Genomic DNA, 455,731 nt, shown 5'->3' with positions numbered 1-455,731 from the left:
AGATCGACGGTCGACCACGGCTCGCGCGCCTCGCTGCTGCGCGCAAGGTCGAGGCCATCGCGCACCAGTTCGCGCGTAGCCGCAAGATCGGCGATCAGGCGCGCACGCAAGGCCTCGTCCTCGACCTGCTCCAGCCGCAGCCGCAAGCGGGTGAGCGGGGTCTGGAGGTCGTGCGTCACGGAAGCGAGAATCTGGGTGCGCTCCCGCAACCCTTCGCGCACACGCTCCTGCATGAGGTTGAACGTGCGCAAGGCCGTGAGCACCTCGCTCGGCCCCTTCTCGGGGATCGGCTCGGCATCCTCGATCAGCGAGAACGCCTTCGCCGCACGCGTCATGCGGCGCAGGGGCGCCGTGGCGAAGCGGGCCGCCAGCACCCCGAGCGACACGCTCGCGATCACCATCAGTTCCAGATAGGGAAAGCCGAGCACGGGCTGATGATCGTCCCGCGCGGGCGGTTGTACGACCGTGAAGGCGCGCACCTGCCCCTTGGTGTCCCGAAAGGTCACGAACCAGCAGTCGGGCATCTGCACGTAGCGCATGCCCGCAGCCCGGACCTGCTGATCGAAGCGGCCGAAACAGACCGGCCCGGCGATGACCATGACCTTGGCCTGCGATCCGGCCGGAAGGCGATCCTGCAAACGCTTCGAATAATCCGCATTGGGGCGCGTCATGTGCCAGCGCGTGCTGGCGGCACCCGCGCCCAGCACATACCCTGCGTCCAGCACCTTCTTCGTGCGAACCGGGTCGCGCTCCCACCGCTCGGCGATATCGGCGGCGCTCAGCAGCGACTGGTCGATCTGGTATTCGTGAAAGTGATGCTCGCGCAGCTTGATCGAGACGAACATCGCCGCCATCGCCGAGGCCGCCATGCCGATCGCCAGCACCATCGCCAGCCGTCCGGCCAGCGAGGCGAAGAACGCGGAGACATGGGAGAAAATCCGCCAGCGCGCGACCGGGGGCGACAGGGTTGAGCGGTTCATGCTGGCTTGCCTTACTCGAAGTGGACCGGCCCCGGCAGCACGTACCCCTCGCTGCGTACCGTCAGGATCAGGTCACTGCCGCCCGCCTCACTCGCCAGCTTGGTGCGCAGGCGGCTGATCTGGATGTCGATCGAGCGGTCGAACGCCACGGTCGCGCTGCGCTCGGGCAGCAGTTCCTCGCGGCTCAGCACCCGGTTGGGGGCCTCGATAAAGCGGCTGAGCAGGCGGTATTCCGCCGAGGACAGCATCACCAGCCGATCCTTCGCGCCGATCAACCGCCGCTGGTTGAGATCGAGCCGCCACGGTCCGAACCGCGCCAGCCGCGCGGAGCGCGGGCGGGCCTCGTCGATCACGCGCGAACGGCGCAGCAGGTTGCGCACGCGCGCCAGCAGTTCACGCGGCTCGAACGGCTTGGTCAGGTAATCGTCGGCGCCCAGTTCCAGGCCGAGGACCCGGTCGATCGGCGCATCGCGCGCCGTCACCATCATGATCGCCCCCTGATACCCTTCGGACCGCAACTGGCGACACACATCGATGCCATCGCCATCGGGCAGGTTCAGGTCGAGGATCAGCACGTCCGCAGCCTCGCCCGCCAGCGCCGCGCGCAGATCCGCGATACTGCCTACGGCTTCCACTGCCTGCGGTTCTCTGGCAAGCTGTGCCGTAATCAGTTCGCGGATATCCGGATCGTCCTCGACCACGAGGATACGTCCGCCGCCCATGTCTGTCTGCGGGGTCATGAAAACCGGCATAAACGCCCCATTCGCACACGTCTCCTTACCCGATACACAATGAAACAATGCGCTACGGCAGGCAACTTGACGATACCAGCCGGTGATTGCCTCGAACTGCCACATCGCACAATAGGGCCCAAATCTTTGCATGAGCCATCTTCTTCTCCGCATGAGCCAGGGAGTTTTCCGGGTGCGTAGCCCTATCAGCCACATCGCTCTCGCCGCCGCGCTCGGCGTCGCCACGCTGACCGTTTCCGCCTGTTCGCAGAGCGGGCACCAGATGCCCCAGCAAGGCCCCACCGAAGTCGGTGTCGTCACGCTTCAGGCCCAGCCGGTCACGATCTCGCAGGAAATGACCGGGCGCATCTCGGCCACGGCCACTGCCGACGTGCGGCCGCAGGTCAACGGCGTCATCATGGCGCGGCTGTTCACCGAAGGCTCGATCGTCAAGCAGGGGCAGGCGCTCTACCAGATCGACCCGCGCCTTTATGCAGCGGACCTCCAGACCTCGCAGGCGCAGCTGGAGAATGCGCGCGCCACGCTCTATACCGCGCAGGCCAAGGCCCGCCGCTACAAGTCGCTGAGCGACAACCAGGCCGTCAGCGCGCAGGATATCGACGATACCATCGCCGCCGCGCGCGAGGCTCAGGCCAGCGTCCACCAGTACGAAGCCGCGGTGAACAGCGCCAAGGTCAGCCTGGGCTACACCAAGGTCTACGCCCCGATCACCGGGCGGATCGGCCGTTCGGCCTATACCAAGGGCGCGCTGGTAACGGCCAGCCAGACCGACGCGCTGGCCACGATCACCCAGCTCGATCCGATCTATGTCGACATCACCCAGTCTTCGGTCGATCTGCTCAAGCTGCGCAAGGCGCTGGCCAAGGGCAATATGCTCCCCGCCGAGGCCGACGTGACGCTGAAGCTGGAAGACGGCACCGACTATCCGGTCAAGGGCAAGGTCGAGTTCAGCGAGGTCGATGTCGATCCCGATGCCGGGACCGTGACGATCCGCGCCCGCTTCCCCAACCCGGACGGCACGCTGCTGCCGGGCATGTTCGCGCGGGTGGAAACGCCGCAGGGCGTCGTGCCCAACGCGATCCTTGCCCCGCAACAGGGCATCAGCCGCGACGCCAAGGGCGACGCGACCGCGCTTGTAGTCGACGCCAGCAACAAGGTGGTCCAGCGTCAGGTCACGCTGGGTCAGGCGATCGGCAGCAAGTGGCTCGTCACGGGCGGCCTGAAGGCCGGTGACAAGCTCATCGTCGAGGGGACCGGCAAGGTCCAGCCCGGCGCTTCGGTCAAGCCGGTCGAAACCAAGCTGGACAACTGACACCATGGGATTCAGCCGCTTCTTCGTAGACAGGCCGATCTTCGCCTACGTCCTAGCCATCGTCGTGATGATGGCAGGCGTCGGCGCGATCATGAGCCTGCCCATCGCCCAGTACCCCGATGTCGCCCCCCCGTCGGTCTCGATCAGCGCCACCTATACCGGTGCCTCGGCCCAGACGCTGGAAACCAGCGTCACGCAGGTCATCGAGCAGCAGCTCACCGGCATCGACAACATGCTGTACTTCTCGTCGACCTCCGACAGTTCGGGCTCGGCGCGGATCACCGTGACCTTCGCCAAGGGCACCGACCCTGACGTTGCGCAGGTGCAGGTCCAGAACAAGGTCCAGCAGGCCAACTCGCGCCTGCCCACCACCGTCCAGCAGACCGGCCTCACCGTCACCAAGTCGAACTCCGACATTCTGCTGGTGGTCGGCCTCTATGACGAGACGAACCGGACCACGTCCAGCGACGTGGCCGACTATCTGGTCTCGAACTTCCAGGATTCGATCGCGCGCGTCAGCGGTGTCGGCACCGTGCAGGTGTTCGGTTCCGAATATGCGATGCGCATCTGGATGGACCCGGCCAAGATGGCTGCGGCCCAGTTGATGCCCTCCGACATCGAGACTGCGCTTGAATCGCAGAACGTCGATCTGGCCGCCGGTCAGCTGGGTGACCTCCCCGCAGTCAAGGGCCAGATGCTCAACGCCGTGGTGCGTGCCAAGTCGCGCCTGCAGACGCCGGACCAGTTCCGCAACATCGTCGTCAAGGCGACTACCGAAGGGTCGGTGGTCAAGCTGGGCGATGTCGCGACCGTCGAGCTGGGTCAGGAAAGCTACACCTCGGTCGCCAAGTTCAACGGCCATCCCGCATCGGGTATCGCCATTTCGCTGGCTTCGGGTGCCGACGCGCTGAAGACCACCGCTGCCGTCAAGGCGGAAGTGGCCTCGCTCGCCAAGAACCTGCCCACCGGCTACAAGATCGCCTTCCCGCGCGACACCAGCACCTTCGTGAAGCTGTCGATCCATGAAGTGGTCGAAACGCTTATCATCGCGATCATTCTGGTCGTGCTGGTGATGTACATCTTCCTGCAGAGCTGGCGCGCCACGCTGGTCCCGGCGATCGCCGTGCCCATCGTGCTGCTGGGCACTTTCGGCATCCTTGCGCTGTTCGGCTATTCCATCAACACGCTGACGATGTTCGCGATGGTGCTCGCCATCGGCCTGCTGGTCGACGATGCCATCGTCGTGGTCGAGAACGTCGAGCGCATCATGGAAGAGGAAGGCCTCTCTCCGCGCGAGGCGACGATCAAGTCGATGAGCGAGATCGGCTCGGCGCTGGTGGGCATCGCCATGGTGCTGTCCGCCGTGCTGCTGCCGATGGCCTTCTTCGCAGGCTCCGTCGGCGTCATCTACCGCCAGTTCTCCGTCACCATCGTCTCGGCCATGGCCCTGTCGGTGCTGACCGCGCTGGTGCTCTCCCCTGCCCTGTGCGCCACTGTCCTTCGCCACACGCACAAGGCCGGCGACGATGCCCATGAGCCGGTTCAGCCCGGCATTCGGGGCAAGCTCGGCTATTGGCGCGGCCGGTTCTTCGGCGGCTTCAACCGCCGGTTCGACCGCATGTCGGAGCGCTACATCTCGGCGACGCGTTCGGTCATCCATCGCCGGGGCCTGCACCTGATCGTCTATGCCGCCATCGTCGGCGTGATGATCCTGCTGTTCATGCGCCTGCCTTCCGGCTTCCTGCCCACCGAGGATCAGGGCGCGGTGATGGTGATGTACCAGCTGCCCGCCGGTGCCACCAACGAGCGTACCGAAAAGGTGCGCGACGAGGTGGAAAAGGTCTTCCTCCAGAACGAGAAGGCCGATGTTTCGGGCCTGTTCACGATCGCCGGTTTCAGCTTCTCGGGCTCCGGCCAGAACGCCGGCATGGGCTTTGGCATCCTGAAGGACTTCGACCAGCGCACCGCCTTCAAGGATTCGGCCACCGCCGTTTCCATGCGGGCCATGGGCCAGTTCGCCAAGATCCGCGATGCGCAGGTCTTCGCGCTGACTCCGCCCGCGATCAACGGTCTGGGCCAGTCAAACGGCTTCACCTTCGAGCTGCTCAACACCACGCACATGTCCTCGGCTGACTTCAAGGCGGTGCGCGACAAGCTCATCGCCGCCGCCGCCAAGGACCCGATGCTGGCGCAGGTGCGCATGAACGCCCTGCCCGATACGCCGCAGCTGCGCATCAACTTCGACGATGCCAAGCTCGCCGTGCTGGGTCTTTCCGAAGCCAATGTCACCGCCACGCTCAGCTCGGCCTGGGGCGGCACTTACGTCAACGACTTCGTCGACCGTGGCCGCGTGAAGCGCGTCTACATCCAGGGCGATGCGGAGTCCCGCATGCTGCCCAGCGATCTCGACAAGTGGTACGTGCGCTCCACCAGCGCCACCAATACCGACGGCACCTCGACAATGGTTCCCTTCTCCTCGTTCGCCACCGCGAACTGGGACGTGGGCGCCAGCAGCGTCAGCCGCTTCAACGGCTTTGAGTCCTACGAACTCAACGGTCAGGCAGCGAGCGGCTACAGCTCGGGCGCGGCCATGGCCGAAATGGTGAAGCTGCAGCAGCAGTATGCGCCGGGCACCAGCTATGCCTGGAGCGAGCTGTCCTATCAGGAAAACCAGTCGACCGGCCAGCAGGGCAAGCTCTACGCCCTCTCCGTCTTCGTGGTGTTCCTGTGCCTTGCCGCGCTGTACGAAAGCTGGTCGGTGCCGCTCGCCGTCATGCTGGTGATCCCGCTGGGCGTCATCGGCGCGGTGCTGGCAGTGTGGGCGCGCGGTCTGGAAAACAACATCTACTTCCAGGTCGGCCTGCTCACCACCATTGGCCTTGCCGCCAAGAACGCGATCCTGATCGTCGAATTCGCCGAAGCGGCTCGCCGCGAAGGCAAGGACTTCCTCGATGCCGCCATCGAGGCGGCGCGGGTTCGTCTGCGCCCGATCCTGATGACCTCGATCGCCTTCATCGCCGGCGTGTTCCCGCTGGCCGTCGCCTCCGGTGCCGGTGCGCAGAGCCGTATCGCCATCGGCACGGCGGTTCTGGGCGGGATGATCACGGCCACCGTGCTGGCGATCTTCTACGTTCCCATGTTCTTCATCGTCGTCGCCCGCCTGTTCCACCGCAAGGCGGACGGCCAAGACGACAACCGGGTTGCCACATCCCCCGCCACCGAGGGCAACCCGGCCCCATCTCACGAGGACAACGCCTGATGCGCCGCGTCGCACTCCTTCCGCTGCTCGCGCTGAGCGCGGCCCTTGCAGGCTGTAACCTGGCGCCGCATTACAAGGCTCCGGCCAACCCCACCCGCCCGAATGGCCGCAAGGCGCGGCCTATGCCCCAGCGCAGGCGGGTGAAGCCGGGATGCCCTGGAAGCAGCTGTTCGCCAATCCACGCCTCCAGCAGGTGATCGCGACGGCGCTGGAAAAGAACCAGGACCTGCGCGCGACGCTGGCCAATGTGGCTTCGGCCCGCGCCGAATATCATGTCGAACGCTCGTACCAGTTGCCGACGCTCGCCGCGTCGGGCTCGGGCAGCATCCAGCGCCAGATCGACCATGGCGGCAACGCCAGTTCGGGAACGCAGGCCGGCAGCTCCACGGTCGGCGGCGGCTACCAGAGCTTCAGCGGCAGCGTGGGCTTCAGTTCGTTCGAGCTGGACCTGTTCGGTCGCCTGAAGAACCAGAGCCGCGAGCAGTTCGAGACTTACCTGTCGAGCGAGTCGGGCTATCGCTCGGCGCGCCTGACCCTGGTCGCCAACGTGGCCACGGCATATGCCACGCTCGCCAGCGATCGCGACCTGCTCAAGCTGGCGCAGGACACCGCGACCAGCGCGCAGCGCACGGTCGATCTCAACCGCACGCTGTTCAAGTCCGGCCTCGCCGCCGGATCGGACATCGCCACGGCAGAGACGGTGCTGGAACAGGCCAAGTCCGATGTCGCCTCGCAGACGACGCTGGTGGCGCAGGACCGCAACGCGCTGGACCTGCTGGTGGGCGAGCATGTCGGCGACGACCTGCTTCCCGCCTCGCTGTCCGAACTGGACACCACCATCGGACAGGTTCCTGCGGGCCTCTCTTCCGATGTCCTGCTCCGCCGCCCGGACGTGGTGGAGGCCGAGCATTCGCTCAAGGCCACCTATGCCCAGATCGGCGCTGCTCGTGCGGCGTTCTTCCCGACGATCTCGCTGACCGGCGCGCTCGGTGCCGCCAGCACCGCGCTCAGCAGCCTGTTCGACAAGGGCAACCTCATCTGGTCCGCCTCCAGCAGCGTCAGCCAGACGATCTGGGGCGGCACCAACAAGGGCAATCTGGAATACGCCAAGGCACAGCGCGAGTATTATCTCTCGCAATATCGCTATGCCGTGCAGTCCGCGTTCAAGGACGTGGCCGATGCCCTCGCCCGTCGCGGCACGATCACCGATCAGCGCCAGGCGCAGGATCGTCTGGTCGATGCCTCGAACCGCTCGTACAAGGCCTATGACGATCAGTACCGCGCAGGCACCGGCACGCTGATCGACGCCCTCAGCGCCCAGCGCACGCTCTATTCGGCCCAGCAGACGCGGATTTCCACGGTGCTGGCGGACCTGACGAACCGGATCACCGTCTACAGCGCGATCGGTTCGGACGACAGCCTCGGCAAGCTGCCCGATCTCACGTACGAGGCTGGCGACGGCAAGACGGCGCCCTGACGCGCTGCTTCAGCCGTCTTGCGCGAATCACGAAGGCCCCGCCGCTCCACCCGAGCGGCGGGGCCTTTCCGTTTACGGCAGTTTCTTCGGGCGGCCTCAAGCAAGGAAACCATTGCCTGCGCCCTGTCTGCGCGCACTAAGTGACGCATCGCAGGCCAAGTTCGAAATTTCCTCCCGGCGTACTTTTGTTATCGTCTCCGGTAAGGAGATTGCCGATGGTACTGACGTCACGCCCCACCCAGGTCCCCGAGGAACTGCACCTGATTGATCGCCCGGAACTCGGGCTCAAGGGCGTGATTGCGCTTCACAGCACCTCGCTTGGGCCTGCCGCCGGTGGCTGCCGCTTCTGGACCTATGCCTCGCACGAGGCGATGGTCGAGGATGCGATGCGTCTGGCGCGCGGCATGAGCTTCAAGAACGCCATGGCAGGGCTGCCCTTCGGCGGCGGCAAGGCCGTGCTGGCGCGTCCCTCGGGCGATTTCGACCGCACCGCCGTATTCCACGCCTTCGGTGAAGCCGTCGAGGCGCTCGAAGGCCGCTATGTCACCGCCGAGGACGTGGGCACCACGATCCCCGACATGGTTGCCATTCGCGAGCGCACCCGCAATGTCGCAGGGCTTCACGCGGAGCCCGGCAGCGCGGGCGGCGATCCTTCGCCCTTCACGGCGCGCGGCGTGTTCGAATCGCTGCGCGACCTGTCGCAGACCTTCCTCTCGCTCGACCTTTCCAAGGCGCGCGTCGCCGTTCAGGGCACCGGCAATGTCGGCGGCTATCTGTGCCGCATGCTGCGCGAGGCAGGCGCCGAAGTGATCGTCACCGATATCGACGAGGCCCGCGCCGCGCGGCTCGCCGCCGAGATCGGCGCGACCACCTGCGCCCCGGACGAGATCCTCTTCGCCGATGCCGACGTGCTGGCGCCCTGCGCGCTCGGCGCGATCCTTGACGAAACCTCGATCCCCAAGCTTCAGGCCCGTCTGGTCTGCGGCGGCGCCAACAACCAGCTTGCCACTGCCGAGGACGGCGAGGCGCTCAAGGCCCGCGGCATCCTGTTCGCGCCCGACTACATCGTCAACGCGGGCGGGATCATCAACGTCTCGGCCGAGTTCCTGGGCGAGACGCCCGCGCAGGTCGCCGAGCGTGTCGGCCTGATCGCACCGCGCGTCGTCTCGGTGGTTCGCCGCGCGCAGGAGACCGGTGAAGCGATCAATGTCGTCGCCGACCGCATGGCGCAGGACGTCATCGACAAGGCCCGCCTGATCCCGGCGTAAAGGCGCCTCGCCGCCAAAGAATCGCTTCGCGCACGGCGAAACGCGCGATTTTCCACATCCCACGGGTCATCCGGCCCGTGGGAAACACGCTTCGTCGCACCTCTAACATCGACAGCGCCGTTTCACGCGTCTATGGGGGCCGTTCGAATACGGATCGCACCGCCTCTCAGGAACACCCTGAGGGGCGGAACGGTCGCATAACTAGGGTAGAAGCACGTAATAGGCCGGCGCCGGGCAGCGCGCTTCGGCCTCGCTTTGATTTGCATGCCTTTCGGGTTGCAGCCAAAGCGGGATCGAAGCATGACAGCTCCCGGATTGCGTCGGTCGGCACGCCGCCCCGGACATTCCGTCCGGTCCTGGCGCGTCTGCATGAAGGTCGCATATGAGCTGGTTTAACAAGGTACGCACATCCCTTGAGGGACTGAAGAAGCGGGACACGCCCGATAACCTGTGGATCAAGTGTCCCGGTTGCGGCGAGATGCTCTTCGCGCGCGAATACGAGGAGAACCTCTCGGTCTGCCCGCGCTGCGATCATCACGGCCGCATCGGCGCACAGGCGCGCATCGACCAGTTGATGGACGCAGGCTACGACCTGCTCCCCGCCGTCAAGGTTCCCGAGAACCCGCTGAACTTCCGCGACAGCAAGAAGTATTCGGACCGCCTCAAGGCCGCCCGCGCCAGCAATCCGTTCCCCGATGCGCTGACCGCCGCTGCCGGCAGCATCGACGGCCACCGCGCCGTGCTCGCCGTGCAGGACTTCAAGTTCATGGGCGGCTCGATGGGCATGGCCGTGGGCGAAGGCTTCGTCACCGCTGTGGAACGCGCGATTGCCGACAAGTGCGGCTTCGTGATGGTCACCGCCGCCGGTGGCGCGCGCATGCAGGAGGGTATCCTCTCGCTCATGCAGATGCCCAAGACCACCGTCGCGCTGCGCCGCCTGTCGCGCGCGGGGCTTCCCTATATCGTCGTGCTGACCGATCCGACCACCGGCGGCGTCACGGCAAGCTACGCCATGCTGGGTGACATTCACCTGGCAGAACCCGGCGCGCTCATCGGCTTTGCCGGACAGCGCGTCATCCAGGACACCATCCGCGAGAAACTGCCCGACGGCTTCCAGCGCGCGGAGTATCTCTATGACCACGGCATGGTCGACATGGTCGTGCCGCGCAAGGACATGAAGACCACTCTCGCCGGGCTGCTCGGTTATCTTGAACGAAAGGACGTTGCGTGAACATCGATAGCGCGCTTGTACGCGAGCTGGCCGAACTGCTGGCCGAAACCGGACTGACCGAAATCGAGGTCGAGGACGGCGAACGCAAGATCAAGGTCGTGCGCCAGCTCGCACAGACCGTGGTCGCAGCCGCCCCTGCCCTGCCGATGGCCGCTTCCGTCGCCGCAGCGCCTGCCGCGCTCGACGTCGCACCTGCCGCTGCTGCAGCGCCGGTCGATGCGGTCAAGTCGCCGATGGTCGGCACCGTCTACCTCGCGCCCGAGCCTTCGGCTGCGAACTTCATCAGCGTTGGCCAGCAGGTCAAGGCGGGCGACGTTCTGCTGATCGTCGAGGCGATGAAGGTCATGAACCAGATCACCGCGCCCAAGTCGGGCACCATCACGTCGATCCTCGTCGACAACCAGCAGCCGGTCGAATTCGACCAGCCGCTCGTCGTGATCGGCTGAGGGCGGTAGCTCCATGGCCATCAAGCGCCTCCTGATTGCCAACCGCGGCGAAATCGCGCTGCGCATCCACCGCGCCGCGCGCGAGATGGGCATCGAAACCGTCGCGGTTCACTCCACCGCCGATGCCGACGCCATGCATGTGCGTCTGGCAGACCACGCGGTGTGCATCGGCCCGCCCGCCGCACGCGATTCGTACCTGAACGTCGCCGCGATCATCTCGGCTGCCGAGATCACCGAGGCGGACGCGATCCACCCCGGCTACGGCTTCCTCTCCGAGAACGCCAACTTCGCCGAGATCGTCGAGGCCCACGGGCTGATCTGGGTCGGTCCCAAGCCCGAGCACATCCGCACGATGGGCGACAAGGTGGAAGCCAAGCGTACCGCGGGGGCTCTCGGCCTGCCGCTGGTCCCCGGCTCGCCCGGCGCGATCGAGGACGTGGCAGAAGCCAAGGCGCTTGCCGAACAGATCGGCTATCCGGTGCTGATGAAGGCGGCTTCGGGCGGCGGCGGTCGCGGCATGAAGGTGGTGCAGAACGCCGACGAGCTGGAAAGCCAGATGTCGCAGGCGCGTTCCGAGGCGAAGGCCGCCTTCGGTGACGACACGGTCTACATGGAAAAGTACCTCGGCAACCCGCGCCACATCGAGTTCCAGGTGTTCGGCGACGGCAAGGGCCAGGCGATCCATCTGGGCGAGCGCGACTGCTCGCTGCAGCGCCGCCACCAGAAGGTGCTGGAAGAAGCCCCCTCGCCCGTCATCACGCCCGAAGAGCGCGACCGCATGGGCGGCGTCGTTTCCAAGGCGATGGCCGACATGGGCTATCGCGGCGCCGGCACGATCGAGTTCCTGTGGGAAAACGGTGAGTTCTACTTCATCGAGATGAACACCCGCCTGCAGGTCGAGCACCCGGTGACGGAAGCGATCACCGGCCTCGACCTCGTGCGAGAGCAGATCCGCGTTGCCGAGGGCAAGCCGCTTTCGGTCACGCAGGATGCGGTCGAGTTCAAGGGCCACGCCATCGAATGCCGCATCAACGCGGAAGATCCGTGGAACTTCACCCCCTCGCCGGGTCAGGTGACGAACTACCACGCGGCAGGCGGCATGAACGTGCGCGTCGATTCGGGGCTCTACTCGGGCTACCGCATCCCGCCGTACTACGATTCGATGATCGGCAAGCTGATCGTCTCGGGCCGTACGCGTGAGGGCTGCATCATGCGCCTCAAGCGCGCGCTCGAGGAAATGGTGATCGATGGTGTGAAGACCTCGATCCCGCTGCATCAGGCGCTGATGGAAGATCCCGAATTCAACAGCGGCGATTACACCATCAAGTGGCTGGAGACCTGGCTGGCCGAGCGCGACGCGTAAGCGTTGCGAGCGGACAGACAGTCACGACACGGATAAAGACCGATGATCTCGTTCCTTGAATTCGAAAAGCCGATCGCCGAACTGGAGGCGCGCATCGCCGAGCTGCGCGCCACCGCAGAGAACGGCGATATCGACATCACCAGCGAAATCGGCCGCCTTGAGAAGAAGAGCGCCGCTCTGCTCGAGACGACCTATGCCAAGCTGACGCCGTGGCAGAAGACGCAGGTCGCCCGCCACCCGCAGCGCCCGCACTTCGTCGATTACCTGCGGATGATCTTCACCGATTTCATCCCGCTGGGCGGCGATCGCAACTTTGGCGAGGATGCCGCGATCATCGGCGGCTTCGCCAAGCTGGGTGAGCGCCGCGTCGTCGTGATCGGCCACGAAAAGGGCCACGACACCGCGACCCGCATCAAGCACAACTTCGGCATGGCCAAGCCCGAAGGCTACCGCAAGGCGATCCGCCTGATGGAACTGGCCGACAAGTTCGGCCTGCCGGTGGTCTCGCTGGTCGACACCATGGGCGCCTTCCCCGGCATCGAGGCCGAAGAGCGCGGTCAAGCCGAAGCCATCGCCCGCTCGATCGAGGCCTGCCTTGCACTCAAGGTGCCGATGGTCGCGGCCATCGTCGGCGAAGGCGGCTCGGGCGGCGCGGTCGCGCTGGCGGCTTCCGACCGTGTGCTGATGCTGGAGCACTCGATCTATTCGGTGATCTCGCCCGAGGGTGCCTCCTCGATCCTGTGGCGCACGCCGGAAAAGGCAGCGGACGCTGCGGAAGCGATGAAGGTGACGGCGCAGGACCTCCAGAACCTGAACGTCATCGAGCGTATCGTGCCCGAGCCGATGGGCGGCGCCCACCGCGACCCGGAAGCGACCGCCAGGGCGCTGGCCGAAGCGATCGAGGCCGAACTGGCCGTGCTCGCCAAGAGCAGCGGCGAGGCCCGCATGGAAGCGCGCGAACAGCGCTTCCTGGCCATCGGTCGGCTCTGAGCCAGCGGTTCAGACCAATTACAAGCGGGCGCGCGGTTCCACCGGGCGCCCGTTTTGATTCAGATCAATGGCGCTGGCCCCGTCACCCTCTAGCGGCCACTCTTTTGAAAGGGGCACCATGTCCGACGAAGAATACGTATACGACGAGGACAGCGGCGAGTGGATGTCCGCTTCGGATTTCGCGGCGAAGCAGCACGCCGCCTCGCAGGTCGAAGTGCGCGATGCAGTGGGCAACATCTTGGCCGATGGCGATCAGGTGACGCTGATCAAGGATCTCGACGTCAAGGGCGCGGGCCAGACGCTGAAGCGCGGCACGCTCATCAAGTCGATCCGCCTGACCGGCGATGCGCAGGAAATCGACTGCCGCTTCGATGGCATCAAGGGCCTCGTCTTGCGCGCAGAATTCGTCCGCAAGCGCTGAGGCCAATCGACATTCAGCCCTGACGGCCTGCAAATGGCGATTTTCCGAGCTTCCGGTGCTCACGTACAAGAAGTACGCTGCGCTCCAGGTCTCGAAAAATCACCATTTTCGGCTCGTCATCATCTGAATGTCGACAGGCCCCAAGGATATCCCTCAGGCGATCTCCAGCATCGCCCCGGCGAAGTCTTCCTCCGCCACCGTCTCGATTGGCCGGACGATGCCTTTCGTCAGGGCCGCCGGGACGGTGACGCGGAAACCGCGTGCCAGCAGGCCGTCGATGGCCCACTTCACGCAGTAATCGGCGGCCACCCCGATCACGGTCACGTCCCGCACGCCCTCCTCTGCGAGCGCGGCGAAGAAGTTCTCGCGCTCGATGCCTGCTCCTTCCCCCCCTGACTTATCCGGCATGCGGGCATCGTGGAGCGTCACGACGTCCTCCTCCCACATGTCGAACACGCCCTTCTCCAGCCGCCAGACCGGGATTGCGGCGGGCACGGCGCTGACCGGAACGACGTTCTCCCAGCCATGCGTATGCTTCACGCAGTGGATCGGGAACGCCTCTGCCTCGGGCGATCCGGCATAGACCTCGGGCAGATGGGTATCGAAGGTGAACAGCACGCCTGCGGTCGCCTCGGGATCGAGGCCCGCCAGCCATTCGCGCATCGGCGCCGCCAGTTCGTCCGCCCCCGCAACGCTCAGCGCGCCATCGGCGTCCATGAAATCGTGCTGCGTGTCGATGACGACGATGAAGCGGGGCTCTGGGAAACAGGGCTCTGGGGTCACGGTAGCCAAGTGGCATCTCCTGCAAGTGCGCGTGCCGGACGGTGAATTGACATGGCCACGCGCGCCTCACAAGTAAACCGTTCAGGTTCAAAAGGGAGCAGGCCGGGCCGATCATGGCAGTCACCGATATCGCGACGCGTACGCACAATCACAATTTCCGCCTCGATCCCATCGTCCGCAGTCTGCTCGATACCGACTTCTACAAGCTGCTGATGTTGCAGATGATCCGCCATCTGCACCCCGATACGCAGGCCACCTTCTCGGTCATCAACCGCTCGACCGAAGTGCGTCTGGCCGACGTGATCGACGAGGGCGAACTGCGCGCCCAGCTCGATTTCGCGCGCTCGCTGCGGTTCACCAAGAAGGAACTGATCTGGCTGGCGGGCAACAGCTTCTACGGCAACAAGCAGATGTTCGCGCCGGACTTCATCGAATGGCTCAGCACCTTCCGCCTGCCCGACTACGAGTTGCGCAAGGTCGATGGCCAGTTCGAACTGCACTTCGACGGCCCGTGGACGCATACCTCGATGTGGGAGATCCCGGCGCTGGCCATCATCAACGAGCTGCGTTCGCGCGCGGCGATGCGCGACAAGGGCCGTTTCGCGCTCGACGTGCTCTATGCCCGCGCCAAGGCCAAGCTGTGGGAGAAGGTGGAACGCCTGCGCGAACTGCCGGATCTGCGCCTTTCCGACTTCGGCACCCGCCGTCGCCACGGCTTCCTGTGGCAGCGCTGGTGCGTGGAGGCGCTGAAGGAAGGCCTCGGTGACCGCTTCATCGGCACCTCGAACGTGCTGCTCGCCATGGATGCCGATCTCGAAGCCATCGGCACCAATGCCCACGAACTGCCGATGGTGGCCGCAGCGCTTGCCGAAACCGACGAGGAACTCGCCGCTGCGCCCTACAAGGTGCTGCGCGAATGGCAGCAGCACTATGGCGGCAACCTGCTGATCGCCCTGCCCGATGCCTTCGGCAGCGCCGCATTTCTGCGCGACGCGCCTGAATGGGTGGCCGACTGGACCGGCTTCCGCCCCGACAGCGCCCCGCCGATCGAGGCGGGCGAGCAGATCATCCGCTGGTGGCAGTCACAGGGCCGCGATCCGGCGGGCAAGCTGCTGATCTTCTCGGACGGAATGGACGTCGGCTCGATCGAGCAGGTCTATCGCCACTTCCACGGCCGGGTGCGCATGAGCTTTGGCTGGGGCACCAACCTCACCAACGACTTCCGCGATTGCGACCCGGACGGCGCCCACGATCTGGAGCCGATCTCGCTGGTCTGCAAGGTGACGAGCGCCAACGGGCGCCCCGCCGTCAAGCTGTCGGACAACCCGGCCAAGGCTACCGGCAAACCTGCCGAGATCGCACGCTATCTGCGGGTCTTCGGCGAAGCGGGCCACCAACGCCGCGCCGTCGAGGTCTGAGGGAGGCGGGGAGCCGAAACGGCTCCCCTTCCCGGTCAGCCGAAACGACCGGTGATGTAGTTGCTGGTGCGCTTGAGCCGGGGCTTTGCGAACAGCGTCTCGGTCGGCGCGAACTCGATCATCCGGCCAAGGTACATGAAGCCGGTGTGATGCGAGAGGCGCGCGGCCTGCTGCAGGTTGTGGGTGACGATCACCACCGTCAGGCTGGCCGAGAGTTCCTCCAGCGTCTCTTCGAGGCGCGCGGTGGACACCGGATCGAGCGCCGAGGCGGGCTCGTCGAGCAGCAGGACTTCGGGTTCCACCGCGATGGCGCGGGCAACGCACAGGCGCTGCTGCTGGCCGCCGGACAGGCCAAGGCCGGAACTGTGCAGCTTGTCCTTCACCTCGTTCCACAACGCCGCACGGGTCAAGGCGCGCTCGACCACCTCGTCCATCTCGGCGCGGCCCACCTTGCGGTAGAGACGCACGCCGAAAGCAATGTTGTCGTAGATCGACATCGGGAACGGCGTCGGCTTCTGGAACACCATGCCAACACGCGCGCGAACGTCCGCCGCGCGCATGTCGTGCAGCAGATCCTCGCCTTCGAGCAGTATCTGGCCTTCGGCGCGCTGGCCGGGATACAACTCGTGCATGCGGTTGATCGTGCGCAGCAGCGTGGACTTGCCGCAGCCCGAAGGCCCGATAAGCGCAGTGATCTTGTTGCGCGCGACCGGCAGGCCGACGCCGTGCAACGCCTTGGCCTGACCGTAGTAGAAATCGAGGTCGCGCACTTCGAGGTGCAGCTGCTCGGCAGGCGGCGGGACGATGGAGACGCCCTCGTCCTCCTCAAGGCCGGGAATGGGCGACTGGGTCACGGTGGGGATCATCATGGTCTGTGTCTCCGGCTGCCGATCAGGCGGCCCGCGATATTGGCGAGGAGCACGGCGAGCGCGATCAGCAGCGCGCCTGCCCAGGCAAGTTGCTGCCAGTCGGGGAAGGCCGACAGGGCAAACTGGAAGATGGTAGTGGGCAGGCTCGCCATCGGGTCCGACGGGTTGGCGGCGAGGAACTGGTTGCCCAGCGAAGTGAACAGCAGCGGCGCGGTCTCGCCCGAGATGCGGGCCAGCGCCAGCAGGCCGCCGGTCAGGATACCCGGTCCTGCCGCGCGCCAGATCACCGTGCGGATCACGAAGCCGCGCCCGGCGCCCAGCGCCATGCCGGCCTCGCGCAGCGCATCGGGCTGGAGCGAGAGCATGTCCTCGGTCGTGCGCACGACGATGGGCGTCGCCAGGAAAGCCAGGGCAACGGCGCCCGCATAGCCGGAGAACCCGCCGAACGGCGCGACCATGATCTCGTAGACGAACAGGCCGACAAGGATCGAGGGCGCGGCGAGCAGCACGTCGTTGAAGAAGCGAACCACCGTGGCGAGGCGGCCCTTGCGGCCATATTCGGCAAGCCAGGTGCCCGCCAGCACGCCGACGACCAGCGCGATGACCATGCCCAGCGCACACATCTCGATCGAGCCGACGATGGCATTACGCAAGCCGCCGAGCGAGCCGGGTGCAGGCTGGTCCACCGTGAACAGGTCGAGCGAGAGCGCCGGAACGCCTCTGGCTACCAGTTCCCACAGGATCAGCGCCAGCGCGGCGAGCGCCACCAGCGTGGCGAGCACGCAGGCGCCTGCGAACACGCCGCTGACGATACGGCGGCGGCGGGCACGCGGCGATTGGGCGGCGGACAAGCGTGAAGCGGACTTGCTCATGCCGCCTTCTCCCCGATCAGCAGGCGGGCAATCGCGAGAACGCCGAAGGTGATGCAGAACAGCACGAGGCCCAGCGCCATCAAGGCAGCGCCGTGCAGCGCGCCGGTCGCCTCGGCGAATTCGTTGGCGATGGTCGAGGCGAGCGTCGAGCCGCTGTCGAACATGGAATGCGGAAAACCGTGCGCATTGCCGATGATGAACGTCACCGCCATCGTCTCGCCCAGCGCGCGGCCCAGCCCCAGCATGACGACACCGATCATCGAGCGGCGCACGTAAGGGATCAGCACCGAGCGCGCCGTCTCGAACGGCGTGCAGCCAAGGCCATAGGCGGCCTCGCGCAGGGTTGCCGGGACGGTCAGGAACAGCTCGCGGAACACCGAGGACATGTAGGGCAGGATCATGATCGCCAGGATCACGCTGGCGGTGAAGATATTCGCGCCGTTGGGCACGCCCTGCACCAGCTTGCCCCACCATGTGTCATCGCCTGCGGCGAGCAGCAGCGGCACCTGCACATGCGCGGCAAACCACGGAGCGAAGACGAACAGGCCCCACATGCCGTAGACGATCGAGGGAATGCCGGCGAGCAGTTCGACCGCGACGGCCACCGGTCGCGCCAGCGCGGGCGGGCAGAACTCGACGAGGAACAGCGAGACGCCCAGCGCCAGCGGCAGCGCAAGGATCAGCGCCAGAAACGCCGTGATCAGCGTGCCGACGATCGGCCCGGCCGCGCCATAGACGTCAGTTACGGGATTCCATTCGCTGGAGGTCAGGAACCCGAAGCCGAAGGTGGAAAGCACCGGCCAGCCGCCGATGGCGAGGCTGACGATCACGCCCGCGAGCGCTGCCAGCAGCAGCGTCGCCGCGCTGGCGCAGGCGATCCGGAATACCGTCTCGGCAAGGTTGCCGGGGGCCACCCGGCCTTGTGTCGTGGCAGTCATCGCGATGGCCCTGTTCGGCAACGTCTTGGAACTTGTCGGGAAAGGCAAGACCCCGGTGCGATGACCGGGATCATCCTTCAAGGCTTACTTGGCCGCCGGGTGTAGACCGGCTTGCCATTGGCGACAATGCTGGTCTGCCACTGCTGGCGCACCATGGCCTTCACCGAATCCGGCAGCGGCACGTAATCGAGCTTCTTCGCGGTATCGTCACCCGAGGTATAGGCCCAGTCGAAGAAGGCCAGCACCGCCTTGGCGCGCGCGGCATCCTTGGGCTGCTTGTGCATCAGGATGAAGGTCGCGCCGCTGATCGGCCAGGTGTCCTGCCCCGGCTGATCGATCAGCATGATGTAGTTGCCGGGCGCCTTGCTCCAGTCCGCACCCGCTGCCGCAGCGGCAAAGGCATCGGCGGTCGGCGCCGGATAGTTGCCCGCCTGGTTGCGCAGCAGCGCATAAGTCGCGCCGTTCTGCTTGGCATAGGCATATTCGACATAGCCGATGGCGCCCACGGTCTGCTGCACGAAAGCCGAAACGCCGTCGTTACCCTTGCCGCCAAGGCCGGTCGGCCAGTTCACGGTATCGCTGGCGCCCACCGCCGACTTCCAGCCCGCGCTCTGCGAAGCGAGGTAGGAGGTGAACATGAACGAAGTGCCCGAACCGTCCGAGCGGTGAACGACGGTGATCGGCAGCTTGGGCAGCGCGACACCGGCATTGAGCGAGGCGATCTCGGGATCGTTCCACGTCTTGACCTTGCCCTGGAAGATGTCCGCCAGCGCCTGGCCGGTCAGCCTGACCTGCCCCGGCTTGATGCCCGGCAGGTTGATCACCGGCACCACGCCGCCGATCACGGTCGGGAACTGGTAGAGGCCGTTCTTTTCAAGCTCTTCGGGCTTGAGCGGCTTGTCCGAAGCGCCGAAATCGACGGTCTTGGCCTCGATCTGCTTGATGCCGCCGCCCGAACCGATCGCCTGATAGTTCACCGCGACGCTCTTGGCCGAACGATAGGTCTCCGCCCACTTGGCATAGACCGGAGCCGGGAACGTCGCGCCCGCGCCGTTCAGCGCATTCGCCGCGCCGGACTTGCCGCCACAGCCGGAAAGACCGCTGACCATTGCCACGGCGCCAAGCGCGAGAATCATACGACGGTTCATCATGTGTCCTTCATGGAATGCACCCTGCCGATCGCGATTTTGTGGCCCTGCGGCCCCCTTTCCCGGCGAGTCCTCCGAGCGGTTACACGTGTTTTACGACTGATTTGTGACAGGCTGTCATCAAACTGAAGTGCGCCATGCCAGCGTCACGTATTGACGCCATTGCCACGCTGTGCAGACTTTCCCGGACAACGGCGAAGGCGCAGTCAAACTCAAGGACTTATTCGCTGGGCAGCAAGACCTGAGACGTATTTTCGCGGCAAAGTACGCATCGAAAAATCACCGCGGCACCGAAATGCGCTGAGCCTCGAACAGATGATCGGCCCCGACATCGTCCCGGCGCCCGAGGCAGCCCCTTGAAGAACCCTCACCGTTCTTGACGGTGCCTGAGGGGCATGACGACTCTTGCCGTCATGCCCCTCTTTTTCCATCAGCGATTATCGAGCCGCATCAGCCTGTGATCGCAAACTTCTTCGCACGATTGGCCACCTTGGGTTCGAGCGCGATCGCTGCCTTCACGTCTGCCTCGCCCTCCGCCTTTCGGCCCTCCCGCTCACGCGTCAGCCCGCGCATGTAAAGCGACCAGGCTTCCTTGGGCTGCTTGTCGAGCACCGCGTTATAATCGGCCTCGGCCTTGGCGTATTGCCCCATGCGGAAATAGACCAGCGCGCGGCTATCCAGAATCGAAGGCGCTCCGCCGCTCCGTTTCACCGCCGTGTTGCAATCGTCCAGCGCCTTGTCGAGTTCGACATTGGCCAGAGCCCGCGCCCAGCAGCGATTGTTGAGCAGCCCCTGCAGGCGGGAGTCATTGCGATGGTACTCGATCACATCGTTCAACATGGTGATTGCCCGAAGCGGCTGCCCCAGCTCCTGGAACAGCGTGGCAAGCGTGGCCGCATCCAGCGAAGCCGAATGCGTTACTTTCGCGGCCGCCTGCGCATCTGCGAGCGCGCCGGCATGATCGCCCTCGGCCATCCGCGAGAAGCCCCTGCGCACCAGCAGATCGGCATCGGTCGGGTCAAGCTCCAGCGCCTTGGCATAATCCCTTTCGGCGAGATCGCTCTTGTCCTGATCGGAATAGGCATCGGCGCGGGCTTTGTAGTAGGCCGCATTCGCCGGCGCGAGACGGATCGCATCGGAGAGATCGGCGATCCCGCCGTCCAGATCGCGCTGGGAAAGTCTCGCCGCCCCGCGCCGTGCAAAACCGTCCGCCGTGGTCGGCGCGGTAGCATTGTCGAGCGCATCGACCCGGTGTGTGCCGGTCGGCAGCGCCAGCGGCTTGTCGCTCGCTGCGACACCGTCTCCCTGAAACGGTTTCCCGCCGGTATAGGTGAAATAGATCTGCTTCTGCCGCCGGGCGACGTAGATGTGATGGGCCAGCATGTAATCCGCGCCCAGCAACATGTCCGGACCATCGCCTCCGGCCACGATCGGACCATCGATCACCATGATGCGCGATCGCAGGATCTGCTCGTTACCGATCGAGACGTTGTCCACCGTCACCATCCACCCGCCGTTCAGATGCCGACCGATGCCGCCGATGCCCGAGACCGGACGCACACTGGGGCCGTTCAGGTCGATTCCGGCCTTGATCGCGGCATCCTTGCTGATGACCGAGGTTGGCGAGCCGGAATCGTATTCCGCCTTCAGCTTGGCGCCATTGATCGTGACCGGCATCCCGAACTCGTGATCGTGCGGGTCGTCCCCCGGCAGGAGCGGCACTGCGAAATAGGAGCCGCTCTTGTCCCAGTAGGTCATCAGCGTGTGATCGCAGCCCTTGGGATAGATAAGCTTGACCGATCCATGCGCCAGATCGAATTCGGTATCGGCAATTGCCAGAAGGTTGCGCCCCAGCAGGGCATTGCCGGTATCGCTGCCGCCGACGATGAACTGCACATTCTTCACATCGTTCGCGGCGATCGTGAACGATTTCGCCGTGGCCACTTGCGCACTCGTCGATCCGCCCACGCCGACCATCCGGAACCAGTAGGGGAGATCGGACAGCGGTAAACTGAGTTCCTTCGCCTTGGCCAGAGGCATGAAGCTGAAGAAGGCACCGCTATCCAGCCAGAAGCGATAATCGCTGCCGTTGATCTTGACCGGCACCGAAGCACGCAAGCCCTCCATCGTCACGGGAAGGTCGGCGATAATGCCAATCTGACAGGCTTTCGGCTGTCCCGGTTCCGCTGCCTGAGCCTGCGCCGGAACCAGCGCTGCCATGCCTGCCAACACCGCCAGCGATCCTGCCGAAACTGCGCCCAGCATGCGGTACTTTTTCAACGTCATGAACACCCCCACCCGCCGCCAGCGTTCTGATACGGCGCGCCATTTACATGCGCTTACAACTTCCGGCATGCCAGTGAAAATTTGGTATTCTATCAGGTGTGTAGCAGTTTCTTTGCCGGCCCCTGCCGCGCGCGCCGTCAAGTCTTGCGGCGCGCCCCATCAAGAGCACGCACGCCTTGCATGAGATTGTGCAATTGCAACATGAGGCGATTCACGCCACGTAATGCCATGCTCGGCCCGCAGCCCTTTCCAGGAGTTTCCATGCCCCGTTCGACACTCGTGATGTTCGCGGCCTCGCTGGGCTTCTTCTTCGTGACCGCGACGACATTCACCTCGCTGGGGTATGAGCTGTACACCATGGCACCGCAGCTGGGCTGGTCGCAGGCAGCGGCGGGCTTCAGCTTCTCGCTGCTGGGCCTTGCCTGCGGCCTTGGCAGCCCGCTTGTGCCGGTACTGATGAAGACGATCGGTTCACGCCTGACCATGGTGGCGGGAAGTCTCGTCCTGTCAGCGGGCTTCTTCATCGCCGCCTCGGTCCACAGCCTTGCGCTGTTCTATGTCGCGACGACCCTGATGGGCGTGGGTTTCTCGCTGGTGGCCCCCGCTCCTGCGGTCGATCTGCTGGCAAACTGGTACGGTACAAAATCCGACCGGATGATCGGCTTCTACTTCATGTTCGGCGCCGCGGGCGGTATCGCCGGTCCGCAGATCGTCAATGCGATCTTCACCGCGACCGGGGACTGGCGCCTCAACTGGTCGATCATGGGCGTCGGCTCTCTGCTGCTGGCGCTTGTCTGCCTGCTGTGCGTGCGCGACCGCCGCGTTGAAGACGAAACCGCTGCCGCCTCTGACGCTCCTGCTCACAGACCCTCGGCCTGGACGGTCCGAATGGCGCTGCGCAGCCCGGCCTTCCTGCTCATCGCAACGATCATCACGGTCGTGCAGATGGCCGTAACCTCGCTGCATTCGCTGCTGGTGACGCATATCGCACACCTTGACGGCAGCGGCAGCCGCGGCGCGCTGGCGATGAGCCTGATCGCGCTGGCCGGTGCAGGTGCCAAGGGCGTTACCGGCTCGATTTGCGAGAAGGTCGATCCCAAGGCCATCCTGGTGGTCGGCCTCGGCGTGCAGACTTGCGCGATGCTGGCGCTCTGGGCCACCGGGTCCGACCTTGTGGCGACCGGCGCGGCCATGGTTTTCGGGCTTGGCTGGGGCCTGGCGTGGCTCTCGGCGCACATCCTGATCCTGCGCTACTTCGGACCACGCATCGCAGGTGACATGGTTGCCATGGCCACCACCGCGACCACTGTCGCCGTGCTTGGCCCGGTGGGCGCAGGGCGCGTGGCCGACGTGACCGGCAGCTATGCTCCGGCGCTGCTGGTCTTCGCCATCCTGCTCGGCATCACCATGATCGCTGCGCTGCTGTTCCTGCGCGCACCGAAGCGGGTAAACGCCGATGCACCGGCGGACGGCGAAAGCCTTGGCGAAGCGCTGTCCTCAACGATGATCGCGGCCGAATAACCGTCCAAAAACCTGCAACGAATCCCCGATGGCCCGGCCGTTTGTGCCGGGCTTTTTTTGCATCCCCCCACGCGCTGGCGATCAACAGTTCATGCGCGACCGGGCGCGAGCGCTCTGCCCGGCTGAGCTAGGCCAAAGCAGCACCGCAACGCCAGCAAAGGGACACCGCTCGCGATGACCAACACTCTGATCTTCGTCGATTTCGCCACCGACGATCCCGCCGCCGCAGGGGAATTCTACGCCGAAGTCTTCGGCTGGGAGAACGACGCCCGCCCACACGGCATCTATCACCGCATGGTCCCCGGCGGCTTCTTCCAGCACAAGGACGGCACCAACAGCCAGATCGGCAACCTGCACTTCGGCGTGTTCGACGCGAAGAATGCACGCCCCCACCCCAATCCCGAAGGCGTGGAACCGCGCACGCTCTCCACCGATGGCCGCAAGGCGCGCATCTGGGTGCTGGTAAGCGATGACGACGATCCCGAGCGCATCCTGTCCACCGCCGAGAAGCTGGGCGGCAAGGTCCTGTGGCGCAACCATTACTGGGCCGAGTTCAACGGCTACAACGCCGCCTTCGCCGATCCGTGGGGCAACGAGATCCTGCTGTGGATCAAGGCCGGTGAGAACCCGCAGATCCCCGCCGATTTCACCCGCGAATAAGGGCGTCGGCAAGCGCGAAACCCGCCCGATGGAGCGCGCATGACAACTTGTTGTGCGCGCGCCCGCAAGACCGGAAACGCGCTTCGCATAGCCTGACATCGCCACAAGCACACGCGACACAGAACGGCACCTAACGGGGGTAGAGCGGCCTGCAGATTCTGCACAGGCCGCCCCGGTGTCCGCCCACAGGAGTTCAGATGGCCACGTCCAGCCTTTCCCCCGCATCCCCTGCCGCTCCGCTTCGCGAAGCTGTGAAGCCGAGCGCGCTGCATCACCTGCGGGCAACGCCCGAGACGATCCACTGGGGCTACTTCTCGCCGGAAGTTCCGCCTGCGCTCAAGGTCAAGAGCGGCGACCTCGTGATGGCGCAGGCCGTCACCCACCATGCGGGCGACGATCCGGATCTGATGTTCGACGACGACATCCGCCGCATCTTCACCGAGGTCGATCCCGCCACCCGCGCGCCGGGCTGCCACATCATGACCGGGCCGATCTATGTCGAGGGTGCAGAACCCGGTGACATGCTGGAAGTGCGCTATTTCCAGATGACGCCGCGCTTCAACTACGGCTCCAACCTGCAGGCCGAATGGGGGCACCTTTACAAGGAGTTCGGCGAAACCGAGCGCGTCACGATCTACAAGCTCGATCCCGTCGCCAACACCGCCAGCGCGCTCTATGCCTATGACATCGAAGGCAAGTACGGCGCGCCGGGGCGCATCACCCAGTGCCCGACGTGCGACCGTTCGCCCGCGCTTCCCGGCATCACCGTGCCTGCGCGCCCGCACCTGGGCACTGCAGGCGTGGCGCCTGCCGTCAACGAGCCGGTCAGCACCATTCCGCCCGGCCTTCACGGCGGCAACATCGACAACTGGCGCATCGGCGCAGGCGCGACGATGTTCTACCCGGTGCAGGTCAAGGGCGGCCTGTTCTCGATCGGCGATCCCCACATCAGCCAGGGCGACGGCGAGATCAGCGGCACCGCCATCGAGGCTTCGCTCGACGTGCTGTTCCAGATCATCGTGCGCAAGGACTTCCAGTTCCCCTCGCCGCTGCTGGAAACGCCCGACTACTGGATCGTCCATGGCTTCGGCGAGGACCTCGATCAGGCGATGAAGTGCGCCTCGGTGGACATGCTCCACCTGCTGACCGAACATCAGGGCCTTTCGCGCCATGACGGCTATTCACTGATGAGCGTCGCCGCCGACTTCGGCGTGACGCAGGTCGTCGATGGCACGCAGGGCATCCACTGCAAGATCGAACGCCGCATCTTCCCCGAGAAGGGCGTGTTCAAGGACCCTGCATAAGCTACAAGATTTCCCGCGACGGGTTCCCAGCCCCCGTCGCGGGAAAACCTCTGAAGAGGACGAGGAAAGCGTGGAATACGAAACGATCGAAGTGCGCCCCATGACCCGCCGCATCGGCGCGGAGATCTTCGGCGTCGACCTGACCCGCCCGCTCGGCAACCAGACCTATGCCGAAGTACGCGAGGCGCTGCTGCGCCATCAGGTGATCTTCTTCCGCGATCAGCAGATCGACCACGACGCGCACAAGGCCTTCGGTGCCGCCTTCGGCCCGCTGGCGATCCATTCGGCGGTCAAGGGCATTGACGGCTACCCGGAAATCGTCGCGATCCACGCCGATGAAAACAGCAAGTTCGTGGCGGGCGAGGACTGGCACTCTGACCTGTCATGCAACGAGGAGCCGCCGCTGGGCTCGATTCTCTACATGCACACGCTGCCGTCCGACGGCGGCGATACGCTGTTCGCCAGCATGTACGATGCCTATGAGGCGCTATCCCCGGCGATGAAGGCGTTCCTCGATCCACTGACCGCCGTGCATGACGCGAACCCGGTCTACAAGGCGCTGTTTCCCGACGATCCGCGCACTTATCCGTGCAACACCCATCCGGTGATCCGCACCCATCCCGAGACCGGGCGCAAGCTGCTCTTCGTCAATTCCTCGTACACCACCAAGATCGCCGAGCTGGAGCCGGGCGAGAGCAAGGCCGTGCTCGAATACCTGTTCCAGCATGTGAAGAACCCGAACTTCCAGGTTCGCTTCCGCTGGCAGAAGCACTCTATCGCCTTCTGGGACAACCGCTGCACCCAGCACTTCGCGACGTGGGACTATTTCCCCGACGTCCGCTCAGGCTACCGCGTGACTGTGGCGGGAGACCGCCCGTTCTGACGCGTCAGAGACAAAGCCCTTCGGGTCGCATTCGCGGGGCTTCTGGACGTTACGCTGACTGGATTCCCGCCTGCCCTATTGGGCAGTTTATCCTGAGCGGCCGGTCTGCCGGCCAGCCGAAGGGCGGGAATCCAGATGCGCGGACTTCTCCGCCAGCAACCTCCATCACCCCGTGAACAGCGCCTTGCGGATCACCGCGTGGACGCCGTAGTTGCCGTTCACCACCTGACTTACCCCGAAATCCACGCCGACTGACAGGAGCGAGATCGCCTCGTCCTCCGTCAGTTGCTTGGTGGTCATCAGGAAGCGGCGGGCCTTGCGGAAGGCATCGCGCATGGCGGCATCGAGCGAGCTTTGCTTGTAGACCTCGCTCTGCGCATCGTCGCCCAGTTCCTTGAGGTAGTCGGGATGGCTGAAGCCCATCACCACCCATTCAGTATCGGTCTCGATCAGCGGATAATCGACATCGCGTAACGGCCCGGTCAGATCCGCCGCGCGGTGATGGACGATCTGGATCAGCCCGGTCATCGAACACTCGATGGCGGTGCCGCACAGTTCGCTGTCGCCTTGCGAGGCATGGGGATCGCCGAGCGACAGCAGCGCGCCTGCCACCTGCACCGGCAGGAAGATGCGTGAGCCGGGGCCGGTGCGCCAGTTGTCGAGATTGCCGCCGAACGAGGCGGGCGGCACCGAGTCGACCAGACCGCTGTGCGCGGGCGCCACCGCGATCACCCCGAAATGCGGGCGGATCGGGATTTCGACATCGCGCAGGATATCGTAGTTGCGCTCGATGGTGTCGGGATCGACCGGCACGCCGGGATAGTCGTAGCGCTCGTGGACCACGCCCGAAGGGTCGGTCTGCGGTGTCCAGCGATAGGAATAGACCGCGTGGGCGGTCGGGATGCGCCCGCCTGCGGCTTCGACCTCGTAGATCGTCACAACCTCGCGCATGCGCGGTTCGGTGAGCAGGTCCTGAAAATGGAAACCCCAGTAGGTTGCCGCGTTCGATCCGAACGACTTGCCCGCATAGCGCGAGTTGCCGCTGGGCCGGGGCTTGAGATCGAGCACGCGCACTTCGACCAGATCGCCCGGCATCGCGCCGTCGATGGCGATGGGGCCGGTGCAGATATGCACGCCGAAGCCCTCGCCCGCGCCGCGCCCGAAAGCGGAGGCGTCCATCGGCCCCGCGCCGCGCCGCTCGATGGTCTTGCCGTGCTCGTCCCAGTGATAGACGCTCTCGACGCCGGGATCGCCCTCGACCATGCGCTCGGGATCGTCGTTGGCGTGGTGCGTCAGCGTCTCGATCGTGACGAAATCGCCCGAACACACGGTCAGCGCCGGTTTCAGGTTGCGGCTGAAGTAGCCCCAGTGGACGTTCTCGGGCGTCGCAGGCAGCACATGGTGACGGCTGGCCGCAGGATGCACGGGCAGGCGCGTGGGCACGGCATCGGGCGCCGGAGCCGTCGCTTCATCGGCGATATCCTCCACCGCATCGAGGCCATCGTCGGCGGGCAGACCATCGTCCTCCCGCGCCGCGCTGGCGCGACGGGCGGGCCTGCCACGGCGCAGGGTCTTGGTCTCTTCGAGTGCTTCGGCAGGCGCCTTGCGATATTCGCGCGGAGAGATGCAGTACTGCTCGCGAAAGGCGCGGCTGAACGAGGCGCTGTCGTTGAAGCCCCATTCGAACAGGATATCCGAGATCGACTTCTGGACGTGGAGCGGGCTGCGCAAGTCCAGACGGCAGCGTTCGAGACGGCGCACCTTCACGTAGTGGCCGAAGCTGTCGTTGATCGATTCGAACAGCTTCTGGAGATAGCGCGGCGAAATGCCATGCTCGGCGGCGACCATCTGGTAGTTGAGATTGGGGTCCGACAGGCGGATCTCGATGGTCTGGAAAATGCGCTCCAGCAGCGCCGCACGCATGCCTGCCGCACCGCCCATCGCCTTGGGCGGGGCATTGTCGAGCAGTGCCGTGACAAGAAATTCGGGGAACGCCAGTTCGACCGGGCGGGCCTGATCGGGCGTGATATCGCTGATCGCGTCGGCCAGCGAGCGCAGCATTCCACCGAACACGCGCGCCGCGCCGCCGTCGGTAGCAATCTTGCGCGGGGCACTGCCGATCGGCCCTTTCAGGCGCTGGCTGATCTCGCTGTGCGGCACCTGCACGACAAGGCTGCGATTGTCTCCCGAGAACGCGAAGTGGACCGGCGTGTCGCCCTTGCCGCAGATGATATCGCCATCGCCCATCGTCAGGGTCTGCGTGCCGTCGCGCACGCTGGCCTGCCCATCGAGCACCATGACCAGCCAGTAGGTGGCAGGCTGGTCGCGGAAATCGACCGACCAGCTCTGCGCGGTGCCGGTCACGCGGGTAAAGGCGATGTCGGTGCCCGAGCGGAACTGGATCAGCTCGCCATAAAGCGTCGCCTCGTCCACCTCGTCGAGCGTGATCGACAGGCGCTTGAGCGCGAACCGCCAGGCATCCCGGCGCTGCTCCTTGGGGTAGACATTGGTCGTTATGCGCAAGCGCTGATCATCCCGGTGTGTCTGTGCACCCTGCACCCGATATGGCCGCTCGGATTGACATGGCGGCCTTGGCGCAAGGGTCTATCGAGCGCTCGTGACGGCGACAAGACCTCTTTCAGTACCGCCCGGTTCGTAAAACCGGAGCGCCCCGTTTCAGAACTGTCCGATCAGAACGGGGACTCGTTGTCGCCATAGACGCTGGTCGGCCCGTCACTGGCGGGGCCACCTTCCGCCCGCCCGCAGATCGCCAGCATCGTCAGCGCATAGACGAGCGCGCTGGAGGCAAGATCGGCTCCGGTCGGACGCCAGCGCGGCATGCCGGTGGTGACGGCGGGAATGCGGTGCATGTTGAACACGTTGTGATCGCGCCACATGCTGGAATAGACCGGATGCGCGGGCTGCAGTTCCTCGCCCCGCGTCAGTTGCGTTGCGGCGGCGACGGCACCGACCAGCGGCGCGACTTCGGCAGGGTTCGCCTCGAAGCCGTGGCGCACGACCACCGGCTCCACCTCGAAGCCTGCAAGGTCGAGCCCGCGCATGGCGGCGGTAATCCCGTGCATCGCCTCGGCCGCCTTACGACGGGGGCTGAGCGAAACCTCGATATAGAGCGCGCAGACTTCGGTGCCTGCACCGAAGTCGATCGGCATGCCGCCGCGCACCGAGGCGATCTGGACCTTGGGATGGATCGCGCCGCTCAGCGTCTCCATAACACTCTCGCGCTCCCAGTCCTGCCCCCAGGCGTGGAGCGCGTCGATTACCGCGCCCAGGCGATAGATCGGATTGGGATGCTCGGCGGCGAACTCGGGCGCGTCCAGGATCGGGGTGAACATGCCCTGCCCGAAGATCGAGACCTTGAACAACGCATAGCCGCAACCCTGCCAGGTCAGGCCAAAGTCGGTGCCTTCCGCCGCGATCGCATAGTCCGGCGCGACCCCGCCGTGATGGAACAGGTAATGCGCGCCAATGTCCTTGCCGTTATAAGCGATGCCGGAGAATTCCTCGATCGGCTCGGGACCGATCTCGCCGGGACAGGCGGTGATCCAGGTTTTGCCCGCGAGCGCGATCCCGGCCTTCTTCAGCGCCTTGGTGGCGATCAGGAAGCACGACATCGGCCCGCGATCGTTGCTGACCGGATAGCCGCGCAGGCGTCCTTCCTCGTCGAGCCAGCACTTCGACCATTCCGGGTCCGCCAGCGTGCTCTCGCGGTAGCGGAACCTGTCATGTTCCGCGATGCCGCTGGGGCTCTCGGTATCGAGATGCGCGGTGAACAGCAGGTTCGCGCCGCCGCCGTGTACCGGAATGCCCTGCCCGCCGTATTCTCCGATCACATTGGGCCGCTCGGGCGTGGCGCCGACCAGACGCGGGCGGAAGCCCTCCGCCTTCATCCAGTCATGCACATGCATCGCCGCCGCCAGTTCCTCGCGCGAGCGGCTGGGGATATTACCCAAAGTCAGCGCCAGTTCGACCAGTTCGTCGGTGTCGATTGCGGCTGCGATGGCAGCGCACTCCTCCTCGCTGACCGTGTAGGGCGCAAGGGCGGCATCGGCGAAAGGCTGGGTCATGATTACTCCTTTGATCCGCTCTCGCGGATAGGCGGCACCGGCCCGCGCCCCCACCCACCACCCTTAGACTACTAACGTCGGGTGGTGGGTGGGGGCGCGGGCCGGTGCCGCATCTCAAACTAACGCCACGCCGCGATCACATCGGCGCTGGTGGTCAGCAGGCCGATGTTCTTGCGCAGCACGTCGAGCGTGCCTGCATGCAGCGCCGGTTCGTAAGCGGCGCAGGCATCGCTGGCTAGGAACACGTTGTAGCCAAGATGGAACGCGGTGCGTGCCGTACAGTCAACACAGCACTCGGTCGTAATGCCGGTCATCACCACGGTATCGATCCCGCGCGCTTTCAGCTGCGCATCGAAATCGGTGCCCGAGAACGCATCGAACAGCAGCTTCTCGATCTCGATATCGCCGCTCTCGGGGAACAGGCGCCAGTAATCCTCACCGCCCGAGCCTGCGCGGCAGATCGCCTCGCCGCCCGCTTCGCCGCGCCGCTCCATCAGCAGCTTGAGCGCGCGACTGTCACTGTCGGGCCGGGTGACGACGCGCAGGAAGGCGATGCTCGCCCCGGCCTTGCGGGCTGCCGCGATCATCGGCTCGATCCGGTCGATGGCGGCATGCGCAGGTGCCAGATCGACACCGAACGAGCCGATCAGGCCCTCGGGCGCGGCAAAGTCCACCTGAATGTCGACGATGACGAGCGCGGTGCGCGCCGGATCGAGCATCGGCGGCAGGTCCGCGCCCGCGACATGCGGCAGGCTCTCGACCGAGGCGATGGTGAGGTCCGTCATTCGCTGTGCCTCAGCCGTGGCTCGGCACGTTGACGCGTCCGGGGAACCGCTCGCGCAGCACCGGGAGCACCTTTTCGCCGAAGATCGGAATGCCCGTGTGATAGTCCGGGAAAATCAGCATCAGGCCGTCGGTTTCCGCCTGCTCGAACAGTTCGGTGAGCTGCTCGATCACGCTTTCGGGCGTGCCGAGCGCCGCCGACGTCATGAAGGTGGAGCGCGCCTTGCGGGTGAAATCGTTCTCCTTGCCGATCTCGGCATCGAGGAAGCCGTAAGCGCGCATCATGCCATGCAGCGCCTCTTCGTCGAGTCCTTCGCGGAAGTGCCCGGCCTGTGCCTGCGCGGCCTCGTCGGTTTCGCCGAACACCACCGTCATCATCGAATAGGTCCGCACCGCGCGGCCCAGCTCGGCGGCATCGGCCTTGGCGGCACGGCTCGCCTCGCCCAGGGACTTCGCATCGGCGCCCGACAGGAAGATCGCGTCCATCTCCTTGGAGGTGAAGCGCATGCCCTTCTTCGAGGAACCGGCGCAGACGAGGAACGGGCGCTTTTCAGGCTTGGGCCAGGAATGGCAGTCTTCCAGCTGGAAGTACTTGCCGTTCATCGTCACCGAATCCTCGGTCCACAGCCGCTTGATCGCGCTGATCCATTCCTGCGCGAGGTCGTAACGGCCATCATGGTCGACATCGTCGGGCCAGGCGCCCATCTGCGAGAACTCGCCTTTGTACGATCCGGTCACGACATTGAGGCCCGCACGCCCCTTCGACACCTGATCGAGCGTCGCCATCATCTTGGCGACGACGGCGGGGTTCTGGAGGATGGTGTGGATCGTGGTCCAGACCTTCACCTTGCTGGTCACTTCGGCCAGCGCCGCCATCAGCACCACCGGATCGAGCGAATGCTCCCAGTGCTGGGTCTCGCCGCCGTAGCCGCGAAACTTCGACATCGACATCACGAAGTCCAGCCCGGCTGCCTCGGCCAGCACCGCACACTGGCGGTTGTAGGCATAGGAGCCGTCCAGTTCGGGCTTGTTTTTCGAGAGAATCCAGCCTCCGTTGGCGACCGGCAGGAAGATGCCAAGATCCTTGCCGCCGTGGTCGGACGGCATCCCGAAGGGGGTCTGTTCAAACTGGGTCATCGTGATCTCCCTCGGGGCATCCGGCTTTCTGGTCTGACAGCATAAGCCTTCGCAGGCGCGCTTCTTGACTCGAAACGCCCGTTCTGTTGCGCAAGGCCTTGTTGCACCATGCGCCCGTCTACAACAAATGCAGGCGGATGAGGCAAGATCGCACGCATTCGCTCGCCTAGCCTTTTGCACGACAAGCTCGTCACGGGAGACACGTTTCATGACCACCTGGCTCATCACCGGCATCGGCAACGGCCTTGGCCGCGAACTGGCGAAGGCAGCGCTCGCGCGCGGCGATACCGTCGTCGGCACCAGCCGCCGCAGCGAGGATGCCGAATTCCTCGCCCTCGCCCCGGCCGCGCGCATCTGATCGCGCTGGACCTCAAGGACGAGGCCGCCATCATCGCCGCCATCGCCGAAGCCGAAGCTCTGACCGGCGGCATCGACGTGCTGGTCAACAACGCGGGCTACGGCATGCTCGGCGCGATCGAGGAAGTCTCGCTGGAGGAGGCGCAGGCGCTGTTCGACGTCAATGTCTTCGCGCCCTTGCGGGTGATCCGCGCGGCCCTGCCCGCGATGCGGGCGCGCAAGGCGGGACATATCATCAATGTCACCTCGGTCAGCGGCCATGCGCCCTGGGCGGGCACCGGTATTTACGGCGCCAGCAAGTATGCTTTCGAATGCATCGGTCAGACTTTGGCGCAGGAGGTCGGCCCGCTCGGCATCAAGGTGATGAACGTCGCCCCCGGCGGCCTGCGTACCGACTTCGCGGCGGGCGGGCTTGCCCTTTCGGAAGCGGTGATCCCCGATTACGACGAAACCGCCCATGTCGCGCGTCGGATGCTGACCGCAGGCGCGGGGCAGGAAAAGGGCGATCCGGTCCGCGCCGCCGCCGCGATCCTGAAGGCGCTCGACGCACCCGAGCCGCCGCTGCATCTGTTCCTGGGTGCGGACGCGCTGCACTATGCCGAAGACCAGCACGCCTTCGTGGGCCAGCAGATGGCGGACTGGAAGGACGTCTCGCTCTCGATCGCGTTCGAGGAGGCCTGAACGCTCTTTCCTTGCCTCCCCATGTCGTCATTGCCGCCTTCGCAGGGATGACGACGGTCAGGGCATAACAAAAAGAAGGCCCGCCGCCGACCGGGAGGAGTACCGGACGGCGGCGGGCCTTTCAGCATGCCGGTCACGCGCGCTTCCATCTGCGAAGCGCGCGTGACCGGCGGTTCAGCCGAAGCGATAGGCGGAGACATCCGCCATCATGACGTTATCGGTGAAGACGCGCGTGCCCACCTCTCCGGCACCGGCGCCCACCGCCACCATCAGCGGCAGCAGGTGTTCCTCGCGCGGGTGCGAGGCGCGACCGGCGGGAGCTTCCGCCCAGCGGGCCAGCATGGTCTCGCGCTGCTCGGGCGAAGAGGTCAGCGTATCGGTCAGCCAGGCATCGAAGATCGCCGAGGGCTGCTTGGCCGCAGGCGTGCGGAACGCGCGCATGTTGTGGAAGCTCATGCCCGAGCCGACGATCATCACGCCTTCCTCGCGCAGGGCCGCCAGCGCCTTGCCTGCCGCGATATGCTCTGCCGGATCGAGGTCGGACTTGAGCGAGAGGGTGACGACCGGGATCGAGGCTTCCGGCTCGATCAGCAGGAACGGCACGAACACGCCGTGGTCATAGCCGCGTGCCGGGTCGATCTTCACCGGCAGCCCGGCGTCCGCCAGCAATCCGGCGACACGGTTCGCCAGTTCTGGCGCGCCCGGTGCCGGGTACTTCAACTCGTAGGTATGCGGCGGGAAGCCGTAGTAATCGTAGATCATCCCGGCGTCTCGGCGGTGGAGACGGTGAACACCGCCTCTTCCCAGTGGCCCGAGATGATCAGGAACGCCTTGGGCCGCTCGGGCAGCGTGTCGAGCAAACCGCGCAGCCACGCGGCCGTCTTGTCCCAGGTGTCGGCAGGGCCTCCCATGACCGACCAGTCCATGAAGAAGCAGGGGCCGCCACCGTGCGGAATGAAGAAGCTGGGCATCTTGGTTACGGTCTGGGTTGCAGCGGTGTCGCTCGCCGTATCGACGGTCATGGCAATGTCGTCCTGTCGCTTGGATTGAAAGGCGCGAGGCATGTCGCGCCGACCCGTTCTGTCTACGCCCGGATTTTCGGCAAACAGGCGCTCCGGCGCAAGTCCCATGACTTGATCGTGCGCGCTCGAAAACTTGGAAAACCGAGGAATCGCTTGGGATAACGGCCCTTCCCGGCATTTAATCATGGTCAAGGACACGCAGGAGACCTGCCATGACATCACGCCCCGCCAGCCGCGCCTCTTCGGCCCCCGCTTCGGCCCCCACTTCGGCCAACGCCACCAAAGTCGCGATCGCTGCCACTGTCGGCAATACCGTATGCCTGACCGCCGCCATCAGCGCGACCTTCGGCACGTTCCTCGTGCCGATCGCGCAGGACTTCGGCTGGCCGCGCGCGCAGGTTTCCGGCACGCTGGGCCTGATCGCGCTAGTCTCCGCCGTCGCCTATCCGCTGATCGGCCGCGCGATCGACCGCATCGGCGCGAGGCCCCTGCTGATCGGCGGCAACCTTGCACTGGGCGTGCTGATTTTGCTGCTCTCGCGCGTCCCGGCGAACACCACGCTGTTCTACCTCCAGTTCGCGCTGATGGGCCTTGCCGGTGCGACCTGCGCGACGCCGATGATCTCGAAGGTCGTCTCCAACTGGTTCGACGGACGGCGTGGCCTGATGCTCGGCCTCACCGCAGGGCTTGGCAATGGCCTCGGCGCCACCCTGCTGCCGATCGTCGCGGGCATCCTGCTGCCGATGATCGGCTGGCGCGATACGTATGCGGTGCTCGGCCTGATCGTGCTGGCGCTGGGGGCGCCTGTCCTGATCGCCTTCCTGCGCGATGCCCCGAAGGCACCATCGACAGCGAAAGCCCGGCGACTCCGGCCACCGGCATGTCCTTGCGAGAGGCGGCAGGCACGCCGCGCTTCTGGATCATGCTGATCGCGGTTGCAGCCGGGGCGGGAGGCATGACCGCCGTGTTCACCCACGTCGTGCCGATGATGACCGATCGCGGCTTTGGCCTTGCCGAAGCGACCGGCGTGATCGCGATCTTCGCGCTCGTCACCGCCAGCTGGCAGATCGTCACCGGCGCCCTGCTCGACAAGGTGCGCAGCCCGCTGCTGATCGTGCCGATGTTCGCCTCGGCCATCGCCGGGCTGCTGCTGCTGGAATTCGGCAAGGGCATGATGGAGACGAGCGCGGCAGGCGTGCTGCTGGGCATCGGCATGGGCGCCGAATATGCCGCTCTGCCCTACTTCGCCTCGCGCTACTTCGGGCTGCGCAGCTATGGCACCATCATCGGCGCGATGTATTCCGCCGTCATCATCGCGCAGGGAGCAACGCCCGCGCTGATGGACATGAGCTTCGATGCCAGCGGCTCCTACGCCCATTCCGCCCTCGCCATCTGCGGCGTGCTCGGCGCGGCGATGCTGCTGCTGTTTTTCCTCCCCGGCCTGGGTAAAGTGGCAGCCCGCGAAGAGCCTTCCAATGCCCGCGAGCTTGACATGAGCAACCGCCTCGCGCTCGCCGCCAGCGCCTGAAGAGAGCTGCCCTTGCGCGAGAGGTTAGCCTCCCGCGCAAGGGCTGGCCTCACCCCACCAGCGCGTCCACGTCCGCGCGTATTGGCATCGAGGGCGCCGCGCCCTTGCAGCCCACCGAAAGCGATGCCGCCGCGTTGGCGTAACGCAGCGCCGCTTCCATTCCGATCCCCAGATCGATGCACGCGGCCAGCACGCCGCAGAAGCAGTCTCCCGCACCGCTGGTATCGACCACTTCGGGCGCTGCGAAGGCCGGTGCGAACACGATATCCTCGTGCGTCACCAGCGCGCTGCCGCCTGCCCCCAGTGTCACCACCACCGACTGACCGGCGCGGGTCAGCAACCGCCGCACCACGTCCAGATCCTCGACACCCTGCGGTTCGCTGTCTAGGCCGAGGAAGTCCGCGCACTCGCTCTGGTTGACGATCAGCACGTCGACCAGCGGGAACAGCCGCGCGGCCTCCGGCACCGCTGGCGCGGCGTTGAGAATCCGCGTGAGGCCCGCCGCGCGATCGCTGGCGAACAATCGCTCCATCTCGGCGATGTCCACTTCGTTCTGGGCCAGCAGCACACGCGTTTCGGCGTCGATCGCCTGCCATGCCGCTTCGGGCCGAGCGCGCAGGTTAGCGCCGGGCACGACGGCGATCATGTTCTCACCCGCCGGTTCGATCAGGATCGTCGCCCGCCCGCTCGGCACGTCGGCAAGCACATCGAGCGCGGAGACATCGACACCCTCGGCCACCAGCGCAGCCCGGAGCATCGCGCCTTCGGCATCGTCACCGATCGCTCCTGCCATGCGCGTCCCGGCCCCGAAGCGCGCGGCGGCCACCGCCTGATTGAGCCCCTTGCCACCCACCGCCATATCGGCCCCGGTGGTCAGCAGCGTCTGCCCCAGGCCATTCGCGCGGGCAGGCGCAGCGCCGTATCGTGGTTGAGCGATCCGAAGACGACGACACTCATGCAGGCACTCTCCCGTTGGAAACGATGGTTCATCTCTGCCATCGGCGCGCCCCGCAAGGCTTGATCTCCAGTGCCGTTTTGCTTGGCGCCGTTCGCCGGGCGGGAGGCGCACGCGGGCAAGTTTGGGGGTCCAGCCGATCAAGACCGCAAGCCCGCTTCACGATAGCATCCGGGTCATAGGATCAAGCCGACACGGCACCACAAGGGACTTTCGCCATGACCTCAGCAACCAACGGCGGCCGCATGCCAAACAGTTTCTTCGATTCGCTCGCCGCTTCGGCGCAGGAGATCGATACCGCCTGCACCCTGCCGCCGGAGTGCTACACCGGCGCCGATTTCTACGAGTTCGAAAAGGACGCGCTCTATATGCGCGAGTGGCTGTGCGTGGGCCGCGAATCGTTCATCCCCAATCCGGGCGACTTCTTCACCACCAGCATGGTGGGCGAGCCGGTGATCGTCTCGCGCACGCAGGCCGGAGAGATCGCGGCGATGTCCGCCGTGTGCCAGCACCGCGCGATGCTGGTGGCCGAAGGCAGCGGCAATGCCCGTGGCTTCCTGTGCCCCTACCACCACTGGAGCTATGCACTCGACGGTCGCCTCGTCGCCGCGCCCGCGATGAGCAAGACCTGCAATTTCGACAAGGCCGCCAACAGCCTGCCGCGCTTCAAGGTGGAACTGTGGCTGGGCTTCATCTTCATCAACTTCGACCAGAACGCCGCCCCGCTCGCGCCGCGCCTTGCCGACGTGGAAAAGGCCATCGCCGGATACGATCTCGCCAATGCGGAAGGCCCCCGCCCCGGCCCTGCGGATGTCCATCCGTGGAACTGGAAGGTGATGTTCGAGAACAACAACGACGGTTATCATGCCAGCCGCCTGCACGCCGGGCCGCTGCATGACTTCGTGCCTTCGGGCAAGGCCGAGTTCCCCGAGAGCGATCCCGCCGATGCCGGGTTCCTGCGCTACAACGGCACGCTCCACAAGGACGCCAGCTTCAATGCCACCCAGCGCGCGGTGCTGCCGGTGTTCCCCGGCCTGTCGGAAGAAGCGCGCAACCGCTTCACCTTCGCCAACGTGCCGCCCTCGCTCAGCCTCGTCATGACCAGCGACATGGTGATCTACCTGATCCTGCGCCCCAACGGCCCGGAATCGCTGGAGATGGACACCGGCCTGCTGTTCGCCCCCGGCGCGATGGCGGACCCCACGTTCGAGCACAAGCTCGACATGAACATGCGCGCCACCTCGCACATCATCGCGCAGGATTTCCACGTCGACGAGCTGGTACAGGTCGGCCTGCGCTCGCGCTTCGCCCCGCGTGGCCGCTATTCCTGGCAGGAAGGCGCGCAAGTCCAGTTCAACAAGTGGCTGGTCAAGCGCTACCTCGAAGCGCGCGACGGCGGCTCGGCAACGCCAGCCCCGCTTCCGGTCGAACCGAAGGTCGGCGTGCTGGCAGGTTGAGCCCGTCCGGAGACGACAGCCGCCGGGTGACGGGTGAAAGCCCGGCCTGGCGGCTCGACACGACAGACCTTCCCGAACACGAGCGCACCGCCGCGTGGGTCGATGCGATGGCACGGCTGCGCCTGCCCTTGGTGCGCCCGCTGCAGGATGCACCGATGGCGGGGACTGTCACCGTGCTCCAGTCCCCCATCGGGCTGCACTTCGCCCGGCTGGAATCCGACGCCCTGACTATCGAAGGGCGATCCGAGCAGCAGGCCGAAGGCTTGTGGCTGGCGGTCGTGCTGGAAGGCGAGGCTCAGCTTTCCGGTCCGGGCATCGCGCTGGAGATCGGCCCCGCGCAGCTTGTGCTCGGCGTCAACCGCGTGGCGTCCAGCCTTTCGTTTTCAGACCGTTACCGCCTGCTCCTCGTGCAGTTTCCCGCCATTGCCGTAGCCCCGCGCCTGCTCGCCCCGCCCGGCGCCCCCCTGCTGGGAATAGATGCGAGCCTCGGCAGCGCGGCGGTGTTCCGCGCGATGCTGGCCGCCGTGGGCGAGCGGCTCGACGATCTCGACGCCGAAGCGCTGCGCCCGATCGAATTGTCCGCGATCGAGTTCCTCGTCGCCACCCTGGCCGCACAGGGCGGGCAGCAGGCGCGCGGCGGCGCGGACGGCGCGCGTGCGGCGCTGCTCCAGCGCATCCTGCAACGCCTCGAAACGCTGCTTGGCCAGAGCGACCTGACGATGAGCGCGCTGGCGCAGGATGCCGGGATTTCGCCGCGCTATCTGCGGCGGCTGCTCTCCGCGCAGGATCTGAACTTCGCGCAAGTGCTGCGCGAGCGGCGGCTGGCGCGGTGCCATGCCGATCTTATCAGCCCGCTGCATGCCCAGCTCTCGGTTTCCGAAATCGCCTTTCGCTGGGGCTTCAACGATGCCGCGCACTTCTCGCGCGCGTTCCGCTCCCGCTATGGCCTGAGCCCGCGCGAGCACCGGCGCGGCGGCGCGGGCGGGGGCGGGGGCGGGCGGAGCGCGGATTGACAGGGCCTGCGCCGCAGATTACCCAAACGGCATGGCAAGCACCCTTCCTTTCGTGAAGTCCTATTACCGCCGCTGATCGGCGGTGGGTTCCTTGTCATCCTTCAACCGCCGCGTGACCGGCGGTTGACCTTTCCAGAAAGATGATCTCCCGGCCCGCGCGACGCTCTTTTCCAGAGGTCATAGCATCATGCCGAGTTCGCCTTCTCCCTCACGCGCCCGCCCCACTCTCGGCCTGTTCGGCTATGGCGCGTTCGGTCGCCTGATCGCCACTCATCTTCGCAACCATTGCGACTTGCGCATCGTCGATCCGGCGAACCCGCAAGCCTCTCCGCAAGAAGCCGCCGCCTGCGACGTGGTGATCCTCGCCGTGCCGGTCCGCGCCATTGGCGAGGTATGTCGCACGATCGCCCCGCACTTGCGCCCCGGTACGCTGGTGGTCGATGTAGGCTCGGTGAAAGTGCTTCCCGCCGAGGCGATGCTGCGTGAACTGCCTGCGCATGTCGACGTACTGGCGACCCATCCGCTGTTCGGCCCGCAGAGCGCGCGGGAGGGTCTTGCCGGCCATCGCATCGTGCTGTGCCCGCTGCGGGGCCGTCGGCATGGGCGCATCGCCGCGTTCCTGCGCCGGGTGCTGGGGTTGCGCACGCTACTCTCGACACCGGAGGCACACGACCGCGAGATGGCGATGACGCAAGGCCTCGTCCACCTGATCGCAGGGGCCTTCGCGCGGCTCGATCTGGCGCCGGGGCGCTTCTCCACCCGCAGCTTCGACCTGCTGGCGGAAGCAAGCGCGATGGTCTGCGGCGACGCGCCCGATGTTGCCCGTGCCATAGCCTGCGACAATCCCTTTGCCCATGCCGCGCGCGAGGCCTTCCTCACAGCGCTTGTCGAACATGCCGACGATCTCGCCGCCCCAGACAGACGAAGGCCGGACAGCATCCCGCTACCCGGCCTTCATTTTCGTGCGATCCCCAAGGGCTTCTCGCCCTCAGTCCATAAGGCTCAGTAGGGCTTGTCGCCCTTCACCCACAGGCGGTGCATGGTGCGGTAATACTTGGTGTCGTCGAAGCCGGTGCCGGTGTGCAGCGTGCAGCGGTTGTCCCACATCAGCACGTCGCCGACCTGCCAGTCATGCGTGTAGACGAACTTGTCCTGCGTGCCGAACTCGACCAGTTCGTCGAGCAGCGCCAGATCCTCGGGATCGTCCTGACCGATGATCTTCTTGACGGTGCCGGTCGAGACCCACAGCGCCTTGCGGCCGTCTGCCGGGTGCGTGCGGATCAGCGGGTGGATCACGTCGGGGTTCTCGGCCAGCAGTTCGGGCGTCAGTTCCATCTTGGCTTCGAGGCGATGCACCATGAAGTGCTCCCAGCTGTGATGCAGGGTCAGCTTCTGGAGTTCTTCCTGACGCTCCGCCGGAAGCGCGTCATAGGCCGCGACCATGTCCGCCAGCATCGTCTGGCCGCCTTCCTCGGGCACTTCCACGCTGTAGAGCATGGTGCACATCACCGGTTCTTCCTTGTAGGAATAGTCGGTGTGCCAGCCCACGCCATCGCGGTGACTGCCGATGCGGTTCGAGAGGATGTAGATCTTCTCGAACCCGTCCATCACGAAAGCCTTGTTCGTGTGATCCTCGGCCTCGCCGAACATCGAGACGAAACGCACCAGGTCGCCCGGTTCCATCGACTGGCCGCGCAGCAGGATCGCACCCGAATGATGGAACTCGTCGACCACGGCTTTCAGCGTATCCTCGTCGGCGCTGGCGAGATCGACGTCATGGATCACCGCACCGAAATTGATATCGTCGCGGAAAGGCGTTGTGCGAAGGCGCGGGAGGGTATCGGTCATGGCGGTCCATTCCTTACTGCATCTATGCCGCATGGTCTAAGCCAGAGCGCCCCTGCCCGTCTTGTTTCCATCGGCCCGAGGTCTTGACCGTTCGCGTCCCGTGAAATGTCTCGATGACACGCAATGCAAGACTGGCGGCGCGAGCGATCAAGACGAACGCGACGGCGCACCGCCATTGTTACAGCGTCACAGTCCTGTTCCGAAAGGTGCCGCCTTGCCCTTCCGCCCGCTTTGCCTTGCCCTGTTCGCCGCGCTCGGCCTCTCCGCGATCCCCGCCCATGCCACCCCCGACTCACCGGCAGTAAAGATCGCGCAAGGCACGCTCTCCGGGCTTTCCGGCGAGGGCATCGAGAGCTTTCGCGGCATTCCCTATGCCGCGCCGCCGGTGGGCGACCTGCGCTGGCGCGCGCCGCAGCCCGCCGCCGGCTGGAGCGGCACGCGCGATGCCACCCACTTCGGCGACGACTGCATGCAGGACCTGGCGCACAACCACCTGCCCGCAGGCCACGACTACAAGGCCAGCGAGGACTGTCTCTATCTGAACGTCTGGCGCCCTGCCGGCGTCCGCAAAAGCGCGAAGCCGCTGCCGGTGATGGTGTGGATCTACGGCGGCGCCTTTATCATGGGATCAGGCTCGATGCCGGTCTACGACGGCTCGGCATTGGCGCGGCAGGGCGTGATCGTGGTGACGCTGAACTATCGCCTCGCCCGCTTCGGCGTGTTCGCAACGCCAGCGCTCTGCGCGCAACATCCGGGCGAGGCCTGCGGCAACTACTGGCTGATGGACCAGATCGCCGCGCTCCAATGGGTGAAGCGCAATATCGCAGCGTTCGGTGGCGATCCCGCCAAGGTGACGATCTTCGGCGAGTCCGCTGGCGCCGTCGCCGTCTCGACCCTGATGGCGGTGCCGCCTGCACACGGCCTGTTCCAGCGCGCGATCGCCGAGTCCGGCTCGCCGCGCCGTTGGCTCCCGCCGCTGGCGGTGGCGGAAAAGCAGGATCTTGCATGGGCAAAGAGCAAGGGCGTGACCTCCGACAATCCCGCCGCCTTGCGCGCCCTTCCCGCCGAAACGGTGCTCGACGCGCCGGTCACGCAAGTCCGCGAACCGATGATCGACGGCAAGCTCATAACCGAAGCGCCAGCGATCGCGTTCGCGCAGGGGCGTTCCGCAAAGGTGCCCCTGCTGATCGGCGCCAACGACTGGGAGGAAAGCCTGCTGCGCTGGATGCCCGGCATTGCCGAAGCCAAGCTCAAGAGCCTTGGGCCCGATGCCGACAGGGCGCTGGCGCTCTACGATGTGGCGACTGTCGGCCAGGACAAGGCGATGACGCGGATGTGGGGCGATGCCGCGATGGTCGAGCCTGCCCGCGCCACTGCCCGCCTTTCCGCAGCAGCAGGCAATCCCACCTACCTCTACCGCTTCGCCTACGTGCCCGAGGCGCAGCGCAGCGTGCGCCCCGGCGTCGGCCACAGCGACGAGATCGAGTTCGTGTTCGATACGCCGACCGACGCCTCCAAGCCCGGCTGGACCGCCGGGGACGAGGCCACCGCGAAGCTCACCTCCGCCTATTGGGTCGCCTTCGCGCGCACCGGCAATCCCAATCATGCAGGCGCGCCGCAATGGCCGCGCTTCACTGTTTCCGATTCCGCACAGATCGCGTTCACCAACACTGGCCCGAAAGTTCTCAAGGACTTCGAGAAGCAGCGCCTCGATTTTCTTGAAGCGCACGCCGCCAGCGGTGATCCCTACGCAACGCAAAAATAGCCGACCGGCAATTCCCTTTCGCGCAGAGTCCGTTATGCATCGCGGTGCAACAACCGCGTGGCCATAAAGGCGCGCTACAACAATCGATTGAGAGGTTCGTCATGCACCGCCGTCTTGCATCTACGTTGTCCGTTTCGCTGGGCGCCATCGCGCTTGTCCTCACCGCTGCCGCCGCGCAGGCCAAAGGCAGCGAGGCCCCGCTTGCCGCCGCCGAGGCGAAGGCCGACAAGACGCTCGCGCAGATGACGCCTGCAGAAAAGACGGTGCTGACGCATGGCATCATGGCGCTTCCGCTCGGCCCCACTCTGCCGACGCTGCCCGAAGGCGCGATCTGGGGCGCGGGCTTCATCCACGGCATTCCGCGTCTGGGCGTCCCCGCGCTGACCGAGACCGACGCCAGCCTCGGCGTCGCCTACGTCATGGGCATGCGCAAGGACGGCGCCACCGGCCTGCCCTCGGGCCTGTCGATGGCGTCGAGCTGGAATCCCGAAGCGCTGCGCAAGAGCGGCGCAATGATCGGTTCGGAAGCACGCGCCAAGGGCTTCAACGTGCTGCTGGCAGGCGGCGCCAACCTGATGCGCGACCCCCGCGCGGGCCGTACCTTCGAGTACTTCTCGGAAGATCCGCTGCTGACCGGCGATCTCGTCGGCGCGGCAATCGGCGGCATCCAGTCGAACCACATCATCTCGACGATCAAGCACTTTGCGCTCAACGGACAGGAGACGGGCCGCAAGTTCGTCAGTTCGCAGATCAGCGATCCCGCCGCGCGCGAAAGCGACCTGCTGGCTTTCCAGATCGGCATCGAGAAGGGCCAGCCGCTCGCCGTGATGTGCGCCTATAACAAGGTGAACGGCGCCAGTGCGTGCGACAACGACTACCTGCTGAACACGGTGCTGAAGAAGGACTGGGGCTACAAGGGCTTCGTCATGTCGGACTGGGGCGCGGTACCCTCGCTGGAAACCGCGATCCACGGGCTGGACCAGCAATCGGGCGAGCAGCTCGACAAGCAGGTGTGGCTGGACAAGCCGCTGGCCGCAGCCGCCGCGAAAGACCCGGCATGGGCGGCGCGCCTCGATGACATGAACCGCCGCGTGCTCACCTCGATCTATGCGGCAGGGCTCGACGCCAATCCCGCCAAGCCCGGCGGCGCCATCGACTTCGAGGCTGATGCCAAGATTTCGGGCGACATCGCCCGACAGGGCATCGTCCTGCTGCGCAACGAAGGCGGCGCGCTGCCGCTGGCAGCCTCGGCCAAGCGCATCGCGGTGATCGGCGGCTATGCCAATGCCGGGGTGCTGACCGGCGGCGGCTCCAGTCAGGTCCACGGCAAGGATGGCCCGGTCGTCACGATCCAGAGCGGCGAGCACACCGGCTTCGATGCCCTGATCGCACCGACATGGCAGCCTTCCTCGCCGATGCAGGCGATCAAGGCGCTCGCCCCCGGCGCCACCGTCACCTACCGCAGCGGCGACGTGATCGCCGATGCCGTGGCGCAGGCGAAGAAGGCCAACGTGGCGATCGTGTTCGCCGTGAAGCCGTCCTCCGAGGGCTTCGATCAGGCCGACCTTTCGCTGCCTTACGGTCAGGACGAACTGATCGCTGCCGTCACCGCTGCCAACCCGCACACCATCGTCGTGCTGGAAACCGGCAACCCGGTGGCAATGCCCTGGCTCGACAAGACCGCTGCGGTGATGGAGGCATGGTTCCCCGGCGCGCGCGGCGGCGAGGCGATTGCCGATGTGCTGTTCGGCAAGGTCAACCCTTCGGGCCACCTGCCGATCACCTTCCCCAAGAGCGTCGATCAGTTGCCGCGCCCGGTGCTGGACGGCTATAACGAGTTCGAGCCCAATTTCGCGGGCGATCCGCCAACGCCCGACGCCAGGATCACCGCTGACTACAACATCGAAGGCTCGGACGTCGGCTATCGCTGGTTCGCGCGCAAGGGCGAAGCACCGCTGTTCCCGTTCGGCTTCGGCCTGTCCTACACCACCTTTGCCTCGACGGGTCTGAAGACCGACGGCAAGACGGCCAGCTTCACACTGTCCAACACCGGCAAGGTTCAGGGTGCGACCGTGGGCCAGCTCTACATGGTCTCGCAGGCCGGGACGCCCCGCCAGCGCCTCGTCGGGTTCCAGCGGGTCGACCTTGCGCCCGGCGCCTCGCAGAAGGTGAGCGTCACCATCGACCCGCGCCTGCTGGCCGAATGGAAGGACGGCGGCTGGACGATCGCGGCGGGCGACTACACTTTCGCGCTGGGTTCGGACGCACAGCATCTGGGCCAGCCGGTGAAGGTCCACCTCTCGGCGCGCAGCTGGAAGGACTGAGGACTTAGAGCCGATCGAGATTCAGATGATGACAAGCCGAAAATGGTGATTTTTCGAGACCCGGAGCGCAGCGTACTTCTTGTACGTGAGCACCGGAAGCTCGGGGAATCGCCATTTGCAGGCCGTCAGGGCTGAATGTCGATCGGCTCTAGGGGGAGCGCACCCTGCGCTTCCCCATTCCCCTTACGGCGCGACGATCACGCGCACGCCGTCACCGCGCAGGCGCGCCAGCGTTTCCGGTTCGATCCCGGCATCGGTGATGACCAGATCCACCTCGTCCAGCCCGCAGACGATCGCGCCCGAGGAATTGCGGAACTTCGAGCTGTCGACCAGCAGGATCACTTCCTCCGCCCGGTCCATGAAGCGGCGTTCGGCGGCGACGAGGATCACGTCGTGCTGCATCACGCCTTGCGGGCCGACCGCCGCCGCGCCCATGAACAGGCGCGGGGCATGGAAGCGCGGCATCGAATCCTCGCCCGCAGGTGCCAGCACGATGTTCTGCTCGCGAAACACCGTGCCCGAGGGCAGCAGCACCCGCGTATCGATCTGCGGCAGCAGCGCATCGACGATGTGCAGCGAGTTGGTCAGCACCTGAAGGCCCAGCCCCGCCAGATGCGGGCACATCTGCAGCGTGGTGGTGCCGCCATCGATCATCACCCCTCGCCCGGCGAGCACAGCGCTGCCGCCGCGCGGCCGATCGCCTGCTTGGCGGGCAGGTGCTGGGTGATCGACTGGATGAAGGGCGTGCCGCGCAGGGCATCGCCCTTCCCCTCGCCCTGCTCGTCCTCGGGCAGCTTGGCGCCGCCGTGGACGCGCAGGATGCGGCCATCGTTCTCCAACCGCGAAAGATCGCGCCGGATCGTCGCCGGAGAGGCTGCCAACCGCGCTTCGAGGTCGCGATAGCTGACGAAGCCGGTGGCGGCCATGGCCTCCAGGATCAGCCTCTCGCGTTCCTCGGCATGCATTGCGTAGCTCACTCCACTCCGGTTCCGTAGGCGGCGGGACGATGCACCGTGGCGGCGCCTTCGCCGCTGGCGGCACGTTCGGCCTCCAGCTGTTCGAGCGACTTGCCCTCGTTGCGCGGCGCCCACAACATGCCGACAATCCCGCTGACCGCAAGGAAGCCCGTAAGGATCCACGCCAGCTCGGTAAAGTCGTTTGCCGCCAGCGCAGGAACGGCAAGGCTCCACAAGCCAAGGCCGATGCGCACGATCGCGAAGGACAGCCCTTGCGCGGTCGAGCGGATGGCGGTGGGGAACAGCTCGGCGCTCCACAGCTGGAAGAAGCTCTGCGCGCCGAAGCCTCCGGCAATGCCCATGATGACGATATGCGCGATCACCACTTCCAGCTTGAAGCCGAACACCGCCAGCAGCGCCATGCCGATCACATGCATCACTGCCGAAATGCCGAACAGCTTGCGCTGGTCCACCTTGTCGGCCAGCGGCATGAACACGAACAGGATCGAGAGCATGCCGATGAAGAAGTAGCTGGCCGGCAGCACCGTCGCGGCCCACGCTGGCAGATGGTTCTGCTCGATCAGGTAGGGCGTGAAGAAACCGTTGTAGCCCGCCCACAGGTTCCACATGCCGTACATCACGACGAGGTACATCACGGCGGACAGGTGCTTTGGCGTCAGCACCGCGCTCCAGCCCGGCATTTTCGCGCCGGTCTGCGCCGCGCTGCTCGCCTGCTCGGTCCAGCGCTCGGACTCCTTCATCTGCGAGCGCAGGAAAGTGAGCGCCACGGCCAGCACCAGCAGATGGATGAACAGCCAGCGCACGCCGTCGATACCGAAGGGCTTGAGGAAATAGGCCGCCAGCAGCACCGCGACCGGCCCCAGATACCACAGGATCTGCGCGACACCCGAATGCGCGCCGCGCTTGTCGTCAGGAGCGCGCTCGGCGATCAGCGACCAGCTGGCAGGAATGTCCGCGCCCACCGCCAGCCCGACCAGCAGAAAGCCGACGATGATCATCCACGCCGCCGAGGCAAAGACCAGGAACAGCATGCCGAACGCATAGAACAGCATATCGTACTGGTAGATCTTCTTGCGGCCGAACAGATCGCACAACCGCCCGCCGATCAGCGCGCCGACGCCCGCCGAAATGGCGTTGGCGGAAAAGGCGCCGATCAGGCCGATGAAGCTGTCGGTCAGGTGGTACTGTTCCTTCCACAGCGCCAGCGCGACCGATCCCGAGACGATGGACCCGGCATCGATATAGTTGGCCAGCCCGGCAAGGATCGTGTCCCGCCAGCTATTGTGCTCTCCCGCACTCATTGGTTCTCTCCCGCAAGGTTCGTTCTGTTTATATCTTCGATGCGCGTGCAGCCGGTCAGCGCCATGGCGACGCGCATTTCCGCCTCGATGATCGAGAGCGCCTTTGTCACGCCCGCCTCACCGCCCGCGCCCAGCGCATAGACCCACGCGCGGCCCAGCAGCACGCCCTTCGCGCCCAGCGCCAGCATCCGCACCACGTCGAGGCCGGAGCGGATGCCGCCATCGGCCAGCACCGTCAGCCGGTCTCCCACCGCATCGGCAATGGGCGGCAGCGCCCGCGCGCTCGACAGCACGCCGTCAAGCTGGCGCCCGCCATGGTTCGAAACGACGATGCCGTCCGCACCCAGCTCTGCGGCTTCCTTCGCATCCTCAGGGTCGAGAATGCCCTTGATGACCAGCGGGCCTTTCCATTCGGAGCGGATGAAATCGAGATCGCGCCAGTTGATCGAGGGATCGAAGTTCTCGCGCATCCACTTGAAGAAGTCCTCGATCCCGGTGTTGCCCTTCAGGACCGGGGCGACATTGCCCAGCGTATGCGGGCGCCCGTGGATGCCCACGTCCCACGCCCAGCCCGGCCGGGCCATGGCCTGCGCCACGCGCCAGGCCGCGCCCTTGAGACCGCCCGATCCGGCAAGCCCTGTGTGGTAATCGCGATAGCGGCTGCCCGGCACCGGCATGTCGACGGTGAACACCAGCGTCGAACATCCCGCTTCGACGGCCTTGGCCATCAGTTCCTTCATGAACACGCGATCACGGATCATGTAGAGCTGGAACCAGAACGGACGGCTGGCGGCTTCGGCCACTTCGCCGATGTCGCAGGCGCCCACCGTGGACAGCGTGAACGGCACGCCCGCCTTGTCCGCTGCGCGCACCGCCTGCTTCTCGCCGCGCCGGGCGTTGAGGCCCGCCAGCCCGATGGGGGCCAGCGCCAGGGGCAGGCGCCAGTCCTGACCGAACAGGTTCGTCGACAGGTCGATGTTCGACACGTCGCGCAGCACCCGCTGACGCAGCGCGAGCCCGGCAAGGTCCGAGACGTTGCGGCGCAGCGTCTCCTCGGCATAAGAGCCGCCGTCGATATATTCGAACAGGAAGCGCGGCAGGCGACGGCGCGCGGCCTCGCGGAAATCGGCAATCGAGGCGGTGATCACGCGGCGGCCTCCTGCGCGACGTGCGTGCGCCACTTCCGACGGTAGCCTTCGAGATCGCCTTCCAGCGGCTCGACCAGCGTCAGCCCGCCGCTGGGTTTGAGCAGCGGATTGATAAGCCGCAGCGCGCCGAACGAGACGTCATTGTGCGCGTTGGCGACATAGACGTCGGTGCTGGGTCGCAGCGCCGCCAGCGCGCGCACGAAGACCTGCGCCTCGGCAAAGCGCCCCTCCACCAGCAGGCGCTCCTTCGAGCCGATCAGGTCGAGCATCGTATCCGCCACCAGCGCGGCGTAGAGGCAGATCGCGGCGCGGCGGGCGTACCATGTCCCGGCCCATTCCGCCGGACGATCGAGCCATGTGCCTTTCCCGTTCGGGAACGGTCCGAAACCGGGGGCGAGTGTCGGCAACATCATCGTGCCGCGTGCCAGCAGGCCCGGAACCGCCTCCATCAGCAACGGCTGGTCGGGCTTGATATCGACCCGGCGGGTATCGATCTGGATCACCGATTCGATCTCGCGCCCGCCCATGAAGCGCGCAGAAGGCACCGGCCAGCCATAGGCATCGACATTAACCAGCGTGTCGCGCCCGGCAGGCAGCGAGGCCATCGAGAAATTCTCGTTCGGCAGGCGCATGCCGATGAACCAGGTGCCGGTCGACAGGATCGTCGCTTCCTTGCGTGCGATATGCTGGAAACCGCGCGCCGCCAGCAGCGCCGCGTTGGAATCGTGCAGCCCCGCCAGCACGCTGACCTCGCCGCCCAGCCCGGTCATCAACGCGAGTTCGGGACGCAGCGTGCCCACCACTTCGCTAGCCTTGACCACCGGCGCGAACCGGCGCGCATAGCCAAGCCGCTGCGCCATCGGCGAAAAGCGCGCCTCTCCCGGCGACCACAGATCGGTGTGACAGCCAAGGCTGGTCACTTCGCTGACCGCCGTGCCCGACAGGAACCAGGCCCAGTACTGCGCCCAGGGCACCAGCGTCGCCTCGGCCATCGCTTCGGGATAAGCCTGATCCATCCAGTAGACCTGCGCGCCAAGATTGAGCCCGTCCGGCAGGGCGGGCGAGCCGGTCACGGCGAAGGCGTCGCGCTCCTCGCGATAAGCGGACATGACCTCTGGCGGGATCGGCTGCTCGTAATCGAACGGCGCGAACAGCGCCCCCTGCATGCCGGAAGCGTCGGTTCCCAGCGCCACCACGCCCGCGCCATGCGCCACCGGCACGATCGCCTCGATCGGATTGCCGCGCAGCGCCGCCAGACACTCGCGCAGCCACGCGCCGATCCCGTCGATGTCGAGACGGCGGATGCCGCCCTCCTCCCGCACTTCGTTGGGGCGCACCATGCGCTCGGTCATATGCCCTTCGCGCGTCCAGCATGTGACCTTGCTGAGCGTCTTGCCGATGTCGACGACGATGGTGGTGCCTGACCTGCTCATGGCGATTCGCAAACCTCTCCAATGTGTCTCAACGGCCGTATTTCGGCCTGCCGAGCGGGATTTCCCTTATGCAGGCTCGCCTGCATTGATGACTTATAGCCCGCGCGGCACAGCCGTGCATGACAATTTATGATCGCAATTCGTGATTGCTATTGATTGCTTTCTATCGGATACGATTGCTCAAGCAAAGCACAAATGTTAGAGAGGAGCCCATGAACACCATCACCGAAACCCGCCCAAGTTCGGCCGGAAACCCCGGAAATCCGGCCAACGCGATTCCCTTTGCCGTGCCGACCAGCCGCTGGGACGAATCGGTTGCGGCAACGCTCTCACCCGAAGCGCTGCTGCTCTACCGCTCGAACCTGCTGGGCTCGGATCTCACCGTCACCAACTTCGGCGGCGGCAATACCTCCGCCAAGCTGACCGAGACCGATCCGCTTACCGGCAACCCGGTGGAAGTGCTGTGGGTGAAGGGTTCGGGCGGCGATATCGGCTCGATGAAGCTCGATGGTTTCGCCACGCTCTATCAGGACAAGCTGCTCGGCCTCGAAGCGCACTATTCCGGGCCGGACGATGACGACAAGATGGTCGGCTTCCTGCCGCACTGCACGTTCAACCTGAACGGTCGCGCCGCCTCGATCGACACCCCGCTGCACTCGCTGCTGCCCTTCGCCCATGTCGACCACGTCCATCCCGACGCGATCATCGCGCTGGCCGCGAGTTCCGGCGGCGAAGCGGCGACGCAGGCGATCTGGGGCGGCAAGATCGGCTGGCTGCCGTGGAAGCGCCCCGGCTACACGCTGGGCGTGATGCTGCGCGATTACGTTGCCGCCAACCCGCACCTCGAAGGCGTGATGCTGGCCGGACACGGCATCATCTGCTGGGCCGACAGCGCCAAGGCCTGCTACGAGCACACCGTCGAGCTGATCGCGGACGCCGCGAAATACCTCAATGCCCGTCTCGAAACCGCGCCCGCATTCGGCGGTGCGATCCACCAGACCTCTCCGGATCGCGCAGCCCTTGCTGCCGACCTTATGCCGCGCCTCCGGTCCCAGATGACCGGCGCGCGGCGTAAGGTCGGCCATTTTTCGGACGATTCCGAGGCGCTGGAGTTCGTCAATTCGGCCGAGTTCCTGAAGCTGGCGGACCTTGGCACATCGTGCCCCGATCACTTCCTGCGCACCAAGATCGCGCCGCTCACCCTCGATCCCGAGCGGCTTCAGGACGATGCCTATCTGGCGCAGAAGGTCGCCGATTACCGCGCGATGTACGCAGCCTATTACGAGCGCTGCAAGCGCGACAATTCGCCGGCGATGCGCGATCCGAACCCGATCGTCGTCCTCGTTCCCGGCATCGGCCGCATGACCTTCGCCACCGACAAGACCACCGCGCGCCTTGCGGGAGAATTCTACGGTAACGCCATCAACGTGATGCGCGGTGCCGAGGCCATCGGTGACTACATCGCGCTCGACGAGCAGGAAGCCTTCGATATCGAATACTGGCTGCTCGAAGAGGCCAAGCTCCAGCGCATGCCCAAGCCCAAGCCGCTGGTCGGGCGCATCGCCCTCGTCACCGGTGGCGCGGGCGGGATCGGCGCGGCAACTGCCGCTCGCCTGCTCACCGACGGCGCCTGCGTGATGCTGGCCGACCGCGACGCCAACGCCGTGGAGGAAGTTCGCGCCGGGTTCGCCAAGCAGTATGGCCGCGATGTCGTGCGCGCCGTCACCTGCGACGTGACCGACGAGGCGCAGGTCGCCAATGCCTTCGCCGCTGCCGCGCGCGAATTCGGCGGGCTCGACATCCTTGTCGCCAATGCCGGGATCGCCTCTTCCGCGCCGCTGGAAGAGACCACCATCGAGCTGTGGAACCGCAACTACAACGTGCTGGCCGAGGGTTATTTCCTCACCAGCCGCGCCGCCTGGCCGCTGCTGAAGGGCATGAAGGAACAGGGCGGCGCGTCGGTGGTGTTCATCGGCTCGAAGAACGGCGTGGCCGCAGCCACCAACGCCAGCGCCTATGCCTCGGCCAAGGCGGCGGCGAACCACCTCGCCCGCTGCCTCGCGCTGGAAGGCGCGCCTGCCGGTATCCGCGTCAACGTGGTCAATCCCGATGCCGTCATCCGTGGCAGCCGCATCTGGGATGGCGACTGGCGGAAGGAGCGCGCAGGCGCCCACGGCATCGATGCGGGCAAGGAACTGGAAGAGCACTATCGCCAGCGCTCGATGTTGAAGCGCGACGTGCTGCCCGAGGACATCGCCGAAGCCGTCTATTTCCTTGCGAGCGACATGTCGGCAAAGTCCACAGGCAACATGATCAACGTCGATGCGGGCAACGCGCAGGCTTTCACCCGCTGAGGACGCGCAGCGCTGACACCTGACGGGCGGGGCATGGCCGCAAGGCCGCCCCGCTCCACGGCCCAAAAAGAATACGGAAGAGGATAGACCCATGAGCAACCTGCCCATCTCTCGCGAGCTGATCGACGAGGCCAACGCGCGCCAGATCGACGCGCTGGAGGACGAATATGCCGCGCTTGGCCGCAAGCTGGAGCGCGCCGGTATCGGCATCGACGCGATCAAGACGCGCGTCGCCAACTTCTCCGTCGCGGTCCCTTCGTGGGGCGCCGGACGCGGCGGCACGCGCTTTGCCAAGTTCCCGATGGCGGGCGAGCCGACCAATATCCAAGAGAAGCTGGAGGACTGCGCGGTCATCAACCAGCTGGGCCGCCTGACCCCGCGCGTCTCGCCGCACTTCCCGTGGGACAAGGTTAGCGACTACAAGGGCCTGCGCGAAGAAGCAGCAAGCCTCGGCCTCGGCTTCGATGCGGTGAACTCGAACACCTTCCAGGACCAGCAGGATCAGGCGCAGACTTACGCCACCGGCTCGCTGTCCTCGACCATCGAGGCGACCCGTCAACAGGCGGTAGAGCACAATATCGAGTGCATCGAAATCGGCCGGCAGCTCGGCGCGACCGACCTCACCGTTTGGGTGGGAGACGGCACCAACTTCCCCGGCCAGCAGGACCTTGGCCGCAGCCTCGACCGCTATCTCGAAGCCGCCGCACAGGTCTATGCCGCACTGCCCGATGACTGGCGGATGCTGCTGGAGCACAAGATGTTCGAGCCCGCGTTCTACTCCACCGTCATCAACGACTGGGGCTCCTCGATCCTCGCAGCGCAAGAGCTTGGCCCCAAGGCCAAGTGCCTCGTCGATCTGGGCCACCATGCGCCGAACGTGAACATCGAGCAGATCGTGGCGCGCCTGCACCGCTTCGGCAAGCTCGGCGGTTTCCACTTCAACGACAGCAAGTATGGCGACGACGATCTCGATTCGGGCTCGATCAATCCGCACCAGTTGTTCCTGGTATTCAACGAACTGGTCGAGGCCGAGCTGAACCCGCGTGACGGGTTCAAGCCCGCCTACATGATCGACCAGTCGCACAACGTCACCGATCCGATCGAGTCTATGCTGTCTTCCGCCGAGGCGATCGGCCAGTGCTTTGCCAAGGCGCTGCTGGTCGACCGCGAGGCGCTGCACCTCTCGCAGGAGGCCAACGACACGATGATGGCCTTCCAGGCGCTGCGCCGGGCCTACAACGTCGATGTCTCCCCGATCCTCGCCAAGGCGCGTCTGGAAGCGGGCGGCGCCATCGACGTGCTGGGCACCTACCGCGAAAGCCGCTGGCGCGAACGCAAGGCGCAGGAACGCCGCGCAGTCGGCCTTGGTGCGGGCATCGTCTGAGGACGGCAAGGCCCGCAACTACCGGTCTTCCCATGGCACAACCCCGGCCCCGCTGACTTGCGGCGCCGGGGTTGTGCTTTTGGGCGCAAAACCTCAGATCTCCAGCTGGCTGCCCAGTTCGATCACGCGATTGGTGGGCAGCTTGAAGAACTCCATCGCGGTCTGGGCATTGCGGACCATCCACGAGAACAGCTTCTCGCGCCAGATCGCCATGCCGGGACGGCTGGAGGCGATCAGGGTCTGGCGCGAGAGGAAATAGCTGGTCTGGGCCGGACGGAACGGCGCCCCTGCGCGGTTCTCATTGGCGAGCGCTGCGGGAATGTCGGCCTCGTCCATGAAGCCGTAGTGCAGCACCATGCGGTAGAAGCCATCGCCCATGTCCTCCACCTCGCTGCACCCGGCCTGCGGGACATGCGGCACGCCCTCGATCACCACGGTGAGGATCACCACCCGCTCATGCAGGATGTGGTTGTGCTTGAGGTTGTGCAGCAGCGCGGGCGGAATGCCCTCCACGGTCGAGGCGAGGAACACCGAGGTGCCTGGAATACGCGGCACCTTGCCGCGCGTGGAGGCAAGGAACACACCGATCGGCAGGCTGTCCTCGGCAAGGCGGGCGCGCACGATCCGCCGTCCGGTCGCCCAGGTGGTGAGCAGCGTGAAGACGATCCCGGCGATCAGGATCGGGAACCAGCCGCCATCGGGAATCTTCGTGACGTTCGAGGCGAAGTAGGCGCCGTCGACCAGCAGGAACAGACCGGTGATCCCGCCTGCAATCGCAGGGTGCCACTTCCACACGCCAAACATCAGTACACTCAGCATGCAGGCGGTGACGACCATCGTGCCCGTCACCGCGATACCATAGGCGGCGGCAAGGTTGGTCGAGCTGTGGAAGCCCAGCACCAGCAGGACCACCATCGCCAGCATGCCCCAGTTGAGCAGCGGCACGTAGATCTGCCCGGCGGCCTTCGCACTGGTGTGCAGGATCTTGAGGCGCGGCAGATAGCCCAGTTGCACCGCCTGCTGCGAAACCGAGTAGGCGCCCGAAATCGTCGCCTGACTGGCGATAACCGTCGCCGCCGTCGCCAGCACCACCAGCGGCAGGCGCGCCCAGTCGGGTGCCAGCAGAAAGAACGGGTTCGAAATCGCATCCGGCACCCGCATCACCAGCGCCGCCTGCCCCAGATAGTTCAGGATCAGGCACGGAAACGCGACATAGAGCCACGACACCATGATCGCCCGGCGCCCGAAGTGCCCCATGTCGGCATAGAGCGCCTCGGCACCGGTCACGGCAAGGATGACCGAACCGAGCGCCAGGAACGCCAGTACCGGATCGGCGAGGAAGAAGGCCACGGCATGGGTCGGGCTCAGCGCTGCCAGCACCTGCGGCGTCTGGGCGATGGAAACCGCGCCCATCACGGCCAGAATGGCGAAGTAGACAAGGATCACCGGCCCGAACAGGCGCCCGACCGTTGCCGTGCCATGCGACTGGATCGAGAACAGCGCGATCAGGATGACGATCGCGATCGGGATCACCCATTCCCCGAACGCCGGGCTGACGATGGTCAGGCCCTCGACCGCCGAAAGCACCGAGATCGCCGGTGTGATAATCGCGTCGCCATAGAACAGCGCGGTTGCCGCGACGCCCAGCATGATCACCACGGGCATCCATTTCGTGCTGCCCATACTGCGCTGGATCAAGGCCAGCAGCGCCAGACTGCCGCCCTCGCCCTGATTGTCGGCGCGCAGCACGATCAACACGTACTTGATCGTGACGATCAGCGTCATCGTCCAGAACATCAGCGAAATCACACCGAACAGGTGGGGCACGTCGGTCGCCATCGGGTGGTGCCCAATGAAGCTCTCTTTCAGCGCATAGAGCGGCGAGGTGCCGATATCGCCGAAAACGACGCCGATCGCGCCAAGAGCCAGGGCCGCGAGGCTTTCGCGATGGGTTCCATGTTCGGCAGGCTGTGCCGCTGATGTATCGTGCATAGGCCTGAAATACCGCTCTGCAATGCGTTGCACCATTGTCTTTACGCAAACTTTATGCCGGCATGATGGCTATTGCACGAAGGCAACGAACAGCCGATGGCCGTTCGATCCCTTGCATCAGGAGCAACAATGACGGACCGCTGGGAAGGCATCGAGGAAGCAGTGGCGATTGCCGACTGCGGCAGCTTCGTGCGCGCCGCAGAGCGCCTCGGCACGTCCACCTCGCGCGTCAGCCGGGCACTGGCGGCGCTTGAGCAGCGCCTCGGTGTGCAACTGTTCAGCCGCACCACCCGTGCAGTGGCGCTCACCGATACCGGCCGTTCGATGGTCGAGCGGTTCCGCCGCCTGATCGAGGATCGCAACGATGCCTATGCCGTGCTCGAACGCCAGAGCGAACCGCAAGGGCTGGTCCGCGTCACCTGTTCGACTGCGCTGGGGGTGCATTTCGTCGCCCCCGTGCTCACGGCCTGTGCGGTCGAGTTCCCGCGCCTTCAGGTCGATCTCGATCTGTCCAACCGGGTCATCGACATCGTTGGCGAAGGCTTCGATCTGGCGATCCGTACCGGCACGCTCAGCGACAGCCGCCTGATCCGCATCCCCGTCGGCTCGCGCCGGTTCCTGACGTGTGCGGCCCCTGCCTATCTCGCCCGTCGCGGAACGCCGGTGGACATCAAAGACCTTGCCCGCCACGATTGCCTGACCGGCAGCACCCGCGCCTGGCACCTGAGGGTAGGAAGCGAGATACGCAGTTTCCGCCCCCGAGGACGAGTGCGGTGCGACAACGGGCAAGTCGTGGCGGACGCCGCGATTGCCGGGCTCGGCATCTGCCACCTGCCCGAGTTCTATGTCGACGATGCCTTGCGCACCGGCAGGCTGGTGCGTCTGCTCGACGACGCGCAGGCCGAGGACGAGCCGATCTGGGCCGTCTATCCCGAACGCCGCCACCTGCTGCCCAAGGTTCAGGTCGTGATCGAGCGCCTGCGCGAAGGCTTGCGCGGCGGGGTAGCCCCCACCGCCCTGCCCTGAGCCCTGCCCTGATTATTCTGACTTAATCACGACGCCCCGATGATGGGGGCGCCATTACGGCACGTCGTCAGAACGTCGCCGTAACGCCGAAGAAGCCGTAGATCGGGTTGCCGCGCCCGCTGGCATTCGGGGCGTCCTTCAGGAACCTGCCGTTGATCAGCCAGGCCGCCCCCGTCTCCAGTCGCAGAAACTGCGGGACGATCCAGTAGCGCACGCGCCACTCCACCTGCTGCCCGGCGAACGTACCCGATTTGCCGGTGGCGTCCCTCACACCGGTATTGGCAAAACTGTCAGTGGCGCTGTCCAGCCACATCGCCCGATAGGTAAGGTTGCCATCCGTCCGCTTGCCGTGCGCGAAATCCAGCCGGACACCGGGCGAGGAGATGTTGCTGCGCGACAGCGCGCCATAGATGCTGGTCGGCCCCCAGTCGGGATTGCGCGCACCGAACAGGCTGTCGAAGCGATTGTACGATCCCTTGCCGTTGTCACCGCTGGCACGGTCGTAGACAAGCTTCACATGCGGCTTCCACGGCCCTGCGAACTGATAACCCAGCTCGGCGTGAACATAGTATGCCGACACGTCCAGCAGCGCCGCATTGGCCGCCGTGCTCGCCCGCACGGAACCGAACTGATAGTCCGCCTCCACCTCGAAATCGGGCTTGCCCGCTTCCGGGTTCATGAACAGACGCAGGCCCGGTGTGTAAAGCTGCCGGTTCTTCGTCGCGAGGCTGGGCGAATCCCGTTCGTTCAATCCGAGAAAATACAGATCAAGATTGGTACGTCCGACAAGCTGCGGCTTGGCAAGATAGGCGCCCCAGAACTGCAGGTCGAAGCTCTCGCGATCCCAATGAACCGAATTGTCGACAAGCTGGTCGATCGTACTGGGCAACCGGGTCAGCGGCAGAGTGTAAAAAGCGGTGATCTTCGTCTTGTCCGCCGTCGTCACATCGAAGCGGATGCCGGTATAGGCATTGGTGTCGTTGCGGAAATTGTTGCGCGCGATCAGGCGCCGTGCGCCGAATTCCATAGTAAAGCGCCCCGCCTGCACACTGGTGTCCGAGCCTTTGCCCAGTACATGGCCTAGATCCAGCCCGACATAGGCCTGGATCAGTTCCATCGCGTTGACATCGTTGACGGTAACCGGCGTCTTCGTGTTGTCGAAGTAGATACGCGAATCCATCAGTTCGCCGCCGATGCGAAAGATGCCGGGTGGTATTCGGCTGCAAGCGTCGTTCGCAGCGAGAGGATGGTGTCGCTCGGATTGGCGGTGCTGCGAAAATCGTTGCCCAGCGATTCCATGCGTGCGCGTATGCTGGCCGAAAGCGTAAAATCGTCGGGGTTGCCGATCGCCTGCTGAAGCGTTGGCGGTTGCGGAGCGGCAGCCTGGGCAGGCGTGTTCGATGCCAGCGGCATCGCCGTATCGGCCATGGACGAAGCAGGGCTCTGATCCGCGTCCGGATCGACGCTCTTATCGAGATTGACCGCTGCGGACGTGGGAACCGCTCCGTCGGCGCTCCCATCCTGCGCAAAAGCAGGCAAGGCCTGAACGGCAGCGACGGTGGCCAGAAAGCCGCCCATCACAAAAGGTAGACGCCTGAACATGCGAATCGCTCCTCACAACGATATTGGGTTCAGCCGCATCCGGTGGTCCGGTCCGCGTCCGACACCCCGGCTGCCGTCTCCTGCGGCAGTGGCGGGGCAGATGGTCTGGGGTAGGCCGAACGTGGTCTCAGCCGCTGCGCAGGCGGCGCTTTTCGGTGACGTCGATCTGCACCACGCGGTCTTCATGCACGGTCAGCGAGATCGTGCCATAGCGTAGCGACAGCAGCGCCTCGCGGATCGTGGCGAGGCTTTCCTCGACGTGTTGCGATTTCTGCCCCGAACCGGTGGCGGCGGGATCATCCTGCATGAGCGGATCCTTCCTTGCTGGGAAATACCATGGCGCGCGCAAGCTGCACGCCAATGCGAAGTCCGGCGGCAGGCGCCGGAGCCTCTGCGGGAACGTCGACCTCGATCGGGCGGTCCAGCCCCTCGATGCGGCCCTCGACCCGCCAGTGCCCACCCTTGCGGTAGGTCTGGTGGACGAGCAGCGGCAGGGAGCCGGGAGAACCCGTTTCGCACAGCCGGGCATCGTGCGGCCGGAAATGCAGATCGGCCGGGCCTTCGACAAGGCCATCGAGCGGCACCCGGATCGCCTGTCCCGCGAAGAAGGCCTGCCCGCCCTGAACGCTCACACCGATACGGTTGGTCTCACCCACAAAATCGGAGACGAAGGCGCTGCCGGGCGCGGTGTAGATGTCTTCGGGCGCGCCGACCTGCTCGATCACGCCGTGATCCATCACCACGATACGATCGGCCAGTTCGAGCGCCTCTTCCTGATCGTGCGTCACGAAGATCGAAGTCAGTCCCATCTGCTCGTGCAAGCTCCGAAGCCAACGGCGCAAGTCCTTGCGAACCTTGGCATCGAGCGCGCCGAACGGCTCGTCCAGCAGCAGCAGGCGCGGCTCGACCGCGAGCGCGCGGGCCAGTGCCACGCGCTGGCGCTGGCCGCCGGAAAGCTGCGCGGGCACGCGGTCTCCCAGATGGCCAAGCTGCACCAGTTCGAGCAGTTCCTGCGCCCGCTCGCGGATTGCCCGTGCCTTGGGCCGTTCGCTGCGCTTGCGGACGGACAGGCCAAAGCCCACGTTGTCACGCACCGACATGTGCTGGAACAGCGCATAGTTCTGGAACACGAAACCGACCTTGCGGTCCGCCACCTTGCGATGGGTGACGTCCTCGTCCTCGAACAGCACGCGGCCGCTCTCGGCAAATTCAAGCCCCGCGATGATGCGCAGCAAGGTGGTCTTGCCCGAGCCGGACGGTCCCAGCAGGGCCAGGAACTCGCCGTCGTTGACGGTCAGGCTGACGTCGTTCAGCGCCGCGAAGGTGCCGAAGCTTTTCGAGATGTTTTCCAGGCGGATCAATGTCTGGCCCTTTCATGGATATCGAAGCGCCACTCCAGCAGGCTCTTGAGAGCCAGCGTCACGAGCGCCAGCATCGCCAGCAGCGAGGCGACGGCGAAGGCGGCCACGAAGTTGTATTCGTTGTAGAGGATCTCGACATGCAGCGGCATCGTGTTGGTCTCGCCCCGGATATGGCCGGAGACCACCGAAACCGCGCCGAATTCCCCCATGGCGCGCGCGTTGCACAGCAGCACACCATAGAGCAGCCCCCAGCGCACATTGGGCAGCGTGACCCGGCGGAAGGTCTGCCAGCCGCTGGCGCCGAGCGAGAGCGCGGCAAGTTCGTCGTCGCGCCCCTGCTCGCTCATCAGCGGGATCAGTTCGCGCGCCACATAGGGGAAGGTGATGAACACCGTCGCCAGCACGATGCCGGGCACCGCGAAGATGATCTGCACGCCCTGATCGGCCAGCCACGGGCCAAGCAGTCCTTGTGCGCCGAACAGCAGCACGAAGATCAGGCCCGAGACCACCGGCGATACCGAAATCGGCAGGTCGATCAGGGTGATCAGGATGCTCTTGCCGCGAAAGTCGAAGCGGGTGATCGCCCAGCTCGCGGCAAGGCCGAACACGACGTTGAGCGGTACGCTGATCGCCGCGACCAGCAGCGTCAGCTGGATCGCCGAAATGGCATCAGGGTCGACCAGCGCCTCGAAATAGGCGCCAAAGCCCTTGGACAGCGCCTCGACGAACACCACGATCAGCGGCGCCAGCAGGAACAGCAGCAGGAAGCCCATGGCAAGCGCGATCAGCGCCCCACGGCCAAGCCGGGTGCCTGCAGAGGACAAGGCCCGGCTCATGCGGCACCTCGCTTGCGGGTCCAGTACTGCAGCAGGTTGATCAGCAGCAGCAGGATGAACGAGGCCACCAGCATCACGCTGGCGATCGCGGTCGCCCCGGCATAGTCGAACTGTTCAAGCTGGGTGACGATCAGCAAGGGCGCGATCTCCGACTTGTAGGGCATGTTGCCGGCGATGAAGATCACCGAGCCGTATTCGCCCACCCCGCGCGCGAAGGCCATCGCAAAGCCGGTCAGCAGCGAGGGGCCGAGCGCGGGCAGGATCACCTTGCGAAAGGTCTGGAACGGCGAGGCGCCCAGCGTCATCGCGGCTTCCTCCACATCCACGCCCAGATCGGCCAGCATCGGCTCGACCGAGCGCACCACGAACGGCAGCCCGATGAAGATCAGCGCCACGATCACCCCGATCGGCGTGAAGGCCACCTTGATCCCCAGCGGCGCCACCAGCGCGCCCAGCCAGCCGTTGGCCGCCCACAGCGAGGTCAGCGCGATACCGGCAACCGCCGTGGGCAGCGCGAACGGCAGATCGACCAGCGCCCCCATCAGCTGGCGCCCCGGAAACTCGTAGCGCACCAGCACCCAGGCAATGGCAAGGCCGAACACGGTATTGATCCCGGCCGCCGCCAGCGATGCCCCGAAGCTGAGCTTGTAGGCATCGAGCGCGCGTTCGGAGAGGCCGACCGCCATGAAATCGTGCCATGTCATCCCTGCGGCGCGCAGGAACAGCACGGCCAGCGGGATCAGCACGATGATCGTCAGCCAGGCCAGGGTAAAGCCCAGCGTCGGTGCGAAGCCGGGGATCGCGGTCTGCCGCAGCCACCGCCGCTTCGCCTTGGGGTGCGAAGGTGGCGGGGGCTGCAAAACGGTCTCGTCCGGCATCTGCAGTTGCCTGCTCAATGCAATGTCCATGGGAGAATGCCTTATTGCTTGGCCTGCGCAAAGATCTTGTCGAACACCCCGCCGTCCGCGAAGAACTTGGTCTGCGCAGCCTGCCAGCCGCCGAAGTCCTTGATCGTCACCAGATCGAGCTTGGGGAAGGTCGAGGCGTATTTCGCCGCCACCTGCGGATCGCGCGGACGGTAATAATGGCGCGCGATGATTTCCTGTGCGGCGGGCGTGTAGAGGAACTTGAGATAGGCATCGGCGACGGCCGTCGTGCCGTGCTTCCTGGCATTGCCGTCCACCACCGCGACCGGCGGTTCTGCCAGGATCGAGATCGAGGGTACGACGATGTCGAACTTGCCCGCGCCCAGCTCCTTCTGCGAGAGGAACGCCTCGTTCTCCCAGGCCAGCAGGACATCGCCCATGCCGCGCTCGACGAAGGTCGTCGTCGCGCCGCGCGCGCCGGAATCGAGCACCGGCACATGGCGGAACAGATCGGTCACATAGGCCTGCGCCGCGGCATCCGAGCCCCCTGCCTTGCGGCCATAGGCCCAGGCGGCAAGGAAGTTCCAGCGGGCGCCGCCGCTGGTCTTCGGGTTGGGCGTGATCACCTCGACACCGGGCTTCGTCAGGTCCGCCCAGTCATGGATGTTCTTGGGATTGCCCTTGCGCACCAGGAACACGATGGTCGAGGTGTACGGCGCGCTGTTGTCGGGCAGCTTGCTTTCCCACTTGGGGTCCAGCAGCTTGGTCTTCTGGGCGATCGCGTCGATATCGTAGGCCAGCGCCAGCGTGACCACATCGGCCCCCAGCCCGTCGATCACCGCGCGCGACTGCTTGCCCGAGCCGCCATGGCTCATGTTGATCTTCAGGGTCTGCCCGCCGTGCTGCGCCTTCCACTGATCGGCAAAGGCATCGTTGAGATCGCGGTACAACTCGCGCGTCGGATCGTAGGAGACGTTCAGCAGTTCGATCGAGGCCGATCCGCCGCCCTTGGCATCGTGGCCGGAACCGCATGCACTCAACAGCGATGTGCCCGCAAGCAGCCCGGCCAGCGCAACGACGCGAGCAAAGCGAAAACCGGCACGGGATTTACCCTGCGCCTTGGCGGACTTCGACATGGCATACTCCCCTATCTCTAAACTCGATAAACTCTATCGAGTTGATAGGGAATAGCAAGGGCCTTGTTTCAGGCCATTCTGCGCACGAATCCGTCACTTTCTTCGCCGTTTGCGAAATCGTCCTCGCTCGCGCCACCCCGCAACGCATCCGCCAGCGTGCGCGAATCGAGCACGCTCCGATAGGCATCGTAAGCGGCGCCGAACTCCCGCCGCAGCGCGCACTGCGCCTCGCTAGGACAATCGTCGCACCGGCGATAGGACTGGCGCGACAGGCAGGACAGCGGCGCCAGCGGCCCTTCGAAAAGGCGCAGGATTTCCCCGAAAGTCACGGTATCCGCAGGGCGCAGCATGACATAGCCGCCGTATTTTCCGCGCTTGCTGTCGAGGACACCGGCTTTCTTGAGGTCGATCAGGATCTGTTCGAGGAACTTGTGCGGGATCGCATAGCGCGCAGCGATGTCCGCACTCGCCGTTGCCTCACCCTCGGGTGCGCAGGCCAGCGCCAGAAGAGCGCGGAAGGCGTAACGGGCCTTGTTCGAAATCATGCCATTTCCCTATTATGCGGGTAGGATATACGAATTCGCGTAAAAAGCCAATCCGTCAGAAGAACAGTACCCGTTCGACCAGCAGCGCAGTCAACAGGCACAGGAAGATCAGCGGCAGTCCCAGCTTGGGAAAGTCGCGGAAGCGATAGCCTGCCGCCCCCATCACCACCGTGTTGTTATGGTGCCCGAACGGCGTCAGGAAATCGAGCGAGGTGCCGATGGCGACCGCGATCAGCAGCGGTTCGACCGGCAATCCGGCCCGTGTCGCCAGCCCCGACGCGACCGGGCTGAGCACCGCAGCCGTCGATACATTATCTACGAATGTCGTCAGCGTCGCCGCCATCAGCAGGATCACCGCCGTTACCGTCAGCGGACCGCCCACCGGCATGGCATCGATCAGGGCATTGGCGATCACGTGCGCGGCGCCTGTATCCTGCACGGCCTGCCCCAGCGGGATCATGCAGGCCAGCAGGATCACGATCGTCCAGTTCACGTCCTGCATGGCATGGCGCAACCGCAACGAGCCCAGCAGCGCCATTGCCACCACCACGCCGCCAAAGGCGATCTCGGGCGGCAGCCAGCCCAGCGCGGTGGTCGCGACACCGATCGCGAAGATCACTGCGCTGCGATAGGCGTCGGGCTGCATCCGCTTGGCGGGGCGCGCCGAAAGCGGCAGCAACCCGGCTTCCGCAGCGGCCTCTTCAAGCGAGGTCCGCTCACCGGTCAGCACGATGACGTCACCCAGGCCGATCTGGAGATCGCCAAAGCTTCCCTCCACCCGATGGCGGCGACTGGCCAGCGCCACGACCGACACGTCGTGATCGCTCAGCAGATCGAGCGCGCCGAGCCGCGAGCCCATCAGCATCGAATCGGGCATGACCACCGCTTCCAGCCGGTCCTCGCCCCCCGGCTTGCCCGTGCCCAGCCCGGCGTCGACCAGCCCGCGATCCTGCAGCACCTCGACCGTCTCCATCCCGCCTTCGACCAGCAGCATGTCACCGGCAGCAACGGTAATCGCCTCGCGCCGCGCAAAGACATGCGCGCCGTCGCGCAGTACATCGTAGATCGTCAGGTCATGGCGCCGCTCTGCCTCGGGCAGGGTCAGGCCTTCCAGTGCGCCGGGGCGCACGCGCATCTCGAACAGGAAACGGGAGGGGGTCGGCGTCACCGTGCTGGGCACACGGCGCAGACGGCGGAACGAATGCGGCCCGATCAGCACCAGCCAGGCAACGCCGATGATCGTCACCGGAATGCCGACATAACCGATGGTGAAGTAGCCCATGCCACCGCCGGTTTCGCGCACCATCCAGTCGTTGACGATGAGGTTCGCAGGCGTACCCGTCAGCGATCCCATCCCCCCAGCAGCGTCGCGAAGGACAAAGGCATCAGCACTCGCGCCACCGGGATCTGCATCCGCGCGCAGACCGAAAGCGCCACCGGGAACACCAGGGCCAGCGCGCCGATGTTGTTCATGAAGATAGACACGAAAGCGCCCAGTCCGCAGATCACCGCAAGGACACCGCGCTCGCTGCCGAAGCGCGAGACGGTCCATTCCGCCAATCGCTCCACCGCGTGACTGCGGGCGAGCACCGAGACGAACAGCAGCACCTCGACCACCGTGACGACCGCCGGGTTGGCAAAGCCTGCAAAGGCATCGTGAAACGGCACGAGCCCCAGCACGAGCGCGCCGGTCAACCCGGCGACGGCGACATGCTCGACCGGGAACCTGTCCAGCGCAAAGGCGATGAACATGGCCGAGAGCAGCAGCACGATGGCGATCTGGTCGAATGTCATGGGCCTTTGCGATAGCCCGAGATCGGCCCGATGCAAACGCCGTGTCGAAAAGCCGCAAGCGGTTTTCGCATTTACAATTCGACACATCGGACAAGAACGCCGGTTGCAACGGCACGGCACAAGGGGCGCCCTCAAGGAGTTCCCCCATGCCTCGATTTAGTTCCTTCCGTTTCACCAGGGCCACCTGCGCCGCGCTGGCCATCGGCCTGCTGACAACGCCCGTTTTGGCCCAGTCCGATCCGCACCACCATGATGACGGCCATGGCGGCGGCTATGATCAGGGCCACGGCACACCACCGGGCGATGGCCATGGCCAGCCTCATGGCGGCTATCCCCACGGTGGCTATGCCCACGGTGGCTATCCGCATGGCAGAGTGCCTCGGGGCGTAGTTGTAGTCGATCGCGGCCATCCTGGCTGGTGGCGCGGCACCCCGGCTTTTGCCGCCTTCTACGGCCCGCGCCCCGGATACTACTACGCGCCGGGCTACGGCTATTACCCGGTCCCGGTCGGCTACGCAGGGCGCGCCTTTGCCGTCGGCGTGGTGCTGCCGATGCCGATGCGCAGCTACGTGGTGGTCGAGCCCGCCGCTTATGGCCTTGCTCCCGCACCGATGGGCTACGGCTGGTATTTCGCAGGCAGCAGCTTCGTCATGGCCTCGACCGCCCACGGGACGATCGTACGGGTCGTGGCGGGCGGCTGGTAACGCCGCTTTCACACGCCCAACATTTCCTTTGGCGAGCGCGTTTCGCCCATACCCCGCATAGCTGCGCCGGTCCGCCGCCGCGCAGATATGCGGGGTTTTCGCGGCATCGGACCGCGCCGCCCATCCCCGCGATGCGTGATCTGCGACGAACGGTGCGTCGAAATTCCAATTGACACCAAAACTCGACCACGTAGGTAGAGATTGAAGCGAGCGGGTGGCCGGCCCCTCCCTCGCGCCCCGACACATCCTGTCGGGATATCCAGACCCGGCCCGCGGCTTTTGACCGGGAAGCAGCTTGCTCCGCGATACCAACGGCTAAAGCGCGCGATGCCAGGGCGACCACGCCAGGCGTCGTGTTCCCTCTCAACGGGGTGATACGACGATGCACGACCAGACCACGCACATTTAAGGGCCGCCGCGCCCGCCAAACAACCGGCGCGATGACGCGCGCTCCTCGTCGGCCTTCTGCTGCTTGCCATGCAGGCATCGATGCTGCGCGAGCGTGCCTTGCACGCCCTATAAAATCCTCCGTCCGGCCTGACTGTTCGCCGCCGCGCCTATCGTTGCGCGCCCGGCACACGCCTGCCCGGACCTGCCGCGATGCGCCTTCAAACCAGCAACACAGCGCCTCCGGCCCCTTCATAAGGTTCAGGAAATTCCATGCTTACCGCCTCGACGCGCCGCAGGGCCAGCGCCCTCTGTGCCCTTCTGCTTTCCACCGCGCTTACCGCCCCGGCCTTCGCTGCCGATGACAAGGAGGTCGCCGTAGCTGCGGCACCGGCCACCGACAGCGCAGAGGGCGCGGACGGTGCCTCCGGCCCCGCCATTGTCGTCACCGCGCGCCATCGCGACGAAAGCCTGCAAAGCGTACCGCTGGCGATCTCCGCCGTCAGCGGTGCCGAACTCGCCGCCAAGCGCCTCGATCGCGTATCCGACTATGCGATCCGCATTCCCAACTTCAACGCGCTGCAACAGAACACCCGCGTCTCGGCGCTGTCGATCCGCGGCCTTGGCGGCAACGCCAGCAACGACGGCGCGGAAGGCGGCGTCGGCCTGATCGTCGATGGCGTGTTCTTCACCCATGTCGGCTTCAGTTGGCTGGACTTCGTCGACCTCGAAAGCATTCAGGTGGTGCGTGGCCCGCAAGGGACGCTGCTGGGCAAGAACACCACCATCGGCGCGGTGATCGTCCAGACGCAGAAGCCCAGCTTCGATCCCTCGCTGACGCTCACCGGCACGTATGGCAACTATGGCGCGAAACAGCTTCGCGTGAACGCCACCGGTCCGATCATCGACGACAAGCTGGCCTATCGCCTGACCTTCGCAACCAGTCAGGGCGGCGGCTGGATCAGGAATGCCTACGACGGCAACAAATACCTCGACAACAACCGCTGGTCGCTGCGCGGGCAACTGCTGTTCACCCCGACGCCCAACCTCTCCTCGCGCCTGATCGCCGAGCATTACGAGAGCCGGGAGTACAACAACTACTACCCGTTGTCGCCGACGTGAACCAGAACCTCAATCTCGACGGTTCGGTCCTCTCGCAGCGTACGGCCAGCTGGACCAACAAGCTGGAGAGCCGCTTCGGCTATACCCCCAGCTTCGATGCGCCCAACAACGCCAATCTCGACAATCAGGGGCGGCTCGTTTCCAAGGTCGATGGCCTGTCCAACGAAGTGAACTGGGATCTGGGCGGCGTGAAGCTGACCTCGGTCAGCGCCTGGCGGCGGCTCTATTTCCGCCCCTACAACGACAGCGACAACAGCCCCTACGACATCTATCGCGGCGGCTACGACGTGGACGTGAACCAGTATTCGCAGGAATTCCGGCTCGCCTCGAACGGCACTCACGCGATCGACTGGCAGGTGGGGACCTACTATCTGCACGAGGATCTGCGGAGCAACCTGCGCACGATCTACGGCTCGGATGCCAGCACGTTCTTCCTTGGAAGCGGGACCGACAGCGCGATCCTGAACGACGTGGAATACGACCGCGACGGGCATCTGCACATCGATTCCATCGCCGGGTTCGGCCAGCTGACCTGGCACGTTACCTCAAAACTCTCGCTGACCGGCGGCCTGCGCTACAGCTACGAGAAGAAGAGCGTGAACGTGGCGGGCTATCAGGCCGCCGGAGCCGACGTTTCGGGCGCGAGCCTGACCAGTCGCAACGCCTTCCTCGCCTCGCTGGGCGGGACCACGGCAGCGCAGGCAGGCGCCTACGACCTTTCTGCGGAAAGCGACCGCGGCTCGTTCTCGTGGCTGGTGAACCCGGCCTGGCAGGTGAACGAGAACGTGTTGCTCTACGCCTCGGCCAGCCATGGCGAAAAGTCGGGCGCAGCGAACACATCAGCCACGTATGCGCAGGCCAACGTGATCCTGACCAAGCCCGAAAAATCGACCGACTTCGAAGGCGGCATCAAGACCACCTGGGCCAACGGGCGCGTCACCGCCAACCTCAACTTCTACAACGACACCATCACCGACTATCAGAGCAACCGCATCGACACCTCGAACCCCTCGTTCGGCACGTACCTTGCGAACGTCGGCAAGGTGCGGATGCGCGGGTTCGAGTTCGAGGCGAGCGCGCGACCGATCCCGGTGCTCTCGATCAACCTCAACACCTCGTACAACGATGCCAAGTACCTCTCGTACGACGATGCCCCGGCGCCGCTGGAGTATCAGGCGGCGCTCGGCGGATCGAGCGCGACGCTCAGCCTCACCGGCTATCAGGTGATCGGCGCGCCGAAGTGGACGGTTCAGGGCGGGCTCGATCTCGACCAGCCGCTGAGCGACCATCTCTCGCTGACGGCCTATGCCAACACCAGTTGGCGCAGCCGCACGGCGATGATCAATCCCCGCTCGATCTACGGCTGGCAGGACAATTACGCCGTGCTCGACGCCGGGATCGGCGTGAAGGCGCCCGACGGTTCGTGGAGCCTGCAGGCCTGGGCACGCAACCTCACCAATACGCATTACGCGGTGTCCTATGGCTCGGCCAGCGCCGCCGCGCCCGTCACCGAAGTGCTCGGCAATCCGCGCACGTACGGCGTGACCTTCAGCCACCGCTTCTGACCCGCCGCCCCCTCGCAGGAGACCGACGATGAACTCGATCACCGCATCCTTCGATGCCGCTGCACCAGCCAACGACGATCTGGTGCAGGACGGCCTACAGATCAGGCAGACCAGAGCCGACCCATCCGCGCAACCCCTGCCGACCCGCCGCCTGCTGGCCTTCTCCACGCTGTGGATGCCGCTCGCTGCCGTGGAAGTGCCGCTGAGCACATACGTGCCGCCGCTCTACGCGGGCGCCTTCGGGCTCTCGCTGGGGACGGTGGGCCTGATCTTCCTGTTCGCGCGGCTGTGGGATGCGGTGATCGACCCCGGCATCGGCATCCTGTCCGACCGCACCCGCAGCCGTTTCGGCAGACGGCGCCCGTGGATCTTCGCGGGTGCGTGGATCTTCGCCTTCGGCGCGGTAGGCGTGTTCCTGCCGCCTGCATGGTTCGGCCCGCTGGAGTTCAGCGCCGCGCTGTTCACGCTCTATCTCGGCTACTCGATGATGGCGACACCCTATTCGGCGTGGAGCGGCGAGCTGTCCGCCGCCTATCACGAGCGCACCCGCGTCGCCAGCTATGGGCAGGGGCTGATGTCGGTCGCGCTGCTGCTGGCGCTGGTAGTGCCCAGCCTGCTGGCACAGCGCTTCGCGCACGAGCCGCGCTATCAGCTCGCCTCGATGGGGATCATGGTCTTCGTGCTGCTGGCGGTCGCGCTGCCCTTCTCCCTGCGCGCGCTGCCCGAACCGGCCAGCACCGCACCGCCGCGAGGCGAGCGCACCGGGTTCTGGCGCACGACCTCGCTGGTACTGGGCGAAAAGCTGCTGATCCGCGTGCTCGCCTCGAACTTCGGCATCCGGCTGGCGCAAGGGACGCGCACCGCGCTGTTCGTGTTCTTCGTCGCGCACTACATGGGCAGCCCGGCGTGGGCGCCCGCCCTCTTCCTGCTGCAGTACGTCTTCGGCATCATCGCCTGTCCGATCTGGCTCGCCATCGGCCGCCGCATCGGCAAGGGCCGCGCCGCCGTTGCCGGGGAGCTGACGCAGGTGGCGATCAACTTCGCGCTCCTGCTGGTGACGCCGGGCGCCTGGCCGCTGCTGTTGCTGCTCACCGTCTCGCAGGGCCTTGCGCAAGGATCGGGCAACCTGATGCTGCGCGCGATCGTCGCGGACGTTGCGGATTCGCACCGCCTCAAGACCGGGCACGAGCGGACCGGGCTGTTCTATTCGGTGTTCTCGCTGTCGGACAAGGCCGCGCTCGCCGTCGCCGTGGGCATCGCGCTGCCGCTGATCGGCTGGCTGGGCTTCGACCCGCGCGAGGTCAATCCGCCCGAAGTTCTGGAGCACCTGAAGTACGTCTTCGCGCTCGGCCCGGTGATCGGGCATATCATTTCTGCGAGCATCATCCACGGTTTCCCGCTCGATGAGAAGCGCCACGCCGAAATCCGCGATAGCCTCACCGCGCGCGAATCGGGTGCTTCCGTTTCTGCGCCCACGACATAATCCCCCAAGAGAGGTCCATCCCCCCTATGATCGACAAGTCTTCCCTCGACCGCCGCTCGCTGCTGGCCGGTGCTGCGGCAGGTGCCGTGGCGATCGCCGCGCCCGCCGGCGCCGCCCGCGCCGCGACCGGAACCCGCCCTTACCCCGACGTGATCTTCATCATGGCCGACGACATGGGCTATGCCGACCTGTCGATCACCGGATCGCACCATATCCGCACACCCGCGATCGACAGCATCGGCACGGGCGGAACCGTGCTGCACCAGTCCTATTCGAGCAGCCCGGTCTGTTCGGCCAGCCGCACCGCGATCATCACCGGGTGCTATCAGGGCCGCTTCCGGGTGGGTCTGGACGAACCGCTCGCCGAACTGCCGCCGGGGCTTGGCCTGCCTGCCGACCGCCCCACCCTGCCCGGCCTGTTCCGCAAGGCGGGCTACCGCACCGCGCTGGTCGGCAAGTGGCACCTCGGCACACCGCCGCTCAACGGTCCGCTCGAACACGGCTACGACAGCTTCTACGGGATCGTCGAAGGCGCAGCGGACTACTTCATCCATCACACCGTGCATGACGGAAAGCCCGTGGGCATCGGCCTCGCGCAGGGCGACAAGCCGCTGGAGGCGACCGGCTATCTCACCGATCTGTTCGGCGCACAGGCCGTGAAGGAAATCGAGGCAGCAGGCGACAAGCCGCTGTTCCTCAGCCTGCATTTCAACGCGCCGCACTGGCCCTGGGAAGGCCGCGAGGACGAGGCCATCGCCAAGACCCTGAAGGACAGCCGCGACACCTCGGGCGGCAATCTCGCCAAATATGCCGAGATGACCCAGATCATGGACGAGAACGTCGGCAAGGTCCTTGCCGCGCTCAAGCATGCCGGGCGCGAGGATGCCATCGTCGTCTTCACCAGCGACAACGGCGGCGAGCGCTTTTCCGAGACCTGGCCCTTCGTCGGCCAGAAGGGCGAACTGCTCGAAGGCGGTATCCGCGTGCCCGGCCTTGTCCGCGCGCCGGGCAGGATCGCGGCAGGCTCCAACATCGACCAGCCGATCGTCGGCATGGACTGGCTGCCCACCCTCTTCGCGCTCGCCACCGGCAAATCGGCGGACGGCACGTTCGACGGGCTCGACCTTTCGCCGCAACTCACCGGCAAGGCTGCACCGGTCGCGCGCACGATCTACTGGCGCTACAAGGCGAACGATCAGGCCGCCGTGCGTCAGGGAGACTGGAAGTACCTGAAGCTGGGCGACAAGGAACACCTGTTCAATGTCGTGCAAGACGAGCGCGAACGTGCCGACTTCTTCGACGTGAACAAGGACAAGGTGAAGGAACTCAAGGCCTTGTGGGACAAATGGAACGCCCAGATGATTCCCTATCCGCTCGGCAGTTTCTCCGAGGACGTCAAGAAATGGTATCCCGACCGATACTGATACTTTTCGGCCGAAATAGAGTGGCTGAAATCCGCCATTCCTGACAGCGGCAGGCCTGCTTTTTCCTGCGACGAAGCGAAAAAAGCAGGCTTGCACATTATACTCAACCTAGTAACTTGAGTTTCAGAAATCGGAGTGATCGGGCCGGTTTCAGCAGTAATCCCGATCCGCGGCTTTTGATCGGACAGCAGCTTGCTCCGCGATACCAACGGCTAAAGCGCGCGATGCTGAGGCGACGACGCCAAGCCTCGCGGTCCCTCTCGAACGGCAAGAGGTGATGCGATGCGCAAACTTTCCCTGACGCCCTGATCGGGCACGAAACCCGGACCTTGCGTCCGGCGCCGGACCTTCCACCCGAAGCCCGGCAATCCTCTCGAACATATCTGCCTGCACCCGCCCATCCCACAAGGCCCGATGCGGCCCGGCGGCGTGCACCCTGAAGAGACAAGACCAGGAGAGTTTCATGACCGATTTCGTTGCGACTTATCCGAACGCCAAGGACCCGACTTCGCCGCTCGACATCCGCCCCGTGGCCGGACGCATCGGCGCCGAGATCCGCGGGATCGACCTGTCAGGTTCGCTCGATGCCCCCACCGTCCAGGCGATCGAGGAAGCGCTTGTGCGCCACAAGGTGATCTTCTTCCGCGATCAGCAGCACCTCGACAATGCCGAGCACGAGGCGCTCGCCGCGCTGTTCGGCGATCCGGTGGCGCACCCGACAGTGCCCGTCGCCGAAGGCTCGAAATACCTTCTCGATCTCGACAGCCGCGAAGGCTACGCGGCATCGAGCTGGCACACCGACGTGACCTTCACCGACGCGTACCCGAAGCTCTCGATCCTGCGCGGCATCACCATTCCCGAAGCGGGCGGCGATACGCTGTGGGCCAATGGCGAGACGGCCTATGACGAATTGCCCGAACCGCTCCGCCAGCTGGTGAACACCTTGCGGGCAGTCCACACCAACGATTACGATTATGCGGCCTTCCTCACCGCCGGGGTCGACGGCAAGGACGATGCGGCGCTGGCCGAGCGCGAGAAATACCAGAAACAGGTCTTCGCCTCGACGATCTACGAAACCGAGCATCCGGTGGTCCGCGTTCACCCGGTTTCGGGCCAGCGCAGCCTGCTGCTCGGCCATTTCGCCAAGCGCTTCGTGGGGCTCAATGCAGCCGATTCCGCGCGGCTGTTCGGAGTGCTGCAGGACCACATCACAAGGCCCGAGAACACCGTGCGCTGGCAGTGGCGCCCCGGCGACGTCGCCTTCTGGGACAACCGAGCCACGCAGCACCGCGCGGTCGCCGACTTCGGCCTCCAGCGCCGCACCCTGCGCCGTGCCACGGTGAAGGGCGACGTTCCGGTCGGCATCGACGGTCAGCGCAGCCGCACCGTGCGCAAGGAGCGTGCGGCCTACGAAGCGGCGGAATGATCTGAAGCCAAAGCCATCTTCTGCGAGTCCTGAGGCCCCTTGAACCCTGGGGGGCACCTCGCCGGAGCGTCGGTGTCCCCATGACCGGCGCTCCGGTTCTTTTCCGCCTCACCAGAACACCATCAACATGGAGCTTGCCTCAATGTCCCTGACCATCCAGTCCCATGGCCGCGTCGGTGCCGAAGTGCTCGGCGTAGACCTCTCGCAGCCCCTCAACGAAGCCCAGTTCGCCGAAATCCGCAGCGCCTTTGCCGAACATGGCGTGATCTTCTTTCGCGACCAGTCGATCTCCGAGCAGGACCACATCGCCTTCGCGCGCCGCTGGGGGCAGATCAACATCAACCGCTTCTTCACGCCCCATGCCGCCTATCCGGAGATCGCCATGGTGGTGAAGGAGAAGCACCACCGCGACAATATCGGCGGCGGCTGGCACACCGATCATTCCTATGACGCAGAGCCTGCGCTCGGCTCGATCCTCGTCGCGCGCGAACTGCCGCCCACAGGCGGCGCCACCGCCTTCGCCTCGATGTACAAGGCCTATGACGGACTGCCGCAGCGCCTGCGCGATCAACTCGAAGGCCGCAACGCCGTGCATTCGGCCCGCCACGTCTTCGGCAGCAAGGCCTACCCCGCAGAGTCGGGGCAGGACACGCGCGGCGAACGGATCGGCAATTCCGCCGCCGCCGACGTGCTCGACGATGTGGTCCATCCCGTCATCCTGACGCACCCGCTCAGCGGCAAGAAGGCGATCTACGTCAACCCCGGCTTCACCCTGCACATTCAGGGGATCGACGCCGAACGCTCGAAGGAACTGCTCGCCGAAGTCTACGAACATGTGACCAGCGAGGACTTCATCGAGGACTTCCACTGGCGCGACGGCTCGATCGCGTTCTGGGACAACCGCGCGACCTGGCACTATGCCTACAACGACTATGCCGGGCACCGCCGCGAGATGCACCGCATCACCATCGAGGGCGAGGCTCTGGGATAGTCAGCATCGGCACAGACAGGAATATCCATTTCGCGCGATCTACCCGGAACGGATATTAACGGATCGCTTGCCATTGCCCGCTAGATACAGGCCATGCGCCTCGCGACGATCACCAACTGGGCCTATGGGGCCACCGTGCTGTTCACCTTCGTGTCCGGCACCACGATGCTGCTGGCCTCCGGCGCGCAGGAGCGCGAACGCGTTGCCGTTGAGCAGCGCCAGGCCCTCGACGAGGCGACCGAAAAGCTGGACGAGGAAGTGTTCGGGCTGACCGACCGCGCGCGCCAGTATCTCGATTCCGGCGATCCTACGTATCGCGTGCTTTATGGCAGCGAACTGGCAGCGCTTGGCCCGGTCGAAGTGCGCATCCGGCATATCGGCGATGCCGGGGCCCGCCCCGATGAACTCGCCGCGCTCAAGGACGCCATGCACTTCGCCGATGCCCTGCACGACGAGCAGGCCGAGGCGATTGCCCTGCACGACAAGGGCAATCAGGTCGATGCCCGCCGGATGCTGTTCGGTGCGGAGTACGAGCGCGAGCTGGACCGCGTTCAGTCCCTTCTGGGGGCGTTTCAGTCCCGTCTGGACCAGCGTACCGAAACGCAGGTTGTCGCAGCGCAAGACGTTGCACGGAAATGGAAATCCGTTTCCGAAGCGGTACTGGTGCTGACCGGACTGCTGTTCCTTTGCGTCCTGTATTTCGTCTTCAAGCGCCGCGTGCTGCACCCGGTGGTGAAGCTCTCCGATGTCGTTAACCGACTGGCGGCGCAGGACTATGCAGTCGAACCGCCGGCGCTCGGTCAGATCGACGAGATCGGCGACATGGCGCAGGCTATCCGCATCTTCCGCGAGAATGGTCTCGAACGGCAGAAACTTGAAATTGAACGCGAAAACGACCGTGCCATCCGCGATCTCCTGGCCCGGATGACCCAGCGCATGCAGGGCTGCGACACCTTGCCCGATCTCAAGGAAGTGGTGCGCCGCTTCGTTCCCGAGATCGCCCCCGGCCTCGCAGGTGCCCTCTACCTTCTCGACGAGGCGCGCGGGGTCGTCACCGAAGGCTGCGCATGGCTGGAGCCGCAGCGCTCGCGCACCGAATTCGCACCGCTCGCCTGCTGGGCGCTACGGCGCGGCCTGCCGCATCGCCCTGCAGGCGCACAGATCGACGTGCCCTGCGGCCATATCCAGATCGGTGACGCTGCAGTTCCGGACACGCTCTGCCTGCCGCTGACCGCGCACCGCGAAGTGCTGGGCCTGCTCTATTTCGAACCGCGCGACGGCACCGAGATCGGCGCGATCACGGCGGAAACCTACCTTCGCATGCTGGCCGAAACAATCGGCCTTGCGCTGGGGAACCTGCGCCTGCGCGATACCTTGCGCGCCATGGCGATGGCCGATCCGCTCACCGGCCTCGCCAATCGCCGCCGCCTTGACGAAGTGCTCGAAGTGCGCGCGGTCGAGGCTGAGAAGCTCGGGCAGCCACTGTCCTGCGTGATGGTGGACGTCGATCACTTCAAGCGCATCAACGATACGCATGGCCACGAGACCGGCGACCGCGTGCTGCGCGAGATCAGCGCCGTGCTCACCCACGCCACGCGCGAGGACGGGCTTGCCTTCCGCCACGGCGGCGAGGAGTTCCTGCTGCTGCTACCCGGCCTCGACGCCGATCAGGCCGCCGCTCGCGCCGAGGAAATCCGCGCCCGCATCGCCGAACTGCACTTCGAAGTCGGGGGCAACGCCATCGGGCCGGTCACGGTATCGGCAGGCGTTGCGAGCACGCCGCTGCACTGCCCCGCCGACCGCCTGCTCCAGACCGCCGATGCCGCGCTCTACCGCGCCAAGGCCGCCGGGCGCGACCGGGTTTCGGTAGCAGCGCGCCGCAAGGGGCTTTCGGTAGCCTAAGTCGATAGGCTTATCATCTATATGATATTGCTATGTAAAAATTCCATTTCACAGGTTCGCCCATACCCTGTCTGACACGCCCTGCCCCGGACAGCATATCCCCTCATTCGGCGCATCTACCCGCTGCAAAAACCGATGCAGCTTCCGGTCCTTCAGGCAGACGCCCAGATCATTTGCACACCTCTGCCAGACTTTCGATGGGCTTGGGCGAAGGCACGCCGGATAGGTCGATTCCCTCAGCACGCGCAGTGCGCTCCATAATCCCGCCCCCGCCCGGATAGGCTGCGGCCCTCGCATAGGCCGGGTCATGCTCGGCGCCTGCGAGCGTCACATAATGGGCGCCCGCTGCATCCAGACGCGCCAGGACCTGCGGCAGCATCAGGGCCGACCACGCACCGATATGCGTCAGCAGAACTTGCGGCACCATACGCCCGTAGACGCGGTGCGACGTCGCTTTCATCCACGCGATACCGTCGTCCACGCCTTGCAGGTACTGCACCTTCATTCGGGCAATCGTGGCATCATCCCCTCTGGCCCGGCAGCGGACATAGGCATCGGTATAGGCCCAGTCGCTGAAGGCGACGCTGACTTCAGCGATATGATAGCCCCGCCCCGTCAGGAACGAGAGGGATGCCGCGTGCTGCGCAGCGTCCTTTCCGGTCGAGAGATTGGGATAGCGGAACCAGTGCCAGTCCGCCCCCGGCATCGCGGCCGCGACGGCGGGTTCGCCCGCGATGACATCCTCCTCCCAAGCCTGCAACGACGCGGCGCGTCCCAGGTTCATATGGCTGAAACTGTGATTGCCGAGCGGATAGCCCGCCTTGCGCCACAACGTGAGCACCGCCTGCGCATCCCTGTCGTCCGCCAGCTTCTGCGCATTCACGAAACCGAAGGCTTCCGGAACATGGTGCCGTTCAAGCGCGTCCAGATAGGCCCGAGCGATCTTCGCCCGCGTCTGGCCAGCCGGCAAAGGGCCATGCGCAGGAAGATCATCCACCGTGATCGCGATGTCGAAGCGTTCCCTTGCGCTTGCAGGATTTACGCCGATCGCCGACAGGGCGACCAGAGCGAGGGCATATCTCCAGACCATGTCAGCAGCCCTCCTACTTCGCCACCGGGCCGAGCAGATCGGCCTCGACGATGCTGAGATGCCAGCCCGCGGGAACGGCATCTGCGCCCACGCTGGCGGCAACCTTGTCGTTCTTCACCTCGACGATCTTGCCGAAGGCGTCCCGATCCGCCGTCGGTCCGGTCAACGCGATGCGCAGCCTTGTGCCCGCAGCGCCCTTGCCCATCGGCAGGCTCACATATCCGAGAGACTTGGGCGTTTCGCCTTCGTAGATGACCTTGCCGTCCAGTGTGACCTGGATCGGATAGCTGCGGATGCGCCAGCCGGTGAGGCGCAGCGAGAGTTCCGCCACGGACTGCGGCTTGGCAAAGCGATACTCGATCCACGCCGTATCGGGCTTGCCGTCGCTGCTCCAGGTCGTCGCCTCGTTGTCGTCATGGCTCTTTGCCGCGTTGGTCTGGTTCGATCCGGCGGTGATCGCGACCGGGTGCAGGGTGACGAACCGGGGCACTACGGAATCGCCCGGCGGCGTAGGCCCGCGCGAGAGGTCGGAAGGTTGCGCATCCTCCGCAAACTGCGTCGAGAGACCGCCCTTCACCGGCGCGGCCACCGTCTTCAGATCGATCGAGGCGCTCTTGAGGCCGGGAGAACTGGCCTCAAGATGGACCGAGCCTGCCTGCGTGGTCGAGCGCACCAGTACGCGGTTGACGCCCAGTTCGACCGGTAGATGTCTGGCGAGAATATAGTTGTCTTCGCCCCGCGCCGTACCGGCAAAGCTGGTCGTTCCCGCATACGTCGGCGCCATGACCGCCTGCGTCGGGCGGGGCCTGCCCGAACTGTCCCCTTGCGCGATACCGCCGCGCCATTGCGCAGCGCCGGTCAGCGTGAAGTCGACCGGATTGAACGCGGTCGGCACGCGCTGACCCTTGCCATCCACCACTTCGACATCGACCAGCGCAAGATCGGTGCCATCGGCCACGAAGCCGCGCGGGCCGGTGCGCGGCGTCAGCCGGATGGCGACCGGTGCGCCTGCCGTGGTCAGGTTCTCCTGTGTGGTCGTGCCATCGGCGAACGTGGCCACGGCCTTCAGCGTGCCGGGCCTGAAATGCACATCGGGGAAGGTGAACAGGAAGCCGCTGTCGCGCTGTCCCTGTCCCAGCGACAGGCCGTTGAGGAAAAGCTCCACCCGTTCGGCATTGGCCACGACGTAGACCGGCTTCACCGTGCTTTCCGGATAAGTCCAGTGCCCTAGGATATGGAGATGATGCCCCCCGGATTCGACCCAGCCGTCCCACATCGCCTGATGCACGAACCACGGGTCCTTGGGCAGCCGCACCGCATCGACCACGCCCGAGCGGCGATAGTTGTTGTCGCCCCGGAAATGCGAATTGGAATCGGTAAAGCCGATCTTGACCCCGCCCGCACTCACGCGATCGCCGCCGCCGGGGCGTTGCTGATAATAGTCCCACCAGCGGCGCACGTCCTCCACCGCCATGCTCTCGACATTGCGGTTGTAGTCGGGCGCGTCCTTGTGAAACGGCGGCGTCCAGTCGTCCTGATAGGCGCGCGCGGCCTCGTCACGCGAGTATTCCATCGCCCAGAGCGGCTTGCCCGCGCTCTTGTTGATATAGAGCATCTCGCCGCCGTACTCGGCGCCGTTATTCGCAGGATCGCTGCCCAGCATCTCGCGGGCACCGATGGCGCGGCCTCCATGCGGGTCCCAGCGTGCCTTCAGCGCGCGCATCTGCGCCATATGCGCATCGGTAATGCCGTGATTGCCGCTCTCGTAGAACAGGATCGAGGGATTGTTGCGGTTGTAGATGATCGCATCGCGCATGACCTCGACCCGCTGGTCCCAGCGCCGCCCGGTGGGATCGCCTTCGGAATCCCCGGCGGGCATCGCCTCGATCAGCCCGAGCCTGTCCGCGCTTTCAATATCCTGCTTGGCAGGCGTCACATGCATCCAGCGCACCAGATTGCCGTTGCTGCCGGTGATCATGCCGTTGGACAGATCGCTGACCCAGGGCGGCACATCGGGTCCGACAGCCGCCCATTCATTTGTCGAGCGCTGCGCATAGCCCTTGAGCTGGAGCACCCGGCCGTTCAGCCGCACCTCGCCATGATCGAAGCGGGTCTCCCGAAAGCCGGTCCGGGTATCGATCGCGTCGATCACCTTGCCGCCGGCATCGGAAAGGATGCCGGTAACGGTATAGAGATAGCCGTAGCCCCAGCTCCAGAAGTGAAGCCCGGACAGTCGCTGCTGCGCGTGAAGCGTCACCGTCGCGCCTGCCGCCAGCGTTCCTCGCTCACCCTCGAAGCGGGCGACCTGCCGCCCCTGAAGATCGCGCACCAGCACCGAATAGCGCACGTCCATCGGCTTGGCCGAGGCATTGCGCACTTGCGCTTCGGCATGGACCGTCGCGGCGCCATGCGACACGTCGTAGGCATCCGCCCAGATATAGCTGCCGCTCGTCCCCAGCGAACTGTACAACGGCAATGTCTGATAGACCGGGCCGGTCAGATGCAGCCGCACCGACTTGTTGATCCCGCCGAAGTTGGCGTAGAAGTTCTTGTCTTCCCACTGGAACTTGGTGTTCGTCGCGCGCTCGCGATAGTCCCAGTGGTTGTCCACCCGAACGGCGACCACGTTGTCCCCCGGCTTCAGCGCCGCCGTGATATCGACCCCGAAGGCCATCACCCCGTTCTCGCTGAAACCCAGCTTTTGCCCGTTGACCCAGACCTCGGCCGCCTGCCGAACGCCCTGGAACTCCAGCAGCGCTTCCCCCTTCGGTGCATCGGCAGGCAGCGTGAAATGCTTGCGATACCAGATGATCCCTTCGGCATGGTCGTGCCCGTCGATGGCGAAGGCCTGATCCTCGTTGAAGGCATGCGGCAGGCTTACCGGCTTCCAGGCGCTGTCGTCGAAGGCAGGCGTCGCAAAACCGGCGTTGTCTGCCACTGCCATGCGCCAGTCGCGATCGAAGTTATAGCTCTGTCGCGGTGACACGGTCGCAACAGAAGCGCGCTGCGCCATGGCACTTGTGGTCAGGCCAATACCTATCGCCAGCGCACTTGCCAAAAATGCCCATGATCGCCGCATGGCATACCTCTCCGTAACAATTTCGCGCAAACAGCCCGAAACTCCCATTATATGTTACGAAAGACCATAATATGAAACAACCCTCGCGCATAGCCCTATTCAAGATAAAGGTAAGGCCAATACCGCAAACCGGGAGCACCTGGCCTGCCTTGAGGTCAGATCAGGAACCTGCGGTTTACCTCAAAGCCAAACATGGTCTCCGGGAAGGGAGCGTGTCGGGATTTGAAGGCGGGGCGATCGAGGCTCGCAGTTCGCCAGCACGGACGGAACCGCTCTCATTCGAACGCACAGTCTTAAGCATTCGATGCGCCTGCACGGCAACTGTTGTGGCTACGCTGTAATCGACAGCTTCTTCCGCTCGTTCCAGCGTCAGCGCATCCGGCGCCATATTCACAAAACACGCGAGCGAGCGGCAGAACGCGTTCATGAGATCGAGAGGTTCCACAACCCTTTGCGCAGGCACGTGAGGAACGAGACTGTCCCATCCCGCACAATTCGAGCGGTAAGAAATTCTAAAATCGGAAGATCTTCGGAAACTACCGGTTGCTCAGAACCGAACGGTTACTCAAAATGCCACCTGTTTTCAGTACATGTCATCATACAAAGGCCAGCGAGCCGCATCGCGACAGGAAATACCATTCCCCATTGGCCTCCCGCACCAGTTCGTCCGAGAAGCCGCCCACCATCACTGTCTCCCCTCGCTCCCCGGTGTGGAGTGTCACCACGCTTTGCGCGCGAGCATGGTCCGGGCTGTCGATCTCGACGAGGATATTGGTCATGACATGGCGCGTGACACGCGCCGGGCGATCCCGAAAGAAGGCGAGGATGGCCTCGCGCCCGATGACCGGACGGTCGGGATCGGTCGGTCTTGCGAAACGCCCTTCCAGCACGAACATCGCCGCCACACCTTGTGCGTCATGCCCGTCATTGGCCGCCGCGAAAGCAACGATCCGCCGCGCTATGGCATGTTCAGCGAGCATGCGCTCCAGCCGGTCTATCGTTTCGGTCATCGCACGGTTGCCCCGTCCGTCTGCGACACCGACGTCTCTGGTGCCGACACCTCTTTTATCGGCCCAGTTTTTATCGGCCCCGCTTTTATCGGCATTGCCATCCACGCCAGCAGCGCCGCGCTGACCGCATCAGGCGCTTCCAGCGGAGCCATATGGCCCGCACCTTCGAAAATCACGAACCGCGCTTCTGGCAAAGCCGCGACGATAGCCTCATGCTGCTCGGGAGGGCTCCAGCGGTCGTCACGCCCGACCCCGATCAGCGCCGGACAGGAGCCCATGTCACGCAAGGCGGCAAGGCCCGCCATCGCATCGGGCCGGGCCAGCAGCGCCGCGATCTGCGCCCGGTGGATCGCCGGAGTCATTCGCTCGACCATGGCGTAAAGCGTCTCGCGCAAAGCCTCGTCTTCGGCAAACCGCGCTTCTCCCACCATCGGCGGCAGCCAGGCATCGGCCAGCGCACGCATGCCCTGACCCGCGGAAATATCCAGCATGACCTGCCGCTTCTCGGCTTCGCCCGACCGGACCGGATGCGCGCCCGTATCGAGCAGTGCTAGCCGCGCGATGCGATGCGGCGCAAGGCGAGCGACTTCCATCGCCACGCGCGCGCCCATCGAATGCCCCGCCAGCGAGAAACGCAGCGGCCCTTCGGCCAGAACGCGCTCTGCCATCTGCGTGATCGACGCCCGTTCCCCCGGATCCAGCACCATCACCCTGTAGCAAGGAGCCAGTGCCGCGACCTGATCAGTCCAGATCGCGGCATCGCACAGCAGGCCCGGCAACAGGATCACGGTTTGGGGATCGGAAGAGGAGGCGGTCTCGTCGGTCATGCCTTTTCGCTTACGCCCGTGCCACGCGCCGCGTCGTATTGAATACGCCGCCCGCGTTATACCGTTCCGGCATGCCTGCGTCCGTTCCTGCAAGAAGACCGCATGCCTTCCGTCTCGGACCAGAGCGCCCTTTGAGCCCTCAGAAAGAGAGCGAGCGTTTCCTGGAGGCAATCAGTCACATCCGCCCCGAGGCAAGCCGGGTGAGCCTGAGATTGACGATGATCGCATCGTGATCTCCGGCATTCTGCGCATGCTGAGGACAGGATGTCGCCCGCGCGTTTGGGCCATGACCTCAAAAGTTCACGCTGGACGGAAAACCCCCGATCGGCGCACAAGCAACCGCGTGAACGATCTCGCGCGCCATTCTGAGCCTCCCACAGCCCATGCAAAGCCCGGCGCCCCGGCCCACATCCTCGTCGCTGTGGGCGAGAATGCGAACGCCCGCGATCTCGTGCGGGTCGCCCACCGCATGGCCGACGCGATGCAGGCATCGTGGAGCGCTGTTCATGTGGAGACGCCGCAGGCTGCGCGCTTTTCCGTTGCGGAGCGCGAACGGGTAAGCGCCGCCCTGCATCTCGCGACGACGCTCGGCGGCCATGTCGCCACACTTCCGGCGAGCTCGGTCTTCGATGGCCTGCGCCGCCGCGTCAGTACCACCCACGCCACCCAGCTGATCCTCGCAAGATCGCCCCGCTCATGGTGGCGCAGGCTACGCCGGGATACCATCGTTGACCGGCTTTTGCGCGAGGCTCCCGACATCACGCTCCATGTCGTGCCTGCTGCATCCGAACCGAAGCAGACGCCCTTGCACCGCATGCCCCAGGACATGCCTTCGGCACGCTGGCAGGGTTATGCGCTATCCCTCGGGCTGGTTCTGGCGGTCACACTGATCGGCTGGGGAATCCTGTCGACCGGAAACATTGCCGATCTGGGCTTGCTCTACCTGCTGCCCGTCATGGTTGCAGCGACCCGGTACGGCCTGCAGGTCGGCATTACGACAAGCCTGGCCTCCTCGCTCATCTACAACTTCTTCTTCCTGCCTCCCACCCGCACGTTCACCATCGAGGACCCCCGCAATCTCCTGACCGTGCTGATCCTCCTGGCCGTGGCGGTCGTCATCAGCCAGATGGCCGCGCGGGTAAGAGACCACGCCTTGCAGGCGCAGGGCAGCGCGGCGCAGAACAGCACGCTGGCCGGCTTCGCCGGACAGCTGGCAGCGATAGTGCGGATCGAGGAACTGGCTACACTGCTCTGCACCGAAATCGCGGCACTGCTCGATGCCGACACGATCTTTCTGATGGCCGACGAAACCGGAGCCGGTGCCCAGCCCTTCTCCCGGCGCTGGAGCTGGCCAACCGGCGCAAGGCTGGAACTGCTCGATCTGATTGCGGCCGAATGGGCCTATCAACACCGTCTCCCGACCGGACGCAGTTCCGATACGGTGACATCTTCGGAATGGCTGTTCCACGCAGTCGGCTCAGGCGAACGCCCGATCGGTGTGTTCGGGATTGCCCGGCGCGATGCCGCCTTGCCGATACGCGCCGATCACCTCCCCCTGCTGCACAGCCTGCTCGATCAAGCCGCACTCGCACTCGAACGGATCGTGCTGGAGGAAGAGATGGCCCAGCTTTCCCAGGCCCGCGAGCGCGAGCGGCTACGCCATGCCCTGCTCTCCTCGGTCAGTCACGATCTGCGCACACCGCTGACGACGATCATCGGGACGCTGGCCGCCATTCGCCCCGACGAACCGCAACAACAGGCGCAGATCGCCACCGCACGCCGCGAGGCCGGGCGCCTTCACCGCTTCGTCGTCAACCTGCTCGACATGGCCCGCATCGAGGCCGGCGCGGTGCAGGTGCGGATCGAGCCGGTCGCTCTCGACGAAGCTCTGGCGGAAGCCTTGCAGGAGTTGCGTTCCGTACTGGTCGATCAGATCGTGCTTCAGGACATGCCCGCCGACACGCCGATGGTCATGGTCGATCCGCATCTGCTGCACCTGTGCCTTACCAACCTGATCGGGAATGCCGCGAAATACGGAACCGAAGATGGCCCGATCGAGCTTCGCGCGATCCGTCACGCACACGGCCTCGATCTTGAAATCACCGATCACGGTCCCGGCATCCCCGCAGGCGAAGAGATCCGGATATTCGAGACGTTCGCGCGCATCGAAGGCTCGGACCGGACCGGCGGCACCGGCCTCGGCCTTGCCATCGTACACGGTTTCGCAATGGCCATGGGGTTGAGCGTTCGCGCTGCCAACCGTATCGACGGCAGTTCCGGCGCCCGCTTCACCCTGTCCTTTCCGGCGCCGTTGCTGAAGGAATGGCCCCAGCCATAGTGCCTGTGATCTCGACCGAACCCACCATTCTCGTCGTCGATGACGAACCGGCCATCCGCCAGTTACTACGGGCGGAGCTGTCGTCGGCGGGCTATCGCGTCGCCGAGGCCATGACGGCGACCGAAGCGCTGGATGCAGTGGGACGGGAATGCCCCGCGCTGATTCTGCTCGACCTTGGATTGCCCGACCGCGACGGGCTGGAACTGATCCCGCTGCTGCACGAGCGGACCGGGATCGTCGTAATTTCAGCCCGCGATGCCACCGAGCAGAAAGTGGAAGCGCTCGATCTCGGAGCGGACGATTATATCTCCAAACCGTTCGACAGTGCTGAAGTGCTTGCACGGGTCCGCACGGCGCTGCGCCATCGTGCCCGCTCCGATGTCTCTGCCGCGCCGATCGGATACGACGGGCTGGAGATCGATCTGGCGATGCGGATCGTGCGGCGAAGCGGTGCGGAAGTACACCTTACCCCCAAGGAGTTCGGCTTTCTGGAGGAACTGGCGCGCAATGCCGGACGTGTCGTCACCCACGCCCAGTTGCTGCGCGCGGTATGGGGGCCGGGGCACGAACAGGATGTGGAATATCTGCGCGTCGCCGCGCGCGCCATCCGGCGCAAGCTGGAGGTCGATCCCGCAAGCCCCCGTCTGCTGCGCAATGAGCCCGGCATCGGCTATCGCCTGATGCTGCAGGCCTGATGCTGCAAAATTGAGCCGACGGTATCCGTTCAGGCGAGAATGCGCGCTTCCATCAGGTCGATCTCGCGCAGCAGCTTGCGGGTGATCTCGGTGCCGATCTCCTGACGGCGCGCCATATCCGAAATCGCCCGGCGTTCGGCGCGCAAGCCTGCCAGCCGCAAGTGACGCTCAACCTGTTCGCGCAGGCCCAGCGAGAGACGCTCCTCTCCTTCAAGGCTGCGACTGTCGATGCGCTGGCGGTAGGCGTCCATGATCCGGGCGGCGACAGTGACGTACATATCGGCATCGTCCTTGCCATGGGCCATCGTGTGCTCGGCAAGCTCGACAGCGGCAATCGCCGCCTGCGCCGCCGCCACGCGTGCCGCATCCTCTTCTGCCGCGTGCGATGGCTCGGGCGGCAGGGTCAGTCCGTTCAGCAACCATGGCAACGCCACGCTGGCGACCACCAGCGAGAAGATGATGACACCCATCGCCAGCAGGATGGCCAGACTGCGCGCCGGGAAGGCCGAGCCATCGGGCATGGCCAGCGGCAGCGTCAGCACACCCGCCAGCGTGATCGCGCCGCGCACGCCCGCGACGGACATTGCCGCGACGATGCGCCAGTTGGGCGAACGATGCCGCTCTCCGGCGCGAAAGAACGTCAGGCGCAGCGAGACCCACACCCACACGAAGCGCAACAGCGCCAGCCCCACGTTGATCGCCAGCACATAGACCGCCAGCCAGCCGACATGCAGATGCCCCGTCACCTGCACGATCTGGCGCGCGCCTTCGAACACCACCGGCAACTGTTCGCCCAGCAGCACGAAGATGATGCCGTTGAGAGTGAACTGGAGCATGTCCCACAGGCCTGTGCGACGCAGGCGCGTATTCGCCTCGATCTCGCCGGGCACCTCGACGAAGCCCATCGTCAGACCGGCGGCGACAGCGGCCAGAATGCCCGAACAGTGCAGATGCTCGGCCAGCAGATAGGCCGCAAAGGGGATCAGCACGCTGACCAGAACCTGCGCGCCATCGTCATTGCCGTAACGCTTGGTGATCCAGCTCTTGATACGCGAAATACCCCAGGCGACCAGCACGCCGGAGGCGAGCCCACCCAGCGACATCCACAGGAAGCTCAGGGCCGCCGCCTTGATCGAGAAGGCTCCGGTCAGCGCCGCCGCAATCGCGAAGCGCAGGCAGACAAGGCCGGACGCATCATTCAGCAGCGATTCCCCTTCGAGGATATGCATCATCCGCTTGGGGATAGGCACGCGCTGGGCGATGGCGGACACCGCGATCGGGTCGGTGGGAGAGACGACGGCGGCCAGCGCAAAGCAGACCGCCAGCGGCATCGCCGGGATCAGCCAGTGGATCAGGAAACCGACGCCCAGAACCGTGAAGACCACAAGGCCCAGCGCGAGTTCGAGCACGGTCTTGCCGTCGCGGAACAGTTCCTCGCGCGGGATACGCCAGCCATCGATGAACAGCAGCGGCGGCAGGAACAGCAGAAAGAAGAGGTCCGGGTCCAGCATGACCCGCCATTCGCCCGTCAGGCCGATCACCGCGCCAAGAGCGATCTGGAACAGCGGGCGTGGAAACGGCAAGGGCACGATCCGCGAGATGGTGCCGCTGACGATGACGGCCAGCAGCAGGATCAGGACTATCGTGACGGTTTCCAAGAATGTCTCCAGCAGGTTGAAACCCGTTGTCGCGGACCGGCCGCGACGGGTCAACCCGGACCGGACCTTTCAGGCATCATACCAAGGCGCTAAGATGCTGACGCATCACGCCTTGGCAATGCTCAAGCGCCGCACGAGCTTAACCAAAGCTCGATGACTCAAGATCATCAAGCTTTGGTATCAGGGATGAGCAGCCGCCGCTCCGACGCTTGCCGCATGGGCCACCGGCACGACCGGGGTCGAGGCCTTGGCGTAAAGCTGATAGGCCGAAACCGCCAGCACCAGCGCCAGCAACGGCCTCAGCAGATTGTCCGAAGCCCGGCTCGACAGCATGCTGCCCACGATCACGCCTGGAACGGAGCCCAGCAGCAGGCTGAGCAGCAGCACCAGATTGACATCGCCAATGATCCAGTGACCGAACCCGGCGATCAGCGCCAGCGGCACGGCATGAGCGATATCCGAACCCACGATGCGCGTGATCGGCAGACGCGGGTACAGCATCAGCAGCACGCTCATGCCGATGGCCCCGGCGCCGACCGAGGAGATCGAGACCGCCGCGCCGATCGCCGCGCCCAGCACGATGGTCCCCAGCGTCACGCGCCGAGGGGGGCCCATCGGATCGAGGCCATGGGCAAAGCCGATCAACTGGTTGCGGAACAGCACCGTTACTGCGGTGATCGCCAGCAGCACCGAGAGCGCGATCATGATGCCATGCTCGCTGGCCGGGCCGACATCGCCGAACCACGCCAGCAACCCCAGCGTCGCCAAAGCCGCCGGAACGCTGCCGATCGCCAGACGGCGCACGATGTCCCAGTCCACCGAATCGCGCAGGCCGTGAACCGCCGAGCCGGTGATCTTGGTGGCCGCGGCGAACAGCAGATCCGTGCCGATGGCGGTCTTGGGGCTGACGCCGAACATCAGCACCAGCAGCGGGGTCATCAACGAGCCGCCGCCAACGCCCGTCAGCCCGACAAGCAGGCCGACCAGCAACCCTGCGGCTGCATGCAGAAGATCGAGATGTGGCATGGTGTTCGTCTTGTAGCCCTGTCAGATGCCGACCTGCCGCAACCTGTCGGGGCTCGGACATTCATCGCAAACCACGATATGTCCAGCGGCGAACAGCGCAATAGGCGATTTGCTTGTACCCTCGGTAGCGGGGCTTTTGGATAGACCTATCCGTTTCAAATCATATCCTTTTCTGCAAACGCCGCCAAGTGACGGGCCAGCGCATGGCCCGCCGATCCCGGCGCCGTGCCCGATGGCAGGCACAGCAGCATGCGCCGCGTCGCCCAGGCATCCGTCAGCGCGATCACATCGAGATCCATCGAGGCGGCGAACCCGCGCGCAGCCATCAGCGGCAGCACGCCAAGGCCGAACCCCGCCTCGACCATCCGGCACACGCCATCGAAACTGCGCACCTGCATATGCAGGCGCAAAACCCGCTCCGCGCGCGAGGCCTGCTCCAGCAGCAGCGTGGTCAGCGCAGTAGAATTGACGAGGCCCACGAAATCCCGCTCCTGCACTTCGGCGAAGGCAATGCTGTCCCGGTCGCCGAACATGCCGCGCGGCGCCAGCAATGCCAGATGATCGGAACGGTAGGGGATCGTCTCCAGCGAGCCTGTCGCCGTGCCGCCGATAACGATGCCAAGGTCCGCCCGGCCCTCGCTTACCGCACTCACCACATCGCAACTGAGGTTTTCCTCCAGATCGAGGCGCAGATCGGGGCGCTGGGCAGCGAAAGCCGCAAGATCGGCGGGCAGAAACTGGGTAATCGCCGAGGGATTCGTGTGGATGCGGATCGTGCCCCGCATACCGCCCGCGAAGTCCGCCATCTCGCTGTCGATGGCGCGCGCCTGTTCGAGCAGGTTTCGCGCACTCTCAAGCAAAGCCGCTCCTGCCGGTGTGACGCTAAGCCCATGGCGAGACCGGCGAAACAGCTGGACGCCGAAACGCTCCTCCATCGTGGCGATACGCCGTGAGGCCGCCGCCAGCGCGAGGTTCGACTGCTCCGCCGCTTCGCTGAGCGTACCGGTTTCGGCTGCGCGAACGAACAGTCGCAGAGTTACCAAGTCCCGGATCAGAGCACCGATCTCCTTCTCCAAGTTTCGCAAAACGCGAAACCAGTTTTGCCCAATCGGCGATATACGCGCGAGTTTCCGCACGCAATAAGGTTTCCAACAAGGCGTTTTTTCAGGCGCCTTTCGAAAAAGAGAAAACAGGAGAGGAATACGATGCCCTTTCGCGCTGTCGCCCCGCGCCGGATTATGTCTCGTCCACTTTTCATGCGGTTGCTGGCCTCTGCCGCGCTGAGCTTCGGCGCTGCGAGCTTTGCCGCGCCCGCGATGGCGCAGGCGATCGACGCAGGCGACTACGTGCCCGCCCCTCCCGGCACCCAGCTCGCACTCGTCTACATGCAGTATGCCCATTCGGATTCGCTTTACGCCGATGGCAAGAAGGTGGACGACGACGCCAAGCTCGATACTGCCGTCGCCATCGCGCGTTATGTCGGGTTCACCAAGATCGCCGGAATGACGCTGGATTATCAGGTCCTCCAGCCCTTCGGCCATCTGGAAGGCGGCGGCTCCACCAAGAGCCTTGGCAAGACCACCGGCTTTGGCGACACCATCCTTGTCAGCACCCTGTGGCTCTATGAGAACAAGGACAGCCAGTCCTACTTCGGCGTCACGCCCTACCTCTATATTCCGACCGGCGACTACAAGGCCGAGCGCGGGCTGAACATGGGCGAGAACCGCTGGAAAGGCTCGTTCCAGGCGGTCTATTCGCAAGGATTCGGCAAGCATTTCGTGGCCGAAGTGGCTGGTGACGTGATGGTCTACGGCAAGAACACCGATTACGGCGCATCTTCTTCCACGCTGACCCAGAAAACCACCTGGCGCGTGCAGGGCTTTGCCCGCTATCTCATTGACGACAAAAACGAAATCAATGCCCGCCTGATGTACGTCGGCGGTGGCGAGACCAAGATCGACGGCATCGCGCAGGACAATCGCACCGGCACCACCTCGGTCCTCGGCACCTGGCGCCGCACGCTGTCGCCCAAGTGGCAGCTGATGACGCAGGTCGGCACCGACCTGTCGGTAGAGAACGGATTTCGCGAGGGAATTCGCGGCCAGCTGCGCATCCTGAGGATCTTCTGATCCCTTCCGGCGCGCCGCTCCCCAACCGGGGGGGCGCGCCGGACAGAAACGACAGAGACGGGGCAGAAACGCCCCCAGAGCATACACCGAACGACACAGAACGCCCGAAGGCGGTTCGCGAAACGTCATCGTGAACACGGACGCGAATATTGGGAAAGAGGATCGAATGGACAACGTACTCGATACGGTACGCCTCGCGCGCGTGCTCAAGGACCATGCCGCCGGCGCCATCGATCGCCGCAGCTTCATCGGCCGCGCCATGGCCGCAGGTGCAGCGTTTGCCCTCGCCGATGCCCTGTGGCTGTCGGGCGGCAAGGCCTTCGCGCAATCGACCCGCGAAACCTCGCCCGTTGCCGCTGCCGACTATATCGTGATCGGCGCGGGATCGTCCGGCGCGACGCTGGCAGGCGAACTGGCCAAGCGCACCGATGCCTCGGTGCTGGTGCTCGAAGGCGGCCTGTCCGATCTCAACCCGCTGATCACCGATCCCTCGCAGTGGCCCGCCGCGCTCGCCTCGCCGTTCACCAAGACCTACGAGACCGCGCCGCAGATCCACGCCCAGAACCGCGTCGTGCCCTATCCGCGCGGCGAAGGCCTTGGCGGCTGCTCCAGCGTCAACTGCATGATCTACTGCCGCGGCTCGGCCAAGGACTATGACGACTGGGACTACAACGGCGCCACCGGCTGGGGCTGGGACTCGGTGCTGCCCGAATACAAGGCGCTGGAAGACTGGCAGGGCGGCGCCAGCGCCCTGCGCGGTGCAGGCGGCCCGCTCCACGTCACCCAGCCCGATCCGGCCAAGGGCCACGAAGGCGCGCGAGCGTTCATGGAAGGCGCGAAATCGCTCGGCTACCCGGAGACGAAGGACTTCAACGGCGGCACGCTGGAAGGCCCGGCCTGGGTGAACTTCACCGTCTATGCGGGCAAGCGCCAGAACACCGCCGTCGCCTTCCTGCGCCCCGCCATCGATGCGGGCCGCAAGCTGACGGTGCTGACCGAGGCCCCGGTGCTCAAGCTGGTGATCGAGAACGGGCGCTGCGTGGGCGTGCAGTATCTCCACGCCGGGCGCCCGGTGACGGTGCGCGCCAACAAGGAAGTGATCCTCTCGGCAGGCGCGGTCATCACCCCCAAGCTGCTGACGCTGTCGGGCATCGGCGAGGCCGCGCACCTCAAGCGTCTGGGCATCACCCCGGTCGTCGACCTGCCGGGCGTCGGGCGCAACCTACAGGACCATGTGCTGGGCGCGGGCGTCAACTTCGAGGCCAAGCACCCGGTGCCGCCCACCAACTACAACCACTCCGAAGTCTACATGTGGTGGAAGTCCACGCCCGATCAGCCCGCGCCGGACATCAACGCGCTCTACGTCAGCGTGCCCTTCGCCACCAAGGAGCTGAAGCTCCAGCAGACCCACGGCTATGCGATCCTGTGCGGCGTGATGCGCCCCAAGTCGCGCGGCGCGGTGACGATCACCTCGGCCGATCCGCGCGCCAACCCGGTGATCGATCCGAACTACCTGCAATCGGGACAGGACCTGATCGCGCTGAAGGCCGCGACCAACCTCGCGCGCGAGATCGGCAATTCGGATGCCTACAAGGATATCCGCAAGTCCGAACTGATGCCCGCCGCCGCCGTCGACAGCCCCGAGGCCTATCGCGACTTCCTGCAGAAGTCGGTCTCGACCTACTTCCACCCGGTGGGCACTGCGAAGATGGGCACCGACGCAGAATCCGTCGTCGATCCGCAACTTCGCGTCTACGGCATCGAAGGCCTGCGCGTCGCCGACGCCTCGGTGATGCCCACGATCACCACCGGCAACACCAATGCGCCCTCGATCCTGATCGGCTGGCGCGGCGCCCGGATGATCGCGGGGTGATGGGGTGGGCTGGCGCTTTGCGCGTCAGCCCTGCGACAGTGCGCGAGTTTTGGCGGCGGACAGTTCCGCCGCCACTTCGTCCACGCTTAGCGTCCATGCGGCAGGCAACCAGCCGTCGTAGTCGCGACCGCGCCGGACAGGCGTCACCAGCCCGGACTCCGGCGTATAGGTCCAGACCACAAACCGAACCGTGCGAGACGCTTTTGACTGAAACACCCAAAGCCGGTCGATGTCCTCCCATCGATAGCTACACTCCGACCGAAAACACCGCTTTACGCGAAAGCCGGTGCTGTCGATGACCAGTCTGTTCGGCTGAACGGATGCGAGCATCGCCGAAACCAGATTTGCCGCCATCGCAACGACAACAAACCATCCAAGTGCGTGTATCTCCCACGTCGGGTGGCGGCTGGTTCCCGACGTGCCAGTCATCCAGAAACCGACTGCACCGAAAACTGCCGATCCCAGAGCCTTGAGGAAAGCCTTGCGTCGTGAGCCGTCGATCACAAACTTGCTATTTGCCAAAGACATAGATGGCGATGCATTCCGGGTAGCGGTTAAATACCCTCAGCTTAGCTTCAAAATTCTCGTCAAGGAAAGCGCTTCCGTCCCTCGTTTCGTCATCCCCGCGCAGGCGGGGATCCAGCTGGCGTAACCCGGCAGCGTCCGATCCGGTCGAGGGCGTGGATCTGGATTCCCGCCTGCGCGGGAATGACGAAACGAGGGACGCGCCGTGCAGCCTTGGCTTCAATTCCGAACGCCCTGCTTACCGCAGTTCTCCGCCCCACACACTTCCCCCGCTCAGGCTGGGCGAGGGTGGCGGGAGGCGCATGCAATGGAGCCCCCTCTCCCCTACCCCTCCGCCGTCACGCAGGCGATGAAGTTGCGCACGGCGGGGCTGAGCGCACCGACGCGGCGGTGGGCGACGACCATCTGGGCGCGGGGGCCGTCTCCGGCGATGCGCGCGTAAGTCACGCCCTGCGTGTGCAGCTGGCACATCGATTCGGGCACCAGCGCCACGCCCACGCCCGCCGCGACGAGGTTCACGGTCGAGGCCATCTGTGGCGCCTCCTGCGCGATGCGAGGCGAGAATCCGGCGTTGCGGCAAGCGGCGATGATGCTGTCGTAAAGCAGGCGCCCGTTGCTGCGCGGGTAGAGGATGAAGGGATCGCCCGCCAGATCGACCAGATCGACTTCCGCCCGCCCCGCCAACCGGTGCCGCGCGGGCATCGCCACCCACAGCGCCTCGTCGGGCAGGCGGCGAGTGACGAGGCCGTCGGTCTCGCCCAGCGTCGGACGCAGGAAGGCGACGTCGAGGCTGCCGTCCTCCAGCGCTTCCAGCAGCCGCACGGTGGTCTGCTCGACCAGCGTGATCGCAAGGTCGGGGTGCCTCTCCCGCAACCGCCCGATGATGCGCGGGACCATCGGGTTGAACGAGGCCGAGCTGGTGAAGCCGATCGAGAGGCCACCGATCTCGCCCCGCGCGGCGCGCCTGGCGGCGTGGATCGCCTGATCGGCAGCGGCGAGCGCGGCCTGCGCATAGGGCATGAAGGCGCGCCCCGCCTCGGTCAGCTCCACCCCGCGCGTCAGGCGGTGGAACAGCTGGGTGCCCAGTTCGCTCTCCAGCGCCTTGATCTGCTGGCTGAGCGGCGGCTGCGCGATGCCGAGGCGCTGCGCGGCGCGGGTGAAGTGCAGATCCTCGGCCACGGCGAGGGCATAGCGAAGGTGCCTGAGTTCCATATCCAGATCTAATCGAAATCTACTGAAACCGCTATTAGACCATATGGCGAGGACTGGCTATCCCGACATCAGACGAGGCGAGACGACGCCCACCCGGAGGATGAACATGAAAGTCGATTTCAGCCGCAATTTCATTGGCGGCGCCTGGGTCGATCCGCAGACCGACGCGAGCCTGCCGGTGATCGAGCCTGCCACCGGCAAGAGCTATGGCGAAATTCCCGACAGCACCGAGGCCGATGTCGATCTGGCCGTGCGCGCCGCGCGCAAGGCCTTCGACGAGGGTGCCTGGGGCCGCACCACCGCCACCGAGCGCGGGCGGATGCTGACGCGTCTGGGCGATCTGATCCTGTCGAACGCCGCCGAGCTTTCCGCCATCGAGGCGCGCGACACCGGCAAGCCCAAGAGCGTGGCCGATGCCGATATCGTCGCGCTCGCCCGCTACTTCGAGTTCTACGGCGGCGCGGCGGACAAGCTACACGGCGAGACCATTCCCTACCTTTCGGGCTATCACGTCGGCGTGATCCACGAACCGCACGGCGTCACCGGTCATATTCTGCCGTGGAACTATCCCGCGCAGATGTTCGGCCGCACCCTCGCCCCTGCGCTCGCGGTGGGCAATGCAACGGTGCTCAAGCCTGCCGAGGACGCTTCGGCCAGCGCGCTGCGACTGGTGGAACTGGCCGCCGAAGCAGGCTTCCCCGAGGGCGCGCTGAACATCGTGACCGGACGCGGCGCCACGGCGGGCGCAGCGCTGGCGGCGCATCACGGAGTGGACTTCATGTCGTTCACCGGATCGCCGCAGGTCGGCCAGATCATCCAGAAGCTCTGCGCCGATCACTACATCACCTGCACGCTGGAACTGGGCGGCAAGAGCCCGCAGATCGTCTTCGCCGATGCCGATTTCGACGCCGCGATCCCGGTGATCGTCAAGGCCATCGTCCAGAACAGCGGCCAGACCTGCTCGGCAGGCAGCCGCCTGCTGGTCGAGCGCTCGGTGCACGACCAGTTCGTCGCACGCCTCGCCGCCGAGTTCGAGAAAGTGCGCGTCGGCGCGCCGGAGATGGACCTCGACTGCGGACCGATCATCACCGCCAAGCAGCAGGCCCGCGTCCAGAGCTTCCTCGATCAGGCGGCGGCGGACGGCATCCCGGTGCTGGCGCGGGGCAAGCTCGATGCGGGCGTGGCGAAGGACGGCTTCTACGTCGCCCCCACCCTGCTCGGCCCGGTGCCGCGCGACAACGTGATCGCCAACGAGGAAGTGTTCGGCCCGGTGCTGACGGTGCTGCCTTTCGACGACGAGGCGGATGCCGTGGCCCTCGCCAACGCCACCGACTACGGCCTTGTCGCCGCCGTGTGGACGCGCGACGGCGGGCGCCAGATGCGCATGGTCAAGCGCGTGCGTGCAGGCCAGGTCTTCGTGAACTGCTACGGTGCGGGCGCGGGCATCGAACTGCCCTTCGGCGGCGCGGGCAAGAGCGGCCATGGCCGCGAGAAGGGCTTCGCCGCCCTTCATGACTTCAGCAAGACCAAGACGATGGTGCTGAACCACGGCTGATTGATCACACGGATACGCCCGACGGGTCGCAAACGCCGGGTCTACGAAATTCAAGGCATACCCAAGGAGTAGAGGATGGAACTGCAAGGCAAGGTCGCGCTGATTACCGGCGCGGCAAGCGGCTTCGGCGAGGCGATGGCGCATCGCTTCGCCGCGCTGGGCACCAAGGTCGCGATCGTCGATCTCAATCTGGAGAAGGCGCAGGCCGTCGCCGACGCTATTACCGCTGAGGCAGGAGAAGGCACCGCGATCGCCCTGCGTGCCGACGTCAGCAAGCGCGCCGATATCGAGGCGGTGGTCGCCACCACGGTCGAGAAGCTGGGCGTGCCGCAGATCGTCATCAATAATGCCGGGTATACCCACAAGAACCAGCCCGCGCTGGAAGTGGACGAAGAGACCTTCGACCGCGTGCTCGCCGTCAACATCAAGAGCGTCTACCTGATGGTGCAGTCGGTGGTCCCGGCGATGCGCGACAACGGTGGCGGCGTGATCCTGAACGTCGGTTCGGTTTCGGGCATCCGCCCGCGCCCCGGCCTTTCGTGGTACGCAGGCTCGAAGGGCGCGACCAACGTGCTGTCCAAGGCGCTCGCCGTCGAGTTCGCGCCGATGAACATCCGCGTCAACGCGATCGCCCCGGTGATGGGCGTCACCGGCATGCTGGCCGACTTCATGGGCGTGCCCGACACCCCCGAGAACCGCGACAAGTTCATGGCCTCGATCCCGCTGGGCCGCCTGTGCCAGCCGAACGACGTGGCCGAAGCCGCGCTCTACCTTGCGCAGGCGGACTACATCACCGGCGTCGAACTTCCCGTCGATGGCGGGCGTTCGGTCTGAAGACAATAGGCCGGGCGAAGGGGGGCGCCCGGTGTCCGAAATAACAAGAAACGGAGTGAACAAGGATGCTGGAAGGTAAGGCCGCCATCGCGCGCGACAAGGCGCAGCCGCTCTCGGTCGAAGACGTGGTCTTCGGCGAGCCGCGCGCCGACGAGGTTCTGGTGCGCATCGTCGGAACCGGCGTGTGCCACACCGACATGGTCGTGCGCGATCAGGGCTATCCGGTGCCGCTGCCGCTGGTGCTCGGTCACGAAGGCGCCGGCATCGTCGAGAAGGTCGGCGCGGGCGTCACCACGCTGAAGGCGGGCGATCATGTCGTTCTGGCGTTCGGTTCGTGCGGCGTGTGCGGCAACTGCCGCTCGGGCCTGCCGGGCTATTGCAGCGAATTCTACGACCGCAACTTCAAGGGCGCGCGCATGGACGGCAGCCAGTCCACCTGCGACTGCCATGGCCACGACCTTGGCACCGCATTCTTCGCCCAGTCGAGCTTCGGTACGTATGCCATCGCCACCGAGCGCAATGCCGTGAAGATCCGGCAGGACGTGCCGCTGGAACTGATGGGCCCGCTGGGCTGCGGCATCTCCACCGGCGCGGGCGCGGTGCTCAATGCGTTGAAGCCCCATGCGGGTTCATCCATCGCGGTGTTCGGCGCAGGCTCGGTCGGCCTCTCCGCCGTGATGGCCGCAGCGGCCGTCGGTTGCACCAAGATCATCGTCGTCGATCTGCACGATTCGCGCCTTGAACTGGCGAAGGAACTGGGCGCGACGCACGTCGTCAACGGCGGGCGCGAGAACACCGTCGAGGCGATCCGCGCGCTCACCGATGGCGCGGGCGTGAACTTCACGCTGGAATGCACCGGTGTCTCCAAGGTGCTGGAACAGGCCGTCGATGCCCTGAGCATTCCGGGCACCTGCGGGCTGATCGGCGCCGCCAACATGGGCGTATGCGCCAGCCTCGACATGAACACGCTGCTGTTCGGTCGTACCGTGCGCGGCATCATCGAAGGCGACAGCGTGCCGCAGGTGTTCATCCCGCAGCTGATCGACCTGTGGAGCCAGGGCAAGTTCCCCTTCGACAAGCTGGTGAAGTTCTACCCGCTCGAAGAGATCAACCAGGCCATCGCCGACAGCGAAAGCGGCGTGGTTCTGAAGCCTATCGTTCGCCCCTGACATTCGACTTGAAGGATACAGTCATGACTGACCAGACCACCCTTGCGAAGCCCGTCAGCGTGGACTTCGCCGCTCCCTACAAGCTCTCGATCGCCGGCAAGCTGATCGAGGCGAACCGCACGTTCGACGTGCTGAACCCGGCCACCAACGAAGTCTTCGCGCAGGCGCCCGAAGGCTCGCCCGAGCAGCTGGAAGAGGCCATCGCCGCCGCCAAGGCCGCCTTCCCCGCCTGGGCCGCGCTCAGCTGGGACGAGCGCGGGGCGATGATCGAGGCCTATGCCGATGCGCTCGAAGCCCACAAGGACGAGCTGATCACGCTGCTGACACTCGAACAGGGAAAGCCGCGCCACTCGATGGCCAAGGGCGAAGTCGAGGCCGCGATCTTCTGGGTCCGCGAAGTCGCCAAGCGCCGCCTTGAGCGCGAGATCCTCGAAGACACGCCCGACCATGTGGTGGAGGTCGATCACACCCCGCTCGGCGTCGTCGGTGCGATCACCCCGTGGAACTTCCCGGTGCTGCTGGGCCTGTGGAAGGTCGCGCCCTGCCTCGTCACCGGCAACACCATGGTGATGAAGCCCTCGCCCTACACCCCGCTGTGCACGCTGCGCTTCGGCGAGATCGCGCAACAGGTGTTCCCCGCAGGCGTGCTCAACATCGTCTCGGGCGGCAACGAACTGGGCCAGCAGATGACCGAGCACCCGGACATCGCCAAGATCAGCTTCACCGGCTCCACCGCCACCGGCAAGAAGGTGATGGCCTCGGGCTCGACCAACCTCAAGCGCATCACGCTGGAACTGGGCGGCAACGATGCCGCCATCGTGCTGGCCGATGCCGACTGGGAAACCATCGTGCCGACGCTGTTCTGGGCCGCCTTCGGCAATTCGGGCCAGTGGTGCATCGCCTCCAAGCGCATCTACGTTCACCGCTCGATCCACGCGCAGTTCGTCGAGGCCTTCGTCGCCTTCGCCAAGGACAAGACCGTGGGCAACGGCATGAACGAGAGTACCGATCTTGGCCCCATCCAGAACCGCATGCAGTACGACAAGCTGCGTGACCTGTTCGCCGACGTGAAGGCGAACGGCTACAAGGTGCCGCTGGGCGGGACCATCGACGAGAGCCTTGCGGGCAACTTCGTGCCGATCACCGTGGTCGACAATCCGCCCGAGAACAGCCGCATCGTGCAGGAAGAGCCGTTCGGCCCGATCCTGCCGATCGTCGCCTTCGACGACGTGGAAGAAGTGATCGCCAAGGCCAACGCCAGCCCGTTCGGCCTGGCAGGCTCGGTCTGGGGCCGCGATCGCGATGCCGCCATCGCCGTGGCCCGCCGCCTCGAAACCGGCACCGTGTGGGTCAACGAGATCCACATCCACGGCATCGACATTCCCTTCGGCGGCCACAAGCAGTCGGGCATGGGCGTGGAGAACGGCGCCGAGGGCCTCGCCGAATTCACCAACACCAAGACCTACATGTTCCACAAGTGATGGAACACGCCGCCGTCCCGTGTGCAGCCTCTCTCCTCCCGGCAGCACTCACCACGGGGCGGCGGCGCGCTTTGTATTCCTGACCTGCCCGTTCCTTATCCCACGGAGACCGACCCGATCATGCGCCCGCTCGAAGGCATCACTGTTGTCAGCCTCGAACACGCCATCGCCGCGCCTTTCGCGACGCGCCAGCTGGCCGATCTCGGCGCCCGCGTCATCAAGGTGGAGCGCCCCGGCGCCGGTGACTTCGCCCGCGCCTATGACGAGCGCGTCAACGGCATGGCCTCGCACTTCGTGTGGACCAACCGCTCGAAGGAAAGCGTCGCGCTGGATCTGAAGTCGGAAGGCGGCCTCGAAGCGCTGCGCCGTCTGGTCGCCAAGGCCGATGTGCTGGTGCAGAACCTTGCCCCCGGTGCCTCGGGCCGCATGGGCTTCGACTTCGCCAGCCTGAAGGACACCCATCCGGGCCTGATCGTCTGCGACATCTCGGGCTACGGGCAGGACGGCCCGGACCGCGACCGCAAGGCCTACGACCTGCTGATCCAGGCCGAATCGGGCTTCCTCTCGGTGACCGGCACGCCTGACGAGGTGGTGAAGGCGGGCTGCTCGATCGCCGATATCGCGGCGGGCATGTACGCCTACACCAACATCCTCGCCGCGCTGATCGAGCGCGGGCGCACCGGCAAGGGCCGCCACATCGACGTCTCGATGCTGGAGGCGATGGCCGAGTGGATGGGCTTCCCGCTGTACTACGCCTTCGAAGGCGCCGCGCAGCCGCCGCGCAACGGCGCCTACCACGCGACGATCTACCCTTACGGCCCCTTCCCCGCCGCCGATGGCGAAGTGATGTTCGGCATCCAGAACGAGCGCGAATGGGCCTCGTTCTGCGCACATGTCCTCGGCCAGCCGGACCTTGCGACCGATCCACGCTTTTCCCCCAACTCGGCCCGCTCTGCCAACCGTGCGGAGCTGGGCGCGATCATCGGGGAAGTGCTGGGCGCCATGGCCGCCGAGGACGTTCTGGCCGCGCTCGACAAGGCGCAGATCGCCAATGCCCACGTCAACGACATGGCCGGACTGTGGTCGCACCGCCAGCTGGAGGCGCGCAACCGCTGGCGCGAGGTGATGACCGAAGCAGGCCCCGTGCCCGCGCTGCTTCCCCCCGGCCAGAGCGATGCCCGCATGGACCCGATCCCGCGCCCGGCGAACACACCGCCGCGATCCTTGCCGAGATCGGCCTTGCCCATGTCTGACAGGCCCATGCATAATCCCGGCATGTCGGACACCGCACAGGTCATCGAGACGATCAGCGCCGCGCGCCACTTCCTGTTCGTGCCCGGCAACCGCGCCGACCGCTTCGACAAGGCGGGGGGCAGCGGCGCCGACCTTGCGATCCTCGATCTCGAAGACGCAGTGCCGCCCGCCGAAAAGGACGCCGCACGCGAAGCCGTGCGCAGCTGGCTCGATGCGGGCGGCCGCGCGATGGTGCGCCTCAATGCCTCGGACACGCCATGGTTCGCCGCCGACGCCGTGCTCGCAGGGCATCCGAACCTCACCGGCGTGATGATGCCCAAGGCCCGCGCCGACGACCCGGCGCTGGTGGAGCTTGCCGCGCGTGTGCCGGTGCTGGCGTTGGTCGAGAGCGCCGCGGGCGCTGCCGATCCCGAAGCGCTCGCCCGCGTGCCCGGCGTGGTGCGGCTTGCCATCGGCACCATCGACCTTGCGCTCGACCTCGACCTGCCCTCGGGCGACGCGAACGCCACGGATCGCGCCTTCGACCCGCTGCGCCTGCGTCTGGCCATTGCCAGCCGCGCCGCCGGGATCGCGGCCCCGGTCGACAGCGTGACGCCCGACTTCCGCAATGTTCCCCTGAACGAAGCCGCGATGCGCGTCGCCCGCGCGCTGGGCTTCACTGCCAAGATGTGCATCCACCCCGCACAGCTGGCCCCGGTCGCCGCAGCGCTCGCGCCGTCCGAAGCCGAACTGGACCGCGCGCGCCGGATCGTCGCGGCGGATGCGGCGGCAGGCGGCAGCGCCGTCGCGCTCGACGGCGCGATGGTGGACCGCCCGGTGGTAGAGCGCGCCCGCCGACTGCTGCAACAGGCGCAGCGCTGAAGGTTCCCGCATCGCCACCCGCGAATGCTGCAACTGCGAAGAGACAGTTTGCACGCGGATGGACGATCCGGAACGTTACGATCTGCAAAGCATTGAGCTAGAGCCCCTTGTGCCCGGCGTTCGCGTGGCGCCGGTAACTGCCCTCTAGCCGATGAGCTTGCCGATGGCCGACGATACCGCCCCCGCAAAACCCAGATCGTGATCGTCGGCGGTGGTGCAGCCGGGCTGGAACTGGCCGCGAAACTGGGCAAGCGCTTTGGCCGCAAGCATCACGACATCATCCTTGTCGAGCGCAACCGCACCCATATCTGGAAGCCGCTGCTGCACGAAGTCGCCACCGGCGCGCTCGATGCCAATATCGACGAGGTGGGCTACCGCGCCCACTGCCACCGCTTCGGCTATCGCTTCTTCAACGGTACGCTCGAAGGCGTGGACAGCGCCGCGCGCGAGATCGTGATCGCCCCGCTGATCGACGAGGACGGGCGCGAGATCATTGCCCGCCACCGCATCCGCTATGACTACCTCGTGCTCGCCTATGGCTCCGTCACCAACGATTTCGGCACACCGGGCGTGCAAGAGAACTGCATCTTCCTCGACAGCCGCAAACAGGCCGACCGCTTCCGCGACAAGCTGCTCGACCATTGCCTGCGCGTCTCGCGCGCGCTGACCGACGATCCGGGTGCCGACGCACACGTGCGCATCTCCATCGTCGGCGCGGGCGCAACCGGGGTGGAACTGTCCGCCGAACTGTTCAACGCCGCCGAGGCGCTGGCCTATTACGGCCTCGAAGTCTTCGATGCCAGCCGCCTGCAGGTCACGCTGATCGAGGCAGGCCCGCGCATCTTGCCTGCCCTGCCCGAACGCCTCGCCGCCGATGCCCACGCCGAACTCGAAAAGCTGGGCGTGCGTATCCTCACCGGCACCGCCGTCACCGAGGTAACGCGCGATGCCATGGTGCTGGCCAATGGCGAACAGATCGCGTCCGACCTGGAAGTCTGGGCGGCGGGTGTGAAGGCCGCGCCGATCGCGGGCCAGCTGGGCGAGCTGGAAACCGCGCGCGGCGGCCAGATCGTGGTGCGTCCCACGTTGCAGAGCACGGTGGACGACCGGGTCTTCGCGATGGGCGACTGCGCCTTGTGCATCCTGCCCGGCAACGAGCGTCCGGTGCCCCCGCGCGCACAGGCCGCGCACCAGATGGCGGCAACCGTCTACGAGAACCTCGCCCGTCTGATGTCCAGCCGCCAGCCGGTGGACTTCGTCTATCGCGACAAGGGCTCGCTCGTCTCGCTCAGCCGCTATTCGACGGTCGGCAACCTGATGGGCTCGCTCGTCGGCGGGGCGATGGCGGTGGAGGGGCGCATCGCGCGCTTCGTCTATGCCTCGCTCTATCGCATGCATCTTCTGGCGATCCACGGCTGGATCAAGGGCTCCGCGCTGATCGTGGTCGGCCACGTCAACCGCATCGTGCGCCCGCGCCTGAAGCTGCACTGAGGAAGAGCGCGCGGCCTGCCGAATACATCGCCCTCAAGCTGTCTCACCACCGGGACAGCTTGGGGGCCATCGCCCTCCCGGTCCTATTCCCTCGTTTGCCAGAGCGCCTAACCTCCTCCCCACGCTGCCCCGCCAGAGGCACGCAACAAGGAGAGAGATGAAATGGCCAAGACAATGAAAGCTGCCGTCGTCCGCGAGTTCGGCAAGCCGCTCACCATTGACGAGGTTCCCGTTCCCGAAGTCGGCCCCGGCCAGATCCAGGTGGCCATCCAGGCCTCGGGCGTGTGCCACACCGACCTTCACGCCGCCGAGGGCGACTGGCCGGTCAAGCCCAATCCCCCGTTCATTCCCGGCCACGAAGGCGTGGGCTTCGTCAGCCAGGTCGGCGCGGGCGTGAAGCACGTCAAGGAGGGCGATCGCGTGGGCGTGCCGTGGCTCTATTCGGCCTGCGGCCACTGCGTACACTGCATGGGCGGCTGGGAAACCCTGTGCGTCGAACAGCTCAACACCGGCTACTCGGTGAACGGCGGCTTTGCAGACTACGTGATCGCCGATCCCAACTATGTCGGCCACCTGCCCGACAACATCGGCTTCAACGAGATCGCCCCGGTGCTCTGCGCGGGCGTCACGGTCTACAAGGGCCTGAAGATGACCGACACCAAGCCGGGTGACTATGTGGCGATCAGCGGCATCGGCGGCCTCGGCCACATGGCGGTGCAATATGCCAAGGCGATGGGCCTCAACGTCGCGGCCATCGATATCGACGACAAGAAGCTGGAACTGGCGAAGAAACTGGGCGCGACGATCACCGTCAACGCACTGCACGAGGATCCCGAAACGGTCATCAAGAAGGAGACCGGCGGCGGCGTCAACGGCGTGCTGGTGACGGCGGTGAGCGAAAAGGCCTTCGCGCAGGCGGTGAACGTGGTGGCACGCGGCGGCACCGTGGCGCTTAACGGCCTGCCGCCGGGCGACTTCCCGCTCAACATCTTCGGCATGGTCCTGAACGGCATCACCGTGCGCGGCTCGATCGTCGGCACCCGCAACGACCTTCAGGAATCGCTCGACTTTGCCGCCGACGGCAAGGTCAAGGCCACCATCGAAACCGCCAAGATCGAGGACATCAACACGATCTTCGATCGCATGCACAAGGGCCAGATCGAAGGCCGCGTGGTGATGGACCTCACCGCCTGACCTCAGGAAACGGGGTGACGGTGGAAAGCCGCGCCCCGTTTACCGGAAACAGGCATCGGTGCTCGCTCCATCCGCGCGCCCCTCGCGGGTTGTCGTCAGGAACGGATGGAGCGACGCCGATGCCTCGCCCGAGAACGCAGCCTTATCGGGTCGCAACCTTCCGAAAGGCGCTTGAACGGTGGCGTGGACGAATTTGCCGCACACTGAATGGCGAAGAAGAGTGGGGAGCGGCATAAGCCCTCTCCCCTTCAGGGGAGAGGGTTGGGAGAGGGGAATACCCGGCATAAGCCCCTCTCAACTACGGCTAGGCAGCAAGCTGCCAAGCCTTCGTATCTCTCCCCTGAAGAGGAGAGAGGATATGTCCGCTAAGGGGTGCTAACATACTATCCGCATTTTTCCACGCGGCATAGAACGGCTCCCGAAGGATCATCCCTCCGCCGCCCTGCCCCGGATTAGCCGGTCCACCAGTGCGGCGGCGGTGAGGTCTCCGGTCACACTGCACAAGGTGATGATCGGATCGGGCAGCGCGATCACCGCCACGTAGAGCGGCAGGATCGCCATCGGCGCGCCCAGGAACTGGATGCCGGGGCCATAGATCGCATAGATCACCGCCGCGCCGGGAAGCCCTGCGCCCGAGATCGTGCCCAGCACCACCGCGACGCCTGCCAGCACCAGTTGCAGCGGCCCCGGCTCGATCCCCACGGCATGCGCGGCGACAAGCACAGCGGCGACGGCGTGCGCTGCGGTGCCGAGGCGGAAGATCGAGACCGCCAGCGGGATCACCAGCCCCGCGACGTCCTCCGAAATGCCGAGCCGGTCGACCGCCGCCTCGATCATCGCAGGCGTCGCCGCCATCGACGAGGAACTGCCCGCCGCCAGTGCCTGTGCAGGCGCGATGGCGCTGGCGAAGCGCTTCAGGCTGCCAAGGCCCGCCACCCGCACCACGACATAGCACAGCGCCGTCATCACGATCGTTGTCGCAAAGCACAGCGCGATGAACACGCCGAGCACCCGCGCGACGCCGAAGCCGGAGTCCAGCCCCAGCCCGATCGCCAGCAGGAAAATGCCGAGCGGCGCGGCCATCAGCACCCAGTCGACGATCTTCATCATCGCCTGGGCGATCTGCGAGAGCACGCGCATCACCACCGGCTCGCCGCCGTCCGCCTCACGCGAGAGCGTGGCGATGGCGGCGCCGAAAGCGAGGCCGAACACCACCAGCGGGAAGATCTGCCCTCCGGCAGCGGCCGCCACCGGGTTGATCGGGACGATGGCCAGCAACTGGTCGGCAAGCGAGGGCACCGCATCGGGCTTCTGCCCCGCCAGCAGGCTGTCGAGCGCGTGCGAGGGCAGCGGCCAGATGTGTAGCGCCGCCTCGGTCATCACCGTGCCGATGGCGGCAGCGACCGCCATCGCGACCAGGAAGACGACCAGTGTCAGTCCGATCAGCCGCCCGCCGCGTCCCTGCTGCACCGCGCTGGCGACGCCGTGGACGATCATCGCGAAGACCAGCGGGATCAACGTCATCTGCAGCGCATGGACCCACATCTGCCCCAGCGGCAGCAGCGTGCGGGCCACGCTCACCAGCGCGGGCACATCGCTCCAGCGCAAGGCCACGCCCGCGATCACGCCTGCCACCAGCGAGGCAAGGACCAGTTGTGCACGCGTCATTCGTCGAAAATCCCCAACCACCCGGCCAAAAAGGCAATCCGCTCCGATAGAAGCAGGGTGGACATACCGGCAAGCCTGCAATATCTCAACTCATGTGATAGAGTTAAACACCCTACCCGCCGGAGTTTGCCGATGAAGTCTGCGCTGGTCGTCCGCCATGTCCCGCACGAGGGCATCGCCGGCTACCGCGCGCCGATCGAGGCGGCAGGCTATGTGCTCGATCGCGTGGACGTGACCGATCCGGCCTTCGCCGCGATGGACCTGTCCGCGCCCGACCTGCTGATCATGATGGGCGCGCCGATGAGCGTCTACGAGCAGGACCATCACGCGTGGATCGCCCCGCAGATCCGGCAGGTCAGCGCCCGCATCGAAAGCGGCCGCGCGACGCTGGGCGTGTGCTTCGGCGCACAGATCGTGGCGGCGGCGCTGGGCGCCGAGGTCTATCGCGGCCCGGCCAAGGAAGTGGGCTTTCACCCCGTCGCGCTGTCCGATGCCGGGGCGAGCGGTCCGCTGCGTCACTTGCGCAACGTGCCGGTGCTGCACTGGCATGGCGACACTTTCACCCCGCCCCCGAACGTCGAGCATCTGGCGAGCAGCGACCTTTACGCGCATCAGGCCTTCCGGCGCGGTGAACATCTGCTGGCCTTGCAGTTCCATGCCGAGATGGGCCTCGACCCGCGCTTCGACACCTGGGTCGATGCCTGGCCGGACGATTTCGCCAAGACCGGGCAGACCGCCTGCTGCCTGCGCAACGCTTACGCCAAACACGGCCCCGGCGCTGTCGAGGCAGGCCGCGCGATGATCGCGGAGTGGCTGGAGGCGCTCTAAGCCCCTGTTACTTAGGCTGGCAGCGCGGTTACGAGCGTGCGCAGCCGCTGGTCGATATCCTCGGGCAAGGCCACGTCGTCGCGGTGGTAGTCGCGCAGGCCCTTGCAGGTCTGCTCCACCAGATCGTCATGAAGACTGCCCATCAAGCCGTTGATCGCACTCAGAAAGCGCGACATGCGATAGCGATCCTCGTCCGGCGCGATGGTGCGCCAGGAATCGTAGAACGAGACCTGCCGGCTCACCACCTTGCGCATCATGTGAAAGACGTGGCCGGTGGGATGCCCGCCTTCGGTCCAGCGGCGAAGTTTAGCGAACTCGGCGCGGCGGAAGGCGAGGAACCCGGCAGCATCGTCCAGCTCTATCCGGTCGATCTCGCGCCGCACGAGCGCCCAGACCGGCCATGTCACCAGCAGGCGCAGCAGCAGAACATGGCCCAGCACCGTCATGCGCCGCCCATTGCGGAAGGCATCCTGCAAGTGCCCCATCAAGGCCACCGTCCAGCGAAACAGCAGCGGCGCCTTGTGCCGCTTGCCATAGAGCACAGAGGCGAAGCGCAACTGCTTGTAGCTGGCGCGGATATGCTTGTAGCGCACCCGCGATTCGCGCGGCAGATCGCCGCTGGCCATCAGCGTGCCGAGCAGTTGCGCGATCTCGGCGCGCGGTGCGCCCTCTTCCCAGAACTGGCGGCACAGCGCGAAGCAGCCCCGGATATCCGCCTCGGTGCAGGCGATGGGAAGCGGATCGGGAAGGCTGACGACGGGATCGACCACGTCGTTCATCTCCACCGCCTCGAACATCGCCGCCATCACCTGCGGCGGATAGGCGCGCGCGGTCATGCAGGCGCTTCCTGCACCGGCTCATGGCTGAGGCTCGCCCGCTTGCGGTAGGCATCCCAGGTCGGGATCAGCATGAACAGCGCGTTGAGCATGACCCCGCCGACATAGGCAAGCCCCGCCCCGGTCACGCCGAACAGGTGGATCAGCACGAACAGCAGCACCGCATAGCCTGCCGCCGCCGCACCTTGCGCGAACAGCGCCGCGCGCTGGCGCCCGGCCATGTAGAGCAGCGATTCGAGCGGGAAGCTCGCCATCGTCACGATCAGCGAGGCGGTCATCAGCTGGAGCAGGTCGTAGGCGGCAAGATAACGCTTGCCGAATACCGCCGCGATCACCGGCTCACCGCCCAGGATCACCACCAGCAGGATCACGAAGCCCATTGCGCCGGACATCAGCGCGCTGCGGATCGCCAGCTGCCAGGGGTGGCGGCTGGAGGGATCGAGGCGCATGATCTCGGGATAGAAGCTGCGCGACAGCAGATCGGCAGGCTTGCTCGCCGAATCGAAGAAGGTCGCGGCGATCTTGAACAGGCCCGCGCTAGCAGGCCCCAGCAGCGCGCCGACGATCAGGTTGCTGACCGGCCCCCATGCGGCCCAGATCGAATGCGCGAAGTTGGTGGTCCACACGAAGTCCCAGGCGCCCGCGATGCGCTTGCCCGGCCCCATCAGGCCGGGACGCAGCGCGCCGCGGATGCCCCGGCGGCGCAGTTCGACCACCGACATCGCCCACAGGCACAGGTCTCCGGCAAGGTCGCCGACATACCAGGTGAGGACGAAGCCGGGGAAACCCAGATGCCCGAAATACGAGATCAGGCCGCCGACGGCGCGCAGGATCGGGGTAACAAGCTGCTGCAGCGCGATCTGGTCGAACCGGTCGAGCACGCGCAGGATGCCGGTGGGCGTCGCCGCCGTCATCGTCGGGATCAGGGTGCAGTAGAACAGCGCCAGGTTCATGTCGGCGGCGGGAATGCTCAGCCACTCGCCCAGGAACGGCAGCAGGATCATGCCGCCCGCCATGCCGATCAGCCCGCTGGCAAGGTCCAGCCCGAAGGCGAAACCGGTAACGTCCTTCAATTCGTCGATGGCGCCGCGCCCGAAGGCCGGGGTGCCGTAGCGCACGATGAACTGCCAGGTCTGGAACTTCACCAGCGCACCCACGCCATTGGCATAGCTGTGGACGATCACCAGCGTACCGAACAGCGCCGGGGTCAGCCCGCGCCCCGCGCAGGCCAGCGCGATCAGCCCCAGCAGCGCGCCCATGAGCTTGCCCGAGCCGAGGTAGGAGGCATTGCGCACGATGGCGCGGAACACGCCATCGGAAAACCAGTGCTTGGGATTGAGGCTTCTGCTCACGCAGCCGGGCTCCCGAGTTCGATGAGCTTCGCGGTGATCGCCGCCTTGGCCTGTGCGAGCACCTGCTCCAGCGGCTGATCGGCGCTGATGTCGACGATCGGCGCGCCCTCGAACGTCAGGCGCGGCACGTCGGCCACCTTGCGGGCCAGCGAGGACGGGCGATGATCGGGCTTGCGCGCCAGAGCCACCTCCAGCGAAACGTTGAGGCGGATCACCAGATCGGGCCGGTTCGCCACCATCGCCGCATAACGGCGATATTCCATGCGCTTGAGCACGCCGACCGGACCGCTGTCGGACGCCCCGGCAAGGCCCAGGCCGTCCATCGGCCCCGGCACCTTGAGCTGCGGAAACCGGTCCGCGATGATCGTGTTGCCCGCGCGGCGCAGGCGCATCATCCGCGCGAAGCGGCGCACCCGGCGCATCGAGAAGCCATAGATCACCAACGCCGTCGCCAGCCCCGGCCCCTTGTCCGTCTGCGCCTTCTGCGCGCGCGAATGGATCGACTTGTCCAGCTTTCGTCCGAACATCGGCAGGCGCGCGATCTGGCGCCCGATATTGCCGGACTGCTTGCCAAGGTGACAGATCTGCGCGGGGCGGGTTTCGGCCAGCCAGTCGCGCAGAACCTCGGTCACGGTGGACTTGCCGGAGCCATCGCACCCGACGACCGCGATCAGCGGCGGAAGAGGAGTTGCCTTCATGCTGCGCCCGTTATCGCAAACCGGCGCAGCCGTCACCTGCCGATGCCATACCTGTCGTCAGGTTGTGTACGCTCAGGCCTCGATGCCGTGGCGGCGCAGCACCGCGAGCACCGATTCCAGCACTTCGCCATAAGGCCGCGTGGCATCGACATCGACGATCTGCGCGCCTGCAAAGCGCAGCGTGGGGACCACCGCGATCTTCTTTTCCAGAAGCGCGCGCTCGTGATCGGCCTTGCGAGCGATGGCGGTATCGACATCGACATTCAGGCGGATCACCACGCTCGGGCGATAAGCGGCCATGTCGCGATAGAGCTGGCGCTCGCGCTGGGCGAGGCGCTCCACTGCGGGGGTGCCGCGACGCAGCCACGACAGGCCCGGCCCGTCGAAGCTGCCGGGGACTTCGGCCTGCGGATAGCGGTCGGTAATGACGGTCACACCCTGCCGGCGCAGGGCCAGCGCCTGCTGGAAACGGCGGCGGCGCACCAGCGAGAGGCCGAACATCGCCATCGCCGTGCCAAGGCCGGGCAGGCGCTTTTCGGGATTGTCGTGCGCCTTCTTCGCCTTGCCGGTCAGGAACCGTTCGGCAAATGCGCCGATCACCGGCATCTCCCCGATGCGGCGACCAAGGTCGCCCGTCCCCAGCCCGAGGTAGACCGAGCGCGTCGGCGCACGGCGATCGAGCAGTGTCACCAGATCGCGCGCCAGCGTGGACTTGCCGGAACCGTCGCAGCCGATCAGCGCGACGCACGGGGCAAGGCCCGTCTCGGCGCGGGCGGGCGTGAAGGTGAGGCCGGTATCGAGCGGCGTGCGAAGGGCGATCTCGCTGGGCGACTGCTGTACTGTCATGTTCTTTTATGCCGTTACTGGCGCTGGCCCGGCGACTTTCGCAGGCATTGGCGCGCGGCCCTTCACCGGGGCCGTTGAGGCGCTCTACGCCGCCAAGCTGATGCGAAGCTGATGACACAAAAAAGACAGTTTCAGATGCAACTTTTCCCGCTTACCCTCATTCGCGCGCGGCGCGTCATCCGGTGATTGGGGCGGGGGATTGGCGATCCCCCGCGAAGCTGGCATACCCGGCACAACCCGCGATAATCGCAGACCTTTCCCATCGGAGTCCGTGCCCTGCCCCGCCTGCTCGTAGCCGAAGACGATCCCGACCTCGGCAGCGCCATGAAACGCGCACTGGAGCTGGACGGGTACGTCGTGGATCTTTTTACGCGCGGCGACGATGTGCTGGAGGCGGCCAGCGTCAATCCCTACGACGTGCTGTTGCTGGACATCGGCCTTCCACGTCTGTCGGGAATCGATGTGCTCAAGACCCTGCGCGGCGAAGGCAATGCCGTGCCGGTGATCATCATCACCGCCTTCGACCGCACGCAGCATCGCGTCGCCGGACTCGATGCGGGCGCCGACGACTATGTGGTGAAGCCTGTCGATCTGGAGGAACTGGCCGCGCGCATCCGTTCGCAGCTGCGCCGTACCGACCGGCGACAGGCCGACAGCCTGAGTGTGGGCGATGTCACGCTCGACTTTACCGGACACGTCGCGCTGCTGGCGGGCGAGCCGGTGGCGATCACTGCCAAGGAATACCGGGTGCTGGCCCTGCTGATGCGCCGCGCCCGCCGCTTCGTCTCGAAAGCGGACCTCGAAGGCGAGCTGTACGATCAGGACCACTGGGTCGAATCGAACACCGTCGAAGTCGCGATCTCGGCGCTGCGCCGCAAGTTCGGGCGCGATTTCATCCGCACCGCGCGCGGGCTTGGCTACATGGTGGGCGGCAGCCAGACATGAAGCTGCGCTCCTCGCTCACCATCCGGCTCTATCGCCGCGTACTGATCCTGCTGGCGCTGACCGGCCTTGGCATGGGCGCGATCCTCTATGTCGTCGCCGATCACGAGATCGGTCGCGCTTCGGATGCGCAGCTCGTCAACGCCTCGCGCCTGCTCTATATGCTGATGCAGGACGATGTGGCGGGCGAGATCGTCGCCAACGGCCGCGGCCTGCAAGGCGGCGGCGACCCGCTGCTGTCGCCCTCCGAGCGCCAGGCGTTCCACGCCTCCTACGACTGGTGCATGTTCGCGGTGTTCTGGGAGGATCAGCCGGTCGCCCAGTCCGGCTGGGGTGCGCCCATTGCCAAAGTCCCCCGCCGCCCCGGCCTTCATAATTTCAAGGCGGTAGGGGATCACTGGCGCAGCTACGGCCTTGTCGGGCACGATCCCCGCCTGCTGATCGTCGTGGCGGAACGGCAGGAAATCCGCGAGATTTCCCCCTCACGCGTCCTGCGCGAACTGGCCATTCCGCTGATCGCCCTGATCGCGGCCAGCATGGTCGTCCTGTGGTGGACGCTGCGCCGCAGCCTGTACGAAGTGCAGCGCCTTGCCACGACGCTGGGCGCGCGTTCGCTGGCCGATCTGCAACCGCTGCGCCCGCGCGAATGGTCGCGCGATCTTGGCACACTGATCGTCGCGCTCAACAAGCTGTTCGTGCGGCTGGACAAGGCCTACGAGCGCGAGCAGGCCTTTACCGACGATGTGGCCCACGAGTTACGCACGCCGCTCGCCGCGATCCGCGCGCAGGCGCAACTGCTGCGCCGCACCGCCCCGCTCGCCACCACCGAGGAGACGACGCGCCTGATCGCCACGGTAGACCGCGCCAATCACCTGATCGACGGGCTGCTCACGCTGGCGCGGCTCGATTCGACGGTCGTTTCCAGCCGCTCGGTGGACGTGCACCAGCTGATCGCCGAAGTCGTCGCCGAAAAGCTGATCGAACTGCCGCCCGATGCAATGGAGTTCACCGTCGCGCCAGACCGCATCGTGCGCTGGCGCTGCGATCCGGCAGCGCTCCAGATCGCCGTCGCCGCCGTGATCGACAATGCCGCCAAACATGCCCGCGAAGGCGGGCGGATCGACATCGCCGTGACCCGCAACCTCGACCGTCTGACCATTGGCATTGCCGATCGCGGCCCCGGCGTGCCCGAGGCCGACCGCGAACGGCTGATGCATCGTTTCGAGCGCGGCGAAGGCAGCACCAGCGGCAGCGGCCTTGGCCTCTCGATCGCCGCCAAGGCCATGGCGCTCAGCGGCGGCACGATCCGGCTGGAGAACCTGCCCGACCACAAGGGCCTGCTGGTCGTGCTGGCGATCCCCGAGCTGGTGCCTGAGGAAGGGGCCGAAGGCGAATAGCCGGCCTCAATCCGATGCGAAGGCGAACGGCACGCCGCTCTCGCGGTACTTGTCCGAGCGCAGTTCGCGCCCGATCGGCGGGGCCGAGCGCGCGATGCAGTGCGGGCGATGGCACAGGCGGCAGGCGACACCGATGGGCGTCGGCGCCGCGCCTGTCAGCGCATCGGCATAGACCAGCCGGTCCAGATGCTCCTCCGCGCAGGCCAGCGCCACCGCCCGGCGCAGGCGCGGCGTCTCGTAACTGCCGCCGCCCGCCTCGACCGTGCGCGCGATGGAGACGAAGCGCTGCCCGTCGGGCAGTTCGATCCGCTGCGCACGGACTCGCGCGGGCTCGGCAAAGCTCTCGTGCACGTTCCACAAGGGGCAGCCGCCGCCATGGTGCGCGAAGGGAAAGCCCGCGCCGTCGAGCCGCTTGGTGACATTGCCCGCCGCATCCACCCGCACGAAGAAGAACGGCACGCCTTCCTCTCCGGGTTTCTGGAGCGTGGTCAGGCGATGGGCGACCTGCTCGAAACTGGCGCCGAACTCGCGCCCCAGCGCTTCCAGATCGCAGCGGGTGCGCCGCGCCGCGCGCAGGAACGTGCGGTAGGGCATCGCGAAAGCCCCGGCCCAGTAGTTGACGAGCGCGCGGCGCGTCATCACCCGAGCATTGGCATTGGAGAACGTCCCTTCGCGCAAGGCCGCCGTGATGACCGGCGTCGCCTCCAGCAGCGCCAGCTGGATCGCCAGCTGGAAACGCCGCGCCGACGCATCCAGCAGGTGGCTGACGAACAGCTGCCCGCGATGGGCATCGTGCCAGCGCCGCGCGCCCATGATCGTGGCGGGATCGACGAAGCGCACCGTCAGGCGGTGGCGCTGCTCCAGCCGCGCGACGAGAGCCTCGATCCCCGGCGTCTCCTGCGCGACCTCGGTCGCGTGGTCGTCGATCGCCGGGAAGCAGTTGCGGCGCGAGGCCAAAAAGGCGCGCGATTCGGCCACCGGATCGCTGGCAGGCGCCGCGCCACCCTCCCCCTCGCCTTCGCGCCGGGCGGCGAGCGCCAGCTGCTCCTCGCGATAGGAGGTGTGCAGCCGCAGCAGCGCCTCGGCGAACCCCGGATAGCTGGTGGCGATGTCCTCCACGTCGAGCGCGGGCAGGTCGATGTCCGCGAACATCGGCTCCTTGAGCACCGCCTGCAACCGCGCCGAGGCTTCGTCGGTGCCACCATCGACCAGATCGGCAATGTCGATGCGGTAGTTCGCCGCCAGCTTCAGCAGCAATTCCGCCGTCACCGGGCGCTGGTTGCGCTCCATCAGCGCGACGTAGGAGGCAGAAATCTCCAGCCCTTCGGCCATGTCCGCCTGCGTCAGCCCCAGATCGCGCCGCACCCGCTTCAGGCGCGGCCCCATATAGATCGACTTGCGCGCCATCGGTTACTCCCGGTCTGGTTTGCAAATTCGGCGCAGCCGAATTTGGGCGGCACCGGCCCTCTCCCCACCCTACCACCCAACGGTAATATCCTGCGGGTGGTAGGGTGGGGGAGAGGGCTGGTGCCGAACTGAAATGCCCCCTTCAGGCATTTTCCAGCAAATAGCTGTTCACATCATTACAACATTACAATCCAGTTTTGTAAAGTTTGACATCTCCACACCGCAACGCATGTCGCTCCGCACAAACCCGTGGCACCTCCCGAGGCACAGTTTCTCGCAACAAGAGAGTGCCCGATGACCTACCAGACCGACATCACCAGCCTTGCCTCGCTGATCGCCGGGAACGGCGCGCCGTGGCAGGCGATCGACGCGGAGGCGGCCACCCGCATGCGGGCGCAGAACCGCTTCCGCACCGGGCTCGACATCGCGCGCCACACCGCCGCGATCATGCGCCGCGACATGGCCGCCTACGATGCGGACCCGGCGGCCTACACCCAGTCACTCGGCTGCTGGCACGGCTTCATCGGCCAGCAGAAGCTGATCGCGATCAAGAAGCACTTCGGCACCACCAAGGGCCGCTACCTCTATCTTTCGGGGTGGATGATCGCAGCGCTGCGCAGCCAGTTCGGCCCGCTGCCCGACCAGTCGATGCATGAGAAGACCAGCGTTCCTGCGCTGATCGAGGAGCTTTACACCTTCCTGCGCCAGGCCGATGCGCGCGAGTTGGGCCTGCTGTTCCGCGATCTCGACAAGGCGCGCGAGGCGGGTGACGAGATGGAGGCCAGGCGTCTCGAACACGCGATCGACACGCATGAAACCCATGTCGTGCCGATCATCGCCGATATCGACGCGGGCTTCGGCAATGCCGAGGCGACCTATCTGCTCGCCCGCCGCATGATCGAGGCCGGCGCCTGCGCGATCCAGATCGAGAACCAGGTCTCGGACGAGAAGCAGTGCGGCCATCAGGACGGCAAGGTCACCGTCCCGCACGAGGACTTCCTCGCGAAGATTCGCGCGGTCCGCTATGCCTTCCTCGAACTCGGCGTCGATGACGGCGTGATCGTGGCGCGCACCGACTCGCTGGGCGCGGGGCTGACCAAGCAGATCGCCTTCACGCGCGAGCCGGGCGACCTTGGCGATGCCTACAATCGCTTCCTCGATTGCGAGCCGGTGGCGCCGTCGGATATCGGCAACGGCGATGTACTGATCACCCGCGACGGGCAGCTGATGCGCCCCCGGCGCCTCGCCTCGAACCTCTATCAGTTCCGCCCCGGAACCGGCGAGGACCGCTGCGTGCTGGATTGCATCACCGCGCTCCAGAACGGCGCGGATCTGTTGTGGATCGAAACCGAGAAGCCGCACATTGGCCAGATCGGCGGGATGGTCAGCCGCATCCGCGAGGTGATCCCCAATGCCAAGCTGGTCTACAACAACTCGCCCAGCTTCAACTGGACGCTGAACTTCCGCCAGCAGGTCTACGACCGGTGGGCCACGGAAGGCCGCGACCTGTCGGGCTACGACCGGGCGAAGCTGATGAGCGTGGACTACGACGGCACCGAACTGGGGCAGGAAGCCGACGAGCGCATCCGCACCTTCCAGAAGGACGCGGCGCGCGAGGCGGGGATCTTCCACCACCTCATCACCCTGCCGACGTACCACACCGCCGCGCTTTCGACCGACAATCTGGCGCGGGAGTACTTCGGCGAGGCGGGCATGCTCGGCTACGTCAAGGGCGTGCAGCGTCAGGAGATCCGCCAGGGCATCGCCTGCGTGAAGCACCAGAACATGGCCGGCTCCGACATCGGCGACGACCACAAGGAATACTTCGCCGGCGAAGCCGCACTCAAGGCGGGCGGTGCCGACAACACGATGAACCAGTTCGCGGCGTGAATTGTGCGCGAATACCTCAATTGACAACCCCACCGAAGAAGAAGGAGACTAGACATGACTGAACCCCAACGTGCCCGCGCGGTCTTCTCGACCGAGGATTTCCAGCTGCTGCGCACCGCTGTCGCGCACTATGCGCGCGAGATCGGCGAGTTGCCGGAATCCTCGAAGTACGCGCACTTGCTGCACCGGCTGGGCCGAGTTCGATAAGCAGCGTCCGATAAAGCCCTGTAAAAGAGCAAAAACCGACCAAGAGAGGATGAAAGCCATGGCCACCAGCGCAACTCTTGCATCCGGCGCACGCCCCGATGCCCCCTTCGAGACCGAGCACCTCGTCTCTCGCGCAGGGCTCCACGTAGCGGACGAACTCGCCCGCTTCGTGGAGGAGGACGCGCTGCCCGGCACCGGGATCGCGCCCGAGGCCTTCTGGCAGGGGCTGGCCGATCTGATGGCGCGCTTCACGCCGGAAAACCGAACCCTGCTGGAAACGCGCGACAGCCTCCAGCACCAGATCGACCAGTGGCATCGCGCTCATCCCGGCGCGGGAACCGGTGCCCCGCGCGCCTTTCTGGAAGAGATCGGCTATCTGGCGCCGGAACCTGCACCTTTCACGATCGGCACATCGGGCCTCGATCCCGAGATCGCCACGCTGGCAGGGCCGCAACTGGTCGTGCCGGTGCTCAACGCGCGCTTCGTCCTCAACGCAGCCAATGCGCGGTGGGGAAGCCTCTACGATGCGCTCTACGGCACCGACGCGCTGGACGGCGCGCCGCCGCCGCACGGCGCCTTTGACCGGGCGCGCGGCCAGCGGGTGATCGCCTGGGCGAAAGCTTTCCTCGACGAAGCCGCCCCGCTTCGCGAGGGCTCGTGGGCCGGTTGGACCGGCGGCGAACCCCAACTCGCCGATCCGTCGCAACTGGCCGGGCGCAGCGGCAGCAACCTGCTGCTGCGCCGCCACGGCCTGCATATCGAACTGGTGATCGATCCGGCGCATCCGGTCGGCCGGATCGACCCGGCAGGCATCGCCGACGTGCTGCTCGAAAGCGCGCTCTCCACCATCGTCGATCTGGAGGACTCGGTCGCGGCAGTCGATGCCGAGGACAAGGTTGCCGCCTATCGCGGCTGGCTGGGGCTGATGCGCGGCGATCTGACCGCCCACTTCGTCAAGGGCGATACCCTGATCGAGCGCAAGCTTTCCGGGGATCGTACTTATGCCACGGCGGCAGGCGAGACGTTCGTCCTGCCGGGGCGCAGCCTGCTGCTGGTCCGCAATGTCGGCCACCTGATGACCACGCCCGCGATGCGCCTGCCGGACGGGAGCGAGGCGTTCGAGGGCCTGCTCGATGCGGCGATCACCAGCCTGATCGCGCTCCACGATATCCGGGGCAGCGGGTCCATCCGCAACAGTCGCAAGGGGGCGATCTATATCGTCAAGCCCAAGATGCACGGGCCTGCGGAGTGCGCCTTTGCCGATGCCGTGTTCGATGCGGTCGAGGACATACTCGGCCTGCCGCGCCACACCATCCGCATCGGCGTGATGGACGAGGAGCGGCGCACCAGCGCCAACCTCGCCGCCTGCATCCATGCGGTGAAGGACCGGGTGTTCTTCATCAACACCGGCTTTCTCGACCGCACTGGCGACGAGATCCACACCTCAATGCTGGCAGGCCCGATGCGCCGAAAGAGCGGCATCCGGCAGGCGGAATGGATCAGGGCCTACGAGGATCGCAACGTCCAGATCGGCCTTGCCAGCGGCTTTGCAGGGCATGCGCAGATCGGCAAGGGCATGTGGGCCGCACCCGACCGGATGCACGCGATGCTGGCCGAGAAGCAGGCCCACCCGATGAGCGGGGCCAGCACTGCCTGGGTGCCCTCGCCCACCGCAGCCACGCTGCACGCGACGCACTACCACCGCTGCGACGTGGCCGCGCGCCAGCAGGCCCGCGCCGCCGAGCCGGTAGCCTCGCTCGATACCCTGCTGGAAGCACCGCTGGCGATGGACCGCTGCTGGCAGGCCGAGGAAATCTGGGAGGAACTGGACAACAACGTGCAGGGGATCCTGGGCTATGTCGTGCGCTGGATCGATCAGGGCGTCGGCTGCTCCAAGGTGCCCGATATCCACGACGTCGGCCTGATGGAGGACCGCGCGACGCTGCGCATTTCCTCGCAGCATATCGCCAACTGGCTGCTCCACGGGGTGATCTCCGCCAGTCAGGTCGAGGATTCGCTGCGACGCATGGCCCGCAAGGTCGATGGCCAGAACGGGGGCGATCCGGCCTATCGCGCGATGTCGGGTCATGAATGTACGAGCCTTGCCTTCCGGGCCGCCCACGCGCTGATCTTCGAGGGTACGCACCAGCCCAACGGCTATACCGAGCCCCTGCTTCACGCGTTCCGACGCGATCTGAAGGACAGCAATACCACCGGGCAATAACCGGGGCCCCCGATAACGAACCGGGGATGCCGGACCGCTTGCGCCAAGCCCCTTGCGAGCAGCGGAACACCGGCGCTACACTGGGAGCGCCTGATCGGGCCGAGGGCAGTTGCCGCCCCTCGTCTTTCGATCAGCGCTCCCGGTTTTTCGTTTCAGGATCATCCCTCGCGTGAGCATCGCCTGCCCTTCCCCGATCCGCAGCGCGCCCACGTGCCTGCCTGGTGTTCGGGTGGCGGTTGCGCTGGTCATGGCGCTGTGCGCACTACTGCTGGCGCTGGCCCCTGCCTTTGCGGGCGCGGCGCCGATGCAGATGGGACCGATGGATATGGCGCCCCACGGCCATCACACGATGGCGTCCGAAGAGACCCGCGCGCCCTGCTGCGACGACACCTCTCCCGGCGACATGCACCACGATGCGGCGGCAACGCTGCACTGCCTCGCCTCGTGCCTGATGGCAGCGGGCGTGACCGTGCCCGATCTGCCGAGCGCGATTCCGGCGCAACTCGATCCGCTTGCCCCCGAAACGCGCGCGCTTCCCGCCCTTGCCCTGCGCCGTCCCGCCGCGCTCGATCCTCCCCCACCGCGACTGTCCTGAGCCTCGACATCCCGGCCCGCCCCTAAAGGCGCGCCGGACACGAAGATGCTCATCCCGGCGCCGCTGTGCGACCGGAGAGGACAGACAGATGACCGATACCGCATTCGACCGGCGCGCCCTGCTGGGCCGCGCCGGAGCCATCGGCGGAGCGCTGGGCGCCTCGCTGCTGCTGCCGCGCTGGGCCATGGCCCAGACCGACCATTCCCACCACACGATACCGATGACAGGCGGGCCCATGACGAACGGGCCGATGCCTATGAACACCGCCGATGGCACGCTCTCGGGCGAGCACATCGCCCTCACCATCGCCCGCACGCCCTTCATCGTCGGGCGCCGCACGATGCAGGCGACCTGCGTCAACGGCACCGTCCCCGGCCCGCTGATCCGCCTTCGCGAAGGGCAGGACGCCGCCATCGACGTCACCAACCATCTCGACGAGGACAGCTCGATCCACTGGCACGGGCTGGTGCTGCCGTTCCAGATGGACGGCGTTCCGGGCCTCTCGTTCCCCGGCATCCGCCCCGGCGAGACCTTCCGCTATCGCTTCCCGGTGCACCAGTCGGGCACCTACTGGTATCACAGCCACTCGGGCGGACAGGAAGGCACCGGCCTGATCGGCCCGCTGGTGATCGACCCCGCCGGGCCCGAGCGCGTAGCGAGCGACCGCGAGATGATCCTCGTCCTCTCGGACTGGAGCGCGCTGTCGCCCATGGCCATGCTCCACAAGCTGAAGGTCGATCCCGATGTGTTCAACTTCCAGCAGCAGACGCTGACGCAAAGCCCCTCGGGCAAGCCGATGCCGCTGTCCGACCGGCTGCGCTGGAGTCGCACGCGCATGTCGCCCACCGACATCGCCGACGTGACCGGGTCCACCTATACCTATCTCGTCAACGGGCACGATCCGCTCGCCAACTGGACCGGGCTGTTCCGCGCAGGGGAACGCGTGCGGCTGCGCATCATCAACGCCTCGGCGATGACGATCTTCAACCTGCGCATCTCCGACCTGCCGCTGACCGTGATCGCGGCGGACGGCAGCGACGTGAAGCCGGTCGAGACCGACGAGATACAGATCGGCGTTGCCGAAACCTACGACGTGATCGTGACCCCGCAGGACCGCGCCTATACCCTCGTGGCCGAGAGCATCGACCGCTCCGGCATGGCCCTCGCGACACTCGCGACGCGTCCCGGCATGACCGCGCCGGTGCCAGCGTTGCGCAAGCCCCCTCGCCTCACCATGCGCGACATGGGCATGGGCGATATGGGGGATATGCAGGGCATGAGCGGCATGTCGCACATGGAGATGGACCATGGCTCGATGACAATGCGCGATCCCGCCAATGCGCCCGGCATCGATCTCAATCCCGGTGTCGACATGATCGCGCCGATGCCTGCCGATCGCATGGGCGACCGGGGCCTCGGCCTCGAACATGTCGACCACCGCGTGCTCGTCTACACCGATCTCGAAGCGCCAGAACCGCGCGCCGACGTCACTGCACCGACGCGCGAGATCGTCGTCTACCTGACCGGCAACATGGCGCGCTACATGTGGTCGTTCGATGGGCGCAAATTCTCGCACATGACCCAGCCGATCCGCCTCGAACGCGGAGAAAGAGTTCGCTTCAAACTGGTCAACCTGACGATGATGACCCATCCGATCCACCTGCACGGTTTCCTGTTCGATCTTGCCAACGGCAAGGGCAACCGGGCGCCGCGCAAGCACACCGTCAACGTGCTGCCGGGCGGCTATGCGGCGTTCGACCTTACCGCCGATGCGCCGGGCGACTGGGCGTTCCACTGCCATCTGCTGCTGCACATGATGGCCGGGATGTTCAACGTCGTCTCGGTGCGTCCGATGGATGGAGGCGCCGCATGATCCGCGCTCTGCTGCTCGCCGGGGCCTGCTGGGCGCTTCCGGTTTCCGCTATGGCGCAGACCTCGGGGGATCAAACGTCGATGGACGACATGGCGGGCATGGATATGTCGGGGATGGACATGGGCGGCCACGACCATGCCGGGCACGCCGGGCCTAAACCGCCTGCGTCACCGGCTCCTTCGCACGACATGTCGGAGATGGATGGCATGGATATGCCTGCCTCACCCGCGACAGAACCGAAGCAAGGCCCGCCCCCACCCGTTGCGCTCTCCGGCCCGGCGCACGCTGCCGATGCGTTCTATCCGGCGGGTGAAATGGCCAGCGCGCGCATGGCGATGATGCACGAGATGGGCTCGATGCCCTCCACCATGGTCCTGCTCGACCGGCTGGAGGCCCAGTCTGGGAAAGGCACAGACGGCTGGGCATGGGAAGCCGATGCCCGCACCGGCGGCGATACCGACCGTCTGTGGATCAAGAGCGAGGGCGAGGCGGCCTTCCACGGCGGGCTCGACAGCGCCGAGGTTCAGGCCCTCTGGAGCCATGCCATCGGCCCGTGGTTCGATGCGCAGGCAGGCGTGCGCGAGGTGATCGCGCCCGGCCCGAACCGCACGCAGGCCACGGTCGGGATCGAGGGCCTGGCGCCCTACATGTTCGACGTGGAAGCTCGCGCGTTCCTCTCCACCCATGGCGAGCTGACCGGACGGATCGAGGCCGATCACGACATCCGCGTGACCCAGCGCCTGATCCTGCAACCGCGCATCGAGGCGAATGTCTCGGCGCAGGACATGCCGAACCTGCGCACCGGCGCGGGGCTCACCTCACTCGAAGCGGGCCTGCGCCTGCGCTACGAGGTCGCCCGTGAATTCGCACCTTACGTGGGGGTGGAATGGCAGAAGAGCTTCGGGCGGACGGCTGACTATATGCGCGCCAGTGGCGATGATCCCGACCGGCCCGTCGCCGTGATCGGCATTCGCGCCTGGTTCTGAAGATACGTTCGGCCCGCGGCGAGAGTTGCGGGCCGAAGCGGCTCGAAAACGCCTTAACCACGCGGAAGCGTCACCGCACCCGGCACACCGACGAAGCCCATCGCGCGCAGCAGGTCGGCCATGTTCTGCGCATCGCTGGCAAAGCGCCGCGTCCAGTCGGCATTGCCGAGCAGGCCCAGCGCCGAGCGTTGCAGCAGGCTGGAGGCATGGAGCGTGTCCTGCACGAACTCGTCGGGGATCGCGCGCGATTTCTTGCTGGAGACAGGTGCAGCATCGCCGTGTGAAACACCGTGATCGACGCGCACAGTCACTTCGCTCGCGACCGTTTCCGACTGGAATTCGTACATCATCCGTCTCCCGCCAGCGCTGCAGCAAAAAGCCCGCAGACGCTGCGGCGCGCGAGGCTTGCGCGCCATATGCAGGGGGAACGGCATAGACGGAATTTCAGTTCCCGGCGCTGTCACAAAGTCCTGAATAATCAGGCACCGAAAGCTAATGCGGTTTGCCGCATTTTCCGAGTCATCAGGTGATCCGCCTGATCAGAAAATGCTCTAGGCAGCCGCCAATTCTCCAGCAGCACCGTTGTAAGCGCCCTCGTCCAGAATGCCCTCGCGCTTGGCGACGAGCGTGGCGACCAGCACCTGCCCTGCCACGTTCACCGCCGTGCGCCCCATGTCGAGGATCGGGTCGATGGCGAGCAGTAGCCCTGCGCCCTCCAGCGGCAGGCCCAGCGTCGAGAGCGTGAGCGTGAGCATCACCACCGCGCCGGTCAGCCCCGCCGTCGCCGCCGAGCCGACGACCGAGACGAACACGATCAGCAGATAGTCGATCGGCGCCAGATGGATGCCGTAGAAGCCCGCCACGAAAATCGCCGAGAGCGCCGGATAGATCGAGGCGCAGCCGTCCATCTTGGTGGTCGAGGCCAGCGGGATCGCGAAGGCGGCATAGCCCTTCTCAACGCCAAGGCGCTCGGTCACGGTCTCGGTGACGGGCATGGTGCCGACCGACGAGCGCGAGACGAAGCCCAGCTGGATCGCCGGCCAGGCCTTGGCGAAGAACGCGCGCGGGCTCAGGCCATGGGCCAGCAGCAGCAGCGGATAGACCACCAGCAGCACCAGCGCGAGGCCGAGGTAGATCGTCGCGGTGAACGTGCCCAGACGCGCCAGCGCTTCCCAGCCATAGGTCGCGACCGCCGTGCCGATCAACGCGGCCGATCCGATCGGCGTCAGGCGGATGATCCAGCCCAGGATCGCGCGGACCACCGCCAGGAACGAGCGCACGAAGGCGAGGAACGGCTCGGCCTTTTCGCCCACTTTCAGTGTCGCGAGGCCCACCGCGATGGAGATTACCAGGAGTTGCAGCACGTTGAACGAGAGGCTGGTGGACACGCCGCCGTCCGCCGTCAGCTTGCTGGAGCCGGTCAGCGCGAGGCTGTTGCCGGGGACGAGACCTGTCAGGAAGTCGAGCCAGCCGCCCACCGAATCGGGGCGTGTCGGCGGCGTTGCGGCAGGGCCGATGCCCACGCCCGGCTGGAACACGAGGCCGATGGCGATGCCGATGGACACCGCGATCAGCGCGGTGATCGCGAACCACAGCAGCGTCTGCCCCGCCAACCGCGCGGCATTGTCGAGCGCGCGCAAGTTGGCGATCGAGGCGACGATGGCGGTGAACACCAGCGGCGGCACCACCGCCTTCAGCAGCGTGACGAAGACGCTGCCCAACGTCTTCAGCGTCACCGCCAGCCAGTTCAGATCACCGCCGCCAGCCGGTCCGATCGCCCGCGCGGCCACACCGAGCGCAAGCCCTGCGACCATGCCGACAAGCACCTGAAACCCGAAGCTGCGGTAATTGATAGTCATCTGGAACGTCCCGTCTTCAATCCTTCCAGATAGGGCATAGCGTCGCCCACATGCAGCAAAGCAATTGTTTGCAACCGCAAAGCGCGGCGAAATGCACGCTTTGCCGAAACTTCATCGCTCCCCCTTCACGCGAAAACTGCAACCATTCAGGCCCAAGAGGTGCGGATCACGCGTCCTGAAAACAAGCGTTCCAGCCAGAATATCGTGCAATCCACGCTTGCGCTGTGTGAAAGCGACCATCAGGTAACCAACGCACAAAGCCAGCCCGGAGAGCACCTTGGCGAAATAGCGCCCGGTGCCACGGGCAAAACTGATCCTGCGGCCAGCCTCGTCGGTCACGACCAACCCAACCGCCAGCTTGCCGAGCGTCGCCTGCCATGAAGAGCTCTCCGTTAGCGCATAATAGAGCCAGTGCAGCAGCAACAGCAGGCCGGTCCGCTTGAGAAGCGCAGCCAAATGGACGACGGAACCACCGACCCGCGTCCATAAGGGCGGGTATCCGTCGCCCAGCGCAAGCCGCAGCACGGTGCCCAGCGCAAGGAGCACCAGCCCATCCACGGCGGCAGCCAGCACGCGCCACCAGAACCCTCCGTAAGGCGACATTTGCATGCCCCTTACGCAAACACCCGCTCATCCATCGCGACCAGCTTCGGATCGCGCGTCTTGTAGACGAGCGTGCGCGCCACGATGTCGTGCAGGCCCTGCTTGCGCTCGGTGAAGGCGACCATGATGTAGCCGATGCACAGGATCAGGCTGGAGAGGATCTTGGCGAAATAGCGCCCGGTCGCCCTGCCGAAGCCGATGCGCTGGCCAAACTCGTCCGTCACGACCAGACCGACTGCCATCTTGCCCAGCGTGCCTTGTGTGGGCGAACTTTCCATGATTGCGAAGTAGAGCCAGCTGAGCACCAGACTGATGCTGGTCGTCAGGGCGATGATGGCGAAGTTCGCGCCGGTCTGGTCCATGCCGCCCATTACCGAACCCAGACCGATTCCAACGCCCATGATGGCGCCCAGGACACTCATCACCACCTGCATCACGATCGCGTCGATGAAATAGGCGAGGACCCGCCACCAGAAACCGCCGTAAGGCACCATGATCTTTCCCCCGTTCGTGCGACAAGGCCATCTTGGGCGATGGCCTTTCTCAGCGCGAAGTTGTTTCACAAGGCACCCGAAATTTCAAAGCATTTCCGAATCGTATCACGCAAGCGCAACATCGCGGGGGAGCCAGAGGACAGCGCCCCGATGCCGCCGCCCACGCCCGACCGCAGCCTTTTTGGCCCGTCCCTGTCGGGAGCGCCCCGCCGCCCCGGACTTGCCGTGCAGGCACTCTTGCGCTAAGGGCGCGCGGATTTTGCGGTGCAGCGACGCACCGTCCTGCCCCTCCATACCGAAGGCAAAACGCATGTCCGCCCCGCTTCCCTTGCGCAATATCGCGATTATTGCGCACGTCGACCATGGCAAGACCACGCTCGTCGACCAGCTGTTCCGCCAGTCCGGCACCTTCCGCGACAACCAGCGCGTCGAAGAGCGCGCGATGGACTCCAACGACCTCGAAAAGGAGCGCGGGATCACCATTCTCGCGAAGCCGACCTCGATCGAGTGGAACGGCTATCGCATCAACATCGTCGACACCCCCGGCCACGCCGACTTCGGTGCCGAAGTCGAGCGCATCCTCTCGATGGTCGACGGCGTCGTTCTGCTGGTCGACTCGTCGGAAGGCGCGATGCCGCAGACCAAGTTCGTGACCGGCAAGGCGCTGGGCCTCGGCCTCAAGCCGATCGTCGTCGTCAACAAGATCGACCGTCCCGATGGCCGTCACGCCGAAGTGCTCGACGAAGTGTTCGACCTCTTCGTCAGCCTCGACGCCAACGACGAGCAGCTCGACTTCCCGGTGCTCTACGCCTCGGGCCGCAACGGCTACGCCAGCTACGATCCGGACCTGCGCGAAGGCACCCTGACCCCGCTGTTCGAGAAGATCGTCGAGCACGTTCCCGCGCCCGATCTCGACGTCGATGCGCCGTTCTCGTTCCTGGCGACGCTGCTGGACCGCGACAACTTCATGGGCCGCGTGCTGACCGGCCGCGTCCAGTCGGGCACGCTGAAGGTCAACGACCCGATCCGCGCCCTCGACATGGACGGCAAGGTCATCGAAGTGGGCCGCGCCACCAAGGTGCTCTCGTTCCGTGGCCTCGACCGCGTTCCCGTGGACGAAGCGCGCGCCGGTGACATCATCGCGCTGGCCGGCCTTGAGAAGGCGACCGTCGCCAACACCATCGCCGATCCGCAGGTCACTGTGCCGATCAAGGCTCAGCCGATCGATCCGCCGACCCTCGCCATGCGCTTTGCCGTAAACGACTCGCCGCTCGCGGGCCGCGAAGGCGACAAGGTGACGAGCCGCATGATCCGCGACCGCCTGATGCGCGAAGCGGAAACCAACGTCGCCATCCGCGTCACCGAATCGGCTGACAAGGACAGCTTCGAAGTCGCCGGGCGCGGCGAGCTTCAGCTTGGCGTCGTCATCGAGACGATGCGCCGCGAAGGTTTCGAACTGGGCATCAGCCGTCCCCGCGTGCTGTTCGGCACCGACGAGAACGGTGGCCGCACCGAGCCTTACGAAACCGTCGTGATCGACGTGGACGACGAGCACTCGGGCACGGTCGTCGAGAAGATGCAGCGCCGCAAGGCCGAACTGACCGACATGCGTCCGTCGGGCTCGGGCAAGACCCGCATCACCTTCTCGGCCCCTTCGCGCGGCCTGATCGGCTACCACGGCGAGTTCCTTTCGGACACGCGCGGCACCGGCATCATGAACCGCCTGTTCGAGAAGTACGACAGCCACAAGGGTCCGATCGAAGGCCGCCAGAACGGCGTGCTGATCTCGAACTGCACCGGTGAGGCCGTCGGCTACGCGCTGAACTCGCTCGAAGATCGCGGCGTGCTGTTCATCAAGCCCCAGGAGAAGATCTACGAGGGCATGCTGATCGGCGAGAACGCCAAGACCGACGATCTCGAAGTCAACCCGATGAAGTCGAAGCAGCTGACGAACTTCCGTTCGACCGGCAAGGACGACGCCATCCGCCTCACCCCGCCGCGCGTGATGACGCTGGAGCAGGCCATCGCCTACATCGACGACGACGAGATGGTCGAAGTCACCCCGCAGTCGGTCCGTCTGCGCAAGGCGATCCTCGATCCGAACGAGCGCAAGAAGCAGAGCCGCAAGAAGAACGACTGATCCCAGCCGTTCCGATATCGGCGCTTGAGCGGCGATGACAGACAAGAGGGCGCGAGGCTTCGGCTTCGCGCCCTCTTTCGTTTGCGCGCAGCACGTGCACGAAGTCTCCTCCCGTCCTCGCAAGGCGCGCTTCTGTTCATACACAGATATACAAACCTGAACGGAAACTGCCAGACTTGCTCCAATCCCGTTCAGCGAGACTCGCCTAGAAGCATCTTCGACAACGGACGAAACCCCGGTCATCCGGACCGGCCCGTCCGCTCCCCGGCCTTATCGCCGGGCTCGCAATAGGAAGGAGTTTCGACCATGACCATTTTCCGGAAGGCGACCCTCGCCACCGCCCTTGCCGCCACTGCTGTCGTTGCTACCGCAACCCCCGCGATGGCACACCCTTACGGCGGATATCACGGCCGGGGCGACAACACCGCCGCCGTCGCCATTGGCGCGGGCATCCTTGGCCTCGCCGTCGGCGCCATCGCCGCCTCGTCCTCGAACCGCGACCACTACCGCGACGACCGCTATTACGACAGCGGCTATGCCGAGCCGGTCTATGCCGAACCCGTCTATACCGACGGCTGGTACTATCGCGACGGCTACTACTGGGACCGTGACGGTGGCCGCCACTCGCGCGACGATTACGCCCGCTTCCACCGCGACGGCTATGGCCGCAACTACGACAACTACCGTCGCGGTTACTGACCCCTCCTGAGGAGCCGGGGAAGACAGGGTTAGCCCGACTTCCCCCCGGCTCACGAGGCGCCCGGTTCCCGTTCTCCCCTACTGCGGGAACCGGGCGCTGCCTCGCGAAGACGCTGAAACCATGAGCTTTCGCGCCCCGCCAAGACGACGACAGCACCATCGAAACGATGGCGAACAACAGACTGGCGCAACACGCCCCTCGATTTGTCGCAGATTGTCGCAAGGTTAAGTTGGGGTTCACTGGACGAACCCCATTTGGACATCACACCTACACAAGGTTCGCCCGCCGACGCGCCGTACTCGGACTGGCAACGGAAGGGAGCACAGATTATGAAGACGCTACTCACCAAGATCGGTCTTTCGACGGTACTGGCCGCGACCGCGCTGACCGCCGTGACGCCTGCCATGGCCCAGCCCTATCGCCATCGCGATAACACCGGCATCGCCATTGGCGCCGGTATCCTCGGCCTTGCCGTGGGCGCCGCCATCGCCGACCGTGGCGATCGCTATTACTACGATCGCGACTACTATGCCCGCCGTCACTATGTGCGCGTCGAGGGCCGTCCCGGCTACTACTATTATTACGACGGTGCACCCCGCCGCTACTATCAGGATCGCTACTATGACCGCTATTACGCGCCGTACTATCGCGATCACTACTACAGCGGTCGCTGGTATGGCGAACCGCGCGGCTGGCAGCGCGGTCCGGGCTGGGACCGTGGACGCGGCCCCGGCTGGGATCGCGGCCATGACCGCCGCGACTGGGATCGCGGTCACGACCGCGGTGCCTGGAACCACGGCCATGACGACCACGACCGCGGCCACTGGCGCCGCTAAGCGCTGGCAGCAGGAACACACAGGATCAGACCGACCGGGAAATCAACCCGGCGAATCCCCAAGTGCGTAACCTCAAGAATACTCAGGCCCCCGTATCGGTGCGATACGGGGGCCTTGTTCATATCGGCCACTCCGGCCCGGTCTCCGAGTACGTGACGAATTTGCAACGATCCACAATCGTGTCGCCCTGCATACCATTGCGGACACCGTGCCGCCTCGCCAAGCGGGCGACGGGCCGCTATGGGACGCGCGTATGAATACCGCCGACCTTCGCATCGCCCTGTTCTCGGGCAACTACAATTACGTTCGCGACGGCGCCAACCAGGCCCTCAACCGCCTTGTCGGCTATCTGCTGCGTCAGGGTGCGCAAGTGCGCGTCTACGCCCCGACCGTCGCCAATCCTGCGTTCGAACCGACCGGCGACCTTGTCGGCGTACGCGCGGTTCCGATCCCGACGCGTTCGGAATATCGCTTCCCACTCTCGATCTCGGGCAAGGCCCGGCGCGACCTCGCCACCTTCGCGCCCAACGTGGTGCATGTCTCCTCGCCCGATCCGGTCGCCCATCAGGCGCTGACCTGGGCGCGTGACCGCGACCTGCCGGTGCTCGCCTCGGTCCATACCCGTTTCGAGACGTACCTTCGCTACTACAACATGGCCTGGCTGGAGCCGGTGATGGAAGCGGCACTGCGCCGGTTCTACCGCCGCTGCGATGCGCTGGTGGCCCCGTCCGAATCTATGGCGCAAGTGCTGCGCGAGCAGCGCATGAACTATGACGTGTCGATCTGGTCGCGCGGCGTGGATCGCGAGATCTTCCATTCCGGCCGCCGCGATCTGGCGTGGCGCCGCAGTCACGGCATCGCCGACCACGAGATCGCCATCGGCTTCCTGGGGCGCCTGGTCATGGAAAAGGGCCTCGACGTCTTCGCCGATACCCTCGACGAACTGCGCGAGCGCGGCATTCCCTATCGCGTGCTGGTGATCGGTGAAGGCCCCGCGCGCGACTGGTTCGAGGAGCGCGTTCCCGGTGCCGCTTTCGTGGGCTTCCAGCAGGGCGCAGACCTTGGCCGCGCGGTCGCCTCGATGGACATGCTGTTCAACCCGTCGGTGACGGAGACCTTCGGCAACGTCACTCTGGAAGCCATGGCCTGCGGACTGCCCGTGGTCGCCGCCGCCGCGACCGGCAGCCAGAGCCTTGTCGACGATCGCGTTTCGGGGCGCCTGCTGCCGCCGGGTGCGATCCACCAGATGGCCGAGGCGATCCGCGCCTATATCGAAGACCCCGCCCTGCGCGCCGCCCATGGTGCCGCAGGCGAGGCGCGCAGCCTCGAATTCAGTTGGGACCGCATCAATCAGGCCGTGGCCGATACCTACGTTCGCCTGCTGCGCCAGAAGGCTCGCGCCCCGCGCTAATCGTCAGCGCAGCACGCCACGCGCGCGCATCCGCACCGAAAACCACAGCAATGCCACCGCGACGACCCAGATCGTCGCGGTCATCGCCAGATTGCCGGGGCTGTGCATCGAGGCGGGCATGTCGCCAGTCAGTTGCCACGCCTGATTGACAGCCAGTCCCACCAGCGAGATCGCGAAAGCCCCGATCGCCCAGCGAGAGCGGGCCAGCAGCAGCAGTGCCCCCAGCACGCCGCCGCCCACGCCCGCCGCCCATGTGGCATAGATCCACGCAGGCGCTGCATTCAGCCAGTCGATCATATCGGGCGGCATCTGCGCCATATAGGCGGGGTCGCGCGTCAACGTCATCCAGAAGTCCAGACAGCCGAAGGCGTTCCACAAGAGCGCCAGCACGGCCACCAGCCAGTACCCCCAACCCGCACGCACACGCGTCTGCAGCCCCATGGCCTATCCTCTTCCCCGTTGCTCGCATCCGTCGGCAGCGGTTTTCCACTGCCCCGACTACGCCCATCTGATTACGCTGGCCCGCAAGCCGGTGCAATCTTTGCGTATCGTCGCTAGATAAAGACGATGTCCGACCTGTTCCCCGATGCCCTGCCCTCTTCCGGCAGCACCGACGACACCCCGCGCGAGGATGCGCCGCTGGCCGACCGGCTGCGCCCGCGCACGCTGGACGATGTTGTCGGGCAGGAGCATCTGACCGGCCCCGAAGGCGCGATCGGGCGGATGGTCGCAGCGGGGCGCCTGTCCTCGATGATCCTGTGGGGGCCGCCCGGCACCGGCAAGACTAGCACCGCGCGCCTGCTCGCGGCCGCCGTGGGCATGCGCTTTGCCGCCGTTTCGGCCGTATTCTCGGGCGTCGCCGACCTCAAGAAGGCCTTTGCCGAGGCCGATGTTGCTGCGAAGGCCGGGCAGCGCACGCTACTGTTCGTTGACGAAATTCACCGCTTCAACCGCGCCCAGCAGGACGGTTTCCTGCCCTTCGTCGAGCGCGGGACGGTAACGCTGGTGGGCGCGACGACCGAGAACCCCAGCTTCGCGCTCAACGCCGCACTGCTCAGCCGCGCACAGGTACTGGTGCTCCACCGCCTGACGCCCGAGGCACTGGGCACCCTGCTCGACAAGGCCGAAGCGCTGGCAGGTCCGCTGCCGCTCGATCCCGAGGCGCGCGACGCGCTGATCTCGACGGCGGATGGCGACGGGCGTTTCCTGCTCAACCAGGCAGAGACGCTCTATGCCGCCGGGATCGAGGAACCGCTTACTCCCGCCGCGCTCGGCAAGTTCCTGCAACGCCGCATGGCGGTGTATGACAAGGACCGCGACGGGCACTACAACCTGATTTCCGCCTTCCACAAATCGGTGCGCGGGTCCGATCCGCAGGCCGCGCTCTATTACATGGCGCGCATGCTGGTGGCGGGCGAGGAGCCGCTCTACATCCTGCGCCGCCTTGCCGCGATCGCCAGCGAGGACATCGGCCTCGCCGACCCGCAGGCGATGGTGCAGGTGATGGCGGCCAAGCAGTCTTTCGAGTTCCTCGGCCTGCCCGAGGGCGAACTGCCGCTGGCGCAGGCGGTGGTCTATTGCGCCAGCGCCCCCAAGTCGAACGCGTCCTATCTCGCCAAGGCCGCGGCGATGGACCTTGCCCGGCAGACCGGATCGGTGCCGCCGCCAATGAACATCCTCAACGCGCCGACCAAGATGATGAAGGATCTGGGCTACGGCGCGGCCTATCACTACGATCACGACCAGCCCGACGCGTTTTCGGGCGACAACTACTGGCCCGACGATGTGCCCCCTCAGGACTTCTACCAGCCCAACGAGCGCGGGTTCGAGCGCGACCTGAAGAGGCGGCTGGACTACTGGGCCAAGCTGCGCTCCGAGCGGCGCGGCGGATAAGCGCCCGCACTCCGGCATGTCGCGGTTCTCGCACTTCATGGCGATCGACTGGTCAGGCGCGCTCGGCCCTCGCCAGAAAGGCATCGCCGTTGCGATCTGCGATGCTGCGGGGGGCGAGGCCTCTGCCCGTGCTCCCCGCCTGCTGACGCCTGCCGATCACCGGTACTGGTCGCGCGGGGCGTGCTCGACCTGCTGCTGCACCGGCTGCCGCGCGATACGCTGGTTGGGCTCGACCTCGGCATCTCGCTGCCCTTCGCCGATACCGCGGCGTTCTTTCCGGGCTGGGCGGAGAGCCCCGCCGATGCCCGCGCGCTCTGGGCGCTTGTGGAAGCGACCTGCGCGGGCGATCCCCACCTCTCAGTCTCCAGCTTCGTCGATCACCCGGTGCTGAGCGCCTATTTCCGGCGACACGGCGGGCGTGAGGGCGAACGTTTCCATCTTCCCGACGCTACGCATCGGCGCGGTCGCCTGCGCGTGACCGAAGCGGCGCAGGCCCTCGCCGGGTGCAAGCCTTACTCTAACTTCAACCTCGTAGGCGCCGCACAAGTCGGCAAATCGAGCCTTTCCGGGATGCGGATGCTGCATCGGCTGGGCGGCGCCCTGCCGGTCTGGCCCATCGACCCGCTGCCGCGCGAAGGCTCGGTGGTGACGGAAATCTATACGACGCTGGCCGCTGTGGCTGCCGGGCGCACCGCCTCGCGCGCCAAAGTGACCGACCGGACGATGCTCGACACCGCGCTGGAGACGCTCGGCTCGCAGGGCCTCGGCGGCACCGGCCCGATCGACGATCACAGCGCCGATGCGCTGATCACCGCCGCGTGGCTGCGCAAGGCCTCACAAGACGCAGGCCTTTGGCACCCCATCGGCATGACCGCCGACATCGCCCGGACCGAGGGCTGGACCTTCGGCGCCGCCTGACCCACATCAGTATAGAAACACCTTGCAGGAGAGCGCCTTGGAATTCGACTTCACGCAGATGGCGGGACCAGACCGCTACAAGCTGCTCGCCTCCAGCGTCACCCCCCGCCCGATCGCATGGATCACCACGCAGACGGCGGATGGCAGGCGCAACTGCGCGCCGTTCAGCTTCTTCAACGCGATGGGCGGCAATCCGCCGCTGCTGGTCGTGGGCATGATGCGCCGCCCCGATGGCACCCACAAGGACACGCCCGCCAACATCCTGGAGACCGGCGAGTTCGTCGTCCACCTCGTCAGCGAGGCGATGGCCGGGGCCATGAACCTCACCTGCATCGATGCACCGCCCGAATACGACGAGATCGACATGGCCGGCCTTGCCACAGCGCCTTCCAGCGTCGTCGCGCCGCCGCGTCTGATCGATGCGCCGGTGGCGATGGAGTGCCGTCTGTTCCAGACGGTCGAGGCGGGCACGGTGACAATTGCGCTGGGGGAAGTGCAGCGCTTCCATATCAAGGACCACCTGATCGATGCCGAGAAACTCTATGTCGATACGCTGGGCCTGAACCTTGTCGCCCGCATGCACGGCGGCGGCTGGTATTCGCGCCAGACCGACCTGTTCAGCATGGATCGCCCCAGTTTCGCCGATTGGCAGGCCCGGCACGAAGTTCCGCCATCGTGACGGGCTCGCGCCGATCCATTTTTACGCATTATCGCTCTGGCCCACAGGCGAAAGGCTTGATAAGGGCAGCGAACCAAGCGCCGGCTTAGCTCAGTTGGTAGAGCACCTGATTTGTAATCAGGGGCCACGGGTTCGAATCCTGTAGCCGGCACCATTTTCCTTCCTCGACCTTCCGTTCCCCCGGTATCCTGTCAGCGACCGCGGCTAGAGGTTCTTGCCCAGCATGCGCGCGACCTTGCGCCCGATCGGGAAGCGCAGCAGCGTCTGCGCGACGGCGTAGCGCACGGGATTGACATCGAACTGCTCACCCGGCTTGGCGCGCCAGTTGGTCTGGGTGGACTTGCCGAACTGCGTATCGTTCTTGGGGCGCTCGGCCGTATAGTAATACAGCGCGATCGACTTGCGGCTCTGCCCTTCGGGGCACGCCAGCGGTTCGGGATGGCCATGATAGGATTCGTCGGTGGTCGAGAACAGGGCGAGACGATTGAAGATCGGGCTGATCTCCGCGCCCTTCGTCTGGACCTTGGCATCCCACAGTTCCAGCGCGCCATTCCACTCCGGCTGCCAGTCCTTGTTGAGATAAAGCAGCAGGTTGACGCGGCGGTGCAGGTTCAGTCGCTTGTGCCAGTTGAAGTCGGTATGCAGCTTGAGAAAACCGCCCGTGCCGATCTCATGGGTGCCACCGCCGAACAGGAAGGGATCGGGGATAAGCCCCTTGATGCCCGTGACCTTCTCCAGAAACCGGATGAACGCCGGAGAATGCATGTCCTCGATCAGCGCGCGGGTCACCGGCCCCATGACATTCAGGTTGGACTGGCGCCGTTTGAGAAGCGTATTGTAGGTGCTGGCTTCCATTTCACCGGGATGCGTGACGAATTCGTCCAGAATCTGATCCAGGATTTCCGTCTCGAAGAAATTGTCGATATACATATTCGGGAAAGGCTGTGCCGACTTGTAAGCCTGCGCCAGTGCCTCGACATCATGACGACCAAGGTTGGTCAGGTCTACTCGTGCAACCATGCTAAACGCTCTCAAAAAGGATACGGAACACCGCAACGAATTCATTTTGCTTGCGGAACGATGTATAGACGCTCCTTGAACCTGCCGCCCGGTACAAGCATGCCGCCGATTTCTTCCGCAGCGCAGCATGTTTATGTAGAAACCCGCATTTTGTCACGCTGAATATAGAGCCTGTTTCATTGCGGTGACGACATCCGACAATCGGGAATTACAGTAGGTGAAGGCACAAGCTACGGAAATGCACCATCCGCCCGGTGCCCCTGCCCTGCCCCTCGGCGCGGGACACCGTGATCGAAGAGGCGGACGCTGAACTGCGGGTTTTTTCATGTATGCTCTCGAAGGAAAACCACGGAAAAACGCGTTTCCATGGCAGCGGGGCGATTTAGGCTTTACAGCAGTCACGTTACCGCCGCACACGCTCTGAACACCGTTTTCGTGCGACATACAGCCGATGGAAACGCTGCATAGGCATGTGAATGCGATGCAGCATAATCGGCCTGAGCCGCATGATCGACGTCCTGAAACACGGCACATCGGCCGACGCATGATCGGCAAAAGGCAAGGGAAGTCTTCATGAAACCGACCACTCTCACCCGCTTCCTGCTGGAAGAGCAGCGCCGCCCCGATTCCACCTGCCCGCCCGAACTGCGCCTGCTGATCGAGACTGTCGCGCGCGCCTGCAAGACGATCAACCATGCTATCGGCAAGGGTGCGCTCGGCGGCGTGCTGGGCAGCCTGGGCACCGAGAATGTGCAGGGCGAAGTCCAGAAGAAGCTGGACGTGCTGGCCAACGAACTGCTGGTCGAGGCCAATGAATGGGGCGGCCATCTGGGCGGCATGGCGTCCGAGGAAATGGACACCATCCACCCCATCCCCAACCGCTTCCCTCGCGGCGAATACCTGCTGGTCTACGATCCGATCGACGGGTCGAGCAATGTCGATGTGAACCTGTCGGTGGGCACGATCTTCTCGGTGCTGCGCGCGCCCGAAGAATGCGCCGGGCGCGAAGTGCGCGAGGAGGATTTCCTCCAGCCCGGCACCTCGCAGGTCGCCGCCGGCTATGCGATCTACGGACCGCAGACGCAGCTCGTGCTGACCATCGGCACCGGCGTCTACGAGTTCACGCTCGACCGTGAGCTTGGCGCCTGGATCATGACCGACGGGCCGATCAAGATCCCCTCGGGCAACTGCGAGATCGCCATCAACATGGCGCGCCGCCCGCAGTGGTCGCCCGCCGTCACCCGCTACATCGACGAGCGCCTGACCGACGGCACCGGGCCATGCGGTCGCGAGTTCAACATGCGCTGGACCGGCTCGATGGTGGCCGACGTCCACCGCATCCTGAAGCGCGGCGGCGTGTTCCTCTATCCCGCCGACCACCGCACGCCGGGCAAGGCGCGCCTGCGCCTGCTGTATGAAGCCAACCCGATGAGCTTCCTGATCGAACAGGCGGGCGGCACCTCGATCGACGGCACCACCCGCATCCTCGACGTGCAGCCCACCGGCCTGCACCAGCGCGTCGGCCTGATGCTGGGCGACAGCGAGCATGTGAAGGTGCTGGCCGAAGCCGAGGGCGCGCTCGCCGGGGCCTGACGCTTACCCGCGATCACCGCCAGACAGGAAAGGCGCGGGTTTCGGTCCGCGCCTTTCGTTTGTCTGCCGTCGGCGATCTGTGGATCAGAGCAAGCCGATCAGAACGTCTCGCCCACCAGTTCCTCGCTGCGCGCCCACAGCGCCTTCGCCTTCTCGGGATCGAGCGCATAGGCGCGCACGCCGTCCATGCTTTCGCCCTCGTGGACTTCGGCCACATGGCAATCCTCGCAGTAGTGACCGCCGACGTCATCCGCCGAAGCGACCACGCCTGCCCAGACCGAGGTCGCCGCGCCCTGGGGGATCGTTTTGAGCTGGAATTTCGGCAGACCTGCGGCGGCGTTGCGCTCGTCCAGCGAGGTCACCAGCGCCTCGACCTCGCCTTCGCCCAGATGCCGCGCCAGTTCGGTTTCGAGGATGCCGCCCGGATGCACCGCCGTTGCCCGGACGCCGCGCGGAGCATGGCGACGGTCGAACTCCAGCGCAAACAGCACGTTGGCGGTCTTCGAACGGCCATAGGCCTGCCACGGATCGTAAGGCGTCGTATCGTAGTTCGGATCGACCAGATCGACATCGCTGAAGCGGTGCCCTGCCGAGGACAGGTTCACCAGCCGCCCGCCCTCGCGGATCAACCCGGCAATGCGGTTGACGAACACGAAGTGCCCAAGATGGTTGGTGCCGAACTGCGTCTCGAAGCCATCGACCGTGCGCCCGAACGGCGCGGCCATGACGCCAGCATTGGCGATCACCAGATCGAACGGCGTCCCTGACGCCACCAGTGCGTCGGTTGCCGCGCGCACGCTGGCCAGCGAGGCGAGGTCCAGCTCGATCAGCGCGAAACTGCCGCCCGAGGCTTCGGCAGCGGCGCGCACGGCAGCGGTTGCCGCCTCGCCCTTGGCCAGATTGCGTACCGCGCCGACCACATCGGCGCCATGCGCGGCCAGCGCCCGGCAGGTCTCGACACCCAGACCTGCCGAGGCGCCCGTCACCAGTACGCGGCGCCCCTTGAGGTCCACGCCTGCCAGTACGTCATCGGTAGTGGAAGCTGCGCCGAACTGTGTGCTCATCGTCATATCCTTTCCATTGCGGCCACCTGCCTTGCCCGTTCTGGCTGGGGGCAGCCTTGCCCCGGATATGGACGATACCGGCGCAAGCCCGGTGCCCGATCGTCTCAAGCGCTTGCCCAATCCTCTCAAACGCCTTGCGCGTGCGGGTGCGAATGCCGATGTTCGGGCTCATGACCGATCTTGCCGACCTGCTCAGCCCCATGCGCGAACGCGTGCTGCGCCACACGCGCGACGGCGCCGACGAAACGCAGCTGGAGACCGCAGTTCCGCGCCTCTCCATCGCCGCCTCCCGCACGCCGGGCGAACAGATGCCGGGTGTCTACCAGCCGATGATCTGCCTCGTCCTGCAAGGCGCCAAGCAGGTGACGGTGGGCAGCCGCGTGCTGCGCTATGACAGCGCGAGTTGCTTCCTCGCCTCGATGGAAGTGCCCGCGATGGGCTGCATCATGGAGGCGACGCCGGAAGAGCCCTATGTCGTCACCGCACTGCGCATCGATTTCGAGATGCTCGGCTCGGTGCTGGCGCAGATGCCGCCGGAGCCTCCCACCACGCCGCTTGCCGGGTTCGGGGTCGCGCCGGTGACGCGCGAACTGCTCATCGCCTGGGACTCCCTACTCGCGCTGCTCGACCGGCCTGAGGACATCGGCGTGCTGGGCGCGGGGCGCGAGCGCGAGGTGCTCTATCGCCTGCTGTGCAGCGGCCACGGCCCCTTGCTGCGCCAGATCGGGCGCGAGGACAGCCGTCTCTCGCGTGTGCGCCGCGCCGTCGCCACCGTGCGCGACCGCTTCGACCAGACGCTGCGGATCGAGACACTGGCTGAGATCGCCGGAATGAGCGTGCCGACCTTCCATCGCCACTTCAAGGCGGCAACCGGCCTCAGCCCGCTGCAATACCAGAAGACCCTGCGGCTTCAGGCCGCGCGGCAATTGCTGTCGAACAGCCACGACGCGGCGCGCGCGGCCTTTGCGGTCGGCTACGAAAGCGCCTCGCAGTTCAGTCGGGAATATGCGCGCCAGTTCGGCGCCCCACCCTCACGCGATTTTGCGCGGGCCAGATAGGCGCAAGATAGGGCTATCGGAGCCGGATAGGGCAATTTACCCGTTGCGTTGCTGCGCGGGCCTCGCCAGAAGCGCCGCTTGAGCCTCGCTGCTGCGAACCGCTCGCACCAAGGAGGCCTTACCGATGCTCAACGCCACTCTGAACCTGCTCGCAATGGCGCTGGCGCTGGTGCTGCCGACATTCGCGCTCGTCTATGCGATGGTTCGCCTGCTGACATCGAAGTGGCGGTCTTTGGCAATCGTTCTGGGCACGCTGGCCGTGCCGGTGATCGCGGTGTCCTACCTGTTTGCCACCGTCGGCGGCGCGGCGGGCTATACCGGCGTCACCGGCCTTGCGGTGCTGTGCGCCTATGCCACGCTGGCCCTGCCCGCCAGCCTGCTGGTCTCGCTGCTGGCGATGCGCATCGCCAGCAAACCCTCGGCATAATAAGCGCGACGGCGCCGAAACCCTGCAGGGATTCCGGCGCCGCCTCCATCAGAACGAATACGTCAGCTTGGCGTGAACGGTGCGGCCGATCCCCGGCAGCACGTTGGCGTTCGCATCGGTATCGCTGTTGGCGATGAAGTAGAGCTTGTCGGTCAGGTTATCGACGTTGAGGTCCAGCCGGAACGGCCCCGCCACCGCATAGGCGCCGACCTTTACCAGCGCATAGGACGGCAGCACGATGGCATCGGGCAGGAAGCCCCCGGTTTTCCCTGCATACTGAACGCCCGCCGTCAGCCCCCAGTGACCTTTCGCATCATAGGTCGCGAACAGGCTGCCGGTGTATTTGGGCGTCGAGTGCAGATAATACCCGTTGGTCAGCCCGACATAGTTGGTAAGCGTATAGGTATAGCCGCCATAGCCCGCCGTGCAGCCCGCATTGGTCAGGCACGAAGGCATCGTGATGAAGGTGCCGGCGCCATCGGTCGGCATCTGCTTGGTCTTCTGGTAGGCGCCCGTCGCGGTCAGGCCGAAGCGCGGCGTGACCAGCCAGCGCAACTCGCCTTCCACACCGCGGCTGCGCAGTTCCGAGACGGTCGGATCGCCTGTCGCCGGGGTGGAGAGATAGCTGCGGCGCTGCTCGTAGACGTCGAGCGAGGCAAACAGCCGCCCACCGAACTGCGAGGTCTTGATCCCCGCCTCCTTCAGCTTCGAGCCGCCAAGGAACGAGTTGTCCTCCACCAGATCCGGGTTCACCGCGCCGCCCTGCGACAGGTTCAGCGAATAGGCCTTGGCATAAGTCGCATAGACCGTGAACCACGGCAGCGAGTAGCTGAGGCTGCCGTTGTAGGTGAACGGCGCCTTCGTGGCGTGATAGGGCGTGTAGACACCAGCGACTTCGGTGCCGGTGTTGATCGCGTGGACATCGTAGTTGTCGAAGCGCGCGCCCACCGTCAGGCCAAGGTGGCCCCATGTCGCATTGCTGACCATGAAGGCGGCGAAATCGTCGATCTTGCTGGTGATCGAGGTGGCCCATTGATAGCCCGGCGTCAGGAACGGATCGTTGAAGCGGTCGTCCGCCGTTGCCCCTGCCGAGATGTCGCGACGATCCTCGGAGATCACGAAATCGTCCAGGCTCCCCAGATCGTGCGAGTGCGAGTGGCGATAGCTGCCGCCGACGATGGTCTGGAGGTGGAACTGCCCGGCATCGACGTTGAACTTGTAGCTCATGCGCTGCTCGGCCACCCAGGCGTCGAACACGGTGGCAAAGCCGTAACTCTGGTAGTTGCGGCTGTTCAGGGTGTTGAAGAAGCTCTCGAACTTCAGAACGCTGTCATCGTCGAAGGTATAGTTCAACCCGGCATAGGCGGTGTGCGTATGTGCCTCGTTGATATCGTATTCGGGATCGAGCATCGTGTCGCGCGGCGAGAGCTTGACCGTCTTCACCGTCGCGGGATCAAGCTCGGTATAGTCGTTCGGCGTGTAGTTCACTCCGATCGACGGCGCATAGAAGCCGATCGTGCTGCCCCCGGTCTTGGCGTAGAACTGATCCTTGGTGATGAAATCGGCGCCCGGCGCAACGATCTGGGCAATCGGCTTGCCCGAGATATATTCCTGATTGTCGATCAGGTCCTGCGTTACACGGTTCCAGCCGATGTTCTTCAGATAGCCATCGGAATGCAGGTACTGGTAGGTGACGGAGAGCGAGAGCTTGCTGCCTAGGTCGGTCGAATAGGTCGCCTGCCCGATCTGCGACCTGGGGTGCATGCCCCGGTAGAAGCTGTGCGAATCCTCGATCTTTCCGTAGAGCGCCAGACCGCCGTCGTTGCCGCCCAGCTTGACCGGGATCGAGACGTTCGCGGTCGCCTCGCGCTGCTGGTAGCTGCCGTAAGTGGCGGTGACGTCACCGGTCAACTGCTCGACGTACTTGGTCTTGTCCCCCTGCGCGCTCTTGGGCACGAAGTTCAGGAAACCGCCGACCTGACCCGCGCCATAGATCGGCGAGGGCGGGCCGCGCACGATCTCGATGTTCGAGCTGGCATCCACCGGCGTCGGGAAGTTGGCGAAGTTGGTGATGCCCTGGAAGCCGTTGAAGTAGTTGTCGGCCACCGAACCGCGAATGGCGATGGCGCCCGGCACGCCGAAGTAGCTGCCGGTATAGGTACCCGCTGCCACGGCCGTGAAATCGTACACGGTCTTGATGTTGTAGCGCGAGAGCAGCTTGTCCGAGATCTCGGTGATCGAGCGCGGCGTATCGACCAACGGCGTATCGAGGCCGAACACCGTCGCGCTGTCCGTCTTGACGACGATCCCCGCGATATCGCGCGCACCAGTGACGACGATCGGCGCCGAAGGTGTCTTCCCGTCACCATCGGCATCGCCATCCGTCGCCGGAGCGGATGCCGTCGCGGGAGCATCCGCCGCGTGCGCGCTGGCGGACAGGAAAAGAGCCGCAAGGCCCAGGCTCGACAGGAAAGTCGTGGTCAGAAGTCGGTTTTGCATGTCCACCCCATGTTTTGCTGCGCCCTGATCCAGCGGCCTCCCCTTGGCATGTTTTCGTGCTTTCACGGGCGAGGCGTCATCGCGCCCTGCTCTCGCGTTTCGGGTTCTTTTCGGATGCGTGCCCGGCCTTGTAAAAAGGTGGTCAAATTTGCAGCAAGCATCTTGCCGCAATGCGCACGCTGTCTTGCGCATAAATCGCCATACTCCGGAACATTTGTAACTTTGATGCGCGCAGAGACCGCTACGCTTGCACTTCGCCCGCGATGCGCCTGCGCCGGGACTTGACTGAAACAACCGATCGCGAGGCGCTGTCCGCCGCTCATCCCCGCGCCTGACAACTATTTCGTCGCCTGCGATCAGAATGCCCCGCAAGCGCCCTGCATCGACCGATTTACGGCATCACGGAACGGTTCCTCGGGCTTTCCGACAATGCCGCGCAGGGCCTTGCACATTGCGTCAAAATTGCACGCACGTTGCGCTGCGTCGCCCCCACCGCCCCTCCGCCTGCGAACCTGCCCCATCCGCGCTGTCATGCTGGCGCCTTGCGCCCGCGCAATCACCCTCCCAGATACACGCCGCTGCAGCCGAGATTCCGCAAGGCCCGGCAAGACTGTGGAAGGACAAAGACTTGCGCCTGATGTCACGTCGCATCGCCCTGATGACGGTTACTCTGGTCGCCATGCGGGGGCCCCTTGCCGATGCACAGGCAGGTGCAGACGTCCCGCTGGCTGCTGTCGAAGCGGAACGCCTCGGCGCGCCCGAAGCGCATCAGGGCGTCGCCGCCAGCCGCGATTCGATCTACGCCGTCGCGAACAGCACCGTGGCGCGCTATGACAAGGTAACGCACAAGCGGCTGGCGATCTGGAACGGCGACCCCGCCCGCTTTCCGCATCTCAACAGCTGCGTGATCAATGGCCGCGATCTGGTCTGCGCCTTCTCCAACTATCCGGCAACGCCGATGCACAGCCAGGTGCTCTGGCTCGACGCCAGAACGCTTACGTATAAACGCATACACGATCTCGGCCACGGCCACGGATCGCTGACGTGGTTCCTGCCCCATGCGGGCAACTGGTGGGCCGCCTATGCCAACTACGACGGGCGCGGTGGCGAACCCGGCCGCGATCATACCGCGACGCTGCTCGTCCGCTACGACCGCCAGTTTCACGAGACCGGGCAATGGCATTTCCCGGCGGATGTGCTTGCCCGCATGGCCCCGAAGAGCGCCTCGGGCGGGGCATGGGGCAAGGACGGCCTACTCTACGTGACCGGGCACGACCGCCCCGAAATCTACGTGCTGCGCGTGCCGAAATCCGGCGACACGCTGGAGCACGTGACGACCATCGCCTCCGTCACCGACGGGCAGGCCATCGCCTGGGACCCTGCAGAGCATCGCATCCTGTGGTCGATCGAGCGCGGGACCGAACAGATGGTCGCCAGCCGGATACCTCCGGTGCCTGCCGCGCTGCTGTCACGCTCCCTCCTGTCACGCCCCCTCCTGTCACGCCCCCTCCTGTCACGATAGTTTCGCAATCGAGGGCCAGATACGCGGGCAGGAGACGCCCGCGCCTTGTCCATCTGTCCGCCTCATATCATCCGCTGGGTATCGCTTCACGTGATCCCGCAGGAACCGAAGGTCCGCGCGGCCCTGCGGCGCCTCGGCGTCAGCGAAAGCGACATCGACGACCTGATCCAGGACGCCTACTGCCGCCTCGCGACGCTGCGCTGCGTCGAGCATATCGACCGCCCCGGCGCCTACTTCATGCAGATCGTCAAGAACGCCTGGCGCGACAGCCTGCGCCGCGCGCGGGTGGTCCGTCTCGAAGATTTTACGGAAAGCGGCGCCTCGCTCGTCGAGGATCGGACGACAGGTGTCGAGGCCGCGGTCATCGCGCGCGAACAGCTTGGGCTGGTCGAGGCGCTGCTGGCCACGCTGCCCGAACGGTGCCGGACGATCTTCACCTGGAAACGGGTGGAGGGCCTGTCGCAGAAGGATATCGCCAGACGGCTTGGCGTGAGTGAAAATGTCGTCGAGAACGATGTTCAGAAGGCCCTTCGCGCGATACAGCGCACGCTGAGGGCCTGCGAAACCGACGATGGCCGAGCGAACGCGCGCGAAGACTGGCAGGAAGACTGGAAGATTGACGACCGGAAGCGGAAAATCGGTTGAGGTACTGGAAGCCGAGGCGACAGCCTGGGCCGTAAAACTCGACGCCGCGCCGGATGAAACGCCGCCGGGTCTGCAGGAATGGTGCGCCAGCGATGCCCGCCACGCCGGGGCGCTGCTGCGCGCGCAGGCCACGCTTGCCCTGTTCGAACCGGTAGCCGAACCGGAACATATCCAAGAGCCCGCGGAAGAACCGATGGACGTGCCCGCGCGCTTTTCTCTGCGCAAGCGGCTGGCGCTGGCGGGCGGTACGCTCGCCGCACTTGCGGCCTGTGCCGTCGCGGTGGTCACGCTTCACGTGCCGGACGAAAAATACGAAACCCAGATCGGCGAGTTGCGCTCGGTCGCGCTGAGCGATGGCTCCTCCGTATCGATCGATGCCAAGAGCCGGATCGACGTGGCCTTCGATGCCGGGCATCGCGACGTGCACCTGCTGGCGGGCAAGGCGCTGTTCCATGCCACGCACAACGCCGCGCGGCCTTTCCGGGTGATCGTCGGGAACGTGACCGTCACCGACCTTGGCACCGTGTTCGAGGTGAGCGACGATGCAAGCGACGGCATGGTCGATGTGCTCGTCACCCAAGGTTCGGTCCGGGTGGATTCACCGATGGGGCAGTTGACGCTCGTCACCGGCCAGCGGGCGCGCTTTGCCAAAGTCGCGGGCCATGGCCCGGCCCCCAGACCCGTGCCGGTTGCCTCCGCCGAAATCGACCGGATGCTGGCCTGGCGCGACGGTCGCCTCGAACTCGACGGCGAGACGCTGGACAGTGCCGTTGCCGACATCAATCGCCACAGCCGCTTGCAGGTTCATGTCGCCAGCCCGGCGCTCGGCCGCCAGAGCCTTTACGGCTCGTTCCGCATGGACGATGCCGAAGGCTTCGCCAGCGCTGCCGCGATGAGCCTTGGCGCACAGGCGCACAAGGGACCCGACGGGATCGTCATCGCGCCCTGAGGCAGCGCGAACAAACTCAACGTCTGTTGAATGGCGGAAGTGAGCAGGTAGTTGCCATTCGAACGAAGAATGCTTTTCGTGGAAACGATGGAGCGCAGGGCCAAATTTAGACCTTTAACGACTCTTTTAGCTTCAATTGCTTTAGTCTAATCCATGAAAAAAAATGGACTATCCAAACGTTGGTGCTTGTTTGCAATCATCATGTCGATGCTCGTAATTCCATTTGAAACGACAAAGATTTTGGATAATCTGTCCCTTTACGATAGAACTCGGTACATAATAGATAGTACCGCCGTCATTGGCCTGGTCAGCTACGCGTTCCGCATCGCATTAGACCCACAGGCAATATGGCGCGTATTTTCACCCGTATTTGTCGTCTTTTCAGGAATACTATTCGTTCAAGGTCTAATCCGCATCAGCACAGCTCAGCAATCAACCATCGTTAGTATATCGGCAGCGCTGTTTGCCTCACTTTTGGCAGGCCCTATAGTGTGGTTAATCTCGCTTGCCTTACTCAGGCAAGGAGGTTGGTTGAGACAAGACAGTTCCGCCACAGGCCATGAGCAGGTTTTCAGCTGAAGTCAGCAACTGGGCGTTTGCAGGCGATCAGAATTTGTCCGCGCGGCCTTAGGATCAAGCCCCCACATGAACCCGCAAAAAATTTCGCAGCCGCAATAAGGAAACGCCCGCCCCCCGCGTCGAGGAAGCGAAACTGCAAACTCGATCAGTTCCGGGGGATTTCATGCAAGCTCTGTTTCGTCGGCTCGCCATCGGCTCGGCCATGTCCGTCATCGCGATGGCGACACCCGCCCTAGCCCATGCGGCGACGTTCAACGTACCTTCGCAGGATGTAGCCAGCGCCGTACGCGTGTTCGCACGACAGGCGAACGTGCAGATCATGGTCTCAGGCCAGGCCGCACAGGGGCGCCGCACGCAGGCGATCTCGGGCGCGATGAACGTCGATCAGGCGCTGCGCCGGATGCTGGCGAACACCGGCCTGTCCGCCCGCCTGACAGGGGCAGGCACCTATGTCGTCGTTGCCGACAGCAAGAGCACGGACGCGCGCCCTGCGCATGTATCCAGTGCCGATGCGTCTGCTGAAGAGGATGCCTCCACGCCCGCAGCTCCTGCCGAAATCGTTGTTCTCGGCAGCGGCCAGGCGCGTTCGGTCTCGACCCTGCTGCCGTCCAACCTCGCCATCCTGCCGCCGGGCAGCAGCCTCCAGAAGTCGCTGAACTTCCTGCCGGGCGTGATGGCGCAGTCAATCGACGCGCTGGGCCTCAACGAACAGTCGATGAGCCTGCAGGTGCGCGGCTTCAGTACCACGCACCTTGGCTATACGCTGGACGGGATGCCGCTGGGCGACGGGTCGTACAACAATTACAACGGCCTCAGCATCAGCCGCGCGCTGATTTCCGAGAACCTCGGCAGTGCCGACCTTGCCACCGGTATCGCAGGGCTTGGTATCGCCTCGACCAGCAATCTTGGCGGCGCGATCACCTATGTCAGCAGCGATCCGAAAAAGGATCTGGGGCTGGACTTCAGCCAGACCGTGGGCAGCGAGAAGGCCGCGCGCACCTATATCCGCTTCGACACCGGCGAACACGGCGGCTTTTCGGCCTATATCTCGGGCCAGTATGCCCGCCAGAACCTGTTCGTCGATCAGGCCGACTGGAGCACTTCGACCGAGAAGCAGCTGAACGCCAAGGCGAAGTACGAGTTCGACGGCGGCTCGATCACGGCGTTCGGCGACATTTCGCGCACCAATCAGGCCGACGATCCCTATCTCTCGAAGGACATGATCTCGCGCCTCGGCTGGGACTGGGGCGGCTATGCGCCGGACTGGAATTCCTACCTCGGCGTTGCTGCCTGTACGGTAAAGACCACGCCGACCGCCTGCGTCGCCGCGCCCTCGCCGCAGAAGAACTCGGACGTTACCTATACCAATGGCCAGATCCTGCGTAACGACGAGCTGTTCTACGTCTCGGGCGACTATGCCTTCACCAAGGCGCTTTCGGCGCACCTCCAGGTCTATCACCACGAGGACAAGGGCGACGGCAATAACTGGATAGCCGGACTTTCGACACAGGGCACCACCACCACGGCGGACGACGTGCCGGTGCAGATCCGCGACACGCGCTATACCATCAACCGCTCGGGCGTGCTGGGCCACGTCGACTGGGACGTGGCCTTCAACCACTTCGAGGCCGGGTTCTGGATGGAGAACAACAAGAGCAGCGCCGCGCGCTACATCTGGGCCAACGTCACCGGCCCGTTCGACATCGGCCAGTTCCTCGACGGCACGCCCACCTCGGCACAGTGGGTACAGGGCACGACGTGGCGTACCCGCCAGTTCTATGCGCAGGATACCGTCTCGCTTTTCGACGATGCGCTGAACATCGATTTCGGGTTCAAGAGCAGCTATTCGCGCTCCTCCGCGCATGCAGAGGACGGCATTGCCGCCACCCCGCCGCCTGCCTCGACCCAGTTCGCCAGCGGCACGCTGATCGCCAAGGACAACTTCCTGCCGCAGGTCGGCGTCCACTGGAAGGTGGCGCAGGGGCATGAGCTCTACGCCAGCTATTCCGAGAACATGGCAATGTATCAGGGTGGCTTCAAACTCGGCCCGCAGTCGGTGACGCAAAGCGTGTGGGATGCGCAGGGCAGCACGCTGAAGCCCGAAACCTCCAAGAGCGTCGAGGGCGGCTATCGCTATGTCAGCCGTTCGCTGCAGGTCTCGCTGGCGGGCTACTGGGTGAAGTTCGACAACCGCCTGCTCCAGTACAACCCCTGCCCCACCAACCAGCAGCAGAATCCGGGCTGCGGCAACTCGTTCCACAACGCCGGCAGCGTCACCAGCCGCGGCGTGGAGCTGGGCGTGCTGTGGAAGCCGCGCAGCTGGGTGAGCTGGTACAACTCGGCTTCGCTGAACAAGACGACTTACGATCAGGATCTCAACTGGTGCACCACCACCTGCACGATCTATGACACCAAGGGCAAGCAGCAGGTCGATACGCCCAAGACGATGATTTCCAGCGTGCTGACGCTGCAGGGCGGCGGCTTTTCGGCCTCGTTGCAGGGCAAGTACACCGGGCGCCGGTACTACACCTATACCAACGACCAGAGCTTCGGCGGCTACACCACGCTGGACATGGGGGTCAGCTACGACTTCGGCGACGTGGGCGTGGTCAAGCACGCCAAGCTGGGCTTCAACGTCACCAACCTGACCGACAAGCGCTATGTCGCCAACTTCGACAACAGCGTGTTCGCGCCCAGCGATGCCACCGGCACCGTGCTCGTCGCGCACTCGTCGGCCCCGCGCCAGTTCTTCGGCACCTTCAGCGCCGGGTTCTGATGTCTTCACACTGACCGATCGACCTGTCAGGCCTCTCTCCCACCTTCTCTGGCGGGAGAGAGGCCTTTTTCCGTTTTCTGCCGTTAGGACCACGCATGCGCTCCAAAACACTCGCCGCCGTCTCCTGCCTCTCGCTGCTGGCAGCCGTTCCCGCGCTGGCGGATTCGTCGAGCTACCAGACCCCGCACCTCGACATGCACGCAGGCGACGAGACGGTGACGCTGGACGGCGTGCAGTTCATCAACCACGGCCTCGTCGGTGTCGGGCGGCTCAGCGGTGACAGCCGCGACTTCGCGGGCGAGACGCTGGGCTCGTTCTCCTCGATGGCGGTGGACCGGGCCAGCTGGAAGCGCCTGCCCGATGGCAGCTATACCGGCACGATCACCACCCTGCCCGATCGCGGACCGAACGACGTAGGCAACGTCAAAGGCACGGTGAACTACCGCGACCGGCTGAACCGCTTCACGATCCGTTTCACGCCCTATACCGGCAGTGACGACCTGCCGCAGGCGACCGCCTCGCAAAGCCAGCTCATGCTCACCCCTGCGGGCGGGCTGTTCCTGCGCGACGCCAAGGGCACGCCGATGACGGGCATGGACCCGGCGCACAATGTCGTGATGCAGAACGGCATTCCCATGCCCATCGTCGCCCGCGGCGAGGCGGCGGGGCGCGTCAGCCTCGATCCCGAGGGCCTTGCCTATGCACCCGACGGCAGCTTCTACGTCTCCGACGAATATGCCGCCGCGATCTATCACTTCAGCGCGGCCGGGCACCTGACCGGGGTGATCCCCGCCGTCCCCGCGCTGATGCCGCGCACCGATGGCCGGATCGACTTCAACAGCGTGAAGGCGCCGGACACCGGGCGCCGCAACAATCAGGGCCTCGAAGCGCTGACGATCACGCCGGACGGGAAGCACCTCATCGCCATGCTCCAGTCCGCCACGGTGCAGGACAGCACGCCCAAGGAAAAGCAGACCCGCAACGTCACCCGCATGCTGGTCTACGATATCGGCAAGTCGGCCACTCCGCAAAAGCCGGTCGGGCATTACCTTGTCGAACTGCCGGTCTACAACGACGAGGGCGATGGCGGCGCGGCGAACAATACCGCCGCGCAGTCCGAGATGGTGGCGCTCAGCGATCACCAGTTCCTCGTCCTTGCGCGCGACGGCATCGGACGGGGCGCGACCGGCTCGCCCTCGAAGACGCCGGTGTTCAAGAGCGTGCTGGTGATCGACACCAGAGGCGCCTCCAACCTTGCCGGCACACAGTACGAGACCGGCACGAAGGCGGTCGCGCACGGCGGCCACGTCGTCTCGGGCCTCGTGCCGGTTCAGCAGGCAGAGCTGGTCAACCTGCTCAATCCCGTACAGCTGCGCCGCCTTGGCATGAACCTCGATACCCTGCCCTCGACGCCGACCACGCTGTCGGAAAAGCAGGAAGCGATGGGGCTGCTGCCGATGCTCGATCCCGCCACGCCGAACGACTACTTCCTGCTGATCGGCAACGACAACGATTTCGAGGCGAAGAACGGAATGGTCGACGGCATGGCCTTCGACGCCTCGCTGAAGGGCGATCACGGCAGCGGGGTGAATGACAACGTGGTGCTGGTCTACCGCCTGACGCTCCCGCCGCTTGCGCGCTAGGATAAGCGCCCGGACTTTGGGACCGGGCACAAAAAAGGGGGGGAGGAGCCGACTGGCCCCTCCCCCCTTTTCGTATCGGATCAGGATATCGATCAGAACTGGAAGTTGATCGAACCCGAGATGGTGCGCGGGGCGCCGAGGTAGGCATAGGTCGTCGTCGTGTTCGACACGCCGGCATCCGAGAAGGCGCCGTAGTAGAACTTGTTGAACAGGTTGGTGACGTTGAACTGCAGGTAGGTCTTGTCGCCCATGCCGGTGAAGCCCAGGTTCAGACGCGCGTCGAGATCGACCGTCGTGTAGCCCGGCACCTTGGCGGCGAAGATCTCGGTGGTGCCGCTGTACACAGCGCTGTTCAGGCTGTTGTAGTAGCGCGAACCGGTGCGCTTGGCCTGCACGCCCAGCGAGACCGGACCAAGGTTGCCTTCGACGCGGCCCCCGAAGGTGTAGCTCGGCACGCCGCCTTCCATATTACCCTTGGTGTCGGCGTAAGTGTCCGTGCCCGTCTGCACGTCTTCCTTGATCTTCGACCACAGGTACGAGCCGAAGACATAGGCCATCACGTGGCTGCTCGGCTTCACCGCCAGAGTGCCGTCGATGCCGTAGCGGTCGACGCGGCCCAGGTTGGTGTAGACCGACGTGTCCGAACCCGGATCGTAGGCGGTGGACAGACGGTTCTGGAAGATCGTGTACCAGCCATCGACCGAAGCCTGCAGGATACCCGTGGTGTAGCGCAGGCCGAGGTCGAAGTTGTTGGTCGTCTCCGGCGTGGGCGAATTGTAGTTGTCGTTGGTCCAGTACCCGTTGGTGTACAGGTTGTCCGAGCTCGGCACCTGCATGCCCTTCGAGTAGTTGGCGTTGAGCTGCAGCGCCTGGGTGATGTCGAAGGTGAAGCCGACGTTCGGAAGCACCTTGCTATAGGTGTATTCCTTGTGACCCGGCGCCACGTAGTCGGTACCCGCCGCCTCAAGCGCCGCAATGTAGGTCGCCTGATCGGCCGAGTCCGACGAGAAGCAGGTGACCGAACCGCTGACGTTGGTGGTCAGGCAGTTCTGCTGAAGGTTGCGGCGGAAGAACGGCACGCGCACACCCGCAACGAGGTGCAGGCGGTTGTCCACGAAGTCGCCCGAGTACTCGCCCGAGACCTGATGCAGGATCGAATAGGTCGTGCGGTCACGCTTTTCGAGCACATTGCCCGAAACGTCGGTCAGGGCGTTCGAACCGTTGCAGTAATAATCCGAGGCGAAGCCATTCGAATTCATCGTGCACAGTTCGCCGGTCTGGCGCACCTTGCCGCGGTCGTATGAATAGGCGACGCGGACATGCTGGTTCGTGCTGATGTCGTAGCGCAGCGACGCGATCACACCGATGCGGTTGGTCACCGTCTGGCTGGGCGCGGCCAGCAGAACCTGATCCTTTGTATCGCCATCGCCGTTCAGATCGACGCCATTGAAATAGGGCGTACCGCCGATGTAGCCGGCAATGTAGTTCGGATCAGTCGCCGTACCCGCGTTGTAGCCACCCTCCTGCGCCTTCACCGTACCGCCACCATTCGCAGTAGTATACGAATAGTAAGGATCGACCGTCAGGACCATCTTGTCGTTCAGCGTGAACTTCGAGTTCATGCGGATGTTGGCGGTCTTCGAAGGATTCCAGCGATATTCCCATGCGGTGCCGCAAGTCGTTGCGGTATCCGTCTCGCCATCGACACCCGCTGCCGCCGTGCAGCGCGGAACCGTGTAATCCCTGGCTTCCTTGGCGCTGGTGGGAAGGCCTACCGAAGCGGCGTTCGACAGCGCGAAGTCGGAAGTGAAGTTGTTGTGGTTGATGTCCAGGTGGCCGGCGAGCGAAATGAAGTCGCCGTTGTCGCCCAACGGCTGGTAGATCTTGCCGTTGAACTGCTCCTTGTTCATCTTGCCGACACCGCCGTAGACGGCATCGTAGGTATCCTTGGAGGCCGAGAACCAGGCGCGGGTGCCGGTGGCGTTCAGATCGCCGGTGTTGATCATGCCGAACAGGCGCAGCTTGTTGTAGCTGCCCATCGTGCCGACCATGCGAGCGCCGAACTCATGCGTGGGATCGACCGAGCGGTAGTTCACCGTCGAACCCGAAGCCGAGGCGGTCGGGCTGTCGACGTCGGTGGTGCCGAGGTTGACGTTGACCTGCTCGATCAGTTCCGGGTCCAGCTGCTCGCCCGAATAGAGCGCGTAGTTGCCGGTGTCGTTCAGCGGGATACCGTCGAAGGTCTGCGAAATGCGGCTGCCGTCGAAACCGCGGATCATCAGGTTGCCGCCCGACGAGCCGTAGCCGTCGTAGTTCTGGAAGCTGACGCCCGGAATCAGGTTGATGGTATCGTCGATCGACTGGCCCGGCGTGCCGCGCGCGATCACGGCCTGGGTCAGAACCTGCTTGGCCTTGGGCGAATCCGGGATCTGGATTCCGCCGATACCCTTGTCGGTCTTGCCGGTAACAACGATCGAGTTGTCGAAGTCGAGCGAACCGGTGGACTGGGCGAGCGCAGGGGTCGCGAGCATGGCGCAGGCCATGGCGACGCCCGCCGCGCCGGCGGCGAGAGTGCGTTTGTTCAGCATTGCAAAAACCTCAAAAAATCCGGCCGCCCGCAAGGTGCCCCGCGCGCTGGCCTTGTGCATTTTCTGACAGATCGTCCGTCCCGCCCGACCCGTTACCGGTATCGTGTCCCCGTTGCGGCAAGCTGGTTACGTCCCTCTGCTGCCCCCGCTTTACCCGTTCGATTGTGACAATTCGACGACTGAAAACTGCTCGGTTTTTTATTGCAATCGCACTTTTCATTTTGTTGCCGTAAAATTGCAGCCGACACCCGCCGCAATCCGGCCACTATCCTCGCGTGTTGCTTTGAAGCCGCAGGTGTGTCGCGAAATCATATGTCATATCAATTGCCGATATGTTGCTAATTTCTCTCGATCCGTCAGGCGTGACAAAGACGCCGATATCCAGACTTGCAGAGAATCGTGTCTGAAAAGATACATCGATGCCCCCGGACACCCGCTTTGACAGGACGTCCAAACAGGAAAGCAATCGGCAGGCGCACCCTCAAAGCCTGACCCGGAACCTAAACCGGGGCCTGCCCGAGCAGGCTGTCGGCGAAATCCAAGTCCGCCGGAATCTGGCCATCTAACATCAGCATCGCCAGACCATGAACCAGCGACCAGCTGCGGATCGCCTGCACATGCGCGTCGCGCCCCTGCTCCCTGCCCAGCGCCGCCGCATGGGCCTGCAACAGCAGCCCGGCCTCGCTGTCCTTGCGGTTCGGATCGCCGGGCTCGCCCAGCACGGGCGAGGCGAAGATCAGGCGGAACAGCGCCGGGTTCTCCAGCGCAAAGCGGATATAGACCCGGCCCGTCGCAGCAAAGCCTGCGGTTCCGCCGCCCGCCGCCACCGCTGCCACCTGCTGCTCTGCACCGAGCCGGGCGATCCCTTCGCGGGCCAGCGCGGTCATCAGCGCCTGCTTATCGGGGAAGTGCCGATAGACCGAGGTTGCGCTCACGCCCACAGCGCGGGCGACTTCGCGCAGCGACAGGGCATCTGCATCGCGGGTGGTCAGCAGGCGCATGCCTTCGGCCAGCAAAGCGCCGCGCAGATCGCCGTGATGATAAGGCCGCGTGCCTACGTCTTCAGCCATGTCGACCGCCATGTTTACACCGTTCACTTTCATGTTGACGCTGTTAGCATGGCACGTCATGATAACGGTGTAAACATTGGAGTCGCCCGATGCCCGCCGACATGACCGCCAATCGCTCGCCCCTGCCGAAGCTCGGCGCCTTTGCGCTGGACCTCGCCGTCAATATCGGCGCGCCGGTGGTGATCTATCACGGGGCGCTGCCGCATTGGGGGATGACCCGCGCGCTCGTTGCCTCGACGGTGCCGCCGCTGGTCTGGGGATCAGCGGCCTGATCCGCAACCGGCGCCTCGATGCCATCGCCGGCGTCTCGCTGGCGGGCATCGCCCTCGCCCTGATCGCGACGATGCTGGGCGGATCGCCCGCCTTCGTGGCGCTGCGCGACAAGGCGGTGACAGGCACCATCGGCTTTGCCTTTCTGATCTCGGCGCTGATCGGCAAGCCCCTGCTCTACCCCATCGCGCGGGCGACAATGGCACGCGAATCCGCCGAATCGCTGGCCCGGTTCGAGGCGATGCGCGGTTCGGACGAGTTGCACCGCACGGTCATGACGATGACCTGGGTCTGGGGCCTGGGCCTGGTCGGCGAGGTTACGCTGTCCGTGCTGCTCTATCGCCTGCTGCCGCTCGGCGCCTATCTCGGCGTCGGGCCGCTGGTCGGCTATGGCAGCATCGGTGCGCTGGCGCTGTGGACGCTGCTCTATCGCCGCCGCCGTCAGGGCATCGTGATGGCCCCGCTCGGAGAACAGCGCCCGGAATAGAGCGCTTTCCTACCGCGCCCATGTCTGCCAGAGGACAAGACATGACCTCGCGCTTTTTCTCCTCTCTTGTGCCTTACGGGTCGCCGGTGGCGGCCCTTTCGTTTGTGTCTTCTGAACCGTGTCAACTGTGTCAACTTCAGGGAGCGACACAGTGACACTCACGCTCGCCACCACCAATCCCGGTGAGCCGGAGATCTTCGCCTCATTGCAGGGCGAAGGCGCCTCGATGGGTCGCCCGAGCACGTTCGTGCGCCTCTCGCGCTGCAACCTCGCCTGCGAATGGTGCGACACCGCCTATACCTGGCACTTCGAGGGCGACAATCGCCCCCACCGCGACGGCGAGATTTATGAACGCCGCGCCAACCAGTTCGCCATGGACGAGGACGCGGTGGCGCAGGCCGTCGCCGATCTGCCGCCCGATCGCCTCGTGCTGACCGGCGGCGAACCGCTGCTGCAAGGCGCCGCGCTTGCCCGCATGGTCACGGCGCTGGGCGAAAAGCGGGCCGGGATGCATGTCGAGATCGAGACCAACGGCACTGTCGCGCCGCACCCCGCGCTCGATCCGCTGGTCCACCAGTTCAACGTCAGCCCCAAGCTGTCGCACAGCGGCAACCCGGCGGAACTCGCGCTGCTGCCCGAGCGGCTCGCGGCGTGGACCGCCGATCCGCGCGCGCTGTTCAAGTTCGTGGTGGCCAGCCCTGCGGACTTCGACGAAGTGCTCGCACTTCAGACGAAATACGCCATTCCGGGCGAGAAGATCTTCGTGATGCCCGAAGGCCGCAATGCCGCGATCCTGCGCGAACGCTCGAAATGGCTGGCCGACGCCTGCGTCGCGCACGCTCTGCGCTTCACCGACCGGCTGCACATCCACCTGTGGGGCGACACGCGCGGAACATGAGCGACACGTCGGGCCTTGTGGATGACGATTCCGTCGAGCGCCGCGCGGACGTGCCCGCAGGCGCGGCGCCGATGCAGGCCCCGCCCACCAATGCGCCGCAAGTGCGCAAGGGCGACCTGACGCAAGGCCCGATCCTCTCGACGCTGCTGGCCTTCTCGATCCCGATGCTGATCGGCAACGTGCTGCAAACGCTGAGCGGCTCGATCAACTCGATCTGGGTCGGGCGCCTGCTCGGCGAAGGCGCGCTGGCGGCCACCGCGAATGCCAACGTAGTGATGTTCATGCTGTTCGCCGCCGTGTTCGGCTTCGGCATGGCGACGACCGTGCGCGTCGGCCAGCATTTCGGTGGGCGCGATCTGGACGGCGCACGCGTGACCTTCGGCACCGGGATCGGCTTTTGCGTAATCGTCGCCGTCATCAGCTCCGCCATCGGCGCGTGGTTCTCCGCCGATCTGCTGACCGCGCTGGCCACGCCCGAGGCCAGCCGCGCCGATGCGCTGGCCTATTTGCGCGTCATCTTCATCACCCTGCCGTTCAGCACGCTCAGCCTCGTGCTGTCGATGGGCCTGCGCGGCGTGGGCGATTCGAAGACGCCGCTCTACACGATGATCATCACCGTCACGCTGGACGCCGTACTCAACCCGCTGCTGATCCGGGGGGCAGGACCGATCCCCGGCCTTGGCATCGCCGGTTCGGCCATCGCCACGGGCACCGCCAGCCTGATCGCCGCGATCTGGACCATCGCCATGGTCTATCGCCGCGACCTGCCGCTGCGCCTCAAGGGCCGTGAACTGGGCTATCTGATCCCGCGCGCTTCGGAGCTGCGCTTCCTTGTCACCAAGGGCCTGCCGATGGGCGCGCAGATGCTGCTGTTCAGTTCCGCAGGCCTGATCATGATCCGCCTCGTCAACCGCGAGGGGCTGGATACGACCGCCGCTTATGGCGCCTCGCTGCAACTGTGGAACTACCTGCAGATGCCTGCCTTCGCGGTCGGCTCGGCGGTCAGCGCGATGGTCGCGCAGTGCCTTGGCGCCGGGGTCTACGCGCGGATCGGCAAGGTGACGCGGGTGGGCATCCTCGCCAACCTGGCGATGTCGGCCGTTCTCGGTCTGCTGATCGTCCTGTGCGACCGCCCGCTGCTGGCGCTGTTCCTCGGCCACGGCAGCCCAGCCATCGCCATCGGGCGGCACATTCAGGTGATCTGCACCGTCTCGTTCGTTATCATGAGCGTGACGATGATCCTCTCGGGGACGATGCGCTCTTACGGCGCTGTCGTGGCGCCGATGGTGGTCATGGCCATCGCGCTGTTCCCGGCCCGCCTCGGCTTCTACGCCCTCGCCTATCCGCACCTTGGCGGTGAGGCGATCTGGTGGGCGTTCCCGGTGGGATCGGTCACTTCGGTCGGGCTGACGTGGCTCTACTACCGCTTCGGATCATGGCGGCGCCATGCCGATGTCGCGAAGATGGAAAGGTCCGGTGCCTAACGCGACTGTTTGAAAATTCGCGTGATGCGAATTTTTCGCGGCACCGGCCCTCTCCCCCCCCTGCCACCCGCAGGATACTACCGTTGGGAGGCAGGGGGGGGAGAGGGCCGGTGCCGCATCCTGAAAATGCCGTTCCAGCATTTTCAGACAACCACTTAACGCCCCTGCGCGCGCCAGCGCTGGACGGTGCGGCGCACGGCCTCTTCCTCGCCGCCGCTCTCGCGCCACGAGGCCGCGAACGAGGGATCGGCGGAGGCCGGGCGGCGATGCGCTTCCAGATCGTCGAAGGTCACGCGCATCGGGATCGAGACGCCCTCGCCGCAGATGATGCATTCGCGGTTGCGCAGCGCCGGGATCGAATCGAGGAAACCGCGCGCGCCTTCGGGCATTGCGGCGCGCACGAAGGCCTGATCGCGCTCGTTGTTGAGGCGCATGGCGATGATCGTGCCGCACTGCGAGAGCACGCCCTCGGCAAGGTCCGAAGGCCGCTGGGTGATGAGGCCGAGCGCGACGCCGTACTTGCGCCCTTCCTTGGCGATGCGCGAAAGAATGCGCCCGACCGAGGAACCATCGGCATTGCGCTCGTTGGGAACGTACCGGTGGGCTTCCTCGCAGACCAGCAGGATCGGCTGGGTCCGCTCCTCGCGCGCCCAGATCGCATAGTCGAAGACCAGTCGGCTCAGCACGGCGACCACGGTGGCGGTGATTTCGGACGGCACGCCGGACACGTCGATGATCGAGATCGGGCGGCTCATCGACGGCAGGCGGAACACGCGCGAGATGAACTCGGCCATGGTATCGCCCACCAGCATGCCGGAAAACAGGAACTGGTAGCGCGGATCGCCGCGCAATTCGTCCAGCCGGTTCTTGATCCGCAGGTACGGCGCGCTGTTGTGCCCCTTGTCGAGCTTGCCCATCTCGTTGTTGAGGATCGCCCCAAGGTCGGAGAGCAGATAGGGGATCGGCGAATCGACGCTGACCTTGCCGAACTGCTCGGCCAGCCGGTTCTTCGCCCGCGCCTCCTGAAGGCACTTGGCGAGGATCTCGGCATCGATCTGGCGCTGGTCCCCGCGAGAGGTCAGCAGCACTTCGCAGTGCTCCTCGAAGTTCATCAGCCAGTAGGGCATCTGCAGGTTCGAGACGTCGAGAATCTGCCCGTCGTTCCTGAACGCGGCCGCATATTCACCGTGCGGATCGACCATGATGACATGGCCCTGCGGCGCGCTGTCACAGATGCGGTGCAGGATCAGCGCGGCACTGGTCGACTTGCCGGTGCCGGTCGATCCCAGCAGCGCGAAGTGCTTGCCCAGCAGCGCATCGACGTTCAACGCAGCGCGAATATCGCGGGTGGGATAGACATTGCCGATCTGGATCGCCGCGTGATGCTCGCTGGCGTAAATCTGGCGAAGATCGGCGGTGGTGGCGGGATAGACCTCGGCGCCGGGCACCGGATACCAGGTCACACCGCGACGGAAGGCGTGCATCCGTCCGGTCAGACGCTCTTCCTCGCCCTCACCCAGAAAGTCGACTTCCGCGATGATCATGGCGTTGTCATTGGCATCGAGCGACTGGTTGCGCACGCTGGCCAGCAACCACCCGCCACCGACGCGAACCTTGATCTGGCTGCCGACTTGTCCTGCCAGCGCGACCGTGGGATCGAGCTCGCTCTGGCAACAGTGAATGGCGGCAAGGTCCAGCGCGACCCGGCTGCCTGCGCCGCCGATGCCCAGCACAATACCGATCGGCCCGAGTGCAGTCGCCACCGGTCGACGGACCGGGTCGCCCTGCGCTGCAGGCGCCTGTGAGGAAATGGCATCGCCAAGCATTTGATTCATGAAGTGACCGCGCCCTTGATCTTTATGACAGAGGGCTACGCACACACGGTTAAGATCGTCCTAATTCGGCGATCGGACAACGCCTGAATGCACTATCGCCGGGAGAACAGGCGACCGGCGATCCAGCCCATCGCCACCGACACCGCGACCGCCAGCAAGCCATAGAGGAAGCCGTCCTTCTGCGAGAAGTCAGCGATGACCCGCTCCATCCCCTGCTTGCGCACTTCCACGGTACTGCTGGCCGAGGCGACAACGACCCCATGCGCAATGGCGAACGTCTCGGCGGTATAGACACCTGTCGGCACGCGCGAAGGTAATCCGATGCGCGCCTGATAGAGCACGCCTTCGCTGACCTTCACCGCGCCTTCCTCCTCACGGTACAGGCCATTGCTGCGATTGAGTTCGACCAGCCCCTTGGCGAAGCGGACCTGCTCTTCCGGGTCGATTGCCCCGATCGGCGAGAGTTGCAGCCATTTCAGACCCAGTTCGTAGATCGCCGCCGTCTTGTCATCGACGATCTGGTCTATCGGGCGATTGGAAGCGACCGCATAGTAGGACGGGGCCGATCGCAGTTCGGTGCTGGCGGCATTGATCCAGATTCCGGCGACCTTCTGCTTCTCGCGCACGACGATGGAACTGGTCGGCCCTTTCAACACGACCACGATATCGTAATCCTGCGCCGCGCGCTGCCCGTCAGGCGAGAGGATCGCGCCAAACAGCAGCAGTTCCGTGCCGGTGAAGCCCTGCTGCAGATCAACTTCATGCTGCGAGATTTCCGGCACGAGAATGGGATCGCGCGCGCCGCCCAGAAGGACTACGGCAAACGCGGCAAGGGCAAGCTGGCAGGCGCCGCTGCGCCTCATAGCGGGGCCACGGTGTAGATATCGTCCGGTCGATACCCCAATCCCATCGCCATTCGTGCGGCCACCAGCAGCACGATCACGGCAAGGATCAGGCGCAGCTTCACCGGGCTTGCCTTCTGCGCGAACTGCGCGCCGAGTTGCGCGCCCGTCACCGAACCGAACAGCAAAAGCGAGGCCAGTACGATGTCCACCGCCTTGGTGGTCATCGCATGCATCATCGTGGTGGCAATGGTCACGAACAGGATCTGGAACAGCGAAGTGCCTACCACGACATTCGCGCTCATGCCCAGAATGTAGAGCATCGCCGGCACGAGGATGAACCCGCCGCCGATGCCCATCAGCATTGTCAGGATACCCGTTCCCATCCCCAGCAGGAGAGGCGCCAACGGCGAAATGTAGAGCCCCGAACGATAGAACCGCCAACGCAGCGGCAATGTCGCCACAATCGGGTGATGACGGCGCTTCTTCGCGGCGATCGGCACGCCGGTGCGTTCGGCCCGGATCGACTGGATGCTCTCGCGTCCCATAAGCGAACCGATCGACCCGAGCAGCAGCACATAGAGCAGGTTGATGACCGTATCGATCTGCCCCCATTGCTGCAGCAGGCGGAACAGCACCGCACCGATCCCGGTGCCGATGATCCCGCCGACCACCATCACCGCGCCCATGTGATAGTCCACATTGCCCCGGCGCGAATGCGCGAAGACGCCCGATACGCTTGCCCCCGTAACCTGACTGGCAGCAGAGGCGGCAGCGACCGTTGGCGGAATGCCGTAGAAGATCATCAATGGCGTCGTCAGGAATCCCCCGCCCACGCCGAACATCCCGGAGAGCAGCCCGGTAATCGCGCCCAGACCGACGATGATCAGCCCGTTGACGGAAAGATTGGCGATGGGAAGATAAACGTCCATGCACCTTCTTCGCTACCGCAGCGCGCAAGGCGAGGAAAGCGGCTTGAAGAGGTTTCCATCGGTTTGCCGCCGATCTTGTGCAACGGCTGGCATTTTTATCGCATCGTCATGTTTCGGCGGAGGATGCAAGCGTCTGATCAGAACCCTGCTGACAGCGTCAGTGCCGGCCCCGAGCCCGGCTGCGCATTACCCAGTGCCCTGACCCGCCAGTCGATTGCCGCGCGTCCGAACACGCGCCGCGTCAGCGGGAAGGAGATCGACATCGTTGGCCCCACGTCAAGGCGCGAAGCCCCCTGCTGTACGCCCCCCCAACTCCCGGCGCCGATGCGCGTCTCCAGCTTGCCCAGCGTCAGCAAACCATGATCGATCCGCACCTGTCCATCGGCAAACGGCGTGGCATAGCGTCCACCGACCCAACCGCCCTGCGCATAGACATCGCCTGCCAAACCATGTGGCAGCCGGAAACGCGGCAATTGTGTAACTGCGAGCACGGCGGGCTGATAGTGCCGTCCCGTTGTATCGTCGAGCATGCGCCCTTCGAGCGCGATCGTGACCGGCAGACGCTCCAGCGGCCGCAACGAAACGCCTGCCGCCACCGTAGCATAACGCCCCGCGCCCGTTGTCGAGTCGGTACGCAGGTAGAGCGCCGGTTGCAGACGATTGCGCGGCATCAGTCGAAAGCGCAGTACACTGCCGATCTGGTTCGCGCCGTAAGTCGCCGGAAGCAATCCATTGGCCAGCTGAAGATTGCCGTCGCGTCGCATGAACGCCCAGGCATCCATCGACCAGCGACGCGGCTTTGCTGCTTTCGGCGTGGCCCCAGATGGATCGCGACTTGCCTGCTCCGCGTCGTTCGGCGGCGCATCGAGTCCCAGCAACGACGGCATCGAAGGATAATCGCGCCGGACTGCGACAGCAGGCTCCACTTCGCGCACCGAGGCCAAAGAATGGCGTTCTTCGCGATACCTCGCCGGCGCGAACATCGCTGCGCTCGGCCCCCATTCTTCTACCGCAGGCATAGAGGAATACCCGCGTGTCAGAACACCCATCGGCGCTCCTGCAGAGGCGTCACTACATGTTCTGCAACGAGAGTCCGCATAATAATAACGGGGAGCACCTGCCGGAATTGGGATGAGGTTTGGTTGCACCAACAGCTCATCGCCAGCTTCTGAGAACGCCGCGCCGTCGCTTCCTGCCCGGTAGGATTGCGGGCCGCTGACCATGGTGTAGGCTACGCGCTCCGCTCCAGCAGACGCCGCGTTTTCCGGATGCCGCCCGGAAAGCACACTATCCGTCGTTGCCGAAGCGGAAATGCTCTCCCAGTTCATTGCACGCCCCCCGACCCAGCCGGACAGCAACGCCGCCATCACAAGGATCGGCTGCCCCTTGCGGCCCATCATGCAGCGACGCCCGGCACGAACGCCAGATGCGACTGCCGTGGATGCACATTCCACCTGGGAGGGCCCGTATCCACTGCAAGCGCCTGCACGGGATGACGATCATGGACGGTCTTGTCCCAGCGCACCGCTTGGCCATAAAGTGTGCGTGCATAGGCGAGCAAGGCACGACGCGCCGCGAGAATGGCGATGGCATTGCCCACCGGAATACGCGCTATCGCCATCATGCCCTCGCGCAGTCCATATTCGCGCGCGGTGAACCAGATACGAAACAGCCCGCGCCAAACCAGCGCCATCATGCAAGCCCAGAGTATTGTCTCGATGACCAGGGGCCGGGACGAAATGGCCGTCAGCCCCTGCGAGCGAGGATAGGCCAACAACGCTTCCACAATCACCAGCATGTAGCCGCAGGCGAAGACGAGAGCTGTCATCGGCCCCTTTCGATCACGCAACGCCATCCAGCGATCGACGATACTGCGATCCCAGCCGAGCCGCTCCCAGCTCTGGAACGCGATCCCATGGACCCAGCGCGCCTTCTGACGGATAGCGGCATCGAACGAGGCCGGGAAATAGGCTCGGGTGGCGACAAGCTGACCTGTCTCGTCCCGAATCCGCAGAAATCCTGCAGCTCCTCCCTCGCGCCCTACCAGCAGCCCAAGTTCATAGTCCTCGGTCAGGCAATCCGCCGCAAACGGCCCGCATTCGCCGTCGCGTAGCCTCCGCTCGGCAATCCGCGCGAGCATACGGCGAGAGAACCCGCATCCCACGCCCGCTGCGGGAATTCCCGCACCAACGGCATCGCGCACCGCCATCGCCTTACCGTGCGCTTCTGCAAATTCGTCGATATAATGCCCGGCCACCCAGCGTGAACCGACCTGCGGCTCGGGCCGGACCGGGAGTTGGACAAAATCCAGCCGGTCAAGCGCGGCATCGATCACTGCCAGTTCGGCCGGGTGTACCATATCTTCGGAATCATGCAGCAGCACAGCACGATAACGCATGCCTTGCGCCCGCTCATCCGCACAAAGCGCTACATAAAGACGGTTGAGGCAATCGGCCTTTGTGGTGGGGCCCGGTTGATCGTGAACCACGATTCGTATCCGTGCATCGCCCCCTGCACCGGCCATCGCCGCCATAATGGTGTCCGCATCGTTGGGATAACAGCCGATATAAAGGCGCATATTCGATTGGGCCCAGGCCAAGCGCGCATGCGCTATCGTGTGCCCGATGACCTGCGCTTCCTGCCAGGCAGCGATCAACACCGCAGCATGACCTTGCAGTTCCGCTTGCGCTTCACCTGCCCGCAGCGTGTGCTCAAAGGTACGACCGCGGACCTTGAGCCAAAGCCAGATTCCGTCCACCACCAGATCGTCGAAGGCACCAACCAGAACCCAGAACGCGGAAAACAACAGCAATTCGCGCTCGAGCGTCTGCAAGGCCGCCAGCGCCGCGCCAATGATGTTCGCTGTATCCAAGCCGCCCCCGACGATTCAGAACCCGCAATGCTGGTCCTTTGCCGAAGCACACGGTAGGCTGCGGACAATGAACCAGAATCTCGAACTCAGTATTTACCCGAGGACAACTGTATGACTGCGCGCCGCCACTTGGCCAACACGCTCGCGCGCGGTTTCACAAAGTTAATGGGAGGCGAAGCATCAGCAGGCCTGATGCTGATCGCCGTTGCGGTATTGGCGATGATCATGGCGAACAGCGCTGCCTCCGGCGCTTACCATGACATCTTCCATCACGAATTTGCGTGGATGCCACTTGCCGCGCTGAATACGCTGCATGCCTGGATCAACGACGGCCTTATGGCGATATTCTTCTTTGTCGTCGGCCTCGAGATCAAGCGCGAGGTGCTCGATGGCGACCTTTCCAACCCGGCTCGACGGCGACTGCCGGTGATGGCCGCAATGGCCGGCATGGCCGGGCCGGCACTGCTCTATCTTGGCTTCGCGGGCTCCGCTGCACCTATCCCGCGCGGCTGGGCGATACCCGCGGCAACCGACATTGCATTCGCGGTCGGCGTGCTCGCCATGCTGGGCAAGCGTATTCCCCCTCGCTGCGGCTGTTCCTGCTTACAGTCGCCATCGTCGACGATCTGGGCGCGGTACTCATCATTGCGCTGTTCTACACGGCACAAATCGCCATGGCCTGGGCCTTGGGGGCGATCCTGTGTCTGGGCGGCCTGATCCTGCTCAACCGACGCGGCGTGGCAAGCGCTTCGCCTTATCTGGTGCTCGCCTTGGGGCTGTGGTTGTGCGTCCTCAATTCCGGAATCCATGCAACCATCGCCGGAGTTCTCGCCGCTTTCTGCATTCCGCTGCGCCCGCTCAAGGGCGATTCGATGCTGCTCAGACTGGAACATGCCCTGGTGCCCTGGAACAGCTATGTGATCGTACCGCTGTTCGGATTTGCCAATGCTGGAGTTGCGCTGGCCGGTATCGGGCTGGCCGGTCTGCTCGACCCGGTTCCGCTGGGCGTGGCAGCAGGCCTGTTTCTCGGCAAGCAGGTCGGCATATTCACTGCCATCGTCGTGGCGGACCGGCTGGGGATCGCCCCGCGCCCTGCCGGGACGACATGGGTCCAGCTATGGGGCCTATCGGTATTGTGCGGGATCGGCTTCACGATGAGCCTGTTCATTGCTGCACTGGCGTTTCCCGATCACCCTCATCTGGTAGAGGAAGCCAAGCTCGGCGTACTGACCGGTTCGGTTCTTTCCGCCCTGCTGGGTTATGTGATCCTGCGACTGACGCCGTCACACGGGGCAAAGCAAGCCATCGCTACGACAGTGACCTCGATTCCATCTTCAACCTGATCGAACGCAGGGCGACGAGGTCGTGCACCTCGTCGCCCTGCACTCGGCTTACCAGGTGCCGGTGTTTTCCATGCTTGCCCAGGGCTCCTGCGGCGGCAGGCGACCGTCCTGAAGCAGTTCGATGGAGATGCCGTCGGGCGTGCGGACAAAAGCCATGTGGCCATCGCGCGGCGGACGGTTGATCGTCACCCCTGCATCCAGCAGCGTCTGGCAGGTCGCATAGATGTCCTCGACCTCGAAGGCGAGATGACCAAAATTGCGCCCTCCGGTATACGTTTCGCCAGCGCCGCCTTCCGCCGGCCAGTTATAGGTCAGTTCGACCTCTGCATCCTGCCCCGGCGCGGCAAGATAGATCAACGTGAAGCGCCCCTGCTCTGATGAGAAACGGCGCGTTTCCTTCACGCCAATCAAGTCGAAGAAGGCAATCGTAGCGTCCGGGTCAGTCACCCGGATCATGCTGTGGAGATATTTGGTCAAAGCGCTAGTTCCCTGATTCGACAGGCCGTTCTGGCCCGTCCGGCAGTGACGCGGTGCAACCGGCCATGGGATTGCCTCAAAGGCACGGTGCCGTTCACCATCGACAGGCCATCTAAACCCAAACCACCGCTTCACTCCACCCCCGCAGCGTTATGACACCCATAAGCAAAAGCCCGCCAGGATCGCTCCGGGCGGGCTTCGCACATGGAAATCGCAAAAATCAGAACGATGCGGTAAGCGTCCCAACCACGGTATCGTCGGTATAGCCGTCCACCGAAGGGCCGCTCACGCCGATATAGGACACGCCGATCGACAGCGGACCATAGACGGTTGCCGAAGCGCCGATGGAATAATCCCAGCCGGTCTTGTCGCCGTTGCCTGTCAGATAACCCGGAGCCAGCGTACCATCAGTATAACCGAGGTGCCCGGAAACCGTCAGCGGGGTCTTCGGAATGGCAACATCGACATTACCGTAAAGGTAAAGGTTGTCGGCTTTGTTGCCTGCATAAGTGGTCACGCCCTTCTGCTTCCAGTCATATGCCATACCCACCTTGAGCGAGGCCGGACCAACGGTGCCGGAGACCGAAGCGTAAGGCTCCCAATAGTTGCCGTTACCGACATGGCCGCTGGGATAGACGTAGTACAGCAGACCCGCGTCGAGCTTGAGCCCGCCACCGATGTTGCCGCTCCAGCCACCGATCAGATCGAGTTCTTGGCTACCATAGACATCTGTCTGCTGAAGCGAAGAGGACCAGGTGCTGACATAGAAGCCGCTTTCATGGGTAATCGTGATACCGCCCTGGATCGCCGGATCGCCGCCAGACAGCGACACGCCGCGGAAGCGGTAGTCGGTGGTCAGCGCCACGTTGCCGGTAATGGTGATCGCCTTGGGAGCATCCGCGTCATCGGCCAGCGCCGGAGTTGCCGCGAGTGCAGTACCCGCGAGAAGGCAGGCGGCCAGGAGGCCGCGGACAGACGTCTGCATTGTGTATTCCCTCACATGTTCTTTATGGGTTCTTCGTCCCACCTGCGCCGCCGGACTGCACCTCTTGCTGGGCGTCACCTGCCGTCGACAGGTCATATGCTGCACCGCACCAGTGCACTGCACAAGAAAAATCTGCTTTTGACTTACATTTGTGCAACAATGTGTTGATTTTACGCCACTGGGCGCAGGATTTGCTTGCATGTTGTCATATCGCTAACCGAACACTATAGTCTCTGGAACGCATGCTAGGCTTTTTCAACCGCTTCAAACCCGCCCGTGCAGGGTCTATCACCGCAACAGTCCCTCCCGGTGAACGCGTTTACGCGATCGGCGACGTGCATGGTCGCCTGGACTTGCTCGATACACTGATCTCCGCAATCGAGAGCGACGACGCCAGTCGCCCGTCCGCGCATGTCAGCGTCGTCATGCTTGGCGATCTGGTGGATCGCGGCCCCGACAGTGCTGGCGTCCTTCGCAAGGTCCGCGAATGGTCCACGCAACGTTCGCTGGTACTGATCAAGGGCAATCATGAAGAACAGATGATCCGCGCCCGCGACGATCTGGACGCCTTGCGCATGTTCCTGAAATTCGGCGGTTTCGAGACCTTGCGCTCCTACGGTGTGCCGCAAGCCCTGCTAGACGGCGGCGACCTCGAAGACATCCAGCGCGCAATGTGTATTGCTATCCCGGATGAGGATTTCGCGTTCATCGACGGGTTCAGGAATTCTAACGCTATCGGCGGTTACTTTTTCGTACATGCCGGAATCCGGCCCGGCGTGCCGCTGGAACGCCAGATGGCGCAGGACTGCCGCTGGATCCGCGAACCGTTCCTCAGCCATCGCGGTGATTTCGGCGCAGTTATCGTCCATGGCCACACGATCTTCGAAGAACCCGACTTTCGCCCCAATCGCATCGGCATCGATACCGGCTCCTACGTCCACGGTCGCCTAACCGCGCTTGGCCTCCAAGGCTCCGAACGCTGGCTGATCCAGGCGAGCGAAACAGCCGAGGGCCCCGTCGAAGCTGCACTGCTGCCAGCCTGACCACGGCTCGCGACGATTCTGGAAAAGAGGGCCAAACAAGGCCCAGGGTGCCGGGGAGCCTGTAAGCCGGGTTCTGTAACGGGCGTGGTCTCCCCCAAGTTTCCTTGCATGGGGGACCTTACGCCCGATGGCAGCCATTCCTCTTGGCGACGCGTTACCACGTCGCTCCAGCGACCAACCCGGGCTGCCTGGGTACGAAACGAACCCGCCATGCAAGCATGGCCAGCAGCCCCTATTCGGTCTTGCTCCGGGTGGGGTTTGCCTTGCCGCCTTCCGTTACCGGAGACGCGGTGCGCTCTTACCGCACCCTTTCACCCTTACCCTGGGACCTAAGTCCTTGGGCGGTCTGCTCTCTGTGGCACTTTCCCTAAGCTTCGCGAGGGCCTGAAAGCCCTGCTCGCCCGGCGGGCGTTACCCGCCACCCTTGTTTCGTGGAGCCCGGACTTTCCTCGGCATCCCGAAGGATGACGCGGCTGCCCGGCTCCCCGGCACGGGCGGTCACCTAGCACGACCCGTGTCGCGCTCCAACAGCAGTTCGAAGAGAATTCCGCCGATCTGTCCATCGACCTCTCCATCGATGATTTCCGGCCTCCAGCGACGCTGAAACGCAGTGACGGCGGCCGGTTGGTCGGAGATGTCGTAGCCGAACCGCTCCAGCGCGAGGAAGAAGGCGCCGGGATTGTCGTAGAAAAGGTTCATCTTCGCCGCCGGAATATCCAGCGCGAGCCCCAGTTCGCCAAGACGTGCCCAGTCGAAATACTCGCCCGGATCGGTCTTGCGCGCCGGGGCCACATCCGAATGGCCGACGACGTTGGCACGCGGAATGTCGTGGCGATCGATGATGTCGGCCAACAGCGGCAGCAGCGCATCCATCTGCGGCTCGGGGAACGGGCGATAACCCCACTCGTGCCCCGGATTGACCAGTTCGATACCGATACTGGCCGAGTTCACATCGGTCTCACCCCGCCAGGACGAGCGCCCCGCATGCCACGCCCGGCGTTCCTCGGGCACCAGAGAAGTGACCAAGCCTTCCTCGTCGATCATGTAGTGCGCCGAGACTTCCGCCTCGGGATCGCACATCCGCTCCAGCGCCTCGTCGGCGCTTTTCATGCCGGTGTAGTGCAGTACGACCATCGAGATCGGGCGCTTGCGGACGTTATGGTTGGGCGAGGCGACGATCCGGTTGACCAGCCAGCGATTGATGGGCCACTGATTGACCGGGCCGCTGTTCATCCTGCCGCCCTCCCCCGCCTCAGACCGAAGGAAGCACCGCGCCGAGCACCAGCGCGTCGTCTGTCAGCATCGACTGGACCTGACCGCCCAGCGCCTTGGCGAGTTGCTGCACCATCGCGGCAGGCGCGGTGCGGCTGGAAAGGTCGCCATCGGGCAGCGTGCCCTCCAGCGCGCGGCCGATGTCGCGGTCGAAAGCGATTCGCGGACCGCTGGCGCGCATGGCGATCTCTGTCACACCGCCGCTAAGCTCTGCGGCGATGTCCAGCGTACCGCCACGCGGCAGGGCATCGATACCCACCAGCGCGAAGTTCAGCAGCGTCTTGATCGCGGGCTTGGCCAGTTGCTCGCTGCGCAGCACCCAGTTCACCGAGATACGCGCGTTGTTGGCGATCAGCGCATCAACCAGTTCACGCGCCTCGCGCACGGCCACCATGTCGCCGAAGCCCCCGGCAGCCCCGAAGGCAAGGCGGAAGAACTTCAGCTTGTCGGTCGAAACCTTGGCGCTCTGCTCCAGCAGTTCGAAGCAGCGTTTGCGCATCTCCGGATCATTCTCGTCCTGCAGCAGTTCGAGGCCGTTGGAGAGCGCGCCGACCGGGCTGAGCATGTCATGGCAAAGGCGGGAACACAGGAGACTTGCGAGTTCGACGGGACTTGTCGTCATGAAACGTTCCGGCTTTCGTATTCTTGTCCTGACGCGGATCGCACCCACTGCTGCGGCGCCCTTCCCCTACTGCTAAAGTCATGGCGACTCACGAGTCGGTGCAGGCGTCGTCGGCGACGTATCCGTCCAGCTTGGAAAAACCATTCCCGCTATCGCGGAAGAATGCAACCTGCCCGTCCGCGATGATCGCCCATATGCGCAAATCGCCGGTGGAATGTTGCCTGTCGGTGCCAGATGGCTCTGCCAAACCGTTGGGATGCGAATGATAATAGCCCACGATCTGCGCCGCCGCACTTTCCCTCGCACGGCGATGCGCTGCCAGCAGAACGACCGGATCGATCTCGAAATGCGTTTCAGGCGTTGCCGCGACGTTGGGCGCCGGAACCAGCGAATCGATGCGATCACCCTCGCCCAGCAGCAGTCCACAACACTCGCGCGGATGATGGTCGCGCGCTTCTTCCAGAAGATTCGCGTGGAGGGACCTTGTCAGGGTGACGGGCATCCCCACATGGTATCGAGACATGGGGGCTCATGAAAGTATCTTGGAAGGCGTGATCGCCAGCGACGGGCAGCGGCTCGACAAGGCGCTCGCCGAAGCCAGCGGTTTGTCGCGCGAACGTATCAAGGCGCTGATGGGCGAAGGCCGTATTCAGGTGGCGGGAAAACCCGCTGCGCAGGCCTCGCTCAAGATCGCTGCCGGAACAGTGTTCGCTATCGACGTGCCGCCCGCGATCCTCGCCGAGGCTCAGCCGCAGGACATTCCGCTCAGCGTCGTGTTCGAGGACGAATACCTGATCGTCGTGGACAAGCCCGCCGGGCTCGTCGTCCATCCCGCCGCCGGAAACCTCGACGGCACGCTGGTCAATGCCCTGCTCCACCATTGCGAGGGCCAGCTATCGGGAATCGGCGGCGTTGCCCGCCCCGGCATCGTCCATCGCATCGACAAGGACACCTCGGGGCTGCTGGTCGTCGCCAAGACCGACAAGGCGCACGAGGGCCTCGCCGTGCAGTTCGCCGACCACTCGATCGAGCGCGCCTATCACGCCGTCGTCGGCGGGCATCCGATGCCGATGGCCGGCACCGTGCGCGGCGCGATCGGGCGCTCCACTGCGGACCGCAAGAAGATGGCGCTGGTGGAGGACGGTCGCGGCAAGCACGCCGTCACGCACTTCAAGACGATGGAAAAGCTCAAGAACGCAAGCCTTGTGGAGTGCCGGCTGGAGACCGGGCGCACGCATCAGGTACGCGTTCACATGTCGTCAATCGGCCATGCGCTATTGGGGGACCCTGTTTATGGCAGAACCCCTTCCGCCCTTCGCCAGTTGCTCTCGCGACTGCAATTTTCCCGCCAGGCGCTCCATGCTGCGGAACTCGGGTTCCTCCATCCCGTTAAGGGAGAGAAGGTCCATTTCACCAGTCCCGTTCCTGCCGACATGCAGGCACTGATCGATGAATTGCGACACTGAAATCGAAGATTTGTGCTAACGCGAACAGGTGGCTGCAAGTTAAGATGCCTAGCAAGGGTCTTTGACCGCAGACCGACCTTGGAAAGGACGGATTATCGTGAGCAACAAGCAACGCAACCTGCCGACGGTGCCGACACTGGGTGGTGAGCAGAGCCTCAACCGCTATCTGTCGGAAATCCGTAAGTTTCCGCTTCTGTCGCCCGAGCAGGAGTACATGCTCGCCAAGCGGTATCAGGACCATCAGGACCCCGAATCGGCAGCCCAGCTCGTCACGAGCCATCTGCGACTCGTCTCGAAGATCGCGATGGGTTACCGCGGCTACGGCCTGCCGGTGTCCGAGCTGATTTCCGAAGGCAACATCGGCCTGATGCAGGGCGTCAAGAAGTTCGAACCCGATCGCGGCTTCCGCCTCGCGACATATGCGATGTGGTGGATCAAGGCCTCGATCCAGGAATATATCCTGCGGTCGTGGAGCCTCGTGAAGATGGGCACCACCGCTGCGCAGAAGAAGCTGTTCTTCAACCTGCGCCGCATGAAGAAGAACCTCGACGCCTACGAGGACACCGATCTGCACCCGGACGACGTCGCCAAGATCGCGACGACGCTGGGCGTGTCGGAGACCGAGGTCGTCAACATGAACCGGCGCATGATGATGGGCGGCGATGCCTCGCTCAACGTCTCGCTGCGCGAGGAAGGCGAAGGCCAGTGGATGGACATCCTGCAGGATGACCGACCGCTGCAGGACGAGACGGTGGCCGATGCCGAAGAGGCTTCGGTGCGTCACGACATGCTCGTCGAAGCCATGGAAGGCCTCAACGAGCGGGAACGCGACATCCTCACCGAACGCCGGCTGACCGACGATCCCAAGACGCTGGAAGAGCTGAGCCAGGTCTACCACGTCAGCCGCGAGCGCGTGCGCCAGATCGAGGTGCGCGCCTTCGAGAAGCTGCAGAAGGCGATGAACCGCATCGCCTCGGACAAACGGATGCTCGCCGCAGGCTGAGCCGCCCTCGACATAAGCTAATGAAAAAGGCCGGGCCTCCCACAAGGGACGCCCGGCCTTTTCGTATCGGCGTCAGGCGTGAACTCAGAAGCTGGTGCTCAGCCCGAAGTTCACCGAACGGCCCATGCCCGGCACGGCGCGCAGCACGCCGGTCGCATCGTAGTCACCCAGCGATATCCCGCCGAGCGGCAGATAATAGGCCTTATCGAGCAGGTTCTCCGCCGACACGCTGAAGCGCACGCCCGCGATCGTGTAGGCCACATCGAGCCCGACCAGCGCATAACCCCCGGTTTCCGGCTCGTTGCGTGCCGTATCGACGCGGGTCTTCTGCGTCACCCAAGTCAGGTCCGCGCCCGCTTCCAGCGCGCCCTGGCGGTGCGAGAGCGCCAGCTTCGCGTTGAACGGCATCTGATGATAGAGCGGTGTGTCATCGCTCAGGTTCTCGCCGTGCACCCATGAGGCGGTGAGATCGAGGTTCGTCTCGCTATCCTGCCCCTTCGCCAGCGTGACCGAAGCCGTGCCGTCGATGCCGTAGAACTCGGCCTGCTCGTTATCGAACTGGAGCTGCGCGAAGCCGTTCGACAAATCGGCCACCTTGCGCGCGTCTATGTAGTCGTTGACGTGTGTGTAATAGGGCGAGACCTTGACCGACCAGTCCCGTTCGCCGGAAAGCTGCCCGGCCAGCCGGACTGCGGCACTGACGGTATCGGCGCGCTCGGGCTTGAGATTCAGGTTGCCGTAGTAGCCGTTGCCGTCGCCATACCAGCCGACCATCTGGCTCGACATCGCCCCCTGCCCCCAGGTGTAGCGCTCGTAGATATTGGGCGAGCGGGTCTTGTGGGCATAGCCCAGTTCCACCGTCAGCAGCGAGCTGGCCGCCCAGCTGAACATCGCGCTGCCGCTCCAGTTATGATCGACCTTGCGGTGATCGGCGGCATTGAACGCCGCCGCCGCCGCTGCATCGGCCGCCTGCATCATCCCGTCGCCATAGCCCTGCACATCGCCGGTGTTCATCTCCACCCGGTCATAGCGCAGACCCACAAGTGTAGAGAGCGTATCCGACCAGTGCTTCTCCACTTCCGCAAAGGCGCCGATCCGGTCGCGATGCGCGCCGTTGACGTTCACGAAGGTATCCGGCCCCATCATCGTGGTATCGCCCGGAACCGGGGGCCAGAAATCGTTCAGCCACTGGTGATGCGCCTCCACGCCCAGCCGCAGCTTGTCCTGCCCGCCCATCGGCAGCGTCGCCTTCAGCGCGGTGTCGAGCGTGTGGACATTGGTGCGCATCGGCATGTCGCCGGGCTGCTTGTCCGACAGGAAGTTCATCGCATGGCGCGTGTCCCGCCAGTTGCCCGTCCAGTCGAGATCGCCCCAGTCGAACGTCTTGCGCCAGCGCCCGTTGAGATACCATGAGGTGTTGTTCGTCATGTCCATCCACTGGTTGACGAAACCCTCGTAAGGCGAATGGTGATAGCCAACCTTCAACTGGAACAGCCCGGCATCGCTGTTGACCGCCAGGGCCAGCGCCTGATCGGTCTTCTCGTATTCGCTCGAATGCACGGTGCCCAGATCGCCACCGCCATTGTAGTTGCCCGACTTGGTGTACGATCCGGTGTAGGTCAGCGAGACATTCTTGCCCGCCGCCGTCAGGCTGAGCGCGCCACCGAAGCCATCGCCGTTGCTGCGATAGAACGTCGAGGCCTCGCCCGAAAGCTGCACCCCGCCACGCCCGTTGAAACGCGGTCCCACGCTGTCAACGGAGATCACACCGCCGATATTGTCGCCGCCCATGCTTACCGGGGCGACGCCGGGCACCACCGCAATCGAGGCGATCGTCTGCGGGTCGGTATAGGACAGCGGCGTGTTCATGTCGTTCGGACAGGCCATGTCGATAGTCACACCGTCGATAACGATGCGGATACGCTGCTCGCTCAGGCCACGGATGCGGGGCATCGACGAGAACCCGCCGCCGGTATTGACCGCAACGCCGGGAAAATCGCTGAGCAGCTTCGCGGTGTCGCTGGTATCCGCTGCCTTGCGGGCAAAGTCGCGCCGGTCCTGCGTAGTCCCGTTGAGCGGCTGCGTCGCGATAGTCGCCGGGCCGCCGTCTCTCGTAACCGTGAAGTGGAGATCGACCTGCTGCCCGGCAGGTTGCGCATCCTGCGCATGGGCCGCAAGCGGAACGAGGCCGGCGCTCGCCAGCAAAAAGGCGCGCAGCATGCGCGTGTGAGTAAGCATCGAAGAATAGTCCTGAACAGGCCCGTGCAGCGCACATCCTGCACCGCACGCGGCCAAAAGTCGCATGTCTGTAGGTTGCGTGTCCCCGCGAAGGGACGTTCAGGACAGGACGGGCGGTCCGCGCGGCGGCGGACTGCGGTATCGCCAGGCGGTGAGGGTAATCCGGCGCTGCGCTGCGAAGCCTGTCGCCAGCAGGAAGGCAATGGCCAGCGCCAGCAGCACCGGCGGTAGTGGCGTATCCATCGCCATGCCCAGCGCACCGTAAGGGCACATCTGGCTGGCGCGTTCGTGGGAGGCCTTGTCGGCGGAGCCGTGCGCCATCGGCATATGCACGCCGCGCGCCTCAAGCGCTTCCAGCAGCGCAGCCCCGCCCATCTGGCCGCCGCAGATCTCGATGCCCACGCCGCCATTCTCGCTGCCGATCATGAAGCCGGTGGGCACCAGGGCTTTCAGGCACAGCGCGAGCCCGACGATCGCCATCGCCCAGCGCAGATGTCCTCGCAGGAAAGATCGCATGCCGCCCATTGCCGGATCGCCCTAGGGCAATCCGGCTGGCAAGTCATGCCCTGCGCTCCGGGCAAATTGTCACAGCCGCAAGGTAGACCTCAGTGCTGCGGACCGTTGAGCATGGCGAAAGTCTGGTCGTAGCGCCCCTCGATCTCGGCATTGCGCAGGAAGCCAAGCCGCCCGACACCGATCAGCGGCGGCGTGGGTTGCTGCGCGAAAAGGCTCATGACCTCGTCGATGAAATCCTCCAGCGGCATGTACCCTTCGCGGGTGGACTGGCCCGGCGTCAGTTCGGTCTGCACTGCAGGCGGCGCCAGTTCGATCACCTCGACGGCGCCGTCCAGGGCGAAACGCAGCGATTCGGACCACGAATGGACCGCCGCCTTGGTCGCGGAATAGACAGCAGCGCGGACCAGCGGCACGAAGGCGAGGCCGGAGCTGACATTGACGATCGCCGCGTCGGCCTGCCCCTTCAGATGCGCCAGCAGCGCGTCGGTCATGCGGATCGGCCCGAGGAGGTTGGTGGTGACGCAGGCCTCGCTGCGCGCCAGATCGCGCGGCTGCGAGACATCCTCCAGCGGCATGATCCCCGCATTGTTCACCAGCACGTTGAGAGCGGGAAACTCCTCCACGATGCTTGTCGCAAAAGCCCTGATCGCGTCCGGATCGGTCACGTCCAACTGGCGGGCATAGATATGCTCGCAGCCCGATGCGGTATCCTGCAGGCTGGAGATCGTCCGCCCGGTGACGATCACGACATTGCCGGCATCGTGCCAGCGCCGCGCCAGTTCGCGCCCGATGCCGCTGCCGCCGCCGGTCAGAAGGATGGTGTTGCCGCTGGTCTTCATGGGTTTCGATCCTCTGATTGTCGAAGGTATGCACTTTCATTTAGAGTGCCACTCTCTTCTGGAAAGAAGGCACCTTGCCGTCAGTCACGCACCGGAGCGTAAGAAATGGGAAATCCACTGCTCACCGAATATTCGGATCGCCCCGAAGTCGACGCGCTGGTCAATGAATTGATCGGATGCGTTGCCGACAAGTGGACTCTCCTGCTGCTCGAAGCGCTTGAGGAGGTGGAAAAGTTGCGGTTCACCGAACTTGCCCGCGCGATTCCCGGCATCAGCCAGAAGATGCTGACGCAGACCCTGCGCCAGATGGAGCGCGACGGGCTGGTCGATCGCACCGCCCACGCCACGATCCCGCCGCGTGTTGATTATCGCCTGACGCCGCTGGGCCACAGCCTGGGCGAAGCGTTCTGCGGCGTGTGGCTTTGGGCGGAGAAGCATATCGATACCGTCCACCAAGCGCGAACGGCATTCGACAGCCGCGACTAGCGTATATGGGCCTTCCTGCCCTAGAATACCCGTCATATCTCTTCACGAAAGACGCCAGACCTCGCCCATGCGCCTGTTTCTCAAACTCGTCGCCCTGTTCTTCATCGTCACCATCGGCATCACGGTGATCTATCGCTTCGTGCCCCCACCCGTCACCGTCACCATGCTGACGGACGGCAACGGCATCACCAAGGACTGGACGCCGCTCTCGCGGATCGATCGCAACATGGTGGATGCCGTGATCGGCGGCGAGGACAGCAATTTCTGTACGCACCATGGTTTCGATACCAATGCGATCCGCATGGCGATGGAATCCAATGCCGAAGGCAAGCGCCTGCGCGGCGGCTCGACCATCAGCCAGCAAACCGCCAAGAACGTGTTCCTGTGGCAGGGCGAAGGCTGGACCCGCTATATCCGCAAGGGCTTCGAGGTCTACTTCACCACCCTGATCGAGACGATCTGGGGCAAGCGCCGGATCATGGAGGTCTACCTCAACGTCGCCGAGACGGGCATCGGCACCTATGGCGTGGAAGCCGGTGCACAGCGCTATTACGGTTCCTCGTCCGCCCAGCTTTCCGCCTCGCAGGCCGCGCGCATGGCGGCTGCTCTGCCCAGCCCCAAGACCCGCAGCGTCAAGGCCCCTCGGGCTTCACCCGCAAGCTGGGCAACATCATCGCGCGCCGTATCCCGGTGGTGCGCAACAACGGCTTCGATGCCTGCGTCTACAAGTAGGCAGGCGCCTGACAAACATAAAGGAAAAGGGGGAGGAGCCGGCTGGCCCCTCCCCCTTTTTCGTATCGTGGCTTGAGCCTGTTCCGGAAGATCAGAAGCCCATGACGAAAGTGGCGCTGACTGCACGCGGCGAACCGAAGTTCACGAACGCCGAGCTTGCCGCCGTTGCCAGCGCGCCGCTGAACGAGCCCACATAGAACTTGTCGAACAGGTTCGTCACGTTCAGTTGGATCTCACTCTTGTCGAGGCCCAGGCTCTCCAGCTTGTAGCGCACGTTGAGGTCGACAACAGTGTAGCTCTTGAACTTCACCGAGTTGATGTCGTTCAGGTAGCGGTTGCCGGTGTACTTGCCCTGTGCGCCAATCTGGAAATCGCCCAGTGTCAGTTCTGCACGGCCGCCGACCAGCCAGTCCGGCGCAGCGCGTTCGCGCTTGCCGCTGGTGTTCAGGTAGTAGGTGCCGTTCTGCGCATAGCAGTAACCGCCATCCTGGAGGCTGGCCGAGCAGACCGAGGCAGTGGTTTCTGCATCGTTCTGGATTTCCGACTTGATGTACGATGCGAAGGCATAAAGCGACAGCGGGCTGATCGGACGCACGCCGATGCTGGCGTCTACGCCATATTTCTTGACCGGACCCAGGTTGGTGTCGGTCGAGTTACCGTCGATGTCGACCGCAGTCACGATACGGTTATGGTACTTCGAGTACCAACCGGTGACCGATGCCTGCACGATCGAAGTCGAATAGCGCAGGCTGAGGTCGAAGCTGTCCGAGGTTTCCGCAACGCGCTTTGCCAGCGGATCGTTGGCAGCAAAGTAGAACGTGCCGTAAAGCGCATCGGTGCTCGGCACCGAGATATTCTTGGCATAGCTACCGGCAATGCTGACAGTCGGGGTCAGCTTGAAGACGGCACCAACGTTCGGCAGCACCTTGTCGTACTTCAGCGTACGCGACATCGGGCCACGAGCAGAAGGGTTCGCCGTCAGATAATCGTCGATTTCGCTGGCACCAACGCAGTTCACGTTGCCGCTGGCGTCCGTGGTGACGCAGTTCTGGTGAAGTTCGCGCTTGAAGAACGGCGCGCGGACACCAAGCAGCAGCGTCAGGGCATCGTCGAAGTACTTGCCGCGATATTCGGCCGAGACCTGATTCAACGTCGCGTAGGACAGGCGATCGCGCTTGTCGATGCGGTTGCCGTATTCATCCAGGATCGGATCGTTGAGCGGGAACACATCATAGGGCTCGCCATTCAGCTTCAGGAAACCGCCGGGGCCGGTCTGACGGTGGCGTGCACGGTCGAAGCTGTACGACAGGCGGATGCTGTTGTTCTCGTCCATCTCGTAAGCGAGGTTGGCGATCGCGACGTAGCGGTTGGTGTTGGTCTGGCTGGGCGACAGAATGCGAACCGCATCACCCGAACCGCTCACGCCATCGCCGTTGAGATCAACATCGCCGTAATAATAGTAGGTGCCTGCGCGGCTGCTGACCGGAGCATAAGTGCCATAGAACACGCCGGTGTAGCCTTGCGCGTTGTAGCCTTCGATGCCGACCGACGTACCGCCACCGTTTGCCTTGGTGTACTGATAGGCCGCGTCGACCGAGAAAGTCAGCTTGTCGGTCAGGTGGAACAGCGAGTTGAGGCGAACGTTGCCGGTGTTCGACGGGTTGTAACGACGCTCAAACTCCGAGCCGCAGTTGTTCGGTGCGCCCGGCGTAGTGCCGGTATAGGTGGGATCATCACCCAGCGTGCCGGTCTGGCAAGGGTAACCGCCACCGTTAGCGGTGCTGACATCGTAGAAGCGTTCGCTCTTGTCGAGCGTGATCGCCTGTGCGCTCAGCGGCGAACCGCCGAAGTTGTTGCGGTTCTCGTTGTAGTGACCGGCGATCGACACGAAATCGCCATTGCTGCCAATCGGCTGATAGATCTTGGCGTTGAACTGCTTCTTCTCAACCTTGCCGTAGTTGGCAAAGGTCGCGCCGTTGCGGGCATAAGAACCCGAGAACCAGGCCTTTGTGCCGAACGGGGTGAAGGTGCCGGTCTCGACCTTGGCGAAGAAGCGCTGGTACGCACGATCTTCACCGCCCGAACCCTTGGCCGCAATGTCGCCATACGTCATGCTGGTCATGACGCCGAACTGGTCGTCGGGGACCTTGGTGTTGATGTTGACAGTGCCGCCGACAGCCGCAGGCGTCGGGCTGTCAACATCGGTCGAACCAAGGTTGACGTTAACGTTGTCGATCAACTCCGCATCGACCTGCTGGTTCGTGTAAATCGCATAGTTGCCCGAGTCGTTCAGCGGGATACCATCGAAGGTCTGCGAGATACGGCTCGAATCAAAGCCGCGGATCGTGAAGGAACCGCCGCTGGAGCCCCAGGGATCGTTGTTGGTGAAGCTGACGCCCGGCACCATGTTGATCATTTCATTGACCGACTGGCCAGCGCGCTGCGAGCTGATGAACTGCTGGTCCAGTTCGACCTTGGCCTTGGGTGAATCCGGCGTGTGAATGCCCACGGTCTCCTGAACCCGACCACCGGTAACGACGATGGCGTCGCCGTCGAACTCGTTCGAACCGGTCGACTGCGCGAACGCTGGCGTAGCGATAAGCGCGATACCGACGGCGAGCGTGCTCGTCGCGGTCGCAAGAATAGAATTGAACTTCATGTATGTCCCCTGTTGCTCAGGTTGCCTGTAGCGCGCTTCCGGTGATTACCCCGTCGGCCGTCTGCTGCGGCCGCTATGAGCACTGCTTTGTGACAGCTTTCTTACCGTGTCGATTCCCGGAGCCACTGTGCAGCGCAATTTCCGATATGCGTTGCAACAAAGCATCAATTTTGAAGCAATTCAGGATTATGAGCTGCAATGTAGCAAATACATGCATTCGCAAGCTTGATCGATTTATTGCGAAAGATTGCAGTCTGACATCCAGACAGGCGGCATCGGACTAAGCGTAACGTTATGACATAGCTTGCAGGGGGCAATCCGCGCATGGCAGAGGGATGGCATGGGCTCGCAGCACACACATTCGCACGGAACCGGCCATAATCACGGTCACGGCCATGCTCATGGACACTCCCATGGGCATTCTCACGGCCATCACCATCACGGCCCACCGGCACCTGGTGCGGCAACAAAAGCTTTCGCCATTGCCGTCATTCTGAACCTGGCCTTTGTCATTGCCGAAGGAATCGCCGGATTTATCAGCGAATCCATGGCCTTACTGGCTGACGCAGGACACAACCTGTCGGATGTCCTGTCGTTGATGCTGGCTTGGGGCGCGAGCGTGCTGGCTGCCCGCCCCCCTCCGAGCGGTTCACCTACGGACTCAAAAGCTCCTCGATCCTCGCAGCCATTGCCAATGCGACTCTGCTCTGGGTGGCGATCGGGGCAATTCTGGTCGAGACGATCCAGCGATTCGCAGAACCTGCCCCTGTCGCCGGCATGACGATGATCGTGGTTGCGGCACTTGGCATCGCGGTCAACGCGCTTTCCGCGCTGCTCTTTGCCAGCGGCAGCAAGTCGGACATGAACCTGCGCGCGGCATTCACACACCTGATGGCCGATGCGGTCGTTTCCGCTGGCGTTGTCGTTGCAGGGATCGCCATCAAGCTGACCGGCTACACGATCCTTGACCCCCTCGCCTCGCTGCTCATTACCGGCGCGATTGCATGGTCAAGCTGGAGCCTTTTGCGCGATTCGCTGCGCATGGGAATGCTGGCAGTTCCTGACGGGGTCGATATCGCCGCTGTGCGCGCTTTTCTGAAAGCTCGCCCCGACGTATCCGAGGTTCACGACCTTCACGTCTGGCCGATGAGCACCACCGAAACGGCCCTGACCGCGCACCTTGTCATGCCTGCCGGCCTTCCCGGCGACGCCTTCCTGCACAGCCTCGCACATGATCTCGAACACACGTTTGGGATCGGCCATCCGACCATCCAGATCGAGACCGGTATCGAGGATCACGCCTGCGCCCTCCAGAGCGCCACGGTAATCTGACCTTCGCAAAACCATCACCACGCAAACGAAAGGGGCGGCTGCCGGACTGGCAACCGCCCCTTTCGTTTGTCACTGACCGTTTCCCGCGAACAGGTACGGTATCAGATCACGCCGCCGCTTCGGCCTTGTCGCCCTTGAGGACGCGCACCGGTTCCTTGCGACCGGCCACCACATCGGCATCGACCACCACTTCGGCGATGTCGCTTTCGGTCGGCAGATCGAACATCGTATCAAGCAGCAGCCCTTCGACGATCGAGCGCAGGCCACGGGCGCCAGTCTTGCGATCAATCGCCTTCTGGGCAATCGCCTCAAGCGCTTCCTCGGTGAACGTCAGTTCCACGTCCTCCAGTTCGAACAGCTTGCGATACTGCTTGATCAGCGCGTTTTTCGGCTCGCGCAGGATCTTCACCAGCGCCGAGATATCGAGATCCTCCAGCGTCGCGATCACCGGCAGACGACCCACGAATTCGGGGATGAGCCCGAACTTGAGGAGATCTTCCGGCTCTGCCTTCTGGAGCAGCTCGCCAACCTGACGCTTGTCCGGATCGGCGACATGTGCGCCGAAGCCAATCGAACGCTTCTGCAGGCGATCGCCGATGATCTTTTCGAGGCCTGCGAAAGCACCGCCGCAGATGAACAGGATGTTCGTCGTATCGACCTGCAGGAACTCCTGCTGCGGATGCTTGCGCCCACCCTGCGGCGGAACCGAAGCCGTAGTGCCTTCCATCAGCTTGAGCAGCGCCTGCTGCACGCCCTCGCCCGACACGTCGCGCGTGATCGAGGGATTCTCGGCCTTCCGGCTGATCTTGTCGATCTCGTCGATGTAGACGATGCCGTGCTGCGCCTTCTCGACGTTGTAGTCGGAAACCTGCAACAGCTTGAGGATGATGTTCTCAACATCCTCGCCCACGTAACCGGCTTCGGTCAGCGTGGTGGCGTCGGCCATCGTAAAGGGCACATCGAAGGTCTTGGCCAGCGTCTGTGCAAGCAGCGTCTTGCCCGAACCGGTCGGGCCGACCAGCAGGATGTTCGACTTCGACAGTTCGACATCGCCCTGCTTGCCGCTGTGCTTGAGACGCTTGTAGTGGTTATGGACCGCCACCGAGAGCACGCGCTTGGCCCGCTCCTGACCGATCACATAATCGTTCAGCGTCTCGCAGATTTCACGAGGGCTGGGTACGCCACCGTCCTTCTTGCCCGCGATACCCGCCTTGGTCTCTTCGCGAATGATGTCGTTGCAAAGCTCGACACATTCGTCGCAGATGAACACCGTGGGGCCCGCGATCAGCTTGCGCACTTCATGCTGCGACTTACCGCAGAAGCTGCAGTACAGGGTGCTTTTCGCGTCAGATCCGCTCAATTTCGTCATTTTCCGTCTTTTGTGTCTCGCCGGGGGCGACTCGTCGAGTCTACCCCGGCGTAAACCCGTTTTGCAATCCTAGGCGTAATTGGTTGCCGTGGACTGAATCTGCGAGGCGGCGATTTTCACGATCCGCCGCCTCCAGATCAATGCTCTATTGCCGTCAGGCCTCGGAAGGCTTGTCAGCGTCAGGGCGCGTCTCGAAGACCTTGTCGACCAGACCGAACGCCAGCGCTTCCTCGGCTTCGAGGAACGTGTCGCGGTCCATCGCCTTCTCGATCTCGTCGAGCGACTTGCCCGTGTACTTCACGTAGAGATCGTTCAGCCGCTTGCGCATACGCAGGATTTCGCGGGCCTGGATCTCGATATCGCTGGCCATCCCCTGGGCACCGCCCGAGGGCTGGTGAACCATGATGCGGGCATTCGGCAGCGCGATACGCATGCCCGGCTCACCGGCGGCCAGCAGGAAGCTGCCCATCGAAGCCGCCTGACCGATGCACACGGTCGACACGCGCGGCTTGATATACTGCATCGTGTCATGAATCGCCATACCCGCCGTAACGACGCCGCCCGGCGAGTTGATGTACATCGAGATGTCCTTCGACGGGTTCTCCGATTCGAGGAACAGCAGCTGCGCCACGATCAGCGAGGCCATGTGATCCTCGACCTGACCGGTCACGAACACGATGCGCTCGCGCAGCAGACGCGAATAAATGTCGAAGCTACGCTCACCACGGCTGGTCTGCTCGACGACCATCGGCACCAGCGCGCCGGTGACGGGATCGGTAGTGAACTTTCCTTGGGCGCCCGAAGCGCCAAACAGGTCGAGCATGGGAATCCTCTTTGTGTTGGACCGCCTATGTCGCGTGCCAGGGCGCACAGTTCAAGGGATTAACTGTCCATTGGTGGGACACGGTGTATCACTGTCCCCAGCACAGGCACTTCAGCCGACAATTTTTTCATTCCAAGGGTATGTTTCGCGCGTGATCACGACGACTTCCAGCCGCCGCGTCCATCGCCTGTTCACGCTGCTTGCCCTGGCGATCCTCGCTGCGGCGATCATCGCCGCCTGCCTGCTGCGCGGGCCATGGTACGACGAGTTCTACACGCAGTACGTTACCCGGCCCGACGTGCCGTGGTGGACGGCGATGCGCGACAGCTGGCTCGTCGATAACCACCCCCCGCTCTATTACGCCCTTTCGCGCGCCACCGACTCGCTCGGCCCGATTTCCACGCACCGCCTGCTCAACCTCGGGCTCGGCGTAGCTCTGCTGGCCTGCGCGACGGCGATAGTCCGCGACGTGCCGCGCCTGCTCCCTGCGGCCTGCGCGGTTGCCATAGGGCTCGTCGGCAATTCCTATGCCGTGCATTCAGGCAGCGAACTGCGTTCCTACTTCCTGTCGCTGTGCCTCGGCATCCTGCTGCCCTTGTGCCTGACAGCGATCCGTCTGACCGGCTCGGCGGGAACGCCTGTGCGGCAGGCCGCCTGGTGGATCACGGCGTTACTGGCGTTCAACACGCATATCGTCACCTCGCTGACTGCCGCCGCGTTGATCGCCCCCTTTCTGCTCGCCGCCCTCACCCGTCGTGACTGGCGAGAGGCACGCGCCATCGCGCTGCCCCCGCTGGCCGGCGGGCTGGTGTTCGCCGCAATCACCAGCGTCCAGTTTCCGCTGTGGATGGACAATACCCGCGTGTTCTGGATCAAGCCGGGCTTTTCCACCGCGCGATGGTCTATCGAACTGGGCATCCTGCGCACGATCGAGGCCAATCCACTGCTGCTGCTGGCCGCGCTCGCCGGATCGGCACTGCTTCTGATCGACGTGGCCCTCCGCCGTCGCCCTTCGGGAGAGCTGGGCGCCCTCGCCCTGCTGGCTGCTGGCCTGATTCTGACGGCGGTCGGCCTCACCGCGCTCCATCTCCTCCACCCGATGCTGGTCGAGAAGTATCTGACCGCAATGTTCGGCGCGGTCCTGTTCGGCGCCGGACTTGCGACGGGTCACCTGCTGCAGATCGCATCGCCGCGTCAGGCGGCCATCGGGCTCGCACTGATCCTCGCCTACAGCTGCTACACGATGGTTCACAACGTCCGCACCGCCGCGCATATCCCCAGCTGGATGATGACCGGCGAGCCCATCGCTGCTCTGGTGAAGGCCTGCCCGACCACTGTCGTTCACCCCGGCTATCGCTGGAACCGGGACGTCATGAACATGAAGCCTGCCGACAATGCGCAGGTCTATCCCTTCGCCTATCACTATGTGGCAGACCGCCTGCACTTCGCGGTGGAGCCTGCCGGGTCCACCGCGATCAGCCAGACCTGCCCGACCGTGTTCTGGACCGAGCACCAGACCAAGAAGCCAGTGAGTGCCCCCGATATCCTGCGGCATATCCGGGATATGGGCTTCCCGATCCGGCACATCGTGATCCACCGCGTCGGCTCTGGCTGGTACGCGGTCGCCGATCCCCTCCCCGCAAACTGACACACCTGTCACACCAACGAAAAGGCCCGCCGCGATCCTCTCGCAGCGGGCCTTTTCAGGAACCGGTAACGGTGGGGGCTATCAAAGCCCCCAAGCCGAAATCAGTCTTCCTTGGCAGCCTTCTTGGCCGGGGCCTTCTTGGCGGCCGGCTTCTTGGCAGGCGCTTCTTCACCGGCTTCAGCGTCGTCAGCCTTCTTGGCAGCGGCCTTCTTGGCCGGTGCCTTCTTGGGCTTCTCTTCGCCAGCCTCGTCCGCCGAAGCCTCGTCCTTCTTGGCAGCAGCCTTCTTGGCCGGTGCCTTCTTGGCGGGCTTCTTCTCTTCGGTGGCGTCCGCGTCGGCATCGGCCTCGATGGCGGCCTGCAGCTCTTCGCGGGTCACTTCGCGCTCGGTCACTTCCGACTTCTCGATGAGGAAGTCGACGACCTTGTCCTCATAGAGCGGAGCGCGCAGCTGGGCAGCGGCCATCGGATCGTTGGCGACGTATTCCATGAAGCGCTGACGGTCTTCCGGGCGGTACTGCTGAGCAGCCTGGCTCATCAGCATCGACATTTCTTGGCTGCTCACTTCCACGCCATTGGCCTGGCCGATTTCCGACAGGAGCAGGCCCAGACGCACGCGGCGCTCGGCGATCTTGCGGTAGTCGTCCTTCTCGGCCTCGATCTCGGCGAGCGCGGCTTCCGCGTCTTCCTCGTTCTGGGCTTCCTGGGTCAGCTGCTGCCAGATCTGCTGGAACTCGGCCTCAACCATGGTCGGCGGAACCGCGAAGTCATGGCCTGCGGCCAGCTGATCGAGCAGCGAGCGCTTCATGGCGGTGCGAGTAAGACCAGCGGTCTCCTGCTCCAGCTGGCCCTTCAGCAGGCCGGTGAGCTGCTCAAGGCTCTCAAGGCCCAGTTCCTTGGCGAAGTCGTCGTCGATCTTCGATTCGGAAGGCGCCTTCACTTCGTGCACGACGATGTCGAAGGTGGTTTCCTTGCCCGCCAGGTTTTCCGCCGGGTAATCCTCGGGGAAAGTCACGGTGATGGTGCGCTCGTCACCGGCCTTGGCGCCGGTCAGCTGCTCTTCGAAGCCGGGGATGAAGCGGCCTGCGCCGATCACCAGCGGAGCCTTCTCGGCCTTGCCACCGTCGAACTCGACGCCATCAAGCTTGCCGGTGAAGTCGATGATCAGCTGGTCGCCGACAGCGGCAGCGCCGTCCTTGGCTTCGAAACGCTGCTGCTGGCTGGCGATACGCTCCAGCGATTCGGTGACGGCCTCGTCCGAGACGGGCACAGTCAGCTTCTCGAGCTTGAAACCGTCGATCGAGGGCGCCGCGATCTCGGGCAGGATTTCGAGGCTGACGGTCAGCTCGGCATCCTTGCCTTCTTCGTAGCCTTCGCCCAGCGCGACATCGGGGTTCATGGCGGGGCGCAGCGCCTTGTCGGCAACCAGCTTGTCCATGGCTTCACGGATCGCGGTGCTCAGCGCGTCGCGGTGGATCGCCTCGCCGTGCATCTTGCGCACGAGATTGGCGGGCACCTTGCCGGCGCGGAAGCCGGGCATGCGCACCTGCGGAGCGATCTTCTTGATCTCGCCCTCGACGCGCTCGGAAATCGTGGTAGCGGGGATGGTCACCGTGTAGGCGCGCTTCAGCCCCTCGTTGGTGGTTTCGACGATCTGCATTTCGCTGCCTTCCTGTGCAATTCAAGCAGGCCTTGCGGCCGATTTTCTTGACTCATCCCGGTCGGGGCGAAGCACTGGTGCGGGCGAAGGGACTCGAACCCCCACATCTTGCGATGGCAGGACCTAAACCTGCTGCGTCTACCAGTTCCGCCACGCCCGCATGGATGAAGACTGAAACTTCAAGGGACGTGCCCTTATAAGGCTGCGCGCAAAAGGGCAAGCGCCGCGACTCGTCGCAAGGCGGGAACATCCGCGCTTTTGGAGCCTTGCCGGAGCGAATGTGCACCCCAAATCGCGAAGCACACACGAAAACACGAGAGGAACGCGATCATGGCGACCCAACCTGCCCCGAATCCGGCAGACAATCCCGGAAATATTCCGCCCGAGATTCCCGCCCGGCCCGGCGACCCGACAGAGCCCTCCGCCCCCGGAGAACTACCCCCACTGGGGCCGGACACCGATGTCCCGGACGAAGGCCCCGCCGAACTGCCTTCGCAGGTCTGACGGAGCCCCTGCTCCCTCAGTTCAATAAATATCGCGCCAGGGCCTTGACCCAGTCGCCATCTGCCTGCCGGACCGCCGCACCTTCCGGGAGTGCGGCGCATTCCATGCAGTAGACCTGTGCATCGCGAGCCTGCATCATCCCGCCAAGATCGGCCAGCGCATGGGTGATCTGCGCCTGCTGGCGCGCGGCGACGAAGCCCGGATAGTCCAGCACCACCGAGGGAGTGCCCGAGCGTGCTTGCGCCCGGCTCTCCACGCCACCCAGCAGCGCGCTCCAGCCGGTAGTCTTCGAGGCAAGGTACTGCGCATGCCAGGGCTGGTTGCCCAGACCCGCCACTTTCGCCGCATAGGCCAGCGCATCGTCGAGATCGCCCATCTGGTCGACAAGGCCGATGCGCAGCGCATCATTGCCCGGCCACACGCGCCCTTGCGCGATCGCGTCGATCTGCTGCGGCGTCTTGCCCCGCGCCTTGGCGACGATGCCGACGAACTTGCCGTAAGTGCTCTCGATCGAGCCTTGCAACAGCGCATCCACGGCGGGCGAGAAACCGCCCACCACGTCAGGCTGGCCGGAAAGCGGCGTGGTACGCACGCCGTCGGTGGTCACGCCGAAGTCCTTGAGCGTATCCTCGAAGCTGGGGATCACCGCGAAGACGCCGATCGAGCCGGTGACGGTGCCCGGCTCTGCGAACACGCGCTGGCCTGCGGTCGAGACCCAGTAGCCGCCGCTCGCCGCCATATTGCCCATCGAGACGATGATCGGGATCTTCTTCGCCTTGTAGCGCAGCAAACCCTGCCGGATGTGCTCGGCTGCCATGGCCGAACCGCCGGGCGAATCGACTCGCACCACCAGCGCCTTCATGCCATCGTCGATATGATCGTCGAGCAGGTCGGCCAAGCGGTCGCCCCCGGCATTGCCCGGTCCGGCATCGCCATCGACGATATCGCCCGCGACGGTGATCACGCCGATGGTCGCGCCATCGGTCTTGACCGGATTGGCGCGCAGCCAGTCGTCGAGGTCGGTGTGGGCATAGGGCAGATCGTCTTCATCGTTCTTGCGATCGATCGCGCCTGCCAGTTGCGCCACCCGCGCGTTGAAGTCGCCTTCGTCGCCGATCCGGTCGACAAGGCCGACCATCTGCGCGCCCTTGGCGAAATCGCCGCCCGAAGCCTTGGCCCAGGCGATGGGATCGGAGACCATCTGGTCGATCTTCGCCTTCGGGCGCGCGGTGCGCACGTCCGCCAGCCAAGCCTGCCACAGCGCGCCGTACAGCTCATTGTTCGCTTCACGCGCGGGGTCGGACATGTCGGTGCGGAAGTACGGCTCGACATAACTCTTGTAGGTGCCCGCGCGGTAGATGTGCGCCTTCACCTTGAAGCGGTCCATCAGCCCCTTGTAGTACATCTGGGTGCCGCCGGGCCCGGCAACGAAGGCCCCGCCCATACCGTTCACCCAGACCTCGCTCGCGTGGGCCGCCAGCAGCATCGAATCGTCGGAATAGATATTGGCATAGGTCAGCACCGGCTTGCCCGCCTTGCGCACGACATCGATCGCCTGCCCGATATCGTGCATGTGAACGAAGCCGCCGCCGAGGAAACCGGAGAGGCCGAGCACCACCACCTTGATGCGCTGGTCCTTCGCAGCAAGGCGCAATGCGCGCTCGACATCGCGGGCCTGAAACTCGCCGGTCGGCGCACTGCGCGAGAGCAGCAGGTTCACCGGATCGATCTGGCTCTTTTCCTCGACCACACGGCCATCGAGATCGAGCAGCAGTGCCCCGTCGACCACCTTGCCGCCTGCCGGACGCATCGCCAGCACGGCATAGAGCGCGCCGAAGAACAACAGCAGGAACAGCAGCGCCAGCGCGTCCTTGATCGCCACCAGCAGCTTCCAGACCTTCTTCGCAAATACCATTGTCGCCCTATCCGCCAACTTTCGAGAACCCGGAACCTGCCCGGCTATTAGCCCCAGCAGGCCGTAAAAAGCATGAGCGCGCAACCAGTTTCCACATCTGCACACAGCACGACCGCTTTCTCACTGCTTTTCGGCTTGAGCACTCCCCCCAAGGCTCCTAGAGCCTCGACTTTGATGACAGCCCCAGAATATACTTATCCGGAAGGCCGACTGGCGTTTCCGCATCGCAGCCTCGTAGGCATCGGGGCGCTTGCCCCGCACGAAATCTGGTTCCTGCTCGATGAAGCCGAGCAGTGGGTCGAGCTGAACCGGGGGACGCAGAAACGGCGGGATCTCCTGTCGGGCCTGACCATCATCAACGCCTTCTTCGAGAACTCCACCCGCACGCTCTTGAGCTTCGAGATCGCGGGCAAGCGCCTCGGTGCCGATGTCGTCAACATGGCGGTCGCCAATTCCAGCGTGAAGAAGGGCGAGACGCTGATCGACACGGCGATGACGCTGAACGCAATGCGCGCCGATGCCATCGTGATCCGTCACGCCAGTTCGGGCGCAGTCGGCCTGATCGCCGACAAGGTGGACTGCCCGGTGCTCAACGCCGGAGACGGCCAGCACGAGCATCCGACGCAGGCGTTGCTCGACGCGCTGACCATCCGCCATGCCAAGCGCGCCTTCAACGGGCTGCGCGTGGTGATCTGCGGCGACATCCTGCACAGCCGCGTCGCCCGCTCGAACATCCTCTCGCTCGCCTCGCTGGGCGCCGAAGTGCGCGTCTGCGCCCCGCCCGCGCTGCTGCCCGAGGCAATCGAGCAGATGAACGTCAAGGTCTTCCACGATTTCGACGCCGCGCTGAAAGGCGCCGACGTGGTGATGATGCTGCGCCTCCAGCTGGAGCGCATGTCGGGCGAGTTCATCCCCTCCCCGCGCGAATACCGCCACCTCTACGGCCTCTCGCTCGACCGGCTCGCGCTGGCTGAAAAGGACGCGCTGGTGATGCATCCGGGGCCGATGAACCGGGGCATCGAGATCGACAGCAACGTGGCCGACCATGTCGAGCGTTCGCTGATCACCACCCAGGTCGAGATGGGCGTCGCCATGCGCATGGCGTGCCTCGAAGTCCTGACCCGAAAAGCACGCGGCGTGGAGGGCTGGGCCTGATGAGCATGCATCCCCCCCTCACCGTGACCGGCGGCGAAATCCTGCTGGCGGACGGTTCTACCGTTCAGGGCGCGGTGCGCTGCGAGAACGGCTTCATCACCGCTATCGGCCCCGATGTGACGCCGCAGTACGGCGATACCGTCCACGACGCGCGCGGACGTCTGGTGACGCCGGGGCTCGTCGATATCGGCGTCTTCGCGATCGACAAGCCCGCCTTCCACTTCGGCGGCATCACCCGCGCCGCGCTGATGCCCGACCAATCGACCATCCTCGATCTGCCGAGCCGCGTGCGCTACTCCGCGCTGTCGGGCAAGCCGGACCTGTGGGTCCACCCACTCGCCGCCGCGACGCGCGAACTGAAGGGCGAATCGCTCGCCGAAATCGCGCTGATGCGCGAGGCTGGCGCCCGCGCTGTCGCTACGGGCCGCCACTGGATCGGTGATTCGGGTACGATGCTGCGCCTGCTGCGCTACTGCGCGATGCTGGGCATGACGGTCATCACCCATGCCGAGGATGCCGGGATCGTCGGCAAGGCGGTGGCGACCTCGGGCGAGATGGCGACGCGCCTCGGCCTGCCCTCAGCGCCTGCTGAAGCCGAAGCACTCGCCATTGCACGCGACATCGCCCTTGCCGAACTGGCAGGTGCGGCGATCCACTTCCGCACCGTGACGACCGCCGCAGGCCTCGATCTGGTGCGCCGCGCCAAGGCGCGAGGCCTTAAGGTGACGGCGGGCACGACACCCGCCTACTTCATGCTGTCGGATCTCGCGCTGGCGAACTTCCGCACTTTCGCCCACCTCTCGCCCGCTCTGCGTTCGGAAGACGATCGCCGCGCGGTGATCGAGGCGGTGGCAGACGGCACCATCGACACCATCGGTTCGGGCCACGATCCGCGCGGGCCGGAGGACAAGCGCCTGCCCTTCACCGATTCGGCACCGGGCATGGCGGGCGCGGAAACGCTGCTGCCGCTGACGCTCAACCTCGTTCGCGAAGGCACCATCTCGCTTGCCCGCGCCTTCGACCTGCTCGCGGCCAACCCGGCCAGGCTGCTCGGCGTTCCCGCCGGACGGATCGAAGTCGGCGCCGAGGCTGACCTTGCGGTGATCGACATCGACCGCCCATGGATCGTCGATTCGGACAAGATGGCGGCAGCAGCGGGCAACACCCCGTTCGATCGCCAGCCCGTGCAGGGCCGCGTGCTCGCGCTGTTCAAGGGCGGCGCGGTCCTCCGCATCAAGAAATCGGGAAGCTGAACCCAAAAAAAGGGCCTTCGTCCGAAAACGAAGGCCCCGTGAGGTTCACATGGAACTGGTCCCGAAGGATCAGTGGTTGCCGTCAGCGACCCGAATGAGGATCGTTGACGGCGAAACGGGTGTCAGCGCCAGACTTGGGCGCCGCAGCGGAACGGCGGACGGCGCCGGGCAGTGGCTTGCTCTCGGCATAGGCGAAGCAGCCCGCGCCCCTGCCCTTGACGACCGAGCACATGGTGCGCGCCGATCCGGCATCGAAGCCCTCAGCCGAGACACGGTAGAACCGCTGGCCATTCACATCGGCTTGCGTGATGCGCATCTGGTGGCCCTTGAGGCGCGGATTGCGCGCCACGAAGGTCGCCCACGAACGCTTGGCCGCATCGAGGGTACGGAACGAACCAAGCTGGATCAGGTGATTGCCGCGCGGGGCAATCGTCCCCTGTTCAGCGAAAGCGGTACGGAAGGACTCGGCGGCAACCGGTCGCGTAGCCGGACGTACAGGCGCGCGGCGAACGGCTTCGGGCACCGGCGCGACATAGGCGGCCATGCGCATCGGTGCCGGAGCAGCCTGTGGTGCGGACATCGGTGTAACCGCTGCCTGCATCGGCCTCGCTTCGACGGGGGCGGGCGGAACGGGATTGGCCTCGGCAAGAGGCATCGCGGCATCGCCCACGGCGGGCAATTCACCCGCTGGTGTCGGGGCCGGATCGGCCTTCGCCATGCGCGGCGCATCCGCTTTCGGGCCGTTGAGTGCCAGCGCCTCGGGCTGGCCGGGGTCGCTCACCATCGGCGCGCGCAGAAGCCCTGCCACGCGTAAACGATAGTTCTCGGGCGCGCTCTCGCGCGACCATTCGCCAAGGCGCGCATCCGCCTGATCCTGCGTCAGATCCTGCGAGGCGATGACATGCGCTGCGCCCCAGTTGCCGGACAGGGCATAGGCATAGGCAAGGTTCTGGCGCATCCGCGCGCTTGCCTGGCCACCGCGCACGGCATCGGTCAGGATATTGACCGCCTGGTCGGGGCGACCGGCCAGCGCCAGCGCAAGACCGTAGTCGCTGACAGGGATGACCTGCGAGGATTCGGACAGGACCCGCAGCGCATCCTCCTGACGCCCGGCACCGATATAGGCGAGCACGGAACCCAGCGCGATCGAAGCACTCTTGTCGCCCAACGAGCGGGCATCGTCGAAAGTCTGCGCCGCCGATTCGAAGCGACCGGCATCAAGATAGGCCTGTGCCAGCGCAGCGCGTGCACCGGCATCGCGTGGCGCCTTGGCAACGCGGCTCTCAGCCGTCTCAAGGCCTTTAGCCCCCTTCTCTGTCGCGCTCTGTCCAACCGGCGCTCCGGCGCTGGCGACATGGGTCTGGCCCGTGCATCCTGCCACCAGAACGGCAGCCATCGCACTGGCCAGCGCGAACCCGCCACGACGGGCGTGAAGATCAGAACGGTCCATCAGGCACCTGCCTCGTTCAGCCGTTGGAAGGCGTAAAATTTAACCATGTCAGTTACCTGCAATCCGTCGCCCGAAGCCGCCAGCCGCCCTTGCAACGGCAACCGGCGCGGGCTGAATGCTGGGAGCGGCGAAAATCGTGCGGCGGAAATTCTTCTCCAACCGGTCGGCAACGTAGCTCCACAGCGCCACGACTTCCTGCGAGGACCGCCCTTGCGGGTCGACTTCCATCACGGTGCGCCCGTCGATCATGGAGGCCGCAAAATCAGTACGTTGGTGCAGCGTGATCGGTGCCACCGTGCCGTGCTGCGACAGCGCGACAGCGGCCTCGGCGGTAATCCGCGCCTTGGGCGTCGCGCCATTCACTACGAAAATCAAAGGCTTGCCAGAACGCTCGCAAAGATCGACCGTGGCGCCCACGGCGCGCAGATCGTGCGGGCTGGGTCGCGTCGGCACGACAACAAGCTCGGAAACAGAGATAACACTCTGAATAGCCATGGTAATCGCAGGCGGTGTATCGATCACCGCCAGCTTGAACCCCTGCTGGCGCAAGGCCTGAAGGTCTGCCGCCAGACGATTCACCGTAGTCTGCGCGAAAGCGGGCATTTCCTCTTCGCGCTCGTTCCACCAGTCGGCCAGCGAGCCTTGCGGATCGATGTCGATCAGCACCACCGGCCCTGCCCCTGCGCGCTCGGCCTGCACAGCGAGATGGCCGGACAGGGTGGTCTTGCCCGATCCGCCTTTCTGCGATGCCAATGCCAGTACGCGCAATGCCTGAACCCCCGAGTGCGTCCGCAAAATAGAACGAAGAGCCTGTGCCCTGCTTCGGGAAATCGCAGATCGTTCCTAATTTCCGGTTAATCCTCGGGATTATCGCTTCCGCGTCGGAACCTGACGCATAACCACCACTTCTTAACCCCCACGCGGCATGTAAGAGCCACGCAAGCGCGGTAAACGGGCCCATCCCCCGGCCTTTCAGGTCAGGCAACGACTGGGCGATGCCATTCCCGCGTGGTAGTTAACGGCGCCCGACGGCGGGCAGGCGACAGGCAGGACTTGAAGACGTGCGACACTTTTCCACCCGGCCCCTGCTCGCAACGTTGAGCATCGGCATCCTCGCGGCAACCGCCCCTGCCCTCGCCGATGTGAAAGCAGGCGTCGATGCCTGGTCCGCCGGGAACTACGACGCAGCGATTCGCGACTGGAAACCGCTCGCCGATGCCGGGGACCCTGACGCCGAGTTCAACCTTGCCCAAGCCTACAAGATGGGACGCGGCGTCCCGCTGGACCTCGACAAGGCGGAGGAACTCTACGGCAAGGCCGCCGCGCAAGGTCACGTGCAGGCCGCCGACACCTATGGCCTGCTGCTGTTCCAGCGGGGGATCGCCAGAAGGCGCTGCCTTATGTGGAAGCCTCGGCCAAACGCGGCGATCCGCGCGCCTGGTACATTCTGGGAATCGCCCACTTCAACGGCGATCTCCTGCCCAAGGACTGGGTCCGCGCCTATGCCTACATCAGCCTGGCGCAACAGGCGGGCCTGCCGCAGGCCGGTCGCGCGCTGACGCAGATGGACAGCTACATCCCGCTGGCCCAGCGCCAGCAGAGCGTGCCTGTCGCCAGCCAGATCGCATCCGCTGCCGAATCCACCCGCGCCCAGCAACTGACCTCCGCGTCGCTTGGCACCGATTCTCCGCGCGTCCCGGCAACCAAGCCGCACTCGGCACCGGCGGTGAAGGACAGCCCTCAGATTGCCGCTGCCGATCCCGGCGAGATGGACAGCCCCGCCACTGCCGGTGCCGACTATGCCCGCCCTCGCGTCGCGACGAGTCAGGCAAAGGCACAACCAGCACCTCGCCCTGTCGTAAGTCAGACCGCCGAACCGGAGCCGAAACCCGGACCCAAGCCCGAGCCTAAAGCCAGCCAGAAACCGGCACGTCCTGCATCCGGCCCCTGGCGTATTCAGTTCGGCGCGTTCGGCGTCGCCTCCAACGTGGATGCGCTCTGGAGCAAGCTTGCAAAGCGCCCGGAACTCGCGGGACATCCCAAGATCGTCAGCTCTGCGGGGCGCCTGACCAAGCTCCAGGCCGGAGGCTTTGCCAGCGAAGCGGACGCCAGCACGGCTTGCTCACGCCTGAAATCGGCAGGGTTCACTACCTGCGTGCCGACCCGCGATTGAATACCTCCGCCACGGTTCATGCGCGATCGGGAGAGCGGCTGGTTACACTTGACCTGATCCGCGGCGTTGCCGTGCTCGGCATTCTGGCGATCAACATTGCCGGTTTTGCGGGGCCTACTGTGGGTACGAGCACACCTGACTGGCCGCATCCTGCCGGAACGTTGAACGAGGCCGCCTTCGCGCTTGGCCTCGTCTTCTTTGAAGGCAAGATGCGCGCGCTGTTCTCCATGCTGTTCGGTGCAGGCCTCGCGCTGTTCACCGAACGCATGACCGCCGCGGGACGCGATGCCGAGCAGTTGCAGATCCGTCGTCTGTTCTGGCTGATCGGCTTCGGCTTTGCGCACTATGTCCTGCTGTGGTGGGGTGACATCCTGTTCGTCTACGGAGTCTGCGGCCTCTGTGTGCTGGTCATTTCGCAGCAGCCGGAGCGACGGCTTCTGCCCATAGCCCTGGCAATCTTCATTTTGTGGCACCTATGGGGACTCGCTGCCGAACTGCCGGACGCCTGGGCCGAACAGGCGCTCGCGAGCGGAAGCGCTTCCGCCTCCCAGATCACCTTTGTCGAAGGCTGGCAGTCACGCGCTCTGGCCTGGATGGCACAGGAGAATGCCGAGGCCCATCTGCCGTGGCTCACGCAAATCGGCACCAAGCTGTCGGAGCGCCCCCTGTGGCAGATCGACATGCTGAGCAGCATCGCCGGGGAGACCATTCCGCTGATGCTGATCGGCATGGCCGCCTATCGCAGCGGCATTCTGCAATCCGTACGCCGCCGCCTGCTGCTCTGGAGCGGTCTTGCCCTGACCCTTGCGGGCCTTGCCCCGACGCTTGGCTTCGCGATCTGGGCATGGCGGCACGGCTTTCCCCCTCTGGCGATGCGCGCGGCGCTGGATGCCGGCCTTGCCTTGCCCAATCTTCTGGCGGCCACCGGCTATGGCCTGCTGCTGATCGTGGCGTCTCCCGCCCTTGCTAAAACCCGCATCGGCCATCGCCTAATTGCTGCCGGACGGACCGCATTCAGCAATTACCTTGGCACCAGCATCGTCATGACGGTGCTTTTCCAGGGCTGGGGCGGCGACCTGTTCGGGCGAATCGGAGCCGCCGGACAATGGCTTTTCGTGCTGGCCGCATGGACCGCGATGCTGATCTGGAGCCCGCTATGGCTGATTCGCTGGCGCAGAGGCCCCTTCGAATGGGCATGGCGATCGCTCACGGAGAAAAAATTTCTCTCCAACCGTCTGAAATGACGAACATCGATGCGACGAACCGAGCCTTGTTAATGCAAATCCATCGCAACATCACTTGCGATTGATTATCACCCGCGTATATTCCGAGGATAGCCAAGGGACTCGAAGCATGTACGTGTGTATCTGCAATGCCATCCGCGACAACGATCTGCGCTGCGCCGCCCGCCAATGCGGCAAGCAGAACGCGCACGCCGTTTATGCCTCGCTTGGCCGGACTCCGCAGTGCTGCCAGTGCCTTGACGAGGCCGAGGATATCATCGCGGAAGAGTTTCAGTCGGTCGCACAGGCAGCCTGATACGTACTCGCAGTGTCGCTGCGATTGTCACGCAGCAGCGTAAACGAAGTATCCCGCGACTGTCTTGCAGAAACAACTGGGCCAACTGCAACTTTGTCGCAGTTTTAGGCCGATTCGCAAAGGCGTTTTGATACGCCCCCTGCCTTGCCAAGCCTTCTACCCGGGCATATTCGGGTCGCCAACATTTCAAGGAGGCGGCTCGTCATGAAGGGCGATCAGAAGGTCATCGAATTTCTCAACAAGGCGCTCTACAACGAGCTGACCGCGATCAACCAGTACTGGCTGCATTACCGCATGCTGGATAACTGGGGCATCAAGAAGCTCGCCGAGTACGAGCGCCACGAATCCATCGACGAGATGAAGCACGCCGATACGCTGGCGGACCGCATCTTCTTTCTCGATGGTCTCCCCAACTTCCAGCACCTGGGCAAGCTCAAGGTCGGCGAGACGGTCGAGGAAATCCTCAAGTGCGACCTCGCGCTGGAACATGAGGCCATCCCGCTGCTGCGCGAAGCCATCGCCTACTGCGAGACCGTGCGTGACTACGTGAGCCGCGAAGTCTTCGAGCGTATCCTCGAAAACGAGGAAGAGCATGTCGATTGGATCGAGAAGCAGTTCGACATGATCGAGCGCATGGGCATCGCCAACTACTGCCAGCTCCAGAGCAAGGCAGCGGGCGAAGACTGACGATGATGACAAGCGAGCGGTACGTGAATTTCGTCGAACATCTCGGCCTTTCCGTTCCGCTCGTTCAAGCCCCCATGGCGGGAGTATCGACCCCCGCCATGGCTGCGGCCGTATGCGAGGCCGGGGCACTCGGCTCGCTTGGCCTTGGCGCCATGACTGCGGATCAGGCCGCCGCGACCATCGCCGACCTGAAGGCGCGAACGGCACGCCCGTTCAATCTCAACCTCTTCGTGCATGCAACGCCGGTGCCTGATCCCTCTGGAGAGGCAGCATGGCTGGACGCACTGACGCCCCTGTTCGCGAGCTTCGACGCCGAATCGCCCAAGGCACTTGAGACGATCTACGCCTCGTTTGCTCAGGACGATGCAATGCTGTGCGTGCTCGTCGATGCAGCGCCTGCCGTCGTCAGCTTCCATTTCGGCCTTCCGGATGCATCCCGCCTCGCCGCATTGCGAGGCGCGGGCTGCCTGCTCGTCGCCAGCGTCACCAGCCTTGCCGAAGCGCAGGCTGCGGCAAGAGCGGGAATCGATGTGCTCGTCGCGCAAGGTTGGGAGGCCGGTGGCCATCGCGGCATGTTCGATCCCGAAGCTCCCGATGCACAACTCGGCACTTTTGCGCTCACGCGGCTGCTGGTGCAGTCGCAGCCCCTGCCGGTCATCGCCGCAGGCGGGATCATGGACGGCGCGGGTATTCGCGCCGCGCTAGATCTTGGTGCAGCAGCCGCACAACTTGGCACCGCTTTCGTTGCCTGTCCCGAATCGGCAGCCTCCGACGCCTATCGCGCCGCACTAACCGGCCCCGGCGGCCACACCACACGGATGACCCGCGCCATTTCCGGGCGACCGGCACGCTGCCTCGGCAATGCCTTCACCGCGTGGGGTGACACCCACGTCGAATTGACAAACCCGGCCTATCCCCGCGCCTACGACGCCGGCAAGGCGCTTGCCGCCGCTGCTCGCGCCAAGGGAGAGTTCGGGTTCGATGCGCAATGGGCCGGACAAGCCGCACCGCTCGCCCGCGCCCTTCCTGCCGGCGATCTCGTGGCCCTGCTGGCACGGGAAATCGCAGCGGGTTCGCGCTCCTGACGGGGACAGCCAGCGCGCCGCGCTTGCTCCGGCACCGGAAAAAATCCAACGTGCCTGCGGAACAGTGCGCCCGGTAAATCATTGCGCCTGTGCATTTACAAAGGACACGGGGGCCTGATGATCAAAAAGTCGGACAGCGGATTTCGCCTCGAAGATGGAGGCTTCATTGCCCTCGTCATTCTGGTGACGCTGGGCTTCCTCTACTTGCTGGTGCCGTATTTCGGCGCCGTGCTCTGGGGGCTTGTCGCCGCGATCCTGTTCGAACCGCTGACCCTGCGCCTCGCCAAGGCGATGGGCGATCGGCGCACGGCTGCGGCCCTGATCGTGCTGTTCGGCCTGATCGCCGTATTCATCGTGCCTGCGATCCTCCTAGGCATCGGCCTCGTGAACGAGGCGACGACGATCTATCAGAAGATACAGGGCGGCCAGATCGACCCGGTGAAGATCGTCAATTCCTTTCGCGCGGAGCTGCCACGCAGCGTCAATGGCTACATCAACGAGCATCACCTGCTCGACATCAACAATATCCGCCAGATGTTCGGATCGAACATTTCCGGCGCGCTCCAGAACGTCGCCGGTCGCCTGCTGATCGTCGGCCAGGGTGCGTTCAACTTCATCGCCGCGCTCGGCGTGATGCTCTACCTCACCTACTTCCTGCTGCGGAACGGCGATCGTTATGCCGACATCGTGCGCCGGTCTGCACCTCTGCGCCCGGCCCTGCGCGACAAGCTGATCGAGCACTTCGTGGTCGTCGTGCGCGCCACCATGAAAGGCACGGTCGTCGTCGGGATTGCTCAGGGCGTTCTGGGCGGCATCCTGTTCAGTGTGCTCGGCATCGAAGGCGCGATGCTGTGGGGCGTTCTGATGGGGTTCTGCTCGCTTCTGCCCGCCGTAGGCTCCGGTCTGGTATGGGTGCCGATGGCGGGCTACCTGTTCGTCACCGGGCAAACCCTGCATGCGGTGATCGTGCTGGTGGCAGGCTTCTTCGTCATCGGTGTAGTCGACAACGTGCTACGCCCCGTGCTGGTCGGCAGGGACACCCGCATGCCCGATTTCGTGGTGCTGATCGCCACACTATCAGGGCTAGAACTGTTTGGATTGAATGGCCTGATCGTCGGCCCGGTGATCGCTGCGCTGTTCATGGCGACCTGGAATCTGGTCTCGGAAAGCAAGGACGAGGACGGCATGGTCGAACCGGGCGGCCCCGATGCCATCGTACAGGGAACCAGCGAGGAAGCGACGACCGAAGCCGCCGCTCATCCCTCCTGAAATCAGATCACTTACCCGCGAACGGGTTCTTCGGGCTGCGCAGATGCAGACGGATCGGCACGGCATCAAACCCCAGTTCGCGGCGTATCCCGTTTATAAGATACCGCTTGTAGCTTTCGGGCAGCATATCGAGACGCGTGCCGAACAGCACGAAGCCCGGCGGGCGGGTCTTGGCCTGCGTAATGAAGCGCAGTTTGATTCGCCGACCGCCCGGCGCTGGCGGCGGATTGGCGGCTAACGCATCGTCGAACCAGCGGTTGAGCGCAGCCGTCGGCACACGGCGGCTCCACGCCTCGCGCAGCGAGAAGGCTGCCGCCATCATCTCGTCCAGCCCCTTGGCGGTTCGCGCCGAGACCGCAAGCAAGGGCACACCGCGCACCTGCGCGAGACCTTCGTCGAGCGCCTTGCGGATACCCTGGAACAACGCACTGGCGTCTTCCGCCACGTCCCACTTGTTGATCGCGATCATCAGCGCGCGACCTTCCTCGAGGACCTTCGAGGCGATCTTGAGATCCTGATGCTCCAGCCCGCGCGTGGCATCGAGCAGAAGCACCACGACTTCGGCGAAATCGATGGCATGGCGCGCGTCGGCAACGGCCATGCGCTCCAGCTTTTCGACCACGTTGGCACGCTTGCGCATCCCAGCCGTGTCGATCAGGCGAACCTCGCGATCCTCACCCGACGCCGGATCCTTCCAGAGCCAGTCGATCGCGATCGAATCGCGGGTGATACCAGCTTCGGGGCCAGTCAGCAGGCGATCTTCGCCGAGGAAGCGATTGATAAGCGTCGATTTACCGGCGTTCGGTCGACCGACGATGGCGAGCTTGAGCGGGGCGCGCAACAGCGCTTCCTCGTCCAGTTCCTCTTCTTCCATCTCTTCGGGCTGAAGCGGTTCGAGATGGGGCAGAAGCGCCTCGAAAAGGTCGCCCATGCCCTCGCCATGCTCCGCAGAGATCGCCACCGGATCGCCAAGGCCGAGCGAGTACGACTCCAGCAACCCGCCTTCTGCCGCGCGCCCTTCTGCCTTGTTGCCGAGCAGGATCACCGGCACCGGCGAAGCACGCAGCCAGTTGGCGATTTCCTCGTCAAGCGGGGTCAGCCCCGCACGTGCATCGATCACGAAGACAGCGACGTCTGCTGTCGCGAGCGCGGCTTCGGTCTGCTTGCGCATGCGACCGGGAAGCGTCTCGTCATCCTCATCCTCCCAGCCCGCCGTATCGACGATCTGGAACTTGAGGCCGAGCAGTTCGGCATCGCCGAAACGGCGATCGCGCGTGACGCCGGGCTGATCGTCGACGAGCGCCAGCTTCTTGCCGACGAGCCGGTTGAACAGGGTTGACTTGCCCACATTGGGGCGACCGATGATGATGACCTGAGGAAGCATTTCGCGAAGTCCGTTAGGCGAAAACTGCGCGTTTGGGAACGGGGAGCACGCAACCTAAGGCGAACTCACCAATTCTTGCCGCACCATTAACCACACTTTGCAGGCGTGCGGCAACTCGCCGCAGGCAGGAATACATGCATGAAAGCCCTTTTCGCCACCGCCACTCTCGCCCTTTCCGCCCTGACCATGATCGCTCCCGCTCACGCCAGCGGACGGATCGATACGGTCGTCGCGCCTTCGGACAGCGATGGCGGCAGCGATGTAAAGAGCCCCGGCTATCTGGAATGCGTGCCGTTCGCGCGTAAGGCCACCGGCATCAAGCTCTATGGCGATGCCAGGACCTGGTGGGGACAGGCGCAGGGCCGCTATGCCACCGGCAGCACACCGCAGGTCGGCGCGGTCATGGCCTTCCAGCCCTATCGCAACTCAGTGCTGGGCCACGTTGCGGCAGTAACCAAAATCATCGATTCGCGCACCATTCTGGTGAGCCACGCGAACTGGTCGCCGATTGACGGCGAGCGCGGGCAGATCGAACGCAATGTGACGGTGCTCGACGTGTCACCGGCCAACGACTGGAGCGAAGTGCGCGTATGGTATGCGCCGATCCAGAACCTCGGCGCCGCGCACTGGCCGGTAGAGGGCTTCATCTATCCGGGCAAACCGGGCAAGCACATGATGCAGGCAAAAACGCGGCTGGCGATGGCCGATGCCGCTCCTGCAAAGAGCCGCAATGGCGATGCGATTGGCGAGATTCTCTCCGGCGACTATTGATCGTCAGCCGCCGGAGCAAAACCGGAAGGTTTACTTCGCGACGGGCGCGTCCTCGCCCAGATCCTCGTACCACGCCTCGACCGGGCCGACGAGCTTGAGCGTCAGCGGTTGCCCGCGACGGTCCACGGCCTTGCCGGCCTGAACGCGCACCCAGCCTTCAGAAATGCAGTATTCCTCGACATTGGTGCGCACCGTGCCCTTGAAGCGGATGCCGATGCCGCGCATCAGCTTGGCCTCATCGAAATGGGGGCTGCGCGGATTGATCGCGATACGATCGGGGGCACATCCGGACCCGCGTTTGCGGTCGGTTCGGGCGAGTTGGTCTCTTCGGTCATGGCTGCGCGATTTAATTCCCGATCCCGGCTTGTCAATTCGATCCGACTCATCTAGAGGCGCGCTTCCGCTACGGAACAGCGGGCGCGTAGCTCAGCGGTAGAGCACACCCTTCACACGGGTGGGGTCACAGGTTCAATCCCTGTCGCGCCCACCAGCCTCAGATAGGCTGGAAACCTTCGTTCCCTTGGATTTCCCAGCCACTACATTCTGACCGCCCTGACCCGTAGTGGTCAGCAAATGGTCAGCACTAAACGCTTTCGCTTCGCGATGAACCGTCACCCATAAAATGGTCAGCGCACGCGTGAGGTTGCGCATCCGGTTCGGGTCGTACTTCGCATAGATCCGAGTCGTCCTCGCCAGCTTGCCCTCGTGCCCCAGCAGCTCAACGATCTCGCGCTCGGGCACCGTGTCATCGGCATAGAGAATCGTCGCGATCGTATGGCGGATCGTCTTCGGGAAGACGTCATCGGAGAGGCCCAGCGCTCGGCGCATGATTCGCCACGCCGTTTTGCGGCTGGCAGCGCCTGAGGCGCCGTCTCGCGCCCAGTTTCGCAGCACATGCCGGAATGGTCGGATCGCCGGAATGATCGCATTGCGCTTCTTGGTCTGCGCCGCCTCACCCGGCTGGAGATCGATCAGGCCCGTGCGAACATCGAACTGCGTGCGCGGATCGAACTTGAGCGCCGCCTGTGGCCGGACAGCGGTTGCGAACTGTAGTGCCACGAATCGGAACAGATCCGCGTTGTGGCTCGCGTACCAAGCGATCCGCGCCATCTCATCGATCGACAGCACCCTTTCGCGCAGCGGCGACTGATAGCGCGCGTCGAGGTCAGGGATGCGCGGCGCGATGGTGATTCGCATGTTCGCCTCGGCATGATGAACCGCCGCCCGCACATCGTTGATGTTGCGCTGGACCGTCGCGCCCTTCACGCCCTGCTCGCTCTTGTAATCGAACGTCTCGCCAAACCACTCGAGGTTGAAGCTGTGCGGCCCCATGCGCCACTCGCGGAAGCGTTCGAACAGCGCGGGCGTAAGATCCGTCACGACGGCTTGAATACCCACTGCATCCTGCAGGAGAAACGCCAGAAAGGTACGAAGGGATCGGCTGGTCTGGTCGTTGTTGACCGCCTTGCGCCCCTTCTCCTTCCAGTACGTGACGAGAATGGCCCCCACCCCCGCCTCCGCTGGCGTCTGGCGCGTATTAAGCGCGCGCAGCTCCGCGACGTAGGCTTCGATTACCGCCTTGGCCTCGGTCAGCGACCGCTTGCGAGTGCTGCGATAAACGACCGACCGTCCACGGGCGGTTGCGATTTGCCAGATACCGGGGGCACGGCCATCGCGGCGTTGGTCGAGCCAGTAATCTCCGAGGATGTAGGGGCTGGTGTCGCGGGGCATAGTTCGTTCGCTTCGATTCGGGAGATGGTTTCGAGCACGCCATAACCGGCGAGCTCCTGGAGCTGGGCGAGGGAGAAGGTGGCGCCGGTCTGGTTGCGGAGCGCGCGACGGTACTTCTGGGCGATGCTGTGGGCGGTCATGCGTCATTCCTTCCACGGATCTCGGCGATCGTTGCCAGTTTGCGCTCTGCTCGCTCACGGCAGTCAGCGTCATCGCTGCGCAATGCAAGGCGCGCGGTGTGCTCAACAGGGCCGTACCGATCAGTGAGAACCGCGCCAGCCTGGATTGCGAGCTGCTTCTTCGAAAGCGCGATATCGAAATGTACCCAGCTGGCATGTCGGTGTTTGCCGAAAGACAAGGTCGGGTGACCTTGTATCCACTTCCGCTGCACCCCGATCCGGTCGACCATGGCGAGCAACTCGTCGAGCGTGTCCGCCCAGAGGTGACACATCACCATGTTGCCGAAGCGGTGTCGGACGTCATCGACGTAGCAGGTCATGCGATCCCTCGCTCAAATTTGCCCGCCTCGTTACCCCAGCAATCCCATCTGGGCCGGTTCGAGCGGCTGAAAATCTCGGCGTAAGGCCCGGCATAAAGAGCCTCGACCATGGCGTACTGGTCGTCAGGCTTGCGGCTGTGCTCGCGGATCGGCGCGACGATCAGGTTGCGCTGGCGGCGCGAGCGAATGCGGGGCTTGCCGATCGTTCCGACCAGCAGAAATTCGGCCGCCGAACGGAACACATAGCCAGTGCCGAACGCCCAGCGCGCGCCGGTGCTCGACTGCTTTGCCCAGGCCGCACCCGACTTGTACGTGAAGCCCCATGCCTTGAGCAGCTCTATAGCCTCAGGCAGCATAGGCGCCGTCGCCCACATGAACAGCGCGCAGTCCGGTGCTGCGAGGTGCGCGACCGGCAGCGCGGCGATGTCGGCAAGCGACATGCATGCGTAGTGCGACACGGGGTTCTTTGCTTCACCCTTCGCGCTGTAGTTGCGGAATTGCCAAGGGGGATCGACCAGCAGAGCGCCGTAGGACATGGGGCGCATTTCGCCGAAGGGCCATGTCATGCGCTCTCAGCCCGATTTGCCAGGCCCCCCTGTAATCTCGGAGGTTTGCTGTGCGACCGATTCGGAATCGTCCGACAGAGCGCTAAAATAAAGGAATGATGATGACCAAAGCCGAGCAATTCGCGCTCATGGGGGCGACAGGCAAATTCCTGCGATACTCTGTGCTCAAACGTCGCACGTTGCGACGCCTTCAAGAAGCAATCAACAACAGGGGAAATGTCGACACGACCCTGCTCGCTCGGCGTTTCCAATACTTTCATGACGAGGCGAATGCTGCTGCTCCAGCGATGAACGATCCCGCTACGGCGTATCGCGATTTTGGCTGAATGACTGGTCACGGACGTGCCCTCATCTTGAGCATGGTGGTGGGCACGTTCGTTCCTGCCTCGGCAAAGCTCGCAACAGGCAGATCCCGCCACTCGCCCGCCAGTTCGCCGTAATCGTAGCGCGCGGTCGCGGGCAGGATCGCCACCAGCGTGCCGCCGGGGCGCAGGAACGTGTAAGCGTGCCTTACATGCTGGACGTAGTGCCGACCGTAGAACGGCGGGTTCATCACGACCGCATCGAACTCGGGCGTCGCCGGGTGTTCCAGGAAGTTCGCTACCAACACGGCGTGCCCCTTCGCGCGTGCTTCGGCGGCACGGCCCGGGTGATACTCGATACCAAGCGCCCGGTGTCCGCGCTCGCGCAGAGCATCGAGGATGCGCCCGTCACCGCACGATGGCTCGAGCACCCGCTGGACCGGCATCTTGTGATAGCCCGAACGGTAGTGCGCGGGGCTCGGCACGCCAGCGAACTCCAGCGCAGCCTCGATCACCGCTGGCGGCGACCAGTAGAACTGCAGGTCTTTTGATACGGCAGTGCTGGCGCTGGGCTTCACGCCCTCCTCTTCCGCGTCCGGCAACACCTCGCCATAGAATTCGCCCAGCCCGCGGTTGACGGCGACCAGCGCATCCCGGTCGAAGAATACATGCGCGTTGCCATTCGCGAACCGGCGGATCGTCAGGCCGCGATCGGGCGCCGCGAAAGGTTCGTCCGGCTGGCCTGCGCGAAAGCGCTTGAGGGTCCGGCCATTCATCACCGCATCACCGCCCACCTTGTGCTGCTCATCGATGTCCAGCATCTCGCACCACTCGACCGCCGACTGGCCGCGCACGGCGGCAAGCGCATCCGCCATGTTCTTGAACAGATCGCGACCATAGGTGCTGGAAAAGCCGCCCCAGTTGCTCAGGATGACACGCTTGGGCAGCCCCTTTGCACCGATCCGCACCTTGGTGTGTGACTTGTAGGCGGGGTCCAGCTGGGTAAAGGCTTCGGCCAGGCCGCGCAGGATATGAAAGCGCGGGCGGGTGAGATAATCACCGAAGGTGGCTTTGGCCGTCTCCATGGTCAGCGGCGGCGGGTCGGCCAGCGCCTGGTCGAACAGCTTGCGGTCCTTGGCGCTGGTGATGCTCTCGATCTGCAGACGGTTGTAGACCGCGCGCCAGCCCGACTTCAGCAGGTTGCGGCGCAGGCTGCTGGCATGCAGGTACGGGCGCGAGGCCACGTTTTCGACGAACACGCCCTGCACCGTGGCAGACATGCCCAAGAGGTCGTAAGCGCGCGAGAAACCTGCGATGGCGTCCTCGATCGCGGCATCCTTGCTTGCGTACTCGTCGATGATGTCGGCGACAGTGGTCGGAAGAGCGATGGCGGTCATGCGGCCCGCGCCTCCTGCGCCTGCTCGATCTCGCCAGCCATATTGGCACGTACGAGAGCTTCCGCGATCGGCGGGCAGACGCTGTTGCCGCATTTGGCGACCTGGGCGGTCTTCGTGATCGGCAGGCCGTGGGCGTCCGTCTCGATCTGGTAATCGGCGGGGAAGCCCTGCGCGTTGAACAGCTCGCGCGGGTGAGCATGCGCATGCCGATATCGACGATGACATATTCCTCGCCCGCGATCGTCACGGTGACGAGGCCGAAGCGATCCTGCACGGTGACGGTACCGAGCGGATTACCGAGGCCGTGGCCGTCCTGCTCGTTGCCGTAATACTTGATCAGGAACGCGCGGACCTCGGCCATGTGCGTGCCTCGGGCGCTGATGGTGTCGAGAGGGGCCTCGACGCTCTTCGCGCTGCTTTCGATGTGGCTGTCGCTGGTGCCGCGCAGCTTGAGCAGGTTGCTCGTCACTAGGCGCTGCTGGCTGCCTGCCGTGGCGATGGTCGACAGCGGGGCATCGGCAGCGCGACCGGCCAGGTTCTCATTGTTCGGGCCGCCGTTGGCCTGCTCGACGTGCGCGCATATGACTGCATGCCTTGGCGCGCCAGCCATCACCGTATGGAGCGGCTCGCTCGGGTCGATCCCCTGCCCGTTCTGGGCGAACTTCTGCATGAAGGCGGTGACTGTCGCGAACTTGTTGCTTTGCGTCGTGACCGTGTGCAACGGCGCATCGAGGTCCTGGGCCGGACTATCTCCGAAATTGTGCTTCACTAGCGTCGCCGCCGCGACGCAGTTCTGATCCTTGTTCGATGCCGTCACGGTGTGGGGCGGATCTTCAAGCGAGCGATTCGCGCCGCCCTGCTGGGCATAGGTAGCGAATGGAGCGATGGCCGCCTCGACCACGCCCAGCGGCGCGCTGCCGCCGGGGCGCTTCACGAAGCTGTTCGCGGTCACGGTGTGCAGCGGTTCGCCGACATCATGCCCGATCGCGCCGGAGCGGAACTTGGTGATGTGCGGGACGATCAGCGCGCTATCGCCGCTTTGCGTCACGGTTGGGAACGGTTCCTCCGGCCCATGGCTTCCTTGGCCGCGCCGCTTCCCATTCTTGTCGACATCGCCATGCGCTGTGCGCGCGAAGAACGGGGCAGCATCAGGGACAATGAACGGCGCCGGGTTGTTCACCACGAATTTCATGATGCCGTGCGCGATGCGGCGCAGGGTCTTTTCGGCCAGCGGCTTCTTTCGCTCGAAGATCGACGGGCACGGGATCGACCAGTCTATGGTCTCGGCTGCCGTGCGCCATGGCAGGCGCTTGCCGCTGAGCACCTCGGGCGAGCCGGGCTTGCCGTGCGTCGGCTCCGGCCAAACGATGGGCTTGCCGTCGCGGCGCGCGACCATGAAGAAGCGCTTGCGGATCGTCGGCGCGCCATAGTCGCAGGCGCGCAGCTCGCGGAACTGCAGCTTGTAGCCCAGCTTGCGAAGCTCGCTGCACCACTGGCGGAACGTCTCGCCCGCGCGATCCTTGATCGGGAAGCCCTGATCGCAGAGCGGCCCCCAGGTCTGGAACTCCTCAACGTTCTCCAGCAGGATCAGGTCTGGCTGCACCCGCTTCGCCCACAGGACTACAACCCATGCGAGATCGCGGATCGACTTCTCGCGCGGCTTGCCGCCCTTGGCCTTGCTGAAATGTTTGCAGTCCGGCGAGAACCAAGCGAGCGATACCCGCGGCAGACGCGTGAGCGGATTGATCTCGATGTGGCGCGAAGGATCCGAAGCACGCAGCTTGGCGACAAGATCTCGCACGACCTCTACAGGATCGATCTGCCAGATGTTGTTGCGGATATGCAGGGTGCCGGGGTGGTTGGCCTCATGCATGCGGATCGCCTGCTCGTCATGGTTGATGGCGATATCCACGGCGCGGCCCAGCGCGGCTTCGATGCCGGTGGATGCCCCGCCGCCGCCGGCGAAGTTGTCGACGATAATGCCGGTCATGCTCGATCCTTGCTGAAAATGGTGGGGGCTTCCCCGCGCGGCCCCCAGGCGCGCCCAATTCCCGCACGATTGCGGGTGGGGTGACGTTCAGCCGGGGACATGAGCTTCCTTTCCGGTAGGACTGACGTCGTGAAGGGGTGGATCACAGGTCACCTCGCGCGATCATGCGCTCGACCACGAAGTCGAAGAGGTCGATCATGTTGTCGAAGATGACGTGATGGCCGGTGACGAGGCGCAGCCGGATCTTGCGGTCGGGCTCAGGCATGGGGTGCCTCCGTCAGTTCATTGAACTCCGGGTTGTCCCAGTGCGCATTGAGAATGCGGGCCACTCGTTCCGCCACGTCCTTCGGCGCATCTGCGTAGAGCGACACGACGAGCAGAGGGAAATTGAGGCTGATCGAGCGCATGCCATTACCCGCGTCTTCGGGCGGCTTCTGGTAGTGTACCGCGAAACACGGCTCGCGCCGGTCCTCATGGTCCATATTGCGCAAATAGGAGGTCGCGCTGGCCGTGAAGCACTGGTGTGGAGCATCAGCCATGTCCGGCCTCCACGCACGCAGGGCAGATCCAGATCGAGGGCCGGGACATACGGCGGCGGTTCACCCAGTCGAGACCGCGCGCCCTCGCTTCGACCGCGACGATCGCATCGCGGCTGGTGCCCTTCTCGACGCTGGGCACCGGCTGGCGGGCCTGCGGATCGGAATGGCAGCGGATCTTGGCCGCAGGATCGCCCTTCTGGACCCCGCAGCGGATCGTGACTTCATACGACACTGGACGTCTCCCGTGCGACGATGATCTCGCGCGATTTGCGGTTGGTGCGCTGGACGAGGTCGGCCAGCATCTCGACCTTCGGCACGGCGGCGATGCCGGTCATGCCGGGCCAGACGCGCGCCAGGTCGGCTGCGACGGCCTCGGCTTCCTCGAAGGTCAGCGTGAGAGCGGAAGCGGTGGTTGCGGCGCCGGGGTTCGTCATGCGCGATCCTCCGGCGCCGCGGTGCGACCCGACGGGCGGGCGGTGATGAAAAGGATGCCAGCCGCGCAGGTGGCGAGCGCGACGGCAGCGGCGCCGATCAGCGCGAGCGCGGTGACGGCTGGGCCTTGGACGACGGTGCGAGCCGTTGCGTCGGTGGCCATCAGCCAGGCGGAGAAGCGATCGGCGGCGATCAGGATGCCAGCCGTGGCGCCAGCGGCGAGAGCAGCGAGGCGGATCATCGGGCGATCCCCCATTCCTTTAGCTGCCGCTCGGCGCGGGCCTTGGCGTACAGCATCAGGTCGCTATGCGGCTGAAGCTCGCCGTCCAGAGCGGCGAGAAAATCACTGAGCAGCGCAGCAGCGCGCTCAACCGGCACGAGTGCAATGTTGGTTACGGGGCGAGCTACCGGATTACTGTGATGTTGGGGTGCGAGTTGCACGGTTGTCTCCTTTGCCCGACCCCGATCCGATGGATTGGGGTGTTGGGCTGATAAAGACTGGAATAGTAGGATGGGTCCTACCCGTCAACGCATTTCGTGGGATATCTCCTACTTTTCTTCTGGAGGCACAAAAAAGCCCCTCCTCCCAGCAGGGCTACGTCGCATCAGAGGCTCGACTCCATCCCCACCCACAGGCATCCTACCCACAGGAGGGCATACCGATGAAATCGACCGACTGGTGGGGCTTGGCACTGGTGACGTATGCAGTGCTGGCGGTTGTGGTGCTACCGGGCGTGAAGGGCGTTGGGCGCCGGGCGATCTATATCGGCATGGCGGCGCTAGTGCTGGCTTTCCTTGCCTGGCACGCGCTGCGGTAGGGCCCCGCCTCCCAAGAAAGGCCAAGTCGCGCCAGAGGTCGAAACCGATCTGGCTCCTGAGGCATTATGCGACGAGGAGTTTATGCCAATGAAAACGACGGACCGCTGGGGGTTTGGGCTGGTGATCTGCGCTCTTGTGGGCGTGATGGCGGTGCTGGGCATGCGAAGCCGGGATCGCCGCAAATAGCTGAGAAAGCGCACTGGCCGCTTTGGCACTCGCCATATATGGCAAAAAAGCCCCGCCTCCGAAGAGGCAGGGCTAGTGCAAGGAAAATACAACCAGCGCGTCTGGGTAGCGCCAGAACGCCGATCATGGCTATTTTCTGTGCTGCTGCAATGGAAAAAGGGTGGCGAATGTGGGGCTATGTCGCGTGCCGATGTGAAAAGCCCCGCCGGAGCGGGCGGGGGATTCACACTACCGATCGCCTGTGATATCTCGTAGGCTGACGAACGTACTTCCAGCACGTACCAGTTTCGCCCTGGGAGGCGGTTCCGAAGACGGTTGGACGCAAGGAATGCCGACCTATCAGCTTCGATGGACAGGTGCGTTCGTCACGCCTTCGGGAAGCGATACCCGCCCAATTCGAATATTCGCCTATCAGCTACAGGGATTTGTCCTTGGTGCGGGAATGGCAGCAGCATAAGGCCGAACCGATCGGGAAATTTTCGTCTGCCTTGACGAGCCACCCTTCCCATCAGCTTGGTGGCAAATTCGACGGTATGCCTCTTCTGAGGCGAGCACGCCGCCTGAAAAAATGCGCTGGCGGCTATATCGGCGAGCTGTAGGCCAGCCAGATCGTTATGGCCGATAACTTCGATCAGATCATCTCTCATCACGCCCAATGTGATACCCTTCCGGTCCAAAGTCAGATTCCCAGTGAGGGTTTGCGCTTGCAGCTTGCGCAAATAATCTCTCAACTCTCCATAATCGTGCCCGCCCTTTTCAGAGAAGACAATTCTCGCGGGCTGAACATCACGGCCCTCTTGCCTGCTCCATCCAGCACACCATTCAGTGACCCGCTCAAGCAATAAGCGAACGCACCAATTATAGAAATCTTGCGCCTTTGCTACGCCGAGGCGTTTGCTTACGTGGCGCCTCATGGATGTCTTATGCGAGGCGACCACGAAAATTCTTAAAGGCTTTTCTGCCATCACCCGGCACACATGGCGACGGTTCGCATCCGAGAGATTTCTGAAATGGATCGAGGCGGGCGGGTTGCGCCGGATAGCCTGGTTCATCTCGGCTATCCACTCATTGGCTTCTTGTTCGCGATGCGCATCCATTACGACGGCTGAAATTACGAACCAATCGGTCCAGTCCGGCTCCTCACCAGACTTCTGCTTAACGCCGGGATCTCCAGCTTCGTCGATGAATATGTGGAAACGCGGTTCAGCCTGCACCATTCACCCCCGCAAAACCCCCTAAGACCCGCCCCACCCGAGTCCCGCAAAGTTAAAAGGCGGAAAGGGCCCTCACCCCGCTTCACCCAGTACAGCGTCGATCATCTTGAGCCAGTCCTTGACGACCATGGCCCGAGCCGCATCCAACCCATCGCGGAAGTCGGTATCTGCCGCGCTGATCTCGCCCGCCGAGATATGCGACGCCGCCTCGATCATCGCCTCGTCGGGCTCGCGGATAGCCTGAAGGACCGCCCGTACCTCAGGCAGGTAATCCATCCATAGCGGCTTGCCGTCCATGGTTGCATCGGGCGGGTTGCTATCGAGCAGGCATAGCGCCCGGGCTGCTCGTTCGTGGACCGGCTTGGGTTTGGGTTTTGCCATGGGCTACAGCTTGCTCCCTAAAGCTCCCTGCCAAACCAGATCACTCGTCCATGAACGATCACGTCCTCGGCATCGATCGTGTAGTTCTCGACAGCAGGGTTGTCGGAAACCACGAGAACCTTACAGCCCTTATCTAGCCGGATACGCTTGATCGCCGCCGCACCATGAAGGGCCACGGCATATACCCGATCTGACATGTTCAGCATGTTCTGGGTCGTATCGATCATCACGACATCGCCCGGCAGAAGCGTCGGCTGCATGCTGTCGCCCACACCGCGCGCGAGCTTGAGGCGCTCATAAGGAGCGCGCGTCAGGCGCCGAATGAACACCGGATCGAAGCGGATCGGCTCTTGCTCGATATAGCTTTCCAGCTCGGTGCCAGGCCCCATCGAATAAGAGAGGTCAAGGGATGCCAGCTCTACTGTAGGCTCGTCCGCATTGATGCTCCGGGTCAACGGGATATCGGGCATGACCGGCGGCGCATAGACATGGCTGATCGCGCTTCGAACCGGCTCGACGTCCTCGCCAGCAATTGCCCGCTCAAATAGCTCTCGCGGCTGCTTAAGCACTTCGGAAATCGCATTCAGCTGCGCGAGGCTGGGGTTTTTGCTCTTGCCGCGATCGATATCATAGATCGGCTTGCCCTTGGTGCCGAGCTTGGCCTGAAGCAGCTTATCATAGAAATCGCGCTTCTCGGGCGAGACATCGATGGCTGCGCGGATGAAGCGCTGTAAGGGCGTGATGTCCTCTTGCATGTAGGGCGCATCCCACTTCTCATTAAGAATGGGAAGGCTGGGATTAGTCCCATCATATCCTATTGACGGTAGGACATGTCCTACCTTAGAAGGGTGTGCATGTCCAAGCATCACCCTGAGCTTCTCGCCGAGATTGAGGCATTCGTGGCAGACGCCGGAATGTCGGAAATCACTTTCGGCCGCAGAACAATGAGCGACCCGCACTTTGTTCGGGATATCCGCAACGGTCGGCGCCTTTGGCCCGAGACGGTGGACAAGCTGCACAAGCGGATGGTCATCGTTGCAGATGAGGTTGCTGCGGCCCGCCAGGCTGGGGCAGAAGCCGCATGAAGCGCGCAGCAATCAAGCGCACTGGCGCGCAAACCTTCCGCGAGCGCCGGGAAATGGATCGCGACGAGCGGGCCTATCGCAAGTGGGTCGATGGTCTGCCTGTTCACAGCCCTCTCCATGCTGCGCCCACCTTTGACCTGATCGCCGAGCTTACGCGTCGCGGTGAGTGGAAGGCTGCCGCATGAGGCGCCCCCGTACCCAGGACACTACCGACCACGCGGCATACCAACTGCTCGCAATGCGCAGCCGCTGCCCGTCGAACGATGAGCTCGCTGCCGCCATCGGTGCGCGCGGCGCTGCGGCTGGTGCCGCTGCCCTGCGCCGCCTTGAGCAGAAGGGCATGGTCCGCGTCGAGCGCGAGCACGGCTGGCGCCGCGTGACGCTCACCGAGTTTCGCACCTACAGCGAAGGCGAGGACGCATGATGTCTGCTTCACCTGTCTCATCGACCTCTGCCATTTCGGCCTCCAAAGCGATCGTTTGCGAATCCGATAATTTGCGTCATACCAGCGCGGCTAGCACGCTTCCGGCTGTCTCCCGTACAGTTGGGTGGTCGTTCCACTCCTTGCGGCGAGCGTGCGTGCCGCCGCCCCTTGTCATGGTGAAAGCGGCGCCCTCCCCTGCCGCCCGGTATGCCCAGAGCTGCCGGGCGGTCGTTTCTCAAACTGTTCGTCATAGCGGTGGAGTAATCTGCCGATGACCCGCCAATCCACCCCCATGCGCCCGGTGTTTTCCGCTTCGGCGGTGCTTGAGGCCGTCGCCAATGAGCTATCCGCCATCAAGGCGCAGGATGGCCTGACCGACGCCGACATCGGCCGGGTGCTGGGCAAATCCGAAGACCAGGCGGCCAAGTACCGCGCAGGCCTCGCCGAGATGGGCATCGTCGCGTTCGCGGCTGGCACGCGCGAGTGGAACGGTCGTTTCACCGGCGCGCTCGACCGTCTGTGCGTGGAGAGCCGCCCAGGCGCCGAGACGCCGCAGGACCGCCGCGCCCTGACCGACGTATCCGCTGCCGCGCTCGCTCTGTCTCAGGCGCTGGAAGACGACGGCGCGATCAGCCCGGAAGAAGTGCGCGATGCCCGCGCCGTGCTGGAGCGCGCCCGCGCCGCGATCGAAGCGCAGCTCGGCAAGCTGGTGAGGCTCGCCCACCCTTGAGGATTTCGCTCGGGGGGATGGCGCGCACCCCGAACCGAAGATCGAAGTGCGCGCCGGAGTGAACACCATGGATCATAACCCGGAAACCGGAGAAGTCATAGAGGAGCGCGGCGCCGACGGCGGTGCCCGCTACCCGGCCGCCTCCACCCTGTCCGACCTCATGCTCATGCTCAAGGACGGCCAGTTCAATGCCGACAGCAGCGCACCGCTGCAGGAGTTCGCCACGAAGCTCGAGGCGGCTGGCATCGACAACAGCAAGAAGGTGAAGGGCAAGATCACCCTTTCCATCGACGTCGAGTTCGATCCCGACCGCGAGTTCTCGGTGCTGACGCCCAGCCTCGCCTTCAAGCTGCCGGTCGAAAAGCACGGCGCCACCGTAGCCTGGTTCACCAGCGATGGCCGCCTGAGCCCGAACAAGCCCCGACAAGGCAACCTGTTCGGCACCATCCGCGAAGTCACCACCACCGAAGCCCGCACCGTTCGCGGCTGAGCGAAAGCGTTTCATCATGACCACAACTACCGAAGCAACCGTCGCCGACCGCACCGGCGAGATCATGGCCACCGCATTCGCGCAGGCCGAGCAGCACATGCGCCCCGAGGTTATCCAGGTGGCGGACCCCGCGATCAGACCTCCGCGCCGTTCGCGCTCATCAATGGTGCTGCCGTACCGATCCCCGCCGCCTCGTGGGATGCGTTCCGGCTGAACCCGCTGTTCCGCTCCGGCACCGCGACGCTGACCCAGCTCCCCTCGTTCATTGCGTTGGTGAACCGCTTCAAGTTCAGCAACTCGGCCATCTTCGCCGACGACAATTTCAACTCGCCCTCACTGACCGCGATCTTCGACTATCACCCCGACAACGCGGACGGCACTTGGCCCCCGCTGAAAACCGCCGCCACAAGGCGCGCTATGCTTTTCCGCTCTCGGAAGAGTGGAAGGCATGGTTCGGCCAAAACGCCAGTGCGATGACGATGGGCGATTTCGCGGCCTTCCTCGAAACGCGCATCGTCGATGTGTCCGAGGACGACGTTTCGCAGTGGTCGGCGCAGGCCCAGAGCTTCGCCAAGGCGAACCGTGCCACCACGCCCACCGCGATCGCCACTCCGACGCGGCTCGTCGACATGTCGCTCAAGTTCCGCATCTACGAGACGGCGGAGTCATGCGAGGCCGTCAACCTCACCAGCGGTGAGGCGCAGCTGTCATTCGTGTCGGATCACAGAGACGCGGATGGGAAGCCTGTCGACTTCCCCAAGCTGTTCTCGATCACCATTCCGATCTTCGCCCGCTCGTCGGTGCTGTATCGCATCATCGCGCGCCTTCGCTACCGCCTCCAAGGCGGCAAGCCGGTGTTCTGGTATGAGCTGTGGCGCCCCGACCTGACGTTCGAGGCCGCGTTCAATGAAGCGCTCGACAAGGTGAAGGAAGAAACGGCGCTGCCGATCTTCGCCGGCCAGCCGGAAGCCTGACGTGTTGCGTCGCCTGTTCAGCCGCAAGCAGCCGGAGGCCCCGGCCATTTCCGCCAGCACCGCCGCTGCTGCGCTGAGCAGGCACCGCGCCGACCGCGCGCGTGCCCAGCGCCGCGCGAAGGTCGACGAGATGCGCGCAGCGATGCGCATGCCGCCCATTGATTGGAAAAATCTGTGACTGCCACCTTCCGCTGTGGGCATCCCAAGACGCCCGAGAACACGTCCCCGCGCGGCCGAGAACGGTCCGGGCAATGCAGGACCTGCAAACGCACGAATGATGCTGCCAGCCGTAAGCGCGTCGAAGCCAGGCAGAAAGAATTCGCCATGGGTCTCCATGCTCACGGGTTGAGCGAGGCCGACATCGCAGCTGGCACTCGCGCGCTGCTGGTCGCCCTGCACCGCGAGCATCCCAAGCGCCTTGCCCTGTCGGCCAGCATTGGCCGCAACGTGGTGCGCCCGTGACCAGCGCGCGCGTCACCCTTCCGGCGCTCCCGTACCCGAACAAGGTGCTCTGGCCCAACGGGCGGACACGCAGCACCCATCTGCGCGCGAGAGAGGTGAAGAAACACAAGCTGTGGGGCTATGCCGCCGCGCTATCCACCGGCGCGCGCTTTGCGGCTGGCACTCGCGTGGGCCTGCATATCATCGTCCATGCAAAGCCGCGCGGCCCGATGCCCGACAAGGATAACGTCGTTGCCTCGATCAAGTCCTATCAGGACGGCATCGCGCAGGCGTTGGGCATCGACGACAGACACTTCGAGACGCCGACCGTCGAATTCGCAGAGACGCGCACAGGCGAGTTCGTGATCCAGATCGGCGGTGTGGAATGAGCGTCATTGCCACGGCCGTGAAGCACCTGCTTGCGGCTGGGATTACCGGTGACGCGCTTCTGACGGCAATCGCCGACATGGAGGCGCAAGTCCGCGCTGAGCCCAAGCCTCGCAGTTCGGGCGCTGTTCGCACGCAGAAGTGGCGCGAAAGGCAGCGTCTCGAAACGTCGCAAAGCGTCACATGTGACGAAAGTGACGTTTGTGACGGAAGTGACGCTTTGGCCTCCCTCCCCGCCTCCCCAATGAAAATAATTCTAACCCCTCCACCCCCACCCACCCGGAAGAGAAATCACACGCGAGCGATGCGGGCACGCACGAGGCGGCTGGTTCGGGTTCGGTGGATGGCCTCGAGCCGACTTCCGGCAGCAAGTCTGCCAAACCGCAGCGCCCCGTTGCCGAGCCCTCACCTCTTCCCGACGGCTGGGAGCCTCTCCTCACGCCAGCCGCACAGCGGATCGTGGATGGCTGGCCGCCTGGGATGCTGGATCGGGAGCGCATGGCCTTCGAGGCCCATGCCGCGAGCAACGAGCGAATGACCAAGGATTGGCAGGCGGCATTCCGCACATGGATCGCCAAGGCAGACCGGAACAGGACCGAACGAAATGGGAATCGAGGCACGGCAGCTGGGCGAGCTTATGCCAGCACTTTCCAGCCTGACAGGCGGGATGGGTTCACTCAATCACTGGATGCAACCATCGCCAGCGGCCGCTCCCGCGCCGCGCCTCTCCAATGATGAGCTGGCCGTCGCGATGACTGTGGCGGCGGCACCGCTGCCTGCGCTGGAGATGGCCGATGACGTGTTCCTCGCGCAGATCCTGCGAATGATGGACATGCTTCCGCGCCGCGCCGATGACATCGTCGGTGGGAAGCTTCGGCACCGTGCCTACGAACTGGTGATCGGGCGATATTCGCGACAGGCTCTCGAATTTTTGGCTACGGAAGCCCTGCAATCCTGCCGGTTCTTTCCCAGCACGACGGAATGCGTTGAGATCCTTCGCCGCTGGGAGCGAGCGGATAGCGCCGCCCTTGCTCAGCGAGCCGCTGCAGCCGCCTCGCGCGCTGAGCATCAGGCCAGGTTCGACGACGCCATGCAGCGCCTGTCAGCCGGTGAGGCCTCGCAGGACGAGATCGACGCCCTACCGGAACAGTGGAAGTGCATCGCGGAGACGCGGTCGCTGCTGTGGCGCTGCGATTGCGGTAGCTACGCGCTGCGCCGTCCGCGAAATCCCATCGCTTCCCAGTGCGGGGGAGACTGATGCGAAGCCGCACCAGCCTCACCCGTTACGCACCGCAGATGCGCGATGCCGATCCGCAGGGGCCGCGCCGTGCGGCGAAGGAAGCGTGGCTCCGGCACGGCATCGTCGTGATCCAGCCGGGCGACGTCAGCGGCATGGACCGCGAGCTGGTCGAGGCGATTGCCCGGCGGTTACATGGGGCGCGTTCGGGCCGATGATCGCGGCGCCTTACAAAACAGCGGCGCGTAGCATGTCGTTCACTCGGCCCTGCCAGCCGGGCCCGGATGCGCGCAAGGCTTCGACCACATCTGCATCCAGCCTGATCGATACTGCCTGCTTCGTCGGTGCCTTCTGCGCGCCTCGGAACACCTTGGACAAAACAGGATGCTTCGACACGAGCTTTGCCCGCGCGAAGTCAGCTTCGGTCCATTCGGGGTTTTCGTCGTCGATCACGACGGGTGGTTGCTTAGACATGGCGCTTGAACTCCTTACGATGAGCGCGGCGAAGGCTGATAACGCGGACGTTCTGGCCACGGATCGCAATCGCCGCGCAGTGAGGAACATCGTCGATCAGACCGTAGACCCGGAAGCGCGGCTCGTCATACCGATCGTCTTCGACATAGACCGCGCCGTCCATCTCAACCGCGCGCGAAAGCGAGATGCCATGCTTGACAATGTTGCTGGCGTCTTTCGCGGGGTCGAATTCAATGTTCATGCTGATTGTATATACACTCAGTAACGTGCCGTCAATTCAAATTGTATATACACGCGAGGGAATTTAGAGATGGGGCGCAAGGGCAGACCGAGCAAAGCCGGGAAGCGAGAGAAGAATGGACGCCGCCAGCGCAGCAGTGCCGGGTTCGAGCTCGCCTATGACAAAGGATCCGAATGGGTACAGGCTCGCCGCGCAAAGTACGGGACGCACTATAACACGGCGCTGGGGCGCGCATTCGCTGCTGGGCTATTGGCGGATGATGAAGCGCTGGCGCTTGACCGCTATCAGGCTGGCAAGCGGTTCGCGCGGTTGTACAATCGCGTGGTCGGCGGTGCGACATATAGGTGCGCGCTCGACCGGTCGCCGCGTGGCGCCGCAAATGTCGCGCCGGACCTCGACCGCCTTGAGCATGATCTTCGGGACCAGGAGTGGCTTTTTGCTGCGATGGCCTCGCTTGATACAGCCGGGTGCCGCCCATATTTTGATCAGCTCATCACGTCGCTGCATACGGATCATGGTCCGCCGTGGTTGGATCGGCTGCTTGATGGTGGCAGCGATCCACTCGACAAGGTTCTGCTGGATGCTGCAATCAGCGCTCTCGACATTCTGGCCCCGGCACGTCGCCAAGGCGTGATCCTTGTCGAAAGGTATTACGACGCCGCTTGACTTCTATACCGGAAGTGCCATTGTCGGAAAAACATGATTAGAGTTGCGCCCGCAGCCGGAAACGGAGAGCGGGCGTTGCTGTATCTGGCTTAGATAGTCTCACCCAAGCGAGGGTCAGCCGGATCGTATCCGCTTTCAAGCAGCTTTGCCTGAGCACAAAGCGCGACTGCCCGCTCTCGGTGCGCATAGACGCTCAGCATGCTGCGACCCTTACGAACCGCTTCGTCTGCCCTGCGGGTTTCATACCGAGCCTGCCGCACCAGCTGATCAATTACGTTTGTCACTGAGCATCACCGTCTGTCCATGCGAGCGCGAGCTCGCCAATGCACGGTGAAGATAATTCGCGGATATTCGTTCCCGGCTAAGCGGCCCGCCGAGAGGAATGGTTTCCACAGGTCGACAAGTTGGACGCCCCGTTCCGGGCGTATTGACCGCCTCAATATCGCGAGGGCGAGATGCTTGCCATCCATGCCGACCTCAACCTCACCGGCCTTCAGAAAGCAGCTCGATCCTTCGGCGCCAAGCAGATGCCCTTCGCAACCGCCCTTGCGCTGACCCGCTTGGCACAAGGCGTCTCCGCAGCCGAGACGCAGGCCGTCATCGATACGTTCGATAACCCGACGCCCTTCACTCAGAAGGGTTTCCGCGTGCAGCCTGCGAGGAAGAGCGAGCCCGTAGCCTATGTTATGGCTAAGGACATCGCGGCGCAGTACCTCGCGCCGTACGTGTTCGGCGGTGATCGATCGCTGGGCAACAAGAAGGCGATGATCGTCCCGCGCGATGTGGCGCTGAACCAGTACGGCAACCTGACGCGCAACAAGCTGGCCAGCCTCAAAGGCAAGCCCGGCGTGTTCGTCGGCAAGGTCAAGACCAAGAAGGGCGCGGTAATCAGTGGCGTGTGGCAGCGACCGATGATCGCAGCAGCGTCGGGCAAGCGTGGCAAGAAGGCTGCGCCTAAGCCATCTGGTGGCCTCAAGCTGCTGATCCAGTTCGAGGACACAACCCCGGCGCCGAAGCACCTGCCCTTCTTCGAGCGGGCAAAGGCTTACGTGAGGGCGAATGCGGCTGCGGAGTTTCAGGCAGCGCTGCGACAGGCACTGTCGACTGCGAGGAGATGAGCATGATCCCTTGGTTTATCGTCAATCTCGTCGGCGCCATTGCATGGTTCTTCGGGTACGAGGTCTACGTCTCGGCGACCGGCAATAGCTGGCAGTGGGGCGCGGATCGCATCCACTTCATAGAGCGTGATCCCAACGCCCGCCGGCCGCAGCGGTTGGCGCCTTACAAAGGCGACCGCATGCTGAATGCGGATTGGACGCACGGCACCGAAAGTCATGCGATCGAGGCGTCTGACCTCGGCGGCGCCCGTATCCGTTCATCGAACGACGAAATAAGCTGAACGGGATGCCGATTGTTCAGAAATAAACCCTCCAAGGTTAACGTTTGGGTCCTTCCGGCCCCCTCACGCGTCGAGGGTAATTGCGCGCCCCGATGTCACCCCAGCTATGAATTGCAAAAGGTGTCCGCACCAAAATGTCCGCACCCGCTGAGCTTATCTCGATCCGCGAGTTTGCTCGCCGCGACGGCTGCGACGACAAACTGGTGCGGCGCGCGGTAAAGTCAGGAAAGCTGCGGGTTTCCGAGGACGGACGGATAGACTCCGCGCTGGTCGGATCGGACTGGAGAAAGACCAATCGACGGGCCGCGCGGTCTGCGGACACCGGGCCCGCAAAGGGTGCGGACATTCAAAAAGTGTCCGCACCAAATGTCCGCAGTGTCCGCACCTCACGCAAAGTGTCCGCACCCGCTGAAGAAGAGGTGGCCGAGGCGCTGGAGAGCCTGACCGACGAGGAGGCCGACAGCTTCCTGATAGACGTGCTGGCGGGTCGCTTTCGCGATACCGGCGACGCTGAGCAGATCAAGGAAAACGCCCTCGCGGCCAAGCACCTGATCGCGGCCCGTAAGGATGCCGGTGATCTGGTGGAGGTCGCGAGGGCTGAGACCATCTTTTTCGAGGCAGCGCGCTCATGGCGCGACATATGGCTCGGGTTCCCCACGCGCGTCGGGCCGATGCTAGCGGCTGATCTGGACCTGGAGACGGACAAGGTCGTGGAGGCCCTCACGGTCTATGTCCAAAAGGAACTCGAGCAACTCGGTACGCCAGAGGGCAATTTCGCCGCTGAAGAGTAACGAGGCCCGCTTAACGCTGGCGGCACAGCGCGGCTGGACCCCGCCGCCGCGCGTCAGCATCGTGCAGTGGGCGGACGATCGCCGGAAGCTCAAGGACGGAGGTAATTTCCAGACCGCGACCGTTGAAGTGGCGCGCGGGCCGATGCTGGCGGTTACCGAGCCGGGCGTTCACATCGTCACTGCGATGGTGGCGACGCAGCTGCTCAAGACCACACTGCTGGAGAACGTCTTCGGCTACCATGCCGACTATGACCCATGCGACATGCTGTTAGTCCAACCGAAGGAAGATGCGGCCGAGCAGTTCTCGAAAGAGCGCATCGCGCCGCTGATCGCCTCGACACCTGCCCTGCGAAAGATCGTTGGCACCTCGAAGACCCGCAAGTCCGACGAAACGCTGCTCTATAAGGCTTTCCCCGGCGGCTTTCTCGCGCTGGTCGGTGCAGGCAGCCCCGATAACCTTGCGCGCCGCCCCGTCCGCATCGTCATGTACGATGAGGTCGATAAATATCCGATCACACGCGAGGGAGATCCGCTCGATATCGGTGATGAGCGCACGGCGAAGTTTCCGAACTGGCTTTCGATCCGTGTTTGCTCCCCTACCGTAAAGGGCGACAGCCGGATTGAGGCAAGCTGGCTGGAATCGGATCAGCGGCGCGCATCGATGGAATGCCCGCATTGTGGGCATCGCCAGTTTCCTGACTTCTTCAAGCACGTCGAATGGGAGAAGGACGACGAAGGTCGGGTTCACCGGTCGCAGACCGCGCAGATCTACTGCGAAGCCTGCCAAAAGCCGTGGAGTGAGGGCCAGCGCCGCCGTGCGCTGAACACCATCCGGTGGCACCAGACCCGCCCTTTCGACTGCTGCGGCGAACATCAAGTTCCACTCGACGCCTACGAACTGCTTTGGCGGTCCGATTGCACCGACCCGGTCGAGTGGGTCTGGGATTGGTGGGAAGGTGATCGGTGGGCGGTATACCGCGCACGATGCAAGCACTGCGGAACATGGGCTGTTCCGAACGAGCACGCTGGCTTCCAGGCGGGCAAGCTTTACTCGCCGTGGGCGAAAGACAGCCCCGCGAACATCGCCAAGAAGTACCTCGCTGCGGCCAATGATGAGGACAAGAAGCAAGTCTGGTGGAACACCCAGGCTGCATGGCCATACCGGCGCCATGGCGGGAAGGAAGTCGAGCCCAACGAACTGCTGGCGCGGCGTGAGAACTGGACGCCCGGCATTGTGCCTGATGGTGTCGCACTGCTGACCGCTGGGATCGATACGCAGGATTACCGCATCGAAATCGAGGTGGTCGGCTGGGGCCGGGATGAAGAGAGTTGGTCGATCGAGCATCACGTCATTGACGGCGAGATGTCCGACCCGCGAACGCGCGATCAACTGGACGAGTACTTGAAGCGGACTTTCTACCGCGCCGATGGCCGTCCCTTCACGATCTCTGCTGCGTGCCATGACAGCGGCGGCCACCATACCGATGCGGTCATGCAGTTCTCCAAGGAGCGGCTGGCACGCCGGATCTGGGCCATCAAAGGCGAAAGTGCCCGCACAGGCCTTCGGAACCCAGTTTGGCCGACCAAGCGCCCGAGTTCGCGAAGCAAGAAAACATTCCGCCCTATCATCTTGGGCGTGAATGCTGCGAAGGACGCTATTCTTCTCAGCTACCTGCCCCGGACAGAATACGGTCCGGGCTGCATGCACTTCAACGGCGACTGGGATCTCGCGGCGTTCGAACAGTTGACGGCCGAGCGCATCAAGATCGAAGGCGAAGGCTCGAGGAAAGTCCGAAAGTGGGAGCCCATACCAGGGCGGGCCAATGAGCGGCTCGACTGCCGGGTCTATGGCTTTGCCGCACTGCGCGGCTTGATCCACATGGGCACGAAACTGAACCGGGAAGCCGATAAGGTCGGCGCGGCACTCACAGTGAGCGCAGATCGGTCCACCGACGGCGAAAGCGACGGCGACAAACAGGCATCCCCTGCCCTGCCCTCGCCTACTTCATCTACTGCCACGGCGAATCCGCCCCAGCAGCCGCCCGCCATGCCAGTCACTGGCACCCGGAATAAGAAACGATCCGGCTTCACCCGCCGGCTGGCCTGAGGAGGCTCGACCATGCGCTATGATCCGAGCCGCAGCATCCTTGCTGGCATGGATACATCTGTGCTCCAGGCCCGCCTGACCCAGATGCAGCAAGACTACCTGGACATCATGTCGGGCAGCAAAGTTCAGACTGCCAGCTACACGCAGGGAGATGGCGGGAAAAGCGTCACGTATAGCATGGCCAACATTGGTATGCTGACCATGGCGATCCGCCAAATTCAGGCGCAACTCGGCCTGATCAAAACGCCCCGCTCTGCAATCAGGCCGCGCTTCTGATGGCTTCGCATTCCACCATTCTGGATGCTCAGGGCCGCAAAATTCCGGCGCAAGCGATCGAGCGCATCAGAACCCGCGCCCGCACTGGGATGCGCGGGTCTCTCGATGGTCCTAACCGATCGCTTTTCCCCTACGATGCGGCAAGCATCGGCGGCCAGGAGTATGGGGACTGGTATCCGATTACCCGGTCCCCGGACTCCGAGATCAACATCTATCGCGACCGGATCGTCGGGCGAGGCCGTGATCTGTATCGCAACGACGGCTGGGCCAAAGGGATCGTCGGCCGCATCCTCGATTCAACGATCGGATCGTCCTATCGACTGGTTGCCAAGCCCGACTGGCGCGCCCTTTCTTATCACAGCAAGGCATTCGATGCGGTTTGGGCTGACGAGTTCCGCCGTGCTGCCGAAGCACATTGGCGCAACTATGCCGAAGATCTCGGCCACTACAATGACGTCGGCCGGAAACAGACGGTATCCCAGCAATGGCGTGTCGCCCTCGGTCACAAACTGATTGATGGAGAATCCCTGATCGTCGCACAATGGCGGCCTGACAGGGTCGGAGCGTCGGCGGCGCGCTACGCCACATGCTTTCAGGGTGTCGATCCCGATCGGTTGTCGAACCCCTATCAGCAGCAGGATACGCGATACCTTCGCGGCGGCGTGGAGATCGATCGGGACGAGGTGCCGATCGCGTACCACATCCGCAAGGCCCACCAGTACGACTGGTACAATGCGACCGAAAGCATGGAGTGGGACCGTGTCCTGCGAGAGGATCCGGAAGACGGGTGGCAGCGCGTCTATCACGATTACGATCTGGACCGCTTTGCCCAGAACCGGGGCATGTCCATTTTCGCCCCTGTGCTCGGCCGCCTGAAGATGCTGGCCAAATATTACGGCGTCGAGTTGTCTGCCGCGACGGTGGCCTCTCATTTCGGGCTCTATGTGACCTCGCCGTTCGATCTGGAGATGGTGAGGGCTGCACTCGAGGGAGAGGTTGAGGCCGACGATCCGGCACAGTCGGGTTTCGGCTGGTATCAGGATATGCGGTCCGACTTCCACCGGGATCGCACCATGCCCATCAGCGGCGTGAACATGGCGACCCTTGCGCCCGGCGAAGAGATCAAGACGGTTTCAGCCGAGCGGCCCAATGCCAACTTCAGTCCCTTCACGCATGAGATGCTGCGAGGCGTGGGCCAGTGCGTGGGCCTGTCAGGCGAGCAGACCCATAACGACTGGTCGGATACGAGCTGGTCATCGGCGCGCGCTGGCGTGGCGGAATCGGAAAAGATGTTCATCCGCCGCGAACAGGATTTCCAGACGAACACCGCGACGCCGATCTACGCGACTTGGCTGGCAGAGCCGTTCGATTTGGGCGAGTTGCCCCTCCCTCGGAATGCCCCGGCATATATGGAAATGCGCACGGCTTACTCGCGTTGCCGCTGGCTGGGCACGCCGCGCGGTTTTGTCGATCCGGTGTCCGAGCGCCAGGGTGTGGTCCTGGGCCTCGACGCAGGTCTCTCCACCCTTGAAGAGGAATGCGCTCGCCAAGGTGTCGACTGGGAAGAGAACCTCGCCCAGCGCGCGATCGAATTCAATCGCATGACCGAACTTGGTCTGCCGCGCCCCCAGTGGTTCGGCGAAGACAAAAGCGCAACGGAGGCAGCGCAGCCTCCCCAGAAAGAGCAGGCCTGATGTTTATCGACGTCACCCGCTACGGCGGTATGCGGCTCCTGCGGGTGGCCATCGCCGCCATCGCCTATATCGACCAGGTCGAAGGCGGCAGCGCCCTTCACCTGATCGGTGGCGAGACGATCCGCGTAAATGAAACGCCTGCCGATATCGAAGAACGCACGGCGTCGGTCAGGATGGTTCGTGCGATCCAGGTCGACAACAGGCGTATCGAATATGATCCGCCGCTGCAGCAGCCCGACGCCGCTTCGGTCTGTACGGCAGCGCCTGCCCAGTCCCAGCATAACGCATCGAAGCGCGGCAGTAATCGAGGACGACGATGACAGGCTACAGCCTCGACGGCTTGTTCAACAGGCCCGCCGCCCTTCTCCCCTCTGCATCCGCGCTGGCGGTAACCGTACAGGCCAAAGCCGGTGAACCAGCTTGGGGAGCCCCACCCCCTGCATGGAAATCACAGATCAATTATGGCGACGAAGCATCGCTATTCGAGGTGATCTCAGGCGTTGCGGTGATCAAGATCCACGGCGTGCTCGTCCAGCGTCTGGGGGCGTGGTGGCCGATCGGCGATATCTGCGGCATTGCCGCATATGATCGCCTGCGCGCCCAGATCATGGCTGCCCTCGCTGATGACGCCATCGACGCCATTGCGCTCGATATTGACAGTCCCGGCGGCGAGGTCGCGGGCTGTTTCGATCTCGTAGACACGATCTTCCGTGGCCGTACCATCAAGCCCATTTGGGCGATCCTGGGCGAAAATGCCTACTCGGCTGCCTATGCTCTGGCATCTGCGGCGCACGTCGTAACCGTGCCGCGCACTGGCGGCACGGGATCCGTTGGCGTCATCTACATGCACGTCAGCTTTCAGGGTGCGCTGGAGAAAGCGGGCATCAAGCCCACGCTCATCACCAAGGGCGAACTCAAGGGCGAAGGCTCTGATCTGTTCGATCTGTCGGCAGATGCCTTCAAGCGCCTCAAGGCCGACGTTCTGGCCATAGGTGATCTGTTCGATGCCACGGTCGCCCGCAATCGGGGCATGAAACCCAAACAGGTCTGGAACACCCAGGCCGGAACCTTCCTCGGCGAAGAGGGAGTGGAAATCGGTTTCGCTGACGCCGTCATGGCACCTGATGAAGCCTTCCGGGAACTGCTCAGGCAGCTCGATTGATCCGCCGGGGTCCGGCCCGGCGCGGCCTCGCGCCAATCACGATGGAGAAAGTATGAACACCAGTCGTTTGACGGCGGGCGCGGGGCGTTTTGCGCATTTCGCCGGCCTTTCCCGCAAGTCTCGCCGCGCTGCGGACGATGACGATCAGAACGATGACACCACCGACGCCGAAGATGACGATGACGGCAAGGATGCCGAAGACGACGACACCGACGACGGCCCGGCAGATGCCAAGGGCAAGAAGGGTCGCAAGGCAAAGCGAGCCGATGACGACGACACCGATGAAGGTGACGACGACAACGCCGCCAAGGGCAAAAAGTCCAAGCGTGCCGACGACGATGCGGACGATGATGAGCCCAAATCGAAAGGCAGGAAATCGCGCCGGGCCGATGAGGACGACGACGATGAGGACGATGAGGACGACGACGACAAGGAGGAGATGACTGGCCGCAGCGCCAAGGCATCGGCTCGCCGCCGTGAACGAGCTCGCTGCGCGGCCATCTTCGCGCACAAGGCAGCGGCGAACAACATCCCTCTCGCGATGTCGCTGGCGTTCGAGACCACGATGACCCGACAGGAGGCGATCGCCGTCATGCGCGGGCAGGCCAATCGCTCGCCTCAGGGCAGCGCTCCGCCCCGTTCGTCCCGCGAGCAGCGCAACACTGACCTCGGCGCGACCGATGGCCCGACGGGAAACAAGCCGAAGGCTGGCGCAAGCTGGGGGCGGTCCTTCTCCAAACTCGGCGTCGCACCGCGCGCCTGAGCCACCACACCCTGTCTTTTCAATAGGAGCTTACCATGGGCACTCCCAAGGTTACCCCCATCACCGAGAACCGCCACACCGGCGGATACGTCATCTGGGACCCCTCCGATGGCATGCTGACGCGTGAAGCAATCATCCTGATCGCAGGCAGTGGCCTTTGCACGGCTGGCCTCGTGCTCGGCGGCGAGACTGCCGGCGGCGCAGCTGTTTCCAGCGCGCTGGAAACCAACACCGGTAACGGCACGATTGGCGCGATCACGGTCGGTCCTGCCGCCCAAATCGGTGAATATGCGGTTGTGTTCGACGATGCGACGCATTTCACCGTCAACGATCCGGCGGGTGCCGAGGTCGGCAGCGGAACGACTGGCGCCGCATTCGACGAGGATGGGATCGGGTTCACGATCACGGCAGGCGCCACGGCCTTCGCTGCAGGCGATGGTTTCACCGTGACCACCACCGGCACCGTCAAGTTCGGCCCCTGGGATCCAACTGCGTCCGATGGCCTGGCTGTAGCTCGCGCCATTTTGTGGAGTGGGTCGCGCGATGCGACCACCAGCGATGCAGATGCGGTCGCCAACGTGCGCGGCCCGATGCGCGTGAACGCCAGTGAGCTGATCTGGGGCGCCAACGTCACCACCGACGCGCAGAAGGCTATCGCCCTCGCCCAGCTCGAGAAGCTGACCATCCTCAACACCTGATCGGGCGCGGCCTTGCGCCGCGCCTCCCCTTCCAGGGCGCGCTCCATCCGTAGGCGCGGCCCCTTCTTCAGATGGAGCAATCCGCCATGACCGGCACGATCATTGACATTTTCCACTCCGATCCCTTCTCCGCTATCGAAATGACGACGGCGGTCGAGCGGCTACCGCACCTGCCCGCCATGCTTCGTGATTCGGGTATCTTCACCGAGAACCCGATCCGCACGACCGCGCTTGCCGTGGAAGAGCGCAACGGCATCCTGACCGTCGTGCCCATCAGCCAGCGTGGCCAGCCCACCAATGCCGAGCGCAACACCGAGCGCCGCAAGATGCGGTACTTCGATGTGCCACGTGTCCGCGTAGGCGACACGATTTTCAGCCATGAGCTCCAGAACATTCGCGCATTCGGCGAAACGACCGTGCTCATGCAGGTGCAGGACGAGGTGGCCCGCCGCCTGAGCGGTCCTACCGGCCTTCTCTCGCTGCTCGACTATACCGAGGAGAACATGTTCCTCGGTGCCGTTCAGGGCCTTTTCCTCGATTACGACGGCTCGGTACTGTACAACTGGTTCGACGAATTCGAGTTCGAAGAGCCGGAGGAAATCGCCTTCAACCTCTCGGCAAACGTCGAATATTCGCTTCGCCCGATCATCAACGAACTCACCCGTTCGATGGCCCGTTCCGCGAAGGGCGCCTTCACGCAGGCCACCAGCGTCATGGCGCTGTGCGGCGATGCGTTCTACGACGAGTTCACCAATCACGTCGATGTGGTGAGCACGTATAAGAACTGGTCCGACGCAACCGACCTCCGCAAGGGTGGGGCATTCCAGACGTTCCACTTCGGCGGCGTCGATTGGGTCAACTATCGCGGCTCGGACGACAACACGTCGATCAAGATCCCTGACGACAAGGTGAAGCTGTTCCCCGTCAATGCGCCTGGCGTGTTCGAGGAAGCGCTTGCTCCGGCCGAAGGCTTCGAATGGGTCAACACCCCCGGTCAGAAGCGCTATATCAAGCCGATCTTCGACCGCGACCGCAACGAATGGTGGCGCATGGAGGCATCCATGTACCCGCTCCCGATCTGCAAGCGCCCGGAAGTCCTGCGCACCGGACGCGCCGGCGCCTAAGGTAGCCTCATGTCGATCGACTGGGATAGCCTCGTCCTCGGCCCTGCGATGGGCATTTTCGGGGACGAGGTCATCTACACGCCGCGCGGGGGCGTCGCTGTGACGATCCCCGACGCGGTGGTCGATGACGAAGCGACCGAGCTGCAGATGGGCGAGGATGGGCAAACCTCGATCCAGAAGAGGCCGCTTATCGGCATTCGAGCCGCTGCCCTCGCTGCAGAGGCCCAGCAGGGCGACCGCGTGAAGGTCGTGAAGACCGGCAAGGTCTACGTGGTGCGCGAGCCAATCCCCGATGGACATGGCCATGTACTCCTCAAGGTCATGGCGACGGCATGACGACCTCCGCTGACCTTCTGGTCCTCGTCTATCAGGCCGTCATCGCTGCCAACACAGACGCGGGAACGCGCGTGTTCCGCCCCGGTGATTGGCCTTCCACGGCTTCGACCATTCCGCAGATCAAGATGCGGCTGCTCAGCGAAAACCGCACCTCCATCGCCCGCTCGGGCGCTCCTCAGTTCCTGACTGTCGCGACGTTCCGCCTGATCCTCGAGGTCTCAGCCCTCGCGAGCGAGGATGATGCTGGTGCCGGTGTCGCAGAAGCTGCGGCCTGGGCGCTGAAGCGCCAGGTCGAAGTCGCCGTGATCAACTCCTATCCTCTCACCTCGACCATCCAGCAGATCGCTGGCGTCCGGGCGCAGATCGTCTTCAATTCCGAAGGCGAGCGGCATCTGGCCATGGTCGTGCTCGACCTCGATCTCGAGTTCTATGAAGGCGCCGAGGATTTCGCGCCCGTCGCAACCGAAGAGCTCGAGGGCATCGACCTTGACGCCACCAATTTCCCGTCCGTCGCTCTGACGGTCGACCTTCCCCAACAATAGGAGACCGCCATGCGCGTTGTCAGCGTGCCGGGCCGACGTGTCGTCGATCCGCTCTCCCGCCGCGTCGTCGACGAGGCGGGTATCCTCGTCAATCCACACGACCCGACCTGGAACCGCCTCGTGCGCGACGGCGACGTGAAGGTCGCAACCGACGCACCGGCCACCGCGCCGGCGGCGAAGGAGTAACGCCCCATGACGATCCCCTTCTCGAACATCCCGTCGAACCTGCGCGTCCCGCTGTTCTACGCCGAGATCGATCCGCGCTACGCGAACACCACCCCCCTCGCGCAGCGCGGCTTGCTCATCGGCCAGATGTCGGAGGCAGGCACCTTCACCCCGAACGTGCCCATCCAGATGACGTCGGTCCTCGATGCAGCCGATGGCGCGGGCGCGGGCTCGGTCCTCGCCCAGATGATTACCGCATGGCGCGCGAACGATGCCTCCGGCGAAGTCTGGGTGCTGCCCATTGCCGACGCCAACGGCGCTACCGCAGCGACCGGCACCCTCACCGTCACCGGCACGGCCACGGCCAGCGGCTCGATCCCGCTCTATATCGCTGGCACGCTCATCGCCGTAACCGTCTCGATCGGCGACACGGCTACGATCGCTGGCGCCAACATCGCCACGGCAATCAATGCCGCAAGCGTGCCCGTGACGGCTGTCGCGGCGGCCGGTGTCGTGACGCTGACTGCGCGGAACAAGGGCACCGTCGGCAACGAGGTCGACCTTCGCCTTGCCTACCTCGGCGCTGCCGGTGGCGAGAGCGTGCCGGCCGGGCTCGCGATCGCGATAGTCGCCATGGCGAACGGCGCAACGGACCCGACCATCACCGATGCGGTCGCGGCACTGGGCGACAAGACGTACGATTTCATTGCGACCGGTCTGAACGACAGCACCACGCTCGACATTCTCAAGACCCTGCTGGCGGACACGACCGGGCGCTGGTCGCCGACGCAGCAGCTCTATGGCCATGTCTTCGCGGCCAAGAGCGGCACTGCCGGTACACTGGCGGCGCTGGGCGTTGCACGGAACGACCAGCACTTGTCGATCATCGGCTTCGCGGATTCGCCGTCGCCGCACTGGGTCTGGGCGGCGGGCATCGCTGGTCAGGCAGCCGTCAGTCTGCGCGACGATCCTGCGCTGCCCCTGCAGTACCTCACTTGCGCAGGAATCCTGGCGCCCCCGATCGCCTCGCGTTTCAGCTTCCCGGTGCGCAACGCCACGCTGCTCTACAGCGGCATCTCGACATGGACCGCTGACACCTCGAACAACATCGTGCTCGAGAACATCGTCACGACCTATGTCACCAATGCCGACGGCAACGCCGACAACTCGTACCTCGAGGTCGAGACGCTGTTCACGCTGATGTACGTTCTTCGCTTCATGCGCTCGCGCATCGAGACGAAGTTCGGCCGCGTGAAGCTCGCTGCCGATGGCACCCGCGTCATCGCTGGCAGCAAGGTGGTGACGCCCAAGACCATTCGTGCCGACCAGATCGCGGCGTACCGCGAGCTGGAAGAGGCAGGCTTCGTCCAGAACGCCGACGACTTCGCGAAAAACCTGATCGTCGAGAAGAACGCCACCAATCCCAACCGCGTCGATGTGCTCTGGCCGGGCACCTTGATCGACCAGCTGCGCGTCTTCGCCATGCTGGTCCAGTTCCGCCTGACCTGAGGAGCGCACGATGTCCAATCTCATCGCCGGCTTCGCCTACATCACGATCGACGGCACGTCGTACGCGATCGCAGGCGAAGGCACCTATCGCCTGTCCACTGCCAAGCGCGAGACGCTGATCGGTCAGGACGGCGTTCACGGCTACGCCGAGACCCCCGCCTCGGGCATGATCAGCTGGAAGGGCCGCGACAGCGGATCGCTCAGCATTTCTGACCTGAGCGACGCGGTCGATGCCACGATCCAGCTCGAGCTCGCCAACGGCAAGAACATCATCGCTCGCAATGCGTGGCGTTCGGGCGACCCCGTCGAAGTCAGCAGCGAGGATGCGACCTTCACCGTGCAGTTCGAATCTGCCGACGTGACGGAGGCCTGACATGTCCGACGACGCCAACACCGCCCCCGAGGCGGAAGACCTCCCCGAGACCCTCACCATCACGCTGCGCAAGCCGGTGGAGCACAACGGTCTGAAGATCGACGAGATCATGCTCCGCGAACCAACCGCCGACGAGTGGAAGCGCTGGGATGGCCTCACCGGCGCCGAGTGCGACATTACTGCCGTGTCGACCGTTGCGGGCATCCCGCTCGCTGCGGCCCACAAGCTCGGCGTGCGCGATCTCCTGCAGGGCTCGAGGTACATCGGTCGTTTTTTGGACTGAGGCCGCCTGACTGGCAGGCCCGGCTGGTGCTGATCGGGCGCATGTTCGGCAAATTCCCCGACGAGGTCGCGACCCGGCCTTGGTCGATCCTGAACCAGTGGCTGGAGTGGTCCGATGGTGGATGAGGTCGCCAAGCTCGGCGTAGGCATCGTTGGCGACGATCGCACCGCCAGCGCCTTCAGCTCTGTCGAAAAGCGGGCGGAGAAGTCCCGCAAGCGCGTCAGCGAGATCAACCGCAAGGCCGACAACGACAACCAGCGCCGGGTCTCCAATTCGACGCGCACCGTGCTTGGCTCGATCGCCAAGGTCGAGAAGGCCACCTCGCGGGTGTTGGGCGGCCGATCCCTGCTGTCCGGTCTCGCCGGGCGCATGACCGGGCTGTCGGAAGCATCCTCGGCGCTGGGGGAAGGCTTTGCGGGCGCCTCGCTTGCGGGTGAAGGGCTTGCGGCGACTGCCTTGGGCGTGGCTGGCGCCGTCGGCGGCACAATCGCCATTCTTGGCGCCGCAACCTACGCCGCCTTCAAATTCGGGGACGGCTGGGCAAAGAGCACCGCGCAGTTGTCGCGCACAGCCGAAGTCGTTGGCGTCTCCACAAAGGCCATGACCGAGTTCGATGCCGCTGCCCAGCGTGCCGGCGCACAAAAGGGTGCTGGCGTTGCTGGCATGAGCAGCCTCAACCAGACCCTTAACGATGCGCGATACGGTCGGAACTCGCAGGCGTTGGCCGTGCTGCGCCGCGTGGGCGTGGGCATGAAGCTGAACAAGGATGGGACTGTCGATACAGCCGCCATGCTGCCCGTGATCGCGAACGCCATGCGCCGACAGAACTCCAGTGGCCGCCGTACCCTCGCTCGCTACCTCGGCATTTCTGACGATCTGATTCCGGCCTTCTCGCAGGGTGGTAAGCAGCTCGCTGCCGACATGAAAGATGCGGACAAGAATGCCGTCGTCGTCGAGGATAGCGTCGGCAAGAAAGCCAGGGCTGCTGACCGTAAGCGAGTGCTGAGCGACCAGAGCATTGACGCGGCCAAATACGAAGCTGGGCGCCGTGTTTCAGATATGACCTCCGGCAATCTGGGCGATGTCCGCGACAAGACAATGCAGGCGTTCAACGATGCCGTGCATGGCGAGTTCAAGAGCGCATCGAAGCGGCTGGGCGAGGCCAGCGATTCCCTCGATAAAGCTTCAGAAACACTCGGGGAGAAGATCTGGAAGCACACGGACCCCATCCTTGGCCATGTAACTGCTATGGCGGACCGGGCGCGGATTTGGGGCAGCGGTTCATCACCCTCATTTGGCTCAGCACCTGCAAAAAGGCTCAGTGAAGCAATGCAGGCCTACATGAGCATGGGGTGGTCGAAAGAGGCTGGTGCAGGGATTGCGGCAAGCGAATGGGCGGAAAGCTCATCGAACGCACACCCGAGGCACAATGCTGGTCATGCCGGTGCATACCAGTGGGATGCAACAAGGCAGGCCAACTTTAGGCGGGTCATCGGCAAATCAGTCGACGATCCGACAGTGACGTTGAAAGAGAACAGAGAGTTCGCGAACTGGGAACTCCACCATACACACAAGAAAGCAGGTGACGCGCTACGGAAAGCCAAGACGGCATCCGAAGCTGCCGAAATCGTGTCGCGTATGTATGAAATGACAGATGACGGTGATTATCAGGCGGCCCGCCGTGCGGATATCGCGGAATCTATCGTCCAGACGCCCACAGATCCCCAAAAAGTCCAAGTTCACGTCACCGTCGAGAACGGTAAGGCGACGAAGGTGAAAACGACGACCGGCAGCGGCAGCAAAGCCGCCGTCAGTCATGCGATGGTCAATTAAACGACGATTGGTCGGTAGGCTCTTCAGGCACCACATTATCTGAATCGGAGCCATCGTGTCGCCTGCTGCTAAGCAAGCGCGCAGCCACCACCGAGGCAATAGCACTCGCGGGTTTCTCCTCGCCACCGACCAACTTAACCATCTGACGATTTGTCTTCACATCGTCCGTCAGCATCAGCTGGACAAAAGTTGGAGTGACAACTTGGCTCGGAAACCCATCAGGCAACACCGACCTGCCGCCTACAAACATATTCCCCATAAATGCTTGGCTAAATGTGCCATCGAATGGGGTGGGGTGATAACCCACCTCAAATACACACGTTATATTTCCGGTCTGCTCATCATTTGATTGCAGACTGATTGAATTTACGGAAATCAATCCTTCTGATTGCAATTTTGATATGGTGGATTTTACTTCATTTTCAGTGAAGTTAATATCTTCAGTGGAATCATTATTTATAACTGAAATTCCACTTTCATACAAAAGATAAAGAAAAGAGTTTTGAGTATCGTCTGATGCGCAAGCCTTTTGCGCAATAATCTTCGGATCAGAAGCCACCTGATCGCTTTGCGGGGAAGTTGCGGAATCGCTCGTCGCCTTTGACGAGCAGCCAGACAAAACAGCTATAACAGCCAGGGCGGCAGAAATTTTTCGCATAAATCCCCCTCGATTTCCTGCTGCCACAGTATTTCCCCTCACCCCTGAGTCCAGCCCAAAGGCTTCCCCATGATCCAGCCAGCGTCCTTCCGGGGCGTTCCCTTTGCCGTGACCGGATCGGACCTCCAGGGAGGCCGACGACTGGCCAAGCACCAGTATCCTGGCCGCGACACGCCGTGGAACGAGGACATGGGCCGCGCCGCCCGCTCGTTCCGACTGCGCGGCTTCGTGCTCGATGGCGACATTCTCACGGCCGGCGGCACGATCGACGCCCAGCGCGCCGCGCTAATCACCGCCGTAGAGAAGGCTGGCGAAGGCACGCTGATCCACCCGACGCTGGGCTCGCTGACCGTGAAGGTCGATCAGTATTCGATCGGCGAGGGCCTCGGGGCGAACAGCTACTCGGAAGTCGAGATCATCTTCGCCGAGAGCGGCACCCAGACATTCCCGACGGCAAGCGCCTCTTCATCGCTCTCGACCACAGCCGCCAGCGAGCTGAGCGATGCCGCCAAGTCCGATGGCGTGTCGGCTATCGCCGCTGCGGCATCGGCGGGCGATCTGATCGACGATGCGATCAACGAGGTGAGCGAGATCTTCGACGCCGTGCAGGCGACGGTCATCGATGCGACCGCAATGTTCCGGATCGCAGCAGAACTGCTGGGCAACTTCGGCCGCTACAACGCAGGCGCCAACGCAGGCATCACGGGAAGCAACGCGTCACCCTACGCCGCCGGCACGACGGTCGCCGACCTGGTACCCATGGCATCGGAGAAGCGCGAGGCCGTGAATACTGCCGCAGCGAGTGCCCTTGCCACACTCAAGGCTGCCGACCTCTCTGCTGCCGATGATTTCGCCGACGCCCTCGCCACGATGGTCGATGCGCTGGTCGCGGCCTTCGCCGATCCGGCCGATGCTATCCGCCTGCTGCTGGCGCTCATTGCCGATGTGCTTGCGCTCCCCTCCGATGATCTCGCCAGCGCGATTGCCCAGATGCTTGCCAACATCCTCGCCCGCGCGCTCACGAGCGTCTGCGCGACATATCAGCCTCAGAGCGCCGACGATGCGGCGGCCCGCATCTCGGAGATCGCGACGGTCCTGGACAACCTTATGACGACGGCCGCCGATGCGGGCGCGGACAGTTCATTTGCTGCCCTGCGCCAGTGTCGCGGCGCCGTGGTAACCGATCTGCGCACGCGCGGCGCGACGCTGGCGAGCCTCAAGACCTTCACTTTCAATGCCCCCTGCCCTCCCTCGTCCTCGCCCAGCGGATCTATGCCGATCCGGCCCGCGCGGATGAGCTGGTAACGCAGGCCGATCCGCCGCACCCGCTGTTCATGCCCTCCAGCTTCCAGGCGCTCGCTGCATGACCGACACAGGCGAGATCGTCGTCAACCCCAAGGACATCGACCCGAACCAGCTGACCCTCAAGATCGAGGGCATCGACTACACCGGCTGGGAGGAAATCGAGGTCACCCTACGAGCCGAAGCCTTCCCGAACGGCTTCGAGGTCAAGGCCAGCAAGCCGCCCTCGGTATCGATCCCCATCAACCCCGGCGACGAATGCATCGTGAAGCTGGGCAGCGACCGGGTCATCACCGGCTATGTCGACCGGGTCATTCCAGGCGGCGATGCCGACACCCACACCATTGCCGTTCAGGGGCGCGGCTATACGCAAGATCTGGTCGACTGCAGTGCCGAGTGGCCATCGCACCAGCTGATCGGCGGCAACGCGCTGACGATCGCGACCAAGCTCGCATCGGCTTACGGTATCACCGTTGAAATGTTGAACGGCGCCTCGCCGGGCGATGACGTGCCGCAGTGGCCGATCAATTATGGCGAAACGGGCGCCGACATCATCCAGCGACTCGCGCGCAACGCCGGACTCCTCGCCTATGAAACCGGCGAAGGTCACCTCGGCCTCGCCGCTGTTGGCACCACGACTGCGGCCAGCGGGATGAAGTACGGCGAGAACGTCCAGGCATGGTCGCTCGAGAAGTCGATGGACCAGCGGTACTCCAACTACGTTTGCACGATGCAAACCACGGACTCGCTGGGCGATCTGGAAGGGCAGGACTTCTTCCACGAGGAGAAGGACCCCAACGTCACCCGGCACCGGCTGATCTATCTCGTGGCCGAAGCTGTCGCCACCGATGCACAGGCCTTCGTCCAGCAAAAGGCGAAGTGGGAGAACGCGCGGCGCGCGGGGCGCTCGTATATCGCGCGCGCCGTGATCGACAGCTGGCGCGATAGCGCAGGCACGCTCTGGGCCCCCAATACGCAGGTGCCGGTCTCGTTGCCCGACATGGATGCCGAGGAAAGCCTGGTAATCTCCGAAGTGACCTTTCGGCGCACCAACGAAGCCGGGACCACGGCCGAGCTGGTCTGCATGCGCAAGGAAGCGTTCACGCCGGAGCCGATCGTGCTTCAGCCGGTCAATGCGGCGGAGCTGATCTGATGATGGCTCGCATCCTCCAGAACCTGCTGGGGATCGGCAAGATGACGGTCCACGACGACAGCGGTGACGTGCAGACGATGCAGGTTACCGAAGGCGCGGCAGGCTCAGGCTTCTTCAGCCGCGTGACGGACAATGTGAAGCGCGTGACGGAATTCGGCTTTCACTCTGTGCCGCCGCTGGGCTCCGAAGTCGTGGTGCTCCGACGCGGCGGCGACCGGTCCAATTCGATCGTGATTGCCACCAGCCATCGGGCCTCGCGGCCAAAAGACCTGCAAGCTGGCGACACCGCGCTGTTCGACGAGCGCGGTGCGATCTTCAAGCTGACCGCCGCTGGTCCAGTGCTGGACGCGGCGGGTCTGGAAATTGTCATCCAGAATGCCAGCAAGATTACCTTCGACTGTCCTGAGGTCGAGTTCACCGGGAATGTAGCTGTGGCGGGTACGCTGACCGGCGACACCAATGGCGCGGCAGTCGAGCTCGGCGCCCTGCGCGACGCTTATAACGCGCACGGCCACATCGAAGTCAGCAAGGGCACCGACACCAGCGGCAAGACGGATCACACCGTATGACCGACATCATCACCAGCTGGGACACAGCGGCTGGCACCGGCGACTGGGTATTCGATCCCGAATGGCCGATGATCTGGACTGACCAACACGGCGAGGCTGTCGTCGACGAGGCTGGTGGCCTGATCAATGCGATCCCGACACCGACGCTTCAGCGCTCGGATGAGATCACGACCGCCGTACTCATCAGCCTGTTCTCGGACGCTGTTGCCAGCGACGACGACACCCTGCCGGATCAGACGGGCGACCGGCGCGGATGGTGGGGCGGATCGATCGGATCGAAGCTGTGGCTCCGCCAGCGCGCAAAGCGGAGCGCAACCCTGCTCACGCAAGTCAGGGACGACATCCAGACCGTGCTGGCCTGGCTGATCGAGGATGGGGTCGCATCCTCCGTCGATGTCACGACCGAATACACCAAGCCGGGGATGCTCGGCGTGCAGATCGTTATCCGCCGCGGCAACACCTCGCTTACGCTGCGCTTCGCCAATGTCTGGGACCTTGCCTGATGCCCTATTCTCGTCCCACCCTGACTACGCTGCGCCAACAGGTCGCTGCCGACATTGCGGCCGGCCTTCCCGGTGTAAATGCCCTGTTGCGCTACAGCAACCTGACGGTTCTGGGCGACGTCGAGGCGGCGCTGGCGAACGGCCTCTATGGCTATCTCGACTGGATCGCCCGGCAGTCTGTCCCGTTCACGGCCGAAGACGAATATCTGGAAGGCTGGGCAGCGCTGAAGCGCGTCACGCGCAAGGCTGCCGTGGCCGCGACCGGCAAGATCACGTTCAATGGTTCGAGCGGCACCATTCCGGCAGGGACAATCGTCACCCGCTCGGACGGCGTGACCTTCTCGGTCGATGCTGACGTCGCGCTGGATGCGGGCGTTGCGATCGCATCGGTCACCGCGACTGTCGCCGGGGCCAGCGGGAGCACCGTTGCAGGCACCACTGTCTCGCTCAACTCGGCGATATCGGGCATCAACTCGCTCGGCACGGTGAGTGTTGCCATCACCGGCGGCGCCGACGTCGAGAGCGACGATGACCTTCGCACGCGGATGATCGCAGCCTATTCCGAGCCCGCATCCGGTGGGTCGAAATCCGACTACGTGAACTGGGCGCTCGAGATCTCCGGCGTATCGCGCGCCTGGTGCGAGCCAGGCCTCTATGGCACCGGCACTGTGGCCGTCCTGTTCATGATGGATGAGGCACAGGTTGCAAACGGCGGGTTCCCCAAGGCACGAACGGGGTATCCAGTTCGGAGACCCGCGGACCGGTGGCAACGGGAGACCAGCTGACAATCGCCAACGATCTGGCAGCCGAGCAGCCGGTCACCGCCGTGGTCTACGCCGTCGCACCGACACCCAACACCATCGACCTCACCATCGCTGGTCTATCCGACGCCACCGAGACGACAAAGGACGCGATCGACGAAGCTTTCGCCGCCGCATTGCTCGCAACGGCGGTGCCTGGCGGTGAAACGCCGCTCAGTACCATCGAGGCGAAGATTGCGGCAGTCTCGGGCGCGGCCGGTTTCGTGATCACGCTGATCACGGCGTCGGCTGGCGGCGTCACGCCCGGTCCGACCGGCAATATCACCTCCAACGCCGGCGCGCTGCCTGTCGCCGGAACGATCACGTACGCCTGATGGCCCGCACAGCCGACGACTATGAAGGCGCCATCCGCGCCCTGCTCCCGCGCGGCCGCGTGTGGCGAGCCGAGCCGGGCAGCGGACAGCAATCTCTGGTCCTTGCCCTAGCGCAAGCCTGGGCCCGCCTCGATGCCGCCGCGACACTGCTGCTCGATCAGTCCCTACCGGGCAGCAATCTCGACCTCGTGCCCGAATGGGAGGAATCACTCGCCCTTCCCGATCCCTGCGCCGGGCCGAATGCCACGATCGAGCAGCGCGCAGCTCAGGTGCTTTCGAGGTTCATGGCCGGTGGTGGGCAGAACGAGGCGTTCTTCATCGCTTTCGCAGCCGCGATCGGCTTCGAGATTACCATCTCCTACATCTCGCCGTTCCGCGTGTCGGTCAGCACTGTCGAAACGCCCCTCTACGATGACGACTGGCTCACGGCCTGGATCATCACCGTGCACAGCAACACCGGCGGGCTCAGCAACGACGTGCTGCTTTGCGAGCTCAATGCGCTCAAGCCCGCGCAGACCACCATATTCATTCAATAGCGAGGCCCTGATGTTTCGTATCGATCACGCCAGCGCGGTTGCCGCGCTACCGGCGCCGCAGGCGGCTGGCACGCCGGGGTATTTTACACGCGGTAATGTTGCCACCGGCGTCGCCCCTACGATTTTCACCGCCGATTTCGCCAACATCATCCAGGAGGAGTTGATGGCGATTGTGACGGCTGGCGGAATCGCGCCGGCGAAATCCGATAACGGCCAAGTGCTCGAAGCTTTGCGCGCGCTGTTCGCCCCCATCAACAGCGTCGGCCTCAGCTTCGATACGTCCGGCAACTGGCAGCGGACCAACTCCGACGGTTATCTCGAGATGGGCGGCATCCTGGCCTCGATCCCCAGCTCGGAAGGCACCTTCACGCTCAACTTTCCATTCGAAGGGTTCCCGACGGCCTGCCTTGGCGTGGGCGCGATGGTCCGCAACACCGCCTCCGACGATTCCGGCAATGCGACGATCCAGGAGGTCACCCTCAGCACCGGTTCCGCTCTGCTTTACGTCCAGAGCCATACCACGTCCGGTTTCGCGGCGGCTGGTGGCATCCGCTGGCGCGCCTGGGGGCACTGACCAATGACCAAAGCACATCCCTTTCCCGTCCGCCTGAAGCACGCCTGGGCCGTGTTGTCGGGCCAGATCCTGCTGCCCAGCACCCTCGAGGAGATGAAATTCATGACCGCAATGACCCAGACCGCAAGCGCTCTCACCGCGCTGAGCGCCGCCGCCACCTCGATCATCGATGCCAACAAGGGCAACGCCGACGCGCTTACGGCCGCGAATGCCGAACTCGCTACCGTCGACGCTGACGTCTCCGGCCAGATCGCCACCGTCACCGACAGCCTCAATGCCGCTCTGGCTGCGAACCCTGCACCGGTGAGTGCAGTTGCGGATGCGGATGCGGAACCTGCTGCCGCGCAGGCAGATCCGAGCGCCACTGCCTAAACCGAACTGCCGCGAAAGTCGGCCGGGCCTGTCCCGGTCGGCTGTCTACCTCGCCCCGCTTCGGCGGGGTTTTTCATGGGCGCGCTATGACCACTCTTCCGAATTATCCTGCAGCCGCCTCGCCGCTCGTTGGTAGCGAACTGATCCCGGTCTGGCAGGACGGTGCCCAGCGCGGCGCTACAGCCAATCAGGTCCTTGCGCCCGGCATTGCGCTGATGGAAACCTATGTCGGCGCAACGCTGCAGCTGACGTGGGCTGCACTTGAAGGTGTCGTCGGATCGCAGGACGGCCAGGTCGGCGTTGTGCCCCAGCAGGACGGCAACCATACCGATCCCGTTACTGGCGCCAGCGTGCCCAATTCCGGTTTCTATTCGTGGTCTGCAGCGCACGAGGCGTGGACCTGGACCTCAGCCACGCAGGCTGGATTGGCGGAGGTGCAAGCAGGCGTGGCCGCAAGCTACTCTGCCCTCACCCAAGCCACAGCCGCCTCGGTCCGCCGCGCGCTGGTGATCGACTATGGCGATACCGGCATCGTTGAGGCCCCGCGCTATCGCAGCACGGCGGGCCGGGCGTTCCGCAATGCGCAGGGCTACTGGGAGTTCTCGACGCTCGATGATCAGGAGATCGTCCACTACGACACGTCGGGTAATATCGTGGGCGTCGATTTCAGCCCGGCGGCCAGCTATGTCGGCGCGCCGTTCAACACCGGCACCGCGCCGGGCACCGCCGATCCGCTTTACCTAAGCAAGACGACGGCCACGACGGTCAGCTATGCAGGCGCACATACCTATCCCTCGATCTACGGCACAGCCGGTCTCGGGATGGCGATCAACTTCGGCACCTATGCCTATGCGAACCCCTGTTCATTCCCCAACATCACCCAGGCCTTCGTTGCCGGTGATCTGATCCGCGTCGAGGCCATAGTCGCGGTCCAGTCCTTCACGACGGCACAGACCCTCTATTTCCTGCCCTCCGCCGTCTCGGGCACGATCCCGACGCTGCAGGTCAATCTTTCGCTCAATGCGGACGGCACCATTGCCTCGGCAACCTCGTCTGCCCGGCGCTGGGGCTATAGCGTGTTCGGCACCTATGGCGGGGTGACGTTCTACCTCGTGTGGTCGGAAGGCAAGGCGACTGCTGCCGGCACCGTTCGCCCCGGCTTCCAGGCCGCTGCCTATGCCTCCGGCATGAGCGCAACCCGGACCTTGCTGGTCGAAGACGTGCGCCTGATCAAGAACGGGCCGCCACTGCCGAACATGGCGCCGGTCTGCGGCACCAAGACGTTCGGCGACAGCTACTACCAGACCAGCGCGACCGACCGGGCCATCAACATGAAGGCCTGGCGCATGAAGAAGGGTCGCACCCGGATCACCGACGGTTCGATCCGCCCGGTGGCAGAGTGGCGCAGCGGCCCGAACAGCGAGCCCTACCTCCATGCCGAAAGCCTGATCGAGCTGGAACTGTCGAGCGAGCCGGACAGCAACACCTACCTGCTGCCGAACCGGACGCAGGCGCTTGACCTTACACCGACGAACCTCGCCGAGCCGTTTTTCGCGTGCCTTGGCGATTGCTACTACGATGCCGACATTGCGGTTGGCACCGGCACCCACACCGCGTTCGAGATCCGGGGCGCCTTTTCCGACCCCAAGCGCTGGGGCCAGTACCGCTCGGTCAGCACGAACACCACGCGCAACACCGGCACGATCACTCACCGTCACGCGCATTGCTTCCCGCGCGGCGCGACGACTGGTGAGCAGATCGGGCAGTCTTTTGTTGTCTCATTCCAGCTGGCATCGCTGGGCCTGTGTGACATCGAGGACAGCTGCTTTTCGGGCATCACCCAGCACTACACGCGCGGGCGCGACCGGACGTACTTCAACGAGACGTACAAGAGCGACGATGCGCGCTGGATCGGCTGTGGGCGCCTTGGCGGCGTCAACTTCAAGATTCGCGACGTGTGCTTCAACCGGCTCGGTCGCGCGATGGATCAGCTGGCGGGCACCAACGCGACTGCCGTCACCTACGACATCGACGGGGTGCGCGGCGAGCGCCTGTGGTCGGATATGTTCGGCTTCGGGCGCGGCGTGCTCTCGGGCTCGATCAAGCACGCGATCCGTCAGGGATCGACCGTCGCGCTCTATGATGTCTACCACGCTCGCGATCAGCTGTGCGTCGATGTCGGCAACGGCATCCAGACGCTGGATGCCGCCGGGCTGACCGTCACGGATCTGCCCACCGACCGTCAGCTGCATCTGCACAGCTATCGCCCCGATGCCGGACAGGCGATTGCGACCGACGCGGTATCGCGCTTCCTGTACGGCAACCAGTCCCGCACCAGCACGCTCTATCCGCCCAGCACCGAGGGCGGCAGCTATCCGGGCTACATGGCGAACATGAGCCCGCCGCTGACCGCGAGCGGCGCGAAGATGGTCGCAGGCGATGCAGGCCCCAAGTACGAGACGCTGGCCGCCGCGCAAAGCGATGTCGATGCCGGTGTGCTCCCGCTCGACATGCTGTTCTACGTCTACGCGACCGACGCGGGCGACCACATCGACCCCTACACCGGGGCGAGCGTGCTCAACCGGGGCGTCTACCGCGTGATGCGTGGCCTCGGCGCCGTTCGCCTTGCCGACACTTGGCCGAACTGCATGGGCACGAACTATGCAACGGCTGCGGATCTGCAAGCGGCCCTCAACCCTGTCGCCCATGCTCGCGGCTTCGTGACCACGGCGGGCGCCGATTTCGGGCCATGGGAATGGACCGGCGCGGCGTGGGTGCATCTGGCAACCGCCATTCCCCTGCCGGTCTATGCCTCGACGCCAGGCGTCGCGAGCGCGGACAACCCGCACATCTATGCCACCATCGACGTGATCAAGAAGACGGGCACCAGCACCTTCTCCTACCTCACGAGCGCGGCCCCGGCGGTCAGTGGGGCATCGACGCACCCTGACATGTTCCAGCTGTCGCTGCAGTACACCACGCTGAACAACTTCACGATCAGCAACTGCGTGCTGTGGGACTATGGCCAGTTCCTGTTCCTGCAGGGCGGGGTGTCATCCTACGTCCAGAATTTCGAGGCCAGCGACAACATCGCAGGCATGGACATGTACAATGCCGTCTATGCCCGGCCCGAGGCATGGCAGGCAGGCTACACGCAGAAGCTCGCCCGCAACCTGATCGTGCCCTTCAAGATCACCTCGGGCTACAACGTCAGCGGTGAGGGCTCGTACCCCTGGCTTGATGCCACCAACATTCCGGCAGGCCAGATCGTCACCGAGGGCAACTGGATCGCCGCACCGGCGGCCAAGGCGGTCGATACCAACCCGGCGGCGCTGACTAATCCCAGCGGACACATCTTCACGCCCACCGTCACCAACTACGGCACCAGCTGGATCGCCAGCACTCCCGCACCGGACAACCCCGGCATGGAAGATGCCCTTTCAGCGGCGCAGCTCGATCGCGGCTTTGCGATCCGGTCCCAGCCCTTCCTGTCGGTCACCTGGTCGGATTCGTTCCAGGCACAGACCGGGCTCAACCTGACGGCTACCCGTGATGGCATCGCCGCGCTCAAGGTGATGTCGCCTGAGTTCGATGCCATGCTCGACTGGCTCTCGGAGACCTTCCAGCGCGAGCCCGACTACGTGTTCACCGTCGCCGCCTCGGCAGCGGAGGGCACCGTCATCGCCACCGGCATCGATGGCGCACGCTGGGACCGCCAGTGGGGCGGCGGTGAACTGGGCCAGTTCTCGCTGATCGGCGGCACGCTGACCGTCGCTGCTGCGCTGACCGGCCTCAACTTCGTCAAATCCTTCGTCACCGACACCGGCAAGATCGTCCTGATCGACGCCCAGTAAGGAGCCGCAGAAGTGAGAATTCTCAAGCTCTGGCCATTCGCAGCCTTGCTCGCGATCGGCATCGCTGGGCCTGCACTGATCCTGACCGATGCACTGCCGGCTCACGCCATCAACATCCGCATCCGCCTCAATGTGACTTACTGAAGGAGCCCACTCGTGGAAGCATCCCAGACCATCGCCAATTACCAGGCGCTCACCATCCGCCGCGACGCTGCTGTCGGCATGTCCGTCATGGACGAGGCCGGTGGCGCCATCATCTACCAATCCGCCGACGTGTTCGCGGTCACCAGCGGGGCGCTGACAGCCTCCGCCGATCTCGCCGAGACCGCTTCGCCGGTCCGCGTGATCCTCGACACTGGCATGGTTGTCGACGTGACGCTTGAGGACGTGGTGGCGGAGGCAGCCGAAGACGATCCTAGCGCGGCGGAAGAGCAAGGGTGACGTCGCCGCCTGGGCTTGATGCCCGGATCACAGCGCTGGCCACTGCGCATTCGCCGTATCCGCCCAGCTTCGACAACAGCGGGTGGCTTTACGGGTTCGCGCTGGGTTCTCTGCTGTGCATCGCCATGTTCGGGGCCAGTACCTCTTGCTGGATGAGCCGGGACAGCTGGCGGTACCGGCATATCGATGGCTGGGGCAGCCCGGCCTTCCAGTTCAGGCTGATGATCGGAATTGCGGCGGCAACAGCCTTTGTCCGGTCATTGCCCGAAGTGGTCTACATGACCCAGTTCGGCGAGGTCACCGGCGCGACGATCGCGCAGATCCTTGCCGTCAAACGCTGGGCCGACATCATCGCCATGCCCATGGCGGTGGCATGGATGGCGATCCTCGTCGTCTCCTATGACCGCATCATCGTGGGCCTTCGCACGGTTCGTGCCCAGGCCATCGCTGTCGATTCGCGCGGGCCTTTGCGGCGCCTCGCCCGCCCGATCGCCATTTTCATCGTCGTCGTGCTGATCGCTGCCATGGTGGCCGTCGGCAAAGGAGCAATGGGGCACCCCTAATACATGAGCGAGATGGCATCCCGGGCCACGATGGCGGCAGGAACCGGGCTCGTCGCGATCGCAGGAATGACCATCCCTATCGTGCCGGTGTCGGCCGGGGCGCTGGCGTGCCTGCTCGTACGCATCCCTCTCATCAAGGGAAAAACCCTCTTACCCGAGCTGTGTCTGACTGGACTGGCCGTCATGGGCACCTGTCTCACCATCATCGATCACCGCCTCGCGCCCGGAACCTCTTTCTGGACCGGCGTAGGCTTCGGGGGCTTCGCCTCCACCATCATCGAGGCCGGCAAGAGCGCGGCCTTCGACGCACTGAAGGGCAGGCTGCAGGCTGCGGCCGGGGTGCTCTTCGGCCTCAAGGGAGGGACTGACGAATGACGAAACTGAGGATCAGGCTGGACGAGGCGTGGGCCTCGTACTGGCGCCTGTGGTCCGTCCGCTTCAAGGCGGTTGGCCTGGCGTTGGGGCCGGTCGCGGCCAGCGTGGGGGATGTGTGGGGCAATATGCCGCCGGACCTGCGCCACCTGCTGCCGTATGCGCAGTGGCTGGCTTACGGCATGTTTGCCATGTCGCTCTTCGCCCAGTTGGTGAAGCAGCCGGCGGCGGCCGAGAAGATCGCTGCCAAGCGGGAGGCCAAGACCAATGGCTGATGCCCAGAAGCAGCAAACCTGGACGCCGGGCAAGAAACTGACCGGCGCCGCGCTCACCGCGTTCACGGCGGCTACCGTTGCGCTGGTCGCTCCGGTGCTCACCGAGCCGAACGAGGGCTATAGCGGCCCGGTCTACAAAGATCCGGCCGGATACCTGACGCAGTGCTACGGCGAGCGTCAGGTCGATCCGAGCGTGATCTATTCGAAGAGCGCGTGCGCCACCAAGCTGCGTGCGCGGATGGCGAAGGACTATGGCCCTGCCATCGTCAAATGCGTGCCCGACTTCACCGCTCCGGCGCACCAGCTTGCCTACGGTGCCTCAATCGACGTCAGCTATAACGCTGGGCCTGCCGCTTTCTGCCGCTCGCCGATGGCCAAGGCCTTCAATGCAGGCCGGTGGACGGCAGGCTGCAAGGCATTTCCCGGTTGGTACGTCACATCGCGCGGCGTTCGGTATCCCGGCCTCGTGCGCCGCCGAGGCGAAGAGCAGTCGTTTTGCCTTACGGGGAAGCAGCGCTGATGGGCCTGATCGTGCCCACATGGGCTTACGCCGCCGGTGGCCTGGCCCTGGCCGTCGCGGGCTTTGGTGCAGGCTGGACCGCGCAGGGCTGGCACCGGGATAGCGGTGCTCTGAAGCAGGTCCAGGCAACCGCCAAGGACCTGCAGAAGCAGACCGACCGCATCGACGCCGCCGCCGCCACTTATGAGCAAAGCCGCCAGGACGCTGGCGTGAGAAGCGAGACCCGCACCAATGAAATTCGCACCATCTACAAGGATCGCCCGGTCAGTGCCGATTGCGCTGCTCCTGACGCTGTGCGCAGCGTGCTCGACGATGCGGTCGCCGACGCCAACGCCCGAGCTTCAGGCGAACCTGCGCCAGCTGTGTCCGCCGGTAGCGGCGCCGCCAAGCCCGCTCCTTGATCCGGAGCGCGGCGTCTGGGAGCAGGGCCTCATCGCGCAGTATGGCGACTGTGCCGAGCGGCACCGAATGACGGTGGAGGCTTGGCCCAAGAGCGCTACCATAAAGAAAAAGTGACCGGGTCGAACCCGGCTTGAGGGACGAGCCGACCCGGTCATTTACTGACGAACGAAGGGTGGTTCGCTGCGCCAAGCATTATGAAAATGCCGACGGACCGTTACGTTCCAAGGCGAAGGGAAAGTTGACTGCGGGGCGTTCGGGGCAGCTCCAAAAGCGCGATCCCCGCAGTCGTGGCCGACATAGACCACTTCGTGCCGTCGTCAAAGCTCGGCAAAAGATGGACGAATTTACGGGGAGCGGCGGGGGTACTCATTTAGGGCCGCACACCGGCTTACTGCAAATCCACGCTGATTTCCCGAGGAACCGCGTCGGAGGGGTCATCCGCCCTTATCGAACTTCTCTAGAGCCGCAACGATATGCTCCGCGAGAGGAACGTTCGATTTCCAGAGCGAAATTTTTGGTATCTCTCTGCGGAGTTCAAACCGCACAACGTTTTCGAAACCCTCAGAGACGTCGATCAGCTCATCGGGATTCTGCCCACGAGCATGGCAAATTTCCCGAGCAACCAATTCGATCTTATCCATAACAATTCTCCGCGATGGAAATTGCCGGTTTTGATCGAAGATACACCCCGTGTTCTCCCTTTCAAAATTTTAATGGATGGCCGTCCTGTATGCCATCTGGGCGGTCAAAGCCGCAGCGCCGCAGGCGCGCGCCTACGGTATGGGTAACGCGGGCGGGCCGCCGGACTGCGGCTGTGCACCTTCTTTAAGGCGCAGGGGGTGGTGGTGCAGTGTGGGGGCACGTGACGAAGTAGAATAGACTGGTAACCCTAGGTCGAAACGGGCCCGGCATTCTCTCCCGCCTTGTCCTTGGTAATCAGCGGATTTTCGGCTCGGCCCATGGTCCAGTTTCTTCCAAGTCGGACAGTGGCATTGGGCGCGCACCAAATCTCACCTGAGCAATCGAGCGCAGTCACCCAGATCAAATTGTGTTCTTGACCATAGTCGATCATGCCGATGGCATATCCATCGCCTTTGCCAAGGATGTGCAGCGGGATGGTTGGATTGAGTTGCGTGAACATGACGCGGTGCCTCGGATGGCAAACCGGCCGGTGCGGATAGCACCGGCCAGCGTTGCATTACTTGCCAGTGCCGGGCTCGGTCGTCTTGGGCGCCTTACCGTCCTCGACGCGACCTTCGTTACGCAGATCCCGCCCCTCCTGCGCCTTTTTGTGCGCCTCGGGGGACTTCCCGTGTTCGAATGCCTCTTCCTTCACGTAGCCGGCAGCTTCTTTCATTTCACCTTTGACACTCATGGTGCTCTCCTTTGTTGGCCGCGTGGTCGCAGCAAAGGCTAAGTGCACGAGGGCAGAAAAAGGTTGCTATGAGCAGAAGTGACCGGGCCGGACCCGTTTTAGAGGGACAGAACCAACACGGCCTTCTACTGACGAACGAAGGGTGGTTTGCTGCGCCAAGCATTGCACAAATGCTAGCGCGCCGTTTGCGTTCTATCGAAATGCCGAGATGGTTGCGTGGCAGCCCAGACGTCGCTCTGGGCGATCATTTCCGTCGCGCGCAACAGTTTCGGGCACACGAAAAATGCCGACGGTCTAGGGTCAGACCATCGGCAGGAAGGAACCACATCGCAATAGACTTGACCGGGCTGGTCCGGAGGGTCCAGCCAACTTGAAGCAGCCCGGTCAAATGCTGGCTAACAAACGGGGTCAGCATGCCAGCCTCTACGAAAATCCCGAAAGGATGAATAGTTGCCACCCAAAAACCGGCGGCGATGAAAATTTTGAAATGAGGCGACAGGTTAACCTTTCGGCGCTATCACTCACGTGCGACCCGAGGGTTTTACGAAACCCATGAAACTAAGCCCGAGGTAGTCTCCTGCCTCGGGTTTTTTCCTAATGGTGACAGAAAGGTGGGTTGCTGATAAATCCACCCTATGGAGTCTCGCATCCATATCCAGCGCAAGCATGTGCTCGAGGCAACCATACCATTAGGCGTTGCAGTCGAGGTTGACCCCAGCGTGTTTCCTTTGGCCGAGGGCGCGACAATGGCGGTGATCCCTGATTTCGACGGCCTTTGGCTTACGATCGTCCAGGAGACCACTCAGGCTCTAGAGGAAGTTCCGATCCTTGAAGGCTTCGAATGGGTGCGGCCAGAAGATGAGCCAAATCAACGCGCATCAAATTAGCTCCACCGGGTCGTCTTGAAGGAGAAAAAGTGATTGGGCCGATCCGGCATTTTTGAGCGCGCATACCTGCTCATCCAAAGACGAATTAACGCTGATTAGCTATTGCCCGCATAAAGTAAATTCCCAAAATCTTGGCTGGATTTCCGGTCAAAATCTCAGCATGACGACGAGATGTCCGGTGCATCCTTGAAATAGATTTTACTGGCATCACTATTATGGAACTCTACGAAAACGCCTCTGTAGCTTTTGGGACCAACCATAGCTATGTCGCTCTCAAAGTTTTTCTCAATATTCTTGAGTAACCTGAGCCAAATGTTTTCCTGCACCATAAATCGGACAATATGACAGCCTCTTTTGTGTGCTTTTGAAACGATCTGATCCATCGCATGCAAAATTCGGCGTTCGTCGTCGGACAACATGGCAATCCCCGTTTTTTTCAGGTGTGGTCAAACGGTCGTGGTGGGATATCTGGGGTGGTAACTCAGCCCTAGCAGCCTGAGCGCCCGGTACCAGATTCCGGCGTTCATAGCATACCTAGGCGAATCGGCCGATGTCGAGAACGGTCTGATGATCGCATGAAAGTTGGATTGGCCCGCCCGAGTCGCCCCCCAAGCTGCAATAGCCATGCGACAGGTGCTGAGGAACTTAGTGGAAAAATAGCGCAAGCATTCCATCAGACCACAAGGGCGCGTATGCCAGCGCCAAAGCGGCGATTACCGCCAAACCCATCACAATCGTAACCAAATTATCGCTCATGACTGTCCTGCGATAGTGGGCCTTCCCGCGCAGCAGCGGCCCGGACTGCTTCCCCCTCACTCTCGTGAGTGCTCGTACCGGTGCTGAGACAACCCATACAGGTCGCGGCTATCGCGCGTCGCCTCAGCTATCTACAAATGCGGCAAATTACGCAGCTTGGCAATGGGGCTAGCGCCCACGAAGTTTCCGATTTTGAGTTAAAAACTTTTGTGCTGCCAGCGGCATTAGGGTCTATCATAGCCCGACCGCCAAAAGGGGGCGTGGCGACCGCGCCGCGAGACCGAGCTCCTCAGCGGTTTAGTTTTTGGCAACGTTCCCGCTATGATCTGTTTTACGCCAAACGTGTTTTCGTTCGCGATACACCATCGCTCCACAACATTCACATGTCGATGTAAAATGGGATTCATCCCACTTTACATTTCTTGGCAAGACGGTGTGATAATCAAAGGCGCAGCGTAAAAAGCCTGGTAACATCGAAATCAGCATGGCGTACGCTCCTCTTCAGACGAGCGCCTGTCCGGCATAATATGAACCTCTCCCAACGAGCGGCAGATTTACGACCAGCCGCCTCAATTATCCGTCCACCCCACGACAGGCAGATGAGTAATCTGTTGCATAGCCGGCTTGAGAATGAGGCGCATTCACACCGAAAGCAAGCAGCAACCGTTATGCTCGGAGGGCGTTTTTACAGTCCTTTGAAGAGGAGAATGTGATGCGCAAGATACTTCTCGCGGCTGCAGCAACTTTCATCATTGCGGCAGGAACGCAGGCTCACGCACAGCCCGACCCAAATGGTCCACCACCGCCCCCCGAAATGCGACACCATCGCGATGATACTCCGCCACCACCGCCGCCCCCACCACATTGGCGCCACTCGCATGATCAATGGCAAAGACATGTCGAGCAATGCTCGGAACGTTATCGCAGCTACAACCCGCGCACCGATCGCTATGTCTATCGTCGCGGGCACACCGCGATTTGCAGGCTGTAAGGCATGAAGCTTAGCAGTGACGAATTGCGTTATGACTGATTAAGGCATTTTTAGCGGGCTAGGCGAAACGATGCTGCTTCGCCTAGCCTGTTTGCAAGACCAGAGGCCATTTGCCATCAGACGAGGCACCTCGCTGCACGATCTGCAAGCATGGCATCAGCCAAATCACCTGCTGTCCACACAGGGTTGCCCGTCGAAAGATCTGCGGCGATCTCAAAGAGGCGCTCGCGGAGAGCCTCGCGGTCGAGGTTCGCGATCCGGAACCCAGCCGCATTGCGATGCCCGCCGCCGCCTTGCCCCTTGGCCACCGAGCTGACGTCCATGCGATCGTCACGGCTTCGCAGTGACCAGGTGACGGCGTGCTCGCTCGATACAGACATGGCGGCGAACGGTGCGGCTGGGTGCTTGTCGAGCAGATGATGGCCGACGGCTGACACGAGCGAATACGGGCACTCGACCGAGATCACGCCCTCGATGCCCGCCACGGTGCGAAGATGCGCGCGGCTGGCAATCTCTTCGATCAGCTGGGCGCGCCAGTCGTAGATCGCTGCCCCCTCGATCAACGGGCCATCGCCTTCCTCCAGCACTTCGTTGATGGCTTCCATCCGCTCGATCGTTAGCGGACCGGCCTGCAGGGCAAGGTGAAGCAGCTCGGCGTGAGCCATCGTCCCTGGCTGGAAGCGCCAAAGGTCGTACCGCTCGGCCAATGCCACCAGCCGCGGCGCCAGTGCGCCGCGATGCGCGAAATCCCATGCCATCCGCGCGCCGCTGCGATTCATGTCGAAGAAGGGCACCACCGGATCGAAACTGAAGCTATCCAGGTCATCGAGGATCGCCGCCACGCCATCCACGGTGCCTGTATCCTGGTACTCACCGACAGCGAACTCGTGCAGCGCGGCCTGCGCTGTCTTGTGGTGGTCGAGGATCACGATCGATTTGCAGCCAGCCGCGACCATCGCGCGCAGATCATCGGCCGGGTAGCTGAAGTCGACGATCAGGATATTTTTGCCCGCCACGTCTTCCGGCGGCTGGTATCCATAGTTCGCTGCGACGTAGTTCGGGGTGCTGCCCCAGCGTTTCCAGCACGCCCAAGCGGCAACAATTCCATCGGCGCACTTGTCATGATATATGACCATATCCGGCGCCCATGAGAACGCTTCCGGAACAGGCGTGGTCAGCAAATGGTCAGCAGATGCTATTTCGTTCGCCTTTGAATCATGGTTCGTTCCACAAACTGTGGACGGATTTCTGCTAATTTTCACCGATTTACACCCTTCACACGGGTGGGGTCACAGGTTCAATCCCTGTCGCGCCCACCATCCTTCGGGATGGCCTTTGTTTCCGGCAACTTACCCTGACATCGCAACCGTTCAAAACCGCACGGCAACCATGCGCCCGGCTGCCGCGCAGCCTTGCGCCGATGCGCGTGAAACGGCATAGCGCGGCCATGCATGACATTCGTCTGATCCGCGAGAATCCCGAAGCGTTTGACGCCGGCCTCGCCCGTCGTGGGGTTGCCCCCGTTGCCGCCGAAATCCTGAAGCTGGACGAGCAACGCCGCGCGCTCGCCACCCGCATGCAGGAGGGGCAGAACCGCCGCAACGAAGCCTCTAAGGCGATCGGCAAGGCGATGGGTCAGGGCGACGCTGCCACCGCCGAAGCGCTCAAGGCCGAAGTCGCCGAACTGAAGGACAGCCTCCCCGCGCTCGAAGCCGAGGAAAAGGACATCTCGGCACAGCTCCAGAATGCGCTGGCGGTACTGCCCAACATTCCCGTCGCCGAAGTCCCCGAAGGTGAGGACGAGAGCCAGAACGTCGAAGTCTCACGCTGGGGCACCCCGCGTAGCTTCGATTTCAAGCCCAAGGAACACGCCGATCTTGGCCCGGTGCTGGGGCTCGACTTCGAGACCGGCGCCAAGCTCTCGGGGCGCGCTTCACGTTCCTCAAAGGCCAGATGGCGCGCCTCCACCGCGCGCTCGCGCAATTCATGCTGACCACGCAGAGTGATGCGAACGGCTACATGGAATGCAACGTGCCGCTGCTGGTGAAGGACGATGCCGTGTTCGGCACCGGCCAGTTGCCGAAGTTTGCAGAAGACCTGTTCCAGACCACCGACGGTCGCTGGATGATCCCCACCGCAGAAGTCTCGCTGACCAATGCGGTGCGCGAACAGATCGTCGACGAGGCCACGCTGCCCTTGCGCATGACCGCCCTCACCCCTGCTTCCGCTCGGAAGCGGGCGCGGCGGGGCGTGACACGCGCGGCTTCATCCGCCAGCACCAGTTCGAGAAGGTGGAACTCGTCACCATCGCCCGCCCCGAAGAGAGCGAGGCCGAGCACGAACGCATGGTCGCGGCAGCCGAGGGCATCCTGCAGGCGCTGGAACTGCCCTATCGCAAGGTACTGCTCTGCGCCGGTGACATGGGCGCAACGGCGAAGAAAACCTTCGATCTGGAAGTGTGGCTGCCGGGCCAGAGCGCCTACCGCGAAATCAGCTCGATCTCGAACTGCGGCGATTTCCAGGCGCGCCGCATGAACGCGCGCTACAAGCCGGAAGGCTCGAAGAAGACCGAGTTCCTGCACACGCTGAACGGCTCGGGGCTGGCGGTCGGCCGCACGCTCGTTGCCGTGCTGGAAAACTACCAGCAGGCGGATGGTTCGGTGCTGGTGCCGGACGTGCTCAAGCCATGGATGGGCAGCATCGAGAAGCTGGAGCCCGCGTTCTGATGCGCATCCTGCTCACCAACGACGACGGCATCAACGCGCCCGGCCTCTATGTGCTGGAGAAGATCGCCGCGCAGCTTTCGGACGATATCTGGATCTGCGCGCCGAGCGAGGAACAGTCCGGCGCCGGGCACTCACTGACGCTGAACCGCCCGGTGCGGCTGCACCAGCACGCCGAGCGACGTTTCTCGGTGAGCGGGACGCCAACCGATTCGGTGACGCTGGGGATCAAGAAGGCCATGCCCGGCCTGCCTGACCTGATCCTCTCAGGCGTCAATCGCGGGGCGAACCTCGGCGACGACGTGACCTATTCGGGCACGGTTTCCGCCGCCATGGAAGGCGCGCTGGCAGGCATCCCCTCGATCGCGCTGAGCCAGGTCCCGACCAGAGAAGACGCTGGCAGGAATGTCGATTTCTCCGCCGCAGAGGAATGGGGCGCCAAGGTCCTGCGCCCGCTGCTCGACATGGCGTTCGCGCCCCGCACGCTCATTAACGTGAATTTCCCGCCCGTGCTGGGCAGCGATGTTCAGGGTGTGCGCGTGGTCCGTCAGGGCTTTCACGATTATGCACGCGGCTCGGTGGTCGAAGGCATAGACCCGCGCGGCTTCCCCTACTTCTGGTTCGGCCTCCATGGCATCGAGCACACGCCGGGCCGTGACACCGATCTTGAGGCCATCGCGCAGAACTGCATCTCGGTGACACCGCTGCACGTCGATCTCACGCACACCGCCTCGATGGCCGCCCTTTCGGCACGGTACGCCCAGTGAGGCCCGCCGTTCTCCTGCTCTCGGGCGCAGCCGCGCTTCTCGCAATGCCGGTGCTTGCCGCGCCGGATGCGAAACCGGCTAACCTCAGACAGGAGAGCGTGCATGTTGTGGGCCCCGGCGAGACGCTGAACGGCATCGCCAACCGCGCCGGAGTGGAACCGCGCGAAATCGCCGAGGAAAACGGCCTCGAAGCCCCGTTCGTGGTCCATGTCGGCCAGAAGCTCGACATCCCGCGCGGCGATGCCTCGGTCGATGCCGAGCGCACCGCACGCCGCGTGATCGCCGCACGCGGACCGCAGGACCCAGACGCATCGCCCGCCCCTGCCCCGCAGGCGCCATTGGCAGACAGCCATATCGTCACCGCCGGGGAGACCCTGAGCGGCATCGCCCGCAAGGCCGGTCTGTCGCAAAGCCTGATTGCCGAGGCCAACGGCATCGCAGCACCCTACAGCGTGCGTGTCGGCCAGCACCTGATCCTGCCGCGAAGCCGCACCCATGTCGTGGCGGCGGGCGAAACCACGTTCAGCATCGCTTACGATCTGGCTATGCCGTGGGAGCAGATCGCGACCGCCAACAACCTCGACCCCAAAGCCCCGCCCCGCGTCGGTCAACGACTGATCATCCCCACCGTGATGGGCAAACCGATGCAACCGGGGGCCTCCGCCCTCCCCGCCGTCGCAGCGGCTCCGATCGCAACCCCCTCGCCCGCCAAGCCCTCCACAGCGCGCTTTGCCTGGCCGCTCAAGGGCGCGATCCGTCGCGGGTACAGCCCTAGCGGCTCCACACATGACGGCCTCGATATCGCAGGTGCCGAAGGCGCTCCGGTACGGGCGGCCGCCGCAGGAACCGTCGTCTTCGCCGGTGCCGAGGACAAGTATCACCAGTTCGGCAATCTGGTGGTCGTCGATCATGGCAATGGCTGGGCCACCGCCTATGGCTTCCTCCAGCGCGTGACCGTGAAGCAGGGCGAAACCGTGCGATCCGGGGAACGCGTGGGCATCGTGGGCGATACCGGGCTTGCCAAGAGCACCGAACTGCACTTCGAGGTTCGCCACGACGGCAAACCGGTCGATCCGCTGGACGCGCTGCCTCCCGCGCCCTAACCTCAGCCGCGATGGCCAGACATCGCGTCAATCCCCTCAGCTTCCGCCCTTTGCGCAGGGCCTTGCGCGTACCGGTCTGGGCTGACGTGGGCCTGCGCCTTGGTGCAGCCTTTGCGTTGATCGGGCTGGTGGTACTGGTCCACTGGATGGACCGTGGCGGCCTCAAGGACACGCACGACAACACCGTCAGTTTCCTCGATGTCGTCTATTTTACGATGATCTCGATCACCACGACCGGCTTTGGCGACATTGCTCCGGTCAGCGATCGCGCAAGGCTGATCGAGGCTGTTCTGGTGACGCCGATCCGTCTTGCCGTCATCACCATCTTCGTGGGCACGGCCTATAACTTCATCATCAAGCGCAGTTGGGAGACCTGGCGTATGCGGCGCATACAGGAACGCCTGAAAGACCATATCGTCGTGCTCGGCTTTGGCGTGAGCGGTTCGGAAGCCGTACACGAACTGGTCGCGCGCGGCACCGAACCGGGACAGATAGTGGTCGTCGATCCCTCGCCCGCACGCCTCGCGCATGCCGAATCGATGGGCTGCAACGTCATGGAAGGCGATGCGACTCGCGACGAGACACTCACCGCCGTGCGCATTTCCACCGCGCGTACCGTGCTGGTTTCCGCCGGGCGCGACGATACCTCGGTGTTGATCGTGCTGACGGCGCGCCATCTGGCCCCCAGCGTGCCGATCACTGTCGTCGTACGCGCCGACGATAACGAGCAACTCGCCCGGCAAGCAGGTGCAAACAACGTCATCAACCCGGTGCGTTTTACCGGGCTTCTACTGGCAGGCTCGGCGGAAGGGCAGCACACGGCGGACTACATGTCCGACCTCGCCTCAGCCGAAGGCCGCGTGCAACTGGTCGAACGCCCGATCCGCCCGGAGGAAGTCGGACGCCCGCTGGAGAGCATCGGCACCGGCAAGGGCCTGCGCGTCTATCGGGGCAAACGGATGATCGGCTTCTGGGAATCCGAAGCGCATGTTCTCGAACCCGGCGATGTTATCATGGAAATAGCCGTCACCGCACCGCGATGAGTCGTTATCCCAGCGCCCAGAACACCGTGCCCATGGCAAGGTAGACGACCAGCCAGCCCACGCAGTCGAGCAAGCGGCGCATCGGCTCCAGTGCGCTGCGACGCTGCGTCAGCCACACGGCGGGAATCACAAAGGCAATGGCAAGGCCTCCCGACTGCATGAAGTAGAGCCAGGGCTTGGCCTTCATCATGTCCACGCCGATGCGGGCATAGAAATGGCCCAGCATGATGGCGGCAATCACCAAGATCACAGCAACCGAAAGCGCGCTGTCCGGCTGGCGCTCGTTAGAGGCGATCAGCATGCGCCGGGGGCGAAAAAGAACCCGGTGCCACAGCAGATTGACCAGCCACGCCACCGCGGCAGCCAGCACGACACCCAACCAGTTCACCGGACCCATCTGCAAATTCCCCAGACTTTGGAAACCCCTGCGCAGGGCCTAGCGCGAACGGCATTCAAAGGATAGCCTGTTGCGAATCACATGCACGCCTTTCCCTGATGACTTTCAGGGGCAAAACGCGTATCGGGCGCGCCAATCCCATGGCTATTGAAATCCCCTCCCCGCCCAAAGTCGGCATGGTGAGCCTCGGCTGTCCGAAGGCTCTGGTCGATTCCGAACGCATCCTCACGCGCCTGCGCGCCGATGGCTACACGATGAGCGCCGACTATGCCGGTGCCGATGTCGTGCTCGTCAACACCTGCGGATTCCTCGATTCCGCCAAGGAAGAGAGCCTGGCCGCAATCGGCGAGGCGATGGCCGAGAATGGCCGTGTTATCGTGACCGGCTGCATGGGCAATGAAGCCGAGGCCATCCGCGCGAAATTCCCTGATGTGCTCGCCGTGACCGGTGCCCATCAGTATGAGGCCGTGGTCGAAGCGGTGCACGATGCCGCACCGCCCGAACTGTCACCCTATGTCGATCTGATCCCTCAGATCTACGACGAGGCGGGCGTCAAGCTGACCCCGCGCCACTACGGCTATCTGAAGATTTCCGAGGGCTGCAACCACGCCTGCTCGTTCTGCATCATCCCCTCGCTGCGCGGCAAGCTGGCGAGCCGCCGCATCGACGCCGTGTTGCGTGAAGCGGAAAAGCTGGTGCAGGCCGGCACACGCGAATTGCTCGTCATTAGCCAGGACACCTCGGCCTACGGCGTCGATGTGCGGCACGAGACCCGCACCTGGAAAGGCCGCGGAGTCCGTACCCACATGACCGACCTCGCGCGCGAGCTTGGCCAGTTGACGGACGCGCAAGGCAACCACCCCTGGGTGCGCCTGCACTACGTCTACCCCTACCCCCATGTCGATCAGGTCATCCCGCTGATGGCCGAGGGGCTCGTCACCCCCTACCTCGACATCCCGTTCCAGCACGCAGCGCCCTCGGTGCTGAAGTCGATGAAGCGGCCCGCGAACGAGGCGAAGGTTCTCGAACGTCTGCGATCGTGGCGCGAAATCTGCCCCGATCTTACCATTCGCTCCAGCTTCGTGGTCGGTTTCCCCGGCGAGACCGAAGCCGATTTCCAGTACCTGCTGGACTGGCTGGACGAAGCACAACTCGACCGGGTTGGCGCGTTCAAGTTCGAACCCGTCGAAGGCGCTTCTGCCAATGACCTGCCGAACGCTGTGCCGGAAGCCGTCAAGCAGGAGCGCTACGAGCGAATCATGGAAAAGACGGCGGCTATCAGCGCCACCAAGCTGCAGGCAAAAATCGGGCGCGTGCTCCCGGTCATTATCGATGACGTTGGCGAGCCGGATGAAGATGGCGAGATCGGCGCAACGGGTCGCTCGCAGTCCGATGCACCCGAAATCGATGGAAACGTCTACCTGCGCGATGTTGGCAGTGACCTGCAAGCCGGTGATATCGTTGAAGTTATCATCGAAGATGCGGACGAGCATGATCTGTTCGGAGCGATAACGTCCAGCTGACGCGAATCAATTTGCATCCCAATGCAAATGCAAATTCTGCAAGAACGTAAAAGTTTTCGCATTTGCGGCAGAGGCGCACCTCAAGCATAAAGAGCATGCCTTTCAGGCATCCTCTCCCAAAAACTTTCAAATAGGCTGGTCTTCTGACCGGCCTTTTTTTTTGCTTTGTCCCGCCGGAGAGGTGAGCGCAAAGCACCGGTGCGCTTCCCTTCTTCGCAGCTACAGCAATTCCGAAAAGCGTAGTGATTGCAGCAAAATCACCTCATGAGTGCATATCTTGCAATCATATCCATCTTTTTCGCATTTGTCCAAAATCGAGCTTGCAGGCATATAAGAAGCGCCTTTCAGGCATCCTCTCCCAAAAACTTCCATAAAGGCTGGCCTACGCTAGCCTTTTTTTTCGCCTGCGGCAGATGCCCTCGCGACTTGCGACCTCCCTTTGAAAACTCCTCCAAATTTTAGGTCTGTCCCACGATCGGGACAGATCGCCATCGCTCGCGACTGCACAATGTCATTTCGCACTTGCAGCATTAAGCGATTCGGGCGATACAGACAGTGCCTTTCAGGCATCCTCTCCCAAAACTTCGGGCTGGCCTTTGGGCCGGCCCTTTTGTTTTCGGCGATGTGAAAACAGTCGCGCAAGCTCATCAGGAAACGCGATTGCCGCACCGGTCGCGAGAGCTTAGACCTTCGCGCATGCGCAAATCCTTCTCCCTTGCCCTCGCCGGGCTGCTTGTCGGCTCCACCCTGAACATCACACCTGCCACAGCCCAAGCTGCTGCGCCGGCCGCCGCCGCTGCCCCCAGTCTCAGCGCCACACAGCTTTCTGCCATTGATCAGGCGGTCAGCAAGATCTTGGCGGATAGTGGCGTGCCCTCCGCCCAGGTCGCGGTGACACAAGGTGGTCGGATTGTCCTGGCCCGAGCGTGGGGCAAGGCCGGGGAAGGTATGCCCGCCCAGCCCGATCAACCTTATCAGATCGCATCGAACTCCAAGCAGTTCCTCGCAGCTCTAATTCTCAAGCTGCAAGACGAAGGCAAGCTCTCGCTGGACGATCATGTCTCGAAATATCTCGATGGCATCAGCGGTGGCGATACTATCACCATTCGTCAGTTGCTCTCGCACACGTCCGGCCTGCGCGATTTCTGGCCGCAGGACTACATGTTCAGTGACATGACCAAGCCCATCAGCCCACAGGAAATCCTGCATCGCTGGGCCAGTGCTCCGCTTGACTACACACCGGGAACACGGTGGCAATACTCGAACACCGGCTATGTCGTGGCCGGGTTGATCGCAGAGAAGGTTGGTGGGGCTCCGCTGTGGCAGCAGCTTGAAACGACCTTCTTCAAACCGCTGAGCATGCATCCGCTCAATATCGACGACACCAACAAGCCGGGGTTCCCGCAAGGCTATCACCGTTACGCTCTGGGACCGGTAGAGCCAGCAACGCCGCCTGCCGCCGGATGGCTGTGGGCCGCTGGCGAACTGTCGATGACGGCTTCCGACCTTGCGCGCTGGGATATCGCCCGGCTTAACCGCCAAATCCTGACCGCGAAAGATTGGGAGGAGCAGGAAAGCCCGGTCATCCTGGCAGACGGCACCGATCCTGCGTATGGTCTTGGTGTGTCGAGCGGCGTGGCAAATGGTCGCCGCTTCATCAACCATGGTGGCGAATCGGTAGGGTTCCTTTCACAGAACACCGTCTATCCCGACAGCGATGTCGCCATCGTAGTGCTGACCAACGCCGATTTCGGCTCAGTCACCGGCTCAATAACCCAGGCTATCGCCGATATCGTGATGCCGAAAGACCTTCCGGCAGATAGCGGCCAGACGCAACGCGCCGACGATGCCAAGGCGCAACTGCAGGCACTGATCGCGGGCACTTTCGATCCGGCCAAGTTTACCGAACATGCCCGCTTCTATTTCACCCCAATCGTGCGGCGCGATTACAAGAGCAGCCTTGCACCGCTCGGCCCGGTCACAGCCTTCGCCCCGGTCGGCAAGCCGCGCCTGCGCGGTGGTTTCGTCAATCGCAACTTCGAGATCAGCTTCGGCGCGAAGAAGCTTCACCTTGTAACATATGCCGAGCCCGGCGCCGCCGGTCGCTGGGAGCAGTTCATCGTGATGCCTGCCGACTGACAAGAATCAAGCGATTGCAGCACATAAAGGCGGTGGAAGATCGCGGGCACATGGCCTAGCCATAGGGCATGGCCCCACGCACGCGAATCTTCACCGCCGCTCTCGTCGTCATCGGCGATGAGATCCTGTCCGGCCGCACGCATGACAAGAACATCGCGCAGGTTGCCGCATGGCTACAGGTTCAGGGTATACGCTTGCGCGAAGTGCGCGTGGTGGCCGACGATACGCCCGCTATCGTCGAGGCCGTGAATACGCTGCGCGCCCGAAACGATTACCTGTTCACCACCGGCGGCATCGGGCCGACGCATGATGACATTACCGTCGATGCAATTTCGGAAGCCTTTGGCGTGCCTGCCGTCGTCCATCCGGAAGCGCGGGCTATTCTGGAAGAGTACTACACCTCGCGCGACAGCGAATTGACAGAAGCACGCTTGCGGATGGCCCGCACGCCCGAAGGCGCCAGCCTGATCCCCAACCGCTATACCGGTGCTCCCGGCATTCGAATCGACAATGTCTTCATAATGGCCGGCGTTCCCAGCATTACTGCCGGCATGCTCGATGCCCTGACCGGAACGCTCGAAGGCGGAGACCCGGTGCTGTCGGCCACCATCGGCTGCTGGGTCGGGGAAAGCGAGGTCGCCGACCTGCTGCGCGATGCAGAAAAGGCTTTCGAGAGTTGCCAGATTGGCTCCTACCCTTTCTGGGCAGAGGGCAGAACCGGCGCCAACTTCGTCATCCGTTCGGTCGATCCTGCTGACCTCACTGCCTGCGCAACGATGGTAAGCGAAGGCCTGACTGCGCTCGGCAAGGAGCCGGTATCCGACGGCATTTGAACGACATATGGTGTCCGCCGCCGTAAGCGATCTGGAAGCAGCCCTTGCCGCGCAGGACGATGCCACGGGCGCGCTTGCGCTCTGGTGTCAGAAGCGGGGCTTTTCACGAGCACCGGTGATACGGGTTGAACGCCTGCACACCCAGCAAAGCGCCGTTACGCCCCCCCTGCGGAAACCCGTGCGCTTTTGTACCTCAAGTCTGAGCAACGCTTCGGTTTTCGGCATGTCAGGCTTACCTGCGGCACCCGCGTACTGTCCGAAGCCCGCAACTGGTTCGTCCCCGACCGGTTGACGGTGGATATGAACCATACCCTGACGGAAACGGACATTCCGTTCGGCGAGGCCGTCGCCGCGCTCGCCTTTCGCCGGGACCGCCTCGAATCGATCAAGGGACCGGGTTTCCCCGATTCGCCACCGGAAACGATACTGACCCATCGCGCGCTCCTGCGCCGTCCGGATGGACTGCCGATCGCACTTGTGGTCGAATGCTATCAGCCTGGCGCTCTTTCGCCAGCCTGATCTCCGCCCATCTCTGCCTCCCGTTCCGGCTCCAGATAGACGAGACGGAAATCGCCACGTTCGATATCTGCTACCGTGTGTTGGAGAAAGTGCTGCGCACCATCTTCGGGATGAATGAATGTCCGCCTCCCCCCTTCCCGTTCACGCACCGCCTGATCGGCCCAGCCTTCGCGAAACAATAGGCTGCTTTCCTGAAGTCTTTCAACCACGAACCGGACTCTCGGATCTGCGATCGCAAGCCCGAAATCGCGCCGAAACTCACCCAGAACGCGAATAGCCCGCTGACGCCAGTCAGGCAGGAGGTTGCGCGCAGCAGGATGCGTAAACACATAGACCAGAAGGTTCGGTGTCTCCGTCTCATCGAACAATCCCGCGAACAACCGTCTCGCAGCTCTATTTGCGCAACACACTGTCCACGCCGGATCAAGCGCATAGGCAGGGCATGACAAGGCCCGCACGAGTGCTTCCAGCGCTGGCGGCGCGTCCGAGCCAAGGCTGGGAGGATGGGCCGGGTCATGCCGCTCTGCCAACGAGAACAGATAGCGGCGCTCTGCCGGGGCCAGATTGAGCCCCTCAGCCAGCCTGCCCAGCGCTTCGGCGGAAGGCCGAATCTCGCGCCCCTGTTCTATCCATGCCAGCCAGGTGGTACCGATGCCCGCGCGCTCCGCCAGTTCCTCCCGCCGCAGTCCGGGGGTCCGCCGACGGCGCGCACCTGAGGGCGCTGCCACTTTTTCCCGCCGCGCTCTTACGAATGCGCCCAGCAGGTATCGCTGCTCATCACTGGTCATGGTGGCATTTGTAACAGGATAAATGAGCATCTTGTAACAGGTTAAATTTCGCGCAGGAAGGCCACCCAAGGAGAAGCAACCCATGACTGACCGTAATGATGCCCTGATCCACAGCCAGTTTGGCACTGTCGCAGCCGCCTATGTGGGCAGCGCCGTTCATGCCAGTGGCGCAGATCTGCAGCACATCGCGAAGCTCGCCGAGATACATCGCCCGGCCCATGCGCTTGATCTCGGAGCAGGCGGCGGTCACGTCAGTTACGCGATGGCGCCGTTCGCAGGTACCGTCACAGCCTGCGACCTGTCACCGCAAATGCTGGATCAGGTCATCGCCGAAGCCACCCGGCGCGGCTTCGACAATGTCGATGTCACCACCGCGCCTGCCGAAGCACTGCCCTTCGCAGATGGCACTTTCGATTTCCTCGCCTGCCGCTTTTCGACGCACCACTGGCATGATGCGATGGCAGGACTGCGCGAGGCACGCCGCGTCCTCAAGCCACGAGCGTCAGCTGTTTTCGCAGATGTCATGGCCCCTAGCCTCGCAATTACCGACACCCATTTGCAGGCTATCGAACTGCTCCGCGACCTCTCGCATGTGCGTGATTATTCGACGGCTGAATGGACTTCGATGCTGACGCAGGCGGGTTTCGCAATTTGCTCTTTCACAACAGCTCGCTTGCGAATGGACTTCGCCGACTGGACATCGCGCATGCGCACCTCGCACGATCGCTGCGAGGCGATCCGCACGCTCCAGCGTGCAGCCGCGCCAGCCGCCACTGCTCATTTCGAGATCGAGGATGACGGGTCGTTTACCCTCGACACGATTCTGATCGAGGTATGCTGAAAGCCAGGCGAACTCTAAAGTACAGACACCCCAAACACAAAAAGGCCGGGAGGTTTCCCTCCCGGCCTTTTCTGTCCGTTACCGGCGACGTCTGAGATCAGACGCCGGCGACTTCGGTCGTGTCGATCTTCAGGCCCGGGCCCATCGACGAGGACAGCGTGACCTTGCGGACATACTTGCCCTTGGCGCCCGAGGGCTTCGCCTTGACGATCGCATCGACGAACGCGCTGAAGTTGGTCAGCAGGTCAGCGTCCGAGAACGACATCTTGCCGATACCGGCGTGGATGATGCCCTGCTTCTCGACGCGGAACTCGATCTGGCCGCCCTTGGCGTCCTTCACGGCCTGCGTCACGTTCGGGGTGACGGTGCCCAGCTTCGGGTTCGGCATCAGGCCCTTGGGACCCAGCAGCTTACCGAGACGGCCGACGACGCCCATCATGTCCGGGGTGGCGATGACGCGATCGTAGTCGAGGTTGCCGGCCTGCATGTCTTCCATGAGGTCTTCGGCACCAACCTTGTCGGCACCAGCGGCCAGAGCCTCCGCAGCCTTGTCACCCTTGGCGAACACAGCGACCTTGACGGTCTTGCCGGTGCCGGCCGGGAGCGAGACCATGCCACGGACCATCTGGTCGGCGTGACGCGGGTCAACACCCAGGTTCATCGCGATTTCAACGGTCTCGTCGAACTTGGTGGCCTTGAGGTCACGCAGGGTCTGGAGCGCTTCGCCAACAGCGTAGAGCTTCATGTTGTCGCCGAGCTTGGCTGCGAGAGCCTTCTGGTTCTTGGTCTGCTTCATGGGATCAGCCCTCCACCACTTCGAGGCCCATCGCGCGAGCGGAGCCTTCGATGATCTTCGTTGCGGCTTCGATGTCATTGGCATTGAGGTCGGCCATCTTGACCTGGGCGATCTCAGACAGCTTCGAACGGGCGATCTTGCCAGCCGAAATCTTGCCGGGCTCCTTCGAGCCGGACTTGAGACCGGCAGCCTTCTTGATCAGGAAGCTGGCGGGCGGAGTCTTGGTGACGAACGTGAAGCTGCGATCCGCGTAGACGGTGATGATCGTCGGGATCGGCATGCCGTTCTCGAGTTCCTGCGTCGACGCGTTGAACGCCTTGCAGAACTCCATGATGTTCACGCCGCGCTGACCCAGAGCCGGACCGATCGGCGGCGACGGGTTAGCCTTGCCGGCCGGAACCTGCAGCTTGATATAACCAGTAATTTTCTTGGCCATGAGGCCTTTCCTTTCACACTGTCGCGTCGATCCGGGAGAGCCCCAAGCCGACACTCATGTTGAGCGGTGATGCGGGCGACAAGCACCCTTCCGCACAGAATCGGACCCGGCACGCCGGACCGAAGGCGGCCCCTTACGGCAAAGGCGAACAAAAGGAAAGAGGTCGCGCATCTTCCTTTCACGCCGCTTTGACGCGCTGCCGGCCGCCTTATGCGTCGGCGCGGGGAAACAACGAAATCAGACCTCACAAATTTTACATTGCGTGTTATATATCTCGTTATGAATAATGCACCATCATCGCACGATCTGATTGCCGAACTGGGTTACATGACCCTGGGAAGCCGATTTCGGCGCCTTGGAGAACGCCTGCAAGCAGGGGTTGCAGAGACCTTTCGTGATGGTGGAATCGGCGTACAGCCTGCGCAGATACCGGTCATCCACGCGCTTGGCGAAGGCCCTTCGACAGTCGGCGCCCTGGGCCAGCGCCTTGATCTCAGCCAGCCAGGCATCACCCGGAGTCTCGGCAAACTGGCAACCGACGGGTTCATTGAAGTCGTGCCCGGACGGGCTGATCAACGCCAGCGCGAAGCCCGCCTTACGGACAAAGGGCGCGCCCTGCTCACGCGACTGAGCGCCGAATTCTATGCCGATGTCGAGGCGGCTGTAGCCGCAATCTGCGAAGCGCCCGCCGAAAATCTGCTCGCCTATCTCGACCGTTTGGATGCTGCGCTCGCCGAAATCCCGCTCGAAAGCCGCATCCGCACCGAACGCACCAAAAGGACCGCGCGATGACCCTCGCCCCTGCCGCCTTGAATACCTTACCGCCCGAACTCCATGGCCGCCTGCTGTGGACCGCACTAACCGGCGAGCAGCGCCGTCATTCGCTTGGCGATGATCTGGCCCGACGCTTCCATCCCGACATCGGACCACTCGCTGCGATCCGGGAGGACACTCCGGAGTGCCTCGCGGCTCTGGGCAGACTGGCGCAGGAAACCGGACCGCTCGCACTCATGCAACCTGGAGCGGTCCTGAAGGTGCCGGGTACGGAGACGGTAAAAATCGGCGCAGGTGTGCGCATGGTGCTGGCTGATACACCACCGCTCAAGCACGCCAGCGAAGCGGTGCCGGTTCGATTAAGCCAGCGCGATTTCCCCGAGATGCTCGAACTTGCGACCCTGACGGCACCCGGCCCGTTCGGCACGCGCACCGGCGATCTCGGACAGTTCTGGGGCATTCGCGAAAACGGCCGCCTGCTGGCGATGGCGGGACGCCGCATCACAACGGCGAATGTCGTCGAAGTCAGCGGTGTCTGCACGCACCCCGATGCGCGCGGACGCGGGCTTGCCGCCCTGCTCTCACGTCATGTCGCCGATTCGATCCTGGCGGAAGGTCGCCTCCCTATCCTGCACGCCTACAGCGACAACGAACGCGCACTGGCTATCTATCGCGATCTCGGGTTCACCCTGCAGGAGCACGTCACCTTAACGATCTACGCCCCGGTGCCATAAGGCACGCGGGGCGCGAAACACAGCTTGTCCCGTCAAGGAAGGCCGGAAAAGCAGCGAGGCGCGATCCGCCTCGCCCGCTCTTGATGTTACTTGCTGAGCTCGACGTGCTCGAAGTCGAGTTCGACCGGCGTCGCACGGCCGAAGATCGAGACCGAGACCTTGACCTTGTTCTTGTCGAAATCGAGCTCCTCGACCACGCCGTTGAAGCTGGCGAACGGACCATCGAGAACCTTGACCGAATCGCCGATCTCGTAATCGATGTTCACCTGCTTACGCGGCTCGGCTGCGGCAGCCTCTGCGGCACCGAAGTAACGCGCGGCCTCGCTCTCGCTGATCGCCTGCGGCTTGCCGTTGGCGCCAAGGAAGCCGGTGACCTTCGCGGTGTTCTTGACGAGGTGATAGACGTCATCGTTCAGCGTCAGCTTGGCGAGCACGTAACCGGGCATCGTCTTGCGTTCGGTCTGCACCTTCTTGCCGCGCTTCACTTCGGTGATGGTTTCCGAAGGAACCTGCACGTCCTCGACGAGCTGCGACAGACCGATACGCTCGGCTTCGGCGATGATGGATTCCTTCACCTTGCTCTCGAAGCCGGAGTAGGCGTGGATGATGTACCAGCGGGCCATGAAGTCTCTCTTTAGTCCGGTGTTCAGGCGATCAGATGAGCGACAGCAGCGAGCTGACGACCCAGCCGAACAGCGCATCGATGCCGAGGAAGAAGACCGCGAGAATCACAGTCATGATACCTACGAAGATCGCCGTCGTCACCGTCTCCTGGCGCGAGGGCCAGTGGATCTTGGAGGCTTCCGCGCGCACCTGCTGCACAAACTGGCCGGGCGAGGTCTTTGCCATGTCGTTCGCTCTCGTGTGTCTCTTGCCAGCCCGGACCGCGAACCTGCGACCGGCGGCGTGAATTGTTCGAGTCTTCCGGCTAGGGGCCATCGCCGCCCCGGCCGAGGCCGGGAGGAGCTGAAGGATCCGCATGTCGGAAGAGAGTGGCGGACTTAACCTTCGTCGGGCGGAATTGCAAGGTCTGCCGGACTCGCCAGACGCGCAAGAAACGAATTGGGCGTGCTGAAGATGATCCGTGCGCCGTCCGGCAGCGCCACAGGCTTGCGAGTACCGATATACCACAGATAGTCGGCATGGCGCGCAGGCCGGAACTTGCGCAGGTCGATATCCTGATCCGGGCCATACAGAATCCGATGCGACGGATCCGCGAAGCGATAGGTCTGGTCGCGCATCGAAAGCATATGCACATCCGGCAGCGCGAAATTGGAGTTCTCCATCGCGCTGCGACGAACGACCGCATAGCTGCCGAAGTGCTCGAACGGGCCGAATTTCCACTGATGGAAGGGAATGGCAACCGCCGTGGCCACACGCGCGCCCTCAGGCACGTAATCCAGCGCAGCGATCAACTGCTTCGCCGTTTGTGCATCACGGTGCCAGACATACGACGTCACACCCAGCCTTGCGCAGAATACCGAAGCAGCAGCCACGACCAACCACAACGGGAGCGCCCAGTCGATCGCGAGGCAAGCTGTCAGCAGAGCGGTGGTGCTCAGGCGGTAATCAGCATAATCACCGCCAAAGATCTGACGCGGCACGATCAGGGTCAGCACGAAAAGCAGCAACGCGCCCCATCCCATGCGACCATCGATCTTGCGGAGCGCGAAAGCCGCGACCAGCACCAGCAGGATGACCCAGATACTGGTGATATCGAGCGTGTAATCGTAGCTGCGCATCGCCTTGTAGAGGATGGCCCACTTGTACTCCAACACCTGCCAGCCGTAGGAAACCTTGGTATTGGCCCCCATGCCGAGCAGCATCGGCAGGATCGGAAAGATCAGCGGCCAGGGCTTGAGGAACGGCCGCCAGTCCAGCCAGTTCTTGCGCTTACTCCATTCGTAGCCGAACACCATCACGCCGAGCACGCCCCAGCCTGATACGTGGCAGAGCCACACTACAAACGATGCGGGAATAAACGGCAGTACGCGCCAGCGCTTGCCATCGAGCTTTACCCATAAGGCAAAGACAAGCAACGCAAAGGCCAGCGACAGCGACCAGTTGAGGAACCCCATCAACAGTGCCGGGGACCAGATCAGCGCCAGCGCCAGCATCGCGCCACCGATATGCGACGATAGAGCGTCCAGCTGACCGCCATGATCGCGGCGCCGGTCAGCACCGGGATCAAGCCGACGATAATCCGACCCGCCAGTTCCAGACCGAACAGCGGCGCCAGCGGCACCATCAGCAACTCCGCACCCAGGTTGCCCGTCCATTCCCAGTGGAACGTGAAATAGTCGGTCAGGAAAGGATCCCGCCCATGATCGAGCATCACCTTGAAGCCCGCGAGATGCGAGGGATAGTCGGTCATTTCCGGCGCCCACGCGACCAGTGCCGGCAGGCAGGCGATCAGCGAGAGGGCGATTCCGATCCACAATGCCGGCAGGCGCGAGCCAGTCGCGTCATGCGGACGTCGTGGATTTTCAGCGATGTCGTCCGTTTCCGGACGCGCGGTTCCGTGCATTGCCGAGTACAGCTTTCCCGATACCCCATCAGGCGCGCGACGACGTCATGCCGCACGCATCCCGCGATTCGGTGAATCGACGGGCTCTCCTAATCGTCATGGCACAATTGGCAAGGTCCGCGCCATGCCGGGAGCGCATCCCTCCCCGATCCGTTCCCGTCAGACCAAGAATTGGATGATCAGGGCGATAAGGGTCCAGAGCAGCGCATCTGCAAGCAGAATCACACGCAAATCAAGGCGCTTTGCAGACGTCGGTGTAATGGGAAAAGCAGGCGCAGATTCGGCTGAAACCGAAACTTCCGGCCAAGGGACACTTGTCATCATGGTGTGCAACCCAAACCCTGGCCAGCGCCAGCACGCCCTGAAATAGCGACGAATCGTTTACAAAGGCTTATAAAAGCCCGCCGCGCTCACAGCGCAACGCAATCTCGAGAAGGAGAATTTGACGATTTGGGAAAGTGGCAGGAGTGCACGGACTCGAACCGTGGGCCCTCGGTTTTGGAGACCGATGCTCTACCAACTGAGCTACACTCCTGCGGGAGCGCTGCCTCTAGAGGCACTTTCACTGGATTACAAGCGCCTCTCTCAAGATTTTCGGAAGCAGGTTTGACTGGGCATTTTCAGCGACCTCCTCTCTCTGTTATGCCCTGAGGCGTGGAAGCCGCAGAAACTCCTCCGATCATTGACCCCGGCCTGCTGATGCTGGCCTATCGTACCGGCATTTTCCCCATGGCAGATGCGCGCGACGATCCGGAAATCTTCTGGGTGGAACCCCGCTTGCGCGCGATCATCCCTCTCGATGGCTTTCGCCTGTCCCGCTCGCTGGCACGCACCTTGCGCCGCGAGCGCTTCACGGTGACGTGCAATGCAGCCTTCGATCAGGTCATCACCGCCTGCGCTGCTCCTCGCCCCGATCCGGAAGCAACCGACAGCGAATCCGGAAGCTGGATCAGCCATCGCATTCAGGCAAGCTATCAGCGCCTGCACGACATGGGCCTCGCCCATTCGATCGAATGCTGGCAACGGGATGAGAATGGCGAGCACGCACTTGTCGGCGGCCTCTATGGCGTGGGTTTCAACCGGGCGTTTTGCGGCGAGAGCATGTTTTCCCGCGTTCCGGACGCATCGAAAGTGGCGCTCGCCTGGCTCGTGGCCGCCTTGCGCAAAGCGGATGCGCAACTGCTGGATTGCCAGTTCATGACGAGCCACCTGGCCTCACTGGGCGCAGTGGAAATCCCGCAAAAGCGCTACCTTGCGCTCCTGAACGAAGCTCAGTCGTCCGCAGGTGCCGTCGATGTCCCGACAGGGGCAACTGAAGGCGCTGCAACCGCAGCAGCCTTTGCAGCAGGCGCTTCTTCCGGAGCCGCAGCACTTTCGCTGCCCGAAGGCTTCGGCGCATTGCTCGCGCTGGCTGGGGCGGGAGACCCCGCCTCCTCTCCGGGGAAGTGCATATCGCACTTCTTGACCCATACATCGTAGACCGGGTGCTGCACCACGTTCAACGCAGGCGAATTCTTGAACAGCCAGCCCGAGAACACCTTGTGCCAGGCCAGCTTTTCCTGGGTGCTCGCGCGCTCCTCGACGAAGACCTGCACGAAAGCACCCTCCTCTTCGGGGCGCTCCCACGGCAAGGTCTTGTCGCATGTAGCGACCTTTACGACCAGATTACCCATGCGACGCGATTCGCCGGGCTTCATCACCAGATCCTGCGAAAGGTTGTTTCGCTTGTTCAGGACACCAAGCGTAACCACGCGATCTTTGTTGGGCGTTCCGATGCGCTGTCCCTGCTCTGCCTGAGCGGGACTGGCCTGCATACCGGCGATCGCATCCGGCACGTCGGTAGCGTGCGCGTCAACATCAGGCGCACGCCCCTTGCTGCAGGCGGACAGCGCCAGCAGCGACACCGCCATCACAGCGACGCGACGGATCGGGAAAGAAGCGGCCCGCTTCACCGGACCGAACCTCAGGCGTCCGGAGACCAGGCTTCGTAGTCGCCCGTCGCGGCGGCGCGATGGCCACCCCGCTCAAGCGCGCCCTGAGGGCGATAGGCAGAAGCCGTGCCTGTGGCGTTGGGCGTATAATCGACCTCCCAGATGCGCGGCGGCGGCAGATGGCTTTCAGGAACGCCGTCATAGGAATGGTGCAGCCAGCCGTGCCATTCGGCCGGAACGCGGCTTGCATCATTCGCGCCTGCATAGATCACCCAGCGGCGCTCGTATCCTTCCGTCGTGCGCACCTTGGCGCTCTTCGAGCGATAGTACTTGTTGCCCTGCGCGTCGGTGCCGACGTGTTCGCCGTTACGCGAACTCCAGAGCGAGGTGCCGATGGTGGCGCCGTCCCACCAGGTGAACATCTTCGAGAGGATACCCATAGGCCCACGCGTTAGCGCCGTTCGATGCCCATGCCAAGGTCTTACACACCCCGCAGCACGCGGATCGTGCATCCCCGACGTTACACCGCGCAATCGCCGGTCATATTCCCTCCCGATCCTCCTCGCGCAGTACTTCCACCCACTCGTCCAGCGCTGCCTCGTCCTGCGCCTCCAGCACATGACGCGCCGTCGTCTGGCCGTGCCCCGCGCGCAGCATGGCCGCCAATTGCTTTTCCAGAAGCGGTCGATCCGGCACCTCACGCGAAAACGGGCCAAAGCGTCGCCGGCGAGCCAGAGCGACGGCCGCTTCGGCCTGTACCGAGCGTCCCGGCGCAGCCTCCTCGCATCCTTGCGCATCCACGCCTGCATGACGCAGCGCCTGCGCCACCCGGCGCGCACCATATCCTCTTCGCGATAGACTGCCCGATTTCATGCGCGCCCAGGCGACGTCATCGACATACCCGGCCTCCCGAAACTTCTCGACCAACGCCTCGATCACAGGAGCAGCCGGCGATACGCCGCAATCCGCATCTTCCGACCACCCCCGTTCCTGCACCTTGCGCTGAAGATAAGCCCGCAGCTTGCCTTGCGTCGTGGCGAAACGCGCGACATAGGCGAGCGCCAATTCCTCGAGGCGGGCAGGTGTGAGCGGAGCTGATTTGTGACGCTGTTCGGACATCTTGCCCTAATCGTGCCACACTCGCCTCCGATTGGGGAGGCTCCAGAGGACCGGATGATGACTGAAGAGCTATCTCCGGTTCAGGTAAAAACCGCTAGGTCCGCCTGATTTTGGCGGAAAACCGGTCCAACAGATAACGGATATGAACGCATGGGCGACACCGTAAACCTGGTCGCAGAACAGAGCCCCGCTTTGGCAGCGACCCCGAACGAAGACGCACTGACGCGCCGTTTTGCCGATTTCGACACTTTTGCCGATGCGCTGGACTATGCAGCGCAAGGCGCTCGCGGGTTCAATTTCCACGATCCGCGCGGCACGCTGGCAAAGGTCTACACGTTCGCGCAGTTGCGCGAAGATGCCCGCGCCGTGGCCTATGCGCTGGTCGCACGCGGCGTGAAGCCGGGCGACCGCATCGCGCTGATCGCCGAGACCGGCTCCGACTTTGCCGCACTGTTCTGCGGCGCAGTCTATGCCGGTGCATGGCCGGTGCCGCTCCCTCTGCCCACCAGCTTTGGCGGCAAGGACAACTACATCGAACAGTTGGCCGTCCAGCTTGCCAGCTCCGACCCGATGCTGCTCGTCGGCCCCGACGAGATCGCCGCCATGACCAGCCTCGCCGCCGAGCGGCAGGGCTGCCGCCACGCGACATGGGCTGATTTCGCGGCATACGACGCTGCGCCCTGCGAGCTGCCTGCGCTGTCGGGCGACGACATCTGCTATCTGCAGTATTCCTCGGGCTCGACGCGATTCCCGCATGGCGTCGCTGTCACCCACCGCTCGCTGATGTCGAACCTTGCTGCGCACAGCCATGGCATGGAACTGATCGAGAGCGATCGCTGCGTTTCGTGGCTGCCGTGGTATCACGACATGGGCCTCGTCGGCTGCTTCCTGTCGCTCATCGCCAACCAGGTTTCGGGCGATTACCTCAAAACCGAGGACTTCGCCCGCCGCCCGCTGGCATGGCTGGACATGATCACCCGCAACAAGGGCACCTCGATTTCGTATTCGCCGACCTTCGGCTACGACATCTGTGCACGCCGCATCTCGACGCAGACCGCCGTTTCGGACCGCTTCGACCTCTCGCGCTGGCGTCTTGCCGGCAATGGCGCCGACATGATCCGCCCGGACGTGATGCAGAGCTTCGTCAATGCCTTCTCCGACGCAGGCTTCAAGGCGACCGCCTTCCTGCCCAGCTATGGCCTGGCCGAAGCGACGCTGGCCGTCACCATCATGCCGCCGGGCGAAGGCATTCGCGTCGAACTGGTTGAGGAAGAGCGCCTTTCCGGTGCACCGCGCGACCTTTCGCGCCCGGCCCGCTATCGCGCGATCGTCAACTGCGGCAAACCGGTGCTCGACATGACCGTCGAAATCCGCGGCGAGAATGGCGATATTCTGGGCGACCACAAGATCGGCAAGGTCTGGTGCCGTGGCACCAGCGTCATGCATTCCTACTTCCGCGACCCGGAAGCGACGGCGGCCTGCATGGTCGATGGCTGGCTCGATACCGGCGACATGGGCTACATGACCGATGGCTATCTGTTCATCGTCGGCCGCGCCAAGGACATGATCATCATCAACGGCAAGAACCACTGGCCACAGGACATCGAGTGGGCCGTGGAGCAGCTGCCGGGCTTCAACCATGGCGATATCGCCGCGTTCTCTATCGAGATGGAGAACGGCGAGGAAACCCCTGCGGTTCTGGTGCATTGCCGCGTCTCCGATCCAGTCAAGCGCGTGGAACTGCGCGACCTGATCCGCGACAAGGTGCGTTCGATCACGGGCATGAACTGCGTGATCGAACTGGTGCCGCCCAAGAGCCTGCCGCGCACCAGTTCAGGCAAGCTCAGCCGTGCCAAGGCCAAGAAGCTGTACCTTTCGGGTGAGATCGAGCCCTTCGCGCTCGCTGCTTGAGGCATTCGCTGATCAAATACGAAAAGGCCGGGTCATCGCCCGGCCTTTTTTGTTGTTCGCCAGTGAGATGGAGCGCTCACAAATCGCGATCAAGTTCCAGCATATCGCGTGGGATTCGCAAGGCTTCGGCGGCGATCTGCGTTTCTTTCAGGAACAGCACAAGCGCATAGAGAAGCAGCACAACCGCCCCCAGGAACACCAGGGCGGCGGCAAGGTGCCAGTCGAAGCCACCCAACCCTTCAAGGAACAGGATCGTCACCGTAACCCCGATCGTGAGCGCCGAAAGCACCAGCACACGGATGGCACGGGTGATGATCGTGATCCGCTGATCCACCAGCCGAATCTCCTGCACCACCACATCATGCTCGCGTCCCTGCGTGCTGACATGCAACCCCTGAAGCTGCCGGGCGCGATCAACGACGCGGCCAAGCCGACTCGACAGGACGTTCAGGATATTGCCGATGGCGACGAGCACAAAGACCGGCGTCAACGCCAGTTGGATCGTCTGCGCGATCATACCGTGCGCCACGCGCGCCCCTGCCTCTTCAGGCGCCGGGGCGCGCGATCAGGCAGATACCGTCCGGGGCGAACTCAATATGAGCCAGGCTCTCAGCCAGCGCACAACTTCCGGGCGCAACAGGCTCGCCACCGACCAGGGCCACGCCTTCACGCGGTATCACCAGCAGCGCGTCCGGGTAACGCGCCGCGACCGAACTGCCGGGCATGCCCTCCACCTGATCGAGATGGAACAGCGGCCCTTCGACCAGCGTGTGCGATCCCGTTTCCGGCACATAGCGATGATACTTCGCCAGATCGTAGACCTCCCCGCGCGACACGGCCATGCCTTCGTCCAAATGCAGCTCGCGCGGACGCCCGTAGTCGAACAGGCGATAGGTGATATCGCTGTTCTGCTGGACCTCGATCAGACCGACACCGATGCCAATCGCATGGACGGTATTGGCCGGAATGTAGAAGAAATCCCCCGGCTTCACAGCGTGCCAAGTCATCAGTCCCTCGATCGAACCGTCGAGCGCGGCGGCGCGCATCTCGTCCTCGGTCAGATCTTCGTTGAAACCGATGCCCAGCGTCGCGCCCGGTTCGGCATCGATAATGAACCAGCACTCTTCCTTGCCCTGACGACCGATACCCTTGGCCAGCGTCTGCGCATCCGAGGGGTGGACCTGTACGGACAGCTTTTCACTGGTGAAGATATATTTCACCAGAAGCTGCGGCAGTTCGGCGGGCGGCTCGAACCAGATCTCGCCGATACGCTCTCCCTCAGACGCCACGAAGGGCGCAGGAAGGACGTCCTTGCCCCAGGGCTTTTCCACCTGACGAATGGGAAGCTGCACATTCATTCCTGCCACTCCTGAAAATCAAACACCGACTGCCCCTGGGCGGCCGGTCATCGTCTAGCCCACCGATCCGCTGAAGATCGGCGGCTTACATCATTACTGATTTGCTGCACCTGAAAGTTTGCCGACCTTCTGCACACCAGCAGCCGAGGTTACCAGAATCTCGTCGCCATCGACCACGACGATAACGTTCTCCAATCCTATCACCGAGACGCGCGGACCGTCTGTATCGACCAGCACGTTACGGCAATCGACCAGTTCCGCCTTGCCCCACGCACCGTGTTCCCATCTACGTCACGATCTAACGCGTCGTGCAGTGCCTCCCAGTTGCCGATATCGGACCAGTCCATATCGACCGGCACCATTGCAGCGCGCTGGGTGTTTTCCATCACTGCGTAGTCCACCGAAACACTATCCGCGTGCCCGAATGCCTGCGCATCGGGATGGAAGCGACCGCCCTCGGCATGACCGAGTGCAACCGCATTGCGCACTGCCGCCGCTATCTGCGGACGATGCGCTTCGAGTTCTTCCATGAACCTTCCGACACGGAAAGCGAAGATACCGCCATTCCAGGCGTATCCGCCGTCGGCCAGAAAAAGGCGAGCGCGTTCGAGGTCCGGCTTTTCGACAAACTGCGCGGTCTGGTATCCCAGCTCGCCGATGGGCTCGCCTTGGCGCAGATAGCCAAAGCCGGTCTCAGGACGGGTCGCCTCGATCCCGAATGAAACCAGCCAGTCTTCACACGCGAGTTCAACGGCGGCCATGGCAGCTGCAGCAAAAGCCTCAGCATTTCCAATATAATGGTCGCTGGGACACACCAGCATGACCGCATCGTCAGGCAAGCGACAAGCCGCAAGCGCGATGGCCGCAGCCGTGTTGCGCTGGGAAGGCTCAACAATGACTTCTGCTCCTGGAACCATGCCCAGTTGCGCTTCGACCAGCGGCAGATGCTGGGCACCGGTAACGACGATCGGCGCGGCAAACCCCTTGTCGTGCGGACAGCGGGCAAGCGCTGCCTCAAAAAGTGTTTGATCGCCCAGCAACGGCAGGAAAGGCTTCGGGCGAGCGGCACGACTGCGCGGCCACAGACGGGTGCCGCTACCGCCGCAGAGAATCACCGGGACTATCGACATCGAAGTAAAGTATCCAGACTGGTCTGGCCGCGCGGCCTGCCCATGAGAACGAGAATCGAAATCAACCGACATGACGCGTAGCGCCGCAAGCCGGAGAAACGAGGCCTTGCGCGATACGGCCCAGCGCCCCCTTCCGTCAATAGAACCAGCGCTGCTGCCAGCCGAACTGTGCCTCGACCGGTCGCCCCTGAGCATCGATCGCGGGGCGGAACCGAAACCGTTTCATTGCAAGGCCGCATGTGATCGGCCCGGCGCTTACGTCCGGGCTGGGCTGCAGGACACGGCAAGCTTTGACGCGACCGTCGATCCCGACCGTCAGCGCAATCACGACCCGAGAATTGATGCGCTGATCGCGACTCTGGCGGGGGTAATCACGCGCCGAGTTGATATCACCCGCGATCTTGATCGGCGGGGAGCGCCCACCACCGCCTCCCGAGCCTTCACCTGCCGCACCGGCACCGCTCCCCCGACCGCTACCCATCGCCCCGGTGCCCTGCCCCGCCTGCGCATTGCCGCTCTGCGACTGCGTGCCATCACCCGCAACTATGGCGGCTGACGGTGTCGCAGTCGGAAGCGGGGCTGACGGCGCCTCCAACGGAGCCGCTGAAGCGCGCGCGGCCGGGGCACCGGAACGCGCTGCGGCTTGTGGACGGCGCGAAACCGGCTTGTGTTTCTTTACCGGCAGCGGCGGCACTGGTGGTGAACGCGGCTGTAATGCTGGCGTAACCGTAATGCTCTGAAGCGCACCTTGCGCCAGCGATGAAACTGCCTGGGGCGCAAAGGCGTGCAACAGCACGAAGGCCACAACGAGGTGCAGGAGAAGCACTGCCGCAACTGTCAACAGCCGGCGCGGCACAGTGGGCTTGAAGACGACGCGTGCCATCTCGACGTGATGCCCCGACGCCTCGATCAAGGCAAGCGCGACGGACAATACGATTCTTTTGTCAATTGTGCATTTTGACACTTCCAGAAATTCTTTTTTTGCTGCAGAGTGCGGACAAATCAGAGCCTCGGCGCTCTGCTCAGATATTGGGTTCAAGAGGTTGGGAGAGAGCGCGCCGGGGCGGTTTCGTTACCGGCGCGCAGATCCCCCCCTATTTCAGCACAAAGACACAGCCCGCTGTAGAAGCACAGTCCGCTGCAAAAACACCAAGGCTGGCGATGCCCCAAGGCACTGCCGGTTTTGTGTGTTGCCTCGACACCTGCAGCACCCTTCACGTGAACTCAAACCGCCACTTGCCGCTCCACCTGTGCGCAGCCAAAGACGTTGTGGATGGCACACCGCACCACTTCATCTTCGCTGACAGCCGCCCTGTGGTCGATCGCCCTGCCCGCGATGTTGACCAATGTCGCAACCGCACTGTTCGGGCTCGCCGATATGTGGACGATCGGCCAGCTGGCCGATGCTGCGGCGCAAGGCGGGGTGGAGCTGGGCGCCAAGGCGATGATGGCCTCGCTCAACCTGTTCAACTTCCTGCGCACCGGTACCGTCGCGCTGACCGCCCGCGCGACGGGAGCCGATGATCCATATGCGCGAACACAAACACTGGTACGTGCCAGCACCGTAGCGCTGACCATCGGCGCGGTTCTGCTTTGCACAATGCCCTGGCTCGTACCGGTAGAACTGGCAGCACTTGGCGCAAACAATGGAACACAGTTGCACTATGCCGCGACGATCTATCTCTCGATCCGGTTCTGGGCCGCGCCGGTATGGCTGATGAATTGTGTGCTGACCGGATGGCTGATCGGCCAGCGGCGCGTGCGCAGCGTCCTGCTGGTCGAGGTATTGACGAACCTCACTCACATTGCGCTCGACCTGCTTCTGGTACTTGTTCTGCATCACGGCGTCGCCGGTGTCGCTTTCGCAACGTTTCTTTCGGAAACGCTCAAGTTCACCCTTCTCGCCCTGTTCGCAATACGCAGCCCGGCAATGACCGACATACTTTCGATGTTGCACCACACCCTGCGCGACAAGGCCACATGGTCGCGCGATGCGATTGCTCGCCTTTTTTCGCTTAATCGCGATCTTTTCCTGCGAACGCTGCTGCTGAGCGGCGCGATACTTACCTTCGCACGCGTCGGAACTGTTCAGGGGCCCACCATGCTCGCGGCAAACGGGATCCTGTTCCAACTGTTCATGCTCGCCAGCCTGATCCTGGACGGCTTCGAAAGCGCTGCGCAGGTGTTGTGTGGCGAGGCCTTGGGACGGCAGGAGCGACTCGGCTTCACCCGATCGCTGCGTGCAGCTATGCTATGGGGCGGAGCGCTCGGGCTGGTGCTGTCCCTGGCCTATGCCTTGGGCAGCGGCCGTTTGATCGCCACCTTCTCCACCGACCCGCTGGTCGTCGCCCAGGCGCTGACCTACGCTCCATGGCTGATTGCCGTGCCGCTCGCCGGCTTCGCCTCATTCGTTCTGGACGGGGCGTTCGTGGGCGCGGGCTGGACCCGCGCAATGCTGGGTACGATGGGCATTGCCATGGCGCTTTATACAGCATTGCTGCTGGGCCTGGCCGATATCGGCAACAACGGACTTTGGCTGGCCTTCGTCGTGTTTCTCATGGTCCGGGCTGCCGGACAGCTAACAATGCTCCCCGTGCTGCTGCGGCGAACCTTCCCTCTACCTTCCAGATAAGGAAAACGGCCCCGGAGCCCATCGCTCCGGAGCCGCCAATTCAGAACCGCCTGATGCGGATCAATGACCAGAGGCCGGCTTCGTTGCCTTGGAGGGCCTCGGCGCCAGCCAGATCGTGCAGGCAGCGACCATCAACGCCACACCGGAGATGGCGAAAAGATGGACCGTGCCGACCGCCGTGGCCTGCGTTTCCACCAGCTGCGCCAGCGAATCGCGGGCCGCTTCCATGGACATGCCGTGACTCTGCAACATGTCGAAGGTCCGCTGCTGGTTGTTCAGCGTCCCGGTCAACTGCGCGTTATCAACCCGGCCCATGTCATCCCACATCGTAGTGATGATCGAGGTCCCGATCGCACCTGCCAATGTACGCGCGAAGTTGGCGATACCTGCCGCCGAAGCGGTTTCCTCAGGCCGAACCGAAGCGAGGCTGATGGTCGTCAGCGGCACGATGAAGAGCGAGACCCCCCATCCCTGGATCAGCTGCGGCATGGCGATCTGCATGAACGTCGAATCACCCGACCAGATAAAGGCCCGTATCGCCGCGCAAATGGCCAGCCAAGTGATGCCGACGAAGACCAGAACGCGGGCATCGAAGCGCTTCATCAGGGCCGGCACGAACGGCGACATGAACACCGCCAGCACGCCGGATGGCGCCATCGCCTCACCCGCCAGCGTCGCCGTGTAGCCCATGGAGGCCTGCAACCATTGCGGGATTACGACCACCGAGGCGAAGTACGTCCCGAATGCCAGGGACAGCGCGAAGGTCGCGGCAGTGAAACCGCGATGGCGGAACACGGCGAGATCGACCACCGGGTGACTCTCGGTCAGTTCCCAGATCACGAACGCACAGAAGAAGATCGCTGCGATCACCGCCAGCGCACAGATGAACGTGCTGTTGAACCAGTCGCGATCATGCCCAAGGTCGAGCATCATCTGGAACGCCGCGATCCAGATCACCAGCAGCGCAAGCCCCACCACATCGATCGGCAGCTTGCGCAGCGGCGTCTTCACATCCTTGAGCAGTACCAGCAGCGCGAAGAACACCGCCGCCACGATCGGCACGTTGATGTAGAAGATCCAGTTCCACGACCAATTGTCGGAGATATAGCCGCCCAGGATTGGCCCCGCGATCGGCGCGACAACCACCGTCATCGCCCACATCGACATGGCCTTGGGGTGCTGGGCCTTGGGGAAGATGCGCAGCAGCAGCGTCTGCGACAGTGGCATCAACGGGCCGCCCGAGAAACCCTGCCCGAGACGGAACGCGACGAGCATCGGCAGGCTTGTCGCCAGACCGCACAGTGCCGAGAACACGCCAAAGCCAACGAGCGCGCACAGGAAAACCCTGACGACGCCGAACCGCCCGGCCAGCCAGCCGGTAAGCGGAACGCAGATCGCCTCGGCCACCGAGTAGGAAGTAATCACCCAGGTGCCGCTGGAGGTCGAGACAGCAAGTCCGCCCGAGATATGCGGGACCGAGACGTTGGCGATCGTGGTGTCGAGGACGACGACGAAATTCGCCATGGCCAGCACGAAGCCGGCAAGCGCCAGCTTCAGGCCGGAGAATGTGCCATCGGGATTGGTGCCGGAGGAGGAGGCAGCGCGGCTCCCTCCCCCACCGACAGCGGTTGCAGCGCCGGCCATCAGTTGCCGTCCGTCAGATCGACCTCGGCATCCATCGAAAGACCGATGCGAAGCGGGTGCGCGCGCAACTCCTTGGGGTCCAGCTCGATGCGCACGGGCAGGCGCTGAACCACCTTGATCCAGTTGCCGGTCGCGTTCTGCGCAGGGATCAGCGCGAAAGCCGAACCGGTGCCGCCCGAGAAGCCGACGACCTTGCCGTGATAGACCACGCTTCCGCCATACAGATCCGAGGTCAGTTCCGCCTTCTGGCCGGAGCGCACATGCTCAAGCTGGTTTTCCTTGAAGTTGGCATTCACGTAGAGTTGATCGATCGGCACGATGATCATCGCGGTCGCGCCGTTATCGACCTTCTGGCCGACCTGGATCGTGCGCTGCGAGACGATACCGTCGATCGGCGCACGCACGACAGTACGGCTGAGATCGAGTTTGGCCGAATCCAGCTTGGCCTTGGCCTGCTGGATTTCCGGCGCGTTCTGCGTAGTGGTGTCGTTGGTCAGCGCCTTTGCCGCCGCTTCGTTGCGACGCGCGCTATCCGCCGAGGCGCGCGCCTGATCGACACCCGCCTTGGCCTGCTGCTGCGAGGCCTTGGCCGAAGCCAGCGCCTGACGTGCCGCCGTCACTTCATCGGCAGAAACCGCACCAGTCCCGGCCAGAGCCTGACGCCGGTTGAAGTCAGTCTGCGCCTTGTCGAGGGTCGCATTGGCCGAGGCCAGCTGTGCGATCGCGGATTCGATGGCAACTTCGTTGGCATCGGCGGTCGCCGTCAGGGCCGCGTTGTTCTTCAACGACTGGCCATACTTGCGGACGGCCTGATCGAATTCGGCCTGCGCCTGCGCAAGCGCGATGCGCTGATCCGAATCCTCGATCCGGAACAGGATCTGCCCCTTGCGAACCGGCTGCGTGTCCGTGACCATGACATCGACAACGCGACCGCTGGTCAGCGGAGTCACATCGGCGACCTCACCCTGAACATAGGCGTTATCGGTCGAAACCGAGCGCGACCCGATGAACTCGTCATACAGGAAATAGAGCACGCCAATCACTACAACAGCGATTGCCAGACCGATCAGCAACGGCTTGCGGTTCTTCTGCTCGACCACCGGCTCATGTTCGGCTGCCACGGCTCCCGCAGGAGGGTTGGCGCCTGCAGGCTTGTCCTGCGTCTCGTTACTCATGGTCGGAGGCCTTTTTGCTGGAATCGTCTGCATAACCGCCGCCGAGCGCGCGCGTGAGCGCCACTTCGCTGGCCAGCGTACTGTAATGGGCATCTACGGCCGAGATGCGGGCCGAAAGCGCCGTCTGCTGCGTGCTGAGCACGTCGAGATAGGTGTAGAGACCGCCCTTGTAGCGCATCATTGCCAGCTTGTAGGCCAGATCGGCCTGATCGCGGGCGACGATCGCATTCTGCTCCCGCGCATGCGCGGACCTGCGCGAAGCCAGCGAGTCCGCCACGTCCTGCAAAGCCTTGATGACAGTGCTGTTGTAGCTGGCAACCTCGGTGTCATAACCGGCGCGGGCCATGCGATATTCACCCGCCAGCTTGCCGCCCTGGAAGATCGGCAGGCTGATCGCCGCACCGGCGTTGCCGTAGTCCGAACCCGAATCGAACAGATGCGGGATACCCAGCGAGGTCAGGCCGATCAGGCCGCTCAGCGAGATATCCGGCAGGAACGACTTCTTGGAATAGGACATACCCTTATCCGCCGATTCGACCAGCCTGCGCGCCGCGACGATATCGGGGCGGCGCCCCGCCAGAGCGATACTGGCATCGCCAGGGACCGGCGTTTCAGGGATCGCATCGATCTTCGGCGGCGTCAGGTCTGCGAGCGCATCCGGCCCCTCGCCCAGCAACGCGGCCAGCGCATGGCGGCGCACGGCGATCTGTTCGGCGTTGGCTTCGAGCTCCTGCTGGGCCTGCGCCACCAGAGAATTGGCCTGACGCAGCGGGCTTTCGTTATCGAGCCCCTGCTTCACGCGCCCCCCGGTCAGCCCGGCAGTCTCCTGCCGAGCCTTGAGCGCGTCCTGCAGCACATCCTGACGCGCCAGCAGACGAGCGAGATCGAAGTAGCCCGAGACAACATTAGACGCGAGCATCAGCTCGGCCTGCCGCTCATCGGCAACCGCAGCTTCCGTTGCGGAGGTCGCCGCCGCCAGCAGATCGCGGTTCTTGCCCCAGATATCGGGATTGAAACTCGCAGCGATGTCGAGCGTGCCGTAATCCTTCCAGCCCTGCGGCAGGGCGCTGGCAGGCGTGCCGTTGTTATAGCTCTGCTTGGAGACTTCCGCATCGCCCGCGCCATTGATCTGCGGAAGCAGGTTGCCCCGCACGGTCTGGATCGCGCCCTGCGCCTGGCGGATACGCGCCACGGCGCTGGCGACATCGGGCGAGCCCTTGAGTGCCCGATCGACCAGACCGTTCAGCTGGGGATCGTTGTAGGATGTCCACCACTGCTGCTGCGGCCAGGCAGCGGCCTCCTTGCTGTCCGCGAGCGATTGAGCGCTCTGGAAGGTTTCGGGCGTGCGCAGCTGCGGACGCGGCCCGAGATCGGGCGCTCCGCAGGCGCTGAGCGATAGCGTCACGGCCAGCAACGAAGCTGCCGCGAATCGAGATGGGATATTCGTACTCATCGGTACAGTTTTTATCGTTTCCCGGCTTGCGGCTGTCAATCAAAAAGCGTACTGACCAGTACAGCTATGACGGAAAAATTGGGAAAGCGCGAACTCAACAAGGCACGGCGCCGCGCGGCGATCGTGGACGTCGCCATGCGCAGTTTCCTCCATCGAGGTTACGGTGAAACGACAATGTCGGGCATTGCCGATTCGCTGGGAGGGTCCAAGGCGACCCTTTGGTCGCACTTTTCCTCGAAAGAAGAAGTCTTTGCCGCCGTCATGGACGCTCTGGTCGAGAGTTTCTCAGCCGACACCGACGAGGTTCTGACCGGCCAGACTTTTACCGTCGAAGCGATGCGCCGCGCGTGCCATCGGTTCATGGAATGCCTGATGCACCCTGATTCGGTGCTGCTTTTCCGCCTCATGATCAGCCAGAGCGGGCGCTTTCCCGAACTCAAGGACATGTTTTATGATCGTGGCCCGGCCAAGCTGCGCCTGCGGTTCTGGGAATTTCTCGCCACCCGTTTCGAGGATGAGGACGCCTGGAACCTCACCCGGCTGATCGTATCGGCGATCAATGGATACCGCGCCGAAATTCTGCTCCGCCCGTTCGAGACTTCGCTTGAAGAGCGCCATGCCTTCGTCGATCGCCTGGTGGACACGATTCACTGGCCCGAACAGCGAAAGCAGTCTGCCGGACAGGAAGGATAGCCTTTCTTCCCAAGGCATTGGGCAAGCGCAGTTGACGTAGTGTCGCTTGCGCGGGAAAGGAGCCCTCATGTCCAGCAAGCCCATTCTCGTGCTGACCACCGGCGGCACCATCGACAAGCAGTATTTCGACGCGCTCAGCGAGTACCAGATCGCCGAAAGCGTGATCGCTACGGTGCTAGAGCGCAGCCGGGTCGAACACCCTGTTCGTATCGTCGAGTTGATGCGCAAGGACAGCCTCGAACTCACCGATGCGGACCGCGACCTGATCGCGGCGACCATCGCCTCGGCGCCCGAAGACCTTGTCGTCATCACGCATGGCACCGATACGATGACCGATACCGCCAAAGTGCTGGCCAGCCTGACCGGCAAGACCATCGTACTGGTCGGCGCGCTCAGCCCCGCACGCTTCACTGAAAGCGATGCCGCCTTCAATCTGGGCATGGCGTTCGCCTGCTGCCAGTCCGCGCAGCCCGGTGTGTGGATCACCATGAACGGCTCCGTTTTCGATGGACTGCGCGTGCGCAAGGATCGCGCGGCGGGGCGCTTCGTCGCCGCCTGATTTCGCAAATGCGATTTCGCTCTGGACAAGTACTTAGAAACTAGGTGCTAGATCGGAGGCATCGCTTCGCCTTCCTAAAATCTCTTCCATGATACCCGAAAGGCCGGGGCGAACCGAAGGGTTGCTCCGACAAGGCGTCCCGGCCCTTTCGCGATCCCGCGCAAAACCTCGCCGCGACGCCCCTGGAAGGGAGCGTCCATGCAGCTTGAGGAACGGCTGGCCCCGACACTGCGCCCCGATCTGCGGGGAGCTTTCGAGCACGCACCGTTCGGCGTCGCGCTGATCGACAGCGAAGGCGTGATCGTCTGGACAAACCAGACCCTTGTCACTCTCCTTGGTGAGGCCGACGACAGCACACTCCTGCACAGCCTTGTCGATGTTCGCCTGGGCGAAAACGAAGGATCTGCCTGGCGCGAAATGCTGACCGCGCATTTCATGACCCCACCCAAGGCCCGCCAGCCGCGGACGGGTCGCTTCGACCTGGGCTCTGCCATGGGGCTGATCCAGACGGTCGAGATCACGCTGATGCCCTATGATGGCTGCGGCGAAAGTCATCACGACGAGCGAAACCACGAATGCGCGCTCGCCTATGTCATCAGCCTGGGGCGGCAACTGGTTGCAGAGCGACGCTTCAACCAGATCTTCGAGAGCCTGCCGATCGGGCTGCTCGTGGCCGACACGGCCCAGCGCATCGTCAAGGTGAACACGCGTCTGGCCGAAGATTTCGGCTACCGTCCCGAGGAACTCGTGGGCCAGCCGGTGGCACAACTCCTGCCCGAGCGCTTTCGGTCACTCCACGAAGGCAATGTCCGTGCGTATATTGCCGAACCGGAGACGCGGCTCATCGGTGTAGACCGGGACGTTACCGGCCAGCATCGCTCGGGCCAGGAATTTCCCGTCGAGATCGCGCTGACCCGGCTTGAGAACATGCGACTGCCGCTGTTTCTTGCGCTGATTTCCGATGTCTCGGCGCGCAAACGCTCCGAAACCGCGCTCCAGCAGACGAACCTGCAGCTCGAAGAGTTCACCTACATTGCCAGCCATGATCTTCGTTCGCCACTGCGCGGCATCGCCGATCTGGTGGGCTGGATTCGCGAAGACCTCGGCGAAGACGCAATTCCCGAAGAAGTGAAGCACAACTTCGACCGTATCTCGCTCAGAATTGCCCGCTCCGAGCAGATGATCGACGATCTGCTGACATATGCCCGCGCGGGAAACCGCGATCTTGTCACCGAGATGGTAGACCCTGTCGATCTGGTCGACGAGGCGGTGACGACGGCCGTGCTGCCCGGCACATTCAGGGTCGAAACCGAAGTAAAGGCGGCGCCTTTTCTTACGCCGAGAGCGCCGCTTGCCACCTCGCTGCGAAATCTCGTCGCCAATGCGGTGAAGCACCACGGGGAAGCACACGGGCGCATCCGCATTACCGTGCGCGAGGAAGGCCGCTTTGCCATCTTCACCGTGGACGATGACGGCAAGGGCATCCCGGCGGGCGCGGAAGAGCGCATTTTCAAGCTGTTCCACCGCGCCTCCACCGACACACCTGGCGATGGGGTCGGCCTTGCCTTCACCCGCCGCATGGTCCTCACCCATGGCGGGACCATCACGGTCGCCGGGCACGGTCCACTCGGCGGCGCCAGCTTCATGATCCACTGGCCACGCATCATGTTGAGAGAGGGAGGACATGGCTGAACTGACGCTCGAAGATCGCCCCGACATCCAACCACTGGACGTTACCGCCCCCCTGCCCCTGTGCTCGGTATTGCTTGTGGACGACGATGATGTGGCTGTGGAAGGTGTCCTGCGCAGTTTCCGTCGCCACGCGGTTCCCTGTACTACGGTCTGCGCCGGCGATGGGGTCGAAGCTCTGGCAATCCTGCAGGGATGCCACCCGACCAAGACAATCAAGGCACCGCTCGTCGTGCTGCTGGATATCAACATGCCCGGCATGGACGGCTTCCAGCTGCTGGAAAAGCTGCGCCGCGATCCTCTGCTCCAGCGCACGGTTGTCTTCATGCTGAGCACGTCGTCGCGCGATCAGGATCTTCGCCGGGCCTATGACGAGCATGTCGCCGGTTACATGGTGAAGTCCGCCGTCGGCCCGCAGTTCGCGCGGTTGGCCACCTTCATCAAACAGTACACGTCCACGCAGGAACTGCCGTGAGAGGCGCCATGAACATGCCTGTCCTGTCGCTTCCCTCCAGCATGGCCCCGCCCCTTCACGTGCTCATCGTCGATGATGACGATGTAGACCGCGAGCGATTGCGGCGGATGCTCCGTAGCGGCCCGCGTGCCGTGGAAGTCTTCGAAGCCAGTTCACAGGCTGAAGCGCTGGCCGCATTCGATGACAGGCACAGCCATTTCGATGCCGTGTTCCTCGACTTCGGTCTGAATGATGGCGATGGTCGCGAACTGGTGCCCACCATTCGCGAAAAGATCGATCCGGACTGTCCTATCATCGCCGTGACCGGGCACGGCGACGAACAGATCGCCGCCGATTCGATCAAGGCCGGGATGACCGAATTCCTCACGAAACGTCACCTCACCACCGAACGCGTCGCCGCCTCGCTCGACGAAGGGCTGGCATGGCGCGCCTACCGTCAGGAACTGCGCCGTGCCGAGGAGGAACTGACGCATCGCAGTCTGCACGATCCGCTGACCGATCTGCCCAACCGGACCCTGTTCTTCGACCGGCTGGATCAGGACTGCGTGCGAACCCGGCGCAATGGCGAGCCCTTCGCGGTCGTGATGATCGACCTCGATCGCTTCAAGGAAATCAACGACAGCCTCGGCCATGCCGCAGGCGACTTCGTGCTGATCACCATCGCCCGGCGCCTGCGTGCGCACTTGCGAGAGATCGATACCGTTGCCCGCCTCGGCGGTGATGAATTCGCGCTACTTCTGCAAGACCTCGCCTCACCCGAGAGCGCGATGATGCTGGGCGAGAAACTGATTGGCCTGATCGAGCAGCCCATCGTTCACGGCACTCGCGTGTTGCACGTCGGCGCCTCGATGGGCATCGCCATGTGTCCGGAAATCGCAGTCGATGCCGCAGCCCTCCTCGCCGGAGCGGATGCAGCGATGTACGAAGCCAAGCGCGGGGCCGACAAGGTCATCCTCGCAAAGGTCGGCGCCATACCGCGCCCCGCCGCGCCCGAGCCGCACAGGCTGCTGGAAGACCTCGAAGGCGCGCTGACCGGCGATGAAATCAACTGGCACTGGCAACCGCAGGTCGATCTGCGCAGCGGTGAGATTCGCGGCTTCGAAGCGCTCGTCCGCTGGTCTCACCCCAGCCACGGCGACGTTCCCGCCGATCGCCTGATCGAGGCCATCGAACACTCCCCGTTGCTGGAAGTCTTCACCTTGCGCTGCCTCGACAAGGTGCTTGGCCAGTTCGCTTCGGTGCAGGACCAGATCGGCGGCGCGGGGATATCCATCAATGTCTCGGCGCGGATGTTCGAACGGCCCCACTTCGTCGAGGAGGTGCTAGACGCGGTACGCCGTCACAAGGTCTCCCCTCGCGCCTGACGGTGGAACTGACCGAGACCGCGCTGATTTCTAACCCGGCGCAAACCCGGCGTGTGGTGGAGGAACTGCGCGAGCACGACATCCACCTTTCCATCGACGATTTCGGCGCCGGCTTCACCTCGTTCCGCTATCTCGGCGATTTCACCGTGAGCGAGATCAAGATCGACCGCTCGTTCATCACCTCATGCACCCATAGCCGCTTCGACCAGTCGCTGGTCAAGTCGCTGGTGGTGCTGTGTGACAGCATGGGCATCCCCCTCGTTGCAGAAGGCGTGGAAACCGCCGAGGCCGAACTCATGCTGGCCGCGTTCGGCTGTCACTGCGCCCAAGGCTATGGCATTGCCCGGCCGATGGCCTTCGAACATGTCCTCCCATGGGTCGCGGAGCGGGCCAGGGCGGCACACTTGCGCAGCGCCTGAGCTACCTTGCAAAAAGGGTCAGGCGAAGGCCGTCAGCGCGCCGCCCTGCGAGATCATCGCACAGTCGCCACCGATCCAGATCACCCCGCTTTCGTCGCGCGAGACGAATATCCGTCCCTCCGCGCCCACCATGCGGCCTTGTGCGGCAGTGTAGGAACCATCCACCAGTCCGGTTCCGAACAGATGCACCGCGACACCGGCGTTGAACGATCCGGTCACCGGATCTTCCGTCAGGCTGCCATGCTGGTTGGCAAAGAAAGCGCGCAGTTCCCAGTCGATACCTGACCCGGCCTCGCCCGGCGCCGCGAGACCGATGTCGGTGCCGAGCGGCGCTTCCGGCGCTGGTCGGGCCGCCAGCACATCGGCAGCACTCCGCAAGCGCAACAGCTGCCACTTCGGGCCATTGGCGACGTGAACCGCTTCCACCACCGCTTCCGGTGCCACCCCGGCCAGACGGATCGCCTCGGCACGCTCGGCTTCATCGAGCGGTCCGGACCGTGTCAGTGCGGGCGCCGCGAAAGCCAGCCGCCGTGCTGGGGCAGTGGCTCCCTCGGTCTGAACATCGACCAGCCCGATTCCGCATTCCTGCACCACGGTTCCCGCCGATTTCGGCACGCCACCCGCTGCAAGCCATGCATAGGCGCTGCCCAGGGTAGGATGACCCGCAAATGGCAGTTCACCGGCGGGGAAGAATATCTGCACCCGATAATCGGCCTGCGGATCGGTTGGCGGCAACAGGAAGGTCGTTTCCGAAAAGCCGAGCCACCGCGTCAGGCGCAACATGGCGGCCTCATCCAGCCCCTCTGCACCATGCACGACCGCCAGTGGATTGCCGCCAAGAGAACGTCCCGGAAACACGTCGATCAGGTCGATTTTCATCCGCATAACCTCAAAATTGCTGGATTGTGTCCACTTTTTAACAGCCCAACGCAAGCACAAGACCGTTCGTCGCCGGTTTTTCACTCTGAATGCCCGGTTCATTGCAGGTTGTGGAGCCGAACCCGAGGAAGAGCATTATCTCCGCCACGGATACAAAGATAACCAGGAAGGACCAACCATGAAGAAGACACTTCTCGCTCTGACGATGGCCGCGATGGCAATGCCCATCCTGCCGGCCGCTCCGGCGATGGCTCGCGATCATTATCACGGTCGCAACGAATACGATTCGCACGGCCGCTATCGCACGCCGCACCGCATGGGCCGCAACGATCACGCCTGGCGTGGACGTGACGGTCGTTACTACTGCCGCCGCGATAACGGCACCACGGGCCTGCTGATCGGTGCAGGCGTCGGCGCCCTTGCCGGTAACGCTGTGGCCGGTCGCGGCGACAAGACGCTCGGCACTGTGATCGGCGGTGTCGCCGGTGGTCTGCTCGGCCGCTCGGTCGATCGCGGCGATCTCAAGTGCCGCTGATCCGATAACGATATATATCTCTGCGCAAGGCGCCTCCTTCGGGGGGCGCCTTTTTCATAGGGGCATCAGCCGTTTGCGGATCGAGCACGCCGATCGGCGCAAGGTTCGGCGACCGCCTTGCATAAATTGCGTGTGCAACGTCGCACAACGGCGGAAAAATGGGAGCCGGGGCCATGCTTGCGACTTCCCAGCGACGCTCTTGTGTGCTCCTATGCTCGCGATGTCGCAGCCTGCCCTTTCTCTTGCGTGTCTGAACGCGCCTGCCATCAGGGCCTCTGCCGCCACCAAGACCTCGCCCGGACGCGCTTGATGACAAGACCTGCCATTATGGTCACGGGTGGTGCCCGCAGGATCGGTGCTGCGATCTGCCGCCATTTCGGAGCCAACGGCTGGCATATCGTCATCCACTGCGGCTATTCGCGCGATGAAGCAGACGCCCTCGCCGCAGAGCTGGAGAGCGCCGAAGTCGTTCAGTTCGATCTTGCCGATCAGATAGCCTCTCACCAAGCGATGGATACGCTCGCCGACCGGCTGGATGACTGGCGCGTGCTGGTGAACTGCGCCGGCGTGTTCGAACTCGACGATGCCAACGCCCTGAACACGGACATTTTCGATCGAGCCATGCGCGTCAATGCCGAGGCCCCCGTCTTGCTCGGCCAGACATTCCTCGCACACGCCAGAACGGCCAGCACGAACAAGTCCCAAGGCCGCGTTCTGGTACAGATCACCGACCAGAAAACCGCCAACCCCAATCCTGATTTCTTCTCCTACACCCTCAGCAAGCATGCCTTGTCCGGCAGCGTGCCCATGCTCGACATGATGCGCCCTCATGCCGAAGATCGTGTCTATGCGCTGGCGCCCGGCGCGATTCTCGCCAGCCATGACCAGAGCGAGGCCGAGGCCGAGCAATCGCATCGGCTGAACCTGCTGAAACGGCGCACCGATGCGCAGGAGATCGCCCGCACTGTCGCCTTCCTGGCGACCGGCTGCCTGTCCGGCGGCCAGACCGTCTTCGTCGATTCCGGCCAGCACCTGCTTCGTCAGCCACGCGACGTCCTGTTCCTTGCCCGCGAGCAATCGAGGGCACCATCGCCTACCCCGCATACACCACCCTGACGCGCAGTATATCCGCGCCCATTCCCCTCGCTGACACGCCAAACGAGCTGCACCATCCCCATGCCCAAGATCAGACTTCTCGACCGTCTTCTTTCCCGCGTCGTCCGCAAGGGCGTTCTCGAAGTGACCCACTCGGACGGAACCGTCGTGCGCCACGGGACGGAGACCGAAGGTTTCCCCAACGTCTTCATCCGCTTCACCAGCGATGCCGCCGAACGACGCATCCTGCGCAACCCCTCGCTGGGCGCCGCCGAAACCTTCATGGACGGCCAGCTCATCATCGCCAACGAGGACGTGATGGGCCTCGCCGAGCTGTTCCGCGCCAATGGTCCGTGGGACCATGGCCGCGAACCCGATGACGGCACCGCGCTCAAGAAAGTCGGCGAAAAGCTTGTCACTGCGATCGACGGCATCAACCGCGCCACCCGCGCCAAGAAGAACATCGCGCACCACTACGACATCGGCAACGCGCTCTATCAGCTGTTCCTCGACAAGGACCACATGCAGTACAGCTGCGCCTACTGGCCCAGCCTCGACATCACGCTGGAGCAGGCGCAGGAAGCCAAGCTCGCGCATATCGCCGCCAAGCTCGACCTTGCACCCGGCCAGCGCATTCTCGACATCGGCTGCGGCTGGGGCGGCATGGCGATCTATCTGGCCAAGCACGCCGACGTGCGCGTCCACGGCATCACCCTCTCCGAAGAACAACTCGCGCTGGCCCGCGTCCGGGCGCAGGAAGCTGGTGTCGCCGACCGCATCACCTTCGAACTGGTCGACTACCGCGCGCTTTCGGGTCGCGGCGAGATCTATGACCGCATCGTTTCGGTCGGCATGTTCGAGCACGTCGGGCAGGCCCAGTTCGACACGTACTTCCGCGAAGTCGCCAAGCTGCTGACGCCCGAAGGCGTCGCGCTGATCCACACTATCGGGCGCTTCGGCGGCCCCGGCTCGACCGATGCCTTCACCCGCAAGTACATCTTCCCCGGCGGCTACATCCCCGCGCTCAGCGAGACGCTGGCCGCCAGCGAGCGCAGCCGCCTGATCGCCACCGACGTGGAGAACCTGCGCCTGCACTACGCCTTCACCCTGCGCGAATGGTACAAGCGCTGTCAGGACAACAAGGCCGCCATCGTCGCGCTGTATGACGAGCGGTTCTACCGCATGTGGACCTTCTATCTCGCCGGGGCGACCGCTGCATTCGAGAGCGGCGGCATGTGCAACTATCAGATCCAGTATTCCCGCAACCGCCGTACCCTGCCGCTGACCCGTGGCTACATGGCCGAGGCGGAAGCGGCGCTGCTCGCGTCGAACTGACGACACGAGCCGCCCGGCGATGACGAGACAAGTGCGCAAACCCCGGATTTGCGCACTTGTCGTCGCCCTCGCCATGCCTTAGGGGCCTCGCCCGAAACCGTGCATCTGCCGGTCCGATCCTTGCCAAACAGGCCCAACCCCGCAGACAGGAAAGTCCTGCCCATGTCCGACAGCATCAAGAAGGTCGTCCTTGCCTACTCGGGCGGGCTCGACACCAGCGTCATCCTCAAGTGGCTTCAGGTCACCTACAACTGCGAGGTGGTGACCTTCACCGCCGACCTCGGTCAGGGTGAGGAGCTTGAGCCCGCCCGCGCCAAGGCCAAGCTGATGGGCCTGCCCGACCAGAACATCTACATCGACGACCTGCGCGAGGAATTCGTGCGCGACTTCGTCTTCCCGATGATGCGCGCCAATGCCCGCTACGAGGGCGACTACCTGCTCGGCACCTCGATTGCCCGCCCGCTCATCTCCAAGCGCCTGATCGAGATCGCCCACGAGACCGGCGCCGATGCGATTGCCCACGGCGCCACCGGCAAGGGCAACGATCAGGTCCGCTTCGAGCTGTCGGCCTACGCGCTCGATCCGAACATCAAGGTCATCGCCCCGTGGCGCGAGTGGGATCTCACCAGCCGCACCGCGCTGATCGCCTGGGCCGAACAGCACCAGATCCCGGTCCCCAAGGACAAGCGCGGCGAGAGCCCGTTCTCGACCGACGCAAACCTCCTTCACACCTCGTCCGAGGGCAAGGTGCTGGAAGATCCGTGGGAAGAGACGCCTGACTACGTCTACTCTCGCACGGTGAACCCGGAAGACGCGCCCGACGCGCCCGAATACATCACCATCGACTTCGAGAAGGGCGACGGCGTCGCGCTCAACGGCGTGGCCATGAGCCCGGCCACCCTGCTCACCCAGCTGAACGACCTTGGCCGCAAGCATGGCATCGGCCGCCTCGACCTCGTCGAGAACCGCTTCGTCGGCATGAAGTCGCGCGGCATGTACGAGACGCCGGGCGGCGAGATCTACGCCCGCGCCCACCGCGGCATCGAGCAGATCACGCTCGACCGCGGCGCCGCGCACCTCAAGGACGAGCTCATGCCGAAGTATGCAGAGCTCATCTACAACGGCTTCTGGTTCGCACCGGAGCGCGAGATGCTGCAGGCCGCGATCGATCACTCGCAGGCGCGCGTCAACGGCACTGTCCGCCTCAAGCTCTACAAGGGCTCCGCCTCGGTGGTTGGCCGCAAGAGCCCCGACTCGCTCTACTCCGAGCGCCACGTCACCTTCGAGGACGACGCCGGTGCCTACGACCAGAAGGATGCGGCAGGCTTCATCAAGCTGAACGCCCTGCGCCTGCGTCTGCTCGCCCAGCAGGGCCGCTGAACACACGTCATACCGTAACAAGAAAGACGCCGCGTCGGACAGCAGTCCGGCGCGGCGTTTTGCGTTTGGGCGCCCATATGTTCTTTTTTCGGGGGGCAGACCGGCGCGACCGGGAGGGGGGTGGGGGATGGTCGCGCCGGCCTTCACACACGATAACATCGCACCTGCCAAAGCGTTCCCGAGTGCGGCGATTTCGCACCACTATCCGCAACCTTTTCGCTCGCCAGCCGACCAAGCGTGTCACGCGCGGGACAGACGCCCCGATTTCGCCGCTGCAGCATTGCTGGCACTAGGGACTATTCCTTGGTATTTTCCTCCATATCGGCAGCGACACCCGGCGCGGTTCAGGAGCGATTGCGCCAAGGGGGCTTACAAATCTGAAACCGATCCCGCTTCCCGCTTCCAGAAAGGGACCACGCCATTTCCGACACCGTGCCCCCCGCCCCGCCCCTCACAACGGCGCCAACTCCGGCCCCAACTCCGGCCCCATCTTCGGCCACCGGCCCCGCGCCCTCGCTTCCCGCCGCCGAAGCCCTGTTGCACCATGCGCTGGACATACTGGACGCGCTCGGCGCCGATTTCGCCGCCGCCCATGTCGCGCAGGCACTGGAAGACGTGCGCCGCCTCTCGGCCAGCGCCGGACACCGCGCAACGGTAAACGAGGCCCCCTCTCTTCCCTGCCTCCACGCCGTGGCACGCTGACTGTCCGCCATTCCATCCGGGGGGCTGGAAGCATGACTGCATCCGGATCGGACCGGCGCTGCCGGCGAAGTTGACACACATGACACGGTCCAGAGTGCATCCTCGCTTCCCCCCGGAACCGCCGCCTCCGAGCCCGCCATCCCGTCCAGCGACTTGATCTCGAAGGGCGGACTCTCTGCCGCCCCGTCCTCCCCCGCCAGTATCGCATCGACACGCGCGATGGCCTGCGCCTGCCACCGGTCCCACATCCGCGCCGCCTTCGCGCGCCACACCGCCAAATCGGCGACCGGCTCGTCGGCGTCGCTCGCCTGCCCCGCTGCGCGTCGTGCCAGCCAGTCATCGACCGCCACGCTTTCCAGCGCCTCCCCGCCCGCAACCGACCACGCCGCGCGCGAGGGCGGCAGCAAGGCTGCGTCCCCAGTCTCACCCCCAGCCTTATCCCGATCCTGCTTGCACGCTCCGACGCTCGCAGCCATCAGCGCAGGCTCGGGCTGATCTCCCGCCACCCGTGCCAGCAATTCGTCGAACCGGCCCGAGAGGTCTTCCGCCCCTTCCCCGGCCACCCGGTCCAGCCGCCCCAGATGCGCCAGCAGCAACCGCGAGTCGTACCGGCGACGCACCCCCACCTGCTCGCCCCGGAACCACACCACCTCCTCCACGCCATCCATCGCCCGGCTGGCGAGCACCGCCTCCGCCGCCTCGCGCGCCAGTACCAGCGCCGCCCGCCAGCCCGCCGCGAACACCGCATCGCGCCGCCGCAGCACATAGGCCGACTGCCGCGAGACCCCGACCCGCGCCGCCGCCGCGCGAACATCGCCATGCTCAGCCAGATGATGCAGAAACCGGACCTTGCGCCCGGCGTCCCAGACGCGCGCGTTGACCGCCTCCCCGCGCCCCCGTTCGTCGTCCCAGCGCAGGCTGGGACCGCTGTGAATATCGGGCCGCGCCTCGCCCTCGGACTGACAAGGACAGGAAGGACAGGTGCGAGGGTTATCACCCTCGCGCTCCCCATCCCTTTGCACAGCGTACGAGGCTGACGAAGCGCCCACCCGCTCACCCGGAATACCGATATCGCGAGAACCGGGGATCCATCCCCGTCCGGCAGCCGTGGGATAAGGCGAATGGGAAGAGCCTGTCATGGTTCACCTCCGAGCAGGAGTCAAAGCGGCCGCACGGGGCACCGGCGGCGTGAACCTGTCGATTTATCGCATGGGGCGATGTGTAGGAAAGCGGAGCATCCCCGGCAGTAAAAACGTTTCGCGCTTCGGCGCTGAAAGCAGCGGCACAGCAAAAGGACCGATCATGAACGAACGTGACCGGTCCTCCGCAATGTCCGTGCTGGGCAAATGTGCTTCAGCTGACCAGCGTATTCGTGTTCCTGGCAGCCGAAATCCATTCATACACGGCTTCCGCCGTATAAGCCCTGAACTGGCCAGGATCGAAGTTCACGTTACGGGCACCACCAACACAGGGAGACCGACGCCCGATCATCTCACTGCGCATCGTCCGCTCTTCGGGCGAGCCCTGCTTCGCCTGCAGCATATCCAGCGCTTCGCGCGGGCGCAGCTGCACCATGCACGCCACGACCATGAAATAGTCCCGATCGACGCTCAACCGGATACGATTGCGTTCCTTCTGGCGCGCGATAAAGCGGGCGCGGATCGCCGGGTCAAACGTCTGCAACTGACCGAGCTGGTAATCGGGCGCGAACTTGTCCAGTGCCGTTTCATAAAGGGCGCCGCGATCATAGGTGACCCGGCACAGTCCGGTCACGATATTGTTGCACTCTCCCAGTTGCGGTGACTGGGGAGACGCGGGTGACATCGACATGTCCTGATAACACCCTGCATGGCTCAGAATGAATTCATGGAGGGCGCGCTGCGCCACAAGTTCACGCGGACTGTGATCCAGAATATCGCTCAGCATCTGCGCATTGTCCGGCAGCTTTGCACAGCGCACGAACGACGCCGCCTGACTGGCCAGGATGCGGCTATCCTGCGGCGTCACCATCGATTGAAGCGGGCTGTTGCCCTGCACGGTGATCTCTGGCGGCGCGACAGGCCCGGAGGACGAACCGATAGTGATGCCCGAACTGGCTCCCGCCCCGGAAGACCCGCTGGAGCCACCGCCCCTTTGCGCGAAACCCGGTGAACTGGCACAGATCATTGCGGCAGTTAAAGGAACAAGCAGTGCGATACGAAACGATGGCATGGCGCTTCCTTTCATCAAGCCCCAGCGCTGCACGACCGCCTGCCCGACGCGACGAATCGTGGCGCACAGTCATGATATCAGCCCGCAATACTTGCACAATCAAGTGACATTTCTGTAATTATTTCAAATCCCGAAATATGATCAGCCTGTGCAAGCAGCATTCCAGTGGCAGCCCGACTATCTCATTTCAGGATTTACAGCCGTCGATTCAGGTGGAAATGCCTCTCCTCTATGCCTTCAGAAGCGGCTTCAGGTAGCTTCCGGTGAAGCTGCCCTTGACCTTCACCACCTCTTCGGGCGTGCCTTCCGCGACGATCTCGCCGCCGCGCACGCCGCCTTCGGGGCCCATGTCGATGATCCAGTCGGCGGTCTTGATGACGTCGAGGTTGTGTTCGATCACGATGACCGAGTTGCCCTGATCGACGAGGCGGTGGAGCACTTCGAGGAGCTTGCGCACGTCCTCGAAGTGAAGGCCGGTGGTCGGTTCGTCGAGGATGTAGAGCGTCTGTCCGGTCGAGCGGCGGGCGAGTTCCTTGGCGAGCTTCACGCGCTGCGCCTCGCCGCCGGACAGCGTGGTCGCCTGCTGGCCGACCTTGACGTAGCCGAGGCCCACCTCGTTCAGCATGTGCATGCGGTCGCGGATCGGGGGCACGTTGGCGAAGAAGCTCTCGGCGTCCTCGATGGTCATGTCGAGCACGTCGGCGATCGACTGGCCCTTGAACTTCACCTCCAGCGTCTCGCGGTTGTAGCGCTTGCCGCCGCATTCCTCGCACGTCACGTAAACGTCGGGCAGGAAGTGCATCTCGATCTTGATCAGGCCGTCGCCCTGGCACGCCTCGCAGCGCCCGCCCTTGACGTTGAAGCTGAAGCGGCCCGGCTTGTAGCCGCGCGCCTCGGATTCGGGCAGCCCGGCGAACCAGTCACGGATCAGGGTGAAAGCGCCGGTGTAGGTCGCCGGGTTGGAGCGCGGGGTGCGGCCGATCGGCGACTGGTCGATCTCGATCACCTTGTCGCAGTTCTCGAGGCCGGTGATCCTGTCATGCGCGCCCGCGATCACCCGCGCGCCGTTGAGCTGGCGCGAGGCGCCCGCCTGCAGCGTGTCGATGGTGAGCGAGGACTTGCCCGAGCCGGACACCCCGGTGACGCAGCAGAACGTGCCGAGCGGGAACTTCGCGGTCACGCCCGTCAGGTTGTTCGCGCGCGCATTCTCGACCGTCACGAACTTGCCGTTGCCCTTGCGTCGCTCGGTCGGCACCTCGATGCGGCGGGTGCCGTTGAGGTACTGCGCGGTCAGGCTGCTCTTGCTCTTGAGCACCTGCTTGAGCGTGCCCTCGGCCACCACCTCGCCGCCGTGGACGCCCGCGCCGGGGCCAAGGTCCACGAGGTAATCGGCGGTGCGGATCGCGTCCTCGTCATGCTCCACCACGATCACGGTATTGCCGAGATCGCGCAGGCGCTTGAGCGTTTCGAGCAGCATGTCGTTGTCGCGCTGGTGCAGGCCGATGCTGGGCTCGTCGAGCACGTAGAGCACACCCGAAAGGCCGGAGCCGATCTGGCTGGCAAGGCGGATGCGCTGGCTCTCGCCGCCCGACAGCGTGCCCGAGGTACGGTCGAGATTGAGGTAGTCGAGCCCGACGTTGTTGAGGAAGCCGAGCCGCTCGTTGATTTCCTTGAGGATCGCCTTGGCAATCTGCTGCTGCTGGTCGGTGAGCTTGTCGTTCAGCGCGCCGAACCACGCGAAGCCGTCCGCCACCGAGAGGCGCGCGGCATCGGCGATGTCGCTGCCGCCCAGCTTCACCGAGAGCGCCTCGGGCTTGAGGCGCTTGCCCCCGCAAGTCTCGCAGGGCTGCGCGGTCTGGAACTTGGCCAGTTCCTCACGCATCCATGCGCTGTCGGTCTGCACCATGCGGCGGTTGAGGTTGCCGATCACGCCCTCGAACGCCTTACTGACGGTGTATTCCTTCTTGCCATCCTTGAATGTCAGCGGCACGGCCTTGCCGCCGGTGCCGTAGAGGATGACGAGGCGCACTTCGCCCGGCAGCTCAGCCCACGGCGTCGTCAGGTCGAACCCGAAATGTTCGGCAAGGCTGGAGAGCACCTGCATGTAGTAGGGCGACGGCGGGTTCGACTTCGCCCAGGGCACGATGGCGCCCTGCTTGAGCGTCAGATGCTCGTTCGGCACCACCAGCTGCGGATCGAACAGCAGCTTCTCACCCAGGCCATCGCAGGCCGGGCAGGCCCCCTGCGGCGCATTGAACGAGAACAGCCGCGGCTCGATCTCCTCGATGGTGAAGCCGCTGACCGGGCAGGCGAACTTCTCGGAAAAGACGATGCGGTTGGCGGGCAGCCCGGCGTTCTTCATGCCTTTGGTAGCCCTCTCCCCTTCAGGGGGGAGGGTTGGGAGGGGGCAGTGCGCGCATCCCCTCTCCTAGCCTCTCCCCTGAAGGGGAGAGGGACTGGTTGGGGAGCGCCGCCACTGTCGTGTCGGCAAGGTCTATATACGCCAGCCCTTCGGCCAGCTTGAGCGCCTGCTCGAAGCTGTCGGCCAGCCGCGTCTGGATGCCGTCTTTCACGGCGATACGATCGACCACCACTTCGATGTCGTGCTTGTACTTCTTGTCGAGCGCCGGGGCGTCCTCGATCAGGTACATCTCGCCGTCGATGCGCACGCGGGTGTAGCCCGCCTTCTGCCACTCGGCGAGTTCCTTGCGGTATTCGCCCTTGCGGCCGCGCACCACGGGGGCGAGCAGATAGGCGCGCGTGCCTTCGGGCAGCGCCATCACCCGGTCCACCATGTTGGAGACCGTCTGCGCCTCGATCGGAAGACCCGTGGCGGGCGAGTACGGCACGCCCACGCGCGCCCACAGCAGGCGCATATAGTCCCAGATCTCGGTCACGGTCGCCACGGTCGAGCGAGGGTTGCGACTGGTGGTCTTCTGCTCGATCGAGATGGCGGGAGACAGCCCGTCGATATGCTCGACATTGGGCTTCTGCATCATTTCGAGGAACTGGCGCGCATAGGCGCTCAGCGATTCGACGTAGCGGCGCTGGCCTTCGGCATAGATCGTGTCGAACGCGAGGCTGGACTTGCCCGAGCCGGAAAGCCCGGTGATGACGATGAGCTTGTCGCGCGGCAGCTCGATATCGAAGCCCTTGAGGTTATGCTCGCGCGCACCGCGCACCGTGATGTGGGTCAGACTCATGGAGGCACATGTTCCAGATTTGTTCGCGGCAATCAAGCGGTGCCTGAAGGAATAAGGCACTGCACCGGGTTCCGCCCTTACATGGGTACTGCTCCATCCGTCGCAATGGCGAGCGTTCAACGCGCCGTTCATCGCAATGCCTTTGCGCAAGGTTCCGCCCGAAGGCATAATCACCGTCACATGAGGGTCAGGTTCGGACGTCAAACTCCGGCCATTCAGGGGTTCGGTAACGATGCGGGGCATTTCGAAAATCGCAGCGATGGGCTGTGCGGCACTGGCGCTTGCCTCGATGGCAGGCGCGGCCCATGCGGACGATCCGCGCGATCCTCGATGCGTTCGGCCACCGCCCGCGCGCGCGATGCCGCCCAGATCCGCAAGCTCAATCAGGACCAGCTCGCCTACGTATCGCAGCGCGACGCGGGCTATCAGCAGCAGTGGTCGGACTATCGCCGCTATCACGAGAACGATGGCGAGCGCGGCTATACGGCTGCGCCCCGCAGTTCGGCGCAGGACGACTACGCCCGCGCCCGCAGCGACTATGCAGCCTCGCTCGCCCAGTGGCGCCGCGACGTCACCGCCTGCCGCAACGGCGACTACGACCGCTGCGCGAACTGATCGGCAGAGGGCCTCGCGCTGCCGGGGCGGCTTAGCGCCCTGTTGTCACCATCAAACGGCGCGTGTTCACTGCCCGGAAACGGTCATTCGTTGTGGTTGGACGAGACTATCGGGCGCCAGAAAACTGCTGGTCTGCAAACGCCCCACGGTGGACATATCTCTCTCCTCTTCAGGGGAGAGATACGAAGGCTTGGCAGCTTGCTGCCTAGCCGTAGTTGAGAGGGGTTAGGTCGCGCGCTCCCCTCTCCCAACCCTCTCCCTGAAGGAGAGAGGGCTATGACCGCTCCCCACCCATCGCAGTCACAGCCACCGTTGGTTCGCACTGTCTGAAACCGGTCCGGCGGCTTCACAAAGCTACCTTGGGCGATGGGCCATCCGGAAGGGCGATGGGTGGTTAGGAGGCAGGCAGTTTTTGGCGAAAAAGCTGGTGTTCGCAGTCGCTCGTTTAAGCGATAATCTCGATTTCGATTAGCTTTATATCGCCGTCAAAACCGTCGGTGATGTAAGCGGAGATGTTGTCCGAGAACTCATCCATCAAGTTGAGCCCATCCGGGTCGTGATCATTTTCAGCTACAAGCCGCAGCGACTTTCCATTCCATGAACAAACGACATTGTGCTCGTGCGGGTAATTCGCTTTGAAGGCTTCTGTGATGTCATTTGCCGCTTCCTCTCCGACGAGCACGGGAACGCCATCGCATTCTAAAATGATCCGGTACATGTTGTCACCCTCAGTGGCCCGTCGAGCATAACGTCTGTTTTTAGGCTCCGCTACAAGCCCGGTAAACGACCACAATGGTGAAGGGTTTCGGGCGCTTGCGTACGAAAGCCTCCCATGCAGGAACCCGCGTGCCCGATAGGCTGGGCTATGGGGATTTGCGCTTTCGCGTGGTGTGGCGGGGTGAAGTGCGCGCTTTGATGGAGGCACGACAGCAGCGCAGTAGCGGGTGCCTGGATGCGCTGAGGGTGTGTTCGGCGCGCTGTCGAGGTTGATGCCAGGAGCAGACGCGGGCGCGTCGCGCGTTGGGAGCAAGTCGGCCCTCTGACCACCGCGCGCTCTGCGGGGCCATGGCGACTGGCGGACCATGCCGGGTCATGCGGCGCGCTCCCGGATTGGCGGGCTAGGCCTGGGCGGCGCGCGGGGCTGGCTCCAGCGTGGGAAGGTTTCGATGACGATCATGCGCCCGCCGCAGCACGGACATGGCGCGCAAGTGTCGGGCTCGGCTTCGGGCTCCGGCGCCTCCGCCTCCACCTCTGGCGTGACGGGAAGCAGGCGGCGGGCGAGCGCGAGATTGTCGTGGCGTGCGGCGCTGGCGAGCAGGCCGTAATGGCGGATGCGGTGGAAGCCACGCGGCAGGACGTGGAGCAGGAAGCGGCGAATGAACTCGTTGGCGGTCAACGTCATGACCCGCTGGCGTTCGGGCCCATCGCGGCGATAGTCCTTATAACGCAAGGTCACGCCGTTCGCGTCGAAGGCGATCAGGCGCCGGTTCGAGATGGCGACGCGGTGGGTATAGCGCGAGAGGTAGGCGAGCACCGCTTCCGGCCCGGCAAAGGGCGGCTTGGCATAGACCACCCAGCGTTTCTTGCGCGCCGGGGCAAGGTGCCGCTGGAAGGTCCGCCGCTCTGTCAGATCGGTCAGGGAGCCGAAGAAGGCGAGCTTGCCGGCATCGTGCAGCGCGTTCAGCCGGGTGAGGAAGAGCCGTCGGAACAGCGCCCCCAGCACGCGCACCGGCAGGAGGAAGGCCGGACGCGAGGAGATCCAGCGACTTGCATCGGGCGCGATACCGCCGCCCGGCACGATCATGTGGACATGCGGATGGTGGGTCATTGCCGATCCCCAGGTGTGGAGGACGGCGGTGATCCCGATCCGGGCGCCCAGATGGCGGGGATCGGCGGCGATGGTCAGCATCGTCTGCGCGGCCGCCTTGAACAACAGGTCGTAGACCAGCGCCTTGTTCTGCCACGCGATGTCGGCAACCTCGGCGGGTAGCGTGAAGACGACGTGGAAGTAGCCGACGGGAAGCAGGTCGGCCTCCCGTTCGGCCAGCCAGGTGCGCGCGGCGGCGCCCTGGCATTTTGGGCAATGCCGGTTGCGGCAGCTGTTGTAGGCGACCCGCCAGTGCCCGCAGTCCTGACAGGCCTCGACGTGCCCGCCCAGGGCTGCGGTGCGACAAGTCTCGATCGCGGACATCACCTTGAGCTGGGCAAGACTCAGGTGCCCGGCATGGGCCGCCCGGTAGGCTGGTCCGACCGAGCGGAAGATGTCCGCGACCTCGAGGTTGGAGCGCATCGGCTCATCCGGCGTCGTCTGGTCCTATGGGCGCTTTGCCCTCCATCAGCGCCATCAGCTGGTCAAGCGGGCCCGACACGGCGTGGATCGTGCGCGTGGAGACCTTGGTGTAGAGGGCGGTGGTCTCCAGTTTGCTGTGGCCGAGCAGGACCTGGATCACGCGGATATCGACATCCTGCTCGAGCAGATGCGTGGCGAAGGAATGGCGCAGGGTGTGCGGGCTGACGCGCTTGCGGATGCCAGCCACCTCGGCCGCCTCCTGGACCGCGCGGTGCAACTGCCGGGTCGAGATTGGATCGGTGACGTTCTGGCCGGGGAACAGCCAGCCATGCGCGATCAGCACCCCGCGCTTCCTGCCCTCTCGCCACCACATCCGCAGCAGTTCGAGCAGCTGGGGCGAGAGCATGGCATTGCGATCCTTGCCGCCCTTGCCCTGTTCAACGCGGATCAACATGCGTGTGCTGTCGATATCGTCGACCTTGAGGTGGGCGACCTCGGATACGCGCAGGCCCGCGCCATAGGCCACCCCCAGCGCCGCCTTGTACTTCATGCCGGGGGCGGACTGGAGCAACCGCGCAGCCTCCTCGACGCTCAGCACTTCGGGCAGCCGGGGCACGATGCGGGTGACGACCAAGGCCCGCGCCAGATCGCGTCGCCTGAGCGTGACGTTATACAGGAAGCGCAAGGCCGACACGGTGCCGTTGATGGTGCTCGGCCTGACCCCGCTCTCATGCTGCATGAGCTGAAAGCGGCGAAGGTCCTCTTCCGTTGCCGTATCGGGAGGGCGCCCCAGGAAGGCTGCCAGGCGCTTCACATGGCGCACATAATCCTTCTGGGTATGCGGACCGAGCCCCCGCATCATCATGTCGTGCTGCATCCGCTGGCGCAGCGGGCTGATCGGGGCGGTATTGATCGAGACAGTCATGGCAAGTTCCTCTCCGTTAAAGGAACTGCCAGCCTCGCCCCGCTAAAGGCCTACATGTACCACGCTACATCGCCCCACGCGCCCCTCCCGCGCGAGCGGGTTCGTGCATGGGGCGTGTGCCGAACGGCAGAAAATCTCGTTTGTCGGTGATGCGCCACACCTGACGGCGAAAGGCAGCTATCTGCCCTTCCTAGGTCGTGAGCAGCCATTCCGCTACCGGCCAGGCCTCCCCAGAATAGCCACGCATCGCAGCCGATGCGCGTCCTGTATCCCAGTCCTATCATGCCCATCCGCGCACGAAAAAGGCCGGGAAGAGGCATGCCCCTTCCCGGCCTTTCGTCTGTCAGTAACGGCGTGACGGATTACTTCGCGCCGTCGCCCGAACCGCCCGTGCCCGAACCAAGGCCGCGTGCTTCGAGCATCGGGCCGATCTCGGGATCGTGGCCGGTGAGGTCGTGGAACATCACCGAGTACGGCTTCGAATGGCCCTGACCCAGGAAGCTGGCGCGGATGTGATCGCCGTTGGCGCGGGTCATGCCGCCGTTCTTTTCCACCCAGTCCCAGCCGTCGTGGGCGAGCATCTCGGTCCACATGTAGGCGTAGTAACCGGCTGCGTAACCGCCGCTCCAGATATGGCGGAAGTAGGTGGTGCGATAGCGCGGCGGGATCAGGTCGGTGCGCAGCCCCATGTCGGCCAGCGCCTTGGCCTCGAACGTCGCCGGCTCGCTCGCCTCGGCCTCGGCAGGCGTCAGCATGTGCCACTTCATGTCGAGCATTGCCGACTCGGTCAGCTCACCGAAGGTCAGGCCCTGGTTGAACTTGCCCGCCGCCTTGATCTTGGCGAGCAGTGCGGGCGGGATCGTCTCGCCGGTCTTGAGGTTCTTGGCGTAGTGCTCCAGCACCTGCGGCACCGTGGCGAAGTTCTCGTTGAACTGGCTGGGGAACTCCACGAAATCGCGCGCGGTGTTCGCGCCCGACAGCGAGGGGTACTTCTGGCTGCCGAACATGCCGTTCAGGGCATGGCCGAACTCGTGGAACATCGTCGTCACGTCGTCCCAGGTCGCCAGCGGCTCCTCACCCGGCGCGGGCGGAGTGATGTTCAGCGTGTTGAACACCACCGGCTTGTTGCCCAGCGCATAGGACTGGCTGACGAAGTTGCCCATCCAGGCGCCGCCCTGCTTGTTGGCGCGGGCGTAGGGGTCGAAGTAGAACAGTGCCAGCGGCTTGCCGTCCTTGTCGAACACTTCGTAGACGCGCATGGACTTCTCGTAGCCGACCAGATCGGTGCGGCGCTTGAAGGTGATGCCGTAAGTCTGGTTCGCGGCATAGAACACGCCGTTTTCCAGCACGTTGTAGACATCGAAGTACGGCTTGATCTGCGCCTCGTCGAGGTCGTACTTCTTCTGGCGGACCTTCTCGGCATAATAGCCCCAGTCCCACGGCGCGAGCGGCTCGCTCTGGCCTTCCAGCTTCGCCTCGGCGGCCAGCTCGGCAGCCTCGCGGTCCTGCGTGGCGCGAAGGGCAGGCACGAAGCCCTGCATGAACGCCATCGCCTTTTCGGGCGACGTCACCATGCCGTCGTACATCTGCACCGCGGCATAGTTCGGCTGGCCGAGCAGCGCCGCCTTCTGCGCGCGCAGCACGGCCAGCTTGTGGACGACCGCCGTGGTATCGTTCGGGCCGCCGTTCGAGGTGCGATTGATGCTCGCCTCGAAAACGCGGCGACGGCTGTCGCGGTTGGTCAGCTTGGAGAGCGCGGGCTGCTGCGTGAAGTTGAGCAGCGCCAGCACGTACTTGCCGGGCTTGCCCTGCTCCTGCGCCAGCTGCGCGGCGGCGGCGATATCCGCCTCGCCAAGGCCGTCGAGCTGGTCCTTGCTGTCGAAGGTGACGGCAGCGGCGGCCGAGCCTGCGGTCAGCTTCTGCGAGAATTCGGTCTCCAGGCTGGCAAGCTGCTGGTTCAGCGCCTTGAGCTGCGTCTTCTTCTCGGGCGAGAGCAGCGCGCCGGCGTGGACGAACTCGTCGTACGTCGTCTGCAGCAGCATCGCGTCTTCACCGGTCAGCGCCTTGCCGGCGGCGCTGTCATGCACCGCCTTGATGCGCGCGAAGAGCTTGGCGTTGAGGTGGATCTCGTCGTTCAGCCCTGCCAGCTTGGGTGAGATCGCAGTGTCGACGGCATCGAGCGTGGGGTTGGTGTTCGCACTGACCAGCTGGCCGAAGATCGCATTCGTCCGGTCGAGCAGCTGGCCCGATTCCTCAAGCGCGACCACGGTGTTCTGGAAGGTCGGCGCAGCCGGGTTGGCGGCGATCTTCGCGACTTCGGCGCGCTTGATCGCGATGCCCGCTTCCAGCGCGGGCTGGTAGTCGCTGTCCTTGATGTGGGCGAAGTCCGGGGCGTGCATGTCGAGCGTGCTGGGCTTGGCGAAGGGGCCGGTATAAGCCACCGATGCGGGCTTCGCGGCCATCTTCGCAGACGCCTTGGCGGCGGCAAGAGCGGGAACGGGCATGGCAGCTACTGCTCCGATGGCTAGTCCGGTAACGGCAAGGCCCAGCGTGCGATGCGCCGCCGTTGCCAGGAGACCCTTGTTCTTCATCGTGTCACTTCCTCCACAGGAACGGACCCTTGGTGAGCGCGGGGAGGTGACGCACGCGCGCCCCATCGCAGCCCCGCCCCGGTTGGTCCGATCAGGGGATTTGAAGCGCTTTATCCGGCAGCTGGCAACCCTTGCGAGGCAACGCCGCGATAATCGACAAAAGGTTGCGTATGGCAGCGTTATAGCCGCTCGCGGGACACAACAAGGGCGGCGTCAGGCGAATTTTATTTCGCCACGGCGCCGCCCTGCGGGCAACCCTTCCGATCCCACAGTCAGTGGCGATCATCGCAGGGTGCGAGCCCGGTCGACAGGTCGTGAGGGTCCTGCCTGCCCGGTTCGAGAAGGTTCAGGATGCCAGAAAGCGCGTCCCGGTCCAGACGGGGGTCTTGTTCGCCTCACGTTCGGCCTCGCGCACATGGTCCTGACGCTGCCGGTCAAGCAGCAGGGAGCCGGTTTCGCGAGCGAAGTGTTTGCGGCGAAAAGGTATTTCAGCGCCTATCGACATTTTTTCCTCTCCTTCTGGAGAGAAAACGAACGGGCGCCCGGAAAGTTCCCGGCACAAGGGTCCCGGAAACCACCGCGCTGCCCGGCCGTTCTGCGATGTTCGATCCCCAATGTTCGATCTTACGACGAAAGGCCCGCCCATGTTCAAGTCCATCGCCGTCGCCGCCCGCGACCGGGAACGGATGCAGGAAGTGCTGGGCGTGGCCGCGCGCTTCGGGCTGGACTCGCTGCTGGCGCGGCTGGGGCTTCAGGACGGCAAAACCGCAGAAGCGCAACCCGATGCCGCCGATCTCCCCGCCCGCACCCGCCGCGCACTCGAAGCGCTGGGGCCGACCTATGTGAAGCTCGGCCAGATCCTCGCCACCCGGCAGGACATGCTGCCCGATGCCTGGACCCGCGAGTTCGAGAAGTTGCAGAGCGAGGCTCCGCGCCTCGACTTCGAGACCTTGCGCGGCGATGTCGAGGCCGCGCTCGGCGGGCCGCCCGAGGAGGTCTTCGCCCGCTTCGACACCACGCCGCTCGCCGCCGCCTCGATCGCGCAGGTCCACCGCGCCACGCTGCACGATGGCACCGAGGTCGCGGTCAAGATCCGCCGCCCCGGCATCGCCCCGCGCATGGAGGCCGACATGCGACTGCTGCGCCACCTCGCCGCGCTGGCCGAAAGCAACAGCGCCGCGCTGCGCCGCCTGCGCCCCCGCGCGATGATCGAGCAGCTGGGCGCGGACATTCTCGACGAACTGGACTTCACCACCGAGGGCCGCAACGCCGACCTGCTGCGCGCCGATCTGGCGAAGCTGGCGGCGGTGGTGGTGCCGCGCATCCACTGGCAGCACTCCTCCGCCAGCCTGCTGGTGATGGACTTTATCGAAGGCGTGCCTCCGCGCGACCCCGAAGCGCTGCGGGCCGCCGGGATCGATCCGGCCGCGATTGCCGCGCTCGGCGCCGAACTGGTGCTGGAGATGGTGCTGGTGAACGGGCGCTTCCATGCCGACCCGCACCCCGGCAACCTGCTGTGCCTTGACGGAAACAGGCTGGCGCTGCTCGATCTCGGCTCGGTCGGCTTCGTCAGCCCGCGTCGCCAGCACGAGTTCCTGACCTTCATTCTCTCGCTGCGCTCGGGCGATCCGGCGGGCGTCACCGATGCCCTGATGGCCTGGAATGGAAGCGGGGGAATGAGAATGCGGGCGTTTCGCGCGAAAAAGTCCAGCGCGCCTCCGAGCGCCTCGTCGCGCGGCATGGCACCGGGCCGCTGGTGCTCAGCGCGATGATGGCCGACTTCTTCCCGCTGCTGCGCGAGGAAGGACTGGTGCTGCCGCCCGATCTCGTGCTGATCTTCAAGGCTATGGTGACGATGGACGGCGTGCTCGCCCGCATCGAGCCGGGCTTCGACCTGTCACAGGCCCTGGCCGACATGCGCGGCAAGCTGCTTGCCAGCCGCATCACGCGCCTTGGCGAACCCGGCAGAACCGAGGCTGTACTGCTGGAACTCGCCCGCAGCGCCGAGGACCTCCCCGCCCTGCTCCGCGCCGCCCGTACGCGGCTGGAGGCAGATGCCGGTAATGAAGCGCGCGGCGGTGGCACAACCGAGATCGCCGGAGCCCTGCGCTTTGCAGGCGTAGCGATCAGCGCCGGGCTGGTGCTGCTGGCGGTGGTGCAACTGGTGGGCCTACTGCGGTAGAGCGGGAGCGGCGCCCCCTCCTCCTCTGACTCCGTCATCCCAGCGCAGGCTGGGATCGTTGTGAGCATGGCGCAACCTCGAGAGCGATCCCAGCATGCGCTGGGATGACGTAAGGGGGTTTCCCCCTCACATCCCGCCGACGCCCGCCACGAACTGCGCGCGCAGATTTGCCAGCGCGCGCGGGCTCTCGGGCGGCAGGTCGCGCGCCGGGTGGCCCTTGCGCAGCGCGGCGCGGTCCTTTTCCGAAGGCTCGACTACGCGCACGCGCACCGCGGCCTTGCCCTTGGCGCGGATGCCCAGTTCCTCCGCCGCGCCGCGCGACAGGTCGATCACCCGGCGCGGGTCGCCATAGGGACCGCGATCGTTGATCCGCACGAGGATGCGCCGCCCGGTATCCAGCGCCGTCACTTCGACATAGCTCGGCAGCGGCAGCGTCTTGTTGGCGGCGGTGATCCACGCCGGGCGGAAGCGCTCGCCATTGGCGACCTGGCTGCCGCTTTCGTTGCCGTACCACGTCGCATAGCCGAGCATGTCGTAGGTCGGATCGGCGGCGGGCACATAGGTGGTGCCGCGCACCGTGTAGGGCGGGCCGATCCGTACCGGGGTATCGCTGACGGGACGGTAATGCCGCCCGGCGCAGCCCGAGAGCACTGCGCTCAGCGCCAGCGCGCTCGCCACGGCAAGGGACCAGCGAGGAGAAACGGCATCGGGGGAGAGAAAGCGCATCATGTCAGCGGTCTAGCAGCGCTTGGGCCGCCGGGTCCATGCCCGCCTGCGCTCCCCCCCTCGCAACGCGGTGAATTGCGCATCCTGCAACTTTATATCGCAAGTCACTAAATACAAATCATTTTCGCCAAGTCACAAGGGGGCTTGATCGCTGCTCGCGACTGCACAATACTCGTCTGGGTGAGCGAACATATTGTCGATCCCGTCCCCGGCCGCAGCGGACCCTCGGTTGTCCTCCCGGCCCGCCCCGAACCCATCCGGCTGGATGCAGCGACGACGGCCGTGATCGTCGTCGACATGCAGAACGCCTATGCCAGCAAGGGCGGCTATGTCGACGAGGCCGGGTTCGATGTCGGCCCAGCCGCCGCCTGCATCGGTCGCATCGCCGAAGTGCTCGACGTGGCCCGCGATGCCGGAATGCCCATCGTGTTCCTGCAGAACGGCTGGGATTCGGGCTATGTCGAGGCGGGCACGCCGATGTCGCCCAACTGGCACAAGTCCAACGCGCTCAAGACCATGCGCAAGCGCCCCGAACTTGCGGGCAAGTTCCTCGCGCGCGGCGGCTGGGACTACGAACTGGTCGATGCGCTGGCGCCCCAGGAGGGCGATCTTCGCGTCCACAAGCCGCGCTATTCGGCCTTCTTCAACTCGCAGCTCGACAGCGTGCTGCGCGCACGCGGCATCCGCACGCTGGTGTTCACCGGCATCGCCACCAACGTCTGCGTCGAATCGACCCTGCGCGACGGCTTCCACCTCGAATACTTCGGGATCATGCTGGAGGACGCGACGCATCATCTGGGGCCGGACTTCATGCAGGCGGCCACGGTCTACAATGTCGAGAAGTTCTTCGGCTGGGTCTCCACCGTCGCCGACTTCCGCACCGCCGTCGGCCAGCTTCCGCCCAAGGATGCCGACGCCGCGTAATCCGCTTTCCCAAGGAGTTTCCATGCCGTTCGAAGCGATCAATCCGTCCGCGTTCCCCACGCCCATCGCCCCCTACTCCGCCGGTGCGAAAACGAAGGACGGCACGCTCTATGTCTCGGGCATGCTGGCGCTGGGCGAAGGCGGCGCGGTGCTGCATGTGGGCGATGCCGCCGCACAGACGCGCCATGTGCTCGATGCGGTCAAGATCACGGTCGAGGCGGCGGGCGGCACCATGGCCGACGTGGTGATGAACCACATCTTCCTGAAGGACCTGGCCGACTATGCCGCGTTCAACGCCGTCTATGCCGAATACTTCCCCGGCGACAAGCCCGCGCGCTATTGCCTGCGCTGCGATCTGGTGAAGCCGGACTGCCTCGTCGAAGTCGCCTCGGTCGCGCACATTGCCTGAAGCAACGGGGCTTCACTACGAGATCCACGGCGCCGACGACGCGCCGTGGCTGATCCTCTCCAGCGGCCTTGGCGGGTCGGGCGCCTACTGGACGCCGAACCTGCCCGCGCTGAACCAGCGCTTCCGGGTGCTGACCTACGACCAGCGCGGCACCGGACGCAGCGACCGGGCGCTCCCTGAAACCACCTCGATCGAGGACATGGCGAGTGACCTGCTCGCGCTGATGGACGCGCTGGCAATCGAGCGCGCGCATTTCATCGGCCATGCACTGGGCGGCGCGATCGGCATCGAAGCGGCCATCCGCACTGACCGTTTCGACAGCCTGACCGTCATCAACGGCTGGCGCACGCTCTCGCGCCACACCCGGCGCTGCTTTGCCGCGCGGCTGGCGCTGCTGCATGGCGCAGGCGTGAAGCCCTTCCTCGAAGCACAGCCGCTGTTCCTGTTTCCGCCCGACTGGATCGCCGCGCACGATGCGCAGATCGTGGCCGAGACCGAGCACCACCTCGCCGCCTTCCCCGGCATCGAGACGATGGCCAAGCGCATCGCCGCCGTGCAGGCCTATGCGCCGGACCCTGCGGGCCTTGCCGCGCTGAAGAACCTGATGGTGATCGCCACGCGCGACGATTTCCTCGTGCCGCTGGACACCGCGCTCGACCTTGCGGCGCCGGTTCCGGGCGCGCGGACCGAGGTGTTCGACTGGGGCGGCCATGCCTGCAACCTCACCGACCCTGCGCGTTTCGAGCGCGTCGTGCTCGATTTCCTGCCCTGATCCCTTCTCCTGATTTCCCTTTCGCGGAGTAACAGCCTCATGCAAGTCGGTGTGTTCATCCCCATCAACAACAACGGCTGGCTGATCAGCGAGGCGGCGCCGCAGTACAAGCCGAGCTTCGATCTCAACAAGGAGATCGCGCTGCGGGCCGAGAAGTACGGGATGGATTTCCTGCTCTCGATGATCAAGCTGCGCGGCTTCGGCGGCAAGACCGAGTTCTGGGAATACGGCCTCGAAAGCTTCACGCTGATGGCGGGCCTCGCCGCCGTAACCGAGAAGATCAAGCTGTTCGCCACCTGCCCCACGCTCATCATCCCGCCCGCGTTCGCCGCACGCATGGCCAACACCATCGACTCGATCAGCCATGGCCGCTTCGGGATGAACCTGATCACCGGGTGGCAGCCGCCCGAATATACGCAGATGGGGCTGTGGCCGGGCGACGAGCACTTCCGCAACCGTTACCAGGTGCTCGACGAATATGCCCGCGTGCTGCGCGAGCTGTGGGAGACCGGCAGCTCCGATTTCAAGGGCGACTATTACCAGATGGAGGACTGCCGCGTCTGGCCCCAGCCGCAGGCGGACATGAAGATCATCTGCGCGGGCTCTTCCGATGCGGGGCTGAACTTCTCGGCGACCTGGGCGGACTATGCCTTCTGCCTCGGCAAGGGCGTCAACACGCCGACCGCGTTCGCCTTCAACAACGAGCGGCTGGCAAAATTCACCGAGCAGACCGGACGCGACGTGTCCGTGTTCGTGCTGATGATGGTGATCGCCGCCGAGACAGACGAGGAAGCGCAGGCCAAGTGGAAGGCCTATAACGACGGCGTCGATATCGATGCGATTGCGTGGCTCGCCGATCAGGGCGCCAAGGATACGGTGAACACCGATACCAACGTGCGCCAGCTCGCCGCCCCCGAAGGCGCGGTGAACATCAACATGGGTACGCTTGTGGGCAGCTACGAAAGCATTGCCCGGATGCTGGACGAGATGGCCGAAGTGCCCAACACCGGCGGGGTGCTGTTGACCTTCGACGACTTCGTGCAGGGCGTGGAAGACTTCGGCACGCGCATCCAGCCGCTGATGAAAAGTCGCGCGCATATAGGGTGATCGGAAGGGGTTAGGCGACAGGCAGCGGGTTCGGCGCGAAGGCGCTTTCGGCTGCCCGACCTGCCACGGCCAGCCTCCATCCTCGGCCCAGACTCATTCAGCCCGCTCAGGCTGAGCCTGTCGAAGGCCGCGCGCCGGACAGCGGGCCCCGGACACAGGGCATCCCGCCGCCTTCGACAGGCTCAGGCTGAGCGGCGCAGGGGAGAGGCACGAGGCAAGAGCCGGGCACGCTCCCTCTTCCCCCACGCAAAACGGGCCGCCCCCGGAAGGGACGGCCCGCCTTGTCAGAATGCTGTCAGGCCTCAGTACTTGAAGCTGATCGAGGCGCCGATGGTGCGCGGGTCGTTGTAGACGCCGGCCATGTAGTTATCGAGCACGCCGAGCAGGTTCTTCTCGTTGGTGATGTTGCGCGACCAGACCGAGAATTCCCAGTTCTGGTAGTCGTAACCGACGCGCAGGCCACCCTCGAAGTTGCCCTTCGAGCTGAACTCCACCGACTTGTACGGCACGAAACTGGTGTAGCCCTGCGCGTTCCAGTCGGTCGAGATGAAGGCCGTGCCGGGGCCGACCGGGTGCTCGTAACGGGCCGAGAAGTTGAGGTTCCACTTCGGCGCGTTCGGCAGCGGGTTGCCGTCGATCTGCGCGAAGTAGTTCGAGCCGACCTGCGTGACCGGGTTCTCCACGGTGCAGACCATCTGGCCGCTCAGCGCGCAGACCTGCGCATAGACGTTCTTGTCGTCGATCTCGGTGTGCAGCAGGCTGAGGCCGGCGTTGAAGGTGAGCCCCTCGACCGGCGACATGTCGAGCGCGGCCTCGATGCCGTAGCCCTGCGCCTTGTTGGCGTTGAAGAGCACGGTGTTGCCGTTCTCATCGCTGCCGTTCAGCTGGATGTCCTTCACGACATAGTAGAAGCCGTCGAAGTTGAAATGCGCACGGCCGCCCATGAAGGTGGTCTTCACACCGGCTTCGTAGCTGGTGTTGGTTTCCGAGTTCGCCGTGGTGAACGGCGAGCCGAACACGGCCGAGCGGCCCTGGATGGTCGGCCCGCGGAAGCCGCGCGCGATGCGGGCATAGAGGCTGACGTCCGGGTCCAGCTTGTAGAGCGCGGTGGCATCGAAGCTGGGCTTGGTGCTGGACAGGCGCACGTCCGGCACGGCGAAAGTACCGGTGCCCGAAGCGACGTTGTTCGCCTTGAGCAGCGTGGTGTGGCGAATGTCCTGCGATTCGCGGAAGCCGCCGGTCAGCGTCAGGCGATCGGTGACGTCATAGGCAACCTGACCGAACACGCCCCACGAGGTGTTGACGTTGTGCAGCAGCACCCAGTTGTTCGGGTTCGGCGCGGTGCCGAAGGCATCGCTGGTCAGGAAGTAGGCGCGCTGGTCGAACTCGGTGTAATCGCGCGAATCGAAGTACATGCCGCCGACCTGCCAGCGCAGCGGCTGGTTGGTCGGGCTGGCCAGGCGCACTTCCTGCGACCACTGGTTGAGGCTGCGCAGCTTGCCCTGCGATTCGCCGTAGCCCACGTTGTTGTAGTACGCCGCCGCACCGCCGTCGGTGTCGCCGCGGCTCCACTCGTGCGCGTGCTCGTAACCGGTGATCGAGGTCAGCGTGGCGAAGCCGAGGTCGTAGTCGGCCTTGACCGAGAAGCCCTGCGTGCGCGCGGCCTGCGGGTTGTTCATGCCCTCGTCGAGCGCGATCTCGCCGCGGCTGAAGCTGTCGGGAACCGAGTTGGTGCCCTTGATGATCGAACCGCGATAGAACGGGGTCGAGGTGCCGTCGTAATCGCGCACATGGCCCGAGACGCGGACCTGCAGCGGCCCCTCGTCGAACAGCACCTGCAGACGCGCATCGCGCTCGTTGAAGCCGCCCATGACGTTCTTGCCGCCCACGGTGCCGTCATCGCTGACGCCGGTGTAGGTGTTGTCGATCCAGTTGTCGCGGTGCTGGTAGAGGCCCGAGAGGCGGAAGCTGATCGAGCCGTCCTTGGTCAGCGGGCCGCCGACGCCGCCTTCGACGTTCACCGAATTGAACGTGCCCCAGCTGGCGTTGATATCGCCCTGCCAGGTCTTGGAGGGCTGCACGGTGTCGAACTTGACGATACCTGCCGTGGTGTTGCGGCCGAACAGCGAGCCCTGCGGTCCGCGCAGCACTTCGGTCTGCGCGACGTCGAACACCGGGTTCGACTTCAGGACGACGTGCTCCATGACGATGTCGTCCTGGATCACTTCCACCGGCTGCGAGGCGCCGAGGTAATAGTCCACGTTGCCGAGGCCACGGATGTAGAAGCGCGGGAAGATGCGGCCGGTCGAGCTTTCGACATAGAGGCCCGGAACCTTGCCCGAGAGCGAAAGCAGCGTGTCCGCGCCGTTGGTCGCGAACGTCTTCATGTCGTCGCCCGAGAGCACGCCGACCGAAACCGGAACGTTCTGGAGGTTTTCCTTGCGACGCTCGGCCGTCACGATGATCGCGCCGCCGTTGTTGTCGCCATTGCCGGCCGCTGCGGTGTCGGCAGCGGCAGCGCTGGCGGTGGTCGCGGCGGAGGTCTGCGCCAAAGCGACGCCGCCGGTCGAAAGCGCACACAGCGCAGCGCCGCACGCCAGAGCGCGCCGCAGGATCACGGTTTTCATACAAGTCCTCACGAAACTGAATTTCCGCCTGCCGGGCGACAATTCCCCCGGAAAATCCCCCAGGAAACCCCTCTATCCGGGCAGGCAGCCCATGCTTGGGTTGCTACCCCCGATTTATGGCACTTATGTTGCTCGTGCAAACAAATGGAAACTTGCCGATACAGTGTGGCAACACCGCATCACTTGTTTCTCGCGACATTCCGAAACTTGCGGATTTCCGTTACTTTTTTAGATACCGATCGGTATTACGACTATGACGTGACAGTCCGGCAGACCCGGATCGCACAAGAGGCGTTACCGCGATGCAACAGGTCTCGATTCGCGCCATTTGGCCGTTTCGGCTGGCGTAGCCCGCACGTTCACCGGCGAACCGGCACCCGCGCCCATTGCAGGATCGCGGCGGTAAGCGCCTCGGCCACGGCATGGCGACCGCCCGGCCCCAGCACCACGAACTCGATTTCGGGTAATGCAGGCAAGCCTTCGCGGTCGATCGCGGAGACGCTTTCCGGCAACAGGCGCGCCGAATGCGGCATCACCCCGACGCCTGCCCGCGCGGCGGCGAACAGGCCGGAGAGATTGGCACTGGTGAACGCAAGGCGCCAGGACCGCCCGGCCTGCTCCAGCGCCTCGATCGCCAGCGCACGGGTGACGCTGGGCGGCGGATAGAACAGCATCGGCGCGGGGCTTTCGGGGTCGAGCACGAAGTCGGCGCGCCCCACCCACGCCAACTTCTCGCGCCAGACGGTAGTGCCGCGCGTATCGCCGCGCCGCCGCTTGACCATCACGATATCAAGGCGCCCGGCGTCATAGTCGGTATAGAGATCCTCGCTGAGCCCTGCCGTCACCGCCAGATCGACTTCCGGGTGACGCCGCGCGAAAGCCGCCAGCACATCGGGCAGCGCCGAAAGCACGAAGTCCTCCGAAGCGCCGAACCGTAGCCGCCCGCGCAAGGGCGCGCCGGACAGGTGACGCTCCATCCGCGAATAGGCATCAAGCACGCGGCGGGCATGGTCAAGGAAGGCGCTGCCCTCCGGCGTCAGCGCCAGATGATGGGTATCGCGCAGCAGCAGGCGCCGCCCCACCTGCTCCTCCAGCCGCCGCACCTGCTGGCTGACGGTCGACTGGCGCAGCGAAAGACTGCGCGCCGCCGCCGTGAAGCTGCCCGCCTCCACCACGGCCACCAGTGCGCGCAGCAGATCGGGATGGATGGAAGACACGCTATTCATAATCATGATGACAGTTATCAGCTTCATCACGATTGTCCATGACCACGCCGGCGCGTACACCACCGGGCATGACACAGGAACGCACTCTCGGCGCGCGGATCGCGGCCCGGCTGAAGAACATCGACCGCTATCTGCTGATGCTGATCGGCACCGTCGCGCTGGCCTCGATCCTGCCGGCGCGCGGGACCGGCGCGGTGATCGCCGATCATGCCGTCGATGTGGCGGTGGACCTGCTGTTCTTCCTCTACGGCGCGCGCCTTGCCCCGCAGGCGGTCTGGGCGGGCATGTCGCACTGGCGGCTGCAACTGACCGTGTTCCTTTCCACATTCGCGCTGTTCCCGCTGATCGGGCTGGGCCTGAAAGGCGTGCTCGGCCCCATCGCCTCGCCCGAGATCCTGAACGGCCTTGTGTTCCTGTGCCTGCTGCCCTCGACCGTGCAGTCCTCGATCGCCTTCACCTCGATCGGGCGCGGCAACGTGGCGGCAGCGCTGTGCAGCGCCTCGTTCTCGAACCTCATCGGCGTGATCATCACCCCGCTGCTGGCAGCGGTGGTGATGTCGAGCGCGTCTGGCGGGTTCTCGACCAGCGCGATCGAGGACATCGCCATGCAGATCCTGCTGCCCTTCGTGCTGGGCCAGATCGCGCGGCCCTTCATCGGCAAGTTCATTACCCGCCACAAGCTGCTGACCACCATCGTCGATCGCGGCTCAATCCTGCTGGTGGTCTACGCCGCCTTCAGCCACGGCATGGTGGCCGGCGCCTGGAGCCGCCTGTCGTTGAGCGACCTCGCCGTGGTTCTGGTGATCGACGCGCTGGTGCTGGCAATCGTCATCACGCTGACGACCTGGGGTTCGCGCAAGCTGGGCTTCAACAAGGAGGACGAGATCGCCATCGTCTTCTGCGGCTCGAAGAAGAGCATGGCGAGCGGCATCCCGATGGCGACGATCCTGTTCCCCGCCGCCTCGGTCAGCCTGATCGTGCTGCCGCTGATGCTGTTCCACCAGATCCAGCTGTTCACCTGCGCGGTGCTTGCCCGCCGCTATGGCGCACGGCCAGAGGAGCCCGAAGTGGAAGCGCCGGTGGCCGTCGCCCGTCCGGCGTAATCGCTGTTAGAGCGGTTTTCGATCCGGCTGCGCCGAATCAACCACTCCAGGTTTTTGACCAGCCGCATTTTCCGAGTCATCAGGTGATTCCACCTGATTAGAAAATGCTCTAAACCGCCAGCGCCCGTGCGCCCTGCTCGCCCAGCCAGCGGGCGCGCACGCCCCAGACCTCGCGGATGACATCGCTCGCCAGCGCATCGTCGGGATGACCGTCCGCCGCGACGCGACCATCCTGAAGCACGACCACCCGGTCCGCGCAGTTCATCGCGCTGCCAAGATCGTGCAGCACCAGCACCACGCCGCACCCGGCTCGGGCCTGCTCGCGCATCTTGCGCATCGTCATCGCCGCATGGCCGAGATCGAGGTTGGCGAGCGGCTCGTCCGCCAGCAGCCAGCCGGGTTTCGTCGCCAGCACCCGCGCCATCAGTGCCCGCGCACGCTCGCCCCCTGAAAGCTGCGAGACCGGGCGATGGCGCAAAGCTTCAAGGTCCATCGTCCGGATCGCCGCATCGATCGCCGCCTGCGCCTCGCTGGCCGACGAAGCCACCCAGGGCAGCCGCCCGAGCGAGACCAGCGTCTCGACCGCGACGTCCCACGCCACTTCGGGCGCCTGCGGCAGATAGCCCATCCAGCGCCCGCGTTCGAGCGAGTCCATCTTCGCCAGCGGTGCATCGCCAAGCAGCACGTCACCGGAATCGGGCTTCATCAACCCGGCAAGGCAACCCAGCAGCGTCGATTTGCCCGCGCCGTTCGGGCCGCAGATCGCCGTCACCATATTGCGGTCGAACCCGAGCGAAATACCCTCAAGCCGCCCGCGCACCGTCACATCTGCCAGCGAGAGGCTCATATCGCCCCCCGGCGCATGCGCAGCAGCAGATGCAGGAAGAACGGCGCGCCCAGCAGCGCCAGGCCAATGCCCAGCCGCAATTCGCCGCCCTTCAGCGGCATCACCCGGCACAGACAGTCGGCAACCAGCAACAGCAGCGCCCCCGCCAGCGCGCTCGGCACCATCAGCGAGGACGGGCGCCGATCGGTAAACGGGCGCACCAGATGCGGCACGACAAGCCCGACGAAACCGATCACGCCCGCCACAGCAACGCCTGCCCCCACCGTCAACCCGACGCCAACGATCAACCAGACCTGCAGGCGCCACAAATCGACGCCCAGCGACCGCGCCGCACTTTCGCCCAGCGTCATCGCATCAAGGCTGCGCCCGGTCAGAAGCAGTGCGCCAATGCCCAGCGCCGTCAGCGGCATGGCCAGTTCGACATCGCCCCAAGTGCGGTCGGACAGCGCCCCCATCAGCCAGGTCACGATCTCGCTGACGGCGAAAGGCGACGGCGAAAGGCTGATGACAAGGCTGGTCAAGGCACCCGCGAGGCTGGAAATCATCAGTCCCGCCAAGGTGAACAGCGCAATGCCGCCGCTTCGCCCCGCCAGCAGTGCCAGGAGCGCCATGCCGCCCGCCCCGCCTGCCAGCGCAAAGATCGGAAGCGTGAAGGGCGCCGCTGCGTACCCCGTCCAGAACGAGAGCACCGCGCCCAGCGCGGCAGCAGGCGCCACGCCGAACAGGCCGGGATCGGCCAGCGGATTGCGCAGATAGCCCTGCATCGCGGCGCCTGCCGTACCGAGCCCTGCCCCCAGCACCACCGCCAGCAGCGCACGCGGCAGGCGCAGGTCCATCAGGATTGTCGAAACATGGTTAACGTGGGGATCGAAGGGATTGAACCACACCCGGCCGGTCAGCAGCGAGAGCGGAAGTGCAAGAAGCAGCAGACCACTCAGGCTCAGCAGCAGGCGGACGTTCAAGGATGTCTCCCGGCTGCGAGGGCCTGCACCGGCGCGCTGCGACGGATCGCCGCCAGCCGCCGGGCAGCGCGCACGATCGTCGGGCCACCGCACCACAGCAGGTTGCCGGGCACTTGCGCGCGCGGCGTATCGGCAAGCTCGTCAAGCACCGGACTGTCGAGCATCCGGTCACGCACGCCTTCCGGCCCGCTCTGCGCAAGAATCACGCCCGGCGGATGGGCCAGCACCTGCTCCAGCGGCACGAAGTCGGCCTGTGTAAAACCTGCGGCGGTCGCGGCATTGGAAAAGCCGGTACGCTCCATCAGCTCGGAAATCAGGGTATCGCTGCCCGCAACGATGCCGCCGGTCTCCCACATCAAGGCAGGGACCTTGCGAGAACCCGCAGGCGGCGCGGCCGCCGCGAGCGCACGATCGATGCGCGCGACCAGTGCCTGGCCGCGCGCGCGGTTGCCGGCGACATCCGCCAGCATCCGCACCTGTGCTTCTGACTGCGCCACACTGGACGCAATGGGAACCGTCACGACCTTTATCCCCAATCCCTCAAGCGCCGTACGGGTGGACGGCGCAAGGAAGGAACTCGCGACCACCACATCGGGCTGCATCGCGATAACTTCCTCGACCGAATTTCCGATGGCGGGATAGCGCCTCGCTATCGCCAGGTCCATCGAACTCGACGCCGGATCGGCACTATAATCGGAAATTGCGCGCAACTGGCCGGGTACGGTCACTTCGGCAAGGATCGCATCGGTGCAGGGATTGATAGAAACGATTGCAGGATAGGCCTTGGCGCGCGGCGGCACGGGTTCGCGGAACCAGTATCCGAACAGCCCGCCACCAAGGCATGCTGCGACGGCAAGCCCCAGCGACAGGCGCAGCACGCGCGCCCGCCGCCGGTCGTGCGCCTCCCCCGGCGCGAGGCGAAGGGAGGCGTCAGGATCACATCGTCACGCGGATGCCGCCGAACACCGAGCGTCCGGCCGTGCCATAATCGGTGACAAGCTCGTACTTCACGTCGGTCACGTTCTCGACCCGAGCAAAGACTTCCACCTTGTCGGTGATCGGCATGGAGGCGCGGATCGTGCCGGTCGCCCAGCCGTCGATCTGCGTGGTATTGGCTGCATCGTTCCAGCTGTCGCTGACCATGCGCAGATCGCCGCCCAGCTTGAGGCCGTGCAGCGGGCTGGTCCAGTCGAGCGAGAGCGTGAGCGCATTGCGCGGACGACGCGCGAGGTCGAGGCTCTCGTTCGCATCGCCCGAGGTGCGGTTGACCGATTTGGTATAGGTGTAGACCGCCTGGGCATGGAGCGCCGGCGAGACCTGCGCGCCCAGCTCCAGTTCCGCACCCGTCGCGCGCGCCTTACCGACATTGGCATAGAGGCCATAGGGGCGCGCTTCGCACTGCTCGTCACCCACGCACGAAACGAAGTCGATCAGGTTGCGGGTATCGCGGCGGAAGCCGGTCAGCGCGAAGTAGAGCGGGCCGTTGCGGTCGCCATATTCGATCCCGGCATCGTAGGACCGGCTGCGCTCGGCCTTGAGCGAGGTATCGCCGTAGTTCGAATAGAGCTGGTAAAGCGACGGGGCCTTGAAGCCCTCGCCATACGAAGCGATCACGCGCCACTGGCCCACAACCGCAACGGAACCGTTGGCCCCGAAGGTCCAGGCGCCGCCGAAGCGCGAATGGTCGTCATAGCGGACGCCCGCCGCCAGATTCACGATCTGCGAGTACCAGCCGAGCAGCGCATGGGCGCTGGAGAGGTTGGCGTGATGGCGCGCATCGTCGCTCTCGTCCATGCGCGACCATTCGTGATCGGCCCCGAAGTCCAGACGCAGGTCGCGCCAGGCGTTCCAGCTGCCGGTCAGTTCGGCGCGGCGGCTCTGGCCATGGGTGAAGTAGCAGCTGTCCGAACCGCAATAGTTGTAGCTCTCGCCATAATAGCGGCGGCGGGTGTCCGACAGCTGGTAGGCGACGCCGAGGCTCAGCGTGTCGCCGGTCCAGTCGAGCGCACCGCGACCGCCGATCTCGCGGGTTTTCTGGTAATCGTCGGTATCGTCGAAGGTGATGTAGCTGGGCGCGGGATAACCATCGATATCGAGCTTGCCCTGCGTGTAACGTCCGGCGAGGCTGGCGGTGAGGCCCGGCATCAGCTCGACATGGCCATGGCCGCCCACGCGCCACTGGTGGAAACCGTCATCCTCGGTGCCGATGGCGGCCTGCGAGATGCCGTCGGTGCGGGTATAGCCGCCGTCGAGCGTGACGCCGTAGGTATCGCCGGACACGCCAGCGCTCATCTGCCCGTCGAAGCTGTTGCGCGAGCCATATTCCGCGCGCGCCTCGACGCCGTTGACATCGCGCGAGGTCACGTTGAGCACGCCGCCGATGGCATCCGAGCCCCAGACCACCGAATTCGAACCGCGCAGCAGTTCGATCTTGCCGATCGAGCCGGTCATCAGGTTGCCGAAATCGTAGCCGCCACCGGTCGCCGCGACGTCCGCCACGCGGATGCCGTCGACCATGACCAGAACCTGCTGCGAATTGGCGCCGCGCACGAACAGGCTGGTCGCCGAACCGAGGCCGCCGTTGCTGGCAATCGTCACACCGGGCAGGCGCTGCAGCACGCGGGTGATGTCGGGGCCCTGCACGCTGTCGATCTCGTCGGCGCCGATCACGTCGATGGGCTGGCCCGCCTTGTCGACATTGGTGGCGCTGCCGGTGGCGAGCACGGTGATGTGATCGTCGCGCACGGCATCGGCCGTGGTGATCGCGGCGTTGTCATCCTGCGCGAAAGCAGGCGCAGCGGCAGACAGGCCCAGCGCAGTGCCGAGCAGCAAAAGGGTCTTCACGTAATAGTCCTCCAAACCTGAACGAATATGCCGTTCATGGCGGAGGCCGCACGCGGGTGCTTTGCCCGGCGCGTGCCCGCTGCATCTCCGGAACTCCCCGTCCGGCGCGGAACGACCGTCATCGGCAGGTCTCCTGGCTCCCGGATCATCGTCGCGCCTGCCGCCTTCCCGGATCGAGGGACGATCCAGTGGCCGAATGGAAGCGCGGGCTCCCCGGTCACAGTTGCGGGGACAGCGCGGGCCTTGGGGACCGATCCCCGCACCCGCTTCCCTCTTAGTCCGCGTGCCTCCCCCCTGAAAGGCGACCCGCGAAAACCCATGACGTGACATGCGCGTTACCGCCCGCCCCGGAATCTGGCAAGCGCGGGCGTGCCTTGCGAGGCTCTCGTTAAGACCTTTGCGCGTATAGCGCGGCCATAAAGCGACACTGTGCAGCTTCGGGACAGGCCGCTGCGCGCAGATGCGCAGGCGCTCCCGAACGCGTATAGGGCGTGCAGACAGCGCGAACAGAAAGCAAAGCGCAAAGAGCAGACGTGACGACCCATTGGCTCCCTCCCGGCCTCGCGCGCAGCGCGTCGCCCGCAAGGATGCTCCCCGAGGCTGACGGCGCCCCTGCCGAAACGCCGGCATGGGAGCCGCGCCCGCGCGACTTCGCGGGACGGGTGGTTCGCGGCACCGGGCGCCGTCGTCAGCGCATCGTGCGCCGCCGCTGGTCGCTGGCAAGCGCCGCGCTCGCGCTTGTGGCGATCCCCGCCTTCGCCGCGCCCGGTGACTGGCAGCCCTTCCGCCTACCCGCCGCCGAGGACGACAGCCGGCAGGTCACGCCGATGCCGTTCGAGACCGCCGCAGGCTCGTTCCCCGGCGCGGCCTTCTATTACCTCGACCTTGCCCCGCCGACACCGCAGATCGGCGACGGCATCCATTCCGATGCAGACCTCGGCGATGGCCTGCCTGGCAGCACCGGCCCGGCGGCACGCTCGATGATTATCGACGATACGCCGCTCGATCACATGCGCGCGCTCCAGTGCCTGACGCAGGCGGTCTATTACGAAGCCGCGAGCGAGCCCGATGCCGGGCAGCGCGCAGTGGCGCAGGTCGTGCTCAACCGCGTGGCGCACCCCGCCTTCCCCAACACCGTGTGCGGCGTGGTCTATCAGGGCGCGACGAGAGCGGGCGGCGGCTGCCAGTTCACCTTCACCTGCGACGGCTCCTTGTCACGCAAACCGATGGCGCTGTTCTGGGACCGCGCCCGCGCCGTGGCCGCTGCCGCGCTGGCGGGCTACGTCTACGCCCCGATCGGCCTCGCCACGCATTATCATACGGTCCAGGTGCATCCCTACTGGGCGGACAGCCTGCATTACCTCGAAACCATCGGCGCGCACCGCTTCTACGCGCTGCAAGGCCCGGCAGGCGGCGCTGCAACCTTTCGCTTCGTCTATCACGGCGGAGAGCCGCTGCCGGTGCCCGGACGGATGGAGACGCCCGCCCAGCAGGCCGCCGATACGCTGGCCTCCGATCCCGTTGCCCTGCAGAAGGCCTATGCCGCGATGGCGCCTGCGCCCGCAGCTTCGGCCAGCCCGGTCGCGATGACGACACCCGCCCCGTCCTCCACACCGCCCTCCCCGCTCTACTCCAGCGAAGTGCGCGCCCGCGGCGGCGAAGATCTGTACCGCGCGCAGAACCTGCCGCAGACCACCGGCGTAAAGGACGAATACGCCAATTCCGGCCGCTGGATCGCCCAACCGGGACAATAGCACCCGACTGCGCTTTCCTTCCGAACAGTTGCGCGCGGGTCGGATCGACGCATGGGCGACTCATCTCATCGCAAGCGCGAGAGGCTGGCAAGATTTGGTCAACCATCCCCATGCAGGAAGGCTTAGCGCCTCCCGCGCTACTGAGGGGTTCAACGGGGCCAATCACAGACAACCGGCCATAAACGATCGGCCGCAAGACAGGGTACGCGACGCCATGACCATCCGCTTCTCCCCCGCCTTCGGTGGGGCAAGTCCGGCTATTGCCCGGACCCTGTGCGGCAGTGCGCCCCTCAACGGCGCCAACGACAATGCCGTCCGGCACGCTGCGATGCCGCGCAAGCCTGACGCGTCTCCAGTTCCCTTGGCCCTGATCGATCCGCAGGTCGAACGCGCCCTGCGCCATTTCGCCGACCACGGCCTTGCTGCCGCGCGCATTGCCCGCGAGCGTGCCGAAGCCGCCCGCCGCGACGGCGACGAGGCACGCTCGGACCACTGGATCGACATCTGCCGCCAGCTCGACCGCCGCGCCGCCCGCGGATTCGCCCGCGCCTGATTCCCCTTCGCCGCGCGACTCTGCCGACCACACCACCGCGACGCGCGCGAAGGGCGCCACGGCAGTTGCAGCAAACGCCGCCCGACGCGGATCGCCCCCGCCTCATCCGAGACGGGTTGCGTCCCGATGCAACTGCGCGCATCTCTTGGTGAGCCGGGAATCGCACGGTTTCCCGCCATTGCCGCTTGCAATTGAACACTTATTGCAATTGCGAACCATTATCTGTAAATTCCGGAATTCTCCGCTTTCGAGCGCCGTTTCGCGGTTGCATTAGCTGCGTGAGGGGCGTACTGCCCGCTCCCGAAACAAACGGCGGCTGCCTTTGCGGGACGAAGCAGATCGCTGTCAGGTCCGGCAGTCCCGCCTTTGGGAAGGACGAAAACGCAAAATGGCTCGTAAGAAGATTGCCCTCATCGGCGCCGGCAACATCGGCGGCACGCTGGCACACCTCGCCGCACAGAAGGAACTGGGCGATATCGTCCTGTTCGACGTGGCTGAAGGTCTCCCGCAGGGCAAGGCGCTCGATCTGTCGCAGTGCGGCCCGGTCGAAGGCTTCGACGCCAAGATCACCGGCACCAACGACTATGCCGACATTGCCGGCGCCGACGTCATCATCGTCACCGCAGGCGTTGCCCGCAAGCCCGGCATGAGCCGCGACGATCTGCTCGGCATCAACCTCAAGGTGATGAAGTCGGTCGGCGAAGGCATCGCCGCCAACGCCCCCGACGCCTTCGTGATCTGCATCACCAACCCGCTCGACGCGATGGTCTGGGCGCTGCGCGAGTTCTCGGGCCTGCCCGCGAACAAGGTCGTCGGCATGGCCGGCGTGCTCGATTCGGCCCGCTTCTCGACCTTCCTCGCCTGGGAGTTCGGCGTCTCGATCCGCGACGTGAACACCTTCGTGCTCGGCGGCCACGGCGACACCATGGTTCCGGTCGTCCAGTACTCGACCGTCAACGGCATCCCCGTTCCCGACCTCATCAAGATGGGCCTCTCCACCAAGGAGAAGATCGACGCCATCGTGCAGCGCACCCGTTCGGGCGGCGGCGAGATCGTCGGCCTGCTCAAGACCGGCTCGGCGTTCTACGCACCGGCGGCCTCCGCCATCTCAATGGCCGAAGCCTATCTCAATGACCAGAAGCGCATCCTGCCCGTCGCGGCCTATGTCGACGGCGCCTACGGCGTTGACGGCCTCTACGTCGGCGTTCCGGCGATGATCGGTGCCGACGGCATCGAGAAGATCGTCGAGATTGAGCTGGACGACGAAGCCAAGGCCAATCTCCAGGTCTCGGTCGACGCGGTCAAGGAACTGCTCGTGGCCTGCAAGGGCATCGATCCCTCGCTCGCCTGATCCCTGAACATATACCACTGACTCCCCAAGGAGCCGATTAATGTCCATTCTCGTCGACAAGAATACCAAGGTCATCACCCAGGGGATGACCGGTGCCACCGGCACTTTCCACACCGAGCAGGCGCTTGCCTACGGCACCCAGATGGTCGGCGGCGTGACCCCCGGCAAGGGCGGCACGACCCACATCGGTCTGCCCAACTTCAACACGGTTGCCGAAGCCAAGGCCGCGACCGGCGCGACGGCCTCGTGCATCTACGTGCCGCCGCCATTCGCTGCGGACTCGATCCTCGAGGCGATCGACGCCGAGATGGAACTGATCATCGCGATCACCGAGGGCATCCCCGTTCTCGACATGGTCAAGGTGAAGCGCGCGCTTTCGGGTTCGAAGTCGCGCCTGATCGGCCCGAACTGCCCCGGCGTCCTGACCCCCGGTGAGTGCAAGATCGGCATCATGCCCGGTTCGATCTTCTCGAAGGGTTCGGTCGGCGTGGTCTCGCGCTCGGGCACCCTCACCTATGAGGCGGTGTTCCAGACCACCAACGCGGGCCTCGGCCAGACCACCGCAGTCGGCATCGGCGGCGACCCGGTCAACGGCACCAACTTCATCGACGTGCTGGAACTGTTCCTCGCCGACGACGCCACCAAGTCGATCATCATGATCGGCGAGATCGGCGGCAGCGCGGAAGAAGAAGCAGCCCAGTTCCTCAAGGACGAGGCCAAGAAGGGCCGCAAGAAGCCGATGGTCGGCTTCATCGCCGGTCGCACGGCGCCTCCGGGCCGCCGCATGGGCCACGCAGGCGCCATCGTCTCGGGCGGCCAGGGCGGCGCCGAAGACAAGATCGCAGCCATGGAAGAGGCCGGCATCCGCGTGAGCCCCTCGCCCTCGCTGCTCGGCGAAACCCTTGTGGACGTCCTCAAGGAATACGCCTGATCTGATGTCCGGTCGGCGGGGAGCAGCGCTTCCCGCCGACCGGAACCATAAAAGCCGGTGCTTTCCAGACGCCGGGACAGGATTTTGCAGCGGACCCAGGGCGGCAGGCGCCTCCGGTAACGCATTCCGGCGATATTGACCGGAACCGTGACGGCCCCCACCTGATCCGCGGGATAACAGACTTGAAGCCGCGTCCGGATCACACCCCCCGGCGCGCAGATAGGTGACTTATGGGCGACGAGAGTTTCGACTTCACCGCTGACCAGGGCCTCGATGGCCCCCAGGCCGGTCCCAGCTGGCAGCGCAGCAACTGGCCGCTCGTCGGCGCCGAGTTCGAGGACGACCTGACGCAGGGCCTCGATCCTTCCGCGCTCAAGCTCGCGATCGAGAAGTCGGCCGCCAAGGGCGGCGGCGAGGCCAAGAAGGTCGATCAGGCCAGCCTCGATCAGGCCGCTGCCGACGCCCTTCGCGCGATGAACCTGATCCGCACCTATCGCGTGCGCGGTCATCTCGCCGCCGATCTCGATCCGCTGGGCCTCGCCCGCGCCAAGCTCCCCGCCGACCTCACGCCCGAGTACCACGGCTTCACCGGCGCCGCGCTGGACCGTCCGGTCTTCGTCGGCGGCAACCTTGGCCTTGAATGGACGACGGTGCGCGAGCTGGTGCAGATCCTGCGCGCCAACTACTGCGGCAAGGTCGGCCTGGAATACATGCACATCTCGGACGTCGAGGAGCGCCGCTTCCTGCAGGAGCGCTTCGAGGGTCCGGACAAGGAAATCGAGTTCACCCCGAAGGCAAGAAGGCGATCCTTCAGGCCGTGGTGCGCGGTGAGCAGTACGAGAAGTTCCTCGGCAAGAAGTATGTCGGCACCAAGCGCTTCGGCCTTGATGGCGGCGAGTCGATGATCCCCGCGCTCGAAGCCGTCATCAAGTACGGCGGCGTCACGGGCGTGAAGGAAATCGTCTACGGCATGGCCCACCGCGGCCGCCTGAACGTCCTCGCAAACGTGATGGCCAAGCCCTACAAGGTCATCTTCCACGAGTTCTCGGGCGGCACCGCCAACCCGGAAGACGTGGGTGGCTCGGGCGACGTGAAGTATCACCTCGGCACCTCGACCGACCGCGATTTCGACGGCGTGAAGGTTCACATGAGCCTGATGCCGAACCCCTCGCACCTCGAAACCGTGAACCCGCTGGTGCTGGGCAAGACCCGCGCCTATCAGGTGTTCCACGACGACATCGGTGACGACGTCGGCCCCGGCGCCAAGCACAAGCAGGTTCTGCCGGTGCTGATCCACGGCGACGCCGCCTTCGCTGGCCAGGGCGTGAACTGGGAGTGCTTCGGCCTCTCGGGCGTCAAGGGCTACAACACCGGTGGCTGCATCCACTTCGTCATCAACAACCAGATCGGTTTCACGACGAGCCCGCAGTTCGCGCGCAACTCGCCCTACCCCTCGGACATCGCCAAGGGTGTTCAGGCGCCGATCCTGCACGTCAACGGTGACGATCCCGCCGCCGTGACTTTCGTGTGCAAGCTGGCGATCGACTATCGCCAGACCTTCGGCCGCGACATCGTGATCGACATGTGGTGCTATCGCCGCTTCGGCCACAACGAGGGCGACGAGCCCGGCTTCACGCAGCCGCTGATGTACGCGAAGATCCGCCAGCACCCGCCGGTGTCGAAGATCTACGCCGAGCGTCTGGAGAAGGAAGGCGTCATCGACGGCACTTTCCTCGCGCAGGCCGAAGGCGCGTTCACCGCGCACCTCGACGAGGAGTTCGAGGCCTCCAAGACCTACAAGGCGAATCAGGCTGACTGGTTCGGCGGTCGCTGGAGCGGCTTCAACAAGCCCGCAGATCCCGAAACCGCGCGCCGCAGCGTCGACACCGGGCTGGAGCCCAAGCTGTTCGACAGCCTCGGCCGCACGCTGACGACGATCCCGGCGGACCTCACCGTCCACAAAACCCTCGCCCGCGTCCTTTCCGCCAAGGAAGAGATGTTCAAGTCGGGCGAAGGCTTCGACTGGGCGACCGCCGAGGCCCTCGCCTTCGGCAGCCTCGTCTCGGAAGGCTACGGCGTGCGTCTGTCCGGTCAGGACTGCGAGCGCGGCACCTTCTCGCAGCGTCACGCCGTCTGGGTCGACCAGAAGGACGAGCACAAGTACACCCCGCTGACCACGCTGCCGCACGGTCGCTTCGAAGTGCTCAACTCGACGCTGTCGGAATATGGCGTGCTCGGCTTCGAGTACGGCTATGCCAGCGCCGATCCGAAGACGCTGGTGCTCTGGGAAGGCCAGTTCGGCGACTTCGCCAACGGCGCCCAGATCGTGATCGACCAGTACATCGCCGCTGCCGAATCCAAGTGGCTGCGCGCGAACGGCCTCGTCATGCTGCTGCCGCACGGTTACGAAGGCCAGGGCCCCGAGCACTCCTCGGCGCGTCTGGAGCGTTACCTGCAGCTCTGCGCAGAGGACAACATCCAGGTCTGCAACATCACGACGCCGGCGAACTATTTCCACGTCCTGCGCCGCCAGATGAAGCGCTCGTTCCGCAAGCCGCTGATCATCATGACGCCCAAGTCGCTGCTGCGCCACCCGCTGGCAAAGTCGGCCGCTTCGGAGTTCACCGGCGAGAACCACTTCCGTCGCATCCTTTCGGACCCCAAGGCGCCGGAAGACACCGCGACCAAGAAGGTGATCCTGTGCTCGGGCAAGGTCTTCTACGACCTGATCGAGGCGCGCGACGAGAACGAGATCGACGACACCCAGATCATCCGTATCGAGCAGCTCTATCCCTTCCCGGGCGAGCCGCTGGCCGCGCGCCTGTCGCGCATGCCCAACCTCGAAGAGATCGTCTGGTGCCAGGAAGAGCCGCAGAACAACGGCGGCTGGTTCTTCGTCGAATCGCAGATCGAGGCCGCCGCGATCAAGGCCGGTGTCGCCAGCCCGCGTCCGCGCTATGCCGGTCGTCACGCTGCCGCATCGCCGGCCACGGGTCTCGCCAAGCGCCACGTTGCCGAACAGGCCGCGCTGGTTGCCGATGCCCTGCACCTTTCCGTCCGTTCCGAACTCCGTCGCAAGCAGAAGGCTTGAGATAAATCATGTCCATTGAAGTCAAGGTCCCCACGCTCGGCGAATCCGTCTCCGAGGCCACCATCGGCCAGTGGCTGAAGCAGCCCGGTGAAGCCGTTGCCGCCGATGAACCCATTGCCAGCCTCGAAACCGACAAGGTCGCGATCGACGTCATGGCGCCCGAAGCGGGCGTCATGGGCCAGCACATGGCAGCCGAGGGCGACACCGTCGTCGTCGGCGCGCTGATCGCCACGATCGAGGCAGGCTCGGGCGCGCCTGCCGCCCCCAAGGCTGCTGCTCCCGCTCCTGCGGCTTCGGCTCCGGCGCCCGCCGCTGCCGTCACCCCGGCGGCACCTGCCGCTTCGGACGAGGCTTCGGCCGGTGCCTCGGTGCTTTCGCCCGCGGTTCGCCGCGCGGTGCTGGAGCATGGCATCGATCCCACCTCGATCAAGGGCACCGGCAAGGACGGCCGCATCACCAAGGACGACGTCCTTGAGGCCGCCAAGAACAAGCCCGCCTCGGCAGCGCCTGCTGCCTCGGTTCCGGCTGCGGTCGCCACCTCGGCCCGCAACGAAGAGCGCGTGAAGATGACGCGCCTGCGCCAGACGATCGCCAAGCGCCTGAAGTCCGCGCAGGACAACGCCGCGCTGCTGACGACCTTCAACGACGTCGACATGTCCGCCGTCATCGCCTCGCGCGACAAGTACAAGGACATCTTCGCCAAGAAGCACGGCATCAAGCTGGGCTTCATGTCCTACTTCGCCAAGGCTTCGGTGCTGGCGCTCAAGGACATTCCGGCGGTCAACGCTCAGATCGACGGTGACGAGATCGTCTACCACGACTACGTCGACATCTCGATCGCGGTCTCGGCCCCGAACGGCCTCGTTGTCCCGGTCGTGAAGGACTGCGACAAGCTGTCGTTCGCAGGCATCGAGAAGGCCATTGCCGGCTTCGGCAAGAAGGCCAAGGAAGGCACGCTGACCATGGCCGACATGGCCGGCGGCACCTTCACCATCTCGAACGGCGGCGTGTTCGGCGGCCTGATGTCGACCCCGATCATCAATCCCCCGCAGTCGGCCGTGCTCGGCCTGCACCGCATCGAGGACCGTCCGGTCGTGCGTAACGGCGAGATCGTGATCCGCCCGATGATGTACATCGCGCTGTCCTACGATCACCGCATCATCGACGGTCGCGAGGCTGTCACCGCGCTCAAGACGATCAAGGAAGCGATCGAGGATCCCACCCGTCTCCTCATCGACCTCTAAGGTTCAAGGCCCCGCCCGCCCCACCGGTCGGGCGGGGTTTTCTCTAGCGCTGAAACGATCAATACCGCTCGTGCCATAGTGCGATGCACGAGCGTTGGGAGGCCAACAATGGCTGATTACGATTACGACGTTCTTGTCATCGGTGCCGGCCCCGGCGGTTATGTCGCAGCGATCCGCGCGGCACAGCTGGGCCTGAAGACGGCTTGCGCCGAAGGCCGCGAGACGCTGGGCGGCACCTGCCTCAACGTCGGCTGCATTCCCTCGAAGGCCCTGCTTCACGCCTCGGAATACTTCGAGGCCGCCAAGGAAGGCGGCTCGATGGCCGCGATGGGCATCAAGGTGAAGCCCGAGCTGGACCTCGATACCATGCAGGGCCAGCGCGTCGAGGCGATCAAGGGCCTGACCGGCGGCATTGAGTACCTGTTCAAGAAGAACAAGGTCGACTGGCTGAAGGGCTACGCCCAGTTCAAGGACGCGCACAGCGTCGAGGTTGCGGGCAAGACCGTGACCTCCAAGAACATCGTCATCGCCACCGGCTCGTCGGTCACCCCGCTTCCGGGCGTCGAGATCGACAATGCCAAGGGCATCGTCGTTGACAGCACCGGCGCGCTGGAGCTGGCCTCGGTTCCCAAGAAGATGGTCGTGATCGGCGGCGGCGTGATCGGCCTCGAACTCGGCTCGGTGTGGCGTCGCCTCGGTGCGGAAGTCACCGTGGTCGAATTCCTCGACCAGCTGCTTCCGGGCATGGACGGCGAAGTGCGCCGCGAAGCCGGCAAGATCTTCAAGAAGCAGGGCATGACGCTCAAGCTCGGCACCAAGGTGACCGGCGTCGAAGTCGTCGGCAACGGCGCGAAGATCACGGTCGAGCCCGCCAAGGGCGGTGACGCCGAAGTGATCGAGGCCGACGTCGTGCTCGTCTCGATCGGTCGTCGTCCGAACACCGAAGGCCTCGGCCTCGACAAGATCGGCATCGAGCTGAACCAGCGCGCGCAGATCGAAACCGACCACGACTTCGGCACCAAGGTCGATGGCGTGTGGGCGATCGGCGACGTGATCCCCGGCCCGATGCTGGCGCACAAGGCCGAGGACGAAGGCATTGCCGTGGCCGAGAACATTGCGGGCCTGACCGGCATCGTGAACCACGACGTGATCCCCGGCGTGGTCTACACGCAGCCCGAATTCGCAGGCGTGGGCCTGACCGAGGAAGCCGCCAAGGAGCGCGGTGCGATCAAGGTCGGCAAGTTCCCGATGCTGGCGAACTCGCGCGCCAAGACCAACCACGAGCCCGATGGCTTCGTGAAGGTGATCGCCGATGCCGATACCGACCGCGTGCTCGGCGTGTGGTGCATCGCCTCGGTGGCGGGCACGATGATCGGCCAGGCCGCGCAGGCCATGGAATTCGGCGCGACCTCGGAAGACATCGCCTACACCTGCCACGCGCACCCGACCCACTCGGAAGCGATCAAGGAAGCGGCCATGGCCGTCCGCGGCAAGCCGATCCACATCTGATCCCGATCCCGGCGGAGCGCCCTTGTGCGCTCCGCTGCATCCCGTGCCTGCGATTACCTGCGTCTGGCACGGCGTACTGACGGCGCACCCGGTCCTCGTCCCGGCGTGCGCCGTTTGCCGTTCCGGGGCTCATATCCGCGCCTCTCCCGGCAGAACCCAGCTTGCCCCCGCCAGCCTGTACCCCGTTCGTGTCGAGCGTAGTCGAGACACCTGCGCTACCGTGTCTCGACTACGCTCGACACGAACGGATAAGGGAACGCCGCCCTATCCCCTCTGGTAATTCCGGCCCGTCTCGCCCATCGAACAGGGCATGACCTTCGTCACTGCCGTTGCCCTTCTCGTCTGCCTTGTCCTGCTCCAGCGTTACATCCGCCGTGGCCTATCGGCGACCGCAGCGCTGCGCACGCGGCAGGGACCGCTGAACCGCCGCCAGTTCTTTCGCGACAAGCTGGTGGAGCAGTGGAAGACTATGATCGTCGCGCCTTTCCTCGCCCTGACGCTCTCCGGGCTGCTGCACAGCGCCTTCAACCCCGGAGAGGCCATAGTCCCTGCCGCACGGCTGACAGCCACGCTCACCGGCGCCTCACCGGACGATTTCGACCTGTCGCTGCTATCCTCGATGGCCGTGACCCTGACGATTGCCATCGTCGTCCTCGAAGCCCTGCCGATCCTGTTTCGCTGGAAGCGGCGGCTGGTGCTGGGCAACTTCACCGCGCTGCTGCCGCAAAGCCCGGCGGAACTGCCTTATGCGCTGCTCCTCGCGATCGGTGCGGGGCTGGGCGAGGAGATGCTGTTCCGGGGCGAAATTCCCCATGCCCTCGCCGCGCTGGGCCTGCCGCTGACGGCGGGCCTGCTGGTGTCCTGCGTGATCTTTGCCGCCTGCCATGTCTATCAGGGTTGGGTGGGTGTGCTCGCGGTAGGCTTTGCCGGACTGCTCCTGACCGCCATCTACGCGATCAGCGGCAATCTGTGGCTGGCGATTGCCGTGCATGTGACCATCGACGTGATCGGGCTGGTCATCCGCCCTGCCCTCGGCATGGGCCTGAAGCGGCTGCTGCGCCGAAGCTGAGGATTGCATCAGTATCGACGCGGTGACACAATCCCCTCTACCTTTGAAAGAGTGCTGCCCAAGATGTCGCTTCGCCCCTTCCATCTCGCCTTCCCCGTCCACGATCTTGCTGCCGCCCGTGCTTTCTGGGGCGATCTCATCGGCTGTCGCGAGGGGCGCAGTGCGGATACCTGGGTCGATTTCGACTTCTATGGCCACCAGATCGTCGCCCACCTCGTGCCTGAAATGGCGCAAGGCCCCGTCGGCGCAAACCCTGTCGACGGGCACGGCGTGCCGGTGCCGCATTTCGGCATCGTGCTGGAGAAGGAAGACTGGCAGGCACTGGCCGACCGTCTGACGGTGGCGGGCGTGGACTTCGGGATCAAGCCCTACGTGCGCTTTGCCGGAAAGGTCGGCGAGCAGGCGACGATGTTCTTCCGCGACCCTTCCGGCAACGCCATCGAGATGAAGGCCTTCGCCGATCTCGACCAGCTTTTCGCCACGGCCTGAGGCCTGAACCTCGATAATCACCCCGGCTCTGAATCAAGACCGCCGCCATGAACCATGGCGGCGATCCGGGGGATTCGTCATCATCTGACGTGAATCACGATATAGCCGCCAATCGTGGCCATCGTGTGACGGCCAACTCAGCGTTTGTCCCGTTAATCTACCGCGTGACCGTTCACTGTGGCGGTGCGGATACGCCCATCACCGTCCATCGTGCAGGCGAAGTTGCTGCCGTCGTTCATATGGCCTTCGACGCGATAGCCGCCGTCTTCGGCACTGCCGACATTGTCGACCTTGCCCATCGACTGCCCGTCATGATCGATCTCCGACGAGCACGAGTCCACCGCGCCATCGAAGCCTACCGCTTCACCATGACCGGAGCGATCGGCATCCGCATCCTGTTCCGTACCGGACGGCGCGTTGCTGTTGGGGCCGGTGTAAGGCGCAGCGCGCGCGAACCCGGCGCTGTCGGCCTGTGGCGGCACGTAGACGGGGCGGTTGTCGTCACCCGGCAGCGGACCGCCGGGATAGGCCGGCACGCCTGACGGCGCCGGCACCGCAGCGGGCGGCGGGGTCTCGTAGTTGTACACCGGCGGTGCTGGTGGCGGAGGCGGCGTCTTGTTCGCGTTGTTTGCCGCCGTCGCCGCGATGGCGCCGACACCACCGCCGATCAGCAGCGCCGCGAGCAGGCCCGCACCGCCATCGCCGTGATGGTGGTGATGCCAGTAGGGCCCCGGCTGCGCGAGAACCGGGGTCGCCGTCAGCGTCAGCGCCGCAGTGGCGGCAAGCAGAGCAGCAGTACGCGAATGCAGAAACGACATGGGCCAATACCTCTGGCGGCGAACTTCAAAGCGAATCGAAACGGCGCCGCAATACCGGAAAGTATGCGCAAACCTTGCTTGCGGCGCCATGAACCATGCGATGGTAGCCCGACCGTCAGTCAGCCGCAACGCTGCCGGATACATCGAGCCCCGTCCACTGCGCGGTAAAGGCCAGTACGTCCGCAGCCTCCTCGATCGCCTTGTCGATCGGCTTGCCCGCGCCGTGCCCGGCCCGCGTCTCGATGCGGATCAGGTGCGGGCGTGGTCCGATTTCGGCGGACTGGAGCGCAGCGGCATACTTGAACGAATGGCCCGGCACCACGCGGTCGTCGGTATCTGCGGTCGTCACCAGTACGGCAGGGTAATGCACCCCTTCCCGCACGTTGTGATAGGGCGAATAGGCGCGCAGCACGCGGAAGTCCTCCTCGCGATCCGGATGACCGTAATCGTCCACCCAGTAGCGGCCCGCCGTGAAGCGGTTGAAGCGCAGCATGTCCATCACGCCCACCTGCGGCACCGCCGAGGCGACCAGATCCGGGCGTTGGTTCGTCACCGCGCCCACCAGCAATCCTCCGTTGGAGCCGCCCTGAATCCCGAGCCCGTCCTTGGCGGTGATCCCCTCGGCGATCAGGTATTCGCCTGCCGCGATGAAATCGTCGAAGCTGTTCTGCTTGTTCGCGCGGCGCCCGCCATCGTGCCAGGCCTTGCCGTATTCGCCGCCTCCGCGCAGGTTCACCACCGCATAGACCCCGCCCGCCTCGACCCAGGCAAGCCGCGACCCCGCAAAGTTCGGTGTCAGCGAGATGTTGAAGCCGCCGTAGCCATAGAGCAGCGTCGGCGCCGGGCCGCTCGCGCCCGCCTTGCGCAGCACGAACATCGGCACTTTCGTCCCGTCCTTCGAGGCGAAGAAGCGCTGTTCGACCACGAAGTCCGCCGGATCGAACGCCACCTGCGGCTGCGCCCAGACGGTGCTCTCGCCGCTGGCGATATCGTAGCGGAAGATCGTCGTGGGATAGTTGAAGCTGGTGAAGGCGTAGAAGGTTTCGGTATCGGCCGCCGTGCCGCCAAACCCGCTGGCGGTGCCGATGCCCGGCAGGTCGATCGCCGTCGCCGACGGCGTACCATCGGGCGCAAAGCGGCGGATCTCGGTCCGCGCGTCGACGAGATAGCTGGCGATCAGCGCGCCGCCGACCAGCCCGGCGCCTTCCAGCGTCGCATCCTGCTCAGCCACCAGTTCCTCGACCGTGTCCGGTCCCGCTTCGGCGCTGGCGACATCCATCGCCACGATCCGGCCGCGCGGCGCGGCGCGGTCCGTCACCCACAGGAATCGCGTGCCCTGATTGCCCGCATAGCTCCACATGTTCTCCAGCGCCGGAACGACGGTGCGCGGGGCTGCTTCAGGCCGGGTCAGGTCGATCAGCGTGATGCGATAGCGGTTGTCCGTACCTTCATAGGTGGTGACGACCAGCCAGTCGCCATCGTCGGTAACGCCAGCATAATGGCTCCACGTCGGCTGCTCGGGCGTTGCGTAGATCAGTCGATCCTCGGCCTGCGGCGTCCCGAGGCGGTGGAAGTAGACCGCGTGATCCTGCGTGATCGCCTGGAACTCCTCACCCGCGGGAGGCTGGGGATAGCGCGAATAGAAAAAGCCCGAACCGTCCTTCGCCCAGCTGGCGCCGAGCGAATACTTCATCCACTCCAGCGTCTCGGGCAGGTCCTCACCGGTCTCCAGATCACGCACGCGGGCCTTGCGCCAGTCACTGCCGCCATCCTGGATGCCGTAGAGCAGCTTGGAGCCGTCCTCGCTCGGCAGCCATTCGGACAGCGCCGTCGCGCCATCCTGCGACCAGCCATTGGGATCGATCAGCACCCGGCCCTCGCCATCGAGGCTGTCGCGCAGCCACAGCACCGACTGGCGCTGCAACCCGGTGTTGTGCGAGAAGAAATAGCGCCCGCCCTTGCGCACCGGCACGCCGAAACGCTCGTGATCGAACAGCGCCCTGATCCGCGCGGCGAAGACGTCGCGCTGCGGCAGGCTCGCCAGATAGGCTTCGGTGGTGCGGCTCTGCTCGCCCACCCATTCGGCAACGCCCGCATCGTTGCGCACATCGGCCTCAAGCCAGCGGTAGGGATCGGCGACGGTCTCTCCGAACAGGGTATCGTGCGTATCGTCGCGGCGGGTCTGGGGATAGGGGATCTGGGTCATCGTGCAGACCAGATGGGCTCGCGCCCCGGCGCTGGCAAGCCCTGCCCTGTCGCTTCCGGTGGACATGAAAAAACGGCCGCGAGCGGGTAGCTCGCGACCGTTTCTCTATCCCGAAGGAAGCCGGAAAGTATCCGCCTCGGCTCAGGCCTCGGCGTATTCTTCCGCGTCGCTCATGACCGGACCCGAGTCCTGGCCCTTGGCAGCCACATCGCGATCGACCAGCTCGATGATCGCAACCGGAGCGGCGTCCGAAGCGCGGATGCCGGCCTTGATGATGCGGGTGTAGCCACCCTCACGGCCGGCGTAACGCTCGGCGAGAACTTCGAACAGCTTCTTCTCCTGCGCTTCGTCCATCAGACGGGCGTGGGCGAGACGGCGGTTCGACAGGCCACCATGCTTGGCAAGCGTGATGAGCTTCTCGACGTAGGGGCGCAGCTCCTTGGCCTTGGGAGCCGTGGTCTTGATCTGCTCGTGCTTGATGAGCGCGGCGGCCAGGTTGCGCAGCAGCGCAGCGCGGTGGCCCGAGGTGCGCTGCAGTTTGCGCTGACCCATTTTGTGACGCATGATCTCTTCTTTCGTTCGTCAGGCAGCCGTTCAAGGTACTGCCCGCCGGGCATTGCATCCGGCCAATGCCCAAAAGCCGGTTCACATGGGAGTGAAGCGCTGCCCTAAGAAGGAAATTGGGGCGAGAGTCAAGGTTCTTCGGCCTACTTGACTCGTTCTATGCTGCTAAACCGGTCGACGCGAACTACATTTGGCGCGGATGCCCCTCCTACAGATTTTTCACCCAGACGCTGTGGATTACAAAGCGCCTCTCGTCCGATAAACGTCACCCTATACACCCGGGGCTCGGGCGCGAATTCGATTTGCGAACCGGAATATCTGACATCGGCCCAATAGGTATCCGCAGACTCAGCCCCTGCGATTTCCTTCCCGGATACCGTGAAGCTCCAGCCCTCAAAATTGGTATTCAGCGTCCCAGCAAACCGATGCGGCGCTCTCCAGCGGATTGCGCCCTCCTCAGGCATTTCACCTAGCTCCGGGGCATAGTGCGCCCCTGCGACAAGGCATCGAGGGTCTGTGCGCCAGTCATAGGGTTTCAAAGCGACGGTGGTGACAACCTCCCCCTTCCTGACTGGCTGCATTGCCTCTGCCGAGGCTTGAGTGAACATCGCCGATGCGAACGGTCGTGCCGACACCATGGCCCAAAGAGGCGGCCCCAGCGTCAGCAACCCGATCCCCGCCGCCGCGACCGACGCCACCAGCACCGCGCCTGCCGACACGTCCTTGATCCGCCCGATCACCGGATCGAAGCCCGGCTCGATCCGGTTGCAGAGCTGTTCGATCGCAGTGTTGAACGCCTCGGCCAGCCAGACCAGCGCCATCGCGAGGAAAAGCCAGCGCCAGTCACTGGCCGATATCTGAAGGATCAGGCCTGCCGCAGCGGTGGCGATAGAGGCTGCCAGATGGACGCGGGCGTTATGCTCGCTGCGCACCAGCCAGCGCAGCCCGTTCCATGCAAAGACGAAGCTCCTGAGCCGCGACAGGATGCTGAAACGGGCGGGACGAGCCGGGACATCGGGCGATTCGATCATGGGTGCGATCTCACCACAGGCCGCTCTCTCCCGCCAGCCCTGCCCGGATCACACCGAAGCCCAAAGAAAAAGGCCCCGCGATTGCTCGCAGAGCCTTGTCCTGTTTCGTATCGGAAGCGACCGATCAGCCAAGCAGTTCCTGCTCCAGCTTCTTGGCCATCTCTTCGATGTTCTCGGGCGGCCAGCCCGGAATGTCCATGCCGAGGCGCAGGCCCATCGACGAAAGGACTTCCTTGATCTCGTTGAGCGACTTGCGGCCGAAGTTCGGCGTGCGCAGCATCTCGGCTTCGGTCTTCTGGACCAGATCGCCGATATAGATGATGTTGTCGTTCTTGAGGCAGTTGGCCGAACGCACCGACAGTTCCAGCTCGTCCACCTTCTTGAGAAGGTAGCGGTTGAGCTGGTTGGCGTCGTTCTCTTCCGGTGCAGCACCGGCAGCCATGCCGACCATCGGCGCGGCGCCCACGGGGACGATGTCCTCGAAGTGGACGAACAGCGCCAGCTGGTCCTGGAGGATGCGGGCAGCGTAAGCCACCGCGTCTTCCGGCGTGACAGTGCCGTCGGTCTCGACCGAGAGGCTCAGCTTGTCGAAGTCGAGCTCCTGGCCGATACGGGCGTTCTCGACCTTGTAGCTGACCTGGCGGACCGGCGAGTAGAGCGAGTCGACCGGGATCAGACCGATCGGCGCGTCCACGGGACGGTTGGCGACGGCGGGGACGTAGCCCTTGCCGACGTCAGCGGTCAGTTCCATGTTCAGCGTCGCACCATCGTCGAGGGTGCAGATCACGAGGTCCTTGTTCATGACCTCGATGTCACCGGTGACGGCGATATCGCCGGCGGTGACGACAGCCGGACCGGTTGCCGAGAGCTGCAGGCGCTTGGCGCCCTCGCCCTGCATCTTGAGCGCGATCTGCTTGACGTTGAGAACGATGTCCGTGACGTCTTCGCGCACACCGGCCAGCGACGAGAATTCGTGCAGGACGTTCTCGATCTTGATCGAGGTCACGGCAGCGCCCTGCAGCGAGGACAGCAGCACACGACGCAGCGCGTTGCCAAGCGTCAGACCGAAGCCACGCTCGAGCGGTTCGGCGACGAAGGTCGCCTTGGTCTTGGGGTCTGGTCCCGGCTTGATCTCAAGGCTGTTCGGCTTCTTGAGTTCCTGCCAGTTCTTGATGTTGACAGTCATGGACTTCCCCTGGGGTGTTCGATGGCGACTTGCCCCTCATGCCTGGTGGAAAGGCATGAAGAACAAACCGATAGACCGGGTGGCGACCGGTACGCCACCCGAAAAAGCACAATCAGACGCGGCGACGCTTCGAAGGACGCACGCCGTTGTGCGGGATCGGGGTAACGTCGCGGATCGAAGTGATCGTGAAGCCGACGGCCTGAAGGGCGCGAAGGGCGCTCTCACGGCCCGAACCGGGGCCCTTGACCTCGACTTCGAGGGTACGCACGCCGTGTTCGGCGGCCTTCTTGCCGGCGTCGTCAGCGGCGACCTGCGCGGCATAGGGAGTCGACTTGCGGCTGCCCTTGAAGCCCATCATGCCGGCCGACGACCACGAAATGGCGTTGCCCTGGGCATCGGTGATGGTGACCATAGTGTTGTTGAAGCTGGCGTTGACGTGCGCAATGCCGCTGGTGATGTTCTTGCGCTCGCGGCGCTTAATGCGCTGGGGTTCGCGTGCCATGTCCGTATATCCTGTCGTAAAACGCTGGAGGAAAGATCGCTGGGCCTGATGGCCCCGCGGATCTTACTTCTTCTTGCCGGCGATCGGCTTGGCCTTGCCCTTGCGGGTGCGCGCATTGGTGTGCGTGCGCTGGCCACGAACCGGCAGACCCTTGCGGTGACGCAGGCCACGGTAGCAAGCGAGGTCCATGAGACGCTTGATGTTCATCGCGGTTTCGCGACGAAGATCACCTTCCACGGTGTGCTCGGCGTCGATCGTCTCGCGGATCTGCAGGACTTCGGCGTCCGACAGGTCCTGGATGCGACGGGTGTGATCGATACCCAGCTTGTCGGCGATCTCGAGCGCCTTGGTGCGACCGATACCGTGAATGTAGGTGAGCGCGATGATAACGCGCTTGTTGGTGGGGAGATTGACCCCGGCGATACGTGCCACTTAAAAAACTCCTGCTCCACAGGGTGCCGCAAGGCGCCCTATCTCAACGCTGCAAAATACCCCCGAACCCAAACGGAAACACGCCCGGCGGAGTCATCGCGCAAAAGCGATGCCGATCGGACGGGCCGTTTTTATCGAGCGAAGGGGGCGCTTAGAACGATTCGCAAGCACTGTCAAGCAAGGGCACCGACGCGCGACGCCGGAACCGGTAGAGCCGGCCGCGTCAGGATCGTTGCGCTTGCGTATTTACCGCATTTGCGCCGGGCCGTCAAAATTTTCGGCAAACGACCCACGCAAATATGACAATCCCAGGCGCGACGGGATCAACCATCGGCCTGGGATCGTGCAATTCCCAAAGGAAAGCGAGCAGGATCAGCCTGCCAGCGCCCCCTCGATCGCCGCTGTCACTGCATCCATGTCGGCCATGCCATCCACCGTCACGACGATACCGCGTGCCTCGTAGATCGGGAGGATCGGCGCCGTCTTGGCGCGATATTCGGCCATGCGCGTGCGCACGGTCTCGGCATTATCGTCAGGGCGACGCTTGAACTCGGTGCCCCCGCACTTGTCGCAAGTGCCCGGAACCTTGGGCTGCTCGAACTTGTCGTGATAGCCCTTCCCGCAGGTCGCGCAGGTGAAGCGGCCGGTGATGCGCTCGACCAGCGCCTCTTCGTCGACGACGAGTTCGATCACACGCTCAAGCTTGCGACCGCGCTCGGCTAGAATTGCATCGAGCGATTCGGCCTGCGCTGCAGTACGCGGGTAGCCATCGAAGATCGCGCCCGTCTCGGCATTCATCGCGTCGAGTTCCTCGCCGATGAGCGCCGAAACGATGGCATCCGATACTAGCTCGCCGCGGTCCATCACAGCCTTGGCCTCAAGCCCGACAGGCGTTCCCGCCTTTACGGCAGCGCGCAGCATGTCGCCGGTCGACAGCTGACGCATTCCGCGACGCTCGACCAGACGCTGGGCCTGCGTCCCCTTGCCCGCGCCCGGCGGCCCCAACAGGATGATGTTCACGCCTTCATTCCCTCTATGAATTCAGCCGGTGTTCCCGCGCCCCTCAGCGCAGGCGGCCCTTGAGCTTGGCCTTCTTGATCAGATCGCCATACTGGTGGGCCAGCAGGTGCGACTGGATCTGCGTGATGGTATCCACCGTCACGTTGACGACGATCAGCAGGCTGGTGCCGCCCATGAACAGCAGCGGCAGGCCGGTCAGCGACAGGAAGTACTCGGGCACCGTGCAGACCACCGTCAGGTAGATCGCACCGATCACCGTCACGCGCGTCAGCACGTAGTCGAGGTAGTCCGCCGTCTTCTTGCCCGGACGGATACCCGGAATGAAGCCGCCGTTCTTCTTCAGGTTGTCCGCGGTCTCTTCGGGATTGAAGACGACGGCGGTGTAGAAGAAGCTGAAGAAGATGATGCCCGCTGCGTAAAGCAGCATGTAGAGCGGCTTGCCGTGACCCAAGTACTGGTTGAGCGTCACCACGACCTTGCCCATCGTCGAATCGGGATTCAGCGACTTGCCTGCGAACTGCGTGATCGTCAGCGGCAGCAGCAGCAGCGAACTGGCGAAGATCGGCGGGATGACACCGGCGGTGTTCATCTTGAGCGGCAGGTGGCTGCGATCGGCCTGCATCATACCGCGCTGCGTGGCGCGCTTGGGATACTGGATCAGCAGGCGACGCTGCGCGCGCTCGAAGAAGCAGATCATCAGGATCAGCGCGATGACCAGCACGATCAGCGCGATAATCAGGATCGAGCCGGTATCACCGGCGCTGTAGGCCTGCCCAAGGTTGCTGGCGAACGTCGGCATCTGGGCGACGATACCCGCCATGATGATCAGCGAGACGCCGTTGCCCAGACCGCGCGAGGTGATCTGCTCACCCAGCCACAGCAGGAACATCGTGCCGCCGACCAGCGAGATCACCGCGCCGATGCGGAACACGATGCCCGGATCGACAACCGCCTGCGCACCGGTCGAAGCGCCATAGGCTTCAAGGCTGACGGCGAGGAAATACCCCTGCAGCGCGCAGAGGAACACCGTGCCGTAGCGGGTGTACTGGTTCATCTTCTTGCGACCGGCCTCGCCTTCTTTCTTCAGCGCCATCAGCGCGGGATGAAGCGAGGCGGCAAGCTGCACCACGATCGAGGCCGTGATGTACGGCATCACGCCGAGCGCGATCAGGCTCATGCGCGAGAGCGAACCACCCGAGAAGGTGTTGAACAGATCGAGGATGCCGCCCTGCGTCTTCGAGTAGAGCGTCTGCAGCACGATCGGGTCGATGCCCGGCAGCGGCACGAAGCTGAGGAAGCGGAAGACGATCAGCGCACCGATCGTGAACCAGATGCGGTTCTTCAGCTCGGTTGCCTTGGAGAAGTTGGCCAGGCTGAGCGAGCTGGCGATATTGTCGGCGCGAGAAGCCATGACGATGGGAAGCCTTGAATAAATCTCTTCGGATTCGGCCTTAGCGGCTGCTGCCTGCCTTGTCGAACCCCGGTAACGAAGAGGCAATATGGCGCCTGTCCTGCATTCGGGAAGCCCCGAAATGCAACTAGGCCAAATTGTCCACCCCGCAGCGGCACGAAGGACACATGAAAAAGGGCGAAGCGCCTGTAGCGCCCCGCCCTTTCGCGTTCAGATCATCGCGAAGGACGCGACGACGAGGCTCAGGCCTCGACGGCTTCCTTGGCGGGAAGGATCACCGAACCGCCGACCTTCTCGACAGCTTCGACAGCGCCCTTCGAGGCACCGGCGACGTTGAAGGTGATCTTGGCGGTCAGCTCGCCCTTGCCGAGCAGACGCACGCCGTCCTTGCCGCCACGGGCAAGACCGGCAGCCTGCAGAGCGGCATGATCGATGGTTGCAGCGACATCGAGCTTGCCCGCGTCCACGGCCTTCTGGATCGCGCCGAGGTTCACTTCGGCGTAGTCCTTGCGGAACTTGGCGTTGGTGAAGCCGCGCTTCGGGATACGCATGTGGAGCGGCATCTGGCCGCCCTCGAAGCCGTTGATCGAAACGCCCGAGCGTGCCTTGGCACCCTTCTGGCCGCGACCACCGGTCTTGCCCTTGCCCGAACCGATACCACGGCCGATACGCATGCGGCGGTGACGGGCACCGGCGTTGTCGCGAAGTTCATTCAGTTTCATGTTGTGCACTCGCTTTCGCTTGTTACGCGCTGATAGGAAGCGGCGCCCCTAACGGAAAGCGCCCTGCCTGTCACCCCTCTTTCGCACGGTATCCTGCGGTCATTCGCCCCTGACACCCACCAGCAGCGATGCATCCTCGGGAATCGCGGTGCCGTAAGCGCTGCGGGCCGGGCGCCAGTGCAGCACATCGGCGCCAAGCTCACACATGCCGGCATCGTATCCGGGCTGCGAGGTCGCCGGCTCGAATCGGCACGACAACTGCTTGCCGGTATCGTCGAGCGAGATGATCAGGTGATGGCGCGTCAGGTATCGCTTGTTGAAGACCTTGCGGTACTTCTCGTTGAGTTCGGTCAGACCGTGATTGAAATCCGAGATGTCCGCGTCGCTCACGCGCGGCGCTTCTCGAAGGTCGTTGAAGTCCTCGACCGAGACGAGCGGCCGCATCCGGGTCACCATGGCCCGCCAGTGGATCGCACGGGCGACCTGCATCGGCGATATGTGATCGAGAATCGTGTGACACCCCGGCCCCGCCGGACTGGCCTTGTGATCGAGCAGCCATTCCGCTGCATCGCGCTCGCGATAGGCCACGGCCCAGGCGAGCGGCGTGAGCCCGAAGAGATCGGGCCGGTCCAGCGATTTCGGATCGCGGGCCACGGCCTGCGAGAGTGCGCCGAGATCACCACGACGCGCCGCCTGTGCCGCGCTCAGAGCGCCGGAGGTCCGTGCGAAATAGCTGAAGCCGTAACGATGCGGCAGCTCCGCACCGGGGGTCGGCTCCTCCACGGGCGCGGTCTTCACGCTGCGGCAGACGTCGCGATAAGGATAGCGCGGATCGTCCAGCATCGCCTCGTTATAGGCGTGCCCGAATTTCGACAGCGCACCGGCAGGCGCGTAGCCTTCCAGCTTGTCGTCCGTGTCGTGATACGCGATCACCCGCGTCATGCGCTGATCGAGGCGGTCGCCGACGCGGCATTCGGCCCCGAAATCCTCGGTCGAGACACCACCCTCACCGATACTCGCCACCAAACGGAAATCGCCCGCAGCAAGCGCCTTGTCCGCTTCCTTCGCGGCATCGACAGCGCCCTGCCGCAGTTCGACGCGCAAGGCGTCGTCCATACGTTGCCGGGCAGCCAGCACCAGGGGATCCGACATCGGATCGACGCAGCTTGCGTGGATGTCGACCGGTGCCCCCTCCACCTGATCGACCTGCGTTTCTTTCTGGCCGCACGCGCTCAGCGCCGCCAGCGCAGCACCAAGGGCAAGGATCGATCCGAGGCGTTTGGCCACTCACAGACTCCAGAGAAAAAGGGGGAAACGGCGCCTTAGAGCATTTTCCGGCAGCTTGGAAACAACCCTCAAGGCGGAAAATGCGAGAATCGCAGACTTCCTCTGCGTTTCAAACGGATGCCCCGATCCGCAAGCGCCGCAAGGGCGATCTCGTGAGCGCTGCCACGCCCGCTCGCAACGCATACGAAAAAGCCCCGGCGTTTCCACCGGGGCTTTGTTCATGTCAGCATCGGAATGTCATCGACATTCCGGACCGATCAGTCGACGATGGCGACCATGTGCGGAAGCTTGGCAATCGCGCCACGAACTTCAGCAGTGTCCTCGAGTTCGACGACACGGTGCATCTTGCCAAGGCCCAGACCGATCAGGATCTTCTTCTGGCTCTCGGGACGACGGATCGGCGAACCGATCTGCTTGATCTTGATCTTCGCCATGATGCTTACTCCGCGATGGCTTCGGCAGCGGCCTCGGCCTCTGCTTCGGTTGCACCACCGCGACCAAGCAGGTCAGCGACCTTCTTGCCACGACGCTGTGCGACCGACTTCGGCGAAGTCTGGTCCTGCAGCGCGTCGAAGGTGGCGCGGATCATGTTGTACGGGTTCGAGGTGCCGACCGACTTGGTCACGACGTCGTGGACGCCCAGGCTCTCGAACACCGCGCGCATCGGACCACCGGCGATGATGCCCGTACCGGCAGGCGCCGTACGCACGTTCACCTTGCCGGCACCGAAGTGGCCCTTGCCGTCGTGATGGAGGGTACGACCCTCCTTCAGCGCGACGCGGATCATCTTCTTCTTGGCCGAAGCGGTTGCCTTGCTGATCGCCTCAGGCACTTCGCGAGCCTTCGAGTGACCGAAGCCTACGCGACCCTTGCCGTCGCCGACAACGACGAGCGCTGCGAAACCGAAGCGCTTGCCGCCCTTGACGGTCTTGCTGACGCGGTTGATGTGGACGAGCTTCTCGATGAGCTCCTCGCCCTGCTCTTCCTCGTCACGACGACCACCGCGACGGTCGTCACGGCGGCCGCCACGGCCACCGCGCTCACCGCCACGATCATTGCCGCGACCACGACCGCCGCGACCGCCGCGCTCACCGCCACGGGCGTTGTCGCCGCGTGCTTCGGTGGCCTCGGTGGCCTGGGGGGTTTCCGCCACGATCGGCGTTTCGTTGGTGTTTTCGTCAGCCATGATCAGAACTCCAGCCCGGCTTCACGGGCGGCATCGGCCAGCGCCTTGACGCGGCCATGGTACAGGAAGCCACCGCGGTCGAACACGACCGAGGTGATGCCTGCCTTCTGAGCAGCCTCGGCCAGTTCCTTGCCGACGCGCACAGCTGCATCGGTGTCGGTGCCCTTGGCGCCAAGCGTGTTGGCGGCAGCCACAGTGTGGCCCTGGGCATCGTCGATGATCTGCGCGTAGATGTGGCGACCGGTGCGGTGCACCGAAAGGCGGGGACGACCACCGGCGCGGGCGCGCAGGGCGGTACGGACGCGACGGCGACGACGCGCGAAGAGGGACAGCTTTGCCATTACTTCTTCTTCCCTTCCTTGCGGAAGATGTACTCGCCGCGATAGGCGATACCCTTGCCCTTGTAGGGCTCGGGCTTGCGCCAGCGACGAATCTCGGCCGCGAGCTGGCCGACCTTCTGCTTGTCGATACCCGAGATCTCCACCGTGGTGTTGTCCGGGGTCTTGACTTCGATGCCTTCCGGCACGGCGATGTCGACATCGTGCGAGTAGCCGAGCTGCAGCTTCAGGTTCTTGCCCTGCGCTGCGGCGCGGTAGCCGACGCCCTTGATCTCGAGGACCTTCGAGAAGCCGTTGGTCACGCCTTCCACCAGGTTCGAGACGAGCGTGCGCTGCATGCCCCAGTGGCTGCGCGCAGCCTTCGACTGGTTCACCGGCTGCACGGCGACCGAACCGTCTTCGACGGTGTAGGTCACGAGGTTCGACAGACCGATGCTGAGGGCGCCCTTGGGGCCCTTCACGGTCAGGTTGCCGTCAGCGATGCTGGCGGTTACGCCAGCAGGCACGGCCACCGGCTTTTTGCCAATGCGGCTCATCAGAACACCTCCGCGAGCACTTCGCCGCCCACGTTGTGGGTGCGGGCCTCGGCGTCCGAGAGCACGCCACGGGGCGTCGAAACGATGGTGATGCCCAGACCGTTGCGCACGATCGGAAGCTCCTTCGAGCCCGAATAGACGCGGCGGCCCGGCTTCGAAACGCGCGCGATGTGCTTGATCGCGGGCTCGCCCTCGAAGTACTTCAGCTCGATGCGAAGCTGCGGGTGAGCGCCGGTCGCGTCGTCGCTGAAGCCACGGATGTAGCCTTCGCGCTGGAGCACTTCGAGCACGCGGGCACGAAGCTTGGAGGCCGGCGAAAGGACGGAGTCCTTCTTTGCACGCTGGCCGTTGCGGATGCGGGTGAGCATATCACCCAGGGGATCGGTCATAGCCATTTTCGGGTATCCCTTACCAGCTCGACTTGGTCACGCCGGGGATCATGCCCTTGTTGGCAAGATCACGCAGCTCGACGCGGCACAGACCGAACTTGCGGTAGTAACCGCGCGGACGACCGGTCGTGGCGCAACGGTTGCGAACCCGGGTGGGGTTACCGTTGCGGGGGATCTCGGCCAGCTTCAGGCGGGCGATGAGACGCTCGGTTTCGTCGAGCGATTCGTCATCGGCAATTGCCTTCAGGCGCGCGTACTTGCCTGCATACTTCTGAACGAGCTGCTTGCGGCGCTCGTTCTTGTTCACGGAACTCAGTTTCGCCATGGACTTAAGCTCTCTTCCTCAGCGGCTCACGCCGCTTCCTTCTGTTCCGACGCATCGGCCGGGAACGGGAAACCGAACAGACGAAGCAGCTCGCGCGCTTCCTCGTCGGTCTTCGCAGTGGTGGTGACGATGATGTCCATGCCACGCACCTTTTCGATCTTGTCGTAGCTGATCTCCGGGAAGATGATCTGCTCCTTGAGACCCATCGCGTAGTTGCCACGACCGTCGAACGACTTCGGGTTCAGGCCACGGAAGTCGCGGATGCGGGGCATCGCGATCGTGACGAGACGATCCAGGAATTCGTACATACGCTCGCGACGCAGCGTCACCTTGCAGCCGATCGGCATGCCTTCGCGCAGCTTGAACTGGGCGATCGACTTGCGGGCCTTGGTGATGACGGGCTTCTGACCGGCGATGGCTTCCATCTCGGCAGCGGCAGTCTGGACCTTCTTCTTGTCCTGGCTGGCCTCACCGACGCCCATGTTGAGCGTGATCTTCTCGATCTTGGGCACTTCCATCACGTTCGTGTAACCGAACTTCTCGGTCATCGCCTTCGCGATTTCAGCGTCGTACTTCGAGCGCAGACGCGGAGTGTACTTGTCAGCCATCGATCGTCTCTCCGGACTTCACGGCCACGCGGACCTTCTTGCCATCCTGCACTTCGAAACGAACGCGGGTCGGCTTGCCGTCCTTGGTGGCAACGGCAACCTTGCTGATCGCCATCGGGGCCGCGACGCGGTCGATGCCGCCCTGCGGGTTCTGCTGGGTGGGCTTGCGGTGCTTGGTCGCAACGTTCACGCCCTCAACGATGACCTTGCCATCCTTGGGGAGAACCTGCAGCACGGCGCCGGTACGGCCCTTGTCCTTGCCGGACAGGACGACGACCTGGTCACCCTTCTTGATCTTCGCGGCAGCCATTACAGCACCTCCGGCGCGAGCGAGATGATCTTCATGAAACCGCGACCGCGCAGTTCGCGCACGACGGGGCCGAAGATACGGGTGCCGATGGGCTCTTCGTTCTTGTTCACGAGAACCGCAGCATTGCTGTCGAAGCGGATGACGCTGCCGTCAGCGCGACGCACGTCCTTGCGGGTACGCACGATCACCGCACGGTGAACGTCGCCCTTCTTGACGCGAGCGCGGGGCTGCGCCTCCTTGATCGACACCACGATGATGTCGCCGACGCCCGCGAAACGACGCTTCGAGCCACCCAGCACCTTGATGCACTGGACGCGCTTTGCGCCGCTGTTGTCCGCGACGTCGAGATTGGATTGCATCTGGATCATGGATCCGAGTCCTTCTCAACTGGCTTGCCGGAACCAGTCCGGCAGTTCCTAAAAATACAGGCCCCCGAAGAGGCCCGAGTCGCCTTGGCAGGCGAAGGCGGCCCTTTGCCGCATTTATCTGCCAAGGTCAACTCACGTCACGAAGGCCCTGGGCCGAGGTCTTAGACCTCGGCTTCGAGCGCCGTTCCCTTGCTCGCCTGAAGACGGTCAAGAACCTTCCAGGTCTTGGTCTTCGAGAAGGGCTTCGTCTCCTCGATCCGGACGCGCTCGCCGGTCTTGAAGGCGTTGTCCTCGTCGTGGGCGTGGTACTTCTTCGAGCGGCGGATGATCTTCCCGTAGAGGGGGTGCTTCACCTTACGCTCGACGAGCACGGTAACAGTCTTGTCGGTCTTGTCGGAAACAACCGTCCCGATCAGGATACGCTTGGGCATCGGTGGTCTCCTTAAGCCTTAGCTGCGCGTTCGGCCTGGAGCGTCTTGATGCGCGCGATATCGCGACGCACTTCCTTGACGCGAGCAGGACGCTCAAGCTGGTTGGTTGCAGCCTGGAAGCGCAGGTTGAGCTGTTCGCGCTTGAGATCAACGAGGTCAGCGGTGAGCTGGTCGTCGGTCTTGGCGCGCAGATCTTCGGTCTTGTCAGCCATGTCTTAGGCCTCCAGGTGCGAGGTGTCGCCGAGACGGGCAACAACCTTGGTCTTGATCGGCAGCTTCATCGCAGCGCGGCTGAATGCCTCGGCTGCGAGCGGGCCGGCAACGCCGTCGACTTCGAACAGGATACGGCCGGGCTTGACGCGGGCCGCCCAGTATTCGACCGAACCCTTGCCCTTACCCTGACGGACTTCGGCAGGCTTCTTCGAAACCGGCACGTCCGGGAAGACGCGGATCCAGAGACGACCCTGGCGCTTGAGGTGACGCGTGATCGCGCGGCGAGCCGCTTCGATCTGGCGGGCGGTGATACGCTCCGGCTCGAGAGCCTTGAGGCCGTAGGAGCCGAAGTTCAGGTCGGTGCCACCCTTGGCATCGCCCTTGATCCTGCCCTTGAAAGCCTTGCGGAACTTGGTCTTTTTCGGTTGCAGCATGGTGCTTACTCTATCCTAAGCCTCAGCGCGCCGGGCGGACGCCGGAGGTCTGAGCCTCCATCATCAGCCGGTCCTGCGCCATCGGGTCGTGGCCGAGGATCTCGCCCTTGAAGACCCACACCTTGATGCCGATGATGCCGTACGCGGTCAGCGCTTCGGCGGCGGCATAGTCGATGTTCGCACGCAGCGTGTGAAGCGGCACGCGGCCTTCACGGTACTGCTCGACACGGGCGATTTCAGCGCCGCCGAGACGGCCACCGCACATGATCTTGATGCCTTCGGCACCCAGACGCATGGCGGACTGCATCGCGCGCTTCATCGCACGGCGGAAAGCGACGCGGCGGATCAGCTGGTCGGCAATGCCCTGAGCGATCAGCTTGGCGTCGACTTCCGGCTTGCGGATCTCGACGATGTTCAGCTTCACTTCGCTGCCGGTCATGGCCGAGAGCTGCTTGCGCAGCTTCTCGATGTCCGCGCCCTTCTTGCCGATGATCACACCGGGACGAGCTGCGTAGATCGAGATGCGGCACAGCTTGGCCGGACGCTCGATGACCACCTTCGAGACAGCAGCCTGCGGCACGGTCTCGATGATGAACTTGCGGATCTTGAGGTCTTCCTCAAGCAGCTTGCCGTAGTCCCGGCCTTCCGCGAACCAGCGGCTGTCCCAGGTACGGTTGATCTGCAGACGCAGACCGATCGGATTAGATTTATGACCCATGGATCAAACCTCCTCGACTTCGCGAACGACGATCCGCAGGCGCGAGAACGGCTTGAGGATACGGGTGGACTTGCCGCGACCACGAGCGTGGAAACGCTTCATGGTGATCGACTTGCCGACCGACGCCTCGGCGACGACGAGAGCGTCGACGTCGAGGTTGTGGTTGTTTTCCGCGTTGGCGATCGCCGAGGCGAGAACCTTGCGGGCCTCAACGGCCATGGCCTTGGTCGAGAACGTGAGGATGTTCATCGCGTCCTCGGCCTTGCGGCCACGGATGAGCGCAGCGACCAGGTTGAGCTTCTGGGCCGAACCACGGATCGTGGTGTTGACCGCAAGAGCTTCCTTGTCGCCGACGCGGCGGGGTGCTGCCTGCTTGCTCATTAGCGCTTGCCCTTCTTGTCGGCAGCGTGGCCGGGGAACGAACGCGTGGGCGCGAATTCACCGAGCTTGTGGCCGACCATGTCCTCGTTGACCGAGACAGGGATGAACTTGTGTCCGTTGTAGACCTGGAAGGTCAGACCAACGAACTGCGGAAGGATGGTGGAGCGACGCGACCAGGTCTTGATCGGAGCAGCCTTTGCACCGGCATCCTGCGCGACCTCGGCCTTCTTGAGAAGGTACAGGTCGACGAAGGGGCCTTTCCAGACGGAACGTGCCATCGTGTCTTACCTCTTCTTCTTGGCGTGGCGCGAACGGATGATGAGCTTGTCCGTCTGCTTGTTGTTGCGAGTGCGAGCACCCTTGGTCGGCTTGCCCCAGGGCGTAACCGGGTGACGACCACCCGAGGTACGGCCTTCACCACCACCGTGCGGGTGATCGACCGGGTTCTTGGCGACACCGCGGGTCAGCGGGCGACGGCCCATCCAGCGCTTGCGGCCGGCCTTTGCGAGGGTCTGGTTGCCGTTGTCGGGGTTCGACACGGCGCCCACGGTGCCCATGCAATCGCCGCGCAGGTAACGCTGTTCACCCGAGTTCAGGCGAACGATGACCATGCCGCGGTCACGACCGACGACCTGCACATAGGTGCCTGCCGAACGGGCGATCTGACCGCCCTTGCCGGGCTTCATCTCGACGTTGTGGCAGATCGTGCCGACCGGCATCTGCGACAGAAGCATGGCGTTGCCGGGCTTCACGTCGGTCTTCTCGCCAGCGACGATGACGTCGCCGACCGAAAGACGCTGCGGCGCGATGATGTAGGTCTGCTCGCCGTCGGTGTAGGTCACCAGAGCGATGAACGCCGTACGGTTGGGATCGTACTCAAGACGCTCGACGGTCGCTTCCATGTCCCACTTGCGACGCTTGAAGTCGATGAAGCGGTACTTCTGCTTGTGACCACCGGCGATGCCACGCGAGGTGACATGACCCTTGTTGTTACGACCGCCGGTCTTGCTCTTGCCTTCGGTCAGCGCCTTGACGGGCTTGCCCTTCCAGAGCGACGACTTGTCGACGAGGACCAGGCCGCGGCGGGCCGGGCTGGTCGGGTTGTAATGCTTAAGTGCCATCGGATCAGCCCCGTACGCCTTCGGTGATGTCGATCGGCTGCTCACCGGCAGCCAGAGTGACGATCGCCTTCTTCACGTCGCTGCGGCGGTATTCCTTACCGCGCCAGCGCTTGGTCTTGCCCTTGGTGACGAGCGTGTTGACGCTGGCGACCTTGCGGTCGAACAGTGCCTCGACGGCAGCCTTGATCTCGGGCTTGGTCGCATCGCCGGCAACCTTGAAGACGACCGCGTTGTTCTCCGAAAGGAGCGTCGACTTCTCGGTGATGTGCGGTGCGAGGATCACGTCGTAGTGACGGATGTTCACAGTGGACTTAGCCATTGAAACGCGCCTCCAGCTTTTCGACAGCAGCGCGCGTCAGCACCAGCGTGTCGTGCTTCAGGATGTCATAGACGTTGGCGCCCATGGCCGGGAGCACGTTCACGCCGACGATGTTGCGGGCAGCGCGGGCGAAGCCCTCGTTGACCTGCTCACCGTCCACGATCAGCACCTTCTTGCCGAAGTTCGCCTTGGCGAGCTGACCGGCCAGAGCCTTGGTCTTGGCATCCGCCACGTCCAGGGTGTCGACGATCACGAGACCGCCCTGCGCCTTCGACGACAGAGCCATCTTCAGACCGAGTGCGCGGATCTTCTTGTTCAGCGAGATGTTGAACTCGCGGCGACGGGCACCGTGAGCCTTACCACCGCCGATGAACACCGGGGCCGCACGATCGCCGTGACGAGCCGAACCGCCGCCCTTCTGGTTGCCGAACTTCTTACCCGTGCGGGCAACGTCCGAACGCTCGCGGGTCGCGCGGGCGATGCCGCGACGGTTCTCGAGCTGCCAGGTGACGACGCGGTGCAGGATGTCCGCGCGCGGCTCGAGGCCGAACACGTCGTCCGAAAGTTCGATGTCGCCGTTACCGGCCGAACCGTCGATGTTGAGGACCTGAACCTTCATGATTAGCCCTCCTGGCCTTCGGTCGCTTCGGGAGCCGCCACGTCAGCGGGGGTCTCGGCAGCGGCCGTGTCGTTGCTGTTCGCCACCGACTTGATGCCGGCGGGGTACGGAGCCTCGGCGTGGCGGTCGACCTTGACGGCGTCCGCAACGGTGAGCCACGAATTCTTCGCGCCCGGGACCGAGCCCTTGACGAAGATCAGGCCACGCTCATCGTCCACGCGGACGATTTCGAGGTTCTGCTGGGTGCGCTGACGGTCGCCCATGTGGCCGGCCATCTTCTTGTTCTTGAACACCTTGCCCGGATCCTGACGGTTACCCGTCGAACCATGCGCACGGTGCGAGATCGACACACCGTGGGTGGCGCGCATACCGCCGAAGCCCCAGCGCTTCATAGCGCCCTGGAAGCCCTTACCCTGGGTGTGGCCGCCCACGTCGACGAGCTGGCCCGGAACGAAGTGCGAAGCCGCAATCGTCGCGCCAACCTCGAGGAGGGCGTCGTCGGCGACGCGGAATTCCGCGACGCGCATCTTGAGGGGAACCTGAGCCTTCGCGAAGTGTTCACGCTGCGGCTTGGCAACGTTCTTCTGCTTGGCTTCGCCGGCACCGAGCTGAACGGCGACGTAGCCGTCACGCTCTTCGGTACGGACGGAGACGACCTGGCAATCCTCCAGCGCCAGGACGGTGACGGGCACGTGGCGACCGTCCTCCTGGAACAGGCGGGTCATCCCGACTTTCTTTGCGATCACGCCGGTACGCATGACCTTACTCCTTACAGAGGCGTACGCAGGACCATCCCCCGTACGCATGTCCAACCCTGTGTGTGATACGAACCCCGTCCGGGTCAGGTGCTCCCTGCCAGCCCTTGCAGACTGCGGAAGCGAGACGGGGGACGCATTCCCGAACAAGACCCGAAAGCCTCGCCGGAGGTATCCCTTGTGTCCCTTCGGGCTATTCCCTCAGGGCGCTGTCTCTGCAGGTTTCTCCCTGCAAAGCCGGCCATCATGGCCGACAAGTATTCCTCGATCTAGTTTAGGTCCGATCGGAAAGGACCATCGGGGCAACCCTTCCAGGCCGCCCCGTTCGCCGGCTTAGGCCAGCTTGATCTCGACGTTCACGCCGGCCGCGAGGTCCAGCTTCATCAGCGCGTCGACAGTGGCAGCGTTGGGCTGCACGATGTCAAGCAGACGCTTGTAGGTACGGACCTCGAACTGCTCGCGCGACTTCTTGTCGATGTGCGGGCCGCGGTTGACCGTGAACTTCTCGATCTTCGTCGGAAGAGGAATGGGGCCACGAATCAGAGCGCCGGTGCGGCGTGCCGTGTCGGCGATTTCGCCAGTGGCCTGGTCGAGCACGCGGTGATCAAACGCCTTGAGGCGGATACGGATGTTCTGAGCTTCCATTACCTACTACCGATGAGAAAGAGCCAAAGGACGCGAGGTCCCGTCAAATTCGAACCGCGCCCCTACACGCGAAGGCCGAGTCGGGCAAGCCCTGATTTGCGTGTCGCAGCCGGTTTCCCGCGCGCGACACAGTATTACAGTGCCACCCCTTCCCGGTAGCCCCGCCCCCACCTAGATAGGCGGAGCGACGCCTACTGGATGCCTTTTTCCCAATGCAATCCCTCAAGACCTTTTCCGGCGCGCTTGGCCCACTGGCCTTTGCAATACTTGCGCCGAACCTCGCCTTTGCGACACAGGACCCCTATGCGCCCACCGCGCAGGCCATCCCTGTGGATCTGGGCGACGACACGACGACACTGACAGCTCATGCGACAACCCCCAACCCCGCCGGCGGGGCGGTCGACGATGCCTGCCGCCAGGCCGCAAAGGCCAGCAGCGGTGAAGACGGCGGCACCATCGTCGTGTGCTCGCACGGTGGCGACGGCGAAAGCCAGCGCGTCTCGCCGTCGAAGTCGGTGGACGAGAGCACCCGCGACGGCGCCCTGCACGCCCCCGACGTCAGCGGCATACCGGGATGCCTGGGGCCGTGCATCACCATCCCCTTCGGCCATGTCCCGCCGCCGGTCTACTACATCGACCTCAAGAGCATTCCCGAGGCACCGAAGAACTCGGACGCCTGGAAGATCGGTCAAGGCGAACAGCGCGCGCCCTGACGGCTTGCCGGGAGGCGCCCCCTCCGCTCGATCTCTGCAAAGCAAGCGCATCCGCTCCGGACAAACGAAAAGGCCCGGTCTTCCTTATCGGAAGACCGGGCCTTTCGTGTCTCAGCCGAAGCTGACGATCAGCGAATTACTTCGTGATCGAGGCAACGACGCCCGAACCGACGGTGCGGCCGCCTTCGCGGATTGCGAAGCGGAGGCCTTCGTCCATGGCGATCGGTGCGATCAGCTTGACCGAGATGGTCACGTTGTCGCCCGGCATCACCATCTCGGTGCCCTCGGGGAGGATAACCTCACCGGTGACGTCCGTGGTGCGGAAGTAGAACTGCGGACGGTAGTTCGCGAAGAACGGCGTGTGACGGCCACCTTCGTCCTTCGACAGGACGTAAACCTCAGCCGAGAACTCGGTGTGCGGCTTCACGGTGCCGGGCTTGCAGAGAACCTGGCCACGCTCAACGTCGTCGCGCTTCAGGCCACGAACCAGTGCGCCGATGTTGTCGCCGGCTTCACCCTGGTCGAGCAGCTTGCGGAACATTTCAACGCCGGTGACGGTGGTCTTCTGCGTGTCGCGGATACCCACGACTTCGACTTCTTCACCAACCTTGACGATGCCGGTCTCGACGCGGCCGGTCACAACCGTACCACGACCCGAGATCGAGAACACGTCCTCGACGGGCATCAGGAAGGGCTTGTCGGTGGGGCGCGGCGGCTGCGGGATGAAGGTGTCGACTGCCGACATCAGCTCAAGGATCTTTTCCTTGCCGATGTTGTCGTCACGACCTTCGAGAGCGGCGAGAGCCGAACCCATGATGATCGGAATGTTGTCGCCGTCGAAGTCGTACGACGAGAGCAGTTCGCGAACTTCGAGTTCGACGAGCTCGAGCAGCTCCGGATCGTCAACCTGGTCGACCTTGTTCATGAACACGACGAGCTGCGGCACGCCAACCTGGCGAGCGAGCAGGATGTGCTCGCGGGTCTGCGGCATCGGGCCGTCAGCAGCGTTCACAACCAGGATCGCGCCGTCCATCTGGGCAGCACCGGTGATCATGTTCTTCACGTAGTCAGCGTGACCCGGGCAGTCGACGTGTGCGTAGTGACGGGCGTCGGTCTCGTACTCGACGTGTGCGGTCGAGATCGTGATGCCGCGCTCGCGCTCTTCCGGAGCCTTGTCGATGTTCGCGAAGTCAACGGCTTCACCACCGAAGGTCTCCGACATCACCTTGGTGATGGCGGCAGTCAGCGTGGTCTTGCCGTGGTCGACGTGACCGATGGTGCCGATGTTGCAGTGCGGCTTGTTCCGCTCGAATTTTGCCTTGGCCATTTTCAAACCTTCTTTCGTCTTGAATTTGAATCCGCGGGTATCGGAGCGGCTCCCATGGAATCAGGCGCCGCCCCTAAAACCTTTCTTGCCCGCAGGCAAGCTTCTCCTTGAAACCCGCCCTTAGGCGAGCTTCTCCTTGACTTCGGCCGCGACGTTCGCCGGGACTTCGTCGTAGTGGGAGAAGATCATCGAATAGTTCGCGCGACCCTGGGTGAAGGAGCGCAGCGAGTTCACGTAGCCGAACATGTTCGCGAGCGGCGTGTTCGCCTCCACGACCTGTGCGTTACCACGGGTGTCGGTGCCCTGGATCTGGCCACGACGCGAGTTGAGGTCGCCGATGACGTCGCCCATGAACTCTTCCGGGGTCACGACCTCGACCTTCATGATCGGTTCGAGCAGCTTGATGCCGGCCTTCTGGGCGACTTCACGCATGGCACCGCGACCGGCGATTTCGAACGCCAGCGCGCTCGAGTCGACGTCGTGGTACGAACCGTCGTAGAGGACGATTTCGAAGTCGATGATCGGGAAGCCGACCAGCGAGCCCGAGGCAGCGGTTTCGCGCATGCCCTTTTCGATCGCGGGGATATATTCCTTCGGAATGTTACCGCCCTTGATCTCGTCCTTGAAGGTGATGCCCGAACCGCGCTCGCCCGGCGTGACCTTGACCTTCACGCGACCGAACTGACCCGTACCGCCCGACTGCTTCTTGTGGGTGTAGTCCACATCGACAGGCTTGCCGAGGTATTCGCGGTAGGCCACCTGCGGCGCACCGACGTTGGCTTCGACCTTGAACTCGCGACGCATGCGATCGACGATGATGTCGAGGTGAAGCTCGCCCATGCCCTTGATGATGGTCTGGCCCGATTCGTGGTCGGTCGAGACGCGGAACGAGGGGTCCTCGGCCGAGAGACGGTTGAGCGCGACGCCCATCTTCTCCTGGTCGGCCTTGGTCTTGGGCTCCACCGACAGCTCGATGACCGGCTCGGGGAATTCCATGCGCTCGAGCACGATCGGCGCCTTTTCCGCGCAGAGCGTGTCGCCCGTGGTGGTTTCCTTCATGCCGGCGAGCGCGACGATGTCGCCTGCGTAAGCCTCTTCGATGTCCTTACGCTCGTTGGCGTGCATCTCGAGGATACGACCGACCTTTTCCTTCTTCTGCTTCACCGAGTTCAGGTACGAACCCTTCGAGAGCGTGCCCGAGTAGATGCGGCAGAAGGTGAGCGAGCCCACGAACGGATCGTTCATGACCTTGAACGCGAGCGCCGAGAACGGTGCGTCGTCCTTGGGCGGACGGCTGTCGGCCTCGTCGCTGTCGACCTTGACGCCCTGGACGTCTTCGATGTCGAGCGGCGAAGGCAGGTAGTCGACAACGGCGTCGAGCAGGGGCTGCACGCCCTTGTTCTTGAACGCCGAACCGCAGACGACCGGCACGAACGCATGGCCCAGCGTACCCTTGCGGATCAGCTTCTTGAGCGTTGCGACGTCGGGCTCGTTGCCTTCGAGGTAGGCTTCCATCGCCTCGTCGTCCTGTTCGACGGCGAGCTCGATGAGCTTCATGCGATACTCTTCGGCTTCGTCAGCGAGCTCAGCCGGGATCTCTTCGTAGAAGAACTCGGCGCCCAGCGACTCGTCCTTCCAGATGATCGCGCGGTTGTGCACGAGATCGACCAGACCCTTCAGGTCCGACTCGAGACCGATCGGGATGTAGAGCACGGCAGGCGTCGCACCGAGGCGGTCGATGATCGACTGCACGCAGTACTTGAAGTTCGCGCCGGTGCGGTCGAGCTTGTTGATGAAGCACATGCGCGGCACGCCGTACTTGTCGGCCTGGCGCCACACGGTTTCCGACTGCGGCTCAACGCCGGCAACGCCGTCGAAGCATGCCACAGCACCGTCGAGCACGCGCAGCGAACGCTCGACTTCGATGGTGAAGTCGACGTGTCCGGGGGTGTCGATGATGTTGATGCGGTATTCCTGGCCCTCGGCGGTCCAGAAACAGGTCGTCGCGGCCGACGTGATCGTGATGCCGCGCTCCTGCTCCTGCTCCATCCAGTCCATGGTCGCGGCGCCGTCGTGGACTTCGCCGATCTTGTAGGACTTGCCGGTGTAGTAGAGGATACGCTCGGTCGTGGTGGTCTTGCCAGCATCGATGTGCGCCATGATACCGATGTTACGGTACATATTCAGCGGATGGCTGCGTGCCATGGGAGAATCCTTAGCGAGGGTTTCGGGAGCGGAAGCGGCCTAGAGATAAGACCTTGCCCCCTGAAATAAAAGTGTGACGCCCGGATGACCAGCCCCCTGCCTTCATCCCGTGAAGAATGAAGGAAGGAGACGGCCGTCCGGGCATCACCGCAAGACTTACCAGCGGTAGTGCGAGAACGCGCGGTTCGCATCCGCCATGCGGTGCGTGTCTTCGCGCTTCTTCACCGCGTTGCCGCGGTTGTTCGCGGCGTCGAGCAGCTCACCCGACAGACGCGCCGCCATGGTGGTCTCGGGACGGTTGCGCGCCGCCGAGATCAGCCAGCGGATGGCGAGAGCCTGGGCGCGCTCGGGGCGAACCTCGACCGGAACCTGGTAGGTCGCACCACCGACGCGGCGGCTGCGGACTTCGATCTGCGGCTTCACGTTGTTCAGCGCATCGTGGAACAGCTGGACCGGATCGGCCTTGGCGCGGGTTTCCATGGTGGTCATGGCGCCATAGACGATCGATTCGGCGACCGACTTCTTGCCGTCGAGCATGAGGTTGTTCATGAACTTCGACAGAACCAGATCACCGAACTTGGGATCAGGCAGGATTTCCCGCTTCTCGGGACGACGACGACGTGACATGTCGCAAATTCCTTCATTAGACCGCCGCTTGTGCCTTGGAGCCCGTCATCCCAGCGAAAGCTGGGACCGCTACCGGCCTTGCGCGACGTCGATAAACTGTTTCAACCGACCTTAGCTTCGGAGGCCAGCGATCCCAGCTTTCGCTGGGATGACCATGCCCCCGGCATGGTCACTTCGGACGCTTGGCGCCGTACTTCGAGCGGCTCTGCTTGCGATCCTTGACGCCCTGCGTGTCGAGCACGCCGCGCAGGATGTGGTAGCGAACGCCGGGAAGATCGCGGACGCGGCCGCCGCGGATGAGCACAACCGAGTGCTCCTGCAGGTTGTGGCCTTCACCCGGAATGTACGAGATGACTTCGCGGCTGTTGGTCAGACGGACCTTGGCGACCTTGCGAAGTGCCGAGTTCGGCTTCTTCGGGGTGGTCGTGTAGACGCGGGTGCAAACGCCGCGCTTCTGCGGGTTCTGCTCCATCGCAGGGACCTTGGACTTGGCCTTCTGCGGCTCGCGGCCCTTGCGGACCAGCTGGTTGATAGTGGGCATCTATACTCTTCTTTCGAATTTTTGGAGTGCGATGGATCCGGGCCGCGTATTCCTTGCAGATCTTCCAGCAGATCCACGAACCACGGCACGCACCCTTCGCACCCCCGATGAAACGCATAAGCGCTGTACGGGGCCGGTCCATTTCGACGGGAAGAGAGAAGAAGGTCAGGTGCAGCACCGGCTTTTCGCCCCTGCAACGGCCCTTCACCGGAAAACCGGAAGAACCACAGCTGCAGGCGTTAGCCTTGCCGCACATGAGCCGAAAACACTCCACCCGGCGCCCTGCACCGGATTACTTTGCCACCTGACGGTCGGAGCCCTGCGCCTTTTCGAATCGCGCGATGCGCCCCGAAAGACCGGCCCGAACCCGGTTCACCGACTCGCTTTCCGACACGCGAACGCACTGGAAAACCGCGACAAACCTTGCCGAATGACAATGTTCAGCCTTGTACTGCCCCATGAGCGAACCCGCAGGGGATGCGCGCCTGTAGGGATTGGCGGGACCGGGTCAAGGTGGGGCGCTGGCGGGACCGCCCTGCCCCGCTCTACCCGCCCTGCCCCATCGGCCTCTTCCTATAGCCGGTCCTGCATCAGCCGCACCACGGCGTTCTTCACGTCGCGCTCGGAATAGGGCTTGGTGACGGTGGGCACGTTGCCGAGGTCTGCCGACTGGATCGCGTTCTCGCCATAGCCGCTGGCGAAGATGAACGGGATCGCCCGCTCGTACAGCGCCCTTGCCACCGGTTCGCTGGTATCCTTGCCCAGATTGACGTCGAGCATGGCGAAGCTGATCTCGGTCTCGGCGATCAGGTCGAGCGCGCCGCGCACCGATCCGGCGATGCGGCAGTCCTCGAAGCCGATCCCGCGCAGCAGGTCCTCGGCCTCCATGGCGATGATCACATTGTCTTCCACGATCAGCGCGGCCCCCTTGAAGAAGCCGTCGTCGCGCATCTCGCTCTCGGTCGGCACCGGGCCGGGGTCGCGCGGGGAGGCGGTGGGCGTGGCGAAAGTCGCGATGTGCTCGTCGGGGATCAGGAACAGCGCGTGCAGGCCGCTTTCGGGATAGACCACCGAGGCGCTGCCGCCCAACTCGTGCGGGATCGTGCGCTCGATGATGGTCGAGCCGAAGCCGCGCCGGGTCGGGGCTTTCACCGGCGGCCCGCCGCTTTCGCGCCAGTCGATCTCCAGCGAGCTGTCGTCCCCGCGCGACAGCACCACGTTGACCGTACCGCGCGAATCCGAGAGCGCACCGTACTTGCACGAATTGGTCATCAGTTCGTGGATCACCAGCGCCAGCGTGGTGAAGGCGCTGGGCGCGATCATCGCGTCCGGCCCCTCGATCACCACCCGGTCGAGACTGTGGCTGGCGTAGGCGTCGGTCTCGGTGCGGATGAGATTGTAGATCGAGGACGGCGACCAGTCGGTCTGCGTCACCTGATCGTGGGCGCGGGCCAGCGCGTGGATGCGGCTGCCGACGATCTCGGCAAAGTCGTCGATCGTCTTCGCGCCGTCCTTGCTCTGGGTGACGAGCCCCCGGATCAGGTTGAGGATATTGCGCACGCGGTGGTTCAGTTCCGCGATCAGCATGTCCTGCTGGCGATGGGCCTTGTCACGCTCGGCATTGGCGATTTCGGCCAGGCGCAGCACGACTTCGAGCAGGGTGACGCGCAGCGCATCGGCGGCCTGCACTTCCTCCTCGGTCCACGGGCGCGACTGGCCCCGGCGCTCTTCCTTCCACAGCTCGAAACTGCTGCGCGGCGTCAGGCGCGCGCCGTTGGGGCCAAGCTCCACCGGCTTTTCGGGATTGCCCGCCCATTTGACCTCGCGCACATGTTCCTGCCGGAACAGCACGATGTAGTCGCGCGGGGTGCGGCTGACCGGCAGCGCCAGCAGCCCTGCGGCGCGGTCCGCCCATTCGGCGGCAGGCTCGAACAGCGTGGCGATGCGGTCGGTGGACCACACCGTGCTGGCGCCTGCGGTGTTGAGGAAGCGCGCCAGTTTCGAGAACTGTGCCTCGTCGGGCGTGACGCCGTAGCGCATGAACTCGCCATCGATCCACGCCACGGCGCCGTCGAAGGGGATCACCCGGCCGATCGAGAGCGAGAAGTCGCCGAAGGCATCGACCAGCGTGCCGCCGGCGGCAACGCGGGCCATGATCTCGTCATGCAGGCGCAGCGAATCGAGCCGCATGCCCATCGCCGCGTCGGTTTCCTTCTGGTCGAGCAGATAGGCGAAGAACTCGCCGAACAGTTCGCTGGCGGTGCGGACCGAATAGGACAGGCGCAAGGGCGCGTAATGGTGGCAGGCCATCAGCCCCCACAGCTTGCCGCGCCGCATGATCGAGACCGACATCGACGCCTTGACGCCCATGTTGCGCAAGTACTCGATATGGATCGGCGAGACCGCGCGCAGGCCCGACATCGACAGGTCCAGCGGCTCGCCGCTCGGCCCGGTGGCGGGATGGATCGGCACCGTGGGATCGTCGACGTCGGTGATGATGCGCAGCATGTTGCGGGTGTAGAGCCTGCGCGCCTGCGCCGGGATGTCGGACGCCGGAAAGTGCTGGCCCTTGAAGCTGTCGACCATGCCGTTCAGGCTCTCGGCGATCACCTCGCCCGCGCCGTCGGCATCGAAGCGGTAGACCATCACCCGGTCGAAGCCGGTCAGCCCGCGCAAGTGGCGGGCGGCAGAGGCGCAGAGCTTCTCGACGCTTTCCGCATCGCGCAGCCGGTCGATCATCGGGCGCACGTAGCTCACGTAATCGCGGCGGCGCCCGCCTTCATGCGGTTCGATCTCGACCACGAACGAGCGGCCCGAGGCATGGATGGCGAGGTCGAACAGCCGCCCGTCGCCGCGCAGGTCCACCTCGAACAGGCGCTCCACGCTGCCGCCGTGGCCCAGCACCTGCAGGCGCGAGCGGATATCGTGCAGCGCGCTGGGCGACAGGAACCCGGCGGCGGGCACGCCCACCATGTCCTGCGGAGCCTCGCCGAACAGCGCCTCGCAGTTCATCGAGACGTGGTTGATGATCCAGTCGCTGGAGAACGAGATCAGCCAGCCGAAGCTCTGGATGCGGCCGATGATGTGGATCGGCTCGAGATCGCAGGTCGTCAGGTCGACGGTGGCCGTATCATGGGCGGAAGGCATGGTCTCGGTCATGCCGACAGGCCCTCGAGCGCCGGAACGCAGGCCGACGTGGAGAAGAGAGTTGGGGCGAGCATGCACCGAAAAGCGGTGTCGTGCAGGCCTCCCGACAGGTGGTCAACGATCCGCATCACGCTCCCGTATAGCAAACGAAGTTTCCTGCAAGCGCCCGTGCATGCAAGATCTGGCAAGTCCCTGAGCCGATGGACTTATGTCGCGCGGCGGTCTGGGAAAACCTTACGGTATCCGCAAATGCCCGAGGCCGGGAAATGTTCCTGGTGAACGTTTATGCCTCTATTGCACCGGTGTCTGTTCAAAAGTGGCCATATCCGGCGAAAGATGGGAACCTCCTGCGCGCGCTCGCATTTCCCTGTCGAACCGAGACAACCGCCGGATGCGTCCGCGCTCCCGAAAACAGGGAGCAGGAGGGAGCGATCCGGCCTCAAGCGACGGAGAAAACCCCCGATGGCACCTGGCAACGACCTCATGGCCGTGCTGCTCGACGCCGACCGGCACCAGCTCGAAACGCGGCTGGAGGAGGTGCACTTTCATCAGGGGCACGTCATCTACGAGAGCGGCGACAACGTCGATTACTGCTATTTCCCCTGCGGCGACGCGCTCAGTTCGTACTTCGTGCTGCTGGACAGCGGGATCGCGGTGGAGACGATCATGGTCGGGCGCGAGGGCGCGCTGGGCGGGATCGTCAGCCAGGGTGCGCTGCCGTCCTATGCGCGGGCCAACGTGCTGCACGGCGGTCGCTATCTGCGCCTGCCGGTGCGTGAACTCGACGCGATCAAGCAGGAAAACGCGGCGGTGCGCCATCTCTTTGCGCGCTATGCCGATTGCGTGATGGCGCAGGTGTTCCAGTCGATCGCCTGCAATGCCGTCCACACCATCGAGCAGCGCGCCGCCAAGTGGCTGACCGCCGCGGTCGAGCGGATCGGGCGCAACGAGGTGACGATGACGCAGGAGCAGCTCGCCTCGATGATGGGCATCGGGCGCAGCTACGCCAGCCGCGTGCTCCAGCGCTTCAAGGCCGAAGGCCTGCTGCGCACCCGGCGCGGCGGGATCGAGGTGCTCAAGCCCATCGAACTCGCCGAGCGGGCCTGCAACTGCAACACCCACGTCCGCCGCCACTTCGAGACGGTGCTGGGCGGGGTATACCCGAAGAACTGAGCGGTATGCCTGGGGCTGGCCACCCCGCTGCGCTCTTCCAGATCTTGCCTTGCCCTCCCGCCTGCGGGAGGGCCCGGAAGGCTTGGGAACGCAGTGACCTAGCCGAACGGGGTGGGCCAGTGCGACGTCTGTTATGGGTGGATTGCGGTCATACGACCGCTTCACTTCAACTTTCGTCATTCCCGCGAAGGCGGGAATCCAGTCGGCGCAACGCGTCGAAACCGAGATCGCTGGCGAGATCGCTGGCGAGATCGCACCACGGCGGATTTCCCTTTTCGATCAGGTGCGGTGCTTGCGCAGGAGGTAATGTTTTGTGCCAGGGCGAGAATGGAGGGATCAGGTCGGCAGGCATCCCTTATCGCAAGGTCGCTACTGGATTCCCGCCTTCGCGGGAATGACGAGGAAAGGGGCGTGCGAAGATGTCGCAAAGAATCCCAGCTTCGCCGGGACGACGACAGGATTTTAACAACGGCAACGGGACGTTTGCAGGCCATCCGCATCTGTTCGCGGACATAGAACTCAGGCGCAGACGCGCCCGTCCCGTACAATACCAGCCTCAGCGAGGGTCGCGTCTGGCTCCCACGTGCGCCACCCCGCGTGCGGCGGCGAGGGCCTCCTGCCTCGCCCGCTCGCGATAGCCGGCGCGCTGTTCGTCGGTGCGCTCGTCGTAGCAGGCCGGGCAACTGACGCCGTCCTCGTAGAGCGGCGAGGCGCGTTCGGCCTCGTTCACCGGGCGGCGGCAGGCGTGGCACAGCGTGTGCGCGCCCTCGACCAGCGCATGGCCCACGCTCACCCGCCCGTCGAACACGAAGCATTCGCCCTGCCACAGGCTGTCTTCCTCGGGCACGGTCTCCAGATACTTCAGGATGCCGCCCTGTAGGTGATAGACCTCCTCGACGCCCTCCTGCTTGAGGAACGCGGTGGACTTCTCGCAGCGGATGCCGCCGGTGCAGAACATCGCGACCCTGGGCGGCGTGCCGTCGGGCGAGGCGGCGAGCAGGCGCTCGCGCTCGGCCCGGAACCAGCCCGGAAACTCGCGGAAGCTCTTGGTCTGCGGATCGATGGCGCCTTTGAACGTCCCGGCGGCGACCTCGTAGTCGTTGCGCGTGTCGATGACGATGGTGTTCGCGTCCGAGATCAGCGCGTTCCAGTCCTGCGGGGCGACATAGGTGCCGACCGAGGCGGTCGGGTCGATGTCCGGCTCGCCCATCGTCACGATCTCCTTCTTCACGCGCACCTTGGTGCGGTGGAAGGGCATCGCCGAGGCCTCGGAGAACTTCACCTCGATCCCCTCGCACCCCGGCAGCGCACGGATATGCGCGAGCAGCGCGGCGATCGCGGGCGCGGTTCCGGCGACGGTGCCGTTGATCCCCTCTCGCGCCAGCAGCAGCGTCCCGAAAATCCCTTGCGCCTCGCACAGCGCCAGCAGCGGCGCACGCAGGGCGGCCGGATCGGCGAACGGCGTGAAGTGATAGAGCGCCGCGACCGTGAACGGTCCGGCTTCCGGAGCAGGTGTCGCGGGAGACATATGTGTCGAGGGCATGAGAGGGGAGTCCATGATGGCGGCGGCTCATAGCGCGCAAACGCGCCTTTCGCCAGCATCGCCTTGCCAACCTTGGGCCAACCTCGGGCCAGCCTCGGGCCAGCCTCGGGCGCCTGTCCGGAACCGCCGAGTGTTTCCGTACGTTTACCAGTCAGCACACAGACATGTTCACTGGTGCATACCACCCGCCTTCGCGGGCGCGAATTGCGCTTCGGACTGGTCACACGAGAGGTCGCCATGAAAAGGACACTACTTGCCGTCGCGCTTCTGGGCGGCGTCGCTTCGCTTTCCGGCTGTTACGACGATGGCTACGGCTATGGCGGCGGCATCGGCTACATGGATTACGGCGCGCCCTATCCCTATGACGGCTGGTACGACGGCTATTACGGCTCGATCTACGACGGCTACTGGGGCAGCGACGGTTACTTCTGGTATCGCGGCAACGGGCGCGACCATCGCTATCGTCGCGGCGATCCGGGACACTTCCGCCGCGATGCGCCGCAGGGCCAGCACAACTTCCGCCAGTTCCGGGGCGAGATGCACCCGCAGCGCGGCAACCAGATGCCCAACTTCCGCGGCGGCAACCCGCAGGGTGGCGGACATCAAGGCGGTGGCGGCCACCAGGGCGGCGGACACCGCGGCCACTGAAATACCGAAAACGGAAAAATGGCGGGGCGGCGGACCGATGGTTCGCCGCCCCGTTCTGTTATTCGCTGTCGGTTAATTCGTAGTGGGTGGCATCCCGCGCCCGCAGCGCCGCAATACCTGGCCCTTACTCCGAAGGCGGCGGGCCACCTTCGCCCGGACCACCCGGCCCGCGACGACCACCGAATCCGCCCCGATGGCCATCGGGGCCATCCATCGGGCGCAGCTCGTCCATCGACAGTTCGCCGTCGTGATCCTTGTCCGCCGCCTCGAAGGCCTTGCCTTCATAGGCGATCAGTTCGGCCAGCGAGACCCCCGCATCGTAATTGGTGTTCGCCTTGGCGATGACGGTGCCTGTCAGCGGCTCGATCAGGCGCAGCGCCATGCGATCGCCCTCGTCCTTGGTATGGGGCATGATGGCATCGGGGATCGGTCCGTTGCGGTCGCCAAACGCGCTATCCTCGTCCGATGCGGCAGAGCCCATCTGCTTTTGCCAGACCATGAACTCGTCGGCGGAGATCGTGCCGTCATGGTTGGCGTCGACCGCGGTGAAGCGCGCACGGATCAGCGCCTCGCGCTTGGCCTCGACCACACCATGCAGTTCGGCCACCGTCACCGTGCCGTCGTGGTTGGCGTCGGCTTCGTCGAACATCTGCTCGACGATCTTGTCGTAGTCCTTGCGCTTCATCGGCTTGGGCGGACGCGGACGAGCCGCCCCCCCGCCCGGAGGGCCGCCCTCGTCACCGCCATGATGGCCGCCACCGCCCGGACCGCCACCGCCGCCCATGTCGCCCATGCCGCCCATCTGACCCATGCCGCCGCCCATATCGCCCATCTGGGCCAGGGCGGGCGAGGCCGCGAGCAGAACGGAAGCGAGAGCGAGAGGGGCCAGAGCCACGAGAGGTTTGCGCATGGGCGCCGGTCTGCCCGCAGATTGTCGCGCATTCATGTCAGTATATGCAGGCTTTCGTAACAGTTTGTCGCGAAATCTGAACGAGGCGTTCAGGTTGGGATGTGACCAGTCATATGCATCGACCGGCTCCCGCACCTCAGCCCCCGATCGGCGGCTGCGAGCGCCAAGGTTCGGGCAGGCTCGCCTGCGGGCACCACTTCGCCCGGATCGGCGCCGCGCCGCCTTCGTCGCGCAGCACGAACGCGCCCTTGCCTGCCAGCGTGATCCGCGCATGGCGGACATAAGGGGTGCCGTCGCTGACGCCTTCCTGCTGGCCGACCAGACAGCGCCGCGTCACCCGCCAGCTTCCGGATACACTCGCAGCTGCACCTGCGCCCGCCACAGGCTGCACCTCGCTCCACGCGCAGGAGCCAGCGGCGCTGTCCATCCCGTCGCGGTAGAGCACCAGCACGGTTCGGGCGCTCACCCTGTCGCACGGGGTGTCGCCGGTCGCGTAGTAACCCGGCCTCACCGGTACGCTCGGCCCGACCGGATAGGCCGAGGTATCGCCGACCGGGCTGACCATTGCCGGTCTGGCAGCGGAGCCCGAGACCGGCTTCGGGCTGGGCATCGACTTCGGGCCGGGCGCCGCAGGCTTTTCCGGCAGCGGTGTTGCCAGCGGGGTGGGTATCGGTGCGGGCGCCGGAGTAGGAGCCGGAGCAGGGCCCGGCGCATCCACCGATGCAGCGCCATCGGAGCCCCCGTCCTCCACCGCCTGTGCAGGCGTGGCCGTCGCCCCCACGGATGAGGCGTCGTCGGCTGGAATGGCTCCGGGCGGGGCGAACACGGACTTTGCCACCACATGCACCGGCTCGACCGGCTCGGACGAACCTGCGGCACGCGACATCGTCACGCTGGCCGGCACTGCGCTGGCGCTGTCCGCCGGAGCATCGCCGTCACCGCTTCCGCATCCGGCCAGCAACGGAGCCAGAAGCAGCGGGCCGATCAGCAGCGGAAAGGAAGAGGCGCATCGCATGGTCCGATCGCGATGCCCTGACCTTGCCCCGTTGTCACTTGCAGGGCGTGCATCCGCCTGTGCACAACGCAACAGATCACCGCCCGCCTGACAGACCGTCATCCCGTCTGTCCCAGAAATGCGAGCAGCCCGCGCTCCTCGCGGCTCATCCATCGCGTTCGGCGCGGCAGGTGCTTCGGGATGAGGGCTGCACCGGTCTCCTCCCCCTTTGCCAGCGCGATCACCAGCGGGTGGACATAGGATTTGCGGGCGATCGCGGGCGTGTTTCCCAGCCGCGCCGACACCACCTCCAGCATCGCGCCGAGACCGGGGCGCGGATCGGCGCAGAGCAACCCGAAGGCCAGTGCGCTGGCAGTGAAGGTGCGGAAATCCCCGGCGGTGAAGCCCTCTTCCCCCGATCTCGCGCCCACCGATCCTGTCCCCATCGCCTGGGCCAGATAGGCGTTCACGTCTTCGCTATGGACCGGCACCGCCGCGCCGTCCTCGTCGAGGTACTGAAAAAGGTGCTGCCCCGGCAGATCCTGCATCCGCCGCACACACCGCACCAGCGCCGCATCCTCGCTGTCGATCTCGTGCATCCGTCCGCCTTTGCCGCGAAACCGCAGATGCAGCCGCCGCCCGGTGATCGAGGCGTGACGATTGCGCAGCGTCGTCGCCCCGAAGCTGCGGTTGGCGCGTGCATAGCACTCGTTGCCCACCCGGATCGCCCCGGTATCGAGCAGGGCCACCACAGAGGCCACCGCCCGCGCCCGGTCGAACCGCCGTGCCGCCAGATCGCGAGCCACTTGCGCCCGCAAGCCCGGCAGCGCTGCGCCGAAGCGCAGATAGGCGGCGAACTTGCGCGCCTCGCGCTGGGCCCGCCAATCGGGATGGTAGCGATACTGCTTGCGACCGCGCGCGTCGTAGCCGGTGGCAAGCAGGTGTACTTCGGGATCGGGCGAATACCAGCAACGCTTGTAGGCAGGCGGCAGCGCGATCGCCATGAGCCGCGCGATCTCCGCACGGTCGGTTATCTTTGCGCCGTCGGGCACATCGAAGGCCCATCGCCCCGCCCGCGTGCGACGACGCGTGATCCCCCGCATAGCATCGTCGCCGAAGCGCAACGGGCGCGGAGAAGCGGCGGAGGCGAGCGGTGCGGTCATCGGGTCCGTGCAATCGAAAAGCTGTCCTCCCGAAACGCCCCTGCTTCGAATTGGTTCTCCCCGTCGCCACTCGAACTGTCCCTGCCTGAACTGCGCCTGCCCGCACTGCGCCCGCCTGAGCACCGCTCGCAGGAACAGCCCCGCCCGCGAGGCGTTATGCAGGGGAAGGCCCGGCGCGCGCCTTGTGCGAAGCGGGTCTCGCGCCGCTGGACCAGGACGCCGAACCGACGTGACCGGGCCATCGTGAGGAGACCTGCCATGGACGATACCCTGCGCGACACCTTCTGGCGCGCCTTCGCCGCCAGTCCGTTCCTGATGATCAAGCGCACCGAGGCGCCCGGCCATGCCGAGCCGATGACCGCCCTGCTTGACCGCGAGGCGCATCACGCGCTGTGGTTCTTCGCCGCGCGCACCAACCGCATCGCAGCCGGCGGCGCGGCGATGGCGCAGATCATGACCAAGGACCACGACGTTTTCGCCTGCCTCTCCGGCACGCTGGTCGAGGAGACCGACCCGGCGGTGCGCGCCAGGCACTGGTCGAACGCGGTCGAGGCCTGGTTCCCCGACGGCGAGACCGATACCGCCAACGTCCCCATGCTCCGCCTCGACATTGCCGATGCCGAAGTCTGGACCGCTGACATGGGTCTTAAAGGCGCCTTCAAGCTGCTGACCGGCAAGCCCCTGAACCCCGCCGACGCCGGAGCCCACGCCACCGGTCCGGTATAGGCCATTGTCTCACCAGGCGGGACACCGGACAGCGCGAAAAAATGCTCCGCACCAAAGCGTTACAGCGCCTGAGCCGACGCAGCCAGATCGGAAACCGCTTTAAGGCTTGCGGGTGCATTCGGCTGGTCTGCAAACGCCCCACGGTGGACATATCTCTCTCCTCTTCAGGGGAGAGATACGAAGGCTAGGCAGCTTGCTGCCTAGCCGTAGTTGAGAGGGGTTAGGTCGCGCGCTCCCCTCTCCCAACCCTCTCCCCTGAAGGAGAGAGGGCTATGACCGCTTCCCACCCTTCTTCGTCATTCCCGCGAAGGCGGGAATCCAGTAACGATCTCGCGATGAAAATGCCTTCTCATCCGCCGTCTCCATCCTCGCATTGGCATGCCTATTGAGGCATTTGATCCAGCAGAAACGGATCAGGATATGGAGCCGGAACTGGAAACTCCTGCTGATCGAGGAGGGGAAACCGCAGTGGCGCGATCCCACCACCGATCCTGGTTTCGACACGTTGCGCTGACTGGATTCCCGCCTTCGCGGGAATGACGAAGACTGAGGGGGTTCGGTCGTTTGACCGCCTTCCATCCATGACAGACGTTGCGGTTCTCCCACTCCGTCCGCCTAAAGTCACGGCGCGCCCACTCCGTCCGACTCTCCGCCAGCAGGAGAAGCAGCGAGATTTGCGGAGTCGCAGGCAATGCCAGTCGCAGCGGGGTGGACCAGCGCCACGGCGGCTTCCTCCCCCGAAACTCAGCCCATGCGGTGGAGGGGGTGCAAGTCTCCGGGCCGGCCGTGGTCGGGGCAGCCGGCAAGGGCGTAGGCGATGGCGGCGAGGATCGTCGCTTGCGAGAAGGGCTTGGTGACGATGCCCACCGCGGTTTCGGCAGGCGTGTCGATCTGGCCGGGGTTGGCGGTCACGTAGATCACCCGAGATCCATAGCGTGCGGCCAGATCGTGCGCGATGGCGGGGCCGGTCAGCCCGTCGCGCAAGTTGAGGTCCACCAGCGCGACATCGGGCGCTATACCCACCCGCTCCAGCGAAGCGCGGTCAGCCGCAGTGGCGATCACGGTGTGGCCGCCATCCATGACGATGTCTTCGAGTTGCAGGGCCAGCAGGAATTCGTCTTCGACGATCAGAACCTTGGCGGCAGCGGCGCCCTTTATATCGCAATCGGCGGCCCGGTCAGCAGCGCGATCAGCAGCGAGCGCGCCTTGCTGTCCCGCCCCGATCATCGACTGCGATACCGAATCCAAAGCCCTGCGTCCCTGCTCTGTCTGTTCTGATCTGTCCTGCGCTTCCGCTTCGACCCGTCAGGCCGCGAGGAAGCGAGCGGCGAGCGCGCCTTCGTTGGCATTGGCGATCAGCGCCATCTCGGCGAAGAAGGCGTCGATAGCCTCGCCGGTCAGCACGAAGTTGTGTCGTGAGTCGGGCAACTGGCCCGATTCGATGATCTTCGACAGCATCGAGCGGGCGCGGCAGATACGGCTCTTCACCGTGCCCAGCGCTATCCCGCAGATCTCGGCGATTTCCTCATACGAGAGGTTGCCCGCAGCCACGAGGATCAGCGCCTCGCGGTAGCTGTCGGGAATGGCGGTCAGCGCGCGCAGCACATCGCCGAGATCAACGGCACTTTCCTGACCGGCAGGGGCGCACAGGATGCGCTCGGCCGCCAGTTCGTCGTATTCGCCGTGGAAGCGCGCGCGGCGGGCTTCGCTGTAGAAGTGGTTGCGCAGGATCGTGAAGGTCCAGGCCTTGAAGTTGGTCCCGGCGGTGTAGCGATCGCGCGCGGCCCAGGCGCGGAGCATGGCTTCCTGCGCCAGATCGTCCGCGCGGTCGCGGTCCCCGCACAGGCCGCGCGCAAAGGCACGCAGATGCGGCGCGACATCCTGAAGTGCGCGCTTGAAGTCCCGCTCGCTGAGCGCTGTCACCTCCCGCGTCTCGATCTTGGCCGTATCCGTGGCGTTGTCCATGGTCTCAGCGGTTTCGGGCGCGGTAGCTGCAAGAGCTTGCATGCGGGAAATCCTTGTATGTGTGACGAGTTGCCGAGGGAACGTTAACCGCGCGGAAATGGTTCCCCAAAAGTCCCGGAAACGCGCTCCGGGCATCTTTGCGGCGCAACGGTTCGTCGCAGGACCCTCACATCACCTGCGCCCGGCAGGCCCAGGAATTCGCAGGTTTTGCGCAAAACGGCCAAAAGCAAATCGGGAACGAGCGCCCGTTCACGGGATCTGCGCGGCAAGAGCCAGACCACACTCGCGCCAGCGCCGACAACTCGGGACATCGACGGGCAGAAATCAAAGGGCAAAAAAAGAGCCCCCGATGGCCTTGCGGCATCAGGGGGCTCCGGGATCGGGTCACCACCGGGTTGCGGGGGGGGTGGGTCCAGTGGTGATGCCGTTCAAACCCGCACACTTCATATTCGGTTCCCGGATTGTCGGTCGATCGCGAAAAATTTTCGTCTTGCCCTGAAGCCAATGCGCGCTCAGATCATTGTACCGGGCTGGAAGGCCAGCTTCCAACACGTCCACGCGGGGAGACGTTGCACTTTCGTGCCCGAACTGCCTGTGTTTCTGCCCGCGTTTCATCACGGCCGAGGAGCCCCGATGTCCGTTTCTGACCAGATTGCCCTTCAACTGCCGTACCTGCGTCGCTACGCGCGTGCGCTCACCGGTTCGCAGCAGTCGGGCGATACGTATGTGCGCGCCACGCTGGAGGCCGCGCTTGCCGATCCGACCCTGCGCGAGGCGATCGCCCGCGACCGTGCCTCGCTCTACGCCGCCTTCACCCGCATCTGGTCGACCGGCCACGTTGAGGAACCCGTCAGCGGCGAAGGCGACACCCGCGAGGAAGTCGCCCAGTCGCGCCTGCGCACGATCGCGCCGACGCATCGCCAGGCCCTGCTGCTGACGACGGTGGAGGATTTCTCGCGCGAAGATACCGCCCGCGTGCTCGCCGTCGATGTCGAGGATGTCGATGCGCTGGTGAACCAGGCCATCGCCGAGATCGAGAACGAGAGCGCCACCGACGTGCTCATCATCGAGGACGAGCCGCTGATCTCGATGCAGCTCGAAGGCCTGGTGTCCGACCTTGGCCACCGGGTTGTCGGCACGGCCGCCACCCATGCGCAGGCGGTCGAGGCATTCTCGCGCGCGGCCACCCGTCCCGGCCTGGTGCTGGCCGACATCCAACTGGCTGACGGCAGCTCGGGGATCGAAGCGGTGGAAGACCTGCTGCGCTTCGGCGACGTGCCGGTGATCTTCATCACCGCCTATCCCGAACGCCTGCTGACCGGTGAGCGGCCCGAACCGACCTATCTCGTCACCAAGCCGTTCCAGGAAGCCACCGTGCGCGCGGCGATCAGCCAGGCGCTGTTCTTCGGGACCAGCCACGCGGCGGGCTGACGGCGCTTTCTTCCTGTATCGGCCACCCGTTATCGGCTGCCGATATCGCTTGGTTTCCCGCCCCTTTTCAGTTGCGAAGCCCCTGCCCCCTCCCTTGCGGAGGGGGTCATTTTTATCACCCTCCCCTCCCGTGCAGAGGGGCATTTTATGGGCCTTCCCTCAGCAAGGGAGGGGGGCGCAGGCCATAAAACGCCCAGCCTGACCTCAGAAGATCGCGGGCATCACCGGCTGCGCCACATCGACGATCGACAGCGCCAGCGCGCCGACCAGCGCCAGCGCGAACGTGCTGCCGATAGAGGTGGATTCGCCCATCTCGTCATCGAGCACGACCGAGGCGAAATGCGTGCCGTTCCCCCGCGCGAGGTCATTATCCCGGCATGGACCGGCAGCAGCGTCATCGCCGCGGATTCCGGTGCGCCTGCAGCCAGCCGGCGGGCCAGCACATCGGCCCGCTCGCCCTCCAGTTCCAGCACGCGATACCCCTCCGGGCAGGCCCGCAGCAGCGCGACCATGGCGCGCAGACACGCCTCCTCGGATTCGGGCGAGGCCTGGCTCGCCGCCAGCGCAAGATCATCCAGTTCGGCCAGCCAGCGGCGGGCAGAGAAGGCGCGTCCCATTATGTTGTAGTCCTTTGCTCTGTCTTTATTGAAAGCGATTGCACCCGCTTTACGACCTTTGCCACGGGCCTAACCTCGACAGGGCTAAAGTGAACATACGGACATATACGTGAAATCGGCTTTGCAGCCGAAAATCAGGGCTTTTCCTCAGGGCCTGTCCTGTTTTTGCATCAGTTCTGGAGCTTAGCACGCCAGCTGATACGGACTTATACTTGGCCCAATATCCAAACATTGCGCCAGACGTCAGGAAACAGAGCGCCCCCCCTCGCCCCGCCCGCTGGCCCGAGCCGCTGCTCGGTTCTAAGGGCGAACTCGCGCGCGGCGCGTACCGGCACGCGCAGCATGCATTCCACACCGGTCGGCTCGAAGCGCAGGTCTACCGCCGACTTCAGCTCGTGCGCGACGATCTTCTCGATCAGGTCGCGCCCGAAACCGCGCTTTTTCGGCGCCACCACGGGCGGGCCGCCCTCTTCGCGCCAGCTGATCTGCGCCAGCCGGTCCGACACCATCTTCCAGTGGACGTGAACACGCCCCTCGATGGTGGAAAGCGCGCCGTACTTGGCCGCGTTCGTCGCCAGTTCGTGGATCGCGAGGCCCAGCGACATCGCATCGTTGGGCGCCAGCTTGATATCCGGGCCGCCCCGCTCGACGTGGCTCTCGTTGCCTTCCATGTAGGGCGCGAGTTCCGCCTCGATCACATCGCCCAGCGCCGCGCTGGTCCAGTCCGACTGCGAGAGGATATCGTGCGTGGCCGACAGCGCGCGGATGCGGGCACTCAGGCTCTCGGTATAATCGTCCAGATCGGTGGCGCGCCTGCGCGTGAGTGCGGCGATCGAGAGCACGTTGGCCAGCGTGTTCTTCACCCGATGGTTCAGCTCGCGCGTCAGCGAATCGCGGATCGCCGACTGGCCCTGAAGCCATTCGAGCACCTGCCGGTCCTCGGCGGCGCGGTGGGTAATGAAGCGCCCCACCGCCATCGCCGCCAGCGAGGCGATGATCCCGAAGAACAGCGTGATCCGGGCGAGCGGCGAGAGCGCACCGTATTGCCGATCGCTGACGACGACGACCCACTGCTCGCCGCCGACATCGATGGTGCGTTCGGTCGTCGGCCCCTCGGTGCCTTCGGCGGTGCGTTCGGCCAGCAGGTTGGCCGGATCGACGCTCTGGTCGTAGATCGACACGTCGATGCGGTTGTTGCGATAAAGCTCGCTGGCCGAGCTGAGGAAATCCTCGGCCCGGAAAGGGCTGTAGAGAAAGCCCTTGATGTACTGGTTATGGCCCCGCCCCATCACCACCGGCATGTAGATCAGGAACCCGGCGGCATCGGGACGTCCGTTGTCCTGCACCAGCTTGACCTTGCCCGAGGCGACCGGCGCGCGCGCGGCGCGCGCCCTGTCGATCGCGGCACGGCGCACGGCTTCCGAATACATGTCGAAGCCGATCGCCTTGCGATTGTCGGGCGATCCCGGCTCCAGGAACAGCACCGGCACCGAATAGGGATCGGCACCATCGACATAGGGCGTGACGGCGTACGTCTCGCTACCCGGTGACTGGCGCACCGCCACTTCGAAGAAGGGCACTTGCGCGGCGGTCAGCAGCGGCGCCCAGCCCATGCCGAGCGAACCGTACATGTTGCCGCTGCCCTGCAGGTCCTGCGCGAAGTCGTGGAACTGGTCGGCGCTGACGTTCGACTGGGTGGCGAACAGCGCCGCGCCCGCGCGCAGCAGCGCCATGTTCTCGGTAACGCGGCGTTGCAGCGCGGAGGAAATCTCGGTGAGGTTGCGGTCCAGCTCCACCTGGCGGGTCTGCCGATCGGCCCGCTCGATCGCCATGACCGAGACAGCCGTAGTCATGCCCGCGATCACGAACAGCAGCAGCGGCCAGCCGCGCGGATAGCGGTGGAACCATGCCTGCTTCTTCACCCGGTCCAGCAGCGGCTGGTCAATCACCCGATGTATTCCTTGAAATCTGGCCCCGGATCGACGGATCGCCCCCGACAAGGAGAGCGTGCCCGGTACATCTATGGCAAGTCTTTGACGCGAGGGGAACCTTGCGCGTGATGAAATGTTCCATGCCTGAACCGTGACAGGCCGACAGGCCCCGCCTCGCTTCCGTCGTCTCCATCGGTCGTGCCCCAAAGGCGCTTGACCGCACGGATACCTGCGGGCATCGGGGCCGGGCGAAAAGGAGTTTGAGTTGACTCATCCAGAAGGAGATGGCCCCGCCGGGAATGCCGTTCCCGGTCTACCGCCGGAGGTGCGCCGCGACGGCGAGCCCGGCTGGGCAGGCGGCCTGAGGAAGCTCTACAACTCCGTGGTGGATGAACCGCTGCCGGACAGCTTCAGGGATCTTCTCAAGAAGCTTGACGGCGACGGCGATGCCTGAGCGCATCCAGCCCTCCTCGCAGGACGAGGCTTTTCGCAAGGAACTCATGGGGGTGCTCCCCCACCTTCGCGCTTTCGCTCGCGGCCTGTGCGGTCGCCCGGACTTCGCCGACGATCTGGTGCAGGAAGCCACGATCAAGGCATGGACCGCGCGCGAACGCTACACGCCGGGCACCAATATGCGCGCCTGGACTTTCGCGATCCTGCGCAACCACTACCTTTCCGAACTGCGCCGCTCCAAGCGGCAGACCGACCTAGACGAAGGCGTTGCGGAGCGGTTGCTGGTGATGGAGGCCGATCAGGAGGCCCCGCTCCATCTCGACGATATGGAAGCGGCGCTGCGCAATCTCGCCCCCGAACGGCGCGAGGCGGTGCTGCTGGTGGGCGCCTCGGGCTTTTCCTATGAAGAGGCCGCCGCGATCGCCGAATGCCCGATCGGCACGATGAAAAGCCGCGTCGCCCGCGCCCGCGCCGACCTTGCCCGCATGCTCGACGTCGATGCCGAGAAGCCCTTCGATCTGCGCGCCCGCAGAGCGGGATAAGCGCGCCCTCAAAGACCATCCGGGAGAGTAGAAATGGACCTTGGCATCGCCGGTCGCCGCGCGCTGGTCTGCGCATCCTCGAAAGGGCTGGGCCTGGCCTGCGCCACTGCGCTGGCCCGCGAAGGGGCAGAGGTGTGGATCAACGGTCGCGACGATGCCCGGCTGGCCGAGGCCGCGCAGGGCATCGAGGCCGCCACCGGCGCGAAAGTCCATCGCTTCGCCGCCGACCTCGACGATGCACAGGCCCGCGCCGCGCTGATCGCCGCCTGCCCCGACCCCGACATTCTCGTCACCAACAACCACGGGCCGCGCGTCGCCAGGTTCGCGGAGATCGTGGCGGAAGACTGGCCAGCGGCAGTCAATTCCAACATGCTCGCGCCGATCCAGTTCATCACCGCCGCACTGCCCGGCATGCGGGCGCGCAAGTTCGGGCGGATCGTCAACATCACCTCGGGTCTGGTCAAGGCTCCCCCTGCCGACATGTCGCTCTCGGTCGCGGCACGCGCCGGGCTGACGGCGATGGCCAAGGCCGTGCAGATCGAGGCCATCGCCGACAACGTGACGATCAACAACCTGCTGCCCGGCCCGTTCCGCACCGACCGGCTCGCCAACCGCGCCCGCCGCATCGCCGAGGAGGATGGCATCGATCTGGAAGCCGCCTTCGCCAAGCTGGGCCGCGCGCGCGGGCCTTCCGGACGGATCGGCGATCCTGCGGAGTTCGGCGATGCCTGCGCCTATCTGTGTTCGGCGCAGGCCGGGTTCGTTTCGGGCCAGAACCTCGCGCTCGACGGCGGGGCCTATCCGGGGCTGATCTGAAGGGGCGTCGCGTCCGGTGAGAACCGCCTGACCGCGCTCACCCCGCTGCCGAACGCTCGTCGGCAGGCGGTGACGGTGGCACCATATGGAGCCGCACCGGCTGCCCGGACACGCGGTTGCGCCCGGCGCGCTTGGCCTCGTAGAGCGCCGCATCGGCTGCTGCCAGCAGGCTGGCAGGATCGTCTCCCGCCTGTGCCAGCGCCAGCCCGACGCTGACCGTGACGATACCCTCGGGCGCCGCCAGTGCGAGCGCTTCCACGGCCCCGCGCATCGCCTCGCCCAGCCGCTGTGCCTCGGCAAAGTCCAACCCCGGCGCGATCACTGCGAACTCCTCGCCGCCATAGCGCGCGACAAGCCCGCCGCTGCGCATCGGCACCGCGACCAGCGCCTGTGCCACCTCGATCAGCCGCTCATCGCCGATGGCGTGGCCGTAGCGGTCGTTGAGCGGCTTGAAATGGTCGATGTCGATCATCAGCAGCGCCAGCGGTGTGGCCGTTCGGCGTGCGTCGAGCCAGCCTTGCGCGAAGCACTCGTCGAACTGGCGGCGGTTGGCGATCCCGGTCAGCCCGTCGAGATGCGAGAGAGCCGCCATGCGGTCACGCTCGCTGATGGTGCGCATCTGCACCAGGATCGTGCGCAGGCCATAGCCCAGCATCGCCGCGATGCAGCCGCTGACCGCCTGCGCCGGATTGTGCGAGACCAGCAGCGCCGAGACCGACAGCAGCGTCACCGGGATCAGCAGCGGACTGCCCACTTCCACGGCGCGGATCACCGTGCGGTTGCCGACCGGGCGGCGCAGCGTCGCGGGGCTGCGCCGTCCCACGAAAGCCGCTGTCGCAAGCCCCAGGAACGGCAGGTCGATCACCAGATCGGTCAGCCCGCCGTAATCGGACGCGCCCTGGAAGTGGTTGATGTAGAAGGCCATCACCAGATAGCTGAGCGCAAAGCCTGTACAGATACGATGGAACCGCAGCCGCGCGGTATCGACGCAGGTGACAAGGCGCAGCACCGCGCAGAAGGCCACGAACAGGTTCTCGATGTCGAACATCGTCACCAGCGCGGAGTGCCCCACCGCATCGGCCCCCTGCGCGGCGATGAGCCGGAACACATAGGCGTAGTAGAGATAGCCCAGCGCCGCCGCCAGCGCGGCATCGATCGCGCGCTTGGGCCACCTGTCCCCGGCAGGGCTCGCCAGCGTGAAGATCAGCGGCACGCCGTAGAGCACGAAAAGCAGCATGCTCAGCCGCTCCTCTCCCTCCATCGCATAGACCATCACCCCGATCATCGCGGTGAACATGCCCGAGGCCCACAGCAGCATTGCAGCGGCCATCGCCAGCCAGCCTTCGGCGCCTTCGCGTCGGACCCGCCACAGACAGCCCAGCGCGGCCAGCAGCGGCGCCAGCATCAGGAACGCGAACGAGATCTGGTCCCCGCGAAACGGCAGCAGGTGGAGCGCCGCCAGATGCATCGCCGCGAACGCCACCGGCACACCCGCAATCGCGAGCCCGCGCCATGACAGGGTACGGGAACTGGGCAGGCCAGAAGACCTAAGCAGGGCAGACGGCACTTCGGCGACCTCCCGCGAATGCGCTTTTCCGATTCCCGGCAGTATGCCATGAAATCGTCCTTAAGCGGTTAACGCAATCCGGGGGGCTTGAACGGGACCGGGCCGACGCAGACGCGGCGTTCCGCCCGCCGCCCGCGCCGACCCGAATGTTCCCGTTTATCCGGTAGTTTCGAGTTTACCCGCCGGTCGCATCCTTGGCAGTCGCTCCCTTCGCCGTCGCAATCGTGTAGCCTGCCATCACGCCCCAGTCCTTGTCGCCGTTCCCGGCCTCGACCGCCTCGCCCATGCGCTTGTGGACGGCGGCGAGCATCGGCAGGTCGCCGCCAGACGCCTTGGCGACCTCGCTGGCGAGGCGCAGGTCCTTGAGGCCCAGCGTCGCCTTGAAGCCTGGCTGGTATTCGCCCTTGGCGATGATGCCCGAATAATTCTCGTAAACGCGGCAGCCGAACAGCGTGCCCAGCATCACCTCGAAGAACTGCTCACGCCCGCAGCCCTCGCTCTCGCTGAGCACGACCGCCTCTGCCATGCCCTCGATCGCCATGGTGATCATCATGTTGCAGGCAATCTTCACGGCATTGGCGGTGGGCGCCTCAGGCCCCAGATCCCAGACCTTGCCCGCCATCGCCTCCAGCGCGGGCGAAACCTTGGCCAGCGCCTCTGCCGGGCCTGCCGCCAGCACGTTGAGCTTGCCAGCCGCCGCCACGTCCGGGCGCCCCAGCACCGGCGCCGAGACATAAGTGAGCCCCGCCGCCTTGTGCAGGTCCACCAGTTTCTTGGCATAGGCGACCGAGATCGTCGCGCTGACCACGTGGATCAGGCCCTTCGTTGCCTGTTCCAGCAGACCAGGGCCGACGATCACCTCCTCGATGGTCTCGTCCTGGCTCAGCATGGTGAACAGCACTTCGCCCTGCATCGCCTCGGCGGGCGTCGCCACCATGGTCACGCCCGCGACCTCGCCGCCCGAGCGGTTCCAGGCGACCACCTCGTGCCCGGCCTGAACCAGATTGGCGGCCATGCCGCGCCCCATGCTGCCGAGGCCGATGATGCCGATCTTCATATGCTGATATCCTTGGATGTTTTTCGGGGGGGAAGGAGACTTCTGGAATGGGACACGAAGAAGGGGCGCCCCGTCTGGCCGCAGCCGGACGGGACGCCCCTCCCCCTAACAGATGCCCGGCCCGTTCAGACCGGAGGAAACTTCAGACCAGGATCAGGCCGGATAGGTCCAGGCCGTGCCGCGATCGAAGTTGTCGCTGGCGAAGGTCCAGTTCAGGATGTTCTCCAGAACCGCCTTCACGTAGGCCGGGCGCTTGTTCATCTGGTCGATGTAGTAGGCGTGCTCCCACACGTCGACGGTCAGCAGCGGCAGCACGTCCTTGACAAGCGCGCTGTCGGCGTCGTGGGTCGAGATGACCTTGAGCTTGCCTGCGTCGACGACGAGCCAGGCCCAGCCGTTCGAGAAGTGGTTGATCGCCTCGTTCGAGAGCGCTTCAAGCAGCGCGTCAAGCGAACCGAAATCGGCGGTGATGGCGGCCAGCAGGCTCTCGCTGGGCGCGGTCTTCTCAGGCGACAGCGAGTGCCAGTAGAAACCGTGGTTCCAGGTCTGGGCCGAGTTGTTGAACAGCGGGCCGGAAGCGGCCTTGGCGATCTCTTCCACCGACTTACCGGCGTTGTCGGTGCCTTCGATGGCGGCGTTCAGCTTGTCCACATAAGTCTTGTGGTGGGCGCCGTGGTGGATTTCCAGCGTCTTGCTGGAGATATGCGGCTCAAGCGCGTCGAGGGCATAGGGCAGCGGCATCAAAGGGATCGTCATGGCATGTCTTCCTGTTTTGCGGTTCTTGGTGACCTGCGATTTTCCGCGCGCATTTGGCCCCGCGCGCGTTCGGGGCCTATGTCAGCGCTGGAGGCCGACAATTCAAGCGTTCACTGGTGACATTTTCGCAGTAGCAGCATGATTATCGGTAATTTTATTGCTCGCAACGAAAGAGGGGCGGCATGCGCCACCCCTCCTCGCTGATCCGTTGGCTGGCCTGTGGGGGATTCGCAGTCTCACGCAGGCAGTCATGCGACCCTTATCGCGGATCAGTCTCGCGGTATCAGGTGCGAAAAATCAGTTTCCGGCTGCTTCCGAAGCCTGATCCTTGACGGCCGTGGCATCGGTATTGCCCTGCGCGCGGGTGGCATCGGCAGCATCGTTCATCTGGTCAGCCGCAGCGCCCGACATCTGCGAGGCCTGATCGTCCATCGCATCGGCAGCCGCATCGGAGCTGCTGGCGATCGCCTCGGCTTCCTTGTCGGCGCCCGACTTCTGGCAGGCGGCAAGCCCGAGCGAGGCGGTGGCGGCTGCGATCATGGCGACGCGCGGCATGGTGACGAATTTCATGACAGGATATCCTTTCCCTGTTTTACCTGAATAAAGCGCATCATTTCTGTTCGATACGCCCGATGTTCAAGCAATGGAGGGCGCGGTTGGTTCCGCGCCGCTCCGTTTTATTGCATGCAATCTATTGCATTACGCTTGTCGTCGCGCTCAGCGGACCGAACCGCGACGCACCAGGTTGACGATCGCCAGCAGCACCACCGCACCCAGGAACGAGGCGATCAGCGACATCAGATCAAAGCTGCCGCTGGTGATCGGCGCGCCGCCGATCAGCGGGGTAATCAGGAAGCCGGCGATCACCGCGCCGACCACGCCGACGACGATGTTGAGGAAGATACCCTGCTGGGCGTCGGTGCGCATCACCAGACTGGCCAGCCAGCCGATCACGCCGCCAACGATGAGGATAAGCAGAAGAGTCATAGTCCCATCTCCGTGTTTCGTTCTGTTGCCCATAGTAACGGCGCAGCCGAAACAAGGTTCCGAACAGTGAAACGGGAGAAGGATATCCTTTGCAGGCCCCGTCGCCAGCCGATGCCTGCGACCGCAGGCCGACTTTGCAGGCCATGCCTGCGGCCGCAGGCTGGGCGCCGGAAACGCGACCGGCCCGCCACGCGGCGAGCCGGAAGAAGGCCTCGCTTGTCAGGTCAGCCGAGCGCGCTTTGGTCTTGCGCTCAGGCGAGCGCGCCTTGGTCTTACGCTCAGGCGAGCGCGAGCGCGAAGACTTCGGTGTCGGTTTCGCGGGGAGCGTGCCGTCGAACACCGCGAGCGGCTCGAACGCCTCGTCGGTCAGCGCCACTTCGCTCAGCCCCAGCAGCTTGTACTGGGTCAGGCGGCGGTCATCGTCCGAGCGCCAGTTCTTGAGCGTGTTGAGCGCGCTGACGAACAGGTCGCCGTGGCGCGAGAACAGCTGGTGCGGGGCGAGCCGCATCTCGTTGCCGTTGTACTGCGCGACCACCATGCGCCGCAGCGCGATGGCCTCGATGAATTTGCGTTCTGTCGTCATATCCAAAATCGTTTGCATCCGTTTGCGGTGCGCGCGCCCGTGCAGGCGCGCAATTTACCCCTCTCCCCCCTTCCGAACAAGCGTGAATGTGCATCGGAACCCACCGAAAGAGCCGGATTCCGTGCCCTTTCCTGCGGGATCAGTTGCACCCGGCGCAGGTCAGGATCTTTAAAGCCACTTCTCGTCGCGATACCACTGCGCGGTCGCCTTCAGTCCGGCGCGAGTCTCGATCTGCGGCGCCCACAAGGCCGCAGGCGGCATCGCCCCGGAGACACCACCCAGTCGGGGTGGCTGAAATAGGCCGCGCGGTCCTTCGTCATCTTCGCCTTGGTGCCGCGCGCGAAGTGATCGCACCACGCCGCGAACTCCAGAGTGCGGCGCGACAGGCCCAGCACCTTGGGGCGGCGGCCCATGGCATAGCCGATCGCCTGCGCCAGTTCGTAGTGCGCCCAGCCCTGCGGGGTGCCGTCGTCCGGCTCGAAGGTGCGCCCCGCCGTGCGATCGTCATGCGGGACGAGGCCGACCAGCAGCCGCGCCAGATCCTGCACATGGATCACCGAGGCGCGCCCGTTGCCCGGCACCGGGATCACCCCCAGCGCGCGGCGCGGAACAGCTCGAACATCTCCTTGTCGCGCGGGCCATAGATCGCGGGCGGGCGCACCAGCGTCCAGTCGAGCGGGCTGGCCTTGACCACCGTCTCGGCCCGCGCCTTCGAGGCGCCGTAGTCCGACAGGTCCGGCTCGCGCGCGCTCAGCGACGAGACATGGACGAAACGCCGCACGCCTGCCGCCACGCATTCGGTCACGAGGTTGAGCGTGCCGGTAACATTGCCCAGCTCGAAGCCTTCGGCATCGGGCGCGTTGACCACGCCTGCGACATGGATCACCGCATCGGCGCCATGCACGAGGTTTTCGAGCGAGGCGGTGTCGGTCAGCTCGCCACGGACCCAGGTGATCCCGTCGCGCGGCGCCTGCTCGCGGCGGGTCAGCGCGCGCAGGTGATAGCCTCCCCCGCGTTTGGCCGCCAGCGCCGCCTCGATGGTCGCACTGCCGACGAAACCGGTCCCGCCGGTCAGCGCGATAACTGTCTTATGCTGGTTCACTTCATCACCATCTGGTCCCGGTGCACGACCGACGAGCGCGGCGCATAGCCGAGCACGCCGGCCTGCTCATTCGAATGGAGCCCCCGGATTTCCGCGCATTCGCGCGCGTCGTATTCACTCAGGCCGTGGGCGAGCACGCGCCCGTCCGGCGCCTCGATCGCCACGGCATCGCCGCGCTCGAACGTGCCCGAAACGCCGGTCACACCCTTGGCCAGCAGGCTGGCACCGCGACCCAGCGCCTCTGCCGCCCCGGCATCGACCACGATCGTACCCTTCAGGCGCAGCCGACCGCCCAGCCACGCCTTGCGCGCGCCCGCGCGGCGCATCGGGCGGAACAGCGTGCCGATGCCGTCCTGCGTTTCATGAGAGCCGATGATCCGCGCCAGCGGGCGCTGGTGCTGGCCCGAGCCGATCACCATGGCGATGCCCGCCAGCTCGGCGATCTCGGCCGCCTGCAATTTCGAGATCATGCCGCCCGAGCCCATGCCCGAACTCGATTCGGCGCTGGCCATCGCCCGCACCGCATCGGTCATCCCGGCGACGACCGGCACCATCTGGGCGCCGGGCTCCTTGGGGTGGCGATCATAGAGCCCGTCGATATCGGACAGCAGCACCACCGCGCTGGCGCCTGCGGCCTGCGCCACGCGCGCGGCCAGCCGGTCGTTGTCGCCGAAGCGGATTTCCTGCGTCGCGACCGAATCGTTCTCGTTGATCACCGGCACCGCGCCGCAATCGAGCAGGCGCGAAAGCGTGGCGGTGACGTTCAGGTAACGGCGGCGGTCCTCAAGGTCTTCCAGCGTCAGCAGCATCTGCGCCGCCGTGATCCCGTGCGAGACCAGCAGGTCCGACCACAGGCCCGACAGCGCGATCTGGCCGACCGCCGCGCTCGCCTGCGCATCGGCAAGGCTGCCGCGCCCGCCCTTCTCCAGCCCCAGCGTCGCCGCGCCCAGCGCGATCGCGCCCGAGGACACCACGATCACCTGCTGGCCGCGCGCGCGGGCCTCGGCAATCTCGTCCACCAGGGCATCGATCCACGCGGCGCGCACGCCTTCCGGGCCGACCAGCAGCGCAGAGCCCACCTTGACGACAAGGCAGGGGCAAAGGGCGGGATCGGCGAGGTCTGAAAGACGGGTGATCGGCATGGGAGAGGCGCCTGTATGGCAAATGGGCGCAAGAAGAAAGGGCAAGCACGCGCAAGCGGACTTGCGCGGCGCACAATCTTCGCGACGCCTCTGTTCTGCACCAACGAAAAGGCCCCTCCCGAGGGAAGAGCCTTTTCGTGTTTCGTACCGTCAGCGCGTCGATCAGAACGGGATGTCGTCGTCGAGATCGTCGCCGAAGCCGCCGCCCGAGGAACCGCCGCTGCGGCCCCACTCGTCACCGCCGCCCGAGGACGAGCCACCGCGCGAACCACCGCCCATGCCGCCGCCCGAGCGGCCACCGCCGCCGAAGCCACCGCCCGACGAACCGCCGTCGTTGCCCCAGCCGCCGCCGGAACCGCCACCGCCCGAGCGCGAGCCGCCGCCGAAGCCGCCGCCACCGCCGCCCGAGCCGCCTTGCGCGCCATCGAGCATCGTCATCACCGCGCCGGGGCCCTGCAGCACCACTTCGGTCGAATAGCGATCCTGACCGTTCTGATCCTGCCACTTGCGGGTGCGCAGCTGGCCTTCGATGTAGACTTTCGAGCCCTTGCGCAGGAATCGCTCAGCCACGCCCGCCAGACCTTCCGAGAAGATCGCCACGGAGTGCCACTCGGTGCGCTCCTGACGCTCACCGGTGTTGCGGTCCTTCCAGCTTTCCGACGTCGCGATGCGCAGGTTGCAGACCTTGCCGCCGTTCTGGAACGACTTGACCTCAGGGTCGGCCCCGAGGTTGCCGACGATGATGACCTTGTTGACGCTGCCTGCCATAGAATCGGGTATCCCTTGGAATGTGGCGAACGGGGTAGCCAATCTGCGCGCGGATCGCAAAGTGCGGAAACAGCGTGTTCCACAGCGGGGGCGCTGTGAGGGGCTGGAAAGGAATAAACGCAGGGGAGCAAAGCCCCCTGCACCCCCTGAACGTCTCCCGACGCCAAGGACTCATGCGGGGCTATCGTATCGCGTGTCCAGACGGCGGGAATACGCGGAGATGGCTGCCACAAGCGCAACGCCCACGCCGGAAGACGTCACGGGGTGCAGGGGCGATGGCCCCTGCTCTAAGCCTTGTTCTTGAACGCTTGTTCTTACCTAAAGTCCGAGCCCAGAACCCTCACCCCAGACCCGCCCAGGTCGACAGCCAGAACGTCACGCCCGCTGCGACGTAGGCCATCGCGAACAGGTAGCCGAGCATCACCAGCGGCCATTTCCAGCCATTGGTCTCGCGCCGGGCGACGGCGATGGTCGACATGCACTGCGGCGCGAAGACGAACCATGCCAGGAACGCCAGCGCCATCGGCAGCGTCCACACGCCTTGCAGGCGCTTGCCGAGGTCGACCGCCTGCTGGTCCTCGCTGTCGCTGGCATCGACGGCATAGGTCGTTGCGAGCGCCGAGACGGCGACCTCGCGCGCGGCCATCGCCGGGATCAGGGCCAGCGCCATGTTGCGGTTGAAGCCGATCGGTTCGACCACCACGGCAAGGCCATTGGCGATGTGTCCGGCGACCGAGGCGTTGACCTGGCTTTCGCCGGGGTGCGCCTTGGGGAAGTTGAGCAGCAGCCAGAGCACCACCGAGACGGTGAAGATGATCGTGCCTGCGCGGCGCAGGAAGATCCACGCGCGCTGCCACAGGCCGATCGCCATGTCCTTGAGGCGCGGCATCTGGTACTTGGGCAGCTCCATGATGAAGCCCGAGGCCTCACCCTTGGTCGCCGATCGACGCAGCACGAGCGCGGCCAGAAACGCGCCGACGATGCCGGCCACGTAGAGCGCGAAAAGCACCAGCCCCTGCAGGCCGATGCCCCAGCCCACGCTCCTGTGCGGAATGAACGCGCCGATGATCACGGCATAGACCGGCAGGCGCGCCGAACAGGTCATCAGGGGCGCGATCAGGATCGTCGTCAGCCGGTCCTTGGGATCGGAGATCGAGCGCGTGGCCATGATGCCGGGGATCGCGCAGGCAAAGCTGGAGAGCAGCGGGATGAAGCTGCGCCCGGACAACCCGACATAGGCCATCAGCCGGTCCATCAGGAAGGCGGCGCGGGCCATGTAGCCCGAGGCTTCCATCGCAAGGATGAAGGCGAAGAGGATGACGATCTGCGGCAGGAACACCACCACGGCGCCGACCCCGGCGATCACGCCGTCGGTCAAGAGGTCGCGCAGCAGGCTGGGCGGCATCACGTCGGTGACTTGCGCCGAGAACCCGTCGACAAGGCCCTGGAGCGCGTCGATCAGCGGGTTGGCCCAGGCGAACACCGCCTGGAACATGACGAACAGGAACGCGAAGAGGATGATCGGGCCAAGCCAGGGATGCAGCAGCACGCGGTCCATCTTGGCGTGGAGGCGATGGCGGCGCGATTCGGAGAGGATCGCGGCATCGGCCATGGCGTGCGCGGCAACGCGGCGCTCGGTCTGGCCCAGCGCGGTGAGGCCGGGCCCTGCCTCGCGCGACGGGGCCGAGGCGATCGCCTCGCCCAGTTCGGCAAGGCCGCGGCGGCGCACGGCGACGGTCGGGATCACCTGCACGCCCAGTTCCTGCGCCAGCACAGCGGGATCGAGCACCAGCCCGTCGCGCTCGGCAAGGTCCACCATGTTGAGCGCGATGACCGAGGGCTTGCCCAGCGCCAGCAGTTCCTGCGCGAAGACCAGATGCTGTTCGAGGTTCGAGGCATCGAGCACGATGATCAGCGCGTCGGGCGCCGCCTCGCCGGGGAATTTTCCGTGGACGACCTTGGAAGTCACTTCCTCGTCGGGGCTGGTCGGGTCGAGGCCATAGGCGCCGGGAAGATCGGTCAGCTCCACCGGCTCGCCGCTGGGCAGCATCAGGCGGCCCGACTTTCGCTCGACAGTGACGCCGGGATAGTTGGCGATCTTCTGGCGCGCGCCGGTCAGCGCGTTGAACAGCGCGCTCTTGCCCGCGTTCGGATTGCCGACGAGGGCGATCTTGCGCTGGCCGCTCACAGTTCTTCCACTTCCATGGCAACGGCATGGGCACGGCGCAGGGCGATACTCATGCGACCGATGGTCAGCGCGATGGGATCGCGCCCGAACAGGATGCCGCGATGGGCGACGGAAACCCGCGCGCCCTCCTCGATCCCGAGCGCGCGCAGCCGCCGCGCTTCCTCGTCCACCAGAGCAGACCAGTTCACAGCGACGATTCGCGCCGTTTTTCCGGCGGGCAGAAGATCGAGCGTCATTGCGCCCCGCTGCCAGATCGCAAGGAGGTTTGCAACTGGGTCGCAATAGCTTGCGACAAAATGAAATCTGCGATGAACGAAGGTTAAGAAGGTTAAGAAGGTTTAGCCGGGCCGGTCACTCGGGCTCGTGGCAGCACACGCACAGCTTGTTGCCATCGGGATCGCGGAAATAGGCGCCATAGTAGTGCGCGTGATAATGCGGCCGCAGCCCCGGCGCGCCCTCGTCGCGGCCGCCGTGCTCCAGCGCGAGGCGATGGCAGACATCGACCATGGCGCGCGTTCCGGCCAGCAGCGCGATCATCTGGCCGTTGCCGACGCAGGCCGCGTCCCCATCGAAGGGCCGGGTAATGACGAACAACGGGCGGTCGGCCTGCGGCGATTTCCACCCGGCCCAGTGCGCATCGGCGAACTTCACCTCCAGCCCGAGTGCGGCCAGCAGCGGAGCGTAGAACCGGCGCGCTGCGTCCATATCGGATATGCCCAGCGTTACGTGCGAAAGCATGGCTATCTCCTCTGGCCGTTTTTGCCTGTTCCATCACAGGGTGTCAGTCGCGGCGCGAGCGGCGCACCAGCCAGTTGATGAGCGCGCTGGAGCCCAGTCCCGCAAGGCCAGCAATCAACAGAGAGAAGAACAGCAGAGGCCACACTTTGCCCCTATGGCATGGCTCTTCGGGGATACAGTCCCCCAGCGTGCCGACAAGAAACGAAAGCGCCATCAGCGGCACGCCGACGATGCTGGCGATGGTGCAGCCCCATCGGCCGCCCGGCGTTTCTCCACCCTGATAGCCGCCCTGCTCCATGATGGGCAGTGTACACAATAGCACGCAGTTTCGGCAAGTTACCGCATAGTCACCCTACACGATGCCCGATCCTTGCCTCGCCGATGCGAAAGCGCCCGCCGGACACGAAATCCGACGGGCGCTGTCAGCGTCAAAACAGGTGCCGGCAGGCGTCAGCCTTTCAGGCGCCCTTTCGTTTCGGGCACGATTACCGCACCCAGCAGATAGAGCAGCGCGAAAGCGCCGATGAAGCCCGCCAGCACTTCCGGGATCGCGGCGGGCGTGGCGGCAGCGAGCGAGACGAACGTCGGCATGATGCCGCCGACCGCAAAGCCGGTGTTCCACGAAAGCCCCGTGCCGGTTGCACGCAGTTCCACCGGGAAACGCTCGTTGAGGAAGATCATCAGCGGGCCGAACACGGCAGATCCCAGGAAGCTGATCGCCAGCGCATGCCAGATCAGCGAGAAGCCGGTCGCGCTCGCCATCGTCACGATCAGCAGCGGCAGGGCGACAAGGCAGAGCACGCCGGTCAGCAGGAACACCTTCTTGCGCCCGATATGCTGGCTCCATTCGCCCAGCAACAGCGACGAGACCGCACCCGCCACGCTGCCGAACAGCATCAGCGTGGACGCCTCTGCCGCCGGAACCTTGCTCACCAGCTTGAGGTAGGTCGGCAAGTAGCCCGCCGTCAGGTAATAGACCGCACCCGCGCCGCTCGACAGCATGAGGTTCACGAAGAAGCGGTTGCGGTAATCGCGGCTGGCGAAGAGCGCACGCACGGGCGAGCCGGTGTCCTCGCCCCTGCCCGCACTTTTGGCTTCCGCATGCTTGGCCGCCGCCTTCTGGAACTGCGGCGATTCGGCCAGCTTGCGGAACATGACCAGGCCGATGGCCGAGGTGATCAGCCCGCAGAAGAACATGAAGCGCCAGCCGATGCGGGTGAACTCCTCATCGGGAAACAGCGCCGAGATCGCCATGTAGGCGAACGAGGCGAGCAGCGTGCCGATCGCCGCACCACCGCCGCCGATCAGGCCGCTCATGGTGCCGCGCCAGCGCTCGGGCACCGATTCGGTGCCGAGCACATGGGTCGAGGCGACCACGCCGCCCACGAAGATCCCCTGCACCAGTCGCAGCAGCAGGAACAGCACCGTCGCCCATATGCCGATCGTTTCGACCGTGGGCAGGATGCCGAACGAGGCCGTCGCGATACCCACGCCCGCGATCGCGAAGATCATCGCCCGCTTGCGCCCGAGACGGTCCGAGTACGAACCGAACAGGGCCGAACCCAGCGGGCGCATCAGCAGCGTCACCGCGAACGAGGCATAGGCACCCGCCAGCGACAGCATCGGCGTGTGCGAGGGGAAGAAGTGCTGGCCGACAGCGGGCGCGACGAACAGCAGGATGAACAGGTCGAAAAGGTCCAGCCCCCAGCCGAAGCAGGATGCGACGACGGCCAGCGCCGTGGTCCGTTCGGGCTCCGGAACGGTTGCGGACGAGTTCCGCGCCGAGACCTCCGCCAGATAGGGTGGGGATGTGGATGAATCCACCGACATGCTTCTCTCCTCTCGCGCCCGGTCGTTGTCATGGCCTTAAAGCCCCGGTGCGGGTTTAACGATGGGAGAGTGAACGCATCAAGGCAATTAAGGTTCGGTGATCGCGAAGATCACCGAACCTGATATGTTTCCGGCCTGTTTCCTCAGACCTTCCGGTCGTCGTTCGAGCGGTCCTTGTCGGGGATCTTGTGGTCGGGATCGACCACCGCTTCGGTCACAGTCTTGCCCGCAGGCACAACGACGCTGGTCTGCGTATTCCTGATCCAGCTTTCGGCGGGCAGGCGATAATCGGTGTGGGTGCCGTCCGAGAACATCACCCGCAGCGTGGCAGGCATAATCAGCTTGTCATGGCTGCCCACGGTGACGCGCGTGCCCTTCGAGGGGTCCTTGGCATCGACCGGCGCGATGGCATCCACCGCAAGGTCCATCGACCAGTTGTTCTCGTACCAGCCGCGCCACCACCACGACAGGTCCTCACCCGTCTGGCTCTCCATGAAGCGGAAGAAGTCGGCAGGCTGCGGGTGCTTGAACGTCCAGTCGGCAATGAAGCGGCGGAACGCGGGATCGAAACGATCGGGCCCGAGGATCTGCTCGCGCAACAGCACGAGGCCCAGCGCCGACTTGAAGTACGTCACCGGGTGGCGGTACTTCTCGATGATCGAATCCGCGCGGGTCAGGATCGGTGGCGCGTTGGGATCGAGCAGCACGCTCTGGATCTCGTCCACCGGATTGCCGCCGCCCGGCGCATATTCACCGTCGCGCTTGGGCGCATATTCGCCGTGGTTGAAATCGTCGGATTCGTAGACGTCGATGAAGGTGTTGAAGCCCTCGTCCATCCACGCGTTGCGGCGCTCGTCGAAGCCGACCATCATCGGGAACAGCTCATGCCCGATCTCGTGCGCGGTGATGAAGAACAGGACATTGCCCTTGTCCTCGATCCCGTCGAACAGGATGCCGGGATATTCCATACCCGAAGCCGGACCCGCCACGTTGATCGCCCAGGGCCACGGGTACGCCGCCCAGCGCTTGGCGTAGTTCTGGAGGCTGTCCTTGAGGTACTCGGTCGAGCGGCCCCAGGCAGGCTGCCCGGCGCTTTCCTTGGGATAGAACGACATCGCCAGCGAAGTCTTGCCGCCGCCAAGGTTGATGCGCGCGGCATCCCAGGCGAAGATCGACGAGGCACTGAACGCCACGTCACGGGTGTTCTCCATGCGATAGTGCCAGGTCTTCGTCGCCCCGGTCAGCGACGGTTTCGCAGGGATTTCCTGCGGCGAGCGGATCATCACCGTGGCATCGCTGGCCTTGGCCTTGGCCAGCCGCGCCAGTTCGGTGGGGGTGAGCACTTCGGACTGGTTCACCAGTTCGCCCGAACCTGCCACCAGCATCGTCGAAGGCACCGTCACGTAATAGTCGAAGTTGCCGTATTCGAGGTAGAACTCCTGCGCCAGATAGGGCAGCGGGTCCCAGCCGCGCACATCGTCATAGACCGCCATGCGCGGATACCACTGCGCCAGATCGTAGATCGGGCCATCCTTGGCCATGCCCCAGGCCATGCGCCCACCCCACTCGCCGGGGATGGTGAAGTGCCAGGCGATGCGCACGCGGGTCTTGCCGCCCTTCGCCGCCAGCGCCTGCGGCATGGTGATCTGCAGGCGGGTATCGCTGACCAGGTACTGCGCAGGCACGAACTTGCCGTCGACCTCGATCTCCACCTTGTCGAGCACCGCGCCGTCGGTCGATCCGCCCGCATGACGCCCGATGCCGGGGCCGCCGTTGGCGTAGTTGCCACGGCTGTCCTTCTTGTAGAGGTTCTGGTCCAGCTGCACCCACAGCACGTCCAGCGCATCGGGGCTGTTGTTGGTGTAGCTGATGATCTCGTCACCGGTCAGCGAAGGCGATTTCACATCCGGATCGAGCTTGGCATGTATCTCGTAGTCCGCACGGTTCTGCCAGTACTGCGGCCCCGGCTTGCCATCGGCGCCGCGATAGACATTGACCGACTGGTGCATGTCGAACGGCGCAAAGGTCGAGCGCGGATCGTAGGCCGTGCTGGAAGCTGCGGGCGCGGGCGCAGTTTGCGCCAGCACCGGCTGGGCGACAGCGACGAGGCTGGCCGCGCCGAGCAGCAGGCCCAGATGACGACCGGGGCGGGGGCCAAAGCGCGGGGACGGGAAAATCGAGGGCATGACGAGGACGACCTTGTATGGGGGAGGCCCGTCAACGGGCCACGACGAAACGAGACGCTTGCGCGTTCAACCAATCCCCGAACGAATTGCCAAGCCCTTTCCGCTATTCCTGCCCTTTTCTTTCGCGTGGTAGCAGCAGGTTGAGCACCACCGCCAATGTCGCGGCGGGGAGGATGCCGGACGTCAGCAGGATGCGCGCGGTTTCGGGCAGGTGCTGGAGCGCTGTGGGCTCCAGCTGAAGCCCGAGGCCGAGCGAGAGCGAGATGCCGAAGACCAGCATGTTGCGCTGGCTCCAGGCAACTTGCGCCAGCATCGCCACCGCCGCCGAGGCGACCATGCCGAACATCACGATCACACCGCCGCCCAAGACTTCGATGGGGATCGTCGCGATCGCCGCGCCGACCTTGGGCAAGAGGCCGCAGGCGACGAGGAACAGCGCGCCGATGGTCACGACATGGCGGCTCATCACGCCCGTGATCGCGACCAGCCCGACGTTCTGGCTGAAGGTGGTGTTGGGCATCCCCCCGAACAGCGCGGCCAGCGCCGAGCCGAGTCCGTCGGCAGCAACCGCGCCCTGCAACTCGCGCTTGCTGGCGGGGCGTCCGGCATTGCCTTCGCAGATCGCATCGACATCGCCGATGGTCTCGATCGAGGAGACGAAGCCGGTGAGGCAGAAGCCCAGCACCGCCGTCCAAGACCACGCCCAGCCGAAATGCAACGGCTGGGGCACGGTGAACCAGCCCGCCTGATGCACGGCAGCAAAGTCCACCCGGCCCAGCGCGAGCGCGAGCACATAGCCCGCGATCAGCCCGAACAGTACCGCCGCGCTGCTCCATACCCCGCGCGCGAACAACGCAAAGCCCATCGTCACGATAACGACGCAGCCCGCCATCAGCCAGCTGATGCCCGAACCGTAGGCCGGTGTGCCCTCCAGCGGCACGCCGCCCGCTGCATATTGCACCGCGACCTTCATCAGCGACAGCGCGATCATCAGCACCACCAGCCCCGTCACCAGCGGCGGCAGCGCAAAGCGGATGCGCCCGACGAACTGACTGAGCACCGCATGCAGCAGCCCCGCCACGAAGGCCGCTGCGGCGATCATGCCCAGCGCGCCGGGACCCTTTCCGGCAACCAGCGGCACCATGATCGGCACATAGGAAAAGCTCGTCCCCTGCACCAGCGGCAGCCGCGCGCCGACCGGGCCGAAGCTCACGGTCTGGAGCAGCGTGGCGACGCCTGCGAAGAACATCGCCATCTGGATCATATAGACCATCGCCGATGTGTCAGGGGAGCCGTAGCCGATGCCCGCCGCTGCCGCGACGATGATCGCGGGTGTGATATTGCTGACGAACATCGCCAGGACATGCTGCAAGCCCAGCGGGATCGCCGCCATTATCCCCGGAAAGGCATTGGGATCACGCGACGAGAACCCCGCCGCGCTGTCGGCGTCTGCGGGAGAAACGATCGACAGGTGCGGCGGGGTAGCGGTCATCGTGCAGGTTCTCCGCCGGGCGTTTCGGTGCCGTATCGGTCCCAGTGGCCGAGCAGCTCGTCCACCACCACCGAGCCGACGCGGTAGAGGTTCTCGACCGATTCCGTCAGGCCGGTGTAGTGCGCGTTCTCGGCCATCAGGTTGTCGTAGGCCGAGACGCCCGGCGGCGGCACCGTGTGGTTGGAGCCTGCGCGCAGCACCATCAGCCGGTTGTAATCGACGCGGCCCGTGCGCGTGGCGAACGTCATCGCCTGCGCAACGCCGGTATCTTCCATCGCGGCGGTCACGAAATTGCCTTTCCCTTGCGTCCAGTAGTGGACCCAGTCGTTGGCCCAGTCGTTCAGCAGCTTGCCGTGCCAGAAGGTCATCGCCGAAAGCTGATCGCCCACCAGCACGAAGGGCGGCTTCTGCGCCATGGGATAGGCGGCATAACGCTTGCGCTCCGCCGCCAGCACCGGATCGTCGGGCAGCTTCATTTCCCTGGTCAGGCCATAGGCCCAGCCGACCAGCGCGGGATTGAGCGTGAACAGCTCGCCATCGGGCTTGGGCACCACCGGATCGCCCGGCCCCTTGCCGTCGCGCGGGAAGTAGCCGGTCTTCCAGCCCTTGGGCACTTCGCGCGGATCGATCTCGTGCGCCAGATCACCGTCGACCAGATAGCGCGCCCAGGCGGCGGACCCGACCGAGGCATCTTCCGGGTCGATCCCGGCAATGCCTGCCAGCAGGAAGTAGGCATGGCTGAGGTCGAGCCGCTGGTCGAGCGCCAGCGCCGTCAGCGCATTGGACGAGCGCGCCGTGCCGATACCGGTCAGCACCGCCAGCACCTGCGTTTGCGGATTATAGGCAAGGTCATGGAACCCCTGCGGAAACGGGATCGCCATATCGAGATGGCGGCGGGTGCGCCACAGCTGGAACTCGCCGGGCGTGTCGCCGGTATCCTGCCCGATCTCGAACAGCGAGATGATGACGACCTTGACCGGCAGCGGCGCGGTGCAGTTGCCACCCGGCGGGCAACCCGCGATCTGCGCCTGCGCGCGGGCAATGCTGTCGGCGGAAGGGGTTACGGAGAAGTCCGGCTCGGCGGCATAAGCCGTGCCGCACAGGGTCAGCAGAACGGGAAACAGCAACGAGGCAAGCCGCGAAGGGCGCATCCAATCAACCTTTGTCATTCGTCTTCAGCGTTTTCGAAGTCTTCAACGGATCGGGCAGGATGATCCCCCACCCTGCCCGGTCCGGTTGCATCAGAACTTGTATTCGATCGTCGCCTGCCAGCTGCGCGGCAGCTGCGGCAGCACGATATCCGCACCGAACAGATCCTGACCGCCCGCCCGGAAATAGCGTGCGTTGTTGACGTTCTTCACCACCGCGCGGAACAGCCACGGCCCGGTGGTGTACGAGGCGCCGAGGTTGAGCAGCCAGTAGGCAGGCAGCTTGATGTTCTGCGCATAGTCGGCATAGACCGAGTCAACATGGCTGAGATCGCCGTTGATCGCGATGCCGTTGTCGAAGGCATAGGTCGCCGTCGCCGAGGCCACGTTGGTCGGCTCGCCCGGACGGCGCGCCTTGCCCTTGGTGGGCATATAGACATTGCCGAACTCCGACCCGCCGAAGCTGAGCGCCGGGTCAGCCCCTGCGGCGATCATGTCTTCGGCGCCGAAGTAGTTGAAGTAGTATCCGGCGTTGTACGCGCCGATGTTGTAGACCTTCATGTGCGTGAAGGCGCCGGTGACGAGCAGGTGGCGATCCACCGCCCAGCGCATTTCCGCCTCGATGCCCTTGGTCTGGAGGATCTGGTTGGTCAGCGAACTTTCCGCCGCCGCCGCCGTGCGCTGCTGCTTGTAGACGGAGACCGCCGCATAGAGCTTCTTGTCGAGGAATTCGCCCTTCAGGCCGCCTTCCATCAGCTTGGACTTGCCGAGCACCGCGCCGTTCTTGATGTTGGCGAGGTAGAGTTCGGAGCCCTCGCCCGCCACCACCGTGCTCTGGCGCGAGATGGTGAAGTAGGGGATCAGGCCGACCGGCGTCTTGTACGAAACGCTGACGTTCCACGAGACGCCGCCCTCGGTGCCGGATTCGCTGGGCGTCATGTCATCGCCGTAGTCGCCCACGTTACCCGCGATGTCGCCCGGCGCGTACTTGGACAGGATCGCGGTCGACTTGGCGTGAACGCTGTCATACCGGATGCCGCCGATCACATCGAGGCCCATGTTGAAGTCGAGATCGACAAGTCCGGCGATGCCGTAATCGGTATAGTGGCCGATCACGTAGTCGGAATAGTCGCAGTCGCACTCGGTCGCCAGCAGGCGGGTCGAAGTGGCATCGTAGCCCACGGTGATGTCGGGACGGTTCCACAGCTCGACACCGTAATCGTCGGCGAAATGGAAGTGGGTGTAGCGCACCGAGGGCGAGAGCTGGAGCGAGATCTTGGCGGCCTTGGTGTCGAACCGGTCGGAGATCACCAGCTTGTCTTCCATGACGTAGGAGTTGAACGCCTGCGCGAACCCATAGGCGTTCTCGTTCAGGTTCTTGCCGCCGTCGTAGAACATCTTGTTGGTGATCTGGAGGTTGCCTGCCCCGGTCCAGATCAGGTCGAAATAAGCGGTCTTCTGACGGTTGTTGAGCCGGTCGTCCTGGCCGGTCAGCGTCTGCTTGCCGCTGATATGGGTGGTGCCCGCGTTCTGCAGGTTGAGGTCGGGATTGGCGAGGAGGCAGGCATTGCTGTAGCCCGCCGAGGTATCGTCACCGCCGCAGGCATAGCTGCCGTAGAACGTCAGGCCCGCCCCGCCGTTGGCGGCTGCGGCTTCCTCGCGGCTGATCTTGCCGTCGCCGCTGGTGTCGAGCTGGGTGCCCTCTCCGGTGATGTAGGTGCCGTGGTCGACCAGATCCTGCGTCACGCGGTTCCAGCCGCTGTTCTGCACCGAGTTGTACTTCTGGTACATCGCGCCGAATTCAGTGCGCAGGTTCGAGGTGATGTCGGTATCGAACGAGGCCGAGAACAGCGCGTTATGGGTGAACACGTTGTTGTAATAGCTGCCCGAATGCTCGACTTCGCCGTAGATGCTGTAGCCGAATTCGTGGTCGCCGATCTTGCCGGGGCCGGTGACGTTGGCCTTCATCACGTTGCGGCTCCAGCTGCCGCCGTCGTAGCTGACGAACCCGGTGGTATCGTCCGAATAATCGCCGTTGGCCTCGCGCGCGGTCTTGGGGATGAAGTTCATGTAGCCGCCGATCTTCGACGGGCCATAAATCACCGAGGCCGGGCCGCGCACGATGTCGATACGCTCCGCCGCGCCGATCGGGGTGGAATAGTTGCCTGGATTGTCGAGCCGCAGCATGCCGCGGAAATAGACGTCCGAAGGCGCGCCGCGAATGTCGAGCGCGCCGCCGGTGCCGAAGAACGAGCTGGTGAAGATACCCGGCGCCTGCGACACGAGATCGTAGATCTGGGTGATGCCGAAGCGCTCCATCTGCTCGGACGTGACGCTGGAGACCGAGCGCGGCGTTTCGGCGATGGTCTTGTTGAAGCCGAACACCGAACTGACGGCGATGGTGGGCAGCGCGCCGAGCGAGCCCTTGACGATGATCTCCTTGCCATCGCTGCTGTCGTCGTCGGCAGGAGGGGGAGCGGCGGGCGCGGGCGCCGCTGTGACCGCCACGGCAGCCGCAGTAGCTGCATCCGACGATACCGGCGCGTTCCCGCCCGCAACACCTGCCTCTTCCGCCAGCGCGGGCGTCGACAGTGCCGTACCGGCCAGCATTGCCGCGACAAGACCCAGCGCGCCGCGACGCGACGGCGCAAACCCAAGCTTCACCATAACTTTCCAAACCCCCATGTGAGGCGACAGGACGGTTTTCCCACGAGCCCCATCGTCAATCGCGCCTGTCCGACACCCCATCCCGATGCCCCGGCCCCTTGCGGTCTGACGCCGCCGGTCGCCGGTCTTCCCTGTGCCGCACGGGGCCGGATCGACATCTTGATCGACCTTGCGTGCGCGCGCTCAGCCGCCTTGCGTGAGAGCCTCCTTCCGGAAACGGCTCTGCGCCAGACGGCCTTATTTTCATTCTGAAAACGGAGACTATGGGCTTGACTTGTTGCCCGCAAACGCAATGAATCCGACACATCATTGCAAAAATGAGAGCACCCTTCCCAGATGCCCGCGTTCTCGCGTTTCCTGCGTTATTTCATGGCGGTCGGCCGGCTCGGCTCGATCCGCAAGGCCGCCGACGAGCTGAACGTTTCGGCCTCGGCGATCGACCGGCAGATCCTCAACGTCGAGGCGCAGATCGGCATGCCGCTGTTCGAGCGCCTGCCCACGGGCCTCAGGCTGACGGCGGCGGGCGAGATCATGATGGCGGCGGGCGGACGCTGGCAGAAGAACATGCTCGACGTGCGCGCCCAGATGGAGGACTTGCGCGGGCTCAAACGCGGCCATGTCGATATCGCGGTGATCGATGCGCTGACCAAGGGCGCGGTGCCCGCCGCGATCCAGTCGGTGCAGGATCGCTATCCCGGCATTACCCTTGGCGTGAAAGTGGCCGAGAACGACGGCGTGCGCCGCGCGGTCGCCAGCGGCGAAGTCGATTTCGGCATCCTGTTCGAGCCTGACAGCTATCGCGACCTGCAGGTGCGCGCCTTCGTGGAGATCGGCCTCGGTTTCGTGACGCTGCCCGATCATCCGCTGGCGGGCCGCGACGAGGCGCGCTTTTCCGCCTGTACCGGCATGCCGCTGGTCATGCCCGCCGCGCCGCTCGCGGTCAGCCAGCAGATCGCGGTGCTGGCGGGGGCGACCCGCGCCGAGCTGGACCAGCGCGCCAGCTCGGACAATATCCAGATGCTGATCTCGATGATCCGGCAGGGCCTTGGCGTCGGCGTGCTGACCTCGCTCGACGTGATGTCAGAGGTCCAGCGCGGCGAACTGGCGTTCACGCCGATCTCGGACCCGGTGCTGCGCCCGATGACGCTGGCGCTGTGTACCGCCAGTGCCCGCACGCCCTCGCACGCCGCGGCGATGGCGCTGGCCGAGATCGAGACCGGCTTTGCCCGCCTCGCCTATCCCGCCTCGCACCGCCCGATGGAAGCGGCCTGATCCTCCCGCAATCCGGCGCGGATTGCTCATAACGCATGCAGGCGGTAATCGGAGCCTTCGACAACACGCCCTTGTACCGGATTCGCACACCATGACGCAGACCCCCGAGCCCCAGCTCCACTACATCGACTACGACAGCTTCCTGTCGCGCGTGCGCGAACTGTCCGCGCGGATCGCCGCCGACAGCTGGAAGCCCGATTTCGTGATCGGCGTGGGACGCGGCGGGCTGGTTCCGGCGGTCTACATCTCGCACGGCCTCGAACTGCCGATGCTCTCGATCGACCATTCCGCCAAGGTTCCCGGCTTCGCCGACGAACTGCTGGGCAAGGTCGCGGGGATGAGCGGCGAGGGCAAGCGCCTGCTGTTCGTTGACGATATCAACGATTCGGGCGGCACCATCCTCTACATCCGCGAACTGCTGAGCGGGGCGGGCTGCAATGCCGACAACCTGCGCTTCGCGGTCGTGCTCAACAACACCCGCTCGCGCGCCACGGTAGACCTGTGGGGTGAGGAGATCGACCGCGACGAGGACAAGCGCTGGTTCGTGTTCCCCTGGGAATCGGTGGGCACCCGCGATGCCATCGTCGAAGAGGCGCGCTCGGTGCCCGAACGGCTGGGTTGAAACTCAGCTTTCCGGCACAAACGCCTCGATGGCGGCGAGGTGCTTTGCCACCGCCGCCTCGGGCAGGAACGATCCCGTGAACGAGTGGCGCGCACACGTCGCCAGCGCCTCGCGCGAGAGGCCGCGCGCTGCCGCCACCGCGCGGTAGTTATCCGCCACGTAGCCGCCGAAATAGGCCGGATCGTCGGAATTGATCGTGGCTTTCAGGCCTAGCGCCAGCATCCGGTCGAGCGGGTGATCGGCAAGATCATCGACCACGCACAGCTTGTGGTTCGACAGCGGGCAGACCGTCAGGGTCATCTCCTCCGCCACCAGCCGCGCCACCAGCGCCTCGTCCTCCAGCGCGCGATTACCGTGATCGATCCGGTCGACGTTCAGGAGGTCGAGCGCTTCGTGGACATAGGCGGGCGGGCCTTCCTCGCCCGCGTGCGCGGTGATCTTCAGACCCTTGGCGCGCGCGGCGGCGAACACGCGCTCGAACTTGGCGGGCGGATGGCCGACTTCGGAGGAATCGAGGCCCACCGCAGCGATCCTGTCCAGCCACGGCTCGGCCATCGCCAGCGTCTCGAACGCCGCCTCTTCCGAGAGGTGACGCAGGAACGAGAGGATCAGCGCCGATGTGATCCCGAAGCGCGCCTCGGCCTCGGCCATGGCGGACAGCAGCCCCTCGATCACGTCCGCGAACGGCACGCCGCGATCGGTGTGGGTCTGCGGGTCGAACATCAGTTCGGCATGGCGCACGCCATCGGCATGGGCGCGCTCGAAATAGGCCATGGCCAGATCGTGGAAGTCCTGCCGCACCAGCAGCACCGAGGCACCGGCGTAATAGATGTCGAGGAAATCCTGCAGGTTGGAGAAGGCATAGGCCGCCCGCACGTCTTCCACCGAGGCATAGGGGATCGCCACCGAGTTGCGCGCGGCCAGCGCGAACATCAGTTCGGGCTCAAGGCTGCCCTCGATATGCAGGTGCAGTTCGGCCTTGGGCAGCCCCACGATGAAGGCGTCGAGATCGGCGGGCAGTACGAAGGTCGATGCGGCGGTCATGGTCATGGAGTATCTGTCTTTTATCAGTGTCGTTGATGGGCCAGCTGGCCCCTGAGATAGGTACGGGCGACCGTGCGGTCATCGCCCAGAATCTGCATGGCAAACAGCCGGTCCGCAAGAGGGACGCCGCAAGTGCGCCGCGCTATCAGCGGTGTCGCGGCGGGATCGAGCACCACGAAGTCGGCCTCCTGCCCCTCGGCCAGCGCGCCCACGCGGTCGGCGATGCCCAAGAGCGAGGCGCTGCCCGCCGTCGCCAGATGGAGCGCGTGGAACGGGTCCATCCGGTCCTCGCGCGCCAGTGCCGCCTGATAGGCAAGCCCCGCCGTGTAAAGCAAGGAGAACGAAGTCCCCGCGCCGATATCGGTGCCAAGGCCCAGGCGAAACCCGTGCCTTGCCGCCTGCCCGAAGTCGAAATGCCCCGAACCCAGGAACAGGTTGGAGCTGGGGCACACCGCGATCCCTGCGCCGCTGTCATGCAGGTGCCCGCAGGCACGCTCAGACAGGTGCACGCCATGCGCGAAGACCGAACGCGGACCGACCAGACCGAAGCGGTCGTAGACGTCGAGATAGTCTGCCGCTTCGGGGAACCGCGCGGCGACGGCGGCGATCTCGTGGCGGTTTTCCGACAGGTGCGTGTGCAGCAGCACATCGGGGTGCGCGGCCAGCAGCGCGCCTGCCTCGGCCAGTTGCGCATCGCTGCACGACAGCGCGAAACGCGGCGTCACCGCATAGCCCAGCCGCCCGCGCCCGCGCCAGCGCCGGATCAGCGCCTCGCTCTCCGCGCGTCCGCCGGCGGGGGTATCGCACAGGCCCTCGGGGCCGAGGTCCATCAGCACCTTGCCCGAGACGATACGCATGTCGCGAGTCAGCGCCGCCTCGAACAGCGCATCGACAGAGCCTTCGTGGACGGTCGGGAACACCAGCGCGCTGGTCGTGCCGTTGCGCAGCAGTTCATCGAGGAAGAACGCCGCCACCGCATCGGCATGGGCGCGCTCGGCAAAGGCTTTCTCTGCCGGGAAGATATGCCGGTCGAGCCAGTCGAGCAGCTGTTCGCCGTGCGAGGCGATGCGGTCGGTCTGCGGATAGTGGACATGGGCATCGACCATGCCGGGAATAACGAGGCCGGGGAGCACGTCCACCGGCACATCGGCAAAGCGCGGTGCGAGATCGGCATAAGCGCCGCGCGCGACGACGAGGCCGTTCTCCACCACCAGCAGCCCGTCGAGATCGTGGCGCACCGCCTCCGGGTTGTCGCGCGGGTCTTGAGGGACGGACAGCAGTTCGCCGCGAAAGGCCTTCAGGGTCATCGGTTTCTCAATTGCAGCAGTTGCGCGACCACCGAGATCGCGATCACGTCGGGCTCCTTGCCGACGATCCCCGGCAGGCCGATGGGCGCGGTGAGGCGCGCCAGCGCATCTTCGGAAACGCCATCGGCCAGCAGGCGCGAGCGGAAGCGGGCGATCTTGGTGGACGAGCCGATCAGGCCAACGAAGGCCAGCGGATCGCGGCTCAATGCCGCCAGCGTCAGGTGATAGTCCAGCGGGTGATCGTGCGTCAGGATCGCCACCGCCGCTTCGGCAGGAGCGCCGGCCACGCAGTCGGCGATCTCCTCCACCGGCAGAACCGTCACCCCGTCGATATGGGCCTGTTCGGGGCGGGTATCGAACCACGCCAGCTGGATCGGCAGGCCCGTCAGGTGCCGCGCAATCGCCTGCCCGACATGGCCTGCACCGAACAGGTAGAGCGGGCGCGGCCGCTCACCCACCAGCTCGACAACCCGTGTGCCGACGCCGGGGCGCTCCCCTCGCGCGGACTGGTGCGTGGCGCGCTCGCGCTTGAAGGCGCCGCGCTCGATGCGATCCTCGCAAAGCTGCGTCACCAGCAGCGCGCCTGCCTCGGCGTCCTGGACCCAGTCGAGCGCCGCGGGATCGAGATGTTCGACCAGCAACCGCACACGTCCGCCGCAGCACTGGCCAAGCAGCGGGCCGAGCGGATAGTCCTGCACGCGCCATGTCCCCGGCGGCAGTGCCAACAGCGCACGGGCCTGTTCAATGGCGCGATATTCCAGCTGCCCGCCGCCGATGGTGCCTTCCTGTCCCTCTGCCGTGACCAGCATCCGCGTCCCGCCCCCACGCGGCGCCGAGCCTTCGCTGGCCCAGATCGAGACCATCGCGGTGGGCACGGCGACCGCCCCGGCTGCACGCAGGCGGTTGAGGCTGCCCGTCAGCGAGGTCAGCACGGCGCGTGCCCGGCAATCGCGGCCAGGATGCGCTCGGGCGTGGCCGGGGCATCGAGCGCAGGCACGTCGCGGCGCGCCGGGTTCGTCGCCGCGACCGCCTCGGTCAGCGCCGAGAACACCGAGATCGCCAGCATGAACGGCGGCTCGCCCACCGCCTTCGAACGGTTGATCGTCGGCTCGACATTCTCGCCCTGCCACAGGTCGATGCGAAAGCGCGGCGCCCGGTCGGAGGCGGTGGGAATCTTGTACGTGGCGGGGCTGTGCGTCAGCAGGCGGCCTTTCGCGTCGAACACCAGTTCCTCTGTCGTCAGCCAGCCCTGCCCCTGAATGAAGCCGCCCTCGATCTGGCCAAGGTCGATCACCGGGTTCAACGACTTGCCGACATCGTGGAGAATATCGACGCCCAGCACCCGGTGCTCGCCGGTCAGCGTGTCGATCACCACTTCGGACACCGCCGCGCCATAGGCGAAGTAGTAGAACGGGCGGCCTTTGTGCGCGGCGCGGTCGTATTCGATGCCCGGCGTCGCATAGAATCCGGTCGAGGACAACGAGACGCGCCCGACATGCGCCTTGCGGGCGAGCACGGCGAACGACAGCACCTCGCCCCCCGTCGCCATGCCGCCAATCACGACGCCATCCGGCGTGAACAGCACCTCGGTCGGGGCGCAGGCGAACGTGCGCGCGGCGAAATCGACCAGCCGCTCGCGGATCGCTATCGCCGCATTGAACGCCGCCATGCCGTTGAGGTCCGCGCCGGAACTCGCCGCCGTCGCCGAAGTGTTGGGCACCTTGTCGGTGCGCGTCGCAGTGATCCGCACCTGCGAAAGCGGCACCGCGAAGACATCCGCGACGATCTGCGCCACCTTGACGTAGACGCCCTGCCCCATCTCGGTGCCGCCGTGGTTCACCTGGATCGAGCCATCGGCATAGACATGCACCAGCGCGCCCGCCTGATTGAGGTGCGTGGTGGTGAAGCTGATCCCGAACTTCACCGGCGTCAGCGCGATGCCCTTCTTCAGCACCGCGTTCGCGACGTTGAAGGCCTCAACTTGCTTACGCCGCGCGTCGTAGTCCGAGGTCTGGCGGAGCTGCGCGATCAGCGCGGGCGCGATATTGTCGGCAATCGCCATGGCATAAGGCGTCACCTCCCGCCCCGGCCCGTAGAGATTGGCCAGCCGCACATCCAGCGGATCGCGCCCGAGCACCAGCGCGACATGATCGCAGATCCGCTCGATCGCCAGCATGCCCTGCGGGCCGCCGAAGCCCCGGAACGCGGTGGCCGAGACGGTGTGCGTCTTGAGGCGTTCGGAGATGATCTCCACGTCAGGCAGCCAGTAGCAGTTGTCGGCATGGAACATCGCGCGGTCGTTGATCGCCGGCGAGAGATCGACCGTCGCCCCGCAGCGCGAGGCAAGGCGCAGCGACAGCGCCAGCAGATGCCCGTCGTCGTCGAAGCCGACATCGTAGGCGACCTCGAACTCGTGGCGCTTGCCGGTCATCACCATGTCGTCGTCGCGGTCGGCGCGGATCTTGGCGGGACGCCCGGTCTTCGCGGCGACGAGCGCGGCGGCCCCGGCGTAGAGCGCGGCCTGCGTCTCCTTGCCGCCGAACGCGCCACCCATGCGCCGCACTTCCACCGTCACATCGGCGGAAGACAGGTGCAGCATATGCGCAACCAGATGCTGCACCTCGCTGGGGTGCTGGGTGGAGGAGACCAGATGCATCTGCCCGTCCTCCCCCGGCGTCGCGATTGCAATCTGGCCCTCGAGATAGAAGTGATCCTGTCCGCCCATCGCAAAGGCGCCCGAGGCATGACGCGGCGCGACCTCCAGCGCGGCAGCGGCATCGCCGCGCGCCATGCGCTGGGTCGGCTCGATCAGCGAGCCTGCGGCGCGCGCCTCGGCCATGGTGAGGAGCGGCGTCAGCACCTCATATTCGACCTTGCCCAGACGGGCGGCGCGCCGGGCGGCCTCGCGCGTGGTTGCCGCGACGAGGAACAGCGCCTGCCCGTGGCAGATCACCTCGCCATCGGCCAGCAGGCGATCGTCCCCCGCGACCGGGCTGACATCGTTGACGCCGGGAATGTCCGCAGCGGTATAGACCGCGACGACACCGGGCGCGGCGCGCACCTCGGCAAGGTCCATCGCCACGATCCGGGCGTGCGCCTCGCGGCTCTGCCCGAAGGCGAGGTGGAGCATGTCAACCGGTTCGGGCAGATCGTCGGCGTAGCGCGCCGCGCCGGCGACATGAAGCCTTGCCGAATCGTGCGGGTGCGAGGGCTTGGCGAGGCCCCTCCAGGCAGGATCGCGCTCAGCCATGGGGCGCGTCCTCTTCCGCTGCCCCGACATCGAGCACCGAGATCGCCTGCCCCTGTTCGCGCAGATACAACCGCCGCAACAGGTTGCCCGCCGCACGCAGACGATAGGCCGCCGAACCGCGCACATCGTCGAGCGGGGTGAAGTCCTCATGCAGTGCCGCCGCGCCTGCCTCCATCGTCGCCATCGTGAAAGGCGCGCCGGTGAGCACCGCCTCGCAGGCGCTCGCGCGCTGCGGCGTCGCCGCCATGCCGCCGAACGCCACGCGCGCAGCGGTGATCGTGCCCTCGCGCACCGTCAGCGCGATGGCGCCGCAGACCGCAGAGATATCGCTGTCGAACCGGCGTGAGAGCTTGGCGATATGGATCACCGCATCGGGCGCGGGGCGCGGAATGAACACGCTCTCGACGAATTCGCCCGGCGCGCGGTCCTGCTGGCCATAGCCGAGGAAATAGTCCTCCAGCGGGATCGTGCGGGTGCCCTTTGCACTGCCCAGCGTCAGCGTGGCGCCGAGCGCGATCAGCGCAGGCGGGCCGTCACCGATGGGCGAGCCGTTGGCGATATTGCCGCCGATGGTCCCGGCACTGCGCACCTGCAATCCGGCGAAGCGCCGCCACAGCTCGCCAAGGTCCGGGTGCAGGCGGGCGAGCGCAGGATGCGCCTCGGCATGGCGCACGGCGGCGCCTAGCGTGAGGCCCGCCTCTGTCTCGCTGATGGTGCGTAGGTCGGCCACATCACCCACGAACACCAGCGTATCAAGATCGCGCAAACCCTTCGTGACCCACAGCGCCACGTCGGTTGCCCCCGCGACGATCCGCGCCTCGGGGTGCTCTGCCAGGATCGCGGCGAGCGCGGCACGGCTGCGCGGGGCGAACCAGCGCCGCGTGCCCACCTCACCTGACGCACCTTCCTCACCCAGCGCGCGCAGCCTTGCGGCCAGCCCGGCGGCGTCCTGCGCCAGCGCGGTCACCGCCCTGCCCGCCGCGAGGATCGGGCCATAGCCGGTGCAACGGCACAGGTTCCCCGCCAGCGCGTCCGTCACCGGAAGTTCGTGCCCCAGCGCGCCGATCGCGCGGCCTTGCAGCGCCATCACGAAGCCCGGCGTGCAGAATCCGCATTGCGAAGACCCGTTCTCGGCCATCGCCTTCTGCAAGGGGTTGAGCGCGCCATCGGGCTTTGACAGGCTCTCCACCGTCATCAGCGCCTTGCCGTGGAGCATCGGCAGGAACTGGATGCAGGCGTTGACCGCGCGCCACTGCACCGCGTCACCCTCCAGCGCCGTTGTTTCCCCGACCAGCACCGTGCAGGCCCCGCAATCGCCTTCCGCGCAGCCTTCCTTGGTGCCGGTGCGCCGCAGGCGATAGCGCAGATGATCAAGCAGCGTCGCGGTGGGATCGACCTCCTCGATCCGCACGTCTTCGCCGTCGAGAAGGAAGGCGACAGTCACATCAGCTCCCGCGATAGGTCGAATAGGCGTAAGGGGAAACGAGCAGGGGCACGTGATAGTGCCCGCCCTCTTGCGCGACCCCGAAATCGATGTGCACCACGTCTAGGAACGGCACTTCGGGCAGATCGACGCCGCGCGCGCGGAAGTAGTCCGCCACCGCAAAGCCCAGCCGGTAACGCCCCGGCGCGGTAGCGGGCAGATCGGGGCAGCGCCCATCGGCATTGGTCTGCCCGGCATGGAGCAGCACCCCGTCCGCGCTTTCCAGCCGGACCGCGACGCCCTGCGCCGGGCCGCCGTGCATGGTGTCGAGAACGTGGGTGGAAAGACTGGTCATGCTGTCACGCCTTCCACCGGAGCAGGCCATTCGCCCAGGAACTCCACCTCGTCATAAGCGACGAACTCCTCGATCAGCGCCTCGCGATCGTCAAGGAACAGCTGGTCGGCGATCGCGCGGATCAGCCGGGGCAGCGCGGTCTTCATGCCCGACAGCGCCGAGGCGGAGAGGCCCAGGCTGACGAGCGCGGAATAGTTGAACGCGAACAGACCGTGCAGGCGCGGGGCATCGGCGGCATGGCACGCGGTCAGCTCGAAGCCGGGGCCGAGGTAGGGATGCGCGTCGATCAGCGCGTTCTCCTGCCCGGCAGGCGGCGTGTAGCGATCGCGCCAGCAGGCGACGGCATCGGCCACGTCTGCCAGTTCGGGACGCAGTTTCGGATCACTGACGAGGCCGGTGGAGAGCACCACGAAATCGAAACGGTGCTGCCCCTGCGGCGTCGTCACCACGACTTCGTCGTTCTCGTAAGCAACGCTCAGCCACGGCGCGCCCAGATGCAGCGCAAAGCCCGGCCATGATGCCGCGCGCTGGAAGGTGTCGTTGGTCGGCGGCTGGTTATGGCCGAGGAAACTGCCGATCACCCGGTGCTTTTCGGCATCGGACAGCGCGGGATAGCGCGCGGTGAAGCCCACCCGCTCCATGAAGCGGATCGGGTTGACGCGCGGCAGGGCCTTGCGCCGCATGAACACCTCGACCGCGCCGACGCCCAGCGACAGCGCCATGTTGGCATTGTCGAACGCCGAGGCGCCGCCGCCGAGCAGGCCGATGCGCTTGCCCGCCATGCTCGCGAAATCGATCGGCTCGCTGGTGTGGGCATAGACCTCGCGCGGCAGGGCCTCGCGGATGAAGTCGGGCGTGAACCACTCGCCACCACCCTGGATGCCGGTTGCCAGCACGACCTTGCGTGCCAGCAGCGGCGCAGCGCCTTCGATGTGCAGGCGGTGGAGACCTTCGGCGGCCAGCGGCTCGATCCGCGAAAGCTTGGTATCGTTGCGCACCGGCAGCGCCAGCACGCGGCGATACCAGCGCAGATAGTCCATCCAACGCCCGCGCGGAATCTTGTCGAGCGCCTCCCACCCTTGCGCGCCGTGCTGCGCTTCGTACCAGGCCTGCACGGTCAGCGCGGGGACGCCGAAGTCCATCGGCGTCAGCCCCTTGGGCGTGCGCAGCGTGACCATGCGGGCATAGGTCTCCCATGGCCCCTCGAAGCCCTCGGCGCCCTCGTCGATGACGAGGATGTTCGACACCCGCTCGCGCAGCAGGCCGAAGGCGGCGGCGAGGCCACTCTGCCCGCCGCCGACGATGACGACATCGTAGACGTGCCCTTCGGGATGCGTGCGCGGCCGCGTCCAGTCCTCGCCGCCGTGACCTATAAGCGCAAGCTGGCGCGCGAGTTGCGCTTCCAGCGTGGGAAGCCCGATCGGGCCGCTGACAGGGGTCTCGCTCATGGCATGTCCTCAAGACGCAGGCGCACGATCTTGCCGATCTCGTCGAGCGCAGTGGCGATCTCGGCCTCGCGGGTATGGGCAAGGCGCGCGTCCATCGCGGCAAGGATGCCCGCCTTGTCGGTCAGCCGCACGCAGATGATGAAAGGCATGTCGAAGCGCGCGCGATAGGCGGCGTTCAGCTCATGAAAGCGCGCGAACTCGTCGGGCGTCAGCCGGTCCAGCCCGGCACTGGCCTGCTCCGCCGCGCTGGCATCGGTGAGCGTCCTGTCCATCGCCGCCTTGCCCGCCAGCTCGGGATGGGCGCGGATCAGCGCGAGTTGCTCGTCCGCGCTCGCCCCCTCGACCACCGCCATCAGGTCCGCCCAGCGGTCGCCCGAAGACGGCGCGGCATCGGCGCGCACTTCCACCCACGGGCTGTGCTCGAACAGGGCGGCGTGCGACAGCGCCATCAGTGGGTGCTCCCCTCCAGGCTGACATGGGCCGAGACGACCTTCCAGCCCTCCGCGAACTTCACCCATGTCTGCGTCTGGCGGCCGCGCCGCTCGCTGTTCTCGCGGAAGAACTCGGCATCCGCCGTCGCGCAAGTCTCGCCGTAGACGACGATCGAGACCTTGCCGAGCTTGCGCTGCGGCGAGCCTCCGCGCCCTTTGCGGAACTCGCGGATTTCCTCGATGCCATAGAGCACTTCGCCCACGCCATAGCGGTTGGTGGTCGGCGCCTCGTGGAACAGCGCGTCCATCGCCGGGATATCATCCTCCATCAACGCGCGCTCGTATTCCATGAAGGCGGCGGTGACTTCTTCCAGAAGAACGGGATCGTTGATGGTCATGCCGGGTGTACCTCCATCCAGTGGCGGGCGATATCGATGCGGCGGGCGACCCATGCCTCGCCGCTGTTCAGGACGTGATCGAGGAACCGCGCGAGCGCACGCGCCCGACCGGGACGCCCCGCGATGCGCGCGTGGAGGCCGACCGACATCATCCGCCCGCCCTCCTCGCAAAGCTGGTCGAAGGTGTCGCGCAAGTAGCGGAAGAACTGCTCGCCCTCTGTAAAGCCGTTGAGCGCGACGATCTTCATGTCGTTGACGTCGAGCGTGTAGGGCACCACCAGTTGGGCCTTCCCGCCATTTGCCGCGGCATGGCGCCGGTCCCAGTAGGGCAGATCGTCGGCATAGCTGTCGGCATCGTAGAGGAACCCGCCCTCCTCGGCGACGAGCCTTGCGGTGTTGGGCGAGGTCCGCCCCTGATACCAGCCGAGCGGACGCGCACCCGTCACCTTCTCGTGCAGGGCGATGGCGGCGGCGATATGCGCGCGCTCCTCGTCCTCGGGCACATACTGATAGTCGATCCAGCGAAGACCGTGGCTGGCAATCTCCCAGTCCGCCGCCTGCATCGCCGCGACCGCTTCCGGGTTCATCGCCAGCGCCTTGGCGACGCCGAACACCGTCACGGGAAGGCCGCGTTCGGTGAACAGCCGATGCAGGCGCCAGAACCCGGCGCGGCTGCCGTATTCATAGAGGCTTTCCATCGCCATCGCCCGGTCGGGGTGGCTACCCGCGCCGACCATCTCGGACAGGAACGCCTCGGAACCCTTGTCGCCGTTGAGGACGGAATTCTCCGCGCCCTCCTCGTAATTGACGACGAACTGCACCGCCACCCGCGCGCCGTTCGGCCAGCGTGGATCGGGCGGCGTCTGGCCGTAGCCGACAAGATCGCGCTCGATCATGCCTCGCGCTCCCATGCGGCAATGGCGGCAGGCACCGCCTCGCCCAGCGGCACGGTCACGCCGTTCATCGTCAGGCACGCCTCCAGCGCGGCGAGCGTCGCCAGCACCTTGTGGCGCATCGCGTTGTAACCCATCGCGCCGATCCGCCAGATCTTGCCCTGCAACGGCCCGAATGCAGTGCCGATCTCGATCTCGAACAGCTCGCGCATGGCGCGGCGCACCGCCTCGCCGTCGAGCCCCTCGGGAATATGGACGCCGGTGACGTTGGTCATGCGCGTGGCATCGGTGCCGAACACGGTCAGGCCCATCGCGCGCAACCCCGCCGTCATCGCCCTGCCCGCGCTGGCATGGCGGGCATAGCGCGCCGCCAGCCCCTCGCCCAGCGCCACGCGGGCACATTCGCGCGCAGCATAGAGCATCGAGGTCGCCTCGGTGTGGTGATTGAGGCGCTTCTCTGACCAGTAGTCCATGATCATCGCGAGGTCGAAGTAGTTCGAGCCGATGCGCGGCCCCGCCCCGTCGGTAAGGCCCGGCATGCGGATACCCGCCTCGACATGACGGCGCGCAAAGATGTGCTCTGCCGCTGCCTCGGAGATCGTAATCGGCGCCGAGCCGGACGGGCCGCCGAGGCACTTCTGCAGCCCCCGGTGACGACATCGACATCCCAGCGGTCCGCCGCCAGTTCCATGCCGCCAATAGTGGCAGTGGCATCGACATAGCTCAGCGCGCCCGCCGCCCGGCACAGTGCGCCGAAACCTTCGAGCGGCTGCGCCATCGTCGTCGAGGTATCGCCGTGGATCGTCGCGACGACATGCGGCGCGGTGCGGTGGATCGCCTCGGCGATGGCGTCCATCGGCACCGTCTCGCCCCACGGCGCTTCCACCGTCTCGATCCTGGCGCCGATGCGCTGGAGTATCTCTGTCAGCAGCAGGCCGAAGCGCCCGAAGTTGACCACCAGCACAGTATCGCCCGGCGCGACAAGGCTGACGAGCGCCGCCTCGATCCCGGCGCGCGCGGTGCCGTCGACCAGCATCGTCCAGCGGTTCTGCGTCCCGAAGATCGGCCGGTAGAGCGCCATGACCTGCTCCATGTAGCCGGTCATCTCGGGATCGAACTGGCCGAGCAGGTCCGCGCTCATCGCGCGCAGCACGCGCGGGTGGGCATTGACCGGCCCCGGCCCCATCAGCAGGCGCTGGGCGGGTCGATCTCGCCGAAGAGCTGGGGATCGAGGTCAGGCATGATACGTCGCTCCAAGGCGGTCGATAAAGCCGAGCATGACCTGAAGCGCGATATCCGCATCGGCAGGCTCGACATGTTCGGCAGGATTGTGGCTCACCCCGCCCCGGCAGCGCACGAACAGCATCGCAGTGGGGCACAGCGCGGCCATGTTCATGGCATCGTGGCCTGCGCCCGAGACAAGCCGGAACACCGGCTGCCCGACATCGGCCAGCGCCGCGTCCATCAGGTCCATCAGCGCCGGGGCGCAGGGACTGGGGCAAGGTCGTGGATCAGCGAGACATCGAGCGTCAGGCCGCGATCCGACGCGACCCGCTCGAACGCGGCGAGAATGTCGAGCGCGGCCCGGTCGCGCCGCGCCGCATCCCCCGAACGCACGTCGAGCGTGAAGCGCACTTCGCCCGCGATCACGTTGGCCGCGCCCGGCAGCGTTTCCAGCTTGCCCACCGTGGCGACAAGATCGGACGCATCGGCGCGGGCGATCCGCTCGGCGGCCAGCACCATCTCGGCGGCGCCCGCCATGGCATCGCGGCGCAGCGGCATCGCGGTGGTGCCCGCGTGCCCGGCCATGCCTTTCACGCTCACGCCATAGCGCAGTTGCGCGGCGATCCCGGTGACGGTGCCCACGGCAAGCCCTGCCGCCTCCAGCACCGGGCCCTGTTCGATATGCGTTTCGAGATAGGCGAAAATCTCGCGCGGCGAGCGCTTGGCGGAGAGGTAATCGATCAGATCGACACCCGCCTCGGCCAGCGATACGCCCGCGTTGTCCGCCAGATCGAGCGCCTCGGGCTCCAGCGTGCCCGCGACCGCCCGGCTGGTAAGCATCGCGGCGGGAAAGCGCGAGCCTTCCTCGTCCCCGAAGGCATAGACCTCGATGGCGAAGGGCAGGCGCCGCCCCTTGGCATGCAGCGCCGTGACCGCCTCGATGCCCAGCATGATGCCGAGCGGCCCATCGTAAGCCCCACCGTCGCGCACCGAATCGAGGTGGCTGGCGATCATCAGCGCGGGCGCATCCGGGGTTGCGCCCTGATAGCGCCCCACCAGATTGGCCGCCGGATCGCGCCGCACGGTCATCCCTGCCTCGGCCATCCACCCCGCGAGAGCATCCTGCGCCGCGGCATAGGCGGGCGTCAGATAGGCGCGGAACAGCCCGCCTTCCATGTCCGAATAGGGCGCGACTTTCAGCGCATCGCAACGCGCGACGGCGCGGGCGCCACCGAGGGGGAGCGCGTCTACCATCCCGCTGCCTCGCCATCGCTGCGCGGATCGGTCGCTCCCTCGAAGCTGCCGTCCGGCAGTCGCACGACCGCGCCCGCATGGCCCATCGTCGCGGTCAGACCGCCGACGCGCTCGACGTCGTGTCCGGCTTCGGCCAGCGCGGTGTAGAGCCCCTCGTCGAAGCCGTCCTCCAGCTTGAGCGAGGTCGTCACATCGCCCCAGGTCCGCCCCAGCAGCCAGCGCGGCGCGGAAATCGCCGCCTGCAGATCGACACCGAAACGCGCATAGCGGCTGAACAGCGCCGCCTGCGTCTGCGGCTGGCCCTCACCACCCATCGTACCATAGGCCATGACGCGGCCATCGTCGAACGTCGCCAGCGCGGGGTTGAGCGTGTGGAAGGGCTTGCGCCCCGGCTTCAGCGCGTTCCAGCCGCTCTCCGCCAGCCGGAACGAAGCACCCCGGTTCTGCCAGGTGATCCCGGTGCGCGGCAACACGAGGCCCGATCCGAACTCGAAATAGGTCGACTGGATGCACGAGACCACGCGCCCGTCTGCGTCGGCGGCGGCGAACCAGCAGGTATCGCCCCACTGCGGCGGCTGCGGCCATGCCAGCGCGCGCGCCGGATCTATCTGCGCCGCCATGGCATCGAGCGCCGCCGGATCGTTAAGCAGACCCTGAAAGTCGAACGTCGTGTAATCGAGATCTCCGACATGCCGGTCCCGCAGCAGGAAGGCCTGCTTGGTCGCCTCGACCAGACCGTGGACGTGATCGAAGCCATCGGGCGCTGCGGCCTGCAGGCGGTCGAACAGCGCAAGGATCAGCAGCGAGGCAAACCCTTGCGTCGGCGGCGCGGTGTTCCACAGCCGCGCGCCCGAGATGCCTACCGACAGCGGATCGGGACGCGTCGCCCGGTGCGCGGCAAGATCGGCAGCGGAAACCGGAGAGCCCAGCTCCGCCAGATCGGCCGCAATGTCGGCGGCCAGCGGCCCGCGATAGAAGCTGTCGAGGCCTTCTTCGCCCAGCAGCCGCAAGGTGGCCGCGAGCGCGGGCAGGCGTAAGGTATCGCCTTCGCGCAGCGGATGCCCCTCCGGCTCGAATGTCGCCGCATAGGCACCCGGCAGGCCGCGCAGTTCGCCGCCCTTACCCTCGGCGATGGCCGCGCCGCCCGCCGTCACCGGCACGCCCGCCTCGGCATAGGCAATCGCATCGCGCAGCAGACGGTCGAGCGGCAGGGCGCCGCCCCCCGTCTCCAGCGCCGCTTCCCACGCCGAGATCGTGCCCGCCACCGTGTTCGCCGCCAGCGGTCCCCGGAACGGCACGCTGTCCAGCCCGGCGTAGAGCGACAGATCCGCACGCGCCGCCGCGCCGCCGACGCCGTGGATCGCGTGAACGGCGCCATCAGGCTCCCGGATCAGCCAGAAGCCGTCGCCGCCGATCGCGGTCATATGCGGATAGACCACCGCCAGCGTCGCCGCGACGGCAACGCAGGCCTCGACCGCATTGCCGCCGTCTGCCAGCACATCGCGACCGGCCTTCGCGGCGAGCGCATGCGGCGCGGTAACGATGCCGTTGGCGGCGGTGACGGTGCTCAGGTTCATTGTCTTATCCGTTTCGATCAGTTCGGCAGAGCTGCCACGAAAGCGCGCACGACCTTGGCAGAATTGGCCGAGGCGAGGTGCTCGAACGTGTTCTCCATGTTGCGGTCCGCATCGCCCCCGGCGAGATCGGAGAGCGAGCGGAACACGATCGCAGGCACGGCATTGGCATAGGCGACCTGCGCCACCGAAGCGCTCTCCATATCGAGCACGCGGGCGTGCCAGGCGGTGTAGAGATATTCGCGGAACTGCGCGTTGTCGGCATAGACCCCCGCCGTCACCCCGGTCCCGCCGACCACGACCTGCGGATCGTGCGGCAGGCACAGCGCACTGTCTGCGCGAGCGTTGGCGGCGCCATCGACACAGCGGGTCATGTGGACGGTAGGCGCGACCTTGCGGGCCAGCGCCAGCAGCGCCGGGTCCATGGCGATGGTGTAATGCGTCTTCGGCGCCTCGGCGGCATTGCCCACGCGCACCCCGCGCGGGAACATGAACTGCCAGTTGGCAGGCGCTGCGGGGTCCACCGCTTCGGGCGGGCGCCAGCCCGTACCGTCCTTGCGGGCGAACGAGACCTCCAGATACTGCCCCAGTCGTCCGGCACGATCACATCGCCGATCGACAGGTGCGGATCGACGCCGCCCGCGATCCCCGAAAACACGATGCGCTTCACGGTAAAGCGGTCGAGCGCGAGCTGGGTGTTCATCGCCGCGTTGACGACGCTGACGCCGCTGCGCATCAGCAGCACCGGCTTACCCTCCAGCGTGCCCGCAAGGAAGGTCATGCCGTTGACGCTGTAGGCATGCGGCGCCCGGATCGCGGGGGCGAGCGCGTTCCACTCCGGGTCGAACGCGGTCATCACCAGCGTGCGTGGCGTGGTGTCGAGCTTGCCGCTATGGGCCGCCACCGGCGCAGCGTGAGCCAGAGAAGCGGGCGTCGTCGCAGCAAGAAAAAGCGAGGCAATCAAGGCGCGCATCAGGCGGCTCCCATCCAGACGAAGCGGGCGACGAACAGCGCCGCCAGAAGACACAGGAACCAGTCGGAGGTCTTGAGCTGTCCGCGCACCAGCTTGAGCAGCGCATGCGCGGTGATCCCGAACGCGAGGCCGTTGGCGATCGAGAAGGTCAGCGGGATCATTGCCACCGTCAGGAACGCAGGGATTGCGCTCAGCGGGTCTTCCCACTCGACTTCGGTCAGCGGCAGCAGCATCAGCCCGCCCACGATGATCAGCGCGGGCGCGGTCGCCGCCAGCGGGATCAACTGCGCATAAGGCGCCACGAACATCGTCGCGAGGAACAGCAGGCCGGTGACGACGGCGGTAAGGCCGGTGCGCCCGCCCGCCTGCACGCCCGCCGCGCTCTCGACATAGCTCGTCACCGTGCTGGTGCCCGCCATCGAGCCGACGATGGTCGATACCGCATCGGTGATGAGGATGCGGTTGAGGCCGGGGATCTTGCCAGCAGCGGTCATCAGCCCGGCCCGCTTGGTCACGGCGACCAGCGTGCCGATATTGTCGAACAGGTCGACGAACAGGAACACGAAGAGGATTTCGAGCAGGCCAAGGCCGTGGCTGCCGGTCAGCCCGAACACGCCGCCAAGGTCCAGCTTGAACAGCGTGCCCGTCAGCGCCGAAAGGCTGTAGGGCTCGGCATGGAGCGCGACCTGCCCGGTCAGCCAGCCGACCAGCGTGGTCGCGACGATGCCGATCAGCATGGCGCCGCGCACGTTCCACACCGAAAGCGCGCCGATCAGCACCAGTCCGAACAGCGCGAGCGCCGGTCCCGGCGTCTTGAGATCGCCCAGCGCCACGAACGTCGCCGGATTGGCGACGACGATCCCGGCATCCTTCAAACCGATGAAGCCGATGAACAGACCGATGCCGCCCGCCACGGCTGCGAACAAATAGGGCGGGATGGAGGCGACGATCATCTGGCGGATGCCCGTGACCGTCAGTACCAGGAAAGCGACGCCCGAGATCAGCACGCAGCCCAGCGCCACCGGCCAGGGCACATGCATCTGCTGGACCACGGTGAAGGCGAAATAGGCGTTGAGGCCCATGCCCGGCGCCAGCGCCAGCGGGGTGTTGGCGACAAGGCCCATCAGGATCGAGGCGAAGGCGGCGGCAAAGCACGTCGCCGCCGCCACCGAGGCGACCGGCATTCCTGCCGTGCCCAGGATCGCCGGATTCACCAGCACGATGTAGGACATCGTCAGGAAGGTGGTGATCCCCGCCAGCACTTCGGTGCGCGCGCTGGTGCCTCTTGCGGAGAGGGCAAAGCGCCGCTCCAGCGCACCTTTCGGCGCGTGCATTTCACCGGAGGGCGTATCAAGCGCCTCCCGTTCCATCTCGACCCCGCTCATACCGTAACCCGTCCCCGTCAAACCTCGACACCCACCGCATGACGCGGTGCAGTCACCCCGATAACCCCTTGCGATTCCAGCTCCACCGCGAAGCGCAGCAGCGCCGGTTCGCCCAGCGGCGCGCCGACCAGTTGCAGCCCCAGCGGCAACCTGCCCGGACGGTAGAGCGGCACGGCCAGCGATGGCAATCCGGTAAAGCTGATCGGCTGCGTGTGCAGGCCCAGATTGGCGCGCGCTGCCACCATCTCGCCATCGACGAGGATGCGCGGATCGGCGATCGTCGGCGCCGCGCACGGCGTGGCAGGGGCCAGCAGCACGTCCCAGTCGGCCATCACTGCCTCGATCCGGGCGCGGTATTGCGCGCGATAGTCCTGCGCGCGCCGGTAGAGTTCGTCGGGCAGCAGCGCGCCTGCCAGCAGGCGATCGCGGGTCTGCGGATCGAAGGCCATGGCATCGCGCGCAAGGTCCGCCTCGTGTAGACGCCCGCCCTCGTAGGCCGTGATGACGAAAGCGGCGGAGCGCGCCACCGCGACATCGGGCAGCTCCACCAGCGGTGCGCCCGAGGCCACCGCGTCGATCACTGCCAGCTGATCGGGATCGGCATTCTCGCGGAAGCGGCCACCCAGCCGGGCGATGCGCAGCGGTGCCTGATCTTGCGGGGCGGAACGCTGCGAGAGCACTTCCCAAACCGTCGCCATATCGCCTGCATCGCGCGCAAAGGGGCCTACGTCATCGAAGCTTTCGGCAAACGGAAACACGCCCGCCAGCGGCAGGTCTCCGTGGCTGGGCTTTAGGCCATAGAGCCCGGTCAGACTGGCAGGCACGCGCACCGATCCGTTGGTGTCCGAGCCCAGCGCCAGCGGCATCAGCCCCGCCGCCACGACCGCCGCCGAACCGCCGGAGGAACCGCCCGCAAGGCGCGCCGGGTCATGCGGGTTGCGCGTGGTGCCGTGCAGCGCGTTGATGGTCGCAAAGCCGTAGGCGAATTCGTCCATGTTGAGCGTGGCGACCAGCACCGCGCCCGCCGCCTGCATCCGCCGCACCGCCTCGGCATCGGCGCGCGCGGGTGACGCCCCAGCATGAATGCGCGATCCTGCGGTGGTGGGAAGGCCCGCCACGTCTAACAGGTCCTTCACGCCATAAGGCACACCCGCCAGCGGGCCCGGATCGCGCCCCTCGGCCACCAGAACGTCGACGGCATCGGCTTCGGCCAGCGCCCGTTCGGCCAGCACCCGCGTTATGGCGCGGAGTGGATCATCAGTTCCGGCGTGGAGCTGCTCAAGACATCCTTCCACGACTTCGCGCGCGCTGAGCCGCCCGGCGCGAACCGCGCTGGCGATCTGCCTTGCCTTGAAGGTCACGCCACACGGCTCCCGTCATCTGCAAGGCGGGCGGCATGCGATGCCAGCAGCGCCATGTTCGCCTCCACGCCCTCAAGGCATTCGACCGGAATGGCGAGACCGCGCGCGGCGGCGGCACTCAGGATTTCCTCACGCGTGCGGGCGATGCGAAACGGCGCCGAAGCGGCAGCGGATACCGTGGTATTTGGAAGTGGGCTGGCCGGATTTGTCATGCCCGAACCTCTCTGAGGAGAAACCCCGGATCGACCGCGCAGGAGACTTGCGAGAAGTCCCCTCCGACGGTCGACCGGGCAGGGAGAGAGGGTAACATCGGTTGCATGCTGGGGACAGGTTGCCTCCACACCCCTGCGCGATCAAACGCAATGATTGGCACAGCGCATTGCAAAAATGCGCGCACTTAATGGACTACTTTTCCCAACCCGATGCGCGGGCCTGCTGCTCTGCCGTGGCGTCAAGCGGATCGCCTTTCGCCATGTCCTGCGCCGCCGTCATCAGATCGGCCTCGGCAGAGCCCGCCTGCCGGTATTCGCCGGTTTCGCCGCTCTCACGCCCGGTCGTGCGTTCGAGCACCCAGTGCCCCTGATCGTGGCAGGCGAGGCCCGCGCTCGCGGAAGCCTCGTAGACGCGGCAGAAATCGCCGTCGCCGCGCCGGAAGCTGGTGAGGATACGCACCCCGCCGTCCGCTTGTGCAGAGGCGAGCTGCGTATCGAGCCCGCGCTTGAGCGCCCCCGCCGCGAACAGTTGCCCACCCCGCTCGACCACTTGCCCGCGCGGCACCAGTTGCGTGCCCAGGAACAGGCCCAGCACCAGCGAGGCGGCGATCGCCGGCCCGGCCCGCCACAGCCATGCGGTGCGCGGTGGCGTCAACGGCAAGGCTTCCCGCTGCGCCTTGGCCGCAGCAAAGTCGATCACCGGCGCCGCTTCGGCTTCCGGTTCGGCAGCGACCTCCCCCTTCGACGCGCGTGCCTTCTCGATCATCGCTGTCCAGACAGGCGGCACCGGCTCTTCCAGTACCGGATCGAGATGGGCGCCCAGCATCGCGCGAAGCTTGCGTTGTGCCTCCAGCCGTTGCGCCAGCGCGGGATCGGCGGCGAGCGCGGCGCGTACGCGTTCCGCCTCGTCGGGCGCCAGTTCGCCGTCGGCGAAGGCCGCCAGGTCGTTGTCGCTCACGCTCATGTCACTTCTCCCAGTTCGCGCAACAGCGCCTCGCGCCCGCGCCCCAGCCGCGAGGTCAATGTTCCCTGCGGCACGCCGAGGATTTCTGCTGCCTCGCGATAGGCAAAGCCTTCGACCATCACCAGCAGCACCGCCTCGCGCTGTTCCGCAGGCAGCCGGTCGAGCGCGCGGTCGACATTGTTCATCTCCACCCGCACTTCCGCCTCGGGCGTGCCCGAGGTGCCCACGGCCAGCCCTTCGCTCTCGTCCACGAAAGTCTGCGCGCGGCGCCCTCTGGCGCGGGCCTCATCGATCCATTGGTTCCGCATGATCCTGTATACCCAAGCATCGAGGCGCGTGCCCTCCTGCCACTGGTGGCAGGCGCGCAACGCACGCTCGATCGTCTGCTGGCACAGATCGTCCGCGTCCGCCGCATCGCGGGTAAGGCCGCGCGCAAACCGCCGCAGGCGCGGCAGCAGGGCGGTCAGTTCGTCGCAGAAACTTTCTGTGCTCATCGAATTGTCTTGCCTGAGGATGAAACGGCGGGACGATGACGTTTCATCCGTGAGTGCTACGAATTTTCGAAAGGGACAAGCAAATGCGCCGCCGCGCCGCAATATGGGCGACAATGACCACCGCGATCGCGACCGCCGCGCTGCTCACGCCGCCCCTGCACGCGCAGCTGGTGAGCGGGCTGCCGACCGGCGGGGCGCTCGATCCCGGCACGGCGCTGGGGCAGGTGCGCGACGGCGTGAAAGGCGCGCTCGACGACATTGCCTCGCCGCTCACCGATCCCTTGGCACATACCTTGCGCGATGCCACCTCGCTGGCGCGCGAGCGGCTGCAGCGCCTTGCCCGGTTCGTCAGCCGTCACAAGGACAGTGTGGAATGGGACGAGGACCACCAGCCCGCCGTGCGCGGCGAAGTGCTGCTGCTCGATCCCGATCCCACCGCGCTGGCAACGGCGAAAGGCGCGGGATACACGGTGATCGAGAACGGCACGCTTGACGGTCTCGGCATTGCCTATGCCCGGCTGCGCACGCCTGACGGTCAATCGCTGGCCCGCGCGGTGGATGGCTTGCGCAAGGCGCTGCCGGGCCGCGAGATCTCCGCCGACCAGCTGCACTTTCCGGCGGGCGCCTCCACGTCGTCGTCCCGAGAGACCAGCCGCCCCTCCCCGTCCGACCTGCCGCGCGGCGGCACCGTGGGCGTGATCGACGGCGGCTTCGGCACCGGCTCGCCGCAGAGCGCCGCCCGTATCGTCGCCCAGCGCGGCTTCGCCCAAGGCGCCCCGCGCGTCAGCGACCACGCCGCCGCCATCGCCTCGCTGCTGGCAGGCGCGGGCACGGCGCGGCTCTACGATGCCGATGTCTACGGCAGCGATCCGGCGGGCGGCAACGCGCTGGCGATCGCCCGCGCGCTGGGCTGGATGCAGCAGGAGGCGGTGCCGGTGGTCTCGATCAGCCTTGTCGGCCCGGCCAATCCGCTGCTCGCCCGTGCAGTGGCAGCGGCGCAGCAGCGCGGCATGACCATCGTGGCCGCCGTAGGCAATGACGGCGCCGCAGCGCCCCCGCCTACCCCGCCTCCTACCCCGGCGTGATCGCCGTCACCGGCATCGACGGTGCGGGCCGCGTGCTGATCGAGGCGGGCCGCGCTACGCATCTGGACTATGCCGCGCCCGGCGCGGACATGAGCGCGCTGGTGCCAAAAAGAGGCCGCATCGATTTGCGCGGTACCTCCTATGCCGCCCCTTTGGTCGCCTCGCGCATCGCCGCGCGCAGACAGGGCGGCGCGGATGCACGCGCGGCCCTGCGCGCGACCGATGCCGAAGCGCTTTCCGGCCGGCGCAACACCGGGCGCTCCGAAACTGGCCGGGGCGTGCTCTGCAACATCTGCCGCTCGGGGCTCTGAGCGAATATTTCCGAAAAATCTCGTTGCCGAGGGATGAAAGCGAAACCGGCACCCGTTCCTTCCCCGAGCCTCCCGAAATGGAGGTAGGGACGCAAGAAGGAGCACACCGATGAACAGGAAGACTCTCGCAACCATTCTCACCACCACCTCGGTCGCGCTGGCGATCTTCGCCGTGCCCGGCGTGGCACAGGCCCAGCTGCTGGGCGGCGGCGGTCTCGGTGGTGGCGGCCTTGGCGGCGCGCTGGGCGGCGGCTTCGGCGGCACGCTGAGCGGCATGGGCAGCTCGGTCGGCAGCACCATGGACGGCGACGGCGCCTTCGGCGTTACCCGCACCGGCCGCAACGTGACGTCGAACGCGAGCGGCAGCGCCGCCAAGACCGTGAAGACCCGCCGTCACCGCAGCAGCGACACAACTTCCAGCACCACGCCGTCGAGCACCGGCACGACCTCGGACACCTCGGCCACCCGCTCGGCCACCGGCAACCTGACCGGCTCGGCGAGCTCGATGCTGGGCAACGGTTCGACGACCGGCGCGGCCAATGGCTCGGGCAACCTGCTGGGCAGCGCCGCGACGCCGGATGCCTCGGGTCTTACTTCCAGCGCGAAAAGCGCCGCCGCCAACGCCCGCTCGACCGCTGCGGATCGTGCGCAGGGCGCCTCTGGCCGCCTTCAGAGCGCTTCCGGCAAGGCCCGCAGCGCCACCTCTAACGCCACCAGCGGCGCGCGCTCGGCGCTGACCTCTGCGGCTTCGGAAACCGGCGTTTCGGGTTCGGGTACCGGCAGCACCAGCGGCTCGGCGAACAGTTCGGGCGCCAATGGCTCGGCCTCGGGCGGGCTGCTGGGCAGCGTCAGCACACCTGACACATCGGGCGCGACTTCGGCCCTCACCTCGCGCGCGGCCAATACGGCTTCCGGCACCGCGTCCAGCGCCCGCACGGCGGCCTCGAATGCCCGTTCGGCCACCACCCAGCGCGCGAAGACCGCAACAGGCAAGCTGCGCGATACCGCCGGTTCGCTATCGGACACGTCGTCGGACTCTTCCGTCAGCGGCAGCGGTGACGGCTCGGCCAGCGCCACCACCGGCAAGCGCACCACCACCGCCACCGGATCGGGCAGCGGCTCTGCCTCGCGCAATGGCGCCAGCGGTTCGGTGAACCTGGGCGTCAGCAGCGAAAAGGCCACGACTGCGAATAGCGGCTCAGGCAGCAGCGCCGCCCAATAACCCCCCGCCCCGGCAGACCCGCAAGCGCGGGCCCCGGAGGCCGACGCGCCCCGCAGGCCATCCAACCCCTGCGGGGCGTGTCATCGCATCGCATGCCGGATCGACACGAAAAAACGGGCCGGAGCGAAACTCCGGCCCGTCAGTGTCAGGATGGACCAAAGGCATGTTCCGGACGGAGCATGCCCCATCCGGCACCGACCCGCTCGCTCCCACCGTCGCCCCACAGGTGCGCCGGGCAAGAGAGCGGATCGATGCCGGTTATTCGCCGGTCAGCGAATTCCTTTACCCCAGCGCGCCGGTGGTCTCGTCGAACAGCGAGTCCACGCTCATGCGCGCAGGGATGATCTTCTGCTCGTAGGCCCAGTCGATGGCGAGTTGCAGACCCTTGCGGTTGGCCTCAAGCCCCATAGGCGGGAACGGATCGGGCAGCCCGCCTTCAGTGAGGTCGCGCGTCTCGCCGATCATGCGGTAGAGTTCGCGCACCACGTCGGGGCGGTTCTTCGACAAATCCTCGTGCACCACGAACATGTGGTTGATCGGCACCACGCCTTCGCGCGCGAACCACTCCTTGGCGGCGTTGAAGGGATCGGGGATCAGCCGCTCGACGCGCGGGTCCTTGGGCAGATCGACGCCCTGAAGCGTCGCGGTCAGTTCGCCGTCGAGCATCATCTGGCCGATGTCAGAGCCCTTGGGCAGACGCACGCAGTTGTCGGGATCGGTATATTCGAGCAGGTGCCCGTCACCGCCGGTCATCCATGTCACCTTGTTCAGATCGACGCCGTATTCGTGCTGCAGCACGCCGCGCACCCACAGACCGGTGGTCTGCGCATAGGTCCGCACGCCCACCTTCTTGCCCTCGATGTCCTTGGGCGCGACGTGGCCGAGTTCGCGGTTGTACCCGGCGCAATGGTGCTGGAACCGGCCCGAGACCGGCGCGGGCAGGATCACCCACGGCTTGCCGTAGGCCTTGGCCTGCAGATAGGTGACGATTGCCAGTTCGCCGCAGTCGAAGGCATTCTCGCGCAGCATCGGCTTGAAGCCGTTATGCGCCTTTTCCGGGCCGCAGAAGTCGAGCTTGACGATCTCGGACGAGACGCGCCCGTCCTTCAGTGCCTTGGTCTGCGGATAGTCCTGCACGTTGGCGCGCAGGGTGAGCACGTCTGTATTGGTATCGGTCATGGACTCTCTCCCCTCTTTTCTCAGTAGAGCTTCACTTCGATCAGGCAGGGGCCGTCCATCTCGGCCGAGCGCGCCATCTCCTTGTAGAAGTCTCCGGCGTTATCCACCTGCACGCCGGGCACGCCCATGGACTTTGCCATGGCCACCCAGTCGATCGTCGGACGGTCGATGTCGATCATCGCCATCGCCTGCGGCCCCGGCGTCGCGCCCGCACCCATGTTGGTGTATTCGGCCTTGAGGATCGCGTACTGGTTGTTGGCGAAGATGATCGTGGTGATCGGCAACCCTTCGCGCGCCTGCGTCCACAGCGACTGGATCGTGTACATCGCCGAGCCGTCACCCACCATGCAGAAGGTCCGCCGGTCAGGACAGGCAAGCGAGGCCCCGGTGGCGACGGGGGTGCCGTAACCGATCGAGCCGCCCATGTTGTTGATCAGGTCATGCGGACGCGCGCCCATCGTCAGGCCCATCGTCTGGCGCCCGGTGGTGAGCGATTCGTCGACGAGGATCGCGCCTTCCGGCAGCGCGGCGGAGAGCGCATGGGCGATCGTCTCGGCCCCCAGCGCGCCCGAAGGGATTGGCGCCTCGATACGCTCCTGCACCAGCGGGGCAGCGTCGCGACAACCGCCCAGCGCCTCGATCAGCATCTCGAAGCCCAGCGCCGAATCCTCGTCGGGCTCGACGAAGGAATGGACGATGGTTTCCGGCCCCTTCATCAGACTGGGCTGGTCGGGATAGCTGAAGAACGCCACCGGCTCCTTCGTCTCCACCGTGACGATGTGCTTGAAGCCCGCCAGGAACGCGCGCGCCTGCGGCACCGCGTAAGGGATGCGCTCCAGCGGGGTGCGGCCTGCACCACGCTCGATACGCGCGGTGAAGAACTGCGAGCCGAGCCGCGCGCCGGTGGCGCCTGCCACCTTGCCCGCCAGGGCCAATGCCTGCCCACGCGTGGCGCGGTTGCCCAGAATGATGAGCACCGGCTCGCCAGAGCGCAGCACGCGCGCCACGTTGTCGACCCGCGCCTGATCGGGGGCGGTGCGCGGACGGCCAAGCCCCGTCGGCACCTTCGAGGGACCGGCGGCCTTCCACGCGGTATCGCCCGGCAGGATCAGCGTGGCGATCTGGCCGGGGTGCTCGCTGGCCTTCGCCACCGCGCTGGCGGTATCCCAGGCGATGGTCGTCGAGCTTTCGGCGCGGCGCACCCAGTGGCTGAGCGGCCGCGCAAGGCCCTCAATGTCCGAAGTCAGTGGCGGATCGTACTTCAGGTGGCTGGCCGAATGCTCACCCACGATATTGACCATGCCGGAAGAGGCGCGCTTGGCATTGTGGATGTTCGACAGGCCGTTCGCGAGCCCCGGCCCCAGATGCAGCAGCGTGGAGGCGGGCGTCTCCTTCATGCGATACCAGCCGTCCGCCGCGCCGGTGCACACGCCCTCGTAAAGGCACAGCACGCTTTTCATGCGCGGATTGTCGAGCGCGGCCAGAAAGTGCATCTCGGACGTGCCGGGATTGGCGAAGCACACGTCGACGCCGTTGTCGGCCAGTGTGTTGACCAGCGTCTGCGCGCCGGTCATCTCGCCTGCTTCGGGGTTGGGGTTCGCTTCGGCCATGGCTCAGTACCCCGCCAGTTCGCGGCCCTGCCCGACCACGCCATAGCTGCGCGAAGGGGCGGACATCAGGAAGCGATAGCCTTCGCCGATCAGGCGCTCGACGTTCTTGGCATTGGTGTGCGGGTTGCCGACCACCACGTTGTGCTTCTTGCAGGTCTCGACGATACGGCGCATCGCATCGAGCACTTCGGGATGCTCGTACTGGCGCGGATAGCCGAGCGCCTGCGAAAGATCGCCCTCGCCGATCAGCACGAAGCCGATGCCGGGCACGTTGGCGAGGATATCGTCGAGGTTCTCGATCGCCTCGGGGCTCTCGCACATCATGCCCACCAGCAGTTCGCCATGCGGAGCCAGCGGCCAGACGTCGGCCTTGGCGTAGTATTCGTGCTGGGTCAGGCCCCAGTAGCGCGCTGCCGTGGCCGGGCCGTCGCCGCGAATGCCCTTGGGCTCGTAGAGCGCCGCGCCGGTCGGCCTGGCATAGCGGCACGAGGCGACCATGTTGTAGGCCTGCTCGACGGTCGAGACGTGCGGGGTGATGACGCCGTAGACGCCGCGATCCAGCACCTGCTTGGCCTGGAACTGGTTCATCTCGGCGCCGTTCGCCGGAATGCGCGCAATCGGCGTCACCGCCGGGGCGACCGAGCCGGTCGAGGCGATTGTCTTGCGGTTGAGCATGTACTGCAGCGCGTCGCCCAGTCCGGCCACGTCGTAGGGGTTGTGCTCCATCTCGAACACCACGCCATCGTAAGGCGCGTCGGTCATTTCCTGCGCGGTCAGCTTGTCGACCTTGGCGAAGCAGGTGAAGGCGGGCTTGCCGGCTTCGAAGGCGCGGATGATGCCGTTGAGGCGATTGTCGGTCATGTCAGTCAGGCCTTTCAGGCAGCTTCGGTCTGTTCTTCGGGGCTCCAGTACATGAAGCCCATGCCTTCGCCGGTGCCGGCAGCGGTGCGCCAGCACGGCACGTAGTCGACCAGTTTCATCTGCGCGCCGGTGTGCTGGAGCGCCATCATCACGATGGAGTAGATCTTCACCTCCGACGTGCCCGACTGGTAGTAGGTGTCGGGAATGGCGGCGAGGCCGTCGTAATCGTAGCTCGCCAGCATCCCCATCACGTTGCGGTCGAACTCCTCGTCGTTGACGAAGTGCGACAGGCCGCCCGAGGCGATCACCGCCACGCGCACGTCCTCGGGCCAGGCCTCGATCGCATCGCGCAGCACGCGGCCGAACTCGATGCAGCGCGCCATCGAGGGCTGCGTGGGCGGATAGAACAGGTTGAACAGCACCGGCACATGCGGCGGCACATCGTCACCCATGATCTGGTGATAGACGAAGCTGTAGGCATGCGGGACCACCGGATAGTCCGGCGCATAGCCGCGCTGACGCTCCATCCAGGTGTTCTGCGGCCAGGCTTGCAGGTCGTTGAGATCGAAATTCTGCTCCTGAAACTTGCCGATCAGGTAGGTCGCGAACTCGGGATGGGCCTTGTGGACGACATGATGATCGGGCGCATAGACCGGGCGCTGCGGCGGGCCATTATGGACTTCCTCACCGGTGTAGATGGTGATCGCGGGGACTGGTCGGGCCAGATTTCCTTCTGGTCCTTGCCCAGCACGATGCACACATCGACCTTGGCGCGCTTGTAGGCTTCGGCCATCTCGTCCAGCGCGGCACGGCACTTGGCGGCACGTTCGGTGCGCTCTTCCATGGTCAGGCCATATTCGAAGGCGGCGCCGCGCTCGGCCTCCAGTTCGGGATAGGTCCAGGTCTTGCCCTTGTACCACAAGGCCGGGTTGTTGCGGTCGCGCTCGCCGTTGGTGAGCCAGTCTTCCGGTGCCTGTCCCAGCATGCCGCTGTGGGGGACAGCCATTCCGAATACGATTTTAGCCATTGTCTTGTATCCCTTGTCGAGGATCGAATCCGTTGATGCTTATGCTGCCGCGTGGACCTTGGGTGCCCAGCGCGGTTGCAGCACGAAGATGGTGGTGAGTGCGCCCAGCGCGCAGAAGGCCACGATCACGAGGATCGGCAGGTCGTAGCCGCCGCTCGCCGAAAGCAGCCAGCCCGAGATCAGCGCGGCGGCGCCGCCCGAGATGCTGGTCGCCACCTGCTGCACGCCGGTAACGAGGCCGACGGCGGGCTTGGGGATCAGCGTCAGGCGGCACAGCGCCAGGTTGTTCGCGGTGGCAAGGCCCAGACACGAGAGCGAGAACACGTTCCAGAACAGCGCGGTATCGAGGTTGGTCGAATAGGCGCCCAGCAGGATCGTGCTCGCGCCGACGAACCCGGCAACGGTGAAGGCCTTGCGCACGAACACCGCGTTGCCGCCATGGGCGATGATCCGGTCCGCCGCCCAGCCCGCGACAACCGCGACGATGGCAATCCCAGAGAAGCTGAAGAAGGTATAGAGGCCCGACTGCTTGAGCGAGAGGCCATGCTGCTCGACCAGATACGAAGGCATCCAGGTCATGCAGTAGAACGTGAAATAGCCATAGCAGAAGCTGACGATCAGCGTTCCCCACACCAGCGGGCTGGCAAGGATCGCGCCCAGCGTCACGGCCGAGGCCTTGCGGCGCACTTCGGCGCGCATTTCGGGCGGCGGCAGATCGTTGCGCACGCCGAAGATCCACGGCACCAGCCACAGCATGCCGACGATGCCGGTGGCGAAGAACATCGTGCGCCAGTCATGCGCGGTGATCAGCCACGCCGCGACCGGGGCGCCGATCGCCGGGCCAAGCTTGTTGCCCGCCGTGAAGATGCCGACCGCCGTACCTGCCGAGCCTTCGGAGAAGTTGTCGCGGATCCAGCGATAGCTGGCGGGGATCACAGCCGCTTCCGCCGCGCCGACAATGATGCGCATGACGATCAGCGCGAACAGCGTCGAGATCGCCCCGGTCACGGCCGTCGCCACGCACCACAGCGCGAAGCAGATGGTGTAGGGCAGCTTCACGCCATAACGATCGACCAGCCAGCCCATCGGGATCTGGATCAGGCCATAGGACCAGAAGAAGGCCGAGTTCACCCAGCCGCGATCGACATCGGTCAGGCCGAAGTGATCGATGAAGGGCTTTTCGGCCAGCGCCGAGGAAATGCTGGTACGATCGACGTAGGCGATCATCACCCCCAGCGCGAGCAGGATCAGGATCGCCCAGGTCGTCGCGTTGACGCGCGGCGTATCGTCGAGCAGGCCTTCACCCGCCAACGAGGGCACTTCCACCCCGTCCCTGCTCTCTATTGCCCTTGCCATGTCACTCTCCAATTTCTTTATTCTCGTTGCCGCGACCTTTTAGGATCAGTCGGCCAGCGCGGGGTATAGCTTCTGTGCGGTCCTGGCGAAGATCCAGCTACGCGCTTCCGCGTCGAGCGAGGCCAGACGCGCCTCGGCGGTTGCCTTGATCTCGCCCAGCGTGCCGGGCGAGGTCGGGTAGTTGGAACCCCAGGCCAGACGATCGGCGCCGAACACCTCGACGAACTTGGGGAACAGCGTTTCCGGGGTCGCCTCGCCCTTCGTGCTGTCGCCCATGATGCGCGGGGTCAGCTTGAAGTAGATCGAGGTGATCGGCGCGAGGTCGAACAGGCTCTGCGCCTTGGCGTAGGGCGCGCCGTCGGTCACATCGGGGCGGCCGAGGTGGTCGAGGATGATGTTCACGTTGGGGAAGCGCCTGGCCAGCGAGACCACGGCATCGAGGCCGTTCGGGCCGGTCTGGATGCACATCGGGATACCCAGTTCACCCAGCAGCTCCCACGCCGGATAGGCGCGCGCGTCGTCCAGCTCGCTGGCGTCGAATTCCTTGGTGCTGCCACCGGTGAAGATGCGCAGGCCCTTGAGGCCGCGATCGGTCCACATGCGGATCGTCTCGACCGCATCGGGCGCCAGCACGTCGACCGAACCCACCGAGATCAGGCGATCGGCATAGCGATTGCACGCATCGACGACGTAGCTGTTGTCGAAACCATAGGTGGTCGAGGAATGGACCACCGCGGCCTTGGCGACGCCCGCCTCGTCCATCGAGGCGATCAGCGTTTCGACCGTGCTCGGGCGCTCCTGCGACCAGTCCGAACGCTTGCCGAACAGGGGCGCGGGCGGATAGGCGGTCTCGTCGTCCGAGATCACATGCGGGTGAATATCGACATACGTCGCTGTCATCGGTGTCGGGCTCCAATCGCCGGCCGCGTCCATGCGCGATGCCGGTCATCCTCTCGGGGGTTTGACTCGAAGTTCGGTCAGGTCTTGCAGTGTGCCGGGGCACGCAGGTGGCGGGGAGTTGGAACTGGGCCGGAAGACATAACTTATGCCCTCAAGGAATAGCCCTGAATCGCGCTCCCCGCCGCCCCGGTTCCTTACAGGCCCTTGGCCTTCAGGCGCGCGTCGAGACGCGGATAGACGCGGCGTGCGTTGTCTTCGTAGATCAGTTGGCGATCGGCGTCGGTCAGCGCTTCGCAGGCATCAACATAGCGCTTGGTGTCATCGAAATAGTGGCCGGTGTTTGGATCGCGTCCACGCACGGCACCGATCATTTCCGAACCGAACAGGACATTGGTGGTGGGCACCACCTTGGTCAGCAGCTCGACGCCGGGATGGTGATAGACGCAGGTGTCGAAGAACACGTTTTCGAGCAGACCTTCCAGCGGACGGTCCATCATCTCCAGCGACATGCCGCGATAGCGGCCCCAGTGGTACGGCACCGCGCCGCCGCCATGCGGGATCACGAGGCGCAGCGTCGGGAAGTCCTTGAACAGGTTCGACTGCAGGATCTGCATGAACACCGAGGTATCGGCATTCAGGTAATGCGCGCCGGTGCCGTGGAAGTTGGGATTGCACGAGGCGGCGACGTGGACCATGCCCGGCACGTCCAGCTCGCACAGCGCCTCGAACAGCGGATACCATTCCTTGTCGGTGAAGGGCTTGCCCGTCCAGTAGCCGCCAGTCGGGTCCGGGTTGATGTTCACGCCCACGAAGCCGAGTTCGTTGACGATGCGCTTCAGTTCGGGGACCGAGTTCTTCGGTGCTGCGCCGGGGCTCTGCGGCAGCATGCCCACCGGCACGAAGTTGTCCGGGTACATCTCGGTGACGCGATAGACGAGATCGTTCGAGATCGTCGCCCATTCCAGGCTGGTGCGCTCGTTGCCGAGGTGGTGGCTCATCAGCCCCGCGATCGGCGAGAACAGCGTGAGGTCTCCGCCGCGCTCCTGCTGGAGGCGAAGCTGGCCATCCTCGATGCCCTCGCGGATCTGGTCGTCGGTGACGTAGGCATCGGCGATCTTCGGCGCGTTCGCCTCGTCGTTCGCCGCCGCGACCTGCGCGGCGCGCCATTCGCGGAAGTGCTTGGGCACGGTCGTGAAATGGCCGTGACAGTCGATGATCATGATAGACTCCGTAATTGTGCGGAGAGGTTCACCCAGCAAGCTGCTGTTTTACTACCGTGCCCCGCCACCCCCTCCGTTCGTGTCGAGCGAAGTCGAGACACGCTGGCGCGGCGAATGCCGTGTCTCGACTTCGCTCGACACGAACGGGGGCAGGAAGAGATCGAGCCGATAGCGTGAACGTTCCGAAAAACCGACGGGAGGCGACACCATGCCGCCTCCCGCAGCGAAAAGATCAGACGCGCACCGGCGCCTTGAGCGGATCGACGAAGAGTTCCTCCATGCTCATGCGGCGCGGGGTGAGGCCCTGCTTGAACGCGGTCTGCTCCAGCGCCTCGATGGTCGCGCGGTTCTCCTCAATGCCGTAGGGCAGCGGGTCGGGACCGACGATGCCCTGCAGCGCGCGGTACTTGTCCGCCTGCTTGCCGGTCGCCTCGCCCGAGTTCAGCTTGGCCAGCCACTCGTCCTTGGCGCGGGTGAAGGCATCGTTGAGCGAACGCGCGATCCACGGATGCTGCGCCAGGATGTCGTCCTTGACGACGATCGTGCCGTGCATCGGATAGACGCCGGTGCGCGCGAAGTATTCCTTCTCCGCACTTTCCGCATCGGGGATGAGATCGGGATACATGCTGGTGTCGACTTCCTGCCAGCCGCCGGTCGGGCTGCCGGTACGACCGATGCCGGCCGCCGCCTCGACGCCCGCCTGAATCGCGCCGCTGGCCATCATGTCGGCCAGCGAGACGCCGCCTTCGGTGTGGCGCACGTTGGAAGGCAGCTTCAGCTCGGTGACGTGCTCCTCGTCATCGACGACCCAGTTCACCTTGGAATTGTCCATGCCGTATTCGTCGATGAAGACCTGACGGATCCACACGCCAGTCGTCACCGAATAGGCGCGCACGCCCACGGTCTTGCCTTCCAGATCCTTCGGATGATGGATGCCCGCGTCGGGGCGCACCAGCATGCCGCCATGGTGGAAACGACGCACCACGAAGATCGGCAGCGCCGTGAACGGGCGGCCATAGGCGCGGGCGATGATATAGGTGGTCGGCGCCAGTTCGCAGACGTCGAATTCGAGGTCGCGCACCATGCGGCGGAACGCGCCGATCTGCGGCTTGACGGTGACGAACTCGGGCTCAACACCCTCGATCTCGATCTCGCCGCTGCGGATCGCCGAGGTGTGCGGATGCTCGGCAATCGCCAGCTTGAGGGGAACTTTCTGGCTCACTCTCACTCTCCTTGAAACCTTCTTGCACCAGCCCGCCCGAGATCCGGGCTGCCAGCGTGCGCCTCTCTAAGCGCCACCCCCGCCCGCTTCGTCAACGCGGCGGGGCCGGAACCACGCGCAGGAGACAAGCAATTTATAACCTGTGCGCTGCGGCTCGCCCTGTCATGTGATTGAAATATGGATTTTGCAGCGATTGAAATCGCGCAAGCGGCAATAGGTTTACCGCATTGCGCCTGTGCTTGAAAACGAGCCTGCGCAGCTGCGAGCAATCTCCGGATACCCGTCATAATCCCATGTTTTCTGCGCAATAGCGTGATATTTCATGCCGATCTCATGACCTGTCGACGCGCATTACCTTCGCAGATGCGGGAACGATGCGATGCATTTCAGGTTGAACGGGAGATAAAAAAGGCGAAGACTGCACCGCAGGAGAGGACATAAATAATGATCACAGCCAACCACTCTGGCACCAGTTCCGGCAACAGCCTCGAACGCGCCGGGTCGCTCAGCTTCCGGCAATTGCGCCTGTTCGAGGCGATCGGTGACTTGCGCAGCGTGCGGCAGGCCGCAGAGGCCTGCAACCTGTCGCAACCTGCCGTCACGCAAGCCCTCGCCAAGATGGAAGCCCAGCTCGACGTGCCGCTGGTCGACCGGCGCGCGAGCGGCAGCTACCTCAACGAATGGGGCGAGATCTTCCACGCCCGCGTGAAGCGCTTCTTCAACCAGGCCCAGCGCGCCATCGTCGAGATCGGCGCCGCCACCAACGCGGACAATGCCCGCGCGATCATGAACCGCCTGACGCGCTCGCAGCTGCGCATGCTGGTCGCGGTGGTCGAGCACGGCTCGTTCGAGCAGGCGGGCGAGGTCATCGCGATTTCCCCGGCCTCGCTCCAGCGTTCGGCCCGCGATCTTCAGGGCAACCTGCAGGTCTCGCTGTTCTATCGCACCGCCTCGGGCATGATCGTCGGCCCGGCAGGCATCCGCTTCGGCCAGCTGGCGCGGCTCGCCATGCACGAGATCGAACTGGGCGTGATGGAACTGGACGCCGCGCGCGAAGGCAGCGAAACGCCCGTGGTGATCGGCGCCATGCCGTTCGGCGGCAGCGTGCTGCTGGCCTCGGTGCTCGGCGATTTTCTCGCCACCCATCCGCAGGCGGACGTTCGGGTCATCAGCGAAAACGCGACCGAAATGACGCGGGCGCTGCGCACCGGCGCGGTCGATTTCGCGGTCGGCCTGCTGCCCGAACAGACCGATCCAGACTTCATCTGCGAACCGCTGGCCCAGACGCCCTACGTCATCGTCGGGCGCCGCAGCCATCCGCTGACCTTCGCGGGCAAGGTCACGGTGTCCGAACTGATGGCGCATGACTGGATCATCGGCACCGAAGGCTCCAGCCGCCGCGCCTGTTTCGAGCGGATCTTCGCCGGAACGCCCGGCCCGCGCACCCAGCTCGCCACTTGCGGCGTGCCGATCATCCGCCACCTGCTGCGCGACAGCGACCGGCTGACGCTGATGACCTCCTACGAGGTCGCCGCCGAGCGAGACACGATGCGCGCACTCCATTTCTCGCGGATCGAACCTGCCCCGTCGATCGGCATCACCCGCCGCGCCGACTGGATGCCGACCCGACTGCAGAGCGAGTTCCTCGACACCATCCGCCGCCATGTCAGCGCCGAACCGGTGCGCCTGCCGCAGGCGGTGTAGAAAGCCCGCAAGAGAGCCTGCCCGCCCGCAGGCTCTCTTTCTCCCTTAACCCTTGCGGCCTTCCAGCATGGCGACGGCGACTTGCGCGCACTGCTCGTCGAGCGTCTTGTCGCCGCCCAGCGATCCGCCCGAGGCCGCGACGATGCCGAACATGTGCTTGCCGTGCATCAGCGGGAAACCGCCGCCGCGCAGCACGCCGATATCGGGATCGACCACCGCGCTGACCGCCGTGTCATGGTTGGTTTCGGCCAGATTGGCGACATCGAGCGAGGGCTTGCCGTACTTCGCCACGATATTCGCCTTGGTCTGCGCGATCAGCATCGAGCGCACGCCCGCGCCATCGCCCGAAAGCAGCACGACCGGCTGCGCGTTCACATCCGCGACCAGCACGCTGACCGGCGCGCCTTTCGCCGCGCAGGCACTCACTGCGGCGCGGGCTGCGGCAATCGCGGCGTCGAGCGGCGGAGCCTCGGCGCGCGGCAGGTTCTTGGGCATCGCGGCGATGCGCTGCGCCAGCGAGGGCACATAGGCCGGCACCGGCAGCGCGGCAGCCAGCGGGTCCGGTCCATCGACCGCCTGCGCCGCGCCACAGCCGAGCGCTACAAGACCACCTGCCGCCGCGATCAACGCCAGCCGGAGAGGAGAGGAGGAAAGCATCGGGGGGTACTCCTTGCCATGTTTTTATACGAAGCGGATCGACTGTAGGGGATGCGTTCGCGCGCGGACTTCCAAACTGCGCTGCCCGCCTTCCAATTCCTGCCCTTCCCTCACGCCCTTGCGCGCCTGAGCATCTTCAGACGCCGAAAAGCCGAAGAGGACGACGCCGCGCGCCGCCCTCTTCGCAGTGTTCCGCCAGGGTGGGGGCGAAATCAGAACTTCATCCGGAAGCCTGCCGTGAACTGGCGACCGATCACATCGTCGCCGATCGCATAGCCATCGCGGTATCCGGCACGCGTGCCGTTGCCGGTATAGCCGCCCGTCGGCGGGATGGCGTTGAACAGGTTCTGGACGTTGACGTAGAACTCCCCGGTGGGAACCCCGGTCGGCTTGAACGTCAGTGTCACGTTGGTGGTGGCGAACGAATCGAGGTGATTGTTTTCCCAGACCTCGCCGGGCACACCGCTCAGCTTCATCGGATTGCGCCAACGCTCCATCAGGTCGACCGAAAGCTGATCGCTCGGCTCGTAGTGGACAAGGCCGGTCAGGCGCACGGTCGGCGCGGCTGCTGCGCCCAGCTGACCGAAGGCGGCTCCGGCCTGATCGATCGTCGGCACGCCCGGCTGGCGATAGTAGATATGCGGCTGGTACGCGCCCAGGAACCGCACGCCCAGACGGCGGCCGAACAGCGAGGTGTGCAGGTTCGCCTCGACATCGACGCCCATCGTCTCGATCGAGGAGAGGTTGATGCTCTGGCTGATCCAGGCCGTGACCTGATTGGCCGGGTTGGTATCGTCCGGGTTGTTCGGGTCGAACCCGCCGGGACGGACCTGCAAGGCGCAATAGGGCGATGTGCCGCCGCTGGCATAGCACAACTGCTGGATCTGCGTGGTCTGGCCCTGCAGCTGCGTGATCGCGTTCGTCACCTTGATATGGTAGTAATCGACCGCGATATCGAACACCGGCGAAGGCTTCCACACCGCACCGATCGTGAAGGTGTTGCCGATCTCCGCCTTCAGGTTGGGGTTGGAAAGGTTATAGGCCGGGACCGTCGGCGACGTACCTGTCAGCGTGTCGGTAGGCCGCACGATGCTGATATAGGTCGGCGCGAACAGGTCGTTCAGCGTAGGTGCCCGGATATCGCGCGAACGTGTGCCGCGCACCCGCAGCGTATCGGTGATGTGCCAGTCGATCCCCAGCTTCCACGTCCAGTACTGGCCGCTGGTCTGGTAGCTGGTGTAGCGTGCCGCGCCGCTGAGCGCGAAGGACTTGATGAACGGCAGGTCATTGACCAGCGGCACGTTCGCCTCGACCGCCCCTTCCCACACGGTGTTGCTGATGGTGTCGGTGGGGGCGAACGTGTTCTGCCACAAGAGCGTCGAGCCTTGCGTGCAGTTGTAGCGGATACCGGTGCAGTCGGCATAGTCGCTGGGCGTCGCATCGCTGCTCGAATGGAACGCCAGACGCCGCCATTCGCCCGAGATCGCCACGTTTACCGGCCCCGCCCAGGTATCGAAGGGCGATCCGCTGATCGCCGCCGTCACATCGTCAAGCACGGTTGCGGCGCGATAGTGCGTGTCCTGCTGGATATAGTCGAGCGCGGCCTGGCTGGCATTGCCCGCGCCGAACACATCAAGCGGCACGCAATCCGGGTTCTGCGCGGCCGAAGCGCACACGATGTTGCCGTTGCCATCCTCCACTGCATCGAGCGCAGCGTAAAGATGCTGGTAGTTCAGGTTGTTGGTCGATGTGGTCTTGAGCACCGAGGAGCCGTGAATGTAATCGACGTTCCAGTCGAACTTGCCCAGCTTGCCGTTCAGCCCCGCCGCAAGGTTGATCTGCGTGGTCTTCGCATCGACGCCAAGGCGCGGCCCGGCGGTCATCAACTCGCTCAGCTTGAACGTGCTCTGCCCGGCCAGCTGGCTGCGGATGGCGTCCGACAAGAACGGATTGCTGGCGCTGATCGTCGCGTTCTGGAGCAGCACGTTGTCGGCATAGGACTGGTTCGATTTGAAGTTGCCGCCCGCCTGCGCGTAGAAGTGGATGTCATCGGTCAGATCGTAGTCGAAGCGACCGAAGAACTGGTTGAACTCCAGCGGCGCAATCAGCGAGGCGTCGTAATAGGCGCCGTCGCCGCCGACTTCGAGCGCCGAGGTGCCGGTGGCCGTCCCTGCCTGATAAGGCCGCAGCGAACCATCGGCGTTGAAGGTCTGCCCGGCCAGCGGCCCCGACGAGATATAGCCGCCCGAGGTGATCTTCGAGAGGCGCAGGCCCGTCTGGTTGACGTAAGGGTTGCCCGTGGTGCCTGCCCCGGTCACGCCCGCCTGATCGAGCCACGAACGGTCGGTGCGGCGGGTGATGCCGTTCTGCTTGAGGTACTGGTAGCTCGCCTCGAAATGGCCTCTGCCACCGAACAGATCGGTGCCCCAGGCCAGGCCTGCCTGATAGTGTCCGGCATCGCCCTTTTGCGAAATCCCGCCCTCGGCCTGCACTTTCAAACCCTGCAGGTTCTTGTCGAGCACATAGTTGACCACGCCTGCAACCGCGTCCGAGCCGTAGACGGCAGAAGCGCCGCCGGTGACGACATCGACGCGGCTGACCATCATCTGCGGGATCGAATCGACATCGACGATGCCGCTGATGAGCGTGGGCGGCACGCGCTTGCCGTCCATCAGCACCAGCGTTTCCTGGCTGCCGAGGTTGCGCAGGTTCAACTGGTTCGCGGCACCGTTGCCCGCACCGACCGAACCGGTCGAGGAGGCGTTCGAGCCCGACCCGCGCGAGCCGGAGAACACCGGCATCGTGTTCAACGCATCGGCCAGCGTGCCGGGCTGCACCGCCAGCGCCTGCTGCGTGGAGACGACCGTGACGGGCGTCGGGCTGTTGTTGCCGTTGGTGATGACGCGCGAGCCGGTGACGATGATTTCCTGCGCCTTTTCAGGGGCGATGGCAGGCGGTGTCGCGTCAGTGGCAGGCGGTGTTTCTGATGGCGCTGGTGCAGGCGATGTGGTGGTCTGGGCATGAGACGCACCGGCCCATGCCAGCGCGAGCGCACTGACATGCACGGCGATAATACGCTTGGTCACGAAAATCCTCCCCTGTCGATGCCACTCGCCCCGGCATCAATCGGCACCGCAAATCCTTGCTGGCGGTGCTTCTTCTTCCCAAAAACCGGCGCCACCTTCGTGGGCGACTGCCTGATTCGATCTCTGTGGTATCACCAAGCACTGCAAAACAAAGGCATCAAAGTCGCAATGCAGGGTATCAATTTCCCGTTTCGGGCGATTGCCATCTCGCTGCACTGCAACGTGGGCGAGACGCCGGCGGCATCTTTTGCCATGATGATATCCGCCCCAGCTCCCAGGAACACCCAAGAAACGTCATGCCCGATACTGCCATTTCATCCGTGGACGATCTCCCGCTGGAGCGCATCGTCGAGCTGTTCGCGATGGAGCGTCATCCGACCTGCGGCTGGTTCGCCCCGCACCATGCCGACAGCGAAACCCGCAGCCGCCCCAGCATCAGCTCGATCTATTACCTGCTTTCCGGCGACGAACCGCTGCCGCTCGGCCAGCTGGACGCGACGCAGGTCTGGCATTTCTACGCAGGCGCCCCCGCCCGCTTCGAGGTGGGCGACGGTGTGCGCACGCCGATGGAAAGCCTGCTGGGGCGCGACTTCGCCGGAGGCCAGCGCCCGCAACTCGCAGTCCCTGCGTTCCTGTGGCAGTCCGCGCGAAGCCTTGGCGCCTGGACGCTGCTCGGCGCGACGACCTCACCCGCCCGGCTTGCCCGCAGCAGCTTCGTGATCGACGTGGGAGGGTAAGAATTTTGCGGCACCGGCCCACGCCCCACCCTACCACTCAACGGTAGTATCCTGCGGGTGGCAGGGTGGGGGCGTGGGCCGGTGCCGCTTCCTGAAAATGTCGTAATCGACATTTTCCAGACAGACCCAAACCCTACAATCCGTTGCGCGCGAACCAGTCGAGCGCGAAATCCATCAGCAGACGCACCCGTACCGGCAGGCCACCGCCCGGTGCGATGGCGACGAACAGTGTCTGCGGCAGCGGCGTCCAGTCGGGCAGCACCTCGACCAGCTGTCCCGCCGCGATATCCCCGCGCACCAGCGGCTCAGGCACCAGCGCCAGCCCCATGTCCTGCAACGCGGCATCGCGCAGCACCGAGAAAGTGTCTGCCGACAGCGCGCCCACCGGCTGGAGGCGCTCCTCGCGCCGGTCACGGAAGAACTGCCAGGTGTGATAGTTGAACTGCACCAGCAGGCGATGCTCGGACAAATCTGACGGCGCGGCGGGCGCACCGTGCTGCGCAACATAGCCGGGCGAGGCGACCAGCCGGTAGGGAATGTCCGCCAGCTTGCGTGCGACGATCCGGCTGTCGGGGATCTGGCGCGTGTGCAGCGCGATCTCGCAGCCCTGATCGACGAAGCCATAGGCGGTCTGCGCCATGCCGCCCAGGATCAACCGGGGTCGGATCTGCGGGTGCAGCGCGGCGAACTCGACCAGCAGCCGCGTTGCCTGCGCATGCAGCCACTTGGGCGCGAGCACCGCGATCTCGCCGCGCGCCTCGCCCGCCTCGGCACTGACCGCGCGGTCCATCTCGGCGACGCGGGTCAGGATTTCGTCGGCGAAGTGGAAGTAGCGCTGGCCCTCCTCGGTCAAGGAGAGCGAGCGCGTGGTACGGTTCATCAGCCGCACGCCCAATTCCGCCTCCAGCGCCTGGATATGCCGCGTGACGATCGTGCGGGAAATGCCCAGTTCCTGCGCGGCGGCGCCGAGCCCACCCTGCTTCACCGCGCCGACGAACGCCTCCATGGCCTTCATGCGGTCCATTGGTCCGTCTCCCCAGAGTTGTGCGGCACCGGCCCTCTCCCCCACCCGGCCTCCCATCAAGGATATACTGTGGGAGGCCGGGTGGGGGAGAGGGCCGGTGCCGCGCCGAAAATACCCGCAAGGGCATTTTCGAACAAATAAATGGCGTTTGCGCAGCAACGCAAGCCGCATTCCATTTGCGCACTTTGTGCAATCCAATGGTGCGCGCAGCCCCCCTTTTTCCGAATCCCTCACAGGGTCATCTGTTGCGGGGACACACCCGCCGCTGCGCCCAGCGATGCTTCAGGCAAGCACAAAGGCGCTTCAGGCGAACACCAAAAGACCCCGAGAGGAAAAGGAAGTTTCCGTGACGATCCAGCAGACCGAAAGTCTTGAAATGGCCCTCCTGCGCGCCGGTGGCGCGGTGGAATTGCTGCGCAACAGCCAGCGCCGCGCGTTCTCCCACGGCACGGTCTCCGGGCAGTTCACCAACTGGCAGAGCGAAGTCGCCTCGTGGCTGACGGGCGTCGGCTTCATGGACCAGTCGCACCACATGGTCGACCACTACGTGAAGGGCCCCGGCGCCTTCGAGATGCTGCGCCACCTCGCGGTCAACAGCTTCGAGAACTTCCGCCCCGGCATGGCCAAGCAGTTCGTGGCCTGCGCGCCCGACGGCAACTACCTCGGCGACTGCGTGCTGTTCTACCTTGAGGAGAACCTGTTCAACCTCGTCGGTCGTCCGACCTCGCTGGACTGGGTGGAATACCATGCGCAGTCGGGCAAGTGGGACGTCACCACCGAGCGCGATCCCCAGTCGATGGATCGCGGCGGCCGCCCGCCGGTGGTCTACCGCTACGAAGTGCAGGGGCCCCTGGCCGGTGCGCTGATGGAGAAGGTGACGGGCAAGCCCCTGCCCGAGATCAAGTTCTTCGGCATGACCGACTTCACCATCGCCGGCCACCGCGTGCAGGCGCTGCGCCACGGCATGGCGGGCGCGGTCGGCTTCGAGATGTTCGGCCCGTGGAGCGAAGGCGAGGCTGTGCGGGGCGCCATCCTCGCCGCCGGTGAGGAATTCGGCCTGACGCTGGTCGGCTCGATCGCCTACTCCACCGCCAACCTCGAATCCGGCTGGGTTCCCGGCCCGCTGCCCGCGATCTTCAACCAGCCCGAACTCAAGGCCTATCGCGAATGGCTTCCCGCCCGCGGCGCCGGCAGCCTTGCCGGCAGCTACAACCCGGCCAACATCGAAGACTACTACGTCCTGCCGCATGACCTCGGCTATGACCGCATCGTCAAGTTCGACCACGATTTCGTCGGTGCCGATGCGCTGAAGGAACGCCTTGCCACCGGCCCGCGCCGCAAGAAGGTGACGCTGGTGTGGGATGCCGACGACATGGCCGATGTGGTCTCTTCGGCATGGCGCGATGGCCCCAAGGCCAAGCACTTCAACATGCCCAAGGCGCGCTATGGCCTCTACCAGATGGACCAGGTGCTGGTGAAGGGCGCCGCTGCCGGTATCTCGCTCGACTGCGGCTATCTCGCCAACGAGCGCAAGATCGTCTCGCTGGCCGTGGTGGACGAGGAATTCGCCGCCACCGGCACGCAGGTCTCGCTGCTGTGGGGCGAAAGCCCGAACTCGACCAAGCCGCAGGTCGAAGCGCACGAGCAGTTCGAGGTTCGCGCCACCGTGGCCCCGGCACCCTACGGCGCCCACGCCCGCAACACCTACCGCAAGTGACCAAGTAAGCCGGGCGGGAGCGGCGGCACAGAACGCTGCTCCCGCTTCGCACTCCCGCACGAATACCTACCGTTATGTCAGCCGACCTCTCCCGTCGGCTGTCCCTGTCGCCCGCGAGCGCCCTTTGTGAAGCTCCGCATCCGGCTTTCTCGCGGGCGGCCTTTATTCGATCGCGACCTTCCCGGCCCCCGCGCCGCACCCGGCCTTTTCGGGATGCGCCGCCGCGCGCCCCGACAAGGCGGATCAGGAAGGACCAGACAGCATGTTCCAGCCAGCACCCGATACGCAAACCTCGATACCGCTGCGCGATGTGACGGAAGGCTTCTCGCTCGAAGCGACCGCCAAAGACATCGCCTCGCTCCAGGCCGCTACCCCCGGCATCCCGCAAGGCACGACGATCGCCGTGCCCTGGCTTCCGGGCGAGGATACCGCCGCGCGCGTGCTGGCAGCAAAGGCCGTGCGCGATCTCGGCTTCGAGCCGATGCCGCACTTCTCGGCGCGGCGCATCGCCTCGATCTCGGCGCTGGTGGATGACCTTGCGCGCTTCACCGGCGAGGCAGGCGTGACCGAATGCTTCGTCGTTGCCGGAGACCCGAGCGAGCCCGTCGGCCCCTTCGCGGACAGCAGCGCGGTGATCGCCACCGGCGCCTTCGAGGCGGCGGGCATCCGTCGCCTCGGCGTCGGCGGCCATCCCGAGGGCCACGATCACATGGACGAGGCGCAGCGCTGGCAGGTGCTGACAGACAAGTGCGCCGCGATCGCCGCGCGCGGCATGGACGCGCATATCGTCACCCAGTTCGGCTTCGATGCCGAGCGTATCCTCGGCTGGATGGCCGAACTGCGCGCGCAGGGCATCACGGTGCCGGTGGGCCTCGGCGTACCCGGCCCTGCCGGTATCCGCCAGTTGATGCGCTTTGCCGCGCGCTGCGGCGTCGGCGCCTCGGCCTCGGTGCTGGGCAAGTACGGCATTTCGCTGGGCAAGCTGATCGGCACCGCCGGACCGGAGCGGATGATCGACACGCTGTCGGCTGGCCTCGTCCCCGAGCTTGGCCCTGTCCACCTGCACTTCTACCCCTTCGGCGGCATCGAGAAGGCCGTCGACTGGATCGCCGCCCACCGCGCGCGCTGACCCCGGACGAAAGACACCACGCCATGACCACCAAGATCGCCACGCTCGAACGCCCCGCTCCAGTCGGTGCCCCCGCCGATGCCCCCACCGACACGCGCGCCGTGAGCGAAAGCTGCACGCTGACGCTCCAGTGCGACGACCGCCCCGGCCTTGTCGCCACGGTTGCCACCTGCCTTGCCTCGCACGGGGCGAACATCACCGATGCTGCGCAATTCAACGATCCCTCGAACGACCGCTTCTTCATGCGCGTGGGCTTCGACATCCCCTCGGAAAGCGCGCTGCTGGAACTGTGCGACGGCTTCGGCGTGGTCGCCCGCCCGGCCGCGATGCAGTGGAAGATCCGCCGCAACGCCCGCCCGCCCAAAGTGCTGCTGATGGTCAGCAAGTTCGACCATTGTCTGGGCGACCTGCTCTATCGCAGCAAGCTGGGCGAGCTGAACATGGAGGTGGTCGGCATCGTCAGCAATCATCCGCGCTCGGCGCTGACGATCTCGCTGGGCGACGACGTGCCCTTCCACCACTGCCCGATCACCCGCGACACCAAGCCGCAGCAGGAAGCGCAGATCCGCCAGATCATCGCCGAAACCGGCGCCGAACTGGTGGTGCTGGCGCGCTACATGCAGATCCTGTCGGACGAGATGTCGGCATTCCTTTCGGGCCGCTGCATCAACATCCACCACTCGTTCCTGCCGGGCTTCAAGGGCGCCAAGCCCTATCACCAGGCCCATGCGCGCGGGGTGAAGATGATCGGCGCGACCGCGCACTACGTCACCGGCGATCTCGACGAAGGCCCGATCATCCATCAGGCGGTCGAAGCCGTCACCCATGCCGCCACGCCGGACGACATGGTGCGCACCGGCCGCGACATCGAGCGCCGCGTGCTGGCCGAAGCGGTGCGTCTCCACCTTGAGGACCGGGTGCTGCTGAACGGCCATCGCACCGTGGTCTTTCGGGACTGAAGACGATGGCCAAGCTGATCCCCGGCCGCGCCATCGCCGCCGGGCTGGTGCAAAAGGTCGCCACCGAGGCCGCCGCCTTCACCCAGCGCACCGGGCAGATGCCCGCGCTGGCAGTGATTCTCGTCGGCGATCATGCGCCGAGCGAAATCTACGTGCGCCGCAAGGTTTCCGAATGCGCGAAGGCGGGTATCCGCTCGATCGAGCACCGCCTGAGCGCAGGAACATCGCAGGCGGACCTCCTCTCGCTCGTCGCCGTACTCAACGCCGACCCGCAGGTTCACGGCATTCTGGTGCAACTGCCGCTGCCCGCGCATCTCGATCCGGTGCCGGTGCTCGACGCGATCCGGCCCGACAAGGACGTGGACGGCTTCCACCCGGTCAATGTCGGGCGGCTTTCCACCGGCTCCGAAGGGCTGGTCCCCTGCACGCCGCTGGGCTGCATGATGCTGATCGACACTGTGCTGGACGATCTCAAGGGCAAGCACGCGGTGGTGATCGGCAAGTCCAACGTCGTCGGCAAGCCGGTCGCCATGCTGCTGCTAGAGCGCGAATGCACTGTCACAGTCACGCATATCGCCACGCAAGGGCTGCCGCAGATCGTGCGCGAGGCCGATATCGTCGTGGCTGCGGCAGGCGCACCGGGCCTAGTGCGCGGTGACTGGGTGAAGCCCGGCGCGGTGGTGATCGACGTCGGCATCACCCGCATCGATACGCCCGAGGGCAGGACGCGCATCGTCGGCGATTGTGCGGCGAGCGAGATGGATCACGCCCTTGCCGTCACGCCCGTCCCCGGCGGCGTCGGGCCGATGACCATAGCCTGTCTGCTGGCCAACACCATCGCAGCTGCGAACAGACTTTCGACCGACGAGCCCCACGCCGAAGTGCCCGGCACGCGCGATCAGACGCAATCGCTTGCAAATACGTCAAACCATCAGAATTCATTTGCTGCTGCAAGTGATCGCTAACTTGCCGCGCCTCTCGTCCTGATCGTGCCCTTGCGGCAGACAAGTGTCCGAAGCCTGACTTCTGTGTTGCGGATGCTGCAACGCCGCACCCGCAACATAAACCAGAAGCGGGTCGCACAATTGGGATTGAGAGATGCTCGAAAAGACACGTGATACCGCTTTGCCTGCGCGCGCCTCGCGCCAACATGGTCGCCCTGCGCTACACCTTAACAGCGCGCTCCACCTGGGCACCGCACTGATCGCGCTCGGCGCCTGCGCCTTGCCCGCGCTTGCCAGCGCGCAATCGACGGAGCAGGCACCCCCGACCAATGGACCGACCCTGCCCGACACCCAGCAGGACGGCCAAGGGACAGGGACTCTGGCGCAACCGCCCGCCACCTCGCCCGACGATGCCGTTCCCGCCACCGCCGCCACCACGCCCGACGACAGCTCGGACAGCGAGGAAGCCCGGCTCAAGGCGATGACCAAGCTGCTCTCGATCAAGGGCTGGGAAACCCACGCGCCGACCTACGACAACACGCTGACCCGCGACGCCGGGGGCTGGCGCAGCGCGCTGGCGGATGCGGGCTTCGGCCTCAGCCTCTACAGCCTGAACGTCGTCGCCTACGATTTCGCGCAGGCGGGCGGCAACCTGCACGGACCGCAGGTCTACAACGGCCAGAAGGTAACGCTGCAGTCGAGCAACCAGAACGCCATCCTGACCTATGACCTAGGCCGGGTGGGCCTGAAGGGCGGCCAGCTTTCCGCCAGCGTCGACTGGTCGCTCAACGGCTATCAGTCGCGCAACGGCATCCGTGATCTGCGCATCAAGGGGCTGACCTGGCACCAGCCGATCTTCGGCGGCAAGGTCGAGACCGACATCGGCTATATCGCCAACACCACCTATTTCATGGGCAGCACGGTGGGCGGCAGCCTTTCGGGCGGCGCGCTCGGTCCTTCCGCGCAGGTGCCGGTCGAGGCAGGGCTCAGCTTCGGCCAGTACGATGCGCCCAGCGCCCTTGCGCTGATCCACTGGACCAAGCACCTCTACACCCGCAGCGGCATCCAGCGCAGCATCAGCCCCAACGGCTCCACCGCCGAGAACGACGAGAACCCGGCAGGCCTGACCTTCTCGGTGAACGGCGCCAAGCCGCTGACCGTGCAGGAAATCGGCTATCAGGTGGACCCGGACGCGAACCACAAGTACTTCTGGGCGCGCGCGGGCGGGATCTACAACTGGTCCGACTACAAGCGGATCGACGGCACCGGCACAGGCCACAACGGCATGGTCTTTGCCGCCGTGGACCAGCAGATCACCCAGCCCGATGGTGACAATCCGGCGCGCGGTATCTATCTAGGCGCCACCTTCAACGGCGCGCCGGGCAGCATCGACAAGGTCTATCGCTACTACGAAGGCCGCGCCTACGTGAAAGGCCCCTTCGCCGGGCGCCCGGACGACATGCTTTCGGTCGTCATCGCCGATTCCGTCTACAGCCGCGACACCCGCGATGCCTCGGCGACCGACACCTTCTACCCCCGTAGCGGCACGCAGACCTACACCGTGGGCTACGAGTTCCACGTGATGCACGGCCTGTCGATCCAGCCGGGCATCAGCGTGATCCACAACCCGGTGTTCGACCAGAAGGTCGGCACGGCGGTGAACGGCCTCGTCAACTTCGCGATCTTCCTGTGAGGAATTTCACCCGCCAAAGCATTTTCTAATCAGGCAGAATCACCTGATGACTCGGAAAATGCGGCAAACCAGAAACTGAGAGCGGTTGTTCCGGTGCAATCGGATCAGACACCGCTCTAGATATTGGACAAGCGCCCCCTGCCCTGTCAGGCAGGGGGATGCTTTCGATCCTGATCTATGTGCTGGCAGCATTAGCCGAAATCGGCGGCTGCTTCGCCTTCTGGGCGTGGCTGCGGATGGACCGCTCGCCGCTGTGGCTGGTGCCGGGGTGCCTCTCGCTGGCGCTGTTTGCCTGGCTGCTGACGCGCGTCGATGCCGACGAGGCAGGCCGCGCCTATGCCGCATACGGCGGGATCTACATCACGTGCGCGCTGCTGTGGCTGTGGCAGGCCGAGGGCGTGCGACCCGACCGCTGGGATCTGGCGGGCGCCGCGCTGTGCCTGCTGGGCGCGGGCGTGATCCTGTTCGCCCCGCACCGGGCGTGAATGTTTAGAGCCTGATGACATCGCGGCAGGAGAGGGGGCCCGCAGCCGCCCTCTCCGCCGCTGTTAGGCAAGCAGTCTCATGCAGGCAGCTTGGTGCCTGCCGTCGGCCCCGACCGCAGCGTGTAGATCTCGTCGATGTGGATCAGCACGGCAAACTTGGGCGTCTTCATCCCTGCGGTCTCGGCAAAGGCGCAGGCCTTCTCAAAAGGCTCGCCTTCCGAGAAAATCTCGGGCGAGCCCACGAAGCGATAGCCGTCCAGCGCCTCGCGATCGATCACGGCAATCGCCATCTTCGACCCGTCACGCAAGTTCTGGAGCGTCTGGCCGCCAGTATTCTCGTTGTAGATCAGCGTCGTATCGTCATAGACCCGCAGCGAGCGCTTGGGGCCGATATCGGGCAGCCCGTCCTTGCTGACGGTCGACTGGATCGGCAGCTGCACGGCCAGGAAGCGCTTCATCTCATCGTTCAGGCTAGGCATGTGATCGATGCCCTTTCATCTGTGTAGTGGCTTGGGAAGGCCCTGCTTCTGTCGCACAATATAATGAGAATCAAGTGCAATAGAGCATAGAAAGAAAGGCTCCCGGCGCATGCCGGAAGCCCTCCTTAAATCGGAAATGCCGATATTGCCTAAAGCCGTTCGGCGTCCGCCACCGCTTCACTTGCGCGCAAGGAGCCGACGATGCGGGTGAGGTGCGCCAGATCGCTCACTTCCAGTTCGACATCATAGGTGCCGAACGGATCGTCGCGCTGGTACATCTGCAGGTTGACGATATTGGCGCGATAGCGCGCGAGTATCTCGGTCACTTCGGCCAGCGTACCGGGGCGGTTGTAGAGCACCAGCCGCAGACGACCAACCGCGCCGGTGGTGCGCTCGCCCCACGACAGGTCCAGCCATTCGGCGTCGGCATGATCGGCCAGCGTCGGGCAGTCGATGGTGTGGACTTCCACCTTGTGATCGGGGTGGCGCAGGCCGACGATGCGGTCGCCCGGCACCGGGTGGCAGCACTTCGCCAGTTCGAAGCCCATGCCCGGCGTCAGCCCCCGGATCGAGATCGCCCGTTCGCTGCGAGTCCATTCGGGCATTTCGGGAAGCTGCTCGGTGCTGCCCGGCATCAACGCTTCCATCACCTCGCGGTCGGTGAAGCGGGCCGAGCCGATGGCGAACATCAGGTCTTCCTCGTCGCGCAGGTCCAGCCGCTCGACCGCGCCCTGGGTCGCCTTCTTGCCGATCCGGCCCGGCATGTGGCCGACCAGCTCGTCGAACAGCTTGGAGCCGATCTCGGCCACTTCGGCGCGCTCCTTGGCGCGCACCGCGCGGCGGATGGCGGCGCGGGCCTTGCCGCTGACCACGAAGGCCAGCCACGAAAGCTGCGGCTCGGACGTGGCGCTCTTGATGATCTCGATCACGTCGCCGTTGTTCAGCCGCGTGCGCAGCGGCATGTGCCGCCCGTTGATCTTGGCGCCGACCGCCGCATTGCCGAGATTGGTGTGGACCGCATAGGCGAAGTCCACCGCCGTCGACCCGCGCGGCAACTGGTAAAGCGCGCCCTTGGGCGTGAAGGCGAAGATGCGATCCTGATAGATCGCCATCTTGGTGTTTTCGAGCAGTTCCTCGGCATCGTGCGAGGAATCGACGATCTCGATCAGGTCGCGCAGCCAGCCGACCTGCCCGTCGGGACGCACGCCGCCCTGCTTGTAGGCCCAGTGCGCGGCAAGGCCGTATTCGTTGAGGCGATGCATCTCGCGCGTGCGGACCTGTACTTCCATGCGCATCGAATTCTCGAAGATCAGCGCGGTGTGCAGCGACTGGTAGCCGTTGGTCTTCGGAGTGGAGATGTAGTCCTTGAAGCGGCCGGGGATCATCTGCCAGTGCCGGTGCAGCACGCCAAGCGCCCGGTAACAATCGTCCTCGTTATCCACGAGCACGCGGAAGGCCATGATGTCGGTGATCTGCTCGAAGGAGACGTGGCGCTCCTTCATCTTGCGCCAGATCGAGTACGGATGCTTCTCGCGCCCCGAAACCTCGACGTTCATGCCCACTTCGGCCAGCGCCTGCTTGATGGCGAGCGCGATGGCATCGACCTGCCCGCCTTCCTCGCTGCGGATCTGCGCGAGGCGCCCGGTGATCGTGGCATAGCCTTCGGGCTCCAGCTGCTCGAAGGCGAGCATCTGCATCTCGCGCATGTATTCGTACATGCCCACGCGCTCAGCCAGCGGCGCGTAGATTTCCATGGTCTCGCGCGCGATGCGCTGGCGCTTCTCCGGCTTCTTGATGAAGTGGAGCGTGCGCATGTTGTGCAGGCGGTCGGCCAGCTTGACGAGCAGGACGCGCAAGTCCTCGCTCATCGCCAGCAGGAACTTGCGCAGGTTCTCCGCCGCGCGCTCGTTCTCGCCCATCGCCTCGATCTTCGAGAGCTTGGTGACGCCATCGACCAGCCGCGCGACATCGGCCCCGAACAGCTTCTCGATCTCGTCGATGGTGGCGAGGGTATCCTCGACCGTATCGTGGAGCAGCGCGGTGATGATCGTCTGCTGGTCGAGCTTCAGCTCGGTCATCAGGCCCGCCACTTCGACCGGGTGGCTGAAGTAGGGATCACCGCTGGCGCGCTTCTGGCTGCCGTGCTTCTGCACGGTGTAGACATAGGCACGGTTGAGAAGGCCCTCATCGGCCTCCGGTGCGTATTCAAGGACGCGTTCGACGAGTTCGTATTGGCGCAGCATGGGTACGGGCCAGCATGTCAGGATTTTTGCGTCCACGACAAGAGGCAAGCGACAGAATTGCACTTTTTGCACGCAATCGTTCGTAAACGGAGCCTTTAATCGATTGCTTTACGCATTTTAACGGTTGGCCCGTTAGCAGCGTCCCAACACGTGCAGGTGCATCGTCATCCGGTCCGGGCGAGACCTTCGTCGCCCGCCACGGGGGTTTTCGATGACGAACATGCAGACAGCCGAGGATACATCCGCCGCCCCTAGTTCGGCCAAACGTTCGGCCCCACGTTCTGGTGTGGTCGTACCCCTTTTGGGGGCGGCTCAGTCCGCTTCTCCCCGTGCCTCCGACCTTTCCCACCACAGGAGCCCCTCGATGGACCGCAGCCCGATCGATGCCGCAGACAACCTGACTTTCATGGCCGCTTCCGACCTTCCCGCCCTTCCGCTGGCAGCGACGCTGTCCGCCGCGCTGCCCACCCACGCCTTCGTCCACGACGTGCTGGGCGTGATGAACCCGACCCTTGCCCTCGTGCGCATGGAAAGCGCCGAGGACAGCGAGCGGCGCACCCCCGAACCGCGCCAGCGCACGCTGATCAAGGCGCTGCTGAGCGGTCGCGACCTGCCCGAGCAGGAGGTCATCATCCGCAATGTCTCGGCGCACGGCATGTGCATCGCCCCGCAGGTCGCCATGCCCAGCGCCGGCGAGGAAGTGAGCCTGCGCCTGCCCTCTTCCTTGCGCATCCGCGGTGCGGTGTGCTGGAGCGACGGCAAGACCTTCGGCGTCGAACTGGAGCGCGAACTGGACATCAAGGACCTGATGCGCGCCGACCCGCGCGCCCGTCCGCGCATCGTCGATGCCATCGACATGCTGGTGGACAGGCACTTCGAGCATCGCGAAGGCGGGGACGGGAACGGCGCCGACGCGCGGTAAATCCCGCTTACGACTCCCCGTAAAGCTCGCGCTGGAAGGTTTCCATTTCCTCGAAATAGCGACGACGGGCATGGGCTTCGGTGACGATCCCGAGCACCCGGCCCACCCCGTCGACCACCGCGATTTCATCCGCGCCGGCATTGTCGAACGCCTCCAGCGTCTCGCGGATGCCGGTGGCGGGAGACAGCGTGACCTCCTCCAGACGCGCCACGGAAGCGACGCTCGCCTCCTCGTCCGCCGCCGGATCGTGGACGGCAGCGGTGATCGCGATGCCCAGATAGCGCCCGTCCTCGTCGGTGACGATGACCTTCTTGGTCGAACCCAAGCGAATGCGCTCGCGCGCCTGCGCCAGCGTCATGTCGCCGGGAATGGCGCTCCAGTCCGTCCGCATGATCCGCCCGGCCGAGAGTTTCAGCATCCAGCCGATGTCGCGCGGCCCCCGGATCACCGACCCGCGCAGATGCAGGCGCCATGTCGAGAACGAATAGCCGAACACCTGCCGGGTGATCGCGCTGGAAATCAGCGAGGCGGTCAGCACCAGCCCCATCAGCGCGAAATCGTGGGTGGTTTCCAGCATCAGCATCGTCAGCGTCATCGGCCCACCGACGATCGACACGCTGACCGCCGCCATGCCCACCAGCGCGGCATCGGTATGGTCGAGCGAGATACCCAGCGGCAGCATCTCGACCAGGTCGGCGAAGATCTGCCCGGTGATCGAGCCCAAGAACAGCGAGGCGAAGAACAGGCCGCCACGGAAACCGAAGCTCAGCGAAATCGTGCAGGCCAGCATCTTGAGCACGAGGATCATCAGCAGGAACTGCAGCGGCGGCACCATCGCCAGATTGAGGTGCATCGCCCCGTGCCCCGCCGAGAGCACCTGCGGCGAGATCAGCGCCAGCGGGATCAGCAGCACGCCGCCCACCAACGGGCGATAACGCCCCAGCTTCAGGCGCCCCTGCACGTTGATCTCGGCAAATGTCACCAGCCGCATCACGACGATGCCGACACCCGCGCAGGCAAGACCCAGCACCGCATAGGCCGCATATTCGCGAAGGCTGATGATCCGCTCCGCCGTGGTGGCGATCAGATAGGGCTGCGCGCCGAGGATCTTGGAGATGAACACCGCCGAAAGCGAGGCGGCCATGACCGGCGCCAGACCGGCAGGGGCATAGGTTCCGATGATGATCTCGAAGGCATAGAACGCCCCGGTGATCGGGGCACCGAATGCCGCGCCGATGGCCGCACCTGCACCCGCGCCCACCAGAATGCGCATATCCGCGCGGCGCAGGTTGAACCACTGCCCCAGCCACGACCCCATGCCGCCGCCCATCTGCGCATAAGCCGCCTCCAGCCCCACCGACGCGCCCGCACCGTTCGAGAACAGCGTCTGCACAGCGATCACGAGGTTATCGGTGAAAGGTATGCGCCCACCGTGCATCGCGTTCGCCTCGACCACGTCGATCGGCGCGCGGCGACGGCGCAGCAACAGCGAGAGGCCGACCAGCAGCACCCCGCCGATCGGCAGCGCGATCAACCGCCAGGGATGGTGTATCTCGCCCAGCGCGCTCACCCGGTTGACGGTGACGCCGTAAAGTACGCGCTGCATCCCGTGCGCGAGCGCCCGCAGCAGGTTCGTCGTCCAGCCCGCCGCAAGGCCGACCATCACCGCCAGCACGATGAACGCGGCCTCGCTCTGGCGCACGCGGCGACGCTGGCGCACGGCGAACGCGACCGGCTTCGCAATCCAGACGTGGCGCGTGACCCAGCTCATGATCTGTCCGTATCCTCTCCCGCAGCGGTCATGACCGGTCTTTTCTCAGTTCCAGGTCGCTTCGGGCGGCAGGCTCATCAGGATCGCGTCGATATTGCCGCCGGTCTTGAGCCCGAACAGCGTGCCGCGATCGTGGACGAGGTTGAACTCGGCATAACGTCCGCGCCATTCCAGCTGCACCGCCTTGTCGGCAGGCGTGAAGCTTTCGGCCATGCGCCGCCGCACGATTGTCGGGAAGATGTCGAGGAACGCCTCGCCCACCGCGCGGGTGAAGGCGAACTCGGCCTCGAACCGGGCCTCGTCGGCGCATTCGAGGTGATCGTAGAAGATCCCGCCCACACCGCGATGGACCTTGCGGTGGGGGATATAGAAATAGTCGTCCGCCCAGGCCTTGAAGCGCGGATAGCGGTCCTCGCCGAACGGATCGCACGCGGCCTTGAAGGCGGCGTGGAAATCGGCGGTATCCTCTTCGCGCGGCAGCGGCGGGTTGAGATCGGCGCCCCCGCCGAACCACGCCTTCGTGGTCGTCAGGAAGCGCGTGTTCATGTGGACCGCAGGCACCTGCGGATTGGCCATGTGCGCCACAAGGCTGATCCCAGTCGCGGTAAACTCGGGCTGCTCCACCGAGGCGCCGTTGATCGAGGCGGCGAACTGCGGGCTGAACGTGCCGCCCACGGTCGAGACGTTGACCCCGACTTTCTCGAACACCCGGCCCTTCATCAGGCCGCGAACGCCTCCACCGGGCTCACCGCCGCTGCCATCGTCCTCACGCTGCCAGGACGTATATTCGAAACGCGCGTCCGAACCGGCCTCGCGCTCGATCGCCTCGAAGGCCGCGCAGATCGAATCGCGCAAAGCCTCGAACCATTCGCGTGCGCGCGTCTGAGCGCCAGTCCAGTCGGTCATGTCCGTTCCTTGAGAATCCCTTGAAGCGCTTGCCAAAACACATCCGCTGGGGCAAGGGAAAGCCATGGTTCCCTTTTCGTTCCAGTCCTTCGAGATGCATCTCGTGGTGCCGGCGGGCGGCCATGCCGGCGCGATCTACTGGCCGCACGAGAACGCGCTGCTGGTCGCGGACCTGCATCTGGAGAAAGGCAGCTTCTTCGCGCGCACCGGGCAGATGCTTCCCCCCTACGACAGCCGCGTCACGCTGAAGCGGCTGGCCGAGGCGGTGCGGCTGACCGGCGCGCGGCGGGTCTATGCGCTGGGCGACAATTTCCACGATGCCGATGGCCCCGCCCGGCTGGAGCCGCATGCGGCGGGCATGCTCGCCGCACTGACCCGCGCGCTCGACTGGGTGTGGATCACCGGCAACCACGATCCGCACCTGCCTGCCGCAATCGGCGGCACGGTGGCCGAAGAAGTGCTGACCGGCGGCCTTGCCCTGCGCCATCAGGCGGAAGCGGACAGCACCCTGCCCGAGCTTTCCGGGCACTTTCACCCGCGCCTGCGACTCACTGCGCGCGGGCGGCGGATCGTGCGTCCCTGCGCGGTCCGCAGCGAGACCCGGCTGATCCTGCCCGCCTTCGGCGCGCTCACCGGCGGCATGGATGCAGGCGATCCGGCGATCCTCTCCGCCATGCAGCCCGCGCGCGAAATCGAGGCCTTGGTGGCCACAAATTCGCGGATTTTGCGCTACCCCTCTGGCGCGCGGCGGCCTGAAGGCCCATATTGGGGCCAAGGTCGGGCTCCGACCGGGGCAATTAATCGATTGGCGTGGCCGAAAAGGCCGATTTCCTGCTTGGCGAGCGGGAGTGATTCGCATTAATGACGCCCAAATTCACAAAGTCCCGAGTCTGTCCGCGTTACGGGCATGTTTCGGGCATGACGACAACAGTTCAGGAGAACGCATATAGCACCCCCACCCCGGCGCATGATGACGCCACCGGTCAAGAGTGGACCGCGCTACAATCACATGATCCAGACCGACAAGGTCCGTGTTATCGACGAGAACGGCGAAAACATCGGCGTCATGTACACGCGCCAGGCGATTGAACAGGCGGCAGACCTCGGCCTCGACCTCGTAGAGGTCTCGCCCAACGCCGATCCGCCGGTGTGCAAGTTCCTCGATGTCGGCAAGTACCGGTATGAGGCCCAGAAAAAGGCCAATGCCGCGCGCAAGACGCAGAAGACGCAGGAGATCAAGGAGATCAAGATGCGTCCGAACATCGACGACCACGACTACGACACCAAGATGCGTAACGTCGTGCGTTTCATCGGCGATGGCGACAAGGTGAAGGTCACCCTGCGCTTCCGCGGTCGTGAGCTTTCGCACCAGCAGCTGGGCATGAACCTGCTGCGCCGCGTGCAGGAAGACGTCGCCGAAGTGGCGAAGGTGGAATCCTATCCGCGCATGGAAGGCCGCCAGATGCTGATGGTGCTCTCGCCCAAGTAAGGGCTGCTGCGGCACTCGGCTGATGAAAAACGGGCGCGCGGGGATATCCTCGGGCGCCCGTTTTCGTTCTGGCTCGATTTTGTAAGGGTTCGTTACCCCCGAAGGCGAGATAGCCGGTGATCGTGAACAGCGAGACCACAGTGGAGGCCAGCACGACTTTCGCGGTCAGCCCCGCCTCGCGGCGATAGAACTCGGCGAGCATGAACGGGCCGGTGCCGGTCGGCAGCGCGGCAAGCAGCACGGCCGCGCGGACCTGAAACGGATCGAGCGCGAAGACGCGGGTTGCCAGCCACCAGGTCAGCACCGGCTGCACCAGCAGCTTGAGCGCGGTCAGCAGGACGACGGTGCCGCCAGCCCCTCCCTTGGCCTCGCGCTTCTCCGCCAGGAACAGGCCGAGCGCCACCAGCGCACAAGGACTCGCCGCGCCGCCCAGGAGCTTCAGGAAGCTGTCGACCGGCACCGGCAGGCCCCGCCCCACCGCCAGCACCACCGCGCCCAGCACCGGCGCGATCACCAGCGGATTGCGGGCGAGCGATCCGGCAACCTTCTGCACGATCCGAAGCGGCGGCTGCGAGGCTTCCAGCCCCACCTCGATCAGCACGATGGCCACCGCGAACAGGATGCAGATCGTGATGATAGAGGCCACCAGCGTCGGCGTCGCGCCTCCTGCGCCCAGCACGGCGGCAGCCAGCGGAAAACCGATGTAGCCCGTGTTGCCATAGGCCGCGTTCAGCCCGTCGACCGCCGCATCGGCCAGCCCATGCGCGCGCAGGCGGATGGCGATGGTGGCGACGAAAATCACCGCCACGCCGATCCCGAATGCGCCGACGAAGCCCGGTTGCCAGATCTGCGACCAGCTGGCTTTCGCGACGATATCCAGCAGCAGTGCAGGCAGCGCGAGATAGACCACGAAGCGGTTCAGCTCACGCGTGGCGTTGGGGCCGAGCACGTCGAGGCGGCGGCACAGCCACCCGGCGAAGATCAGCGCGAAGATCGGCAGGACGATGAACAGGACGGACATGGGAGAGAACAGCGCCCCTTAGGCAGACGGACAAGTATACGATGGAAAATCCGCCGTGGCGTAGTCGGCCAGATTGATGCATTCCAATACCGTTTTGTCACCAGACCGATGCCGGAGACGTATCAGTGATCGAGCTGCGCCAGTTGCGCTACTTCGTCGAACTCGCCCGCACGCTGCATTTCGGGCAGGCGGCGCGCGCGCTGCACATCAGCCAGCCGCCGCTCAGCCGCCAGATCGCCGCGCTGGAGGCGGACCTTGGCGTGCGGCTGGTCGAGCGCAATTCGCGCCATGCCCGCCTGACCCCTGCGGGCGAACAGTTCGCCGCTGACGCCCGCCGCACGCTGGCGACCTTCGACGAGGCCTGCCGCAACGCGCGGCTCGCCGAAGCAGGCGAGATCGGCGAACTGGCGGTCGGCTTCATGATGCACGCCGCCTACGGCCTCGTCCCCGCGCTGACCCGGCGCTACATGACCACGCATCCACTGGTGCGCCTGCATCTGCGCGAGACGGTGCCGCAGCAGTTGCTCGTCGATGTGGCCCAAGGGCGCCTCGATGCGGGGGTGACCTTCGATCCCGGCCAGCTGCCTGGCCTGTCCAGCGCGACGATCCACCGCGAACCGCTGGTCGCCGCGATACCTGCTGACGATCCCCTCGCCGCAGAGCCCATCCTCACCCCCGCCCACTTCACCGACCGCGCGCTGATCGCGGTGCTGGCCGACGTCGCCCCGACCCTGCGCCGCACGGTCGAGGACTACGTGCGGCTCGGCGGCGGCGAGCCCGAAGTCCGCCTCGAAGTGCAGTTGCAGCAGACCATCGTCGGCCTCGTCGCCGAGGGCCTCGGCCTGGCGCTCGTCCCCGCCTCGGTGCGCAAGCTCGGCATCGCTGGCGTGCGCTTCGTCGATCTGGAGGCGGCACCCGAAGTCGCCCAGGCCATCGTCTGGCGCGAGGACAGCCTCAACCCCGCGCTGCCAGGACTACTGGCGATGGCGCGAGCGTGAGCATACTCAGCGGCGAATGGACTGGTAGGTTATACGGACGCCGTCCACATGGTCCGCTCGCTTGAAGATGCGGGATTTAGCCGCATAGCGAACGAGCAGGTGATCTGTGGCCAGCCACTGGATCTGCGCCCACGAACCGCCCCATGGGCCCAATGCGGCCGCACCGTGATCGTCATCGGCACGAAATGCATTGCCTGCGTGAAGAGGCGTCTGGCGAGACGGAACAACAGAGACCTGTGTCGAGAACCCCGTGGTCGCGCCGCAGTCCCGCTGAAACAATACCGCCGAATGTAGCCCATCCGGACTATCGACGATTTTGATCGGCGTGTCGGAACAGTCGTCCGAGCAGCCCGTCACGAGCAGCAGCGCGGCAGCGATAGCGAGCGATCTCATACCGGAATACACAGAAAACGGATCGCGGCAGCCCTTCTGCAAACGCTTCCCGACTAGCCCTCTCAGCCCTTCCACTCGCGCCGGTCTTCGGCGGCGCGCAGGACTTCGTAGGCGAGCTGGTAGGTCTGGAAGGCCTTGGCGGCTTCCGGGTCGTTGGGCTTGACGTCGGGGTGGACTTCCTTGGCCCTGGTGCGCCAGGCCTTCCTCACCGCGTCGAAGTCCGCATCGGGATCGAGGCCGAGCGCTTCGAGCGCGCGCAGCTCGTCGCGGCTGCGGGTGCCGTCGCCCGAGCCCGCCCAGCCATAGTGCGCCGATTCCTTGTAGCCCGCCGTCTCGGCCTGCTCGTCTGCTTCGCGCGCGGCGGCTTCCTCGGCGTCGAGCCCGGCGAAGTAGTCCCACCCGGCGTTGTATTCGGCGGCGTGCTTCTGGCAGAAATACCAGCGATCGCGGCTGTTCGGACTCTTGGGCGCGGGGCAGTCACCCGGATCGTTGCAGCCGTGGCGATCGCAGAGCCGAACCTGTGCCGCCTCGCGCGAGGCGCCGTAGGGCCTCCAGCGGGGAAAGCCCCAGTCATTGGTTCGGGTTGCGCGGCTCATCCCTGCGCCGATACGCGTTCGGGGCCTTGGTACGCAAGCCCTTCCACGCAACAGCCCGGCTTGCGCAGATCGCATGCCGGGCTGTTGTTTTGTAAAATCCGCGAGGGCCGGTGCCGCAAGGGCATGTCCCGCACAGGACATGCCCCGAACGTCATCAGTTCATCACGACCGTCACCGCGCGGCGGTTCTTCGCCCAGGCGTCGGGCGTCGAGCCGAGCGCGATCGGGCGCTCCTTGCCGTAGCTGACGGTGGTCAGACGATCAGGCGAAACGCCCAGGCTGACGAGGTAGTTCTTGGCCGCATTGGCGCGGCGCTCACCCAGCGCGAGGTTGTAGTCGCGCGTGCCGCGCTCGTCGCAGTGGCCCTCGATGGTGGCGTGGGTGTTGGGATACTGCATCATCCACTGCGCCTGCTTGGCGAGCGCGGCCTGATCCTCGGCATCAACATCGTAGTTGTTGGTGTCGAAGTAGATCGTGTCGGCGCCCATCATCGTCGCGATGAAGTCTTCCGACGAACCCTTGACCGGGCCGTTGTAGGCAGGCTGCGTGTTCGCGGGCATCGAGGTCTCGGGGCCGACCGGCTGCGGCGGCAGCTCCTTGGGCGGCTTCTTCGAGCAGGCCGAGACGGTCAGCGCGCCCGCCA

The 455,731-nt window shown here is 64.9% G+C and carries 424 protein-coding genes, 4 tRNA genes, 1 other RNA gene, 21 pseudogenes and 1 riboswitch (2 of these 451 cut by a window edge); of the genes and pseudogenes, 210 read left to right on the top strand and 240 right to left on the bottom strand.

Annotated features, from left to right (window positions below; translation table 11 throughout):
* Both CI805_RS07640 and CI805_RS07635 read right to left on the bottom strand, forming a co-directional pair.
* Positions 1-980, bottom strand: partial view of an ATP-binding protein gene (locus CI805_RS07640; protein ID WP_260921505.1) — the 5' portion only. The gene continues 424 nt to the left of window position 1, outside the view; the window shows 980 of its 1,404 coding nt (coding positions 1-980); it begins with the start codon at positions 978-980; the stop codon falls past the left edge of the window.
* Between the two features lie 11 nt (positions 981-991).
* A complete protein-coding gene (locus tag CI805_RS07635; RefSeq protein ID WP_260921503.1) occupies positions 992-1,720 on the bottom strand; it encodes a response regulator transcription factor in 729 nt (242 codons plus the stop codon).
* Between the two features lie 274 nt (positions 1,721-1,994).
* On the opposite strand from CI805_RS07635, the gene CI805_RS07630 reads away from it, so the two are divergent.
* From CI805_RS07630 to CI805_RS07590, 9 genes are all read left to right on the top strand, one after another.
* Positions 1,995-3,044 (top strand): efflux RND transporter periplasmic adaptor subunit, encoded by a 1,050-nt coding sequence (locus CI805_RS07630; protein ID WP_260927854.1) that lies wholly within the window; start codon positions 1,995-1,997, stop codon positions 3,042-3,044.
* A gap of 4 nt (positions 3,045-3,048) precedes the next feature.
* On the top strand, positions 3,049-6,303 hold the full coding sequence (locus CI805_RS07625; RefSeq protein WP_260921501.1) for an efflux RND transporter permease subunit: 3,255 nt from the start codon (positions 3,049-3,051) through the stop codon (positions 6,301-6,303).
* Between the two features lie 151 nt (positions 6,304-6,454).
* A complete protein-coding gene (locus tag CI805_RS07620) occupies positions 6,455-7,780 on the top strand; it encodes an efflux transporter outer membrane subunit (protein WP_313958473.1) in 1,326 nt (441 codons plus the stop codon).
* Between the two features lie 215 nt (positions 7,781-7,995).
* Positions 7,996-9,048, top strand: coding sequence for a Glu/Leu/Phe/Val family dehydrogenase (locus CI805_RS07615; protein ID WP_260921491.1), 1,053 nt, complete (start codon positions 7,996-7,998; stop codon positions 9,046-9,048).
* A gap of 382 nt (positions 9,049-9,430) precedes the next feature.
* Positions 9,431-10,279, top strand: a complete 849-nt coding sequence (accD, locus tag CI805_RS07610) for an acetyl-CoA carboxylase, carboxyltransferase subunit beta (RefSeq protein WP_260921490.1) — start codon at positions 9,431-9,433, stop codon at positions 10,277-10,279.
* The gene (gene accB / locus CI805_RS07605) at positions 10,276-10,725 is read left to right on the top strand and encodes an acetyl-CoA carboxylase biotin carboxyl carrier protein (RefSeq protein ID WP_260921487.1); all 450 of its coding nucleotides are present in this window, start codon (positions 10,276-10,278) and stop codon (positions 10,723-10,725) included. Before accD ends, accB begins: the two co-directional genes overlap by 4 nt.
* A gap of 13 nt (positions 10,726-10,738) precedes the next feature.
* Positions 10,739-12,088, top strand: a complete 1,350-nt coding sequence (gene accC, locus CI805_RS07600) for an acetyl-CoA carboxylase biotin carboxylase subunit (protein WP_260921486.1) — start codon at positions 10,739-10,741, stop codon at positions 12,086-12,088.
* Between the two features lie 42 nt (positions 12,089-12,130).
* Complete coding sequence (locus tag CI805_RS07595) at positions 12,131-13,078, top strand: acetyl-CoA carboxylase carboxyltransferase subunit alpha (protein WP_260921485.1); 948 nt, start codon at positions 12,131-12,133, stop codon at positions 13,076-13,078.
* 118 nt (positions 13,079-13,196) lie between these two features.
* Positions 13,197-13,499 (top strand): alkylphosphonate utilization protein, encoded by a 303-nt coding sequence (locus tag CI805_RS07590; RefSeq protein ID WP_260921484.1) that lies wholly within the window; start codon positions 13,197-13,199, stop codon positions 13,497-13,499.
* Positions 13,500-13,652: 153 nt separating this feature from the next.
* Here CI805_RS07590 and CI805_RS07585 read toward each other — a convergent pair whose 3' ends face one another.
* Positions 13,653-14,282, bottom strand: a complete 630-nt coding sequence (locus CI805_RS07585; protein ID WP_313958545.1) for a cysteine hydrolase family protein — start codon at positions 14,280-14,282, stop codon at positions 13,653-13,655.
* A 113-nt stretch (positions 14,283-14,395) separates the two neighbouring features.
* Here CI805_RS07585 and pncB point away from each other — a divergent pair, with 113 nt between their 5' ends.
* On the top strand, positions 14,396-15,700 hold the full coding sequence (gene pncB, locus CI805_RS07580; protein ID WP_260921482.1) for a nicotinate phosphoribosyltransferase: 1,305 nt from the start codon (positions 14,396-14,398) through the stop codon (positions 15,698-15,700).
* Positions 15,701-15,735: 35 nt separating this feature from the next.
* Here pncB and pstB read toward each other — a convergent pair whose 3' ends face one another.
* The 5 genes from pstB to CI805_RS07555 form a co-directional block, all read right to left on the bottom strand.
* Complete coding sequence (gene pstB, locus CI805_RS07575; RefSeq protein WP_260927853.1) at positions 15,736-16,566, bottom strand: phosphate ABC transporter ATP-binding protein PstB; 831 nt, start codon at positions 16,564-16,566, stop codon at positions 15,736-15,738.
* The gene (gene pstA / locus CI805_RS07570; protein WP_260921481.1) at positions 16,566-17,441 is read right to left on the bottom strand and encodes a phosphate ABC transporter permease PstA; all 876 of its coding nucleotides are present in this window, start codon (positions 17,439-17,441) and stop codon (positions 16,566-16,568) included. The genes pstB and pstA overlap by 1 nt, the downstream gene beginning before the upstream one ends.
* Positions 17,438-18,379, bottom strand: coding sequence for a phosphate ABC transporter permease subunit PstC (pstC, locus tag CI805_RS07565; RefSeq protein ID WP_260921480.1), 942 nt, complete (start codon positions 18,377-18,379; stop codon positions 17,438-17,440). Before pstC ends, pstA begins: the two co-directional genes overlap by 4 nt.
* 77 nt (positions 18,380-18,456) lie before the next feature.
* Positions 18,457-19,527, bottom strand: a complete 1,071-nt coding sequence (gene pstS / locus CI805_RS07560) for a phosphate ABC transporter substrate-binding protein PstS (RefSeq protein WP_260921479.1) — start codon at positions 19,525-19,527, stop codon at positions 18,457-18,459.
* Between the two features lie 450 nt (positions 19,528-19,977).
* Positions 19,978-21,882 (bottom strand): aspartyl protease family protein, encoded by a 1,905-nt coding sequence (locus CI805_RS07555; RefSeq protein ID WP_260921468.1) that lies wholly within the window; start codon positions 21,880-21,882, stop codon positions 19,978-19,980.
* 192 nt (positions 21,883-22,074) lie between these two features.
* Here CI805_RS07555 and CI805_RS07550 point away from each other — a divergent pair, with 192 nt between their 5' ends.
* From CI805_RS07550 to CI805_RS07535, 4 genes are all read left to right on the top strand, one after another.
* A complete protein-coding gene (locus CI805_RS07550) occupies positions 22,075-23,334 on the top strand; it encodes a CynX/NimT family MFS transporter (protein WP_260921466.1) in 1,260 nt (419 codons plus the stop codon).
* Between the two features lie 174 nt (positions 23,335-23,508).
* Positions 23,509-23,994, top strand: coding sequence for a VOC family protein (locus CI805_RS07545; protein WP_260921464.1), 486 nt, complete (start codon positions 23,509-23,511; stop codon positions 23,992-23,994).
* 197 nt (positions 23,995-24,191) lie between these two features.
* Positions 24,192-25,298, top strand: coding sequence for an acetamidase/formamidase family protein (locus CI805_RS07540; protein ID WP_260921463.1), 1,107 nt, complete (start codon positions 24,192-24,194; stop codon positions 25,296-25,298).
* 70 nt (positions 25,299-25,368) lie between these two features.
* The gene (locus CI805_RS07535; RefSeq protein WP_260921462.1) at positions 25,369-26,181 is read left to right on the top strand and encodes a TauD/TfdA dioxygenase family protein; all 813 of its coding nucleotides are present in this window, start codon (positions 25,369-25,371) and stop codon (positions 26,179-26,181) included.
* A gap of 165 nt (positions 26,182-26,346) precedes the next feature.
* Here CI805_RS07535 and CI805_RS07530 read toward each other — a convergent pair whose 3' ends face one another.
* From CI805_RS07530 to CI805_RS07515, 4 genes are all read right to left on the bottom strand, one after another.
* Positions 26,347-28,704 (bottom strand): acetamidase/formamidase family protein, encoded by a 2,358-nt coding sequence (locus CI805_RS07530; RefSeq protein ID WP_260927687.1) that lies wholly within the window; start codon positions 28,702-28,704, stop codon positions 26,347-26,349.
* A gap of 167 nt (positions 28,705-28,871) precedes the next feature.
* Positions 28,872-30,266, bottom strand: a complete 1,395-nt coding sequence (locus tag CI805_RS07525; protein ID WP_260927686.1) for a peptidase M20 — start codon at positions 30,264-30,266, stop codon at positions 28,872-28,874.
* A gap of 119 nt (positions 30,267-30,385) precedes the next feature.
* Complete coding sequence (locus CI805_RS07520) at positions 30,386-31,051, bottom strand: cysteine hydrolase family protein (protein WP_260927684.1); 666 nt, start codon at positions 31,049-31,051, stop codon at positions 30,386-30,388.
* 10 nt (positions 31,052-31,061) lie between these two features.
* A complete protein-coding gene (locus tag CI805_RS07515) occupies positions 31,062-32,186 on the bottom strand; it encodes an LLM class flavin-dependent oxidoreductase (protein WP_260927682.1) in 1,125 nt (374 codons plus the stop codon).
* Positions 32,187-32,394: 208 nt separating this feature from the next.
* Here CI805_RS07515 and CI805_RS20850 point away from each other — a divergent pair, with 208 nt between their 5' ends.
* Positions 32,395-32,544, top strand: a complete 150-nt coding sequence (locus tag CI805_RS20850; protein WP_313958552.1) for a hypothetical protein — start codon at positions 32,395-32,397, stop codon at positions 32,542-32,544.
* Positions 32,511-33,224 (top strand): SDR family NAD(P)-dependent oxidoreductase, encoded by a 714-nt coding sequence (locus tag CI805_RS07510; protein WP_313958544.1) that lies wholly within the window; start codon positions 32,511-32,513, stop codon positions 33,222-33,224. Before CI805_RS20850 ends, CI805_RS07510 begins: the two co-directional genes overlap by 34 nt.
* Positions 33,225-33,398: 174 nt before the next feature.
* Here the strand turns inward: CI805_RS07510 and CI805_RS07505 are convergent.
* Positions 33,399-34,246 (bottom strand): annotated as a pseudogene (locus CI805_RS07505) (DODA-type extradiol aromatic ring-opening family dioxygenase).
* Between the two features lie 212 nt (positions 34,247-34,458).
* On the opposite strand from CI805_RS07505, the pseudogene CI805_RS07500 reads away from it, so the two are divergent.
* Positions 34,459-35,774: pseudogene (locus CI805_RS07500) on the top strand (MFS transporter).
* Positions 35,775-35,823: 49 nt separating this feature from the next.
* Here the strand turns inward: CI805_RS07500 and CI805_RS07495 are convergent.
* Entirely contained in the window at positions 35,824-36,633 is an 810-nt protein-coding gene (locus CI805_RS07495; protein ID WP_260927681.1) for a ribokinase, read from the bottom strand.
* 314 nt (positions 36,634-36,947) lie between these two features.
* Here CI805_RS07495 and CI805_RS07490 point away from each other — a divergent pair, with 314 nt between their 5' ends.
* From CI805_RS07490 to CI805_RS07480, 3 genes are all read left to right on the top strand, one after another.
* Positions 36,948-38,186 (top strand): aromatic ring-hydroxylating oxygenase subunit alpha, encoded by a 1,239-nt coding sequence (locus tag CI805_RS07490; RefSeq protein WP_260927680.1) that lies wholly within the window; start codon positions 36,948-36,950, stop codon positions 38,184-38,186.
* Positions 38,183-39,199: a helix-turn-helix domain-containing protein gene (locus tag CI805_RS07485; protein WP_260927678.1), complete on the top strand. Its 1,017-nt coding sequence runs from the start codon at positions 38,183-38,185 to the stop codon at positions 39,197-39,199. The genes CI805_RS07490 and CI805_RS07485 overlap by 4 nt, the downstream gene beginning before the upstream one ends.
* A 187-nt stretch (positions 39,200-39,386) precedes the next feature.
* Complete coding sequence (locus tag CI805_RS07480) at positions 39,387-40,208, top strand: prephenate dehydrogenase (protein WP_260927676.1); 822 nt, start codon at positions 39,387-39,389, stop codon at positions 40,206-40,208.
* On the opposite strand, the gene CI805_RS07475 is transcribed toward CI805_RS07480, so the two are convergent.
* On the bottom strand, positions 40,202-41,047 hold the full coding sequence (locus CI805_RS07475) for a TauD/TfdA dioxygenase family protein (protein ID WP_260927674.1): 846 nt from the start codon (positions 41,045-41,047) through the stop codon (positions 40,202-40,204). The two genes, CI805_RS07480 and CI805_RS07475, sit on opposite strands and share 7 nt — an antisense overlap.
* Positions 41,048-41,261: 214 nt before the next feature.
* Between CI805_RS07475 and CI805_RS07470 the strand changes: the two genes are divergently transcribed.
* Together CI805_RS07470 and CI805_RS07465 are read left to right on the top strand one after the other, a co-directional pair.
* Complete coding sequence (locus CI805_RS07470) at positions 41,262-42,812, top strand: carboxylesterase/lipase family protein (RefSeq protein ID WP_260927672.1); 1,551 nt, start codon at positions 41,262-41,264, stop codon at positions 42,810-42,812.
* Positions 42,813-42,913: 101 nt separating this feature from the next.
* Positions 42,914-45,136, top strand: coding sequence for a glycoside hydrolase family 3 C-terminal domain-containing protein (locus CI805_RS07465; protein WP_260927670.1), 2,223 nt, complete (start codon positions 42,914-42,916; stop codon positions 45,134-45,136).
* A gap of 183 nt (positions 45,137-45,319) precedes the next feature.
* Here CI805_RS07465 and CI805_RS07460 read toward each other — a convergent pair whose 3' ends face one another.
* From CI805_RS07460 to CI805_RS07440, 5 genes are read right to left on the bottom strand one after another with little or no spacing between them, the layout of a single operon-like run.
* Positions 45,320-45,790 carry a DeoR/GlpR family DNA-binding transcription regulator gene (locus CI805_RS07460; protein ID WP_260927669.1) on the bottom strand — a complete coding sequence of 157 codons (471 nt, stop codon included), beginning with the start codon at positions 45,788-45,790 and terminating at the stop codon, positions 45,320-45,322.
* Positions 45,790-46,113, bottom strand: a complete 324-nt coding sequence (locus tag CI805_RS07455) for a DeoR family transcriptional regulator (protein ID WP_260927668.1) — start codon at positions 46,111-46,113, stop codon at positions 45,790-45,792. The genes CI805_RS07460 and CI805_RS07455 overlap by 1 nt, the downstream gene beginning before the upstream one ends.
* Positions 46,110-47,414: an MFS transporter gene (locus CI805_RS07450; protein WP_260927667.1), complete on the bottom strand. Its 1,305-nt coding sequence runs from the start codon at positions 47,412-47,414 to the stop codon at positions 46,110-46,112. The genes CI805_RS07455 and CI805_RS07450 overlap by 4 nt, the downstream gene beginning before the upstream one ends.
* Positions 47,411-48,562 carry an FMN-dependent L-lactate dehydrogenase LldD gene (gene lldD, locus CI805_RS07445; RefSeq protein WP_260927666.1) on the bottom strand — a complete coding sequence of 384 codons (1,152 nt, stop codon included), beginning with the start codon at positions 48,560-48,562 and terminating at the stop codon, positions 47,411-47,413. The genes CI805_RS07450 and lldD overlap by 4 nt, the downstream gene beginning before the upstream one ends.
* On the bottom strand, positions 48,559-49,995 hold the full coding sequence (locus CI805_RS07440; RefSeq protein WP_260927663.1) for an FGGY-family carbohydrate kinase: 1,437 nt from the start codon (positions 49,993-49,995) through the stop codon (positions 48,559-48,561). The genes lldD and CI805_RS07440 overlap by 4 nt, the downstream gene beginning before the upstream one ends.
* A 212-nt stretch (positions 49,996-50,207) precedes the next feature.
* Here CI805_RS07440 and CI805_RS07435 point away from each other — a divergent pair, with 212 nt between their 5' ends.
* Together CI805_RS07435 and CI805_RS07430 are read left to right on the top strand one after the other, a co-directional pair.
* Positions 50,208-52,349 (top strand): bifunctional rhamnulose-1-phosphate aldolase/short-chain dehydrogenase, encoded by a 2,142-nt coding sequence (locus tag CI805_RS07435; protein WP_260927658.1) that lies wholly within the window; start codon positions 50,208-50,210, stop codon positions 52,347-52,349.
* Between the two features lie 91 nt (positions 52,350-52,440).
* Positions 52,441-53,733 (top strand): TIM barrel protein, encoded by a 1,293-nt coding sequence (locus CI805_RS07430; RefSeq protein WP_260927655.1) that lies wholly within the window; start codon positions 52,441-52,443, stop codon positions 53,731-53,733.
* Between the two features lie 93 nt (positions 53,734-53,826).
* Here the strand turns inward: CI805_RS07430 and CI805_RS07425 are convergent, their stop codons facing one another.
* Positions 53,827-55,725: a potassium transporter Kup gene (locus CI805_RS07425; RefSeq protein WP_260927653.1), complete on the bottom strand. Its 1,899-nt coding sequence runs from the start codon at positions 55,723-55,725 to the stop codon at positions 53,827-53,829.
* A gap of 129 nt (positions 55,726-55,854) precedes the next feature.
* Between CI805_RS07425 and CI805_RS07420 the strand changes: the two genes are divergently transcribed.
* Positions 55,855-56,751 carry a LysR family transcriptional regulator gene (locus tag CI805_RS07420; RefSeq protein WP_260927651.1) on the top strand — a complete coding sequence of 299 codons (897 nt, stop codon included), beginning with the start codon at positions 55,855-55,857 and terminating at the stop codon, positions 56,749-56,751.
* A 67-nt stretch (positions 56,752-56,818) separates the two neighbouring features.
* Here the strand turns inward: CI805_RS07420 and CI805_RS07415 are convergent, their stop codons facing one another.
* The 10 genes and pseudogenes from CI805_RS07415 to CI805_RS21080 all read right to left on the bottom strand — a co-directional run.
* A complete protein-coding gene (locus tag CI805_RS07415; protein ID WP_260927648.1) occupies positions 56,819-57,931 on the bottom strand; it encodes an alginate export family protein in 1,113 nt (370 codons plus the stop codon).
* Positions 57,931-58,353, bottom strand: a complete 423-nt coding sequence (locus CI805_RS07410; RefSeq protein ID WP_260927646.1) for a hypothetical protein — start codon at positions 58,351-58,353, stop codon at positions 57,931-57,933. The genes CI805_RS07415 and CI805_RS07410 overlap by 1 nt, the downstream gene beginning before the upstream one ends.
* A gap of 127 nt (positions 58,354-58,480) precedes the next feature.
* On the bottom strand, positions 58,481-58,660 hold the full coding sequence (locus CI805_RS07405) for a YezD family protein (RefSeq protein WP_260927644.1): 180 nt from the start codon (positions 58,658-58,660) through the stop codon (positions 58,481-58,483).
* Entirely contained in the window at positions 58,650-59,714 is a 1,065-nt protein-coding gene (locus tag CI805_RS07400; RefSeq protein WP_260927642.1) for a sulfate/molybdate ABC transporter ATP-binding protein, read from the bottom strand. Before CI805_RS07400 ends, CI805_RS07405 begins: the two co-directional genes overlap by 11 nt.
* Positions 59,711-60,550 carry a sulfate ABC transporter permease subunit CysW gene (gene cysW / locus CI805_RS07395; protein ID WP_260927641.1) on the bottom strand — a complete coding sequence of 280 codons (840 nt, stop codon included), beginning with the start codon at positions 60,548-60,550 and terminating at the stop codon, positions 59,711-59,713. Before cysW ends, CI805_RS07400 begins: the two co-directional genes overlap by 4 nt.
* Positions 60,547-61,458: a sulfate ABC transporter permease subunit CysT gene (gene cysT / locus CI805_RS07390; RefSeq protein WP_260927639.1), complete on the bottom strand. Its 912-nt coding sequence runs from the start codon at positions 61,456-61,458 to the stop codon at positions 60,547-60,549. Before cysT ends, cysW begins: the two co-directional genes overlap by 4 nt.
* Before the next feature lie 11 nt (positions 61,459-61,469).
* The gene (locus CI805_RS07385) at positions 61,470-62,552 is read right to left on the bottom strand and encodes a sulfate ABC transporter substrate-binding protein (protein WP_260927636.1); all 1,083 of its coding nucleotides are present in this window, start codon (positions 62,550-62,552) and stop codon (positions 61,470-61,472) included.
* Positions 62,553-62,620: 68 nt separating this feature from the next.
* The gene (locus tag CI805_RS07380) at positions 62,621-63,097 is read right to left on the bottom strand and encodes an RrF2 family transcriptional regulator (protein WP_260927634.1); all 477 of its coding nucleotides are present in this window, start codon (positions 63,095-63,097) and stop codon (positions 62,621-62,623) included.
* 55 nt (positions 63,098-63,152) lie between these two features.
* Entirely contained in the window at positions 63,153-63,557 is a 405-nt protein-coding gene (locus CI805_RS21085) for an SLC13 family permease (protein WP_409934945.1), read from the bottom strand.
* Between the two features lie 657 nt (positions 63,558-64,214).
* Positions 64,215-64,849, bottom strand: a pseudogene (locus CI805_RS21080) (SLC13 family permease); the annotation flags it as partial.
* A 188-nt stretch (positions 64,850-65,037) separates the two neighbouring features.
* Here CI805_RS21080 and CI805_RS07370 point away from each other — a divergent pair.
* The 8 genes from CI805_RS07370 to CI805_RS07335 all read left to right on the top strand — a co-directional run bounded on the left by CI805_RS07370 (position 65,038) and on the right by CI805_RS07335 (position 75,895).
* Complete coding sequence (locus CI805_RS07370; RefSeq protein WP_260927632.1) at positions 65,038-65,595, top strand: RcnB family protein; 558 nt, start codon at positions 65,038-65,040, stop codon at positions 65,593-65,595.
* A gap of 660 nt (positions 65,596-66,255) precedes the next feature.
* On the top strand, positions 66,256-67,104 hold the full coding sequence (locus CI805_RS07365; RefSeq protein ID WP_260927630.1) for a TonB-dependent receptor: 849 nt from the start codon (positions 66,256-66,258) through the stop codon (positions 67,102-67,104).
* On the top strand, positions 67,101-68,669 hold the full coding sequence (locus CI805_RS07360; RefSeq protein ID WP_260927629.1) for a TonB-dependent receptor: 1,569 nt from the start codon (positions 67,101-67,103) through the stop codon (positions 68,667-68,669). The genes CI805_RS07365 and CI805_RS07360 overlap by 4 nt, the downstream gene beginning before the upstream one ends.
* Before the next feature lie 28 nt (positions 68,670-68,697).
* Entirely contained in the window at positions 68,698-70,152 is a 1,455-nt protein-coding gene (locus CI805_RS07355) for an MFS transporter (RefSeq protein WP_260927627.1), read from the top strand.
* A gap of 26 nt (positions 70,153-70,178) precedes the next feature.
* Positions 70,179-71,576: a sulfatase gene (locus CI805_RS07350; RefSeq protein WP_260927625.1), complete on the top strand. Its 1,398-nt coding sequence runs from the start codon at positions 70,179-70,181 to the stop codon at positions 71,574-71,576.
* A 463-nt stretch (positions 71,577-72,039) separates the two neighbouring features.
* Entirely contained in the window at positions 72,040-73,002 is a 963-nt protein-coding gene (locus CI805_RS07345; protein ID WP_260927623.1) for a TauD/TfdA dioxygenase family protein, read from the top strand.
* A gap of 142 nt (positions 73,003-73,144) precedes the next feature.
* Complete coding sequence (locus tag CI805_RS07340; protein ID WP_260927621.1) at positions 73,145-73,993, top strand: TauD/TfdA dioxygenase family protein; 849 nt, start codon at positions 73,145-73,147, stop codon at positions 73,991-73,993.
* 93 nt (positions 73,994-74,086) lie between these two features.
* Positions 74,087-75,895: a diguanylate cyclase gene (locus tag CI805_RS07335; RefSeq protein ID WP_260927619.1), complete on the top strand. Its 1,809-nt coding sequence runs from the start codon at positions 74,087-74,089 to the stop codon at positions 75,893-75,895.
* Positions 75,896-76,064: 169 nt separating this feature from the next.
* On the opposite strand, the gene CI805_RS07330 is transcribed toward CI805_RS07335, so the two are convergent.
* The 4 genes from CI805_RS07330 to CI805_RS07315 all read right to left on the bottom strand — a co-directional run bounded on the left by CI805_RS07330 (position 76,065) and on the right by CI805_RS07315 (position 81,901).
* Complete coding sequence (locus tag CI805_RS07330) at positions 76,065-76,985, bottom strand: polysaccharide deacetylase family protein (protein WP_260927618.1); 921 nt, start codon at positions 76,983-76,985, stop codon at positions 76,065-76,067.
* 13 nt (positions 76,986-76,998) lie between these two features.
* Entirely contained in the window at positions 76,999-79,998 is a 3,000-nt protein-coding gene (locus CI805_RS07325) for a sugar-binding domain-containing protein (RefSeq protein ID WP_260927616.1), read from the bottom strand.
* Between the two features lie 662 nt (positions 79,999-80,660).
* Positions 80,661-81,074 carry a nuclear transport factor 2 family protein gene (locus CI805_RS07320; RefSeq protein WP_260927613.1) on the bottom strand — a complete coding sequence of 138 codons (414 nt, stop codon included), beginning with the start codon at positions 81,072-81,074 and terminating at the stop codon, positions 80,661-80,663.
* A complete protein-coding gene (locus CI805_RS07315; protein ID WP_260927611.1) occupies positions 81,071-81,901 on the bottom strand; it encodes an alpha/beta fold hydrolase in 831 nt (276 codons plus the stop codon). The genes CI805_RS07320 and CI805_RS07315 overlap by 4 nt, the downstream gene beginning before the upstream one ends.
* Before the next feature lie 343 nt (positions 81,902-82,244).
* Between CI805_RS07315 and CI805_RS07310 the strand changes: the two genes are divergently transcribed.
* Both CI805_RS07310 and CI805_RS07305 read left to right on the top strand, forming a co-directional pair.
* Positions 82,245-84,239 (top strand): DUF4118 domain-containing protein, encoded by a 1,995-nt coding sequence (locus CI805_RS07310; protein ID WP_260927609.1) that lies wholly within the window; start codon positions 82,245-82,247, stop codon positions 84,237-84,239.
* Positions 84,240-84,247: 8 nt separating this feature from the next.
* On the top strand, positions 84,248-84,934 hold the full coding sequence (locus tag CI805_RS07305; RefSeq protein ID WP_260927852.1) for a response regulator: 687 nt from the start codon (positions 84,248-84,250) through the stop codon (positions 84,932-84,934).
* Between the two features lie 29 nt (positions 84,935-84,963).
* Here CI805_RS07305 and CI805_RS07300 read toward each other — a convergent pair whose 3' ends face one another.
* From CI805_RS07300 to CI805_RS07290, 3 genes are all read right to left on the bottom strand, one after another.
* A complete protein-coding gene (locus CI805_RS07300) occupies positions 84,964-86,592 on the bottom strand; it encodes a Na+/H+ antiporter (protein WP_260927607.1) in 1,629 nt (542 codons plus the stop codon).
* Positions 86,593-86,772: 180 nt separating this feature from the next.
* Complete coding sequence (locus CI805_RS07295; protein ID WP_260927605.1) at positions 86,773-87,618, bottom strand: sulfite exporter TauE/SafE family protein; 846 nt, start codon at positions 87,616-87,618, stop codon at positions 86,773-86,775.
* A gap of 155 nt (positions 87,619-87,773) precedes the next feature.
* Positions 87,774-88,661: a LysR substrate-binding domain-containing protein gene (locus CI805_RS07290; RefSeq protein WP_260927603.1), complete on the bottom strand. Its 888-nt coding sequence runs from the start codon at positions 88,659-88,661 to the stop codon at positions 87,774-87,776.
* 162 nt (positions 88,662-88,823) lie between these two features.
* On the opposite strand from CI805_RS07290, the gene CI805_RS07285 reads away from it, so the two are divergent.
* Together CI805_RS07285 and CI805_RS07280 are read left to right on the top strand one after the other, a co-directional pair.
* Entirely contained in the window at positions 88,824-89,747 is a 924-nt protein-coding gene (locus CI805_RS07285) for a transporter (RefSeq protein WP_260927596.1), read from the top strand.
* Between the two features lie 166 nt (positions 89,748-89,913).
* Complete coding sequence (locus CI805_RS07280; protein ID WP_260927594.1) at positions 89,914-91,620, top strand: GMC family oxidoreductase; 1,707 nt, start codon at positions 89,914-89,916, stop codon at positions 91,618-91,620.
* A gap of 24 nt (positions 91,621-91,644) precedes the next feature.
* On the opposite strand, the gene CI805_RS07275 is transcribed toward CI805_RS07280, so the two are convergent.
* Together CI805_RS07275 and CI805_RS07270 are read right to left on the bottom strand one after the other, a co-directional pair.
* A complete protein-coding gene (locus tag CI805_RS07275) occupies positions 91,645-92,124 on the bottom strand; it encodes a hypothetical protein (protein ID WP_260927592.1) in 480 nt (159 codons plus the stop codon).
* A gap of 345 nt (positions 92,125-92,469) precedes the next feature.
* Complete coding sequence (locus tag CI805_RS07270) at positions 92,470-93,357, bottom strand: LysR family transcriptional regulator (RefSeq protein WP_260927589.1); 888 nt, start codon at positions 93,355-93,357, stop codon at positions 92,470-92,472.
* Between the two features lie 106 nt (positions 93,358-93,463).
* On the opposite strand from CI805_RS07270, the gene CI805_RS07265 reads away from it, so the two are divergent.
* The 7 genes from CI805_RS07265 (at position 93,464) to adhP (ending at position 103,196) form a co-directional block, all read left to right on the top strand.
* Positions 93,464-94,912, top strand: a complete 1,449-nt coding sequence (locus CI805_RS07265) for an aldehyde dehydrogenase family protein (RefSeq protein WP_260927588.1) — start codon at positions 93,464-93,466, stop codon at positions 94,910-94,912.
* Between the two features lie 75 nt (positions 94,913-94,987).
* Positions 94,988-95,746 carry a glucose 1-dehydrogenase gene (locus tag CI805_RS07260; RefSeq protein WP_260927587.1) on the top strand — a complete coding sequence of 253 codons (759 nt, stop codon included), beginning with the start codon at positions 94,988-94,990 and terminating at the stop codon, positions 95,744-95,746.
* Between the two features lie 65 nt (positions 95,747-95,811).
* Complete coding sequence (locus tag CI805_RS07255; protein ID WP_260927586.1) at positions 95,812-96,915, top strand: NAD(P)-dependent alcohol dehydrogenase; 1,104 nt, start codon at positions 95,812-95,814, stop codon at positions 96,913-96,915.
* A 23-nt stretch (positions 96,916-96,938) separates the two neighbouring features.
* On the top strand, positions 96,939-98,396 hold the full coding sequence (locus CI805_RS07250; protein ID WP_260927585.1) for an aldehyde dehydrogenase family protein: 1,458 nt from the start codon (positions 96,939-96,941) through the stop codon (positions 98,394-98,396).
* A gap of 120 nt (positions 98,397-98,516) precedes the next feature.
* A complete protein-coding gene (locus CI805_RS07245) occupies positions 98,517-100,511 on the top strand; it encodes an aldolase/citrate lyase family protein (protein WP_260927584.1) in 1,995 nt (664 codons plus the stop codon).
* A 198-nt stretch (positions 100,512-100,709) separates the two neighbouring features.
* Complete coding sequence (locus tag CI805_RS07240) at positions 100,710-102,002, top strand: NAD(P)/FAD-dependent oxidoreductase (protein ID WP_313958538.1); 1,293 nt, start codon at positions 100,710-100,712, stop codon at positions 102,000-102,002.
* 162 nt (positions 102,003-102,164) lie between these two features.
* Positions 102,165-103,196, top strand: coding sequence for an alcohol dehydrogenase AdhP (gene adhP, locus CI805_RS07235; RefSeq protein ID WP_260927583.1), 1,032 nt, complete (start codon positions 102,165-102,167; stop codon positions 103,194-103,196).
* A gap of 426 nt (positions 103,197-103,622) precedes the next feature.
* On the opposite strand, the gene CI805_RS07230 is transcribed toward adhP, so the two are convergent.
* Entirely contained in the window at positions 103,623-104,864 is a 1,242-nt protein-coding gene (locus CI805_RS07230) for a dicarboxylate/amino acid:cation symporter (protein ID WP_260927582.1), read from the bottom strand.
* Positions 104,865-104,996: 132 nt separating this feature from the next.
* Between CI805_RS07230 and CI805_RS07225 the strand changes: the two genes are divergently transcribed.
* Positions 104,997-105,692 carry a glutamine amidotransferase gene (locus tag CI805_RS07225; RefSeq protein ID WP_260927580.1) on the top strand — a complete coding sequence of 232 codons (696 nt, stop codon included), beginning with the start codon at positions 104,997-104,999 and terminating at the stop codon, positions 105,690-105,692.
* An 11-nt stretch (positions 105,693-105,703) separates the two neighbouring features.
* Here the strand turns inward: CI805_RS07225 and CI805_RS07220 are convergent, their stop codons facing one another.
* The 4 genes from CI805_RS07220 to CI805_RS07205 form a co-directional block, all read right to left on the bottom strand.
* Positions 105,704-106,528 carry a hypothetical protein gene (locus tag CI805_RS07220; RefSeq protein ID WP_260927579.1) on the bottom strand — a complete coding sequence of 275 codons (825 nt, stop codon included), beginning with the start codon at positions 106,526-106,528 and terminating at the stop codon, positions 105,704-105,706.
* On the bottom strand, positions 106,525-107,880 hold the full coding sequence (locus CI805_RS07215) for a lipopolysaccharide biosynthesis protein (protein ID WP_260927578.1): 1,356 nt from the start codon (positions 107,878-107,880) through the stop codon (positions 106,525-106,527). The genes CI805_RS07220 and CI805_RS07215 overlap by 4 nt, the downstream gene beginning before the upstream one ends.
* Positions 107,877-108,578 carry a nucleoside triphosphate hydrolase gene (locus CI805_RS07210; RefSeq protein WP_260927577.1) on the bottom strand — a complete coding sequence of 234 codons (702 nt, stop codon included), beginning with the start codon at positions 108,576-108,578 and terminating at the stop codon, positions 107,877-107,879. Before CI805_RS07210 ends, CI805_RS07215 begins: the two co-directional genes overlap by 4 nt.
* A gap of 72 nt (positions 108,579-108,650) precedes the next feature.
* On the bottom strand, positions 108,651-109,424 hold the full coding sequence (locus tag CI805_RS07205) for a hypothetical protein (RefSeq protein WP_260927575.1): 774 nt from the start codon (positions 109,422-109,424) through the stop codon (positions 108,651-108,653).
* Positions 109,425-109,748: 324 nt separating this feature from the next.
* Between CI805_RS07205 and CI805_RS07200 the strand changes: the two genes are divergently transcribed.
* Both CI805_RS07200 and CI805_RS07195 read left to right on the top strand, forming a co-directional pair.
* On the top strand, positions 109,749-110,369 hold the full coding sequence (locus CI805_RS07200) for a response regulator transcription factor (protein ID WP_260927573.1): 621 nt from the start codon (positions 109,749-109,751) through the stop codon (positions 110,367-110,369).
* Entirely contained in the window at positions 110,366-111,763 is a 1,398-nt protein-coding gene (locus CI805_RS07195) for a sensor histidine kinase (protein WP_260927571.1), read from the top strand. Before CI805_RS07200 ends, CI805_RS07195 begins: the two co-directional genes overlap by 4 nt.
* Positions 111,764-111,769: 6 nt before the next feature.
* On the opposite strand, the gene CI805_RS07190 is transcribed toward CI805_RS07195, so the two are convergent.
* The gene (locus CI805_RS07190) at positions 111,770-113,170 is read right to left on the bottom strand and encodes a short-chain fatty acyl-CoA regulator family protein (RefSeq protein ID WP_260927569.1); all 1,401 of its coding nucleotides are present in this window, start codon (positions 113,168-113,170) and stop codon (positions 111,770-111,772) included.
* Positions 113,171-113,464: 294 nt separating this feature from the next.
* Between CI805_RS07190 and CI805_RS07185 the strand changes: the two genes are divergently transcribed.
* The 6 genes from CI805_RS07185 to CI805_RS07160 all read left to right on the top strand — a co-directional run bounded on the left by CI805_RS07185 (position 113,465) and on the right by CI805_RS07160 (position 120,945).
* Positions 113,465-115,060: an isocitrate lyase gene (locus CI805_RS07185; RefSeq protein ID WP_260927567.1), complete on the top strand. Its 1,596-nt coding sequence runs from the start codon at positions 113,465-113,467 to the stop codon at positions 115,058-115,060.
* A 54-nt stretch (positions 115,061-115,114) separates the two neighbouring features.
* A complete protein-coding gene (locus CI805_RS07180) occupies positions 115,115-115,267 on the top strand; it encodes a hypothetical protein (RefSeq protein ID WP_260927564.1) in 153 nt (50 codons plus the stop codon).
* A gap of 58 nt (positions 115,268-115,325) precedes the next feature.
* On the top strand, positions 115,326-117,491 hold the full coding sequence (locus tag CI805_RS07175; RefSeq protein WP_260927563.1) for a malate synthase G: 2,166 nt from the start codon (positions 115,326-115,328) through the stop codon (positions 117,489-117,491).
* Positions 117,492-117,660: 169 nt separating this feature from the next.
* A complete protein-coding gene (locus tag CI805_RS07170) occupies positions 117,661-118,086 on the top strand; it encodes a hypothetical protein (RefSeq protein WP_260927561.1) in 426 nt (141 codons plus the stop codon).
* A gap of 88 nt (positions 118,087-118,174) precedes the next feature.
* The gene (locus tag CI805_RS07165) at positions 118,175-119,959 is read left to right on the top strand and encodes a copper resistance system multicopper oxidase (protein ID WP_260927560.1); all 1,785 of its coding nucleotides are present in this window, start codon (positions 118,175-118,177) and stop codon (positions 119,957-119,959) included.
* Positions 119,956-120,945 carry a copper resistance protein B gene (locus CI805_RS07160; RefSeq protein WP_260927558.1) on the top strand — a complete coding sequence of 330 codons (990 nt, stop codon included), beginning with the start codon at positions 119,956-119,958 and terminating at the stop codon, positions 120,943-120,945. Before CI805_RS07165 ends, CI805_RS07160 begins: the two co-directional genes overlap by 4 nt.
* Before the next feature lie 53 nt (positions 120,946-120,998).
* On the opposite strand, the gene CI805_RS07155 is transcribed toward CI805_RS07160, so the two are convergent.
* The 4 genes from CI805_RS07155 to CI805_RS07140 form a co-directional block, all read right to left on the bottom strand.
* A complete protein-coding gene (locus CI805_RS07155) occupies positions 120,999-121,295 on the bottom strand; it encodes a hypothetical protein (RefSeq protein WP_260927556.1) in 297 nt (98 codons plus the stop codon).
* Positions 121,296-121,496: 201 nt separating this feature from the next.
* The gene (locus CI805_RS07150) at positions 121,497-122,804 is read right to left on the bottom strand and encodes a dicarboxylate/amino acid:cation symporter (protein ID WP_260927554.1); all 1,308 of its coding nucleotides are present in this window, start codon (positions 122,802-122,804) and stop codon (positions 121,497-121,499) included.
* Between the two features lie 111 nt (positions 122,805-122,915).
* Positions 122,916-123,377, bottom strand: a complete 462-nt coding sequence (locus tag CI805_RS07145; protein WP_260927552.1) for an RDD family protein — start codon at positions 123,375-123,377, stop codon at positions 122,916-122,918.
* A gap of 41 nt (positions 123,378-123,418) precedes the next feature.
* Entirely contained in the window at positions 123,419-123,901 is a 483-nt protein-coding gene (locus CI805_RS07140; RefSeq protein WP_260927549.1) for an RDD family protein, read from the bottom strand.
* A gap of 310 nt (positions 123,902-124,211) precedes the next feature.
* On the opposite strand from CI805_RS07140, the gene typA reads away from it, so the two are divergent.
* The 4 genes from typA to CI805_RS07120 all read left to right on the top strand — a co-directional run bounded on the left by typA (position 124,212) and on the right by CI805_RS07120 (position 128,988).
* Positions 124,212-126,041, top strand: coding sequence for a translational GTPase TypA (gene typA, locus CI805_RS07135; RefSeq protein ID WP_260927547.1), 1,830 nt, complete (start codon positions 124,212-124,214; stop codon positions 126,039-126,041).
* Positions 126,042-126,347: 306 nt separating this feature from the next.
* Complete coding sequence (locus CI805_RS07130; protein ID WP_260927545.1) at positions 126,348-126,740, top strand: hypothetical protein; 393 nt, start codon at positions 126,348-126,350, stop codon at positions 126,738-126,740.
* Between the two features lie 330 nt (positions 126,741-127,070).
* On the top strand, positions 127,071-127,577 hold the full coding sequence (locus CI805_RS07125; protein WP_260927543.1) for a hypothetical protein: 507 nt from the start codon (positions 127,071-127,073) through the stop codon (positions 127,575-127,577).
* A 253-nt stretch (positions 127,578-127,830) separates the two neighbouring features.
* Positions 127,831-128,988, top strand: coding sequence for a glycosyltransferase family 4 protein (locus CI805_RS07120; protein WP_260927849.1), 1,158 nt, complete (start codon positions 127,831-127,833; stop codon positions 128,986-128,988).
* Between the two features lie 3 nt (positions 128,989-128,991).
* Here CI805_RS07120 and CI805_RS07115 read toward each other — a convergent pair whose 3' ends face one another.
* Positions 128,992-129,429, bottom strand: coding sequence for a hypothetical protein (locus CI805_RS07115; RefSeq protein ID WP_260927541.1), 438 nt, complete (start codon positions 129,427-129,429; stop codon positions 128,992-128,994).
* A gap of 126 nt (positions 129,430-129,555) precedes the next feature.
* On the opposite strand from CI805_RS07115, the gene CI805_RS07110 reads away from it, so the two are divergent.
* The 4 genes and pseudogenes from CI805_RS07110 to CI805_RS07095 all read left to right on the top strand — a co-directional run bounded on the left by CI805_RS07110 (position 129,556) and on the right by CI805_RS07095 (position 132,632).
* On the top strand, positions 129,556-130,881 hold the full coding sequence (locus CI805_RS07110) for a replication-associated recombination protein A (protein WP_260927539.1): 1,326 nt from the start codon (positions 129,556-129,558) through the stop codon (positions 130,879-130,881).
* 16 nt (positions 130,882-130,897) lie between these two features.
* A pseudogene (locus tag CI805_RS07105) lies at positions 130,898-131,799 on the top strand (hypothetical protein).
* A 37-nt stretch (positions 131,800-131,836) separates the two neighbouring features.
* A complete protein-coding gene (locus CI805_RS07100; RefSeq protein WP_260927537.1) occupies positions 131,837-132,478 on the top strand; it encodes a flavin reductase family protein in 642 nt (213 codons plus the stop codon).
* 79 nt (positions 132,479-132,557) lie between these two features.
* Positions 132,558-132,632, top strand: a tRNA-Thr gene (locus CI805_RS07095).
* A gap of 50 nt (positions 132,633-132,682) precedes the next feature.
* On the opposite strand, the gene CI805_RS07090 is transcribed toward CI805_RS07095, so the two are convergent.
* The gene (locus CI805_RS07090) at positions 132,683-133,498 is read right to left on the bottom strand and encodes a 2OG-Fe(II) oxygenase (RefSeq protein ID WP_260927535.1); all 816 of its coding nucleotides are present in this window, start codon (positions 133,496-133,498) and stop codon (positions 132,683-132,685) included.
* 573 nt (positions 133,499-134,071) lie between these two features.
* On the opposite strand from CI805_RS07090, the gene CI805_RS07085 reads away from it, so the two are divergent.
* Positions 134,072-135,091 (top strand): class 1 fructose-bisphosphatase, encoded by a 1,020-nt coding sequence (locus CI805_RS07085; RefSeq protein ID WP_260927533.1) that lies wholly within the window; start codon positions 134,072-134,074, stop codon positions 135,089-135,091.
* A gap of 98 nt (positions 135,092-135,189) precedes the next feature.
* Here CI805_RS07085 and CI805_RS07080 read toward each other — a convergent pair whose 3' ends face one another.
* Positions 135,190-136,155, bottom strand: a complete 966-nt coding sequence (locus CI805_RS07080) for an SDR family NAD(P)-dependent oxidoreductase (RefSeq protein WP_260927531.1) — start codon at positions 136,153-136,155, stop codon at positions 135,190-135,192.
* 170 nt (positions 136,156-136,325) lie between these two features.
* Here CI805_RS07080 and CI805_RS07075 point away from each other — a divergent pair, with 170 nt between their 5' ends.
* A complete protein-coding gene (locus CI805_RS07075) occupies positions 136,326-137,213 on the top strand; it encodes an AraC family transcriptional regulator (RefSeq protein ID WP_260927529.1) in 888 nt (295 codons plus the stop codon).
* Between the two features lie 124 nt (positions 137,214-137,337).
* Positions 137,338-137,640 carry a hypothetical protein gene (locus tag CI805_RS07070; protein WP_260927527.1) on the top strand — a complete coding sequence of 101 codons (303 nt, stop codon included), beginning with the start codon at positions 137,338-137,340 and terminating at the stop codon, positions 137,638-137,640.
* A 48-nt stretch (positions 137,641-137,688) separates the two neighbouring features.
* Here the strand turns inward: CI805_RS07070 and CI805_RS07065 are convergent, their stop codons facing one another.
* Positions 137,689-140,139: a TonB-dependent siderophore receptor gene (locus CI805_RS07065; RefSeq protein WP_260927526.1), complete on the bottom strand. Its 2,451-nt coding sequence runs from the start codon at positions 140,137-140,139 to the stop codon at positions 137,689-137,691.
* A 637-nt stretch (positions 140,140-140,776) separates the two neighbouring features.
* On the opposite strand from CI805_RS07065, the gene CI805_RS07060 reads away from it, so the two are divergent.
* The 6 genes from CI805_RS07060 to CI805_RS07035 all read left to right on the top strand — a co-directional run bounded on the left by CI805_RS07060 (position 140,777) and on the right by CI805_RS07035 (position 148,253).
* A complete protein-coding gene (locus CI805_RS07060) occupies positions 140,777-141,661 on the top strand; it encodes a hypothetical protein (RefSeq protein WP_260927524.1) in 885 nt (294 codons plus the stop codon).
* A 45-nt stretch (positions 141,662-141,706) separates the two neighbouring features.
* Positions 141,707-142,306, top strand: a complete 600-nt coding sequence (locus tag CI805_RS07055; protein ID WP_260927522.1) for an RNA polymerase sigma factor — start codon at positions 141,707-141,709, stop codon at positions 142,304-142,306.
* Positions 142,278-143,255, top strand: a complete 978-nt coding sequence (locus CI805_RS07050; RefSeq protein ID WP_260927520.1) for a FecR family protein — start codon at positions 142,278-142,280, stop codon at positions 143,253-143,255. The genes CI805_RS07055 and CI805_RS07050 overlap by 29 nt, the downstream gene beginning before the upstream one ends.
* 153 nt (positions 143,256-143,408) lie before the next feature.
* Complete coding sequence (locus CI805_RS07045) at positions 143,409-143,834, top strand: hypothetical protein (RefSeq protein ID WP_260927519.1); 426 nt, start codon at positions 143,409-143,411, stop codon at positions 143,832-143,834.
* Positions 143,835-143,997: 163 nt separating this feature from the next.
* Positions 143,998-146,610: a TonB-dependent receptor domain-containing protein gene (locus CI805_RS07040; protein WP_260927517.1), complete on the top strand. Its 2,613-nt coding sequence runs from the start codon at positions 143,998-144,000 to the stop codon at positions 146,608-146,610.
* Positions 146,611-146,705: 95 nt separating this feature from the next.
* Positions 146,706-148,253, top strand: coding sequence for an esterase-like activity of phytase family protein (locus CI805_RS07035; protein WP_260927515.1), 1,548 nt, complete (start codon positions 146,706-146,708; stop codon positions 148,251-148,253).
* Between the two features lie 92 nt (positions 148,254-148,345).
* Here the strand turns inward: CI805_RS07035 and CI805_RS07030 are convergent, their stop codons facing one another.
* Together CI805_RS07030 and CI805_RS07025 are read right to left on the bottom strand one after the other, a co-directional pair.
* A complete protein-coding gene (locus tag CI805_RS07030; protein WP_260927513.1) occupies positions 148,346-150,841 on the bottom strand; it encodes a TonB-dependent receptor in 2,496 nt (831 codons plus the stop codon).
* Between the two features lie 500 nt (positions 150,842-151,341).
* Positions 151,342-151,911 (bottom strand): TetR/AcrR family transcriptional regulator, encoded by a 570-nt coding sequence (locus CI805_RS07025; protein ID WP_260927511.1) that lies wholly within the window; start codon positions 151,909-151,911, stop codon positions 151,342-151,344.
* Between the two features lie 89 nt (positions 151,912-152,000).
* Here CI805_RS07025 and CI805_RS07020 point away from each other — a divergent pair, with 89 nt between their 5' ends.
* From CI805_RS07020 to CI805_RS07005, 4 genes are all read left to right on the top strand, one after another.
* Complete coding sequence (locus tag CI805_RS07020; RefSeq protein WP_260927509.1) at positions 152,001-152,183, top strand: hypothetical protein; 183 nt, start codon at positions 152,001-152,003, stop codon at positions 152,181-152,183.
* On the top strand, positions 152,117-152,668 hold the full coding sequence (locus CI805_RS07015; RefSeq protein WP_260927507.1) for a VC0807 family protein: 552 nt from the start codon (positions 152,117-152,119) through the stop codon (positions 152,666-152,668). Before CI805_RS07020 ends, CI805_RS07015 begins: the two co-directional genes overlap by 67 nt.
* Before the next feature lie 151 nt (positions 152,669-152,819).
* Positions 152,820-153,566: a 7-carboxy-7-deazaguanine synthase QueE gene (locus tag CI805_RS07010; protein WP_260927504.1), complete on the top strand. Its 747-nt coding sequence runs from the start codon at positions 152,820-152,822 to the stop codon at positions 153,564-153,566.
* On the top strand, positions 153,563-155,050 hold the full coding sequence (locus CI805_RS07005; protein WP_260927502.1) for an MATE family efflux transporter: 1,488 nt from the start codon (positions 153,563-153,565) through the stop codon (positions 155,048-155,050). The genes CI805_RS07010 and CI805_RS07005 overlap by 4 nt, the downstream gene beginning before the upstream one ends.
* A 155-nt stretch (positions 155,051-155,205) precedes the next feature.
* On the opposite strand, the gene CI805_RS07000 is transcribed toward CI805_RS07005, so the two are convergent.
* From CI805_RS07000 to CI805_RS06980, 5 genes are all read right to left on the bottom strand, one after another.
* Positions 155,206-156,885, bottom strand: a complete 1,680-nt coding sequence (locus CI805_RS07000) for an ATP-binding protein (RefSeq protein ID WP_260927500.1) — start codon at positions 156,883-156,885, stop codon at positions 155,206-155,208.
* Between the two features lie 92 nt (positions 156,886-156,977).
* Positions 156,978-157,748 (bottom strand): TIGR02186 family protein, encoded by a 771-nt coding sequence (locus CI805_RS06995; protein WP_260927498.1) that lies wholly within the window; start codon positions 157,746-157,748, stop codon positions 156,978-156,980.
* Positions 157,745-158,659: a sulfite exporter TauE/SafE family protein gene (locus tag CI805_RS06990; RefSeq protein WP_260927496.1), complete on the bottom strand. Its 915-nt coding sequence runs from the start codon at positions 158,657-158,659 to the stop codon at positions 157,745-157,747. Before CI805_RS06990 ends, CI805_RS06995 begins: the two co-directional genes overlap by 4 nt.
* Before the next feature lie 137 nt (positions 158,660-158,796).
* Positions 158,797-160,059: a hypothetical protein gene (locus CI805_RS06985; RefSeq protein WP_260927493.1), complete on the bottom strand. Its 1,263-nt coding sequence runs from the start codon at positions 160,057-160,059 to the stop codon at positions 158,797-158,799.
* Positions 160,056-161,531 (bottom strand): glycosyl transferase family protein, encoded by a 1,476-nt coding sequence (locus CI805_RS06980; protein ID WP_260927491.1) that lies wholly within the window; start codon positions 161,529-161,531, stop codon positions 160,056-160,058. Before CI805_RS06980 ends, CI805_RS06985 begins: the two co-directional genes overlap by 4 nt.
* Positions 161,532-161,642: 111 nt before the next feature.
* On the opposite strand from CI805_RS06980, the pseudogene nhaA reads away from it, so the two are divergent.
* A pseudogene (gene nhaA / locus CI805_RS21075) lies at positions 161,643-162,874 on the top strand (Na+/H+ antiporter NhaA).
* Positions 162,875-162,922: 48 nt separating this feature from the next.
* Here nhaA and CI805_RS06965 read toward each other — a convergent pair.
* Entirely contained in the window at positions 162,923-163,351 is a 429-nt protein-coding gene (locus CI805_RS06965; RefSeq protein WP_260927489.1) for a VOC family protein, read from the bottom strand.
* 220 nt (positions 163,352-163,571) lie between these two features.
* Positions 163,572-164,336, bottom strand: coding sequence for a TorF family putative porin (locus tag CI805_RS06960; RefSeq protein WP_260927487.1), 765 nt, complete (start codon positions 164,334-164,336; stop codon positions 163,572-163,574).
* A 335-nt stretch (positions 164,337-164,671) separates the two neighbouring features.
* On the opposite strand from CI805_RS06960, the gene CI805_RS06955 reads away from it, so the two are divergent.
* A complete protein-coding gene (locus CI805_RS06955; protein WP_260927485.1) occupies positions 164,672-165,379 on the top strand; it encodes a metallophosphoesterase in 708 nt (235 codons plus the stop codon).
* A 46-nt stretch (positions 165,380-165,425) separates the two neighbouring features.
* Here CI805_RS06955 and rnpB read toward each other — a convergent pair.
* The 4 genes from rnpB to CI805_RS06935 form a co-directional block, all read right to left on the bottom strand.
* Positions 165,426-165,868, bottom strand: an RNA gene (rnpB, locus tag CI805_RS06950) — RNase P RNA component class A.
* Positions 165,869-165,877: 9 nt separating this feature from the next.
* A complete protein-coding gene (locus tag CI805_RS06945) occupies positions 165,878-166,582 on the bottom strand; it encodes an N-acetylmuramoyl-L-alanine amidase (RefSeq protein WP_260927846.1) in 705 nt (234 codons plus the stop codon).
* Positions 166,583-166,631: 49 nt separating this feature from the next.
* Positions 166,632-167,273, bottom strand: coding sequence for a histidine phosphotransferase family protein (locus CI805_RS06940; RefSeq protein WP_260927482.1), 642 nt, complete (start codon positions 167,271-167,273; stop codon positions 166,632-166,634).
* Positions 167,274-167,361: 88 nt separating this feature from the next.
* Positions 167,362-167,775: a M67 family metallopeptidase gene (locus CI805_RS06935; RefSeq protein WP_260927480.1), complete on the bottom strand. Its 414-nt coding sequence runs from the start codon at positions 167,773-167,775 to the stop codon at positions 167,362-167,364.
* A 19-nt stretch (positions 167,776-167,794) separates the two neighbouring features.
* Here CI805_RS06935 and CI805_RS06930 point away from each other — a divergent pair, with 19 nt between their 5' ends.
* The gene (locus tag CI805_RS06930) at positions 167,795-168,739 is read left to right on the top strand and encodes an RluA family pseudouridine synthase (protein WP_260927478.1); all 945 of its coding nucleotides are present in this window, start codon (positions 167,795-167,797) and stop codon (positions 168,737-168,739) included.
* A 97-nt stretch (positions 168,740-168,836) separates the two neighbouring features.
* Positions 168,837-169,742 carry an RNA polymerase sigma factor RpoH gene (gene rpoH, locus CI805_RS06925; protein ID WP_260927476.1) on the top strand — a complete coding sequence of 302 codons (906 nt, stop codon included), beginning with the start codon at positions 168,837-168,839 and terminating at the stop codon, positions 169,740-169,742.
* An 84-nt stretch (positions 169,743-169,826) separates the two neighbouring features.
* On the opposite strand, the gene CI805_RS06920 is transcribed toward rpoH, so the two are convergent.
* The 3 genes from CI805_RS06920 to CI805_RS06910 all read right to left on the bottom strand — a co-directional run bounded on the left by CI805_RS06920 (position 169,827) and on the right by CI805_RS06910 (position 173,335).
* Positions 169,827-171,980 carry a TonB-dependent receptor plug domain-containing protein gene (locus tag CI805_RS06920; protein WP_260927475.1) on the bottom strand — a complete coding sequence of 718 codons (2,154 nt, stop codon included), beginning with the start codon at positions 171,978-171,980 and terminating at the stop codon, positions 169,827-169,829.
* Between the two features lie 99 nt (positions 171,981-172,079).
* Complete coding sequence (locus CI805_RS06915) at positions 172,080-172,496, bottom strand: DUF2946 family protein (RefSeq protein ID WP_260927473.1); 417 nt, start codon at positions 172,494-172,496, stop codon at positions 172,080-172,082.
* Positions 172,497-172,585: 89 nt separating this feature from the next.
* Positions 172,586-173,335, bottom strand: a complete 750-nt coding sequence (locus CI805_RS06910; RefSeq protein ID WP_260927471.1) for an SDR family oxidoreductase — start codon at positions 173,333-173,335, stop codon at positions 172,586-172,588.
* 105 nt (positions 173,336-173,440) lie between these two features.
* Here CI805_RS06910 and CI805_RS06905 point away from each other — a divergent pair, with 105 nt between their 5' ends.
* Together CI805_RS06905 and mtgA are read left to right on the top strand one after the other, a co-directional pair.
* Positions 173,441-173,821 carry a winged helix-turn-helix transcriptional regulator gene (locus CI805_RS06905; RefSeq protein WP_260927470.1) on the top strand — a complete coding sequence of 127 codons (381 nt, stop codon included), beginning with the start codon at positions 173,441-173,443 and terminating at the stop codon, positions 173,819-173,821.
* Between the two features lie 67 nt (positions 173,822-173,888).
* A pseudogene (gene mtgA / locus CI805_RS06900) lies at positions 173,889-174,553 on the top strand (monofunctional biosynthetic peptidoglycan transglycosylase).
* Between the two features lie 91 nt (positions 174,554-174,644).
* On the opposite strand, the gene CI805_RS06895 reads toward mtgA, so the two are convergent.
* Positions 174,645-177,212, bottom strand: coding sequence for a TonB-dependent receptor (locus tag CI805_RS06895; RefSeq protein WP_260927468.1), 2,568 nt, complete (start codon positions 177,210-177,212; stop codon positions 174,645-174,647).
* A gap of 340 nt (positions 177,213-177,552) precedes the next feature.
* Between CI805_RS06895 and CI805_RS06890 the strand changes: the two are divergent.
* Positions 177,553-178,544: pseudogene (locus tag CI805_RS06890) on the top strand (cation diffusion facilitator family transporter).
* Positions 178,545-178,650: 106 nt separating this feature from the next.
* On the opposite strand, the gene clpX reads toward CI805_RS06890, so the two are convergent.
* Entirely contained in the window at positions 178,651-179,913 is a 1,263-nt protein-coding gene (gene clpX, locus CI805_RS06885; protein ID WP_260927467.1) for an ATP-dependent Clp protease ATP-binding subunit ClpX, read from the bottom strand.
* Positions 179,914-180,067: 154 nt separating this feature from the next.
* Positions 180,068-180,736, bottom strand: a complete 669-nt coding sequence (gene clpP / locus CI805_RS06880) for an ATP-dependent Clp endopeptidase proteolytic subunit ClpP (protein WP_313958537.1) — start codon at positions 180,734-180,736, stop codon at positions 180,068-180,070.
* Positions 180,737-180,887: 151 nt separating this feature from the next.
* Between clpP and CI805_RS06875 the strand changes: the two genes are divergently transcribed.
* Positions 180,888-182,384, top strand: a complete 1,497-nt coding sequence (locus tag CI805_RS06875) for a hypothetical protein (RefSeq protein WP_260927465.1) — start codon at positions 180,888-180,890, stop codon at positions 182,382-182,384.
* Between the two features lie 101 nt (positions 182,385-182,485).
* On the opposite strand, the gene tig is transcribed toward CI805_RS06875, so the two are convergent.
* Together tig and CI805_RS06865 are read right to left on the bottom strand one after the other, a co-directional pair.
* Positions 182,486-184,042, bottom strand: a complete 1,557-nt coding sequence (tig, locus tag CI805_RS06870) for a trigger factor (protein ID WP_260927464.1) — start codon at positions 184,040-184,042, stop codon at positions 182,486-182,488.
* A gap of 75 nt (positions 184,043-184,117) precedes the next feature.
* Positions 184,118-184,202 (bottom strand) — tRNA-Leu (locus tag CI805_RS06865).
* A 170-nt stretch (positions 184,203-184,372) separates the two neighbouring features.
* Between CI805_RS06865 and CI805_RS06860 the strand changes: the two genes are divergently transcribed.
* On the top strand, positions 184,373-184,546 hold the full coding sequence (locus tag CI805_RS06860; protein WP_260927462.1) for a hypothetical protein: 174 nt from the start codon (positions 184,373-184,375) through the stop codon (positions 184,544-184,546).
* A 16-nt stretch (positions 184,547-184,562) separates the two neighbouring features.
* Here CI805_RS06860 and sppA read toward each other — a convergent pair whose 3' ends face one another.
* Entirely contained in the window at positions 184,563-186,461 is a 1,899-nt protein-coding gene (sppA, locus tag CI805_RS06855) for a signal peptide peptidase SppA (protein ID WP_260927460.1), read from the bottom strand.
* A gap of 174 nt (positions 186,462-186,635) precedes the next feature.
* Here sppA and CI805_RS06850 point away from each other — a divergent pair, with 174 nt between their 5' ends.
* Together CI805_RS06850 and CI805_RS06845 are read left to right on the top strand one after the other, a co-directional pair.
* On the top strand, positions 186,636-187,616 hold the full coding sequence (locus CI805_RS06850; RefSeq protein ID WP_260927458.1) for an aspartate carbamoyltransferase catalytic subunit: 981 nt from the start codon (positions 186,636-186,638) through the stop codon (positions 187,614-187,616).
* A complete protein-coding gene (locus CI805_RS06845; RefSeq protein WP_260927456.1) occupies positions 187,616-188,869 on the top strand; it encodes a dihydroorotase in 1,254 nt (417 codons plus the stop codon). Before CI805_RS06850 ends, CI805_RS06845 begins: the two co-directional genes overlap by 1 nt.
* Before the next feature lie 82 nt (positions 188,870-188,951).
* On the opposite strand, the gene CI805_RS06840 is transcribed toward CI805_RS06845, so the two are convergent.
* A complete protein-coding gene (locus CI805_RS06840) occupies positions 188,952-190,319 on the bottom strand; it encodes an SPOR domain-containing protein (RefSeq protein WP_260927454.1) in 1,368 nt (455 codons plus the stop codon).
* Positions 190,320-190,367: 48 nt separating this feature from the next.
* Positions 190,368-191,087: a ParA family protein gene (locus tag CI805_RS06835; protein WP_260927844.1), complete on the bottom strand. Its 720-nt coding sequence runs from the start codon at positions 191,085-191,087 to the stop codon at positions 190,368-190,370.
* Between the two features lie 293 nt (positions 191,088-191,380).
* On the opposite strand from CI805_RS06835, the gene CI805_RS20845 reads away from it, so the two are divergent.
* The 7 genes from CI805_RS20845 (at position 191,381) to CI805_RS06805 (ending at position 197,072) form a co-directional block, all read left to right on the top strand.
* Positions 191,381-191,878, top strand: a complete 498-nt coding sequence (locus CI805_RS20845; protein ID WP_313958536.1) for a hypothetical protein — start codon at positions 191,381-191,383, stop codon at positions 191,876-191,878.
* 5 nt (positions 191,879-191,883) lie between these two features.
* The gene (locus CI805_RS20840) at positions 191,884-192,492 is read left to right on the top strand and encodes an SPOR domain-containing protein (RefSeq protein ID WP_313958543.1); all 609 of its coding nucleotides are present in this window, start codon (positions 191,884-191,886) and stop codon (positions 192,490-192,492) included.
* On the top strand, positions 192,438-193,736 hold the full coding sequence (locus tag CI805_RS06825) for a DUF418 domain-containing protein (RefSeq protein ID WP_260927452.1): 1,299 nt from the start codon (positions 192,438-192,440) through the stop codon (positions 193,734-193,736). Before CI805_RS20840 ends, CI805_RS06825 begins: the two co-directional genes overlap by 55 nt.
* A gap of 109 nt (positions 193,737-193,845) precedes the next feature.
* Positions 193,846-194,031 carry a bacterioferritin-associated ferredoxin gene (locus CI805_RS06820; protein WP_260927451.1) on the top strand — a complete coding sequence of 62 codons (186 nt, stop codon included), beginning with the start codon at positions 193,846-193,848 and terminating at the stop codon, positions 194,029-194,031.
* Positions 194,032-194,235: 204 nt separating this feature from the next.
* Positions 194,236-194,718, top strand: a complete 483-nt coding sequence (gene bfr, locus CI805_RS06815) for a bacterioferritin (RefSeq protein ID WP_260927450.1) — start codon at positions 194,236-194,238, stop codon at positions 194,716-194,718.
* Between the two features lie 23 nt (positions 194,719-194,741).
* On the top strand, positions 194,742-195,803 hold the full coding sequence (locus tag CI805_RS06810; protein WP_313958542.1) for a nitronate monooxygenase: 1,062 nt from the start codon (positions 194,742-194,744) through the stop codon (positions 195,801-195,803).
* 117 nt (positions 195,804-195,920) lie between these two features.
* Positions 195,921-197,072 carry an AI-2E family transporter gene (locus CI805_RS06805; RefSeq protein ID WP_260927449.1) on the top strand — a complete coding sequence of 384 codons (1,152 nt, stop codon included), beginning with the start codon at positions 195,921-195,923 and terminating at the stop codon, positions 197,070-197,072.
* 7 nt (positions 197,073-197,079) lie between these two features.
* Here CI805_RS06805 and der read toward each other — a convergent pair whose 3' ends face one another.
* Positions 197,080-198,456 carry a ribosome biogenesis GTPase Der gene (der, locus tag CI805_RS06800; protein ID WP_260927448.1) on the bottom strand — a complete coding sequence of 459 codons (1,377 nt, stop codon included), beginning with the start codon at positions 198,454-198,456 and terminating at the stop codon, positions 197,080-197,082.
* A gap of 138 nt (positions 198,457-198,594) precedes the next feature.
* Here der and CI805_RS06795 point away from each other — a divergent pair, with 138 nt between their 5' ends.
* The gene (locus CI805_RS06795) at positions 198,595-199,227 is read left to right on the top strand and encodes a CHAP domain-containing protein (RefSeq protein WP_260927447.1); all 633 of its coding nucleotides are present in this window, start codon (positions 198,595-198,597) and stop codon (positions 199,225-199,227) included.
* Positions 199,228-199,257: 30 nt separating this feature from the next.
* Here the strand turns inward: CI805_RS06795 and CI805_RS06790 are convergent.
* A pseudogene (locus CI805_RS06790) lies at positions 199,258-199,562 on the bottom strand (DUF3297 family protein).
* A gap of 80 nt (positions 199,563-199,642) precedes the next feature.
* Between CI805_RS06790 and CI805_RS06785 the strand changes: the two are divergent.
* A tRNA-Val gene (locus CI805_RS06785) sits at positions 199,643-199,717 on the top strand.
* On the opposite strand, the gene CI805_RS06780 is transcribed toward CI805_RS06785, so the two are convergent.
* From CI805_RS06780 to CI805_RS06770, 3 genes are all read right to left on the bottom strand, one after another.
* Positions 199,696-200,958, bottom strand: a complete 1,263-nt coding sequence (locus tag CI805_RS06780; RefSeq protein WP_260927446.1) for a tyrosine-type recombinase/integrase — start codon at positions 200,956-200,958, stop codon at positions 199,696-199,698. The two genes, CI805_RS06785 and CI805_RS06780, sit on opposite strands and share 22 nt — an antisense overlap.
* 136 nt (positions 200,959-201,094) lie before the next feature.
* Complete coding sequence (locus tag CI805_RS06775) at positions 201,095-201,457, bottom strand: DUF4031 domain-containing protein (protein WP_260927444.1); 363 nt, start codon at positions 201,455-201,457, stop codon at positions 201,095-201,097.
* Positions 201,454-202,023: an MT-A70 family methyltransferase gene (locus CI805_RS06770; protein ID WP_260927443.1), complete on the bottom strand. Its 570-nt coding sequence runs from the start codon at positions 202,021-202,023 to the stop codon at positions 201,454-201,456. Before CI805_RS06770 ends, CI805_RS06775 begins: the two co-directional genes overlap by 4 nt.
* 101 nt (positions 202,024-202,124) lie before the next feature.
* On the opposite strand from CI805_RS06770, the gene CI805_RS06765 reads away from it, so the two are divergent.
* Entirely contained in the window at positions 202,125-202,349 is a 225-nt protein-coding gene (locus CI805_RS06765) for a hypothetical protein (RefSeq protein WP_260927442.1), read from the top strand.
* Between the two features lie 8 nt (positions 202,350-202,357).
* On the opposite strand, the gene CI805_RS06760 is transcribed toward CI805_RS06765, so the two are convergent.
* From CI805_RS06760 to CI805_RS06720, 9 genes and pseudogenes are all read right to left on the bottom strand, one after another.
* The gene (locus tag CI805_RS06760) at positions 202,358-203,584 is read right to left on the bottom strand and encodes a class I SAM-dependent methyltransferase (RefSeq protein ID WP_260927440.1); all 1,227 of its coding nucleotides are present in this window, start codon (positions 203,582-203,584) and stop codon (positions 202,358-202,360) included.
* A gap of 134 nt (positions 203,585-203,718) precedes the next feature.
* A complete protein-coding gene (locus CI805_RS06755) occupies positions 203,719-203,868 on the bottom strand; it encodes a hypothetical protein (RefSeq protein ID WP_260927842.1) in 150 nt (49 codons plus the stop codon).
* Between the two features lie 1,277 nt (positions 203,869-205,145).
* Positions 205,146-205,712: pseudogene (locus CI805_RS06750) on the bottom strand (DNA cytosine methyltransferase); the annotation flags it as partial.
* 142 nt (positions 205,713-205,854) lie between these two features.
* Positions 205,855-205,977: a hypothetical protein gene (locus CI805_RS06745; protein ID WP_260927439.1), complete on the bottom strand. Its 123-nt coding sequence runs from the start codon at positions 205,975-205,977 to the stop codon at positions 205,855-205,857.
* Entirely contained in the window at positions 205,970-206,251 is a 282-nt protein-coding gene (locus CI805_RS06740; RefSeq protein ID WP_260927437.1) for a hypothetical protein, read from the bottom strand. Before CI805_RS06740 ends, CI805_RS06745 begins: the two co-directional genes overlap by 8 nt.
* Positions 206,244-206,483 carry a hypothetical protein gene (locus CI805_RS06735; RefSeq protein ID WP_260927436.1) on the bottom strand — a complete coding sequence of 80 codons (240 nt, stop codon included), beginning with the start codon at positions 206,481-206,483 and terminating at the stop codon, positions 206,244-206,246. The genes CI805_RS06740 and CI805_RS06735 overlap by 8 nt, the downstream gene beginning before the upstream one ends.
* Positions 206,473-206,685, bottom strand: a complete 213-nt coding sequence (locus CI805_RS06730) for a hypothetical protein (RefSeq protein WP_260927434.1) — start codon at positions 206,683-206,685, stop codon at positions 206,473-206,475. The genes CI805_RS06735 and CI805_RS06730 overlap by 11 nt, the downstream gene beginning before the upstream one ends.
* Complete coding sequence (locus CI805_RS06725) at positions 206,682-206,924, bottom strand: hypothetical protein (protein ID WP_260927432.1); 243 nt, start codon at positions 206,922-206,924, stop codon at positions 206,682-206,684. Before CI805_RS06725 ends, CI805_RS06730 begins: the two co-directional genes overlap by 4 nt.
* On the bottom strand, positions 206,921-207,124 hold the full coding sequence (locus CI805_RS06720) for a hypothetical protein (protein WP_260927430.1): 204 nt from the start codon (positions 207,122-207,124) through the stop codon (positions 206,921-206,923). Before CI805_RS06720 ends, CI805_RS06725 begins: the two co-directional genes overlap by 4 nt.
* 221 nt (positions 207,125-207,345) lie before the next feature.
* Here CI805_RS06720 and CI805_RS06715 point away from each other — a divergent pair, with 221 nt between their 5' ends.
* Complete coding sequence (locus tag CI805_RS06715) at positions 207,346-207,501, top strand: hypothetical protein (RefSeq protein WP_260927428.1); 156 nt, start codon at positions 207,346-207,348, stop codon at positions 207,499-207,501.
* A gap of 552 nt (positions 207,502-208,053) precedes the next feature.
* Here the strand turns inward: CI805_RS06715 and CI805_RS06710 are convergent.
* The 3 genes from CI805_RS06710 to CI805_RS06700 all read right to left on the bottom strand — a co-directional run bounded on the left by CI805_RS06710 (position 208,054) and on the right by CI805_RS06700 (position 210,038).
* Complete coding sequence (locus tag CI805_RS06710; protein ID WP_260927427.1) at positions 208,054-208,905, bottom strand: DUF3800 domain-containing protein; 852 nt, start codon at positions 208,903-208,905, stop codon at positions 208,054-208,056.
* Positions 208,906-208,974: 69 nt separating this feature from the next.
* Positions 208,975-209,283, bottom strand: coding sequence for a hypothetical protein (locus tag CI805_RS06705; protein ID WP_260927425.1), 309 nt, complete (start codon positions 209,281-209,283; stop codon positions 208,975-208,977).
* Positions 209,284-209,300: 17 nt separating this feature from the next.
* Complete coding sequence (locus CI805_RS06700) at positions 209,301-210,038, bottom strand: helix-turn-helix transcriptional regulator (protein ID WP_260927424.1); 738 nt, start codon at positions 210,036-210,038, stop codon at positions 209,301-209,303.
* Between the two features lie 99 nt (positions 210,039-210,137).
* On the opposite strand from CI805_RS06700, the gene CI805_RS06695 reads away from it, so the two are divergent.
* The 5 genes from CI805_RS06695 (at position 210,138) to CI805_RS06675 (ending at position 212,012) form a co-directional block, all read left to right on the top strand.
* The gene (locus tag CI805_RS06695; RefSeq protein WP_260927422.1) at positions 210,138-210,368 is read left to right on the top strand and encodes a hypothetical protein; all 231 of its coding nucleotides are present in this window, start codon (positions 210,138-210,140) and stop codon (positions 210,366-210,368) included.
* Positions 210,365-210,553, top strand: coding sequence for a hypothetical protein (locus CI805_RS06690; RefSeq protein ID WP_260927421.1), 189 nt, complete (start codon positions 210,365-210,367; stop codon positions 210,551-210,553). Before CI805_RS06695 ends, CI805_RS06690 begins: the two co-directional genes overlap by 4 nt.
* Positions 210,550-210,792, top strand: coding sequence for a hypothetical protein (locus tag CI805_RS06685; protein WP_260927419.1), 243 nt, complete (start codon positions 210,550-210,552; stop codon positions 210,790-210,792). Before CI805_RS06690 ends, CI805_RS06685 begins: the two co-directional genes overlap by 4 nt.
* Before the next feature lie 271 nt (positions 210,793-211,063).
* A complete protein-coding gene (locus CI805_RS06680) occupies positions 211,064-211,522 on the top strand; it encodes a hypothetical protein (protein ID WP_260927417.1) in 459 nt (152 codons plus the stop codon).
* A 67-nt stretch (positions 211,523-211,589) separates the two neighbouring features.
* Positions 211,590-212,012, top strand: a complete 423-nt coding sequence (locus CI805_RS06675; protein WP_260927415.1) for a hypothetical protein — start codon at positions 211,590-211,592, stop codon at positions 212,010-212,012.
* Positions 212,013-212,146: 134 nt separating this feature from the next.
* Here the strand turns inward: CI805_RS06675 and CI805_RS06670 are convergent, their stop codons facing one another.
* Positions 212,147-212,317, bottom strand: a complete 171-nt coding sequence (locus tag CI805_RS06670; RefSeq protein WP_260927414.1) for a hypothetical protein — start codon at positions 212,315-212,317, stop codon at positions 212,147-212,149.
* Between the two features lie 75 nt (positions 212,318-212,392).
* On the opposite strand from CI805_RS06670, the gene CI805_RS06665 reads away from it, so the two are divergent.
* From CI805_RS06665 to CI805_RS06640, 6 genes are all read left to right on the top strand, one after another.
* Entirely contained in the window at positions 212,393-212,986 is a 594-nt protein-coding gene (locus CI805_RS06665; protein WP_260927411.1) for a YfdQ family protein, read from the top strand.
* Between the two features lies 1 nt (position 212,987).
* Complete coding sequence (locus CI805_RS06660) at positions 212,988-213,164, top strand: hypothetical protein (protein WP_260927409.1); 177 nt, start codon at positions 212,988-212,990, stop codon at positions 213,162-213,164.
* A gap of 146 nt (positions 213,165-213,310) precedes the next feature.
* Positions 213,311-213,448 (top strand): hypothetical protein, encoded by a 138-nt coding sequence (locus tag CI805_RS06655; RefSeq protein WP_260927407.1) that lies wholly within the window; start codon positions 213,311-213,313, stop codon positions 213,446-213,448.
* On the top strand, positions 213,445-213,816 hold the full coding sequence (locus CI805_RS06650) for a hypothetical protein (RefSeq protein WP_260927406.1): 372 nt from the start codon (positions 213,445-213,447) through the stop codon (positions 213,814-213,816). The genes CI805_RS06655 and CI805_RS06650 overlap by 4 nt, the downstream gene beginning before the upstream one ends.
* A 602-nt stretch (positions 213,817-214,418) precedes the next feature.
* A complete protein-coding gene (locus CI805_RS06645; RefSeq protein ID WP_260927404.1) occupies positions 214,419-215,072 on the top strand; it encodes a hypothetical protein in 654 nt (217 codons plus the stop codon).
* Positions 215,072-215,269 (top strand): hypothetical protein, encoded by a 198-nt coding sequence (locus CI805_RS06640; RefSeq protein ID WP_260927401.1) that lies wholly within the window; start codon positions 215,072-215,074, stop codon positions 215,267-215,269. Before CI805_RS06645 ends, CI805_RS06640 begins: the two co-directional genes overlap by 1 nt.
* 10 nt (positions 215,270-215,279) lie before the next feature.
* On the opposite strand, the gene CI805_RS06635 is transcribed toward CI805_RS06640, so the two are convergent.
* Positions 215,280-215,504 carry a BrnA antitoxin family protein gene (locus CI805_RS06635; RefSeq protein ID WP_260927399.1) on the bottom strand — a complete coding sequence of 75 codons (225 nt, stop codon included), beginning with the start codon at positions 215,502-215,504 and terminating at the stop codon, positions 215,280-215,282.
* A 13-nt stretch (positions 215,505-215,517) separates the two neighbouring features.
* Complete coding sequence (locus CI805_RS06630) at positions 215,518-215,766, bottom strand: BrnT family toxin (protein ID WP_260927398.1); 249 nt, start codon at positions 215,764-215,766, stop codon at positions 215,518-215,520.
* Between the two features lie 69 nt (positions 215,767-215,835).
* Here CI805_RS06630 and CI805_RS06625 point away from each other — a divergent pair, with 69 nt between their 5' ends.
* The 19 genes from CI805_RS06625 to CI805_RS06535 all read left to right on the top strand — a co-directional run bounded on the left by CI805_RS06625 (position 215,836) and on the right by CI805_RS06535 (position 231,487).
* Positions 215,836-216,432: a hypothetical protein gene (locus CI805_RS06625; RefSeq protein ID WP_260927396.1), complete on the top strand. Its 597-nt coding sequence runs from the start codon at positions 215,836-215,838 to the stop codon at positions 216,430-216,432.
* A gap of 455 nt (positions 216,433-216,887) precedes the next feature.
* Positions 216,888-217,550: a hypothetical protein gene (locus tag CI805_RS06620; RefSeq protein ID WP_260927393.1), complete on the top strand. Its 663-nt coding sequence runs from the start codon at positions 216,888-216,890 to the stop codon at positions 217,548-217,550.
* A gap of 2 nt (positions 217,551-217,552) precedes the next feature.
* Entirely contained in the window at positions 217,553-217,831 is a 279-nt protein-coding gene (locus CI805_RS06615; RefSeq protein ID WP_260927391.1) for a hypothetical protein, read from the top strand.
* 134 nt (positions 217,832-217,965) lie between these two features.
* Positions 217,966-218,622 carry a hypothetical protein gene (locus CI805_RS06610; RefSeq protein ID WP_260927389.1) on the top strand — a complete coding sequence of 219 codons (657 nt, stop codon included), beginning with the start codon at positions 217,966-217,968 and terminating at the stop codon, positions 218,620-218,622.
* The gene (locus CI805_RS06605) at positions 218,561-220,729 is read left to right on the top strand and encodes a phage terminase large subunit family protein (RefSeq protein ID WP_260927387.1); all 2,169 of its coding nucleotides are present in this window, start codon (positions 218,561-218,563) and stop codon (positions 220,727-220,729) included. Before CI805_RS06610 ends, CI805_RS06605 begins: the two co-directional genes overlap by 62 nt.
* A gap of 12 nt (positions 220,730-220,741) precedes the next feature.
* A complete protein-coding gene (locus CI805_RS06600) occupies positions 220,742-221,005 on the top strand; it encodes a gpW family protein (protein ID WP_260927385.1) in 264 nt (87 codons plus the stop codon).
* On the top strand, positions 221,005-222,699 hold the full coding sequence (locus tag CI805_RS06595) for a phage portal protein (protein ID WP_260927383.1): 1,695 nt from the start codon (positions 221,005-221,007) through the stop codon (positions 222,697-222,699). The genes CI805_RS06600 and CI805_RS06595 overlap by 1 nt, the downstream gene beginning before the upstream one ends.
* Positions 222,699-223,019 carry a hypothetical protein gene (locus CI805_RS06590; protein WP_260927382.1) on the top strand — a complete coding sequence of 107 codons (321 nt, stop codon included), beginning with the start codon at positions 222,699-222,701 and terminating at the stop codon, positions 223,017-223,019. Before CI805_RS06595 ends, CI805_RS06590 begins: the two co-directional genes overlap by 1 nt.
* Entirely contained in the window at positions 223,016-223,861 is an 846-nt protein-coding gene (locus CI805_RS06585) for a S49 family peptidase (protein WP_260927380.1), read from the top strand. The genes CI805_RS06590 and CI805_RS06585 overlap by 4 nt, the downstream gene beginning before the upstream one ends.
* A gap of 52 nt (positions 223,862-223,913) precedes the next feature.
* Positions 223,914-224,624 carry a hypothetical protein gene (locus CI805_RS06580; RefSeq protein ID WP_260927378.1) on the top strand — a complete coding sequence of 237 codons (711 nt, stop codon included), beginning with the start codon at positions 223,914-223,916 and terminating at the stop codon, positions 224,622-224,624.
* Between the two features lie 35 nt (positions 224,625-224,659).
* Positions 224,660-225,322, top strand: coding sequence for a head decoration protein (locus CI805_RS06575; protein ID WP_260927376.1), 663 nt, complete (start codon positions 224,660-224,662; stop codon positions 225,320-225,322).
* Positions 225,323-225,408: 86 nt separating this feature from the next.
* Positions 225,409-226,446 (top strand): major capsid protein, encoded by a 1,038-nt coding sequence (locus tag CI805_RS06570; protein ID WP_260927374.1) that lies wholly within the window; start codon positions 225,409-225,411, stop codon positions 226,444-226,446.
* Between the two features lie 9 nt (positions 226,447-226,455).
* Positions 226,456-226,782 (top strand): hypothetical protein, encoded by a 327-nt coding sequence (locus tag CI805_RS06565; RefSeq protein WP_260927372.1) that lies wholly within the window; start codon positions 226,456-226,458, stop codon positions 226,780-226,782.
* On the top strand, positions 226,779-227,324 hold the full coding sequence (locus CI805_RS06560; protein ID WP_260927371.1) for a hypothetical protein: 546 nt from the start codon (positions 226,779-226,781) through the stop codon (positions 227,322-227,324). The genes CI805_RS06565 and CI805_RS06560 overlap by 4 nt, the downstream gene beginning before the upstream one ends.
* A 9-nt stretch (positions 227,325-227,333) precedes the next feature.
* Positions 227,334-227,510: a hypothetical protein gene (locus CI805_RS06555; protein WP_260927369.1), complete on the top strand. Its 177-nt coding sequence runs from the start codon at positions 227,334-227,336 to the stop codon at positions 227,508-227,510.
* Between the two features lie 6 nt (positions 227,511-227,516).
* Positions 227,517-228,998, top strand: coding sequence for a phage tail sheath subtilisin-like domain-containing protein (locus CI805_RS06550; protein WP_260927368.1), 1,482 nt, complete (start codon positions 227,517-227,519; stop codon positions 228,996-228,998).
* Positions 228,999-229,008: 10 nt separating this feature from the next.
* The gene (locus tag CI805_RS06545) at positions 229,009-229,371 is read left to right on the top strand and encodes a phage tail tube protein (RefSeq protein WP_260927361.1); all 363 of its coding nucleotides are present in this window, start codon (positions 229,009-229,011) and stop codon (positions 229,369-229,371) included.
* Between the two features lies 1 nt (position 229,372).
* The gene (locus tag CI805_RS06540; RefSeq protein ID WP_260927359.1) at positions 229,373-229,654 is read left to right on the top strand and encodes a phage tail assembly protein; all 282 of its coding nucleotides are present in this window, start codon (positions 229,373-229,375) and stop codon (positions 229,652-229,654) included.
* 114 nt (positions 229,655-229,768) lie between these two features.
* Complete coding sequence (locus CI805_RS06535) at positions 229,769-231,487, top strand: phage tail tip lysozyme (protein WP_260927357.1); 1,719 nt, start codon at positions 229,769-229,771, stop codon at positions 231,485-231,487.
* Here CI805_RS06535 and CI805_RS06530 read toward each other — a convergent pair.
* Positions 231,480-232,172 (bottom strand): hypothetical protein, encoded by a 693-nt coding sequence (locus CI805_RS06530; RefSeq protein ID WP_260927355.1) that lies wholly within the window; start codon positions 232,170-232,172, stop codon positions 231,480-231,482. The two genes, CI805_RS06535 and CI805_RS06530, sit on opposite strands and share 8 nt — an antisense overlap.
* Positions 232,173-232,214: 42 nt before the next feature.
* Here CI805_RS06530 and CI805_RS06525 point away from each other — a divergent pair, with 42 nt between their 5' ends.
* The 17 genes from CI805_RS06525 (at position 232,215) to CI805_RS06450 (ending at position 244,715) form a co-directional block, all read left to right on the top strand.
* A complete protein-coding gene (locus CI805_RS06525) occupies positions 232,215-233,450 on the top strand; it encodes a DNA circularization N-terminal domain-containing protein (RefSeq protein ID WP_260927354.1) in 1,236 nt (411 codons plus the stop codon).
* A 58-nt stretch (positions 233,451-233,508) separates the two neighbouring features.
* Positions 233,509-234,600, top strand: coding sequence for a phage baseplate assembly protein (locus tag CI805_RS06520; protein ID WP_260927351.1), 1,092 nt, complete (start codon positions 233,509-233,511; stop codon positions 234,598-234,600).
* A complete protein-coding gene (locus CI805_RS06515; protein WP_260927341.1) occupies positions 234,600-235,169 on the top strand; it encodes a phage baseplate assembly protein V in 570 nt (189 codons plus the stop codon). Before CI805_RS06520 ends, CI805_RS06515 begins: the two co-directional genes overlap by 1 nt.
* The gene (locus CI805_RS06510) at positions 235,166-235,672 is read left to right on the top strand and encodes a phage GP46 family protein (RefSeq protein ID WP_260927340.1); all 507 of its coding nucleotides are present in this window, start codon (positions 235,166-235,168) and stop codon (positions 235,670-235,672) included. The genes CI805_RS06515 and CI805_RS06510 overlap by 4 nt, the downstream gene beginning before the upstream one ends.
* Positions 235,672-236,457 (top strand): baseplate J/gp47 family protein, encoded by a 786-nt coding sequence (locus tag CI805_RS06505; protein WP_409934942.1) that lies wholly within the window; start codon positions 235,672-235,674, stop codon positions 236,455-236,457. Before CI805_RS06510 ends, CI805_RS06505 begins: the two co-directional genes overlap by 1 nt.
* Positions 236,436-236,807, top strand: a complete 372-nt coding sequence (locus CI805_RS21070) for a baseplate J/gp47 family protein (RefSeq protein WP_409934941.1) — start codon at positions 236,436-236,438, stop codon at positions 236,805-236,807. The genes CI805_RS06505 and CI805_RS21070 overlap by 22 nt, the downstream gene beginning before the upstream one ends.
* Positions 236,807-237,343 (top strand): putative phage tail protein, encoded by a 537-nt coding sequence (locus tag CI805_RS06500; protein ID WP_260927339.1) that lies wholly within the window; start codon positions 236,807-236,809, stop codon positions 237,341-237,343. Before CI805_RS21070 ends, CI805_RS06500 begins: the two co-directional genes overlap by 1 nt.
* Positions 237,344-237,353: 10 nt before the next feature.
* Positions 237,354-237,917: a hypothetical protein gene (locus CI805_RS06495; RefSeq protein WP_260927337.1), complete on the top strand. Its 564-nt coding sequence runs from the start codon at positions 237,354-237,356 to the stop codon at positions 237,915-237,917.
* A 102-nt stretch (positions 237,918-238,019) separates the two neighbouring features.
* On the top strand, positions 238,020-238,289 hold the full coding sequence (locus CI805_RS06490; protein ID WP_260927335.1) for a hypothetical protein: 270 nt from the start codon (positions 238,020-238,022) through the stop codon (positions 238,287-238,289).
* Positions 238,290-238,375: 86 nt separating this feature from the next.
* Positions 238,376-242,143 carry a hypothetical protein gene (locus CI805_RS06485; protein WP_260927334.1) on the top strand — a complete coding sequence of 1,256 codons (3,768 nt, stop codon included), beginning with the start codon at positions 238,376-238,378 and terminating at the stop codon, positions 242,141-242,143.
* A gap of 12 nt (positions 242,144-242,155) precedes the next feature.
* Positions 242,156-242,287 (top strand): hypothetical protein, encoded by a 132-nt coding sequence (locus tag CI805_RS06480; protein ID WP_260927333.1) that lies wholly within the window; start codon positions 242,156-242,158, stop codon positions 242,285-242,287.
* 12 nt (positions 242,288-242,299) lie between these two features.
* Positions 242,300-242,584 carry a hypothetical protein gene (locus CI805_RS06475; RefSeq protein ID WP_260927332.1) on the top strand — a complete coding sequence of 95 codons (285 nt, stop codon included), beginning with the start codon at positions 242,300-242,302 and terminating at the stop codon, positions 242,582-242,584.
* Entirely contained in the window at positions 242,581-243,147 is a 567-nt protein-coding gene (locus tag CI805_RS06470) for a hypothetical protein (protein WP_260927331.1), read from the top strand. The genes CI805_RS06475 and CI805_RS06470 overlap by 4 nt, the downstream gene beginning before the upstream one ends.
* Positions 243,148-243,150: 3 nt before the next feature.
* Positions 243,151-243,522, top strand: a complete 372-nt coding sequence (locus tag CI805_RS06465; protein ID WP_260927330.1) for a hypothetical protein — start codon at positions 243,151-243,153, stop codon at positions 243,520-243,522.
* Positions 243,519-243,794, top strand: a complete 276-nt coding sequence (locus CI805_RS06460) for a hypothetical protein (protein WP_260927328.1) — start codon at positions 243,519-243,521, stop codon at positions 243,792-243,794. The genes CI805_RS06465 and CI805_RS06460 overlap by 4 nt, the downstream gene beginning before the upstream one ends.
* On the top strand, positions 243,787-244,314 hold the full coding sequence (locus CI805_RS06455; protein ID WP_260927327.1) for a glycoside hydrolase family protein: 528 nt from the start codon (positions 243,787-243,789) through the stop codon (positions 244,312-244,314). The genes CI805_RS06460 and CI805_RS06455 overlap by 8 nt, the downstream gene beginning before the upstream one ends.
* Positions 244,314-244,715 (top strand): hypothetical protein, encoded by a 402-nt coding sequence (locus CI805_RS06450; RefSeq protein ID WP_260927326.1) that lies wholly within the window; start codon positions 244,314-244,316, stop codon positions 244,713-244,715. The genes CI805_RS06455 and CI805_RS06450 overlap by 1 nt, the downstream gene beginning before the upstream one ends.
* Positions 244,716-245,150: 435 nt before the next feature.
* On the opposite strand, the gene CI805_RS06445 is transcribed toward CI805_RS06450, so the two are convergent.
* From CI805_RS06445 to CI805_RS06435, 3 genes are all read right to left on the bottom strand, one after another.
* A complete protein-coding gene (locus CI805_RS06445; RefSeq protein ID WP_260927325.1) occupies positions 245,151-245,357 on the bottom strand; it encodes a hypothetical protein in 207 nt (68 codons plus the stop codon).
* A gap of 248 nt (positions 245,358-245,605) precedes the next feature.
* A complete protein-coding gene (locus tag CI805_RS06440; RefSeq protein ID WP_260927324.1) occupies positions 245,606-245,857 on the bottom strand; it encodes a hypothetical protein in 252 nt (83 codons plus the stop codon).
* 57 nt (positions 245,858-245,914) lie between these two features.
* A complete protein-coding gene (locus CI805_RS06435; RefSeq protein ID WP_260927322.1) occupies positions 245,915-246,091 on the bottom strand; it encodes a hypothetical protein in 177 nt (58 codons plus the stop codon).
* Between the two features lie 635 nt (positions 246,092-246,726).
* Here CI805_RS06435 and CI805_RS06430 point away from each other — a divergent pair.
* Both CI805_RS06430 and CI805_RS21065 read left to right on the top strand, forming a co-directional pair.
* The gene (locus CI805_RS06430) at positions 246,727-246,978 is read left to right on the top strand and encodes a hypothetical protein (protein WP_260927320.1); all 252 of its coding nucleotides are present in this window, start codon (positions 246,727-246,729) and stop codon (positions 246,976-246,978) included.
* Between the two features lie 1,468 nt (positions 246,979-248,446).
* Positions 248,447-248,725 (top strand): BA14K family protein, encoded by a 279-nt coding sequence (locus CI805_RS21065; RefSeq protein ID WP_409934940.1) that lies wholly within the window; start codon positions 248,447-248,449, stop codon positions 248,723-248,725.
* A 116-nt stretch (positions 248,726-248,841) separates the two neighbouring features.
* On the opposite strand, the gene CI805_RS06425 is transcribed toward CI805_RS21065, so the two are convergent.
* Positions 248,842-249,906: a DHHA1 domain-containing protein gene (locus CI805_RS06425; protein ID WP_260927319.1), complete on the bottom strand. Its 1,065-nt coding sequence runs from the start codon at positions 249,904-249,906 to the stop codon at positions 248,842-248,844.
* 266 nt (positions 249,907-250,172) lie between these two features.
* Between CI805_RS06425 and serS the strand changes: the two are divergent.
* The 4 genes and pseudogenes from serS (at position 250,173) to CI805_RS06405 (ending at position 254,361) form a co-directional block, all read left to right on the top strand.
* Positions 250,173-251,451 (top strand): annotated as a pseudogene (gene serS / locus CI805_RS06420) (serine--tRNA ligase).
* Entirely contained in the window at positions 251,451-252,215 is a 765-nt protein-coding gene (surE, locus tag CI805_RS06415) for a 5'/3'-nucleotidase SurE (protein ID WP_260927317.1), read from the top strand. Before serS ends, surE begins: the two are co-directional and overlap by 1 nt.
* A gap of 98 nt (positions 252,216-252,313) precedes the next feature.
* The gene (locus tag CI805_RS06410) at positions 252,314-253,318 is read left to right on the top strand and encodes a LysM peptidoglycan-binding domain-containing M23 family metallopeptidase (protein WP_260927316.1); all 1,005 of its coding nucleotides are present in this window, start codon (positions 252,314-252,316) and stop codon (positions 253,316-253,318) included.
* 11 nt (positions 253,319-253,329) lie between these two features.
* Positions 253,330-254,361 carry a potassium channel family protein gene (locus tag CI805_RS06405; RefSeq protein WP_260927314.1) on the top strand — a complete coding sequence of 344 codons (1,032 nt, stop codon included), beginning with the start codon at positions 253,330-253,332 and terminating at the stop codon, positions 254,359-254,361.
* Between the two features lie 4 nt (positions 254,362-254,365).
* Here the strand turns inward: CI805_RS06405 and CI805_RS06400 are convergent, their stop codons facing one another.
* Positions 254,366-254,758, bottom strand: a complete 393-nt coding sequence (locus tag CI805_RS06400; protein ID WP_260927313.1) for a DUF1761 domain-containing protein — start codon at positions 254,756-254,758, stop codon at positions 254,366-254,368.
* Positions 254,759-254,898: 140 nt separating this feature from the next.
* Between CI805_RS06400 and rimO the strand changes: the two genes are divergently transcribed.
* From rimO to CI805_RS06380, 4 genes are all read left to right on the top strand, one after another.
* The gene (gene rimO, locus CI805_RS06395; protein WP_260927312.1) at positions 254,899-256,281 is read left to right on the top strand and encodes a 30S ribosomal protein S12 methylthiotransferase RimO; all 1,383 of its coding nucleotides are present in this window, start codon (positions 254,899-254,901) and stop codon (positions 256,279-256,281) included.
* A gap of 696 nt (positions 256,282-256,977) precedes the next feature.
* The gene (locus tag CI805_RS06390) at positions 256,978-258,420 is read left to right on the top strand and encodes a serine hydrolase domain-containing protein (RefSeq protein WP_260927311.1); all 1,443 of its coding nucleotides are present in this window, start codon (positions 256,978-256,980) and stop codon (positions 258,418-258,420) included.
* 68 nt (positions 258,421-258,488) lie between these two features.
* Positions 258,489-259,253: a competence/damage-inducible protein A gene (locus CI805_RS06385; RefSeq protein ID WP_260927310.1), complete on the top strand. Its 765-nt coding sequence runs from the start codon at positions 258,489-258,491 to the stop codon at positions 259,251-259,253.
* A 186-nt stretch (positions 259,254-259,439) separates the two neighbouring features.
* Positions 259,440-259,772 carry a hypothetical protein gene (locus CI805_RS06380; RefSeq protein ID WP_260927308.1) on the top strand — a complete coding sequence of 111 codons (333 nt, stop codon included), beginning with the start codon at positions 259,440-259,442 and terminating at the stop codon, positions 259,770-259,772.
* On the opposite strand, the gene CI805_RS06375 is transcribed toward CI805_RS06380, so the two are convergent.
* The gene (locus CI805_RS06375) at positions 259,745-260,560 is read right to left on the bottom strand and encodes a helix-turn-helix transcriptional regulator (RefSeq protein ID WP_260927306.1); all 816 of its coding nucleotides are present in this window, start codon (positions 260,558-260,560) and stop codon (positions 259,745-259,747) included. The genes CI805_RS06380 and CI805_RS06375 overlap by 28 nt on opposite strands.
* A gap of 82 nt (positions 260,561-260,642) precedes the next feature.
* Between CI805_RS06375 and CI805_RS06370 the strand changes: the two genes are divergently transcribed.
* Positions 260,643-261,401, top strand: coding sequence for a class I SAM-dependent methyltransferase (locus CI805_RS06370; protein ID WP_260927304.1), 759 nt, complete (start codon positions 260,643-260,645; stop codon positions 261,399-261,401).
* 97 nt (positions 261,402-261,498) lie between these two features.
* Here the strand turns inward: CI805_RS06370 and rplA are convergent, their stop codons facing one another.
* Both rplA and rplK read right to left on the bottom strand, forming a co-directional pair.
* Positions 261,499-262,197: a 50S ribosomal protein L1 gene (gene rplA, locus CI805_RS06365; protein WP_260927302.1), complete on the bottom strand. Its 699-nt coding sequence runs from the start codon at positions 262,195-262,197 to the stop codon at positions 261,499-261,501.
* Positions 262,198-262,201: 4 nt separating this feature from the next.
* Entirely contained in the window at positions 262,202-262,633 is a 432-nt protein-coding gene (gene rplK / locus CI805_RS06360; RefSeq protein ID WP_260927300.1) for a 50S ribosomal protein L11, read from the bottom strand.
* 327 nt (positions 262,634-262,960) lie between these two features.
* On the opposite strand from rplK, the gene CI805_RS06355 reads away from it, so the two are divergent.
* Together CI805_RS06355 and CI805_RS06350 are read left to right on the top strand one after the other, a co-directional pair.
* A complete protein-coding gene (locus CI805_RS06355) occupies positions 262,961-263,425 on the top strand; it encodes a MarR family winged helix-turn-helix transcriptional regulator (RefSeq protein WP_260927298.1) in 465 nt (154 codons plus the stop codon).
* The gene (locus CI805_RS06350; RefSeq protein WP_260927296.1) at positions 263,422-264,141 is read left to right on the top strand and encodes a GNAT family N-acetyltransferase; all 720 of its coding nucleotides are present in this window, start codon (positions 263,422-263,424) and stop codon (positions 264,139-264,141) included. The genes CI805_RS06355 and CI805_RS06350 overlap by 4 nt, the downstream gene beginning before the upstream one ends.
* Before the next feature lie 86 nt (positions 264,142-264,227).
* Here CI805_RS06350 and nusG read toward each other — a convergent pair whose 3' ends face one another.
* The 5 genes from nusG to CI805_RS06325 form a co-directional block, all read right to left on the bottom strand.
* Entirely contained in the window at positions 264,228-264,764 is a 537-nt protein-coding gene (gene nusG, locus CI805_RS06345; protein ID WP_260927294.1) for a transcription termination/antitermination protein NusG, read from the bottom strand.
* A gap of 31 nt (positions 264,765-264,795) precedes the next feature.
* Positions 264,796-264,990, bottom strand: coding sequence for a preprotein translocase subunit SecE (gene secE / locus CI805_RS06340; protein ID WP_260927289.1), 195 nt, complete (start codon positions 264,988-264,990; stop codon positions 264,796-264,798).
* A 152-nt stretch (positions 264,991-265,142) separates the two neighbouring features.
* The gene (locus CI805_RS06335) at positions 265,143-266,258 is read right to left on the bottom strand and encodes a hypothetical protein (RefSeq protein ID WP_260927287.1); all 1,116 of its coding nucleotides are present in this window, start codon (positions 266,256-266,258) and stop codon (positions 265,143-265,145) included.
* On the bottom strand, positions 266,240-266,581 hold the full coding sequence (locus tag CI805_RS06330; RefSeq protein ID WP_260927285.1) for a hypothetical protein: 342 nt from the start codon (positions 266,579-266,581) through the stop codon (positions 266,240-266,242). The genes CI805_RS06335 and CI805_RS06330 overlap by 19 nt, the downstream gene beginning before the upstream one ends.
* A gap of 546 nt (positions 266,582-267,127) precedes the next feature.
* Positions 267,128-267,203, bottom strand: a tRNA-Trp gene (locus tag CI805_RS06325).
* Between the two features lie 164 nt (positions 267,204-267,367).
* Here CI805_RS06325 and aat point away from each other — a divergent pair.
* Positions 267,368-268,147: a leucyl/phenylalanyl-tRNA--protein transferase gene (aat, locus tag CI805_RS06320; protein ID WP_260927841.1), complete on the top strand. Its 780-nt coding sequence runs from the start codon at positions 267,368-267,370 to the stop codon at positions 268,145-268,147.
* Positions 268,148-268,182: 35 nt separating this feature from the next.
* Here the strand turns inward: aat and CI805_RS06315 are convergent.
* From CI805_RS06315 to CI805_RS06305, 3 genes and pseudogenes are all read right to left on the bottom strand, one after another.
* Positions 268,183-268,365: pseudogene (locus CI805_RS06315) on the bottom strand (DUF2155 domain-containing protein); the annotation flags it as partial.
* 266 nt (positions 268,366-268,631) lie between these two features.
* Positions 268,632-269,039 (bottom strand): NADH:ubiquinone oxidoreductase subunit NDUFA12, encoded by a 408-nt coding sequence (locus CI805_RS06310; protein ID WP_260927282.1) that lies wholly within the window; start codon positions 269,037-269,039, stop codon positions 268,632-268,634.
* A gap of 100 nt (positions 269,040-269,139) precedes the next feature.
* A complete protein-coding gene (locus tag CI805_RS06305; protein ID WP_313958534.1) occupies positions 269,140-269,664 on the bottom strand; it encodes a regulatory protein RecX in 525 nt (174 codons plus the stop codon).
* Between the two features lie 204 nt (positions 269,665-269,868).
* On the opposite strand from CI805_RS06305, the gene CI805_RS06300 reads away from it, so the two are divergent.
* Complete coding sequence (locus tag CI805_RS06300) at positions 269,869-271,629, top strand: fatty acyl-AMP ligase (RefSeq protein WP_260927276.1); 1,761 nt, start codon at positions 269,869-269,871, stop codon at positions 271,627-271,629.
* A gap of 76 nt (positions 271,630-271,705) precedes the next feature.
* On the opposite strand, the gene CI805_RS06295 is transcribed toward CI805_RS06300, so the two are convergent.
* The 4 genes and pseudogenes from CI805_RS06295 to CI805_RS06280 form a co-directional block, all read right to left on the bottom strand.
* The gene (locus tag CI805_RS06295; protein WP_260927274.1) at positions 271,706-272,146 is read right to left on the bottom strand and encodes a DUF2721 domain-containing protein; all 441 of its coding nucleotides are present in this window, start codon (positions 272,144-272,146) and stop codon (positions 271,706-271,708) included.
* Positions 272,147-272,174: 28 nt separating this feature from the next.
* Positions 272,175-272,987: a class I mannose-6-phosphate isomerase gene (locus CI805_RS06290; protein WP_260927266.1), complete on the bottom strand. Its 813-nt coding sequence runs from the start codon at positions 272,985-272,987 to the stop codon at positions 272,175-272,177.
* Positions 272,988-273,080: 93 nt separating this feature from the next.
* Positions 273,081-274,117, bottom strand: a pseudogene (locus tag CI805_RS06285) (mannose-1-phosphate guanylyltransferase).
* Between the two features lie 136 nt (positions 274,118-274,253).
* Positions 274,254-275,030: an energy transducer TonB gene (locus tag CI805_RS06280; RefSeq protein WP_260927264.1), complete on the bottom strand. Its 777-nt coding sequence runs from the start codon at positions 275,028-275,030 to the stop codon at positions 274,254-274,256.
* A 360-nt stretch (positions 275,031-275,390) separates the two neighbouring features.
* Here CI805_RS06280 and CI805_RS06275 point away from each other — a divergent pair, with 360 nt between their 5' ends.
* Positions 275,391-276,749, top strand: a complete 1,359-nt coding sequence (locus CI805_RS06275; protein WP_260927262.1) for an MATE family efflux transporter — start codon at positions 275,391-275,393, stop codon at positions 276,747-276,749.
* Between the two features lie 60 nt (positions 276,750-276,809).
* Here CI805_RS06275 and CI805_RS06270 read toward each other — a convergent pair whose 3' ends face one another.
* From CI805_RS06270 to CI805_RS06260, 3 genes are read right to left on the bottom strand one after another with little or no spacing between them, the layout of a single operon-like run.
* A complete protein-coding gene (locus CI805_RS06270) occupies positions 276,810-278,393 on the bottom strand; it encodes a DHA2 family efflux MFS transporter permease subunit (protein ID WP_260927259.1) in 1,584 nt (527 codons plus the stop codon).
* Positions 278,393-279,568 carry an efflux RND transporter periplasmic adaptor subunit gene (locus CI805_RS06265; protein WP_260927257.1) on the bottom strand — a complete coding sequence of 392 codons (1,176 nt, stop codon included), beginning with the start codon at positions 279,566-279,568 and terminating at the stop codon, positions 278,393-278,395. Before CI805_RS06265 ends, CI805_RS06270 begins: the two co-directional genes overlap by 1 nt.
* The gene (locus tag CI805_RS06260) at positions 279,561-281,021 is read right to left on the bottom strand and encodes an efflux transporter outer membrane subunit (RefSeq protein WP_260927255.1); all 1,461 of its coding nucleotides are present in this window, start codon (positions 281,019-281,021) and stop codon (positions 279,561-279,563) included. Before CI805_RS06260 ends, CI805_RS06265 begins: the two co-directional genes overlap by 8 nt.
* A gap of 66 nt (positions 281,022-281,087) precedes the next feature.
* Here CI805_RS06260 and CI805_RS06255 point away from each other — a divergent pair, with 66 nt between their 5' ends.
* The 5 genes and pseudogenes from CI805_RS06255 (at position 281,088) to CI805_RS06235 (ending at position 286,220) form a co-directional block, all read left to right on the top strand.
* Positions 281,088-281,714, top strand: a complete 627-nt coding sequence (locus CI805_RS06255) for a TetR/AcrR family transcriptional regulator (RefSeq protein ID WP_260927253.1) — start codon at positions 281,088-281,090, stop codon at positions 281,712-281,714.
* Between the two features lie 67 nt (positions 281,715-281,781).
* Positions 281,782-282,273, top strand: coding sequence for an asparaginase domain-containing protein (locus CI805_RS06250; protein ID WP_260927251.1), 492 nt, complete (start codon positions 281,782-281,784; stop codon positions 282,271-282,273).
* Between the two features lie 198 nt (positions 282,274-282,471).
* Positions 282,472-283,965 carry a sensor histidine kinase gene (locus tag CI805_RS06245; protein ID WP_260927249.1) on the top strand — a complete coding sequence of 498 codons (1,494 nt, stop codon included), beginning with the start codon at positions 282,472-282,474 and terminating at the stop codon, positions 283,963-283,965.
* Positions 283,958-284,437, top strand: a complete 480-nt coding sequence (locus tag CI805_RS06240; RefSeq protein WP_260927247.1) for a response regulator — start codon at positions 283,958-283,960, stop codon at positions 284,435-284,437. The genes CI805_RS06245 and CI805_RS06240 overlap by 8 nt, the downstream gene beginning before the upstream one ends.
* 8 nt (positions 284,438-284,445) lie before the next feature.
* Positions 284,446-286,220, top strand: a pseudogene (locus CI805_RS06235) (putative bifunctional diguanylate cyclase/phosphodiesterase).
* A gap of 18 nt (positions 286,221-286,238) precedes the next feature.
* On the opposite strand, the gene CI805_RS06225 reads toward CI805_RS06235, so the two are convergent.
* The gene (locus tag CI805_RS06225) at positions 286,239-287,099 is read right to left on the bottom strand and encodes a PhzF family phenazine biosynthesis protein (RefSeq protein ID WP_260927239.1); all 861 of its coding nucleotides are present in this window, start codon (positions 287,097-287,099) and stop codon (positions 286,239-286,241) included.
* Between the two features lie 178 nt (positions 287,100-287,277).
* On the opposite strand from CI805_RS06225, the gene CI805_RS06220 reads away from it, so the two are divergent.
* The 4 genes from CI805_RS06220 (at position 287,278) to CI805_RS06205 (ending at position 291,444) form a co-directional block, all read left to right on the top strand.
* A complete protein-coding gene (locus CI805_RS06220) occupies positions 287,278-287,634 on the top strand; it encodes a glycine zipper 2TM domain-containing protein (protein ID WP_260927237.1) in 357 nt (118 codons plus the stop codon).
* A gap of 309 nt (positions 287,635-287,943) precedes the next feature.
* Positions 287,944-288,750 (top strand): SDR family NAD(P)-dependent oxidoreductase, encoded by an 807-nt coding sequence (locus tag CI805_RS06215; RefSeq protein ID WP_260927840.1) that lies wholly within the window; start codon positions 287,944-287,946, stop codon positions 288,748-288,750.
* 60 nt (positions 288,751-288,810) lie between these two features.
* Entirely contained in the window at positions 288,811-290,064 is a 1,254-nt protein-coding gene (locus tag CI805_RS06210) for an SAM-dependent methyltransferase (RefSeq protein WP_260927235.1), read from the top strand.
* 162 nt (positions 290,065-290,226) lie between these two features.
* Entirely contained in the window at positions 290,227-291,444 is a 1,218-nt protein-coding gene (locus tag CI805_RS06205) for an argininosuccinate synthase (RefSeq protein ID WP_260927233.1), read from the top strand.
* Positions 291,445-291,788: 344 nt separating this feature from the next.
* On the opposite strand, the gene CI805_RS06200 is transcribed toward CI805_RS06205, so the two are convergent.
* The 3 genes and pseudogenes from CI805_RS06200 to uvrA form a co-directional block, all read right to left on the bottom strand.
* Positions 291,789-293,285, bottom strand: a complete 1,497-nt coding sequence (locus tag CI805_RS06200; protein ID WP_260927231.1) for a hypothetical protein — start codon at positions 293,283-293,285, stop codon at positions 291,789-291,791.
* Between the two features lie 214 nt (positions 293,286-293,499).
* Positions 293,500-294,390 (bottom strand): hypothetical protein, encoded by an 891-nt coding sequence (locus CI805_RS06195; protein WP_260927229.1) that lies wholly within the window; start codon positions 294,388-294,390, stop codon positions 293,500-293,502.
* A gap of 196 nt (positions 294,391-294,586) precedes the next feature.
* Positions 294,587-297,560: pseudogene (gene uvrA, locus CI805_RS06190) on the bottom strand (excinuclease ABC subunit UvrA).
* 330 nt (positions 297,561-297,890) lie between these two features.
* Between uvrA and CI805_RS06185 the strand changes: the two are divergent.
* Complete coding sequence (locus CI805_RS06185) at positions 297,891-298,175, top strand: hypothetical protein (RefSeq protein ID WP_260927227.1); 285 nt, start codon at positions 297,891-297,893, stop codon at positions 298,173-298,175.
* A gap of 445 nt (positions 298,176-298,620) precedes the next feature.
* On the opposite strand, the gene CI805_RS06180 is transcribed toward CI805_RS06185, so the two are convergent.
* The 5 genes from CI805_RS06180 to CI805_RS06160 form a co-directional block, all read right to left on the bottom strand.
* Complete coding sequence (locus CI805_RS06180; protein WP_260927225.1) at positions 298,621-298,893, bottom strand: hypothetical protein; 273 nt, start codon at positions 298,891-298,893, stop codon at positions 298,621-298,623.
* Positions 298,894-299,265: 372 nt separating this feature from the next.
* A complete protein-coding gene (locus tag CI805_RS06175; RefSeq protein WP_260924481.1) occupies positions 299,266-300,465 on the bottom strand; it encodes an IS91 family transposase in 1,200 nt (399 codons plus the stop codon).
* A gap of 4 nt (positions 300,466-300,469) precedes the next feature.
* Positions 300,470-301,390, bottom strand: coding sequence for a tyrosine-type recombinase/integrase (locus CI805_RS06170; RefSeq protein ID WP_260924483.1), 921 nt, complete (start codon positions 301,388-301,390; stop codon positions 300,470-300,472).
* A 362-nt stretch (positions 301,391-301,752) separates the two neighbouring features.
* Complete coding sequence (locus CI805_RS06165; RefSeq protein ID WP_260927223.1) at positions 301,753-303,981, bottom strand: M3 family metallopeptidase; 2,229 nt, start codon at positions 303,979-303,981, stop codon at positions 301,753-301,755.
* A gap of 346 nt (positions 303,982-304,327) precedes the next feature.
* Complete coding sequence (locus CI805_RS06160) at positions 304,328-304,486, bottom strand: hypothetical protein (RefSeq protein ID WP_260927221.1); 159 nt, start codon at positions 304,484-304,486, stop codon at positions 304,328-304,330.
* A gap of 139 nt (positions 304,487-304,625) precedes the next feature.
* Between CI805_RS06160 and CI805_RS06155 the strand changes: the two genes are divergently transcribed.
* Both CI805_RS06155 and CI805_RS06150 read left to right on the top strand, forming a co-directional pair.
* Entirely contained in the window at positions 304,626-305,753 is a 1,128-nt protein-coding gene (locus CI805_RS06155; RefSeq protein WP_260927220.1) for an ABC1 kinase family protein, read from the top strand.
* The gene (locus tag CI805_RS06150) at positions 305,750-306,163 is read left to right on the top strand and encodes a hypothetical protein (RefSeq protein ID WP_260927217.1); all 414 of its coding nucleotides are present in this window, start codon (positions 305,750-305,752) and stop codon (positions 306,161-306,163) included. The genes CI805_RS06155 and CI805_RS06150 overlap by 4 nt, the downstream gene beginning before the upstream one ends.
* 126 nt (positions 306,164-306,289) lie before the next feature.
* Here CI805_RS06150 and CI805_RS06145 read toward each other — a convergent pair whose 3' ends face one another.
* Positions 306,290-306,889, bottom strand: a complete 600-nt coding sequence (locus CI805_RS06145) for a septal ring lytic transglycosylase RlpA family protein (protein WP_260927839.1) — start codon at positions 306,887-306,889, stop codon at positions 306,290-306,292.
* 180 nt (positions 306,890-307,069) lie between these two features.
* On the opposite strand from CI805_RS06145, the gene rutB reads away from it, so the two are divergent.
* From rutB to rutA, 4 genes are read left to right on the top strand one after another with little or no spacing between them, the layout of a single operon-like run.
* Positions 307,070-307,813: a pyrimidine utilization protein B gene (gene rutB / locus CI805_RS06140; RefSeq protein WP_260927215.1), complete on the top strand. Its 744-nt coding sequence runs from the start codon at positions 307,070-307,072 to the stop codon at positions 307,811-307,813.
* Positions 307,814-307,835: 22 nt separating this feature from the next.
* On the top strand, positions 307,836-308,222 hold the full coding sequence (gene rutC, locus CI805_RS06135; RefSeq protein WP_260927213.1) for a pyrimidine utilization protein C: 387 nt from the start codon (positions 307,836-307,838) through the stop codon (positions 308,220-308,222).
* Positions 308,215-308,994 carry a pyrimidine utilization protein D gene (gene rutD / locus CI805_RS06130; protein WP_260927211.1) on the top strand — a complete coding sequence of 260 codons (780 nt, stop codon included), beginning with the start codon at positions 308,215-308,217 and terminating at the stop codon, positions 308,992-308,994. The genes rutC and rutD overlap by 8 nt, the downstream gene beginning before the upstream one ends.
* 39 nt (positions 308,995-309,033) lie before the next feature.
* Positions 309,034-310,101 (top strand): pyrimidine utilization protein A, encoded by a 1,068-nt coding sequence (rutA, locus tag CI805_RS06125; RefSeq protein WP_260927209.1) that lies wholly within the window; start codon positions 309,034-309,036, stop codon positions 310,099-310,101.
* A gap of 302 nt (positions 310,102-310,403) precedes the next feature.
* Here the strand turns inward: rutA and CI805_RS06120 are convergent, their stop codons facing one another.
* On the bottom strand, positions 310,404-312,728 hold the full coding sequence (locus CI805_RS06120; RefSeq protein ID WP_260927198.1) for a TonB-dependent receptor: 2,325 nt from the start codon (positions 312,726-312,728) through the stop codon (positions 310,404-310,406).
* A gap of 359 nt (positions 312,729-313,087) precedes the next feature.
* Complete coding sequence (locus CI805_RS06115) at positions 313,088-313,981, bottom strand: LysR substrate-binding domain-containing protein (RefSeq protein WP_260927196.1); 894 nt, start codon at positions 313,979-313,981, stop codon at positions 313,088-313,090.
* Between the two features lie 41 nt (positions 313,982-314,022).
* Here CI805_RS06115 and CI805_RS06110 point away from each other — a divergent pair, with 41 nt between their 5' ends.
* A complete protein-coding gene (locus CI805_RS06110; protein ID WP_260927194.1) occupies positions 314,023-315,057 on the top strand; it encodes a bile acid:sodium symporter family protein in 1,035 nt (344 codons plus the stop codon).
* 109 nt (positions 315,058-315,166) lie between these two features.
* Here the strand turns inward: CI805_RS06110 and CI805_RS06105 are convergent, their stop codons facing one another.
* Genes CI805_RS06105 through CI805_RS06090 form a run of 4 tightly spaced genes read right to left on the bottom strand, consistent with a single transcriptional unit; the run spans position 315,167 to position 319,710 of the window.
* Positions 315,167-315,904 (bottom strand): ABC transporter ATP-binding protein, encoded by a 738-nt coding sequence (locus tag CI805_RS06105; protein ID WP_260927193.1) that lies wholly within the window; start codon positions 315,902-315,904, stop codon positions 315,167-315,169.
* Positions 315,901-316,866: a FecCD family ABC transporter permease gene (locus CI805_RS06100; protein WP_260927191.1), complete on the bottom strand. Its 966-nt coding sequence runs from the start codon at positions 316,864-316,866 to the stop codon at positions 315,901-315,903. The genes CI805_RS06105 and CI805_RS06100 overlap by 4 nt, the downstream gene beginning before the upstream one ends.
* Positions 316,863-317,744, bottom strand: a complete 882-nt coding sequence (locus CI805_RS06095) for an ABC transporter substrate-binding protein (RefSeq protein ID WP_260927189.1) — start codon at positions 317,742-317,744, stop codon at positions 316,863-316,865. The genes CI805_RS06100 and CI805_RS06095 overlap by 4 nt, the downstream gene beginning before the upstream one ends.
* A gap of 58 nt (positions 317,745-317,802) precedes the next feature.
* A complete protein-coding gene (locus CI805_RS06090) occupies positions 317,803-319,710 on the bottom strand; it encodes a TonB-dependent receptor plug domain-containing protein (RefSeq protein ID WP_260927187.1) in 1,908 nt (635 codons plus the stop codon).
* 105 nt (positions 319,711-319,815) lie between these two features.
* Positions 319,816-320,045, bottom strand: a riboswitch (cobalamin riboswitch).
* Positions 320,046-320,243: 198 nt separating this feature from the next.
* Here CI805_RS06090 and CI805_RS06085 point away from each other — a divergent pair.
* The 9 genes and pseudogenes from CI805_RS06085 to CI805_RS06045 all read left to right on the top strand — a co-directional run bounded on the left by CI805_RS06085 (position 320,244) and on the right by CI805_RS06045 (position 331,701).
* Positions 320,244-321,464 (top strand): cell wall hydrolase, encoded by a 1,221-nt coding sequence (locus CI805_RS06085; RefSeq protein ID WP_260927185.1) that lies wholly within the window; start codon positions 320,244-320,246, stop codon positions 321,462-321,464.
* Between the two features lie 214 nt (positions 321,465-321,678).
* On the top strand, positions 321,679-322,017 hold the full coding sequence (locus CI805_RS06080; protein WP_260927173.1) for a hypothetical protein: 339 nt from the start codon (positions 321,679-321,681) through the stop codon (positions 322,015-322,017).
* Positions 322,018-322,405: 388 nt separating this feature from the next.
* Complete coding sequence (gene mdh, locus CI805_RS06075; RefSeq protein ID WP_260927171.1) at positions 322,406-323,368, top strand: malate dehydrogenase; 963 nt, start codon at positions 322,406-322,408, stop codon at positions 323,366-323,368.
* A 40-nt stretch (positions 323,369-323,408) separates the two neighbouring features.
* A complete protein-coding gene (sucD, locus tag CI805_RS06070; RefSeq protein WP_260927168.1) occupies positions 323,409-324,299 on the top strand; it encodes a succinate--CoA ligase subunit alpha in 891 nt (296 codons plus the stop codon).
* A 230-nt stretch (positions 324,300-324,529) separates the two neighbouring features.
* A pseudogene (locus CI805_RS06065) lies at positions 324,530-327,390 on the top strand (2-oxoglutarate dehydrogenase E1 component).
* An 8-nt stretch (positions 327,391-327,398) separates the two neighbouring features.
* A complete protein-coding gene (gene odhB / locus CI805_RS06060) occupies positions 327,399-328,634 on the top strand; it encodes a 2-oxoglutarate dehydrogenase complex dihydrolipoyllysine-residue succinyltransferase (protein WP_260927165.1) in 1,236 nt (411 codons plus the stop codon).
* Positions 328,635-328,742: 108 nt separating this feature from the next.
* A complete protein-coding gene (gene lpdA, locus CI805_RS06055; protein ID WP_260927161.1) occupies positions 328,743-330,143 on the top strand; it encodes a dihydrolipoyl dehydrogenase in 1,401 nt (466 codons plus the stop codon).
* 310 nt (positions 330,144-330,453) lie between these two features.
* Positions 330,454-331,212 (top strand): CPBP family intramembrane glutamic endopeptidase, encoded by a 759-nt coding sequence (locus CI805_RS06050; protein ID WP_260927160.1) that lies wholly within the window; start codon positions 330,454-330,456, stop codon positions 331,210-331,212.
* Positions 331,213-331,275: 63 nt separating this feature from the next.
* The gene (locus CI805_RS06045; protein ID WP_260927155.1) at positions 331,276-331,701 is read left to right on the top strand and encodes a VOC family protein; all 426 of its coding nucleotides are present in this window, start codon (positions 331,276-331,278) and stop codon (positions 331,699-331,701) included.
* A 152-nt stretch (positions 331,702-331,853) separates the two neighbouring features.
* Here CI805_RS06045 and CI805_RS06040 read toward each other — a convergent pair whose 3' ends face one another.
* From CI805_RS06040 to rpsJ, 31 genes are all read right to left on the bottom strand, one after another.
* Positions 331,854-332,519, bottom strand: a complete 666-nt coding sequence (locus CI805_RS06040; RefSeq protein ID WP_260927151.1) for a hypothetical protein — start codon at positions 332,517-332,519, stop codon at positions 331,854-331,856.
* A 115-nt stretch (positions 332,520-332,634) separates the two neighbouring features.
* The gene (locus tag CI805_RS06035; RefSeq protein WP_409934939.1) at positions 332,635-334,791 is read right to left on the bottom strand and encodes a prolyl oligopeptidase family serine peptidase; all 2,157 of its coding nucleotides are present in this window, start codon (positions 334,789-334,791) and stop codon (positions 332,635-332,637) included.
* Between the two features lie 75 nt (positions 334,792-334,866).
* A complete protein-coding gene (gene rplQ, locus CI805_RS06030) occupies positions 334,867-335,289 on the bottom strand; it encodes a 50S ribosomal protein L17 (protein WP_260927150.1) in 423 nt (140 codons plus the stop codon).
* A gap of 143 nt (positions 335,290-335,432) precedes the next feature.
* Entirely contained in the window at positions 335,433-336,320 is an 888-nt protein-coding gene (locus CI805_RS06025; RefSeq protein ID WP_260927146.1) for a diacylglycerol kinase family protein, read from the bottom strand.
* 124 nt (positions 336,321-336,444) lie between these two features.
* Positions 336,445-337,506: a DNA-directed RNA polymerase subunit alpha gene (locus CI805_RS06020; RefSeq protein WP_260927144.1), complete on the bottom strand. Its 1,062-nt coding sequence runs from the start codon at positions 337,504-337,506 to the stop codon at positions 336,445-336,447.
* 112 nt (positions 337,507-337,618) lie between these two features.
* A complete protein-coding gene (gene rpsK, locus CI805_RS06015; protein WP_007011846.1) occupies positions 337,619-338,008 on the bottom strand; it encodes a 30S ribosomal protein S11 in 390 nt (129 codons plus the stop codon).
* Between the two features lie 63 nt (positions 338,009-338,071).
* Positions 338,072-338,440: a 30S ribosomal protein S13 gene (rpsM, locus tag CI805_RS06010; protein ID WP_103099215.1), complete on the bottom strand. Its 369-nt coding sequence runs from the start codon at positions 338,438-338,440 to the stop codon at positions 338,072-338,074.
* 372 nt (positions 338,441-338,812) lie between these two features.
* Positions 338,813-339,460: an adenylate kinase gene (locus tag CI805_RS06005; RefSeq protein WP_260927140.1), complete on the bottom strand. Its 648-nt coding sequence runs from the start codon at positions 339,458-339,460 to the stop codon at positions 338,813-338,815.
* Between the two features lie 43 nt (positions 339,461-339,503).
* On the bottom strand, positions 339,504-340,871 hold the full coding sequence (gene secY, locus CI805_RS06000; RefSeq protein WP_260927139.1) for a preprotein translocase subunit SecY: 1,368 nt from the start codon (positions 340,869-340,871) through the stop codon (positions 339,504-339,506).
* A 242-nt stretch (positions 340,872-341,113) separates the two neighbouring features.
* Positions 341,114-341,593, bottom strand: coding sequence for a 50S ribosomal protein L15 (gene rplO, locus CI805_RS05995; RefSeq protein WP_260927138.1), 480 nt, complete (start codon positions 341,591-341,593; stop codon positions 341,114-341,116).
* 99 nt (positions 341,594-341,692) lie between these two features.
* Entirely contained in the window at positions 341,693-342,880 is a 1,188-nt protein-coding gene (locus tag CI805_RS05990; protein ID WP_260927137.1) for an ankyrin repeat domain-containing protein, read from the bottom strand.
* Between the two features lie 257 nt (positions 342,881-343,137).
* Positions 343,138-343,314 (bottom strand): 50S ribosomal protein L30, encoded by a 177-nt coding sequence (rpmD, locus tag CI805_RS05985; RefSeq protein WP_103099210.1) that lies wholly within the window; start codon positions 343,312-343,314, stop codon positions 343,138-343,140.
* Between the two features lie 5 nt (positions 343,315-343,319).
* Positions 343,320-344,066, bottom strand: a complete 747-nt coding sequence (rpsE, locus tag CI805_RS05980) for a 30S ribosomal protein S5 (RefSeq protein WP_260927136.1) — start codon at positions 344,064-344,066, stop codon at positions 343,320-343,322.
* Between the two features lie 2 nt (positions 344,067-344,068).
* Positions 344,069-344,407: a 50S ribosomal protein L18 gene (rplR, locus tag CI805_RS05975; protein WP_260927135.1), complete on the bottom strand. Its 339-nt coding sequence runs from the start codon at positions 344,405-344,407 to the stop codon at positions 344,069-344,071.
* Entirely contained in the window at positions 344,407-344,940 is a 534-nt protein-coding gene (gene rplF, locus CI805_RS05970; RefSeq protein ID WP_260927134.1) for a 50S ribosomal protein L6, read from the bottom strand. The genes rplR and rplF overlap by 1 nt, the downstream gene beginning before the upstream one ends.
* Complete coding sequence (gene rpsH / locus CI805_RS05965) at positions 344,940-345,335, bottom strand: 30S ribosomal protein S8 (RefSeq protein ID WP_260927132.1); 396 nt, start codon at positions 345,333-345,335, stop codon at positions 344,940-344,942. Before rpsH ends, rplF begins: the two co-directional genes overlap by 1 nt.
* A 13-nt stretch (positions 345,336-345,348) precedes the next feature.
* Positions 345,349-345,654, bottom strand: coding sequence for a 30S ribosomal protein S14 (gene rpsN, locus CI805_RS05960; protein ID WP_260927130.1), 306 nt, complete (start codon positions 345,652-345,654; stop codon positions 345,349-345,351).
* Positions 345,655-345,680: 26 nt separating this feature from the next.
* Entirely contained in the window at positions 345,681-346,262 is a 582-nt protein-coding gene (gene rplE / locus CI805_RS05955) for a 50S ribosomal protein L5 (protein ID WP_260927127.1), read from the bottom strand.
* On the bottom strand, positions 346,255-346,572 hold the full coding sequence (rplX, locus tag CI805_RS05950; RefSeq protein WP_260927125.1) for a 50S ribosomal protein L24: 318 nt from the start codon (positions 346,570-346,572) through the stop codon (positions 346,255-346,257). The genes rplE and rplX overlap by 8 nt, the downstream gene beginning before the upstream one ends.
* On the bottom strand, positions 346,572-346,940 hold the full coding sequence (rplN, locus tag CI805_RS05945) for a 50S ribosomal protein L14 (RefSeq protein WP_260927122.1): 369 nt from the start codon (positions 346,938-346,940) through the stop codon (positions 346,572-346,574). Before rplN ends, rplX begins: the two co-directional genes overlap by 1 nt.
* A 161-nt stretch (positions 346,941-347,101) precedes the next feature.
* Positions 347,102-347,371 (bottom strand): 30S ribosomal protein S17, encoded by a 270-nt coding sequence (rpsQ, locus tag CI805_RS05940; RefSeq protein ID WP_021233437.1) that lies wholly within the window; start codon positions 347,369-347,371, stop codon positions 347,102-347,104.
* A gap of 11 nt (positions 347,372-347,382) precedes the next feature.
* The gene (gene rpmC, locus CI805_RS05935) at positions 347,383-347,583 is read right to left on the bottom strand and encodes a 50S ribosomal protein L29 (RefSeq protein WP_260927120.1); all 201 of its coding nucleotides are present in this window, start codon (positions 347,581-347,583) and stop codon (positions 347,383-347,385) included.
* A 3-nt stretch (positions 347,584-347,586) separates the two neighbouring features.
* Positions 347,587-348,018, bottom strand: coding sequence for a 50S ribosomal protein L16 (gene rplP, locus CI805_RS05930; protein WP_260927113.1), 432 nt, complete (start codon positions 348,016-348,018; stop codon positions 347,587-347,589).
* A gap of 22 nt (positions 348,019-348,040) precedes the next feature.
* Positions 348,041-348,736: a 30S ribosomal protein S3 gene (gene rpsC, locus CI805_RS05925; protein WP_260927111.1), complete on the bottom strand. Its 696-nt coding sequence runs from the start codon at positions 348,734-348,736 to the stop codon at positions 348,041-348,043.
* 3 nt (positions 348,737-348,739) lie between these two features.
* Positions 348,740-349,117, bottom strand: a complete 378-nt coding sequence (rplV, locus tag CI805_RS05920) for a 50S ribosomal protein L22 (protein ID WP_260927109.1) — start codon at positions 349,115-349,117, stop codon at positions 348,740-348,742.
* Complete coding sequence (gene rpsS / locus CI805_RS05915; protein WP_260927107.1) at positions 349,117-349,395, bottom strand: 30S ribosomal protein S19; 279 nt, start codon at positions 349,393-349,395, stop codon at positions 349,117-349,119. Before rpsS ends, rplV begins: the two co-directional genes overlap by 1 nt.
* A gap of 6 nt (positions 349,396-349,401) precedes the next feature.
* A complete protein-coding gene (gene rplB, locus CI805_RS05910; protein WP_260927098.1) occupies positions 349,402-350,238 on the bottom strand; it encodes a 50S ribosomal protein L2 in 837 nt (278 codons plus the stop codon).
* A gap of 4 nt (positions 350,239-350,242) precedes the next feature.
* Positions 350,243-350,557, bottom strand: a complete 315-nt coding sequence (locus CI805_RS05905) for a 50S ribosomal protein L23 (RefSeq protein WP_260927097.1) — start codon at positions 350,555-350,557, stop codon at positions 350,243-350,245.
* On the bottom strand, positions 350,550-351,176 hold the full coding sequence (gene rplD, locus CI805_RS05900) for a 50S ribosomal protein L4 (protein WP_260927088.1): 627 nt from the start codon (positions 351,174-351,176) through the stop codon (positions 350,550-350,552). Before rplD ends, CI805_RS05905 begins: the two co-directional genes overlap by 8 nt.
* Before the next feature lie 2 nt (positions 351,177-351,178).
* The gene (gene rplC, locus CI805_RS05895; protein ID WP_260927086.1) at positions 351,179-351,934 is read right to left on the bottom strand and encodes a 50S ribosomal protein L3; all 756 of its coding nucleotides are present in this window, start codon (positions 351,932-351,934) and stop codon (positions 351,179-351,181) included.
* A gap of 330 nt (positions 351,935-352,264) precedes the next feature.
* Complete coding sequence (gene rpsJ, locus CI805_RS05890; RefSeq protein WP_007011873.1) at positions 352,265-352,576, bottom strand: 30S ribosomal protein S10; 312 nt, start codon at positions 352,574-352,576, stop codon at positions 352,265-352,267.
* Between the two features lie 212 nt (positions 352,577-352,788).
* Between rpsJ and CI805_RS05885 the strand changes: the two genes are divergently transcribed.
* The gene (locus CI805_RS05885; RefSeq protein WP_260927081.1) at positions 352,789-353,289 is read left to right on the top strand and encodes a hypothetical protein; all 501 of its coding nucleotides are present in this window, start codon (positions 352,789-352,791) and stop codon (positions 353,287-353,289) included.
* Between the two features lie 136 nt (positions 353,290-353,425).
* Here CI805_RS05885 and tuf read toward each other — a convergent pair whose 3' ends face one another.
* From tuf to CI805_RS05860, 5 genes are all read right to left on the bottom strand, one after another.
* A complete protein-coding gene (gene tuf, locus CI805_RS05880; RefSeq protein ID WP_260927079.1) occupies positions 353,426-354,616 on the bottom strand; it encodes an elongation factor Tu in 1,191 nt (396 codons plus the stop codon).
* Between the two features lie 120 nt (positions 354,617-354,736).
* Complete coding sequence (fusA, locus tag CI805_RS05875; protein ID WP_260927077.1) at positions 354,737-356,821, bottom strand: elongation factor G; 2,085 nt, start codon at positions 356,819-356,821, stop codon at positions 354,737-354,739.
* Between the two features lie 156 nt (positions 356,822-356,977).
* The gene (gene rpsG / locus CI805_RS05870) at positions 356,978-357,448 is read right to left on the bottom strand and encodes a 30S ribosomal protein S7 (protein WP_260927074.1); all 471 of its coding nucleotides are present in this window, start codon (positions 357,446-357,448) and stop codon (positions 356,978-356,980) included.
* Positions 357,449-357,617: 169 nt separating this feature from the next.
* On the bottom strand, positions 357,618-357,989 hold the full coding sequence (gene rpsL / locus CI805_RS05865) for a 30S ribosomal protein S12 (protein ID WP_007011879.1): 372 nt from the start codon (positions 357,987-357,989) through the stop codon (positions 357,618-357,620).
* A 573-nt stretch (positions 357,990-358,562) separates the two neighbouring features.
* Positions 358,563-361,148, bottom strand: coding sequence for an HWE histidine kinase domain-containing protein (locus tag CI805_RS05860; RefSeq protein WP_260927069.1), 2,586 nt, complete (start codon positions 361,146-361,148; stop codon positions 358,563-358,565).
* A 450-nt stretch (positions 361,149-361,598) separates the two neighbouring features.
* Here CI805_RS05860 and CI805_RS05855 point away from each other — a divergent pair, with 450 nt between their 5' ends.
* Positions 361,599-362,309, top strand: a complete 711-nt coding sequence (locus CI805_RS05855; RefSeq protein ID WP_260927068.1) for a Crp/Fnr family transcriptional regulator — start codon at positions 361,599-361,601, stop codon at positions 362,307-362,309.
* Positions 362,310-362,475: 166 nt separating this feature from the next.
* Here the strand turns inward: CI805_RS05855 and CI805_RS05850 are convergent, their stop codons facing one another.
* Positions 362,476-362,661, bottom strand: coding sequence for a hypothetical protein (locus CI805_RS05850; protein ID WP_260927067.1), 186 nt, complete (start codon positions 362,659-362,661; stop codon positions 362,476-362,478).
* A gap of 204 nt (positions 362,662-362,865) precedes the next feature.
* Positions 362,866-363,852: a rhodanese-related sulfurtransferase gene (locus tag CI805_RS05845; protein ID WP_260927066.1), complete on the bottom strand. Its 987-nt coding sequence runs from the start codon at positions 363,850-363,852 to the stop codon at positions 362,866-362,868.
* A 237-nt stretch (positions 363,853-364,089) separates the two neighbouring features.
* On the opposite strand from CI805_RS05845, the gene CI805_RS05840 reads away from it, so the two are divergent.
* Positions 364,090-364,500 (top strand): hypothetical protein, encoded by a 411-nt coding sequence (locus CI805_RS05840; protein WP_260927065.1) that lies wholly within the window; start codon positions 364,090-364,092, stop codon positions 364,498-364,500.
* Positions 364,501-364,624: 124 nt separating this feature from the next.
* On the opposite strand, the gene CI805_RS05835 is transcribed toward CI805_RS05840, so the two are convergent.
* The 3 genes from CI805_RS05835 to CI805_RS05825 all read right to left on the bottom strand — a co-directional run bounded on the left by CI805_RS05835 (position 364,625) and on the right by CI805_RS05825 (position 367,567).
* Complete coding sequence (locus tag CI805_RS05835) at positions 364,625-365,395, bottom strand: EF-hand domain-containing protein (RefSeq protein WP_313958532.1); 771 nt, start codon at positions 365,393-365,395, stop codon at positions 364,625-364,627.
* A gap of 151 nt (positions 365,396-365,546) precedes the next feature.
* Positions 365,547-366,425 carry a hypothetical protein gene (locus CI805_RS05830; RefSeq protein ID WP_260927062.1) on the bottom strand — a complete coding sequence of 293 codons (879 nt, stop codon included), beginning with the start codon at positions 366,423-366,425 and terminating at the stop codon, positions 365,547-365,549.
* Between the two features lie 98 nt (positions 366,426-366,523).
* Positions 366,524-367,567, bottom strand: a complete 1,044-nt coding sequence (locus CI805_RS05825) for a DNA topoisomerase IB (protein ID WP_260927061.1) — start codon at positions 367,565-367,567, stop codon at positions 366,524-366,526.
* A gap of 258 nt (positions 367,568-367,825) precedes the next feature.
* Here CI805_RS05825 and CI805_RS05820 point away from each other — a divergent pair, with 258 nt between their 5' ends.
* Positions 367,826-368,293 (top strand): pyridoxamine 5'-phosphate oxidase family protein, encoded by a 468-nt coding sequence (locus CI805_RS05820; protein WP_260927060.1) that lies wholly within the window; start codon positions 367,826-367,828, stop codon positions 368,291-368,293.
* 744 nt (positions 368,294-369,037) lie between these two features.
* On the opposite strand, the gene CI805_RS05815 is transcribed toward CI805_RS05820, so the two are convergent.
* Both CI805_RS05815 and CI805_RS05810 read right to left on the bottom strand, forming a co-directional pair.
* Positions 369,038-369,541: a response regulator gene (locus CI805_RS05815; RefSeq protein ID WP_260927059.1), complete on the bottom strand. Its 504-nt coding sequence runs from the start codon at positions 369,539-369,541 to the stop codon at positions 369,038-369,040.
* A gap of 57 nt (positions 369,542-369,598) precedes the next feature.
* Positions 369,599-370,258, bottom strand: coding sequence for a sigma-70 family RNA polymerase sigma factor (locus tag CI805_RS05810; protein ID WP_260927837.1), 660 nt, complete (start codon positions 370,256-370,258; stop codon positions 369,599-369,601).
* A 633-nt stretch (positions 370,259-370,891) separates the two neighbouring features.
* Between CI805_RS05810 and CI805_RS05805 the strand changes: the two genes are divergently transcribed.
* Positions 370,892-371,689, top strand: a complete 798-nt coding sequence (locus CI805_RS05805) for a response regulator (protein WP_260927058.1) — start codon at positions 370,892-370,894, stop codon at positions 371,687-371,689.
* 221 nt (positions 371,690-371,910) lie between these two features.
* Here the strand turns inward: CI805_RS05805 and CI805_RS05800 are convergent, their stop codons facing one another.
* Positions 371,911-372,306 carry a hypothetical protein gene (locus CI805_RS05800; protein ID WP_260927057.1) on the bottom strand — a complete coding sequence of 132 codons (396 nt, stop codon included), beginning with the start codon at positions 372,304-372,306 and terminating at the stop codon, positions 371,911-371,913.
* Between the two features lie 206 nt (positions 372,307-372,512).
* On the bottom strand, positions 372,513-374,255 hold the full coding sequence (locus tag CI805_RS05795) for a CHASE domain-containing protein (protein ID WP_260927056.1): 1,743 nt from the start codon (positions 374,253-374,255) through the stop codon (positions 372,513-372,515).
* A gap of 247 nt (positions 374,256-374,502) precedes the next feature.
* On the opposite strand from CI805_RS05795, the gene CI805_RS05790 reads away from it, so the two are divergent.
* Genes CI805_RS05790 through CI805_RS05780 form a run of 3 tightly spaced genes read left to right on the top strand, consistent with a single transcriptional unit; the run spans position 374,503 to position 376,048 of the window.
* A complete protein-coding gene (locus CI805_RS05790) occupies positions 374,503-374,691 on the top strand; it encodes a NepR family anti-sigma factor (RefSeq protein WP_260927055.1) in 189 nt (62 codons plus the stop codon).
* The gene (locus tag CI805_RS05785; protein WP_260927054.1) at positions 374,684-375,232 is read left to right on the top strand and encodes a sigma-70 family RNA polymerase sigma factor; all 549 of its coding nucleotides are present in this window, start codon (positions 374,684-374,686) and stop codon (positions 375,230-375,232) included. Before CI805_RS05790 ends, CI805_RS05785 begins: the two co-directional genes overlap by 8 nt.
* A gap of 33 nt (positions 375,233-375,265) precedes the next feature.
* Positions 375,266-376,048 (top strand): SDR family oxidoreductase, encoded by a 783-nt coding sequence (locus CI805_RS05780; RefSeq protein ID WP_260927053.1) that lies wholly within the window; start codon positions 375,266-375,268, stop codon positions 376,046-376,048.
* Between the two features lie 37 nt (positions 376,049-376,085).
* Here CI805_RS05780 and CI805_RS05775 read toward each other — a convergent pair whose 3' ends face one another.
* The 17 genes and pseudogenes from CI805_RS05775 to CI805_RS05695 all read right to left on the bottom strand — a co-directional run bounded on the left by CI805_RS05775 (position 376,086) and on the right by CI805_RS05695 (position 396,256).
* Positions 376,086-377,531 carry a sensor domain-containing diguanylate cyclase gene (locus CI805_RS05775; RefSeq protein ID WP_260927052.1) on the bottom strand — a complete coding sequence of 482 codons (1,446 nt, stop codon included), beginning with the start codon at positions 377,529-377,531 and terminating at the stop codon, positions 376,086-376,088.
* 259 nt (positions 377,532-377,790) lie between these two features.
* Entirely contained in the window at positions 377,791-378,672 is an 882-nt protein-coding gene (locus CI805_RS05770; RefSeq protein WP_260927050.1) for an NAD(P)-dependent oxidoreductase, read from the bottom strand.
* Between the two features lie 153 nt (positions 378,673-378,825).
* On the bottom strand, positions 378,826-379,428 hold the full coding sequence (locus CI805_RS05765; RefSeq protein WP_260927048.1) for a superoxide dismutase: 603 nt from the start codon (positions 379,426-379,428) through the stop codon (positions 378,826-378,828).
* Positions 379,429-379,725: 297 nt separating this feature from the next.
* Positions 379,726-379,998, bottom strand: a complete 273-nt coding sequence (locus CI805_RS05760) for a hypothetical protein (RefSeq protein ID WP_260927046.1) — start codon at positions 379,996-379,998, stop codon at positions 379,726-379,728.
* 147 nt (positions 379,999-380,145) lie between these two features.
* Positions 380,146-380,415: a GlsB/YeaQ/YmgE family stress response membrane protein gene (locus CI805_RS05755; protein WP_260927044.1), complete on the bottom strand. Its 270-nt coding sequence runs from the start codon at positions 380,413-380,415 to the stop codon at positions 380,146-380,148.
* A gap of 751 nt (positions 380,416-381,166) precedes the next feature.
* A pseudogene (locus tag CI805_RS05750) lies at positions 381,167-382,073 on the bottom strand (NAD-dependent epimerase/dehydratase family protein).
* 23 nt (positions 382,074-382,096) lie between these two features.
* Positions 382,097-383,242, bottom strand: a complete 1,146-nt coding sequence (gene proB / locus CI805_RS05745; protein ID WP_260927042.1) for a glutamate 5-kinase — start codon at positions 383,240-383,242, stop codon at positions 382,097-382,099.
* Positions 383,243-383,404: 162 nt separating this feature from the next.
* Complete coding sequence (gene ssb / locus CI805_RS05740; RefSeq protein ID WP_260927040.1) at positions 383,405-384,010, bottom strand: single-stranded DNA-binding protein; 606 nt, start codon at positions 384,008-384,010, stop codon at positions 383,405-383,407.
* A gap of 340 nt (positions 384,011-384,350) precedes the next feature.
* Positions 384,351-386,198, bottom strand: coding sequence for a ferrous iron transporter B (locus CI805_RS05735; RefSeq protein ID WP_260927037.1), 1,848 nt, complete (start codon positions 386,196-386,198; stop codon positions 384,351-384,353).
* A complete protein-coding gene (locus tag CI805_RS05730) occupies positions 386,195-386,434 on the bottom strand; it encodes a ferrous iron transport protein A (RefSeq protein WP_260927036.1) in 240 nt (79 codons plus the stop codon). The genes CI805_RS05735 and CI805_RS05730 overlap by 4 nt, the downstream gene beginning before the upstream one ends.
* Before the next feature lie 115 nt (positions 386,435-386,549).
* The gene (locus CI805_RS05725; protein WP_260927035.1) at positions 386,550-386,936 is read right to left on the bottom strand and encodes a VOC family protein; all 387 of its coding nucleotides are present in this window, start codon (positions 386,934-386,936) and stop codon (positions 386,550-386,552) included.
* A gap of 43 nt (positions 386,937-386,979) precedes the next feature.
* On the bottom strand, positions 386,980-387,234 hold the full coding sequence (locus CI805_RS05720) for a hypothetical protein (protein ID WP_260927034.1): 255 nt from the start codon (positions 387,232-387,234) through the stop codon (positions 386,980-386,982).
* Between the two features lie 152 nt (positions 387,235-387,386).
* Positions 387,387-388,766: an MFS transporter gene (locus CI805_RS05715; protein ID WP_260927033.1), complete on the bottom strand. Its 1,380-nt coding sequence runs from the start codon at positions 388,764-388,766 to the stop codon at positions 387,387-387,389.
* 143 nt (positions 388,767-388,909) lie between these two features.
* Positions 388,910-390,952 (bottom strand): M1 family metallopeptidase, encoded by a 2,043-nt coding sequence (locus CI805_RS05710; RefSeq protein ID WP_260927032.1) that lies wholly within the window; start codon positions 390,950-390,952, stop codon positions 388,910-388,912.
* A gap of 103 nt (positions 390,953-391,055) precedes the next feature.
* Complete coding sequence (locus tag CI805_RS05705) at positions 391,056-392,444, bottom strand: uracil-xanthine permease family protein (RefSeq protein WP_260927030.1); 1,389 nt, start codon at positions 392,442-392,444, stop codon at positions 391,056-391,058.
* Complete coding sequence (locus CI805_RS05700; RefSeq protein WP_260927028.1) at positions 392,441-393,613, bottom strand: purine nucleoside permease; 1,173 nt, start codon at positions 393,611-393,613, stop codon at positions 392,441-392,443. Before CI805_RS05700 ends, CI805_RS05705 begins: the two co-directional genes overlap by 4 nt.
* 72 nt (positions 393,614-393,685) lie before the next feature.
* On the bottom strand, positions 393,686-396,256 hold the full coding sequence (locus CI805_RS05695; protein ID WP_260927026.1) for a TonB-dependent siderophore receptor: 2,571 nt from the start codon (positions 396,254-396,256) through the stop codon (positions 393,686-393,688).
* A 339-nt stretch (positions 396,257-396,595) separates the two neighbouring features.
* Here CI805_RS05695 and CI805_RS05690 point away from each other — a divergent pair, with 339 nt between their 5' ends.
* Together CI805_RS05690 and CI805_RS05685 are read left to right on the top strand one after the other, a co-directional pair.
* Entirely contained in the window at positions 396,596-397,531 is a 936-nt protein-coding gene (locus CI805_RS05690; RefSeq protein ID WP_260927024.1) for a LysR family transcriptional regulator, read from the top strand.
* A gap of 91 nt (positions 397,532-397,622) precedes the next feature.
* Complete coding sequence (locus tag CI805_RS05685; protein ID WP_260927023.1) at positions 397,623-398,153, top strand: phosphoribosyltransferase; 531 nt, start codon at positions 397,623-397,625, stop codon at positions 398,151-398,153.
* A gap of 3 nt (positions 398,154-398,156) precedes the next feature.
* Here the strand turns inward: CI805_RS05685 and CI805_RS05680 are convergent, their stop codons facing one another.
* The 19 genes and pseudogenes from CI805_RS05680 to CI805_RS05590 all read right to left on the bottom strand — a co-directional run bounded on the left by CI805_RS05680 (position 398,157) and on the right by CI805_RS05590 (position 418,143).
* Positions 398,157-399,203: an adenosine deaminase gene (locus tag CI805_RS05680; protein WP_409934938.1), complete on the bottom strand. Its 1,047-nt coding sequence runs from the start codon at positions 399,201-399,203 to the stop codon at positions 398,157-398,159.
* Between the two features lie 17 nt (positions 399,204-399,220).
* Positions 399,221-400,504: a guanine deaminase gene (gene guaD / locus CI805_RS05675; protein ID WP_260927022.1), complete on the bottom strand. Its 1,284-nt coding sequence runs from the start codon at positions 400,502-400,504 to the stop codon at positions 399,221-399,223.
* Positions 400,501-401,436 carry a xanthine dehydrogenase accessory protein XdhC gene (gene xdhC, locus CI805_RS05670; protein WP_313958531.1) on the bottom strand — a complete coding sequence of 312 codons (936 nt, stop codon included), beginning with the start codon at positions 401,434-401,436 and terminating at the stop codon, positions 400,501-400,503. The genes guaD and xdhC overlap by 4 nt, the downstream gene beginning before the upstream one ends.
* Positions 401,430-403,754 (bottom strand): xanthine dehydrogenase molybdopterin binding subunit, encoded by a 2,325-nt coding sequence (gene xdhB, locus CI805_RS05665; RefSeq protein WP_260927020.1) that lies wholly within the window; start codon positions 403,752-403,754, stop codon positions 401,430-401,432. The genes xdhC and xdhB overlap by 7 nt, the downstream gene beginning before the upstream one ends.
* On the bottom strand, positions 403,747-405,198 hold the full coding sequence (gene xdhA / locus CI805_RS05660) for a xanthine dehydrogenase small subunit (RefSeq protein ID WP_260927019.1): 1,452 nt from the start codon (positions 405,196-405,198) through the stop codon (positions 403,747-403,749). Before xdhA ends, xdhB begins: the two co-directional genes overlap by 8 nt.
* A gap of 1 nt (position 405,199) precedes the next feature.
* Positions 405,200-405,532, bottom strand: a complete 333-nt coding sequence (gene uraH, locus CI805_RS05655) for a hydroxyisourate hydrolase (RefSeq protein ID WP_260927018.1) — start codon at positions 405,530-405,532, stop codon at positions 405,200-405,202.
* Positions 405,529-406,980, bottom strand: coding sequence for an FAD/NAD(P)-binding protein (locus tag CI805_RS05650; RefSeq protein ID WP_260927017.1), 1,452 nt, complete (start codon positions 406,978-406,980; stop codon positions 405,529-405,531). Before CI805_RS05650 ends, uraH begins: the two co-directional genes overlap by 4 nt.
* Positions 406,977-407,429 (bottom strand): 2-oxo-4-hydroxy-4-carboxy-5-ureidoimidazoline decarboxylase, encoded by a 453-nt coding sequence (gene uraD, locus CI805_RS05645; RefSeq protein ID WP_260927015.1) that lies wholly within the window; start codon positions 407,427-407,429, stop codon positions 406,977-406,979. The genes CI805_RS05650 and uraD overlap by 4 nt, the downstream gene beginning before the upstream one ends.
* A complete protein-coding gene (gene hpxZ, locus CI805_RS05640) occupies positions 407,429-407,809 on the bottom strand; it encodes an oxalurate catabolism protein HpxZ (RefSeq protein ID WP_260927012.1) in 381 nt (126 codons plus the stop codon). Before hpxZ ends, uraD begins: the two co-directional genes overlap by 1 nt.
* Entirely contained in the window at positions 407,806-408,702 is an 897-nt protein-coding gene (puuE, locus tag CI805_RS05635; RefSeq protein ID WP_260927834.1) for an allantoinase PuuE, read from the bottom strand. The genes hpxZ and puuE overlap by 4 nt, the downstream gene beginning before the upstream one ends.
* Positions 408,702-409,944, bottom strand: a pseudogene (locus CI805_RS05630) (pyridoxal-phosphate-dependent aminotransferase family protein). Before CI805_RS05630 ends, puuE begins: the two are co-directional and overlap by 1 nt.
* Positions 409,937-411,180, bottom strand: a pseudogene (locus CI805_RS05625) (allantoate amidohydrolase). Before CI805_RS05625 ends, CI805_RS05630 begins: the two co-directional pseudogenes overlap by 8 nt.
* Positions 411,174-412,757 (bottom strand): gamma-glutamyltransferase family protein, encoded by a 1,584-nt coding sequence (locus tag CI805_RS05620; protein ID WP_260927011.1) that lies wholly within the window; start codon positions 412,755-412,757, stop codon positions 411,174-411,176. Before CI805_RS05620 ends, CI805_RS05625 begins: the two are co-directional and overlap by 7 nt.
* A 17-nt stretch (positions 412,758-412,774) precedes the next feature.
* Positions 412,775-413,727, bottom strand: a pseudogene (locus tag CI805_RS05615) (5'-methylthioadenosine/S-adenosylhomocysteine nucleosidase).
* A complete protein-coding gene (locus tag CI805_RS05610) occupies positions 413,727-415,061 on the bottom strand; it encodes an NCS2 family permease (RefSeq protein ID WP_260927009.1) in 1,335 nt (444 codons plus the stop codon). The pseudogene CI805_RS05615 and the gene CI805_RS05610 overlap by 1 nt, the downstream one beginning before the upstream one ends.
* A 68-nt stretch (positions 415,062-415,129) precedes the next feature.
* Positions 415,130-416,473: an AtzE family amidohydrolase gene (locus CI805_RS05605; protein WP_260927007.1), complete on the bottom strand. Its 1,344-nt coding sequence runs from the start codon at positions 416,471-416,473 to the stop codon at positions 415,130-415,132.
* Positions 416,470-416,685 (bottom strand): hypothetical protein, encoded by a 216-nt coding sequence (locus tag CI805_RS05600; RefSeq protein WP_260927005.1) that lies wholly within the window; start codon positions 416,683-416,685, stop codon positions 416,470-416,472. The genes CI805_RS05605 and CI805_RS05600 overlap by 4 nt, the downstream gene beginning before the upstream one ends.
* 193 nt (positions 416,686-416,878) lie before the next feature.
* Entirely contained in the window at positions 416,879-417,649 is a 771-nt protein-coding gene (locus CI805_RS05595) for a hypothetical protein (RefSeq protein ID WP_260927003.1), read from the bottom strand.
* Positions 417,646-418,143, bottom strand: coding sequence for an RNA polymerase sigma factor (locus CI805_RS05590; protein WP_260927002.1), 498 nt, complete (start codon positions 418,141-418,143; stop codon positions 417,646-417,648). The genes CI805_RS05595 and CI805_RS05590 overlap by 4 nt, the downstream gene beginning before the upstream one ends.
* Before the next feature lie 83 nt (positions 418,144-418,226).
* On the opposite strand from CI805_RS05590, the gene CI805_RS05585 reads away from it, so the two are divergent.
* From CI805_RS05585 to CI805_RS05575, 3 genes are all read left to right on the top strand, one after another.
* Positions 418,227-419,228: a S8 family serine peptidase gene (locus CI805_RS05585; RefSeq protein WP_260927001.1), complete on the top strand. Its 1,002-nt coding sequence runs from the start codon at positions 418,227-418,229 to the stop codon at positions 419,226-419,228.
* Positions 419,225-419,539 carry a hypothetical protein gene (locus CI805_RS05580; RefSeq protein WP_260926996.1) on the top strand — a complete coding sequence of 105 codons (315 nt, stop codon included), beginning with the start codon at positions 419,225-419,227 and terminating at the stop codon, positions 419,537-419,539. Before CI805_RS05585 ends, CI805_RS05580 begins: the two co-directional genes overlap by 4 nt.
* Before the next feature lie 109 nt (positions 419,540-419,648).
* Positions 419,649-420,761, top strand: a complete 1,113-nt coding sequence (locus CI805_RS05575) for a hypothetical protein (protein WP_260926993.1) — start codon at positions 419,649-419,651, stop codon at positions 420,759-420,761.
* Positions 420,762-421,043: 282 nt separating this feature from the next.
* Here the strand turns inward: CI805_RS05575 and CI805_RS05570 are convergent, their stop codons facing one another.
* The 10 genes from CI805_RS05570 to CI805_RS05525 form a co-directional block, all read right to left on the bottom strand.
* Entirely contained in the window at positions 421,044-421,940 is an 897-nt protein-coding gene (locus tag CI805_RS05570; RefSeq protein WP_260926986.1) for a phosphate ABC transporter substrate-binding protein, read from the bottom strand.
* A 20-nt stretch (positions 421,941-421,960) separates the two neighbouring features.
* The gene (locus tag CI805_RS05565) at positions 421,961-423,550 is read right to left on the bottom strand and encodes an acetolactate synthase large subunit (RefSeq protein ID WP_260926984.1); all 1,590 of its coding nucleotides are present in this window, start codon (positions 423,548-423,550) and stop codon (positions 421,961-421,963) included.
* A 3-nt stretch (positions 423,551-423,553) separates the two neighbouring features.
* On the bottom strand, positions 423,554-424,411 hold the full coding sequence (locus tag CI805_RS05560) for an HpcH/HpaI aldolase family protein (RefSeq protein ID WP_260926982.1): 858 nt from the start codon (positions 424,409-424,411) through the stop codon (positions 423,554-423,556).
* 14 nt (positions 424,412-424,425) lie between these two features.
* The gene (locus CI805_RS05555) at positions 424,426-424,794 is read right to left on the bottom strand and encodes a hypothetical protein (RefSeq protein ID WP_260927833.1); all 369 of its coding nucleotides are present in this window, start codon (positions 424,792-424,794) and stop codon (positions 424,426-424,428) included.
* 209 nt (positions 424,795-425,003) lie between these two features.
* Complete coding sequence (locus tag CI805_RS05550; RefSeq protein ID WP_260926980.1) at positions 425,004-425,417, bottom strand: hypothetical protein; 414 nt, start codon at positions 425,415-425,417, stop codon at positions 425,004-425,006.
* A gap of 60 nt (positions 425,418-425,477) precedes the next feature.
* Positions 425,478-426,794, bottom strand: a complete 1,317-nt coding sequence (locus CI805_RS05545) for an MFS transporter (protein ID WP_260926978.1) — start codon at positions 426,792-426,794, stop codon at positions 425,478-425,480.
* Positions 426,795-426,839: 45 nt separating this feature from the next.
* Entirely contained in the window at positions 426,840-427,694 is an 855-nt protein-coding gene (locus tag CI805_RS05540; protein ID WP_260926976.1) for an amidohydrolase family protein, read from the bottom strand.
* A 194-nt stretch (positions 427,695-427,888) separates the two neighbouring features.
* The gene (locus CI805_RS05535; protein WP_260926973.1) at positions 427,889-428,914 is read right to left on the bottom strand and encodes an amidohydrolase family protein; all 1,026 of its coding nucleotides are present in this window, start codon (positions 428,912-428,914) and stop codon (positions 427,889-427,891) included.
* Between the two features lie 51 nt (positions 428,915-428,965).
* Complete coding sequence (locus CI805_RS05530; RefSeq protein ID WP_260926971.1) at positions 428,966-429,124, bottom strand: hypothetical protein; 159 nt, start codon at positions 429,122-429,124, stop codon at positions 428,966-428,968.
* A 22-nt stretch (positions 429,125-429,146) separates the two neighbouring features.
* Positions 429,147-430,136, bottom strand: a complete 990-nt coding sequence (locus tag CI805_RS05525) for a PhnD/SsuA/transferrin family substrate-binding protein (protein ID WP_260926969.1) — start codon at positions 430,134-430,136, stop codon at positions 429,147-429,149.
* A gap of 444 nt (positions 430,137-430,580) precedes the next feature.
* Here CI805_RS05525 and CI805_RS05520 point away from each other — a divergent pair, with 444 nt between their 5' ends.
* Positions 430,581-431,840, top strand: a complete 1,260-nt coding sequence (locus tag CI805_RS05520) for a LysR family transcriptional regulator (RefSeq protein WP_260926967.1) — start codon at positions 430,581-430,583, stop codon at positions 431,838-431,840.
* A gap of 45 nt (positions 431,841-431,885) precedes the next feature.
* On the opposite strand, the gene CI805_RS05515 is transcribed toward CI805_RS05520, so the two are convergent.
* Positions 431,886-432,497: a heme-binding protein gene (locus tag CI805_RS05515; protein WP_260926965.1), complete on the bottom strand. Its 612-nt coding sequence runs from the start codon at positions 432,495-432,497 to the stop codon at positions 431,886-431,888.
* 212 nt (positions 432,498-432,709) lie between these two features.
* The gene (locus tag CI805_RS05510) at positions 432,710-435,583 is read right to left on the bottom strand and encodes a TonB-dependent receptor domain-containing protein (RefSeq protein ID WP_260926963.1); all 2,874 of its coding nucleotides are present in this window, start codon (positions 435,581-435,583) and stop codon (positions 432,710-432,712) included.
* 296 nt (positions 435,584-435,879) lie between these two features.
* Between CI805_RS05510 and CI805_RS05505 the strand changes: the two genes are divergently transcribed.
* Positions 435,880-436,320, top strand: coding sequence for a cupin domain-containing protein (locus tag CI805_RS05505; RefSeq protein WP_260926962.1), 441 nt, complete (start codon positions 435,880-435,882; stop codon positions 436,318-436,320).
* A gap of 133 nt (positions 436,321-436,453) precedes the next feature.
* On the opposite strand, the gene CI805_RS05500 is transcribed toward CI805_RS05505, so the two are convergent.
* Entirely contained in the window at positions 436,454-437,344 is an 891-nt protein-coding gene (locus CI805_RS05500) for a LysR family transcriptional regulator (protein WP_260926960.1), read from the bottom strand.
* A gap of 346 nt (positions 437,345-437,690) precedes the next feature.
* Between CI805_RS05500 and CI805_RS05495 the strand changes: the two genes are divergently transcribed.
* The 6 genes from CI805_RS05495 (at position 437,691) to CI805_RS05470 (ending at position 444,271) form a co-directional block, all read left to right on the top strand.
* Positions 437,691-439,061 carry an aminomethyl transferase family protein gene (locus tag CI805_RS05495; RefSeq protein WP_260926955.1) on the top strand — a complete coding sequence of 457 codons (1,371 nt, stop codon included), beginning with the start codon at positions 437,691-437,693 and terminating at the stop codon, positions 439,059-439,061.
* A gap of 262 nt (positions 439,062-439,323) precedes the next feature.
* Positions 439,324-440,190, top strand: a complete 867-nt coding sequence (locus CI805_RS05490; RefSeq protein WP_260926954.1) for a methylenetetrahydrofolate reductase — start codon at positions 439,324-439,326, stop codon at positions 440,188-440,190.
* Between the two features lie 101 nt (positions 440,191-440,291).
* On the top strand, positions 440,292-441,149 hold the full coding sequence (gene purU / locus CI805_RS05485) for a formyltetrahydrofolate deformylase (RefSeq protein WP_260927831.1): 858 nt from the start codon (positions 440,292-440,294) through the stop codon (positions 441,147-441,149).
* 5 nt (positions 441,150-441,154) lie between these two features.
* The gene (locus CI805_RS05480) at positions 441,155-442,114 is read left to right on the top strand and encodes a bifunctional 5,10-methylenetetrahydrofolate dehydrogenase/5,10-methenyltetrahydrofolate cyclohydrolase (protein ID WP_260926953.1); all 960 of its coding nucleotides are present in this window, start codon (positions 441,155-441,157) and stop codon (positions 442,112-442,114) included.
* 133 nt (positions 442,115-442,247) lie between these two features.
* Positions 442,248-443,786: a carbohydrate porin gene (locus CI805_RS05475; protein WP_260926952.1), complete on the top strand. Its 1,539-nt coding sequence runs from the start codon at positions 442,248-442,250 to the stop codon at positions 443,784-443,786.
* Positions 443,787-443,944: 158 nt separating this feature from the next.
* Positions 443,945-444,271: a YnfA family protein gene (locus tag CI805_RS05470; RefSeq protein WP_260926951.1), complete on the top strand. Its 327-nt coding sequence runs from the start codon at positions 443,945-443,947 to the stop codon at positions 444,269-444,271.
* Between the two features lie 77 nt (positions 444,272-444,348).
* On the opposite strand, the gene CI805_RS05465 is transcribed toward CI805_RS05470, so the two are convergent.
* Positions 444,349-444,750: a pyridoxamine 5'-phosphate oxidase family protein gene (locus CI805_RS05465; RefSeq protein WP_260926950.1), complete on the bottom strand. Its 402-nt coding sequence runs from the start codon at positions 444,748-444,750 to the stop codon at positions 444,349-444,351.
* Between the two features lie 149 nt (positions 444,751-444,899).
* A complete protein-coding gene (locus CI805_RS05460) occupies positions 444,900-446,993 on the bottom strand; it encodes a RelA/SpoT family protein (RefSeq protein ID WP_260926948.1) in 2,094 nt (697 codons plus the stop codon).
* Between the two features lie 364 nt (positions 446,994-447,357).
* Between CI805_RS05460 and CI805_RS05455 the strand changes: the two genes are divergently transcribed.
* Entirely contained in the window at positions 447,358-447,915 is a 558-nt protein-coding gene (locus CI805_RS05455) for a PilZ domain-containing protein (protein WP_260926946.1), read from the top strand.
* A 7-nt stretch (positions 447,916-447,922) separates the two neighbouring features.
* Here the strand turns inward: CI805_RS05455 and CI805_RS05450 are convergent, their stop codons facing one another.
* Both CI805_RS05450 and hemF read right to left on the bottom strand, forming a co-directional pair.
* Positions 447,923-449,686, bottom strand: a complete 1,764-nt coding sequence (locus CI805_RS05450; protein WP_260926944.1) for a chloride channel protein — start codon at positions 449,684-449,686, stop codon at positions 447,923-447,925.
* A 45-nt stretch (positions 449,687-449,731) separates the two neighbouring features.
* Positions 449,732-450,592 carry an oxygen-dependent coproporphyrinogen oxidase gene (gene hemF / locus CI805_RS05445; RefSeq protein WP_260926942.1) on the bottom strand — a complete coding sequence of 287 codons (861 nt, stop codon included), beginning with the start codon at positions 450,590-450,592 and terminating at the stop codon, positions 449,732-449,734.
* A gap of 64 nt (positions 450,593-450,656) precedes the next feature.
* Here hemF and pdeM point away from each other — a divergent pair.
* Positions 450,657-451,348 (top strand): annotated as a pseudogene (gene pdeM, locus CI805_RS05440) (ligase-associated DNA damage response endonuclease PdeM).
* Positions 451,349-451,559: 211 nt separating this feature from the next.
* Entirely contained in the window at positions 451,560-452,081 is a 522-nt protein-coding gene (gene infC / locus CI805_RS05435) for a translation initiation factor IF-3 (protein WP_260926938.1), read from the top strand.
* Positions 452,082-452,250: 169 nt separating this feature from the next.
* Here the strand turns inward: infC and CI805_RS05430 are convergent.
* Positions 452,251-453,102: pseudogene (locus CI805_RS05430) on the bottom strand (AEC family transporter); the annotation flags it as partial.
* Positions 453,103-453,227: 125 nt separating this feature from the next.
* Between CI805_RS05430 and CI805_RS05425 the strand changes: the two are divergent.
* Positions 453,228-454,100, top strand: coding sequence for a LysR family transcriptional regulator (locus CI805_RS05425; RefSeq protein ID WP_260926937.1), 873 nt, complete (start codon positions 453,228-453,230; stop codon positions 454,098-454,100).
* A gap of 6 nt (positions 454,101-454,106) precedes the next feature.
* Here CI805_RS05425 and CI805_RS05420 read toward each other — a convergent pair whose 3' ends face one another.
* The 3 genes from CI805_RS05420 to pal all read right to left on the bottom strand — a co-directional run.
* A complete protein-coding gene (locus CI805_RS05420; protein ID WP_260926936.1) occupies positions 454,107-454,505 on the bottom strand; it encodes a hypothetical protein in 399 nt (132 codons plus the stop codon).
* A gap of 50 nt (positions 454,506-454,555) precedes the next feature.
* Complete coding sequence (locus CI805_RS05415) at positions 454,556-455,089, bottom strand: J domain-containing protein (protein ID WP_260926935.1); 534 nt, start codon at positions 455,087-455,089, stop codon at positions 454,556-454,558.
* A 154-nt stretch (positions 455,090-455,243) separates the two neighbouring features.
* A protein-coding gene (gene pal / locus CI805_RS05410; RefSeq protein WP_260927829.1) for a peptidoglycan-associated lipoprotein Pal crosses the window boundary here: on the bottom strand, positions 455,244-455,731 show its 3' portion. It continues 40 nt past the right edge of the window; only the last 488 of its 528 coding nucleotides appear in the window; its start codon lies beyond the right edge, outside the window — the gene reads right to left on this strand; its stop codon occupies positions 455,244-455,246.

The organism is Novosphingobium sp. 9, from assembly GCF_025340265.1.
Lineage (GTDB): Bacteria > Pseudomonadota > Alphaproteobacteria > Sphingomonadales > Sphingomonadaceae > Novosphingobium.
The sequence above is the reverse complement of the archived record's forward strand: the minus strand, read 5'-3'. Positions and strand labels throughout refer to the sequence as shown.

Excerpts from the sequence above, each read along its gene's own strand:
- CI805_RS06570 (WP_260927374.1), top strand. The coding sequence starts at position 225,409 with ATGACCGGCACGATCATTGACATTTTCCACTCCGATCCCTTCTCCGCT.
- CI805_RS05450 (WP_260926944.1), bottom strand. The coding sequence starts at position 449,686 with ATGAGCTGGGTCACGCGCCACGTCTGGATTGCGAAGCCGGTCGCGTTC.
- CI805_RS07200 (WP_260927573.1), top strand. The coding sequence starts at position 109,749 with ATGAAACGCGCACTGGAGCTGGACGGGTACGTCGTGGATCTTTTTACG.
- CI805_RS07220 (WP_260927579.1), bottom strand. The coding sequence starts at position 106,528 with ATGACCGCGCGCGCCTATCCGCCGCAGGTGATGGCGGCGATGTTCGAG.
- guaD (WP_260927022.1), bottom strand. The coding sequence starts at position 400,504 with ATGACCCTGAAGGCCTTTCGCGGCGAACTGCTGTCCGTCCCTCAAGAC.
- rplR (WP_260927135.1), bottom strand. The coding sequence starts at position 344,407 with ATGGCAAAGCTGTCCCTCTTCGCGCGTCGTCGCCGTCGCGTCCGTACC.
- CI805_RS06405 (WP_260927314.1), top strand. The coding sequence starts at position 253,330 with ATGGCCAGACATCGCGTCAATCCCCTCAGCTTCCGCCCTTTGCGCAGG.
- CI805_RS06705 (WP_260927425.1), bottom strand. The coding sequence starts at position 209,283 with ATGGCAAAACCCAAACCCAAGCCGGTCCACGAACGAGCAGCCCGGGCG.
- nusG (WP_260927294.1), bottom strand. The coding sequence starts at position 264,764 with ATGGCCCGCTGGTACATCATCCACGCCTACTCCGGCTTCGAGAGCAAG.
- CI805_RS06080 (WP_260927173.1), top strand. The coding sequence starts at position 321,679 with ATGACCATCCGCTTCTCCCCCGCCTTCGGTGGGGCAAGTCCGGCTATT.
- accD (WP_260921490.1), top strand. The coding sequence starts at position 9,431 with ATGAGCTGGTTTAACAAGGTACGCACATCCCTTGAGGGACTGAAGAAG.
- CI805_RS06435 (WP_260927322.1), bottom strand. The coding sequence starts at position 246,091 with ATGAGTGTCAAAGGTGAAATGAAAGAAGCTGCCGGCTACGTGAAGGAA.
- CI805_RS07430 (WP_260927655.1), top strand. The coding sequence starts at position 52,441 with ATGAGCAACCTGCCCATCTCTCGCGAGCTGATCGACGAGGCCAACGCG.
- CI805_RS06220 (WP_260927237.1), top strand. The coding sequence starts at position 287,278 with ATGAAGAAGACACTTCTCGCTCTGACGATGGCCGCGATGGCAATGCCC.
- rplX (WP_260927125.1), bottom strand. The coding sequence starts at position 346,572 with ATGGCTGCCGCGAAGATCAAGAAGGGTGACCAGGTCGTCGTCCTGTCC.
- CI805_RS07590 (WP_260921484.1), top strand. The coding sequence starts at position 13,197 with ATGTCCGACGAAGAATACGTATACGACGAGGACAGCGGCGAGTGGATG.
- rplB (WP_260927098.1), bottom strand. The coding sequence starts at position 350,238 with ATGGCACTTAAGCATTACAACCCGACCAGCCCGGCCCGCCGCGGCCTG.
- CI805_RS06535 (WP_260927357.1), top strand. The coding sequence starts at position 229,769 with ATGGTGGATGAGGTCGCCAAGCTCGGCGTAGGCATCGTTGGCGACGAT.
- CI805_RS07365 (WP_260927630.1), top strand. The coding sequence starts at position 66,256 with ATGCTTACCGCCTCGACGCGCCGCAGGGCCAGCGCCCTCTGTGCCCTT.
- rplP (WP_260927113.1), bottom strand. The coding sequence starts at position 348,018 with ATGCTGCAACCGAAAAAGACCAAGTTCCGCAAGGCTTTCAAGGGCAGG.
- CI805_RS05530 (WP_260926971.1), bottom strand. The coding sequence starts at position 429,124 with ATGGTGTCGCCTCCCGTCGGTTTTTCGGAACGTTCACGCTATCGGCTC.
- CI805_RS06115 (WP_260927196.1), bottom strand. The coding sequence starts at position 313,981 with ATGAAGCTGATAACTGTCATCATGATTATGAATAGCGTGTCTTCCATC.
- CI805_RS07320 (WP_260927613.1), bottom strand. The coding sequence starts at position 81,074 with ATGACCGAAACGATAGACCGGCTGGAGCGCATGCTCGCTGAACATGCC.
- CI805_RS05860 (WP_260927069.1), bottom strand. The coding sequence starts at position 361,148 with ATGACCGAGACCATGCCTTCCGCCCATGATACGGCCACCGTCGACCTG.
- typA (WP_260927547.1), top strand. The coding sequence starts at position 124,212 with ATGTCCGCCCCGCTTCCCTTGCGCAATATCGCGATTATTGCGCACGTC.
- sppA (WP_260927460.1), bottom strand. The coding sequence starts at position 186,461 with ATGGTATTTGCGAAGAAGGTCTGGAAGCTGCTGGTGGCGATCAAGGAC.
- CI805_RS05590 (WP_260927002.1), bottom strand. The coding sequence starts at position 418,143 with ATGAGCACAGAAAGTTTCTGCGACGAACTGACCGCCCTGCTGCCGCGC.
- CI805_RS06575 (WP_260927376.1), top strand. The coding sequence starts at position 224,660 with ATGGGCACTCCCAAGGTTACCCCCATCACCGAGAACCGCCACACCGGC.
- CI805_RS06250 (WP_260927251.1), top strand. The coding sequence starts at position 281,782 with ATGTCCAGCAAGCCCATTCTCGTGCTGACCACCGGCGGCACCATCGAC.
- CI805_RS07525 (WP_260927686.1), bottom strand. The coding sequence starts at position 30,266 with ATGACCCAGCCTTTCGCCGATGCCGCCCTTGCGCCCTACACGGTCAGC.
- CI805_RS06895 (WP_260927468.1), bottom strand. The coding sequence starts at position 177,212 with ATGAAGTTCAATTCTATTCTTGCGACCGCGACGAGCACGCTCGCCGTC.
- CI805_RS07110 (WP_260927539.1), top strand. The coding sequence starts at position 129,556 with ATGTCCGACCTGTTCCCCGATGCCCTGCCCTCTTCCGGCAGCACCGAC.
- CI805_RS05520 (WP_260926967.1), top strand. The coding sequence starts at position 430,581 with ATGATCACAGCCAACCACTCTGGCACCAGTTCCGGCAACAGCCTCGAA.
- CI805_RS06545 (WP_260927361.1), top strand. The coding sequence starts at position 229,009 with ATGTCCAATCTCATCGCCGGCTTCGCCTACATCACGATCGACGGCACG.
- CI805_RS05715 (WP_260927033.1), bottom strand. The coding sequence starts at position 388,766 with ATGTCGGTGGATTCATCCACATCCCCACCCTATCTGGCGGAGGTCTCG.
- CI805_RS07125 (WP_260927543.1), top strand. The coding sequence starts at position 127,071 with ATGAAGACGCTACTCACCAAGATCGGTCTTTCGACGGTACTGGCCGCG.
- CI805_RS05620 (WP_260927011.1), bottom strand. The coding sequence starts at position 412,757 with ATGAACCTGAGCACCGTCACCGCCGCCAACGGCATCGTTACCGCGCCG.
- CI805_RS07555 (WP_260921468.1), bottom strand. The coding sequence starts at position 21,882 with ATGCCGGAAGTTGTAAGCGCATGTAAATGGCGCGCCGTATCAGAACGC.
- CI805_RS05755 (WP_260927044.1), bottom strand. The coding sequence starts at position 380,415 with ATGACTCTTCTGCTTATCCTCATCGTTGGCGGCGTGATCGGCTGGCTG.
- CI805_RS06270 (WP_260927259.1), bottom strand. The coding sequence starts at position 278,393 with ATGGCCGGCGCTGCAACCGCTGTCGGTGGGGGAGGGAGCCGCGCTGCC.
- CI805_RS07325 (WP_260927616.1), bottom strand. The coding sequence starts at position 79,998 with ATGGCGCAGCGCGCTTCTGTTGCGACCGTGTCACCGCGACAGAGCTAT.
- CI805_RS06185 (WP_260927227.1), top strand. The coding sequence starts at position 297,891 with ATGCGTTCGGCCACCGCCCGCGCGCGCGATGCCGCCCAGATCCGCAAG.
- CI805_RS07465 (WP_260927670.1), top strand. The coding sequence starts at position 42,914 with ATGCACCGCCGTCTTGCATCTACGTTGTCCGTTTCGCTGGGCGCCATC.
- CI805_RS07425 (WP_260927653.1), bottom strand. The coding sequence starts at position 55,725 with ATGCACGATACATCAGCGGCACAGCCTGCCGAACATGGAACCCATCGC.
- CI805_RS07035 (WP_260927515.1), top strand. The coding sequence starts at position 146,706 with ATGCGCTCCAAAACACTCGCCGCCGTCTCCTGCCTCTCGCTGCTGGCA.
- CI805_RS07385 (WP_260927636.1), bottom strand. The coding sequence starts at position 62,552 with ATGTCGAAGTCCGCCAAGGCGCAGGGTAAATCCCGTGCCGGTTTTCGC.
- tuf (WP_260927079.1), bottom strand. The coding sequence starts at position 354,616 with ATGGCCAAGGCAAAATTCGAGCGGAACAAGCCGCACTGCAACATCGGC.
- rpsC (WP_260927111.1), bottom strand. The coding sequence starts at position 348,736 with ATGGGTCATAAATCTAATCCGATCGGTCTGCGTCTGCAGATCAACCGT.
- CI805_RS21085 (WP_409934945.1), bottom strand. The coding sequence starts at position 63,557 with ATGATCCCGCTGGGGCAGGCCGTGCAGGATACAGGCGCCGCGCACGTG.
- CI805_RS06595 (WP_260927383.1), top strand. The coding sequence starts at position 221,005 with ATGGCTTCGCATTCCACCATTCTGGATGCTCAGGGCCGCAAAATTCCG.
- CI805_RS06020 (WP_260927144.1), bottom strand. The coding sequence starts at position 337,506 with ATGACTGTCAACATCAAGAACTGGCAGGAACTCAAGAAGCCGAACAGC.
- CI805_RS06290 (WP_260927266.1), bottom strand. The coding sequence starts at position 272,987 with ATGAATGTGCAGCTTCCCATTCGTCAGGTGGAAAAGCCCTGGGGCAAG.
- CI805_RS06930 (WP_260927478.1), top strand. The coding sequence starts at position 167,795 with ATGGGGGCTCATGAAAGTATCTTGGAAGGCGTGATCGCCAGCGACGGG.
- CI805_RS07150 (WP_260927554.1), bottom strand. The coding sequence starts at position 122,804 with ATGACTATCAATTACCGCAGCTTCGGGTTTCAGGTGCTTGTCGGCATG.
- CI805_RS07085 (WP_260927533.1), top strand. The coding sequence starts at position 134,072 with ATGAAACCGACCACTCTCACCCGCTTCCTGCTGGAAGAGCAGCGCCGC.
- infC (WP_260926938.1), top strand. The coding sequence starts at position 451,560 with ATGATGACGCCACCGGTCAAGAGTGGACCGCGCTACAATCACATGATC.
- CI805_RS06655 (WP_260927407.1), top strand. The coding sequence starts at position 213,311 with ATGGGTCTCCATGCTCACGGGTTGAGCGAGGCCGACATCGCAGCTGGC.
- CI805_RS07450 (WP_260927667.1), bottom strand. The coding sequence starts at position 47,414 with ATGAGTGCGGGAGAGCACAATAGCTGGCGGGACACGATCCTTGCCGGG.
- rplQ (WP_260927150.1), bottom strand. The coding sequence starts at position 335,289 with ATGCGTCACAAAATGGGTCAGCGCAAACTGCAGCGCACCTCGGGCCAC.
- CI805_RS07405 (WP_260927644.1), bottom strand. The coding sequence starts at position 58,660 with ATGCAGGATGATCCCGCCGCCACCGGTTCGGGGCAGAAATCGCAACAC.
- cysT (WP_260927639.1), bottom strand. The coding sequence starts at position 61,458 with ATGGACATTGCATTGAGCAGGCAACTGCAGATGCCGGACGAGACCGTT.
- CI805_RS06695 (WP_260927422.1), top strand. The coding sequence starts at position 210,138 with ATGTCCAAGCATCACCCTGAGCTTCTCGCCGAGATTGAGGCATTCGTG.
- CI805_RS07030 (WP_260927513.1), bottom strand. The coding sequence starts at position 150,841 with ATGCTGAACAAACGCACTCTCGCCGCCGGCGCGGCGGGCGTCGCCATG.
- CI805_RS07630 (WP_260927854.1), top strand. The coding sequence starts at position 1,995 with ATGCCCCAGCAAGGCCCCACCGAAGTCGGTGTCGTCACGCTTCAGGCC.
- CI805_RS07350 (WP_260927625.1), top strand. The coding sequence starts at position 70,179 with ATGATCGACAAGTCTTCCCTCGACCGCCGCTCGCTGCTGGCCGGTGCT.
- CI805_RS07270 (WP_260927589.1), bottom strand. The coding sequence starts at position 93,357 with ATGGAACTCAGGCACCTTCGCTATGCCCTCGCCGTGGCCGAGGATCTG.
- CI805_RS06045 (WP_260927155.1), top strand. The coding sequence starts at position 331,276 with ATGTCGCTTCGCCCCTTCCATCTCGCCTTCCCCGTCCACGATCTTGCT.
- CI805_RS05730 (WP_260927036.1), bottom strand. The coding sequence starts at position 386,434 with ATGACGCTCGATCTTCTGCCCGCCGGAAAAACGGCGCGAATCGTCGCT.
- CI805_RS06240 (WP_260927247.1), top strand. The coding sequence starts at position 283,958 with ATGGCTGAACTGACGCTCGAAGATCGCCCCGACATCCAACCACTGGAC.
- clpP (WP_313958537.1), bottom strand. The coding sequence starts at position 180,736 with ATGCTCGACCTGTTTGGCGCTTCGGGCGCCCAAGGAAAGTTCACTACC.
- rpmC (WP_260927120.1), bottom strand. The coding sequence starts at position 347,583 with ATGGCTGACAAGACCGAAGATCTGCGCGCCAAGACCGACGACCAGCTC.
- CI805_RS06510 (WP_260927340.1), top strand. The coding sequence starts at position 235,166 with ATGACCGACATCATCACCAGCTGGGACACAGCGGCTGGCACCGGCGAC.
- CI805_RS06460 (WP_260927328.1), top strand. The coding sequence starts at position 243,519 with ATGACGAAACTGAGGATCAGGCTGGACGAGGCGTGGGCCTCGTACTGG.
- CI805_RS06445 (WP_260927325.1), bottom strand. The coding sequence starts at position 245,357 with ATGGATAAGATCGAATTGGTTGCTCGGGAAATTTGCCATGCTCGTGGG.
- CI805_RS07370 (WP_260927632.1), top strand. The coding sequence starts at position 65,038 with ATGCCTCGATTTAGTTCCTTCCGTTTCACCAGGGCCACCTGCGCCGCG.
- CI805_RS05650 (WP_260927017.1), bottom strand. The coding sequence starts at position 406,980 with ATGAGCGAGACCCCTGTCAGCGGCCCGATCGGGCTTCCCACGCTGGAA.
- CI805_RS07080 (WP_260927531.1), bottom strand. The coding sequence starts at position 136,155 with ATGAGCACACAGTTCGGCGCAGCTTCCACTACCGATGACGTACTGGCA.
- CI805_RS06690 (WP_260927421.1), top strand. The coding sequence starts at position 210,365 with ATGAAGCGCGCAGCAATCAAGCGCACTGGCGCGCAAACCTTCCGCGAG.
- CI805_RS05825 (WP_260927061.1), bottom strand. The coding sequence starts at position 367,567 with ATGACCGCACCGCTCGCCTCCGCCGCTTCTCCGCGCCCGTTGCGCTTC.
- CI805_RS06440 (WP_260927324.1), bottom strand. The coding sequence starts at position 245,857 with ATGTTCACGCAACTCAATCCAACCATCCCGCTGCACATCCTTGGCAAA.
- CI805_RS07475 (WP_260927674.1), bottom strand. The coding sequence starts at position 41,047 with ATGACCGATACCCTCCCGCGCCTTCGCACAACGCCTTTCCGCGACGAT.
- CI805_RS05555 (WP_260927833.1), bottom strand. The coding sequence starts at position 424,794 with ATGGCGCGCTGCATCGAGTTCGGCCGCGTGCTGCGCGATGCGATCGAG.
- CI805_RS06840 (WP_260927454.1), bottom strand. The coding sequence starts at position 190,319 with ATGGACCGTTCTGATCTTCACGCCCGTCGTGGCGGGTTCGCGCTGGCC.
- CI805_RS07280 (WP_260927594.1), top strand. The coding sequence starts at position 89,914 with ATGGACAACGTACTCGATACGGTACGCCTCGCGCGCGTGCTCAAGGAC.
- CI805_RS07190 (WP_260927569.1), bottom strand. The coding sequence starts at position 113,170 with ATGGCGCGCAAGTCGATCTATATGGGGCCGCGCCTGAAGCGGGTGCGG.
- CI805_RS07260 (WP_260927587.1), top strand. The coding sequence starts at position 94,988 with ATGGAACTGCAAGGCAAGGTCGCGCTGATTACCGGCGCGGCAAGCGGC.
- CI805_RS05455 (WP_260926946.1), top strand. The coding sequence starts at position 447,358 with ATGGACCGCAGCCCGATCGATGCCGCAGACAACCTGACTTTCATGGCC.
- CI805_RS06180 (WP_260927225.1), bottom strand. The coding sequence starts at position 298,893 with ATGTACCGGATCATTTTAGAATGCGATGGCGTTCCCGTGCTCGTCGGA.
- clpX (WP_260927467.1), bottom strand. The coding sequence starts at position 179,913 with ATGACGAAATTGAGCGGATCTGACGCGAAAAGCACCCTGTACTGCAGC.
- CI805_RS06805 (WP_260927449.1), top strand. The coding sequence starts at position 195,921 with ATGATCAAAAAGTCGGACAGCGGATTTCGCCTCGAAGATGGAGGCTTC.
- CI805_RS06355 (WP_260927298.1), top strand. The coding sequence starts at position 262,961 with ATGACCCTGGGAAGCCGATTTCGGCGCCTTGGAGAACGCCTGCAAGCA.
- CI805_RS07130 (WP_260927545.1), top strand. The coding sequence starts at position 126,348 with ATGACCATTTTCCGGAAGGCGACCCTCGCCACCGCCCTTGCCGCCACT.
- CI805_RS06985 (WP_260927493.1), bottom strand. The coding sequence starts at position 160,059 with ATGATGGGCCGCAAGGGGCAGCCGATCCTTGTGATGGCGGCGTTGCTG.
- CI805_RS06540 (WP_260927359.1), top strand. The coding sequence starts at position 229,373 with ATGTCCGACGACGCCAACACCGCCCCCGAGGCGGAAGACCTCCCCGAG.
- CI805_RS06680 (WP_260927417.1), top strand. The coding sequence starts at position 211,064 with ATGACCCGCCAATCCACCCCCATGCGCCCGGTGTTTTCCGCTTCGGCG.
- CI805_RS06175 (WP_260924481.1), bottom strand. The coding sequence starts at position 300,465 with ATGCGCTCCAACCTCGAGGTCGCGGACATCTTCCGCTCGGTCGGACCA.
- CI805_RS06255 (WP_260927253.1), top strand. The coding sequence starts at position 281,088 with ATGACGGAAAAATTGGGAAAGCGCGAACTCAACAAGGCACGGCGCCGC.
- xdhB (WP_260927020.1), bottom strand. The coding sequence starts at position 403,754 with ATGGCTGAGCGCGATCCTGCCTGGAGGGGCCTCGCCAAGCCCTCGCAC.
- rplK (WP_260927300.1), bottom strand. The coding sequence starts at position 262,633 with ATGGCCAAGAAAATTACTGGTTATATCAAGCTGCAGGTTCCGGCCGGC.
- CI805_RS07515 (WP_260927682.1), bottom strand. The coding sequence starts at position 32,186 with ATGACCCAGTTTGAACAGACCCCCTTCGGGATGCCGTCCGACCACGGC.
- rpsG (WP_260927074.1), bottom strand. The coding sequence starts at position 357,448 with ATGTCACGTCGTCGTCGTCCCGAGAAGCGGGAAATCCTGCCTGATCCC.
- CI805_RS05680 (WP_409934938.1), bottom strand. The coding sequence starts at position 399,203 with ATGACCATGACCGCCGCATCGACCTTCGTACTGCCCGCCGATCTCGAC.
- CI805_RS06560 (WP_260927371.1), top strand. The coding sequence starts at position 226,779 with ATGACGACCTCCGCTGACCTTCTGGTCCTCGTCTATCAGGCCGTCATC.
- CI805_RS06335 (WP_260927287.1), bottom strand. The coding sequence starts at position 266,258 with ATGCTGGCGCTGGCGCTGATCTGGTCCCCGGCACTGTTGATGGGGTTC.
- CI805_RS05415 (WP_260926935.1), bottom strand. The coding sequence starts at position 455,089 with ATGAGCCGCGCAACCCGAACCAATGACTGGGGCTTTCCCCGCTGGAGG.
- CI805_RS07490 (WP_260927680.1), top strand. The coding sequence starts at position 36,948 with ATGACCTCAGCAACCAACGGCGGCCGCATGCCAAACAGTTTCTTCGAT.
- CI805_RS05855 (WP_260927068.1), top strand. The coding sequence starts at position 361,599 with ATGGCACCTGGCAACGACCTCATGGCCGTGCTGCTCGACGCCGACCGG.
- rpsK (WP_007011846.1), bottom strand. The coding sequence starts at position 338,008 with ATGGCACGCGAACCCCAGCGCATTAAGCGCCGCGAGCGCAAGAACATC.
- CI805_RS07595 (WP_260921485.1), top strand. The coding sequence starts at position 12,131 with ATGATCTCGTTCCTTGAATTCGAAAAGCCGATCGCCGAACTGGAGGCG.
- CI805_RS05460 (WP_260926948.1), bottom strand. The coding sequence starts at position 446,993 with ATGCTGCGCCAATACGAACTCGTCGAACGCGTCCTTGAATACGCACCG.
- rpsN (WP_260927130.1), bottom strand. The coding sequence starts at position 345,654 with ATGGCGAAACTGAGTTCCGTGAACAAGAACGAGCGCCGCAAGCAGCTC.
- hpxZ (WP_260927012.1), bottom strand. The coding sequence starts at position 407,809 with ATGACCATCAACGATCCCGTTCTTCTGGAAGAAGTCACCGCCGCCTTC.
- CI805_RS05545 (WP_260926978.1), bottom strand. The coding sequence starts at position 426,794 with ATGGCAAGGGCAATAGAGAGCAGGGACGGGGTGGAAGTGCCCTCGTTG.
- CI805_RS05785 (WP_260927054.1), top strand. The coding sequence starts at position 374,684 with ATGCCTGAGCGCATCCAGCCCTCCTCGCAGGACGAGGCTTTTCGCAAG.
- CI805_RS05585 (WP_260927001.1), top strand. The coding sequence starts at position 418,227 with ATGCGCCGCCGCGCCGCAATATGGGCGACAATGACCACCGCGATCGCG.
- CI805_RS06295 (WP_260927274.1), bottom strand. The coding sequence starts at position 272,146 with ATGATCGCGCAGACGATCCAACTGGCGTTGACGCCGGTCTTTGTGCTC.
- CI805_RS05760 (WP_260927046.1), bottom strand. The coding sequence starts at position 379,998 with ATGAAATTCGTCACCATGCCGCGCGTCGCCATGATCGCAGCCGCCACC.
- CI805_RS07635 (WP_260921503.1), bottom strand. The coding sequence starts at position 1,720 with ATGACCCCGCAGACAGACATGGGCGGCGGACGTATCCTCGTGGTCGAG.
- ssb (WP_260927040.1), bottom strand. The coding sequence starts at position 384,010 with ATGGCAGGCAGCGTCAACAAGGTCATCATCGTCGGCAACCTCGGGGCC.
- CI805_RS06465 (WP_260927330.1), top strand. The coding sequence starts at position 243,151 with ATGAGCGAGATGGCATCCCGGGCCACGATGGCGGCAGGAACCGGGCTC.
- CI805_RS05575 (WP_260926993.1), top strand. The coding sequence starts at position 419,649 with ATGAACAGGAAGACTCTCGCAACCATTCTCACCACCACCTCGGTCGCG.
- CI805_RS06505 (WP_409934942.1), top strand. The coding sequence starts at position 235,672 with ATGCCCTATTCTCGTCCCACCCTGACTACGCTGCGCCAACAGGTCGCT.
- CI805_RS07070 (WP_260927527.1), top strand. The coding sequence starts at position 137,338 with ATGCTCAACGCCACTCTGAACCTGCTCGCAATGGCGCTGGCGCTGGTG.
- CI805_RS07155 (WP_260927556.1), bottom strand. The coding sequence starts at position 121,295 with ATGATGTACGAATTCCAGTCGGAAACGGTCGCGAGCGAAGTGACTGTG.
- CI805_RS07120 (WP_260927849.1), top strand. The coding sequence starts at position 127,831 with ATGAATACCGCCGACCTTCGCATCGCCCTGTTCTCGGGCAACTACAAT.
- CI805_RS05850 (WP_260927067.1), bottom strand. The coding sequence starts at position 362,661 with ATGCCTGCCGACCTGATCCCTCCATTCTCGCCCTGGCACAAAACATTA.
- CI805_RS06260 (WP_260927255.1), bottom strand. The coding sequence starts at position 281,021 with ATGAGTACGAATATCCCATCTCGATTCGCGGCAGCTTCGTTGCTGGCC.
- CI805_RS05465 (WP_260926950.1), bottom strand. The coding sequence starts at position 444,750 with ATGCCTAGCCTGAACGATGAGATGAAGCGCTTCCTGGCCGTGCAGCTG.
- CI805_RS05480 (WP_260926953.1), top strand. The coding sequence starts at position 441,155 with ATGGCCAAGCTGATCCCCGGCCGCGCCATCGCCGCCGGGCTGGTGCAA.
- CI805_RS06590 (WP_260927382.1), top strand. The coding sequence starts at position 222,699 with ATGTTTATCGACGTCACCCGCTACGGCGGTATGCGGCTCCTGCGGGTG.
- CI805_RS06845 (WP_260927456.1), top strand. The coding sequence starts at position 187,616 with ATGAGCATGCATCCCCCCCTCACCGTGACCGGCGGCGAAATCCTGCTG.
- CI805_RS07045 (WP_260927519.1), top strand. The coding sequence starts at position 143,409 with ATGAAAAAAAATGGACTATCCAAACGTTGGTGCTTGTTTGCAATCATC.
- CI805_RS05805 (WP_260927058.1), top strand. The coding sequence starts at position 370,892 with ATGTCCGTTTCTGACCAGATTGCCCTTCAACTGCCGTACCTGCGTCGC.
- rplD (WP_260927088.1), bottom strand. The coding sequence starts at position 351,176 with ATGAAGGTTCAGGTCCTCAACATCGACGGTTCGGCCGGTAACGGCGAC.
- rplF (WP_260927134.1), bottom strand. The coding sequence starts at position 344,940 with ATGAGCCGCATTGGCAAAAAGCCGGTGGCCGTGCCTGCTGGCGTAACC.
- mdh (WP_260927171.1), top strand. The coding sequence starts at position 322,406 with ATGGCTCGTAAGAAGATTGCCCTCATCGGCGCCGGCAACATCGGCGGC.
- rpsH (WP_260927132.1), bottom strand. The coding sequence starts at position 345,335 with ATGGCTATGACCGATCCCCTGGGTGATATGCTCACCCGCATCCGCAAC.
- rutA (WP_260927209.1), top strand. The coding sequence starts at position 309,034 with ATGCAAGTCGGTGTGTTCATCCCCATCAACAACAACGGCTGGCTGATC.
- pncB (WP_260921482.1), top strand. The coding sequence starts at position 14,396 with ATGGCAGTCACCGATATCGCGACGCGTACGCACAATCACAATTTCCGC.
- CI805_RS06675 (WP_260927415.1), top strand. The coding sequence starts at position 211,590 with ATGGATCATAACCCGGAAACCGGAGAAGTCATAGAGGAGCGCGGCGCC.
- CI805_RS06385 (WP_260927310.1), top strand. The coding sequence starts at position 258,489 with ATGGCCCCACGCACGCGAATCTTCACCGCCGCTCTCGTCGTCATCGGC.
- CI805_RS05550 (WP_260926980.1), bottom strand. The coding sequence starts at position 425,417 with ATGGCTGTCCCCCACAGCGGCATGCTGGGACAGGCACCGGAAGACTGG.
- aat (WP_260927841.1), top strand. The coding sequence starts at position 267,368 with ATGCTGGCCTATCGTACCGGCATTTTCCCCATGGCAGATGCGCGCGAC.
- fusA (WP_260927077.1), bottom strand. The coding sequence starts at position 356,821 with ATGGCACGCAGCCATCCGCTGAATATGTACCGTAACATCGGTATCATG.
- CI805_RS06770 (WP_260927443.1), bottom strand. The coding sequence starts at position 202,023 with ATGACATGGCCCTTCGGCGAAATGCGCCCCATGTCCTACGGCGCTCTG.
- CI805_RS06615 (WP_260927391.1), top strand. The coding sequence starts at position 217,553 with ATGATCCCTTGGTTTATCGTCAATCTCGTCGGCGCCATTGCATGGTTC.
- CI805_RS07330 (WP_260927618.1), bottom strand. The coding sequence starts at position 76,985 with ATGGTCTGGAGATATGCCCTCGCTCTGGTCGCCCTGTCGGCGATCGGC.
- CI805_RS07090 (WP_260927535.1), bottom strand. The coding sequence starts at position 133,498 with ATGGTTGCACGAGTAGACCTGACCAACCTTGGTCGTCATGATGTCGAG.
- CI805_RS06745 (WP_260927439.1), bottom strand. The coding sequence starts at position 205,977 with ATGCCTGAGCCCGACCGCAAGATCCGGCTGCGCCTCGTCACCGGCCAT.
- CI805_RS05840 (WP_260927065.1), top strand. The coding sequence starts at position 364,090 with ATGAAAAGGACACTACTTGCCGTCGCGCTTCTGGGCGGCGTCGCTTCG.
- rplO (WP_260927138.1), bottom strand. The coding sequence starts at position 341,593 with ATGAAACTGAATGAACTTCGCGACAACGCCGGTGCCCGTCACCGCCGC.
- CI805_RS05470 (WP_260926951.1), top strand. The coding sequence starts at position 443,945 with ATGCTTTCGATCCTGATCTATGTGCTGGCAGCATTAGCCGAAATCGGC.
- CI805_RS07415 (WP_260927648.1), bottom strand. The coding sequence starts at position 57,931 with ATGGATTCGCGTATCTACTTCGACAACACGAAGACGCCGGTTACCGTC.
- CI805_RS05685 (WP_260927023.1), top strand. The coding sequence starts at position 397,623 with ATGACGCAGACCCCCGAGCCCCAGCTCCACTACATCGACTACGACAGC.
- uraD (WP_260927015.1), bottom strand. The coding sequence starts at position 407,429 with ATGGCGCTGTCGCACGCCGCCCTGTTCGAGCACAGCCCGTGGGTGGAA.
- CI805_RS20850 (WP_313958552.1), top strand. The coding sequence starts at position 32,395 with ATGACCACCTGGCTCATCACCGGCATCGGCAACGGCCTTGGCCGCGAA.
- rplV (WP_260927109.1), bottom strand. The coding sequence starts at position 349,117 with ATGAGCAAGCAGGCAGCACCCCGCCGCGTCGGCGACAAGGAAGCTCTT.
- CI805_RS06455 (WP_260927327.1), top strand. The coding sequence starts at position 243,787 with ATGGCTGATGCCCAGAAGCAGCAAACCTGGACGCCGGGCAAGAAACTG.
- CI805_RS06205 (WP_260927233.1), top strand. The coding sequence starts at position 290,227 with ATGTCCGACAGCATCAAGAAGGTCGTCCTTGCCTACTCGGGCGGGCTC.
- pstS (WP_260921479.1), bottom strand. The coding sequence starts at position 19,527 with ATGAACCGTCGTATGATTCTCGCGCTTGGCGCCGTGGCAATGGTCAGC.
- CI805_RS06820 (WP_260927451.1), top strand. The coding sequence starts at position 193,846 with ATGTACGTGTGTATCTGCAATGCCATCCGCGACAACGATCTGCGCTGC.
- CI805_RS06685 (WP_260927419.1), top strand. The coding sequence starts at position 210,550 with ATGAGGCGCCCCCGTACCCAGGACACTACCGACCACGCGGCATACCAA.
- CI805_RS06640 (WP_260927401.1), top strand. The coding sequence starts at position 215,072 with ATGCGAAGCCGCACCAGCCTCACCCGTTACGCACCGCAGATGCGCGAT.
- CI805_RS07210 (WP_260927577.1), bottom strand. The coding sequence starts at position 108,578 with ATGAAGGCAACTCCTCTTCCGCCGCTGATCGCGGTCGTCGGGTGCGAT.
- CI805_RS06645 (WP_260927404.1), top strand. The coding sequence starts at position 214,419 with ATGGGAATCGAGGCACGGCAGCTGGGCGAGCTTATGCCAGCACTTTCC.
- CI805_RS06850 (WP_260927458.1), top strand. The coding sequence starts at position 186,636 with ATGACAGCCCCAGAATATACTTATCCGGAAGGCCGACTGGCGTTTCCG.
- CI805_RS05780 (WP_260927053.1), top strand. The coding sequence starts at position 375,266 with ATGGACCTTGGCATCGCCGGTCGCCGCGCGCTGGTCTGCGCATCCTCG.
- CI805_RS07540 (WP_260921463.1), top strand. The coding sequence starts at position 24,192 with ATGGCCACGTCCAGCCTTTCCCCCGCATCCCCTGCCGCTCCGCTTCGC.
- CI805_RS07625 (WP_260921501.1), top strand. The coding sequence starts at position 3,049 with ATGGGATTCAGCCGCTTCTTCGTAGACAGGCCGATCTTCGCCTACGTC.
- CI805_RS07245 (WP_260927584.1), top strand. The coding sequence starts at position 98,517 with ATGCGCCCGCTCGAAGGCATCACTGTTGTCAGCCTCGAACACGCCATC.
- proB (WP_260927042.1), bottom strand. The coding sequence starts at position 383,242 with ATGCCGATCACCCGTCTTTCAGACCTCGCCGATCCCGCCCTTTGCCCC.
- CI805_RS07335 (WP_260927619.1), top strand. The coding sequence starts at position 74,087 with ATGCGCCTCGCGACGATCACCAACTGGGCCTATGGGGCCACCGTGCTG.
- CI805_RS06495 (WP_260927337.1), top strand. The coding sequence starts at position 237,354 with ATGTTTCGTATCGATCACGCCAGCGCGGTTGCCGCGCTACCGGCGCCG.
- secE (WP_260927289.1), bottom strand. The coding sequence starts at position 264,990 with ATGGCAAAGACCTCGCCCGGCCAGTTTGTGCAGCAGGTGCGCGCGGAA.
- pstB (WP_260927853.1), bottom strand. The coding sequence starts at position 16,566 with ATGATCCCCACCGTGACCCAGTCGCCCATTCCCGGCCTTGAGGAGGAC.
- CI805_RS21065 (WP_409934940.1), top strand. The coding sequence starts at position 248,447 with ATGCGCAAGATACTTCTCGCGGCTGCAGCAACTTTCATCATTGCGGCA.
- CI805_RS07355 (WP_260927627.1), top strand. The coding sequence starts at position 68,698 with ATGAACTCGATCACCGCATCCTTCGATGCCGCTGCACCAGCCAACGAC.
- CI805_RS05720 (WP_260927034.1), bottom strand. The coding sequence starts at position 387,234 with ATGGAGCAGGGCGGCTATCAGGGTGGAGAAACGCCGGGCGGCCGATGG.
- CI805_RS05905 (WP_260927097.1), bottom strand. The coding sequence starts at position 350,557 with ATGGCTAAGTCCACTGTGAACATCCGTCACTACGACGTGATCCTCGCA.
- CI805_RS06625 (WP_260927396.1), top strand. The coding sequence starts at position 215,836 with ATGGGGCGCAAGGGCAGACCGAGCAAAGCCGGGAAGCGAGAGAAGAAT.
- CI805_RS05885 (WP_260927081.1), top strand. The coding sequence starts at position 352,789 with ATGCAATCCCTCAAGACCTTTTCCGGCGCGCTTGGCCCACTGGCCTTT.
- CI805_RS06910 (WP_260927471.1), bottom strand. The coding sequence starts at position 173,335 with ATGAAGACCAGCGGCAACACCATCCTTCTGACCGGCGGCGGCAGCGGC.
- CI805_RS06605 (WP_260927387.1), top strand. The coding sequence starts at position 218,561 with ATGTCCAAAAGGAACTCGAGCAACTCGGTACGCCAGAGGGCAATTTCG.
- CI805_RS07005 (WP_260927502.1), top strand. The coding sequence starts at position 153,563 with ATGAGCGACACGTCGGGCCTTGTGGATGACGATTCCGTCGAGCGCCGC.
- CI805_RS05515 (WP_260926965.1), bottom strand. The coding sequence starts at position 432,497 with ATGCTTTCCTCCTCTCCTCTCCGGCTGGCGTTGATCGCGGCGGCAGGT.
- CI805_RS06490 (WP_260927335.1), top strand. The coding sequence starts at position 238,020 with ATGACCGCAATGACCCAGACCGCAAGCGCTCTCACCGCGCTGAGCGCC.
- secY (WP_260927139.1), bottom strand. The coding sequence starts at position 340,871 with ATGGCTTCTCGCGCCGACAATATCGCCAGCTCGCTCAGCCTGGCCAAC.
- CI805_RS05490 (WP_260926954.1), top strand. The coding sequence starts at position 439,324 with ATGTTCCAGCCAGCACCCGATACGCAAACCTCGATACCGCTGCGCGAT.
- CI805_RS06860 (WP_260927462.1), top strand. The coding sequence starts at position 184,373 with ATGGCGACCCAACCTGCCCCGAATCCGGCAGACAATCCCGGAAATATT.
- CI805_RS06520 (WP_260927351.1), top strand. The coding sequence starts at position 233,509 with ATGACCGACACAGGCGAGATCGTCGTCAACCCCAAGGACATCGACCCG.
- CI805_RS07020 (WP_260927509.1), top strand. The coding sequence starts at position 152,001 with ATGCCCGCCGACATGACCGCCAATCGCTCGCCCCTGCCGAAGCTCGGC.
- CI805_RS05770 (WP_260927050.1), bottom strand. The coding sequence starts at position 378,672 with ATGAAGATCGGCATCATCGGCCTCGGCAGCATGGGGCGCGGCATGGCC.
- CI805_RS06710 (WP_260927427.1), bottom strand. The coding sequence starts at position 208,905 with ATGGTGCAGGCTGAACCGCGTTTCCACATATTCATCGACGAAGCTGGA.
- CI805_RS05600 (WP_260927005.1), bottom strand. The coding sequence starts at position 416,685 with ATGACAAATCCGGCCAGCCCACTTCCAAATACCACGGTATCCGCTGCC.
- CI805_RS05540 (WP_260926976.1), bottom strand. The coding sequence starts at position 427,694 with ATGACAGCGACGTATGTCGATATTCACCCGCATGTGATCTCGGACGAC.
- hemF (WP_260926942.1), bottom strand. The coding sequence starts at position 450,592 with ATGACCGACTGGACTGGCGCTCAGACGCGCGCACGCGAATGGTTCGAG.
- pstA (WP_260921481.1), bottom strand. The coding sequence starts at position 17,441 with ATGAGCAAGTCCGCTTCACGCTTGTCCGCCGCCCAATCGCCGCGTGCC.
- CI805_RS07160 (WP_260927558.1), top strand. The coding sequence starts at position 119,956 with ATGATCCGCGCTCTGCTGCTCGCCGGGGCCTGCTGGGCGCTTCCGGTT.
- CI805_RS07040 (WP_260927517.1), top strand. The coding sequence starts at position 143,998 with ATGCAAGCTCTGTTTCGTCGGCTCGCCATCGGCTCGGCCATGTCCGTC.
- CI805_RS07345 (WP_260927623.1), top strand. The coding sequence starts at position 72,040 with ATGACCGATTTCGTTGCGACTTATCCGAACGCCAAGGACCCGACTTCG.
- CI805_RS06155 (WP_260927220.1), top strand. The coding sequence starts at position 304,626 with ATGTTCAAGTCCATCGCCGTCGCCGCCCGCGACCGGGAACGGATGCAG.
- CI805_RS06620 (WP_260927393.1), top strand. The coding sequence starts at position 216,888 with ATGCTTGCCATCCATGCCGACCTCAACCTCACCGGCCTTCAGAAAGCA.
- rplE (WP_260927127.1), bottom strand. The coding sequence starts at position 346,262 with ATGGCTGACAAGTACACTCCGCGTCTGCGCTCGAAGTACGACGCTGAA.
- CI805_RS06245 (WP_260927249.1), top strand. The coding sequence starts at position 282,472 with ATGCAGCTTGAGGAACGGCTGGCCCCGACACTGCGCCCCGATCTGCGG.
- CI805_RS07435 (WP_260927658.1), top strand. The coding sequence starts at position 50,208 with ATGAACACCATCACCGAAACCCGCCCAAGTTCGGCCGGAAACCCCGGA.
- CI805_RS06485 (WP_260927334.1), top strand. The coding sequence starts at position 238,376 with ATGACCACTCTTCCGAATTATCCTGCAGCCGCCTCGCCGCTCGTTGGT.
- CI805_RS06960 (WP_260927487.1), bottom strand. The coding sequence starts at position 164,336 with ATGCAGACGTCTGTCCGCGGCCTCCTGGCCGCCTGCCTTCTCGCGGGT.
- CI805_RS05595 (WP_260927003.1), bottom strand. The coding sequence starts at position 417,649 with ATGAGCGTGAGCGACAACGACCTGGCGGCCTTCGCCGACGGCGAACTG.
- CI805_RS07175 (WP_260927563.1), top strand. The coding sequence starts at position 115,326 with ATGGCCACCAGCGCAACTCTTGCATCCGGCGCACGCCCCGATGCCCCC.
- CI805_RS06990 (WP_260927496.1), bottom strand. The coding sequence starts at position 158,659 with ATGGACGTTTATCTTCCCATCGCCAATCTTTCCGTCAACGGGCTGATC.
- CI805_RS06600 (WP_260927385.1), top strand. The coding sequence starts at position 220,742 with ATGCGCTATGATCCGAGCCGCAGCATCCTTGCTGGCATGGATACATCT.
- CI805_RS06040 (WP_260927151.1), bottom strand. The coding sequence starts at position 332,519 with ATGTCGTTTCTGCATTCGCGTACTGCTGCTCTGCTTGCCGCCACTGCG.
- CI805_RS05505 (WP_260926962.1), top strand. The coding sequence starts at position 435,880 with ATGCCCGATACTGCCATTTCATCCGTGGACGATCTCCCGCTGGAGCGC.
- CI805_RS06995 (WP_260927498.1), bottom strand. The coding sequence starts at position 157,748 with ATGAGGCGCAGCGGCGCCTGCCAGCTTGCCCTTGCCGCGTTTGCCGTA.
- CI805_RS05570 (WP_260926986.1), bottom strand. The coding sequence starts at position 421,940 with ATGACCGATACCAATACAGACGTGCTCACCCTGCGCGCCAACGTGCAG.
- CI805_RS06775 (WP_260927444.1), bottom strand. The coding sequence starts at position 201,457 with ATGACCTGCTACGTCGATGACGTCCGACACCGCTTCGGCAACATGGTG.
- CI805_RS06580 (WP_260927378.1), top strand. The coding sequence starts at position 223,914 with ATGAACACCAGTCGTTTGACGGCGGGCGCGGGGCGTTTTGCGCATTTC.
- CI805_RS06515 (WP_260927341.1), top strand. The coding sequence starts at position 234,600 with ATGATGGCTCGCATCCTCCAGAACCTGCTGGGGATCGGCAAGATGACG.
- CI805_RS05475 (WP_260926952.1), top strand. The coding sequence starts at position 442,248 with ATGCTCGAAAAGACACGTGATACCGCTTTGCCTGCGCGCGCCTCGCGC.
- CI805_RS07115 (WP_260927541.1), bottom strand. The coding sequence starts at position 129,429 with ATGGGGCTGCAGACGCGTGTGCGTGCGGGTTGGGGGTACTGGCTGGTG.
- uraH (WP_260927018.1), bottom strand. The coding sequence starts at position 405,532 with ATGACCAGTCTTTCCACCCACGTTCTCGACACCATGCACGGCGGCCCG.
- CI805_RS06400 (WP_260927313.1), bottom strand. The coding sequence starts at position 254,758 with ATGGGTCCGGTGAACTGGTTGGGTGTCGTGCTGGCTGCCGCGGTGGCG.
- CI805_RS06275 (WP_260927262.1), top strand. The coding sequence starts at position 275,391 with ATGGCACACCGCACCACTTCATCTTCGCTGACAGCCGCCCTGTGGTCG.
- CI805_RS06350 (WP_260927296.1), top strand. The coding sequence starts at position 263,422 with ATGACCCTCGCCCCTGCCGCCTTGAATACCTTACCGCCCGAACTCCAT.
- CI805_RS07380 (WP_260927634.1), bottom strand. The coding sequence starts at position 63,097 with ATGATTTCGAACAAGGCCCGTTACGCCTTCCGCGCTCTTCTGGCGCTG.
- CI805_RS06935 (WP_260927480.1), bottom strand. The coding sequence starts at position 167,775 with ATGCCCGTCACCCTGACAAGGTCCCTCCACGCGAATCTTCTGGAAGAA.
- pstC (WP_260921480.1), bottom strand. The coding sequence starts at position 18,379 with ATGACTGCCACGACACAAGGCCGGGTGGCCCCCGGCAACCTTGCCGAG.
- bfr (WP_260927450.1), top strand. The coding sequence starts at position 194,236 with ATGAAGGGCGATCAGAAGGTCATCGAATTTCTCAACAAGGCGCTCTAC.
- CI805_RS07295 (WP_260927605.1), bottom strand. The coding sequence starts at position 87,618 with ATGCCACATCTCGATCTTCTGCATGCAGCCGCAGGGTTGCTGGTCGGC.
- CI805_RS06550 (WP_260927368.1), top strand. The coding sequence starts at position 227,517 with ATGACGATCCCCTTCTCGAACATCCCGTCGAACCTGCGCGTCCCGCTG.
- CI805_RS07285 (WP_260927596.1), top strand. The coding sequence starts at position 88,824 with ATGCCCTTTCGCGCTGTCGCCCCGCGCCGGATTATGTCTCGTCCACTT.
- CI805_RS06905 (WP_260927470.1), top strand. The coding sequence starts at position 173,441 with ATGGGAAATCCACTGCTCACCGAATATTCGGATCGCCCCGAAGTCGAC.
- CI805_RS06715 (WP_260927428.1), top strand. The coding sequence starts at position 207,346 with ATGAAATCGACCGACTGGTGGGGCTTGGCACTGGTGACGTATGCAGTG.
- CI805_RS05830 (WP_260927062.1), bottom strand. The coding sequence starts at position 366,425 with ATGCGATGCGCCTCTTCCTTTCCGCTGCTGATCGGCCCGCTGCTTCTG.
- CI805_RS07225 (WP_260927580.1), top strand. The coding sequence starts at position 104,997 with ATGAAGTCTGCGCTGGTCGTCCGCCATGTCCCGCACGAGGGCATCGCC.
- CI805_RS07615 (WP_260921491.1), top strand. The coding sequence starts at position 7,996 with ATGGTACTGACGTCACGCCCCACCCAGGTCCCCGAGGAACTGCACCTG.
- sucD (WP_260927168.1), top strand. The coding sequence starts at position 323,409 with ATGTCCATTCTCGTCGACAAGAATACCAAGGTCATCACCCAGGGGATG.
- CI805_RS07060 (WP_260927524.1), top strand. The coding sequence starts at position 140,777 with ATGTCACGTCGCATCGCCCTGATGACGGTTACTCTGGTCGCCATGCGG.
- CI805_RS06390 (WP_260927311.1), top strand. The coding sequence starts at position 256,978 with ATGCGCAAATCCTTCTCCCTTGCCCTCGCCGGGCTGCTTGTCGGCTCC.
- rpsE (WP_260927136.1), bottom strand. The coding sequence starts at position 344,066 with ATGGCTGACGAAAACACCAACGAAACGCCGATCGTGGCGGAAACCCCC.
- CI805_RS05710 (WP_260927032.1), bottom strand. The coding sequence starts at position 390,952 with ATGCCCTCGATTTTCCCGTCCCCGCGCTTTGGCCCCCGCCCCGGTCGT.
- CI805_RS06555 (WP_260927369.1), top strand. The coding sequence starts at position 227,334 with ATGCGCGTTGTCAGCGTGCCGGGCCGACGTGTCGTCGATCCGCTCTCC.
- CI805_RS05535 (WP_260926973.1), bottom strand. The coding sequence starts at position 428,914 with ATGATCATCGACTGTCACGGCCATTTCACGACCGTGCCCAAGCACTTC.
- CI805_RS06120 (WP_260927198.1), bottom strand. The coding sequence starts at position 312,728 with ATGAAAACCGTGATCCTGCGGCGCGCTCTGGCGTGCGGCGCTGCGCTG.
- accC (WP_260921486.1), top strand. The coding sequence starts at position 10,739 with ATGGCCATCAAGCGCCTCCTGATTGCCAACCGCGGCGAAATCGCGCTG.
- CI805_RS06795 (WP_260927447.1), top strand. The coding sequence starts at position 198,595 with ATGAAAGCCCTTTTCGCCACCGCCACTCTCGCCCTTTCCGCCCTGACC.
- CI805_RS07255 (WP_260927586.1), top strand. The coding sequence starts at position 95,812 with ATGCTGGAAGGTAAGGCCGCCATCGCGCGCGACAAGGCGCAGCCGCTC.
- cysW (WP_260927641.1), bottom strand. The coding sequence starts at position 60,550 with ATGAGCCGGGCCTTGTCCTCTGCAGGCACCCGGCTTGGCCGTGGGGCG.
- CI805_RS07495 (WP_260927681.1), bottom strand. The coding sequence starts at position 36,633 with ATGGCGGTGGGTGGCAAGGGGCTCAATCAGGCGGTGGCCGCCGCGCGC.
- CI805_RS05705 (WP_260927030.1), bottom strand. The coding sequence starts at position 392,444 with ATGACCGCTACCCCGCCGCACCTGTCGATCGTTTCTCCCGCAGACGCC.
- CI805_RS05725 (WP_260927035.1), bottom strand. The coding sequence starts at position 386,936 with ATGCTTTCGCACGTAACGCTGGGCATATCCGATATGGACGCAGCGCGC.
- CI805_RS05500 (WP_260926960.1), bottom strand. The coding sequence starts at position 437,344 with ATGGACCGCATGAAGGCCATGGAGGCGTTCGTCGGCGCGGTGAAGCAG.
- rutC (WP_260927213.1), top strand. The coding sequence starts at position 307,836 with ATGCCGTTCGAAGCGATCAATCCGTCCGCGTTCCCCACGCCCATCGCC.
- CI805_RS06165 (WP_260927223.1), bottom strand. The coding sequence starts at position 303,981 with ATGAAGAACAAGGGTCTCCTGGCAACGGCGGCGCATCGCACGCTGGGC.
- CI805_RS07205 (WP_260927575.1), bottom strand. The coding sequence starts at position 109,424 with ATGACAGTACAGCAGTCGCCCAGCGAGATCGCCCTTCGCACGCCGCTC.
- rpsQ (WP_021233437.1), bottom strand. The coding sequence starts at position 347,371 with ATGCCCAAGCGTATCCTGATCGGGACGGTTGTTTCCGACAAGACCGAC.
- CI805_RS05765 (WP_260927048.1), bottom strand. The coding sequence starts at position 379,428 with ATGACGATCCCTTTGATGCCGCTGCCCTATGCCCTCGACGCGCTTGAG.
- rplA (WP_260927302.1), bottom strand. The coding sequence starts at position 262,197 with ATGAAGCAGACCAAGAACCAGAAGGCTCTCGCAGCCAAGCTCGGCGAC.
- CI805_RS06920 (WP_260927475.1), bottom strand. The coding sequence starts at position 171,980 with ATGCTTACTCACACGCGCATGCTGCGCGCCTTTTTGCTGGCGAGCGCC.
- CI805_RS06670 (WP_260927414.1), bottom strand. The coding sequence starts at position 212,317 with ATGGCCGAGTTGCTGAACTTGAAGCGGTTCACCAACGCAATGAACGAG.
- CI805_RS06565 (WP_260927372.1), top strand. The coding sequence starts at position 226,456 with ATGTCGATCGACTGGGATAGCCTCGTCCTCGGCCCTGCGATGGGCATT.
- rplN (WP_260927122.1), bottom strand. The coding sequence starts at position 346,940 with ATGATCCAGATGCAATCCAATCTCGACGTCGCGGACAACAGCGGCGCA.
- CI805_RS06430 (WP_260927320.1), top strand. The coding sequence starts at position 246,727 with ATGGAGTCTCGCATCCATATCCAGCGCAAGCATGTGCTCGAGGCAACC.
- CI805_RS07000 (WP_260927500.1), bottom strand. The coding sequence starts at position 156,885 with ATGAATCAAATGCTTGGCGATGCCATTTCCTCACAGGCGCCTGCAGCG.
- rimO (WP_260927312.1), top strand. The coding sequence starts at position 254,899 with ATGGCTATTGAAATCCCCTCCCCGCCCAAAGTCGGCATGGTGAGCCTC.
- CI805_RS07025 (WP_260927511.1), bottom strand. The coding sequence starts at position 151,911 with ATGGCTGAAGACGTAGGCACGCGGCCTTATCATCACGGCGATCTGCGC.
- CI805_RS07545 (WP_260921464.1), top strand. The coding sequence starts at position 23,509 with ATGACCAACACTCTGATCTTCGTCGATTTCGCCACCGACGATCCCGCC.
- CI805_RS07340 (WP_260927621.1), top strand. The coding sequence starts at position 73,145 with ATGTCCCTGACCATCCAGTCCCATGGCCGCGTCGGTGCCGAAGTGCTC.
- adhP (WP_260927583.1), top strand. The coding sequence starts at position 102,165 with ATGGCCAAGACAATGAAAGCTGCCGTCGTCCGCGAGTTCGGCAAGCCG.
- CI805_RS07420 (WP_260927651.1), top strand. The coding sequence starts at position 55,855 with ATGACGGACCGCTGGGAAGGCATCGAGGAAGCAGTGGCGATTGCCGAC.
- CI805_RS06265 (WP_260927257.1), bottom strand. The coding sequence starts at position 279,568 with ATGAGTAACGAGACGCAGGACAAGCCTGCAGGCGCCAACCCTCCTGCG.
- surE (WP_260927317.1), top strand. The coding sequence starts at position 251,451 with ATGCGCATCCTGCTCACCAACGACGACGGCATCAACGCGCCCGGCCTC.
- CI805_RS06200 (WP_260927231.1), bottom strand. The coding sequence starts at position 293,285 with ATGACAGGCTCTTCCCATTCGCCTTATCCCACGGCTGCCGGACGGGGA.
- CI805_RS07620 (WP_313958473.1), top strand. The coding sequence starts at position 6,455 with ATGCCCTGGAAGCAGCTGTTCGCCAATCCACGCCTCCAGCAGGTGATC.
- CI805_RS07410 (WP_260927646.1), bottom strand. The coding sequence starts at position 58,353 with ATGTTCAGGCGTCTACCTTTTGTGATGGGCGGCTTTCTGGCCACCGTC.
- CI805_RS06780 (WP_260927446.1), bottom strand. The coding sequence starts at position 200,958 with ATGCCCCGCGACACCAGCCCCTACATCCTCGGAGATTACTGGCTCGAC.
- CI805_RS05810 (WP_260927837.1), bottom strand. The coding sequence starts at position 370,258 with ATGGACAACGCCACGGATACGGCCAAGATCGAGACGCGGGAGGTGACA.
- CI805_RS07075 (WP_260927529.1), top strand. The coding sequence starts at position 136,326 with ATGACCGATCTTGCCGACCTGCTCAGCCCCATGCGCGAACGCGTGCTG.
- CI805_RS06050 (WP_260927160.1), top strand. The coding sequence starts at position 330,454 with ATGACCTTCGTCACTGCCGTTGCCCTTCTCGTCTGCCTTGTCCTGCTC.
- CI805_RS06215 (WP_260927840.1), top strand. The coding sequence starts at position 287,944 with ATGACAAGACCTGCCATTATGGTCACGGGTGGTGCCCGCAGGATCGGT.
- CI805_RS06150 (WP_260927217.1), top strand. The coding sequence starts at position 305,750 with ATGATGGCCGACTTCTTCCCGCTGCTGCGCGAGGAAGGACTGGTGCTG.
- rpsL (WP_007011879.1), bottom strand. The coding sequence starts at position 357,989 with ATGCCCACTATCAACCAGCTGGTCCGCAAGGGCCGCGAGCCGCAGAAG.
- CI805_RS06170 (WP_260924483.1), bottom strand. The coding sequence starts at position 301,390 with ATGACTGTCTCGATCAATACCGCCCCGATCAGCCCGCTGCGCCAGCGG.
- CI805_RS05700 (WP_260927028.1), bottom strand. The coding sequence starts at position 393,613 with ATGACAAAGGTTGATTGGATGCGCCCTTCGCGGCTTGCCTCGTTGCTG.
- CI805_RS06915 (WP_260927473.1), bottom strand. The coding sequence starts at position 172,496 with ATGCGATCTTTCCTGCGAGGACATCTGCGCTGGGCGATGGCGATCGTC.
- CI805_RS07065 (WP_260927526.1), bottom strand. The coding sequence starts at position 140,139 with ATGCAAAACCGACTTCTGACCACGACTTTCCTGTCGAGCCTGGGCCTT.
- CI805_RS05800 (WP_260927057.1), bottom strand. The coding sequence starts at position 372,306 with ATGGGACGCGCCTTCTCTGCCCGCCGCTGGCTGGCCGAACTGGATGAT.
- CI805_RS06025 (WP_260927146.1), bottom strand. The coding sequence starts at position 336,320 with ATGATCGAATCGCCCGATGTCCCGGCTCGTCCCGCCCGTTTCAGCATC.
- CI805_RS06585 (WP_260927380.1), top strand. The coding sequence starts at position 223,016 with ATGACAGGCTACAGCCTCGACGGCTTGTTCAACAGGCCCGCCGCCCTT.
- CI805_RS07440 (WP_260927663.1), bottom strand. The coding sequence starts at position 49,995 with ATGAGCAGGTCAGGCACCACCATCGTCGTCGACATCGGCAAGACGCTC.
- CI805_RS07315 (WP_260927611.1), bottom strand. The coding sequence starts at position 81,901 with ATGACCGACGAGACCGCCTCCTCTTCCGATCCCCAAACCGTGATCCTG.
- CI805_RS07480 (WP_260927676.1), top strand. The coding sequence starts at position 39,387 with ATGCCGAGTTCGCCTTCTCCCTCACGCGCCCGCCCCACTCTCGGCCTG.
- CI805_RS06210 (WP_260927235.1), top strand. The coding sequence starts at position 288,811 with ATGCCCAAGATCAGACTTCTCGACCGTCTTCTTTCCCGCGTCGTCCGC.
- CI805_RS07195 (WP_260927571.1), top strand. The coding sequence starts at position 110,366 with ATGAAGCTGCGCTCCTCGCTCACCATCCGGCTCTATCGCCGCGTACTG.
- odhB (WP_260927165.1), top strand. The coding sequence starts at position 327,399 with ATGTCCATTGAAGTCAAGGTCCCCACGCTCGGCGAATCCGTCTCCGAG.
- CI805_RS06450 (WP_260927326.1), top strand. The coding sequence starts at position 244,314 with ATGGGCCTGATCGTGCCCACATGGGCTTACGCCGCCGGTGGCCTGGCC.
- CI805_RS07520 (WP_260927684.1), bottom strand. The coding sequence starts at position 31,051 with ATGACGGACCTCACCATCGCCTCGGTCGAGAGCCTGCCGCATGTCGCG.
- CI805_RS07550 (WP_260921466.1), top strand. The coding sequence starts at position 22,075 with ATGCCCCGTTCGACACTCGTGATGTTCGCGGCCTCGCTGGGCTTCTTC.
- CI805_RS06730 (WP_260927434.1), bottom strand. The coding sequence starts at position 206,685 with ATGACGAACCCCGGCGCCGCAACCACCGCTTCCGCTCTCACGCTGACC.
- CI805_RS07460 (WP_260927669.1), bottom strand. The coding sequence starts at position 45,790 with ATGATCGATGGCGGCACCACCACGCTGCAGATGTGCCCGCATCTGGCG.
- tig (WP_260927464.1), bottom strand. The coding sequence starts at position 184,042 with ATGCAGATCGTCGAAACCACCAACGAGGGGCTGAAGCGCGCCTACACG.
- CI805_RS06370 (WP_260927304.1), top strand. The coding sequence starts at position 260,643 with ATGACTGACCGTAATGATGCCCTGATCCACAGCCAGTTTGGCACTGTC.
- CI805_RS06375 (WP_260927306.1), bottom strand. The coding sequence starts at position 260,560 with ATGACCAGTGATGAGCAGCGATACCTGCTGGGCGCATTCGTAAGAGCG.
- CI805_RS06500 (WP_260927339.1), top strand. The coding sequence starts at position 236,807 with ATGGCCCGCACAGCCGACGACTATGAAGGCGCCATCCGCGCCCTGCTC.
- CI805_RS20840 (WP_313958543.1), top strand. The coding sequence starts at position 191,884 with ATGGACAGCTACATCCCGCTGGCCCAGCGCCAGCAGAGCGTGCCTGTC.
- CI805_RS06765 (WP_260927442.1), top strand. The coding sequence starts at position 202,125 with ATGACCAAAGCCGAGCAATTCGCGCTCATGGGGGCGACAGGCAAATTC.
- CI805_RS06160 (WP_260927221.1), bottom strand. The coding sequence starts at position 304,486 with ATGTCGATAGGCGCTGAAATACCTTTTCGCCGCAAACACTTCGCTCGC.
- CI805_RS06300 (WP_260927276.1), top strand. The coding sequence starts at position 269,869 with ATGGGCGACACCGTAAACCTGGTCGCAGAACAGAGCCCCGCTTTGGCA.
- CI805_RS05820 (WP_260927060.1), top strand. The coding sequence starts at position 367,826 with ATGGACGATACCCTGCGCGACACCTTCTGGCGCGCCTTCGCCGCCAGT.
- CI805_RS06035 (WP_409934939.1), bottom strand. The coding sequence starts at position 334,791 with ATGTCCACCGGAAGCGACAGGGCAGGGCTTGCCAGCGCCGGGGCGCGA.
- CI805_RS07265 (WP_260927588.1), top strand. The coding sequence starts at position 93,464 with ATGAAAGTCGATTTCAGCCGCAATTTCATTGGCGGCGCCTGGGTCGAT.
- CI805_RS06630 (WP_260927398.1), bottom strand. The coding sequence starts at position 215,766 with ATGAACATTGAATTCGACCCCGCGAAAGACGCCAGCAACATTGTCAAG.
- CI805_RS05565 (WP_260926984.1), bottom strand. The coding sequence starts at position 423,550 with ATGGCCGAAGCGAACCCCAACCCCGAAGCAGGCGAGATGACCGGCGCG.
- rpsJ (WP_007011873.1), bottom strand. The coding sequence starts at position 352,576 with ATGGAAGCTCAGAACATCCGTATCCGCCTCAAGGCGTTTGATCACCGC.
- CI805_RS06225 (WP_260927239.1), bottom strand. The coding sequence starts at position 287,099 with ATGAAAATCGACCTGATCGACGTGTTTCCGGGACGTTCTCTTGGCGGC.
- lpdA (WP_260927161.1), top strand. The coding sequence starts at position 328,743 with ATGGCTGATTACGATTACGACGTTCTTGTCATCGGTGCCGGCCCCGGC.
- CI805_RS07180 (WP_260927564.1), top strand. The coding sequence starts at position 115,115 with ATGACTGAACCCCAACGTGCCCGCGCGGTCTTCTCGACCGAGGATTTC.
- CI805_RS06105 (WP_260927193.1), bottom strand. The coding sequence starts at position 315,904 with ATGAGCCTCTCGCTGGCAGATGTGACGGTGCGCGGGCGGCTTGAGGGT.
- rpsS (WP_260927107.1), bottom strand. The coding sequence starts at position 349,395 with ATGGCACGTTCCGTCTGGAAAGGCCCCTTCGTCGACCTGTACCTTCTC.
- CI805_RS07250 (WP_260927585.1), top strand. The coding sequence starts at position 96,939 with ATGACTGACCAGACCACCCTTGCGAAGCCCGTCAGCGTGGACTTCGCC.
- CI805_RS06940 (WP_260927482.1), bottom strand. The coding sequence starts at position 167,273 with ATGACGACAAGTCCCGTCGAACTCGCAAGTCTCCTGTGTTCCCGCCTT.
- der (WP_260927448.1), bottom strand. The coding sequence starts at position 198,456 with ATGCTTCCTCAGGTCATCATCATCGGTCGCCCCAATGTGGGCAAGTCA.
- CI805_RS07165 (WP_260927560.1), top strand. The coding sequence starts at position 118,175 with ATGACCGATACCGCATTCGACCGGCGCGCCCTGCTGGGCCGCGCCGGA.
- CI805_RS07230 (WP_260927582.1), bottom strand. The coding sequence starts at position 104,864 with ATGACGCGTGCACAACTGGTCCTTGCCTCGCTGGTGGCAGGCGTGATC.
- CI805_RS06145 (WP_260927839.1), bottom strand. The coding sequence starts at position 306,889 with ATGCGCTTTCTCTCCCCCGATGCCGTTTCTCCTCGCTGGTCCCTTGCC.
- CI805_RS06110 (WP_260927194.1), top strand. The coding sequence starts at position 314,023 with ATGACACAGGAACGCACTCTCGGCGCGCGGATCGCGGCCCGGCTGAAG.
- CI805_RS05610 (WP_260927009.1), bottom strand. The coding sequence starts at position 415,061 with ATGCACGCGCCGAAAGGTGCGCTGGAGCGGCGCTTTGCCCTCTCCGCA.
- CI805_RS06725 (WP_260927432.1), bottom strand. The coding sequence starts at position 206,924 with ATGATCCGCCTCGCTGCTCTCGCCGCTGGCGCCACGGCTGGCATCCTG.
- rpmD (WP_103099210.1), bottom strand. The coding sequence starts at position 343,314 with ATGGCGAAGATCAAGATCAAGCAGATCGGTTCGCCGATCCGTCGTCCC.
- CI805_RS05690 (WP_260927024.1), top strand. The coding sequence starts at position 396,596 with ATGCCCGCGTTCTCGCGTTTCCTGCGTTATTTCATGGCGGTCGGCCGG.
- CI805_RS06740 (WP_260927437.1), bottom strand. The coding sequence starts at position 206,251 with ATGGCTGATGCTCCACACCAGTGCTTCACGGCCAGCGCGACCTCCTAT.
- CI805_RS05845 (WP_260927066.1), bottom strand. The coding sequence starts at position 363,852 with ATGCCCTCGACACATATGTCTCCCGCGACACCTGCTCCGGAAGCCGGA.
- CI805_RS06610 (WP_260927389.1), top strand. The coding sequence starts at position 217,966 with ATGTCCGCACCCGCTGAGCTTATCTCGATCCGCGAGTTTGCTCGCCGC.
- CI805_RS06525 (WP_260927354.1), top strand. The coding sequence starts at position 232,215 with ATGATCCAGCCAGCGTCCTTCCGGGGCGTTCCCTTTGCCGTGACCGGA.
- rplC (WP_260927086.1), bottom strand. The coding sequence starts at position 351,934 with ATGCGTACCGGCGTGATCGCAAAGAAAGTCGGGATGACCCGCCTGTTC.
- CI805_RS06700 (WP_260927424.1), bottom strand. The coding sequence starts at position 210,038 with ATGCAAGAGGACATCACGCCCTTACAGCGCTTCATCCGCGCAGCCATC.
- CI805_RS05560 (WP_260926982.1), bottom strand. The coding sequence starts at position 424,411 with ATGACCGACAATCGCCTCAACGGCATCATCCGCGCCTTCGAAGCCGGC.
- CI805_RS06310 (WP_260927282.1), bottom strand. The coding sequence starts at position 269,039 with ATGGGTATCCTCTCGAAGATGTTCACCTGGTGGGACGGCGCCACCATC.
- CI805_RS07185 (WP_260927567.1), top strand. The coding sequence starts at position 113,465 with ATGACCTACCAGACCGACATCACCAGCCTTGCCTCGCTGATCGCCGGG.
- CI805_RS07140 (WP_260927549.1), bottom strand. The coding sequence starts at position 123,901 with ATGGTGCCTTACGGCGGTTTCTGGTGGCGGGTCCTCGCCTATTTCATC.